The 393,094-nt window shown below is 74.3% G+C and carries 400 protein-coding genes, 9 tRNA genes and 1 pseudogene; 141 read left to right on the top strand and 269 right to left on the bottom strand.

Annotated features, from left to right (window positions below; translation table 11 throughout):
- Positions 1 to 114: 114 nt before the first annotated feature.
- The gene (locus tag ACI794_RS04390) at positions 115 to 1,179 is read right to left on the bottom strand and encodes a BMP family lipoprotein (protein ID WP_456579585.1); all 1,065 of its coding nucleotides are present in this window, start codon (positions 1,177 to 1,179) and stop codon (positions 115 to 117) included.
- A 249-nt stretch (positions 1,180 to 1,428) separates the two neighbouring features.
- Here ACI794_RS04390 and ACI794_RS04385 point away from each other — a divergent pair, with 249 nt between their 5' ends.
- The gene (locus ACI794_RS04385) at positions 1,429 to 2,721 is read left to right on the top strand and encodes a D-alanyl-D-alanine carboxypeptidase family protein (protein WP_456615729.1); all 1,293 of its coding nucleotides are present in this window, start codon (positions 1,429 to 1,431) and stop codon (positions 2,719 to 2,721) included.
- On the opposite strand, the gene ACI794_RS04380 is transcribed toward ACI794_RS04385, so the two are convergent.
- The 4 genes from ACI794_RS04380 to hisC form a co-directional block, all read right to left on the bottom strand.
- Complete coding sequence (locus ACI794_RS04380; protein ID WP_456603968.1) at positions 2,624 to 3,619, bottom strand: YihY/virulence factor BrkB family protein; 996 nt, start codon at positions 3,617 to 3,619, stop codon at positions 2,624 to 2,626. The two genes, ACI794_RS04385 and ACI794_RS04380, sit on opposite strands and share 98 nt — an antisense overlap.
- Positions 3,620 to 3,674: 55 nt before the next feature.
- Positions 3,675 to 4,241 carry a 2'-5' RNA ligase family protein gene (locus tag ACI794_RS04375; protein WP_456603967.1) on the bottom strand — a complete coding sequence of 189 codons (567 nt, stop codon included), beginning with the start codon at positions 4,239 to 4,241 and terminating at the stop codon, positions 3,675 to 3,677.
- A complete protein-coding gene (gene trpS / locus ACI794_RS04370; RefSeq protein WP_456579589.1) occupies positions 4,238 to 5,263 on the bottom strand; it encodes a tryptophan--tRNA ligase in 1,026 nt (341 codons plus the stop codon). Before trpS ends, ACI794_RS04375 begins: the two co-directional genes overlap by 4 nt.
- Before the next feature lie 83 nt (positions 5,264 to 5,346).
- Positions 5,347 to 6,456, bottom strand: a complete 1,110-nt coding sequence (gene hisC / locus ACI794_RS04365; RefSeq protein ID WP_456615728.1) for a histidinol-phosphate transaminase — start codon at positions 6,454 to 6,456, stop codon at positions 5,347 to 5,349.
- Between the two features lie 45 nt (positions 6,457 to 6,501).
- Here hisC and galE point away from each other — a divergent pair, with 45 nt between their 5' ends.
- Positions 6,502 to 7,461, top strand: coding sequence for a UDP-glucose 4-epimerase GalE (galE, locus tag ACI794_RS04360; protein WP_456579591.1), 960 nt, complete (start codon positions 6,502 to 6,504; stop codon positions 7,459 to 7,461).
- Positions 7,462 to 7,468: 7 nt separating this feature from the next.
- On the opposite strand, the gene ACI794_RS04355 is transcribed toward galE, so the two are convergent.
- Complete coding sequence (locus ACI794_RS04355) at positions 7,469 to 8,800, bottom strand: hemolysin family protein (protein ID WP_456579592.1); 1,332 nt, start codon at positions 8,798 to 8,800, stop codon at positions 7,469 to 7,471.
- Between the two features lie 717 nt (positions 8,801 to 9,517).
- On the opposite strand from ACI794_RS04355, the gene ACI794_RS04350 reads away from it, so the two are divergent.
- Positions 9,518 to 9,928 (top strand): CAP domain-containing protein, encoded by a 411-nt coding sequence (locus ACI794_RS04350; RefSeq protein ID WP_456615727.1) that lies wholly within the window; start codon positions 9,518 to 9,520, stop codon positions 9,926 to 9,928.
- A 55-nt stretch (positions 9,929 to 9,983) separates the two neighbouring features.
- On the opposite strand, the gene ACI794_RS04345 is transcribed toward ACI794_RS04350, so the two are convergent.
- From ACI794_RS04345 to ACI794_RS04325, 5 genes are all read right to left on the bottom strand, one after another.
- Positions 9,984 to 10,883, bottom strand: a complete 900-nt coding sequence (locus ACI794_RS04345; RefSeq protein WP_456615726.1) for a hypothetical protein — start codon at positions 10,881 to 10,883, stop codon at positions 9,984 to 9,986.
- A gap of 232 nt (positions 10,884 to 11,115) precedes the next feature.
- A complete protein-coding gene (locus ACI794_RS04340; RefSeq protein ID WP_456579595.1) occupies positions 11,116 to 12,330 on the bottom strand; it encodes an NADP-dependent isocitrate dehydrogenase in 1,215 nt (404 codons plus the stop codon).
- An 85-nt stretch (positions 12,331 to 12,415) separates the two neighbouring features.
- Positions 12,416 to 13,369, bottom strand: coding sequence for a malate dehydrogenase (gene mdh, locus ACI794_RS04335; protein ID WP_456603961.1), 954 nt, complete (start codon positions 13,367 to 13,369; stop codon positions 12,416 to 12,418).
- Positions 13,370 to 13,417: 48 nt separating this feature from the next.
- A complete protein-coding gene (locus ACI794_RS04330) occupies positions 13,418 to 13,717 on the bottom strand; it encodes a DUF3017 domain-containing protein (protein ID WP_456603960.1) in 300 nt (99 codons plus the stop codon).
- Positions 13,718 to 13,719: 2 nt separating this feature from the next.
- A complete protein-coding gene (locus ACI794_RS04325) occupies positions 13,720 to 14,589 on the bottom strand; it encodes a bifunctional methylenetetrahydrofolate dehydrogenase/methenyltetrahydrofolate cyclohydrolase (RefSeq protein ID WP_456615725.1) in 870 nt (289 codons plus the stop codon).
- Positions 14,590 to 14,685: 96 nt separating this feature from the next.
- Here ACI794_RS04325 and ACI794_RS04320 point away from each other — a divergent pair, with 96 nt between their 5' ends.
- The gene (locus ACI794_RS04320; RefSeq protein WP_456603958.1) at positions 14,686 to 15,207 is read left to right on the top strand and encodes a hypothetical protein; all 522 of its coding nucleotides are present in this window, start codon (positions 14,686 to 14,688) and stop codon (positions 15,205 to 15,207) included.
- Positions 15,208 to 15,210: 3 nt separating this feature from the next.
- Here ACI794_RS04320 and ACI794_RS04315 read toward each other — a convergent pair whose 3' ends face one another.
- The 9 genes from ACI794_RS04315 to ACI794_RS04275 form a co-directional block, all read right to left on the bottom strand.
- A complete protein-coding gene (locus ACI794_RS04315) occupies positions 15,211 to 15,822 on the bottom strand; it encodes a pentapeptide repeat-containing protein (protein WP_456603957.1) in 612 nt (203 codons plus the stop codon).
- An 81-nt stretch (positions 15,823 to 15,903) separates the two neighbouring features.
- Positions 15,904 to 17,454: a bifunctional phosphoribosylaminoimidazolecarboxamide formyltransferase/IMP cyclohydrolase gene (purH, locus tag ACI794_RS04310; protein ID WP_456615724.1), complete on the bottom strand. Its 1,551-nt coding sequence runs from the start codon at positions 17,452 to 17,454 to the stop codon at positions 15,904 to 15,906.
- Positions 17,451 to 18,077: a phosphoribosylglycinamide formyltransferase gene (purN, locus tag ACI794_RS04305; protein ID WP_456603955.1), complete on the bottom strand. Its 627-nt coding sequence runs from the start codon at positions 18,075 to 18,077 to the stop codon at positions 17,451 to 17,453. The genes purH and purN overlap by 4 nt, the downstream gene beginning before the upstream one ends.
- Positions 18,078 to 18,171: 94 nt before the next feature.
- Positions 18,172 to 19,368, bottom strand: a complete 1,197-nt coding sequence (locus tag ACI794_RS04300) for a cell division protein PerM (RefSeq protein ID WP_456615723.1) — start codon at positions 19,366 to 19,368, stop codon at positions 18,172 to 18,174.
- An 85-nt stretch (positions 19,369 to 19,453) separates the two neighbouring features.
- Positions 19,454 to 20,635: a hypothetical protein gene (locus ACI794_RS04295; RefSeq protein ID WP_456615722.1), complete on the bottom strand. Its 1,182-nt coding sequence runs from the start codon at positions 20,633 to 20,635 to the stop codon at positions 19,454 to 19,456.
- A gap of 144 nt (positions 20,636 to 20,779) precedes the next feature.
- The gene (sucD, locus tag ACI794_RS04290; protein ID WP_456560410.1) at positions 20,780 to 21,655 is read right to left on the bottom strand and encodes a succinate--CoA ligase subunit alpha; all 876 of its coding nucleotides are present in this window, start codon (positions 21,653 to 21,655) and stop codon (positions 20,780 to 20,782) included.
- Positions 21,656 to 21,686: 31 nt separating this feature from the next.
- On the bottom strand, positions 21,687 to 22,847 hold the full coding sequence (sucC, locus tag ACI794_RS04285) for an ADP-forming succinate--CoA ligase subunit beta (protein WP_456603952.1): 1,161 nt from the start codon (positions 22,845 to 22,847) through the stop codon (positions 21,687 to 21,689).
- A 100-nt stretch (positions 22,848 to 22,947) separates the two neighbouring features.
- A complete protein-coding gene (locus ACI794_RS04280; RefSeq protein ID WP_456579607.1) occupies positions 22,948 to 23,358 on the bottom strand; it encodes a cobalamin B12-binding domain-containing protein in 411 nt (136 codons plus the stop codon).
- Between the two features lie 43 nt (positions 23,359 to 23,401).
- Complete coding sequence (locus tag ACI794_RS04275) at positions 23,402 to 24,433, bottom strand: hypothetical protein (RefSeq protein ID WP_456603951.1); 1,032 nt, start codon at positions 24,431 to 24,433, stop codon at positions 23,402 to 23,404.
- 184 nt (positions 24,434 to 24,617) lie between these two features.
- On the opposite strand from ACI794_RS04275, the gene ACI794_RS04270 reads away from it, so the two are divergent.
- Together ACI794_RS04270 and ACI794_RS04265 are read left to right on the top strand one after the other, a co-directional pair.
- Positions 24,618 to 25,511: an esterase/lipase family protein gene (locus ACI794_RS04270; protein WP_456603950.1), complete on the top strand. Its 894-nt coding sequence runs from the start codon at positions 24,618 to 24,620 to the stop codon at positions 25,509 to 25,511.
- Between the two features lie 224 nt (positions 25,512 to 25,735).
- Positions 25,736 to 26,545 carry a M23 family metallopeptidase gene (locus ACI794_RS04265; protein WP_456603949.1) on the top strand — a complete coding sequence of 270 codons (810 nt, stop codon included), beginning with the start codon at positions 25,736 to 25,738 and terminating at the stop codon, positions 26,543 to 26,545.
- A gap of 211 nt (positions 26,546 to 26,756) precedes the next feature.
- Here the strand turns inward: ACI794_RS04265 and pcrA are convergent, their stop codons facing one another.
- Positions 26,757 to 29,057: a DNA helicase PcrA gene (pcrA, locus tag ACI794_RS04260; RefSeq protein WP_456579611.1), complete on the bottom strand. Its 2,301-nt coding sequence runs from the start codon at positions 29,055 to 29,057 to the stop codon at positions 26,757 to 26,759.
- Positions 29,058 to 29,370: 313 nt separating this feature from the next.
- Here pcrA and ACI794_RS04255 point away from each other — a divergent pair, with 313 nt between their 5' ends.
- Positions 29,371 to 29,664, top strand: a complete 294-nt coding sequence (locus ACI794_RS04255) for a chorismate mutase (protein WP_456579612.1) — start codon at positions 29,371 to 29,373, stop codon at positions 29,662 to 29,664.
- Between the two features lie 15 nt (positions 29,665 to 29,679).
- On the opposite strand, the gene ACI794_RS04250 is transcribed toward ACI794_RS04255, so the two are convergent.
- Positions 29,680 to 29,973 carry a hypothetical protein gene (locus ACI794_RS04250; RefSeq protein WP_456615721.1) on the bottom strand — a complete coding sequence of 98 codons (294 nt, stop codon included), beginning with the start codon at positions 29,971 to 29,973 and terminating at the stop codon, positions 29,680 to 29,682.
- 59 nt (positions 29,974 to 30,032) lie between these two features.
- On the opposite strand from ACI794_RS04250, the gene ACI794_RS04245 reads away from it, so the two are divergent.
- Positions 30,033 to 30,764, top strand: coding sequence for a PIG-L deacetylase family protein (locus ACI794_RS04245; protein ID WP_456603946.1), 732 nt, complete (start codon positions 30,033 to 30,035; stop codon positions 30,762 to 30,764).
- 119 nt (positions 30,765 to 30,883) lie between these two features.
- Here the strand turns inward: ACI794_RS04245 and ACI794_RS04240 are convergent, their stop codons facing one another.
- Both ACI794_RS04240 and ACI794_RS04235 read right to left on the bottom strand, forming a co-directional pair.
- Complete coding sequence (locus tag ACI794_RS04240; RefSeq protein WP_456615720.1) at positions 30,884 to 31,564, bottom strand: response regulator; 681 nt, start codon at positions 31,562 to 31,564, stop codon at positions 30,884 to 30,886.
- Entirely contained in the window at positions 31,561 to 32,739 is a 1,179-nt protein-coding gene (locus ACI794_RS04235; protein WP_456615719.1) for an ATP-binding protein, read from the bottom strand. The genes ACI794_RS04240 and ACI794_RS04235 overlap by 4 nt, the downstream gene beginning before the upstream one ends.
- 124 nt (positions 32,740 to 32,863) lie before the next feature.
- Between ACI794_RS04235 and ACI794_RS04230 the strand changes: the two genes are divergently transcribed.
- Both ACI794_RS04230 and ACI794_RS04225 read left to right on the top strand, forming a co-directional pair.
- On the top strand, positions 32,864 to 33,787 hold the full coding sequence (locus tag ACI794_RS04230) for a PspC domain-containing protein (protein ID WP_456615718.1): 924 nt from the start codon (positions 32,864 to 32,866) through the stop codon (positions 33,785 to 33,787).
- Positions 33,780 to 34,073 (top strand): hypothetical protein, encoded by a 294-nt coding sequence (locus tag ACI794_RS04225; RefSeq protein WP_456603942.1) that lies wholly within the window; start codon positions 33,780 to 33,782, stop codon positions 34,071 to 34,073. The genes ACI794_RS04230 and ACI794_RS04225 overlap by 8 nt, the downstream gene beginning before the upstream one ends.
- A 67-nt stretch (positions 34,074 to 34,140) precedes the next feature.
- Here ACI794_RS04225 and ACI794_RS04220 read toward each other — a convergent pair whose 3' ends face one another.
- The 4 genes from ACI794_RS04220 to guaB form a co-directional block, all read right to left on the bottom strand.
- On the bottom strand, positions 34,141 to 35,205 hold the full coding sequence (locus tag ACI794_RS04220) for a sodium:calcium antiporter (RefSeq protein WP_456615717.1): 1,065 nt from the start codon (positions 35,203 to 35,205) through the stop codon (positions 34,141 to 34,143).
- Positions 35,206 to 35,446: 241 nt separating this feature from the next.
- Positions 35,447 to 37,009: a glutamine-hydrolyzing GMP synthase gene (gene guaA / locus ACI794_RS04215; RefSeq protein WP_456603940.1), complete on the bottom strand. Its 1,563-nt coding sequence runs from the start codon at positions 37,007 to 37,009 to the stop codon at positions 35,447 to 35,449.
- Between the two features lie 2 nt (positions 37,010 to 37,011).
- A complete protein-coding gene (locus ACI794_RS04210; RefSeq protein WP_456615716.1) occupies positions 37,012 to 38,139 on the bottom strand; it encodes a GuaB3 family IMP dehydrogenase-related protein in 1,128 nt (375 codons plus the stop codon).
- A gap of 3 nt (positions 38,140 to 38,142) precedes the next feature.
- The gene (guaB, locus tag ACI794_RS04205) at positions 38,143 to 39,669 is read right to left on the bottom strand and encodes an IMP dehydrogenase (protein WP_456603938.1); all 1,527 of its coding nucleotides are present in this window, start codon (positions 39,667 to 39,669) and stop codon (positions 38,143 to 38,145) included.
- A gap of 137 nt (positions 39,670 to 39,806) precedes the next feature.
- Between guaB and ACI794_RS04200 the strand changes: the two genes are divergently transcribed.
- Positions 39,807 to 40,205 (top strand): DUF5319 family protein, encoded by a 399-nt coding sequence (locus tag ACI794_RS04200; protein ID WP_456579625.1) that lies wholly within the window; start codon positions 39,807 to 39,809, stop codon positions 40,203 to 40,205.
- Between the two features lie 206 nt (positions 40,206 to 40,411).
- Here the strand turns inward: ACI794_RS04200 and ACI794_RS04195 are convergent, their stop codons facing one another.
- Positions 40,412 to 41,122, bottom strand: coding sequence for a response regulator transcription factor (locus tag ACI794_RS04195; protein ID WP_456603937.1), 711 nt, complete (start codon positions 41,120 to 41,122; stop codon positions 40,412 to 40,414).
- Between the two features lie 367 nt (positions 41,123 to 41,489).
- Here ACI794_RS04195 and ACI794_RS04190 point away from each other — a divergent pair, with 367 nt between their 5' ends.
- On the top strand, positions 41,490 to 41,789 hold the full coding sequence (locus tag ACI794_RS04190) for a WhiB family transcriptional regulator (RefSeq protein WP_091929063.1): 300 nt from the start codon (positions 41,490 to 41,492) through the stop codon (positions 41,787 to 41,789).
- A gap of 156 nt (positions 41,790 to 41,945) precedes the next feature.
- Here the strand turns inward: ACI794_RS04190 and groL are convergent, their stop codons facing one another.
- Both groL and groES read right to left on the bottom strand, forming a co-directional pair.
- Complete coding sequence (gene groL, locus ACI794_RS04185; RefSeq protein ID WP_456602546.1) at positions 41,946 to 43,589, bottom strand: chaperonin GroEL; 1,644 nt, start codon at positions 43,587 to 43,589, stop codon at positions 41,946 to 41,948.
- A gap of 153 nt (positions 43,590 to 43,742) precedes the next feature.
- Complete coding sequence (groES, locus tag ACI794_RS04180; protein ID WP_166531823.1) at positions 43,743 to 44,051, bottom strand: co-chaperone GroES; 309 nt, start codon at positions 44,049 to 44,051, stop codon at positions 43,743 to 43,745.
- Between the two features lie 195 nt (positions 44,052 to 44,246).
- Between groES and ACI794_RS04175 the strand changes: the two genes are divergently transcribed.
- Positions 44,247 to 45,482, top strand: coding sequence for a class I SAM-dependent methyltransferase (locus ACI794_RS04175; RefSeq protein WP_456602547.1), 1,236 nt, complete (start codon positions 44,247 to 44,249; stop codon positions 45,480 to 45,482).
- Here ACI794_RS04175 and ACI794_RS04170 read toward each other — a convergent pair.
- The 18 genes from ACI794_RS04170 to ACI794_RS04085 form a co-directional block, all read right to left on the bottom strand.
- The gene (locus ACI794_RS04170; RefSeq protein ID WP_456615715.1) at positions 45,472 to 45,768 is read right to left on the bottom strand and encodes a hypothetical protein; all 297 of its coding nucleotides are present in this window, start codon (positions 45,766 to 45,768) and stop codon (positions 45,472 to 45,474) included. The two genes, ACI794_RS04175 and ACI794_RS04170, sit on opposite strands and share 11 nt — an antisense overlap.
- An 8-nt stretch (positions 45,769 to 45,776) precedes the next feature.
- Positions 45,777 to 46,811, bottom strand: coding sequence for a tRNA (adenosine(37)-N6)-threonylcarbamoyltransferase complex transferase subunit TsaD (gene tsaD, locus ACI794_RS04165; protein WP_456602548.1), 1,035 nt, complete (start codon positions 46,809 to 46,811; stop codon positions 45,777 to 45,779).
- Between the two features lie 67 nt (positions 46,812 to 46,878).
- Positions 46,879 to 47,313, bottom strand: coding sequence for a ribosomal protein S18-alanine N-acetyltransferase (gene rimI, locus ACI794_RS04160; protein ID WP_456602549.1), 435 nt, complete (start codon positions 47,311 to 47,313; stop codon positions 46,879 to 46,881).
- Positions 47,314 to 47,327: 14 nt separating this feature from the next.
- Complete coding sequence (tsaB, locus tag ACI794_RS04155) at positions 47,328 to 47,963, bottom strand: tRNA (adenosine(37)-N6)-threonylcarbamoyltransferase complex dimerization subunit type 1 TsaB (protein ID WP_456615714.1); 636 nt, start codon at positions 47,961 to 47,963, stop codon at positions 47,328 to 47,330.
- A gap of 6 nt (positions 47,964 to 47,969) precedes the next feature.
- Complete coding sequence (locus tag ACI794_RS04150) at positions 47,970 to 48,503, bottom strand: GNAT family N-acetyltransferase (protein WP_456615713.1); 534 nt, start codon at positions 48,501 to 48,503, stop codon at positions 47,970 to 47,972.
- On the bottom strand, positions 48,500 to 48,946 hold the full coding sequence (locus ACI794_RS04145; protein ID WP_456615712.1) for a GNAT family N-acetyltransferase: 447 nt from the start codon (positions 48,944 to 48,946) through the stop codon (positions 48,500 to 48,502). Before ACI794_RS04145 ends, ACI794_RS04150 begins: the two co-directional genes overlap by 4 nt.
- Positions 48,947 to 48,952: 6 nt before the next feature.
- A complete protein-coding gene (tsaE, locus tag ACI794_RS04140; RefSeq protein WP_456615711.1) occupies positions 48,953 to 49,405 on the bottom strand; it encodes a tRNA (adenosine(37)-N6)-threonylcarbamoyltransferase complex ATPase subunit type 1 TsaE in 453 nt (150 codons plus the stop codon).
- Positions 49,402 to 50,040: a uracil-DNA glycosylase gene (locus ACI794_RS04135; RefSeq protein WP_456615710.1), complete on the bottom strand. Its 639-nt coding sequence runs from the start codon at positions 50,038 to 50,040 to the stop codon at positions 49,402 to 49,404. Before ACI794_RS04135 ends, tsaE begins: the two co-directional genes overlap by 4 nt.
- A gap of 44 nt (positions 50,041 to 50,084) precedes the next feature.
- Entirely contained in the window at positions 50,085 to 51,290 is a 1,206-nt protein-coding gene (locus ACI794_RS04130) for an alpha/beta fold hydrolase (protein ID WP_456602555.1), read from the bottom strand.
- On the bottom strand, positions 51,290 to 52,426 hold the full coding sequence (alr, locus tag ACI794_RS04125) for an alanine racemase (RefSeq protein ID WP_456579639.1): 1,137 nt from the start codon (positions 52,424 to 52,426) through the stop codon (positions 51,290 to 51,292). Before alr ends, ACI794_RS04130 begins: the two co-directional genes overlap by 1 nt.
- A complete protein-coding gene (locus ACI794_RS04120) occupies positions 52,423 to 53,907 on the bottom strand; it encodes an NAD(P)H-hydrate dehydratase (RefSeq protein ID WP_456615709.1) in 1,485 nt (494 codons plus the stop codon). Before ACI794_RS04120 ends, alr begins: the two co-directional genes overlap by 4 nt.
- Before the next feature lie 16 nt (positions 53,908 to 53,923).
- A complete protein-coding gene (locus tag ACI794_RS04115; RefSeq protein ID WP_456579641.1) occupies positions 53,924 to 54,310 on the bottom strand; it encodes a holo-ACP synthase in 387 nt (128 codons plus the stop codon).
- Positions 54,311 to 54,439: 129 nt separating this feature from the next.
- Complete coding sequence (glmS, locus tag ACI794_RS04110) at positions 54,440 to 56,317, bottom strand: glutamine--fructose-6-phosphate transaminase (isomerizing) (protein ID WP_456615708.1); 1,878 nt, start codon at positions 56,315 to 56,317, stop codon at positions 54,440 to 54,442.
- An 85-nt stretch (positions 56,318 to 56,402) separates the two neighbouring features.
- Positions 56,403 to 57,749, bottom strand: a complete 1,347-nt coding sequence (glmM, locus tag ACI794_RS04105) for a phosphoglucosamine mutase (RefSeq protein ID WP_456602558.1) — start codon at positions 57,747 to 57,749, stop codon at positions 56,403 to 56,405.
- Between the two features lie 17 nt (positions 57,750 to 57,766).
- Entirely contained in the window at positions 57,767 to 58,186 is a 420-nt protein-coding gene (rpsI, locus tag ACI794_RS04100; protein WP_456602559.1) for a 30S ribosomal protein S9, read from the bottom strand.
- The gene (gene rplM, locus ACI794_RS04095; RefSeq protein WP_014377954.1) at positions 58,183 to 58,626 is read right to left on the bottom strand and encodes a 50S ribosomal protein L13; all 444 of its coding nucleotides are present in this window, start codon (positions 58,624 to 58,626) and stop codon (positions 58,183 to 58,185) included. The genes rpsI and rplM overlap by 4 nt, the downstream gene beginning before the upstream one ends.
- A 187-nt stretch (positions 58,627 to 58,813) precedes the next feature.
- Positions 58,814 to 59,323 carry a beta-class carbonic anhydrase gene (locus tag ACI794_RS04090; RefSeq protein ID WP_456602560.1) on the bottom strand — a complete coding sequence of 170 codons (510 nt, stop codon included), beginning with the start codon at positions 59,321 to 59,323 and terminating at the stop codon, positions 58,814 to 58,816.
- Positions 59,316 to 60,326: a PfkB family carbohydrate kinase gene (locus ACI794_RS04085; RefSeq protein WP_456615707.1), complete on the bottom strand. Its 1,011-nt coding sequence runs from the start codon at positions 60,324 to 60,326 to the stop codon at positions 59,316 to 59,318. Before ACI794_RS04085 ends, ACI794_RS04090 begins: the two co-directional genes overlap by 8 nt.
- Positions 60,327 to 60,387: 61 nt before the next feature.
- On the opposite strand from ACI794_RS04085, the gene moeA reads away from it, so the two are divergent.
- The 3 genes from moeA to ACI794_RS04070 are packed head-to-tail and all read left to right on the top strand — an operon-like array spanning position 60,388 to position 62,557.
- Complete coding sequence (gene moeA, locus ACI794_RS04080) at positions 60,388 to 61,590, top strand: molybdopterin molybdotransferase MoeA (protein ID WP_456615706.1); 1,203 nt, start codon at positions 60,388 to 60,390, stop codon at positions 61,588 to 61,590.
- A complete protein-coding gene (moaC, locus tag ACI794_RS04075) occupies positions 61,587 to 62,060 on the top strand; it encodes a cyclic pyranopterin monophosphate synthase MoaC (RefSeq protein ID WP_456615705.1) in 474 nt (157 codons plus the stop codon). The genes moeA and moaC overlap by 4 nt, the downstream gene beginning before the upstream one ends.
- A complete protein-coding gene (locus ACI794_RS04070) occupies positions 62,057 to 62,557 on the top strand; it encodes a MogA/MoaB family molybdenum cofactor biosynthesis protein (protein ID WP_456615704.1) in 501 nt (166 codons plus the stop codon). The genes moaC and ACI794_RS04070 overlap by 4 nt, the downstream gene beginning before the upstream one ends.
- A gap of 132 nt (positions 62,558 to 62,689) precedes the next feature.
- On the opposite strand, the gene fdhD is transcribed toward ACI794_RS04070, so the two are convergent.
- Entirely contained in the window at positions 62,690 to 63,526 is an 837-nt protein-coding gene (gene fdhD, locus ACI794_RS04065; protein ID WP_456602565.1) for a formate dehydrogenase accessory sulfurtransferase FdhD, read from the bottom strand.
- 40 nt (positions 63,527 to 63,566) lie between these two features.
- Between fdhD and mobA the strand changes: the two genes are divergently transcribed.
- A complete protein-coding gene (gene mobA / locus ACI794_RS04060) occupies positions 63,567 to 64,157 on the top strand; it encodes a molybdenum cofactor guanylyltransferase (RefSeq protein WP_456615703.1) in 591 nt (196 codons plus the stop codon).
- Between the two features lie 10 nt (positions 64,158 to 64,167).
- Positions 64,168 to 64,833, top strand: coding sequence for an SDR family oxidoreductase (locus ACI794_RS04055; RefSeq protein WP_456615702.1), 666 nt, complete (start codon positions 64,168 to 64,170; stop codon positions 64,831 to 64,833).
- A 25-nt stretch (positions 64,834 to 64,858) separates the two neighbouring features.
- Here ACI794_RS04055 and truA read toward each other — a convergent pair whose 3' ends face one another.
- The 37 genes from truA to rpsL form a co-directional block, all read right to left on the bottom strand.
- Positions 64,859 to 65,653 (bottom strand): tRNA pseudouridine(38-40) synthase TruA, encoded by a 795-nt coding sequence (gene truA, locus ACI794_RS04050; protein WP_456602568.1) that lies wholly within the window; start codon positions 65,651 to 65,653, stop codon positions 64,859 to 64,861.
- Between the two features lie 79 nt (positions 65,654 to 65,732).
- Positions 65,733 to 66,107: a hypothetical protein gene (locus ACI794_RS04045; protein ID WP_456602569.1), complete on the bottom strand. Its 375-nt coding sequence runs from the start codon at positions 66,105 to 66,107 to the stop codon at positions 65,733 to 65,735.
- Positions 66,104 to 66,715 carry a 50S ribosomal protein L17 gene (gene rplQ, locus ACI794_RS04040; RefSeq protein WP_456615701.1) on the bottom strand — a complete coding sequence of 204 codons (612 nt, stop codon included), beginning with the start codon at positions 66,713 to 66,715 and terminating at the stop codon, positions 66,104 to 66,106. The genes ACI794_RS04045 and rplQ overlap by 4 nt, the downstream gene beginning before the upstream one ends.
- Positions 66,716 to 66,901: 186 nt before the next feature.
- Positions 66,902 to 67,978 carry a DNA-directed RNA polymerase subunit alpha gene (locus tag ACI794_RS04035; protein ID WP_456579656.1) on the bottom strand — a complete coding sequence of 359 codons (1,077 nt, stop codon included), beginning with the start codon at positions 67,976 to 67,978 and terminating at the stop codon, positions 66,902 to 66,904.
- A gap of 139 nt (positions 67,979 to 68,117) precedes the next feature.
- Positions 68,118 to 68,744, bottom strand: a complete 627-nt coding sequence (rpsD, locus tag ACI794_RS04030; RefSeq protein WP_456579657.1) for a 30S ribosomal protein S4 — start codon at positions 68,742 to 68,744, stop codon at positions 68,118 to 68,120.
- A gap of 38 nt (positions 68,745 to 68,782) precedes the next feature.
- Positions 68,783 to 69,190 (bottom strand): 30S ribosomal protein S11, encoded by a 408-nt coding sequence (rpsK, locus tag ACI794_RS04025; RefSeq protein ID WP_012950456.1) that lies wholly within the window; start codon positions 69,188 to 69,190, stop codon positions 68,783 to 68,785.
- 104 nt (positions 69,191 to 69,294) lie between these two features.
- Positions 69,295 to 69,675 carry a 30S ribosomal protein S13 gene (rpsM, locus tag ACI794_RS04020; RefSeq protein ID WP_104527727.1) on the bottom strand — a complete coding sequence of 127 codons (381 nt, stop codon included), beginning with the start codon at positions 69,673 to 69,675 and terminating at the stop codon, positions 69,295 to 69,297.
- Positions 69,676 to 69,689: 14 nt separating this feature from the next.
- A complete protein-coding gene (gene rpmJ / locus ACI794_RS04015) occupies positions 69,690 to 69,803 on the bottom strand; it encodes a 50S ribosomal protein L36 (RefSeq protein WP_012950458.1) in 114 nt (37 codons plus the stop codon).
- 67 nt (positions 69,804 to 69,870) lie between these two features.
- Positions 69,871 to 70,092: a translation initiation factor IF-1 gene (infA, locus tag ACI794_RS04010; protein WP_012950459.1), complete on the bottom strand. Its 222-nt coding sequence runs from the start codon at positions 70,090 to 70,092 to the stop codon at positions 69,871 to 69,873.
- 303 nt (positions 70,093 to 70,395) lie between these two features.
- Positions 70,396 to 71,253 (bottom strand): type I methionyl aminopeptidase, encoded by an 858-nt coding sequence (gene map / locus ACI794_RS04005; protein ID WP_456615700.1) that lies wholly within the window; start codon positions 71,251 to 71,253, stop codon positions 70,396 to 70,398.
- Positions 71,254 to 71,290: 37 nt separating this feature from the next.
- Positions 71,291 to 71,899 carry an adenylate kinase gene (locus tag ACI794_RS04000; RefSeq protein ID WP_456579659.1) on the bottom strand — a complete coding sequence of 203 codons (609 nt, stop codon included), beginning with the start codon at positions 71,897 to 71,899 and terminating at the stop codon, positions 71,291 to 71,293.
- Positions 71,899 to 73,209, bottom strand: coding sequence for a preprotein translocase subunit SecY (gene secY, locus ACI794_RS03995; protein ID WP_456579660.1), 1,311 nt, complete (start codon positions 73,207 to 73,209; stop codon positions 71,899 to 71,901). Before secY ends, ACI794_RS04000 begins: the two co-directional genes overlap by 1 nt.
- 134 nt (positions 73,210 to 73,343) lie before the next feature.
- The gene (gene rplO, locus ACI794_RS03990) at positions 73,344 to 73,787 is read right to left on the bottom strand and encodes a 50S ribosomal protein L15 (protein ID WP_456579661.1); all 444 of its coding nucleotides are present in this window, start codon (positions 73,785 to 73,787) and stop codon (positions 73,344 to 73,346) included.
- Between the two features lie 13 nt (positions 73,788 to 73,800).
- Positions 73,801 to 73,980, bottom strand: a complete 180-nt coding sequence (rpmD, locus tag ACI794_RS03985) for a 50S ribosomal protein L30 (protein WP_113811322.1) — start codon at positions 73,978 to 73,980, stop codon at positions 73,801 to 73,803.
- A gap of 1 nt (position 73,981) precedes the next feature.
- Positions 73,982 to 74,596: a 30S ribosomal protein S5 gene (gene rpsE / locus ACI794_RS03980; protein WP_026857030.1), complete on the bottom strand. Its 615-nt coding sequence runs from the start codon at positions 74,594 to 74,596 to the stop codon at positions 73,982 to 73,984.
- Positions 74,597 to 74,645: 49 nt separating this feature from the next.
- Positions 74,646 to 75,068, bottom strand: coding sequence for a 50S ribosomal protein L18 (rplR, locus tag ACI794_RS03975; RefSeq protein ID WP_456579662.1), 423 nt, complete (start codon positions 75,066 to 75,068; stop codon positions 74,646 to 74,648).
- Entirely contained in the window at positions 75,068 to 75,607 is a 540-nt protein-coding gene (gene rplF / locus ACI794_RS03970) for a 50S ribosomal protein L6 (protein WP_456579663.1), read from the bottom strand. The genes rplR and rplF overlap by 1 nt, the downstream gene beginning before the upstream one ends.
- A gap of 15 nt (positions 75,608 to 75,622) precedes the next feature.
- Positions 75,623 to 76,027: a 30S ribosomal protein S8 gene (rpsH, locus tag ACI794_RS03965; RefSeq protein ID WP_456579664.1), complete on the bottom strand. Its 405-nt coding sequence runs from the start codon at positions 76,025 to 76,027 to the stop codon at positions 75,623 to 75,625.
- Between the two features lie 159 nt (positions 76,028 to 76,186).
- Entirely contained in the window at positions 76,187 to 76,372 is a 186-nt protein-coding gene (locus ACI794_RS03960; protein WP_091929101.1) for a type Z 30S ribosomal protein S14, read from the bottom strand.
- 19 nt (positions 76,373 to 76,391) lie between these two features.
- Positions 76,392 to 76,976 carry a 50S ribosomal protein L5 gene (rplE, locus tag ACI794_RS03955; RefSeq protein ID WP_456560347.1) on the bottom strand — a complete coding sequence of 195 codons (585 nt, stop codon included), beginning with the start codon at positions 76,974 to 76,976 and terminating at the stop codon, positions 76,392 to 76,394.
- Between the two features lie 5 nt (positions 76,977 to 76,981).
- A complete protein-coding gene (gene rplX / locus ACI794_RS03950; protein WP_456579665.1) occupies positions 76,982 to 77,329 on the bottom strand; it encodes a 50S ribosomal protein L24 in 348 nt (115 codons plus the stop codon).
- A 2-nt stretch (positions 77,330 to 77,331) separates the two neighbouring features.
- Entirely contained in the window at positions 77,332 to 77,700 is a 369-nt protein-coding gene (rplN, locus tag ACI794_RS03945) for a 50S ribosomal protein L14 (protein WP_091929103.1), read from the bottom strand.
- A 217-nt stretch (positions 77,701 to 77,917) separates the two neighbouring features.
- Positions 77,918 to 78,208 (bottom strand): 30S ribosomal protein S17, encoded by a 291-nt coding sequence (gene rpsQ / locus ACI794_RS03940; protein WP_456560345.1) that lies wholly within the window; start codon positions 78,206 to 78,208, stop codon positions 77,918 to 77,920.
- Positions 78,205 to 78,438: a 50S ribosomal protein L29 gene (gene rpmC / locus ACI794_RS03935; protein ID WP_166531786.1), complete on the bottom strand. Its 234-nt coding sequence runs from the start codon at positions 78,436 to 78,438 to the stop codon at positions 78,205 to 78,207. The genes rpsQ and rpmC overlap by 4 nt, the downstream gene beginning before the upstream one ends.
- On the bottom strand, positions 78,438 to 78,854 hold the full coding sequence (rplP, locus tag ACI794_RS03930) for a 50S ribosomal protein L16 (protein ID WP_456579667.1): 417 nt from the start codon (positions 78,852 to 78,854) through the stop codon (positions 78,438 to 78,440). Before rplP ends, rpmC begins: the two co-directional genes overlap by 1 nt.
- Positions 78,855 to 78,857: 3 nt before the next feature.
- Entirely contained in the window at positions 78,858 to 79,799 is a 942-nt protein-coding gene (gene rpsC, locus ACI794_RS03925) for a 30S ribosomal protein S3 (RefSeq protein ID WP_456602572.1), read from the bottom strand.
- Positions 79,799 to 80,266, bottom strand: a complete 468-nt coding sequence (gene rplV / locus ACI794_RS03920) for a 50S ribosomal protein L22 (protein WP_091929107.1) — start codon at positions 80,264 to 80,266, stop codon at positions 79,799 to 79,801. The genes rpsC and rplV overlap by 1 nt, the downstream gene beginning before the upstream one ends.
- A 20-nt stretch (positions 80,267 to 80,286) precedes the next feature.
- Positions 80,287 to 80,568, bottom strand: a complete 282-nt coding sequence (gene rpsS / locus ACI794_RS03915; protein WP_236825796.1) for a 30S ribosomal protein S19 — start codon at positions 80,566 to 80,568, stop codon at positions 80,287 to 80,289.
- A gap of 34 nt (positions 80,569 to 80,602) precedes the next feature.
- A complete protein-coding gene (gene rplB, locus ACI794_RS03910; RefSeq protein ID WP_456602573.1) occupies positions 80,603 to 81,436 on the bottom strand; it encodes a 50S ribosomal protein L2 in 834 nt (277 codons plus the stop codon).
- A 43-nt stretch (positions 81,437 to 81,479) separates the two neighbouring features.
- Positions 81,480 to 81,782: a 50S ribosomal protein L23 gene (rplW, locus tag ACI794_RS03905; RefSeq protein ID WP_091929110.1), complete on the bottom strand. Its 303-nt coding sequence runs from the start codon at positions 81,780 to 81,782 to the stop codon at positions 81,480 to 81,482.
- Positions 81,779 to 82,555 (bottom strand): 50S ribosomal protein L4, encoded by a 777-nt coding sequence (gene rplD / locus ACI794_RS03900; RefSeq protein ID WP_456579669.1) that lies wholly within the window; start codon positions 82,553 to 82,555, stop codon positions 81,779 to 81,781. The genes rplW and rplD overlap by 4 nt, the downstream gene beginning before the upstream one ends.
- On the bottom strand, positions 82,552 to 83,217 hold the full coding sequence (gene rplC / locus ACI794_RS03895) for a 50S ribosomal protein L3 (protein WP_456579670.1): 666 nt from the start codon (positions 83,215 to 83,217) through the stop codon (positions 82,552 to 82,554). Before rplC ends, rplD begins: the two co-directional genes overlap by 4 nt.
- Before the next feature lie 15 nt (positions 83,218 to 83,232).
- The gene (gene rpsJ, locus ACI794_RS03890) at positions 83,233 to 83,538 is read right to left on the bottom strand and encodes a 30S ribosomal protein S10 (RefSeq protein ID WP_091929113.1); all 306 of its coding nucleotides are present in this window, start codon (positions 83,536 to 83,538) and stop codon (positions 83,233 to 83,235) included.
- A 150-nt stretch (positions 83,539 to 83,688) separates the two neighbouring features.
- On the bottom strand, positions 83,689 to 84,882 hold the full coding sequence (tuf, locus tag ACI794_RS03885; RefSeq protein ID WP_246982518.1) for an elongation factor Tu: 1,194 nt from the start codon (positions 84,880 to 84,882) through the stop codon (positions 83,689 to 83,691).
- Between the two features lie 90 nt (positions 84,883 to 84,972).
- Positions 84,973 to 87,072: an elongation factor G gene (gene fusA / locus ACI794_RS03880; protein WP_456579671.1), complete on the bottom strand. Its 2,100-nt coding sequence runs from the start codon at positions 87,070 to 87,072 to the stop codon at positions 84,973 to 84,975.
- A gap of 92 nt (positions 87,073 to 87,164) precedes the next feature.
- Positions 87,165 to 87,635, bottom strand: coding sequence for a 30S ribosomal protein S7 (gene rpsG / locus ACI794_RS03875; protein ID WP_091929116.1), 471 nt, complete (start codon positions 87,633 to 87,635; stop codon positions 87,165 to 87,167).
- Positions 87,635 to 88,009 carry a 30S ribosomal protein S12 gene (gene rpsL / locus ACI794_RS03870; protein ID WP_012950487.1) on the bottom strand — a complete coding sequence of 125 codons (375 nt, stop codon included), beginning with the start codon at positions 88,007 to 88,009 and terminating at the stop codon, positions 87,635 to 87,637. The genes rpsG and rpsL overlap by 1 nt, the downstream gene beginning before the upstream one ends.
- A gap of 524 nt (positions 88,010 to 88,533) precedes the next feature.
- Between rpsL and ACI794_RS03865 the strand changes: the two genes are divergently transcribed.
- On the top strand, positions 88,534 to 89,574 hold the full coding sequence (locus tag ACI794_RS03865) for an LLM class F420-dependent oxidoreductase (protein WP_456602574.1): 1,041 nt from the start codon (positions 88,534 to 88,536) through the stop codon (positions 89,572 to 89,574).
- 201 nt (positions 89,575 to 89,775) lie between these two features.
- Here ACI794_RS03865 and ACI794_RS03860 read toward each other — a convergent pair whose 3' ends face one another.
- From ACI794_RS03860 to ACI794_RS03765, 20 genes are all read right to left on the bottom strand, one after another.
- Positions 89,776 to 93,681, bottom strand: a complete 3,906-nt coding sequence (locus ACI794_RS03860; RefSeq protein ID WP_456579673.1) for a DNA-directed RNA polymerase subunit beta' — start codon at positions 93,679 to 93,681, stop codon at positions 89,776 to 89,778.
- 117 nt (positions 93,682 to 93,798) lie between these two features.
- Positions 93,799 to 97,305: a DNA-directed RNA polymerase subunit beta gene (gene rpoB / locus ACI794_RS03855; RefSeq protein WP_456579674.1), complete on the bottom strand. Its 3,507-nt coding sequence runs from the start codon at positions 97,303 to 97,305 to the stop codon at positions 93,799 to 93,801.
- A gap of 388 nt (positions 97,306 to 97,693) precedes the next feature.
- Positions 97,694 to 98,203, bottom strand: coding sequence for a hypothetical protein (locus ACI794_RS03850; protein WP_456615699.1), 510 nt, complete (start codon positions 98,201 to 98,203; stop codon positions 97,694 to 97,696).
- Between the two features lie 331 nt (positions 98,204 to 98,534).
- The gene (locus tag ACI794_RS03845; protein WP_456615698.1) at positions 98,535 to 99,158 is read right to left on the bottom strand and encodes a hypothetical protein; all 624 of its coding nucleotides are present in this window, start codon (positions 99,156 to 99,158) and stop codon (positions 98,535 to 98,537) included.
- Positions 99,159 to 99,227: 69 nt separating this feature from the next.
- Positions 99,228 to 100,496 carry an MCE family protein gene (locus tag ACI794_RS03840; RefSeq protein WP_456602577.1) on the bottom strand — a complete coding sequence of 423 codons (1,269 nt, stop codon included), beginning with the start codon at positions 100,494 to 100,496 and terminating at the stop codon, positions 99,228 to 99,230.
- The gene (locus ACI794_RS03835; RefSeq protein WP_456615697.1) at positions 100,493 to 101,752 is read right to left on the bottom strand and encodes an MCE family protein; all 1,260 of its coding nucleotides are present in this window, start codon (positions 101,750 to 101,752) and stop codon (positions 100,493 to 100,495) included. Before ACI794_RS03835 ends, ACI794_RS03840 begins: the two co-directional genes overlap by 4 nt.
- Entirely contained in the window at positions 101,749 to 103,005 is a 1,257-nt protein-coding gene (locus ACI794_RS03830) for an MCE family protein (protein WP_456602579.1), read from the bottom strand. Before ACI794_RS03830 ends, ACI794_RS03835 begins: the two co-directional genes overlap by 4 nt.
- On the bottom strand, positions 103,005 to 104,024 hold the full coding sequence (locus tag ACI794_RS03825; protein WP_456615696.1) for an MCE family protein: 1,020 nt from the start codon (positions 104,022 to 104,024) through the stop codon (positions 103,005 to 103,007). Before ACI794_RS03825 ends, ACI794_RS03830 begins: the two co-directional genes overlap by 1 nt.
- Positions 104,024 to 105,091 (bottom strand): MCE family protein, encoded by a 1,068-nt coding sequence (locus ACI794_RS03820; RefSeq protein WP_456602581.1) that lies wholly within the window; start codon positions 105,089 to 105,091, stop codon positions 104,024 to 104,026. The genes ACI794_RS03825 and ACI794_RS03820 overlap by 1 nt, the downstream gene beginning before the upstream one ends.
- Positions 105,088 to 106,467, bottom strand: a complete 1,380-nt coding sequence (locus ACI794_RS03815; RefSeq protein ID WP_456602582.1) for an MCE family protein — start codon at positions 106,465 to 106,467, stop codon at positions 105,088 to 105,090. Before ACI794_RS03815 ends, ACI794_RS03820 begins: the two co-directional genes overlap by 4 nt.
- Before the next feature lie 7 nt (positions 106,468 to 106,474).
- Positions 106,475 to 107,344, bottom strand: coding sequence for an MlaE family ABC transporter permease (locus ACI794_RS03810; protein WP_456579683.1), 870 nt, complete (start codon positions 107,342 to 107,344; stop codon positions 106,475 to 106,477).
- Positions 107,344 to 108,159 carry an MlaE family ABC transporter permease gene (locus tag ACI794_RS03805; protein ID WP_456602584.1) on the bottom strand — a complete coding sequence of 272 codons (816 nt, stop codon included), beginning with the start codon at positions 108,157 to 108,159 and terminating at the stop codon, positions 107,344 to 107,346. Before ACI794_RS03805 ends, ACI794_RS03810 begins: the two co-directional genes overlap by 1 nt.
- Entirely contained in the window at positions 108,156 to 109,280 is a 1,125-nt protein-coding gene (locus ACI794_RS03800; protein ID WP_456602585.1) for an ABC transporter ATP-binding protein, read from the bottom strand. The genes ACI794_RS03805 and ACI794_RS03800 overlap by 4 nt, the downstream gene beginning before the upstream one ends.
- Before the next feature lie 331 nt (positions 109,281 to 109,611).
- Entirely contained in the window at positions 109,612 to 110,004 is a 393-nt protein-coding gene (gene rplL, locus ACI794_RS03795) for a 50S ribosomal protein L7/L12 (RefSeq protein WP_456579686.1), read from the bottom strand.
- A gap of 16 nt (positions 110,005 to 110,020) precedes the next feature.
- Entirely contained in the window at positions 110,021 to 110,614 is a 594-nt protein-coding gene (gene rplJ, locus ACI794_RS03790) for a 50S ribosomal protein L10 (protein ID WP_456579687.1), read from the bottom strand.
- Between the two features lie 347 nt (positions 110,615 to 110,961).
- Entirely contained in the window at positions 110,962 to 111,672 is a 711-nt protein-coding gene (rplA, locus tag ACI794_RS03785) for a 50S ribosomal protein L1 (protein ID WP_456602586.1), read from the bottom strand.
- Between the two features lie 97 nt (positions 111,673 to 111,769).
- Positions 111,770 to 112,201 carry a 50S ribosomal protein L11 gene (gene rplK / locus ACI794_RS03780; protein WP_456579689.1) on the bottom strand — a complete coding sequence of 144 codons (432 nt, stop codon included), beginning with the start codon at positions 112,199 to 112,201 and terminating at the stop codon, positions 111,770 to 111,772.
- Between the two features lie 48 nt (positions 112,202 to 112,249).
- Positions 112,250 to 113,155 (bottom strand): transcription termination/antitermination protein NusG, encoded by a 906-nt coding sequence (gene nusG, locus ACI794_RS03775; RefSeq protein WP_456602587.1) that lies wholly within the window; start codon positions 113,153 to 113,155, stop codon positions 112,250 to 112,252.
- Positions 113,156 to 113,203: 48 nt separating this feature from the next.
- On the bottom strand, positions 113,204 to 113,737 hold the full coding sequence (gene secE / locus ACI794_RS03770; protein ID WP_456602588.1) for a preprotein translocase subunit SecE: 534 nt from the start codon (positions 113,735 to 113,737) through the stop codon (positions 113,204 to 113,206).
- Positions 113,738 to 113,807: 70 nt separating this feature from the next.
- Positions 113,808 to 113,883: transfer RNA gene (locus ACI794_RS03765), tRNA-Trp, on the bottom strand.
- 237 nt (positions 113,884 to 114,120) lie between these two features.
- Between ACI794_RS03765 and ACI794_RS03760 the strand changes: the two genes are divergently transcribed.
- Entirely contained in the window at positions 114,121 to 115,377 is a 1,257-nt protein-coding gene (locus tag ACI794_RS03760) for a pyridoxal phosphate-dependent aminotransferase (protein ID WP_456615695.1), read from the top strand.
- Between the two features lie 51 nt (positions 115,378 to 115,428).
- On the opposite strand, the gene ACI794_RS03755 is transcribed toward ACI794_RS03760, so the two are convergent.
- The 6 genes from ACI794_RS03755 to ACI794_RS03730 all read right to left on the bottom strand — a co-directional run bounded on the left by ACI794_RS03755 (position 115,429) and on the right by ACI794_RS03730 (position 119,376).
- Positions 115,429 to 115,836, bottom strand: coding sequence for a MaoC family dehydratase (locus tag ACI794_RS03755; RefSeq protein ID WP_456602590.1), 408 nt, complete (start codon positions 115,834 to 115,836; stop codon positions 115,429 to 115,431).
- A complete protein-coding gene (locus ACI794_RS03750; RefSeq protein ID WP_456602591.1) occupies positions 115,833 to 116,279 on the bottom strand; it encodes an FAS1-like dehydratase domain-containing protein in 447 nt (148 codons plus the stop codon). The genes ACI794_RS03755 and ACI794_RS03750 overlap by 4 nt, the downstream gene beginning before the upstream one ends.
- A gap of 31 nt (positions 116,280 to 116,310) precedes the next feature.
- Positions 116,311 to 116,475, bottom strand: coding sequence for a 50S ribosomal protein L33 (gene rpmG / locus ACI794_RS03745; protein ID WP_014378026.1), 165 nt, complete (start codon positions 116,473 to 116,475; stop codon positions 116,311 to 116,313).
- Positions 116,476 to 116,581: 106 nt separating this feature from the next.
- Positions 116,582 to 116,655 (bottom strand) — tRNA-Met (locus ACI794_RS03740).
- A gap of 56 nt (positions 116,656 to 116,711) precedes the next feature.
- Positions 116,712 to 116,784: transfer RNA gene (locus ACI794_RS03735), tRNA-Thr, on the bottom strand.
- Positions 116,785 to 116,970: 186 nt separating this feature from the next.
- Positions 116,971 to 119,376, bottom strand: a complete 2,406-nt coding sequence (locus ACI794_RS03730) for a putative bifunctional diguanylate cyclase/phosphodiesterase (protein WP_456602592.1) — start codon at positions 119,374 to 119,376, stop codon at positions 116,971 to 116,973.
- Between the two features lie 818 nt (positions 119,377 to 120,194).
- On the opposite strand from ACI794_RS03730, the gene ACI794_RS03725 reads away from it, so the two are divergent.
- Positions 120,195 to 120,626, top strand: coding sequence for a pilus assembly protein TadG-related protein (locus ACI794_RS03725; RefSeq protein WP_456579696.1), 432 nt, complete (start codon positions 120,195 to 120,197; stop codon positions 120,624 to 120,626).
- Between the two features lie 59 nt (positions 120,627 to 120,685).
- Here the strand turns inward: ACI794_RS03725 and ACI794_RS03720 are convergent.
- A tRNA-Tyr gene (locus tag ACI794_RS03720) sits at positions 120,686 to 120,767 on the bottom strand.
- A gap of 105 nt (positions 120,768 to 120,872) precedes the next feature.
- Between ACI794_RS03720 and ACI794_RS03715 the strand changes: the two genes are divergently transcribed.
- Together ACI794_RS03715 and pstS (ACI794_RS03710) are read left to right on the top strand one after the other, a co-directional pair.
- A complete protein-coding gene (locus ACI794_RS03715) occupies positions 120,873 to 121,364 on the top strand; it encodes a YajQ family cyclic di-GMP-binding protein (RefSeq protein WP_456579697.1) in 492 nt (163 codons plus the stop codon).
- Positions 121,365 to 121,494: 130 nt separating this feature from the next.
- On the top strand, positions 121,495 to 122,595 hold the full coding sequence (gene pstS, locus ACI794_RS03710) for a phosphate ABC transporter substrate-binding protein PstS (protein ID WP_456615694.1): 1,101 nt from the start codon (positions 121,495 to 121,497) through the stop codon (positions 122,593 to 122,595).
- A 13-nt stretch (positions 122,596 to 122,608) separates the two neighbouring features.
- Here the strand turns inward: pstS (ACI794_RS03710) and htpX are convergent, their stop codons facing one another.
- Positions 122,609 to 123,478 (bottom strand): zinc metalloprotease HtpX, encoded by an 870-nt coding sequence (htpX, locus tag ACI794_RS03705; RefSeq protein ID WP_456579699.1) that lies wholly within the window; start codon positions 123,476 to 123,478, stop codon positions 122,609 to 122,611.
- Between the two features lie 214 nt (positions 123,479 to 123,692).
- On the opposite strand from htpX, the gene ACI794_RS03700 reads away from it, so the two are divergent.
- Positions 123,693 to 125,663, top strand: coding sequence for a 2-oxoacid:acceptor oxidoreductase subunit alpha (locus ACI794_RS03700; RefSeq protein WP_456602594.1), 1,971 nt, complete (start codon positions 123,693 to 123,695; stop codon positions 125,661 to 125,663).
- Positions 125,660 to 126,751 carry a 2-oxoacid:ferredoxin oxidoreductase subunit beta gene (locus ACI794_RS03695; RefSeq protein ID WP_456602595.1) on the top strand — a complete coding sequence of 364 codons (1,092 nt, stop codon included), beginning with the start codon at positions 125,660 to 125,662 and terminating at the stop codon, positions 126,749 to 126,751. Before ACI794_RS03700 ends, ACI794_RS03695 begins: the two co-directional genes overlap by 4 nt.
- 146 nt (positions 126,752 to 126,897) lie before the next feature.
- On the opposite strand, the gene pdxR is transcribed toward ACI794_RS03695, so the two are convergent.
- Positions 126,898 to 128,274 carry a MocR-like pyridoxine biosynthesis transcription factor PdxR gene (gene pdxR, locus ACI794_RS03690; protein WP_456615693.1) on the bottom strand — a complete coding sequence of 459 codons (1,377 nt, stop codon included), beginning with the start codon at positions 128,272 to 128,274 and terminating at the stop codon, positions 126,898 to 126,900.
- Positions 128,275 to 128,364: 90 nt separating this feature from the next.
- Between pdxR and ACI794_RS03685 the strand changes: the two genes are divergently transcribed.
- Positions 128,365 to 129,051: a pyridoxamine 5'-phosphate oxidase family protein gene (locus tag ACI794_RS03685; protein WP_456602597.1), complete on the top strand. Its 687-nt coding sequence runs from the start codon at positions 128,365 to 128,367 to the stop codon at positions 129,049 to 129,051.
- Here the strand turns inward: ACI794_RS03685 and ACI794_RS03680 are convergent.
- The 21 genes from ACI794_RS03680 to ACI794_RS03580 all read right to left on the bottom strand — a co-directional run bounded on the left by ACI794_RS03680 (position 129,035) and on the right by ACI794_RS03580 (position 152,475).
- A complete protein-coding gene (locus ACI794_RS03680; RefSeq protein WP_456602598.1) occupies positions 129,035 to 130,237 on the bottom strand; it encodes a PQQ-dependent sugar dehydrogenase in 1,203 nt (400 codons plus the stop codon). The genes ACI794_RS03685 and ACI794_RS03680 overlap by 17 nt on opposite strands.
- 10 nt (positions 130,238 to 130,247) lie before the next feature.
- Complete coding sequence (locus tag ACI794_RS03675) at positions 130,248 to 131,303, bottom strand: polyprenyl synthetase family protein (protein WP_456602599.1); 1,056 nt, start codon at positions 131,301 to 131,303, stop codon at positions 130,248 to 130,250.
- Positions 131,303 to 132,841, bottom strand: coding sequence for an NADH-quinone oxidoreductase subunit NuoN (gene nuoN / locus ACI794_RS03670; RefSeq protein ID WP_456602600.1), 1,539 nt, complete (start codon positions 132,839 to 132,841; stop codon positions 131,303 to 131,305). Before nuoN ends, ACI794_RS03675 begins: the two co-directional genes overlap by 1 nt.
- Positions 132,838 to 134,421, bottom strand: coding sequence for an NADH-quinone oxidoreductase subunit M (locus ACI794_RS03665; RefSeq protein WP_456602601.1), 1,584 nt, complete (start codon positions 134,419 to 134,421; stop codon positions 132,838 to 132,840). Before ACI794_RS03665 ends, nuoN begins: the two co-directional genes overlap by 4 nt.
- A gap of 34 nt (positions 134,422 to 134,455) precedes the next feature.
- Positions 134,456 to 136,363 carry an NADH-quinone oxidoreductase subunit L gene (gene nuoL / locus ACI794_RS03660; RefSeq protein ID WP_456602602.1) on the bottom strand — a complete coding sequence of 636 codons (1,908 nt, stop codon included), beginning with the start codon at positions 136,361 to 136,363 and terminating at the stop codon, positions 134,456 to 134,458.
- A gap of 36 nt (positions 136,364 to 136,399) precedes the next feature.
- Entirely contained in the window at positions 136,400 to 136,699 is a 300-nt protein-coding gene (gene nuoK / locus ACI794_RS03655; RefSeq protein WP_456602603.1) for an NADH-quinone oxidoreductase subunit NuoK, read from the bottom strand.
- Positions 136,696 to 137,550 carry an NADH-quinone oxidoreductase subunit J gene (locus tag ACI794_RS03650; RefSeq protein WP_456602604.1) on the bottom strand — a complete coding sequence of 285 codons (855 nt, stop codon included), beginning with the start codon at positions 137,548 to 137,550 and terminating at the stop codon, positions 136,696 to 136,698. The genes nuoK and ACI794_RS03650 overlap by 4 nt, the downstream gene beginning before the upstream one ends.
- A complete protein-coding gene (gene nuoI, locus ACI794_RS03645; RefSeq protein WP_456579710.1) occupies positions 137,547 to 138,164 on the bottom strand; it encodes an NADH-quinone oxidoreductase subunit NuoI in 618 nt (205 codons plus the stop codon). The genes ACI794_RS03650 and nuoI overlap by 4 nt, the downstream gene beginning before the upstream one ends.
- Positions 138,157 to 139,626, bottom strand: a complete 1,470-nt coding sequence (gene nuoH / locus ACI794_RS03640; RefSeq protein WP_456615692.1) for an NADH-quinone oxidoreductase subunit NuoH — start codon at positions 139,624 to 139,626, stop codon at positions 138,157 to 138,159. Before nuoH ends, nuoI begins: the two co-directional genes overlap by 8 nt.
- The gene (locus ACI794_RS03635; RefSeq protein ID WP_456615691.1) at positions 139,623 to 142,133 is read right to left on the bottom strand and encodes an NADH-quinone oxidoreductase subunit G; all 2,511 of its coding nucleotides are present in this window, start codon (positions 142,131 to 142,133) and stop codon (positions 139,623 to 139,625) included. The genes nuoH and ACI794_RS03635 overlap by 4 nt, the downstream gene beginning before the upstream one ends.
- Complete coding sequence (gene nuoF / locus ACI794_RS03630) at positions 142,130 to 143,458, bottom strand: NADH-quinone oxidoreductase subunit NuoF (protein WP_456615690.1); 1,329 nt, start codon at positions 143,456 to 143,458, stop codon at positions 142,130 to 142,132. The genes ACI794_RS03635 and nuoF overlap by 4 nt, the downstream gene beginning before the upstream one ends.
- Positions 143,459 to 143,460: 2 nt before the next feature.
- Positions 143,461 to 144,543: an NADH-quinone oxidoreductase subunit NuoE gene (gene nuoE / locus ACI794_RS03625; protein WP_456615689.1), complete on the bottom strand. Its 1,083-nt coding sequence runs from the start codon at positions 144,541 to 144,543 to the stop codon at positions 143,461 to 143,463.
- Positions 144,540 to 145,871, bottom strand: coding sequence for an NADH-quinone oxidoreductase subunit D (locus ACI794_RS03620; RefSeq protein ID WP_456602609.1), 1,332 nt, complete (start codon positions 145,869 to 145,871; stop codon positions 144,540 to 144,542). Before ACI794_RS03620 ends, nuoE begins: the two co-directional genes overlap by 4 nt.
- Positions 145,872 to 145,893: 22 nt before the next feature.
- Positions 145,894 to 146,643 (bottom strand): NADH-quinone oxidoreductase subunit C, encoded by a 750-nt coding sequence (locus ACI794_RS03615; protein ID WP_456579716.1) that lies wholly within the window; start codon positions 146,641 to 146,643, stop codon positions 145,894 to 145,896.
- Positions 146,640 to 147,314 (bottom strand): NuoB/complex I 20 kDa subunit family protein, encoded by a 675-nt coding sequence (locus ACI794_RS03610; RefSeq protein WP_456579717.1) that lies wholly within the window; start codon positions 147,312 to 147,314, stop codon positions 146,640 to 146,642. Before ACI794_RS03610 ends, ACI794_RS03615 begins: the two co-directional genes overlap by 4 nt.
- Before the next feature lie 10 nt (positions 147,315 to 147,324).
- Positions 147,325 to 147,687, bottom strand: a complete 363-nt coding sequence (locus ACI794_RS03605; protein WP_091931123.1) for an NADH-quinone oxidoreductase subunit A — start codon at positions 147,685 to 147,687, stop codon at positions 147,325 to 147,327.
- A gap of 92 nt (positions 147,688 to 147,779) precedes the next feature.
- Positions 147,780 to 149,051, bottom strand: a complete 1,272-nt coding sequence (locus ACI794_RS03600) for a geranylgeranyl reductase family protein (RefSeq protein ID WP_456602612.1) — start codon at positions 149,049 to 149,051, stop codon at positions 147,780 to 147,782.
- 88 nt (positions 149,052 to 149,139) lie between these two features.
- Positions 149,140 to 149,799, bottom strand: coding sequence for a phosphoribosyltransferase (locus ACI794_RS03595; RefSeq protein WP_456615688.1), 660 nt, complete (start codon positions 149,797 to 149,799; stop codon positions 149,140 to 149,142).
- Between the two features lie 7 nt (positions 149,800 to 149,806).
- Entirely contained in the window at positions 149,807 to 149,956 is a 150-nt protein-coding gene (locus ACI794_RS03590; protein ID WP_456579720.1) for a hypothetical protein, read from the bottom strand.
- 128 nt (positions 149,957 to 150,084) lie between these two features.
- Positions 150,085 to 151,611 (bottom strand): DUF222 domain-containing protein, encoded by a 1,527-nt coding sequence (locus ACI794_RS03585; protein ID WP_456615687.1) that lies wholly within the window; start codon positions 151,609 to 151,611, stop codon positions 150,085 to 150,087.
- A 144-nt stretch (positions 151,612 to 151,755) separates the two neighbouring features.
- On the bottom strand, positions 151,756 to 152,475 hold the full coding sequence (locus ACI794_RS03580; RefSeq protein WP_456615686.1) for a demethylmenaquinone methyltransferase: 720 nt from the start codon (positions 152,473 to 152,475) through the stop codon (positions 151,756 to 151,758).
- A gap of 35 nt (positions 152,476 to 152,510) precedes the next feature.
- Between ACI794_RS03580 and ACI794_RS03575 the strand changes: the two genes are divergently transcribed.
- The gene (locus tag ACI794_RS03575; protein ID WP_456615685.1) at positions 152,511 to 153,755 is read left to right on the top strand and encodes an isochorismate synthase; all 1,245 of its coding nucleotides are present in this window, start codon (positions 152,511 to 152,513) and stop codon (positions 153,753 to 153,755) included.
- 131 nt (positions 153,756 to 153,886) lie between these two features.
- Positions 153,887 to 154,462 carry a dihydrofolate reductase family protein gene (locus tag ACI794_RS03570; protein WP_456615684.1) on the top strand — a complete coding sequence of 192 codons (576 nt, stop codon included), beginning with the start codon at positions 153,887 to 153,889 and terminating at the stop codon, positions 154,460 to 154,462.
- Here the strand turns inward: ACI794_RS03570 and ACI794_RS03565 are convergent.
- From ACI794_RS03565 to ACI794_RS03555, 3 genes are read right to left on the bottom strand one after another with little or no spacing between them, the layout of a single operon-like run.
- A complete protein-coding gene (locus ACI794_RS03565) occupies positions 154,444 to 155,151 on the bottom strand; it encodes a helix-turn-helix domain-containing protein (protein ID WP_456615683.1) in 708 nt (235 codons plus the stop codon). The two genes, ACI794_RS03570 and ACI794_RS03565, sit on opposite strands and share 19 nt — an antisense overlap.
- 56 nt (positions 155,152 to 155,207) lie before the next feature.
- A complete protein-coding gene (gene menD, locus ACI794_RS03560; RefSeq protein ID WP_456615682.1) occupies positions 155,208 to 156,890 on the bottom strand; it encodes a 2-succinyl-5-enolpyruvyl-6-hydroxy-3-cyclohexene-1-carboxylic-acid synthase in 1,683 nt (560 codons plus the stop codon).
- Positions 156,887 to 157,849 (bottom strand): o-succinylbenzoate synthase, encoded by a 963-nt coding sequence (locus ACI794_RS03555; protein ID WP_456615681.1) that lies wholly within the window; start codon positions 157,847 to 157,849, stop codon positions 156,887 to 156,889. The genes menD and ACI794_RS03555 overlap by 4 nt, the downstream gene beginning before the upstream one ends.
- Before the next feature lie 88 nt (positions 157,850 to 157,937).
- On the opposite strand from ACI794_RS03555, the gene menE reads away from it, so the two are divergent.
- Both menE and ACI794_RS03545 read left to right on the top strand, forming a co-directional pair.
- Positions 157,938 to 159,059: an o-succinylbenzoate--CoA ligase gene (gene menE / locus ACI794_RS03550; RefSeq protein WP_456602622.1), complete on the top strand. Its 1,122-nt coding sequence runs from the start codon at positions 157,938 to 157,940 to the stop codon at positions 159,057 to 159,059.
- On the top strand, positions 159,059 to 159,928 hold the full coding sequence (locus ACI794_RS03545; RefSeq protein ID WP_456615680.1) for a 1,4-dihydroxy-2-naphthoate polyprenyltransferase: 870 nt from the start codon (positions 159,059 to 159,061) through the stop codon (positions 159,926 to 159,928). Before menE ends, ACI794_RS03545 begins: the two co-directional genes overlap by 1 nt.
- A gap of 1 nt (position 159,929) precedes the next feature.
- Here the strand turns inward: ACI794_RS03545 and ACI794_RS03540 are convergent, their stop codons facing one another.
- Both ACI794_RS03540 and ACI794_RS03535 read right to left on the bottom strand, forming a co-directional pair.
- Positions 159,930 to 160,256 carry a DUF4229 domain-containing protein gene (locus ACI794_RS03540; protein ID WP_456579729.1) on the bottom strand — a complete coding sequence of 109 codons (327 nt, stop codon included), beginning with the start codon at positions 160,254 to 160,256 and terminating at the stop codon, positions 159,930 to 159,932.
- A complete protein-coding gene (locus tag ACI794_RS03535) occupies positions 160,249 to 160,734 on the bottom strand; it encodes an Lrp/AsnC family transcriptional regulator (protein WP_456615679.1) in 486 nt (161 codons plus the stop codon). The genes ACI794_RS03540 and ACI794_RS03535 overlap by 8 nt, the downstream gene beginning before the upstream one ends.
- A gap of 48 nt (positions 160,735 to 160,782) precedes the next feature.
- Here ACI794_RS03535 and ACI794_RS03530 point away from each other — a divergent pair, with 48 nt between their 5' ends.
- The gene (locus tag ACI794_RS03530) at positions 160,783 to 160,995 is read left to right on the top strand and encodes a hypothetical protein (RefSeq protein WP_456579731.1); all 213 of its coding nucleotides are present in this window, start codon (positions 160,783 to 160,785) and stop codon (positions 160,993 to 160,995) included.
- Between the two features lie 23 nt (positions 160,996 to 161,018).
- On the opposite strand, the gene ACI794_RS03525 is transcribed toward ACI794_RS03530, so the two are convergent.
- From ACI794_RS03525 to ACI794_RS03455, 15 genes are all read right to left on the bottom strand, one after another.
- A complete protein-coding gene (locus tag ACI794_RS03525; protein ID WP_456615678.1) occupies positions 161,019 to 161,309 on the bottom strand; it encodes a hypothetical protein in 291 nt (96 codons plus the stop codon).
- 116 nt (positions 161,310 to 161,425) lie between these two features.
- Positions 161,426 to 162,370 (bottom strand): c-type cytochrome biogenesis protein CcsB, encoded by a 945-nt coding sequence (gene ccsB / locus ACI794_RS03520; RefSeq protein ID WP_456615677.1) that lies wholly within the window; start codon positions 162,368 to 162,370, stop codon positions 161,426 to 161,428.
- Positions 162,363 to 163,982 (bottom strand): cytochrome c biogenesis protein ResB, encoded by a 1,620-nt coding sequence (resB, locus tag ACI794_RS03515; RefSeq protein WP_456615676.1) that lies wholly within the window; start codon positions 163,980 to 163,982, stop codon positions 162,363 to 162,365. The genes ccsB and resB overlap by 8 nt, the downstream gene beginning before the upstream one ends.
- The gene (locus ACI794_RS03510; RefSeq protein WP_456602627.1) at positions 163,979 to 164,803 is read right to left on the bottom strand and encodes a cytochrome c biogenesis CcdA family protein; all 825 of its coding nucleotides are present in this window, start codon (positions 164,801 to 164,803) and stop codon (positions 163,979 to 163,981) included. The genes resB and ACI794_RS03510 overlap by 4 nt, the downstream gene beginning before the upstream one ends.
- A 2-nt stretch (positions 164,804 to 164,805) precedes the next feature.
- Positions 164,806 to 165,378, bottom strand: a complete 573-nt coding sequence (locus tag ACI794_RS03505; RefSeq protein WP_456602628.1) for a redoxin domain-containing protein — start codon at positions 165,376 to 165,378, stop codon at positions 164,806 to 164,808.
- The gene (locus tag ACI794_RS03500) at positions 165,375 to 166,007 is read right to left on the bottom strand and encodes a histidine phosphatase family protein (RefSeq protein ID WP_456579737.1); all 633 of its coding nucleotides are present in this window, start codon (positions 166,005 to 166,007) and stop codon (positions 165,375 to 165,377) included. The genes ACI794_RS03505 and ACI794_RS03500 overlap by 4 nt, the downstream gene beginning before the upstream one ends.
- Positions 166,004 to 167,371, bottom strand: coding sequence for a glutamate-1-semialdehyde 2,1-aminomutase (hemL, locus tag ACI794_RS03495; protein WP_456615675.1), 1,368 nt, complete (start codon positions 167,369 to 167,371; stop codon positions 166,004 to 166,006). The genes ACI794_RS03500 and hemL overlap by 4 nt, the downstream gene beginning before the upstream one ends.
- Positions 167,368 to 167,847 carry a hypothetical protein gene (locus ACI794_RS03490; protein ID WP_456602630.1) on the bottom strand — a complete coding sequence of 160 codons (480 nt, stop codon included), beginning with the start codon at positions 167,845 to 167,847 and terminating at the stop codon, positions 167,368 to 167,370. The genes hemL and ACI794_RS03490 overlap by 4 nt, the downstream gene beginning before the upstream one ends.
- A 19-nt stretch (positions 167,848 to 167,866) precedes the next feature.
- The gene (gene hemB / locus ACI794_RS03485; protein WP_456602631.1) at positions 167,867 to 168,886 is read right to left on the bottom strand and encodes a porphobilinogen synthase; all 1,020 of its coding nucleotides are present in this window, start codon (positions 168,884 to 168,886) and stop codon (positions 167,867 to 167,869) included.
- Positions 168,883 to 170,427 (bottom strand): uroporphyrinogen-III synthase, encoded by a 1,545-nt coding sequence (locus ACI794_RS03480; protein ID WP_456602632.1) that lies wholly within the window; start codon positions 170,425 to 170,427, stop codon positions 168,883 to 168,885. The genes hemB and ACI794_RS03480 overlap by 4 nt, the downstream gene beginning before the upstream one ends.
- A gap of 91 nt (positions 170,428 to 170,518) precedes the next feature.
- Positions 170,519 to 171,505, bottom strand: coding sequence for a hydroxymethylbilane synthase (hemC, locus tag ACI794_RS03475; RefSeq protein WP_456602633.1), 987 nt, complete (start codon positions 171,503 to 171,505; stop codon positions 170,519 to 170,521).
- Positions 171,502 to 172,854 (bottom strand): glutamyl-tRNA reductase, encoded by a 1,353-nt coding sequence (locus tag ACI794_RS03470; protein ID WP_456615674.1) that lies wholly within the window; start codon positions 172,852 to 172,854, stop codon positions 171,502 to 171,504. The genes hemC and ACI794_RS03470 overlap by 4 nt, the downstream gene beginning before the upstream one ends.
- Complete coding sequence (locus ACI794_RS03465) at positions 172,851 to 173,510, bottom strand: redox-sensing transcriptional repressor Rex (protein WP_456579744.1); 660 nt, start codon at positions 173,508 to 173,510, stop codon at positions 172,851 to 172,853. Before ACI794_RS03465 ends, ACI794_RS03470 begins: the two co-directional genes overlap by 4 nt.
- A 244-nt stretch (positions 173,511 to 173,754) precedes the next feature.
- Positions 173,755 to 173,994 carry a glutaredoxin family protein gene (locus ACI794_RS03460; RefSeq protein ID WP_456615673.1) on the bottom strand — a complete coding sequence of 80 codons (240 nt, stop codon included), beginning with the start codon at positions 173,992 to 173,994 and terminating at the stop codon, positions 173,755 to 173,757.
- Positions 173,987 to 175,585: an AMP-binding protein gene (locus tag ACI794_RS03455; RefSeq protein WP_456602636.1), complete on the bottom strand. Its 1,599-nt coding sequence runs from the start codon at positions 175,583 to 175,585 to the stop codon at positions 173,987 to 173,989. The genes ACI794_RS03460 and ACI794_RS03455 overlap by 8 nt, the downstream gene beginning before the upstream one ends.
- A gap of 199 nt (positions 175,586 to 175,784) precedes the next feature.
- On the opposite strand from ACI794_RS03455, the gene ACI794_RS03450 reads away from it, so the two are divergent.
- The 3 genes from ACI794_RS03450 to ACI794_RS03440 all read left to right on the top strand — a co-directional run bounded on the left by ACI794_RS03450 (position 175,785) and on the right by ACI794_RS03440 (position 178,802).
- Entirely contained in the window at positions 175,785 to 176,537 is a 753-nt protein-coding gene (locus ACI794_RS03450) for a sigma-70 family RNA polymerase sigma factor (protein ID WP_456615672.1), read from the top strand.
- Positions 176,538 to 176,649: 112 nt separating this feature from the next.
- Positions 176,650 to 177,786 (top strand): DUF5667 domain-containing protein, encoded by a 1,137-nt coding sequence (locus ACI794_RS03445; protein WP_456615671.1) that lies wholly within the window; start codon positions 176,650 to 176,652, stop codon positions 177,784 to 177,786.
- Between the two features lie 113 nt (positions 177,787 to 177,899).
- Entirely contained in the window at positions 177,900 to 178,802 is a 903-nt protein-coding gene (locus tag ACI794_RS03440) for an HAD family hydrolase (protein WP_456579749.1), read from the top strand.
- Positions 178,803 to 178,841: 39 nt separating this feature from the next.
- Here ACI794_RS03440 and ACI794_RS03435 read toward each other — a convergent pair whose 3' ends face one another.
- The 6 genes from ACI794_RS03435 to ACI794_RS03410 form a co-directional block, all read right to left on the bottom strand.
- Positions 178,842 to 179,753: a lysophospholipid acyltransferase family protein gene (locus tag ACI794_RS03435; RefSeq protein ID WP_456579750.1), complete on the bottom strand. Its 912-nt coding sequence runs from the start codon at positions 179,751 to 179,753 to the stop codon at positions 178,842 to 178,844.
- Positions 179,746 to 180,852 (bottom strand): NAD-dependent epimerase/dehydratase family protein, encoded by a 1,107-nt coding sequence (locus ACI794_RS03430; protein WP_456579751.1) that lies wholly within the window; start codon positions 180,850 to 180,852, stop codon positions 179,746 to 179,748. The genes ACI794_RS03435 and ACI794_RS03430 overlap by 8 nt, the downstream gene beginning before the upstream one ends.
- 10 nt (positions 180,853 to 180,862) lie before the next feature.
- Complete coding sequence (locus tag ACI794_RS03425; protein WP_012854759.1) at positions 180,863 to 180,961, bottom strand: 30S ribosomal protein bS22; 99 nt, start codon at positions 180,959 to 180,961, stop codon at positions 180,863 to 180,865.
- 163 nt (positions 180,962 to 181,124) lie between these two features.
- On the bottom strand, positions 181,125 to 181,469 hold the full coding sequence (locus ACI794_RS03420; protein WP_456579752.1) for a helix-turn-helix domain-containing protein: 345 nt from the start codon (positions 181,467 to 181,469) through the stop codon (positions 181,125 to 181,127).
- Between the two features lie 357 nt (positions 181,470 to 181,826).
- Positions 181,827 to 182,645, bottom strand: a complete 819-nt coding sequence (gene proC, locus ACI794_RS03415) for a pyrroline-5-carboxylate reductase (protein WP_456602639.1) — start codon at positions 182,643 to 182,645, stop codon at positions 181,827 to 181,829.
- Entirely contained in the window at positions 182,642 to 182,944 is a 303-nt protein-coding gene (locus ACI794_RS03410; RefSeq protein ID WP_456615670.1) for a hypothetical protein, read from the bottom strand. The genes proC and ACI794_RS03410 overlap by 4 nt, the downstream gene beginning before the upstream one ends.
- A gap of 59 nt (positions 182,945 to 183,003) precedes the next feature.
- On the opposite strand from ACI794_RS03410, the gene ACI794_RS03405 reads away from it, so the two are divergent.
- Positions 183,004 to 183,570 (top strand): type 1 glutamine amidotransferase domain-containing protein, encoded by a 567-nt coding sequence (locus ACI794_RS03405; protein WP_456579755.1) that lies wholly within the window; start codon positions 183,004 to 183,006, stop codon positions 183,568 to 183,570.
- A gap of 7 nt (positions 183,571 to 183,577) precedes the next feature.
- Here ACI794_RS03405 and ACI794_RS03400 read toward each other — a convergent pair whose 3' ends face one another.
- Positions 183,578 to 184,399 (bottom strand): hypothetical protein, encoded by an 822-nt coding sequence (locus tag ACI794_RS03400; protein ID WP_456615669.1) that lies wholly within the window; start codon positions 184,397 to 184,399, stop codon positions 183,578 to 183,580.
- A complete protein-coding gene (locus ACI794_RS03395; protein ID WP_456603407.1) occupies positions 184,399 to 185,343 on the bottom strand; it encodes a Ppx/GppA phosphatase family protein in 945 nt (314 codons plus the stop codon). Before ACI794_RS03395 ends, ACI794_RS03400 begins: the two co-directional genes overlap by 1 nt.
- An 82-nt stretch (positions 185,344 to 185,425) precedes the next feature.
- Between ACI794_RS03395 and ACI794_RS03390 the strand changes: the two genes are divergently transcribed.
- A complete protein-coding gene (locus ACI794_RS03390; RefSeq protein ID WP_456615668.1) occupies positions 185,426 to 186,265 on the top strand; it encodes a hypothetical protein in 840 nt (279 codons plus the stop codon).
- Here the strand turns inward: ACI794_RS03390 and ACI794_RS03385 are convergent.
- Positions 186,149 to 187,234, bottom strand: coding sequence for a helix-turn-helix domain-containing protein (locus ACI794_RS03385; RefSeq protein ID WP_456615667.1), 1,086 nt, complete (start codon positions 187,232 to 187,234; stop codon positions 186,149 to 186,151). The two genes, ACI794_RS03390 and ACI794_RS03385, sit on opposite strands and share 117 nt — an antisense overlap.
- Before the next feature lie 81 nt (positions 187,235 to 187,315).
- Here ACI794_RS03385 and ACI794_RS03380 point away from each other — a divergent pair, with 81 nt between their 5' ends.
- The gene (locus ACI794_RS03380) at positions 187,316 to 187,534 is read left to right on the top strand and encodes a hypothetical protein (RefSeq protein ID WP_456579760.1); all 219 of its coding nucleotides are present in this window, start codon (positions 187,316 to 187,318) and stop codon (positions 187,532 to 187,534) included.
- 10 nt (positions 187,535 to 187,544) lie between these two features.
- A complete protein-coding gene (locus ACI794_RS03375; RefSeq protein WP_456579761.1) occupies positions 187,545 to 187,733 on the top strand; it encodes a DUF3072 domain-containing protein in 189 nt (62 codons plus the stop codon).
- A 64-nt stretch (positions 187,734 to 187,797) separates the two neighbouring features.
- On the opposite strand, the gene ACI794_RS03370 is transcribed toward ACI794_RS03375, so the two are convergent.
- Positions 187,798 to 188,487: a winged helix-turn-helix domain-containing protein gene (locus tag ACI794_RS03370; protein WP_456579762.1), complete on the bottom strand. Its 690-nt coding sequence runs from the start codon at positions 188,485 to 188,487 to the stop codon at positions 187,798 to 187,800.
- Positions 188,484 to 189,692: a sensor histidine kinase gene (locus ACI794_RS03365; RefSeq protein WP_456603411.1), complete on the bottom strand. Its 1,209-nt coding sequence runs from the start codon at positions 189,690 to 189,692 to the stop codon at positions 188,484 to 188,486. Before ACI794_RS03365 ends, ACI794_RS03370 begins: the two co-directional genes overlap by 4 nt.
- A gap of 167 nt (positions 189,693 to 189,859) precedes the next feature.
- Between ACI794_RS03365 and phoU the strand changes: the two genes are divergently transcribed.
- Positions 189,860 to 190,525: a phosphate signaling complex protein PhoU gene (phoU, locus tag ACI794_RS03360; protein ID WP_456615666.1), complete on the top strand. Its 666-nt coding sequence runs from the start codon at positions 189,860 to 189,862 to the stop codon at positions 190,523 to 190,525.
- A 66-nt stretch (positions 190,526 to 190,591) separates the two neighbouring features.
- Here the strand turns inward: phoU and ACI794_RS03355 are convergent, their stop codons facing one another.
- The 4 genes from ACI794_RS03355 to mshA all read right to left on the bottom strand — a co-directional run bounded on the left by ACI794_RS03355 (position 190,592) and on the right by mshA (position 194,869).
- Positions 190,592 to 191,353, bottom strand: a complete 762-nt coding sequence (locus tag ACI794_RS03355; protein WP_456579765.1) for a phosphoglyceromutase — start codon at positions 191,351 to 191,353, stop codon at positions 190,592 to 190,594.
- A 71-nt stretch (positions 191,354 to 191,424) separates the two neighbouring features.
- Complete coding sequence (locus tag ACI794_RS03350) at positions 191,425 to 193,008, bottom strand: MFS transporter (RefSeq protein ID WP_456579766.1); 1,584 nt, start codon at positions 193,006 to 193,008, stop codon at positions 191,425 to 191,427.
- Positions 193,005 to 193,535 carry a YbjN domain-containing protein gene (locus ACI794_RS03345; protein WP_456615665.1) on the bottom strand — a complete coding sequence of 177 codons (531 nt, stop codon included), beginning with the start codon at positions 193,533 to 193,535 and terminating at the stop codon, positions 193,005 to 193,007. The genes ACI794_RS03350 and ACI794_RS03345 overlap by 4 nt, the downstream gene beginning before the upstream one ends.
- Entirely contained in the window at positions 193,532 to 194,869 is a 1,338-nt protein-coding gene (gene mshA, locus ACI794_RS03340) for a D-inositol-3-phosphate glycosyltransferase (RefSeq protein WP_456603415.1), read from the bottom strand. Before mshA ends, ACI794_RS03345 begins: the two co-directional genes overlap by 4 nt.
- 84 nt (positions 194,870 to 194,953) lie before the next feature.
- On the opposite strand from mshA, the gene ACI794_RS03335 reads away from it, so the two are divergent.
- Entirely contained in the window at positions 194,954 to 195,736 is a 783-nt protein-coding gene (locus tag ACI794_RS03335; protein ID WP_456603416.1) for an SDR family oxidoreductase, read from the top strand.
- Positions 195,737 to 195,800: 64 nt separating this feature from the next.
- On the opposite strand, the gene ACI794_RS03330 is transcribed toward ACI794_RS03335, so the two are convergent.
- Positions 195,801 to 196,847 carry a UDP-N-acetylmuramate dehydrogenase gene (locus ACI794_RS03330; RefSeq protein ID WP_456615664.1) on the bottom strand — a complete coding sequence of 349 codons (1,047 nt, stop codon included), beginning with the start codon at positions 196,845 to 196,847 and terminating at the stop codon, positions 195,801 to 195,803.
- A gap of 34 nt (positions 196,848 to 196,881) precedes the next feature.
- On the opposite strand from ACI794_RS03330, the gene ACI794_RS03325 reads away from it, so the two are divergent.
- A complete protein-coding gene (locus ACI794_RS03325) occupies positions 196,882 to 197,745 on the top strand; it encodes a class I SAM-dependent methyltransferase (protein WP_456603418.1) in 864 nt (287 codons plus the stop codon).
- 7 nt (positions 197,746 to 197,752) lie between these two features.
- On the opposite strand, the gene ACI794_RS03320 is transcribed toward ACI794_RS03325, so the two are convergent.
- On the bottom strand, positions 197,753 to 198,100 hold the full coding sequence (locus ACI794_RS03320; protein ID WP_456615663.1) for a hypothetical protein: 348 nt from the start codon (positions 198,098 to 198,100) through the stop codon (positions 197,753 to 197,755).
- A 100-nt stretch (positions 198,101 to 198,200) separates the two neighbouring features.
- Here ACI794_RS03320 and ACI794_RS03315 point away from each other — a divergent pair, with 100 nt between their 5' ends.
- The gene (locus ACI794_RS03315) at positions 198,201 to 199,040 is read left to right on the top strand and encodes a spermidine synthase (protein WP_456603420.1); all 840 of its coding nucleotides are present in this window, start codon (positions 198,201 to 198,203) and stop codon (positions 199,038 to 199,040) included.
- A 41-nt stretch (positions 199,041 to 199,081) separates the two neighbouring features.
- Positions 199,082 to 199,285: a PspC domain-containing protein gene (locus ACI794_RS03310; protein WP_456603421.1), complete on the top strand. Its 204-nt coding sequence runs from the start codon at positions 199,082 to 199,084 to the stop codon at positions 199,283 to 199,285.
- 25 nt (positions 199,286 to 199,310) lie between these two features.
- Here ACI794_RS03310 and ACI794_RS03305 read toward each other — a convergent pair whose 3' ends face one another.
- The 7 genes from ACI794_RS03305 to ACI794_RS03275 form a co-directional block, all read right to left on the bottom strand.
- Complete coding sequence (locus ACI794_RS03305; protein WP_456579775.1) at positions 199,311 to 199,598, bottom strand: DUF2516 family protein; 288 nt, start codon at positions 199,596 to 199,598, stop codon at positions 199,311 to 199,313.
- Positions 199,599 to 199,731: 133 nt separating this feature from the next.
- Positions 199,732 to 200,505, bottom strand: coding sequence for a hypothetical protein (locus ACI794_RS03300; RefSeq protein WP_456615662.1), 774 nt, complete (start codon positions 200,503 to 200,505; stop codon positions 199,732 to 199,734).
- A 34-nt stretch (positions 200,506 to 200,539) separates the two neighbouring features.
- Positions 200,540 to 201,004, bottom strand: coding sequence for a helix-turn-helix domain-containing protein (locus tag ACI794_RS03295; protein WP_456579777.1), 465 nt, complete (start codon positions 201,002 to 201,004; stop codon positions 200,540 to 200,542).
- A gap of 88 nt (positions 201,005 to 201,092) precedes the next feature.
- Positions 201,093 to 202,034, bottom strand: coding sequence for an asparaginase (locus tag ACI794_RS03290; RefSeq protein WP_456615731.1), 942 nt, complete (start codon positions 202,032 to 202,034; stop codon positions 201,093 to 201,095).
- Between the two features lie 26 nt (positions 202,035 to 202,060).
- Positions 202,061 to 202,621: an RsiG family protein gene (locus ACI794_RS03285; protein WP_456603423.1), complete on the bottom strand. Its 561-nt coding sequence runs from the start codon at positions 202,619 to 202,621 to the stop codon at positions 202,061 to 202,063.
- A 124-nt stretch (positions 202,622 to 202,745) separates the two neighbouring features.
- Positions 202,746 to 203,855: a CAF17-like 4Fe-4S cluster assembly/insertion protein YgfZ gene (gene ygfZ, locus ACI794_RS03280; RefSeq protein WP_456603424.1), complete on the bottom strand. Its 1,110-nt coding sequence runs from the start codon at positions 203,853 to 203,855 to the stop codon at positions 202,746 to 202,748.
- Positions 203,852 to 204,310 (bottom strand): Fur family transcriptional regulator, encoded by a 459-nt coding sequence (locus ACI794_RS03275; RefSeq protein WP_456603425.1) that lies wholly within the window; start codon positions 204,308 to 204,310, stop codon positions 203,852 to 203,854. The genes ygfZ and ACI794_RS03275 overlap by 4 nt, the downstream gene beginning before the upstream one ends.
- 39 nt (positions 204,311 to 204,349) lie before the next feature.
- Between ACI794_RS03275 and ACI794_RS03270 the strand changes: the two genes are divergently transcribed.
- The 3 genes from ACI794_RS03270 to ACI794_RS03260 all read left to right on the top strand — a co-directional run bounded on the left by ACI794_RS03270 (position 204,350) and on the right by ACI794_RS03260 (position 208,000).
- Entirely contained in the window at positions 204,350 to 205,198 is an 849-nt protein-coding gene (locus ACI794_RS03270; protein WP_456603426.1) for an aminotransferase class IV, read from the top strand.
- 89 nt (positions 205,199 to 205,287) lie between these two features.
- Complete coding sequence (gene nhaA / locus ACI794_RS03265; RefSeq protein ID WP_456603427.1) at positions 205,288 to 206,898, top strand: Na+/H+ antiporter NhaA; 1,611 nt, start codon at positions 205,288 to 205,290, stop codon at positions 206,896 to 206,898.
- Positions 206,899 to 207,265: 367 nt separating this feature from the next.
- Positions 207,266 to 208,000 carry a hypothetical protein gene (locus tag ACI794_RS03260; protein ID WP_456615661.1) on the top strand — a complete coding sequence of 245 codons (735 nt, stop codon included), beginning with the start codon at positions 207,266 to 207,268 and terminating at the stop codon, positions 207,998 to 208,000.
- On the opposite strand, the gene ACI794_RS03255 is transcribed toward ACI794_RS03260, so the two are convergent.
- A complete protein-coding gene (locus tag ACI794_RS03255) occupies positions 207,997 to 209,697 on the bottom strand; it encodes a DUF885 domain-containing protein (RefSeq protein WP_456603429.1) in 1,701 nt (566 codons plus the stop codon). The genes ACI794_RS03260 and ACI794_RS03255 overlap by 4 nt on opposite strands.
- A complete protein-coding gene (locus tag ACI794_RS03250) occupies positions 209,694 to 210,227 on the bottom strand; it encodes an FABP family protein (RefSeq protein WP_456603430.1) in 534 nt (177 codons plus the stop codon). The genes ACI794_RS03255 and ACI794_RS03250 overlap by 4 nt, the downstream gene beginning before the upstream one ends.
- Before the next feature lie 395 nt (positions 210,228 to 210,622).
- Between ACI794_RS03250 and ACI794_RS03245 the strand changes: the two genes are divergently transcribed.
- Together ACI794_RS03245 and ACI794_RS03240 are read left to right on the top strand one after the other, a co-directional pair.
- On the top strand, positions 210,623 to 211,726 hold the full coding sequence (locus tag ACI794_RS03245) for a right-handed parallel beta-helix repeat-containing protein (RefSeq protein WP_456603431.1): 1,104 nt from the start codon (positions 210,623 to 210,625) through the stop codon (positions 211,724 to 211,726).
- Positions 211,727 to 211,912: 186 nt separating this feature from the next.
- A complete protein-coding gene (locus ACI794_RS03240; protein WP_456603432.1) occupies positions 211,913 to 213,670 on the top strand; it encodes a SpoIIE family protein phosphatase in 1,758 nt (585 codons plus the stop codon).
- Positions 213,671 to 213,777: 107 nt separating this feature from the next.
- Here the strand turns inward: ACI794_RS03240 and ACI794_RS03235 are convergent, their stop codons facing one another.
- The 5 genes from ACI794_RS03235 to ACI794_RS03215 form a co-directional block, all read right to left on the bottom strand.
- Positions 213,778 to 214,071: a DUF1416 domain-containing protein gene (locus ACI794_RS03235; protein WP_456579789.1), complete on the bottom strand. Its 294-nt coding sequence runs from the start codon at positions 214,069 to 214,071 to the stop codon at positions 213,778 to 213,780.
- A 6-nt stretch (positions 214,072 to 214,077) separates the two neighbouring features.
- Positions 214,078 to 214,905, bottom strand: coding sequence for a sulfurtransferase (locus tag ACI794_RS03230; protein ID WP_456603433.1), 828 nt, complete (start codon positions 214,903 to 214,905; stop codon positions 214,078 to 214,080).
- 236 nt (positions 214,906 to 215,141) lie between these two features.
- Positions 215,142 to 215,480, bottom strand: coding sequence for a thioredoxin family protein (locus ACI794_RS03225; protein ID WP_456615660.1), 339 nt, complete (start codon positions 215,478 to 215,480; stop codon positions 215,142 to 215,144).
- A gap of 47 nt (positions 215,481 to 215,527) precedes the next feature.
- Positions 215,528 to 216,211 carry an LmeA family phospholipid-binding protein gene (locus ACI794_RS03220; protein ID WP_456603435.1) on the bottom strand — a complete coding sequence of 228 codons (684 nt, stop codon included), beginning with the start codon at positions 216,209 to 216,211 and terminating at the stop codon, positions 215,528 to 215,530.
- Positions 216,212 to 216,213: 2 nt separating this feature from the next.
- Entirely contained in the window at positions 216,214 to 217,038 is an 825-nt protein-coding gene (locus tag ACI794_RS03215) for a hypothetical protein (RefSeq protein ID WP_456603436.1), read from the bottom strand.
- Between the two features lie 239 nt (positions 217,039 to 217,277).
- On the opposite strand from ACI794_RS03215, the gene ACI794_RS03210 reads away from it, so the two are divergent.
- The 6 genes from ACI794_RS03210 to pstB all read left to right on the top strand — a co-directional run bounded on the left by ACI794_RS03210 (position 217,278) and on the right by pstB (position 223,214).
- Positions 217,278 to 218,033, top strand: a complete 756-nt coding sequence (locus tag ACI794_RS03210) for a winged helix-turn-helix transcriptional regulator (RefSeq protein ID WP_456603437.1) — start codon at positions 217,278 to 217,280, stop codon at positions 218,031 to 218,033.
- Between the two features lie 10 nt (positions 218,034 to 218,043).
- Entirely contained in the window at positions 218,044 to 218,967 is a 924-nt protein-coding gene (mshD, locus tag ACI794_RS03205) for a mycothiol synthase (RefSeq protein WP_456615730.1), read from the top strand.
- A 151-nt stretch (positions 218,968 to 219,118) separates the two neighbouring features.
- The gene (gene pstS / locus ACI794_RS03200; protein WP_456615659.1) at positions 219,119 to 220,246 is read left to right on the top strand and encodes a phosphate ABC transporter substrate-binding protein PstS; all 1,128 of its coding nucleotides are present in this window, start codon (positions 219,119 to 219,121) and stop codon (positions 220,244 to 220,246) included.
- A gap of 130 nt (positions 220,247 to 220,376) precedes the next feature.
- The gene (gene pstC / locus ACI794_RS03195; RefSeq protein WP_456603439.1) at positions 220,377 to 221,327 is read left to right on the top strand and encodes a phosphate ABC transporter permease subunit PstC; all 951 of its coding nucleotides are present in this window, start codon (positions 220,377 to 220,379) and stop codon (positions 221,325 to 221,327) included.
- Positions 221,327 to 222,409 carry a phosphate ABC transporter permease PstA gene (gene pstA, locus ACI794_RS03190; RefSeq protein WP_456603440.1) on the top strand — a complete coding sequence of 361 codons (1,083 nt, stop codon included), beginning with the start codon at positions 221,327 to 221,329 and terminating at the stop codon, positions 222,407 to 222,409. The genes pstC and pstA overlap by 1 nt, the downstream gene beginning before the upstream one ends.
- A gap of 25 nt (positions 222,410 to 222,434) precedes the next feature.
- Positions 222,435 to 223,214, top strand: a complete 780-nt coding sequence (pstB, locus tag ACI794_RS03185; protein WP_456579798.1) for a phosphate ABC transporter ATP-binding protein PstB — start codon at positions 222,435 to 222,437, stop codon at positions 223,212 to 223,214.
- A gap of 95 nt (positions 223,215 to 223,309) precedes the next feature.
- On the opposite strand, the gene ACI794_RS03180 is transcribed toward pstB, so the two are convergent.
- Positions 223,310 to 224,869 carry an LCP family protein gene (locus ACI794_RS03180; protein ID WP_456615658.1) on the bottom strand — a complete coding sequence of 520 codons (1,560 nt, stop codon included), beginning with the start codon at positions 224,867 to 224,869 and terminating at the stop codon, positions 223,310 to 223,312.
- A gap of 589 nt (positions 224,870 to 225,458) precedes the next feature.
- On the opposite strand from ACI794_RS03180, the gene ACI794_RS03175 reads away from it, so the two are divergent.
- A complete protein-coding gene (locus ACI794_RS03175) occupies positions 225,459 to 226,511 on the top strand; it encodes a hypothetical protein (RefSeq protein ID WP_456615657.1) in 1,053 nt (350 codons plus the stop codon).
- A gap of 24 nt (positions 226,512 to 226,535) precedes the next feature.
- Here ACI794_RS03175 and ACI794_RS03170 read toward each other — a convergent pair whose 3' ends face one another.
- Together ACI794_RS03170 and ACI794_RS03165 are read right to left on the bottom strand one after the other, a co-directional pair.
- The gene (locus tag ACI794_RS03170) at positions 226,536 to 227,000 is read right to left on the bottom strand and encodes a DUF2795 domain-containing protein (RefSeq protein ID WP_456579801.1); all 465 of its coding nucleotides are present in this window, start codon (positions 226,998 to 227,000) and stop codon (positions 226,536 to 226,538) included.
- A gap of 59 nt (positions 227,001 to 227,059) precedes the next feature.
- On the bottom strand, positions 227,060 to 227,269 hold the full coding sequence (locus ACI794_RS03165) for a DUF2945 domain-containing protein (RefSeq protein ID WP_456579802.1): 210 nt from the start codon (positions 227,267 to 227,269) through the stop codon (positions 227,060 to 227,062).
- 101 nt (positions 227,270 to 227,370) lie between these two features.
- On the opposite strand from ACI794_RS03165, the gene ACI794_RS03160 reads away from it, so the two are divergent.
- The 6 genes from ACI794_RS03160 (at position 227,371) to cysD (ending at position 232,947) form a co-directional block, all read left to right on the top strand.
- Positions 227,371 to 228,165, top strand: coding sequence for a siderophore-interacting protein (locus tag ACI794_RS03160; protein WP_456615656.1), 795 nt, complete (start codon positions 227,371 to 227,373; stop codon positions 228,163 to 228,165).
- 102 nt (positions 228,166 to 228,267) lie between these two features.
- Positions 228,268 to 228,996 (top strand): response regulator transcription factor, encoded by a 729-nt coding sequence (locus ACI794_RS03155; RefSeq protein ID WP_456603444.1) that lies wholly within the window; start codon positions 228,268 to 228,270, stop codon positions 228,994 to 228,996.
- Positions 228,993 to 230,471, top strand: a complete 1,479-nt coding sequence (locus tag ACI794_RS03150) for a sensor histidine kinase (RefSeq protein ID WP_456615655.1) — start codon at positions 228,993 to 228,995, stop codon at positions 230,469 to 230,471. The genes ACI794_RS03155 and ACI794_RS03150 overlap by 4 nt, the downstream gene beginning before the upstream one ends.
- Before the next feature lie 22 nt (positions 230,472 to 230,493).
- Positions 230,494 to 231,216: a PaaI family thioesterase gene (locus tag ACI794_RS03145; protein ID WP_456603446.1), complete on the top strand. Its 723-nt coding sequence runs from the start codon at positions 230,494 to 230,496 to the stop codon at positions 231,214 to 231,216.
- Positions 231,207 to 231,956 carry an inositol monophosphatase family protein gene (locus ACI794_RS03140; RefSeq protein WP_456615654.1) on the top strand — a complete coding sequence of 250 codons (750 nt, stop codon included), beginning with the start codon at positions 231,207 to 231,209 and terminating at the stop codon, positions 231,954 to 231,956. The genes ACI794_RS03145 and ACI794_RS03140 overlap by 10 nt, the downstream gene beginning before the upstream one ends.
- 82 nt (positions 231,957 to 232,038) lie before the next feature.
- Complete coding sequence (gene cysD / locus ACI794_RS03135; RefSeq protein WP_456603448.1) at positions 232,039 to 232,947, top strand: sulfate adenylyltransferase subunit CysD; 909 nt, start codon at positions 232,039 to 232,041, stop codon at positions 232,945 to 232,947.
- Here the strand turns inward: cysD and ACI794_RS03130 are convergent.
- Complete coding sequence (locus tag ACI794_RS03130) at positions 232,938 to 233,156, bottom strand: hypothetical protein (RefSeq protein WP_456603449.1); 219 nt, start codon at positions 233,154 to 233,156, stop codon at positions 232,938 to 232,940. The genes cysD and ACI794_RS03130 overlap by 10 nt on opposite strands.
- A gap of 68 nt (positions 233,157 to 233,224) precedes the next feature.
- Between ACI794_RS03130 and ACI794_RS03125 the strand changes: the two genes are divergently transcribed.
- Positions 233,225 to 234,547 carry a sulfate adenylyltransferase subunit 1 gene (locus ACI794_RS03125; protein ID WP_456603450.1) on the top strand — a complete coding sequence of 441 codons (1,323 nt, stop codon included), beginning with the start codon at positions 233,225 to 233,227 and terminating at the stop codon, positions 234,545 to 234,547.
- A gap of 88 nt (positions 234,548 to 234,635) precedes the next feature.
- On the opposite strand, the gene ACI794_RS03120 is transcribed toward ACI794_RS03125, so the two are convergent.
- From ACI794_RS03120 to ACI794_RS03110, 3 genes are all read right to left on the bottom strand, one after another.
- Positions 234,636 to 235,952, bottom strand: a complete 1,317-nt coding sequence (locus ACI794_RS03120) for a cytochrome P450 (protein WP_456615653.1) — start codon at positions 235,950 to 235,952, stop codon at positions 234,636 to 234,638.
- An 85-nt stretch (positions 235,953 to 236,037) separates the two neighbouring features.
- On the bottom strand, positions 236,038 to 236,202 hold the full coding sequence (locus ACI794_RS03115; protein WP_456579812.1) for a hypothetical protein: 165 nt from the start codon (positions 236,200 to 236,202) through the stop codon (positions 236,038 to 236,040).
- Between the two features lie 75 nt (positions 236,203 to 236,277).
- On the bottom strand, positions 236,278 to 236,667 hold the full coding sequence (locus ACI794_RS03110) for an ATP-binding protein (RefSeq protein WP_456603452.1): 390 nt from the start codon (positions 236,665 to 236,667) through the stop codon (positions 236,278 to 236,280).
- Positions 236,668 to 236,876: 209 nt separating this feature from the next.
- Here ACI794_RS03110 and ACI794_RS03105 point away from each other — a divergent pair, with 209 nt between their 5' ends.
- Positions 236,877 to 237,239, top strand: a complete 363-nt coding sequence (locus ACI794_RS03105) for a hypothetical protein (protein ID WP_456615652.1) — start codon at positions 236,877 to 236,879, stop codon at positions 237,237 to 237,239.
- Here the strand turns inward: ACI794_RS03105 and hrpA are convergent.
- A complete protein-coding gene (gene hrpA, locus ACI794_RS03100) occupies positions 237,236 to 241,198 on the bottom strand; it encodes an ATP-dependent RNA helicase HrpA (RefSeq protein ID WP_456615651.1) in 3,963 nt (1,320 codons plus the stop codon). The genes ACI794_RS03105 and hrpA overlap by 4 nt on opposite strands.
- Positions 241,199 to 241,374: 176 nt before the next feature.
- Between hrpA and ACI794_RS03095 the strand changes: the two genes are divergently transcribed.
- Together ACI794_RS03095 and ACI794_RS03090 are read left to right on the top strand one after the other, a co-directional pair.
- Entirely contained in the window at positions 241,375 to 241,881 is a 507-nt protein-coding gene (locus ACI794_RS03095) for a MarR family winged helix-turn-helix transcriptional regulator (protein ID WP_456603455.1), read from the top strand.
- Entirely contained in the window at positions 241,878 to 243,647 is a 1,770-nt protein-coding gene (locus tag ACI794_RS03090) for an MDR family MFS transporter (protein ID WP_456615650.1), read from the top strand. The genes ACI794_RS03095 and ACI794_RS03090 overlap by 4 nt, the downstream gene beginning before the upstream one ends.
- 129 nt (positions 243,648 to 243,776) lie before the next feature.
- Here ACI794_RS03090 and ACI794_RS03085 read toward each other — a convergent pair whose 3' ends face one another.
- Both ACI794_RS03085 and ACI794_RS03080 read right to left on the bottom strand, forming a co-directional pair.
- Positions 243,777 to 244,946, bottom strand: coding sequence for a zinc-dependent alcohol dehydrogenase (locus ACI794_RS03085; protein ID WP_456615649.1), 1,170 nt, complete (start codon positions 244,944 to 244,946; stop codon positions 243,777 to 243,779).
- Complete coding sequence (locus tag ACI794_RS03080) at positions 244,943 to 245,389, bottom strand: hypothetical protein (RefSeq protein WP_456581130.1); 447 nt, start codon at positions 245,387 to 245,389, stop codon at positions 244,943 to 244,945. Before ACI794_RS03080 ends, ACI794_RS03085 begins: the two co-directional genes overlap by 4 nt.
- A 97-nt stretch (positions 245,390 to 245,486) precedes the next feature.
- On the opposite strand from ACI794_RS03080, the gene ACI794_RS03075 reads away from it, so the two are divergent.
- Positions 245,487 to 247,298, top strand: coding sequence for an acyl-CoA dehydrogenase (locus tag ACI794_RS03075; RefSeq protein WP_456615648.1), 1,812 nt, complete (start codon positions 245,487 to 245,489; stop codon positions 247,296 to 247,298).
- Positions 247,299 to 247,364: 66 nt separating this feature from the next.
- On the opposite strand, the gene ACI794_RS03070 is transcribed toward ACI794_RS03075, so the two are convergent.
- Positions 247,365 to 247,535, bottom strand: coding sequence for a hypothetical protein (locus ACI794_RS03070; RefSeq protein ID WP_456581128.1), 171 nt, complete (start codon positions 247,533 to 247,535; stop codon positions 247,365 to 247,367).
- Between the two features lie 192 nt (positions 247,536 to 247,727).
- Between ACI794_RS03070 and ACI794_RS03065 the strand changes: the two genes are divergently transcribed.
- Positions 247,728 to 249,239: an MFS transporter gene (locus tag ACI794_RS03065; RefSeq protein WP_456615647.1), complete on the top strand. Its 1,512-nt coding sequence runs from the start codon at positions 247,728 to 247,730 to the stop codon at positions 249,237 to 249,239.
- Positions 249,240 to 249,346: 107 nt separating this feature from the next.
- Complete coding sequence (locus tag ACI794_RS03060; RefSeq protein ID WP_456615646.1) at positions 249,347 to 250,387, top strand: YihY/virulence factor BrkB family protein; 1,041 nt, start codon at positions 249,347 to 249,349, stop codon at positions 250,385 to 250,387.
- Positions 250,388 to 250,608: 221 nt separating this feature from the next.
- Here the strand turns inward: ACI794_RS03060 and ACI794_RS03055 are convergent, their stop codons facing one another.
- Positions 250,609 to 251,316, bottom strand: a complete 708-nt coding sequence (locus ACI794_RS03055; protein WP_456615645.1) for a hemerythrin domain-containing protein — start codon at positions 251,314 to 251,316, stop codon at positions 250,609 to 250,611.
- A gap of 123 nt (positions 251,317 to 251,439) precedes the next feature.
- On the opposite strand from ACI794_RS03055, the gene ACI794_RS03050 reads away from it, so the two are divergent.
- Positions 251,440 to 252,621, top strand: a complete 1,182-nt coding sequence (locus tag ACI794_RS03050; RefSeq protein WP_456603462.1) for an acyl-CoA dehydrogenase family protein — start codon at positions 251,440 to 251,442, stop codon at positions 252,619 to 252,621.
- 81 nt (positions 252,622 to 252,702) lie between these two features.
- Here ACI794_RS03050 and ACI794_RS03045 read toward each other — a convergent pair whose 3' ends face one another.
- Complete coding sequence (locus ACI794_RS03045) at positions 252,703 to 253,599, bottom strand: ABC transporter substrate-binding protein (protein ID WP_456603463.1); 897 nt, start codon at positions 253,597 to 253,599, stop codon at positions 252,703 to 252,705.
- A gap of 89 nt (positions 253,600 to 253,688) precedes the next feature.
- Here ACI794_RS03045 and ACI794_RS03040 point away from each other — a divergent pair, with 89 nt between their 5' ends.
- The 6 genes from ACI794_RS03040 (at position 253,689) to phaZ (ending at position 260,431) form a co-directional block, all read left to right on the top strand.
- Positions 253,689 to 255,404, top strand: coding sequence for a phosphatase PAP2 family protein (locus ACI794_RS03040; RefSeq protein ID WP_456603464.1), 1,716 nt, complete (start codon positions 253,689 to 253,691; stop codon positions 255,402 to 255,404).
- Positions 255,401 to 255,988, top strand: a complete 588-nt coding sequence (locus ACI794_RS03035; protein ID WP_456581121.1) for a hypothetical protein — start codon at positions 255,401 to 255,403, stop codon at positions 255,986 to 255,988. The genes ACI794_RS03040 and ACI794_RS03035 overlap by 4 nt, the downstream gene beginning before the upstream one ends.
- Entirely contained in the window at positions 255,985 to 257,073 is a 1,089-nt protein-coding gene (locus ACI794_RS03030) for a flippase-like domain-containing protein (protein ID WP_456615644.1), read from the top strand. Before ACI794_RS03035 ends, ACI794_RS03030 begins: the two co-directional genes overlap by 4 nt.
- 25 nt (positions 257,074 to 257,098) lie before the next feature.
- On the top strand, positions 257,099 to 257,746 hold the full coding sequence (locus ACI794_RS03025; RefSeq protein WP_456603465.1) for a phosphatase PAP2 family protein: 648 nt from the start codon (positions 257,099 to 257,101) through the stop codon (positions 257,744 to 257,746).
- Between the two features lie 110 nt (positions 257,747 to 257,856).
- Entirely contained in the window at positions 257,857 to 259,620 is a 1,764-nt protein-coding gene (locus tag ACI794_RS03020; protein WP_456603466.1) for a PHA/PHB synthase family protein, read from the top strand.
- Positions 259,604 to 260,431 (top strand): poly(3-hydroxyalkanoate) depolymerase, encoded by an 828-nt coding sequence (phaZ, locus tag ACI794_RS03015; RefSeq protein ID WP_456603467.1) that lies wholly within the window; start codon positions 259,604 to 259,606, stop codon positions 260,429 to 260,431. The genes ACI794_RS03020 and phaZ overlap by 17 nt, the downstream gene beginning before the upstream one ends.
- 14 nt (positions 260,432 to 260,445) lie before the next feature.
- Here phaZ and betT read toward each other — a convergent pair whose 3' ends face one another.
- From betT to ACI794_RS02965, 10 genes are all read right to left on the bottom strand, one after another.
- A complete protein-coding gene (gene betT / locus ACI794_RS03010; protein ID WP_456603468.1) occupies positions 260,446 to 262,440 on the bottom strand; it encodes a choline BCCT transporter BetT in 1,995 nt (664 codons plus the stop codon).
- A 118-nt stretch (positions 262,441 to 262,558) separates the two neighbouring features.
- Positions 262,559 to 265,231, bottom strand: coding sequence for a putative bifunctional diguanylate cyclase/phosphodiesterase (locus ACI794_RS03005; protein ID WP_456603469.1), 2,673 nt, complete (start codon positions 265,229 to 265,231; stop codon positions 262,559 to 262,561).
- A 224-nt stretch (positions 265,232 to 265,455) separates the two neighbouring features.
- Complete coding sequence (locus ACI794_RS03000) at positions 265,456 to 266,328, bottom strand: hypothetical protein (protein WP_456603470.1); 873 nt, start codon at positions 266,326 to 266,328, stop codon at positions 265,456 to 265,458.
- Positions 266,318 to 266,539, bottom strand: coding sequence for a hypothetical protein (locus ACI794_RS02995; RefSeq protein WP_456581113.1), 222 nt, complete (start codon positions 266,537 to 266,539; stop codon positions 266,318 to 266,320). The genes ACI794_RS03000 and ACI794_RS02995 overlap by 11 nt, the downstream gene beginning before the upstream one ends.
- Positions 266,540 to 266,805: 266 nt before the next feature.
- Positions 266,806 to 267,372, bottom strand: coding sequence for a dienelactone hydrolase family protein (locus tag ACI794_RS02990; protein ID WP_456603471.1), 567 nt, complete (start codon positions 267,370 to 267,372; stop codon positions 266,806 to 266,808).
- 9 nt (positions 267,373 to 267,381) lie between these two features.
- On the bottom strand, positions 267,382 to 268,521 hold the full coding sequence (locus tag ACI794_RS02985; protein WP_456615643.1) for an FAD-dependent oxidoreductase: 1,140 nt from the start codon (positions 268,519 to 268,521) through the stop codon (positions 267,382 to 267,384).
- On the bottom strand, positions 268,518 to 269,315 hold the full coding sequence (locus tag ACI794_RS02980) for a hypothetical protein (RefSeq protein ID WP_456615642.1): 798 nt from the start codon (positions 269,313 to 269,315) through the stop codon (positions 268,518 to 268,520). Before ACI794_RS02980 ends, ACI794_RS02985 begins: the two co-directional genes overlap by 4 nt.
- On the bottom strand, positions 269,312 to 270,247 hold the full coding sequence (locus ACI794_RS02975) for an ABC transporter ATP-binding protein (protein ID WP_456603474.1): 936 nt from the start codon (positions 270,245 to 270,247) through the stop codon (positions 269,312 to 269,314). Before ACI794_RS02975 ends, ACI794_RS02980 begins: the two co-directional genes overlap by 4 nt.
- On the bottom strand, positions 270,244 to 270,489 hold the full coding sequence (locus tag ACI794_RS02970) for a helix-turn-helix domain-containing protein (protein ID WP_456581108.1): 246 nt from the start codon (positions 270,487 to 270,489) through the stop codon (positions 270,244 to 270,246). Before ACI794_RS02970 ends, ACI794_RS02975 begins: the two co-directional genes overlap by 4 nt.
- Positions 270,489 to 270,983 carry a DUF2975 domain-containing protein gene (locus ACI794_RS02965; protein ID WP_456615641.1) on the bottom strand — a complete coding sequence of 165 codons (495 nt, stop codon included), beginning with the start codon at positions 270,981 to 270,983 and terminating at the stop codon, positions 270,489 to 270,491. The genes ACI794_RS02970 and ACI794_RS02965 overlap by 1 nt, the downstream gene beginning before the upstream one ends.
- A 227-nt stretch (positions 270,984 to 271,210) precedes the next feature.
- Here ACI794_RS02965 and ACI794_RS02960 point away from each other — a divergent pair, with 227 nt between their 5' ends.
- Positions 271,211 to 271,402: an RGCVC family protein gene (locus tag ACI794_RS02960; protein WP_456615640.1), complete on the top strand. Its 192-nt coding sequence runs from the start codon at positions 271,211 to 271,213 to the stop codon at positions 271,400 to 271,402.
- A 370-nt stretch (positions 271,403 to 271,772) separates the two neighbouring features.
- Here the strand turns inward: ACI794_RS02960 and ACI794_RS02955 are convergent.
- A tRNA-Lys gene (locus tag ACI794_RS02955) sits at positions 271,773 to 271,845 on the bottom strand.
- A gap of 280 nt (positions 271,846 to 272,125) precedes the next feature.
- Here ACI794_RS02955 and mqo point away from each other — a divergent pair.
- Positions 272,126 to 273,625, top strand: a complete 1,500-nt coding sequence (mqo, locus tag ACI794_RS02950) for a malate dehydrogenase (quinone) (protein WP_456603994.1) — start codon at positions 272,126 to 272,128, stop codon at positions 273,623 to 273,625.
- 417 nt (positions 273,626 to 274,042) lie between these two features.
- Here the strand turns inward: mqo and ACI794_RS02945 are convergent, their stop codons facing one another.
- Both ACI794_RS02945 and ACI794_RS02940 read right to left on the bottom strand, forming a co-directional pair.
- A complete protein-coding gene (locus ACI794_RS02945) occupies positions 274,043 to 274,903 on the bottom strand; it encodes a hypothetical protein (protein ID WP_456615639.1) in 861 nt (286 codons plus the stop codon).
- 28 nt (positions 274,904 to 274,931) lie between these two features.
- Positions 274,932 to 275,807, bottom strand: a complete 876-nt coding sequence (locus ACI794_RS02940) for a Rieske 2Fe-2S domain-containing protein (RefSeq protein ID WP_456603992.1) — start codon at positions 275,805 to 275,807, stop codon at positions 274,932 to 274,934.
- 186 nt (positions 275,808 to 275,993) lie between these two features.
- On the opposite strand from ACI794_RS02940, the gene ACI794_RS02935 reads away from it, so the two are divergent.
- The 3 genes from ACI794_RS02935 to ACI794_RS02925 are packed head-to-tail and all read left to right on the top strand — an operon-like array spanning position 275,994 to position 278,461.
- Positions 275,994 to 276,512, top strand: coding sequence for a GtrA family protein (locus ACI794_RS02935; protein WP_456581101.1), 519 nt, complete (start codon positions 275,994 to 275,996; stop codon positions 276,510 to 276,512).
- Between the two features lie 51 nt (positions 276,513 to 276,563).
- Positions 276,564 to 278,105: a metallophosphoesterase family protein gene (locus tag ACI794_RS02930; RefSeq protein ID WP_456603991.1), complete on the top strand. Its 1,542-nt coding sequence runs from the start codon at positions 276,564 to 276,566 to the stop codon at positions 278,103 to 278,105.
- Between the two features lie 23 nt (positions 278,106 to 278,128).
- A complete protein-coding gene (locus ACI794_RS02925) occupies positions 278,129 to 278,461 on the top strand; it encodes a hypothetical protein (RefSeq protein ID WP_456603990.1) in 333 nt (110 codons plus the stop codon).
- 32 nt (positions 278,462 to 278,493) lie between these two features.
- Here the strand turns inward: ACI794_RS02925 and ACI794_RS02920 are convergent, their stop codons facing one another.
- Positions 278,494 to 279,093: an AMIN-like domain-containing (lipo)protein gene (locus ACI794_RS02920; RefSeq protein ID WP_456615638.1), complete on the bottom strand. Its 600-nt coding sequence runs from the start codon at positions 279,091 to 279,093 to the stop codon at positions 278,494 to 278,496.
- A gap of 120 nt (positions 279,094 to 279,213) precedes the next feature.
- Here ACI794_RS02920 and ACI794_RS02915 point away from each other — a divergent pair.
- The 3 genes from ACI794_RS02915 to ACI794_RS02905 all read left to right on the top strand — a co-directional run bounded on the left by ACI794_RS02915 (position 279,214) and on the right by ACI794_RS02905 (position 279,480).
- A tRNA-Glu gene (locus ACI794_RS02915) sits at positions 279,214 to 279,286 on the top strand.
- Between the two features lie 23 nt (positions 279,287 to 279,309).
- Positions 279,310 to 279,383: transfer RNA gene (locus ACI794_RS02910), tRNA-Asp, on the top strand.
- Positions 279,384 to 279,406: 23 nt separating this feature from the next.
- Positions 279,407 to 279,480 (top strand) — tRNA-Phe (locus ACI794_RS02905).
- A gap of 46 nt (positions 279,481 to 279,526) precedes the next feature.
- Here ACI794_RS02905 and ACI794_RS02900 read toward each other — a convergent pair.
- Together ACI794_RS02900 and ACI794_RS02895 are read right to left on the bottom strand one after the other, a co-directional pair.
- Entirely contained in the window at positions 279,527 to 280,504 is a 978-nt protein-coding gene (locus tag ACI794_RS02900; RefSeq protein WP_456615637.1) for a hypothetical protein, read from the bottom strand.
- A 228-nt stretch (positions 280,505 to 280,732) separates the two neighbouring features.
- Complete coding sequence (locus tag ACI794_RS02895) at positions 280,733 to 281,422, bottom strand: phosphodiesterase (protein ID WP_456603987.1); 690 nt, start codon at positions 281,420 to 281,422, stop codon at positions 280,733 to 280,735.
- 225 nt (positions 281,423 to 281,647) lie between these two features.
- Between ACI794_RS02895 and ACI794_RS02890 the strand changes: the two genes are divergently transcribed.
- On the top strand, positions 281,648 to 281,851 hold the full coding sequence (locus ACI794_RS02890) for a hypothetical protein (protein WP_456581095.1): 204 nt from the start codon (positions 281,648 to 281,650) through the stop codon (positions 281,849 to 281,851).
- A gap of 92 nt (positions 281,852 to 281,943) precedes the next feature.
- Here the strand turns inward: ACI794_RS02890 and mftG are convergent, their stop codons facing one another.
- From mftG to ACI794_RS02875, 3 genes are read right to left on the bottom strand one after another with little or no spacing between them, the layout of a single operon-like run.
- Complete coding sequence (gene mftG / locus ACI794_RS02885) at positions 281,944 to 283,452, bottom strand: mycofactocin dehydrogenase MftG (protein ID WP_456615636.1); 1,509 nt, start codon at positions 283,450 to 283,452, stop codon at positions 281,944 to 281,946.
- Entirely contained in the window at positions 283,445 to 284,767 is a 1,323-nt protein-coding gene (locus ACI794_RS02880) for a class I adenylate-forming enzyme family protein (RefSeq protein WP_456603985.1), read from the bottom strand. Before ACI794_RS02880 ends, mftG begins: the two co-directional genes overlap by 8 nt.
- Entirely contained in the window at positions 284,764 to 285,633 is an 870-nt protein-coding gene (locus ACI794_RS02875; protein ID WP_456615635.1) for an MBL fold metallo-hydrolase, read from the bottom strand. The genes ACI794_RS02880 and ACI794_RS02875 overlap by 4 nt, the downstream gene beginning before the upstream one ends.
- A gap of 58 nt (positions 285,634 to 285,691) precedes the next feature.
- Here ACI794_RS02875 and ACI794_RS02870 point away from each other — a divergent pair, with 58 nt between their 5' ends.
- Positions 285,692 to 286,234 carry a hypothetical protein gene (locus ACI794_RS02870; RefSeq protein WP_456581091.1) on the top strand — a complete coding sequence of 181 codons (543 nt, stop codon included), beginning with the start codon at positions 285,692 to 285,694 and terminating at the stop codon, positions 286,232 to 286,234.
- Between the two features lie 8 nt (positions 286,235 to 286,242).
- Here ACI794_RS02870 and ACI794_RS02865 read toward each other — a convergent pair whose 3' ends face one another.
- From ACI794_RS02865 to ACI794_RS02850, 4 genes are all read right to left on the bottom strand, one after another.
- Positions 286,243 to 287,634: a M23 family metallopeptidase gene (locus ACI794_RS02865; protein WP_456615634.1), complete on the bottom strand. Its 1,392-nt coding sequence runs from the start codon at positions 287,632 to 287,634 to the stop codon at positions 286,243 to 286,245.
- 172 nt (positions 287,635 to 287,806) lie between these two features.
- Positions 287,807 to 288,604, bottom strand: coding sequence for an ATP-binding cassette domain-containing protein (locus ACI794_RS02860; RefSeq protein ID WP_456615633.1), 798 nt, complete (start codon positions 288,602 to 288,604; stop codon positions 287,807 to 287,809).
- Positions 288,601 to 289,602, bottom strand: a complete 1,002-nt coding sequence (locus ACI794_RS02855) for an ABC transporter permease (RefSeq protein WP_456581088.1) — start codon at positions 289,600 to 289,602, stop codon at positions 288,601 to 288,603. Before ACI794_RS02855 ends, ACI794_RS02860 begins: the two co-directional genes overlap by 4 nt.
- Before the next feature lie 53 nt (positions 289,603 to 289,655).
- Positions 289,656 to 290,663: a sugar ABC transporter substrate-binding protein gene (locus ACI794_RS02850; protein WP_456615632.1), complete on the bottom strand. Its 1,008-nt coding sequence runs from the start codon at positions 290,661 to 290,663 to the stop codon at positions 289,656 to 289,658.
- A gap of 152 nt (positions 290,664 to 290,815) precedes the next feature.
- Between ACI794_RS02850 and ACI794_RS02845 the strand changes: the two genes are divergently transcribed.
- On the top strand, positions 290,816 to 291,880 hold the full coding sequence (locus ACI794_RS02845) for a Glu/Leu/Phe/Val family dehydrogenase (protein ID WP_456603980.1): 1,065 nt from the start codon (positions 290,816 to 290,818) through the stop codon (positions 291,878 to 291,880).
- Between the two features lie 194 nt (positions 291,881 to 292,074).
- Positions 292,075 to 292,299 carry a DUF3073 domain-containing protein gene (locus ACI794_RS02840; RefSeq protein WP_456581085.1) on the top strand — a complete coding sequence of 75 codons (225 nt, stop codon included), beginning with the start codon at positions 292,075 to 292,077 and terminating at the stop codon, positions 292,297 to 292,299.
- A 189-nt stretch (positions 292,300 to 292,488) separates the two neighbouring features.
- Here the strand turns inward: ACI794_RS02840 and purM are convergent, their stop codons facing one another.
- Both purM and purF read right to left on the bottom strand, forming a co-directional pair.
- Positions 292,489 to 293,550, bottom strand: coding sequence for a phosphoribosylformylglycinamidine cyclo-ligase (gene purM, locus ACI794_RS02835; RefSeq protein WP_456603979.1), 1,062 nt, complete (start codon positions 293,548 to 293,550; stop codon positions 292,489 to 292,491).
- A complete protein-coding gene (purF, locus tag ACI794_RS02830; protein ID WP_456603978.1) occupies positions 293,547 to 295,085 on the bottom strand; it encodes an amidophosphoribosyltransferase in 1,539 nt (512 codons plus the stop codon). The genes purM and purF overlap by 4 nt, the downstream gene beginning before the upstream one ends.
- Positions 295,086 to 295,290: 205 nt before the next feature.
- On the opposite strand from purF, the gene ACI794_RS02825 reads away from it, so the two are divergent.
- Positions 295,291 to 295,635, top strand: coding sequence for a hypothetical protein (locus tag ACI794_RS02825; protein WP_456615631.1), 345 nt, complete (start codon positions 295,291 to 295,293; stop codon positions 295,633 to 295,635).
- Positions 295,636 to 295,660: 25 nt separating this feature from the next.
- Here ACI794_RS02825 and ACI794_RS02820 read toward each other — a convergent pair whose 3' ends face one another.
- On the bottom strand, positions 295,661 to 296,269 hold the full coding sequence (locus tag ACI794_RS02820) for an MBL fold metallo-hydrolase (protein WP_456603976.1): 609 nt from the start codon (positions 296,267 to 296,269) through the stop codon (positions 295,661 to 295,663).
- Complete coding sequence (locus ACI794_RS02815; RefSeq protein ID WP_456581080.1) at positions 296,266 to 297,354, bottom strand: S-(hydroxymethyl)mycothiol dehydrogenase; 1,089 nt, start codon at positions 297,352 to 297,354, stop codon at positions 296,266 to 296,268. Before ACI794_RS02815 ends, ACI794_RS02820 begins: the two co-directional genes overlap by 4 nt.
- Positions 297,355 to 297,562: 208 nt before the next feature.
- Here ACI794_RS02815 and ACI794_RS02810 point away from each other — a divergent pair, with 208 nt between their 5' ends.
- Together ACI794_RS02810 and ACI794_RS02805 are read left to right on the top strand one after the other, a co-directional pair.
- Positions 297,563 to 298,981, top strand: a complete 1,419-nt coding sequence (locus ACI794_RS02810; protein WP_456603975.1) for an OFA family MFS transporter — start codon at positions 297,563 to 297,565, stop codon at positions 298,979 to 298,981.
- Positions 298,978 to 299,124, top strand: coding sequence for an MFS transporter small subunit (locus ACI794_RS02805; RefSeq protein WP_456603974.1), 147 nt, complete (start codon positions 298,978 to 298,980; stop codon positions 299,122 to 299,124). The genes ACI794_RS02810 and ACI794_RS02805 overlap by 4 nt, the downstream gene beginning before the upstream one ends.
- Positions 299,125 to 299,275: 151 nt before the next feature.
- Here the strand turns inward: ACI794_RS02805 and ACI794_RS02800 are convergent, their stop codons facing one another.
- Genes ACI794_RS02800 through purS form a run of 4 tightly spaced genes read right to left on the bottom strand, consistent with a single transcriptional unit; the run spans position 299,276 to position 302,919 of the window.
- Positions 299,276 to 299,659 carry a sterol carrier family protein gene (locus ACI794_RS02800; RefSeq protein ID WP_456581077.1) on the bottom strand — a complete coding sequence of 128 codons (384 nt, stop codon included), beginning with the start codon at positions 299,657 to 299,659 and terminating at the stop codon, positions 299,276 to 299,278.
- Complete coding sequence (gene purL / locus ACI794_RS02795; protein WP_456603973.1) at positions 299,659 to 302,004, bottom strand: phosphoribosylformylglycinamidine synthase subunit PurL; 2,346 nt, start codon at positions 302,002 to 302,004, stop codon at positions 299,659 to 299,661. Before purL ends, ACI794_RS02800 begins: the two co-directional genes overlap by 1 nt.
- Complete coding sequence (gene purQ / locus ACI794_RS02790; RefSeq protein ID WP_456603972.1) at positions 302,001 to 302,672, bottom strand: phosphoribosylformylglycinamidine synthase subunit PurQ; 672 nt, start codon at positions 302,670 to 302,672, stop codon at positions 302,001 to 302,003. Before purQ ends, purL begins: the two co-directional genes overlap by 4 nt.
- A 7-nt stretch (positions 302,673 to 302,679) precedes the next feature.
- A complete protein-coding gene (gene purS / locus ACI794_RS02785) occupies positions 302,680 to 302,919 on the bottom strand; it encodes a phosphoribosylformylglycinamidine synthase subunit PurS (protein WP_456581074.1) in 240 nt (79 codons plus the stop codon).
- A 165-nt stretch (positions 302,920 to 303,084) separates the two neighbouring features.
- On the opposite strand from purS, the gene ACI794_RS02780 reads away from it, so the two are divergent.
- The 3 genes from ACI794_RS02780 (at position 303,085) to ACI794_RS02770 (ending at position 304,814) form a co-directional block, all read left to right on the top strand.
- Positions 303,085 to 303,567: a hypothetical protein gene (locus ACI794_RS02780; protein ID WP_456615630.1), complete on the top strand. Its 483-nt coding sequence runs from the start codon at positions 303,085 to 303,087 to the stop codon at positions 303,565 to 303,567.
- 172 nt (positions 303,568 to 303,739) lie between these two features.
- Entirely contained in the window at positions 303,740 to 304,207 is a 468-nt protein-coding gene (locus ACI794_RS02775) for a hypothetical protein (RefSeq protein ID WP_456615629.1), read from the top strand.
- Positions 304,208 to 304,343: 136 nt separating this feature from the next.
- The gene (locus tag ACI794_RS02770; RefSeq protein WP_456581071.1) at positions 304,344 to 304,814 is read left to right on the top strand and encodes a hypothetical protein; all 471 of its coding nucleotides are present in this window, start codon (positions 304,344 to 304,346) and stop codon (positions 304,812 to 304,814) included.
- On the opposite strand, the gene ACI794_RS02765 is transcribed toward ACI794_RS02770, so the two are convergent.
- The gene (locus ACI794_RS02765; RefSeq protein ID WP_456615628.1) at positions 304,807 to 305,682 is read right to left on the bottom strand and encodes a phosphoribosylaminoimidazolesuccinocarboxamide synthase; all 876 of its coding nucleotides are present in this window, start codon (positions 305,680 to 305,682) and stop codon (positions 304,807 to 304,809) included. The genes ACI794_RS02770 and ACI794_RS02765 overlap by 8 nt on opposite strands.
- Positions 305,682 to 306,989, bottom strand: coding sequence for an adenylosuccinate lyase (purB, locus tag ACI794_RS02760; protein ID WP_456615627.1), 1,308 nt, complete (start codon positions 306,987 to 306,989; stop codon positions 305,682 to 305,684). Before purB ends, ACI794_RS02765 begins: the two co-directional genes overlap by 1 nt.
- Positions 306,990 to 307,112: 123 nt before the next feature.
- Between purB and ACI794_RS02755 the strand changes: the two genes are divergently transcribed.
- The gene (locus tag ACI794_RS02755) at positions 307,113 to 308,519 is read left to right on the top strand and encodes an AI-2E family transporter (RefSeq protein WP_456602395.1); all 1,407 of its coding nucleotides are present in this window, start codon (positions 307,113 to 307,115) and stop codon (positions 308,517 to 308,519) included.
- Here ACI794_RS02755 and purD read toward each other — a convergent pair.
- Positions 308,516 to 309,799, bottom strand: coding sequence for a phosphoribosylamine--glycine ligase (purD, locus tag ACI794_RS02750; protein WP_456602394.1), 1,284 nt, complete (start codon positions 309,797 to 309,799; stop codon positions 308,516 to 308,518). The two genes, ACI794_RS02755 and purD, sit on opposite strands and share 4 nt — an antisense overlap.
- A 227-nt stretch (positions 309,800 to 310,026) precedes the next feature.
- Between purD and ACI794_RS02745 the strand changes: the two genes are divergently transcribed.
- Entirely contained in the window at positions 310,027 to 311,016 is a 990-nt protein-coding gene (locus tag ACI794_RS02745) for a glycerophosphodiester phosphodiesterase family protein (protein WP_456602393.1), read from the top strand.
- Positions 311,017 to 311,077: 61 nt separating this feature from the next.
- Here the strand turns inward: ACI794_RS02745 and rsgA are convergent, their stop codons facing one another.
- Together rsgA and ACI794_RS02735 are read right to left on the bottom strand one after the other, a co-directional pair.
- Positions 311,078 to 312,088, bottom strand: a complete 1,011-nt coding sequence (gene rsgA / locus ACI794_RS02740) for a ribosome small subunit-dependent GTPase A (protein ID WP_456615626.1) — start codon at positions 312,086 to 312,088, stop codon at positions 311,078 to 311,080.
- A gap of 63 nt (positions 312,089 to 312,151) precedes the next feature.
- Positions 312,152 to 313,438 carry an adenylosuccinate synthase gene (locus ACI794_RS02735; protein ID WP_456615625.1) on the bottom strand — a complete coding sequence of 429 codons (1,287 nt, stop codon included), beginning with the start codon at positions 313,436 to 313,438 and terminating at the stop codon, positions 312,152 to 312,154.
- 119 nt (positions 313,439 to 313,557) lie between these two features.
- Between ACI794_RS02735 and ACI794_RS02730 the strand changes: the two genes are divergently transcribed.
- From ACI794_RS02730 to ACI794_RS02720, 3 genes are all read left to right on the top strand, one after another.
- On the top strand, positions 313,558 to 314,172 hold the full coding sequence (locus ACI794_RS02730; protein WP_456615624.1) for a hypothetical protein: 615 nt from the start codon (positions 313,558 to 313,560) through the stop codon (positions 314,170 to 314,172).
- Between the two features lie 105 nt (positions 314,173 to 314,277).
- Complete coding sequence (locus tag ACI794_RS02725) at positions 314,278 to 315,342, top strand: ABC transporter permease (RefSeq protein WP_456615623.1); 1,065 nt, start codon at positions 314,278 to 314,280, stop codon at positions 315,340 to 315,342.
- Entirely contained in the window at positions 315,339 to 316,163 is an 825-nt protein-coding gene (locus ACI794_RS02720; RefSeq protein ID WP_456602388.1) for an ATP-binding cassette domain-containing protein, read from the top strand. The genes ACI794_RS02725 and ACI794_RS02720 overlap by 4 nt, the downstream gene beginning before the upstream one ends.
- 38 nt (positions 316,164 to 316,201) lie before the next feature.
- On the opposite strand, the gene ACI794_RS02715 is transcribed toward ACI794_RS02720, so the two are convergent.
- The 7 genes from ACI794_RS02715 to ACI794_RS02685 form a co-directional block, all read right to left on the bottom strand.
- Positions 316,202 to 316,345: a GPGG-motif small membrane protein gene (locus ACI794_RS02715; protein ID WP_346620395.1), complete on the bottom strand. Its 144-nt coding sequence runs from the start codon at positions 316,343 to 316,345 to the stop codon at positions 316,202 to 316,204.
- A gap of 152 nt (positions 316,346 to 316,497) precedes the next feature.
- Positions 316,498 to 316,920: a DUF3151 domain-containing protein gene (locus tag ACI794_RS02710; protein ID WP_456615622.1), complete on the bottom strand. Its 423-nt coding sequence runs from the start codon at positions 316,918 to 316,920 to the stop codon at positions 316,498 to 316,500.
- A gap of 2 nt (positions 316,921 to 316,922) precedes the next feature.
- Positions 316,923 to 317,957 carry a class II fructose-bisphosphate aldolase gene (fbaA, locus tag ACI794_RS02705; protein ID WP_456581059.1) on the bottom strand — a complete coding sequence of 345 codons (1,035 nt, stop codon included), beginning with the start codon at positions 317,955 to 317,957 and terminating at the stop codon, positions 316,923 to 316,925.
- A gap of 126 nt (positions 317,958 to 318,083) precedes the next feature.
- Positions 318,084 to 319,436 (bottom strand): FAD-dependent oxidoreductase, encoded by a 1,353-nt coding sequence (locus tag ACI794_RS02700; protein WP_456615621.1) that lies wholly within the window; start codon positions 319,434 to 319,436, stop codon positions 318,084 to 318,086.
- Entirely contained in the window at positions 319,433 to 320,851 is a 1,419-nt protein-coding gene (locus ACI794_RS02695; RefSeq protein WP_456615620.1) for an FAD-binding oxidoreductase, read from the bottom strand. The genes ACI794_RS02700 and ACI794_RS02695 overlap by 4 nt, the downstream gene beginning before the upstream one ends.
- A gap of 117 nt (positions 320,852 to 320,968) precedes the next feature.
- Positions 320,969 to 321,571, bottom strand: a complete 603-nt coding sequence (pyrE, locus tag ACI794_RS02690) for an orotate phosphoribosyltransferase (protein WP_456602385.1) — start codon at positions 321,569 to 321,571, stop codon at positions 320,969 to 320,971.
- Between the two features lie 44 nt (positions 321,572 to 321,615).
- Positions 321,616 to 322,281, bottom strand: a complete 666-nt coding sequence (locus tag ACI794_RS02685) for a fasciclin domain-containing protein (RefSeq protein ID WP_456615619.1) — start codon at positions 322,279 to 322,281, stop codon at positions 321,616 to 321,618.
- A gap of 241 nt (positions 322,282 to 322,522) precedes the next feature.
- On the opposite strand from ACI794_RS02685, the gene ACI794_RS02680 reads away from it, so the two are divergent.
- Positions 322,523 to 322,984, top strand: coding sequence for a hypothetical protein (locus tag ACI794_RS02680; RefSeq protein ID WP_456581054.1), 462 nt, complete (start codon positions 322,523 to 322,525; stop codon positions 322,982 to 322,984).
- 13 nt (positions 322,985 to 322,997) lie between these two features.
- On the opposite strand, the gene ACI794_RS02675 is transcribed toward ACI794_RS02680, so the two are convergent.
- Positions 322,998 to 323,480 (bottom strand): hypothetical protein, encoded by a 483-nt coding sequence (locus tag ACI794_RS02675; RefSeq protein WP_456602383.1) that lies wholly within the window; start codon positions 323,478 to 323,480, stop codon positions 322,998 to 323,000.
- A gap of 502 nt (positions 323,481 to 323,982) precedes the next feature.
- The gene (gene clpB, locus ACI794_RS02670) at positions 323,983 to 326,568 is read right to left on the bottom strand and encodes an ATP-dependent chaperone ClpB (RefSeq protein ID WP_456581052.1); all 2,586 of its coding nucleotides are present in this window, start codon (positions 326,566 to 326,568) and stop codon (positions 323,983 to 323,985) included.
- Positions 326,569 to 326,775: 207 nt separating this feature from the next.
- Here clpB and ACI794_RS02665 point away from each other — a divergent pair, with 207 nt between their 5' ends.
- On the top strand, positions 326,776 to 327,252 hold the full coding sequence (locus ACI794_RS02665; RefSeq protein ID WP_456602382.1) for a MarR family winged helix-turn-helix transcriptional regulator: 477 nt from the start codon (positions 326,776 to 326,778) through the stop codon (positions 327,250 to 327,252).
- 76 nt (positions 327,253 to 327,328) lie between these two features.
- Complete coding sequence (locus tag ACI794_RS02660; RefSeq protein WP_456615618.1) at positions 327,329 to 327,766, top strand: OsmC family protein; 438 nt, start codon at positions 327,329 to 327,331, stop codon at positions 327,764 to 327,766.
- 75 nt (positions 327,767 to 327,841) lie between these two features.
- Here ACI794_RS02660 and ACI794_RS02655 read toward each other — a convergent pair whose 3' ends face one another.
- The 9 genes from ACI794_RS02655 to ACI794_RS02615 are packed head-to-tail and all read right to left on the bottom strand — an operon-like array spanning position 327,842 to position 337,486.
- A complete protein-coding gene (locus ACI794_RS02655; protein WP_456602381.1) occupies positions 327,842 to 329,317 on the bottom strand; it encodes a dihydroorotase in 1,476 nt (491 codons plus the stop codon).
- Positions 329,314 to 330,720, bottom strand: coding sequence for an FAD-dependent oxidoreductase (locus ACI794_RS02650; RefSeq protein WP_456602380.1), 1,407 nt, complete (start codon positions 330,718 to 330,720; stop codon positions 329,314 to 329,316). Before ACI794_RS02650 ends, ACI794_RS02655 begins: the two co-directional genes overlap by 4 nt.
- A complete protein-coding gene (locus ACI794_RS02645; protein ID WP_456602379.1) occupies positions 330,717 to 331,361 on the bottom strand; it encodes an aspartate/glutamate racemase family protein in 645 nt (214 codons plus the stop codon). Before ACI794_RS02645 ends, ACI794_RS02650 begins: the two co-directional genes overlap by 4 nt.
- 32 nt (positions 331,362 to 331,393) lie before the next feature.
- Positions 331,394 to 332,752: an MmgE/PrpD family protein gene (locus ACI794_RS02640; protein WP_456615617.1), complete on the bottom strand. Its 1,359-nt coding sequence runs from the start codon at positions 332,750 to 332,752 to the stop codon at positions 331,394 to 331,396.
- 14 nt (positions 332,753 to 332,766) lie between these two features.
- Positions 332,767 to 333,468, bottom strand: coding sequence for an ABC transporter ATP-binding protein (locus tag ACI794_RS02635; protein ID WP_456602377.1), 702 nt, complete (start codon positions 333,466 to 333,468; stop codon positions 332,767 to 332,769).
- Entirely contained in the window at positions 333,455 to 334,189 is a 735-nt protein-coding gene (locus ACI794_RS02630) for an ABC transporter ATP-binding protein (RefSeq protein WP_456602376.1), read from the bottom strand. The genes ACI794_RS02635 and ACI794_RS02630 overlap by 14 nt, the downstream gene beginning before the upstream one ends.
- Complete coding sequence (locus ACI794_RS02625) at positions 334,186 to 335,223, bottom strand: branched-chain amino acid ABC transporter permease (RefSeq protein ID WP_456602375.1); 1,038 nt, start codon at positions 335,221 to 335,223, stop codon at positions 334,186 to 334,188. The genes ACI794_RS02630 and ACI794_RS02625 overlap by 4 nt, the downstream gene beginning before the upstream one ends.
- On the bottom strand, positions 335,220 to 336,275 hold the full coding sequence (locus tag ACI794_RS02620; RefSeq protein ID WP_456602374.1) for a branched-chain amino acid ABC transporter permease: 1,056 nt from the start codon (positions 336,273 to 336,275) through the stop codon (positions 335,220 to 335,222). Before ACI794_RS02620 ends, ACI794_RS02625 begins: the two co-directional genes overlap by 4 nt.
- Complete coding sequence (locus tag ACI794_RS02615; RefSeq protein WP_456581041.1) at positions 336,272 to 337,486, bottom strand: ABC transporter substrate-binding protein; 1,215 nt, start codon at positions 337,484 to 337,486, stop codon at positions 336,272 to 336,274. Before ACI794_RS02615 ends, ACI794_RS02620 begins: the two co-directional genes overlap by 4 nt.
- 284 nt (positions 337,487 to 337,770) lie before the next feature.
- On the opposite strand from ACI794_RS02615, the gene ACI794_RS02610 reads away from it, so the two are divergent.
- Genes ACI794_RS02610 through ACI794_RS02550 form a run of 13 tightly spaced genes read left to right on the top strand, consistent with a single transcriptional unit; the run spans position 337,771 to position 350,346 of the window.
- Positions 337,771 to 338,568, top strand: coding sequence for an IclR family transcriptional regulator (locus ACI794_RS02610; RefSeq protein ID WP_456602373.1), 798 nt, complete (start codon positions 337,771 to 337,773; stop codon positions 338,566 to 338,568).
- Positions 338,565 to 339,749, top strand: a complete 1,185-nt coding sequence (locus ACI794_RS02605; RefSeq protein ID WP_456602372.1) for a CaiB/BaiF CoA transferase family protein — start codon at positions 338,565 to 338,567, stop codon at positions 339,747 to 339,749. Before ACI794_RS02610 ends, ACI794_RS02605 begins: the two co-directional genes overlap by 4 nt.
- On the top strand, positions 339,746 to 340,609 hold the full coding sequence (locus ACI794_RS02600) for an HpcH/HpaI aldolase/citrate lyase family protein (protein WP_456602371.1): 864 nt from the start codon (positions 339,746 to 339,748) through the stop codon (positions 340,607 to 340,609). The genes ACI794_RS02605 and ACI794_RS02600 overlap by 4 nt, the downstream gene beginning before the upstream one ends.
- Positions 340,606 to 341,439, top strand: a complete 834-nt coding sequence (locus tag ACI794_RS02595; protein ID WP_456581037.1) for a cyclase family protein — start codon at positions 340,606 to 340,608, stop codon at positions 341,437 to 341,439. The genes ACI794_RS02600 and ACI794_RS02595 overlap by 4 nt, the downstream gene beginning before the upstream one ends.
- On the top strand, positions 341,436 to 342,842 hold the full coding sequence (locus tag ACI794_RS02590) for an MmgE/PrpD family protein (protein ID WP_456602370.1): 1,407 nt from the start codon (positions 341,436 to 341,438) through the stop codon (positions 342,840 to 342,842). Before ACI794_RS02595 ends, ACI794_RS02590 begins: the two co-directional genes overlap by 4 nt.
- Positions 342,839 to 344,206: an MmgE/PrpD family protein gene (locus tag ACI794_RS02585; RefSeq protein ID WP_456615616.1), complete on the top strand. Its 1,368-nt coding sequence runs from the start codon at positions 342,839 to 342,841 to the stop codon at positions 344,204 to 344,206. Before ACI794_RS02590 ends, ACI794_RS02585 begins: the two co-directional genes overlap by 4 nt.
- Positions 344,203 to 345,570, top strand: a complete 1,368-nt coding sequence (locus ACI794_RS02580; RefSeq protein WP_456615615.1) for an MmgE/PrpD family protein — start codon at positions 344,203 to 344,205, stop codon at positions 345,568 to 345,570. The genes ACI794_RS02585 and ACI794_RS02580 overlap by 4 nt, the downstream gene beginning before the upstream one ends.
- Entirely contained in the window at positions 345,567 to 346,454 is an 888-nt protein-coding gene (locus tag ACI794_RS02575; protein ID WP_456602367.1) for a DUF3891 family protein, read from the top strand. Before ACI794_RS02580 ends, ACI794_RS02575 begins: the two co-directional genes overlap by 4 nt.
- Positions 346,451 to 347,011: a hypothetical protein gene (locus ACI794_RS02570; protein WP_456615614.1), complete on the top strand. Its 561-nt coding sequence runs from the start codon at positions 346,451 to 346,453 to the stop codon at positions 347,009 to 347,011. Before ACI794_RS02575 ends, ACI794_RS02570 begins: the two co-directional genes overlap by 4 nt.
- Positions 347,008 to 347,361 carry a hypothetical protein gene (locus ACI794_RS02565; protein ID WP_456602365.1) on the top strand — a complete coding sequence of 118 codons (354 nt, stop codon included), beginning with the start codon at positions 347,008 to 347,010 and terminating at the stop codon, positions 347,359 to 347,361. The genes ACI794_RS02570 and ACI794_RS02565 overlap by 4 nt, the downstream gene beginning before the upstream one ends.
- Positions 347,362 to 347,369: 8 nt before the next feature.
- Complete coding sequence (locus ACI794_RS02560; RefSeq protein WP_456602364.1) at positions 347,370 to 348,038, top strand: hypothetical protein; 669 nt, start codon at positions 347,370 to 347,372, stop codon at positions 348,036 to 348,038.
- Positions 348,035 to 348,976 (top strand): LLM class flavin-dependent oxidoreductase, encoded by a 942-nt coding sequence (locus ACI794_RS02555; protein WP_456615613.1) that lies wholly within the window; start codon positions 348,035 to 348,037, stop codon positions 348,974 to 348,976. Before ACI794_RS02560 ends, ACI794_RS02555 begins: the two co-directional genes overlap by 4 nt.
- The gene (locus ACI794_RS02550; RefSeq protein ID WP_456602362.1) at positions 348,973 to 350,346 is read left to right on the top strand and encodes an MmgE/PrpD family protein; all 1,374 of its coding nucleotides are present in this window, start codon (positions 348,973 to 348,975) and stop codon (positions 350,344 to 350,346) included. The genes ACI794_RS02555 and ACI794_RS02550 overlap by 4 nt, the downstream gene beginning before the upstream one ends.
- A 34-nt stretch (positions 350,347 to 350,380) precedes the next feature.
- On the opposite strand, the gene ACI794_RS02545 is transcribed toward ACI794_RS02550, so the two are convergent.
- The 5 genes from ACI794_RS02545 to dnaK are packed head-to-tail and all read right to left on the bottom strand — an operon-like array spanning position 350,381 to position 355,139.
- Positions 350,381 to 350,854 (bottom strand): MarR family winged helix-turn-helix transcriptional regulator, encoded by a 474-nt coding sequence (locus ACI794_RS02545; RefSeq protein WP_456602361.1) that lies wholly within the window; start codon positions 350,852 to 350,854, stop codon positions 350,381 to 350,383.
- On the bottom strand, positions 350,851 to 351,303 hold the full coding sequence (locus ACI794_RS02540; protein WP_456615612.1) for a heat shock protein transcriptional repressor HspR: 453 nt from the start codon (positions 351,301 to 351,303) through the stop codon (positions 350,851 to 350,853). The genes ACI794_RS02545 and ACI794_RS02540 overlap by 4 nt, the downstream gene beginning before the upstream one ends.
- On the bottom strand, positions 351,300 to 352,511 hold the full coding sequence (gene dnaJ / locus ACI794_RS02535; RefSeq protein WP_456615611.1) for a molecular chaperone DnaJ: 1,212 nt from the start codon (positions 352,509 to 352,511) through the stop codon (positions 351,300 to 351,302). Before dnaJ ends, ACI794_RS02540 begins: the two co-directional genes overlap by 4 nt.
- 34 nt (positions 352,512 to 352,545) lie before the next feature.
- A complete protein-coding gene (gene grpE, locus ACI794_RS02530) occupies positions 352,546 to 353,268 on the bottom strand; it encodes a nucleotide exchange factor GrpE (RefSeq protein ID WP_456602358.1) in 723 nt (240 codons plus the stop codon).
- A complete protein-coding gene (gene dnaK / locus ACI794_RS02525) occupies positions 353,265 to 355,139 on the bottom strand; it encodes a molecular chaperone DnaK (protein WP_456602357.1) in 1,875 nt (624 codons plus the stop codon). The genes grpE and dnaK overlap by 4 nt, the downstream gene beginning before the upstream one ends.
- Before the next feature lie 686 nt (positions 355,140 to 355,825).
- On the opposite strand from dnaK, the pseudogene ACI794_RS02520 reads away from it, so the two are divergent.
- Positions 355,826 to 357,910, top strand: a pseudogene (locus ACI794_RS02520) (heterodisulfide reductase-related iron-sulfur binding cluster); the annotation flags it as partial.
- Positions 357,911 to 358,259: 349 nt separating this feature from the next.
- Positions 358,260 to 359,621 carry an MFS transporter gene (locus ACI794_RS02515; RefSeq protein ID WP_456615610.1) on the top strand — a complete coding sequence of 454 codons (1,362 nt, stop codon included), beginning with the start codon at positions 358,260 to 358,262 and terminating at the stop codon, positions 359,619 to 359,621.
- Here the strand turns inward: ACI794_RS02515 and dcd are convergent.
- Complete coding sequence (dcd, locus tag ACI794_RS02510) at positions 359,593 to 360,177, bottom strand: dCTP deaminase (protein WP_091930153.1); 585 nt, start codon at positions 360,175 to 360,177, stop codon at positions 359,593 to 359,595. The genes ACI794_RS02515 and dcd overlap by 29 nt on opposite strands.
- A 211-nt stretch (positions 360,178 to 360,388) precedes the next feature.
- Here dcd and ACI794_RS02505 point away from each other — a divergent pair, with 211 nt between their 5' ends.
- The 4 genes from ACI794_RS02505 to ACI794_RS02490 all read left to right on the top strand — a co-directional run bounded on the left by ACI794_RS02505 (position 360,389) and on the right by ACI794_RS02490 (position 363,877).
- Positions 360,389 to 360,967, top strand: coding sequence for a PAS domain-containing protein (locus ACI794_RS02505; RefSeq protein ID WP_456615609.1), 579 nt, complete (start codon positions 360,389 to 360,391; stop codon positions 360,965 to 360,967).
- A gap of 1 nt (position 360,968) precedes the next feature.
- Positions 360,969 to 361,937: a methyl-accepting chemotaxis protein gene (locus ACI794_RS02500; RefSeq protein ID WP_456602353.1), complete on the top strand. Its 969-nt coding sequence runs from the start codon at positions 360,969 to 360,971 to the stop codon at positions 361,935 to 361,937.
- 50 nt (positions 361,938 to 361,987) lie between these two features.
- A tRNA-Gly gene (locus ACI794_RS02495) sits at positions 361,988 to 362,061 on the top strand.
- A 187-nt stretch (positions 362,062 to 362,248) separates the two neighbouring features.
- Entirely contained in the window at positions 362,249 to 363,877 is a 1,629-nt protein-coding gene (locus ACI794_RS02490; protein WP_456615608.1) for a GAF domain-containing protein, read from the top strand.
- A gap of 11 nt (positions 363,878 to 363,888) precedes the next feature.
- Here ACI794_RS02490 and ACI794_RS02485 read toward each other — a convergent pair whose 3' ends face one another.
- From ACI794_RS02485 to ACI794_RS02470, 4 genes are all read right to left on the bottom strand, one after another.
- The gene (locus ACI794_RS02485; protein WP_456615607.1) at positions 363,889 to 364,533 is read right to left on the bottom strand and encodes a response regulator; all 645 of its coding nucleotides are present in this window, start codon (positions 364,531 to 364,533) and stop codon (positions 363,889 to 363,891) included.
- A gap of 64 nt (positions 364,534 to 364,597) precedes the next feature.
- Positions 364,598 to 365,626 (bottom strand): type III polyketide synthase, encoded by a 1,029-nt coding sequence (locus tag ACI794_RS02480; RefSeq protein ID WP_456615606.1) that lies wholly within the window; start codon positions 365,624 to 365,626, stop codon positions 364,598 to 364,600.
- Between the two features lie 73 nt (positions 365,627 to 365,699).
- Positions 365,700 to 366,404, bottom strand: coding sequence for a methyltransferase domain-containing protein (locus ACI794_RS02475; RefSeq protein ID WP_456615605.1), 705 nt, complete (start codon positions 366,402 to 366,404; stop codon positions 365,700 to 365,702).
- 5 nt (positions 366,405 to 366,409) lie between these two features.
- Positions 366,410 to 366,751 (bottom strand): DUF3140 domain-containing protein, encoded by a 342-nt coding sequence (locus ACI794_RS02470; protein ID WP_456602349.1) that lies wholly within the window; start codon positions 366,749 to 366,751, stop codon positions 366,410 to 366,412.
- 106 nt (positions 366,752 to 366,857) lie between these two features.
- Between ACI794_RS02470 and ACI794_RS02465 the strand changes: the two genes are divergently transcribed.
- From ACI794_RS02465 to ACI794_RS02390, 16 genes are all read left to right on the top strand, one after another.
- Positions 366,858 to 367,784 carry a ribokinase gene (locus tag ACI794_RS02465; RefSeq protein WP_456615604.1) on the top strand — a complete coding sequence of 309 codons (927 nt, stop codon included), beginning with the start codon at positions 366,858 to 366,860 and terminating at the stop codon, positions 367,782 to 367,784.
- A 64-nt stretch (positions 367,785 to 367,848) separates the two neighbouring features.
- Positions 367,849 to 368,004, top strand: coding sequence for a hypothetical protein (locus ACI794_RS02460; protein ID WP_456581011.1), 156 nt, complete (start codon positions 367,849 to 367,851; stop codon positions 368,002 to 368,004).
- 87 nt (positions 368,005 to 368,091) lie between these two features.
- Positions 368,092 to 368,226 (top strand): hypothetical protein, encoded by a 135-nt coding sequence (locus ACI794_RS02455; RefSeq protein WP_456602347.1) that lies wholly within the window; start codon positions 368,092 to 368,094, stop codon positions 368,224 to 368,226.
- A gap of 162 nt (positions 368,227 to 368,388) precedes the next feature.
- On the top strand, positions 368,389 to 369,015 hold the full coding sequence (locus ACI794_RS02450) for a TetR/AcrR family transcriptional regulator (protein WP_456615603.1): 627 nt from the start codon (positions 368,389 to 368,391) through the stop codon (positions 369,013 to 369,015).
- 15 nt (positions 369,016 to 369,030) lie between these two features.
- Complete coding sequence (locus ACI794_RS02445; protein ID WP_456602345.1) at positions 369,031 to 369,456, top strand: hypothetical protein; 426 nt, start codon at positions 369,031 to 369,033, stop codon at positions 369,454 to 369,456.
- 81 nt (positions 369,457 to 369,537) lie between these two features.
- Positions 369,538 to 369,708 carry a hypothetical protein gene (locus ACI794_RS02440; RefSeq protein ID WP_456615602.1) on the top strand — a complete coding sequence of 57 codons (171 nt, stop codon included), beginning with the start codon at positions 369,538 to 369,540 and terminating at the stop codon, positions 369,706 to 369,708.
- Positions 369,705 to 370,076, top strand: a complete 372-nt coding sequence (locus tag ACI794_RS02435; protein WP_456602343.1) for a lipopolysaccharide assembly protein LapA domain-containing protein — start codon at positions 369,705 to 369,707, stop codon at positions 370,074 to 370,076. Before ACI794_RS02440 ends, ACI794_RS02435 begins: the two co-directional genes overlap by 4 nt.
- Before the next feature lie 136 nt (positions 370,077 to 370,212).
- Entirely contained in the window at positions 370,213 to 372,051 is a 1,839-nt protein-coding gene (locus ACI794_RS02430; RefSeq protein WP_456615601.1) for an acyl-CoA dehydrogenase, read from the top strand.
- Positions 372,052 to 372,223: 172 nt separating this feature from the next.
- Entirely contained in the window at positions 372,224 to 372,475 is a 252-nt protein-coding gene (locus tag ACI794_RS02425) for a hypothetical protein (RefSeq protein WP_456615600.1), read from the top strand.
- Complete coding sequence (locus tag ACI794_RS02420) at positions 372,472 to 372,639, top strand: hypothetical protein (protein ID WP_456581003.1); 168 nt, start codon at positions 372,472 to 372,474, stop codon at positions 372,637 to 372,639. Before ACI794_RS02425 ends, ACI794_RS02420 begins: the two co-directional genes overlap by 4 nt.
- 102 nt (positions 372,640 to 372,741) lie before the next feature.
- Positions 372,742 to 373,497: a 3-hydroxybutyrate dehydrogenase gene (locus ACI794_RS02415; protein ID WP_456602341.1), complete on the top strand. Its 756-nt coding sequence runs from the start codon at positions 372,742 to 372,744 to the stop codon at positions 373,495 to 373,497.
- Between the two features lie 17 nt (positions 373,498 to 373,514).
- The gene (locus ACI794_RS02410) at positions 373,515 to 375,458 is read left to right on the top strand and encodes a helix-turn-helix domain-containing protein (protein ID WP_456602402.1); all 1,944 of its coding nucleotides are present in this window, start codon (positions 373,515 to 373,517) and stop codon (positions 375,456 to 375,458) included.
- 42 nt (positions 375,459 to 375,500) lie between these two features.
- Positions 375,501 to 376,139, top strand: a complete 639-nt coding sequence (locus tag ACI794_RS02405; RefSeq protein WP_456615599.1) for a hypothetical protein — start codon at positions 375,501 to 375,503, stop codon at positions 376,137 to 376,139.
- On the top strand, positions 376,130 to 377,008 hold the full coding sequence (locus ACI794_RS02400) for a 3-methyladenine DNA glycosylase (protein ID WP_456615598.1): 879 nt from the start codon (positions 376,130 to 376,132) through the stop codon (positions 377,006 to 377,008). The genes ACI794_RS02405 and ACI794_RS02400 overlap by 10 nt, the downstream gene beginning before the upstream one ends.
- Before the next feature lie 87 nt (positions 377,009 to 377,095).
- Positions 377,096 to 378,403: a hypothetical protein gene (locus tag ACI794_RS02395; RefSeq protein WP_456615597.1), complete on the top strand. Its 1,308-nt coding sequence runs from the start codon at positions 377,096 to 377,098 to the stop codon at positions 378,401 to 378,403.
- Positions 378,404 to 378,460: 57 nt separating this feature from the next.
- Positions 378,461 to 378,838, top strand: a complete 378-nt coding sequence (locus ACI794_RS02390; protein ID WP_456615596.1) for a hypothetical protein — start codon at positions 378,461 to 378,463, stop codon at positions 378,836 to 378,838.
- A 67-nt stretch (positions 378,839 to 378,905) separates the two neighbouring features.
- Here ACI794_RS02390 and ACI794_RS02385 read toward each other — a convergent pair whose 3' ends face one another.
- Positions 378,906 to 382,007, bottom strand: a complete 3,102-nt coding sequence (locus ACI794_RS02385; protein ID WP_456615595.1) for a glycosyltransferase family 2 protein — start codon at positions 382,005 to 382,007, stop codon at positions 378,906 to 378,908.
- Between the two features lie 239 nt (positions 382,008 to 382,246).
- Here ACI794_RS02385 and ACI794_RS02380 point away from each other — a divergent pair, with 239 nt between their 5' ends.
- Positions 382,247 to 383,815 carry a chitinase gene (locus ACI794_RS02380; protein ID WP_456602338.1) on the top strand — a complete coding sequence of 523 codons (1,569 nt, stop codon included), beginning with the start codon at positions 382,247 to 382,249 and terminating at the stop codon, positions 383,813 to 383,815.
- Positions 383,816 to 383,847: 32 nt separating this feature from the next.
- Complete coding sequence (locus ACI794_RS02375) at positions 383,848 to 384,681, top strand: tyrosine-protein phosphatase (protein ID WP_456615594.1); 834 nt, start codon at positions 383,848 to 383,850, stop codon at positions 384,679 to 384,681.
- A gap of 4 nt (positions 384,682 to 384,685) precedes the next feature.
- Here the strand turns inward: ACI794_RS02375 and ACI794_RS02370 are convergent, their stop codons facing one another.
- The 3 genes from ACI794_RS02370 to ACI794_RS02360 all read right to left on the bottom strand — a co-directional run bounded on the left by ACI794_RS02370 (position 384,686) and on the right by ACI794_RS02360 (position 388,929).
- On the bottom strand, positions 384,686 to 386,779 hold the full coding sequence (locus tag ACI794_RS02370) for a diguanylate cyclase domain-containing protein (protein ID WP_456602336.1): 2,094 nt from the start codon (positions 386,777 to 386,779) through the stop codon (positions 384,686 to 384,688).
- 170 nt (positions 386,780 to 386,949) lie between these two features.
- Positions 386,950 to 387,099 carry a hypothetical protein gene (locus ACI794_RS02365; protein WP_456580996.1) on the bottom strand — a complete coding sequence of 50 codons (150 nt, stop codon included), beginning with the start codon at positions 387,097 to 387,099 and terminating at the stop codon, positions 386,950 to 386,952.
- A 132-nt stretch (positions 387,100 to 387,231) separates the two neighbouring features.
- Entirely contained in the window at positions 387,232 to 388,929 is a 1,698-nt protein-coding gene (locus ACI794_RS02360) for a putative PEP-binding protein (protein WP_456602335.1), read from the bottom strand.
- A gap of 150 nt (positions 388,930 to 389,079) precedes the next feature.
- Here ACI794_RS02360 and ACI794_RS02355 point away from each other — a divergent pair, with 150 nt between their 5' ends.
- The 3 genes from ACI794_RS02355 to ACI794_RS02345 form a co-directional block, all read left to right on the top strand.
- The gene (locus ACI794_RS02355) at positions 389,080 to 389,850 is read left to right on the top strand and encodes a DeoR/GlpR family DNA-binding transcription regulator (protein WP_456615593.1); all 771 of its coding nucleotides are present in this window, start codon (positions 389,080 to 389,082) and stop codon (positions 389,848 to 389,850) included.
- Positions 389,847 to 390,878: a 1-phosphofructokinase family hexose kinase gene (locus ACI794_RS02350; protein ID WP_456602333.1), complete on the top strand. Its 1,032-nt coding sequence runs from the start codon at positions 389,847 to 389,849 to the stop codon at positions 390,876 to 390,878. The genes ACI794_RS02355 and ACI794_RS02350 overlap by 4 nt, the downstream gene beginning before the upstream one ends.
- 18 nt (positions 390,879 to 390,896) lie before the next feature.
- Positions 390,897 to 393,094 (top strand): PTS fructose transporter subunit IIABC (locus ACI794_RS02345; RefSeq protein WP_456615592.1); only part of this gene is annotated, 2,198 nt, incomplete at its 3' end.

Genomic DNA, 393,094 nt, shown 5'->3' with positions numbered 1-393,094 from the left:
CCCCCCAGACGCGCCACCACCCGCCCCACACCCCCCCCCCCCCCCCCCCCCCCCCCCCACCCCCCCCCCCCCCCCCCCCCCCGCCCCCCCCCCCCCCCCCCCCCCCACCCTGGCTCACGGGGTCGTCGGGACCGTGATCTCGCCCGAGATGATCTGCTGGCGGTAGTCCTCGATCTGCTGCTGGATGTCGTCGATCTGCCCACCCGAGGTGGCCAGGCCGACGCCGTCGCTCTCCAGGTCGTTGAGGATGTCGATGCCGCCCTGGACGTTGCCCTCGGAGTAGTCGGTGATGAACGACTCCACCGCGTTGTCCACCCGCTTGAGCATCGAGGTCATGATGACCGCCTGCAGCGCCGGGTCGTCGACGGTCTGGTACTGGTCGGAGTCGACACCGATCGCCCGGTTGCCGGTGTCGGCGGCCGCCTGGAAGACGCCGCTGCCCGAGCCGCCCGCCGCGTGGAAGACGATGTCCGCGCCGGCGTCGTACATGCTGCGGGCCAGGATCTGGCCGCGGGCCGGGTCACCGAAGCCGGAGAAGTCACCGGCGGGGGAGATGTACTCGACGTCGACCTGGATGTCCGGGTTGACGGCCTTGGCGCCGGCCGTGAAGCCGGCCTCGAACTTCTGGATCAGCGGCATCTCGACGCCGCCGACGAAGCCGACGTGGTCGGTCTCGCTCTTCAGCGCGGCGGCGACGCCGGCGAGGAAGGAGCCCTGCTCCTCGGCGAACAGCAGGCCGGTCGCGTTCTCCAGGCCCATGTCGGCCACGGAGGAGTCGACGACGGCGAACGTGGTGTCGGGGAACTCCTCGGCGACCTCGGCGATCGTCTCGGCGTAGGCGAAGCCGACGCCGATGACCGGGTCGTAGCCGGCCTCCGCCAGGTTGGCCAGCCCCTCGACGCGGTCGGAGCCGTCGTCGTTCGGGCTGAACTCCTGGACCTCGCCGTCCAGGGCCGTGATCGCCGCCTCGACACCGGCGTACGCCGAGTCGTTGAACGACTGGTCACCACGGCCGCCGACGTCGTAGGCCAGGCCGACCTGCGGTCCACCTTCCGCGGCGGCACCACCGCCGGTGTCACCACCGCCCGCCGCGGGCTCCTCGTCGCTCGCGCAGGCCGCCAGGGCCAGGCTGCCGGCCAGCAGCAGCGCCGCGGCCTTCGTCATCCGCGCTCGGCGCAAGACGGTCTCCTTTTCTGGGGGAAGCTCCCGCCGCATGGCGGGCTCTCCCGGGTGTGGGTTGCTCGCGCCCCGGAGCCGCCCCGAGGGGTGGCCCGCAGGGGGCACGACCCCGGACGCTAACCGCGGTGACGGGGCCCGCTACCACCTCTCGCCCGGACTGAGACCCGATCGTTGCGAACACTCCTCCGTTCGGGGCCGCGCCTCCCCTGGGGCCCGTGTCCCACCTCACGTCCGCCTAGCCTCCTCGTCGTGGGAGGACGACGGGCGACCTGGCTGGCGGCCGCCGCCGCTGTCCTCGCGATCGCGGCCGGGCCGGCGCCCGCCGTGGCGGGTCCCCTCCCGACCTCGACACCGACGGCGGCGCCGCGCCCCACGGTCGACCCGGCCGCGCCCACGCCGACCGCGCCGCGCACCGCCCTGCCACCCCGGGGCACCGCGCCCGACGGGAGCACGGTGGGCGGCGAGCGGCTGCGGACACGGGGCGTGGTCGTCACCGACGGCGCTCCCCCGCTCCCCGACGGCCTCGCCGCGTCCGGGTGGCTGGTCGCCGACGCCGGCTCGGGCGCCGTCCTGGCCGCCCGCGACCCGCACGGGCGCTACTACCCGGCGAGCACGCTCAAGACCCTGACCTTCCTGACGCTCGCGCACCGGCTCGACCCGGGCCAGGTGGTGGTCGGCACGGAAGAGGACGAGCGCGTGGAGGGCAGCCGCGTGGGGCTGGTCGCCGGCGGGCAGTACCCCGTCCCGCTGCTGTTCCGGGCACTGGTGCTGCAGTCGGGCAACGACGCCGCGACGGCCCTGGCGCGGGCCTTCGGCGGCGAGGCGGCCACGCTCGCCGAGATGAACCGCACGGCGGCCGCGCTGGGGGCCTACGACACGGTCGCCGGCTCCCCCTCCGGCCTCGACGTCGCCGGGCAGTCCTCCTCCGCGTACGACCTGGCGCTGATCTTCCGCGCGCTCGTGGAGGACCCGGTCACCGCCGAGGTGCTGCGCGTCCCGACGGCCGACATGCCGGCGGTGGAGGGCCGGTTCCCCGGCTACCAGATCCAGAACCAGAACCCGCTGCGGACGACGTATCCCGGCAACCTGGGTGGCAAGACCGGCTTCACCGACGCCGCCCGCCACACCTTCGTCACCGCCGCGGAGCGCGACGGCCGCCGGCTGGTGGTCAGCGTCCTGGACACGGAGAACCGGCCGCTGACCGCGGCCGACCAGGCGGCCCGCCTGCTCGACTGGGGGTTCGCCGTCCCGGCCGCCGTCCCCGGGGTCGGGCGGCTGGTCCGACCGGGTGATCTGGTCGCCGCGACCCCACGGCCGACCCCGCCGCCGACCAGCACCGCGCCCTCCCCGTCGCTGCGGCGCACGGCGCTCGCCGCCTCCGAGGCGCAGCCGGCTCCCGCTCCGTGGGCCCTCGCCGTCCTCGCCGGGGTGGGGCTGGGCGCGGTCACTGCGATCGTGCGTCGACGTCGCCGGCCGTCTCCCGCTCCGGTGGCCGGCCGGCCGCCTCCACCGCCGGCAGGGTGGCGGTCCAGGCAGCGGTGAAGAAGGCGAACCGGAAGACGATGTTGATCCAGACGAGGATGCCGACCGCGCCACCGAAGGCCGAGGCGGTCACGCTGCCGGAGATCAGCGAGAGGTAGAGGTTCCCGATCAGCTTCATCACCTCGAAGCCGGCCGCGCCGAACAGCGCCCCGGGCAGCAGGCGGCGCACGGGGTGCGGGGTGGAGGGGACCACCTTGAGCAGCCACAGGAAGACGACGACGTCGCCCAGGAACGCCAGCGCCAGGCTCGCCACCGTGGCGAGCAGCGCGAGGCCGGGCGCGCCCTCGAGCCCGAGCACCCCGAGGAGCCACGACGTCGCCCCCGTCGCGACACCTGTCAGCGCGAGGCTCAACAGGCCGACCGCCCCGAGCAGCAGCAGGGCCAGGAGGTCCTGCACGTTGTCCCGGAGGAACTCCGGCTCCTCGGCGCGCCCCTTCCAGATGCGCTCCATGCCGATGCGCAGCTTGTCCATCGCCCGGAGGCCGGCGTAGACGAAGCCGACCAGCCCGATCACGCCGACCACCTCGGCGGAGCCGACCGCCCCGCGCAGGTCGGCCACGAGGTCCTCTCCGGTCCTCCCCGGGAAGGTGGTGCGGATGGCCTCGTAGAGCTCGCGCTGGAGCAGCTCGTCCCCGGCCAGCACGAGACCGATGCCCGAGGCGACCAGGAGCAGGACGGGGAACAGCCCCAGGAAGACGAAGTAGGTGACGCCCGCCGCCATGAGGTCGCCCTGCGTCCGCCGGTAGCGCCCGCCGGCCCGGGCCACGTGGTCCAGCCGGGGCGACCGCCGGCGGGCGGCGTCGACCGTCCTCTCGACGCGGTCCCACGCGCGCGACGGCCACCCCTTCCGGACGGCTGCCTCCTGGTCGGGGGCCTCGCGGGTGGGGGTGGAGCTCACCGCCCGAGTCTGGGGCCTGCCCCGTCCCCTCGCAGGGTCCTGACGCGGTGCCGGCTCAGTGCGCGGGGCCGGTGAGGGGGTACTCGCGGGCGACGACCCAGCTGCCGGCCGCCGACTGCTCGAACTCGGTGAAGTGCTCCACCCGGAACTCGGCCGAGAGGTCCTGCAGCCCGCAGTAGGCGAGCTCCAGCATGTCCGCCGGCACGTCATGGGCCACGGTGACGTGCGGGTGGTACGGGAAGGAGAGCGAGCGGGCGAGCGGGCCCTGGCGGACGTCGTTGGCCAGCAGCTCGCAGTTGCCGATCCCCCGCGCAACGGTCACGAAGACCACGTCGGAGACCGGCGTGAAGGTGCCGGTGCCGGCCAGGTGCATGTCGAACGGCGGGTGCGCGGCGGCGACGGCCGCGAGGTGCTCGGTGATGGCGTCGCGGTCCGCGACCGGCACCTCCGTCGGCGGGAGCAGGGTCACGTGCGGCGGCACCAGCGCCGCCTGCCGGTCGCCGACCTTGGTGCGCCAGTCGACCAGCAGCGCCGACCAGGGCTCGGGGACGGGCACGATCACCCCGAGCACCGCCGTCTCCGGTCCGGTCGCCAGCCGGCCGACGAAGGTGTCGTCGTTCATGCCGCCGGCCCGGCCGGTGGGAGGAAGCCGACCCGCTCGTACACGGCGGCCAGCGTGCGGCCGGCCACCTCGCGGGCCCGCGCGGCGCCCGCGGCGAGCAGGCGCTCCAGCTCGGCGCTGTCGGCCAGCAGCTCGGCCGTGCGCCGCTGCACGGGGGCGAGGGCGTCGGTGACGACCTCGGCGAGCTCCTTCTTCAGGTCGCCGTAGCCGCGGCCGGCGAAGTGCTCCTCGAGCTGGGCGATGCTCCGCCCCGAGAAGGCGGAGTGGATGGTGAGCAGGTTCGTGACGCCGGGCTTGCCCTCGGGGTCCGCGACGACCTCCCGCCCGGTGTCGGTGACCGCGGAGCGGATCTTCTTCGCGGTGACCTTCGGGTCGTCCAGCAGGTTGACGCAGCCCGCCGGCGGCAGGCTCTTGCTCATCTTCTTGTCCGGCGACTGCAGGTCGAGGATCTTGGCGGCGCCGGCGGGGATGTAGGCCTCGGGGAGCGTGAAGGTCTCGCCGTACCGGCCGTTGAACCGGCCGGCCAGGTCGCGGGTGAGCTCCAGGTGCTGCCGCTGGTCCTCCCCCACCGGGACCCGGTGGGCCTGGTACAGCAGGATGTCGGCGGCCTGCAGCACCGGATAGGTGAACAGCCCCACCGACGTCGGGCCGGCCCCCTCGCGCGTGCTCTTGTCCTTGAACTGCGTCATGCGGCTGGCTTCCCCGAAGCCGGTGAGGCACTGCAGAACCCAGGCCAGCTGGGCGTGCTCGGGCACCTGGCTCTGCACGAACAGGGTGCTGCGGGCCGGGTCGACGCCGAGGGCGATCAGCTGCGCCGCCGACACCAGGGTGCGCTGCCGCAGCACGGCCGGGTCCGGCTGCTCGAGGGTGATCGCGTGCAGGTCGACGACGCAGTAGAAGGCGTCGTGGTCCTCCTGCATGCTGACCCACTGCCGGAGGGCGCCGACGTAGTTCCCGAGGTGGAAGGAGTCCGCCGTCGGCTGGATGCCGGAGAGGACGCGGGGAAGAGCCACGTCGGCCATCAAACCAGCCGGGGCCGCCGTCCGTTCCGGGCTCCCCCGTTCCGCCCGGGCGCCGGCCGTCGCTACGGCCCGGTCAGCGCTGGTCAGCGGAGCGCGTCGGGCAGCGCGTCGTCGAGCGCGGCCAGGAAGACGTCGTCCTCCTCGGGCGTGCCCACCGTGACCCGGATGCCCTCGCCCGCGAACGGGCGCGTGATGACCGCACGGGACTCCAGCGCGGCCGCGAGCTCCGCCGTCCGCTCGCCGGTCGGCAGCCAGACGAAGTTGGCCTGGCTGTCGGAGACCTCCAGGCCCCGGTCCCGCAGGGCGGCGGTCAGCCGCTCGCGCTCGGCGACGACGGCGGCGCACCGGGCCCGCACCTCGTCCTCGCTGGCCAGCGCCGCGACCGCCGCCGCCTGGGCGACCATGCCGACGCTGAACGGCAGGTGGGTCTTGCGGACGGCCTCGGCGACCGCGGGGTCCTCGGCGAGCAGGTAGCCGACGCGCAGCCCGGCCAGCCCCCAGGCCTTGGAGAAGGTGCGCAGCACGGCGACGTTGGGCCGGCCGCGCATCAGCTCCGCGCCGTCGGGCACCCGCGGGTCGGTGACGAACTCGCGGTAGGCCTCGTCGAGGACGACCAGCGTCTCCGCCGGCACCGCGTCGAGGAAGCGCTCCAGTTCCGCGCGGTGCACCGCGGTGCCCGTGGGATTGTTCGGGTTGCAGACGAACACCAGCCGGGTGCTGTCGTCCAGCGCCGCGGCGAGCGCCTCGAGGTCGTGGGTGTCGGGCGACCCACCGGGCCGGCCCGGCACCAGCGGCACCTGGACCGCGCGGGCGCCGGCGACGCGGGCCAGCAGCGGGTACATCTCGAAGGAGCGCCAGGCGAAGGCCATGCTCGTGCCCGGGTCGTTGTAGGCCTGGGCGAGCTCCTGGCAGATGGCAACGGCCCCGCAACCGGTGGCGACCTGGGCGGGGTCGACGCCGTAGCGCTCGGCCAGCGCCCCGGTGAGGACGACGGCGCCGTTGTCGGGGTACCGGTTGGTGCCGGCGACCGCGGTGTTCACCGCCTCGACGACGGCGGGCAGCGGCGGGAACGCCACCTCGTTGCTGGCGAGCTTCACGGCGCGCTCGACGCCGATCTCGCGGGCGAGGTCGGCCGGGTTGCGGCCGGGCCGGTACGCGGGGAGCGACTGCACCGCCGGTCGGGCACTGACCACGTGGACCTCCACCTCCCGGGGGCCCGCCCTTCTAGGGTGTGCCCCATGCGCGTACTCGTCGCCGGCGGCGCCGGCTACATCGGCAGCGTAGTGACCGCCGCCCTGCTCGCCGGGGGGCACGAGGTCACCGTGCTCGACGACCTCTCCACCGGGCACGCGGACGCGGTGCCCGAGGGCGCGGCGCTGGCGGAGGTGTCGCTGCACGACTCGGCGCCGGTGCTCGCCGAGGTCCGCCCCGAGGCGGTGCTGCACTTCGCGGCCAGGTCGCTGGTGGGCGTCTCCCAGCAGCAGCCCGAGGACTACTGGCACACCAACGTGGGCGGCTCCTTCGCGCTGCTGGAGGCGATGCGGGCCGCCGACTGCCGGCGGATCGTCTTCTCCTCCACCGCGGCCACCTACGGCGAGCCCGACCAGGTGCCGATCCGCGAGGACGCGCCGACCCGGCCGACCAACACGTACGGGGCCTCCAAGCTCGCCGTCGACCACATGCTCACCTCGTACGCGGTCGCCCACGGCTTCGCCGCGGTGAGCCTGCGGTACTTCAACGTCGCGGGCGCCGCCTACGGGCTCGGGGAGCGGCACGCCACGGAGACCCACCTCATCCCGATCGCGCTGCAGGTCGCGGCCGGGCAGCGGGAGTCCATGACCGTCTACGGCCAGGACTACCCGACCCCCGACGGCACCTGCATCCGCGACTACGTGCACGTCGAGGACCTCTCCGACGCGCACCTGCTCGCGCTGCCCGCGCCGGCGGCCGGGGAGCACCGGATCTACAACCTGGGCAACGGCACCGGCTTCTCGGTGCAGGAAGTCGTCGAGGCCGCACGCGAGGTGACCGGCCACCCCATCCCGGTGACGATCGGCGAGCGACGGGCCGGCGACCCGGCGCAGCTGGTGGCCTCCAGCGACCGGATCCGCGCCGACCTGGGCTGGGCCCCGAAGCACACCGACCTGGTCGGCATCGTCCGGGACGCCTGGGACGTCGCCCAGGCCCGCCGGGGCTAGCTCTGGGCTAGCTCGCCTCGGTCGACTCCGAGGCGTCCTCGGGGACGGCGGGGGCCGGCGGTGGGCCGACGCGCAGGCGCGCGATCCGCCGGCCGTCGAGCTCGAGCACCTCGATGCTGCGGCCCTCGACCTCGACGGTGTCGCCCACCTCGGGCAGCCGGCCCAGCTCGGCGAGGACGAAACCGGCAGCCGTCTCGTACGGCCCCTCGGGCAGCCGCAGGTCGGTCGCGTCGGCGAAGTCGTCGAGGTTGAGCAGGCCGTCCACCTCGCGCGGCGCGTCGGGCGCCTGCCGGGCCTCGGGCGCGACCTCCTCGTCGTACTCGTCGTAGATCTCCCCGATGACCTCCTCGATGAGGTCCTCGAGGGTGACGATGCCGTCCGTGCCGCCGTACTCGTCGACGACGATCGCGAGGTGCTGGTTGTCCCGGCGCATCTCGCTGAGCACCGTGAGGACCGCGGCGGTGCCGGGCAACCGGGTGACCTGGCGGGCCAGATCACCCACGGTCGCCGCCCGTCCCGCCGGGTGGTTGGGCAGGAACAGGTCGCGCACGTGCACGAACCCCACGACGTCGTCCTGGTCCTGGCCCGCGACGGGGAACCGCGACCAGTTCGACTCCGCGACCAGCTTGGCGGCGCGGCTGGCGGTCATCGAGGCCTCCAGGAACTGGACCTCGGTGCGCGGCGTCATCACCTCGCGCACCTCGCGCTCGCCGGCGCGGAAGACCTCGTCGATGAGCCGACGCTCGTCGCTGCTCAGCGACTCGTGCGCGGCGACCAGGTCGCGCAGCTCCTCCTGGCTGATCGACTCACCGCTGGCCTTGGGGTCACCTCCGACCAGCCGGACGAGTCCGTTGGTGGACTTGGAGAGCAGCCAGATGATCGGCCGCGACAGCTTGGCGATGGCGTTCAGCGGGGCGGCGACCATCAGCGAGAAGCCCTCGGCCCGCTGCAGGGCCAGCCGCTTCGGGGTCAGCTCGCCGACGACGAGGGACACGTAGCTGATCGCGACGGTGACCAGGACCAGCGCCAGCGTGCCGGCCAGCCCTTCGCCCACGCCCTGCGTCTGCAGCCAGTCGGCCAAGGGCGCCGACAGGGTGCTCGCACCGAACGCGGCGGAGAAGAACCCGGCGAGGGTGACGCCGACCTGCACGGCGGCGAGGAACTGGTTGGGGTCCCCGAGGAGCTTCTGCACCGCCTGACCGCGGCGGCCACCCTGCTCGGCCATGGCCCGCACCTGCGACTCCCGCAGCGAGACCAGCGCGATCTCCGCACCGGCGAACGCGCCGCCGATCATGATGAAGACGACGACCATGACGATGTTGAGCCATACGTCGCTCACCGGCGGCGTGCTCCTCAGGGGTTCGGGGTGGGCGGACCGTTCCATGGTGCCGGGTCCATGCTGCCCGCCGGTGGCCCGCGCACGCTCGGGGGCCCCTGCCGGGTGGCGTGAGGGTGGACACGCCGACGGCCTTCCCCGGGGCTCCGAACACGGATAGTCTCGTTCCGATAACGGATCGTGCTCATCTTGAGGACCCGCATGCACCACCGGCCGTCCGGTCCCCCGCTCCCCGCCCACCGCTCCTCCGCCGCCGCCGGCAGCGCGCGACGCCGCCGTCTGCCACGGGTGGGGCTCGGCCTGGCGCTGACCTCCGTGGTCACCGCCGTTCTCCTCACCGCCCCGGTGGTCTCGGGTCCGGAGGTGAGCCCGCGCGCGATCGACGCGTCGTCCTCGGCCGGGTCGGCTCCCGGCTCGTCGACGTCGGTGTTCCCGGGCGCGCCCACGCAGCCCGAGGTCCCGGGCGACGCCGGTGGCGACCAGCCTGCGGGCGCCGTCCCCGGGCCGGCACCCGAGCCCTCCGGCTCCGCGGGGACCCCGACCGCGCCGGCCGCCCCTGCCCCGGCCGCCACGAGGGCCCCGGCTCCACCGCCGGCTCCTGCTCCGGCCCTCGCTCCGGCCCCCGCACCGGCTCCGGCCCCCGCTCCGGCTCCGGCTCCGACCCCGGCCCCTGCTCCCGCTCCCGCCGTGACGCGCGCCGCACCCGCACCACCTCCTCCGGTGGCCCCGCCGCCCCCCGCTCCCGCGGTCGCGCCGGCGGCTCCGGGGGTGGAGGGCGAGGTCCTGGCCCTGGTGAACGCCGAGCGCGCGAAGGCCGGGTGCGGCCCGGTGGGCGGCGACGCCGGGCTCGCCTCGGTCGCCCGGGCGCACAGCGCCGACATGCGTGACCGCGGCTTCTTCGACCACGTGAACCCCGACGGAGTCGGCCCGTTCGACCGCGCCGACCGCGCGGGCGTCTCCGCCCGGGCCGAGAACATCGCCCGCGGCCAGTCCGGGCCGGCCGCCGTCATGACCTCGTGGATGAACAGCCCCGGGCACCGGGCCAACATCCTGAACTGCGGGCTGACCCGGCTCGGCGTCGGTGTGGCGACCGGCAGCGGCGGCCCCTGGTGGACCCAGCTGTTCGGCTGACCCCGCCCGCACCCGAGCCCAGCGAGATCCGCCATGTCGGGCTCGCCGGCGCCGATCAGACCCCGATCCGGCGTCTCTCGGCTGACACCACCAGGGTGCGTAGCTGTGCGAGCAACCTTTCGGGACTCCGCAGGTCCGCCGCGGTCACGTGCAGGACCGTCCACCCCGCAGCCACCAGGCGGTTGAGCCTGCGGCGGTCGCGGCGGAACTGGTCCGGCGCGCCGTGCCAGGCGCCGTCGTACTCCAGCGCGATACGGAGGTCCGGGAGAGCCAGATCGACCCGTGCGACGAAGCCTTGGGCATCCCGGACGACGTGCTGCGGCACCGTCGGCAGCCCGGCCAGCGCGAGCACGACGCGCAGCCGGGACTCCTGGGGCGACTCCGCCCGCGGGTCCACGAGCGAGACCGCCCGGCGGCACCGACTGGCGCCCCGCACTCCTCGCAGCCCCGAAGCCGCCTCCGACAGCCGCACCAGCCCCACGACCCGGGCCGCGACCAGCGCATCGAGCGCCGGGACCGCGTCGAGCAGCGGCTCGAACCGGGCGAGGTCCACGCCCGTCCGCACGCCGGTCGTGAACCGGAAGGGTCCCCTCTGCACCACGTCGAAGTCTTCGACCGCGGTCCGCCGGACGGCCAGACCCGCCGCCGTACCGCAACGCGACGACGGCGGCACGATGAATTCGACGGGGCTCTGCGCATCGACGAGCCCGGTGACGCCGTGCAGGTAGGCGGCCGTGCGGCCGCAGAACACCGCGCGGTCCGGCGCGAGCAGCCGGGCACCGCGCACGCGGAGGCCGAACGACTCCGGCAGCCGCGCGTCGGCGTAGATCCCGTGGAACAGCCGCCGCCACGCTGAGCTGCGCAACTCTTCCGCCGTCAGCACGCCGTCGGCGACGACGTCACGGCCGCGGAAGACGGCACCGTGCAGGACCTCGGGACGGCGAGCGCTGGGCACGACGGGAGCCTGCCGGGGACGGCGGCGCTCGGCGGGCGCCGTCCACAGGCCCGGCGAGACGCGCCAGACCGGGCCTCCGGGGGGTCCGTGAGGACCGATGCGGCGCATCTGGGCAGCGGGCAGGCCCCGGATGCGCGGCGGCCCCCGCACCCGGAGGGGGTGCGGGGGCCGCCCGGCCCCGTCCAGAGGCTCACCCCGAGCCTGCGAGGGGTGAGGAGGACGGGGTCCTTCTTCAGGCCATGGCCTTCTTGAGGTTGGTGTCGATGGCCGCCAGGAAGTCCTGGGTGGTGAGCCACGGCTGGTCCTTGCTGATCAGCAGCGCCAGGTCCTTGGTCATCTGACCGCCTTCGACGGTGTCGATGCAGACCTTCTCCAGCGTCTCCGCGAAGCGGGTCACCTCGGGGGTGCCGTCCAGCTTGCCGCGGTGGGCCAGGCCCCGCGTCCAGGCGAAGATCGACGCGATCGGGTTGGTCGACGTCTCCTTGCCCTGCTGGTGCTGGCGGAAGTGCCGGGTCACCGTCCCGTGCGCGGCCTCGGCCTCGACGGTGCGGCCGTCGGGGCTCATCAGCACCGAGGTCATGAGGCCCAGCGAGCCGAAGCCCTGCGCCACGGTGTCGGACTGGACGTCACCGTCGTAGTTCTTGCAGGCCCAGACGTAGCCGCCCTCCCACTTGAGGGAGGCGGCGACCATGTCGTCGATCAGCCGGTGCTCGTAGGTGATGCCGGCGGCGTCGAACTTCTCCTTGAACTCGGCCTGGAAGACCTCTTCGAACAGGTCCTTGAACCGGCCGTCGTAGGCCTTGAGGATCGTGTTCTTGGTGGAGAGGTAGACCGGGTACTCGCGCTGGAGCCCGTAGTTCATCGAGGCGCGCGCGAAGTCGCGGATCGAGTCGTCGAGGTTGTACATCGCCATCGCGACACCGCCGCCGGGCGACTGGAAGACCTCGTGCTCGATCGGCTCCGAGCCGTCCTTCGGCGTGAAGGTGATCGTCAGCGTCCCCTCGCCGGGGAACTTGAAGTCGGTCGCGCGGTACTGGTCACCGAAGGCGTGACGGCCGACGACGATCGGCTTGGTCCAGCCCGGCACCAGCCGCGGCACGTTCTCCATGATGATCGGCTCGCGGAAGATGACGCCCCCGAGGATGTTGCGGATCGTCCCGTTGGGCGAGCGGTACATCCGCTTGAGGCCGAACTCCTCGACGCGCGCCTCGTCGGGCGTGATCGTCGCGCACTTGACGCCGACGCCGTGCTTCTTGATGGCGTTCGCGGAGTCGACGGTGATCTGGTCGTCGGTCGCGTCCCGCGATTCGATGCCCAGGTCGTAGTACTCCAGGTTGACGTCGAGGTAGGGGAGGATCAGCTGGTCCTTGATGAACTGCCAGATGATCCGGGTCATCTCGTCGCCGTCGAGCTCGACGACGGTGCCCTCGACCTTGATCTTGCTCACGCATTCTCCTTGTGAGGTCACGGCCCCGTCCCGAGGCTCGCCCCGAGCTTGCGAGGGGTGAGGAGGACGGGGTCCTTCTACTTCTTCAGAGGTCGGCTACGTCGGCCTGCTTCGCGCGCACTGCTTCGGCCGCCTCGCGCAGACCCGCCACTTCGCTCTCCGCCAGGTCGCTCTCGACGACCCGGCGGACGCCTTCCCGGCCGATCTCGGCCTCCACCCCGAGGTAGACCCCCGAGATGCCGTACTCGCCGTCGACCCAGGCGCACACCGGCATGACGGCGCCGGAGTCCTCCATGACCGCGCGGGCCATGCGGGCGGCAGCGGCGGACGGAGCGTAGTAGGCCGACCCGGTCTTGAGCAGGGCCACGACCTCCGCACCACCGTTGCGGGTGCGCTGGACGAGGTGCTCGATGCGGTCGGGCGCCATCACCTCGGACAGCGGCTTGCCGTCGACCGTGCAGCGCGACGGCACCGGGACCATGGTGTCGCCGTGCGAGCCCAGCGTCAGGGTGCGCACCGAGGAGACGGGGACGCCCAGCTCCTCGGCGACGTTGTTGGTGAAGCGCGCCGTGTCGAGCATCCCGGCCTGGCCCATGACCCGCTGCTTCGGGAAGCCGGTGGCCAGCTGCGCCAGGGCGGTCATCTCGTCGAGCGGGTTGGAGACGACGATGACGACGGCGTCGGGCGAGGTGCGCGCGATGTTCTCCGCGACCTGCCGGACGATGCCCGCGTTCGTCTCGATCAGATCCATGCGGCTCATGCCGGGCTTGCGCGGGAGGCCCGCGGTGATGACGACGACGTCGGAGCCCTCGGTGCCCTCGTAGGAGCCGCCTCCGACGCCGATGACCTCGGTCTCGAATCCCTCGATCGGCCGGGACTGGTTCATGTCCAGCGCCAGGCCCTCGGGCTTGCCCTCCACGATGTCGGTGAGGACGACGGTCTCGAAGACGTCGTACTCAGCGAGCCGGAGCGCGGTGGTGGAGCCGTAGAAACCGGCACCGACGACGGTGACCTTGCCGTTCCTGGGCTGCTTCGCCATGGCCGTCAACCTAGCGGTGCTCGGCGCCTCGTGCCGCCCCGGGGACCCTCACGTCCCGGGGATGGCCAGCGCGACGGCGGTGAGCGTGATCCCGGCACCGGCGAGCAGCACGACGTCGACCGCCCGGCTGCGCACCGCGAGGAAGCCGACCCGGCGTACCGGGAGGAGGAGCCGCAGCAGTGCCGCGCCGACCATCGCCAGCCCGATGACGACCAGCCCCCGGCGCCAGTGCTCGAAGGTGACCAGCAGCAGCCCGGACCCGACCACGACCAGCACCGCCAGCAGCGGCAGCTGCCGCACCAGCCCCGCGAGGAAGGGGCGGCGGACGTAGAGCGGCGGGCGGGTCACGGTCAGGCCGAGAGGGCCGCGAGCGCGGCGGCCCGCTCGGCGGCGAGCACGACGTTCTGCAGCAGCATCGCCCGCGTCATCGGCCCCACCCCGCCCGGGTTCGGTGCCACGTGGCCGGCCACCTCGACGACGTCCTTCGCGACGTCGCCGGCGATCTTCCCGTCCACCCGGCTCACGCCGACGTCGAGGACGGCGGCCCCGGGCTTGACCATCCCGGCGGTGATCAGGCCGGGCACACCGGCTGCGGCCACCACGACGTCCGCCGAGCGCACGTGCGCGGCGAGGTCCCGGGTCCCGGTGTGGCAGAGGGTGACCGTCGCGTTCTCGGTGCGCCGGGTGAGCAGGAGGCCCAGTGGCCGGCCGACGGTGATGCCGCGCCCGATGACGACCACCTCCGCGCCGGCGATCGGCACGTCGTAGCGGCGCAGCAGCTCCACGATGCCGACCGGTGTGCACGGCAGCGGCCCGGGGACGTTCAGGACCAGCCGGCCGAGGTTGACCGGGTGCAGGCCGTCGGCGTCCTTGGCCGGGTCCATGGCCTCCAGCACCCGGCTCTCCTCGATGCCCGCCGGCAGCGGCAGCTGCACGATGTAGCCGGTGCAGCCGGGGTCGGCGTTCAGCTCGGCGACGACGGCCAGCACGTCGGCCTCGGTGGCCGTGGCCGGCAGCTCGCGCTGGATGCTCGCGATGCCGACCTCGGCGCAGTCGGAGTGCTTGGCGTCGACGTACCACCGGCTGCCGGGGTCGTCACCCACCAGCAGGGTGCCGAGACCGGGCCGGTGACCGGCCGCGGAGAGAGCGGCCACCCGCTCGGTCAGCTCGGCGCGGATCGCCGCCGCGGTGGCCTTGCCGTCCAGGATCGTCGCGGGCACGCGCACAGTCTGCCGGAACAGCTCCCGCCGGCGTCGGTGCGGCCCTAGGGTCGAGCGCAACGGGGCGCCCGGCCCCGCCGACCCCGGAGGTGCGCGATGACCGAACGCGACCACGGCGCGACCGCGTCCTACGGCACCGGACCGGCGGCGACCGACCCCGCCTACTCCGACCGCCCGGTGGCCTTCCGCGGGCCGGAGAGCCTGGGCGGGCTGCTGCTCATCCTCGCCGGGATCGTCGCCGCCGTCAGCCTCCCCCTGGACTGGCTGCGGGACCGCGACGACAGCGGGTGGTCGCTGGTGCGCGATGCCTTCGACGACCTCGGGCGGGTGTTCGACGACGGCGGCTGGCAGCCCCTGGCCATCGTGCTCGGTGGTGGACTCCTGCTGCTCCTCGGCGTGGCGCTGTGGCTGCCCGCCCGCAGCCACCGGTTCGTGGGGCTCCTGGCGCTGGTGGTCAGCGGGATCGTGACGGCCGCGGTGCTGGTGCCGCTCGCCGACGCCGGCTGGGACCTCGGCTTCTTCGGCCCCGGTTTCTGGTGCGCGATCGCCGTCGCCGTCCTCGGGCTGCTCGGCTCGCTCAAGGCCGCGCTCACCGGTCCCCGGTACGTGACGAGGTAGCCCTCAGGCCTCCACGCGCGCGCCGTGGGCGCGGGCGAACTGCACCGCCTGGACGGCGTCGAGCCGCACGTCGGTCAGCTCGAAGGAGCGCCAGTTCAGCTCGTCGGTGGAGGCGCCGCGCAGGTCGGCCCCGCGCAGCTTCGCGTTCTGCAGCCGCGCCCGGTCCAGGTCGGCGGAGCTGAGGTCGGTGCCGCGCAGGTCGGCGTCGGTGAGGTCGGCCTCCCGGAACCGCTGCCCCGACAGCTGCAGCGCCGAGAGGTCGACCCCGCGCAGCGACGTCCACGACCAGTCGCAGTCGATCGCCGTCAGCGGCCGCAGCTGCGCGCCGGCGAAGTGCGAGCCGGTGAGCTTGCAGCCGTCCAGGGTGGTGTCGAACAACCGCGCCCGGTCGAAGCGGCAGGAGAGGAAGGCCGTGCCCAGGTGCCGCGAGCCGCCCATGCGCACACCGGTGAGCACGCAGTCCTCGAAGACGCAACGGCGGGTGACCAGCTCCTCCAGGCCGGCGTCGTCGAACCGGCACCGGCGGAAGGTGACGCCGTCGAGCTGCACCCCCCACCAGTCGACCCGCGCGAAGTCCTCCCCCTCGACGACGGCGCCGGCCTCCGGCGGCCGCACGTGCGGGCGGGACGAGAACGCCCGTGGCCCCGTGTGGGGACCCGCGCCGAGCCTGCGAGGTGTGGGGGGCACGGGGTCCTCTCAGTGGGCGAAGTGGCGGGTACCGGTCAGGTACAGCGGCACCCCGGCCTCGGCCGCGGCCGCGACGACCTCCTCGTCGCGCACCGACCCACCGGGCTGGACGACGGCGCGCACCCCCGCGTCGAGCAGCACCTGCAGGCCGTCGGCGAACGGGAAGAACGCGTCGGAGGCGGCGACGGCGCCCGCGGCCCGCTCCCCCGCCCGCGCGACCGCGAGCCGTGCGGAGTCGACCCGGTTCACCTGGCCCATGCCCACGCCGACGGTGGCCCGGTCGTGGGCGAGCAGGATCGCGTTGCTCTTCACCGCGCGTACCGCCCGCCAGGCGAAGACCAGGTCGTCGAGGCCCGCGGCGTCCAGCGGCTCGCCGGTCGCGAGGGTCCAGGTGGTGGGGTCGTCGCCCGCGGCGTCGATGCGGTCCCGGGTCTGCAGGAGCAACCCGCCGCTGATCGGGCGGGACTCCACGCCGTTCTCCGGCAGGTGCGGCAGCCGCAGCAGCCGGATGTTCTTCTTGCCCGTCAGCACCGCGACGGCGTCGTCGGTGAAGCCGGGGGCGACGACCACCTCGGTGAACACCTCGGCCACCTGCTCGGCCATGGTCAGGTCGACCTCGCGGTTGGCCGCGATGACGCCCCCGAAGGCCGACACCGGGTCGCAGGCGTGCGCCTTGCGGTGGGCCGCGGCGATGTCCGCGCCGACGGCGATGCCGCAGGGGTTGGCGTGCTTGATGATCGCCACGCACGGCTCGTCGTGGTCGTGCGCGGCCCGCCAGGCGGCGTCGGTGTCGACGTAGTTGTTGTAGGACATCTGCTTGCCGTGCAGCTGCTCGGCGTGGGCGAGCCCCGGCCTCTCCGAGCGGTACAGCGCGGCGGCCTGGTGCGGGTTCTCCCCGTAGCGGAGGACGTCGGCCCGCTCCCAGCTGCCACCCACCCAGGCGGGGAATCCGCTGTCGTCGTCGGGGGCGAGCACGTTCCCCATCCACGAGGCGACGGCGACGTCGTAGGAGGCGGTGTGCCGGAAGGCGGCGGCCGCCAGTCGTCGCCGCTCGGCCAGCGTGAAGCCGCCGGCGGAGACCGCGGTGAGGACGTCGTCGTACCGGGCCGGGTCGACGACGACGGCGACCGAGGGGTGGTTCTTGGCCGCGGCGCGCACCATCGCCGGCCCGCCGATGTCGATCTGCTCCACGCACTCGTCGGGGGCGGCCCCGGAGGCCACCGTCTCGGTGAACGGGTAGAGGTTGACGACGACCAGGTCGAAGGCGGCGATGCCGAGCTCGGCGAGTTGCGCGACGTGCTCGTCCTTGCGCCGGTCGGCGAGGATGCCCGCGTGCACGGCGGGGTGCAGCGTCTTCACCCGGCCGTCGAGGCACTCGGGGAAGCCGGTGACCTGCTCGACCGGGGTGACCGGGATGCCGGCGTCGGCGATCCGGCGCGCGGTGGCCCCGGTGCTCACCAGCTCCACCCCGGCGGCGGCCAGCCCGCGGGCGAGCTGCTCGACGCCGGACTTGTCGTAGACGCCCAGCAGGGCGCGGCGGATCGGGGTGCGGTCGCTCATCGGGTGCTCTTCCTCGTCCGGTGGGGGGTGGTCGGGGGCGCGGCGACGACGGCCGCCACCGTCTCCACCAGGAGCTGGCGCTCCACGTCCTTGATCCGCTCGTGCAGCGTCGCCTCGTCGTCCCCGGGGAGCACCGGCACCTCGCGCTGGGCGAGCACCGGGCCGGTGTCGACTCCGGCGTCGACGAGGTGCACGGTCGCGCCGGTCACGGCGGCGCCGGCCGCCAGGGCGTCGCGGACCGCGTGCGCCCCGGGGAACGCCGGCAGCAGCGCCGGGTGGGTGTTGACGAGCCGACCCTCGAAGGCGGCGAGCACCGCCGGCCCGACGATCTTCATGAAGCCGGCCGAGACGACGAGGTCGGGCTCGAACCCGGCGATCCGCTCGGCCAGGGCGCGGTCCCAGGCGGGCCGGTCGGGGTGCTCGCCGAGGGCGCAGACGAAGGTGGGCAGCCCGCGCCGCCGGGCGTGCTCGAGCCCCGGGGCCTCGCGGTCGGCGCCGACGGCGACCACCTCCGCCGGGTAGCCGGGGTCGTCGGTGGCCTCCAGCAGGGCCTCGCACAGCGATCCGGTCCCCGACAGCAGGACGACGACCCTCGCCCGGGCAGGAGACGCGTGGGCGGGCACGGCGCCGACCCTATAAGGAGCCCCTCGCCCTCCACCGCTCGCACGCTCGCGGCGGGCCCCTGCGAGGGAGCCGGGCGACGGGATCCTGCTCCTTTCAGCCCAGGGCCCGCCAGCGGGTGATCGCGCCGGCGAGAGCCGCGGCGATCGCCGCCTGCGCCGCGATCGCGATACCGGTGGCCACCGGTGCGGCGCCGACCGGCGAGAGGGCGCCGTCGCCGAGCGTGCCCCCCGCGGTCCAGGCGAGCAGCCCGGCGAGCAGGCCGAGCAGCGACCCGGCCAGCAGCCCGGCGAGACCGGCGACGACCGAGCCGCCGTCCCGGTCGGTGAACCACCGGCCCAGGGTGACCCCGGTGACCAGGCCCGCCACGGCGGGGATGACCTGCGAGACGAAGGCGACCAGCGGCACCGCCTGCGTGTCCGGCAGCGCCGCGAGCAGTGGCAGCGCGGGGACGCTGCCCAGCGTGACGCCGTGCACGGACACCAGCGTGCCGGTGCCCACGGAGAAGCCCGGCCCGGCGGCCAGCCCGAGGACGGCGACCGCCGCGTTCGGCAGGTAGAGCGCGCTCAGGCCGAGCAGGCCGAGGGCCCCCGCGCCCGCCCCACCGAGCGCGCCGGAGACCGCGGCGTACCCCGAGGCGTCGCTGGCCAGCGCCACCGCCACCACGAGGAAGGCCAGGGCCAGCGCGGTCAGCAGCCCGGCGAGGACCCCGCGGAGCACCGGGCGGACGACGCCCGGCAGCCGGTCCAGCCCGGCGTCGACGAGCCCGGACTCGCGGCCCGCGCCCCACCCGACGGCGAGCAGCGTCAGACCCGCCGGGAGCAGCAGCGTGCGCGGCCAGCCGGTGCCGGCCGTGTTGCCGTCCACCGCGAGCGCGAGCAGCCAGGTGAGCGCCAGGTGGACGAGCACCACCGTCGCCGCCGCCCGGGCCACCGACCGGCCGTGCGCCCCGTCGTCCAGGACCCGGACGGCGGCCCGCCCGGCCCACGACAGCCCCCCGGCCGCGAGCAGGGTCAGCAGCAGAGGTGCCAGCGCCAGGGGGCCGGAGGCCGGCCGGAGCTCGGCCCCGTGCGCGAGCAGCCACAGCCGGGTGCCGAGGGCCGCCGACCCGCCGGCCGACATGCCGCCGGCCGGGTCCAGGGTCTGCACGACGACCAGCGCGAGCCAGAGACCGACGAGCCCGACGACCGTGACGGCGGCCGCGCCGAGGGCGGCCAGGACGGCCGGGGGTGCCGGCCACCCGGCCGACCCGGCGTCCCGCCGGAAGGGCAGACGTGCGAGCAGCGGGACCACCTCACCACTCTCGCAAGCTCCCGCGGCCGATGTCCGCCGCACGCGCCGAGCCGGCCGGCCTCCAGCGACCGCGCCGGGACGCCGGTCAGGTGTCCGTGCCCGGCCGGTCGCTCTGCGTGGTGCCGGACGCCTCCCCGGAGGCCGTCGAGCCGCCGGGGCCGCCGGTGCCCCCCGGGAGCTCCTCGGACGCGGGCCGCGCCTGCTGCGGCGGCCACGGCGCCTGCTGGTGCGGGTAGGGCTGCCCCGGCGCGTAGGGCTGACCGTGCGGCGCGTAGGGGTAGGGCTGGCCGGGCCACTGCCCGCCGTGGTGCTGCACGACCGGCCGCGGGGGGCGCTCCCGCAGCTCGCGGCGCAGGGCGAGCACCGCCACCACGGTGATGGCGACGCCGGTGAGGAAGCCCAGCAGCGCCCAGAACGAGAAGGCGTACCGGAGGGTGTCCAGCCAGGAGAAGAGGGTGAGCGTGAGCCCCAGACCGGCCAGGCCGGCGGTCACCGCGGAGCGGGGGAAGGTGAGCGTCGTCCGGACGAAGGCGGGGAGGACGGCCCAGGCCGTCGCCAGCAGGAAGAGCACGAAGGCGGCCACCACCATGCCGTCCTCGAAACCGCTGAAGGTCACCCCGAACGTCGCGTCGCCGAACCGCCACCAGGGCAGGAAGCCGACGAGGAGGAACAGCAGCGTGCCGCCCGCGACGGCGAGGTCGGTCCAGGTCAGCCGCCTGGGGTCGACGGAGAACTCCGCGCCCCCCGGCCGCCCCCCGGTCGGCTGACCCGGGCCGTACGGCGGCGGTCCGTACCCCGGCGCGTAGGCCGGCTGACCGTAGGGCTGCTGCCCGTAGGCCGGCGGGGGTGCACCGTAGGGCTGCGACCCGTACGGGGGCTGCCCGTACGGGGGCTGCCCGTACGGGGGCTGCCCGTACGGGGGCTGCCCGTAGCCCTGCCCATAGGGAGGCTGGCCGTACTGCGACTGCCCGTAGGAGGCCTGCCCGTACGGGGGCTGCCCGTACTGCGGCTGCCCGTAGCCCTGCCCATGGGGAGGCTGGCCGTACTGCGGCTGCCCGTAGGGGGCCTGCCCCTGCGGGGGCTGGCCGTATGGCGCCTGCCCCTGCTGGGGCTGGCCGTGCGGGGGCTGTCCGTGCGGAGCCTGGCCGTGCGGCTGCTGCCCCGGCTCAGCCGTCCGCGGGGCCTCGTGCGCCTGCCCCTCGGGTGGCTGGGCACCCGCGGGAGAGCCGCCGTCCTCGGGCGGCTGCGGGGGCTGGCTGGCGGTCACGGTGATCTCCTCCGGACGGAACGGGTGCGCGTCGATCGTGGCGGTCGGGGCGCGGCGCGCGCAACGGCGCACCACGGCCCGGACGCACCGCTGCCCGGTGACCAGGAGGGTCACCGGGCAGCGGGGCGGTCGGGGCGGCGTCCGCTAGCCGACGATCTCGCGCATGAGCTGCGCGGTCTCCGACGGCGTCTTGCCCACGCGCACGCCGGCGGCCTCCAGGGCCTCCTTCTTCGCCTGGGCGGTGCCGGCCGAGCCGGACACGATGGCGCCGGCGTGGCCCATCGTCTTGCCCTCGGGCGCGGTGAAGCCGGCGACGTAGCCGACGACCGGCTTGGTCACGTTGGCCTTGACGAAGTCCGCGGCCCGCTCCTCGGCGTCGCCACCGATCTCACCGATCATCACGATGGCCTCGGTCTCCGGGTCGTCCTGGAACGCCTGGAGCGCGTCGATGTGCGTGGTCCCGATGACCGGGTCGCCGCCGATGCCGATCGCGGTCGAGAAACCGATGTCCCGCAGCTCGTACATCATCTGGTAGGTCAGCGTGCCCGACTTCGACACCAGGCCGATCTTGCCCTGCTTGGTGATGTTGGCCGGGATGATGCCGGCGTTGCTGCGCCCGGGGCTGATGAGGCCGGGGCAGTTCGGGCCGATGATGCGGGTCGAGCCACCCTGGGCGTGGGCCCAGAAGTAGGTCGAGTCGTGCACCGGGATGCCCTCGGTGATGACGACGGCGAGCCCGATCTGGGCGTCCACGGCCTCGATGACGGCGGCCTTGGCGAACGGCGGCGGCACGAAGATCACGCTGACGTCGGCGCCGGTCTCCTTCATCGCCTCGGCGACGCCACCGAAGACCGGCACGCTGGTGCCGTCGAAGTCGACGGACTGGCCGGCCTTGCGCGGGTTGACGCCGCCGACGATCGCGGTGCCCGAGGCGAGCATGCGCTGCGTGTGCTTCATGCCCTCGGAGCCGGTCATGCCCTGGACGATGACCTTGCTGTTCTCGTTGAGGAAGATCGACATGTCTCTGGTGTCCTGTCGGGAGTCGGGGCGATCAGGCGGCGAGCTCGGCGGCCCGGCGCGCGGCGCCGTCCATCGTGTCGACCAGGGTGACCAGCGGGTGGTTGGCCTCGGCGAGGATTCGCCGGCCCTCCTCGACGTTGTTGCCGTCGAGGCGGACGACCAGGGGCTTGGTGGCCTCGTCGCCGAGGATGCCCAGGGCCTGGACAATGCCGTTCGCCACGGCGTCGCAGGCGGTGATGCCGCCGAAGACGTTGACGAACACGCTCTTGACGGCCGGGTCGGAGAGGATGATCTCCAGGCCGTTGGCCATCACCTCGGCGGAGGCGCCGCCACCGATGTCGAGGAAGTTGGCCGGCTTGACGCCGCCGAACTCCTCACCGGCGTAGGCGACCACGTCGAGGGTGCTCATGACCAGGCCGGCACCGTTGCCGATGATCCCGACCTCGCCCTCGAGCTTGACGTAGTTGAGGTCCTTCTCCTTGGCCCGCGCCTCGAGCGGGTCGGCGGAGGCGGCGTCCTCGAGCGCGGCGTGCGCCTCGTGGCGGAAGCCGGCGTTCTCGTCGAGGGTGACCTTGGCGTCCAGGGCGAGCACCGTGCCGTCGGGGGCCTTGGCGAGGGGGTTGACCTCGACCAGCGTCGCGTCCTCCTTGCTGAAGACGTCCCACAGCTGGACGGCGATCGCGATGACCTGGTCGCGCACCTCTGCGGCGAAGCCGGCGGCGTCCACGATCTCGGCGGCCTTGGCCGTGTCGACACCCTTGCTGGCGTCGATCGGGATGCGGGCCAGCGCCTCGGGGCGCTCGACGGCGAGCTGCTCGATCTCCACGCCGCCCTCGACGCTGGCCATGGCGAGGAAGGTGCGGTTGGACCGGTCGAGCAGGTAGGAGAAGTAGTACTCCTCGGCGATGTCGCTGGCCTGGGCGACCATCACGCGGTGCGTGATGTGGCCCTTGATGTCCAGCCCCAGGATGTCCTGGGCGCGCGCCCTGGCGTCCTCGGGGTTGTCGGCGAGCTTGACGCCGCCGGCCTTGCCGCGACCGCCGGTCTTCACCTGGGCCTTGACGACGACGGTCTGCCCGATCTCGCGGGCGATCGCCTCCGCCTGCTCCGGGGTTTCGGCGACGCCGCCGGGGAGCACGGGGACACCGTGCGAGGCCAACAGGTCACGGGCCTGGTACTCGAAGAGATCCACGAAAAGGCACCGTAGCCCGCCCGCAACCGCGCCGCTGCCCCGGGCCGGGAGGGAGCGGGTCGGGGGTGGGCTGCGTCACACGTGGGCAGGCGCTCCGGCGTCAGGCGCCGGCGGGCTCGCCCACGTGCTCACGTACCCACTCGACGATCTCGGTGGTGGTCGCCCCGGGCGTGAAGATGCCGGTCACGCCGATGCGCCGGAGCTCGGGGACGTCCTCCTCCGGGATGATCCCGCCGCCGAAGACGACGACGTCGTCGACGCCGCGCTCCCGCAGCAGCTCGGTGAGCCGGGCGAAGAGCGTCATGTGCGCGCCGGAGAGGACGGAGAGGCCGACGGCGTCCGCGTCCTCCTGCACCACCGTCTCGACGATCTGCTCGGGGGTCTGGTGCAGGCCGGTGTAGACGACCTCCATCCCGGCGTCACGCAGCGCTCGCGCGACCACCTTCGCCCCGCGGTCGTGCCCGTCCAGGCCCGGCTTGGCGATGACCACCCGGATGCGTTCGTCCACCACGGCTGGGAGCTTAGGAGCTACCCGCCCCGGGGAGTGGCGCGGGTCACGCCCCGGCGCGACGGGCCCGCCAGGCGAAGGCCGTGAGCCCCGTCAGCCCGAGGCCCGCGAGGAGCAGGCCGGCGCCGGGCACCGTCCACACCAGCTCGTCGGACGAGGCGGCGTCGCGCAGCCCCGCCAACCCCGCGCCGAGCACGGTCACGGCGACGGCGAGCAGCCCTCCGACCGCGGCCAGCCGCGGTCGCAGCGACGGCGCGATCACCGCGCAGAGCAGCAGCGTGCCGGCGAGCAGCAGCCCACCGAGCAGCGCGAGCCCCGGCCGCTCGAGCAGCGCCTGCGGCCCCTCCTGGGTCACGACGACCCGCATGCCGGTGGCCGGGTCGATCTGCAGCTGCTCGGGGACGTCGGCGGCGGGCAGCGCGAGGGAGAGCACCGCCGCCACCCCGAGCAGCACCGCGGCACCGGCCAGCACCGAGCGGACCGGGTCCAGGGGGCCGCGGTCGTCCATGACCGTCCGACCCCAGGCCGCCGCGCCGACGACGCCGGCGAGCGCCGTCAGCACCAGCGCGGCGACCCCGAGCACCCAGCCGGCCCCGACCTGGACGCTGCTGGTGAGCACCCGCTCGCCGGCCAGCACCTCCACGCCCGGGCGCGCCGTCGAGCTGCTGCCCCGGTAGAGCTCGATGAGCAGCTCCCCGACGGCCAGCGCACCGGCGACGGAGGCGTAGGCGAGCCCGAACTTCGGCACCGCCCGGCGGAGCAGGGTCACCCCGACCGCCAGGTGGACGAGGGGCACCAGCAGGGTCGCCAGCGCTCCCCCCACCCCGCGCACCTGGCGCAGCTCCTCCCCGCCGACCACGAGGTACGTGGGCACGGCCGCGAGCACCCCGGCCAGGCCGGCGAGCACCAGCAGCAGGCCGCAGAGCCGCACCGTTCCGGGCACGGCGCCGACGACCACCCGGTCCCCGGCGGTCACCGGGGAGGCGGCGCTCGGCGCGGCGGCCTCCCGGCGGGCCGAGGCCCTGGCCCGGGCCGTCCCGGTGCGGTCGGTCCGGTCGCGGTGGTCGCGGGTGGACACGTCTCCCCCTTCGGCAGCGTGGTCACGAACAGGACTCGATCGACGACCGACGATGTCAATCGTGTGACGCCCGACACATCAGCGCTTTACCGTCGGGTGAACGGAGCACACACGGGGGCAACGCACCGGCGGAGCGACCCGAACCCGCGGTCCCGCCGGGCGGCTCCAGACGGGGAGAACGGCCATGCGCCGATCGAGCGAGCTCGACTCTGCTCAAGGGTGGCACACCGCGGACGACGCCGAGGCCACGCCACGGGGACTGCGCGCCCTCTGCTCCCCGGCCGGGATCGCCGGCGGCCTGACCGAGCTCGCCTGGGTCGGCGCGCACGCCCTGATCTACCCGCTCGGCGCCCGCATGGAGCGGCTGCGCACCGACCCGGGCAAGCGGACCGGCGAGCTGCCCCCCACGGTCCGGGCCCTCTACGCCGTCGACCCGCTGGCCGCCCGCACCCCCGTCCTGCTGGTCCACGGGCTGATCGACAACCGCTCGGTCTTCGCCGTCATGCGGCGGAGCCTGCGCAGGCGTGGGTTCGCGTCCGTCTGCTCCTGGAACTACAGCCCCTTCCTCACCGACGTCGCGCGCGGCGCCACCGAGCTCGGCGAGCACATCGAGCGGATCTGCGAGCAGACCGGCCACGACCGGGTGCACGTCGTGGGGCACAGCCTCGGCGGCCTGATCGCGCGCTACCACGTGCAGCGGCAGGGCGGCGACCGGCGGATCGGCACGCTCGTGACGCTCGGCACACCCCACCGGGGCTCGGTCCTCGCCCACATCGCGCCCACGCCGCTCATCCGCCAGCTGCGCCCCGGGTCGCCGGTCCTGGAGGAGCTCGAGGAGCCCGCGCCGCACTGCCGGACGCGCATCACCGCCCTCTACAGCGATCTGGACCAGGTGGTGCTGCCCACGCGCTCCGGCCGCTGCGACCACCCCGATCTGGGCGCGCGCAACGTGCTCTTCCGCGGCGTGGGCCACATGTCCCTGCCGATCCACCGGGGCGTGCTCGACGAGGTGGCCGCGACCCTGGTCGGCGCCCGCGACCCCGGCGCCGCCGACGCACCCTTCGCCGCCGTCGCCTGACCGACCAGGCGCGGCTCCGGCGCCGTGTCGACTCGTCGACGTGACGACACGTGCACGTCGCGACACGCAACGTCCGGTGCTTGGTCGGGCCATGACGGATCGTTACGGTCCGATCACGGCGCCGGGACGACCGGCGGACCCCACTCGGGCGTCCTCGCCGTCGTCGCTCCCCCGACGGACGCCCTCCGGGCGCTCGCCGGGCAGGTCGTCCGGGAAGGTCCACCGTGACTCGCAGCAGTGCCCAGGTGCTGGAGGGACCGCCGTCCGACGTCGTCGTGGTGCCCCGGCCCCGCGCCGCAGCAGAGGGTCCGGTCCGCACGCCCCTCCCGACGCCCGCCCTCGCCGCCGAGGCCGAGGTCCTCGACGAGCCCCGCGCGCGGCGCCGCCTGCCCCACCCGCCGGGCCGCCGCGCCCCCCTCTGGCTCGCGGCGCTGGTCGCCGGAGCCGTGCTCGCCGGCATCCCGGCCGTCACCGGCGACCACGGGAACGTCTCCGCCTCCGCCTCGGACTACGGGCTCGGCGTCAGCACCGAGGTGAGCTTCGCCGGCGGCCTGGAAGGCGCCGACGCCCGCCGCGGCATCACCGAGGCCGAGGCCCAGGCGCGGCTCGGCGAGCTCGCCGCCTCGCGCGCCGCCCGGCAGCCCAAGATCGTCGCCCCGACGCAGGGCACGCTGACCACCTGCTTCTGCCGGCGCTGGGGGACCATGCACTACGGCCTGGACCTGGCCGCGCCGCTGGGCACCCCCATCGTCGCCGCGACCGACGGCGTCGTCGTGCGGGCCGGCCGCGCCTCGGGCTACGGCAACGCCGTCTACATCCAGGACGCCGACGGCAACGTGCACATCTACGGGCACATGCGCTACTACAACGTCTCGGCCGGGGACCTCGTCACCGCCGGCGACCAGATCGCCAAGATCGGCAACGAGGGCCAGTCCACCGGCCCGCACCTGCACTACGAGATCCACCGCGGCGGGATGGACGGCCGCCCGATCGACCCCCGGGCCTGGCTGGCCGAGCGCGGGGCCTTTGTCTGACCTGTCGGGCTCCGCCCGATCAACCGCGGCCAGCGGCCGTCCCGGCCTGCGTTGAGCCGTTTCTGCCACGCTCGTCGGGGACCCTCCGGGCCCATGACACCGTCGTCCTCCGGACGACACCGCGACCAGGTGCCGTCCCCTGACTGACGGAGCCGCTTCGTCCTTCGGTCGCGGAGGCCTCCGGCCCACTCCTCAGGACAGAGCTGACCCCCTACAACTTCACGAGGGGGGCGTAGCGGAGGACGAGGCGCTTCGTGCCGCCGGAACCGAAGTCGACCGTGGCCTGCGCCTTGTCGGCCACGCCGGTCACCTCGACCACGGTGCCGAGACCGAAGGCGTCGTGGCTCACCCGGTCGCCGACCTCCACCGAGACGATCTGCCGGTTGCCCACGCCGCCGCGCAGGCCGCCGGTGGACAGCCCCGTCGCCGCCACCCGCGTCTGCGCCGACCGGTAGCCGGTCGAGGGCGCGGGCACCGGGTCGGTCCGCTCCCAGTGGATGGTCTCGGCCGGGATCTCGTCGAGGAACCGCGACGGCGGGTTGTAGGCCGGCTGCCCCCAGCTGGTGCGCACCGTCGCCCGGGAGATGAAGAGCCGCTGGCGCGCCCGGGTGATGCCCACGTAGGCCAGCCGGCGCTCCTCCTCCAGCTCGCGCGGGTCGCCCAGCGCGCGCAGGTGCGGGAAGACGCCGTCCTCCATGCCCGTGAGGAAGACGACCGGGAACTCCAGCCCCTTGGCGGTGTGCAGCGTCATCAGCGTCACCACGCCGGCGTCGTCGCCGGACACCGGGATCTGGTCGGCGTCGGCGACCAGCGAGACCTGCTCCAGGAAATCGGTGACCGAGCCGCCGGGATTGGCCGCCTCGAACTCGGCGGCCACCGAGATGAGCTCGTTGAGGTTGTCGACCCGGCCCTCGTCCTGGGGGTCGGTGCTGGCCTGCAGCTCGGCGAGGTAGCCGGTGCGGTCGAGGATGCTCTCCAGCAGCGCCGCCGGGCCCGAGCCGGTCTCGACCAGCTGCTCGAACTCCTCCAGCAGCGCGACGAACTCCTGCACCGCCTTGAGGGAGCGGGTCGCGAGCGCGCCGATCTCCGAGCACCGCCGCAGCGCCGAGCCGAAGGCGATCCGCTCCCGGTCGGCGAAGGACTCGATGCACGACTCCGCCTTGTCGCCGATGCCGCGCTTGGGCACGTTGATGATGCGGCGCAGGCTCACGACGTCCGCCGGGTTGGCCACCAGCTTCAGGTAGGCCAGCGCGTCGCGGACCTCCTTGCGCTCGTAGAACCGCACCCCGCCGACGACCTTGTAGGGCATGCCGACGCGGATGAAGACCTCTTCGAACACGCGGGAGGCGTTGTTCGTCCGGTAGAAGACCGCGATGTCGGCGGGCCGGACCGCGCCCTCGTCGACCAGGGCGTCGATCTGCTCGGCGACCCAGGCGGCCTCGTCGTGCTCGTTGTCGGCGACGTAGCCCTCGATCAGCTCGCCGTCGCCCGAGTCGGTCCACAGGTTCTTGGGCCGCCGGCCGGTGTTCTTGGCGATGACGGTGTTCGCGGCCTTGAGGATGCGCTGGGTGGAGCGGTAGTTCTGCTCCAGCAGGATCGTCGTGGCCTGCGGGTAGTCGCGCTCGAACTCGTCGATGTTGCGGATGGTCGCGCCGCGGAAGGCGTAGATCGACTGGTCGGCGTCCCCGACCACGCAGAGCTCGGCCTGCGGGACGGGGCCCTCTCCCGTCCCGGTCAGCTCGCGCACCAGCATGTACTGGGCGTGGTTGGTGTCCTGGTACTCGTCGACCAGCACGTGCCGGAACCGGCGGCGGTAGTGCTCGGCCACGTCGGGGAAGGCCTGCAGCAGGTGGACCGTCGTCATGATCAGGTCGTCGAAGTCCATGGCGTGCGCCTCGCGCAGCCGCCGCTGGTAGAGCGTGTACGCCTCCTTGAGCACCTTCTCCGGCGCCGTCTGGGGGCTGAACGACTCCTCGTCGACGAGCTCGTTCTTGAGGTTGGACACCTGGTTGGACAGGCTCCGGCCGGGATAGCGCTTGGCGTCCAGGTCGAGGTCGCGGGCGACCATCGTCATCAGCCGGATCGAGTCGCCCTGGTCGTAGATCGTGAACGACGACTTCATGCCGAGCTTGCCGGCCTCGGCGCGCAGGATGCGCACGCACATCGAGTGGAAGGTCGACACCCACATCGACCGCGCCCGCGGCCCCACCAGCGCGGCGACCCGCTCCTTCATCTCGCCCGCGGCCTTGTTGGTGAAGGTGATCGCCAGGATCTCCCCCGGCTGCACCCCGCGGGCGCCCAGGAGGTAGGCGATCCGGTGCGTGAGCACGCGGGTCTTGCCCGAACCGGCGCCGGCGACGATGAGCAGCGGGCTGCCCTCGTGGACGACGGCGTCGCGCTGCGGGCCGTTGAGGCCCGCGAGCATCCGGTCCAGTTCCCGCCCGAGCGAGCCGGGAGCGGAGCGCTGCAGGGCGGCGGTGCCGGGGAGGGACTGCTGGAGGCTGCTGCTCATGAACACAGCTCCGCTGGGGAACCGGAAGCTCGGGAAGCGCTCATCCGTGCCACTGTAAGCCGGACGGGTGACGGTCCCCGCGGGCCCGGAACCGCCCGCACCACCCGCCCCACGCCCCGGCGCGGTGCGCACCCCGGCGGTGCTGTGGCACACTCGGCCCGTGCTCGCCACCGTCAGCTTTTTCTACGGCCACCGGGATCCGGTGTCCGTCACCGCTGGCTGAGCACACGCCGCAACAGACGCCCCGGGCCCGAGGAGCCCGGGGCGTTTCTCGTTCTCGGACCTCCCGGCCCCCACACCACCGAGGAACCCGATGAGCACCCCCACCGCCACCCCCGTCGCGGGCCCGGCCGCCCCCGCGGATCCCGCCGACCGCATCGGCACGCTGCGCGGCGCGATCGACGCCTGCGACGCCGAGATCATCGAGCTCGTCCGGCGCCGGCTGGAGATCAGCCAGGAGATCGGTGCGCTGCGCGCCGCCTCCGGCGGGACCCGGCTCTCGCTCTCCCGCGAGCAGCAGGTGCTCTCGCGCTTCCGCACCGCGCTCGGCCCGGACGGCGCCGCCCTGGGCATGGTGCTGCTCCGCCAGGGCCGCGGCCGCCTGTAGCGCCGGGACGGCGGCTCAGGGGCCGCTGCGCCAGACCTGCGAGTCCTCGTCGCCCATCGCGGCCACCTCGAACACCCGGCCGGGGCGGGCCTCGTTCGCCTCGTCGGCCAGCTCCATGCCGAGCACGAGGGCCGCGTCGAGGTCCTCGGCCTCGCACTCGGTGGCCACGCGCAGCACCGCGCGGTCGGGCTCCCGCCACAGCCGCAGCTCGGGGTCCTCGGGCCGCAGCACCGCGCGGAGGGCGTCGATCGCGGCGTCGTCCAGGGGCGCGGAGGACCGGAGCGCGACGGTCAGCGTGTAGCCGGGCACCCCCCGAGTCTGCGGGAGCGGCGCCCGGGCTCCGCGCCCGGCCCACCTACGCTCGCCGCGTGACCCTCCCCCAGCCGAAGCCCGCCGAGCACGTCGAGCGCGCTCTGTGCGTCCTGGCCCACCCCGACGACGTCGACTTCGGCAGCGCCGGCACCGTGGCGACCTGGACGGCGGCCGGCACCGAGGTGACCTACCTGATCGTCACCGACGGCGACGCGGGCGGGTTCGACGACACCCCGCGCGAGCAGATGGGCCCGCTGCGCCGGGCCGAGCAGGTGGCGGCGGCCGCGGAGGTCGGCGTCACCGACGTCCGATTCCTCGGCTACCCCGACGGCCGGCTGGAGCTGACGCTCGACCTGCGCCGCGACATCACCCGGGTCATCCGGCAGGTGCGTCCGCAGCGGGTGCTGACCAGCTCCCCCGAGCGGTTCTGGGAGCGGATCGGCGCGAGCCACCCCGACCACATGACCGTCGGGGAGTCGACGCTGCGCGCGGTCTACCCCGATGCGCGCAACCCCTTCGCCTTCCCCGAACTGCTGGCCGACGAGGGGCTCGACGCGTGGACCGTCGCCGAGGTCTGGCTGGGCGCCAGCCCGCGCGCCGACCACGCCGTCGACGTCACCGACGTCGTCGACCGCAAGCTCGCCGCGCTGCGCCGGCACGTCACGCAGGTGAGCCACGTCGAGGACCTCGACGACTTCCTCACCGGCTGGATGCGGCAGACCGCGCAGCGGCTGGGACTGCCGGCGGGCCGCCTCGCCGAGGCGTTCCACGTCGTCCACACCGCCTGACCCCGGGACGAAGCGCCGACCGCAACACCGGGCCCCGCCGGCGCCACGCGAACGCAACACCGGCCCGTATCGTGCCGCCCGAGCGGACGCGGGCCACCCCGGGCCGCGGCGTCCGGCACCTAGAGCAACCGGTTGGTCGCCGCCCAGCGGGTGAGCTCGTTGCGGTTGGAGAGCTGCAGCTTGCGCAGCACGTTGGAGGCGTGGGACTCGACCGTCTTCACCGAGATGAACAGCCGGGACCCGATCTCCCGGTAGGTGTAGCCGCGGGCCAGCAGCTGCATCACCTCCCGCTCCCGGGCGCTCAGCAGGTCCAGCCCGGGGTCGGTGGCCTCCTCCGCCGGCTCCGGTGCGGCGGCGCCACCGGCGGCGAAGGCATCGAGCACGAAGCCGGCCAGCCGGGGGCTGAAGACGACGTCGCCGTCGGCCACCCGGCGGACCGCGTCGAGCAGGTCGGGCCCCGAGATCGTCTTCGTGACGTAGCCCCGCGCCCCGGCCCGGATCACGGCGATGACGTCCTCCGCGGCGTCGGACACCGAGAGGGCCAGCCACTTCACCTCGGGCAGCTCACCGCGGAGGGTCTCCAGGACCGCGCGGCCGCCTCCGCCGGGCATGTGGACGTCGAGCAGCACGACGTCGGGTCGGGTGGTGCGGATCCCCTCGACCGCGGTGGCGACGTCGGCGGCCTCGCCCACGACGGCCACCTCCCCGCCCAGCTCGGCGCGCACTCCGGTCCGCACCATGGCGTGGTCGTCCACCACGAAGACCCGTGGGGTGCTGCTCTGCTGCTCGACCGGCGTCACGCGCTCCTCCTCGGCAGGACCAGCTCGACCTCGGTCCCCTCACCCGGCGTCGACCGGACCAGGGCCGAGCCTCCCAGCCGCGCCAGCCGGCCGTGCACCGAGTCCCGCAGCCCCCGGCGGTCGTCCGGCACCGTGCCCGGGTCGAAGCCCTTGCCGCGGTCCCGGACGAAGACCGACACCTGGTCGGCGGTCACCTCGGTGTACAGGTCCGCCGACGGCTCGCCGGAGTGCTTGGCCGCGTTGACCAGCGCCTCACGGGTCGCGGCGCCGAGGGCGGCGAGCTCCTCGTCGACCGGGGCGTCACCGACGACGACGGGGTCGACGGTCAACGCGTGGTCGGCCTCCACCTCGGCGACCATGCCGGCCACCAGCCCGGCCCACGTGCCGCCCTCGCGGACCGCGGCGGGGTCGTACAGCCAGGCCCGGAGCTCCCGCTCCTGGCTGCGGGCCAGCCGGCTCACCGCCTGCGGCTCCTCGGCGTTGCGCTGGATCAGGGCGAGCGTCTGCAGCACCGAGTCGTGCAGGTGCGCGGCGACGGCCGCCCGCTCCTCCGACCGGATGCGGGCGGCGCGTTCCTCGGCGCGGGAGTCGAGCAGCCGCCGCCAGAGTGGGGCGGTGGCCAGGACGACGCCGGTGAGGATCAGCAGGGTGGCGGCGAACCCGTTGCGTGCGTTGGCCAGCTGGCCGGTGGTGGCGAGCAGGAGGAACAACCCGACGCCGAGGACGGCGACCCCACCGGCCAGGGCCCAGCGCACACCGGCGACGGCGAGGGTCCGGTCGGTGTCCAGCTGCCGCCAGATCACGGTGAGCCCGCCGGCCAGCAGGATCAGCGGCAGCACGACGTCGGAGCTCGTCCACTGGCTGAGCTGGCCGAGCAGGCTGACGGCGATCAGGCCGAGCACGACCAGCGCGATCCACTGCCGGGCACCGGCCGGGCGCCAGCCCTCGGTCACCGCGGTCGGCTCCCCGGGGGCGGCGACCGGCATGGTGAGCCACAGCAGCGCGTAGGCGATGATCCCGAGCCCCGTCGTCGCCAGCAGCACGAACGCCACCCGCACGACCAGCGGGTCCTGGCGCAGGTGCGCGGCGGTGCCGGCCGCGACGCCGGCGACGAGGCGCCCCTCGCGCGGACGCGCCAGGGGCGGGCGCGGCGGCAGGCGCAGGTCGGTGGTCACGCTACCGATCGTCGCACCGGCGGCCCGCCCGCCGACACCGGTGATCACCCCGGAAAGGGAACCAGGGTCGGTTCGGGGGGTTCCCTGATGGTCACCGGCCCCGCCGGTCGGCACGCTTGCTGCCATGACCTCCGCACCCCCTCCCGCTCCCCCCGCGGTGGAGCCGCCCCCGTGGTCGCCCCCGCCCGACCGCGCCCCGTTGCGCCGCAGCCGCAGCGACAAGGTGATCGGCGGCGTCAGCGGCGGCCTCGCCGAGTACAGCGGCGTCGACGCGCTCCTGTGGCGGGTCGGCTTCGTCGCCCTCGCCCTCGCCGGCGGCACCGGCGTCCTGGTGTACCTGCTGCTGTGGCTGCTCATGCCGGTCGCGGCGGACGGCACCCCGTCGGCGCCCGGGCGCCCGTTCCTGCCGTCACGGGCCCGGGGGCCCGTGGCCCCCCGGTCGCCGGTCCCGGGCATCACCATCGCCGGGCTGCTGATCCTGATGGGGCTGCTGGCCCTGCTGTCCCGGCTCACCGGCTGGGACCCCGGGCCGGCCGCCTTCCTCGGCACGGCGCTGCTCGTCGTCGGCGCCGGTCTTGTCGTCGCCGCCGTCACCGGTGGCCGCACCGCCCGCGGGGGGCTGATCACCCTCGGGGTGCTCCTGTCCCTGGCGCTGCTGATCGCCACGGCCACGCCCTCCGGTGGGGACGGCGTCGGCGACCGGACGTACCGTCCCCAGACCGCCGCCGACGTCCGGGAGGTCTACAGCGGGGGCATCGGCGACCTGACCGTCGACCTCTCCGACGTGCCCCTCGACGACCTCGACGAGGCCCTCGAGGTGCGGGTCGAGCACGGCATCGGGAACGTCGAGGTGATCGTCCCCCGCTCCGCCGACGTGCGGGTCTCCGCGGACCACGGCGTGGGCGAGGTCGACGTCTTCGGCTCCACCACGTCCGGGAGCGGCTACGTCGCCGGCCTCGGTACCGCGGACTGGACCGACGACGGCGAGGCCGAGATCGAACTCGAGATCCACAGCGGTATCGGACAGGTGGAGGTGTCCCGTGGCTGACTACAGCGAGTTCCCGACCACGCCGACGGCGTGGCAGGAGCAGCAGTGGCAGATGGTCCGTCCCCTGGAGACCGAGGACCAGCCCGCCCCGGAGCCACGGCGCAGGGTCGACCTGGTCGCCCTCGTCCCGGGTGTCCTCTTCATCCTGCTGGCGCTGTCGGCGCTGGTCGGGGTCGACCTGCCGTTCAGCCTCTTCGAGGACGGCACCCTCCTCTGGCTCCTCCTCGTCGGGGCCGGCGTGGCCCTGCTGGTGCGGGAGCTCCGCAGACCGCGCAGCCGGGGCTGACCGGCGGGAGGGACGGAGGGCGAGGGCCCGGGAGCGACCGCTCCCGGGCCCTCGCCGCGTCCTGCGGTCACGCGTAGACGGCGAGGACCACCGTGCCCACGTAGATCAGCGGGATCGAGACGCCCTCGAAGCCGATCCACTTGCGGTCGCGCATGAGCAGCCCCGCGGCGAGCACGGCGGTCATGAGCAGCGTGCCCCCGACGAGGATCAGGCTGGTCGGGCCGGCGTCCCGGTAGATCGGGCCCTCCAGGTAGCCGACGTCGGCCACGGAGATCATCAGGATGTCGTAGACGTTGCCGCCGACGATGTTGCCGACGCCGAGGGTCAGCTGGCCCATGCGCACCGCCGTCAGCAGGACGACGAGCTCGGGCAGCGAGCTGATCGCCGTGGTGAGGGTGAAGCCGAGGACACCGCTGTCGAGGTCGGTCCGGGCGATGACGCTCAGCCCCGCCCTGCCCACCAGCCAGCCGGCCACACCGGTGACCAGGCCGAACGCGGCGAGCAGGCCCCAGAGCCGTGCGGTGGAGCGCTCGTCACCGTTCCCGTTCCCGTCCCCGGCCCCGGCCTCATCGCTGTCACCGTCGCCGTTGCCCTCGTCGTCGTCCGCCGTCTGGTCGGTGTGCTTGGGCTGCCACATGGGTTCGTGCTGCATCCGCCGGAGCAGCACCAGCCCGTAGCCGTAGAGCGCGGGGATCAGCAGCGTCAGGGGGTGGATCCACCCCAGCCGCAGGTCAGGGGTGGCGTACGCGATGACCGGGATCGCCAGCATCGCGATGAGCAGGACGGACTGGAGGACGTTCTGCAGCGACGCCGCCGCGTGTTCCAGGTTGACCCGCCGGTAGAGCAGGTCGGCGATCGCCAGCCACACCGTCTGCAGGGCGATGCCGCCGACGGGGTTGGCCAGGGCGAACCCGGGGTCGCCCTCGAGCGCGCCGGTGAGGACCGTGACGTTGCCCGGCAGCGAGGTGACGGCGCCGAGGAGCAGGGCGCCGCCGATCGCGTCACCGAGCCCGGTCCGCTCGGCGAGGGTGTCCGCGACCCGGGTGAGGCGGACACCGACGACCACGATGACGACGGCCATCGCGGCCAGCACGCCCAGGCTCGGAAGGAGCGGCCACGCCGAGGAGATCACTCGTCCTCCGGGTCCTCGACGTCAACGGCCGTCGTCAACCTGATCATGATCAGACCCGTCGCGCGCGCCGAGGCCACACGACGTCATGAAACCGCCAAGGTGACGTGCTGCAGCCCCCGGGGACGACGCGCTGGAACGGCCCCTGGTGAGGTGCCGGAACGGCCCCTCGTGAGGTGCTGGAACGGCCGTCCTGCAGGGGCCCGGCCCGAGCGTCAGCGAGGGCCGGGGGGCAGGAGGGTCCTCATTCCCACTCGATGGTGCCCGGCGGCTTGCTGGTCACGTCGAGGGTGACCCGGTTGATCTCCTCGACCTCGTTCGTGATCCGGGTGGAGATCCTCGCCAGCACGTCGTAGGGCAGGCGGGTCCAGTCTGCGGTCATCGCGTCCTCGCTGGACACCGGGCGCAGCACGACCGGGTGGCCGTAGGTGCGCCCGTCCCCCTGCACGCCGACCGAGCGGACGTCGGCCAGCAGCACGACGGGGCACTGCCAGATCTCGTCGTCCAGCTTCGCCGCGGAGAGCTCCTCGCGGGCGATGGCGTCGGCCTTGCGGAGCACGTCGAGCCGCTCGCGGGTGACCTCCCCGACGATGCGGATGCCGAGCCCCGGGCCCGGGAACGGCTGGCGCTGCACGAGCCGGTCGGGCAGGCCGAGCTGCCGGCCGACCTCGCGCACCTCGTCCTTGAACAGCGTGCGCAGCGGCTCGACGAGGGTGAAGGTGAGGTCCTCGGGCAGCCCGCCGACGTTGTGGTGGCTCTTGATGTTCGCCGTCCCGCTGCCGCCGCCGGACTCGACGACGTCGGGGTAGAGCGTGCCCTGCACGAGGAAGTCGACGGTCTCGCCGTGCGCCTGGGCGTCGGCGACGACGTCGGTGGCCGCCTGCTCGAACACCCGGATGAACTCGCGGCCGATGATCTTCCGCTTCTCCTCCGGGTCGCTGACCCCGGCGAGCGCGGCGAGGAACTGGTCGCTCGCGTCCACGACCCGCAGGTCCGCGCCGGTGGTGGCGGCGAAGTCCCGCTCGATCTGCTCGGTCTCGCCGGCCCGCATCAGGCCGTGGTCGACGTAGACGCAGGTGAGCTTGTCGCCGATCGCCCGCTGCACCAGCGCCGCGGCGACGGCGGAGTCGACCCCGCCCGAGAGCGCGCACAGCGCCCGACGGTCGCCGATCCGCTCGCGGATCGCGGCGACCTGCTCGTCGACGACGTTGCTCATCGTCCAGGTCGGCTCGAGCCCGGCGATGTCGAAAAGGAAGTGCTCGAGCACCGTCTGGCCGTGGGCGGTGTGCCGCACCTCGGGGTGGAACTGCACCCCGGCGAGCCGGCGGTCGACGTCCTCGAAGGCGGCGACGGGCGCACCGGTCGACGTCGCCGTCACGGTGAAGCCGGGCGGGGCCGCGCTGACGGCGTCGCCGTGGCTCATCCAGACGTTCTGCTCGACCGGGAGGTCCCCGAACAGCCGCGCCTGCGTGGTCACCGTCAGCGGGGTGCCGCCGTACTCGCGGTCGCCGGTGCGGGAGACGGTGCCGCCCAGGGAGGCGGCCATCGCCTGGAAGCCGTAGCAGATGCCGAACGCCGGGACGCCGGACTCGAACAGCGTCGGGTCCACCTGCGGGGCCTCGGGCGCGTACACGCTCGACGGGCCCCCGGAGAGCACGATCGCGGCCGGCTTGCGGGCCACGATCTCCTCGGCCGGCACCTCCGAGGAGACGATCTCGGAGTAGACGCCGGCCTCGCGGATGCGCCGGGCGATGAGCTGCGCGTACTGGGCGCCGAAGTCGACGACGAGGACGGTCGGGAACTCCACGCTCAGCCGCCGATGACCAGGTCGACCCGCTGGAACTCCTTGAGGTCGGAGTACCCGGTCTTGGCCATGGTGCGGGCCAGCGCACCGAACAGGTTGGTGCGGCCGTCGGCGTCCCGGGCTTCGCCGAGGAGCACGTCGGCCAGGGAGCCGGCCGGCTCGATCCGCGCGGAGGTGCCGCCGCGCGGCAGCCGCGGGTGCGCCGCGACCGAGTCCCACCACACCCCGCCACCGGGTGCCTCCGCCGCAGCGCGCAGCGGCTCCCCGAGCTGGACGGCGTCGGCGCCGCAGGCCAGCGCCCGGGCGATCGCGCCGCTGGTCTCGATCCGGCCGTTGGCGATGACGTGGACGTACCGGCCGCCGGTCTCGTCCAGGTAGTCGCGGCGGGCCGCGGCGGCATCGGCGATCGCGCTGGCCAGCGGCACGCGGATGCCCATGACGTCGTCGGTGGTCGAGTAGGTGTCCGCACCGACCCCGACGATCACGCCGGCCGCGCCGGTGCGCATGAGGTGCAGAGCGGTCGTGTAGTTCGCCGCACCCCCCACGATCACCGGGACGTCGAGGTCGGCGATGAACTCCTTCAGGTTGAGCGCGTCGCCCTGGCTGGTGACGTGCTCGGCCGAGACGATCGTGCCCTGGATGACCAGCATGTCCACCCCGGCCGAGAGCGCCGCGGGCGCGAGCTGCTCGGTGTGCTGGGGCGAGATCCGGATCGCCGTGGTCACCCCGGCGTCGCCCATCTCCTTGATGCGCGCGGTGATCAGGTCGGTCTTGACCGGCTCGGCGTAGACCTCCTGCAGCAGGGCCACCGGCGGGGCTCCGGCCGCGGCCGCCTCGGCGATCCGGCGGTACACCTCGGCCGGGTCGTCGTAGCGGGCCCACAGGCCCTCACCGTTGAGCACCCCGAGGCCACCGGCCTGGCCGACGGCGATCGCCGTCGCCGGGCTCATGACCGCGTCGCTGGGGCTGGTGACCAGCGGGATCTCGAACCGGAAGGCGTCGATCTGCCAGGCGGTCGAGACGTCGTCGACGTCGCGGGTGCGGCGGGACGGGACGATGGACACCTCGTCCAGGTCGTAGCCCCGGCGGGCGAAGCGGTTGAGGCCGATCTCGACGGTGTCGCGCACGTTCACGGTTCAGCGGCCTCGGTAGTTGGGTGCTTCGACGGTCATCTGGATGTCGTGGGGGTGGCTCTCCACGAGCCCCGCGGAGGTGATGCGGGTGAGCTGGCCGCGCTCCTTGAGCTCGGCGACGGTGCCGGCCCCGGCGTAGCCCATGGAGGCGCGCAGGCCCCCGACGAGCTGGTGGGCCACGCCCGACAGCGCCCCGCGGTAGGGCACCTGCCCCTCGATGCCCTCGGGCACGAGCTTGTCGTCGGAGAGGACGTCGTCGGCGAAGTACCGGTCGCGGCTGAACGACTGGTTGCCCCGCTTCTGCATGGCGCCCAGCGACCCCATGCCGCGGTAGGTCTTGTACTGCTTGCCGTTCATGAAGACCAGCTCGCCCGGGGCCTCCTCGACGCCGGCGAACAGGCCACCGATCATCACGGTGTCCGCGCCGGCGACCAGCGCCTTGGCGATGTCGCCGGAGTACTGCAGCCCGCCGTCGGCGATGACCGGGACGCCCGCCGGCCCGGCCGCCAGCCAGGCCTCGTAGATGGCGCTGATCTGCGGGACGCCGACGCCCGCGACCACGCGGGTGGTGCAGATGGAGCCGGGGCCGACGCCGACCTTGACCGCGTCCACGCCCGCGTCCACGAGGGCCTGCGCGCCCGCGCGGGTCGCGACGTTGCCGCCGACCACCTCCACGCCCTGGCCCACCCCGGCGCCGCCGCCGAAGTCCTTCTTCACCCGCGCGACCATCTCCAGCACCGCCCGCTGGTGACCGTGCGCGGTGTCGACGACGAGCACGTCGACCCCGGCGTCGACCAGCAGCCCGGCGCGCTTGTAGGCGTCCTCGCCGACGCCGAGCGCCGCACCGACGACCAGGCGCCCGTCGGCGTCCTTGGTGGAGAGCGGGAACTGGTCGCGCTTGACGAAGTCCTTCACGGTGATCAGCCCGCGGAGCCGCCCGGCGTCGTCGACCAGCGGCAGCTTCTCGATCTTGTGCTGGGAGAGCAGGCCGAGCGCGGTCTCCGGGTCGACGCCCACCGGGGCGGTGACCAGCGGCATCGGCGTCATGACGTCGCGCACCAGCCGGTTCATGTCCGTCTCGAACCGCATGTCGCGGTTGGTGACGATGCCCACCAGGACGCCCTCGGCGTCGACGACCGGGGCCCCGGAGATGCGGTAGCGCGCCGAGAGGGCGTCCACCTCGGCGAGGGTGTTCTCGGGCGAGCAGGTGACCGGGTTGGTGACCATGCCGGCCTCCGACCGCTTGACCAGGTCGGCCTGGCCGGCCTGCTCCTCGGCGGAGAGGTTGCGGTGCAGCACCCCCATGCCGCCGACGCGGGCCATGGCGATCGCCATGCGCGCCTCGGTCACGGTGTCCATCGCACTGGACAGCAGGGGCACCGCCAGGGTGATGCGCCGGGTCACCCGGCTGCTGGTGTCCACCTCGGCCGGGACGACGTCGGACGCCCCCGGCACCAGGAGGACGTCGTCGTAGGTGAGCCCGAGGCGGGCGAACTTCGCCGGCAGCTCGGGCACGGAGTCGGGCTGCATGTGCGCGGCCACCCTTCGGCGCGGATCGGGTCGGACACCGGTTCGACACACCTCGCGGGCGCGCGGGACCTGCTCTGATCGTAGGCGGCGGCGCGGAGGGGGCGTCGCTCCGCCTGCCCGGCGGCTACCGTGTGACCGTGTCTCCGTTCGACGACGCCTCCGGGCCCGACTTCGGCCCGGCCGACGGCCCCGCCCCTCCGCCCCTCACGATGGAGGAGCGCGCCGGGGTGCTCGACGACCTCGCCGAGCTCGAGGTCTTCCGCACACTGCTCGAGCCGACCGGCATCAAGGGCATCGTGGTCGACTGCCCCGACTGCGAGGAGGAGCACCACGTCGACTGGGCGCTGATGCAGGCCAACCTGCGTCAGCTCCTCGACGAGGGCCAGACCGGCCGGCACGAGCCGCCGTTCGACCCGAACCCCGACGACTACGTCAGCTGGGACTACGCCAGCGGGTACGCCGACGGCGTCGCGGCGCTGGCGGAGCGGGACGAGCCCAGCGGCGGGCGCACCGGCCGCCACGCCCGGGACGACTGAGCTGTGCACATCGTCGTCCTCCGGACGACACCGCGGCCAGGTGCCGTCCCCCTGCTGCGCTGAGCGCGTCCGTCGCGCCTGCGCGGGACCCTTCGGGCCCCACTCGGCGCAACCCTGCAGGTGCGTGACGCACCGATATACGTGTGGTGGCGGTCGACCGAGGTCGGATGACCGCCACCAGGCGCATCTGGGCGGTGCGCCTCCGGTCAGGACATGATGCCGCGGCGGAAGCCCGTCGCGACCGCCTCGGCGCGGTCCTTGGCGCCCAGCTTGCGGAACAGCCGCCGGGCGTGGGTCTTGATGGTGTCCTCGGACAGGTAGAGCTCCCGGCCGATCTGGGCGTTGCTCTTGCCCTGGCTCATCCCGGTGAGCACCTGCATCTCCCGCATGGACAGCGCCACGGCGGGGGTGGCGTCGCGGACGGTCGACCGCACGGTCGTGGGCGCCGAGCCGGCCAGCGGGGCGGCGCCGCTCCACGCGGGCGCCGGTGCGCTCACCTGCTGCGGGATCCGGCCGTCGGCGCGCAGCCCGAGCCGGGAGAGGCCCAGCCCCATCTCGATCGGGGTCGCGTCCCACCGCAGGTAGCCGCGGGCGCCGAAGGCCACGGCGGCCCGGACGCTGTCGGCGTCGTCGGGCGCACCGAGCACCAGGACCGGGAGACCCGGGTGCGTCCGGAGCGCCTGGGTGGCGGCGGAGAGCCCGGTGTCGACGGCGCGCTGGGTGCCGACCACCAGGACGTCGGGGGTGCGGGTGGCCAGGCGGGCCATGAGCGACTGCGCGTCACCGACCACCTCGACCCGGCCCACGAACGGCAGAGCGACCAGCCGTGAGGCGACGTCGTCACGCACCCGCCGTCGCTCGTCGTACACCCACACGGTCGCGCCGTGCACGGGTGCGCGCATCCTGTCGTCGATCACGCCAGCTCCTCGCTCCTCCCGGCCGCTCGGCGGCCGGGTCCCCCCACCGGTCGGGAAGGCACCCGACCGGGTGGCGCGGGGGGGGGGGGGGGGCCCCCGGGGGCCCCCCCACCTCTGCGCCGGTCGGGCAGCCGGTCCGGGTGATCCCCCTCCCGGTCGTCAGCACGACCTGGAGTCACACTGATCGACCCGCAGGCGGCGGAACAGACGCCCTCACCCCGGGGGGTGAGGGCCCATGCGGCCAGGTGACGCAGCGCACACACGGCAAAAGTTGCGGATCGGCTGTGTTTGGAGGTGGGACGGCGAGGGCACCGGGCCCCATGCAGCCGGACAGCCCCCTCCGGCTCTACCGAGTCCTGGAGGAGACATGGCCGACATCCGCAGACTCCCGACGCCCGTCGCCGAGGTCTGGGACTGGCAGCTCCATGGCGCCTGCCGTGGCGAGAACACGTCCCTCTTCTTCCACCCCGACGGGGAGCGCGGGCCGGCCCGGGCGCGGCGGCAGTCCGCGGCCAAGGCCGTCTGCTCCCGTTGTCCGGTCGTCGACGCGTGCCTGAAGCACGCGCTCGCCGTCCGCGAGCCCTACGGCGTCTGGGGCGGCATGAGCGAGGAGGAGCGGGCCCGGCTGATCGCCGCCGAACCCGCCGCCGTCGCCGCCGGGGTGTAAGCCCGCCCTACGCACGCGAGAGGGCCCGGTCCAGGATTCCTGGACCGGGCCCTCTCGCGTGCTGGTGGCGTCCACCCTCACCGTGGCGCGTCCTCCCCCACGGCAGACCGTGAGGGAGGACGCGCCGGGATCAGGTCACCTGATCATCGCCGAGCTTCAGTGGGAGTGGCCGTGGCCGTGCGAGTGGCCGTGGGTGTGGTGCCCACCGGCGCCGTGGTCGTGGTCCTCCTCCGGCGCCTCCACGATGGCGGAGTCGGTGGTCAGGATCATCGCCGCGATGGAGACGGCGTTGCCCAGGGCCGCCTTGGTGACCTTCACCGGGTCGATGACGCCCTGCCCGGCGAGGTCGCCGTACTCGCCGGTCGCGGCGTTGAAGCCCTGACCGGCGCCGGCCTCGCGCACCTTGGCGACGACGACGCGGCCCTCGAAGCCCGCGTTCTCGGCGATCTGCACCAGCGGGGCGTCCAGCGCCGCGCGCACCGCGCGGGCACCGGTCAGCTCGTCACCCTCCAGCGACAGCGCGTCGATCGCGCTCGCGGCGTGCACCAGGGCGGACCCACCGCCGGGGATCACGCCCTCCTCCACGGCCGCGCGGGTAGCGGCGATGGCGTCCTCGATGCGGTGCTTGCGCTCCTTGAGCTCCACCTCGGTGGCCGCGCCGACGCGGATGACACCGATGCCACCGGCGAGCTTCGCGAGCCGCTCCTGCAGCTTCTCGCGGTCCCAGTCGGAGTCGGTGGCGTCGATCTCGCGGCGGATCTGCGCCACGCGGTCGCCGATCGCCTCCGAGGTGCCACCGCCGTCGACGATCGTGGTGGCGTCCTTGGTGACGGTGACCCGGCGGGCGGTGCCGAGCACCTCGAGGCCCACCTGGTCGAGCTTGAGGCCGACGTCCTCGGTCACGACCTGGCCGCCGGTGACGACGGCGAGGTCGGTCATGAACGCCTTGCGCCGGTCGCCGAAGAAGGGCGACTTCACCGCGACGACCTTGATGGTCTTGCGGATGGAGTTCACGACCAGGGTGGACAGCGCCTCGCCCTCGACGTCCTCGGCGACGATCAGCAGCGGGCGACCGCCGGTCGAGAGCACCTTCTCCAGCAGCGGGAGCAGCTCGGCGAGCGCGCTGACCTTGCCGCTGACCAGCAGCACGAGGGCGTCCTCGAGGACGGCCTCCATCGCCTCCTGGTCGGTGACGAAGTACGGCGACAGGTAGCCCTTGTCGAACTGGACGCCCTCGGTGACGTCGAGCTCGGTGGAGAGGGTGTTGCTCTCCTCGACGGTGATGACGCCGTCCTTGCCGACGCGCTCCATCGCCTCGCCGATCAGCTCGCCGACCTCGGCGTCCTGCGCGGAGATGGTGGCGACGCCCGCGATCGCCTCGCGCTTCTCCACCGGGATCGCGACGGCGTCGAGCGCGGCGTGCACGGCGTCGGCGGCGGCGCGCATGCCGCGGCCCAGCGCCATCGGGTTGGCGCCGGCGGCGACGTTGCGCATGCCCTCGTGCACCAGCGCCTGGGCGAGCACCGTGGCGGTGGTGGTGCCGTCACCGGCGACGTCGTTGGTCTTGGTGGCGACGTTCTTCGCCAGCTGGGCGCCGAGGTTCTCGTACGGGTCCTCGAGCTCGATCTCGCGGGCGATGGTGACGCCGTCGTTGGTGATGGTCGGGGCGCCGAACTTCTTGTCGATGACGACGTTGCGGCCACGCGGGCCGATCGTCACCCGGACGGCGTCGGCGAGCTTGTCGACACCGGCCTCCAGGGCTCGGCGTGCGTCCTCGTTGAACTTGATGATCTTGGCCATGGGCCCTTCCGATCAGTCAGTGCAGGGCGAAAGACGACCGCCCCGGGACCCGGTGTTCGGGTCGCCGGGGCGGTCGGAGGTGCGGTGATGGAACGGCCCCGTCGCAGGGCCCCGCGGCGAGCGGAGCGAGCTGCGGGGGGCGACGGGGTCCTTCTACTTCGAGACGACGGCGAGCAGGTCGCGGGCGGAGAGCACGAGGTACTCCTCGCCGGCGTACTTGACCTCGGTGCCGCCGTACTTCGAGTAGATGACCACGTCGCCGACGTTCACGTCGAGCGGGACGCGGTTGCCGTTGTCGTCGATGCGGCCGGGGCCGACGGCGACAACGGTGCCCTCCTGGGGCTTCTCCTTGGCGGTGTCCGGGATGACCAGACCGGAGGCGGTGGTGGTCTCGGCCTCGTTGGCCTGGACCACGACGCGGTCTTCCAGCGGCTTGATGCTGACCTTGGTAGCGGTCGTCACGTCGGTGACGCCCCCTTCGGTGTCGGACGGCAGGGATGTTCGATGCTGTGGCACGAGATCAGGCACCCGCCGTCGCGGGGGTCGGGCGCCAGCCCGTGTCGTTTGGCACTCTACCCAGGAGAGTGCCAGCCGCTCAACCCGGTCGCCAGGGTGGGTGACGTCGGCGTCGACCGGCCCGTACGCCACGCTGTGCCGGTGGACGGGTCATCCGAGGAGCAGACCGCCGAGACGGTCCGCCAACTGCGCGCGCTGACGACCCCGGAGGGCGCGGCGGCGCTGTCGCGCGCGGCGGCCCTGCTGGCCGAGGGAGCCGACGCGGTCACGGCGTTGACGCGGCTGCGGGCCGAGGTGGGCGCCGACCTCGCCGGGCCGGCGTGGGGCATCGCCCGCCAGCGGCAGAAGGCCCGGTCGACGTTCGGGGCGGACGCGGACCGGATGCTCTTCACCGGCGACACCCTCGAGCAGGCCGGCCGCCCCCGGCTCGCCGCCCGCCGCGCCGCCCGGCTGCTGGCCGGCGGCGCGGACTCCGTCGCCGACCTCGGGTGCGCCGCGGGCACCGACACGATCGCGCTCGCCCGCGCGGGCGCCCGGGTGCTCGCCGTCGACCTCGATCCGGTGGCCCGGGAGCTCACCGCCCTGAACGCCGAGGCGCTCGGCGTCGACGACGACGTCTGGGTCGTGGCCGGGGACGCGGTGGAGCTCGTGGCCTCCGCCCGCGGCGGCGAGGTGGCCGGGTGCGGCGCCGCCGTCCTGGACCCCGCCCGGCGGGCCGGTGGGCGGCGGCTGCTGGACCCCGACCGCTGGTCGCCGCCGTGGTCGACCGTCGAGGCGCTGCTCGGGAAGGTGCCCACGTCCGTGGTCAAGGTGGCGCCCGGCCTGGACCACGACCGGGTGCCCGGCGGGGTCGAGGCGGAGTGGGTGTCGGTCGGCGGGTCGATCGTCGAGGCGCTGCTCTGGGGGCCCGCGGTCGGCACCACGTGGCGGCGGGCGAGCGTCGTCCACGACGGCGCCGTCCACGAGCTCACCGCCGACGCCGACCCCGGCCCGGCGCCCGCCGGGCCAGTGCGCGGGTGGCTCCACGAGCCCGACCCCGCGGTCATCCGCTCCGGCCTGGTCTCCCTCGTCGGCGCCGACCTGGGCGCGACGCTGGTCGACCCGACCATCGCCTACCTGACCTCCGACGCCCCGGCCGGGAGCCCGTGGGTGACCTCCTACCGGGTCGACGAGGTGCTGCCTTTCAACCTCAAGAAGCTCAAGGCGCTGCTGCGCGAGCGGGCGGTCGGCCGCGTCGTGGTGAAGAAGCGCGGCTCGGCGATCGAGCCGGAGACCCTGGCCCGGCAGCTCCGCGGGAACGGCGACGGGACGGCGACCGTCGTCGTCACCCGGGTCGCCGGGAACCCGACCGCCCTGGTCTGCGACGTCACCGGCTGACGCGGGCCGGCAGGTTCCTGCGCATGCACACCCGGGCCCACCGGTCCAGGCCGTGCGCCGCCTCCCGCTCGCGGATCGCCCGCAGCCCCGGCGTCCACTCGCGCTCGTCCAGGACCCGGAAGCCGCAGCGGCGGTAGTGGGGCGCGTTCCACGGCACGTCCTCGAAGGTGGTCAGGATGAGGGCGGGGACTCCCGTGGCGACGGCCTGTGCGGCGGCGTGCTCGATGTCCCGCACGGCCCCCCACTCGCCCGGGGCGACGGGCCGGATTTGCGCGAGCCGGTGCATGCCGGGGCTCAGCGGCTGACGACGTCGATCGGCAGGGAGCTGTCCGCGCCGAGGTCCGGGGCGGACGGCGCGACCCCGGCGGCGACCAGCCGCGAGCCGAGCGCCGCCACCATCGCGCCGTTGTCGGTGCACAGCTTCGGTCTGGGAACCCGCAGCACGATGCCGGCCTTCGCGCAGCGCTCCTCGGCCAGCGCGCGCAGCCGCGAGTTGGCCGCGACTCCCCCGCCGAGGACCAGGTGGTCGACGCCGTGGTCGCGGCAGGCGCGCACCGCCTTGGCGGTGAGGACGTCGGCGACCGCCTCCTGGAACGAGGCCGCGACGTCGGCCACCGGCACCGGCTCCCCGGCGCGCTCCCGGGCCTCGATCCACCGGGCGACGGCGGTCTTCAGGCCGGAGAAGGAGAAGTCGTAAGCGGGGTCGCGCGGGCCGGTGAGCCCTCGTGGAAAGGCGATAGCGTGCGGGTCGCCGTCGCGCGCGGCCCGGTCGATCGGCGGCCCGCCCGGGAAGGGCAGGCCCAGCACGCGCGCGACCTTGTCGAACGCCTCGCCCGCCGCGTCGTCGATGGTGCGGCCCAGCGACTGCACCTCCTGCGCGAGGTCGGGCACCAGCAGCAGCGAGCTGTGCCCGCCCGAGACGAGCATCGCGATCGACGGCTCGGCCAGCGGCCCGTGCTGCAGCTCGTCGACGGCGACGTGCGCGGCGAGGTGGTTGACGCCGTACAGCGGCTTGCCCAGCGCCAGCGCGTACGCCTTCGCGGCCGCAACCCCGACCAGGAGCGCACCGGTCAGGCCCGGCCCGCTCGTCACCGCCACCGCGTCGACGTCAGCGGCGCTGACACCGGCCTCGGCCAGCGCCCGGTGCACGGTCGGCACCATCGCCTCCAGGTGCGCGCGCGAGGCGATCTCGGGGACGACGCCGCCGAACCGCTCGTGCTCCGCCACCGAGGTGGCCAGCGCGTCGGCGAGCAGGGTGTGCCCGCGGACGATGCCGACGCCGGTCTCGTCGCAGGAGGTCTCGAACCCGATGACCAGCGGCTCGCTCACGGCGTCCCCCCGTCACATGTCGCTCCCGCGGGGAGCTCCGCTCCTCGCTCGTTCCTCGCTGCGATGCTCACGCCCCTGCCCGCTCCCGCTTCATGACCACGGCGTCGGTGCCGCTCGGTTGGTAGTAGCCGCGCCGCCGGCCGATCTCGGCGAACCCGCGCCGGCGGTAGAGCCCCTGCGCCGTCTCGTTGTCCGCGCGCACCTCCAGCAGCACCACCGGGGCGCCGCGCCGGTCCGCCTCGGTGAGCAGCGCGTCGAGCAGCCGGGCGCCGATCCCCTCGCCCTGCCGCGCGCCGGTGACGCCGATCGTCGCGACGTGCGCCTCGTCGTCGTAGGCGATGAGCCCGGCGTACCCGACGACGGCGCCGCCGTCCTCGGCGACCAGGTAGTGGCGGGTGTCGGGGCGGGCCAGCTCGTCGCGGTACATCGCCACCGTCCAGGTGTCGGGCGCGAAGAGCTCCTCCTCCAGCCCCATCACCGCGGGGAGGTCCGCGAGGGTCATCGGCCGCAGCCGGGTCACCGGGTCACGGCCTTGATCGAGGTCGGCGGCACCGCGTCGGGCCGGCGCAGGTAGAGCGGCACCAGCGGCCCGGCCGAGCCCGGATCGGCGAGCTGCGGGGCGGCCGCGCGGAGCAGCCCGGCGGTGGTCACCTCCGCCGGGGTCACCGGGCCACCGAGCCGCTCGGCGAACGCCGGGTCGCCGACGAACGGCCCACCCCGCCCGAACTCCTCGGGGCGCACGACTCCCGGGCCCTCGACCCGAGTGCCCTCGTCGTCGTAGGTGGCCCAGTAGACCTCCTTGCGGCGCGCGTCGGTCACCACCGTGCGCGCACCGGCGCCGATCGCGTCGAGGGAGCAGACGCCGACGACCGCCAGCCCGCGGGCGTCTCCGATCGCGGCAGCGGTGACGACGCCGACGCGCAACCCGGTGAACGGCCCGGGCCCCAGGCCGGTGACGACGGCCTCGACCTCGGCGAGCCCGAGCCCGGCCTCCGCCAGCGCGCCCTGGATCGCCGGCGTCAGCAGCTCGGCGTGCTTCGTGCCCGACGGGACGGCGCGTTCGGCCAGCACCTCCGCGCCGCCGTCGGGGGTCCACCGGGCAAGGCCCGCGACGAGCATCGGGGTGGCGGTGTCGAGCGCGAGGACCAGCACGACCGCTCAGCGTAGGCGAGTGCCGGCGGCCACCTCGTAGACGATCTCCAGGCCGTCCTCCTCGTCGACCTGCTCCCCCACGACGACGAACCCCTCGGCGAGCACGAGGTCGCGGGAGGCGGTGTTCGCCGGCGCGACCGACGCGCGCACCGTGGTGACGGCGGGCTCCTCGGCCGCCCACGCCAGGAGCGCGCGCAGCGCCGCCCGGGCGTACCCCTGCCGCCGGTGCAGGGGGTCGGTGGAGTAGCCGACCTCGACCATGCCGGCGGCGTCCGGTGGCCCGTGGAAGCCGGCCCGGCCCACCGCCAGGCCCCGCTCGGGGTCGTGGACCACACGGGTGATCCAGCGGGCGCTGCCCGGATCGGCGACCACCTGCTCGGCCCGGACGGCCCACACCCAGCGGCACTCGGCACCGGCGAGGTACGGGCTCAGGGGCACCGGCGCCGCCGCCTCGGCCGCGGCGAGGTCGCCGTCTGCGAGCGCGCGCAGCGCCGCCGGACCCAGCGGGACGAGCCGCACGACGGGCAGGTCCGGGCTCACAGTTCTTTCCGGAGGTGCACGTCGGCGGCGCCGGGCGTGGGCACGCCCTCCCAGCGGAAGATCTCCCGGTAGCCGTGCCGCTCGTAGAAGCCCGGCGCCTGGAAGCTGAACGAGGTGACGAACACGTGGGTGCACCCCCGCGCCCGCGCCTCCTCCTCGAAGCCCGCCAGCAGGCGGGAACCCAGGCCCTCGCCGCGCGAACCCGCGCGCACCCAGGTCATGCCGATGCCCGCGGCCACGCCCCACGTCCAGCCGCTCAGCCCGGCCACGAGCTCACCCGAGGCGTCGAGGACCTGGACGGTCAGCTCCCGCGCCGGCGCCACCCCCTCGGTGGCGGCGGCGTTGTGCGCGTCGAGCTCGGCCGACAACCGCTGGTCCAGCTCGGGGCGCCCGCCGGCCACGACCGTGCGGTACGGCGCCGGCGACGTGCCGGGAGGGGTCACGGCGCCTCAGCTCCCGTCGAGCCGGGCGGTCCACCCCGGGCCGTGCGGCACCAGCACGGCGGTGCGGACGTCGTCGTCGCGCCGGCCCAGCCGCACCTCCAGGTGCTCGTCGGCCAGCTGCTCGACCAGCCCCTGCCCCCACTCGACGACCGTCACCGACTCGTCGGTGGAGGCGTCGAGGTCGAGGTCGTCGACGTCGGCGTGGCCCCCGAGCCGGTAGGCGTCCACGTGCACCAGCGGGATGCGACCACCCCGGTGCACCCGCGCGATGACGAACGTCGGCGAGGTGACCGGCTCCCGGACGCCGAGGCCCGCGCCGATGCCCTGGGTGAGCGCGGTCTTGCCCGCGCCCAGCGGGCCGACCAGCACCACCAGGTCGCCGGGCCGGGCGAGCGCGGCCAGCGCCTCGCCCAGGGCGCGGGTGTCGGCGGGGTCGGGCAGCACGTGCTCGCGCTTCACGCGGCCTCCTCCAGCGACCCGGCGACGGCGGTCAGGTCGGCCAGCAGCCCGGCGCGGGGTGCGCCGTTCGGGCCGAACCGGATGGCGGCCGACGGGTGGTAGGTGGCCCACACGGCGCGGCCGTCGACCTCGTGCGGGCGGCCGCGGACGGCGGCGAGGACGGTGCGCGGGCCGAGGAAGAACTTGGCCGAGGAGAGGCCGAGAGCCACGACGACGGGGCTGCCCAGGAGCTCCAGCTGACGGCGCAGCCAGCCGCTGCAGCGCGCCACCTCCGGCGCCTTCGGGGTGCGGTTGGCGGGCGGCCGGCACTTGACCACGTTGAGCACCGCGGCCTGCCCGCGGTCCAGACCGGCCTCCGCCAGCAGCTGGTCCAGCAGCGCCCCCGACCTGCCGACGAAGGGCCGGCCGGTGTCGTCCTCGGTCGCCCCGGGCGCTTCCCCCACGAGCACGAACCGCGGCCGGCCGGTGAGCGGCACGTCGCCGACGACGACGTGCCGGCGCGCGGTGGCCAGCTCGGGGCAGGCGACGCAGGCACGGGCGGTCTCCGTGAGGGTCGCCCAGTCCGGAGCGGCCGCCGCGGCGCGGGCCACCTCGTCGGCGGCGGCGTCGAGCCGGGGCGGGCGGGGAGCGGCCACCCCCGCACCCTAACCGCGGCGGCCCACCGGCTCCGGGGACCGGGTCAGCTCGTCGCGCCGACGCCGATCGACGCGGCGACGCGGCGGATCAGGCCGGTGAGCGCGCGGCTGACCTCGTCGGGCGACTCGAGGGGGACCATGTGCCCGGCGCCGGGCACGACGACGTACTCGACGGCGTTCTCGCCGGTCTGCGCCAGCCGTTCGACGATGAGCTCGCTGTGCTCCGCGGGGATCATCCTGTCCCGGTCGCCGGTGAGCACCAAGGTGGGCACCCGGCACAGCGGCTCGAGCCGGCCGGTCTCGTCCAGGCCCGCCAGCGCGGGGTAGAACTCCGCGATGACGTCGACCGGCGTGCCGGCGATCATCGCGTCGACGTAGCGCACCAGCGTCGGGTCGACGTCCGACGAGCCGAACGAGAGCGCCTTCGTCGCCGCCGACACCAGGTCCGCGGCGACCCGGCGGGTGCGCTCGGCGAACGACGGCCGGTGCCGCATCGTCCACGCGGCGACCGGCAGCACCGCGGCGCGTACCCGGGTGAGCATCTCGGGCAGCCCGAAGCTCAGCTCGGCGAGGTTGCCGCTGGAGGTGGAGAGCAGGGCGGCCCCCCGCACCCGGGTGCCGAACAGCTCGGGCCGCAGCGCGGCCAGCCCCATGACCGTCATGCCGCCCATGGAGTGCCCGACCAGGACCACCGGCCCGCGGGGGGCCCGGGCGTCCAGCACCGCGAGCAGGTCGCGGGCCAGCTGGTCGATGGTGGAGTGCTCCGGCATGCCGCGGCCCGACGAGCCGTGGCCACGCTGGTCGTAGAAGACCAGGCGGGCCTGCGGCCGGTGCCCGTTCCCGGTGGCGAGCTGCGCGCCCAGGACGCGGCGCTGGAACGCCCACGACGCCATCGAGAGGGTGTAGCCGTGCACGAAGACCACGGTCAGGGGTGCGTCCCGCGGACCGATCTCCTCGACGGAGAGGAGCACGCCGTCGTCGGCCTGCACCAGTGCGGTGCGGTCGGCCGGCCGGGCCTCGGTGCCCAGCGGGTCGGCCTGGCGCAGCCGGCTCTCGGCCAGCGCCGTCGCCACGTCGCCCACCGGCCCCAGCTCGGCGGCGCGCACCCGGCGGGCGGCCACCCGGCTGAGCGCGACGCCGGCGGCGGTGCCGGCGGCGGCCAACCCGACGACGGCACCGACCACACCGGCGGCGCGGGCCGTGGGGTGCTCGCGCGGGCGGCGGGGCGGCTGGGGGCGCGTGCGGGGCATCAGACCGCCCCCGCCGACCCGACGTACCGGCGGGCGAAGCGACCGCCGATGCGGGTGACCAGCTCGTAGTGGATCGTGCCGACGGCGTCGGCCCACTGCTGCGCGGTCGGCTCGCCCCCGTCGCCGGGGCCCCAGAGGACCACCTCGTCGCCGGCGGCGATCGGGTCGTCGCCGACGTCCAGGACGAACTGGTCCATGCACACCCGGCCGGCGATCGTCCGCTGCTTCCCGGCCGCCAGCACGGGTGCGCAGTTGCCCCCGGCACGCGGCACCCCGTCGGCGTAGCCGGCGGGCACCAGGGCCAGCGTGGTCTCGCCGGCGGTCGCGTAGGTGTGCCCGTAGGAGACCCCCTCGCCGGCGGGGACGCGCTTGGTCAGCGCGACCCGGGCGCGGACGGTCATCGCCGGCCGCAGCCCGTGGTCGGCGGCGTCCCCGCCGAGGGGGTCCAGCCCGTAGACGGCGACGCCCGGGCGCACCATGTCGTACCAGGTGCCGGGCAGCGCGACCGTCGCCGCCGAGTTGGCCAGGTGCCGGCGGGCGTCGGTGAGCCCCGCCGCCCGGGCGACCGCGACCGCCTCCTCGAACACCCGCACCTGCGCGCCGATGGTGGGGTGGGTCGGGGCGTCGGCGTAGGCGAGGTGGCTCCACAGCCCGGTGACGACGACGTCGCCGTCGGCCTGCGCCCGGGCCGCTGCCGCGACGAGGCCCGGCCACTCGGCGACGGGGGCGCCCTCCCGGGAGAGCCCGGTGTCGACGAACAGGTGCAGCCGGGCGGTGCGGCCGGTCGCCCGCGCCGCGGCCACCACCTCGGCCAGGCCCCACGCGGCGTTGACCGACACCTCGACGTCGGCGGTCAGCGCCGCGGCGACGTCGGCGCCCGGGCCGTTCAGCCAGGCCAGCACGGGCGCGGTGACGCCGGCGGCCCGCAGGGCCAGCGCCTCGCTCACCACGGCCACGCCGAGCTGGTCGGCCCCGCCGGCCAGCGCGGCCCGCGCCGCGGGCACCAGCCCGTGCCCGTACCCGTCGGCCTTGACGACCGCCATCAGCGGCCGGCCCACCCGCTCCCGCAGCACCGCGGTGTTCGCCGCGATCGCGTCGAGGTCGACGACCACCTCGGCCCCGGTCCCGTTCGTCACGCCCCCGAGTCTGGCAGGCCGTCCGGCGGCGTACCGCGCACCCGCGCGACCGCCTCCGGCAGGTGTCGGACGACGTCCCCGGCGACGAACGGTCCGCGCGCCGCGGCGACCTGCCCCGCCCGCCCGTGCAGGTGCGCGGCCACCGCCGCCGCCTCGACGGCGGGCAGGTCGGCGGGGAGCAGCGCCCCGCCGATCCCGGAGAGGACGTCGCCGGTGCCGGCGGTGGCCAGCCAGGGGGTGCCGGTGCCGTTGACGTAGGCGGTGCCGTCCGGATCGGCGACCACGGTGGCGTCGCCCTTCAGGAGGACGACCGCCCCCAGGTCGGCGGCCAGCCGGCGGGTGGCCCCGATCCGGTCGTCCCCCGGCTCGGTGCCGAAGCGGGCGAACTCGCGGTCGTGGGGGGTGAGCACGGTGGGCGCGGACCGGCCGCGCACCAGCTCCGGCTCGCGGGCCAGCAGGGTCAGCCCGTCGGCGTCGACCAGCACCGGCAGGTCCGTGGCGAGCACCTCGGCCAGCACGCTTCGGGCGTCGTCGCCGGTGCCCATCCCCGGTCCGACCACCCACGCCTGCACGCGGCCGGCGTCCCCCGGCCGGCCGTCGGTGACGATCACCTCCGGCCACGCCGCGCGGACGCCGTCGGCCGCCGTCCCTGCGTAGCGCACCAGCCCGGGCCGGGTGCGCACCGCCGCCCCGGTGCAGAGCACGCCGGCCCCCGGGTAGGTGGCCGAGCCGGCGACGACGCCGACGACCCCCTGCGAGTACTTGTCGTCGTCGGGGTCCGGGAGCGGCAAGCGGGCGGCGACGTCGGCGTCGGTCAGCTGCCGGGCCGCCGGCGCCGGCAGGTGCGGGCCCAGCCCGATGTCGACCAGGTGGACCCGGCCGGCGTAGCCCCGCCCGGCGCCGGCCACCAGGCCCGGCTTGACGGCCCCGAAGGTGACCGTGTGCGTCGCCGGGAACGCCGCACCGGCGACCGCGCCCGAGTCTGCGTCCACCCCGCTGGGCAGGTCGACGGCGACCATCAGCGCCGGACCCCGCGCCGCTCGCTCGACCAGCCCGGCGGCCGGCTCGCGCAGCCCGCCGGAGCCGCCGAGGCCGACGATCCCGTCGAGCACGAGGTCGGACCGGTCGAGCAGCGGGCCGGCCGCATCGGGCGCGACCGTGCGCCCACCGGCCCGCGTGAAGGCGGCGAGCCCCGCCGGGTGCGCGCGGTCCGGGGCGAGCAGGACCGCGGTGGCACGCACTCCCCGGGCGGCGAGCCGGGCGCCGGCGAAGAGGGCGTCGCCCCCGTTGTCGCCCGTACCCACGAGGAGGGTCACGCGGGCGCCGTAGGGGCGACCCAGCAACCGCAGGGAGACGGTCGCCAGCCCCGCGGCGGCGCGCTGCATCAGCGCGCCGTCGGGCAGCTCGACCAGGAGCGGCGCCTCGGCCGCCCGGACGTCGGCGGCGGTGTGCAGGTCGATCACGATGCTCTGCCCCTGCATGACCTCGCGAACTCGGTCATGTCGCCTCCCGGGTCAGCCCCTCGGCGACGACCACCGCCGAGGCGATGCCGCCGTCGTGGCTCAGCGAGACGTGCCAGGAGGTGACCCCCAGCTGGGCGGCCCGCCCGGCCACCGACCCGCGGACGGCCAGGTGGGGCCTCCCGTGCGCTCCGACCGTCACCTCGGCGTCGTGCCACAGCAGGTCACCGGGTGCGCCGAGCGCCTTGGCCAGCGCCTCCTTGGCGGCGAACCGGGCGGCCAGCGACTCCCCGGTGCGCGGGGTGCCCGACGGCGTGCGCTGCTCCTCGGCCGTGAAGAGCCGGTCGCGCAGCCCCGGCGTCCGGGTGAGCGACCGCGCGAAGCGGTCCACCGGCACGACGTCGATCCCCACCCCGATGATCACCGGGCCAGTCTGCCGCGCCGTCGTCCCGGGCGCCCGCCGTCCTCCCTCACCGCAGCGCGTCCTCCCTCACCGCCTGCCGTGCGGGGGGACGCGCCATGATCAGGGCACCTGATCCCGGCGCGGGACGGGCTACTCGACGGTGACGGACTTGGCCAGGTTGCGCGGCTGGTCGACGTCGTACCCGCGGGTGTCGGCGATCTCGCAGGCGAGGACCTGCAGGGGCACCGTCGTCACGACCGGGGCCATGAGCGTCGGCGTGCGCGGCACCCGGATGAGCTCGTCGGCGAAGGGCACGACGTCCTCGTCGCCCTCCTCGGCGATCACGATCGTGCGCGCCCCGCGGGCCCGGACCTCCTGGATGTTGGAGACGACCTTGCCGTGCACCGAGTTGCGGCTGCGCGGCGAGGGCACGATGACGACGACCGGGGTGCCCTGGTCGACGACGGCGATCGGCCCGTGCTTGAGCTCGCCGGCCGCGAAGCCCTCGGCGTGGATGTAGGCGAGCTCCTTGAGCTTCAGCGCGCCCTCGAGCGCCACCGGGAACCCGACGTGGCGGCCCAGGAAGAGGATGGTGCCCGCGTCGGCCAGCGAGCGGCCCAGCGCCCGCACCGGCTCCATCTGCTCGAGCACCTGCTCGACGGCGCCGGGCAGCTGCCGCAGGTCGTCGACGATCGCGGCGATCTCGTCCTCGTACTTCACGCCGCGCACCTGGGCGAGGAAGAGCCCGACCAGGTAGCAGGCGACGACCTGGGCGAGGAACGCCTTGGTCGAGGCGACGGCGATCTCTGGGCCGGCGTGGGTGTAGAGGACGGCGTCTGACTCCCGCGGGATGGTCGAGCCGTTGGCGTTGCAGATCGCCAGCACGCGGGCCTTCTGGTCCTTCGCGTGGCGGAGCGCCATCAGGGTGTCCATCGTCTCGCCCGACTGGCTGATGACGACCACCAGCGTGGAGCGGTCCAGCACGGGGTCGCGGTAGCGGAACTCGCTGGCGACCTCGACCTCGACGGGGATCCGGGTCCAGTGCTCGATGGCGTACTTGGCGATCAGGCCCGCGTGGTAGCTGGTGCCGCAGGAGACGACGAAGATTTTGTCGATGTCGCGGAGCTCCTGGTCCGACAGGCGGACCTCGTCGAGCACGAGCTCGCCGTCCTCGCCCAGCCGGCCCAGCAGGGTGTCGGCGATCGCCTGGGGCTGCTCGGCGATCTCCTTGAGCATGAACCAGTCGTAGCCGCCCTTCTCGGCGGCGGCGGCGTCCCAGTCGACGGTGTAGGCGGTGGGCTCGGCCGGGGTGCCGTCGAAGCCGGTGACCGTGAGCCCACGGGTGCGGTCGATCTCGACCACCTGGTCCTGCCCGAGCTCGCGGGCCTCCTTGGTGTGCCCGATGAACGCGGCGACGTCGGAGCCCAGGAAGTACTCGGGGGTGCCGTCGGCCGTCTCCCCGATGCCGACCACCAGCGGGCTGCTGCGCCGGGCGGCGACCAGGGTGTCGGGCTCCGCGACGTGCGTGGCGACGAGGGTGAACGCGCCCTCGAGGCGCTGGCAGACCCCGCGCATCGCCTCGGCGAGCCGGCCGGGCCCCTCGGGGGTGGTCGCGTAGACCGCGGCCAGCAGGTGGGCCACCACCTCCGTGTCGGTCTCCGAGGCGAACTCCACGCCGGAGCCCTCGCACTCGGCCCGCAGCGAGGCGAAGTTCTCGATGATGCCGTTGTGGATGACGGCGACGGAGCCGTCCGTGGACACGTGCGGGTGGGCGTTCCGGTCGGTGGGGCCGCCGTGGGTCGCCCAGCGGGTGTGCCCGATGCCGATCGTCGCGGCCGGGAGCGGCTGGTCGGCCAGCACCTTCTCCAGGTTGGCGAGCTTGCCCGCCTTCTTCGCCGAGCTCAGCGAGCCGTCGGCGACGACGGCGATGCCCGCGGAGTCGTAGCCGCGGTACTCGAGCCGGCGCAGACCCTCGAGGACGACGCCCGGAGCGTCCTGGGGGCCGACGTATCCCACGATGCCGCACATTGGACCGAGAGTACCGGGGCCGGGCGCCCGCCCGTCCCCACGCGCGGGTCGGGGCGGCCCCGACGGGTGAGACGCCGGGCCGGGTTCAGCCGACCGCGGCGACGACCCCGGCGAGGCGCTGGGCGACCGCGTCGGCCTGCTCCTGCGTGGGCGCCTCGACCATGACGCGGACCAGCTGCTCGGTGCCCGACGGCCGCAGCAGGACCCGGCCGCTGTCGCCGAGCTCGGCCTCGACCGCGTTGACGGCGGCGGCGACCTCGTCGCTGGCGGCGACGGCGAGGCGGTCGGAGACCGGGACGTTGACCAGGACCTGCGGCAGCCGCTGCACCACGGAGGCGAGCTCCGCGAGCGAGGCCTGGGTGCCGGCCATGCGGGCGAGCAGCGCCAGGCCGGTGAGCAGCCCGTCGCCGGTGGTGGCGTGCTCGAGGAAGACCAGGTGCCCGCTCTGCTCGCCGCCGAGGCTGAGGTCCTGCGCCCGCAGCGCCTCCAGCACGTAGCGGTCGCCGACGGCCGTCGTGCTGACGGAGATGCCGGCGTCGCGCATCGTGTGGTGGAAGCCGAGGTTGCTCATGACCGTCGCGACGACGGTGTCGGCCTTCAGCGCACCACGTTCGTGCAGGTCCAGCGCGCAGATCGCGAGGATCGCGTCGCCGTCGACGACCTCGCCGTCGGCCGTGACCGCGAGGCAGCGGTCGGCGTCCCCGTCGTGGGCCAGGCCGATGTCGGCGCCGCGCGCCCGGACGGCCTCGGCCAGCGGCCCGAGGTGCGTGGACCCGACGCCGTCGTTGATGTTCCAGCCGTCGGGCTCGCAGCCGATGGCGTGCACCGTCGCCCCGGCCCGCCGGTACACCTCGGGTGCGGCGGCCGCGGCCGCGCCGTGCGCGGCGTCCACGACGACGGAGACCCCGGTGAGGGGCCGGCTGACGGTCGAGAGCAGGTGCTCGACGTAGGCGTCCGAGCCGTCGGTGAGCGCGCGGACGCGGCCGATGGAGCTGCCGGTGGGGCGGTGCCCGTCCGAGGAACCGGAGGTGACGGTCCGCTCGATGGCGGCCTCGACGGCGTCGGGCAGCTTGTGGCCGCCCCGGCTGAAGAGCTTGATGCCGTTGTCGGGCATCGGGTTGTGGCTGGCCGAGATCATGACGCCGAGATCGGCGCCGCTGCGGCCGGTGAGGTAGGCGAGAGCCGGGGTCGGCACGACCCCGGCGAGGAGCACCTCGGCTCCGGCGCTCGTGAGGCCCGCGACGACCGCGGCCTCGAGCATCTCCCCGCTGGCGCGGGGGTCGCGGCCGACGACCGCGACGGGACGCGAGGTCCCGTCGCGGTCGGCGAGCACGCCTGCGGCGGCACGTGCCACCGAGAGGGCCAACTCCGGCGTGAGGTCGGAGTTGGCCCGACCCCGGACGCCGTCGGTCCCGAAGAGTCTCCCCCCCATGGACGACGCCGGGCCGGTCAGCGCTTGGAGTACTGAGGCGCCTTGCGGGCCTTCTTGAGGCCGTACTTCTTGCGCTCCTTGACCCGCGGGTCACGGGTCAGGAAGCCGGCCTTCTTGAGGGCCGGGCGGTCCTCGGCCTCGACCTCGATGAGGGCGCGGGCGATGGCCAGGCGCAGCGCGCCGGCCTGCCCGGTGACGCCGCCACCCTTGAGGATGCCCACGACGTCGTACTGCTCGGCCTTCTCGAGGGTCACGAACGGCTCGCGGATGAGCTGCTGGTGCACCTTGTTCGGGAAGTACTCCTCGAGGGTGCGGCCGTTGAGCTTGAACTGGCCGGTGCCGGGGAGCAGCCGCACGCGGACGACGGCCTCCTTGCGTCGGCCGACGGTCTGCACCGGACGCCCGTCGGCGTCGGTCACGGTCAGTGCGCTGGTCACTGGGCCACCTGCTTGATCTCGTAGGTCTGGGGCTGCTGCGCAGCGTGCGGGTGCTCGGGGCCTGCGTAGACCTTGAGCTTCTTCAGCATCTGCCGACCGAGCGTGTTGTGCGGGAGCATGCCCTTGATGGCGCGCTCGATGACGCGGTCGGGGTGCGTGCGCAGCTGGTCGCCCACGTTGATGGTCTTGAGGCCACCCGGGTGACCGGAGTGCCGGTAGGCCACCTTGTCGTCCCGCTTCGACCCGGTCAGGGCGACCTTGCCGGCGTTGACGATGACGACGAAGTCGCCGACGTCCACGTGCGGGGCGTACTGGGGCTTGTGCTTGCCGCGCAGGAGCTGCGCGGTCTGGCTGGCCAGTCGACCGAGCACCACATCGGTGGCGTCGATGACGTGCCAGGCCCGGGCGACCTCGCCGGGCTTGGGGGTGTACGTGCGCACGGCGCGCGTCCTCCGTCGTCGTCGGGATGGCTGGTGGGATCGCCTCGCCGAGCACGGGAGACGGATCTGCACGCGCGGCACCAGCCGGCACGCGCGCCAACCGAGCACGATACCAGCTGGAGAACTCGACCCTCATCGCCCCTGGCGAGCGACGACCTCGGCCCTGCTGCAGGGGCCCGCCGCGAGTTTACGAGCGGTGGGGGGCAGCAGGGTCCTTGATTTCGCGCAGGCGCCCGCTGTCGACGTCGTAGACCGTCCCCCGAACCTCGTGGGAGACGAGGTAGGGGCAGTCGCGGAGCAGCCGCATCGACTCCCGCACGTCGGCGTCGACGTCGGTGAAGGTGCGCGCCGACCACGGCGGCCGGCGACCGGTGGCCCGCTCCACCAGGTCGGCGAAGTCGACGTCGTTGCTCTTCTGCAGCCCGCAGTCGGTGTGGTGGACCAGCACGATCTCGCGGGTGCCGAGCAGGTGCTGCGAGATCGTCAGCGACCGCACGGTGTCCTCGGTGACGACGCCACCGGCGTTGCGGATGACGTGCGCGTCACCGACCTCCAGGCCCAGGAGCGGGAACAGCGGCATCCGGGAGTCCATGCAGGCCACGACGGCGACCTTGCGCGCCGGGGCCACCGGCTTGCTGCCGGGGAACCGCTCCGCCCACTCCGCGTTCGCCTCGAGCATCCGGTCGATCTCAGCCACGACCGGACGATAACCGGACCGGCCGCCGGCCGCGCTCCCGGGCGACCACCGCGGCCAGCGCCGCCGCGTCCAGCTCCGGCCGTCCCCCGGCGTGCGCCACCGTTCCCGCCGCCGCGGCTGCGCCGAGCCACGCCGCCTCGTCGGGCCCGCCCCCGCCGAGCAGCGCGGTGACGAGCGCCGCGACCCACACGTCCCCGGCCCCGGTCGGGTCGACCGGCGCCGCGCCGAGGTGCGGCACCAGCACCTCGCCGTCGGCCCACCCCGGGTCGACCTCCCCCACGCCCGCCGCCACCCCGGGAGCCGGGCCGGCGCGCCACGCCACCAGGTCGCCCTCCTCGCCGGAGGCCAGGGCCACCAGCCGGGGCCCGGCCGCCAGGAGCCGTGCGGCGGCGTCGCGGGCGTCGTCGGGTCCGGACAGCGGGTGCCCCACCAGGAGCTCGGCCTCGGCGGCGTCGGCCCGGACGACGTCCGCGCGCCCGAGCACCGCTTCCCGGGTGGCCGCGTCCTCCGGGGCGCCGTCGGCCACCACGAGCGCCGTCGCGGGGGCCCGTTCCAGGGCCGCGCGCACGGCCACGCCCGGCTGCTGGAGCTGGAGGCTCAGCACCCGGCAGCCCGCGATCAGCGCGCCCGCGGCGGCCACGTCGGCGGGGGTGAGCAGCACCGCGGGCGGCACGTCCTCCACCAGCCGTCGTCGGCCGCCGTCCTCGACCAGGTCGAGCAGGAGGGCGGTCGTCGCGCCCGGCCGGGTGACGACGCCCGAGACGCCGATGCCGTCGGCGGCGGCCTGCGCCAGCGCGTCCCGCCCCGCGGCGTCGTCCCCGACGACGCCGACCAGTGCGACCGGGACGCCCAGCTGCGCGAGCGCGACCGCCTGGTTGGCGCCCTTCCCGCCGAGCAGCTCCCGGCGGCCGGTGGCGGAGGCCGCGCCCCCGGGACCGGGCACCGCCGGGAGCCGGAGCACCAGGTCCCGGCCGACCTGCCCCAGCACCACGACCGCTGCCATGCCTGCACCTCCCCGGCCACCGCCGGTGTCGGGCACGCGGCGATGGGCGAGGATGTGCCCCGTGCGCACGGTCGAGGAACACCAGGCGGTCGTGAACGCCCTGCTGCCCGCCCTGCCCGGGGAGACCGTGCCGCTGGCCGAGGCGCACGGACGGGTGCTGGCGCGCGACGTCGTCGCCGAGGTGCCGTTGCCGGGCTTCGACAACTCGGCGATGGACGGCTACGCCGGTCGCTGGGCCGAGCTCGCCGGCGCCGACGGCGGCCCGGTGCGGCTGCCGGTGGCCGAGGACATCCCCGCCGGCCGCACCGACGTCGTCCCGCTGGCGCCGGGCACCGTCCACCGCATCATGACCGGGGCCCCGCTCCCCCCGGGAGCCGACGTCGTCGTCCCGGTGGAGCTCACCGACGGCGGCACCGACGTCGTCGAGATCCGGGACCGCCCGGCGGTCGGCAGCCATCTGCGGGGAGCCGGCGAGGACATCGCCGCCGGCACGGTGGCGCTCTCCGCCGGCGCCCCGCTCGGCGCCGCCCAGCTCGGTCTGGCCGCGGCGGTCGGCGTCTCGGAGCTGCTCGTCCGGCGCCGTCCGCGGGTGCTGGTTCTCTCCACCGGCAGCGAGCTGGTCGCGCCGGGGCAGCCACTGGCGCGCGGCCAGATCTACGAGTCCAACTCGGCGCTGCTGGCCGCCGCCGTGGAGGAGGCCGGCGGCATCCCGCGGCGGCTGCACTTCGTGCCCGACGACGTCGACCAGTTCCTCGCCACCGTGCGCGCCGAGGTGGCCTCCGCGGACCTGCTGATCACCAGCGGCGGGGTGAGCGCCGGCGCCTACGAGGTGGTCAAGGACGCCTTCCGCACGCTCGGCACGGTCGAGTTCGGCAAGGTCGCGATGCAGCCGGGCGGCCCACAGGGCGCCGGCACGGTCGACGGCGTCCCCGTGGTCACCCTGCCCGGCAACCCGGTGAGCGCCTTCGTCTCCTTCGAGGTCTTCGTCCGCCCGGCGCTGCGCCGCGCCCTCGGCCACACCGCACCCGACCGCCTGCGGGCGCCCGCCCGGCTCTCCGGCCCGCTGCGCTCGCCCGCGGGGCGCCGCCAGTTCCTGCGGGGCCGCTACGACGGCGGTGAGGTCTCCCAGGTCGGCGGGCCCGGCTCGCACCTGGTCGCCCACCTCGCTCGGGCCAACTGCCTGGTCGTCGTCCCCGAGGACGTCACCGAACTGCCCGCCGGCGCCTCCGTGGACGTCGTGCTGATCGAGGGAGCACTCCAGTGAGCGAGCCGCGTCTCACCCACGTCGACGAGTCCGGCGCCGCCCGGATGGTCGACGTCTCCGCCAAGGCCGTCACCGCCCGCGAGGCCACCGCCGCCGGCCGGGTGCTGGTGGCTCCCGAGGTCGTCGCCCTGCTGCGGGGCGAGGGGGTGCCCAAGGGCGACGCCGTGGCCGTGGCGCGCATCGCCGGCATCGCCGGGGCCAAGCGGACGTCGGATCTCGTGCCGCTGTGCCACCCGATCGCGCTGCACGGGGTCACGGTCGACCTCCAGGTCACCGACGACGCCGTCGAGATCACCGCCACCGCGCGCACCGCCGACCGCACCGGGGTGGAGATGGAGGCGCTCACCGCGGTCGCCGTGGCCGGGCTGACGATGATCGACATGGTGAAGGCGGTCGACCCGCGGGCGGCGATCACCGACGTCCGGCTGCTGCGCAAGTCCGGCGGCAAGAGCGGGGAGTGGACCCGGTGACCGCCGCACTGCCGGCCGGCGCGCGGGCCGTCGTCCTCACCGCCTCGAACCGGGCCGCCGCCGGCGTCTACGAGGACCGCAGCGGCCAGGCGCTCGCCGCGGGGCTGCGGGAGCTCGGCTTCGCCGTCGAGGGGCCGCACGTGCGCCCCGACGAAGTCGCGGAGCTCGAGGCCGTGCTCCGCAACGCGGTGGACCTCGGGGTGGACCTGGTGGTGACCACGGGCGGCACCGGCCTCTCCCCCACCGACGTCACCCCGGAGGCGACCCGTGCGGTGCTCGAGCGCGAGGCACCGGGGATCGCCGAGGCGGTGCGGCGGTACGGGGCGGAGCACGGCGTGCCGACGGCGGTCCTCTCCCGCGGCCTGGCGGGCACGGCCGCCCGCACGCTGATCGTCAACCTGCCCGGGTCCACCGGCGGCGTGAAGGACGGACTCGCCGTCCTCGGCCCGCTGCTGCCGCACGTGGTGAGCCAGCTCCGCGGCGGGGACCATGTCTGATGTCGTCCTCCGGACGACACCGCGGCCAACGGCCGTCCCCGGTCTGCGCTGAGCGAGTCCGGACACCACCGGAGGAGCCTCCGGCCCCGTCCGGCGGCGCCGCCGCGCAGGCGGCTCCTGCCAGGTGCCGCGTCAGTTCTCCGGTGCCAGCTGGATGCGCTCCGTGCGGGTGTAGACGTTGCAGCCGTCACCGCGGAGGAAGCCCACGAGGGTGATGCCGACCTCGCGGGCCAGCTCCACGGCCAGGGACGACGGCGCCGACACGGCCGCGAGCACCGGGATCCCCGCCATCGCCGCCTTCTGGGTGAGCTCGAAGCTGGCCCGGCCGCTCACCATCAGCACCTGCCCGGCCAGGGGGAGCCGGCCCTCGCGGACGCCGTCGCCGATCACCTTGTCCACCGCGTTGTGCCGGCCGACGTCCTCGCGCAGGGCCAGCAGCTCCCCGTCCGCGGTGAAGAGGCCTGCGGCGTGCAGCCCACCGGTCTTGTCGAACACCTGCTGCGCGGCGCGGAGCCGGTCGGGCAGCGCCAGCAGCACCTCCAGGGGGAGCTCGACGGCGTCCGCGGCGACGTCGAAGGAGGTCTTGGTGCGGATGGCGTCGATGCTGGCCTTGCCGCAGACGCCGCAGGAGCTGGACGTGTAGAAGTTCCGCTCCAGGCCCGTGTCCGGCAGCGGCACGCCGGGCGCGAGGTCGACGTCGACGACGTTGTAGGTGTTGCGGCCGTCGGCGTCCACGGAGTCGCAGTAGCGCAGGCCGGCGACGTCGTCGGCGCCGCGGATCACGCCCTCGGTCGCGAGGAACCCGTGCACCAGGTCGAAGTCGTCGCCGGGCGTGCGCATGGTGATCGCCAGGGCGGTGCCGCCCAGACGGATCTCCAGCGGCTCCTCCGCGGCGACCGTGTCCGGCCTGGTGGTGTGCTGCGATCCGCGGATGCGCAGCACGGGGGTGCGGCTGGTGACTCGTCCCACGCGGGCGACGGTACCCATGCCGCGCGCCTACGGTGTCGGCGTGGACCCGCTGACCCCCTACTCGGCCGTGGTGCTGGCCGGTGGCCGGGCCGAGCGACTGGGTGGGCAGGTCAAGCCCCAGCTGCGCGTGGGCAACCGGACGATGCTCGGCACCGTCCTGGACGCGGTGGCCGACGCACGACGCCGCGTCGTCGTCGGACCGGCGCAGGACCTCCCCCACGACGTCGTCCTCACCCGCGAGTCGCCGCCGGGCGCCGGGCCGGTCGCCGCCCTGCGCGCCGGGCTGGAGCAGGTGGGGACGGCGGCCGTCGTCGTCCTGGCCGCGGACCTCCCGTTCCTCACTACTGATCTGGTCGCCCAGTTGCGCGCACGACTGCGGCGCGACGGGGTGCTGGTGGTCGACGACACCGGCCGCGACCAGTTCCTCCTGGGCGCCTGGGACACCGCCGCCCTGCGCGCGGCCGTCGCGGACCCGGCCGCACCCCGGGCCCTGCACCGGGTGGTGGCCGGGCTGGCCGTCGACCGCTTCCACCCGCCGGTCGCCCCCGGCCGGCCCGCGCCGTGGCTGGACTGCGACACCCCCGAGGAGCTGGCGCGGGCCCGGGCGGTAGCCGGCGGGGCTGCCGGGTAGGGCCACCGGCATGCGCATCGTCCTCGCCGGGGCCCACGGGCAGGTCGCCCGCCGCCTCGGCCGTCTGCTGTCCGGCCGCGGGGACACCGTCGTCGGCCTCGTCCGCAACCCCGACCACCGGGCCGACCTGGAGGCCGACGGCACCACGCCGGTGGTGCTCGACCTCGAATCGGCCTCGGTCGAGGAGGTGGCCGAGGTGGTCCGGGGCGCCGACGCCGTCGTCTTCGCCGCGGGCGCCGGCCCGGGCAGCGGGGCGGCCCGCAAGGACAGCGTGGACCGGAGGGCCGCGGTGCTGCTGGCCGACGCCGCCGAGCGCGCGGGCGTGCGCACCTACCTGCTGGTCTCCTCGATGGGCACCGACCTGGTGGCCGGCAGCGGCACGCCGGACGGGCTCGACGAGGTGTTCGCCGCCTACCTGCGGGCCAAGCTCGCCGCCGAGCAGGACCTGCTGGCGCGGCCCGGGCTGGCGGTCACGGTGCTGCGGCCGGGCGGGCTCACCGACGACCCCGGCTCGGGCCGGGTCACCCTCGAACGGCACGTCCAGCGGGGCGACATCCCGCGCGACGACGTCGCCGCCGTGCTGCTGGAGTTCCTGGACCACCCCCGCGACGGCGCGGTCGTCGAGCTCGTCGCCGGTGGGACGCCGATCGAGGACGCGGTCGCCGCGGTGCCCTGACCCGCTGCCCACCCCGGACCGGGCGTCAGCCGCCCCGCCGGGCCCGGGTCACACCGGTGCGGGCGGCGAGCTCGCTGTCGGCCGGGTAGTCGACAGCGAGCAGCGTCAGGCCGTGGGCGGGCGCTACCGGGACCTCGCTGGCGCGTTCGGACAGACGCAGCAGGCCGGCCGGCCAGTCGAGCGGGCGCCGGCCCTCACCGACCGCGACGAGGGCGCCGACGAGGCTGCGCACCATCGAGTGGCAGAACGCGTCGGCCGAGGCGTCGATGCGGACGACCTCGACGCCGGAGCCCTCCGCCACCCGGGAGACGGTCAGCCGCAGCAGGGTGCGGATGGTCGTCGCCCCCTCGCGCCGCCTGCAGTAGGCGGCGAAGTCGTTCTCACCGAGCAGCAACCCCGCGGCGAGGTCCATCGCCGCGTCGTCCAGCCGTCGGGGCCAGGCCACCGTGTCGGCGCGGCGCAGCGGCGGCGGGCCGGCCGGGTCGTCGGTCAACCGGTACGCGTAGTGACGGGCCAGCGCGCCGAACCGCGCGTCGAAGTCCGGGTGCGCCTCGGTGACCGAACGGACGACGACGTCCGGTGGCAGCACGCCGCGGAGCCGCCGGACCAGCTTCGCCGACTGCTCGGTCCACAGCTCCCGCGGCACGTCGCAGTGCACGACCTGACCGGTGGCGTGCACGCCGGCGTCCGTGCGGCCGGCGACCGTCAGGTCCACGTCCCGGCGCAGCACCGTGGCCAGGCCGCGCTCGAGCTCGTCCTGGACGGTCCGCACCGCCGGCTGACGCGCCCACCCGTGGAAGCCGGTCCCGTCGTACTGCACCGCCAGGCGGAGACGGACGAGCCCGCCACCGGAATCGGTGACGGGCTCGTCCTGCGGCTGCTGCGTGGTCAGCGGCCGGTCACTTCGGGTCGGGCGCGGAGTCGCCGCCCTGGTACTGCTGGCCGGCGGTGGCGGCGTCGCCGAGCTCGGCGGCCTCGACCTCGGCCGCGGCGGCGCGGGCCACCTCGGGCGAGAGGACCGGGTCGTCGACGACCACGGCGTTCTCCCGCTGCGGCTCCGGCGTCACGGCGCCGTCGTCCTGGCGCTCGCCGTCGGGGTTGTAGAGGTCAGTGACGACCTCCTGCGCCTCGTCGGTCACGCTGCCGTCGGTTACGGCAGGCGAGGTGTCGCCGCCGGGACCGGTGGTCTCACCCTCGAACGTGGCGCCCTGGTCGCCGCCACCGGCGGAGACGCCGGCCGCGCCCGCACCGGCGACGTTCTCGGGGTTGCTCATCGCGCGTCCGTGCCCTCGTCCTCGGCGGCCGGCGCCTCGGCGACGGTCTCCTCCGGGGTGTCCGCGCTGTCGGCCGAGTCGACGCTGTCCACCGAGTCGGCGCTGTCCACCGAGTCGGCGCTGTCGACCGCGTCGGTCGGCTCGACCGCGTCCGCGGTGACCTCACCGGAGACGGCGGCCGCGCCGGCGCCGGAGGCGAACTGGGTGCCGCGGGCCCGCTCTGCCTCGCCGACGGCCTGCTGACCGACGGTCAGGGCCTCGACGAGCTCGATGACCGCCATGGGAGCGTTGTCGCCCTTGCGCGGACCGACCTTGGTGATGCGGGTGTAGCCACCGGGGCGGTTCTCGTAGCGAGGACCGATCTCGGCGAAGAGCGTGTGGACGACGTCCTTGTCACGGATGGTCGTCATCACCTGACGACGGGCGTGCAGGTCACCGCGCTTGGCGAAGGTCACCAGCTTCTCGGCCAGCGGACGCAGCCGCTTGGCCTTCGCCTCGGTGGTGGTGATCCGCCCGTGCTCGAACAGCGAGGTGGCCAGGTTGGCCAGCATCAGCCGCTCGTGCGCGGGGGAGCCGCCGAGACGGGGGCCCTTGGTGGGGGTGGGCATGTCGGTCCTTCCTCAGGCGGCCGGGCGCTCGCTGCCGGCTGCATCCGTGGTGCAAAGCGTCTGTGGTGCTCGTTCAGTGTCGCGCGTCGGGCACCGGTGCCGGACGGCGGGTCGCCCCGCCGCCCGGCCCGGTCCCGTCCCGGGTCCCGCCCTGAGCGTGCGAAGGGTGGGCAGGACGGGTTCCTTCTAGAGCTGCTCGGTCTCCTGGTAGGAGCCGTCGTCGAACTGCGCCTGGTCGTAACCCGCGGCGTACTCGCCCGTGCCCTGGTAGGCGTCGGTCTCGTAGCCCTCGTCGTAGCTCTCGATCGAGGTGGGGATGAACCCGGGCGGGCTGTCCTTGAGGGCCAGACCCATGGCGGCCAGCTTCATCTTGACCTCGTCGATCGACTTGGCCCCGAAGTTCCGGATGTCCAGCAGGTCGGCCTCGGAACGGGTGACGAGCTCACCGACGGTGTGCACGCCCTCGCGCTTCAGGCAGTTGTAGGACCGGACGGTGAGGTCCATGTCCTCGATCGGCATCGAGAAGTTCGCGATGTCGGCGGCCTCGGCCGGGCTGGGCCCGACCTCGATGCCCTCGGCGTCGATGTTCAGCTCGCGCAGCAGGCCGAAGAGCTCCACCAGCGTCGACCCGGCCGACGCGATGGCGTCGCGCGGGGCAATGGAGGGCTTGGTCTCGACATCGACCACCAGGCGGTCGAAGTCGGTGCGCTGCTCGACACGGGTGGCCTCGACGGCGTACGTCACCTTGAGGACCGGCGAGTAGATCGAGTCGACGGGGATGCGGCCGATCTCCTGGCCGGGCTGCTTGTTCTGCGGGGCCGGCACGTAGCCGCGGCCGCGCTCGACGACCAGCTCGATCTCCAGGCGGCCCTTGCCGTTGAGGGTCGCGATGTGCAGCTCGGGGTTGTGCACCTCGACCCCGGCCGGCGGTGCGATGTCCGCGGCCGTGACCTCACCCGGGCCCTGCTTGCGCAGGTACATGGTCACCGGCTCGTCGGAGTCGGAGCTGACCACCAGGCTCTTGAGGTTCAGGATGATCTCGGTGACGTCCTCCTTGACGCCCGGCACGGTGGTGAACTCGTGCAGGGTGCCCTCGATGCGGATGCTGGTGACAGCGGCACCGGGGATGGACGACAGCAGCGTGCGCCGCAGGGAGTTGCCGAGGGTGTAGCCGAAGCCCGGCTCGAGCGGCTCGATGACGAACCGCGAGCGCTGCTCCGAGATGGTCTCCTCGGTCAGCGTGGGGCGCTGTGCGATGAGCATTGCGTTTCTCCTCCAGATCCTCCGGCACCCGCCATATGACGCCGTGAGGGTGGTGCTGGCTCCGCGCAGGCATCTGTCCACCCGCGGGAGCCGGCCCCAGGTGCCGTGATCGGTGACCCCGGCACCTGGGGACGAGCTGTTACTTCGAGTAGAGCTCCACGATGAGCTGCTCCTGGACCGGGGTGTCGATCACCTGGCGGGCCGGGATGCCGTGGACAAGCACGCGCAGCTGGGTGCTGATGACCTCGAGCCACGGCGGCACAGGGCGCTCGCCGGCGCGGGCCTGGGCAACCTCGAACGGCATCATCGTGCGCGACTTCTCGGCCACCTCGACGATGTCGTTCTCGCTCACGCGGTAGGACGGGATGTCGACCTTGCGGCCGTTCACCCGGATGTGGCCGTGGCGCACCAGCTGGCGGGCCATGTCGCGGGACTCGGCGAAGCCGGCCCGGTAGACCACGTTGTCCAGCCGCGACTCGAGGATCTGCAGCAGGACCTCACCGGTCTTGCCCGTCTTGCGGTTGGCCTCTTCGTAGTAGCCGCGGAACTGCTTCTCCAGCACGCCGTAGATGCGGCGGGCCTTCTGCTTCTCGCGCAGCTGCAGCAGGTACTCGCTGTCCTTGCTGCGACCCCGCCCGTGCTCGCCCGGCGGGTACGGCCGGATCTCGATCGGGCACTTCGGGGACTCGCACTTGCTGCCCTTGAGGAACAGCTTCATCTTCTCGCGCCGGCACAGGCGGCAGTCGGCTCCGGTGTAACGGGCCACGTCAGGTACTCCTCGTTCGTCTCGTCAGTGGACCGCGGTCAGACCCGGCGGCGCTTCTTGGGGCGGCAGCCGTTGTGCGGCTGCGGCGTCACGTCCTGGATCTGACCGACCTCGAGGCCCGTGGCCTGCAGCGATCGGATCGCGGTCTCGCGGCCGGAGCCGGGACCCTTCACGAAGACGTCGACCTTGCGCATGCCGTGCTCCTGCGCCTTGCGGGCAGCGTTCTCGGCGGCCATCTGCGCGGCGAACGGCGTCGACTTGCGCGAGCCCTTGAAGCCCACGTGGCCGGCCGAGGCCCAGCTGATCACGTTCCCGGTCGGGTCGGTGATCGAGACGATCGTGTTGTTGAACGTGCTCTTGATGTGCGCAGCACCGTGAGCGACGTTCTTCTTCTCCTTGCGGCGGACCTTCTTGGCACCGGCCGCGGCGCGAGCCCTGGGAGGCATATGTCTGTCGAATCCTTTGTCTTTCGTGGCCTGGATCCGGTGAGGCTGCGTACGGGCCGCAAGCCGAGCCGGGGGGCACTCGGGGGGCGGAGCCCCCCGAGCGTCTACTTCTTGCCGGCCTTCTTCTTGCCGGCGATGGTCTTGCGCGGGCCCTTGCTCGAGCGCGCGTTGGTCTTGGTGCGCTGACCGTGCACCGGGAGACCGCGGCGGTGCCGCAGGCCCTGGTAGCAACCGATCTCCACCTTGCGACGGATGTCGGCGGCCACCTCGCGGCGCAGGTCACCCTCGACGCGGAAGTGCTCGTCGATGTAGTCGCGCAGCTTCAGCAGGTCCTCGTCACTGAGGTCCTTGGCGCGCAGGTCCGGGCTGACGCCCGTCGCGGCCAGGGTCTCCTTGGCGTGGTGCTTGCCGATGCCATAGATGTAGGTGAGCGCGATCTCCATCCGCTTCTCGCGGGGCAGGTCGACGCCAGCCAGTCGTGCCATGTTCAGGTACTCCCTCAGCCCTGGCGCTGCTTGTGCCGGGCGTTGTCGCAGATGACCATGACCCGGCCGTGCCGGCGGATCACCTTGCACTTGTCGCAGATCTTCTTCACCGACGGCTGGACCTTCACCGGTGCCGCCCCTCATTCCTCGAAATCGATGTGCCGGGACCCCGCACCACGTGCGGGTCCGCGACGGTCACTTGTAGCGGTAGACGATGCGACCGCGCGTCAGGTCGTAGGGCGAGAGCTCCACGACCACGCGGTCCTCGGGCAGGATGCGGATGTAGTGCTGCCGCATCTTGCCGCTGATGTGGGCGAGCACCCGGTGCCCGTTCTGCAGCTCGACCCGGAACATCGCGTTGGGCAGCGGCTCGACGACGCGACCCTCGACCTCGATGGCCCCGTCCTTCTTCGCCATGCCCTACACGCACTCCTTGACTCGGTGGTACGGGATCCTCGTGCGCCCGCGCCGGTACCCGGCTGGACGCGCTCGGAGATTGCAGATCGGGTGGTGCTGACGCTCTCGCAGAGGGCGCCCCGGGTCATGCGGCCACAGCACGACGACGGAGCGGCGCTAGCGCCACAGAAGATCGTACCCCCGTGCCCCACGAGTCACCAACCCGCCCCCGCAGTGACGACCCGCACCCCCGGCGACGGGCTGGAGCGGCCCCGTCGCAGGGGCCTGCCGAGAGCGTGCGAACCGTGGGGGCATCACGCCCCTTCAGGAGCGCGGCGTGATGCCGAACGGGGCGAGGCCGGCGGCCCCGCCGTCCTCGGCGGTCAGGACCCACGGGCCCTCGGGGGTGATGGCCACCGTGTGCTCGAAGTGCGCGGCGCGCGACCCGTCCTTGGTGACGACGGTCCAGCCGTCCTCGAGCTCGACCGTCGCGGGGTCCCCCACCGTGACCATCGGCTCGATCGCGAGCGCCAGGCCGGGGACGAGCTTGGGGCCTCGACCCGGACGCCCGTAGTTGAGCACGTGCGGGTCCTGGTGCATCTCGGTCCCGATGCCGTGGCCGCCGTAGTTGTCGACGATCCCGTACGGGTGCTGCTCCCGGCGGATCTCCTGCTCGACGGCCGAGCTGATGTCGGTGAGCCGGCCCCCGGCCACCGCGCGCGCCAGACCGGCCCACATCGAGCGCTCGGTCACGGCCATCAGCGCGGCGTCCTCCGCCGAGGGCTCTCCCACGGTCAGCGTCACGGCGGAATCGCCGTGCCACCCGTGGAGGATGGCCCCGCAGTCGATGGAGATGTTGTCGCCCTCGGCCAGGGCCCGGCTCGTGCTCGGGATGCCGTGCACGATCTCGTCGTTGATCGACGCGCAGATGCTGCCGGTGAAGCCGTGGTACCCGAGGAAGGACGGGACGGCGCCCGCGCTCCGGATGTGATCCTCGGCGATCGCGTCCAGCTCCCCGGTGGTCACACCGGGCCTGATCGCGGCGCGGACCGCGGCGATGGCCCCCGCGACGACGAGGCCGGCGCCACGCATCAGCTCGATCTCGTGCGCCGTCTTGATCTGGATCATGCGTCCACTCCACTTCGCGAGCAACGGAAGGCGGCCGAGGATGCCTGCCGTCATCTGCCGCGTCGCTCCTTCACCGCGCCCCGCCGTCCGGTCAGACGGCAGCCGGGTGACCGGACTCGCCGTCGGCACCGAGCGCACGCAGCGCCCGGGCCGTGACCTCCTCGACGGAGCCGATCGCGTCGATCCGCGCGAGCAGGCCCTCTCCCTCGTAGAAGCCCGACAGTGGCGCGGTCTGTTCCCGGTAGACCTTCAGGCGGTGCCGCACGGTCTCCGGCTTGTCGTCGTCCCGCTGCACCATCTCGCCGTCGACGAGCATCCGGCGTCCCGAGAGCCGGCGGACCAGCTCCTCCTCGTCCACGACCAGTTCCAGCACGCGGTCGAGCTTCTGACCGAGCTCGGCCAGCGACTCCCGGAGCTGCTCGGCCTGGGCGATCGTGCGGGGGAAGCCGTCGAGCAGGAAGCCCGCCGCGGCGTCGTCCTCGGCCAGCCGGTCCTTGACCATGGCGACCGTGATCTCGTCGGGGACGAGGTCGCCGGCGTCCATGTAGACCTTGGCCTTACGGCCGAGCTCGGTCTGCCCGCTCACGTTCGCCCGGAAGATGTCACCCGTCGAGATCGCGGGGACGCCGAGCTTGCCGGCGATGATCTGCGCCTGGGTGCCCTTGCCCGCTCCGGGCGGCCCCAGGAGGACGACGCGCACTACTTCAGGAACCCTTCGTAGTTGCGCTGGTTGAGTTGCGTCTCGATCTGCTTCACCGTCTCCAACCCCACTCCGACCATGATCAGGACCGCGGTCCCACCGAACGGGAAGTTCTGGTTCTGGCCCTCCTGCGTGATCGACAGGAAGAGGTTCGGCAGGACGGCGACCAGGCCCAGGTAGATCGAACCCGGAAGCGTGATCCGGGACAGGACGTACTGCAGGTACTCGGCGGTCGGGCGACCCGGGCGGATGCCCGGGATGAAGCCGCCGTAGCGCTTCATGTCGTCGGCCCGTTCCTCCGGGTTGAACGTGATCGACACGTAGAAGTACGTGAAGAAGATGATCATCGCGAAGTAGATCGCGACGTGCACCGGGCTGCTCTGGTCGATGACGTAGGTCTCGAAGAAGCGCCGGACCGCGCCCGTCTCGCTGCCCTGCAGCTGGGTGAGCAGCTGCGGGAGGTACAGCAGCGACGAGGCGAAGATGACCGGGATGACGCCGGCCTGGTTTACCTTCAGCGGGAGGTAGGTGGACGTGCCGCCGTACATGCGGCGCCCGACCATCCGCTTGGCGTACTGCACCGGGATGCGCCGCTGGGCCTGCTCGACGTAGACCACCGTGCCGATGATGACGACCGCGAAGGCGCACACGACGGCGAAGACCACGCCGCCGCGGGTCTGCAGGATCGCACCGCCCTCGGCCGGGATCCGGGCCGCGATCGAGGTGAAGATCAGCACGGACATGCCGTTGCCGATCCCCTTCTCGGTGAGGAGCTCGCCGAGCCACATGATCAGGGCCGTCCCGGCGGTCAGCGTGATCACCAGGATGATCGTCGTCCAGACCGACTGCGAGGGGATGATCTGCTCGCTGCAGTTCGGGAACAGCTGCCCGCTGCGGGCGAGGGCGATGATGCCGGTGCTCTGCAGGACGGCGAGCGCGATGGTGAGGTACCGGGTGTACTGGGTCAGCTTGGCCTGACCCGACTGCCCTTCCTTCTTCAGCTGCTCGAAGCGCGGGATCACCACCACCAGCAGCTGCACGATGATGCTCGCCGTGATGTAGGGCATGATCCCGAGCGCGAACACCGAGAGCCGCAGCAGCGCGCCTCCGGAGAAGAGATTCACCAGCGAGTAGAGGTCCCGCTGGTCCGAGGCCTGCGCCTGCTCCAGGCAGCTGTTGATCGCCTCGACCGACACACCGGGGCCGGGGACCGCGGCCCCCAGCCGGTAGATGGCGATGATCGCCAGGGAGAACAGCAGCTTGCGCCGGAGGTCTGGCGTCCGGAACGCCGCGGCGAACGCCTGCAGCACGTGCCCTCCCCTGGTTCGGTCGAGTGAGGTTAGCAACGGGCCCGTCCCGCGGAGCGGGACGGGCCCGTGTCGATCCCCCCGGAGGGCCGCGTCGCGGTCTCTCGACCGGTTCGGCCCTCCGGGGGGATCCGTGTTCAGATGCGGGTGGTGCTGCCTCCGGCCGCGGCGATCTTCTCGGCCGCCGAGGCGGAGAAGGCGTTCGCGTGGACGTCGACCTTGACCCCGCCGAGCTCACCGGTACCGAGCACCTTGACCGGCTGGCCACGGCGCACCGCGCCGGCCTCGGCCAGGGTGTCCGGGTTGACCGGGCCGCCCTGCGGGAACAGCGCCGCGATCCGGTCGAGGTTGACGACCTGGAACACGACCTTGTTGTTGTTCTTGAAGCCCGAGAGCTTGGGCAGCCGCATGTTCAGCGGGGTCTGCCCACCCTCGAACCGCGCGGCGACGGTGCCCCGCGCGCCGGTGCCCTTGGTACCGCGTCCGGCCGTCTTGCCCTTGGAGCCCTCACCGCGACCCACGCGGGTCTTCTTGGTGTGGGCGCCCGGGGCCGGCCGCAGGTGGTGGACCTTCAGTGTCATAGCGAGTCTTTCCTCAGACTTCTTCGACGGTGACCAGGTGCGGCACCGTCGCGACCATCCCGCGGATCTCGGGACGGTCCTCCTGGACGACCGAGTCGTTGATCCGCTTCAGCCCGAGCGAACGCAGCGTCTGGCGCTGGTTCGGCTTGGTGCCGATGGCCGACTTGATCTGGGTCACCTTGAGCTGCGCCACGTCACACCCCCTGGCCCGCACGCGCGCGCAGCATGGCGGCCGGGGCCACGTCCTCGAGGGGCAGACCGCGGCGGGCCGCGATCTCCTCGGGGCGGACGAGGTCCTTCAGCGCCTGCATGGTGGCGTGCACGATGTTGATCGGGTTCGACGAACCGAGGCTCTTGGAGAGCACGTCGTGGATCCCGGCGCACTCGAGCACGGCACGCACCGGGCCACCGGCGATGACACCGGTACCGGGGCTGGCCGGCTTCAGGAGCACGACGCCCGCCGCCGCCTCACCCTGCACGGGGTGCGGGATGGTGCTGGCGATGCGCGGCACCTTGTAGAAGTGCTTCTTGGCCTCCTCGACGCCCTTGGCGATCGCCGCGGGCACCTCCTTGGCCTTGCCGTAGCCGACGCCCACGGTGCCGTCACCGTCGCCCACGATCACCAGGGCGGTGAAGCTGAAGCGCCGACCACCCTTGACGACCTTGGACACGCGGTTGATGGCCACCACGCGCTCGATGTAGTTGCTCTTCTCGGCGGGCGCGCCCCCGGGGCCCCGCCCGCCGTCACGGCGGTCCCGGCGGTCGTTGCCGCCGCCGGCACCGCCGCCGCGTCGCTGTGGTCCTGGCATCAGACGTCCCTCTCGATCTGCTCGCTCGTGCTGGTGGGGTGGGTGGTCATCAGAAGTCCAGCCCACCCTCGCGGGCACCGTCGGCCAGGGCGGCGATGCGCCCCGCGTAGCGGTTGCCCCCGCGGTCGAAGACGACCGCCGTGATGCCGGCGGCCTTCGCGCGCTCGGCCACCAGGCCACCGACCTGACGGGCCAGGGCGGACTTGTCGCCCTCGGCGCCGCGCAGGCTGGCGTCCATGGTGGAGGCGCTCACCACCGTGCGACCGACGGTGTCGTCGACGATCTGCACGTGGATGTGGCGCGCGCTGCGCTTGACCACCAGGCGCGGACGCTCCGGCGTGCCGGAGACCCGCTTGCGCAGCCGGTTGTGCCGACGAAGCCGCGAGACGCGGCGCGCCGTGCTGATGTCGGTGCCGACGGGCTTGCGGCCGCCGGCGCTCTTCCCGTTCGTGGGAGCAGTTGCCTGAGCCATCACTTACCCGTCTTCCCGACCTTGCGCTTGACGACCTCGCCCTGGTACCGCACACCCTTGCCCTTGTACGGGTCGGGCTTGCGGATCTTGCGGATCTTGGCCGCCACCTCACCGACCAGCTGCTTGTCGATGCCGCTGACCCGGAGGCGGGTCGGGGACTCGACAGCGAAGGTGATGCCCTCGGGGGCCTTCACCGGCACGGGGTGGCTGAAGCCCAGGGCGAACTCGAGGTCCGAGCCGCGAGCCTGGACGCGGTAACCGACACCGACGATCTCGAGGGTCTTGGTGTAGCCCTCGGTGACGCCGGTGATCATGTTGGCGATCAGAGTCCGCGAGAGCCCGTGCAGGGCGCGGTTCTGCCGCTCGTCGTTGGGGCGCTGGACCCGCAGCGTGCCGTCCTCGTCGCGCTCGACGGTGATCGGCGCGGCGACCGTGTGGCTGAGAGCGCCCTTGGGTCCCTTCACGCTGACCGTCTGACCGTCGATGGCGACGTCCACACCACCGGGCACGGCGATCGGGAGTCGTCCGATCCGTGACATCTTCGCTCGCTCCTCTTACCAGACGTAGGCGAGGACTTCCCCACCCACGCCCTTCTTGTTCGCCTGCTTGTCGGTCAGCAGCCCGGTCGAGGTCGAGATGATCGCCACGCCGAGACCGCCGAGCACCTTGGGCAGTGCGGTGGACTTCGCGTACACCCGCAGACCGGGCTTGGAGACCCGGCGGACCCCCGCGATGCTGCGCTCGCGGTTGGGGCCGTACTTCAGGTCGATGACCAGCTGCTTGAAGGGGTTGCCGTCCTTGTCGACGTCGTCGACGCGCCAGCCGGCGATGTAGCCCTCCTGCTGGAGGATCTCGGCGATGTGCGTCTTCAGCTTCGACGACGGCATGACCGCGGAGTCGTGGTACGCCTGGTTGGCGTTGCGCAGACGCGTCAGCATGTCTGCGATCGGATCGGTCATCGTCATGACGTGAGTGGTGCCTCTCTCGCCGCGGTTCCTCGTGCGCCGGGTCTCAGGGACTTGGCGCCGGGCCTCTCGGCGATCAGTAACGGAATGGAACGGCTCGGCTGCAGGGACCCGCGGCGCGCGAAGCGTGTCGTGGGGCGCAGCCGAGTCCTTCTACCAGGAGCTCTTACGGACGCCGGGGAGCTCCCCGGCGTGAGCCATCTCCCGCAGGCAGATCCGGCACAGGCCGAACTTGCGGAAGACCGAGTGCGGGCGACCGCACCGCTGGCAGCGGGTGTAGCCGCGCACCTTGAACTTGGGGGTGCGAGCTGCCTTGTTGATCAGCGCCTTCTTGGCCATCTCTTCTCTCCTGCCCGGCTCAGCGGACGGTCGTGATGACGGGCTGGCCGGCGAAGGGGAAGCCGAGCTGGCGGAGCAGCTCGCGACCCTCCTCGTCGTTGGTCGCGGTCGTGACCAGCGTGATGTCCATGCCGCGCGGACGGTCGATCTTGTCGACGTCGATCTCGCGGAACATCGACTGCTCGGTCAGGCCGAACGTGTAGTTGCCGTTGCCGTCGAACTGCTTGGCATTGAGGCCGCGGAAGTCACGGATGCGGGGCAGGGCGAGCGACAGCAGGCGGTCGAGGAACTCCCACATGCGGTCGCCGCGGAGGGTGACCTTCGCGCCGATGGGCATGCCCTCGCGGAGCTTGAACTGCGCGATGGACTTGCGGGCCCGGACGACAGCCGGCTTCTGGCCGGTGATGGCGGTGAGGTCGCGGACCGCGCCGTCCATCAGCTTCGCGTCGCGGGTGGCCTCGCCGACGCCCATGTTGACGACGATCTTCGTCAGGCGCGGGATCTGCATGACGTTCTCGTAGCCGAACTCCGACTGGAGGGCGGGCACGATCGTCTCGCGGTAGTGGGCGAGCATGCGGGGCAGCTCACGGGTGGGTGCGCTCATGAGGTTCAGAGGTCCTTACCGGTGCGCCGCGAGACCCGGATGCTGCGGCCTTCCTCGTCCTTGCGGTAGCCGACCCGGGTCGGCTTCTCCTCGGAGTCGACCACCATCACGTTGCTCACGTGGATGGGCGCCTCCTGCGTGACGATCCCGCCCTGCTGGGCGCCGCGCTGGTTCGAGCTGATGCGGGTGTGCTTGCGCACGCGGCCGACACCCTCGACCAGCACGCGCTGGAGCTTGGGGTAGGCGGCGATGACACGCCCCTTCGCGCCCTTGTCCTTGCCGGACAGCACGAGGACGGTGTCGCCCTTCTTGACCTTCATCGACGGCGTCTTGCCGTTGCTGGCAGCAGCCATGATCACAGCACCTCCGGGGCGAGCGAGATGATCCGCATGAAGCGCTTGTCGCGGAGCTCCCGGCCGACGGGCCCGAAGATGCGCGTACCGCGCGGGTCGCCGCTGTCGCGGATGATGACAGCGGCGTTCTCGTCGAAGCGGATGTAGGAGCCGTCGGGACGACGCCGCTCCTTCACCGTGCGGACGACGACGGCCTTGACCACGTCGCCCTTCTTGACGCCGGCACCCGGCAGCGCGTCCTTCACGGTGCCGACGATGACGTCGCCGATGCCCGCGTAGCGTCGCCCGGAGCCACCGAGAACCCGGATGCAGAGGATCTCCTTCGCACCGGTGTTGTCGGCGACTCGCAGCCGCGACTCCTGCTGGATCACGTCCTACTCCCCAATACTTGTGGTGACAGCCGGGCCGGAACGGTGAACCGGCTGTCCGGCACTCGCGTGCGGACGCACCGACGGCTGCTGCCGCCGGTGCGTCCGAAGCACGGGTACCGGGATGCGGCGCGCGACCCCCGTCGAGCGGTGGGGTGCGCGCCAGTCGTTCAGGGTACTCCTACCCGTCGCGGCCCTGCCGGGCCGCCTCCTGCTGGGCTTACTTGGCCTTCTCGATGACCTCGACCAGCCGCCACCGCTTGGTGGCCGACGTCGGCCGGGTCTCCATGATCTGCACGCGGTCACCGATGCCGGCGACCCCCTGCTCGTCGTGGGCCTTCAGCTTGCTGGTCCGCCGGATGACCTTCCCGTACAGGCCGTGCTTCACGCGGTCCTCGACCTCGACGACGATGGTCTTCTCCATCTTGTCGCTGACGACGAGGCCCTCGCGGACCTTGCGGTAGCCACGGCCGGCCAGGCCGGGGCCGGACGACTGCTGGGTCTCGCTCATGCCACACCCTCGCTCGGGGCGACCGAGAGACCCAGCTCGCGCTCGCGCATGATCGTGTAGATCCGGGCGATGTCGCGGCGGACGGTCTGCAGTCGCCGGTTGTTGTCCAGCTGGCCGGTGGCCACCTGGAACCGCAGGTTGAACAGTTCTTCCTTCGACTCGCGCAGCCGCGCGGCGAGCTCATCGACGGAGAGCTCGCGCAGCTCGGGAGCGGTCAGACCAGCGGCCATCACACTTCTCCTTCACGCGTGATGAAGCGGCACTTCATCGGCAGCTTGTGGATCGCGCGGCGCATGGCCTCGCGGGCCACGGGCTCGGCGACACCGGACAGCTCGAACAGCACGCGGCCGGGCTTGACGTTGGCCACCCACCACTCGGGCGAGCCCTTACCGGAGCCCATGCGGGTCTCGGCGGGCTTCTTGGTCAGCGGACGGTCGGGGTAGATCGAGATCCACACCTTTCCGCCACGACGGATGTGCCGGGTCATCGCGATACGCGCCGACTCGATCTGCCGGTTGGTCACGTACGCCGGCTCCAGGGCCTGGATCGCGTACTCACCGAAGTTGATCTCGGTGCCGCCCTTGGCCCGGCCGGTGCGGCTCGGATGGTGCTGCTTGCGGTGCTTGACGCGCCGTGGGATGAGCATGGCTCAGCTCTCCGTGTTCTGGGCGGGCGGGGCCGTCGACGACGCGGCCTCGGCGGCAGCGGTGGCCTCGGGGCCGGCCGCCTCGGCGATGGTCTGCTCGGGAGCGACCTCACCGGAGGTCTGCGCGACCACGGCATCCGTGGTGTCGGTCGGCGCGTCGGCCACCGGACCGGTCGAGGACTGGACCGCGGCACGCCCGGCCTCGGTGCCCCCGGCGGTGGTGCCCGAGGAACCCGAACGCCGCTGGGGCCGCTGGGCCCGCTCACGACGCTGCTGGCGGTCGGCGAGGGCCTCGAGGGCGGCGCGCTCGGCGCGCGAGCCGCTGACGTCGCCCTTGTAGATCCACACCTTGACGCCGATGCGACCGAAGGTCGTCCGGGCCTCGTAGATGCCGTAGTCGATGTTCGCGCGGAGCGTGTGCAGGGGCACGCGGCCCTCGCGGTAGAACTCCGAGCGGCTCATCTCCGTGCCGCCGAGGCGACCGGAGCACTGCACCCGGATGCCCTTGACCTGCGGGCTGCGCTGGGCCGACTGCATGGCCTTGCGCATCGCGCGGCGGAAGCTGACCCGGCTGGAGAGCTGCTCGGCGACGCCCTGGGCGACCAGCTGCGCGTCCGACTCGGGGTTCTTGACCTCGAGGATGTTCAGCTGCACCTGCTTGCCGGTGAGCTTCTCGAGCTCGCCGCGGATGCGGTCGGCCTCGGCGCCGCGGCGGCCGATGACGATGCCCGGGCGGGCGGTGTGGATGTCGACGCGGACCCGGTCACGGGTGCGCTCGATCTCCACCTTGGAGATGCCGGCCCGCTCCATGCCCTTGGACATGAGCTTGCGGATCGCGACGTCTTCCTTGACGTAGTCCTTGTACAGCTTGTCCGCGTACCACCGGGACTTGTAGTCGGTGGTGATCCCGAGTCGGAACCCGTGCGGGTTGACCTTCTGACCCACTATCGGGTCCCTCCCCTCGTGTTGCTGGTGGACTGCTGGGTGGCCGGGCCCGACTGACCGGTGTCCCGGCGCGCCTTGCGCGACTTCTGCGCGAGGACGGCGCTGCTGGCCACCTCGCTCACCTCGATGGTGATGTGGCTGGTCCGCTTGTTGATGCGGAACGCCCGGCCCTGCGCACGCGGACGGATCCGCTTCAGCGTGGGGCCCTCGTCGACGTACGCCGCGCTGACCACGAGTGCAGCCGGGTCCAGCTGCAGGTTGTGCTCGGCGTTGGCCACCGCGCTGGCGACGACCTTGGCGACCGGCTCACTGGCCGACTGCGGGGCGAAGCGCAGCAGCGCCAGCGCCTCGTCGGTCGGCAGGTAGCGGATCAGGTCCACCACTCGGCGGGCCTTCATGGGGGTCACGCGGACGAACCGGGCCGTAGCCCGGGCGACCGGCGCCTCCTGTCCCAACTGGGAAGTCATCTGAATCTCTCTCTACCTGGTCAGCCCCGCCGCGAGCGGCGGTCGTCCTTGACGTGCCCGCGGAACGTGCGCGTGGGCGCGAACTCCCCGAGCTTGTGCCCGACCATCGCCTCGGTGACGAACACCGGGACGTGCTTGCGGCCGTCGTGCACCGCGAGGGTGTGGCCGAGCATGTCCGGGATGATCGTCGAGCGGCGTGACCAGGTACGGATCACGTTCTTGGTGCCCTTGGCGTTCTGGGCGTCCACCTTGGCGAGCAGGTGGTCGTCGACGAACGGGCCCTTCTTCAGGCTGCGTGGCATAACGGACTCTCCATAACCGCCGGGGAACCCGGGCTCAGCGCTTCTTGTTGGTGCGCCGGCGGCGCACGATCAGGGCGTCACTGGCCTTCCGCTTGCGCGTCCGGCCCTCCGGCTTGCCCTTCGGGTTCACCGGGTGGCGACCACCGGAGGTCTTGCCCTCACCACCACCGTGCGGGTGGTCCACCGGGTTCATGGCGACACCGCGGACGGTCGGGCGCTTGCCCTTCCACCGCATGCGGCCGGCCTTGCCCCAGTTGATGTTCGACTGCTCGGCGTTGCCCACCTCGCCGACGGTCGCGCGGCAGCGCACGTCGACGTTGCGGATCTCGCCCGACGGCATGCGGAGCTGCGCGAAGCGACCCTCACGGGCGACCAGCTGGACGCTGGTCCCCGCGGAGCGGGCGATCTTCGCGCCGCCACCGGGACGGAGCTCGATGGCATGAACCACGGTGCCGACCGGGATGTTCCGCAGCGGCAGGTTGTTGCCGGGCTTGATGTCGGCGGCGGGGCCGCACTCCACCAGGTCGCCCTGCTTGAGCCGCGCCGGGGCGATGATGTAGCGCTTCTCGCCGTCGGCGAAGTGCAGGAGCGCGATCCGCGAGGTGCGGTTCGGGTCGTACTCGATGTGCGCGACCTTGGCCGGCACGCCGTCCTTGTCGGCGCGACGGAAGTCGATCACCCGGTACGCGCGCTTGTGCCCACCGCCCTGGTGACGAGCGGTGACCTTCCCGTGCACGTTGCGCCCGCCACGACCGTGCAGCGGTCGGACCAGCGACTTCTCGGGGTGGTCTCGCGTGACCTCGGCGAAGTCGGCGACGCTGGAGCCGCGGCGGCCCGGCGTCGTCGGCTTGTACTTGCGGATAGCCATTGCTGACTCAGTCCTCTATCTCTGGTCCGAACGGTCCAGGCGCTCAGGCGCCGGGACCACCGAAGATTTCGATGCGGTCGCCGGCAGCCACGGAGACGATGGCGCGCTTGGTGTCCTTGCGCTTGCCCATCTGCGCGCCGCGGCTGCGCTTGCGCTTGCCCTGGCGGTTGATCGTGTTCACGCCGAGGACCTTCACCTTGAAGATCTGCTCGACCGCGATCTTGATCTGCGTCTTGTTGGCATCCGGCCGCACGATGAACGTGTACTGGTTGCCGTCGAGAAGGCCGTAGCTCTTCTCGGAGATGACCGGGGCGAGCAGGACGTCCCGGGGGTCGCGGACGCTCATGCCTTCTCCTCGGTGGTCTCTTCGACGGTGCCCTCACCGACGGCGGGGGCGATGGACGGGATGCCACCCGGCGTCTCGTGGGTGGCGAGGTCCGGCAGGTCTGCGCCGGAGCGCTTGCCCTTGGCCGGACCCGCGACGAACTCCGCCAGCGCCGTCTCGGTGAAGACCACCTCGTCGGACACCAGCACGTCGTACGTGTTGAGCTGGCCGGCCTCGATCAGGTGCACCTCGGGCACGTTGCGCAGGCTCACCCAGTTGAGGACGTCGTCGCGGTCGAGGACCACGAGGACGCGCTTGGCCTGGGTGACGGCGTGCAGCGTGGCGAGGGCGGCCTTCGTCTTGGGGGCGTCGCCGTCGACGAACGCGGAGACCACGTGCACCCGGCCCTCGCGGGCCCGGTCGGAGAGGGCACCGCGCAGGGCGGCGGCCTTCATCTTCTTCGGGGTCTTCTGCTCGTAGTTGCGCGGCTGCGGGCCGTGGACGATGCCACCACCGGCGAACTGCGGCGCACGCGTCGAACCCTGGCGGGCGCGACCGGTGCCCTTCTGGCGGTACGGCTTGGCGCCACCACCGCTCACCTGGCCCCGCGTCTTCGTGGCGTGCGTGCCCTGACGGGCCGCAGCCAGCTGGGCGACGACCACCTGGTGCATCAGGGAGACGTTCGCGCTGGCGTCGAAGAGCTCACCGGGCAGCGTGACGCTGCCGGAGGTCTCCCCCGCCGGGGTGCGGACGTCGACCTGGCGGTCGGTGCGCGTGTCGGTCGATGAGGTCACTTGTCGTCACTCCCCACGGGCCCGCCCTTGACGGCCGAACGGACGAGCACGAGGCCGCCCTTCGGGCCGGGGATGGCGCCCTTGATCAGCAGCAGACCGCGCTCGGCGTCCACCTTGTGGACGACCAGCGACAGGGTCGTGGTCTTGACCGCGCCCATGCGGCCGGCCATGCGCAGGCCCTTGAAGACCCGGCCCGGCGTCGAGGCGCCACCGATGGAGCCCGGCGACCGGTGCTTGCGCTGGGTGCCGTGCGCCGCGCCGAGGCCCTTGAAGCCGTGACGCTTCATGACACCGGCGGTGCCCTTGCCCTTGCTCGTGCCGATGACGTCGACCTTCGCGACGCCGTCGAACACCTCGGCGGTCAGCTCCTGGCCGACCGTGTAGCTCCCCGCATCGGAGGTGCGCAGCTCCACCAGGTGGCGCCGCGGCGTCACGCCCGCCTTGGTGAAATGCCCGCCCTCAGGACGGTTCACCTTGCGCGGGTCGATCTCGCCGAACCCGAGCTGGACGGCGGAGTAGCCGTCGACCTCGGGGGTGCGCACCTGGGTCACCACACACGGGCCCGCCTTGACGACGGTCACCGGCACGAGGCGGTTGTTCTCGTCGAAAACCTGGGTCATCCCCAGCTTCTCGCCGAGGAGACCACGGAATGTGCTCGCCATGTCTGCTGACTGCCCTTACTGAATGTTGACGTCGACCGAGGCCGGCAGGTCGATGCGCATGAGCGCGTCGACCGTCTTCGGCGTCGGGTCGAGGATGTCGATGAGCCGCTTGTGGGTCCGCATCTCGAAGTGCTCGAAGGAGTCCTTGTACTTGTGCGGAGACCGGATCACGGCGTACACGTTCTTCTCCGTCGGCAGCGGCACCGGGCCGACGACGCGCGCTCCGGTCTTCGTCACCGTGTCCACGATGCGCCGCGCCGAGGCATCGATCGCCTCGTGGTCGTAGGCCTTCAGCCGGATGCGGATCTTCTGTCCCGCCATCGCCTGTTCTCGCTCCTGCCGATCGGTTGTGAAAGATCAAGTGGGTCTGCTGACCCGTGGGTCTGACGACCCGGGGGGTGGCTCCGGCGTCGCACGCCCGAGCCCATGGCCGGGCGGCGGCCGGTTCCCCGGCCGCCGCCCGTCAGGGTGTTACTTGATGATCTTGGTGACGCGCCCGGCGCCCACGGTACGGCCACCCTCGCGGATGGCGAACCGGAGACCCTCCTCCATGGCGATGGGCTGGATGAGCTCCACCGTCATCTCGGTGTTGTCGCCCGGCATGACCATCTCGGTGCCGGCGGGCAGGGTCACGACGCCCGTCACGTCCGTCGTCCGGAAGTAGAACTGGGGACGGTAGTTGTTGAAGAACGGCGTGTGACGGCCACCCTCGTCCTTCGAGAGGATGTAGACCGAGCCCTCGAAGTTGGTGTGCGGGGTGATCGAGCCGGGCTTCACGACGACCTGGCCGCGCTCCACGTCCTCGCGCTTGATGCCGCGGAGGAGCAGACCCACGTTGTCGCCGGCCTGGCCCTGGTCGAGCAGCTTGCGGAACATCTCGACACCGGTGACGGTGGTCTTCGTCGAACCCTCGCGGATACCGACGATCTCGATCTCCTCGGAGACCTTGACGATGCCGCGCTCGACGCGGCCGGTGACGACCGTGCCACGACCGGTGATCGTGAAGACGTCCTCGACGGGCATGAGGAACGGCTTGTCGATCTCGCGCTCCGGCTCGGGGATCGCGGTGTCGACGGCGTTCATCAGCTCCATGAGCTTGTCGCCCCACTCGGCGTCGCCCTCGAGGGCCTTGAGCGCCGAGACGCGGACCACGGGGACGTCGTCGCCCGGGAACTCGTACTCGCTGAGGAGCTCGCGCACCTCGAGCTCGACGAGCTCCAGGATCTCCTCGTCGTCGACCATGTCGGCCTTGTTGAGGGCCACGACGATGTAGGGGACGCCGACCTGACGGGCCAGGAGGACGTGCTCCTTGGTCTGCGGCATCGGGCCGTCGGTGGCGGCCACGACGAGGATCGCGCCGTCCATCTGGGCGGCACCGGTGATCATGTTCTTGATGTAGTCGGCGTGCCCGGGGCAGTCGACGTGCGCGTAGTGCCGGTTCTCGGTCTGGTACTCGACGTGCGCGATCGAGATCGTGATGCCGCGAGCCTTCTCCTCGGGCGCCTTGTCGATCTGGTCGAACGCCGAGGCCTCGTTGAGGTCCGGGTACTTGTCGTGCAGGACCTTGGTGATCGCCGCGGTCAGCGTCGTCTTGCCGTGGTCGATGTGCCCGATGGTGCCGATGTTGACGTGCGGCTTGGTCCGCTCGAACTTGGCCTTGGCCACTGGGTTCCTCTCCTCGTGGTTACGCAGGTGGTGCGTGCTCTGGGGTGGGGCTGTGCTCGGGGAGCGCGGGCGGGGCCGCCCGCACTCCGGTTACTCGCCGGTCGCCTTGGCGATGATCTCCTTGGCGACGTTGGCCGGGACCTCGGCGTACGAGTCGAACACCATGGAGTAGCTCGCCCGTCCCTGGGTGCGGCTGCGCAGGTCGCCCACGTAGCCGAACATCTCCGACAGCGGCACCAGGGCCCGGACGATGCGGGCGCCGGAGCGCTCCTCCATCGCCTGGATGATCCCGCGGCGGGAGTTCAGGTCGCCGATGACGTCGCCCATGTTGTCCTCGGGCGTCGTGACCTCGACCGCCATCAGCGGCTCGAGCAGGGCCGGGTCGGCCTTGCGCGCAGCCTCCTTGAAGGCGATCGATCCAGCGATCTTGAAGGCCATCTCCGAGGAGTCGACCTCGTGGTACTGGCCGTCGAGCAGGCTGGCCTTGACCCCCACCATGGGGTAGCCGGCCAGCACGCCGTACTGCATGGCGTCCTGCATGCCCTGGTCGACCGAGGGGATGTACTCCTTCGGGACACGACCACCGGTGACCTTGTTCTCGAACTCGTAGGTCGCCGCGTCGCCCCCCGTGGGGAGCGGCTCGATGGCGATCTGCACCTTCGCGAACTGGCCGGAGCCACCGGTCTGCTTCTTGTGGGTGTAGTCGTAGCGCTCGACGGCCTTGCGGATCGTCTCGCGGTAGGCCACCTGCGGCTTGCCGACGTTCGCCTCGACGTTGAACTCGCGGCGCATGCGGTCGACGAGGATCTCCAGGTGGAGCTCGCCCATGCCCGAGATGACCGTCTGACCGGTCTCCTCGTCCAGCTTCACCTGGAAGGTCGGGTCCTCCTCGGCGAGCTTCTGGATCGCGGTGCCGAGCTTCTCCTGGTCGCTCTTGGTCTTCGGCTCGATGGCGACCGAGATGACCGGAGCGGGGAAGGACATCGACTCGAGGATCACCGGCTTCTGCGGGTCGCAGAGGGTGTCACCCGTCGTCGTCTGCTTGAGCCCGTTGACCGCGACGATCTGACCGGCGCCCACGCCGGCACGCTCCTCGCGCTTGTTGGCGTGCATCTGGTAGATCTTGCCGATCCGCTCCTTGCGGTCCTTGGTGCTGTTGAGCACCGGGGACCCGGCGTCGAGCCGGCCGGAGTAGACGCGGACGTAGGTCAGCTTGCCGAGGTGCTGGTCGGTCTGGATCTTGAACGCCAGCGCCGAGAACGGCTCGTCCTCGTCGGCGTGCCGGAGGACCTCGGTCTCGCCGTCCAGGGCCGTGCCGACGATCGCCTCGATGTCGAGCGGGCTCGGGAGGTAGTCCACGACGGCGTCGAGCAGGGGCTGCACGCCCTTGTTCTTGAACGCCGTGCCGGTGAGCACCGGGTTGACCTGCCCGCCGATGGTGGCCTTGCGGATCGCCGCCTTCAGGCGGTCGACCTCGATCTCCTCGCCACCGAGGTAGTCCTCCATGAGCGAGTCGTCGAAGTCGGCGATGTTCTCGAGCAGCTTCTCGCGGTACTCGGCGGCCTGGTCGGCGAGCTCGGCCGGGATCTCCTCGACGGCGTAGTCCTCGCCCATCTTGGTCTCGCCGCGCCAGGTGAGCGCCTTCATGGTGACCAGGTCGACGACACCGATGAAGTCGGCCTCGGCGCCGATGGGCAGCTGCAGCACCAGCGGGTTGGCCCCGAGGCGCTCGACCATCATGTCGACGCAGCGGAAGAAGTCCGCACCGGTGCGGTCGAGCTTGTTGACGAAGCACATGCGCGGGACGCCGTACTTCTCGGCCTGCCGCCACACCTGCTCGGTCTGCGGCTCGACACCGGCCACACCGTCGTAGACCGCGACCGCACCGTCGAGCACGCGCAGGGAGCGCTCCACCTCGACGGTGAAGTCGACGTGCCCGGGGGTGTCGATGATGTTGATGTCGTGGCCGTTCCAGGAGCACTTCGTCGCGGCCGACGTGATGGTGATGCCGCGCTCCTGCTCCTGCTCCATCCAGTCCATCGTGGCCGCGCCGTCGTGGACCTCACCGATCTTGTACGTGATACCGGTGTAGAAGAGGATGCGCTCGGTGGTGGTCGTCTTGCCGGCGTCGATGTGCGCCATGATCCCGATGTTGCGGGTCTTGCGGAGCTGGGCCTCGTTGCTGGCCATTGCTTCTCCTCTTGGATCAGGTCCGTGTGCGGGTGCCGGGGCTGCGACGTCCAGAGGCGCCCGGGAGTCCCGCCGACGGCGGGCGCTGGTGGTTACCAGCGGTAGTGCGCGAAGGCCTTGTTCGACTCGGCCATCTTGTGCGTGTCCTCGCGCCGCTTGACGGCGGCACCGAGGCCGTTGCTCGCGTCGAGCAGCTCGTTCATCAGGCGCTCGGTCATCGTCTTCTCGCGGCGGGCCCGGCTGTACTGGATGAGCCAGCGCAGGCCGAGCGTGGTGCTGCGGGAGGCGCGGACCTCGACCGGGACCTGGTAGGTCGCACCACCGACGCGGCGGCTACGGACCTCGAGGGCCGGCTTCACGTTGTCCAGCGCGCGCTTGAGCGTGACGACCGGGTCGGTGTCGGTCTTGGCGCGGGCACCCTCGAGGGCGCCGTAGACGATCGCCTCGGCGACCGAGCGCTTGCCGTCGACCAGCACCTTGTTCACCAGCTGGGTGACCAGCGGCGACTGGTACACCGGGTCGGCGACCAGCGGACGCTTCGGCGCGGGGCCCTTGCGCGGCATTAGCTCTTCTCCTTCTTCGCGCCGTACCGGCTGCGAGCCTGCTTGCGGTTCCGGACACCCTGGGTGTCCAGCGAGCCGCGGATGATCTTGTAGCGGACGCCGGGCAGGTCCTTCACACGGCCGCCGCGCACGAGCACCATCGAGTGCTCCTGCAGGTTGTGGCCGACGCCCGGGATGTAGGCGGTCACCTCGATGCCACTGGTCAGGCGGACGCGAGCGACCTTGCGCAGCGCCGAGTTCGGCTTCTTCGGCGTCGTCGTGTACACGCGCGTGCAGACTCCGCGACGCTGGGGCGAACCCTTCAGCGCCGGGGTCTTGGTCTTCTCGACCTTGTCCTCGCGGCCCTTGCGGACCAGCTGGTTGATCGTGGGCATGGGTGGCCTGGATCTCCTACCTGCGCTGGGGTGGTGCTCGTCTGTGTGCTGCTCTGGGGGGTGGTGCTGGGGTGCCGGTCCCTGGTCGGAACCTCCCCGACCCCGGCCGTGTTCCATGTCCGGTCCACGCGGTCGGGCGTGTTGCCCTTCCCAGGACCGGTCCGGTGTCAGACCGAACTCGGTTGCCCCTCGCGACTCCGGCGCCGCCACCTTCCGGCGAGGCCGGGAGGTGGTCCTCGGTGACCGGGAGGCTGTCGCCTCCGGCCCCCCAGACGCACCGCGAACGGGAGCAGGCCCAGGGCACCCTGGGCACGGCTGACCACGATACCCGTGCCTGAACAGGCGGTCAAAGCCGGGTCCCTCACACCGGTCGACACGTCGACCGGAGGGGCCGGGCAGGGGCCGGAACCCTGCGGAGACTACCCCCGCCCGCGCCCTCGGCACAGCTCCTCCGCTGTCCCGTACGGCGACCGATAGCGTGCGGGACGGCGCCAACGATGGTGCCGCGACACAGAGGAGTGCACGTGCGCATCGGCATCCAGGCCAGCTACAGCGGTGGCTTCCAGGAGACGGCGGCGGAGATCCGCGACCTCGAGTCGGCGGGGCTCGACGTCGCCGCCGTCGCCGAGGTCTACACCTTCGACGCGGTCAGCCAGATCGGCTACCTGGCCGCCGTGACGGAGCGGGTCGAGCTGCTCAGCGCCATCCTGCCCATCTACAGCCGCACGCCGGCGCTGACCGCCATGACGGCGGCCGGGCTCGACTTCGTCTCCGGTGGGCGCTTCACCCTCGGGCTGGGGGCGTCGGGGCCGCAGGTGATCGAGGGCTGGCACGGCGTCGCCTACGACGCCCCGCTGCAGCGCACCCGCGAGGTGGTCGAGATCTGCCGCCAGGTTTGGCGCCGGGAGCGCCTGGACCACCAGGGCAAGAAGTACACGGTGCCGCTGCCGGCCGACCAGGGCACCGGGCTCGGCAAGCCGCTCAAGCTGATCAACACCCCGGTGCGCGAGCGCGTCCCGGTGATGCTGGCCGCCCTGGGCCCCAAGAACGTGGAGCTGGCCGCCGAGATCGCCGAGGCGTGGGAGCCCATCTTCTTCGTCCCGGAGAAGGCTGCCTCGGTCTGGGGGGACTCTCTCGCGGCCGGCAAGGCCAAGCGGGACGCCGCCCTCGGTGAGCTGCAGATCGTCACCGGGGTGCCCGTGGCGATCGGCGAGGACGTCGAGAAGCTGCTCGACTACGTGCGCCCCTCCCTCGCCCTGTACATCGGCGGCATGGGAGCGCGCGGCAAGAACTTCTACAACGACCTCGCCGTCCGGTACGGCTACGAGGCCGAGGCGAAGACGATCCAGGACCTCTACCTGGACGGCCGGAAGGACGAGGCCGCCGCCGCGGTGCCCGACGAGCTGGTGCGCGCGTCGTCGCTCATCGGCCCGGAGGGGTACGTGGCCGAGCGGATCGCCGCGTTCGCCGAGGCCGGCGTCACGACGCTGATGCTCCAGCCGCTCGACGACAGCCGCGAGGCCCGCCTGCGCACCGTGGAGACGATGAAGCGCCTCGCTGCGTGATCTGTCGTCCTCCGGACGACACCGCGGCCAGGCGCCGTCCCGGCCGTCCTCCCTCACCGCAGCGCGTCCTCCCCCACCGCCTGCCCCCAGGGAGGACACGCGACGATCAGGTCACCTGATCCCGGCGCGGGGGGCGGGGATGCGAAAGGGCCCCGCAGGTCTGACGACCTGCGGGGCCCTTTCGTCACTGCCTACCGGGGGTCAGCCCCGCCAGTCGTACTCCTCGAGGCGGACGGCCTCTCCGGTGCCCTGACCGAAGACGTCCGGGCTGTAGTACTGCCCGTCCTCGTAGCCGGCCATGGTGTAGACGGCGGCGCGCGCCTCCTCGGTCGGCTCGACCGTGATGTTCCGGTAGCGGCTGATGCCCGTACCCGCCGGGATCAGCTTTCCGATGATCACGTTCTCCTTGAGGCCGAGCAGGCTGTCGCTCTTGCCCTGGATCGCGGCGTCGGTGAGCACCTTGGTCGTCTCCTGGAAGGAGGCGGCCGACAGCCACGACTCGGTCGCGAGCGAGGCCTTGGTGATGCCCATGAGGACCGGACGCGCCGAGGCCGGCTCGCCGCCCTCGGCGACGACGCGGCGGTTCTCGGTCTCGAAGATCGTCCGCTCCACCAGCGCACCCGGCAGGAACTCCGTGGCGCCCGAGTCGATGATGGTCACCCGCTTCAGCATCTGCCGGATGATCACCTCGATGTGCTTGTCGTGGATCGACACACCCTGCGACCGGTAGACCTCCTGGACCTCGCGGACCAGGTGCAGCTGCACCTCGCGCGGGCCCATGATCCGCAGCACCTCGTGCGGGTCGACCGCACCCTCGGTGAGCTGCTCGCCGACCTCGACGTGGGCGCCGTCCTCGACCCGCAGCCGCGAGCGCCGCGACAGCTTGTCGTAGACGACCTCGTCGGAGCCGTCGTCCGGGGTGATGGTGAGCTTGCGGAACTGCTCGCCGTCCTCGATCCGGACCGTGCCGGCCAGCTCGGCGATCGGGGCCTTGCCCTTGGGGACACGGGCCTCGAAGAGCTCCACCACACGCGGCAGACCGTGGGTGATGTCCTCACCCGCGACACCACCGGTGTGGAAGGTGCGCATCGTCAGCTGGGTGCCGGGCTCACCGATCGACTGGGCGGCGATGATGCCGACCGCCTCGCCGACGTCCACCAGCTTGCCGGTCGCGAGCGACCGGCCGTAGCAGGTGGCGCACGTGCCGAGCAGCGACTCGCAGGTCAGGACGCAGCGGACCTTGACCTCCGCGACACCGGCGTCGATCAGCGTCTGGATCAGCACGTCGCCCAGGTCGGCGTTCGCCGGGGCGATGACCGTGCCGTCCTCGGCCACCACGTCGGCGGACAGGGCGCGGGCGTAGACGCTGGTCTCCACGTGCGGGTCACGGGTGACCACGCCGTCGACCAGCGTGCCGATCGGCATGAGGACGCCGCGGTCGGTCCCGCAGTCCTCCTCGCGGATGATGACGTCCTGCGAGACGTCCACCAGACGACGGGTGAGGTACCCGGAGTCGGCGGTCCGCAGCGCCGTGTCGGCCAGGCCCTTGCGGGCACCGTGCGTGGAGATGAAGTACTCCAGCACCGACAGACCCTCCCGGAAGTTGGCCTTGATGGGCCGCGGGATGATCTCGCCCTTGGGGTTGGCGACCAGACCGCGCATACCGGCGATCTGGCTGATCTGCATCATGTTGCCTCGGGCGCCCGAGTTGACCATGACCCAGACCGGGTTGGTGGTCGGGAAGTTGTCCACCATCGCCTGGCTGACCTCGGCCCGCGCGCGGGTCCAGATCTCGATCAGCTCGCCACGACGCTCGGCGTCGGTGATGACGCCCCGCTCGTACTGCTTCTCGATCTTGGCCGCCTCGGCCTCGTGCCGGTCGAGGATCTCCTGCTTGACCGGCGGCGTGACGACGTCGTCGATGGCGATGGTGACGCCCGACCGCGTGGCCCAGCGGAACCCGGCCGCCTTGAGGGCGTCCAGCGTCGCCGCGACCTGCACCTTGGGGTAGCGCTCGGCGAGGTCGTTGACGATCGCCCCGAGCTCCTTCTTCGGCACCTGGTAGTTGACGAAGCGGTAGTCCTCGGGCAGGGCCTCGTTGAACAGCACGCGGCCCAGGCTGGTCTCGACGACCGCGGGCTGACCCGGCGTCCAGTCCTCCGGCTGCTCCCACGGCTCGTTGACCTTGCCGTTGTCGACGCCGAAGACCTCGTCCAGGCGGATGTAGGCCCGCTCCTGCAGCCCCAGGGCACCCAGGTCGTAGGCCATGACGGCCTCGGAGGCCGAGGAGAACGCCGCCGGCCGGCCACCGTCGGCCTCGTGCCGCGAGGGCACCAGGGTCGTCAGGTGGTAGAGGCCCAGCACCATGTCCTGGGTCGGCGCGGTGATCGGACGACCGTCGGCCGGGCTCAGGATGTTGTTCGAGCTCAGCATCAGGATCCGGGCCTCGGCCTGGGCCTCGGCCGACAGCGGCAGGTGCACCGCCATCTGGTCACCGTCGAAGTCCGCGTTGAACGCCGTGCAGACCAGCGGGTGGATCTGGATGGCCTTGCCCTCGACCAGCTGCGGCTCGAAGGCCTGGATGCCCAGGCGGTGCAGCGTAGGCGCCCGGTTGAGCAGCACCGGGTGCTCGGTGATGACCTCTTCCAGCACGTCCCAGACGACGGGGCGGGCGCGCTCGACCATCCGCTTGGCGGACTTGATGTTCTGCGCGTGGTTGAGGTCGACCAGCCGCTTCATGACGAAGGGCTTGAAGAGCTCCAAGGCCATCTGCTTGGGCAGTCCGCACTGGTGCAGCTTCAGCTGCGGCCCGACGACGATGACCGAACGGCCGGAGTAGTCGACGCGCTTGCCCAGCAGGTTCTGACGGAACCGGCCCTGCTTGCCCTTGAGCAGGTCGCTCAGGGACTTCAGGGGACGGTTGCCCGGGCCGGTGACCGGCCGGCCGCGACGGCCGTTGTCGAACAGCGCGTCCACGGATTCCTGGAGCATCCGCTTCTCGTTGTTCACGATGATCTCGGGCGCGCCGAGGTCGAGCAGACGCTTCAGCCGGTTGTTCCGGTTGATCACGCGGCGGTACAGGTCGTTCATGTCGCTGGTGGCGAAGCGGCCACCGTCGAGCTGGACCATCGGGCGCAGGTCCGGCGGGATGACCGGGACGCAGTCCAGCACCATGCCCATGGGCGAGTTGCGGGTCTGCTGGAACGCCGCGACCACCTTGAGCCGCTTGAGCGCGCGCAGCTTGCGCTGCCCCTTGCCGCTGCGGATGGTCTCGCGCAGGGAGGCGGCCTCGGCGTCGAGGTCGAAGCCGGACAGCAGCTTCTGCAGCGCCGCTGCGCCCATGCCGCCCTCGAAGTACTCGCCGAAGCGGTCCCGCAGCTCGCGGTAGAGGCCCTCGTCGGCGATGAGCTGCTTGACCTCGAGCTTGCGGAAGGTGTCCATCACCTCGTCGAGGCGGTCGATCTCCCGCTGCGCGCGGTCGCGCAGCTGGCGCATCTCGCGCTCGCCGCCCTCGCGCACCTTGCGGCGCACGTCGGACTTGGCACCCTCGGCCTCGAGCTCGGCGAGGTCGGCCTCCAGCTTCTGCTGGCGGGCCTCGACGTCGGCGTCGCGCCGGTTCTCGAGGTTGGACTTCTCGGCGCTGATCTCGGCCTCGATGGTCGGGAGGTCGCGGTGGCGCGCCTCGTCGTCGACCGAGGTGATCATGTAGGCCGCGAAGTAGATGATCTTCTCGAGGTCCTTGGGCGCCAGGTCGAGCAGGTAGCCCAGGCGGGACGGCACACCCTTGAAGAACCAGATGTGGGTGACCGGCGCGGCCAGCTCGATGTGGCCCATCCGCTCACGACGCACCTTGGCGCGGGTGACCTCGACGCCGCAGCGCTCGCAGATGATGCCCTTGAACCGGACGCGCTTGTACTTGCCGCAGTAGCACTCCCAGTCCCGGGTGGGACCGAAGATCTTCTCGCAGAAGAGACCGTCCTTCTCCGGACGCAGGGTCCGGTAGTTGATGGTCTCGGGCTTCTTCACCTCACCGTGGCTCCACTGGCGGATGTCGTCGCCGGTGGCCAGCCCGATGCGGAGCTCGTCGAAGAAGTTGACGTCGAGCAAGGTGTGACCCCTTTCAGGGGATCGTTACTGCACATTCTGGAAATGTTGTGGCTGGAAGGCCCCCTCCCCGGGTCCCACCCCGAGCGTGCGAGGGGTGGGGAGGGAGGGGGTCCTTTCTCAGACGTCTTCGACGGACGACGGCTCGCGGCGGGACAGGTCGATGCCCAGCTCCTCCGCGGCCCGGAAGACCTCGTCGTCGGTGTCGCGCAGCTCGATCGCCTGCCCGTCGCCGGAGAGCACCTCGACGTTGAGGCAGAGCGACTGCAGCTCCTTGAGCAACACCTTGAACGACTCCGGGATGCCCGGCTCGGGGATGTTCTCGCCCTTGACGATCGCCTCGTACACCTTGACCCGGCCGAGGATGTCGTCGGACTTGATGGTGAGCAGCTCCTGCAGCGCGTAGGCCGCGCCGTAGGCCTGCATCGCCCAGCACTCCATCTCGCCGAAGCGCTGACCACCGAACTGCGCCTTACCACCCAGCGGCTGCTGCGTGATCATCGAGTACGGGCCGGTCGAGCGGGCGTGGATCTTGTCGTCGACCAGGTGCAGCAGCTTCAGGATGTAGACGTAGCCGACGGCGATCGGCTCGGGGAAGGGCTCCCCGGAGCGACCGTCGAACAGCCGCGCCTTGCCGGTCGGCGCCACCATCCGCTTGCCGTCGCGGTTCGGGATCGTCGAGCCCAGCAGGCCGATGATCTCGTCCTCCTTGGCGCCGTCGAAGACCGGCGTCGCGGTCCGGGTGCCCGGGGCCGCGGCCTTGGCGGCCTCGGGCAGGCTCTTCGCCCAGTCCGGGTCGCCGTCGACCTCCCAGCCCTGCTTGGCGATCCACCCGAGGTGCATCTCGAGCACCTGGCCGACGTTCATGCGGCCCGGCACGCCGAGCGGGTTGAGGACGATGTCGACCGGGGTGCCGTCCTCGAGGAAGGGCATGTCCTCCTGCGGCAGGATCTTCGAGATGACGCCCTTGTTGCCGTGGCGCCCGGCGAGCTTGTCGCCGTCGGAGATCTTGCGCATCTGGGCGACGTAGACCCGGATCAGCTCGTTGACGCCGGCGGGCAGCTCGTCGCCGTCCTCACGGGAGAACACCCGGACGCCGATGACCTTGCCGGACTCGCCGTGCTTCACCTTGAGCGAGGTGTCGCGGACCTCACGGGCCTTCTCGCCGAAGATCGCGCGCAGCAGGCGCTCCTCGGGGGTCAGCTCGGTCTCGCCCTTGGGCGTGACCTTCCCGACCAGGATGTCGCCGGGGACGACCTCGGCACCGATGCGGATGATGCCGCGCTCGTCGAGGTCGGCCAGCACGTCCTCGGAGACGTTCGGGATGTCCCGGGTGATCTCCTCGGCGCCCAGCTTGGTGTCGCGGGCGTCGACCTCGAACTCCTCGATGTGGATCGAGGACAGGACGTCGTCCTGCACGAGGCGCTGCGACAGGATGATCGCGTCCTCGTAGTTGTGGCCCTCCCACGACATGAAGGCGACGAGCAGGTTCTTGCCCAGCGCCATCTCGCCCTGGTCGGTGCAGGGACCGTCGGCGATGACCTGGCCGACCTCGACCCGCTGGCCCTCGTCGACCCGCGGGGTCTGGTTGACCGAGGTGCCCTGGTTCGAGCGGCGGAACTTCAGCAGCCGGTAGGTCTGCCGGGTCCCGTCGTCGGCCATGACGGTGATGTAGTCCGCGGTGGAGTCCTCGACCACACCCGCCTTCTCGGCCACGACCACGTCACCGGCGTCGACGGCGGCACGCAGCTCCATGCCGGTGCCGACCAGCGGGGCCTCGCTGCGCAGCAGCGGCACCGCCTGACGCTGCATGTTGGCGCCCATGAGCGCGCGGTTGGCGTCGTCGTGCTCGAGGAACGGGATCATCGCCGTCGCGACCGAGGTCATCTGCCGCGGGGAGACGTCCATGTAGTCGACCTGCTCGGGCGACAGGTAGTCGACCTCGCCGCCCTTGGTGCGGACCAGGACCCGCTCCTCGGCGAGGCGGCCCTGCGCGTCGAGCGGGCTGTTGGCCTGCGCGACGACGAAGCGGTCCTCCTCGTCGGCGGTCAGGTAGTCGATCTGCGTCGTGACCTGGCCGTTCTCGACCTTGCGGTACGGCGTCTCGATGAAGCCGAACGCGTTCACGCGGCCGAACGAGGACAGCGATCCGATCAGGCCGATGTTCGGGCCTTCCGGCGTCTCGATCGGGCACATGCGGCCGTAGTGGCTCGGGTGGACGTCGCGGACCTCCATGCCGGCCCGCTCACGGGACAGACCACCCGGTCCCAGCGCCGAGAGGCGGCGCTTGTGGGTCAGGCCCGCGAGCGGGTTGGTCTGGTCCATGAACTGGGACAGCTGGCTGGTGCCGAAGAACTCCTTGATGGAGGCGACGACCGGCCGGATGTTGATCAGGGTCTGCGGCGTGATCGCCTCGACGTCCTGGGTCGTCATCCGCTCGCGGACCACGCGCTCCATGCGGGAGAGGCCGACCCGGATCTGGTTCTGGATCAGCTCGCCGACGGTGCGCAGGCGGCGGTTGCCGAAGTGGTCGATGTCGTCGACGCCGTGGTCGGGCTCGCCGGCGTGGAGGCGCACGACGTACTCGATGGTGGCGACGATGTCGTCCTCGGTCAGCGTGCTGGTGCTCTGCGGCACCTCGACGCCCAGCTTCTTGTTGACCTTGTACCGGCCGACCTTCGCCAGGTCGTAGCGCTTCGGGTTGAAGAACAGGTTCTCCAGAAGCGCCTGCGCCGACTCACGCGTCGGCGGCTCGCCCGGCCGCAGCTTGCGGTAGATGTCGAGCAGGGCCTCGTCCTGCCCGGCGATGTGGTCCTTCTCCAGGGTGGCGAGGACGGTCGGCGACCACTGGAAGTGCTCGCGGATGCGGTCCTCGGTCCAGCCGAGCGCCTTGAGCAGCACGGTGACCGGCTGGCGCCGCTTGCGGTCGATGCGGACGCCCACGGTGTCGCGCTTGTCGACGTCGAACTCCAGCCACGCGCCCCGGCTGGGGATGACCTTGGCGCTGAAGACGTCCTTGTCCGACGTCTTGTCCAGGGTCTTGTCGAAGTAGACGCCGGGGCTGCGGACCAGCTGGGAGACGACGACGCGCTCGGTCCCGTTGATGACGAACGTGCCCTTGTTCGTCATGATCGGGAAGTCGCCCATGAACACCGTCTGGCTCTTGATCTCGCCGGTGGTGTTGTTCATGAACTCGGCGGTGACGAACAGCGGCGCCGCGTAGGTCATGTCCTTGTCCTTGCACTCCTCGAGGGACGCCTTGACGTCCTCGAAGCGCGGGTTGGAGAAGGACAGCGACATGGAGCCGCTGAAGTCCTCGATCGGGGAGATCTCCTCGAGGATCTCGGCGAGGCCGCCGACGGCGTCGGCCTGCTCCTCGGGCGAGAGCGTGGCCCGCCACTCGGGGCTGCCCACGAGCCAGTCGAACGACGCGGTCTGGAGCGCGAGGAGGTCCGGGACCGCGAGGGGCTCGGAGATCTTGGCGAACGAGACCCGCAGCGGCGCGCCGGGGATCTTCTGCTGGTCGGCCTCGCCGGTGCGGGGACCGCTCTGCGGGGCCGGGGTGGTCTGGGTGGTGCCGGACTCGGTGGTGCCGGGGGTGATGCTGGTGGGGCGAGAGCCTGCCAAGATGCGTCCTTCCAAGGACCTCACGACGTGCGGGCGGTGGGCTGCGGGGTCGTCCTGGGTCGTCGTCGGTAATGGCGAGGCTGTCCGCGACGGCCGCGAGAGCCCGCCGGACAGGTCAGCACGGGAGCTGCCCGGGGGATTCCCGGGCACCCGTCGTGACCCGTCTGGGCGGGCAGGCAGTCAGAGGGCAGCGCAACAGGAGACCCTACCCCTGCTGAAGCGCTAAGTCCACGTCGGGGGTACCGGTGCGAGCGGTGCCACATCCGCGGGTCGCGCAGCCGGCAGGGCCGACGGGGTGTGCGCCGGATCCATCATGACAGCGGACGCACCGCGGTGGTACCGCCACGCCGAGCGGCGACCGCCGGACCGGCCCCTCCGGCAGGGTCCTTCAGCTCGTGGTGAGCAAGGTCAGCTCGCTGATCTTCCACTCGCCGTCGACCGTCACCATGCGGACCTGGACGGTCTGCACGCAGGACTGCGCTCCCTCGGGGGTCATCTGGCACTCCGACCCCTCGGGCGGCTGCTGCTGCCCGGTGGTGACCGAGCGGACGACGTACTGGCCGAAGACGACGAGCGTCGCGGTGTCCTGCGCGTCGTTGATCTGCTGCAGCCCGACGTCGTTCACCTCGTAGCTGGTGGTCGCCGACACCTGCTCGTAGGTGTCGATGATCCCGCCCTGGGACAGGTCCCGCTCGTACTGCTCGCGCAGCTCGCCCGTGAGCACCGCGAGCTTGCCCTGGACGCTGCCCTCCGAGTCCTCGTAGTCGTAGGCGTAGAGCGCCCGCACGCCGTGGCCGGCCGCGTCGATCACCGCGGTCTGGACGTAGCCGGGGTCCAGCCGCTCCCGCAGGAGGAGACCGGTGCCGACGGCGGCCAGCAGGCAGAGCACTGCGAGCACGGCCACCAGCGCCCGGCCCGGACGCCGGCGGCCGGCGGACGACGCGTCGGCGGCCGGCGCGCTGCCGCGGGCCGCGTGGCGCCGGGCGGAGCCCGCCCGCCGGGCGGCACGACCGGCCGTGTCCGCCGGGCCGGTGGCCGTGTCCGCCGGGCCGGTGGCCGTGTCCGCATGGTCGGTTGCGGGGGGCGCGCCGGCCGGACCGGCCGGCGGGGCGCCGTCCTCCCGCTCGCGCCGGCTACCGGCGACCCGGGGGCGGGGGCTGGGCCGGGCCGCGGGCCTGGGGCGTGCCGTGGGCCGCGGCCGCTCCTCCGGTGTCTGGCTCATCGCGACCTCACCCTCCCCGGATCGCGGACAGCAGCCACCGGCCGTCGACCTTCGTCAGCTCGACCTCGATCCGGTAGCGCAGCAGCTGGGCCTGCTCGTCGACGTTGCTCTTCTGGGTGGACTCGATGACCAGGAGCGCGGCCGCCTCGTCCTCGTCGGCCCGGGTGACGCCGGCCCCGACGACCTCGGTGCTGACCACGGCCTCGGACTCGACGATCTGCTGGCGCCGGGCCTCGAGCTGGGCGATCGTCTCCTCGCCCAGCTCCCCGGTCGCCACCTGCTCGATCTGCCGGATGTCCTCGTCGAGCGTGACGTGGTCGAACGAGGTGAGGTCGACCACGTGCGCCCGGGCGGCCTGCAGCGCGTCGACGTAGTCGTCGGTGCGGATGGACGACGGCTCCGCCCGGGTGGACCACAGGAACGCCAGGGCGGCGACGAGCAGCACCAGGAGGCCCGCCAGCAGCGGCACGACCGGGACCGCCGGCCGGGTGGCCGCGACGCCGGACGCCGGCTCGTCGGCCTGCTGCTCCCCGGCGTCCACGTCGGCGGGCGGTGTCTCCTCGGCGACGGCGACCGGGGCGCCGCTCGCCCGGTCGCCCCGGGACGTCCGGGACCGCGCGTCACTGCTCACCCGCGCATCCTCCTCTGTCGTCTCGTGGGCCGGGCCGATGGCGCACCGTGATCGACCCGGATGGGTGGTTCACGCGCCGGTGCGGGCGAACGGGCTGGCGTTCAGCAGCTCGCCGAGGAGCTCGTCGAGGCCGGTGAGCACCGGCGGGCGCGTGCCCCCGCCGCTCTGCGTCCCCGTCCCGCCGACCCCGCCGGAGCGCCCGATGTTCTGCTCGCCCCGGATGTTCGACCCGGTCTCGTCGACGCCGTCCCCGGGGGCCGGGTCGGCCCCGTTCACGACCTCGCACCGCACCACCTCGGTGTCCAGCGCCTGCACCGCTCCGGGCCCGGAGAGGGACCCCGTCGACACGTAGCCGCTGGTGCACGCGTGCGGGTCGCCGGCGTTGAGCACGAACCCGAAGTGGGCCCGCATGGTCCCGCCGTCGTCCCGGACGACGGTGAAGCCACCGGAGACGACGTCGGGGTAGGTGACGAGCAACTGCTCCACGCCGCCCAGGCGCGGGACGGTGACCCGGTTGAGGACGTCGAGGTTGCGGATCAGCGGGCCGAGCCCGGGGCCGGCCTCCGCGACCAGGCGCTGCAGCGCGTCGCCGGCGTCCGGGGCGGTGACCAGGAGGCTGCGCAGGTCGGGGTCGCTGGAGACGAGCGTGTCGCTCACCAGCCGGAGGTCGGCGGCCCACTGCTCGATCGCCGAGCGGCTGGCCACCTGCGTCTCGAGCACCGTCCGGCCGTCGGTGATCAACCGCAGGGTCTCGGGGAGCGACTCCTGGGCCCGGGTGAGCAGGAGGTCGCCGTTGTCGATCAGCCGGCCGAGGTCGTCACCGGCTCCCGCGAAGGCCCGGCCCAGCTCGTCCACGACGATCCGCAGGTTCTCCTGGTCCAGGGAGCCGACCAGCTCGTCGACGTTCAGCAGCAGCTGCTCGACCGGCACGGGGATCGCGGTGCGCTCCTGCGGGATGACCGCGCCCTCCTCGAGGTAGGGGCCCTCGCCGTCGTCGGGCACGAGGTCGACGTACTGCTCCCCCACCGCGCTGCGGGTGGCGACCACGGCCCTGGCGTCGGCGGGGATGGGCTCGGCGCCCGGGTCGATGGTGAGCGTCACGCGCACCCCGTCGTCGACCAGTTCCATGTCGGTGACCCGGCCCACGGAGACCCCGCGGTAGGTCACCTCGGCGTTCTCGAAGATGCCGCCGGAGTCGCGGAAGTCGGCGGCCACCTCGTACCCGGTGCCGAGCACCAGCCGGTCGAGGCCGACGTAGGTGAAGCCGAGGTACGCCATCCCGAGGACGGCCACCATGGCGAACGCCGCGAGCTGCAGCTTGGTGGTCCGGGTGATCACGGCCGGCCTCCCAGCAGGTCGGGGAGGCCGGCGATGCCGCCCTGGCCGGGCACCCGGCCGACGATGCCCTCGGGCAGCAGGGCGCCCGGGCCGGCCTGCGGCGCCGGCGTCCCCGGTCCCCCGGCCGGTGCGCCGGACGCGTTCCCCGGCGGGCTGCCCGGCACGCCGCACCGCTCCCCGGTGAAGTCAGCGGGCGCGGCCTCCTCGAGGGCACCGGTGAGCGGGTCGACGAAGTAGCGGCAGAGCACCTCGGTGAGGTCCAGGTCCAGGCTGGCGGTCATGTTGGTGAACAGCCCGTAGCCCCCGGTCCGCAGGTCCTGCCGGTAGTTCAGCGCCGACAGCGAGCTGGCGGGGAACGGGTAGGTGAGCAGCAGGTCCAGCGAGCCGGCGAGGTCCGGCCCGGCCGAGGCGAGCTGGGTGAGGATCGGCTGGAGCAGCCGCAGGTCCTCCACGGTGTTCGCGCCCGCCTGGTCGATCACGCGGGTCCCCACGTCCCCGAGCCGGGCCAGGCTGTCGAGCATGGAGACCAGCAGGTCGCGCTGCTGGTTCACGACGTCCAGGCCGGGGCCGATGGTGTCCAGCGCCGTCTCGATCGTCTCGGTGCGCTGGGCCAGGCTCGCCGCCAACGCGTCGACGCTGTCCAGCGCCCGGCTGATCTCCGACCGCTGCGCGTCGAGCCCGCCGATGAAGGTGTCCAGCTGCCGCAGCGTGCTGCGGATCGCCTGCTCCCGGCCCTCCAGGGCCACACCGAGCTCCCGGGTGATCGTCTGCAGCTGGGCGAGCCCTCCCCCGTTGAGCACGAGCGAGAGGGCGCCCAGCAGCTCCTCGACCTCGACGTTGCGGTTGGTCCGGTCCAGCCCGATCCGGGCGCCGTCGGCGAGCGCGCCGCGCGGCTCCTCGTTCCCCGGGGGCGCCAGCTCGACGAACTTCTCGCCCAGCAGCGAGGTCTGCTGGACCATCGCCACCGCGTTGGCCGGCAGCTCGACGTCCCCGTTGACCGAGAGCGTCACCAGCGCGGTCCAGTCCTCCCCCAGGTCGATCTCCTCGACCCGGCCGACCGGCACGTCGGCGACGCGCACGCCCGACTGCGGCACCAGGTCCAGGACGTCGAGGAACTCCACCTGCACCGTGTAGGGCTCGTCGCCGAGGTCAGCCCCGCCGGGCAGGCCGAAGGAGTAGGCGCCGCGGAAGTCGCAGCCGGCGAGCAGCAGGACGCTCGCGGTCAGGGCGGTCGCCCGGGCGAGTGGCCGGGTCACGGCTGTCCTCCCGCGAGGTCGGGCAGGCCGATCAGCGAGCCGCCGGTGCGGCCCCCGGCTGCGCCGCCGCCGTAAAGCGCGGTCAGCAGCTCCTGCAGGTCGCTCACGCCGTCTCCGTCGAGGTCGTCCAGGGCACCGTCGGCGTCCGCGTCCCCCGACAGCAGCCGGGTGCAGATCTGCTCGATGGGCGGTAGCTGGAGGCCCTGGGTCAGCGGGTCGGTGACCACGTCGGGCACCAGGTCCAGGTCCAGCCGCAGCCGCCCGGTCGCGCCCAGGACCTGGCAGACGATGACCTCGGGGCTGGTGGCGCCCATGGAGTTGTCCCGGGTGTCCAGCGTCCCGTAGTCGGGGTTGTAGGCGTGGGACAGGTTGCCCAGCGCCGCGGGGGCGACGTCCAGCACCTCGGCCAGGGCGTCCCGCTGCTGGACCAGCGCGAGGGTCACGTCGGCCAGCCGGTCGACGTTCGTGCGCAGCAGGTCGGTGTTGTCCTGCACGAAACCGGCGACGTCGCCGAGCGCCTGCGACAGCAGCTGGATCGCGGCGGCGAGGTCCTCGCGCTCGCCCTCGAGCAGGTCGGCGACGGCGGCGAGGTTGTCGTTGAACACCCCGACCTGGTTGTCGATGGTGGCCAGCGCGCTGGTGAACCGCTGCAGGTTCTCGACCGAGTCGAAGAGCCCGTCGCGGTTCTCGGCCAGCGTCTGCACCGCCTGGGAGAAGCCGGTCAGCGTGCGATTGAGGTCGTCCCCGGTGCCCTGCAGGTTCGCCGCCCCGACGTCGATCAGGTCCGACAGGGCGCCGTCGGCGTTGGCCCCGGTGGGACCCAGCGCCGCGGAGAGCTCGTCCAGGGCGCCGTACACGGCGTCGAGCTCCACCGGCGTCGCGGTCCGCTCCAGCGGGACCTCCGCACCGTCGCGCATCGCCGGCCCGCCGTCGTACACGGGGGCGAACTGCACGTACCGGTCGGAGACCAGGGAGGGCGCGAGCACCACGGCGTTCGCGTCGGCCGGGATGTCGTAGTCGTCGTCGATCGCCATCTCGACCCGCACCCGGTCGCCCTCGGGACGCACCTCGGTGATCTCCCCGACGTCGATGCCGAGGACGCGGACGTCGCTGCCCGCGTACAGCCCGACCGCCTGCCCGAACCAGGCCGTGACCCGGTACTGGCCGGCCGGCCGGAGCACCGTCCAGCCCAGCGCGCCGACCAGCACGAGCGTGGCGGCCACCGCGACGCCGCGCTGCAGGGAGCCGCTCATCAGTTGCCCTCCTGGCAGGACACCGGCACGCCGGGGCCCCCGCACACCATGCTGCCGACCACGCCGGGCAGCAGGTTGTCCACGAAGCTGTCGAACCACCGGCCGTTGCCGAGGGTGCTGGTGAACACCCGGACGAACGGCGCCAGCCGGTCGACGGTCTGGGCGAGGTTCTCCCGGTTGCGCGCCAGGATGTCGGTCACCCGCGAGAGCTGCGCCAGCGCCGGCGTCAGCGCCTCGCGGTTGTCGGCCACCAGACCGGAGAGCTGCGTCGAGAGCTCCTGGGTGCTGGTGAGGATCGAGTCGATCAGCTGCCGCCGCTCCTGCACCGCGGTGAGCAGCGTGTTCGAGTCCAGGATCAGCCGGGTGAACTCCCCGTTCCTGTCGGCCAGCACGTCGGTCACCGTCCGCGTCGCCGAGAGCAGCTCGCGCAGCTGGGCGTCGCGGGAGGCGATGGTGTCCGACAGCCGGGCCAGCCCCTGCAGCGAGCTGCGCACCTCGTCCGGCGTCTCGGCGAAGGTCTCGGCCAGCACCTCGAACGAACCGGCCAGCTGGCCGGTGTCGAGGTCCTGCACCGTCGTCGACAGGTCGGCGAAGGCCTCGACGACGTCGTAGGGCGACGCCGTGCGGGTCAGCGGGATCCGCTCGTCGGGGTCCAGCTCGGCGGATCCGCGCGGCACGAGGGCAAGGTACTTGGCGCCGAGCACCGTCTCGATCTTGATGGCGGCCTCGGAGCGGTCGCCCACGAAGGCGTCCCGGACCCGGAACTCGACGGTGACCGCGCCGTCCTCCAGGGCCAGGCTCTCGACGGTGCCCACCTTGACGCCGGCGACCCGGACCGGGTCGTCGGGCCGCAGGCCGGCCGCCTCGGAGAACTGCGCCCGGTAGACCGTGCCGCCGCCGATGAGCGGCAGGGACTGGGCGTTGAACGCCAGCAGCACGAGCGCGGTGATCACCGTCAGGCTGACCGCGCCGATCGTCACGGGGTTGCGGCTGCGGAAGGGACGCGGTCCGCGGGCCATCAGCTGCACCCCCGCTCGCCGTTGCGCAGGCCCCCGGTGGGCACCTCGACGGCGTTCTCGGTGCCGTCGGGGTTGCTGACCGGCAGCACGACGTTGCCCGAGGCCCCGCAGAGGAAGAAGTTGAACCAGCTGCCGTTGACGGCGGTCCGGGTGATCAGGTCGAGCTTGGTGGGCGCGAGCTGGAGGAAGTCCTCGAGCACGTCCCCGCTGTCGGCCAGGGTCGTCGACAGGTCCTCCAGCGCGCGGATGTCGGCGGTGAGGGGAGCGCGGACGTCGACCAGCAGGTCGGTGGTGGACCGGGCCAGCCCGTCGATGGTCTGCAGCGAGTCGAAGATGGCCTGGCTGTCACCGGCCAGGCCGGTGACGAACTGCTGCAGGCTCACGACGAGCCCCGAGAGCTGCTCGTCGCGGGCGGCGACGCTGCCGAGCACGGTCGTGAGGTTGTCGATGACGCTGCCGATGACGGCGTCCTTGTCCGCGAGCGAGTCGGTCAGGGAGGCGACGTGCGCGAGCAGGCTCTGCACCGTCCCGCCCTCGCCCTGGAAGACCTGGATGATCTCGAAGGAGAGCCGGTTGACGTCCGCCGGCGACAGCGCCTGCAGCAGCGGCTGGAACCCGCCGAAGAGCGTGGTCAGATCCAGGGCGGGGGTGGTCTGCGCCAGCGGGATGAGCGCGTCCTCCGAGAGCACCCGGCCCGCGGAGCCGTCGCCCTCCTCCAGCGCGACGTACCGCTGACCCACGAGGTTGCGGTAGCGGATGGTCGCCTCGACCCCGGCCGGCAGCGGCACGTCGGCGCTGACCTCCAGCACCACCTCGGCGACCGGACGGTCGATCCCCTCGGCCAGCCCGATGCCGGTCACCTGGCCCACCCGGACACCGGCGATGCGCACCTCGTCGCCCTCCACGAGGCCGGCGACGTCGGTGAACTGCGCCCGGTACCGCACCTGGTCGCCGTAGCCGGCGTTGGTGATGGTGCTGATGAGCACGTAGCTGGCCAGCACGGTCACCAGCCCGAACACCAGCAGCTTGGTCAGCGGCGCGGCCAGCCCGCGCAGCGCGCCCCTCATCGCAGGGCCACCTGGGTGCCGCGGAGCAGGGGGGCCAGCGTGGAGACCGCGAGGTCGGAGACCTGCTCGGGTCCGATCCCGGTCTGGTGGGCGAGGATGCTGCGCACGAAGTCCAGCTCCGCTGTCGATCCGGCGAGGTCGTAGGGCAGGGAGTTGCCGGCCCTGGGGTTGGGGTCCCCCGCTCCCTCCGGCACGTCCTCGGGGCCGCGGCCACCGAGGCAGACGGGGTTCCCCGAGAAGGGGTTGTCCGCGGAGTCGACGCCGTCCTCCGGTGGGGTCGGGCAGTAGTACTCGCCGCGGTCGGCGGCCCGGATGAGACCGTCGATGTCGTCGAGGCCCTGGCAGTCGGGGCCGCTCCGGTCCAGGTAGGCCGGCTGGTCGCCGGGCACGTAGGGGTTGCGCGGCGGCAGGGTGACGACGATGTTCAGGTTGAGCGACGGGTCGCCGTCGGCGCCGAAGGCCTCGCTGATCATCGGGTTGAACCGGGTGAGCCCCTCCAGCAGGCACGGGTAGACCGGGGAGTACTCGGCGAAGAGGCCCAGCACCGGCCGGGACGTCTCGGCCAGCGAGATGATGGTCCGCTCGTTGGCCTCCAGGAAGCCGGCCGCCGCGTCGCCTGCGGACCGGCCCACGGTGAAGGTCCGGCGCAGCTGCTCCTGCTGGTCGACCAGGGTCGTGCTGGTCACGGCGAGGTTGTCGAGCACCGCGAGCAGGTCGTCGGCGGCGGACTCGTAGGTGTCGGCGAAGTCGGCGAGTCCCGAGATGTCGGCCTGCAGCTCCGGCAGCACGCTGTTGAGCTGCGCGGTGTACTCCCCGACCGCGGCGAGGTTGGCGCCCAGCCGGTCGCCCCGGCCGCGCAGCGCGTCGGCGACCGCGCCGAGGGTCGTGGAGAGGTCCTGCGGCTGGACGGCCTGCAGGAGCGGCAGCAGGCCGTCGATCACCCGCTGCAGCTCGATCGCGTTCTCGCTGCGGTCCTGGCCGATGACGTCGCCGTCGGCGAGCCGTTCGGCGGTGGGTCGCTCGGGAAGCTCCAGCGAGACGAACCGCTCGCCGAACAGCGTCTTGGGCAGCAGCCGGGCGGTGACGTCGGCGGGGATCTGCTCCAGGTACTCGGGCCTGATCGCGAGCTCGAGCTCGGCGCCGTCGCTGCCGGCCCGCACCTCCCGGACGTCGCCCACGATGACGCCCCGGACCTTGACGTCGGAGGCCTCCTGCAGCTGGTTGCCGGCCGTGTCCGCCAGCAGCGTCACCCGGGCCACCTCGGTGAACGCCTTCTGGTAGGCCGCCACGGCCAGGCCCAGCAGCAGCGCGAGCACCACCAGGAAGGCCAACCCCTGCAGCCGCCGACGGACGACCATACCTCTCGTTCCGCTCATGCGCCGTTCACCCCGCGATCCGCACCGTCGTCGTGGAGCCCCAGATCGCCAGCGACAGGAACAGGTCGATGACCATCACCGCGACGATCGAGAAGCGCACCGCCCGGCCGACCGCCAGCCCCACGCCCGCGGGCCCCCCGCCGGCGCGGAAGCCGTAGTAGCAGTGGCTCAGGATGATCACCACGGCGAAGACCAGGACCTTGAGGAACGACCAGAACACGTCCTGCGGCGGCAGGAACAGGTTGAAGTAGTGGTCGTAGGTGCCGGCTGACTGCCCGTAGGCCTGCGTGGTGATCGTGCGCGTGGCGAAGTAGCTGCTGAGCAGCCCCAGCACGTACAGCGGGACGACGGCGATGAAGCCGGCGACGATGCGGGTGGTCACGAGGAAGGGCAGCGAGGGCACCCCCATGACCTCGAGGGCGTCGATCTCCTCGTTGATCCGCATGGCACCGATCTGCGCGGTGAAACCGCAGCCGACCGTCGCCGAGAGCGCCAGCCCGGCCACCAGCGGGGCGATCTCCCGGGTGTTGAAGTAGGCCGAGAGGAAGCCGGTGAAGGCCGAGGTGCCGAGCTGGTCCAGCGCGGCGTAGCCCTGGAGCCCCACCTCCGTACCGGTGAAGAAGGACAGGAAGGCGATCACGCCGACCGTGCCCCCGATGACCGCCAACGCGCCGGACCCGAACGTCACCTCGGCCAGCAGCCGGAAGGTCTCCCGCTTGTAGCGCCGCAGGGCGCGCGGCACCCAGCCCAGCGCCCGCCCGTAGAAGCTCAGCTGGTCGCCGAGGTCGTCCAGGGTGTCCAGCGGCCGCCGGTAGACGGTGGTGGCGAGCCGGCGGACCCGGACCCGGACCCGGTCGGTGGGTGAGAGGAGCGCCATCACGCCCCCTTCGGGGGGACGAGCTGGAAGTACAGCGCCGTCATCACGAAGTTCACCGCGAACAGCAGCAGGAAGGTGATGACCACCGCCTGGTTCACCGCGTCACCCACGCCCTTGGGGCCGCCCCCCGCGTTCAGCCCCTTGTAGGCGGCGACGGTCCCGGCGATCAGGCCGAACACCAGGGCCTTGATCTCGCCCGACCAGAAGTCCTCCACCTGGGCCAGGGCGCTGAACGAGGCCAGGTAGGCGCCCGGCGTACCGCCCTGCAGCACGACGTTGAAGAAGTAGCCCCCGGCCACGCCGACCACGCTGACCAGTCCGTTCAGCAGGACGGCGACCAGCATCGAGGCGAGCACCCGGGGCACGACCAGGCGCTGGATCGGGCTGATCCCCAGGACCTCCATGGCGTCGATCTCGTCGCGGATCTTGCGGGCGCCGAGATCGGCGCAGATCGCCGACCCCCCGGCGCCGGCGATCAGCAGCGCGGTGACGATGGGGCTGGCTTCCCGCAGGACGGCGAGCACCGAGGCCGATCCGGTGAACGACTGGGCCCCGAGCTGCCGGGTCAGCGAGCCCAGCTGCAGGGCGATGACCGCCCCGAAGGGGATCGCGACGAGCGCCGTCGGCAGGATCGTCACGCTGGCGACGAACCAGGTCTGCTGGACGAACTCGCGCACCTGGAACGGCCGCTTGGGCAGCGCCCGCAGCACGTCGAGGGCGAAGGCGAACAGCTTCCCGCTCGCCGCGAGCGGCCGGGTCGGCGAGTACTTGCCGTCCAGCAGCCCCGGGGCGACCGGCTTCTCGGTCGCGGTCACCCGGCGCCGCCGACGCGGGGCAGCACCACCGCGGGGGCCGGGCTCCCCGGCTCGGGACCCCAGTGCCGGCCACCCGCGCCGGGGGTCGGGCGGAAGAGGCCTGCGTCGGCCTGCGCGAGCAGGTCCGGCGGCAGCGAGGCGCGGATGGCATCGGCGGTGGCGGGGTCGAACTGGTGCAGCATGCGGGCCACCCGCTCCTGGCGGCGGCGCACGGCCTTGCGCTCCGGCAGGCCCGGGGAGGGGTCCAGCTGGGGCGGCACGGCATCCCCGCCGCTGGCGCCCTTGGGTCCGATGCCGTTGTGCCGGTCGCCGCCGCGGGCCTCCAGTGCGGCCATCTCGGCCTCGACCTGGGCGACGTCCTTCTCCTCGCTCATCCCGATGGGGCCCTCGCGGCGGCCGTTGAGGAACTGGCGGACGACCGGCTCCTGCGAGGTCAGCAACTGCTCCCGCGGGCCGAACATGGCCAGGTGGCGGCGGAACAGGAGGCCGAGGTTGTCGGGCACCGTGCGGGCGGTGCCGATGTCGTGGGTGACGATCAGGAAGGTGGCGTCGATCTGCGCGTTGAGGTCGACGATCAGCTGGTTGAGGTAGGCCACGCGGACCGGGTCGAGGCCGGAGTCCGGCTCGTCGAACAGGATGATCTCGGGGTCCAGCACCAGCGCCCGGGCGAGGCCAGCGCGCTTGCGCATCCCGCCGGAGATCTCCCCCGGCAGCTTCCCCTCGGCGCCCTGCAGACCGACCATGTCCATCTTCTCGAGGACGATCCGCCGGATCTCCGACTCGCTCTTCCTCGTGTGCTCGCGCAGGGGGAAGGCGATGTTGTCGAAGAGGTTCATCGAGCCGAAGAGCGCGCCGTCCTGGAACAGCACGCCGAAGAGCTTGCGCACCTCGTAGAGGCGGGACTCGCTGGTGTTCACGATGTCGGTGTCGGAGATGACGATCGAGCCCCGCTCGGGCTTCAGCAGGCCGACCAGCGACTTGAGGAACACCGACTTGCCGGTGCCCGAGGGCCCCAGCAGCACCGAGATCTCCCCCGGCGGGAGCGTGAGCGTGACGTCGCTCCAGATGTTCTGGCTGCCGAACGACTTGGTCAGCCCCGAGACCTCGACTGCGACGCCCACGTGTCCCCTGCCTCCCGTTCCGGCCGGCCCGCCCGGTCCCCGCCCCGCCGCGTCGGAAGGCCCCCGGCGGGGCGCTCGACCGTGGTGGGTCCCGTGGTCCGGGGCCCTGGCCTGCGCTCCTACCGGTCAGTAACGACGCGGTCCGGCGAAGGTTACGTGTGTCACGCAGTTCCCGTGACCCCCGTCTCCCCGTTCGCGGTGCGCAACCACCCGGACATGCGACAGGGGCCGCCCTCCCGAAGGAGGACGGCCCCTGTGGTGAGGCGGTGGAACCGCCCCGGCGCAGGGACCCCGGCCCGAGCGGAGCGAGGGCTGGGGGTGCCGGGGTCCTTTACTTGACGGTGACGGTGGCGCCGGCGCCCTCGAGAGCGGCCTTGGCCTTCTCGGCGGCGTCCTTGGCGACCTTCTCCAGGATCGGCTTCGGCGCGTTGTCGACCAGGTCCTTGGCCTCCTTGAGGCCGAGCGAGGTCAGGCCGCGCACCTCCTTGATGACCTGGATCTTCTTGTCGCCGGCAGCCTCGAGGATGACGTCGAACTCGTCCTGCTCCTCGGCGGCGGCAGCGCCACCGTCGCCGCCACCGGCGGCCGGGGCGGCAGCAACGGCGACGGGGGCAGCAGCGGTGACCTCGAAGGTCTCCTCGAACTGCTTCACGAAGTCGGACAGCTCGAGGAGGGTCATCTCCTTGAACGCGTCGAGCAGATCCGCGGTGGAAAGCTTGGCCATGATGTCTCCTTCTGGGTCAGTCGGTGCTGGCCGCGGCGTCCGCGGCGTCAGCGTCGGGGGTGGTGTCAGCAGCAGCAGCCTCGGGAGCGCCGGCCTCGGCCGGCTTCTTCTCCTTGAGCGCCTCGGCGAGCCGGGCGACCTGCGACAGCGGGGCCTGGAACAGCCCGGCAGCCTTGGTCAGGTTGCCCTTCATGGCGCCGGCCAGCTTGGCCAGCAGCACCTCGCGCGGCTCGACGTCGGCCAGGGCGGTGACCTCGGCGGGGCCGACGGTGCGGCCCTCGACGACGCCGCCCTTGACGACGAGCAGCGGGTTGGCGCGCGCGAAGTCGCGGATGGCCTTGGCGGCCTCGACGACGTCACCCTCGATGAAGGCGATCGCGGTCGGGCCGTTGAGCAGCGGGGCCAGGTCGGGGTGCCCGACCGAGTCCGCCGCCCGCTTCGTCAGGGTGTTCTTGACGACGGCGTAGCTGCTGCCCTCACCGAGGGAACGACGCAGCTGGGTCAGCTGCGCCACGGTCAGCCCGCGGTACTCGGTGAGCACCGCCGCGCTGGACGACTGGAACCGCTCGGTGATCTCGTCGATCACCGCGGCCTTCGCCTGCGTGGGCATGGGCCTCCTCTCGTCTGTCGGGCGACTGCTGGACGCTGCACGACTGCGTGCGTCGAGGGGCCCGGAGACGAGGAACGCCCCGGCGCAGGGCGCACGGGGCGAGGGGCGGGCGCGAGCGCCTGCCGATCGAACCGTCCTCCTGCGCGGGTCGCCCGGTGCTCCGGGACCTTCGATCGCACGCGGACGTGCGACGACCAGCGGTCTTGGGGGGAACGGTGGCAAGAGTACCCCACACGACGACGGCCCCGCCGCGCGGGTGCGCAGCGGGGCCGTGGCGAGGCGATGGAACGGCCACCCTTCAGGGGCCCGCGCCGAGCATGCGAGGCGTGGGGGGAAGGGTGGTCCTTCTACTCGTCGACCGTCAGGTTGCGGGTGCGGTTCGGGTCGACCGGGATACCCGGGCCCATCGTGGTCGAGATGGTGACCTTCTTCAGGTACCGCCCCTTGGCCGACGACGGCTTGGCGCGCAGCACCTCGTCGAGCGCGGCCGCGTAGTTCTCGACCAGCTTGGCCTCGTCGAACGAGGTCTTGCCGATGACCAGGTGCAGGTTGGCCTGCTTGTCGACGCGGAAGTTGATCTTCCCGCCCTTGATGTCGTTGACAGCCTTGGTGACGTCGGGGGTCACCGTGCCGGTCTTCGGGTTGGGCATCAGGCCACGGGGGCCGAGGATGCGGGCGATGCGACCGACCTTGGCCATCTGGTCCGGCGTCGCGATCGCGGCGTCGAAGTCCAGGAAGCCGCCCTGGATGCGCTCGATCAGGTCGTCGGAGCCCACGACGTCGGCGCCGGCGGCCTCGGCCTCGGCGGCCTTGTCACCGGTCGCGAAGACGATGACGCGGGCGGTCTTGCCGGTGCCGTGCGGCAGGTTGACCGTGCCGCGGACCATCTGGTCGGCCTTGCGCGGGTCGACGCCCAGGCGCATGGCCACCTCGACGGTGGCGTCGTAGGCGGTCGTCGACGTCTCCTTGGCCAGCGAGGTGGCCTGGAGCGGGCTGTACAGGTTGTCGCGGTCGACCTTCTCGGCCGCTGCGCGGAACTTCTTGCCGTGCTTCGCCATGGTGGTTCCTCTCGCCCGGACGGTGCCGGGGATCGTGTGGTTCGCGGGCCAGGCGTGGCCCTCCCACGAGTGCAGGTGGTGCGGGTGCGGGCTGAGGTCAGCCCGTGACGGTGATGCCCATCGACCGGGCGGTGCCGGCGATGATCTTCTCGGCCTGGTCGAGGTCGTTGGCGTTGAGGTCGGCCATCTTCGTGGTGGCGATCTCGCGGACCTGGTCACGGGTGACCGTGGCGACCTTGGTCTTGTGCGGCTCGCCCGAGCCCTTCTCGACACCAGCGGCCTTCAGCAGCATGCGCGCCGCCGGCGGGGTCTTGGTGACGAACGTGAAGGTGCGGTCCTCGAAGACCGAGATCTCCACGGGGATGACGTTGCCGCGCTGCGACTCGGTCGCGGCGTTGTACGCCTTGCAGAACTCCATGATGTTGACGCCGTGCTGACCCAGCGCCGGACCCACGGGCGGGGCGGGGGTGGCCGCACCGGCGTTGATCTGGAGCTTGATGACCGCGGTCAACCGCTTCCTGGGGGGCATGCTCTGTTCTCCGGTTCAGTTGGGTGGTGAGGTCTTCGGACCCGTCCGTCAGATCTTCTGGACCTGGCTGAACGAGAGCTCGACGGGCGTCTCGCGGCCGAAGATGGAGACCAGCACCTGCAGCTTCTGCTGCTCGGCGTTGATCTCGTTGATGGTGGCGGGCAACGTGGCGAACGGGCCGTCCATGACGGTGACCGACTCGCCCACCTCGAAGTCGACGACGGCGGCCGGCGCGGCGGCGGCGCCGCCCGAGCTCGCGGCGGTGGCCTCGGCGGCCCGCGGCGCCTGCGGCGTGGTGGCCGGGGCGAGGATCTTCACGACCTCGTCGATCGTCAGCGGGGACGGCTTGGAGGTCGCGCCGACGAAGCCGGTGACCCCGGGAGTGTTGCGCACCGCGCCCCACGACTCGTCGTTGAGCTCCATGCGGACCAGCAGGTAGCCCGGCAGGACCTTGCGGTTGACCTGCGAGCGCTTGCCGTTCTTGATCTCGGTGACCTCCTCGGTGGGCACCTCGATCTGGTAGATGTAGTCCTCCACGTCGAGGGACTGGATGCGCGCCTCGAGGTTGGTCTTCACCTTGTTCTCGTAGCCCGCGTACGAGTGGACGACGTACCAGTCGCCGGGGGCGATCCGCAGCGCCTTGCGCAGCGACTCGACCGGGTCCTCGTCCTCCTCGACCGCGACCTCGGAGTCCCCGGCCGGCGCGGCCTCCGGGTCGGTGGCGAGCGTGTCGGGGTTCCCGGTCTCGATCTCCGGCGTCGCGTCGGCGACCTCGCCGTCGGAGATGGCGGCACCCGCGCCCAGGTCGGCGGTGTCGCTGGACCCCTCGGCGGCACCGGACTCACCGGCGCCGGTCTCGACGTCGGCGGTGCCGCGCTCGTCGAATCGGGCGTCGTCCAGATCGGTGCCTTCGACCGCGTTGTCGGTCTCGAAGGGCTCGCGGGGGTCGGTCACAGGGTGTCTCTTCCTTGTCAGGGGGCGTTCAGGCGCGGGGACGGCGGATCAACCGAAGACGGCGAGCACGCCCTGCGCGAAGAGCAGGTCGAGCCCGGCCACCAGCGCGACGATGAACGCGACGAACACGATCACCACGGTCGTGTAGGTGATCAGCTCCCGCCGGCCCGGCCAGATGACCTTGCGCAGCTCGGCGACCACCTCGCGCAGGAAGCGCATGATCGAGCGCCGGGGCTGGTGCTCCTCGGCGCGCGCCCGCTCCGCAGCCGCCCGGGAGCGGGTCGGGCTGCCGTCGCGAGCCGGCTCGGCGGCCGACCGGGCGGCGCGACGCGACCGCGTGGCGGGCTCGTCGTCCTCGTCCCCGTCGACGGTGATGCGGCCCCGCCGGCGGGTGCTGCGGTCCCGCGCGGCGACGACCTTGTCCTCGTCGGCCTCCGCGTCGCCGGCCACCTGGTCCTCGGCGGCCTCGAGGGCGGCGGCGTCGTCGACCCCCGGCGCCTCGCGGTCCAGCTGCTCGTCGGTGAGCTCGGCGTCGGAGGCGGCGCGCGCGTCGTCCTCGCGGCCCGGCTTCTCGTCGCTCACTGCGCCTCGCTCGCCTCGTCGTGGTGGCCTCTCCCGCGAGGGCCGTCGGTCGGTCGTGCCGGTGTCCTGCTGGCAGGGGTGACAGGACTTGAACCTGCAGCCTGCGGTTTTGGAGACCGCTGCTCTGCCAATTGAGCTACACCCCTATGCCCTGGGTGGGCCCCGGAGCGTCTCGCCGCCACGGTGGCGCCGGCCCGGGAAGGGATCCGGGGCACGCCGGTGGCGGGGTCAACAGGCCCCGGTGAAGCCAGTGTACGGGACCGTGACGGGCGGAAGCGAACGTCCCACCGGGCCTGCCCCCGGCCGGGGCATCTCCCCCGGTCGGCCACCCGCGCCGGACCGGGCGGGCAGCCCGCGGCCGTGGTCTTTGACACGATGGCCCCATGACCGACGTCTCCGCACCGGGGTCCGCCTCCCAGTCGACCGAGCTGCCGCCCACCGCGCGCCGCATCTCCCGTCGCATCGGCGCCATCGCCGAGTCCGCGACGCTCGCCGTGGACGCCAAGGCGAAGGCGCTCAAGGCCGCCGGGAAGCCGGTGATCGGCTTCGGAGCCGGCGAGCCCGACTTCCCGACACCGGACTACGTCGTCGAGGCCGCGATCACCGCGGCCCGGACGCCGGCCATGCACCGGTACACCCCCGCCGGCGGCCTCCCCGCGCTGAAGGAGGCCATCGTCGCCAAGACGGCGCGCGACTCCGGCCTGCGGCTGACCCCCGCGCAGGTGCTGGTCACCAACGGCGGCAAGCAAGCGGTCTACGAGGCTTTCGCGACGATGCTCGACCCCGGCGACGAGGTCCTGCTGCCGGCGCCCTACTGGACCACCTACCCGGAGGCCATCCGGCTGGCCGGGGGCGTGCCGGTGCCGGTGGTGGCCGACGAGCAGAGCGGCTACCTGGTGTCGGCGGCGCAGCTCGAGGCGGCGCGCACCCCGCGCACCAAGGCCCTGCTCTTCTGCTCCCCCTCCAACCCCACGGGCGCGGTCTACCCGGCCGAGCAGGTGGAGGAGATCGGCCGCTGGGCGCTCGACGCCGGTCTCTGGGTGCTGACCGACGAGATCTACGAGCACCTGACCTACGGCGGGGCCTCGGCGCCGTCGATGCCGGTGCTGGTGCCCGAGCTCGCCGACCGGTGCGTCGTGGTGAACGGCGTCGCCAAGACCTACGCCATGACCGGCTGGCGGGTGGGCTGGATCGCGGGCCCGGCCGACGTCGTCAAGGCCGCCACGAACCTCCAGTCGCACGCGACGTCGAACGTCGCGAACGTGTCGCAGGCCGCGGCCATCGCCGCGCTGACCGGCGACCTGTCGGCGGTCGCCGAGATGCGGACGGCGTTCGACCGGCGCCGGCAGACCATCGTGTCGATGCTGCGGGAGATCCCCGGCGTCGCCTGCCCCGAGCCGCACGGCGCCTTCTACGTCTACCCGTCGGTCAAGGGGCTGCTCGGCCGCTCGATCGGCGGGCGCACGGCCGGCAGCAGCGCGGAGCTGGCCGAGCTGATCCTCGACCAGGCGGAGGTCGCGGTCGTCCCGGGCGAGGCGTTCGGGACGCCCGGGTACATCCGGATGTCCTACGCGCTGGGCGACGACGACCTGGTCGAGGGCGTCTCGCGGCTGCAGCGGCTGCTCTCCACGGCCGGCTGAGCAGCGGCGCCGCCGCCGGCCCCACCGCGGGCGTGGCGGCGGCGCGGGCGGTCAGGCCAGCCGGACGACCGCGCGGGCGAGGGAGAGCACCTTCTCGCCGTCGCTGGTGACGGTGAGGTCGACCCGCGCCCGCCCGTCCTCCAGCAGCGCGGCCACCCTTCCGCGGACGGTCAGCTCCGCCCCCCGGTCGTCGTCCGGGACGACCACGGGCCGCCCGAAGCGGACCTGGTACTCGACCAGCGCCACCGGATCCCCGGTCCAGCCGGTGACCGCCCGGGCGGCGAGCGCCATGGTCAGCATGCCGTGGGCGATGACGCCGGGCAGGCCGACCTCGCGGGCCACCCGCTCGTTCCAGTGGATGGGGTTGAAGTCGCCGGAGGCACCGGCGTAGCGGACCAGGTCGGCGCGGGTGACCCGGAGGACCAGCTCGGGGAGCTCGGTCCCGACCTCTGCGGTCATGCCGCACCTCGCGCGACGAGCATCGAGGTGGCCGTGCAGACCGCCTCGCCGTCCTCCGTGGCGAGCTCCACCCGGGCCGTCAGCAGGTCGTTGCCGGCGACGGTGCGGGCGGCGTCGATCGTGGTGGTGGCGACCAGCCGGTCGCCGGCCCGGATCGGGCGGTGGTGGGTGAACTTCTGCTCGCCGTGGACGACGCGGCTGTAGTCCAGCCCCACCTCGTCGTCCGCGAGCACCGCGAAGGCGGCCTCGAGGCTCACCACGACGGCGAACGTCGGCGGCGCCACGACGTCGGGGTGGCCGGCCGCACGGGCCGCGTCGGCGTCGTGGTGCACCGGGTCGGTGGCGCCGACGGCGGCCGCGAACTCGGCGATCTTCGCCCGGCCGACCTCGTAGACGGCAGAGGGCGGGTAGCTGCGCCCGACCAGTGCCCGGTCCAACGCCATGCTCCCGCCCTCGCTCAGCAGCCGCGAACCGTCAGCGGGTCTCGCGGTGCAGCGTGTGCTTGCGCTCGCGCGGGCAGTACTTCTTCAGCTCGAGCCGGTCGGGGTCGTTCCGCCGGTTCTTGCGGGTGATGTAGTTGCGGTTCTTGCACTCCTGGCAGGCCAGGGTGATCTTCGGACGGACGTCGGTGGCTGCCACGGGAGTGCTCCTAGCCTTGTGGGACAGGACCCGGGACCGGGCCCTGCTGCCGAACCGGCTGGATGCCGACACGGCGACGGACCCGGGACGCCGGGTCCGTCGGGAGTAGCGGTGACCGGACTTGAACCGGTGACACAGCGATTATGAGCCGCTTGCTCTACCAGGCTGAGCTACACCGCCGGGATGACCACCCGGGCCGGTCTCGCGACAGGACCGGTAGGTCAGGTTACTGCCAGAGCCCCTTTACGGAATCGAACCGTAGACCTTCTCCTTACCATGGAGACGCTCTGCCGACTGAGCTAAAGGGGCGTGCTCGGAGCCGTCGAAGACTCTACCAAGCCGCTCGTGGCGACCGGCGGGGGCCCTCCGGACCGTGCGGGACGACTGTAACAGCCGCTCCGGGCGGCCCGTCCGGAGGCCGGCGACGTGCTGGCACGACCCCGCGTCGGGGCCCCGCCGCGGGGTCGCGAGCGGCGGAGGGACCGTGGGTCCGTCTCAGGTGCGGACGAACAGCCGGCGGTAGGTGGCCCCCGGCGCGGCCGAGCGCACGCCGGTGCGTGCCAGCAGCCACTTCTCCAGCCGGTCCTCGGGCAGCGGCCGGCTGATCAGGAAGCCCTGGAGCTTGTCGCAGCCCATGGTGATGAGCTGGTTGCGCGTCATCTCGTCCTCGACGCCCTCGGCGACGACGCACAGCCCCAGGTTGTGGGCCAGCTCGATGATCGAGCGCGCGATGAAGGACTCCCCCTGGCTGGTGGCCATGGTGAGGACGAAGGACTTGTCGATCTTCAACTCGTCGATGGGCAGGTGCCGGAGCTGGGAGAGCGACGAGTAGCCGGTGCCGAAGTCGTCCATGGAGAGCCGGAGCCCCAGGTCGTGCAGCTCGTCCAGCACGGGGCTCTCGCGCACGGAGTCGTCGACGACGCTGCTCTCGGTCAGCTCCAGGATGAGCAGCTCCCCGGGGACGCGGTGGCGCTCCAGTGCGCCGCGGATGCGGTCCACCAGGTTCGGCTCGCTCAGCGAGAACGCGGAGACGTTCACCGCGACCGAGAGCGAGATGCCCTGGTCCAGCCAGCGCCGGCACCGGGCCAGCGCGAGGTCCAGGACGTGGTCGGTGACCGCGCCGATCCGGCCGATCTGCTCGGCGAGGCCGATGACGTCCTCGGGCGGGATGCTGCCGTAGCGCGGGTGGGTCCAGCGGACGAGCGTCTCCACCGAGACGATGTCCGACGTCTGGGCGTCGATGACCGGCTGGAAGACGACGCCGATCTGCCCGTCGGCCATGGCCTGCTCCAGCTCGGTGCCCAGCTGCAGGCGGCGCAGGCTCTGCTGGTCGAGCACCGGGTGGTAGCTGGCCACGCCGCCCGACTCCGCGGCCGCGAGCAGGGCCACGTCCGCGCGCTGCATGAGCGTGCCCGCGTCGGTGCCGTGCACGGGGGCTGCCGCGACGCCGATGGTCAGCGAGACCTCCAGGTCCAGCCCGGCCACCCGGACGCGCGTGGCCGCGGCCTCGCGCAGCCGCCGGGCCGCCTGCTCGGTGGCCTTCAACGACAGGCCGGGGAGCAGGACGGCGAACTGCTCCCGTTCCATGCGGGCCAGCAGGGCGCGCGGCGGGGCGTGCTCGCGGAGCAGGCCGGCGGTGACCAGGAGCAGCTCGTCGCTCGCGGCGTGCCCGAGGGTGTCGGTGACGTCGGCGTAGGTGCCCAGGGAGGCGAGGATGAGCCCGGCCCGGTCACCGGCCGGGTCCGCGGTCACGAGCGCGTCGATCTCCGCCGCGAGCCGCTGCCGGTTGGGCAGCCCGGTGAGGCGGTCGTGGTCGGCGTCGAAGCGGATGCGCGTGAGCAGCTGCTGCTGCCGGATCGCCGCGTTGACGTGGGTGAGCATCGACTCCAGGGCGCCGCGCTCGGTGCTGCCGAAGGAGACGGCGTCGCTGCGGCGGTCGCAGACCTCCAGGTAGCCCGGTTCTCCTGCGGCCGTGGTGACCGGTGCGCCCAGCACCTCCGCGACCCCCCGGCGGGCGAGCGCCGCCGCCTGGGCCTCGTCGGCACGCCCGGCCGAGACGTGGACGGCCCCCGACGAGGCGACCGCGCGGCGACGCAGCACGTCGTCGGGGTCTCCGGGCCCGTCGTACCAGTCGGCACCGCTCTCGGTGGCGACGACCAACCGCGGGCCCTCGTCGAGGTAGGGCGGCAGCCAGAGGGCGACCCGCTCCGCGTTCAGCAACTCCTGCACCGCCTGCACGATGTGGCGGGTGCCCACCTCGTCGGGCTGGACCTGCTCCACCCGCCGCGCGAACTCGTAGACGCGCTCCAGGGACTGGCTCTCCCGGGTCACCTCCGCGAACCGGCGGTACAGCAGGACCAGGGCCGCCGTGAGAGGCGCGAGGATGAGGAGCGACCACAGCGTGACGTGCAGCACCAGGAGGATCGCCAGGCCGACGAGCACGGCGACCGGCGACACGACGACGACCGGCACCAGCAGGCTCGTCCAGATCGAGCGCCCGGGGTACCCCTGGGTCACGGTGATCGCCCCGGCCACCATGACGGCGGCGACGGCGTTGGCCGCGAAGACCGCCAGCAGGCAGGAGATCCAGGTCCAGGGCTGGCTGACGTCGCCGCCCGACATCAGGTCGAGCACGAACACCGCGACGGCGCTGTCGATGACCGCGACGGCGACGTTGAAGAGGATCTTGGCCGGCGAGAACCGCTGGAGCGCCAGCACGAGTCCGACGGCCGCCGCTCGGGTCACCGCCGTCCAGGCGCCACCGAGCTCGAGCAGGGCGATCACGAGGGCGAGCTCGCTGGCGGAGTTCACGAAGCTCTGGCGGCGGAACTCGATGTGGACGTAGACCCACTCCCCCAGCACCGCGGCCAGGAAGACGGCGCCCAGCAGGATGCCGCTCACAGGATCCACCCCGCGCGTCAGCAGGGCCGCGCCCAAGGGCGCCGCAATGGCCAGCGCGAGTCCTGTGGCGACCCAGGGGCTGCGGACGGTACGCGAGCGACTACGCTCGCTGACCTCCTGCTCAGCCACGTGCACGGCACTCTCCCCGGTCGTTGGGCGGGCGAAAGGCTAGCAGCGGTGTCGATCACCGCCACCCTCTCCGCACGCGGGAGAGGGACCCGCTCGCCGAGGTGATCGGCAAGTGCTGCCCCGAACATGAGGAGGGGGCAGCCGCCCCGGAGGGACGACTGCCCCTTCTGGACCAGGGGGGCGGCCCGATCAGGCCTGGCGACCCCAGCGGACGCCACGACCCCAACGCACACCCCGACCCCAGCGGACTCCGCGGGCCGAGCTGTCCTCACGCTGCATGCTGCTGTTCATGGCGCCTCCCTCGTGGCACGACAAAATGGCTGAATGCGGCAGCCATCCACGCGCGGGGGCAGAGCGTCGTCGAATACGGACCGCGCGGGCGACACTCCTTCCCGTCACGGGTCGCCACAAGCATCAGGGTCACGACACGCCGTTGGCGACGCCGAGTCGTAACCGTGCGCCACATTGATCACACGACGGGTGACCCACTTCGCCGGCGGGGGGCGGCCCACGGCCCTCGACGCCGGCGGCGCGATCGGTCCCCGGACCGCCGAGCGGTGATCCACGCGCCCGCGCCGTCCACAGGAACCGCCGGGTGCCACGAGGACGGGTGAACCGTCGTCCACAGTGTCCACAGATCGTGTCCACAGGTCGTGGACAACCGCGGGTCGGTGCTTACGCTGCCGCGCGTGCACCCCGACCAGGACGACCGCGAGCGCGGGTCGACGCTCCCGTTCGTCCTGGTGTGCTGGCTGGTCGCCGCGCTGATGGCCGTCGGGGCGATCGCGGCGTCCGACGCCTTCCTCGAGCAGCAGGAGGTGCAGTCGGTCTGCGACAGCGCCGCCCTCGCCGCGGCGAACCGGGCCGACGAGGCGGTGCTCTACGCGCAGGGGGTGGGCACCGAGCTCCCGCTCAGCCGCGCCGCCGCCCAGGCCGCGGTGGCCGACCAGCTGGCCGACGGCGACCTCGCGCTGGACAGCTGGGCGGCCGAGACCGACGGGGCCGAGGTGACCGTGCGGTGCACCCGGTACGTGGACATCGCGTTCGGCTGGCTGTTCCTGGCCGGGCAGCAGCTCGAGCGGACCGCCGTCTCCAGTGCGCGGGCACCGACGGCGCCCTGATCCGGCCCCGGGACGGCGACGGCCCCCGACCGGGTGGTCGGGGGCCGTCGTACCGGGCGTGGCGGGTGAAGGATTCGAACCTTCGTAGGCTAAGCCGACGGATTTACAGTCCGCTCCCATTGGCCACTCGGGCAACCCGCCCCGATTGGTACGCGGGAGAGACTACAAGACGAGGGCCCCGGCACGTGACGGGTCCCCACCGACGGGCCGCCGTGGCGGCCTCGTCCCGCACGGAGAGGAAACGACATGGCCGACGCATCCTTCGACGTCGTGAGCAAGGTCGACCGCCAGGAGGTCGACAACGCCCTCAACCAGGCGGGCAAGGAGCTCTCGCAGCGCTTCGACTTCCGCGGCACCAACGCGACCATCGCGTGGGCCGGCGAGGACGGCGTCACGCTCCAGGCCGACACCGAGGAGCGCGTCGCCGCGGCGCTGGAGGTGTTCAAGGAGAAGCTGATCAAGCGCAACATCTCGCTCAAGGTGCTGGACGCCGGCGAGCCCCAGGCCTCGGGGAAGAGCTACAAGATCGGCGCGAAGATCAAGCAGGGCATCGAGTCCGACACCGCCAAGAAGATCGCGAAGATCATCCGGGACGAGGGGCCCAAGGGCGTCCAGGCGCAGATCCAGGGCGACCAGCTGCGGGTGAGCGGCAAGAAGCGCGACGACCTGCAGGCCGTCCAGCAGCTGCTGCGCGGCAAGGACCTCGACGTCGCCCTGCAGTTCGACAACTACCGCTGAGCCCCCGCCTGGGCCGACGCCGGAGGCCGGGCGCGCGACACCGGACGGCGGGCACGGCTGCGGTGCACCGGGCCGTACCCTCGTGGGTCGGTGTCCGTCCGGGACGCCCGACGACCCGTGGAAGGCCGGAGTGACTACCCGCAGACGCATCGCCGCCCTGGGTGGCGCGGTGGCCATCGGTGGCTTCGTCGTCTTCGCGGCGAACTACGTCCCGCCCAACGAGCGCGCCAGGGTGGACGAGGGGGCAGAGCTGCTCAGCGGCTCCCTCGTCGGGGCCGGCTCCAGCGCCCAGCAGGCGGCCATGCAGGGCTGGGCGGCCGGCTTCAGCGCCGTCCAGCCCCGGCTGGACGTCAGCTACGACCCCATCGGCTCCGGCGGCGGTCGCGAGCAGTTCCTCGCAGGTGGGACCGACTTCGCCGGCTCGGACGCCGCGTTGGACGCCGACGAGCTCGCGCAGGCCGCCGAGCGCTGCGGCCCCTCCGGCGTCTTCGAGCTGCCGAACTACATCTCCCCCATCGCCGTCGTCTACAACGTCGACGGCGTCGACGAGCTCAACCTCTCCCCGGGGACCCTCGCCGGGATCTTCGACCAGCGGATCACCCGCTGGAACGACCCGGCGATCGCCGCCGACAACCCCGGGACCGCGCTGCCCGACCTGGCGATCGCCCCGGTGAACCGCGCGGACGAGTCGGGCACCACCGAGAACTTCACCGAGTACCTGGCGGAGGCGGCGGACGGCGGGTGGCCGCACGAGCCCGACGGCAGCTGGCCGGTGCCCGGCGGCGAGGCGGCCCAGGGGAACTCCGGGGTCGTGGCCGCCGTCCGCGGTGGGCAGGGCACCATCGGTTACGCCGACCTGAGCCAGGCCCGCGACCTCGGCGTCGCGAACATCGGCGTGGGTGGGGAGTTCGTCGCCCCGTCGGCCGAGGCCGCCGCGGCCGTCGTGGAGAACTCCCCGCGCCTCGAGGGCCGCGGTGAGCACGACGTCGTCATCGAGCTGAACAGGGACACCACCGGGTCCGGCGAGTACCCCATCGTGCTGGTCAGCTACCACATCGGCTGCATGGAGTACGACGACCCGGAGGTCGCCGAGCGGCTCCGGGCTTTCATGACCTACGTGGTCAGCCCCGAGGGGCAGCGAGCCGCCGCCGAGGTCGCCGGGTCGGCCCCCATCTCCGACGGCCTCCGGGAGCAGGCGCTGGACGCGATCGACGCGGTCCGCCCGATCTGAGACCCGGCGCGCGTCAGCGCTGGCCGAGCTCGCGCCCCATCTGCTCCAGGCGGGCGATCCGCTGGGCCATCGGCGGGTGGCTGGCGAAGAGCGAGGCCATGCCCTGACCCCGGAACGGGTTGGCGATCATCAGGTGGCTCTGGGTGACCAGCCGCTCCTCCTGCGGCAGCGGGCGGGCCGCCGTCCCCCGCTCGATCACCCGCAGCGCATCGGCGAGCGCCAGCGGGTCCTGCGACAGCTGGGCACCCGAGGCGTCGGCCTGGAACTCGCGGCTGCGGCTGACCGCCATCTGCACCATCCCGGCGGCGAGCGGGCCGAGCAGCATGAGCAGCAGCCCGCCGATCATGTTGCCGCCGCCCCGGTCGGCGTCGGAGCGGCCGCCGAACAGCGACGCGAACATCGCCATGTGCGCCAGGTAGGTGATCACCGTGGCCATGGCGCCGGCGACCGAGCTGATCAGGATGTCCCGGTTGTAGACGTGGGAGAGCTCGTGGGCGAGCACCCCGCGCAGCTGCCGCCGGTCGAGCAGCTCGAGGATGCCCTGGGTGACGCAGACGGCCGCGTTGCGCGGGTTGCGCCCGGTGGCGAACGCGTTCGGCTGGTTCGTCGGGCTGACGTAGAGGCGGGGCATGGGCTGGCGCGCGTCGGTCGCGAGCTCGCGCACGATCGCGTACAGCTGCGGGGCCTGGGTCTCGGTGACCGGGAAGGCCCGCATCGCGCGCAGCGCCAGCTTGTCGGAGTTGAAGTAGGCGTAGCCGTTGACCGCGAGCGCGACGAACAGCGCGATGAGCAGACCCCCGCGCCCGCCGATGAGCGCCCCGGCCATGAGGATCAGCCCGCCCATCAGACCCAGCAGGAGGGCGGTCTTCAGTCCGTTGGTCATGCGTTGCACGCCTCGTCCAACGCCGTCCCCGCACCCCCCGTTCCCGGCGGGCCGGCCGCCGCTCCCCCGCTCGGGTGCCCCGTGGAATGCCCGGGGCGCCACTGCCGTTGCCCCCTGTGGACGCGGTGACATCCTCGCCGCTGCGGAGTGTCCGGTTGCACAACCCGGGCGCGTACACACGCACGTAACCTCGCCCGGTGGAGGTAGACCGCTGATGACTGGCACCAACCCGACCGTCGCGCCGTCGGACCCGCACGGCGCCCCGGCCACCCCGGTGTCCGGCTCCGCGCCCGGTGGGCTCGTGAAGAGCGTCGTGGAGCTCGACCGCGTCGTGATCCGGCTGGCCGGTGACTCCGGCGACGGCATGCAGCTGACGGGCAACCGCTTCACCAGCGAGACGGCGTCGTTCGGCAACGACCTCAAGACGCTGCCGAACTTCCCCGCCGAGATCCGCGCGCCGACGGGGACCCTGCCGGGCGTCAGCTCCTTCCAGCTGCAGTTCGCCGACCACGACGTCATGACGCCGGGCGACGCCCCGGACGTGCTCGTGGCGATGAACCCGGCCGCGCTCAAGGCCAACCTCGCCGAGCTCCCCGGCGGCGGTCTGCTCATCCTCGACTCCGACGAGTTCACCCCGCGCAACCTGGCGAAGGTCGGCTACGCGACCAACCCGCTCGAGGACGGCTCGCTCGAGGGGTGGCAGACGGTCAGCGTGCCGCTGACGTCGATGACGCTGGACGCGCTCGCCGACTCCGGGCTGGGGAAGAAGGAGGCCGAGCGCAGCAAGAACATGTTCACCCTCGGCCTGCTCTCGTGGATGTACCACCGGCCCACCGAGGGCACGATCCGCTTCCTCGAGCGCCAGTTCCGCCGCAAGCCGGAGATCGCCGCGGCCAACATCGCCGCCTTCCGCGCCGGCTACAACTACGGCGACACCACCGAGGCCTTCGCCGTCTCCTACGAGATCAAGCCCGCCCCGATGAAGCCCGGGCGCTACCGCAACATCTCGGGCAACCAGGCGCTGGCCCTCGGGCTCGTGGCCGCCGGGCAGCGCTCCGGCCTGCCGGTCTTCCTGGGCGCGTACCCGATCACCCCGGCGTCGGACATCCTCCACGAGCTGTCCCGCCACAAGGCCTTCGGCGTGCGCACCTTCCAGGCCGAGGACGAGATCGCCGGCATCGGCGCGGCGCTCGGCGCCTCCTTCGGCGGCGCGCTCGGCATCACGACGACGTCGGGCCCGGGCGTGGCGCTCAAGGCCGAGACGATCGGGCTGGCGGTCATGACCGAGCTGCCCCTGGTCATCGTCGACGTGCAGCGCGGTGGCCCCTCCACCGGGCTGCCGACGAAGACCGAGCAGTCGGACCTGCTGCAGGCGATGTTCGGCCGCAACGGCGAGGCGCCGGTGCCGGTCATCGCCCCACGCTCCCCCGGTGACTGCTTCGACGCCGCCGTCGAGGCGGCGCGGATCGCGCTGACCTACCGGACGCCGGTCATGCTGCTGTCGGACGGGTACCTGGCCAACGGCGCCGAGCCGTGGCAGATCCCCGATGCCGACTCGCTGCCCGACCTGACGCCGGCGGTCGCGTTCGCCACCGAGCCCAACGGCGAGGACGGCGAGTTCCTCCCCTACCTGCGCGATCCCGAGACCCTGGCCCGCGCCTGGGCGATCCCGGGCACCGCGGGGATGCAGCACCGGATCGGCGGGCTGGAGAAGGCCGACCGGACCGGGAACATCTCCTACGACCCGGCCAACCACGACTTCATGACCCGCACCCGGCAGGCCAAGATCGACGGCATCGCCGCCTCGATCCCGGCCACCGACGTCGATGACCCAGACGGCGACGCGCGCGTCGCCGTCATCGGGTGGGGCTCCACCTACGGCCCCATCGGCGCCGCCGCACGCCGGATCCGGAGCTCGGGCCGCAAGGTGGCCCAGATCCACCTGCGCCACATCAACCCGTTCCCCGCCGACCTCGGCGAGGTCCTGGCCCGGTACGACCGGGTCATCTGCCCGGAGATGAACCTCGGGCAGCTGGCGCTGCTGCTCCGCGCGAAGTACCTGGTGGACGTGCAGAGTCACACCCAGGTGCGCGGGCTGCCGTTCCGGGCCGCCGAGCTCGCCGCGGTCATCCAGGACGCCATCGACACCGTGACCCCCGCAGCTGTGAACGGAGCACCCCAGTGACCGCCGTCGAACTCGGCATGCCGGACGCGCCGACCCCGATCGACGCCGCCATCGCCCGCTCGCTCGAGCAGCACGGTCCCAAGCAGACCGAGCTCAAGGGCAAGGACTTCAAGACCGACCAGGAGGTGCGCTGGTGCCCCGGGTGCGGTGACTACGTCATCCTCAACGCGGTCCAGAGCTTCCTGCCCAGCCTCGGCATCGCCCGCGAGGACATGGTCATCGTCTCGGGCATCGGCTGCTCGAGCCGCTTCCCGTACTACATGAACACCTACGGGATGCACTCGATCCACGGCCGCGCCCCGGCGATCGCCACGGGCCTGGCCGCCTCGCGCCCCGACCTGTCGGTGTGGGTCGTCACCGGTGACGGCGACGCGCTCTCCATCGGCGGCAACCACCTGATCCACGCGCTGCGGCGGAACGTCAACATGACGATCCTGCTGTTCAACAACCGGATCTACGGCCTCACCAAGGGCCAGTACTCGCCCACCTCCGAGGTCGGCAAGGTCACCAAGTCCACGCCGATGGGCTCGCTGGACCACCCGTTCAACCCGGTGTCCCTGGCGATCGGCGCCGACGCGACCTTCGTCGGCCGGGCGATGGACTCCGACCGGAAGGGGCTCACCGAGGTGCTGCGGCAGGCCGCCGAGCACCAGGGCACCGCGCTGGTGGAGATCTACCAGAACTGCAACATCTTCAACGACGGCGCGTTCGACCTGCTCAAGGACCCGTCCACCGGCCCGATGTGGACGATCCCGCTGGAGCACGGCAAGCCGCTGGTGTTCGGCCCGGACGGCGCCTCGTGCGTGGTCCGCGACGACTTCGGCGGGCTGCGGATCGCCGAGACCAACCAGGTCGACGCGAGCGAGATCGTCGTGCACGACGCGAACCGGGAGGACCCGTCCTACGCGTTCGCGCTGTCGCGGCTCTCCTCTCAGGACCTCCGCTACACCCCGATGGGCGTCTTCCGGTCGGTCCGGAAGCCCTCGTACGAGGCGATGATGGCCGAGCAGCTGCACGAGGCCCGGCTGCAGGGCCCGGGCGACCTCGACGCCCTCCTCGCCGGCGGCGACACCTGGGAAGTGCAATGACCCGGTCGTCCTCCGGACGACACCGCCATGACACTGCCGTCCTCCGGACGGCACCGCGACCACCTGCCGTCCCCCGGTGAGCTGAGCCGCTGCGTCGCGCCTGCGCGAAGGCCCTCCGGGCCCTCACTCGGCACGACAGATCGCGGTCACCTCCCGTGCGACGCCGCCAAGACGTCGCCCAGCACGGTCAGCGCGCCGCGCAGCTCCTCCCGGGTCGGAGCGGCGAACCCGACGACCAGGCCGGCGCGCCGGTCGCCCGCGCCGACGGTGTGGCGGGCCAGGCCGTCGACCGCCACACCCCGCGCCGCGGCCGCGCTCCGGACCATGTCCTCCACGGCGGGGGCGGGCAGCGGCACGAGGACGTGCGCCCCCGCCGCGTCGCCCTCGGCCCGGCAGCCGGCGGCAGCCACCACCGCGCGCACCTCGCCGGCCCGGGCGACGAGCTCGCGCCGCAGGCGCCGTAGGTGCCGGGCGAGATCCCCTGAGGCCGCGAACGCCGCGAACACCCGCTGCCCGGCCCGCGCCGGCCGGGTGCCCGTGGCGGTCCGGCGGGCCAGCAGGGCCGCGCGCAGCGGCTCGGGGGCCACCACCCACCCCACGCCGAGCGTCGGGCTGAGGATCTTGCTCGTGGTGCCCAGGTGGACGACGACGTCCGGCCCCAGCGCGCCCAGCAGCGGCAGCGGCGAGACGTCGTAGCGCAGCTCCCCGTCGTAGTCGTCCTCCAGCACCCACCACCCCTCGGCGCGGGCCCGGGCCACCAGCGCCAGCCGTCGGGCGGCCGTCATCCGGCGGCCGAGCGGGTACTGGTGGGCCGGCGTGCAGTAGACGGCGGACACCCCGGACGGGATCGCCTCCACGACCAGGCCGTCGCCGTCGACCGGAACCGGGACGACCTCGACCCCGGCCTCCCGCAGCGCGCCGCCCACCCGCTGGTAGCCCGGGTCCTCGACCGCCACGCGGCTGCCCGGAGGGAGGACGCGGGCGACCTCCCCGACCGCCGCGGAGGTGCCCGCCGTGGCGAGCACCTCCTCCGGGCCGGCGCCCAGGCCGCGGTGCCGCAGCAGGTGCCCCGCCACCGCCGACCGGAAGTCCGGGTCCCCGGCGGCGTCGGGGCGGGCATCGGGAGCACCGTCACCGGCTGCCCGCCAGGCACGTCGCCAGGCCGCGCGGTCGAGCACCTCCAGGCACGGAGAGCCGGCGCGCAGGTCGACCAGCGCCGCGGTGTCCGGTCGCCGGGCGGCCGGGGCGGGAGCCGACGGCGGGGCCGTCGTCACCGCGCCGAGGACGTAGGTGCCCGCCCCCCGGCGGCCGCCGAGCCACCCCTCGGCGAGCAGCTGGTCGTAGGCGGCGACGGTCACGGTGCGGCTCACCCCCAGCGCCGCGGCGAAGGCCCGCGTGGAAGGCAACCGGTCGCCGGGGCGCAGGGTGCCGTCGGCGGCCGCGGCGCGCAGCGCCTCGGCCAGCTGCACCGACAGCGGCGTCCCCGAGGAGCGGTCGAGCACCACCGGCGGGACGTCGATCACGGCGCTCCTGACAGGAGGAGAAGTGGACTGCCGGGAATCTAGCGGATTGGCCGTTCCGGGGGTCCACCTGCACCGGCCAGGATCGGTGCCGTGGACACCGACGCGCCCCTCTCGCCCACCGACCGCAGCACCGTGCGCCGGGGTGCGACGCGCGCCCGCACCGACCGGGCCGACCTCCACGCCGTGCTGGACGCCGGGCTGATCGGCCACCTCGGCGTGCAGCTCGGGGACGCCCCCGTCGTGCTGCCCACCGGCTACGGGCGGCACGGCGACACCCTCTACCTGCACGGTTCGACCGGGGCGGCCACGCTGCGGTCGGCGGCGACGGGGGCGCCGGTCTGCTTCACGGTCACCCACCTGGACGGCATCGTCTACGCGCGCTCGGCCTTCCACCACTCGGTCAACTACCGCTGCGCGGTCGTGCACGGGCGGGCCCGCCTGGTCACCGACCCCGACGAGCGCCTGCTCGCGCTGGAGGTGCTCACCGAGCACCTGGCGCCCGGGTCGTGGGCGGCCACCCGCCGCCCCGACCGCAAGGAGCTGGCCGCCACCGCGGTGCTGGCCCTGGACCTCGCCGAGGCCAGCGTGAAGATCCGCACCGGCCCACCCGGGGACGACGAGCGCGACATCGAGGGCGCGGAGGTAGCCGACCCGGTGTGGGCCGGCGTCCTGCCCCTGGTGACCGTGCCGGGCGAGCCGCAACCGTGCCCGCTGCTGCCCGCCGGGACCGCCGTCCCGCCGCGGGTGGGCGGCCGGGTCCTCAGCCCTGCGGGGTGACGCGGAGCAGCTGGTCGCGGTCGTCGCCGTTGTCGGTGGTCACGTACAGCGCGCCGTCGGTGCCCAGCTCGACGGTGCGGATCCGCCCGTAGGCGCCGTCGAGCTCGGGCAGCCGGAACTGCTCGACCAGGGACCCCGACTCGTCGAGCCGGAGGGCGAGGACGTGCTGCCCGCGCAGCGCGCCCAGCACGAGCAGCCCGTCGTAGTCGCCCCACTGCTCGCCGTCGAGGAAGGTGCCGTCGCTGGGCGCGATCGGCGGGGCGCCGGAGTCCCAGACCGCCGGCAGGGCCCCCTCGATCTCCGGGTCGGTCATCGGAACGCTCTCGTCGTAGCCGCCGTCGCCCACGGGGTCCCAGCCGTAGTTGCCGCCCGGCCGCAGCAGGTTGACCTCGTCGTTGCGGTCGGGGCCGTGCTCCACCGAGTAGGTCTGGTCCACGCCGGGCCGGACGGCGAGGCCCTGCACGTTGCGGTGCCCGTAGGTCCAGATCAGGTCTTCGGCGCCGTCGTCGGGCGCCACGAACGGGTTGTCGGGCAGCGCCTCTCCGGTCTCCGGATCGGCGCGGAGGACCTTGCCGGCCAGCGAGCCGAGGTCCTGCGGGGTGGTGCCGACGGCGTTGTCGCCGGTGCCGACGAGCAGCGCGCCGTCCGGGCCGAACGCCAGCCGGCAGCCGCCGTGGCGCCCGGAGCGCTCGTTGACCGGGATCCCGCCGATGAGCGGGTCGTCGACGCGCGTCGCCGCGCTCCAGTCCTCGGCCGCGGCCCAGGCGATCACCTCGATCGAGGAACCGCCGCCGCCGGTCACTCCCTGGCAGGTGTAGAACCGCCGGTCCTCCGCGAAGCCCGGGTCCAGCGCCAGCCCCATGAGGCCGGTCTCCCCCACCGCGAACAGGTCGCCGAAGTCGGCGCGCACCTCCTGCACGGTGCCGTCCGGCAGCACCGCGGTGAGGCCGCCGGCACGCTCGTCGACCAGGAGCGTGCCGTCCTCGGTCTGCACGACGTCCCACGGGTGGTCCAGCCCGTCGGCCACGACCTCGACCCGCAGGGACGGGGCGCCGACGGGCGCCTCGGTCGTCGGCGGCGTGGAGACCGAGCCGGCGTCCTCCTCCGACCCACCCGAGCAGGCGGCCAGGAGGAGGGCGGCCCCCACGCACGGCCCCGCCGCGAGCCGGCGAGCGGAGGGCGGCATGGGGGTCCTCTCAGCTGGTGCGCGTGACCACGTAGTCGCAGAGGGCCGAGAGCGCGTCGCGCACGTCGCCCTCGGGCACCCCGGCCAGCCGGGCGCGCGCCCGGTCGGCGTACTCGCGGAGCACGCCGGTGGCGCGGGCCAGCGAGCGGGAGGACCGCAGCAGCGCGAGCGCCTCGGCGTGCCGGGCGTCGTCGGTGACCGGGCCGGCCACGAGCTCGCGCAGCCGGGTCTCCGCGGGGTCGTCGCCGGCCAGCGCGAACAGCACCGGCAGGGTCGCGATCCCCTCGCGGAGGTCGGTTCCCGGCGACTTCCCCGAGACGCCGTCGGTGCTGACGATGTCGATCAGGTCGTCGGAGATCTGGAAGGCGACGCCGACCTCCTCGCCGAACTCGGTGAGCGCCTCGACGAGGGCGGCGTCCACCCCGGCGAAGGAGGCGCCGAAGCGGGCCGACGTCGCGACCAGCGACCCGGTCTTGTCGGCGAGCACCTGCAGGTAGTGGGCGATCGGGTCGTCGCCCGGCTGCGCGCCGACCGTCTCCTTGATCTGCCCGGTGACGAGCCGCTCGAAGGTCCGCGCCTGGATCCGGACGGCCTCTGGCCCCAGGTCGGCGAGGATGTCGGAGGCCCGGGCGAAGAGCAGGTCGCCGGTGAGGATGGCGATGCTGTTGCTCCACCGGCTGTTGGCGCTCGGCGCCCCCCGGCGCACGGCGGCCTCGTCCATGACGTCGTCGTGGTAGAGCGTCGCCAGGTGGGTGAGCTCGCAGACCACGGCGCCCTGCGTCACCTCCGGGGCGGAGGCATCCCCCAGCTGCGCGGCCAGGAGCGCCAGCATCGGCCGGAACCGCTTGCCGCCGGCGGCCATCAGGTGACCGGCGGCCTCCCGCACGAACGGGTGCTCGCTGCCGACCGCGACGGCCAGCTCGGTCTCCACCCGGGCCAGCCCCTCCGCGAGCGCATCCCCGAGGTCGCCCTCGGGCAGCCAGGGGCCGATGGTCGACGCCGGGGTGGAGATCCGGTGCCAAACCTCGGGGGGAGTGCCGTCGACTGCGGCACGGGCTCCGGTCATCAACCGACGAATCTAGCCGCCTGCTGCGCGACGTCGAGCACCGCCCCGGGGAGGATGCCGAGCGCGAGGGTCGCCGTCGCTGTCACCGCCAGGACCAGGGTGGTGGGTACGCCGGGCACGCCCACGGTGGGCCCGTCGGCGACCGGCTCGGAGAAGTACATGAGCACGATGACCCTCAGGTAGAAGAACGCGGCCACGGCGCTGGCCAGCAGCGCCACCAGGGCCAGCGGCCAGGCGCCCTGCTCGATCGCCGCGCGGAAGACGGCGAACTTGCCGGTGAAGCCCGCGGTGAGCGGGATCCCCGCGAGCGCCAGCAGGAACAGCGTCATCACCGCTGCGGTGAGCGGCGAGCGCGCGCCCAGCCCCGCCCACTGCGACAGGTGGCTGGCCTCCCCGTCGCCGTCCCGCACCAGGGTGAGGACGGCGAAGGCGCCGAGCGTGGTGATCCCGTAGGCGAGCAGGTAGAACATCGTCGCCGCGAGCCCCGAGCCGGTCTCCCCCGGCCCGAGGCCGATGACGCCGGTGAGCAGGAAGCCGGCGTGCGCCACCGACGAGTAGGCGAGCATGCGCTTGAGGTCGGTCTGGGTCAGCCCGAGCACCGCGCCCACGACCATGGAGGCGATCGCCGCGGCGTAGATCAGCGGCCGCCAGGTCCACTCCGCGGTGCCGAAGGCGACGTAGAGCAGGCGCAGGATCGCCCCGAAGGCCGCGACCTTGGTGCAGGCGGCCATGAAGGCGGTGACCGGGGTCGGCGCGCCCTGGTAGACGTCGGGCGTCCAGGTGTGGAACGGCGCCACGCTGGCCTTGAAGAGCAGCCCGACGATCAGCAGCGCCAGGCCCAGGACCAGCAGCACTCCGCCGCCGTCGGCGCTGACCGCCTCGCGGACCTCGCTGAGCCGGACGCTCCCGGTGGCCCCGTAGACGAGCGCCAGGCCGTAGAGGAAGAACGCCGAGGCGAAGGCGCCCAGGAGGAAGTACTTGACCGCCGCCTCCTGGGAGAGCAGCCGGCGCCGCCGGGCCAGCCCGCTGATCAGGTACAGCGGGAGGCTGAGCACCTCCAGCGCCACGAACATGACCAGCAGGTCGTTGGCCGCGACGAACAGCATCATGCCGCCGATCGCGAAGGTGGCCAGCGGGTAGACCTCGGTCTGCACGCGGGGCACGGTCGCCAGCTGGCGGTCGCGCGGGCTGCCGGCCGGGACCGCGGCGCTCACCACGAACGCCGACCGCGCCGGGTCCAGCGACCGCTCGGCGAAGAGCAGGATCGACAGCGCCCCCAGCCCCGCGATCGTCGCCTGCAGGAACAGCGCCGCGCCGTCGACGGCGAGCGCGCCGACGGCGGTCACCTCCCGGGTGCCCGCGAGCAGCAGCGTCGCGACGAGCGCCCCCACGGTGCCGGCCAGCGCCAGGCCCACCTGCACGGGGTGCCGGAGCCCCCGCGGCACGAAGGCCTCCACCAGGATGCCGGCGCACGCGGCGCCGAACACGACCAGCAGGGGGGAGAGCGCCCCCCACGACAGGTCGGGTGCCTCGATCATCGGTCGATACCTCCGGAGGCGCCCAGGTCGTCGAGGGTGGCGACGACGGCCGGTTCGATCAGGTCGATCAGCGGCTGCGGGTAGAAGCCCAGCGCGATGATCAGCACCACCAGCGGGGCGACGACGGCCAGCTCACGACGGCCGAGGTCCGAGACCCGCAGGGTGCTCCGCGGAGCGGTGAGCACGGCGGTGGCTCCCCCGCCGGCCGGCGCCGGCTGCGCCGGGTCCTCCTGCAGCAGCACGCCGCGGGGCGGCCCGTGCATGGTGCGCTGGTACATCAGCAGGACGTACAGGGCGGCCAGGATGATGCCCAGCGTCGCCAGCACCGTGAACACCGGCCGCTCGGGGAACGAGCCGATCAGCACGAGGAACTCGCTGACGAAGCTGTTGGTGCCCGGCAGCGCCAGCGAGGCGAGCCCCGCCACGAGGAACGCCCCCGCCAGCAGCGGTGCCTTCGCCGCCACCCCGCCGTAGTCGGCGATCCGGCGGGAGCCCCCGCGGGCGATGAGCATGCCGACCACGAGGAACAGCAGGCCGGTCGCCAGGCCGTGGTTGACCATGTACAGCACCGCGCCGGTGCCCGCCTCGGTCGTGAAGGCGAAGATGCCGAGCGCGATGAACCCGAAGTGCGAGATGGAGGTGTAGGAGACCAGCCGCTTCATGTCGCTCTGCCCCATCGCCAGCAGCGCGGCGTAGAGGATGCCGACCACCGCCAGCACCAGCACGAACGGCGCGAAGTACCGCGAGGCGTCGGGGAACAGCGGCAGGCAGTAGCGCAGGAAGCCGAAGGTCCCCACCTTGTCCAGGACGCCGACCAGCAGCACCGCGCCGCCGACGGGGGCCTCGGCACCGGAGTCCGGCAGCCAGGTGTGGAACGGCACCAGCGGGGCCTTGATCGCGAAGGCGATGAAGAAGCCCAGGAACAGCAGGCGCTGGACGTCCGGGTCGATCTCGAGCTGCCGCAGCGTGTCGAAGGCGAAGGTGCCCTCGCCGAGCGCGCCGGCGCTGACCACGTAGAGACCGATGACCGAGGCGAGCATCACCAGCCCGCCCACCAGGCTGTAGACGAAGAACTTGACCGCCGCGTACTGCCGGCGCGGCCCGCCGAAGCTGCCGATCAGGAAGTACATCGGCACGAGCATCGCCTCGAAGAAGACGTAGAACAGCAGCACGTCGGTGGCGACGAAGACGCCCACCATCATCGCCTCGAGCAGCAGCAGCCAGGCGAAGAAGACCCGCGCGGGGCGGGGCCCGGCGTCGGCCTCGTGCCAGGAGGCCGCGACCACCAGCGGCACCAGGACGCCGACCAGCAGCACCATCACCAGCGCGATGCCGTCGACGCCGAGGGCGAACTCGGAGCCGAAGTCGGGGATCCAGGAGACCGACGTCGTGAGCTGGAACCGCGCCCCGCCGACGTCGAAGGCCAGCGTCGTCAGCACGGCGAGCAGCAGCACCACGAGGCTCACCGCGAGGGTCACCTGCTTGGCCAGCAGGTCGCGCCCGCGCGGCAGGCCGGCCACCGCCGCGGCTCCGACGGCCGGCACGGCGATCATCGCCAGCAGCCAGGGGAAGTCGCTCACCGCAGCACGTCCTCTCCGAAGTACCCGTCGGCGTTCATCCCGCCGTCACCGCCAGCAGGGCCCCCGCGACGACCACCGCGCCGCCGAGCATGCCGAGGGCGTAGGTCCGCACGAAGCCGGTCTGCGCCCGGCCCAGCCGCGACGACGAGCCGCCCAGCCCGGCGGCCAGGCCGTTGACCGCGCCGTCGACGCCGCGGTTGTCCACCCACACCAGCGCGCGGGTGAGCCACTGGCCGGGGCGCATGAAGAGCGACTCGTTCACGGCGTCGGCGTAGAGGGCGTTTCGGGCGGCCCGGGTGACCGGTGAGACCCGCACCGGGGCGGTGACCGGGACCTCGCGGCGGCCGACGAAGAGCCAGGCGGCCAGCACGCCGAGCAGCATCACGACGGTGACGACCAGGCCGATCACCGCGGGGGCGACGACGTGCTCGGCCTCCGCCGGCTCGCCGTACACCGGCTCCAGCCAACCCGAGAGCGGGAACACCGACACCAGCAGCGCGCCGGAGGCGACCGAGCCCACGGCGAGCACGACCATCGGCGCGGTCATCACCGTCGGCGCCTCGTGCGGGTGGACGCCCTCCTCCCACCGCGCGCGGCCGAAGAAGGTCATGAGCATCAGCCGGGTCATGTAGAACGCGGTGAGCCCGGCGCCGAGCACGGCCACCCCGCCGAGCACCCAGCCCCAGACGTCGCCGCGGTCCAGGGCGGCCTCGATGATCGCGTCCTTGGTGAAGTACCCCGACAGGAACGGGAAGCCGATCAGCGCCAGGTAGCCCAGCCCGAAGGTGGCGAAGGTGATCGGCAGCTTGTTCCACAGCGCCCCGAACCGGCGCATGTCCACCGAGTCGTTCATCGCGTGCATGACCGAGCCCGCGCCCAGGAAGAGCCCGGCCTTGAAGAAGCCGTGGGCGAGCAGGTGCGCGAGGCCCGCCACGTAGCCGGCCGGGCCGAGCCCGACGGCCAGGAACATGTAGCCGATCTGGCTGACCGTCGAGTACGCGAGCACCTTCTTGATGTCGTCGTAGGCGCACCCGGCTATCGCCCCGATCAGCAGGGTCAGCGCCCCGACGGCCAGCACCACCGCGCGGGCGGTCGGCGTCAGGTCGTAGATCGGCGCCGAGCGGGCGATCAGGTAGACCCCGGCGGTGACCATCGTCGCCGCGTGGATCAGCGCCGAGACCGGCGTCGGGCCCTCCATGGCGTCGGGGAGCCACGCCTGCAGCGGGAACTGACCCGACTTGCCGCAGGCCCCCAGCAGCAGGAGCAGCCCGATCGCCGTGATCGTCCCCCCGGCGAGGGTGCCCACCGAGCCGAAGACGCCGTCGTAGGACGTCGTCCCGAGCTGGGCGAACATCACGAAGATCGCCAGGGCCAGGCCGACGTCACCGACCCGGTTCATGATGAAGGCCTTCTTCGCGGCGGTGGCCGCCGCCGGGCGGGTGTACCAGAAGGCGATGAGGAGGTAGGACGCCAGGCCCACGCCCTCCCACCCGACGTAGAGCAGCACGTACCCGTTGCCGAGCACGAGCAGCAGCATCGCCGCCACGAACAGGTTGAGGTAGGCGAAGAATCGCCGTCGCCCCGGGTCGTGGGCCATGTAGCCGATCGAGTAGACGTGGATCAGCGAGCCGACGCCGGTGATCAGCAGGACGAAGACCGCCGACAGCGGGTCGTAGAGCAGCCCGGCGGTGACGTCGAGCTCACCGGTGGCGATGAAGGTGAACAGCTCGACGTCGGCCGGCGCCCCGTCCTGACCGGCGAGCTGCACCGTGCAGAGGACCGCGAGCAGGAAGGCGACGCCGACCGTCGCCGTCCCCAGCAGGTGGCCCCAGCGGTCGGTGCGGCGACCGCCCAGCAGCAGCACCGCGGCGCCGGCCAGCGGCAGCGCGATCAGCAACCACGACCAGCCCAGCAGCCCGTCGGCGGGCAGTGCGTCACTCATGAGTGGGCCTCAGACACAGGTGTCCCCGTCTCGCCGTCAGTACTTCAGCAGGTTGGCGTCGTCGATCGAGGCGGACCTGCGGGTCCGGTAGATCGACATGATGATCGCGAGACCGACGACCACCTCGGCGGCGGCGACGACCATGACGAAGAGCGCGATGATCTGGCCGTCGACAGTCCCGGTCGACCGGGCGAAGGTGATCAGCGTCAGGTTGACGGCGTTGAGCATCAGCTCCACGCACATGAACACCACGATCGCGTTGCGCCGCACCAGGACGCCGACGGCGCCGATGGTGAACAGGATCGCCGCGAGCACCAGGTAGTAGGACAGGCTCACCGGTGCTCACCGCCCTCGCGGCCGCCCGGGACGTCGCTCACCGTGGGGGTGAGGGAGCCCAGCGCGGCGTCCGGTGAGCCGAGCTGCTGCCGGCCGGTGCCCCGGGGCAGCGGCTCGACCTGCTGCGGCTCGATGCCGGTGGCGAGGCTGTCCTCGGCGATGCCCCCGTCGGGCAGCCGACCGGGAGCGGCGACCGAGGTGGCGCGGGCGTAGACCCCGGGGCCGGGCAGCGTCTGCGGGCGGTCGGTGAGGAACCGCGCGCGCGACAGCTCCTTCTGGCCCTTGCGGCTGGCGGGGTCGCGCTCGGCCTGGGTGAAGACGAGCGCGCCGACCGCGGCGACGATCAGCAGCGCGCCGGTGACCTCGAAGGCCAGCAGGTAGCGGGTGTAGAGCAGGGCGGCGATCGCCTCGACGTTGCCCGCGTCGGGGCCGCCGGGCCCGGCCTGCACCGCCTCGAGCCCCACCACGGGGAGGTCCTGCGTCGCCCGCGCGATGCCGGCGCCGACGAGCGCGGCGAAGCCGATGCCCAGCAGCGTGGCCGCCACCCGCTGCCCGCGCAGCGTCTCGACCACCGAGTCCGAGGAGTCCCGGCCGACCAGCATCAGCACGAAGAGGAACAGGATCATGATCGCGCCGGTGTAGACGATGATCTGCACGGCGCCGAGGAAGGGCGCGGACTGGACGACGTAGAAGACGCCCAGCGAGAGCATCGTCAGCACCAGCCAGAGCGCCGAGTGCACGGCGTTGCGGCTGAGCACCATGCCGAGGGCGCCGGCCAGGGAGAGCGGGCCGAGGATCCAGAAGACGACGGCCTCGCCGGTGCCGACGACGAGGGTGGCGTCCGGCGTCACGACCGCACCTCCGGCTCGCGCAGGTAGTAGTCCTTCTCGTCGTCGCCGAGGCGCATCGGGTGCGGGGGCTGCTCCATGCCGGGCAGGAGCGGGGCCATGAGCTGCTCCTTGGTGTAGATCAGGTCGGCCCGGTTGTCGTCGGCCAGCTCGAAGTCGTTGCTCATCGTCAGCGAGCGGGTCGGGCAGGCCTCGATGCACAGCCCGCAGAAGATGCAGCGCAGGTAGTTGATCTGGTAGACCGCGCCGTACCGCTCACCGGGCGAGTAGCGGGCGTCCTCGGTGTTGTCCCCGCCCTCGACGTAGATGGCGTCGGCCGGGCAGGCCCAGGCGCACAGCTCGCAGCCGACGCACTTCTCCAAGCCGTCCGGGTGCCGGTTGAGCACGTGCCGGCCGTGGTAGCGCGGCTTGGTCACCTTCGGCTCGAAGGGGTACTGCTCCGTGGTCACCGTCCGGAACATCTGCGCGAAGGTGACCCCGAAGCCCTGGACGGGCGCCGGCACCAGCCGGTCGCGCAGGGTGGGGCGCACGGCGGGCGTCGCGGCCGTCGCACCCGTCGGGCGCTCGACCTCCGCGCTCCCGCGCCGGGCGGGGTCGCCGCTGCGGCTCTCAGGCATCGCCGTCCTCCTGGGAAGTGGTGCTCGTGGGTGCGCGTCGTCCGGTGCCGACGACCGTGCCGTCGGTCGCGACGGGTTCCCGGCGCAGGCGCGGGGAGGGAGGCACGACCAGGTCCATCGGCGGGACCGGGAAGCCGCCCTCCGACCGGCTGGGGGTGCCGGCGGGGCGCCGCCCACCGGCCGGGGGCAGGACCTCGGGCTCGGGGTCGGTGGCGTGGACGCCGCCGGCCGCGGCCTCCTCGGCCATCACCCGGGCGTCCCGGTTCGCCGTCCGACCGGCCAGGGCCAGGCCGAGCAGCACCAGGACCGCGACGGGGACGCCGACGAAGAGCGCCACCTGGCCGGTGGAGAGGTCCGCCTCGCGGGAGAGGGTCCGCATCGCGGCGACGACGAGGATCCACACCAGCGCGACCGGGACCAGCACCTTCCAGCCGAAGCGCATGAACTGGTCGTAGCGCAGCCGGGGCAGGGTGCCGCGGAGCCAGATGAAGACGAAGAGCGCGGCGACGACCTTGAGGAAGAACCAGAGCAGCGGCCACCAGCCGCTGTTCGCGCCGTCCCAGATGGAGACCGGCCACGGCGCCCGCCAGCCGCCGAGGAAGAGCGTCGCGGCCAGCGCCGAGACGGTGACCATGTTGATGTACTCGGCGAGGAAGAACAGCGCGAACTTCAGCGACGAGTACTCGGTGTGGAAGCCGCCGACGAGCTCGCTCTCGGCCTCGGGCAGGTCGAACGGCGCGCGGTTGGTCTCGCCGACGACGGCGATCACGTAGATGACGAAGGAGACCGGCAGCAGCACGGCGTACCAGCTGGGGCCGGTGAACTCCAGGCCGAAGAAGGAGACCTCGTTGCCGTCGGCCTGCGCCGCCACGATCTCCGACGTCGACATCGAGCCGGCGTAGAGGAACACCGCGACGATGGAGAGCCCCATCGCGATCTCGTAGCTGATCATCTGGGCCGCGCTGCGCATGCTGCCCAGCAGCGGGTAGGTCGAGCCCGAGGCCCAGCCGCCGAGCACGATGCCGTAGATGCCCATGGCCGACATGGCCAGGATGATCAGCACGCCGATCGGGGCGTCGGTCAGCTGCAGCGGCGTCTGCTCGCCGAAGATGCTGACGACCGGGCCCATCGGGATCACCGAGAAGGCGACGAACGCCGGGATGGTGGCGATCACCGGGGCGAGGAAGTAGACCGGTTTGTCCGCCATCGCCGGCATGATGTCTTCCTTGAACGCCAGCTTCAGCCCGTCGGCGAGGCTCTGCAGGGAGCCGCGCGGCCCGACCCGGTTGGGGCCGATCCGCTGCTGCATGCGTGCGACGACCTTGCGCTCGAGGACGATCGCGAACAGCGTCATCAGCACCAGGACCGCGAAGACGCCGACGACCTTGATCAGCACGATCCACCAGACGTCCTGGCCGAAATCGGCCAGCGTCGGCTGCTCGGGCGTGGCCCAGACGTTCATCGCGCGTCCCCCAGCGGGTGCGTCGTGGCGCCGGTGGGCACCGGCGAGGCCGACAGCCGGACGACGCCGCCGGGCCCGGTGCCCAGCGCGGTCCGGATCTCGCTGCCGGGCGAGCGCATCGGCAGCCACACGACCTGGTCGGGCATCGCGGTGACCGCCACCGGCAGGGTGACCGAGCCCGTCGCGCCGCTCACGGTGAGCCGGTCGCCGTCGGCGAGCCCGAGGCGCGCGGCGGTGCCGGCGCCGACGCGGACCACCGGCGGCCGGGCGGTGCCGGCGAGCTCGGGTTCCTCGCGCTGGAGGGTGCCGACGTCGAGCAGCTGGCGCCACGAGGCGAGCACGGCCTCGTCGTCGCGGAGCGCCGGGGTGTCGGGGGGCGCGACGTCGGGTCCGGGGCTCTCCGCGGCGGAGCGGCGGGCGCCCAGCGCGGCGAGCGCGGCCCGCGCGACCTCCGGTGCGGGGAGGCGCAGGTCGGTGCCCATCGCCTCGGCCAGGCCGTGCAGCACCCGGCCGTCCCCCAGCCGCCCGGTGCCGTGCAGGGTGGCGTCGAAGGGACGCAGCCGCCCCTCCCAGTCCAGGTAGCTCCCCGCCTTCTCCGACGACGCCGCCACCGGCAGGACGACGTCGGCGCGCTCGGTCACCTCGGTCGGGAACATCTCCAGGCTCACGACGAACGCCGCCGCGTCCAGCGCCGCCCGCGCCAGCGCGGGGTCGGGCAGGTCGGCGGGGTCGACCCCGCCGACGAGCAACCCGGGCAGCCGGCCGGCGCAGGCGTCGGTGAGGATGCCCGTGACGTCGCGGCCGGGGGCATCGGGCACCGCCGCGGGGTCGATGCCCCACACCGCGGCCACCTCGGCTCGGGCGGCGGGGTCGTCGACGGCGCGGCCGCCGGGCAGCAGCGTGGGGAGCGCGCCGGCCTCCACCGCGCCCCGCTCTCCGGCGCGACGGGGCACCCAGGCCACGCGGGCACCGGTCGCCCGGGCCAGCGCGACCAGCGCGGTGAGCGCGCCGGGCACCTCGGCCAGCCGCTCACCGGCGAGCAGCACCGCGCCCGGCTTCCGCAGCGCCTCGACGGCGGGCCCACCCCAGCTGCCCTCGGCGAGGGCGAGCAGCGACCGGGCCTCCGCGCCCGGCACCGTGGTGAGCACCGTGGCGTCCAGCTTCTGCGCGGCGCGGGTGGCGAAGGGTGCCAGGTCGAACACGGCGAGGCCGCCGGTGCGCACCGCCCGGCGCAGGCGGAGGAAGAGGATCGGCGACTCCTCCTCCGGCTCCAGACCGGCGAGCAGGACGGCGGGCGCGGTGCCGACGTCCTCGTAGGTGACGGCGCCGGTCACGGGTCCGGTGCCGGCCACCGCGGCGCCGAGGAAGGCGAGCTCCTCCGCCGAGTGGGCGCGGGCCCGGGCGTCGACGTCGTTGGTGCCCAGCGCGACCCGGGCGAAGGTGGCCCAGGCGTAGGCGTCCTCGAGCGTGAGCCGCCCGCCGGGCAGCACGCCGACCCCGCCCTCGGCGCGGGCGCGGCGCAGGCCGTCGGCCGCCTCCGCCCAGGCCTCGGGCCAGGAGGCGGGCTCCAGCACGCCGTCCCGGCGCACCAGCGGGGTGGTCAGCCGCTCGTTGGAGGTGGCGTAGCGGAAGGCGTAGCGGCCCTTGTCGCAGGTCCACTCCTCGTTGACCGCGGGGTCGTCACCGGCCAGCCGGCGGGTGACCTTGCCCCGCCGGTAGTCGGTGCGCATGGCGCAGCCCGAGGCGCAGTGCTCGCAGACGCTGGGCTCGCTGCGCAGGTCGAACGGGCGGGCGCGGAACCGGTACTGCGCGCTGGTGAGCGCGCCGACCGGGCAGATCTGGGTGGTGTTGCCGGAGAAGTAGGAGGAGAAGGGCTCGTCCTCGTAGATCGCGACCTGCTCCAGGGCGCCCCGCTCGAACAGCTCGATGAACGGGTCACCGGCGACCTGCTGGGAGAACCGGGTGCAGCGGGCGCAGAGCACGCAGCGCTCGCGGTCGAGCAGGATCTCGCTGCTGATGGGCAGCGGCTTCGGGTAGGTGCGCTTCTCCCCCTCGAACCGGCTCTCGGCCCGGCCGTTGCTCATCGCCTGGTTCTGCAGCGGGCACTCGCCGCCCTTGTCGCAGACCGGGCAGTCCAGCGGGTGGTTGATCAGCAGCAGCTCCATGGTGCCCTGCTGCGCCTTGTCGGCGACCGGGCTGGACAGCTGCGTGCGCACCGCCATGCCGTCGCTGACGGGCATGGTGCAGGAGGCGACCGGCTTGCGCTGGCCCTCGACCTCGACCAGGCACTGCCGGCAGGCCCCGATCGGCTCGAGCAGCGGGTGGTCGCAGAACCGCGGGATCTGCACGCCGATCATCTCGGCGGCCCGGATGATCAGCGTCCCCTTGGGCACGGCGACGTCGAAGCCGTCGATCGTGCAGCGGACGGCGTCCTCGGGCGTGTGCGGACCGGGCGCGCCGGGTGGGACGGCCGGCGCGGGGTCGGGGCTGGTGGGGGTGAGTGTCACGAGGCGGCTCCGACCGGCTCGAGGCGGAGCGACCGGCCCAGGCGGGCCTGCTCCTCGGGCGGCAGCAGGGCGACGTAGTCGTCGCGGAAGTACTTCAGGGAGCTGGAGATGCAGCTGGTCGCGCCGTCGCCGAGCGCGCAGAACGACCGGCCGAGGATGTTGTCGCAGGTGTCGGTGAGCAGGTCCAGGTCGGCGGCGGTGCCCTGGCCGTCGACCAGCCGCTGCAGGATCTGGACCAGCCAGTAGGTGCCCTCGCGGCACGGGGTGCACTTGCCGCAGCTCTCGTGCGCGTAGAACTGGGTGAACCGCAGGGTGGCTTCGACGATCGAGTCGGTCTCGTCGAACACCATCAGCGCGGTCGTGCCGAGCATGGAGCCCGCGGCGGCCACCGAGTCGAAGTCCAGCGGGACGTCGAGGTGCTCGGCGGTGAAGTACGGCGTCGACGAGCCGCCCGGCGTCCAGAACTTGAGCTCGTGCCCGGGGCGGACGCCGCCGGCCATCTCCAGGAGCTCCCGCATCGTCGTCCCCATCGGGGCCTCGTACTGCCCGGGGCGGACGACGCGGCCCGACAGCGAGTAGATCTTGGGGCCGGGCGACTTCTCCGGCCCGAAGGCCTTGAACCACTCGGCCCCGCCGCGGACGACGAACGGCACGCTGGCCAGCGTCTCGACGTTGTTGATGACCGTCGGCGCGCCGTAGAGGCCGGCGACCGCGGGGAACGGCGGCTTGAGCCGGGGCTGGCCGCGGTAGCCCTCGAGCGAGTCCAGCAGCGCCGTCTCCTCGCCGCAGATGTAGGCGCCGGCGCCGGCGTGCACCACGAGCTCGAGGTCGTAGCCGGAGCCGAGGATGTCGGTGCCGAGGTAGCCGGCGGCGTAGGCCTCGCCCACCGCGTTGAGCAGCCGCCGGTGGGCGTGCACCGCCTCGCCGCGCACGTAGATGACGGCGAACGTCGACCGGATCGCGTAGGCGGAGATGATCACGCCCTCGATGAGCGAGTGCGGGTCGGCCATCATGAGCGGGAGGTCCTTGCAGGTGCCGGGCTCCCCCTCGTCGGCGTTGACCACGAGGTACTTGGGCATCGCCGCCGGGCCGGAGGGCTCCTCCCCGGGCTTGGGCTGCGGGATGAAGCCCCACTTCATGCCGGTCGGGAAGCCCGCGCCGCCGCGGCCGCGCAGCCCGGAGTCCTTGACCATCGTCACGAGCTCGTCGGGGTCCATCGAGAGCGCCGTCCGCAGGGCCGAGTACCCCTCGAGGCGCTCGTAGGTCGACAGCCGCCAGGAGTTCTCGGCGCCCCAGCGCGAGGTGAGGACGGGGGTGAGGGGCATGGTCAGCGCCTCCGCTTCGGTGCTCGGCCCTGGGTGGTCCGGGAGGGCCGGTCGGACCCCTCGCCGGCCGGGGGTGGGGTGGCGGGGCTCTGGTCGCCGGTGCCCGGCTCGGCGCCCGCGGGCGTCTCCGTGCCGGAGCGGCCGTCGGGCAGCCGGCGACCGGCGGGTTCGGGGGCGTCGGGGTGCGAACCGGCGGCACCGGCCTTCTCCGCCGGGGTGTCCGCGGCGGCGACGCGCGCGTCCGCCGCCTCCTGCCCGGGGGTCTCGCCGGTGCTCCCCGACGGCCGGACCGTCTCGCGCGGCTCACCCGCGTCGGACGGGTGGGGCTCCGGCCCGCGCATCGGCGGGGCCTGCTCACCCCGCTCGGCGGCGAGGTGCAGCCCCCGCAGGGTCGGACCGTAGTCACCGGGGGCGTCGACGGCGGCGGCCGCGGCGGCGTCGTCCGGGTGCTGGGAGAACCCGGCGAGCTGGCGGGAGACGCCCCGGAAGTCGGTGAGCGGGGCGCCGCGGGTGGGCAGCGGCTTCTCGCCCCGGCGCAGCGCCGCCACCAGCGCGCGGGCGCTCTCGACGTCCTGCTGGTCGTAGAACTCGTAGTCGACGGTGACCACGGGCGCGTAGTCGCACGCGGCGAGGCACTCGGCGTGCTCGAGGGTGATGGACCCGTCGGCGGCTGTCTCGTCGTGGTGCACGCCGAGGTCGGCCGAGAGGGCGTCCATGATCCGCTGCCCGCCGAGCACGGCGCAGAGCGTGTTGGTGCAGACGCTGACCAGGTGCCGGCCGGTGGGGCGGCGCTTGTACATCGTGTAGAAGGTCGCGACCGCACCGATCTCGGCCTTGGTCAGGCCCAGCTCCTCGGCGCAGAGCGCGACGCCCTCGGGGGTGACGTAGCCCTGGTAGCTCTGCACCAGGTGCAGCATCGGCAGCAGCGCCGAGCGCGGCTGCGGGTAGCGGGTGATGATCTCCCGCGCCTCGAGCCGCGCCTGCTCGGGCAGCGGCGGCACCTCGGCCAGGGAGCCGGCGTCGACCGGGCTGGAGTCCAGCCCGGTGACCGCCGTCCCCTCCGGGCTGCCTGGCAGTGCACTCATCGGTCCACTCCCCCCATCACCGGGTCGATCGATGCGATCGCGGCGATGACGTCGGCGATCATGCCGCCCTCGCTCATCGCCGCCGTGGCCTGGAGGTTCACGAAGCTGGGGTCGCGCACGTGGACGCGCCACGGGCGGGTGCTCCCGTCGCTGACGACGTGGTAGCCGAGCTCGCCGCGGGGCGACTCGATCGGCACGTACACCTGGCCGGCCGGCACCCGGAAACCCTCGGTGACCAGCTTGAAGTGGTGGATCAGCGCCTCCATGGACTGGCCCATGATGTGCGCGACGTGCTCGTGGGAGTTGCCCATGCCGTCGGGCCCGAGGGAGAGCTGCGCCGGCCAGGCGATCTTGCGGTCCTCGACCATCACGGGGCCGGGCTCGAGCCGGTCCAGCGCCTGCTCGATGAGCTTGAGCGACTCGTTCACCTCCGACATGCGCACGAGGTAGCGGCCCCAGGCGTCGCAGGTGTCGGCGGTGGGGACCTCGAAGTCGTAGGTCTCGTAGCCGAGGTAGGGCTCGACCTTGCGCAGGTCCCAGGGCAGGCCGGTGGCGCGCAGGATCGGCCCGGTGACGCCGAGCGCCACGCAGCCGGTGAGGTCGAGGTAGCCGGCGTCCTTGAGCCGGGCCTGCCAGATCGGCTGGCCGGTGAGCAGCCGGTGGAAGTCGGTCACCCGCTTCGGCATCACCTGAAGGAACTCGCGGATGTGCTCGACCGCCCCCTCGGGCAGGTCCTGCGCCAGGCCGCCGGGGCGGATGTAGGCGTGGTTCATCCGCAGGCCGGTGATCTCCTCGAGCAGGTCGAGGACCATCTCCCGCTCGCGGAAGCCGTTGGTCATACCGGTGAGGGCGCCCATCTCCATGCCGAAGGTGGCCAGGGCGACCAGGTGCGAGGCGATCCGGTTGAGCTCCATGACGAGCACGCGGATGGTCTGGGCGCGCTGCGGCACCTCGACGCCGAGCAGCTTCTCGACGGCCATGCAGTAGCCGGCCTCGTTGAACAGCGGCGCGAGGTAGTCCATGCGGGTCACGAAGGTCGTGCCCTGCACCCAGTTGCGGTACTCGGTGTTCTTCTCGATGCCGGTGTGCAGGTAGCCGATGACCACCCGCGCCTTCGTGACCGTCTCGCCCTCGAGGTCGAGGACCAGCCGCAGGACGCCGTGCGTGGACGGGTGCTGCGGGCCCATGTTGACGACGAGGCGCTCCTCGCCGTGCGGATCGGCCCCGAGGGTGACGTCCCAGTCCCCGCCGGTGACGGTGTAGACCCGACCCTCGGTGGTCTCCCGCGAACCCGCGTACGGGTCGGCGGGGTCGTAGGTCGTGCTCATCGCTGCCCCTCCTCGACGCCGGTCACCGGTAGGCCCGCCGCGTGTCCGGCGGCGGGATCACCGCGTCGTGGTACTCCACCGGGATCCCGCCGAGCGGGTAGTCCTTGCGCTGCGGGAACCCGTCCCAGTCGTCGGGCATGAGGATCCGGGTCAGCGCCGGGTGGCCGTCGAAGACGACGCCGAACATGTCGTAGGTCTCCCGCTCGTGCCAGTCCGCCGTCGGGTAGACGCCCGTGACCGAGGGGACGTGCGGGTCCTCCGCGGTGACCGCCACCTCCAGCCGGATGCGGCGCCGGTAGGTCATCGAGGTCAGGTGGTAGACGACGTGCAGCCGCGGCCGGCCCGGTGCGACCGCCGGGCCGCCGCTGTCGAGGTAGTCGACGCCGGAGACGCTGCTGCAGAGCTCGAAGCGCAGCGCCTCGTCGTCGCGCAGCGCCCGCACGAGGGTGAGCAGGTGCTCCCGGCCGACGAAGTAGGTGATCTCGCCGCGGTCGACGAGCACCCGGTGGACCGCGGCGGCGTAGGTGCCCTCGCCGACGGCCTCGATCAGCGCGTCGGTGACCTCGTCGAACCAGCCGCCGTAGGGGCGGTCGGTGGAGTGCAGCGCCACCGCCCCGCCGGGCTCGACCCGGACCAGCCCGCCGAACCCCGAGGTGTCCCCGCTGCCGGCGACCCCGAACGCGCCCGTGCGGAACCCGCCGGAGGGGGCCGTGGCGTCGTCGTACCCGGCCTCCTCGCGGCCCGGGACGACCTCGCCGCCGTCGTTGCTCATCGCCGGTCCCCCGCGCCCGGGAGCAGCACCGCGTTGCCGTCCCGGCGCTCGATCAGGAACTGCCCGGTGCGCCCCTCGGCGGCCGCCGCCTCGTACGCGCGGCGGGCCTCCTTGTCCACGCGCACGGTCGACGGCATCTCGACGTGCAGGTCCTTCGCGGTCCCGTCCGCCTGCGCCCGCTCCAGCTGGCGGGCGCGCTTGGCGCCCAGAGGCTCGTGCTGGATCTTGTGGTGCAACTTCAGGATCGCGTCCATGAGCATCTCCGGCCGCGGCGGGCAGCCGGGCAGGTACATGTCCACGGGGACGACGTGGTCGACGCCCTGGACGATCGCGTAGTTGTTGAACATGCCGCCCGAGCTCGCGCAGACGCCCATGGCGAGCACCCAGCGGGGCTCGGGCATCTGGTCGTAGATCTGGCGCAGGACCGGGGCCATCTTCTGGCTCACCCGCCCCGCGACGATCATCAGGTCGGCCTGCCGCGGCGAGGCGCGGAAGACCTCCATGCCGAAGCGGGCCAGGTCGTAGCGGCCGGCCCCCGACGCCATCATCTCGATCGCGCAGCAGGCCAGCCCGAACGTCGCCGGCCACAGCGACGACTTGCGCGTCCAGTTCACCAGCTTCTCCACGCTGGTCAGCAGGACGCCGCTGGGCAGCTTCTCCTCGAGTCCCATCAGATGTCCCCTAGTCCCACTCGAGCCCGCCACGCCGCCACTCGTAGGCGAAGGCGAGGAAGACGGTGCCGATGAACAGGACCATCGCGACCAGCCCCCAGACGCCGAGGGCGTCGTTGGCGACGGCCCAGGGGTAGAGGAAGACGATCTCGATGTCGAAGACGATGAACAACATCGCCGTCAGGTAGTACTTCACCGGGAACCGGCCACCGGTGAGCGGCTGGTCGACCGGCTCGATGCCGCACTCGTAGGCCGCGAGCTTGGCGCGGTTGTGGCGCCGGGGCCCCACGAACGGGGCGACGGCCACCGAGAACAGCGCGAACGCCGCAGCGAGCGCGAAGAGCCCGACGATCGGGACGTATGTCGACAGCATCAGCGGCACCCTAGGGTGATGGAGGTCACGTACGGGTCACGATCCGACCACGGAGCGTCCGTGTCGGGTTGGCGGGTCGTCACGGCAGCCACTCAGGTCGCCGGGGTCAGTCGGAGGAGCACGGCGAGCGCCCGGTCGACGACGTCCCCGTCGCGGCCGTCGCTGAGGTTGCCCATCACCCGCAGCATGGCGTCCGTGATCGCCGGACGGCGCAGGCCGCGGGCCATGGCCAGGCGGACCACCGCCGGGCGGGCCAGCAGCGCGAGGAAGCCCAGCCCCAACCGGTGGTGGCGGCCGAGCTCGGCGCGCAGCCGGTCGGGGTAGCGCTGCAGCACCGCCTCGCGCGCCGCGCCGGCCGGGCCCGCGAGCGCGGCCACCACGGTCTCCGCGGCCATCCGGCCGCTCTCGAGGGCGGCGCTGATCCCCTCGCCGTTGCAGGGGTTCACCGTGCCGGCGGCGTCCCCGACCAGCAGCAGCCCACGGGTGTAGGCCGGGCCGCGGGAGAGCGCCATCGGGAGGCCGGCGCCCCGCAGCGGGCCGACGGCGTCGTCCTCACCCAGGCCATCCTCGGCGGGGAAGAGATCCAGCCACCGGCGGAGGACCGATCGGCGGTCCGCCCCGGTGCCGCGCCGGGTGTCGAGCAGGCCGTAGCCGACGTTCGCCGTCCCGTCGCCCATGCCGAAGATCCAGCCGTAGCCGGGCAGGGTCTCGCGCGACGGGCCGTCGGCGGTCAGGTCGAAGGCGATGTCGAGGTAGTCGTCGTCGCTGCGCCGGCTGCGCACGTACCCCCGCAGGGCGACCCCCAGCGGGCGGTCGGTGCGGCGCACCAGGCCCAGCCCCTTGGCCAGCCGGCCCGACAGCCCCTCCGCGGAGACGACCAGCGGCGCGCGCCACGTGACCGGCTCTCGGTCGCCGCCCGCCTCCCCGCGGACCCCGACCACCCGGCCGTCGTCGTCGAGCAGCGGTTCGGTGACGGTGGTGCCGGTGACCAGGCGGGCGCCGGCCGAGCGTGCCTGGTCGGCCAGCAGCGCGTCGAGCTCGTGGCGGGTGCGCACGAGGCCGTGGTCGGGCCAGGAGTCCAGCCGTGGCCAGTCGACCTCGGCGACCCGCCCGCCGCCGTGCACGCGGAGCCCGCGGCGGCGCACCCAGCCGGGCCCGGCGGTGTCGACGTCCATGTCGTGCAGCGCCTTCACCCCGCGCGGCGTCAGCCCGTCGCCGCAGACCTTCTCCCGGGGGAACTCGGCCTTCTCCAGGAGCGCGACGTCCAGCCCGGTGCGGGCCAGGTGCCAGGCCGCACTGGAGCCGGCCGGCCCAGCACCGACGACCACGACGTCGGCAGCGTGCGCCGCTGCGGTCCGCGCCATGTCGCCCCTCCGGTCCGTCGTCGACCCCGATGCACCTTGTGAAAGAGTTCACAAAGTCGTCGGTCCCGAGTCTAGGCCGCGGTGTGATCTAGCCGACAGTCCCCCCTCGGCGCAGGGCCCTGAGCACCTCGTCGTCGGAGGTCTCGGAGAAGTCGTCGTAGGCCTGCCCGACCGATCGGAAGCCCGTCGGCGCCTCGGGGCACACCAGGTCGTCGACGTCGGCGGCGAGCTGGGCGAGGGCAGCGGGCGGCCCCACGGGGACGGCGACGGTGAGGCGGGTGGGGCCGTTCGCCCGCACGGCGGTGACAGCGACGCGCATGCTCGCGCCCGTGGCGAGGCCGTCGTCGACGAGCAGGACGTGACGGCCGGCCACGACGGGGGCCGGCCGGTCGCCGCGGTACGCATCGGTCCGGCGGCGCAGTTCGGCGAGCTCGCGGTCGCGGACGGCGGCCACCGCGTCGGGGTCGGGTGCGAAGCGATCCCGGACCGCGGGTACCCAAACGGTCTCCACGCGGTCGCCGATCGCCGCGAGCGCGCCCATCGCCAGCTCCGGCTGCCCGGGTGCGCCGAGCTTGCGGACGACGAGGACGTCGAGCTCCGCGCCGAACGCGCCGGCCACCTCCGCGGCGACGGGGACACCTCCGCGGGGCAGCCCGAGCACCAGGGCGCCGGCGCCCACCCGCCCGGTGAGCGCGCCCGCCAGCACCCGCCCGGCGTCGCGGCGGTCGGCGTAGCGGGCGCGCTGCACGGCGGTCCTAGACCACGGGGACCGGGTCCGGTCCCGGGGTCGGCGGGTTGCCCGGCTGGTCGGGGTCGGGCTTCGGGATCGGGTCGGGGAGCGGCTCCACCGGGTCCGTGGGCGCGGGGTCGGGATCCTGGGGCTGCGGCGTGGTGGGACTGGTCATGGTCCGACGCTAGGACACTTCCGCCGACCGCCCCACCCCGCGCGCGCACCCACGGCTGCGCATCACGTGCCGCGCACCCGCAACGGAGGCGCCACCACGCAGAACTGGACACCTCTCGCCGGAGGCCCTCAGAAGGGCGGCGGATCGACCGTCGGCACCCCTGCCCGGCGCGGCGCGGGCAGCGCAGGTTGTGCCGTCAGGTCGCGCAGACCCGGCGGCCGGGTCGCCCGGGTGATCCCGCTGGGCGTCGTCACCCGCAGCGTGCCGTCGGGCAGCAACTCGAAGCGCCAGCCGCGGGCGAAGGTCTTCAGCCGGTGGTGCGTACGGCACAGGCAGCAGAGGTTCTCGCAGGAGGTGCGACCGCCGCAGTCGTAGGGCACCACGTGGTCGGCGTCGGTGCGCGCGGCCGGTCGACCGCACCCGGGGTGCCGGCAGGTGCGGTCGCGAAGCCGGAGGAACCGTTCCTGGGCCGCGGAGGGGTCGTGCCCGGCCACCGCCGCCGGGCGCCCCACCAGCGGGCAGCCGCAGTCGGCAGCCGCGCCGTGCGTGGTGCAGCCGCGGATGGCGAGCCGGCGCAGCTCGGTGGCGGTCGCGGCGGCGAGGAGGGCGCCGTCGTCGCCGGTGATCGCCACCGCCAGGCTGCCCGCCGGCGGGGCCTGGACCCCCAGCGCGCCGAGGCGCGCCATGAGCTCCCGGAGGTGGGCGGCGGTGATCGGGGTGCCGTCCACGCTCGGCCCCGTCTCGCCGCCGATGCCGTCCGCACGCCCGGCCGATGCACCGGTGCCACCCGACCGGGCCAGCGCCGCCAGCGGGGCAACCACCGTGACGTGCCCGGTCATCGCCGGGCGGGAGGTGTCCCACGGCCGCAGGACCAGGGCGGCGTGCGCCTCGGCCCGGAGGACCCCGATCGGCCGGTCGTCGCCCCCGGTGCGGGCCAGCTGGGCGGCCTGGTCGATCGCCGACCACATCGCCGCCGCCACCGGCGGGGGCAGCTCGGTGGTCAGGGCGGAGAGCCCGTCGCCGATCGCGTGCACCCGGACCCCGGCCCGCGCCTCGGCCTCGACGCGCCGCCGTTCCGCGAACTCCTCGTCCGCGGCGATCCCGGCGGCCACCAACCGGGCGCGCAACCGGCCGGACGACAGCCCCGACGCTCCGGGGAGCAGGCCGGGGACCACGGCCGCGATCACCTCGTCCGAGGCATGGCCGAGCACGCCGGCGAAGACCCGGGCGCGGAACCAGTCCAGCTCGCCGGCCGCGCAGGCGGCCCAGACCGCGGGCATGCGCTCCACCAGCACGTAGGCGTCGGAGAGCACGCCGGTGGCGAACGGGCGGGAGCAGTTGAGCACCGCCGCCAGCTCGTCGGGCAGGAACTCGCTCGTCCCCGGGACCGGCGACCCCGGCCCGCGACGGCGCGCCCCGGGATGCCCCGGAGGTGGGTCGTCGGTGTCGGGCCGGTCGGCGGCCAGCCCCAACACCAGCTCGGCCTCGTAGGCAGCGTCCATGGCACGGCGCGCCTGCAGCCGCCGCAGCTCAGCCGCCTTCTCGGCGGCGGACAGCACCCCCACCGGCAACCGCGAGACCGTCGGCGGCAGCTCGAGCAACCAGCCGACGAGCGCACCCTCGACCGGGGTCCGGCGCAGCTCGGCGGTGGTCATGGATCGAACATAGGTGCGAGGTACGACAGATTCTTCGGCCCGCCGACCGGCGGGCTCAGGTCGACCGGCTGACCGGTGAGGAAGAGTGGCGCAGTCGGGCTCTGCCGCGGCCGCGGGCCCTCGTGTCGTTCCAGCCCGGCAGCTTCAGGCCTTGCGGCCCCGGTGCAGGGCGACGATCCCACCGGTCAGGTTGTGCCAGGCGACGTCCGCCCAGCCGGCCCCCTGCAGGCGGGCGGCGAGCGCCGGCTGGTCGGGCCAGGCGCGGATCGACTCCGCCAGGTAGACGTAGGCCTCGGGGTTGCTGCTCACCGCGCGGGCGATCCGCGGCAGCGCCTTCATCAGGTACTCGGTGTAGACGGTGCGGAACGGCGCCCAGGTGGGGCTGGAGAACTCGCAGACCACCAGCGTGCCGCCCGGCCGCGTCACGCGGGAGAACTCGCGGAGCGCCGCGTCGGGGTCGGCGACGTTGCGCAGCCCGAAGGAGATGACCACGCCGTCGACGCTCTCGTCGGCCAGCGGCAGCGCCATCGCGTCACCGGCCACCTTCGGCACCGGACGGGCGGCGCCGGCGCGCAGCATGCCCTGGGAGAAGTCGCAGGCGATCGCGTGCACGCCGCCGGCCGCGAGCTCCACCGTCGAGACCGCCGTGCCCGCCGCGACGTCCAGCACCGTCTGCCCCGGGCGGGCGCCCAGCGCGTCGCGGGTGGCCCGCCGCCACGAGGCGTCCAGGCCCCCGGAGAGCACCGTGTTCGTGATGTCGTAGCGCTCGGCGACCCGGTCGAACATCGCCGCGACCTCGGCCGGCCGCTTGTCCAGCCCGGCCCTCACGCCGGCGGTGTGCGGGTTGTCTCGCCGGTCTGCCACGGCGTCGACGCTACAAGGCTGCCTAGTCTGGGTTCGTGACCGCGGCCGCCCTGACCTCCCCGGCAGCGGCCGCACGCACCGTCAGCACGGTCCGCGCGGACGACGCGGGCGAGCTGCTCGACCTGCTCCCGGCCGGCGGCGGGCTGTCCTGGGTGCGCCGCGGCGAGGGCCTCGTGGGCTGGGGCGAGGCCGCCCGGCTCGAGGTGTCCGGGCGCGGCGCGCTGGCCGAGGCCGCGGACTGGTGGGAGGAGTACTCGGCCGGGCTCGAGGTCAGCGACGACCTCGGCGTCCCCGGCTCCGGCCCGGTGCTCTTCGGCAGCATCGCCTTCGACCCGGTGGCCGGGACGTCGGTCTTCGTCGTCCCCGAGGTGGTGGTGGGGCGGCGCCACGGCGTCGGGTGGGTCACCGCGATCGGCACCGCGCCGGAGCTGCCGGCGCCCGTCCCGGACGGCACAGGACCCGCCCCCCGCCTGCGCTACGCCGACGGGGCGCTGGACCCCGCGAGCTGGTGCGCCGCCGTCGCCGAGGCGGTGGAGCGGATCGCCGCCGGGGACCTGGCCAAGGTGGTGCTGGCCCGAGACCTGCTGGTCTCCGCCGAGCCCGCCCTGGACGCACGGCGGCTGCTGCACCGGCTGGCCGGGCGCTTCCCCGGCTGCTGGTCCTTCGCCGTCGACGGGTTGCTCGGCGCCACCCCCGAGCTGCTGCTGCGGCGCAGCGGGCAGCAGCTCTCATCCCGCGTGCTGGCCGGCACCGCCCCGCGGGGGGCGGGCGCGGAGGACGAGCGGCTGGCCGCGGCGCTCCTCGGGTCGGCGAAGGACCGCGCCGAGCACGCGCTCGCCGTCGACTCGCTGGTGCGCGCCCTGGAGCCCTACTGCAGCGAGCTCACCGCGCCGGAGGAGCCCGAGCTCCTCACCCTCGCCAACGTGCGCCACCTCGCCACCGACGTCGTCGGCACCCAACGCGCCCCGGCCGGCCTGCTGGAGCTGGTGGGCGCGGTGCACCCCACGGCCGCCGTGTGCGGCACCCCCACCGCCGACGCCGCCGCGCTGATCGGTGAGCTGGAGGGCATGGACCGCGGTCGCTACGCCGGGCCGGTCGGCTGGATCGACGCCCGGGGCGACGGCGAGTTCGGCCTCGCCCTGCGCTGCGCGGAGCTGACCGGTGACGGCGGGGCGCGCCTGTTCGCCGGCTGCGGCATCGTCGCCGGCTCCGACCCGGCCGCCGAGCTGGCCGAGACGCAGGCGAAGTTCGCCGCCTTCCAGGCCGCGCTGGAGTCCTGACCCACACGGAACCGGTGTCGTTTCCGTCCAAGACCACCGATGCCGCAGCCCCTACGGTCCGGTGGTGGGACGGCCCGAGGACGCCGCCCGAGCAATGGGGAACGACTCCCCCTGAACCGTGGAGGCACACCATGCCGCGCCAACTCGTCTGGACGGGCTTCATGACCCTGGACGGTGTCGTCGACTCCCCCGGTGGAGCCGTCGAGGGGCACCCCAGCGGCGGCTGGGTGCTGCGGACGCCGCTCGTGCCCGAGTCGTTCGCGCTCAAGGCCGAGGAGCTCGAGGAGACCAGCGCGCTCATGTTCGGGCGGCGCAGCTACGAGGCGTTCTCCGGCAGCTGGCCCGCCTCCGAGGACCACATCGCCTACCGCGACCTGCCGAAGTACGTCGTCTCCGGGTCGCTCGGGGAGGATGCGCTCGTCGACGGCTGGGGCCCCCAGGAGATCCTGCGGACCACCGAGGACGTCGCCGCGCTCAAGGAGACCGAGGGTGGCGCGATCTTCATCCACGGCAGCGCGGAGCTCGCACGGAACCTCGCCCACGCCGACCTGATCGACCGGTACAACGTGCTGGTGTTCCCTGTGCTGCTCGGCTCGGGCAAGAGCGTGTTCAGCCGCACCGACGACGACCGGCGCCAGCTGTCGCTCCGGGAATCGGCGTCCTACTCGAACGGCGTCATCAAGGCCCTCTACGACGTGGTCCGCTGAGGCGTCAGCGGGAGCGCGCCGCCGGTCCCCCTGCGCAGCTGGCCGGCGGTGCGGCCGATGTACCGCCGCAGCGCGCGGGCGAGGTGCGGCTCGTCGTAGTAGCCGAGGTCAGCGACGACGGTGGCCGCGGTCGCCCCGCCCAGCAGCAGCGCGGTGGCGGTCCTGGCGCGCCCGATCTGCTCGATCGCGCCCCGGCTCAGGCCCGTCGCCGCGCGGAAGCGGCGCTCGAGCGTGCGGTCGGAGCCGGGCACACCACCTCCGCGCAGGGCCGAGGTGACCAGGGGGTCGCGCACCACGCAGCCGCCGCGGACGAGCCGCTCCACCAGCGCCTCGGCGTCATCCGCGCCGGGCGTCTCCCAGCGATTGCCGTGGAGCCGGAAGTGCCGTCGCGTCGTGTCGGGCAGCTCGATCCCCGAGTCGACGAGGGCCGAGGTGGGCGTCCTGCGCAGCGACGTGCCGACCGCGAACTCGATGCCCACGAACGAGGCGCCCTCGGGCACCGGAGCGCTGCTGGTGCGGGTCTCCGGACCGGTGACCGCCGCGTACGGGACGCCGTCCCGCTCCCAGAACACGAGGCCCCAGGTCTCCGACGCCACCGACGTCATCTGCGACACCCCGGTGCTGCCCCCGGTCCACACCGAGGAGATCCAGGGCGAGCCGGAGGCGCGCGTCCGGATCTCCAGCCCCACGCCGGGGAACCTATCGCGGGGCGCGCCCTCCGCCCATCGGCCGGCGCACCCGGTCGTCACCCCAGCGCGTCGGCGGCCGCCTGCCGAAGCCGGCCGGCGAGCTCGGCCTCGGCGCGCTGGTCGGTGCGGACGACGACGACCTGCGGGCCGCCCAGCCCCAGCACCGCCGCCAGCTCCGCCGGGGTCGACACCCGCGCCGCCGGCCAGCCCAGCGTCTCGGCCACCGCCACCAGGTCGCGCCCGTGCGGGGTGCCGAACACCCGGCGGTAGTCCGCGGCGTGCCGGTCCTGCCCCGGTTCGAGCTGGGCGAAGATCCCGCCGCCGTCGTTGTCGGGCACCACCACGGTGAGGTCCGGCCGCGGCTCACCCTCGCCGAGCAGCAGCCCGGTCAGGTCGTGCAGGAACGTCAGGTCGCCCATCAGCGCGAACGCCGGCCCCCCATGGACCAGAGTGGCCCCCACGGCGGTCGAGACGGTCCCGTCGATGCCCGCGACCCCCCGGTTGGCCAGCACGCTGACGTCGGCCCGCGGGACGGCCAGCCGGTCGACGTCGCGCACCGGCGTCGAGGACCCCAGGACCAGCAGCGCGCCGGCGGGCAGCGCGGCGACGACGTCGCGGGCCAGCCGCGCGGCCGTCATCCCCGGCGCCTCGTCCAGCACCGCGTCGACCGCCGCACCCACCCGCTCGGCGGCCGCGTGCCAGGTGGCGGCCCACTCCGCGTCGACCGGTTCGTCGGGCTCGGCACCGGCCAACAGCCGCCGGACACCGGTGCTCGACCGCCCGGCATCGGCCCACCGCGGGGAGGCGCTCACCGTCTCGACCGTGACGGCCGGGTCGGCCAGCAGGGCGTTGACCGGCCGGGAGAGCGTCGGGCGGCCCACCACGAGCACCCGCTCGGGCCGGTGGGCGGCCAGCCAGCTGGCCGCCCCGAGCGCCAGCACGCCCCCGCGGAGCCCGCCCGGCAGCCCCCAGAACGCGCTGCTCGGCTCGGCGACGACCGGCCACGCGGAGCCCTCCGAGATCCCGGGTGCGGCGTGCAGCGGGCCGTCGCCGGCGATCACCAGCGTGCGCGGCGGCAGGCGGAGCACCCGCCCCGCCCACCCCGCCGACGGCTCGGCCGCCGTCCACGGCCGCCCGCCGGGACGGCCCGCCCAGGGGCCGGCGGGCTCGGCGGGGTCGTCGTCGGGCAGCAGCGGCTCACGGAGCGCGAGGTTCAGGTGCACCGGACCGGGGTCGGCCGAGAGCGTGCCGCAGGCGATGGTGAGCGCCTTGGCGGCGAGCGAGCGCCAGTAGCGGTTCTGCGCCTCCTCACGGCCGGCCTCGGGCACGCCGACGTCGGCCGCCCAGCGCACCGCGCCGCCGTACAGCCCGGCCTGCTCGATGGTCTGGTTGGCGCCGGTCGCGCGGAGCTCCGGGGGCCGGTCGGCGGTGAGCGCCAGCAGCGGCACCCCGCTGGCGTCGGCCTCCAGCACGGCGGCGTGCAGGTGCGCGGTCGCCGTCCCCGAGGTGGTGACCACCGGCACCGGGCGGCCGGACCGCTTCGCCAGCCCGAGCGCGAGGAAGGCCGCCGTCCGCTCGTCGATGCGCACGTGCAGCCGCAACCGGCCCTCCCGCTCGGCCGCCGCGAACGCCAGGGCGAGCGGCGCGGACCGCGAGCCGGGGGCCAGCACCGCGTCGGTGACGCCGCCGCGGAGCAGTTCGTCGACCAGCACGCGGGCGAACGCGGTGGAGGGGTTCACGCGGCGAGCACCTCGTCGATCCGGGTCAGCCACCGGGCCACCGTCGCCTCACCGGCCGTGGGGACGCGATCCGGCTCCGGCCGCACCACCGGCAGGCCGCCGTCGACCGGCAGCAGCGGGGACGACGACACGTCGCCGGTGAAGAGCGCGACGGTGGCCAGGCCGCAGGCGAACGGCAGCTCCGGTAGGGCGGCGGCCAGCGCCACCCCGGCGGCGATGCCGACGGAGGACTCCAGCGCCGAGGAGACGACGCACGGCAGGCCGTGGGCCTCCGCCACGCGCAGCGCCGCCCGCACGCCGCCCAGCGGCTGGACCTTGAGGACGACGACGTCGCCGGCCTCCCGCAGGTCGACGGCGAGCGGATCGGCCGAGCGGCGCACGCCCTCGTCGACGGCGACGCGCACGTCCACCCGCCGGCGCAGGGCGGCGAGCTCCGGGAGCGTGGCGCACGGCTGCTCGACGTACTCCAGGCCGACGGCGGCGTCGAGCTCGCGGATCCGCCGGACCGCGGTGTCGACGTCCCAGGCGGCGTTGGCGTCGACGCGGATCGCGCCTCCGGGGCCCAGGGCGTCGCGCACCGCCTCGACGCGGGCGCGGTCGTGCTCGTGCGTCTGCCCCGGCTCGGCGACCTTGACCTTGGCGGTGCGGCACCCGGAGCCGGCCACGATCGCGTGCGCCCGCTCCGCGTCGACCGCGGGCACCGTCACGTTCACCGGCACGCTGGATCGCACGGGCGCGGGCCAGCCCTCCACGGCGGCCTCGACGGCGGCGGCCCACCAGCGGCGGCTCTCGGCGGCGTCGTAGTCCCAGAAGGGCGAGAACTCGCCCCAGCCCGCCGGGCCGCGCAGGAGCACCCCGTCACGGACGTCGATGCCCCGGAAGCGGGCCCGCAACGGCACCTCGTAGACGGTCAGCCCGGTGATTCCCGCCGGTAGCGCGGCGGCGGGGACGGCGGTCACGGTGATCAGCCTATGAGAAGGGCCCCTACCCCCTCCCCTCGCAGGCTCGTGGCGGGCCCCTGCAGGGAGCCGCATAGGCTCGTCCCTCGTGGCTCGGCAGCTGACCCTCGTGGCCGCGGGCGAGCTCTCCGACGACGACGTCCGCGCGGCCCTGGACGGCGGGCGCCCGCTGGCCGTGCTGCCCGCCGGCCCCCCGGCCGTGGTCGACGCCGCCCGCGCCGTGCTCCGCCCCGACGAGCCGCTGGAGGCCGGCGCCGACCTCGTCGTCGTCACCTCCGGCTCCACCGGGGGCGGGCGCGGGGTGCTGCTGCCCGCCACCGCGCTGCGGGCCTCCGCGACGGCCACCCTCGACCGGCTCGGCGGCCCCGGCAGCTGGCTGCTGGCGCTGCCGGTGTCGGCGATCGCCGGGCTGCAGGTGCTGTGCCGCTCCCTGCTCGCCGGGCGCACCGCCACCCGCCTCGGCGACGGCGAGCCGCTGGCCGGCGCGCTCGCCCGCATGCCTTCCGGCGACCGCCGCTACACCGCGCTGGTCCCCACCCAGCTCCGCCGCGCGCTCGACGCGGAGCCGGACGCGCTGCGCGCCTTCGACGCGATCCTGGTGGGCGGCGCCGCCACCGATCCGGCGCTGCTCACCCGGGCCCGGGCCGAGGGCGTCGCCGTCGTCACCACCTACGGCATGACCGAGACCGCCGGCGGGTGCGTGTACGACGGCCTGCCGCTGGACGGGGTGGGCGTGCGGATCGCCGACGGCGGCGTGGAGCTGGCCGGCCCGGTGCTGGCGCTGGGCTACCGCGGCGACCCCGGGGGCACGGCGGCGGCCTTCGCCGACGGCTGGTTCCGCACCCGCGACGCGGGCACGCTCGACGCGGACGGCCGGCTCACCGTGCACGGCCGGCTGGACGACGTCGTCATCTCCGGCGGGGTCAACGTCGCGCCCGCCGCCGTGGAGGCCGCGCTGCGGGAACACCCCGCCGTCGCCGACGCCGTCGTCTTCGGCCGCCCGGACCCGGAGTGGGGGCAGCGCGTCGTCGCCGCCGTCGTCCCGGCCGCCGGCGGCACCCCCGCTCTCTCCGACGTGCGCCCGTGGGTGGCCCAGCGGCTCGGCGCCGCGGCCGCGCCCCGGGAGCTGCACCTGATCGACGCGGTCCCCACCCTGCACACGGGCAAGCCCGACCGCCGCGCCGTCGCGGCTCGCACCCCGGAGGTCTGATGGCCACCCCCGCCCAGTGGCTGGCCGGCGCCCGCCCCCGCACCCTGCCGGCGGCGGTCTCGCCGGTGCTCGTCGGCACCGGGACCGCGGTCGCGCTGGACGGCTTCCGGCTCGCGCCCGCGCTGCTCGCGCTGGTCGTGGCCCTGGCCCTCCAGGTCGGCGTGAACTACGCCAACGACTACTCGGACGGGAAGCGCGGCACGGACGCCGACCGGGTCGGTCCCATGCGGCTGGTCGGCTCGGGGGCCGCCACCCCGCGGCAGGTGCTCGTCGCGGCGCTCGCCTCCTTCGCCGTCGCCGGGGTCGCGGGGCTCGCCCTGGCGGCGCTCTCGAGCTGGTGGCTGGTGGCGGTGGGCGGGGTCTGCATCGCGGCGGCCTGGACCTACACCGGCGGCCCGCTGCCCTACGGGTACCGGGCCCTGGGCGAGGTCTTCGTCTTCGTCTTCTTCGGCCCGGTCGCCGTCGTCGGCACCACCTACGTGCAGACCCGCACCCTGCCCGCCCTGGCGTTCGCGGTCTCGGTGCCCGTGGGGCTGCTGATCGTGGCGATCCTGGTGGTGAACAACCTGCGCGACATCGAGGGCGACGCCCGGGTCGGCAAGCGCACGCTCGCCGTGCTGCTCGGTGACCGCGGCACGCGGCTGCTCTACGCGGCGCTGCTCGTCGTGCCGTTCCTGGTCGTCGCCGCCGTGGGCGTCGCGCGGCCGTGGGCGCTGCTCGCGCTGGCCGCCGCGCCCCTCGCGCCGGCCCCCGTGCGGACCGTGCTGGCCGGCGGCCGCGGACCGGCGCTCATCGGGGTGCTCGCCTCCACCGGTGTGCTGACCTTGGTCGCCGGCGTGCTCCTGGCCGTCGGGCTGGCGCTGAGCTGAGCTACCCGGCCGCCCCGCCGCTGAGCCGGTTCCGGAGGTCCTCCTTGGCCGCGCGGCGGGCGACGCTGCGGGCTGCGAGCGCCTCGGTGAGCCGCTCGCGCGAGGGCCGGAGCAGGACGTAGGAGACCGGCATCGACAGCAGCAGGCCGAACAGCAGCCCCGGGAAGCTGCCCAGACCCGCCCACCAGAGGATGAGCACGAGCGCCGCGGCGATCGCGAACCGCCCGACGGTGTAGAGCAGCAGCCAGGGCAGCACCTTCGGGGGCGAGGCCGCGCCCCCCGCGGGGCCGACCGGCGTACCGGCCGGGGTCTGGTCCTGCTCAGCCATGACGGCCCTCCCACTTGGTCGAGAGGACGACCGTCGTCCTCGTGCGTGCGACCCCTCTGATGCGGTTCAACGCGTCGATGGCCTCCTCGAGTGCCGCGATGTCGGTCACGCGGACCTTCACCACGTAGTCCTCGCCACCCGCGACCCGCCAGCAGTCCTCGACGGCGGGCAGGGCGAGCAGCCCGTCCTGGACCCGGGTCTCGTCGACGGCGTCGCTCTCGATCAGGCTCACCAGCGCGGTCACGGGCAGCCCCACCGCCGCCGGGTCGACGACGGCGCGGTAGCCGGTGATCACCCCGGCCGCCTCGAGCTTGCCGACCCGCTCGTGCACGGCGGGCGAGGAGAGCCCCACCTGCCGGGCGAGCTCGGCGTAGCTGGCCCGCCCGTTGGCGCGCAGCAGCTCGACCAGCTGCCGGTCGACGGCGTCGATGGCGGTTCTCCGTCCTGCCCGGGGGCACCCGTGTCGGTTGTGCGGCACCGAGTATCACCGCCGACGTACGCTGGAGTCCGACGAGGGGGTGGGCCCGTGTTGTTCCTGGTGGTTCTCGTGATGGCGGTCGTGGTCGTCGCCCTGGTGGTGCGCGCCGCGGCCAACGCCGGCCCGGAGGGGAGCGCACGCCCCGCCCGCCGCCCGCAGCGGCCCCGGGGCCCGGTGAAGTTCGTGGCTCCCGACGACGACCCCGAGTTCCTCCGCGAGCTCGAGCGGCGGGCCCGCCGGGACGACGGCTCCCCCACGTAGGACCCGGCGGAGAGGTCTCCCTCTCAGGCGGCCGGTGCCGCGCCGAACAGGCGTCGCCAGCCGCGCTTCGGCGGTGTGCCCGCCGTGACGGCCGGCGTCTCCGCCGCCTGCTCGTCCGCTGCCAGGTCGCCCGGCCAGCCGAGCCCGCCTCCCCCGGGGGCGGGCTCGTCGCCCGGCCAGCCCAGGTCGCCCTGCTCGGCCGCGGCCGGGGGCGCGTGGCGGTGGCCGCCGGCCGCGTCGGCCGGCCGGCCGGCGAGCGCCGCGGCGACGAGCGGGTGCGGCGACGCGCCCTCGGCGGCCTCGTGCCTACCCACGGGACGTCTCCCCACCTGCCGGTGCGCTGCTGGTCAGCTCCATGGGGGCATGGAAGCACGAGGGCCGGACAACCGGCGGCATTGACGGCGCGGCGCTGCCCGGACGGGGGAGGCCGTCACTCGACCCCGGCGTAGCTGTGCAGCCCGCTGGAGACCAGGTTGACGAAGGTCAGGTTGAAGATCATAACCGCGAGGCCCACCACGTTGACCCACGCCGCCTTGCGCCCGCGCCAGCCCGGCGTCGTGCGCGCGTGCAGGTAGGCGGCGTAGACGACCCAGGCGACGAAGGACCAGGTCTCCTTCGGGTCCCAGCCCCAGAAGCGACCCCAGGCCGCCTCGGCCCAGATGGCGCCGGCGATGACGGCGAAGGTCCAGATCGGGAAGCCGAGCACCGCGGTGCGGTGGGCGACGCGGTCCAGGGTGGCGGCCACGGGCAGCCGGGAGACGACGCCGGTGCCCTCGTCCGCGCCGGGGCGCGACTTCACCAGGTAGAGGGCGCTGGCGATGCCGCTGACCATGAAGATGCCGAAGCCGAGGATCGCCGCGGTGACGTGGATGGCCAGCCAGGAGGACCGCAGCGCGGCGACGACGGGCGCGGCCTCGGTGTAGAGGCCCAGCCCGATGGCCACGAGGGAGAGCACGACCGGGCCGAGCACGAAGACGCCGATGTGCCGCAGGTTGGGCGTGCGCACCGCGAGCACCACGTACGCCACGACCGCGACCAGCACGACCGCCGTCGCGAACTCGTACATGTTGCCCCACGGCAGGCGGTCGGTCGCCATGCCGCGGGTGACGAGGATGCCGGTGTGGGTGAGCGCGCCCAGCACGGTCAGCCCGATCGCGGCGAGCCCCCACCGGTTGCCCCGCGGCGTCTCGCCGGCTGGGACCTGCTCGGGGGTGCCGCCGTCGGAGCCGGCGCCGACGGCGGCCAGCTCGCGGGTCCGGGACACGCGCCGGCCGAAGGCGAGCTGCGCGCAGAAGGCGAGCAGCGCGACGGAGTAGATGGCGACGCTCACGGAGAAGAGGCTGTCCGACAGCTCGGCCAGCGACGGGTCAGTCACGCGGGGGGACCTCCGGATCGGGTGCGGTGCGGGCGGGCGGGGCCGCGGCCAGCGCGTCCCGCAGTTCGTCGGACAGGGCCTCGAACCGGGAGCCGCCCTCGCCACCGCCGCGCGTCAGCGACGCCAGCGTGAGCACGGTACCGCCGCCGCCGGCGGCCGGTTCGGCCCGGGCGAAGACGCGCTCGCGGCGGAGGAGCAGCATGCCGAGCAGCCCGCCGAGCAGGGCGATGGCCGCGCCCAGCACCCACAGCTGGCCGGGATCGTGGGAGTACTGCAGAGCGGCGAACTCCTTGACCCCGGTGAAGGTGATGCGGGTGCCGTCGGGGAGGTCCAGCGTCTCCCCCACCGACAGGTTCGCGGCACCGACCTCGGTGAGCCGGCCGCGTTCGATCTGGCTCTGGTCGATCGAGTAGACCGACTGCGGCAGGCCCGAGTCGAGGCCGAGGTAGCCGGAGTAGGCGATGAGCGCCACCTGCGGCGCGAGCGGCCGCGGGTCGACCGAGGTGAGCACGCCGCCCTGCAGCAGGCCGGTGGGGGCGAGGAACCCCTCCACCGCCAGCTGCTCCTCCTGACCGGGGACGTCGGGCAGCTTGAGCGCGCCCTCGCTGGCCATCGTCTGCTGGTCGGTGGGCAGGAAGGGCACGGTCAGGTCGGTGAACGTCGTCCCGTCCGGCACGGTGACGGTGAACGTCGGGCTGAAGCCGTGGCCGGTGACGTAGACCCGGTCACCGTCGAGGCGCAGCGGGTCGTTGACGCCGATGGTCCGGGAGCGCTCCTCGCCGGCGGGGGCGCCGTAGCGGATGTCGGCGGTGAACGAGGCGGCGGTGAGGTTCTCCTCGTACTCGGCGCGGAACTGGTCGAGGTCGACGCAGAGCGCGTTGAGGTCGCCGCTGTCGACGAGGGGGCCCGCCGAGTACGTGTCGTACTGCTGGAAGGAGTTGCAGAAGCCCTGCCCCTCGGTGACCAGGATGCTGCCCTCGTAGCCCCACAGCTTCCCGCCGGCCAGGCCGAGCAGGAGGGCCAGCAGGGAAAGGTGGAAGACCAGGTTGCCGGTCTCCTTGAGATAGCCCTTCTCGGCCGAGAGCTCCGGCCCGCGCGCGCCCTGGCGGCGGACGACCCGGAAGCGGCGCACCCGCAGCTTTTCCTCGACGAGGTCGAGCGCGGCGCCGGGGGCCGCCGGCGCGGTCAGCCGCCCGGAGTCCGGCAGCCGCAGGAGGTTCCGCGGTGCCGGCGGCGGCGGGGTGCGCAGGGACCGGGCGTGCTCGGCGGCGCGCGGCAGCACGCAGCCGATCAGCGAGACGAAGAGGAGCAGGTAGACCGCGGCGAACCACGGCGAGCTGAAGACGTCGAAGAGGTAGAGCCGGTCGAGCACCGGGGCGAGCTCGGGGTGGTCGGCGAAGTACTGGTTGACGTTGTTCTGCGACAGCGCCCGCTGCGGCAGGAGCGACCCGGGCACGGCCGCGAGCGCCAGCAGGAACAGCAGCACGATCGCCGTGCGCATCGCGGTCAGCCGCCGCCACCAGCGCAGCAGCAGACCGCCCAGCCGCCGGCCCGCCGAGGGCCCGGGGGGCGGGGCGGGTGCGGCCGGCCGCGGGGGTGCCTCGACGCTCACAGCGCCGAGTCCCCGAAGCCGGTGGCCGCCAGCCACGAGCGCAGCCAGCCCATCATCTCGGTCCAGGCGCCGGTGAGCAGGAGCAGGCCGATGAGGACCAGGACGGCGCCGCCGAAGCGGGTGACGGCGCGGGCGTGCCGGCGCAGGAACGAGGTGGCGCCGACGGCCCAGCGGGCGCCCAGCGCCACCAGCAGGAAGGGGACGCCGAGGCCCAGGCAGTAGGCGACGCCCAGCAGCGCGCCGCGCCCGGCGGTGGCCTCGGAGACCGCCAGCGAGTAGACCGCGCCGAGGGTCGGCCCGAGGCAGGGCGTCCAGCCCAGGCCGAAGACGATGCCCAGCAGCGGGGCCCCGGCGAGCCCGGTGACCGGCCGCGCGCGGAGCCGCTTGGTGCGCTGCAGCAGCGGCAGCCAGCCGAGGAAGCCCAGCCCGACGACGACCGTGATCGCCCCGAACACCCGGTTGAGGGTCTCGGCGTGCTCGACCAGCAGCCGGCCCAGCCCGCCGAACGCGGCGCCGAAGGCCACGAAGACGAGGGTGAAGCCGAGCACGAACAGCAGCGCGCCGAGCACCACCCGCCCGCGGGGCGCGCGGTCGTCCACCGGCGCGCGCACCGCCGTCGCCGTGCCACCCCCGGAGGGCGCGGGTGTAGCGGCCGCGGTCCGGGTGCCGCTGCCGACCAGCCCGGTGACGTAGGAGAGGTAGCCGGGCACCAGCGGCAGCACGCAGGGCGAGGCGAAGCTGATCAGCCCCACGAGCGCGGCGACGCCGGCCGCCACGAGCAGTGGCCCGTCGGTGACCAGGCCGGCGAAGGTCTCCCCCACGGTCAGGCCCCTTCCGCCAGCAGCAGGTCCAGGGTGCCGCGCAGGTCGTCCTGCTGCACCGCCGCGGTGTACACGGCGGCCACCCGACCCTGCCGGTCCAGCACCACGGTCGAGGGGATCGCGTTGGCCGGGTAGTCGCGGAACGCGAGGGCGACCTCGCCGCGCGGGTCGAACAGCGACGGGAAGGTGATCTCCCCGCCGTCGAGGAAGGCCTGCGCCAGCTGGCGGTCGTCCTTGACGTTGATGCCGAGGAACTCGACCCCCTCGGCCCCGACCTCGCCGTAGACCTCCTCGAACTCCGGCGTCTCCACCCGGCAGGGCGGGCACCAGGAGCCCCAGAAGTTGATCACCGCGATCTCGCCGTCCAGCGTCGTCGACTCGAAGGCGCTCCCGTCCAGCAGCTCGCCGGTGAACCGCGGCGCGGCCTGCCGCTCGTCGGCCGGGATGACCTCGCCGGCGGGCGTGCCGGCCACGAAGCGGAACTCGCCGCCGTTGTTGACGTCGACGGCGTCGGAGCCGGTGCTGCACCCGGCGAGCAGCGCCGTCGCCAGGACGGCCGTGAGCACCTTCCTCATGCGCCCGGCACCGCGTCGGGGTCGGTGGCGCCGGCCGGCTCGGCGTACGCGACGCCCACGAACCGGTCGTCCTCGTAGGTGAGCGAGGTGACGCTGGCCAGCGAGCACTCCCGGCGGCGGGGGTCGTGGGCGAAGCGGCGTCCCTCGACGTGCAGGCGGGTGGTCCAGATGGGCAGCTGGTGGCTGACCAGCACGGCCTCGTGGCCGCGGGCGGTGTCGCGGGCGGCCTCGACGGCGGCGATCATGCGCGCGGCGATCTCGACGTACGGCTCGCCCCAGGAGGGCTCCATGGGGTTGCGCAGCTTCCACCAGTTGCGGGGCGCCCGGAAGACGCCGCCCCCGCGGCCGACGACCGTGCCCTCGAAGGCGTTGCCCGCCTCGATGATCCGCTCGTCGACGGCGACCTCCAGCCCCGTGGCCTCGGCCAGGGGGCGGATGGTCTGCCGGGCCCGCTCCAGGGGGCTGGACACCAGGTGGACGACGTCCCGGCCGCGGAACCACTCCGCGGCCGCGACCGCCATGGCCTCGCCGGCGGCCGACAGCCGGTAGCCGGGCAGCCGGCCGTAGAGCACGCCGGCGGGGTTGTGCACCTCGCCGTGCCGGAGGAGGTGGACGACGGTGGTGGTCACGAGGAGCGCTCGCTGTCGATCGCGCCGGTGCGGTGGGCGTCGGCCTCGGCGGCGGCGCGGGCCGCCGCGGGCAGGGCCTCGAGCACGCGGTCGAGGGCCTCGCCGTCGAGCTGCGCGTTGACGAACCAGGCCTCGAACGCCGACGGCGGGAGGTACACCCCGCGGGCGAGCAGCGCGTGGAAGAAGGCGGTGTAGCGGGAGACGTCCTGCGTGCGGGCGTCGTCGTAGTCGCGCACCTGCCGCTCGTCGGGCACGAAGAAGATCGAGAACATGTTGCCGGCCTGCTGCACCCGGTGCGGCACACCGGCGGCGAACAGCGCGGCGCTCGCGGCCCCGCGCAGGACGGCGGAGACCTCGTCGCAGCGGGCGTAGACCTCGTCGGTGCAGTTCCGCAGCGTGGCCAGGCCCGCCGCGACCGCCACCGGGTTCCCCGACAGGGTGCCCGCCTGGTAGACCGGCCCGCTCGGCGCGAGGTGGTCCATGAGGTCGGCCCGCCCCCCGAAGGCCGCCGCGGGCAACCCGCCGCCCATCACCTTGCCGAAGGTGAACAGGTCGGCGTCGACCGGGTCCAGGCCGTACCAGCCCGACCGCGAGACCCGGAAGCCGGTCATGACCTCGTCGAGGACCAGCAGCGCGCCGTGGGCGGCCGTGATCCGGCGGAGCTCGGCGTTGAACCCGTCCAGCGGGGGCACGACGCCCATGTTGCCCGGCGCCGCCTCGCTGACCACCGCGGCGATCTGCGCCCCCCGCTCGGCGAAGACGGCCTCGACGGCGGCGACGTCGTTGTAGGGCAGCACGATCGTGTCGGCGGCGGCCCCGGTGGTGACGCCGGGGGTGTCGGGCAGCCCGAGCGTCGCGACCCCGGAGCCGGCCGAGGCGAGCAGCGCGTCGACGTGCCCGTGGTAGTTGCCGGCGAACTTGACCAGCAGGGGGCGGCCCGTCGCGCCGCGGGCCAGCCGCACCGCCGAGAGGACCGCCTCGGTGCCGGAGTTGACCAGCCGCACCCGCTCGACCGGCGCCACGCGGGCCCGGATCTCCTCGGCGAGCTCCAGCTCGCCCTCGGTGGGGGCGCCGAAGGACAGGCCCCGGCGCGCGGCGGCGGTGACCGCCTCGACGACGGCGGGGTGCGCGTGGCCCAGGATCATCGGCCCCCACGAGCTGACCAGGTCCACGTAGCGCCGTCCGTCGGCGTCGGTGATCCAGGGACCGGAGCCCTCGGCCATGAAGCGCGGCGTGCCGCCGACGGCGCGGAAGGCGCGCACCGGGCTGTTCACCCCGCCCGGGGTGATCTCCTGACCGCGGGCGAAGAGGCCGGCCGAGACCGGGGCCTCGTAGGTGTAGGGCGGGCTGTCCAGCGAGGTCACGTCCCCAGTGTCCCCTCTGCGCCGGGCGACCGTTCGGAGGCGTGGCGCACACCCGCCAGCAGGGCCGCCCGCAGCGCCGCGGGGTCGCGGGTCGGGACGAGCACCGTCCGGCCGTCGGTCAGCCGCAGCGGCAGCCCGGTGCGGCCGCGTGGCAGCGACCAGCCCCCGCCGAGCACGGGGGCGCCGGCGTCGACCCCGGCGTCGGCCTCCCGCAGCGCCGTCGCGTCGACCTCGCGCAGCGGCACCTGCTCGCGGCCCACCGCCAGGCCGTCGGCGTCCACCCGGACCGTCCACACCCGGCGGGCGGAGAGGCAGCCGATGGCGACGACGCCGGGCACCGCGACCAGCGTGACCACCCAGACCAGCGGCGGGACGTCGGGCCCGGGCAGCACCAGGTCCCAGACGACGAGGAGCCCGAGGACCCCGGCGACCAGCCAGAACGGCCGCCAGGAGCCCCCGGGCTCGACGTACGTCATGTCCCCGACCACCACCGGGTCAGCGGGTGAGCAGCCGCGCGGCCTCGACGGCCCAGTAGGTGAGCACCTGGCCGGCGCCCGCGCGGCGGATGGCGACCAGCGTCTCGAGGATCGCCCGCTCGCGGTCCACCCAGCCGTTGGCGGCGGCCGCCTCGACCATCGCGTACTCGCCGCTGACCTGGTAGGCGCTCACCGGCACCTGCACGGCCTCGGCGACGCGCGCCACGATGTCCAGGTAGGGCAGCGCCGGCTTCACCATCACCGCGTCGGCGCCCTCGGCCAGGTCCTGCGCCACCTCGCGCAGCGCCTCGTCGGCGTTCGGCGGGTCCATCTGGTAGGTCGACCGGTCGCCGAACTGCGGGGCACCCTCGGCCGCCTCGCGGAAGGGGCCGTAGAAGCCCGAGGCGTACTTGGCCGCGTAGGCCAGGATCGGCACCTCGGTGGACGCGGCGCTGTCGAGCCCGGCGCGGATCGCCGCCACCTGGCCGTCCATCATCCCGCTGGGGGCCACCAGGTGGGCGCCGGCCTGCGCCTGCGCGATCGCCACGGCGGCGTACCGGTCCAGGGTCGGGTCGTTGTCCACCACGCCCGCCGGGGTGACGACGCCGCAGTGCCCGTGGTCGGTGTACTCGCACAGGCAGAGGTCGGCCATGAGCACCAGCTCGTCGCCGAGGTCGGCCCGCAGGTTCTGCAGCGCCACGTTGACCACGCCGTCGGCGGCGTCGGCCTGCGAGCCGACCGGGTCCTTGCCCGACGGGATGCCGAAGAGCATCAGCCCGCCGATGCCGGCCTCGGCCGCCTCGTGCGCGGCCTTCCGCAGCGAGTCCTGCGTGTGCTGGACCACGCCGGGCATCGAGCCGATGGGCACCGGGGCGTCGATGCCCTCCTTGACGAAGACCGGCAGCACCAGGTCGGCCGGGGCCACCCGGGTCTGCGCGGTCAGCCGCCGCAGCGCGGGCGTCGACCGCAGCCGGCGCCCGCGTGCGAAGCCCGGGTTCGCGCCCTGCACGTGTCCCGCCCCGCCACCCGAGCCGGTCACTTACCCTCGCCGTCCTCCGCCTCGCGCAGCGACAGGGCGTACTCGGCCAGCGCGTCGACCAGCGGCGCGACGGCGGCCGTCTCCGGCTGCACGTCGACCCGCAGCCCGAACTCCTGCGCGCTCGCGGCGGTGGCCGGGCCGATCACCGCGACCACGGTCTTGGCGTGCGGCTTGCCGGCGATGCCGACCAGGTTCCGCACGGTGCTCGACGAGGTGAAGCAGACGGCGTCGAAGCCACCGCCCTTGATCGCCTCGCGCACCGCCGCCGGCGGCGGGGCGGCCCGCACGGTCCGGTAGGCGGTGACGTCGTCGATCTCCCAGCCGCGCTCGACCAGCCCGGCCGCGAGGGTCTCGGTGGCGATGTCGGCGCGGGGCAGCAGCACCCGCTCGATCGGGTCGAGCACGTCGTCGTACTCCGGGAAGTCGGCGAGCAGGCCCTGGCTGGACTGCTCACCCGTGGGCACCAGCTCCGGCTGGATGCCGAAGTCCCGCACGGCCTCGGCCGTCTGCTCGCCGACGCAGGCGACCTTCACACCGGCGAAGGCGCGCGCGTCCAGGCCGAGCTCGACGAACTTCTCCCGCACGGCCTTCACCGCGTTGACCGAGGTGAAGACGATCCAGCCGTAGCGGCCGGTGACCAGGCCCTTGACGGCGCGGTCCATCTGGGCCGGGCTGCGCGGCGGCTCGACGGCGATCGTCGGCACCTCGACCGGCACGGCCCCGTAGGCGCGCAGCCGGTCGCTCATCTCGCCGGCCTGGTCCTTGGTCCGCGGCACGAGCACCCGCCAGCCGAACAGCGGGCGGCTCTCCCACCAGGACAGCCGGCCGCGCTTGTCGACGGCGGTGCCGACGGTGGCCACCACGGGCCCGCTCAGCGGGTCCAGCCCGGCGGTCTTCTCCGCCACGGCGGAGAGCTTGGTGACCAGGCTCTTCTGGCCGGTGCCCGAGCCGCCGGTGGTCACGACCAGGGGGGTGCTGCCGGAGAGGCCGCCCTCCACCAGGCGCACGGCGGCGTCCGGGAGCTGGTCGGCGGTGCCCTGCAGGACCAGCGTGCCGCCGGCCGCCGCGGCGGCGCCGGCCAGCGCGGGGAGGTCCACGCCGCTGCGCAGGTCCGCGGTCACCGCGGTGCTGCCCAGCGCGACCCCCGCGAAGGCGGGGACGGCGGTGGCGGTGGCGACGCCCGGCACCACGTCGAAGGGCACGGAGGTGCGCCCGACGGCGAGCACCTCCTTGACCACGTCGTCGGAGGTGTAGGGGTCACCGGTCACCAGCCGGACGACGACGGCGCCGTTCTTGGCGGCCGCGACCGCACCCTTGGCGACCTCGGCGGGCTCACCGGACACCGGCGTGAGCTCGGTCCCCGGGTTGGCCTCGCGGACGGCGTCCTGGACGGCGGCGGGAACGTCGGGGTCGACGAGGACCACCGCCGCCTCGGCCAGCGCGGCGCTCGCCCGGGCGGTCAGCATGCCCGGGTCGCCCGGGCCGGCGCCGACGAACACGACCCGGCCGGCGTGGCCTGCGGTCTTGCGCAAGCGCGTCATCGCGTGCTCCTGATCCTGGCCCGACTGCGTCGGGCGTCTGGTATGGCCCGAGGCGATCGGGCGTCTTGTGGGGTCTGGGTGGGGCGGGGGGTCACTCGCCGGCCGCCATGAGCGCGGCCGCGCCCCGGTCGAGCAGCTCGGCGGCGAGGCCCCGGCCGAGCGCGGCGGCGTCGGTCAGCGGCCCGGTGGCCGACCCGCGGACGGAGTCGCTGCCGTCCAGGGCGGTCACCGAGGCGCGGAGGAACAGCTCGGGGCCGCTCTCCCCCTCGGCGACCTCGGCGTACGCGGCGACCGGGGCGCTGCACCCGGCCTCGAGCGCGGCGAGGGTGGCGCGCTCGGCCACCACGCAGGCGCGCGTGGCGGGGTCCTCGAGCCGGCCCAGCAGCTCCCGGGTGCGGGCGTCGCTGGTGCGGCACTCCACGGCCAGGGCCCCCTGGGCCGGGGCGGGCAGCACCTGGAGCGGGTCGAGGGTCTCGGTGATCCGGTCGGTGCGGCCGATCCGGCTCAGCCCTGCCCGGGCCAGGACGACGGCGTCCAGGTCACCCGGGCCGCCGGGCGAGCCGGCCACGCGGGCCATCCGGCTGTCCACGTTGCCGCGGATCGGCACGATGTCCAGGCCGAGGCCGAGGGCCCGCAGCTGCGCGACGCGGCGCGGGGCGCCGGTCCCGATGCGCGAGCCGGGCGGCAGCTCGCCGAGCGTCAGCCCGTCGCGGGCCACCAGGGCGTCGCGCGGGTCCTCCCGCACCGGCACCGCGGCCAGGTTCAGCCCCGGCTCGGGCGCGGTCGGCAGGTCCTTGTAGCTGTGCACCGCCAGGTCGATCTCGCCGTCCAGCAGGGCGCGGCGGATCGCGGTCACGAACACGCCGGTGCCGCCCAGCTGGGCGATCGCCGCCGAGGACCGGTCGCCCTCGGTGCTGATCAGCACGAGCTCGACCGGCACGCCGGTGGCGGCGGTCAGGGCATCGGCGACGTCCTGGGACTGCGTCCGGGCCAGCACGCTGGCCCGGGTGCCCAGCCGCAGCGGGACGGCGGTCCCCGCCACCGGGGCGGCGGTGACCTGCACCTCGGTGGCGGTCATGCCGGGCCTCCCGGGCGGTCGGGGTCGACGGTGACGGCGTCGGCCAGCCGGCCGGCGCCGGGGGTGACGTCGGCGTCGATGCCCAGACCGAACAGTGCCCGCAGCGCGCCGGCGTAGTCGGTGCCGCCCGGCGTGGCGGCCAGCTCCTTGACCCGCACGGTGGGCTCGTGCAGCAGCTTGTCGACCACGCGGCGCACGGTGCGCGCGATCTCCGCGCGGGCCCGGCCGTCCAGGTCGGGCAGCCGGCCGGCCAGGCGGAGCAGCTCGGCGTCCACGACCTCGGCGGCCTGGCTGCGCAGCGCGGAGACGGTGGGCCCGACCTCGGCGGCCTGCCGCTCGGCGCGCAGCAGCGCCGTCTCGGCCTCGATCATGGCGCGGGCGGCGCTGATGTCGTCGGCCGCCACCGGCCCCGCGGTGGTCTCGCCGTCGTGCCGCTCGCCCTGCAGGAGGGCCAGGTCCACGACGTGCACGCCGGGCAGCGCGGCCACGCCCGGGTCGACGTCGCGGGGCAGGGCCAGGTCGATGACCACCAGCGGCCGGTCGCCCCGGCCGGTCATCGCCTGCGCGACGACGTCGGTGCCGACGACCAGCCCGGTCGCGCCGGTGCAGGTGAGGAGCACGTCGGCGGCGGCGAGCTCCTCACCCACGCCGGTCAGGGGAACGGCGCGGCCGTCGACCGCCTCGGCCAGCCGCCGGGCGGAGGCGGGGGTGCGGCTGCTGACGACCACGTCGGCGCCGCGACGGGCCAGCGTGGTCGCGGCGAGCGCGCCCATGGACCCCGCGCCGACGACGAGGACGGGCCGGCCGGCGAGGGCGCCGATGCGGGCCTCGGCCCGGTCCAGGGCCACGGAGACGAGCGAGGCGCCGGCCTGGTCGATGCCGGTCTCGGAGTGGACCCGCTTGCCCACCCGCAGCGCGCGCTGGGCGACCGGGTGCAGGGCGCGGCCGACGGTGCCCTCCTCGCGGGCGAGGGCGTAGGCGGCGCGCAGCTGCCCGAGCACCTGGGTCTCGCCGACGACCATCGAGTCCAGCCCGGCGGCCACGGTGAACAGGTGGGCCACGGCCTGGTCCTCGTAGTGCACGGTCACGTACGGGGAGAGCTCCTCCACCGTGGCGCCGGCCTGGCGCGCCAGCACCCGGCTGACGTCGGTGACGCCGCCGTGGAAGCGCTCGACCTCGGCGAACACCTCGACGCGGTTGCAGGTGGCGAGCACCAGCGCCTCGCTGACGTGGTCGCTACCGACCAGCTCGTGCAGCGCCTTGACCCGCTCGTCGGGACCCATCGCGAACTGCTCCAGCAGCGCGACCGGTGCGGTCTGGTGGCTCACGCCCACCGCCAGGAGGCTCATGCTGACTCCTCCCCCACGGGCACCCGCTGGTGGCCGAGGAAGGCCAGCACCTGGAGCTCCACGGAGAGGTCGACGTGGCGGACGTCGACGCCCGCGGGGGCCGACAGCGTCACCGGCGCGAAGTTCAAGATGCTCCTCACCCCGGCCGCGGCGAGCCGGTCGCAGACCTGCTGGGCGACGTCGGCCGGCGTCGCGATGACCCCGATGGAGGCCTGCGTGGCCGCGACGACCGCGTCGAGGTCGGCCACGTCCTGCACGGTCAGCCCGCCGATGCGCTGGCCGACCCGGCTCGGCGCGGCGTCGAGGAGGCCGACGAACTCGAAACCCCGGCTGCCGAAACCGGCGTAGTCGGCGAGCGCCGAGCCCAGGTTGCCGATACCCACGAGCACGCACGCGCGGGAGCGCTCGGCACCCAGCACGCGGGCGATGCGCTCGCGCAGGGCGCGCACGTCGTAGCCGACCCCGCGCACCCCGCAGGAGCCCAGGTGGGACAGGTCCTTGCGGAGGCCGGCCGGGTTGACCCCCGCGGCCGAGGCCAGGTCGCCGGAGGAGACGGTGGTCCGGCCGCCGTCGGCGAAGCTGGTCAGCACCCGCAGGTACACGGCCAGACGGGCGACGGTGGCCTCCGGGATCGACCGGGGCCGCGGCTGGATCACGGGCTCTCCACAGCGGTCGCGCCCGGGGGCCCGGCGGGCGCCGGGGGCGGGGCTACGACATCGGGGACGCGGGCGCACGAAGCGCTCGCGACAGCCACGGTAACCGCTTGTGAACGCAGGAACAAAGTCGCCGGGACCGCATCGGCCCGTTGACCTGGGCCGATCGGGTCGCAGATGTGGTGGAGACCACGGTAGCCGCCGGGCGGCCGCCACCCGGACGGGGGGTGCGCGCCGGAGCCCGGCCCTACACCCCGAGGTCCCGCCGCAACCGGGGGACGTCGAGCGTGAAGTAGGAGTGCTCCCGGCCGTCGAGCAGAAGGACCGGCACCCGGTCGCCGTACTCGGCCTGCAGCTCCGGGTCGGCGTCGACGTCGACCTCGACGACCCGCAGGCCGGCGTTCGCGGCGAGGGGGGCCAGCTGCTCGGCCGCGGTGCGGCAGAGGTGGCAGCCGTCGCGCACCAGCAGCTGCAGGCGCTCAGCCATCGCCGGCCTCGCCGGTGGCGGCGGGCACCGTCTCGTCGGCGTCGCTGTCGGTGCCGGTGAGGCCCAGCTCGCGGAGCCGGGCCCGGCTGACCTTGCCGGTGAGCGAGTGGGGCAGCGACGGGAGGAAGTGGAGCGACGTCGGCACCTTGTACCGCGCCAGGGACTCCGCGGCGTGCGCCTGCAGGTCCTCGACCGCGAGCCGCTCCCCCGGCGCCAGCACGACGACGGCCTGCACCGCTGCCCCGGTGCGCGGCTCGGGCACACCGATGACCGCGCTCTCCGCCACCGCGGGGTGCTGGTCGAGGACCCGTTCCACCTCGGCCGGGTAGACGTTGAAGCCGCTGACGAGGATGAGGTCGCTGCGCCGGTCGACGAGGTGGAGGTCGCCGTCGGCGTCGCGGTAGGCGAGGTCGCCGGTGCCCAGCCACCCGTCCGCGTCCGGCCCGTCGGCGCCGTCGGGCCAGTAGCCGGAGAAGAGGTTGGGGCCGCGCACCCAGATCTCGCCCGGGCCCTCGTCGGCGCCGTCCTCGCCCCCGTCGCCGCCGGCCGGGTCGCCCGGGAGCGGTGCCGCGACGGCGGTGTCGCGCAGCGCGAGCTCCAGCCCGGGCACCGGGCCGCCGATGCAGGCGGGCTTGGCCCGGCCGGTGGCCAGGGTGCTGGCCACGACGGGCGCGGCCTCGGTGAGGCCGTAGCCCTCCCACACCGTGACGCCGGCGCGCTCGCGCATCGCCGTCCACACCTGCTCGGGCAGGGGTGCGGCGCCGGCGGAGGCGATGCGGACGGCGGCGAACGCGCGGCGGAGCATGGCGTCGGGGTGGGCGGGGTCCTCGAGGTTGTCGGCGTCGGCGACGGCCAGCCAGGCCTGGTACATCGGCGGCGCGCCGGGGACGGCGGTGACCTGCTCGTCGGCCATCAGCGCGAGGCAGGCGCGCGGGTCGAAGGTCTCCTGCAGGACCGCGCAGGCGCCGGTGGCGGCGACCAACCCGAAGCCGGCGTTCAGCCCGTAGACGTGGAACAGCGGCAGCACCAGCAGCACCCGGTCGTCGGCGCGGACGGGCGGCGGCGTCATGGCCAGGCACTGCTCCTGGTTGGCCCGGAGCGCGCCGGAGGTGAGCATCGCGCCGCGCGGTCGGCCGGTGGTCCCGCTGGTGTAGCAGAGGAAGGCCAGCGCCGCGGGGTCGTCGGCCACCGTGGGCGACGGACCCTCGGCCTCGGGCGGCCCCGGGCAGACCGGGACCCCGGCCAGCGGGTCGCGCACGCCGGTGGCGACCAGCAGCGCGGCGCCGGAGTCGGTGAGCACGTGCTCGAGCTCGGGGTCGGTGTAGGCGGTGTTCACCGGGACGACGACGAGGCCCGCTCGCAGCCCGCCCAGCACCGCGCGCAGCCAGTCCACCCCGTTGGGCAGCTGGACGGCGACCCGGTCCCCCGCGGTCAGCCCGCGGCCGGCGTACCCCGCCGCGACCCGGTCGGCCGAGGCGTCGAGCTCGCCCCAGGTCAGCCGGCGGTCGCCGGACACCACGGCCAGGGCGTCCGGGTCGCGCTGCGCGGCCGCGCGGACGAGCGCGGCCAGCGAGGTGCCTGCCTCGGACACTGCATCTCCTGTCGTCGGTGCGGCACGCAGCCGGCGCCCCGGCGTGCGCTCGGAGGCGCGCGGGGGCAGGCTGCCGTGGACGGCCAGGGGCGATGTTGTCACCATGGGGGCCGCGCCGCAGCCCCCGCACGGTTCCGGCGCGCCCTGCGCACGAGGACGGTCCAGGCACAGCGGGCCGATGAGGAGGTCGAACGCCCGCATGCCGCACCCGCTGGATGCCGAGCGGTCCGCCGAGCCCCGCCCGCGTCCGACGCCGTTCCCCCGCGCGAGCTCCGAGGCCCTGCCCGCGCCCGTGGTGGCCCACCCGCCCGCCGGCCCCCCGGTCGCCGTGCCCGACGCCGCCGACCTGCCCACCGAGGTCGTCGCGGAGCTCGCCGAGGTCGACCCGGGCCCGGTGGCGGCCGGCGACGTCGACGTCTGGGAGCTGGTGCGCCGGACGCAGGCCGGGGACGCCGAGGCATTCGGCCGGCTCTACGACCACTACGTGACGCTGGTGCACCGGTACGTCTACCACCGGGTCGGCGACCGGGCGACGGCCGAGGACGTCACCAGCGAGACCTTCGTGCGCGCGCTCCGGCGGATCGACTCGCTCTCGTTCCAGGGTCGCGACGTCGGCGCCTGGCTGGTCACGATCGCCCGCAACATCATCCGCGACCAGGTGAAGAGCAGCCGCTTCCGGCTGGAGGTCAGCACCGCGGACATGCGGGACGCCGACCGGGCCACCGACGGCCCCGAGGACGCCGTCCTGCAGCACCTCACCAACGAGCAGCTGCTCGCCTGCGTGCGGCAGCTGGGGAGCGAGCAGCAGGAGTGCATCGTGTTGCGGTTCCTGCACGGTCTCTCCGTCTCCGAGACTGCCGAGATCATGGGGAAGAAGGACGGCGCCATCAAGGCGCTGCAGCACCGGGCGGTCCGGCGGCTGGCGAGCCTGCTCCCCGAGGGGCTGCGGTGACCCGTGCCCCGGGGCCGGCCGTAACCGGCGGGACAGCTGCGTCGTTGGGCAGGTCCCGGCGGTCCCCCGCCGGAACCGGGAGCTCCGCTGCGGCGAGGACGGGAGGTGGCGGGTGATCCGGCCCGAGGACGGCTCGACGCTGACCGGTCCCGGCACCGAGGCGGCGGTGGCCGCCCGTCTCGAGGCCCTCGCCACGCAGCTCGACACCGGTCCCGACCCCCAGTACCGGGCCCGGGCGCGCGCCCGCCTCGTGGCGATGGCCGCCGTCCGCACCCCCGAGCCGGCGCCCGGCTCCCTCGGCCGGCGGCTGCTCGCCGCCCGGGCGGTGGACCGGCCGCCGTCGCGGTGGCGGGGACGGATCACCGCCGGGCTGGCCGGCGCGGCGGTCGGCGTGACCGGCCTGGCCGCACTGGTCGCCGTGGCGGCCGGGGCGCAGCCGGGCGACCCCCTCTACGACCTCAAGCGCGGCACCGAGCAGACCCAGCTCGCCCTGGCCGGCGACAGCCGCGGCCAGACCCTCCTGGAGCTGGCCACCACCCGGCTGGAGGAGCTGACCCACCTGGCCGGCACGGGGGAGCCGGCGCTGGTCGCGCGCACGCTGGAGACCATGGACGAGCACACCACCGAGGGCGCCGGCTGGCTCACCGGGCGCGCGGTGCAGACCCTCGACCCCGCGCCGCTGGACGTCCTGGCCCGCTGGACCGCCGGGCAGTCGGGTGCGCTCGCCACCCTGGCCGACGACGTGCCGGCGGACGCCGCACCGGCCTTCGGGCGGTCCACCGCGCTGCTGGACGCGCTCACCAGCCGGGTGGACGGGCTCCGCGGGGCGCTGCAGTGCGCGGCGGGCCCGGCCGTCCTCCGGGACGACGCCCTCGGCCCCGTCCCGGGGCCCTGCTCCACCGACGGCCCGGCGACCGTCGCCGAGGAGCCGCCCGGCCCCGCGCCTGCCGGCCCCCGCACGGAGGTTCCGCCCTCGGCAGTCTCCACCGGCCCCGCGGCGCCGTCCGCTCCACCCGCCCCCGGGCCGGCGGGTGAGCCCGGGCCTCCGGCGCGGGGCGCCGGGCCCACGACCGTCGCGACCCCGGCGCCGACCGGCCTCACGCCGCCCCCGGTGCCGAGCCTGCCGGTGCCGGCCGGCCCCGGTACGGGCAGCGTGACCACGACGACGCCCCCGCCGGTGGTCGCCGTCCCCCTGCCGGGCCCGCTGGACGTCTGCCTGCCGCCGCTGATCACCATCGGCGACTGCTGACCACCGCCTCGGCCGGGCTGCCGGCCCGGCTAGGGTCGCAGGCGCGGGTGCAGGGGGACGGCGCCAGGCCCAGTTCCCGGTGCAGCGGAACGGATCGAGTGAGGGAGGTCGCCGTGCCCCGACTGTCCGTGCGCGGTCGCCGTGCCGCGCAGACCGACGAGGAGATCCGCGCCCACGTCGCCGGCGCTGCCTCGGCCGCGGCCGCCGAGGTCGCGAGCCCGCCCGCCGTCGAGCCCGACCTCACGGCCGCGGCCTTCTTCGACGTCGACAACACGATGATGATGGGCGCCTCGCTGTTCTGGTTCGCCCGCGGGCTGGCGGCGCGCAAGTACTTCTCCAACCGGGACCTGGCGCGCTTCGTCTGGCAGCAGGCCAAGTTCCGCATCGCCGGCAACGAGAGCGCCGACGACATGCTCACCATCCGGGAGAACGCGCTGGCCTTCGTCGCCGGCCGTGAGGTGTCGGAGATCCAGCAGGCCGGCGAGGAGATCTACGACGAGCTGATGGCCGACCGCATCTGGTCGGGCACCCGCGTGCTCGCGCAGCAGCACCTCGACGCCGGCCAGCGGGTCTGGCTGGTGACGGCCACGCCGGTGGAGCTGGCGTCGATCATCGCCCAGCGGCTGGGCCTGACCGGCGCTCTGGGCACCGTCTCGGAGATCGTCGACGGGCGGTACACCGGCCGGCTGGTCGGCGAGCTGATGCACGGCCCGGCGAAAGCGGAGGCCGTCCTCGCGCTCGCCGAGCGGGAGAGCCTGGACCTCTCCCGGTGCACCGCGTACAGCGACTCGGCCAACGACCTGCCGATGCTCTCGCTGACCGGCACGGCGGTGGCGGTCAACCCCGACACCGAGCTGCGCGCCGAGGCCCGTGCCCGGGGCTGGACCATCCGCGACTTCCGTACCGGACGGAAGGCGGCGAAGATCGGGCTGCCCACCGTCGCCGCGGCCGCGGTCTCCGGTGGGCTCGTCGGCGGCACGATCGCCCTGCGCCGCCGCAACAAGCTGCCGTGGTGACAAGAAGGACCCTCGTCCCCCCACGCTCGGCGCGGGCCGTCAGCTGAAGACGCTCCTGCGCTGCAGCAGGAGCTGGTACAGCGAGTGCTGGATCGTCTCGCGCACCTGGTCGGTCAGGTTGAAGACCAGCATCGGGTCCTCCGCCGCGGCCGGGCCGTAGGACGCCGTCTCGATCGGGGCGCCGAAGGCGATCAGCCACTTCGAGGGCAACGGCACCAGGCCCAGGGGGCCGAGCAGCGGGAACGTCGGCGTCACCGGGAAGTACGGCAGCCCCAGCAGGCGGGCGGCGGTGCGGGCGTTGCCGATCATCGGGTAGATCTCCTCGGCGCCCACGATGGCGCAGGGGATGATCGGCGCCCCGGTGCGCAGCGCCGCCGACACGAAGCCGCCCCGGCCGAAGCGCTGCAGCGTGTAGCGCTCGCGGAACGGCTTGCCGATGCCCTTGAACCCCTCGGGGAAGACGCCCACCAGCTCGCCGCCTGTCAGCAGCCGCTCGGCGTCCTCGTTGCACGCCAGCGTGGCCCCGAACTTCCGGGCCAGCGCGCCGACCCCGGGCAGCTCGAAGACGAGGTCGGCGCCGAGCAGGCGGAACCGGCGTCCGGCCGGGTGCTCGTCGTGCAGGGCCACGGTGGTCATGAGCGCGTCCACCGGCAGCGTGCCGGAGTGGTTGGCCACCACGAGCGCCCCGCTGTCGGCGGGCACGTTCTCCAGGCCGAAGGTCTCCACCCGGAACCACCGGCGGAACAGCGGGCGCAGCGCCGGGAGCAGGACGTGGTCGGCCAGGTCGGGGTCGAAGCCGAACTCGTCGGTCTCGTACTCGCCGGTCAACCGGCGCTGGAGGAAGTCGACGCCGCCGGCCAGCTGCTCCTCCCACCCCGGGGGTGCGGAGGGTGCGGCCACGCGGGGCTCGTCGTCCTCGGGGCGCAGCCGGATGACCCGGGCCTCAGGCATCGCGCACCGCCCGCAGCCCCGGCGCCGGCGGGGCCGGCCGGAACCGGTGCTCCACGGCCGAGGCGGTGTCGCCGAGCCGGCCCAGCACCGACCGCAGCCCGCCGCCCACCGCCCGGACGGCCCCCGGGTCGAGGACCGGGGGCACCGTGCGCGCGTAGTCCGCCAGGGCGGCCGCGGTGGTGTAGCGGGGGGTGCAGCCGAAGGTGGTGCGCAGCACCGTGGTGTCCACGACGCGGCCGAAGTTGAGGAAGCGCATCTGCTCCGGGGAGTAGTCGACGAAGCCGAACCGGCGCGACAGGCGCCCGACCGAGCCCAGCGCGGGAGAGGGCAGCGGGACCTCGATGCGACCGAGGCGGCGGATGGCCTGCGAGAGCAGGAGGGTGCCCTCACCGCCCACGTTGACGGTGCCGACGAAGTCGCCGGTGGTGGCCCGGGTCAGCACCGCGAGGGCGTCGTCCTCGTGCAGCAGCTGCACCCGGGCGTCGTAGCCCAGGGCCGTGGGCACCAGCGGCATCCGCAGGAAGCCGGTCAGCAGCGAGTCGATGCGCGGACCGATGAAGTTGGTGAAGCGGAGCACCGCGACGTCGACGTCGGGACGGCGGCGCCCGAAGGAGCGCACGTAGCCCTCGATGTCGACGCTGTCCCGGGCGAACCCGCCGGAGGGGACCTGGCGCGCCTGCATGGTCTCGGTGAAGACGGCCGGGTCGCGCGACGAGGCGCCGTAGACGGCGCTGGTCGACTTCAGCACGAACCGGCGCACCGACGACGCGCGCTGGCAGGCGGCCAGCAGCTGCATCGTGCCGATGACGTTGAGCTCCTTCATCGGCACCCGCCCACCGGAGCCGGCGGGCGTGGAGCTGATGTTCATGTGCACGACGGTGTCGACCGACGCCGCGGCGATGACCTTGCCGATCAGCGGGTTGCGGATGTCGGCCCGCACGAACTCGGTGCGACCCAGCCGGCGCAGCATGGCCGGCGACGGGGGGACGGTGTCCACCCCGATGACCCGCTGGATGCGCGGGTCGGAGGCGAGCTCGGCCGCCAGCGCGCCACCCAGCCACCGGCTCACACCGGTGACGAGGACGACCGCGGGCGGCACGAGCCTCAGCTCACTTCTTGTTGCGGCGCTGGACGCGCGTCTTCTTCAGCAGCTTGCGGTGCTTCTTCTTCGCCATCCGCTTGCGCCGCTTCTTGATGACCGAACCCACGTGTGCTCTCCCGACTTCGCGAAATGATCAGCTCGAACGCGGCAGCAGGACCGTGTCCCGCCCTCGCCCGGCGACCGAGCGTACCCGAGCCACCCCGCGGCGACGCTGCCGCGGGCGGCTCGGAGGAGACGACGTGGCTCCGTCCCGGAGGACGGGACCGTTCTCAGGCGATGTCGGTGTAGGCGTCGCGCAGGTAGTCCTGCACGGCGCGCTCCGGCACGCGGAACGAGCGGCCGACGCGGACGGCGGAGAGCTCACCGGCGTGGACGAGGCGGTACACGGTCATCTTCGAGACGCGCATCATCGAGGCGACCTCGGCGACGGTCAGGAAGGTGACGGCGGCGCGGGGGGCCGGGACGGCCGGGCGGCCGATCGGCATGGCGGCGGGGTGCTGGGCCGGGACCGGGCGGGCGACCGCCGCGGCGTTCATCGGGCGACCCATCTGACGGGGCATGGGCATCCCCGGACGGACGACGGTGGCGGCAGCGTGGCGCTGGGGCATGGTCATGTCTTCGTCTCCGGAACCTAGCTCGTGTCGTGGCGCCGGCTTCCCCACCGGCAACTGAACACGCACGCGCTGGTACTGAGAGTAAGGGGACGCGCGTGACGGAAGCGATGGGTGAAACGAACAGGCGGACCGGTCCGTCCTAGGCAGAACTACACGTATGCAACACGGTGCACACGCGTTCCGGCGCGTTTCGCGACACGGTGAGAAGTCGGTGACGCAGCGTCGTACCGATCCGCCCGGATGTGCATTAGCGTGTTCGCCCGCTCACGCCGGGTGCCCGTCGACCTGTCGACACGAGAAGGCGCGGACACCGCGTCCCGCCCGGTCGACGTCAGGACTTGTCGTCAGGACTCGTCCTCAGGGCCGGTCGCGGCCGAGCTCCACCGAACGGGCGTGGGCCGCCTCGATGGCGGCCATCAGCGCGGCGCGGACGCCGTGCTTCTCCAGCTCCCGGATCGCGGCGATCGTGGTGCCACCGGGGCTGGAGACCGCCTCGCGGAGCTGGACCGGGTGCTCGCCCGAGTCCCGCATCATCACCGCCGCGCCCAGCGCCGTCTGCACGATGAGGTCTGCGGCCAGCGCCCGCGGCAGGCCCAGCAGGATGCCGGCGTCCACCATCGCCTCGACGAGGTAGAAGAAGTAGGCGGGGCCACTGCCCGACAGCGCCGTGACGGCGTCCTGCTGCGACTCGGGCACCCGGCGCACCTGCCCGACCGCGGCCAGCAGCGCCTCGGCCTCGTCGAGGTGCTCCTCCCCCGCGTGCGCGCCGGCCGAGAGCACGCTCATGCCCTCGTCCACGAGCGCGGGGGTGTTCGGCATGACCCGCACGACCGGGACGCCGGGCGGCAGCGCCGCCTCGATGCGCGCCGTGGGCACGCCCGCGGCCACGGAGACGACCAGGTGCCCCGTGTCGACGTGCTGGGCCACCAGGCCGAGGAGCGTCTCGATGTCCTGCGGCTTCACCGCGAGGAGCAGCACCCGCGCCCGGGCCGCGGCGTCGGCGAGCCCCACCGCGGGGACCCCGTAGCGCCCGGTGAGCTCCGCGGCGCGCCCCGCGCTGCGCTCGACGACGAGGAGCCCGTCGGCCCCGGCGCGCCGGACGAGGCCGGAGAGCAGCGCCTCCCCGATCTTGCCGCCGCCGATGATGGCCAGGCCGCGGCGGCCGGTGGCGGTCACGACCGCACCCCCGCGACGGGCGCCGGCACGCGGACGGCGTGGCCGGCGGCGAGCAGGCGGTGCTGCTCCTCGGTCGGGGCTCCCCAGTGCATGACGTGCTCCCAGCTGTCGGGCGCGCGGCCGCTCCGGGCCGCGCGCTCACCGGTGATGGCGATCTCTCGTGGATCGATGGTCGCGACGGGCGGCTCCCCGTCGCCCGCCACGAGGGTGTCGAGGCAGCGGCCGGCCGCGCGGACGGCGCCCCGGGGGCGCGGGGCCGCGCGGGCGCGGAACCGGCGGGCGCGCAGGCGGACGGGCACGCCCGAAACCGTAGTGCTCAGGCGTGTGCCGCCTCCGGGTGCCGGGTAGCGCCGCCCCCATGGCAGGAGAACTGGACGGGATGAGGGTGGCCGTGCTGGCCACCGACGGTGTGGAGCAGGTCGAGCTGGACCGCCCCTGGCAGGCGCTGGAGGAGGCGGGTGCGGAGCCGGAGCTGGTCTCGTTCTCGACGGGCACCATCACCGCCTACGAGCACATCGACAAGGGCGAGAAGCGGACGGTCGACACCGACCTGGGCTCGGCCGACCCGGACGACTACGCGGCCCTCGTCCTGCCCGGCGGCGTGATCAACGGCGACTTCCTGCGCGCGGACGCCGACGCCGTGACCTTCGTCAAGGCCTTCTTCGACGCGGGGAAGCCGGTGGCGGCGATCTGCCACGCCCCCTGGGTGCTCATCGAGGCCGGCGTCGTGCGCGGCCGCCGCATGACCTCCTGGCCCTCGCTGCAGACCGACCTGCGCAACGCGGGCGCCCAGTGGGTGGACGAGGAGGTCGTGGTCGACGGCAACCTGGTGACCAGCCGCAAGCCCGACGACCTGGACGCGTTCGGTGCGGCGATCGTCGACGAGTTCGCCGCGTCGCGCGACGCCGAGCCGGCCGACGCCTGAACGACGGTCAGGACGTCGCGAGGAGGGTGGCCGCCGGGGCGATCGTGAGCAGCGTCCCGGCGAACACCAGGACGGCGAGCAGCCGGGCGCCCATCGGTTCGGCGCCCTGGCGCTCCCGCCACAGGTTGACCCCGGCCACGAGGCCGGTGACCGCGAGCGGCGCCAGGAAGACGGCCAGGTGCGGGATCATCTCCCAGAGCACCGTGGCGGCGAAGTAGATGCCCACCCCCGCCGCGAGGGCGATGACCAGCTCGCCGGCGAACCGCAGCCAGGCCAGCGCGCTCTCGCGCGGGGTGGTGTCGAGGTCGGCCTCCGGGTCGTCCGCCCGGACGACGGGGATCGGCCCGGTCGAGGCGACGCTGTCGCGGGGGGTCGCGCCGGCGGCCGCGGCCCCGCGGGCTGCCCGGCGGGTGGCCGTGCGCTGCGCCCCGGCCCGATCGGCCTCGCTGTGGGCGCTGCGCGCCGGCTCATCCCCGGCGGTCCGCCGCAGCGGCGGCACCGGGCCGGAGGGGTGCGGGACACCGGGCTTGCGGTCCGGGCGCAGCCCCGGGATGGCGGCGGTGACGGGATCGGCGGCCCGCCCGGACGCCCGGCTCTCACGGGCCGGCGCGGCGGGGGCCGGCTCCGGGCCCTGCAGGTCGCTGCGGCGCCGGCCGTAGCCGGCGCGGTCGCCACCGGCGTCGGCGCGCCGCTGGCGGATCCCGGTGTCGTCGTCGTCGTCGGAGCGCCGTCGGCGGGCGGTGCGGGCGGCCGACTCGATGCCGGCCTCGCGCAGGATCTCGGCGAGCGAGCGACCTCCCGTGTCCGGGTTCCAGTCCGGTTCGGTCATCACGCCCCTCCCAACGAGTCCAGCCGGCGGAGGATGACTCCCTCGCGCAGGGCCCACGGACAGATCCGCACGCACCGTACGTCGAGCGCACGCAGCGTAGCGGCAGCCACGACGGCACCGGCGGGAACCTGGTGCGCTCGGTCGGGCGAGACGCCTCGCAGTTCGGCCAGCGCCGAGCTCTCGATCCGTGAGATGAAGCCCACCAGCTGCCCCAGCCCGTCGGCGGTCAGCTCGCGCGGGACCTGCAGCCCCGCCGAGTAGGGGGCGGCACCGGTGAGGCGGGCGAGCGTGCGGAAGGTCTTGCTGGTGGCCGCCACCAGGTCGGGCGCCCCGGCGCCGCGGAGCTTCTTCGCCGCCGGCTCGATCAGCCCGCCGGCGTAGTCGGCCAGCTCGTCCAGCGCCGCCAGGTCCGGCCGCCCGCCCCGCTGCGCCTCGGGCAGGAAACGCCGGGTCATGCGACCCGCGCCGAGCGGCAGGGAGAGGGCGACGTCCGGCTCCTCGTCGACGCCGCTGGCCAGCTCGAGGGACCCGCCACCGATGTCGAAGATCAGCAGCCGCCCCGCGCTCCAGCCGAACCACCGGCGGACGGCGAGGAAGGTCAGCCGCGCCTCGTCCTCGCCGCTCAGGACCTGCAGCTCGACGCCGGTGCGCTCGCGGACGCGGTCGAGCACCTCGAGGCCGTTGGCCGCGTCGCGGATGGCGGAGGTCACCATCGCGAGGAGCTCCTCGCAGCCCTGCTTCTCGGCCTGGACGCAGGCGTTCTGCACCGCGCGCAGGAGCGCCTTCTCCCCCGCCTTGGACAGCATCCCGTCGTCGCCGATCTGCTCGGCGAGCCGCAGCAGCCAGCGGTCGTCGTGCATCGGCGTGGGGTGCGCGCCGCGGTGGGCGTCCACCACCAGCAGGTGCACCGTGTTCGAGCCGACGTCCAGCACACCGAGTCGCATGGGACCAGTCTGCCCGGCTCCCCCAGGGCACGCGCCGAGCGAAGCCAGGTGGGACGACGGGGGGTCCTTCTAGGCTGGCCCGGTGCGGAACGAGCCCCCCGACGAGGTCGCCCCCGACTTCGCCCGCGAATGGGTGGAGTTCCCCGACCCGGCCGACCCCGGGCACCTGGTCCGGGCCGACCTGACCTGGCTCACCTCGGCGTGGACGTGCGTCTTCGGCCGCGGCTGCGCCGGTGTGGTGGAGGGACGGGCGGACGACGGCTGCTGCAGCCACGGCGCCTTCTTCACCGACGAGGACGACCTCCACCGGGTCACCGCCGCGGTGGCCGACCTCACCGACGAGGACTGGCAGCTCGCCCCCGCCGGACGCGGCGGGTGGACCGAGGAGGACGACGCCGAGGACCCGCCGGAGGCTGGCGCCGCCGGCGAGCCGGCGCGGTCGCTGCGGACCCGCGTGGTCGACGGCGCCTGCGTCTTCCTCAACCGGCCGGGGTTCGCCGGCGGCGCGGGCTGCGCGCTGCACCGGATGGCGCTGCGCACCGGACTGCACCCGCTGACGACCAAGCCCGACGTGTGCTGGCAGCTGCCGGTGCGCCGGGAGCAGGAGCACGTGGACCGGCCCGACGGCACGCGGGTGCTCGTCTCGACGATCGGCGAGTTCGACCGGCGCGGGTGGGGGCCCGGCGGCCACGACCTGCACTGGTGGTGCACCGGATCGCCCACCGCGCACGTCTCCCCCGAGCCGCTGGTGCAGACCTACGCCGCGGAACTGGTCGCGCTGCTCGGCGGCCCGGCGTACGACGAGCTACGCCGGCTGGCCGAGCTGCGGCTCGACCAGGGGCTGATCGCGCCGCACCCGGCCAGCCCCGCCCTCGGCGGGCCGGTGCCCGTCCAGCTGCACCGGCGCCGTCCCCAGGCGTGAGACCGCACCGGCCCGGAAGGTCTGCCGGTACGCCCGCGGGGACACCCCGCGCCGGCGGGTGAACTGCTCGCGCAGCCCGGCCGCGGTGCCGAAGCCGACCAGCCGGGCGATCTCCTCGACCGGCGCGTCGCTGTTCTCCAGCAGTTCCTCGGCGGCCGCCAGGCGCTGCGCGAGCAGCCAGGCGTGCGGGGTCGTCCCGGTGGTCGCCTTGAACCGCCGGGCGAAGCTGCGCGGGCTCATCAGCGCCCGCCGGGCGAGGACGTCGACGGAGAGGTCCTCGGCCAGGTGCTGCCCGGCCCACTCGAGCACCAGGCCGAGCAGGTCGTCGGAGCACGCGGGCACCGGGGCGTCGATGAACTGCGCCTGCCCGCCGTCGCGGTGCGGGGGGACGACCATCTCGCGGGCCAGCGCGTTGGCCGCGGCGGCGCCCCACTCGCGGCGCACCAGGTGCAGCAGCGCGTCGACGCCGGCCGCCGTGCCCGCCCCGGTGAGGATGCGCCCGTTGTCCACGTACAGCACCGCCGGGTCGACCTCGAGCTGCGGGTAGCGGGCGGCCAGCTCACCGGCGTAGCGCCAGTGCGTGGTGACCCGCAGCCCGTCGAGCAGGCCGGTGGCGGCCAGGGCGAAGACGCCCGTGCAGTGGCTCACCAGGATCGCGCCCCGGGCGTGGGCCCGCCGGAGGGCGTCCAGCAGCGCCGGGGAGGGGCGCCGGTCGACCACCTCCCAGGCGGTGACGAGCACGATGTCCGACCGGTCCAGCCGGTCGAGGCCGTGCTCGACGAGGATCCCGATGCCGGTGTCGGTGCGCAGGACGCCCGGCTGCTCGGCGACGAGCGCGAAGTCGAAGCGCGGCAGGCCGATCTCGGGACGGTCGTAGCCGAACACCTCGTTGCTCACCCCCAGCCCGAAGCTGGCGACGAGACCCTCGCCGACCACGAGGCTGACCACGAGCGGGCGTCCGGATGCCATGCGCAGACTATGGCAGAAAAGCTGCGCTAGCGGTCACTCCTGCCACTCGTGCGGGCGGACGGCCGGCGCGACGCTTCTCCCATGTTGCTGATCACCTGCCCCGTCACCAGGACCGACGAGCTGGTCGCCGACCGGCGCATCCGGTCGGTCACCAACCACCCGACGCACATCGCCCTGCACGTGGAGTGCCCCGCCTGCGGGGCGGTCCACGTCTACCCGACCGGCCGGCGGTGGGCGGCGACGCAGGCCGCCCGCGCCGCCGCTCCCGTCCGGCAGGCGCCCGAGCTGCACCCGGCCTAGCATCGAACACATGAGCGAACCGACCGCTGCCGACCAGACCACCGAGAAGGACCCGGACGACTGGGTGACCGGGGACGAGCCCGCCACCGGGGCGCAGAAGAGCTACCTCGAGACGCTCGCCCGGGGGACCGACGAGGAGATCCCCGAGGACATCTCGAAGGCCGACGCCTCCAAGAAGATCGACGACCTCAAGTCGTAGGACCCCGGCCCCGTCCCGGGTCCCACCCCGAGCGTGCGAGGGGTGAGGAGGACGCAGTCCTTCTTCAGGCCTCGAGCTTGTAGCCCAGGCCCCGCACCGTCAGCAGGTACTTCGGGTTCGCGGGGTCGGGCTCGAGCTTGGCCCGCAGCCGCTTGACGTGGACGTCGAGCGTCTTCGTGTCGCCGACGTAGTCCGAGCCCCAGACGCGGTCGATCAGCTGCGCCCGGGTGAGCACCCGCCCGGCGTTGCGCAGCAGGAACTCGAGCAGGTCGAACTCCTTGAGCGGCAGGGCCACCTGCTCGCCGTCCACCGCGACCACGTGCCGCTCGACGTCCATGCGCACCGGGCCGGCGACCAGCACCCCGCCCTCGGCGGGCGGCGCGTCGGCCGCCTCGCCGCGGCGGCGCAGCACCGCGCGGATGCGGGCGACCAGCTCCCGCGCCGAGTACGGCTTGGTGACGTAGTCGTCGGCGCCCAGCTCCAGGCCGACGACCTTGTCGATCTCGCCGTCCTTGGCCGTGAGCATGATGATCGGCACGTTGCCGCGGCTCCGCAGCGCCCGGCAGACCTCGGTCCCGGGCAGGCCGGGGAGCATGAGGTCGAGCAGGACGATGTCGGCTCCACCGCGGTCGTACTCCGCCAGGGCGTCGGGCCCCGTGGCGGCGACGACGGTCTCGAACCCCTCCCGCCGCAGCATGTAGGACAGGGCGTCGGAGAAGGACTCCTCGTCCTCGACGACCAGGACACGGGTCATAGGTGCTCGTTCTCCAGTTTCTGGGTTGCGGGGGCGGACGACTCCGCCGCCGGGCTCTCGGAGGAACCGTCGAGCGGGATGCGCAGGGTGAAGGTCGACCCCAGCCCCTCCTCGCTCCAGACCGTCACCGAACCACCGTGGTTGCTGGCGACGTGCTTGACGATCGCGAGCCCCAGCCCGGTCCCCCCGGTGCTGCTGGCTCGGGACTGGTCCACCCGGTAGAAGCGCTCGAACACCCGGTGCCGGTCGGCCCGCGGGATGCCGATGCCGCTGTCGGTCACGGCGATCTCCGCGAACCCCGACCGGGCCCGCGCGGCGACGGCGACCCGGCTCTTCCCGGTGCTGTAGGCGACCGCGTTGGCCAGCAGGTTGGTCACGGCCGTGACCAGCTGGCTCTCGACGCCACGGACCACCAGGCCCGGCTGCCCCCCGAGCACGATCTCCAGCTCCTTGGCGCGGGCGGCGGTGCGCGTGCGGTCGACCGCCTCGCCGAGGACGCGGTCCACCTCCACGGGGACCAGCTCGGGCAGTGGTTCGCCGCCCTGCAGCCGGGAGAGGTCGATCAGCTCGCGCACCAGGCGGCCCAGCCGGTCGGCCTCGTGGGCGATGCGCGCCGCGAAGCGCTGCACCGCCTCGGGGTCGTCGGCCGCGCCCTCGATCGCCTCGGCCAGCAGCGCCAGCGCGCCCACCGGCGTCTTCAGCTCGTGGCCGACGTTCGCGACGAAGTCGCGGCGCACGGCCTCCACCCGCCGCGCCTCGGTGACGTCCTGCAGCACCAGCGCGACCGGGCCCGGGGACGGCACCGCGCCGCCGTCGAGGCGCACGCCGTGCACCCCGACCAGCCGCGGCCCGGCGCCGACCACGTCCCCGGGCAGCCGGACGTCGGCGCGCCGGGTCCCGCCGGTCCGCACCGCCCGGGCCAGTGTCAGCAGCTCGGGCACGAGCAACCGGGTGCCCCGGACGATGCCCAGCGCCCGGGCCGCCGGGTTGGCGAGCAGCACGGCGTCGTCGATGCCCACCACCACGAGGGCCGGGTCCATGAGGTCCACGAGCCGCCGCGCCAGCGCCGCCTCGGGCAGCGGGACGGAGGCCCCGTCGAGGGGGTGGCGCCCCAGGTCGGGACGGGAGCGGATGATGATGACGGCGGCGGCGGCCACCACCCCACCCAGGAGGAGGCCGACCACCAGGGCGACCAGTGGACTCACGGCCCAGATGCTAGGTGGACGTGGGCGGGGGACCATGATCCGGCGAGAGGTTCACCGCTCCGACGGGGCACTGTTCACCGCCGGGAGGGCCGGAGTTCACCTCGCCGCGGCCGGATCGGTCCCGGTCGCGCCTACTGTCGCCGGTGAATCACGACGAGAGGACGACCGTGCGGGACAGTTACCACGAGGAACTCGACGACATCAACGCCTGCCTGGTGGAGATGGCCAACTCCGTGGGGTCGCAGATGAGCACGGCGACCACGGCGCTGCTGGACGCCGATGTCGCCCTCGCCGACCTGGTGATCGCGGGCGACGACCAGATCGACGCCACGCGCGAGAACATCGAGCAGCGGACCTTCACCCTGCTCGCACGCCAGCAGCCGGTGGCCGGTGACCTGCGGACCATCACGACCGCGATGCGGATCGTCGCCGACCTCGAGCGGATGGGCGACCTGGCCGCGCACATCGCCAAGGTGGCGCGGATGCGGTTCCCCGACCACGCCGTGCCGCAGGAGGTCCGCCCGGCCTTCCTGGAGGCCGGCAACGTCGCCGAGCTGCTCATCACCAAGACCGCGACGGTCATCGCCAAGCGCGACGTCCAGGCCGCCCAGGAGCTGGAGACCGACGACGACGCGATGGACCAGATCCACCGCGGGCTGTTCCGCCAGCTGCTGAGCGAGGACTGGCCGCACGGCATCGAGTCGGCCATCGACATCACGCTGCTCGGCCGCTACTACGAGCGCTTCGCCGACCACGCGGTCAGCGTCGCCCGCCGCGTCTGCTACCTGGTCACCGGCGAGCGCTGGGAGTCCGAGACCGCCGGCCAGGCCTGACCCGGTGCGGGTCCCTCCGGCCTGGTCGCAGGGGCCCGCGCCGAGCGTCAGCGAGGCGTGGGGCGACTAGGTCCTCTTGCCCTGGTTCTTCACCGCCTCGATGGCGGCTGCCGCGGCGTCGGGGTCGAGGTACTCGCCCCCGGTCTTCACCGGGCGCAGGTCGTCGTCGAGGTCGTAGCGCAGCGGCACCCCGGTCGGGATGTTGAGGCCGACGACCTCGTCGTCGCCCATGCCGTCGAGGTGCTTGACCAGCGCCCGCAGGCTGTTGCCGTGGGCGGCGACCAGCACGGTCTGCCCGAGCCGCAGGTCCGGGACGATCGCGTCGTACCAGTACGGCAGCATCCGGACGACGACGTCGGCGAGGCACTCGGTCGCCGGGCGCGCCTCCGGCGGCAGGAACGAGTAGCGGGCGTCGCCGTCCTGGGAGAACTCGCTCCCCGGCTCGATCGGCGGCGGCGGGGTGTCGTAGGACCGCCGCCAGGTCATGAACTGCTCCTCGCCGTACTCGGCGAGCGTGGCGGCCTTGTCCTTGCCCTGCAGCGCGCCGTAGTGCCGCTCGTTGAGCCGCCAGGAGCGCTTCACCGGGATCCACTGCCGGTCGGCCTCGTGCAGGGCCAGCTCGGCGGTCATGATCGCCCGGCGCAGCAGCGAGGTGTGCGAGACGTCGGGCAGCAGCCCGTGCTCGGCCATGAGCCGCCCGCCGCGGGCGGCCTCCTCGCGCCCCTTCTCGGTGAGGGGGACGTCCACCCAGCCGGTGAAGAGGTTGGCCTTGTTCCACTCGCTCTCGCCGTGGCGGAGCAGCACCAGGGTTCCCGTGGAGGTCGTCACGGCGATCATCCTGCCCGACGTCGCCGTCGCGGGCAGCGGAGCCCCGGACGGGTCCCCACCGCCCTCCCGGGTCAGCGCGTGGCCGACCGCGCCCGCCCGGGCAGCCAGATCAGCACGACCACCGCCGCGACGAGGGTCGCGGCCGCCGTGCCGATCGCCGTCAGGTGCATCGCGGTGACGAAGGCCTCGCGGGCGGGGTCGGCCACCGCGGCCGCGGCGCGGGCGGCCTCCGGCGTCGCCTCGGCCTGCGCCCGGCGGACGGCGTCCAGCGTGGCGACGATCGACTGCCGGGCGTCGTCGCGCGCACCCGCCGGCAGCCCGTCCGCCGCGGAGCCCAGCTGGGCGGAGTAGGTGGCGGCGAGCAGCGAGCCCAGGATCGCGACGCCCAGGGCGCCCCCCACCTGCCGCACCGAGTTGTTGACCGCGGCCCCGGCACCGGCCTTCTCCCGCGGCACCACGGACATGATCGACTCGGTCGCGGGGGCCATGACCGCGCCCATGCCGAGCCCCTGCACCGAGAGCACCACCAGCAGCAGCCAGACCGGCGAGGTGAGGTCGAGCAGCTGCACGCCGAGGAACGACAGGGTGATGAGCAGGAAGCCGGACGCGCACACGGCCTTGGCCCCGAACCGTTCGGCCAGCCCGGAGCTGCGCGGCGCCATGAGCGCCATGCCCAGCGCGACGGGGATGAGCGCCGCACCGCTCTGCAACGGCGAGTAGCCGCGCGCGCCCTGCAGGTAGAACACCAGGTAGAAGGTGGCGCCGAGGAGCGCGAAGAAGTTGAGCCCCAGGGCCGCGGCGGCGGCGGAGAACGCCGGGTTGCGGAACAGCGAGACGTCGAGCGCCGGGTGGGCCGAGCGGCGCTGCAGCCAGACGAAGAGGGCCAGCAGGACCAGGCCACCGAGCAGCGGCACCAGGACGCCCGGCGTCGTCCACCCCGCGCCGCCACCGCCGTGGATGATCCCGTAGACCAGGCCGGCCAGCGCGACGATCGACAGCAGCACGCCGGGGAGGTCCAGCCGCCCCGGGGAGGGATCCTTCGACTCGGGCACGAAGGCGAGCACGGCAGCGATGCCCAGCACCGCGACGGGGACGCCGACGAGGAAGACCGCGCCCCACCAGAAGTGCTCCAGGACCGCACCCCCGGCCAGCGGCCCACCCGCGACGGCGATCCCCGCCGTCCCCGCCCAGACGCCGATCGCCCGCCCGCGCTCGCGGGGCGGGAAGACGTTGGTGATGACCGCCAGCGTCGTCGGCTGGACGGCCGCCCCGCCGATGCCCATCACCGCCCGCCAGACGATGAGCTCCAGGGGGCTGTCGCTCAGCGCGGCGAACACCGACGCCACGGCGAAGACGCCCAGCCCGATGAGCAGCACCCGCCGGCGGCCGATCCGGTCGCCGATGACGCCCCAGGTGAACAGCAGGCCGGCGAACACGAGGATGTAGGCGTCGACGGCCCACTGCAGCTCGCCCTGGCTGGCCTCGAGCTCCCGCTGCAGCGTCGGGAGGGCGACGTTGAGGATCGTGTTCCCCATGATCACCACGAGCAGGCAGACCGTCATGGTGGCCAGCACCCACCACCGGCGCTCGTAGCCGGGGCCCTGCTCCTCCCCGGACGCGGCCGCGTCCGGGCGCGGCCTGTCGGTCGCGGTCACTCCCCGGGGGCGGGGTCGGCGGCCCGGCGGCGACCGGGGTCGGCGAACGCCGCGAAGGCCTCCAGGTTGCGCAGCGACTCGCCGCGCTTGACCCGCCAGTCCCACTCCCGGCGGATCGACGTGCCGAAGCCGATCTCCAGCATCGTGTTGAAGTGGTCGTCGGCGTAGCTCAGGACCGACCCGAGCACCCGGTCGAGCTCCTCGGGCGTGACGGCGGCGTGCGGCAGCCGCCCGGTCAGGTAGACGTCGCCCACGGAGTCGATCGAGTACGCGACGCCGTACATGCGGGCGTTGTGCTGCAGCAGGTAGGTCCAGAGCTGCTCGCGGTTCTCGTCGGGCTGGCGGCAGACGAACGCCTCCACCCGCAGCGCGTGGTCGCCGACGACCAGCCCGCACACCGTCTTGAGCTTCTGCGTGCCCGGCAGGTCCACCAGCCAGGTGCCCGGCCGCGGGTGGTCGTGCACCAGCTCGTTCTCGCGCAGCGTCTGGTCGATGACGGCGTCGAGCTCCTCGACGGTCCGGCTCACCGGGCCACCCCCATCCCGGGCAGGGCCCGCAGCGATCCGGGCCGCCGCTCCCGCAGCGAGCGCGCCCTCGGGGCCGCCATCTCGGCGGCGGCGGCGGTGTACGCCTCGACGAGGGCGTCGGCGGTGCGGTCCCAGGAGAACCCGGCCGCGTGCCGGCCGGCGCCGGCGGCCAGCAGCTCGCGGCGGGCGAGGACCGCGCGCACCGCACCGGCGTAGTCGTCGGCGCGGTGGCCGTCGACGAGCACCCCTGAGACGCCGTCGCGCACCGCCGTCGGCAGCCCGCCCACGGCCGCCGCGACGACGGGGGTGCCGCAGGCCTGCGACTCCAGCGCGACCAGCCCGAAGGACTCGTTGTGGCTGGGCACGACCGTCACGTCCGCGGCGCGGTAGAACTCGGCCAGCCGCGCGGGCGGCTGCGGCGGGTGGAAGCGGACGACGTCGGCGATGCCCAGCGACCGGGCCAGCTGCTCCAGCTGCCGGGGCGCGTCCAGGCCGGTGCCGCTGGGCGCGCCGACCACGTGCACCTGCAGGCGCGCCCGCAGCGCCGGGTCGTCGGCCAGCATGCGGGCGGCGGTGTGCAGCAGCACGTCGGGCGCCTTGAGCGGCTGGATGCGCCCGACGAAGAGGAGGACGACGGCGTCCTCGCGCACGCCGACGGCGCGGCGGGCGGCGCCCCGGCTGCCGGGCGTGAACCGGTCGAGGTCGACCCCGGGCGGGACGACGAGGGTGCGCGCGGGGTCGGCGCCGTAGAGGCGCACGAGCTGGCGGGCCTCCTCGTCGGTGTTGGCGATCAGCCGGTCGGCCTCGGCCACGACCTGCTCCTCGCCGATGACCCGGGCGCGCGGCTCGGGGCGGTCGCCGTCGGCCAGCGCCTCGTTCTTGACCTTGGCCAGGGTGTGCGCGGTGTGCACCAGCGGCACGCCCCACCGGTCGCGGGCCAGCCAGCCGACCTGCCCGGAGAGCCAGTAGTGCGAGTGCACGACGTCGTAGTGCCCCGGCTCGTGCTGGGCCTCGGCGCGCAGCACCGCCGCGGTGAAGGCGCAGAGCTGCGCGGGCAGCTCCTCCTTGCCCAGGCCCTCGAAGGGGCCGGCGCTGACGTGCCGCACCGTGACGCCCGGGGTCATCTCGACCACCGGCGGCAGCTCGCTGGAGGTGGCCCGCGTGAAGATGTCGACCTCGATGCCGCGGGCGGCGAGCCGGCGGGACACCTCGACGACGTAGACGTTCATGCCGCCCGCGTCGCCCGCCCCGGGCTGGTCGAGCGGGCTGGTGTGCACCGACAGCGTCGCGACGCGTGCCGGGCGGCCGGGTGCGGGGAAGCGGCGAGCGGGCACCACGGACCTCCGCTCTGCTCTGCGAGGGCCCCCGACCAGCACCCCTGTCGGTCCTCCATCTTGCAACAGCGCCAGGATGGGGGCATGTCAGGTACCTCACCCTCGACCCCTGCGGGGGACGGCCCTCCGCCCGGTGCCGGTCGCACCGCCGTCGTCACCGGCGCCTCCAGCGGGATCGGGGCGGCCACGGCGCGCCGGCTCGCCGCCGAGGGCTTCGACGTCGTCCTCGGCGCGCGCCGGCTGGAACGCCTCGAGGCGCTCGCTGCGTCCACCGGGGGCCGCGCCCTGCCCCTCGACGTCACCGACCCCGCGTCGGTGGAGGCGTTCACCGCCGCCCTCGACCGGGTGGACGTGCTGGTCAACAACGCCGGCGGCGCATTCGACACCAACCCCGTCGCCGAGGCCGATCTCGACTCCTGGGCGCGCACCTACGAGGTCAACGTGCTCGGCACCGTGCGCCTGACCAAGGCCCTGCTGCCGAAGCTCCGGGCCTCCGGCGCGGGCGACGTCCTGTTCGTGGGCTCCACCGCCGGCCTGATCTCCTACGAGGGCGGGGCGTCGTACACGGCGGCCAAGCACGGGGTGCACACGCTGGCCGAGACCCTGCGCCTGGAGCTCTGCGGCGACCCCGTCCGCGTGATCGAGATCGCCCCCGGGATGGTGAGGACGGAGGAGTTCTCGCTCAACCGGACCGGCTCGCAGGAGCGTGCCGACGCCGTCTACCGCGGTGTGCGGGAGCCGCTGGTGGCCGAGGACGTCGCCGACTGCATCGCGTGGGCGCTCACCCGCCCGCACCACGTGAACGTCGACCTGCTGGTGGTCCGGCCGCGCGCCCAGGCCGCCCAGCACAAGGTCGATCGCGGGTGACACCGTCGTCCTCCGGACGACACCGCGGCCAACGGCCGTCCCCCTGCTGCGCGGAGCTCAGCCGTCATACCTTTCGGGACCCCTCCGGGGCCCACTCGGCGCGACCAGGCACCACAGCGGTGGGTTCGCGTTCCAGGGTGACGCCGAACCGCTCCCGCACGGTGGCGACCACCCGGTCGGCGAAGGCGAGCAGCTCGGCCGCCGTCGCGCCGTCCTCGGTGGTGAGCGCGAGGCTGTGCCGCGACGAGGTGCCCACCCGCCCGTCGCGGGTGCCGCGGCCGAAGCCGGCGTGCTGCACCAGCCAGGCGGCGCTGAGCTTGAGCTGCCCGTCCCCGGCCGGCCAGCTCGGGCAGCCCTCGACCGCCCGCTCGGCGGGCACGATCGGGTTGGTGAAGAACGACCCGGCGCTGCGGGAGCCGGGGTCGGCCGCGTCCCAGACCATGCCCTTGCCCCGGCGCAGCGCCAGGACGGCGTCGCGGACGGCGGCCAGCGGCGCGGTCTGCCCCACCTGGATGCCGAGCGTGCGGGCCAGCTCCGCGTAGCCGACCGGCCGGGAGAGCTCGCCGGGATGCAGCGCGAAGTCCACCTCGAGGACGACGAACCGGCCGGCCTCCCGCTTGAGCCGGCTGTCGCGGTAGGCGAACCCGCACTCGGCCGGCGCGAGGGTGCGCTCGACCTTCTCGGTGCGGTCGTACACCCGGACGGCGGTGATGGTCTGCGCGACCTCCTGGCCGTACGCGCCCACGTTCTGCACCGGGGTCGCCCCGGTGGAGCCCGGGATGCCCGAGAGCGCCTCCATGCCGGCCAGCCGCTGCTCGACCGTGTGCGCGACCAGGGCGTCCCAGTCCTCCCCCGCCTGCACGGTCAGGACGTCGCCGGTGCGCACGACGCCCCGCGACCGGACGGCGACGACGTCGCCGGGCCACCCCTCGTCGGGCGCGATGAGGTTCGAGCCGCCACCGAGCAGCAGCAGCGGGCGGCCGGACTCGTCGGCGTCGCGGACCGCCGCCACCAGCTCGGCGGCGTTCTCGGCCTCCACCAGCCGGTCGGCGGGGCCGCCCACGGCCAGGGTCGTGAGCGTCGCGAGGGGGACGTCGGATCGCACCTGCACGGCTCGACGGTAGCCGGGGCTACGCTCCTGGCCGGTGACCGAGCCGGGGAACGAGCACAAGCGTCGGGCCTCGCTGTCCCCGCGGGCGCAGCGCCGGGCGCCGCGGCTGGCCGCGGGGCGGGCACGTGCGCTGGGCCTGCCGACGCGCGGCACCACGAACGCCAACCGGCTGCGCCGGGTCGACCGCTGGCTGGTGGCCACGCAGGTGCCGCGGCTGCGCGACGCCGCCCACCCGCTCGTCGTCGACCTGGGTTACGGCTCCTCCGCCGTCACCACGCTGGAGCTGGTCGAGCGCCTCGGCCCGGAGGTGGACGGCCTGGAGGTCGTGGGCCTGGAGATCGACCCGGACCGGGTGGCGGCGGTGGCCGCCGACCGCGACCCGCCGCGGGTGGACTTCCGGGTCGGTGGGTTCGAGCTCGCCGGCCTGCGCCCTGTGCTGGTCCGCGCCTTCAACGTGCTGCGCCAGTACGACGAGGAGTCCGCCGCCCGGGCCTGGGACACGATGCGCGGCGCCCTGGCGCCCGGCGGGCTGCTCGTGGAGGGGACCTGCGACGAGTGGGGACGCCGCTCGGCCTGGGTGGCGCTGGACGCCGACGGCCCGCTCACCCTCACCCTCGCCGCGCGCGTCTCCGACATCGCGACCCCCTCCGACCTCGCCGAGCGGCTGCCCAAGGCGCTCATCCACCACAACGTGCCGGGCCAGCCCGTGCACGAGTTCCTGCGCGCCTTCGACGCCGCCTGGGCCGCCGCGGCGGGGATGGGCACCTTCGGCCCGCGGCAGCGCTGGACGGCCGCGGTGGAGGGCCTGAGCGCTCAGGGCTGGCCGCTGGTCGGCTCCAGCCGGCGCTGGCGGCACGGCGAGGTGACCGTGCGGTGGTCGGCGGTCGCGCCCGTCTGACCGCGGCTCAGCCCTCGGGAGGCACCGGCGCCACCGGGCACTCGACGACGACGGCGACCATCCCGCCGTCCGATCCGCTCTCGTGCCGCTCACCGGGCTCCCACAGGACGGCGTCGCCGGCGGCCAGCGCCAGCCGGATGCCGTCGGCGCCGGCCGCCCACCCGTCCCCGGAGACGACCGCGAGCAGCTGCCAGAGGCGGGTCTCGTGCCGGCCCAGGACCGCGCCGACCGCGTAGGTAGCCACGTGGACGGCGAAGCCGGCCACCGGTTCGAGCACCCGGGCCGGCGGGACCATGGAGACGCCACGGCTGCCGAAGGCGGTGATCTCCCGCGGGGAGAGGTGGACCCGGCGCACGCCCGGGACGGTAGCCACCCAGGCACCCGGAGTCCTCCGGTGCGACCATGGCCCGGATGACAGCGGGGACGGCCGAGCGCCGGGTGGGGATGGCGCTCCGGTGAGGACGCCGCCGGGGCCGGTCCCCGTCGACGGAGGCACCGCCGAGCTCCTGGCCGACGCCGACCGCGACGGGTCGTGGGTGCTGATGCTCAACGACACCCCGCAGTCGCACGTGGATCTGGCCGATCCGGCCCACCTGGAGTTCGAGTACGTGCGCCGGATCGGGCACGTGCTGGACACCGCCGCCGAGCCGGGTGCGCCCCTCGACGTCGTGCACCTCGGTGGCGGGGCGCTGACGCTCCCCCGCTACGTGGCCACCACCCGCCCCGGGTCCCGCCAGCGGGTCGCCGAGATCGACCAGCCGCTCACCGACCTGGTGCGCGCGTACCTGCCCCTGCCCCGCACGGCCCGGGTACGGGTGCGGGCGGCCGACGCGCGGGAGGCGCTGACCGCGCTGCACCCGGGCAGCGCCGACGTCGTCGTCACCGACGTCTTCGCCGGCGCACGCACGCCCGCCCACCTGACGACCGTCGAGTTCGCGGCGGAGGTCGCGCGGGCCCTCCGGCCCGGCGGCGTCTACGCCGCGAACGTCGCGGACGGGCCGCCGCTGCGCTTCGCGCGGGGCCAGGTCGCCACGCTCCGCACCGCCTTCCGCCACGTCTGCCTGCTCGCCGAGCCGGGCACGCTGCGGGGCCGGCGCTTCGGCAACCTGGTCGCCGTCGCCTCCGACGCGCCGCTGCCGCTCGCGGAGCTCAGCCGTGCGTGCGCGCGGGACCCGATGCCCTCGCGGGTGGTGGACGGCGCAGAGCTCGACCGCTTCACCGGCAACGCGCGGCCGGTCGCCGACGCCGACGCCGAGCCGTCGCCCGAACCGCCGGAGGGCGTCTTCGGCCGCTGAACACGGCACGGGCACCCCGCCGGTGGCCCTAGGCTGCGTCCATGACGACGCCTGCCCCCTACCGGTTGCGCCGGGACACCCGCCACAAGATGGTCGCCGGCGTCTGCGCCGGGATCGCACGGCGCTACGGGCTCTCGCGCAGCGGCCTGCGCGTGGCGTTCGTGGTCTCCTGCGTGCTCCCTGGCCCGCAGTTCGTCGCCTACCTGCTGCTCTGGGTCCTCATGCCGGCCGACGACCGGCCCTGACCCCTGCCGGAGCAGTGCCCGCCTGCTACCAGGTGTTGTCGCGGCGCATCCCGCCGACCGCGGGGCGCACGTCGACGAGGTAGACGATCGCCGCGATGACGGCGGGGAGGCCCAGCAGCGACAGCGGCGTCTGCGTCCAGAGGATGACGAGCAGGGCGAGGCCGGTGATCGCGGCCCACCCGGGCTTGGTCAGCTTGCCGGCGGCGACGTACCCGGCGGCCGGCCGGATGAGGGCGTCCACGAACGCCCAGGCGGTCAGCGCCAGGGAGGCCCAGTAGAGGAGCAGCAGCAGCCACCCGTCGAACACGCCCATGACCCGAGCCTACCCGCGCCGACCGCTCCGCCGGGCCGGCCGGCCGACGGCTCGCCCGGAAGCAGGGGCGGGACGCGACAGGGCCCCGGAGCGCTGGTCGCAGCTCCGGGGCCCTGGTCGGGGTGCCGTGGCGTCAGTTCTTCTTGGCGGGCACGGCGGTCGGGTCGGCCGGCTTGGCCGTGCGGGCGCGGGACACGCGGGCCGAGGTGGCCTTGGCCGGCGACTTGCGGGCGGCGAAGGTGTTCTTCTTGGTGGCCGGCCGCTTGGGGGCGGCGACGGCCTCCTCCGCGGTGGCCTTGGTGGCCTCGGCGGCGTCCTCGACCTTGTCCTCGGCCTTGGCGGCGACCTTGGTGGCCTTGGCGGCCGTCTTCTGCGCCACCGAGGTCACCTCGTTGGAGGCCTCGACGACGGCCTCGGCGCCCTCCTCGATGACGTCCTCGAGGCGCTCCTCGACGGCGTCGACGGTCTCCTCGGCGCGACGGACGACCCGGCGGACGCCGGGCTGGCGGCGCAGGTCCTCGACGACGACGGCGCCGCGCTCGGCGAGCGTCTCGACGGTGGTGAGCGCCTGGGTGCGGGCGGTCCCGACCAGGCCGGCGACGGTGCTGCGCAGGGTCTCCGGGCGCACGGCCACGGCGAGCTGCTGCGCCGTGGTGCGGGCGTTGCCGGCGGCCTCGGCGGCCCGGGTGCGGGCCTCCTTGACGGCGAGGTCGGCCTGGACCTGGGCCTCGCCCGGCAGCGCCTCGGCGGTGCTGCGGAACTGCGCGACGACGGTGCGGGCGCGCTCGACGGCGAGGTCACCGGCGCCGACGAAGGCGAGCAGCGGGGTGCGGGCCTGCTCGGCGAGGGTGCGGCCCTGGGCCACGGCGAACTCGCCGTACTGCTTCACGGTCTGGGTGGGGGTCATGCCGGACTCCTTGGGAGTGGGAGGTGGGGGAGGTTCAGCCGGCGGCCGGGGAGGAAGCCCGGTGCTCGCGGACGTAGGTCTCGTAGAGCTCGAGCAGGACGGCCTTGTGCCGCTCGGACAGCGCGTCGTCGGCACGGATCGCCGCCACGGTGTCCGGGTTCCCGGAACGCCGGTCGAGGATCCCCGCCTGCTCGTAGAGCGTCTCGGCCGAGATCTTCAGGCCCCGGGCGATCGACGCGAGGATCTCCGCCGACGGCTTGCGGAGGCCCCGCTCCACCTGGGACAGGTAGGGGTTGCTGACCCCGGCGGTGCGGGCGAGCTCGCGCAGCGAGACGCGCGCGGCGCTGCGCTGCTCGCGGATGAAGTCGCCCACCGACGAGCCGACCGCCGAGACGTGGGAGGCGTCGGCGACCGAGTCGGCGACGCTGCCGGCGACCCGGTCCACCGTGGAGCGGACCGTGGTCACCTGCTCGCGGACGAACTCACCGGGGGTCTGCACGCCTACGAGGGTAGCCCCGGGTGCTAGCTCTTGCAAGCGGAGCGGCTAGCACCCGGGCGTGAGGACGGCCACACCGCGGTTGCGCTGGTCAGGCGCCGAGCGCCGCCGACTCCCGGGCCTCGCCGACGACACCCTCGCCGCCGGTCACGGGCGTCCGCGCCCACGGAGCAAGCACCTCGCCCGGGACGCCGAGCCGGCGCAGGCCCGCCGCGAGCGCCGGAGTCCGGCCGCGGTCGCCGCCGTCGTCGAGCTTGAGCGCCACGGCGCCCGCGCCCGGCAGCGCCGCCACGTGCACGCCGTCGGCCCCGCCCTTCACCAGCAGGCCGGGGACGGCGCGCATGAGGTCGGTGTCCTCGCGGCCGGTGCCCGCGACGAACCAGGGGTGCGCACGCACCGCGTCGGCGACCGACCGGGACAGCGTGCCCTCGGGCGCCTGCACGAGCGAGAGCACGCCGCGGGCCAGGCCGGTGAGGGAGAAGGCGTGCTGCGGCGCTCCGCACCCGTCGACGACGACGTCCGCGACGGGCTCGCCGGCCGCCTCGCCCAGCCGTGCCTCGATCGCCTGCTGGAGCGGGTGCTCCCGCGCCAGGTAGCCCACCGTGGGCCAGCCGGCCGCGACGCAGGCTGAGAGCATCGCCGCGTGCTTGCCCGAGCAGTTCATGGCGAGCCGCTCCGGTGACCGCCCGGCGACCAACCAGGCCGCCCTCGTCGGCTCGTGCTGCGGGAGGGCCGGCGGGCAGCCCAGGTCGTCGGGCCCGAGCCCCACGGCGGCGAGCATCGCCGCGACGACGTCGCGGTGCCCGTCCTCGCCGGTGTGCGAGCCCGCGCCGATCGCCAGCTCCTCGCCCGACCGCGGGGACCAGCCGGCCGCCAGCAGCGCGGTCGCCTGCACCGGCTTGTTCGCCGAGCGGGGCAGCACCGGCCGCGCGACGTCACCCGCGCGGGAGAGCACCTCGCCGTCGGCACCGAGCACCACCAGCGACCCGCGGTGCACCGACTCCAGGAAGCCCGACCGCCAGACCTCGACCAGGACGGGCGAGTCGGGCCAGGTCGCGTTCAGTGCCGGCCTTCGTCGGCGAGCAGGGCGGCGACGTCGGCCTCGCCGTCGCGGTACCGGCGCCCGAGCTCTGCCGCCAGGCCGTCCATGACCTGCTGCACGCCGCGGCGGCGCTCCGACAGCCCCTTCTCGGCGTCGGTGAGCGCGCGGGCGGCCGCCTCCAGCTTGGCGTCCGAGAGCTCCGTGATCGCCGACAGGTCGGCCCCCGGCGTCAGCGAGTTCACCCAGGACTCGTACTCCTGCGGGTCCGCCGGCTGCACCGTCTGGTGCCGGCCCAGGCCGTGCGCGGGGCCACGCCCCTTCTCCGAGAGGATCTCCGGCAGCAGGTCGACCAGCGACCGCCCGTCGTGCTCGGCCCGCCGCTGCAGCTCGCGCTTGACGATGTCCAGGCGGCCCTGCAGCAGCCGGCGGGTGTAGGAGAGGTTGACCTCCTGCTGCTCGGCCTCGCGGCGCAGCCGCCGCACGTCGCCCATGGGCCGGCTCACGGCGCCCTCCAGGAACGCCGGGTCCAGCAGCGCGTCGACGGCGGCACCCCCGGCGGGGGACGGCTTCGGACTCACGGGGGTGGCCTCCAGGTGCGGGACGCCCGGCACGCGGACGTCGGCGGTGGTCAGCGGCGGACGCTGGCCGGAGCGTAGGTGAGCGACCCCGGCCTGCCCACCTCGAGGCGGGGCCGCGGCACGCTCAGCCGATCGTCCCAGACCGGACGGCCCGCACCCGGTTCCGCGCGGCCACCTGGGTGTCGTCGAGCGCCGGCGGGGCGTCGTCGGGGTCGATCGCGGCCGTCGAGCCCGCCACGGCCAGGGTGGCGTCCTGGGCCACCGACTGCTTGACCAGGGCCAGCGCGATGACGCCCAGCTCGTGGTGCCGGACGACGCTGCCCACCCGGCCGACCGTCCGGGCGCCCGCCAGCACCGGCTCGCCGGGCGCCGGGAGGTCCTCGCTGACGCCGTCGAGGTGCAGCAGCACGAGCCGGCGCGGCGGGCGGCCGAGGTTGTGCACGCGGGCGACCGTCTCCTGGCCGCGGTAGCAGCCCTTGTCCAGGTGGACGGCGGTGCGCAGCCACTCCAGCTCGTTGGGGATGGTGCGGTGGTCGTTGTCGACGCCGAACCGGGGGCGCCGGGCCTCCACGCGCAGCGCCTCGAAGGCGGAGGCGCCCGCGAGGGGGACGCCGAGGCGGTCGGCCAGCGCGTCGACCTCGGCGCGCGGCACCAGCAGGTCGTAGGCCCCGGCCGACCCGTCGCCGAGTGCCGGCATGCCGCGCACCCAACCGTCGCCGGCGGGCTCCACGACGTACGGCGCGGCGGGCACGGGCAGCCCGGCCGCCGCCAGGGCCGCGGCCGAGCCGGGGCCGACCAGCGTCAGCAGCGCCCGGTCGTCGGTGACCAGCCGCGGCTCCACCCGGAGCATGAAGCGCATCCGCTCGAGGAAGGCCAGCAGCACGGGGCCGGCCCCCGGCTCGACGTCGGCCCACGTGGTGCCGCCCAGCTCGGTGACGACCAGGTGGTGCTCGACGTGGCCGTGGGGGCTCAGCACCAGGGCCTCGCTCCCGACGCCGTCGCCCAGCCGCTCGAAGTGCTGGCTGGTGATGCTGTGCAGCCAGGAGAGGCGGTCGGCGCCGGGCACCGCCAGCACGTCACGGTCGCTGCGGTCGACCAGGCCGACGCCCTCGGCGAGCAGCCGCTGCTCCCGCAGGGGGTCGCCGTAGTGCGCCGCGACGACCCGGGCGGCCTCGGGCCCCGGCTCGACGGACACCGCCCCGGGGCGGGCGAGGAGGGGTGAGGGGGTGGTCATGACGACTCCGTTCCGGCGCGGTCTCGGCAGGCGCGGCACGTGCCCGACAGGGCGACGTGGCCGACGTCCACGGTGAAACCCAGCTCGGCCGCCAGACGTTCCGCCGCCCCGTCCAGCAGGTCCGGCGCCGCGGACGAGATCTCGCCGCACGAGGAGCAGACGACGTGCAGGTGGGGGCGTTCGGCGGCGTGGTAGACCGGCGCCCCGCGGCCGAGGTGGGTGTGCCAGACCAGCCCGAGGCGCTCCAGCAGCTCCAGGGTGCGGTAGACCGTCGAGGTGTCGGGCGCGCTGCCGCCCGGCCCGGCCTCCTCGCGCAGCCGGGCCCCGATCGCCTCCGGCGTGGCGTGCGCCAGCGCCGCCACCGCGGCCAGCACCCGGGCGCGCTGCGGGGTCAGCCGCAGCCCCCGCGCGCGCAGCTGCTCCGCCAGCGGCGCGGCGACGTCGTCGGTCCCCATGGCGAGAGCCTATGCCGGTCGTACGGCAGGCTTGCCCCCGTGAGCGATCGACGCAGGGTGGCGGTCTGGCGGGACGGCGCGGCGGAGCGGGTCCCCGCCGACCAGCCGGTCGTGACCGCCTTCGACCTCGGCCTGGGCCGCGGGGACGGCGTCTTCGAGTCGGTGGCCGTCGTCGGCGGGCGCACCCCGCACCTGGAGGCCCACCTGGCGCGGTTCACCCGCTCCGCCGCCCTGCTGGGGCTCACCCAGCCCGGCGACGCCGCCTGGCGGGCGCTGGTGACGGCCGTGGTGGCGGGCTGGCCGGCCGACGAGGAGGGCGTCTGCCGCCTCCTGCTCACGCGCGGGCTCGGCGACGGCACCCCTCCCACGGCGCTGGCCCTCCTCGCCCCGGTGCCCCCGGAGACGGTGCGGCAGCGGGTGGAGGGCATCGCCGTGGTGACGCTCGGGCTCGGGCTGCCCGCCGACTTCCGCGCCGGTGCGCCCTGGCTGCTCGGCGGCGCGAAGACGCTCTCCTACGCGGTCAACATGGCCGCCCAGCGGCACGCCCACGACCTCGGCGCCGACGACGTCGTGCTCACCAGCCTGGAGGGGCGGGTGCTGGAGGGGCCGACCTCGACCGTCGTCTGGGCCGCCTCCGGCACCCTGCACACCCCGCCGGTGGAGAGCGGCATCCTCGCCGGCACCACCCAGGCGCGGCTGTTCGCCGCCGCCCGCGCGGCCGGCCGGCCCACCGCCACCACCCCCGGCACGGTCGAGGACCTCCACGCCGCCGACGCCGTGTGGCTGCTCTCCGGCGTGCGGGGCGCAGCCCCGGTGCACACCATCGACGGCGTCCGGCGCGGGGACGCCGGCCTCTCCTCGATGATCAGGGAACTGCTCGCCGGGTAGCGTGAGATCCTGGTGCGCCGGGAAGTCTGGTCGGCAGCGCGTCCGTCGAGGGCGCGTCCCGACCCGAACCTGCCCTCCGGAGCCGCCCCGTGACGACACCCGCCCCCACCCGCCTCTTCGGACGCGGCTCCTGGACCGAGGCGCAGCGCGTCGCCTCGGTGCTCCGCAAGGAGACCGTCGGCGGGGCGCTGCTGCTGGTGGGCGCGGCGATCGCGCTGATCTGGGCGAACTCCCCGTGGGCGGAGAGCTACGAGGCCCTCCGTGACACCCGGGTGGGGCCGGAGTCGCTGCACCTGGACCTCACGCTGGGCACCTGGGCCGCCGACGGTCTGCTGGCGATCTTCTTCTTCGTCGCCGGGCTGGAGCTGAAGCGGGAATTCGTCGCCGGCGACCTGCGCGAGCCCCGCCGGGCGGCGCTCCCCATCGCGGCCGCGGTCGGCGGCATGGTGGTCCCCGCGCTGTTCTTCGTGCTGCTCAACCTGAACGGACCCGAGGGGGCGCTCGCGGGCTGGGCCATCCCCTCGGCCACCGACATCGCCTTCGCGCTCGCCGTCCTGGCGGTCATCAGCACCCACCTGCCCAGCTCGCTCCGCACCTTCCTGCTGACGCTGGCCGTCGTCGACGACCTGCTGGCGATCACGATCATCGCGATCTTCTACACGGCCTCGCTGGCCACCACGCCGCTGCTGCTGTCGCTGATCCCGCTGGCGCTGTTCGGCTTCCTGGTGCAGAAGCGGATCCGGTCCTGGTGGCTGCTGCTGCCCCTCGCCGCCGTCACCTGGGTGCTGGTGCACGAGTCCGGGGTGCATGCCACCGTCGCGGGCGTCCTCCTGGCCTTCACCGTCCCGGTCGTGCGCAGCGACGCCGCCGGCGGGCCGGAGGCCGGACCGGGCATGGCCGAGCACTTCGAGCACCGGATCCGCCCGCTGTCGGCGGGCGTCGCCGTGCCGGTCTTCGCCTTCTTCTCCGCGGGTGTCGCCATCGGCGGGCTCTCCGGCCTGGGCGAGTCGCTCGGCGACAGCATCGCCATCGGGATCATGCTCGGGCTCGTCGCCGGCAAGGCGATCGGCATCACCGGCGCCACCTGGCTGGTCTCCCGCTTCACCCGGGCGCAGCTGGACGAGAACCTCGGCTGGCCCGACGTCGTGGGCCTCGCCCTGCTGGGCGGGATGGGCTTCACCGTCTCGCTGCTGATCACCGAGCTGGCGTACGGGGCCGAGAGCGAGGCCTACGACCACGCCAAGGTCGGCATCCTCTTCGGCACGCTGCTGGCGGCGCTGCTGGCCGCGGTGATCCTCCGGGTGCGCAACCGCCGCTACAAGGCGATGTACCTGCACGAGATGAGCGACGTCGACCGCGACGGCATCCCCGACGCCTGGGACACGGTGGACGACCGCCCCCGGCACGTCGGGGACGGCCGGGCCGTCCCGCCGCCCGGGCCCGGCGCCTCCGCCGCCACCGACGAGCTCGGGGCCGACGCCGCGCGCCCGGCCTACGAGACGGTCGACGACGAGGCCGAGCACGACCCCGACTGGGAGGGCAGCCCGCCTCCCGGGCGCACCGCCACGGACGCCGCCGAGGACAGCGGGGGCCACGACGGCCCGCGGCCCCGGTACGAGACGGTCGACGACGCGGCCGAGCACGACCCCGACTGGCAGGGCAGCCGCCCGCCCGGGCGCACGCTCGGGCCCGGCGACTGACCTCACCGGCCGGGACACGCCGGTCCGGGTCCGCCCACCAGCGTGTTCGCCCACAGCAGACGAAATCGGTTGCCGCCCCCGCGCGCGCGGTCGTACCGTCGTGGCACACGAGAGAGGAGGTGGTCCGTAACTTGCTGAGCTACAGGACTCGTGAGGTGGCTGTCCGCTAGCCGCCGTCCAGATGGGCCGCCCGTTCGGACCGGAATCCGAACGACGGCAGGATCGCCCGTCCGTCGCACGGCGGCGAGCGAGAACCGGACAGTCACCCGACCCCCGGGCCGCCGACATTTGTCCAGTCGGCCCGCGTGCAGCTCCTTTGGGAGCGCCGCGGAGCAGCCCGGGGGTTGTCCGTTACCAGGAGGCGCTCGTGCAGCTCGGCGGTCTGCCCGTCGAGACCGACGTCTCCACCGGCACCTGGGTCGCCGAGGCCGTCGCCCGCGCCCGCTGGGGCACCGTGGCCGCGCTCGTGCCGCCGCTCTTCCCGGCCTACGCCCGCGTGCTGCACCCCGCCTACCGGTACGAGGGGGACGACGACGTCGAGGTGGCCTGGGCCGACGTCGCCGCGCTCAACGGCACCGTCGCCCACCCGCTGATGCAGTGGCCCGCGGTGACCGGCGGCTGGGAGTACCTGACCGAGGACAGCCAGCCCCCCGACTGGGACGGCGCGCCCGCCGAGGGGCACCTGCCCACCGGCGTCGCCGCGCGCATGGCAGCCGTGCTCGCCCGCCACACCGGCAGGCCCGACGACTGCCTGCTGGGCCGGTGGGCCGGCTTCGGGTTCGACGCCGCCGAGCTGCGCGGGGCGCCCACGCTGCCGCTGCCCCGGCAGCGCGACGCGGTGCTGGTGCGGGGCGCGGCCGCCGACGCGGCGCGCAACCTGGCGCCCGAGCCCTCCGAGCAGAGCGCCAACCTGTGGTGGCCGGCCGACCGCTCCTGGGTGGTCGCCACCGACATCGACCTGATGAGCACCTACGTCGGGGGCAGCGTCGCCTGCGTCGCCGAGCTCCTGGCCGCACCCGCGCTGGAGGCCCTGCCGAGCGCGGCGGAGGACCGGGTCGGTCACGCCGAGGACCCGGTCAACCCCCTGCCGCGGCGCGACTAGAGCAGCGCCAGCTCGCCCGCGAGGTCGTCCAGCCCCAGCGACCCCTGCGAGAGGGCGGCCATGTGCCAGGCCTTGAGGTCGAAGCCGGCACCCCGGGCGCGCTGCGCCGCGGCCCGACCGTCCCGCCAGGCCCGCTCGCCGAGCTTGTAGCTGATCGCCTGCCCCGGTAGGCCGAGGTAGCGCACCAGCTCGCTGTCCAGGAAGGCGACGTCCGCACCGGAGTGCTCGCCCAGGAACGCGCGGGCGAGCTCGGGGGTCCACGGCCGGCCGCGGTGCTCGGCCAGCACGCCGTCGGCGTCGTCGGGGACGGGCAGGCCCAGGTGCATGCCGATGTCGATGACCACGCGCACCGAGCGCAGCTGCTGGGCGTCGAGGAACCCGAGCCGCTCGCCGGGGTCGGCGAAGTACCCGAGCTCGTCCATCAGCCGCTCGGCGTAGAGCGCCCACCCCTCGACGTTCGCACCCACCGAGCCGAGCGACGTCTGGTAGGTCGACAGCTGCCCGGACACGTGCACCCACTGCGCGAGCTGCAGGTGGTGGCCGGGGACGCCCTCGTGGTACCAGATCGACACGAGGTCCCAGAGCGGGAACCGGGTGCGGCCCAGCGTGGGCAGCCAGGTCCGGCCCGGCCGGGAGAAGTCCTGGGCGGGACGGGTGTAGTACGGCGCGGCGGCGCTCCCCGGCGGGGCGATCATCGCCTCCACCCGCTTCACCGGCTCGGCGAGGTCGAAGTGCGTGCCGTCCAGCGCCGCGATCGCCTCGTCCATCATCTGCTGCAGCCGCTCGCGGATCGCCGCCACGCCCTCGACCGCGGGGCCCTCGAGCGACAGCCGGCGCATCGCCTCCAGCGGCGTCGCGCCCTCGTGCACCCGGTCGGCCTCGACGCGCTGCTCGGCCAGGATCCGCCGGTGCTCGGCCCAGCCCCAGGCGTAGGCCTCCTCCAGCCCGCGGCCGGCACCGAGGTCCGATCCGGTCCAGCGGCGGGCGGCCACGGCGTAGCGGTCCCGCCCGACGGCGTCCGGTGTCCCCTCGGTGCGAGGGGCGTACCCGTCCCGCAGGAAGTCGCGGACCTCGACGACCGCCTCGTCCGCGGCGCGCGCGGCCGACGCGAGCTCGCCCCGCAGCGCCTCGGGGCCGGTGGCGACGAACGAGGCGAAGAACGGGCCGCTGGACCACTCGTCGAGCTGGGCGAGCACGGTGCGCACCTGCCGCGGGGCGACGAGCAGCCCCCGGCGCGCCCCCTCGGCCAGCGTCTCCCGGTAGCCACGGTAGGCCTCCGGCACGCGGGCCAGCCGGCGGGCGAGGACGGACCAGTCCTCCTCCGTCGCTGCCGGCATGAGCATGAACACCTGGCGGATCGAGTGCAGCGGGCTGAACAGGTTGTTGAGCGACCGGAACCCCTCACCGGCCTCGTGGACGGCGAGCTCGGCGCCGAGCCGCTCCCGCAGGAGGCGGGCGCAGCGGCGCTCCACCGGGTCGTCGTCGAGCGCGGGGTCGGCCGCCTGCACCCGGTCGAGCTCGGTCAGGGTGGCGCGGGCGAGGGCCGCCTCGGCCTCGAGGCCGGCCGGGCTCACGTCGGGGAGCCGGTCGTCCCCGGGGCGGGCACCCAGGGAGGTCGCGACGATCGGGTCCAGGTCGCAGACGGCGTCGACGTAGCGGTCGGCGACCTCGCGCGGGGTGGCGGGCGGGGTGGTCACCGGATGCGCTCCAGTCGGGCCGACATCACCGGGCGCGGCGGCTGCTCCCCCACGGCGCGGTCAATGGCGTACATGAGGGCGCCCTCGACGATGCCGTAGAGCCGCACCGCGCGGGTGACCTCCGGGGCGTCCGGCGTCCGGGCCAGCACGTCGCTGGTCAGCTCCCAGCTCGTGGTCGTGCGCGCGGTGCCGACGTAGATCTCCACGAGCCCGTCGGGGCTGGCCACGAGCAGCTCGACCTCGTCGCCGCCGCGGGGCCGCCAGAAGCCGGTCTCCCGGACGTCCGGGCCCACGATCCTCCCGTCGTCGGTCAGCCGCCAGGTGCGGGACTCGTAGGCGAGGAAGCCCCGGCCGTCGTGGGCGAAGCGGACCCACTGACCGAACCGGTGGTCGCCGCCGGTCCCGGCCGCCTGGCCCTCGCCGTGCCACTCCCCGAGGAGGGGGAGCACGGAGAGGATCTCCTCCGACACCTCCGGCCCGCTGCGGACGTCGGCGGTGTCGGGCACCGGCAGCTCGGTGGGGGCGGTCACCGCCGGCCCGCCTTCGGGCCGCGGGAGAGCCGGACGGCGCCGTAGCCGAGCGCCACGGCGGACGACGCCGTCAAGGTGACCAGGAGCCAGGCAGAGACCATGGCGACCACCGTAGTGACGACGCCGCGGCCCGGCCTCAGACGGCCGCCGGGGCGCGGCCTGCGGTCGCCGCGACCACCTACGCCCAGGGGAGCGGGTCCGGTGCTGGACACCGAGCGCTGCTCCGGCCGCGCGATGGCGGAACCGGCCCCCGGCCCCGGGCTCTGACGGAACCCCCCGAAATCGGGGGTTCCGCGCCTCCAGGGGCCGGGCGGAGGCTGCCCCCCTCAGGGCGACGCGCGGCGGATAACGACGTCCGCCCACCGGGGGCCGCCGCCCGGAACCGGGGAGCACCCATGCACATCGGTAGAGCACGACTCCTGGCGGTGGCGTCCGCCACCGCCCTGGTCGCTGTCGGCGTAGCCGGACCGGCGGCCGCGGACGGCGGGAAGAAGCCCGGCCACCCGCACGCCGGCTTCAGCATCCAGGCCGCGGTGGACGCCGCGAAACCGGGTGACACGATCCGCATCCCACCCGGCACGTACCACGAGTCCGTCACCATCCAGAAGGACGGCATCACGCTGCTCGGCCACCGCGTGGTCATCGCGCCCGCCGGGGCGGCACCGACCGCCTGCGACACCCTGGAGGGCCCCGAGACCGACCGCGTGTCCGGCATCTGCATCCTCGGCGAGATCGACCTCGAGACCTTCGAGGCCGGCGACCGGGTGAGCGGGGTCAGCGTCCGCGGCGTCACCGTCACCGGCGCGGCCGGCGACGGGCTGATCGCCGTCGCGACCGAGGACCTGAAGGTGAGCGACAGCAGGTTCACCGACAACGGCGGGTACGGCGCCGCCAGCTTCGCCACCGAGGGCACCACCTTCCACGGCAACAAGGCCACCGGGAACGCCGAGGCGGGCTTCTACATCGGCGACAGCCCGCACGCCGACGCCCACGTCCACGGGAACTACTCGGCGGACAACGAGATCGGCTACTTCTACCGGAACGCCAGCGTCGGCAAGATGCAGGGCAACGTCGGCGTCGGCAACTGCGTCGGCACCCTGCTGCTGGCCGGCGCCCCCGGGCCGGTCACCGACTGGGAGCTGCGGAAGAACGAGATGTCCGCGAACAACAAGCTGTGCCCGGGTGAGGGCGGCGAAGAAGGCGCGCCCACCCTCAGCGGTGGTGGCATCGCGCTGGTCGGGGCACAGGACTTCCGGGTCAGGGAGAACCGGGTCTTCGACAACGTCCCGGCCGCGCCGGACAGCGCGCTCCAGGGCGGCATCGTCGTCCTCTCCAGCGGCTCCGTGCCGGGGCTCGCGCCGTTCGACCCCAGCGGTGACGTCGAGCGCAACAAGGCCAAGGGCAACCAGCCGGCCGACATCAACTGGGACGAGACCGGGGACGTCGACTTCGACAAGAACCGGTGCGTGACCTCGATCCCCGAGGGGCTCTGCGGCTGAGCCCGCGCACGACCCCAGGCGCCCGCTCCGGCTCCACGCCGGGGCGGGCGCCGTCGTGCGCGCACCCCGGTGGCCGGGGGTGAGGCCGACGCGACAGGCCGGGTCGCTGGTGGCCCGGGAGGGTCGTACGGCAGGCTGGACCGGCCTTGCGCACGCGGGCACCAGCGGGGAGGAGCGGACATCCAGATGGGCCAGGCCGGCCGCAGCGCGGCGCCGATACCGGGCGAGGAGGCGCTGCCCGGGGCGCCCTCGTGGTTCTCGGTGCTGCAGGACTCCTCGCTGCTGCTCGCCGCGGTCTGCGACACCGGCGGCAGGTTGCTCACCGCCAACCGACTGGCCCTGGAGGACTGCGGCTTCGACCGCCGCGAGCAGCTCGGCCGGCCGCTGTGGGACGTCGGCTGGTGGGCCGGTGACGAGGACGCCCGCGCCCGGGTGACCGCCTGGTGCCTGCAGGTGGCCGCCGGCGGCGAGCCGGTGCGCGCGGCCACGGACTTCTTCCTCGCCGACGGCCGGCGGCGGGTCGCCGACCTGACCCTGCAGCTGGTCAGCGAGGGCACGCAGGAGGAGTACCTGCTCGTCACCGGGCTGGACGTCACCGAGCGGCTGGAGAACGAGCGGCTCACCGCCGAGGCGCGGGCGGCCGGCGCCGAGGCCACCACGCTGCGCCAGGTCGCCACCGCCCGGGCGCAGGACCTGGAGGTCCTGCGGGAGACCGAGGCCAAGCTGACCCGCGCCCTGGCCATCACCGAGCGCGTGCTGGCCAACGTCGCCGACGGCATCTACGGCCTCGACGCCGACGGTCGGGTCGAGTTCCTCAACCCCGCCGCGGCCCGCCTCACCGGCTACCGCCCCGGCGAGCAGCTCGGCCGCGACCAGCACGCCATGATCCACAGCCGGCGCCCCGACGGGAGCCCCTACCCCCGCGAGGAGTGCCCGGTCTGGCAGGCGCTGCGCACCGGCCGCACCGTCGTCGCCGACCACGAGACGCTGTGGCGCAGCGACGGCACGCCGATCCCGGTCGAGATGGTGGTCGTGCCCACCGTGGAGGGCGGGGAGCTCACCGGCGTGGTGGTCTCCTTCCGCGACCTCACCGACCGGCTGGCCGCCCAGCGGCAGGCCGCGGAGCTCGAGGCGCTGGCCGCCCGGGCCGCGGCCGACCGCGCGCTCTCCGACCGGTTGCAGCAGTCCCTGCTCACGCCGCCACCCGAGCCCGACCACCTGCAGATCGCCGTCCGCTACCGGCCCGCGGCGCACGAGGCGCAGGTGGGGGGCGACTGGTACGACGCCTTCCTGCAGCCGGACGGGGCCACGATGCTGGTCATCGGCGACGTCGTCGGCCACGACAGCAGCGCGGCCGCGGCCATGGGACAGCTCCGCGGGTTGCTGCGGGCCCTGGCGTACGCCGCCGAGGGCGGCCCGGCGACGACCCTCACCCGGGTGGAGCACGCCGCCCGCGGGCTGGCGGTCTCCACCCTGGCCACGGCGGTCCTGGCGCGCATCGAGCGGCACCCCGGGGACCCCGTCGCCGGACGGCGGCTGCTGCGGTGGAGCAACGCCGGGCACCTGCCCCCGGTGCTGGTGGCGCCCGACGGCACGAGCGCGCTGCTCACCAGCCGCCCCGAGCTGATGCTCGGGATCGACCCCGACGCGCCGCGCAGCGACCAGACCGCCGAACTGCCCGACGGGCACACCCTCTTGCTGGTCACCGACGGGCTGGTGGAACGGCGCGACATCGACCTCGACGAGGGCCTGGAGCGGCTGCGGGAGGCGCTGCGGGACCTGGGCGGCATGCCGCTGGAGGAGCTGCTGGACGTCGTCCTCGGCCGGCTGGTGCCCGACGCAGGCGCCGACGACGTCGCCATCGTGGCGGTGCGCGCCTTCCCCGAGGACCGGCCGCGGCCGGCCGAGGCCGGTCCTCGCCGGCTGCCCCCGGGCGTCTCCTGAGACGCCGCAGCGCCCGCCCCGGCGTACCGGGACGGGCGCTGCGATGTTCTTCCGGCCCCGTTCAGAGGCTCGCCGCGAGCTCGCGAGCGCTCAGGGGGACGGGGTCCTCAACCGAGGGCGACCGTGGTCTCGTTCAGCCCGACGTCGGCGGAGAGCACGCGCTCCCCCTTGCCGACCGCGGCCAGGGCACGCAGCTTCCACGGCCCCGGCGCGGCGAAGAACCGGAACTCACCCTCCGGGCTGGTGACCACCTCGGCGGTGAACTCGTCGGTGGCGTCCAGCAGCCGGACGTAGGCCCCGGCCACCGGCGCACCGTCGTGCCACACCGAGCCCTGGATGACCGTCTGGGTGCTCAGGTCGATCCCGTCCAGGGTGCCGCCCTGCTTCGGCGCTCCGCACATGTCAGCTCACTTCTCGATCGGGACGCCGACGAGCGAGCCGTACTCCACCCAGCTGCCGTCGTAGTTCTTGACGTCGGTCTTGCCGAGCAGCTCGCGCAGCACGAACCAGGTGTGGCTCGAGCGCTCGCCGATGCGGCAGTAGGCGATGGTCGGCTTGCTCTCGTCGTAGCCCTGCTCGGCGTAGAGCTTGGCGAGCTCCTCGTCGGACTTGAAGGTGCCGTCCTCGTTGGCCGCCTTGCTCCAGGGGATGTTGATCGCCGTGGGCACGTGGCCCGCCCGCTGCGACTGCTCCTGCGGCAGGTGGGCGGGGGCGAGGATCTTGCCGGAGAACTCGTCGGGCGAGCGCACGTCGACGATGTTCTTCGAACCGATGGACGCCACGACCTCGTCGCGGAACGCGCGGATCGACAGGTCCGGCTCGGACGCCTTGTACTGCGTCTCCGGGCGCTGCACGGCGTCCTTGGAGAGCGGGCGACCGTCCAGCTCCCACTTCTTGCGGCCGCCGTCCATCAGCTTGACGTCGGAGTGGCCGTAGATCTTGAAGTACCAGTAGGCGTAGGCGGCGAACCAGTTGTTGTTGCCGCCGTAGAGGACGACCGTGTCCTCGTTGGCGATGCCGCGGCTGGACAGCAGCTCCTCGAAGGCGCCCTTGTCGAGGTAGTCGCGGCGCAGCGGGTCCTGGAGGTCCTTCTTCCAGTCCAGCTTGACGGCGCCCTCGATGTGGCCGCCGTCGTAGGCGGTGGTGTCCTCGTCGACCTCGACGAGGACGAGGCCGGGCTCGCCCAGGTGCTCCTGGACCCAGTCGACGGTGACGAGCACGTCGTTGCGGCTCATGGTGGTGGTCCTCCGGATGATCGGTGTGTGCGGTCGGTCGGTCGGGTGGTGCGGGACGACGCGGATCGCTCGCAGCGCTGAATCAGCGGGAGAGGGGGCATCCCGACGGCGCGGAGGGCGCGTCTGGACGGCGCAGTGCCGCCCTCAGAGGGCGGGACACAGGCAGCTGCCGACGCGGCACAGGTCGACTGTGCGGCGCGAGGTCAGCAGGATGCCCACGGCGCGAGGGTAGCCGATCACGACGACCGGCCCGTCGGCCCACCCACGTGCGCCTCCACCAGGGCGAGGAGCTCCTCCGGCGGCGGCGCACCGCTGCGGCGGCCGAGCAGCCGCCCGTCCCGGTCCAGGTAGAAGAGCGTCGGCGTCCGCCGGACCCCCAGCTCCCTGACGGCGTCCAGGTGGCTCTCCGCGTCGACGTGGACGGTGGCCAGCCCGGGCCGGAGCGCGGCCAGCCGCGCCAGCCGGGCACGGGTGGCGCGGCACGGCCCGCAGAAGGCGGTGGAGAACTGGACGACGGTCAGATCCGCCTCGGCCGGGCGCACACCCAGCCGGTCGAGCACCGCTGCCGTCTCCACACGTCCTCCTCGGGTCCCGGAGGGCACAACCCGGCCCGGCCGCAGCGCTATTCCGGGCCGATGACCGCGTCCTCGGCGACCGCGCGCACCGCGACGCCGCCCTCCCGCGGGGTCACGTCCGTGAGCCGCAGCCCGTAGGGGAGCTCGACCGGGTAGCGCAGGTCGAGCAGGTCGGTGGCCCGGTCCACGAGGACGCCGGGCAGGTCGACGCCGACCCCGGACGCCCGGTCCACGTCGATCACGAGCTCGTCCCCGTCGAGCGAGACGGTGCCGGCGGCGGTGAGCGGCACGCTGCGGCCCAGCGCCTCCACCGTGCGGGTGATCCGCAGCCCGTCCCCCTCCCGCTCGAGGACGGTGTCGCCGCCGAGCTCGCGGGCCAGGAGTGCGTAGGAGAGCGTCGCGGTGCCCTCGATGCGCTCGACCGGCACCTCCTCCACGGTGCCCGCCCGCAGCGCGGAGAGGGCCACGTGCACCCCGCGGAGGGTGACATCGGCGCGGGTCCCCTCGGGCTGCCCCAGCACGTCGGCGGTCAGCGAGATGCGGATCTCCTCGTAGCGCCCGCCGACGGCCTGGGTGAGGAAGGGGAAGCCGCCGACCTCCACCTCAGGCGCGCCGGCCAGCGCCCCCTGGCTCGCCAGCTCGTCGGCCACCTGGCCCTCGGCGATGTTCTCGGCGACGCGGTCGAGGACGATCCCCGCGGCGACCACCAGCACGAGCAGGACGGCGAGCACCTTCACAGGACGGTGAGGAGCGCGAGGGCCACCGGCGCGCAGGCGGCGAAGGGCAGCACGACCTGCACCACGGTGGGCGCCCACGGCGACAACGCCTCGGCCTCCCCCTCGCTCGTCGTCTCGACGGCGAGGTAGCTCCCGGCCACCGCCACCAGGGCCACCACCCCGGCGACGACGGCACCGACCGCCGGGGCACGCAGCGCGCCCAGCCCGGCCAGGTCGCGGAGAGCCCACGCCGTCGCCGCGCCCGCCAGGACGGCGAGCACGACGCCGAGCAGCCCGCGGGGGACGCCGGGGGCGAGCTGGGGCCGCGGCAGCACCTGGTCGACGAGGTGGCCGACGACCAGCGCGACCCCGGCGACCAGCGCGGCGGTGGCCAGGCCGCCGTCGTCGGCCCGGCCCAGCAGGAGCAGAGCGGCCAGCGCGCCGACGGCGGTCAGCAGGACGGCGGAGCCCGCCAGCGAGTCGACCAGGGCGTCCCGCGGGGTGCGCACCATCTGCTGCAGCACGGCGGCGAGGAAGCCGACGCCGAGCACGGCCAGCAGGCCGCCGGGCACCGGGTCCTCGGGCAGCACCAGCGCGAGGTCCGCGGCCACGGCGGCGGCGGTGCCGACGGCCAGCGACGCCCCGAAGCCCTGCATCCCGGTGGCGAGCACCCAGGAGAGGACCAGCGCCAGCTGGAGCACGAGGACGGCGGCCAGCGTCCCGACGTCGCCGAGCACCACGGGGAGCCCGGCGAGCAGCCCCGCCGCCACGACGGCGAGGCCCGCGGCCGGCACGTGGTGCGGGCGGGCCGGCGTCGTCGACGGGACGGCGGTGGAGCTCACCGACCGATCGTCTCAGAAGCCCGGCGTCCGATCCGCTCGACGAGCCGGGACCCGGGAGCAGCGGCCCGGACGACCACCCCCGGGGCAGCCGCGCGCGTCGCGGGGGCGCACCTCGACCGGCCGTGTCCCGGTGGGAACGACGGTCGGGCCCGCAGGTCCGCTATCCTGCCCTCTCACCTCGACAGCGTTGTCGCAGGTCCGGTCGGCACCCGTCGGCCCCGGACCCCTGAGGAGACGCCATGCGACTCGTGCTCATGACCGCCGCCCGCCAAGCGACCACCGAGGTCCTGCCCGCCCTGGGCCTGCTCGGCCACCAGGTCCGCGTCGTGGCCCCCGAGCTCTCCAGCCTGCTGGACGGTGACTCCGGCGACGTCGTCCTCGTCGACGCCCGGTACGACCTCATCCAGGCGCGCACCCTCTGCGGGCTGCTCTCCTCGACCGGCGTGGCGGCGGCCCTGGTCGCCGTCCTCTCCGAGGGTGGCCTGGTCGCGCTGTCGGCGGACTGGGGCGTCGACGACGTGCTGCTGGACACCGCCGGCCCCGCCGAGGTCGACGCCCGGCTGAAGTGGGCCACCGCCCGGCGCCTGGCCGCCGCGACCCCCGCCGACGGCGGCGACGGCGGGCTCACCCAGGCCGGCGAGCTGGTGATCGACGAGCACAGCTACTCCGCCAAGCTGCGCGGCCGCCCGCTCGACCTCACCTACAAGGAGTTCGAGCTGCTGAAGTACCTGGCCCAGCACCCGGGCCGGGTCTTCTCCCGCGCGCAGCTCCTGCAGGAGATCTGGGGCTACGACTACTTCGGCGGCACCCGCACCGTCGACGTCCACGTGCGCCGGCTGCGGGCCAAGCTCGGCACCGAGCACGAGGCGCTGATCGGCACCGTGCGCAACGTCGGCTACAAGCTCGACCAGCAGGTGGCGGACGCGACCGCCCGCGCGGCCGCCGAGGACCGCGCGGCCACCGCCGACCACCAGGCGGGCGCCGAACTGGTCTGATGGCCGGGTGATGCACGAACCCGACGTCGCCGGCGTCCTGGACCTGCTCCGCGCCGCCGGCGCCGCCGACGGGGTGCGCCCGGTGTCCGAGGAGGCCGAGCTGCGCCTCCGGCACGGCTCCCCCGGCGGTCAGGACCTCACCGTCCGCGACGCGGACGGCGCGCTCGCCGGCTACGCCCGGCTCGACGACGGCACCGCCGAGCTGGTGGTGCACCCGGCGCTGCGCCGCCGCGGCCACGGCACCGCGCTGCTGCGGCGCCTCCTCCACGCCGCCGGCGACCGGCCGCTGAGCATCTGGGCGCACGGGGACCTGCCCGGGTCGGCCGAGCTGCTGACCCCCCACGGGTTCCGACGGGCGCGCGTCCTGCTGCAGCTGCGGCGCGACCTGGCCGGCGTCGACCCCGACCCGCGTCCCGAGCTGCCCGGCGACGTCCGCGTGGTGCCGTTCGTGCCCGGGCGGGACGAGGAGGCGTGGCTGCGGGTCAACGCGCGCGCCTTCGACTGGCACCCGGAACAGGGGCGGATGACCCGCGCCGACCTCGAGCGCCGCGAGGCCGAGCCGTGGTTCGACCCGGCCGGGTTCCTGCTGGCCTGGCGCGGCGAGCCGGGGCGCGGGGGTGAGCTGCTCGGCTTCCACTGGACCAAGGTCCACCCGGCCGGTGCCGCCGGACCCGCCCCGGTCGGGGAGGTCTACGTGCTGGGCGTCGACCCCGCCGCCCAGGGTCTGCGGCTGGGGCGCGCGCTCACCGACCTGGGGCTCGCGCACCTGCGCGGGCAGGGCCTGGGCGAGGTGCTGCTCTACGTGGAGGAGGACAACACGACGGCGGTGCGGCTGTACGAGGGCCGGGGCTTCTCCCGGTACTCCGTGGACGTGGCCTGGGTCCGCCAGCCCCGTCCCGGCGAGGTCGCAACTCCGCATCGTCACCCGGCGTGACGCGCACCACGCATGATCATCTGAGTCCTCGGCGGTCGTTCACCGTGCGTTCACCTCACCTGGGCCATGCCGCCACCTGGGCTCCCTACCGTCCCTCTCGTCGGTCCCACGCTGCTCGGAATCGGTCCGGGCGAACCTGAGAGGCCCTGAGTTGAAGCTCAGCACCAAGACGCGCGCCACCACGCTCTCCGTTGCGCTCGCCAGCACCCTCGCGCTCGCCGCCTGCGGCGCCTCCAACGAGACGGCGAGCAGCAGCAGCGACACCGGCACCGGCTCCGGTTCCAGCTCCGAACTGAGCGGCACGCTGGTCGGCGCGGGCGCCAGCAGCCAGCAGGCCGCGATGCAGGGGTGGACCGCCGGCTACTCCAGCGTCCAGCCCGACGTCACCGTCAACTACGACCCGGTCGGCTCCGGCGGTGGCCGCGAGCAGTTCCTCGCCGGCGGCACCGACTTCGCCGGCTCCGACGCCGCCCTCGACGACGAGGAGCTCGCCCAGGCCGAGGAGCGCTGCGGCCCCTCCGGCATCTTCGAGCTCGCGAACTACATCGCGCCGATCGCCGTCGTCTACAACCTCGAGGGCGTCGACGAGCTCAACCTGCCCCCGGCCGTGATCGCGGGCATCTTCAACCAGCAGATCACCAACTGGAACGACCCGGCGATCGCCGAGGCCAACCCCGACGCCACGCTGCCGGACCTGCCGATCACGCCGGTCAACCGGTCCGACGAGTCGGGCACCACGGAGAACTTCACCGAGTACCTGGCCGCCGCGGCCGGCGACGCCTGGCCGCACGAGCCCAGCGGTGACTGGCCGGTCGCCGGTGGCGAGGCCGCGCAGGGCACCTCGGGCGTGGTCAGTGCCGTCGGGGCCGGCAACGGGGCGATCGGCTACGCCGACCTGAGCCAGGCCGGCGACCTCGGTGTGGCCAACGTCGGCGTGGGCGAGGACTTCGTCGCCCCCACCGCCGAGGCCGCGGCCGCGGTCGTGGAGAACTCCGAGCAGGCCGACGACGCCAACCGGCCGGAGTACAGCTTCGCGATCGAGCTGGCCCGCGACACGGCCGAGTCGGGCAACTACCCGATCGTGCTGATCAGCTACCACGTGGGCTGCATCGAGTACGAGGACCAGGAGACCGCCGACCTGGTCAAGGACTTCATGACCTACGTCGTGAGCGAGGAGGGCCAGCAGGCCGCGGCCGAGGCCGCCGGGTCCGCCCCGATCTCCGACGGGCTGCGCGAGCAGGCGGAGTCGGCGATCCAGGCCATCACGGTCGCCGGGTGACCTGAGCCCTGGTGATCCCGCACCACCTGGCACCGGCCCGGGGCGTCGTCCGACGCCCCGGGCCGTTGCGCCGCCCGGCGACGGGTAGGAAGTCCCCAGCACCAGATCGCCCACACCCCACGGAGCAGCGGTGACAGCCACCCGGACGCCGTCCGACCAGAGCACGACCAAGCCGCCGAGCAGGCCCGGCGACCGCATCTTCGCGGGCACCGCCAAGGGCGCGGGCATCCTCATCCTCGTCATCCTGGCCGGCGTCGCGGCCTTCCTGATGGCCGAGGCGCTGCCGGCGTTCACCGCTCCGGCCGAGGAGATCCCCGGCGACGAGGGGCTGCTCGGCTACATCGCCCCGCTGCTCTTCGGCACCCTGCTCTCGGCGATCATCGCGCTGGTGGTCGCCACGCCCCTGGCCGTGGCGATCGCCCTGTTCATCACGCACTACGCACCGCGCCGGATGGCCCAGGGGCTGGGCTACGTCGTCGACCTGCTCGCCGCCATCCCCAGCATCGTCTACGGCTTCTGGGGCATCTTCTGGCTGGCCCCCAAGCTCGTCCCGTTCTACCGCTGGCTCGAGGAGAATCTCGGGTTCATCCCGCTGTTCGCCGGGCCGACGTCCTCCACCGGCCGGACGATGCTCACCGTCGGGCTCGTGCTCGCGATCATGATCCTGCCGATCATCAGCGCCATCTCCCGCGAGGTCTTCCGCCAGGTGCCGACGCTGCACAAGGAGGCCGCGCTGGCCCTGGGCGCCACCCGCTGGGAGATGATCAAGATGGCGGTGATCCCCTACGGCAAGAGCGGCATCATCGGTGGCGCCATGCTCGGCCTGGGGCGCGCGCTCGGCGAGACGATGGCCGTCGCGATCATCCTGTCGGTCTCCGGCGGCATCACCTTCAACCTGATCAGCAGCGCGAACCCGGCCACCATCGCGGCCAACATCGCCCTCGACTTCCCCGAGTCCACCGGTATCGACGTCAACACGCTGATCGCCAGCGGCCTCGCGCTCTTCGTCATCACGCTCGCGGTGAACATGCTGGCGCGCTGGATCGTCAACCGCCGCGCCGACTTCTCCGGAGCCAACTGATGAGCGTCCAGACGCCCACCCCCACGACCGGGTCCTCCGCGCCCACCCGGCCGCAGCAGCGGCAGGACGGCTCGCTGCCGCGCTGGGTCCCGCTGGCCGTCTTCGCCGCCGGGGTGGCGGTCGCCGCCGTGCTGAGCGCCCTGACGGGCTTCACCATCGTGCTGTTCGTGATCTACGCGGTGGTGCTGGGGACGGTCGCGGTCTACGTCGTCTCCCGGGTGACCGAGGGCCGGCGGACCGCCACCGACCGGCTGGTCACCTCGCTGGTGACCGCCGCGTTCGGCATCGCGATGGTGCCGCTCGTCGCCCTGATCTGGGAGGTCGTCAGCCGGGGCATCGAGCGCCTCGACGGCGAGTTCTTCGGAGCGTCGCTGCAGGGCATCATCGGTGAGGGCGGTGGCGCCTACCACGCGCTGATGGGCACGCTCATCATCACGCTGCTCACCACGCTGCTCTCGGTGCCCATCGGCCTGATGACGGCGATCTACCTCACCGAGTACGCGCGGGGGCGCCTGAAGCGCGCCATCACCTTCTTCGTCGACGTCATGACCGGCATCCCGTCGATCGTCGCCGGCCTGTTCGCCTATGCGCTCTTCGTGCTCATCTTCGGCCCCGGCATCCGGCTGGGCATCATGGGCGCGATCGCGCTGTCGGTGCTGATGATCCCGGTGGTCGTCCGCTCGGCCGAGGAGGTGCTCAAGCTGGTCCCGAACGAGCTGCGCGAGGCCTCCTACGCCCTCGGCGTCCCCAAGTGGCGGACCATCACCAAGGTGGTCATCCCGACGGCGATCGCCGGCATCGGCACCGGCGTCACGCTGGCCATCGCCCGCGTCATCGGTGAGACCGCCCCGCTGCTGATCACCGTCGGCATCACCAACGCCACCAACTTCGACCCGTTCGACGGGCGCATGGCGACCCTGCCCGTCTACGCCTACTACCAGCTCACCCAGCCCGGGGTGCCGCCGGAGTTCGCCATCGACCGGGCCTGGACGGCAGCGCTCCTGCTCATCATGCTGGTGATGGGGCTGAACGTCGTCGCCCGCCTGATCAGCCGCTTCTTCGCCCCCAAGACCGGTCGCTGACCGGACCGACCCGGAGGAAACCCCCGTGGCCAAGCGCATCGACGTCTCCGACCTCAACATCTACTACGGCAGCTTCCTGGCGGTCGAAGGGGTCAACGTCTCCATCGAACCCCGCAGCGTCACCGCGCTGATCGGCCCGTCGGGCTGCGGCAAGTCCACGTTCCTGCGGACGCTGAACCGCATGCACGAGGTGATTCCCGGCGCGCGCGTCGAGGGCAAGGTCGTCATGGACGGCCAGGACCTGTACGGCGCCGACACCGACCCGGTGTCGGTGCGCCGGCAGGTCGGCATGGTCTTCCAGCGGCCGAACCCGTTCCCGACGATGTCGATCTACGAGAACGTCGCGGCCGGGCTGCGCCTGAACAGCACGAAGATGAAGAAGGCCGAGCTCGACGACCTGGTGGAGCGCTCCCTCAAGGGGGCGAACCTCTGGAACGAGGTCAAGGACCGCCTCGACCGCCCCGGGTCGGGCCTCTCCGGCGGTCAGCAGCAGCGGCTCTGCATCGCCCGCGCCATCGCCGTCGAGCCCGACGTGCTGCTGATGGACGAGCCCTGCTCGGCCCTGGACCCGATCTCCACGCTCGCGATCGAGGACCTGATGGAGCAGCTCAAGGAGCGCTTCACCATCGTCATCGTCACGCACAACATGCAGCAGGCGGCCCGCGTCAGCGAGCAGACCGGCTTCTTCAACCTCAACGGCGTGGGGCAGCCCGGCCGGCTGATCGAGTTCAACCCCACCGAGAAGATCTTCAGCAACCCCGACCAGAAGGCGACCGAGGACTACATCTCCGGCCGCTTCGGCTGAACAAGGACCCCGTCCTCCCACCTGGCTCCGCTCGGACCGGCCCTGGTGCAAGGCCCCCCGCGAGCCTGCGAGCGATGGGGGGCACCCGGGTCCTCCTAGCAGCGGACTGCGGCCGCCTCCGGTACGGGGGCGGCCGTCGCCGTGTCCGGCGTGGCCTCCTGGACGGGCTCGGGCGCGCCCATCTGCACGGGGACGACGGTGGAGTACCCCGGGCCGACGACCAGCTGCACCGCGTCGCCGAGGGCGTCACTGGGCTGCAGCACGGCGCCGGGGACGGCGGCGGCCACGGTGCGCGCCCGCTCCAGCGCGGCCGCCCCGTACCGGACGACGCTCTCGTTCACGGTGCCCGGCTCGTTGCCCACCGTGCCGACGTCGAAGCCCTGACCGCGGAGGGCGTCGGCGACCGTGGCGGCCAGCCCGGTGGTCGCGGTGCCGTTCAGCACGTCGACGGTGATCTCGCCGGGGGCCGCGGTGAGCGGCTCCGGCCCGGCCGGGGCCTCCTGCTCGAGGGACTGGGGCGCGGCGGCCTCCGGCAGCGCCTCCGGGGCGGCGAGCAGCTCCGCCGGCAGGCGCGCGCCGTCGATGACCTCGTCGAAGAGCGTCCGGGTGGCCGGCGCATCCAGGACGACGTACGCCTGCTCGGTGCCCGCCGGCACGTAGCCCACCTGGGCGACCGGCAGCTCGGCGCGCTGGACGGCGTCACCGGAGAGGTCGCCGAGCGTGCCGGCGAGGACGCGCAGATCGCCCAGCGTCGTCTGCTCGTCCACGGTCAGCGCGTCGGAGGCGCGGGACAGGAAGCGCGTCGACGCGACCGGGTCCAGCATCGTGTCGGCCGACATCGCCGCCCGGAGCGTGGAGGTGAGCAGGCGCTGCGCCCGCTCGGCGACCGCCGCCCCGGTGACGTCGGCGCCGCTGTCCCCCGGCTGCAGAAAGCCGGATGCCGCGGCGCCGGAGAGCTCCGAGAGCCCGGCCGGGGGCGGGGTGGCCGCGGCGGCGGTGGCCGTGGAGGGGACCACGCAGACGGGGACCCCGCCCAGGGCGTCGACCATCCCGGGGAGCCGGGTGAGGTCCACCCCCAGGTAGTGGTCGACCCGGAGCCCGGACAGCTGCTGGATCACCCGCACCATGCAGGCGGGCCCGCCGTCGAGCAGCGAGCTCGCGAACGCCTCGGTGACCGGCGTGCGCAGGGTGCCGTCGGGCGTGCGGCACATCGGCGTGTCCACGAGCGCCGTCGGGGGCACGCTGACCAGCGCCGCCCGCTCGCCGTCGGCGGAGACCGAGACGACGAGCGTCGCGACCGAGGCCGCGCCGGTCTGCCCCGGGACGCCCGTGCCGACGACCAGGTAGGTCTCGGCGGCCTCCTGCAGCTCGGGGGCGAGGACCTCCGGGCCGTCGAGGGCCAGCGCGTCGACGCGGTCGATGCGCTGGTCGACGTAGAAGTACAGCGCCAGGTGGTAGAGCACGACGATGCCGACGATCGCGGCGAGCGCCGTCGCCGCCCGCCCCAGCCGGCGGCGGCCCGGGCTGCGCGGCGAGCGGCCGGCGGCGGGCCGGCGCCGTGTGGCGCTCGCCGGGGGTGGTGGCGCGGCCAGTCCCGGTAGCGGGGGGATCGGGCCGCTGCGCCGAGAGGGCCGCTCGTCCGGCGCCCACGCCACCGGGGCCCCGACCGGACCGGAGCGGGCGGGCGGTGGATGCGCCCCGGGGACCGGCGGCAGCCCGGACTGGGCACCGGGCACGGGCGGCAGCCCCGGCTGGGCACCGGGCACGGGACCGGGGCGCGCGCCGCCGGGCACCGGCGGGAGCCCGGACCGGACGGCGGGGGCGTCAGGATCACGCTCGGCCGGACCCGGGGCACCACCCTTCCGGGGCTCGGCCGCGGCGCCGCGGCGAGAGGCAGACGTGGCGCCCCGGCGGGCCGCCCGCCGGCCGCCGACGTCGTTCCCCTGCCGGGCGAGCAGCTGCTCCACGGTCACCGGCTCCGCGGCGCCGCCTCCCGAGGTTCGTCCGCGGCGGTTGCGACCGGGGACGTCGCGGTCGCCCACGTCGCCCCTCGTCGGCTGATCCCCCACAGGTGTCGACACCTTCTCGTCGTCCGCATGTCCGTGCCCGTCGTCCCACGATACGGGCGTCCGGGCGTTCGCCACGCCGACGCGCGGGCACTCCCGGGACCGGCGGCGCCCCCCGATCGGAGGACTGCGCCCGACCGAATGGTGGGCAAGCGGCGTGGTGCGTAGCGTCCCCACGGTGCGTCTGCCCTCCGTGCCCGGCCCCTCCGACGTCGTCGCCCTGGTAGGAGGCATGCGGGACGGCGTCGGTGACGCCCTCGCGCTCGTGCCCCGCGCCGCGGCAGCCCTCGGTCAGCTGGAGGAGCTGCTCGCTCGTGTGTCCGGCGCCGTCGACCGGGCCGAGATTCTGCTGGACCGCGCGGAAGGCGCGATCACCCGGCTGGACACCACGCGCGCCGTCGCCGACGAGGCGATCGCCGGTATCGGCGAGACCCGGGCGAAGGCCGACGAGGCCATCGCGGGCATCGGCGAGACCCGCGCGAAGGCCGACGAGGCCATCGCGGGCATCGGCGAGACCCGCGCGAAGGCGGACGCCGCGATCGACGCCATGAACCACACCCGCGGCAGGGCCGACGACGCCGTCGACGCCATGGGCGAGACCCGCGGCAGGGCCGACGCCGCGATCGACGCCATGGGCGAGACCCGCGCGAAGGCGGACGCCGCGATCGACGCCATGGGCCAGACCCGCGGCAGGGCCGACGCCGCGATCGAGGCCATGGGCGAGACCCGCGGCAGGGCCGACGACGCCGTCGACGCCATGGGCCAGACCCGCGGCAAGGCCGACGACGCCATCGACGCCATGAACCACACCCGGACCAAGGCCGACGACGCCATCGACCGGGTGCGCGGGACGACCGAGCGGGCCGACGGCATCGTCGGCCGCGGAGAGGGCATGGTCGGCCGGGTGGAGCCGCTACTAGCCGACTACGAGCCGGCGCTCACCGCCCTCGCCCCGGCGATCCGCCGGTTCGCGGCCGAGTTCGACACGACGGAGGTCGACGCGCTCATCACGCTGATCGACCGGCTGCCGCAGGTGCTCGGCCACCTCGACGAACAGGTGCTCCCGGCGCTCGAGGGTCTGGAGAACGTGGGGACCGACGTCCACGACCTCGTGGACACCGTCCAGGACATGCGTCAGATCGTGAAGGGCTTCCCCGGTTCCAAGCTGTTCCGCCGTCGGGGCGCCGAGGAGATCGCCGACGACGAGGCCAGGGAGAGCGCCGACGCCTGAGCCGGCGCCCTCCCCGCCGGGAGGTCAGGAGTCCTGCGCGCTCTCCGAGGCACCAGGCCCCGGGCCGGTCTCGGTCGGGTAGCCGAGAGCGCGGACCACGTCGCCGATGCGCTCGTAGGTCTCCCCCTCCGGCAGCCGCTCGAGCTCGGCGACGACTGCATCGGGGGCCCGGTGGTCCCGGGCGGCCTCGACGAGGTCGGGGCCGGTGCTCGGGAAGTCCGCACGGTCCAGCCAGCGCGCCAGTTCGGCGCGGGCGACGACGGCGTCCTCGGTCATCCCCACGGGGACGCCGCCGGTCAGGGTGCCGGCCGGGTCGGAGTCGATGTCGGGATCACCCTCGGCCACCGGCTCGACCTCGCGCCACTCGTGCGCCCGGGTGGCCCGCTCGGCCTTGAGCATGCCCTGGACCTCGTGCTCGAGCTCCTCGTCGAGCCGCGGGTTGTGCTTGGTGCTGCGAGAGCCGGAGAACTCGCCTGCGGACTCGGTCACGTGTGCCTCCTGTTGATCGGGCCCGGCAGCGCCGGGCCGTGGGTCCGTCCGCGAGGGACTCAGGCCTCGTCGAGGGCGCCGGGCTTGTGCACCGCGGTGCGCCCGCTCTTGTCGCTGCGGACCTCGTACTGCGGGTCGTCCTCGCTGGCGCGCACGGTGCGGCCGGAGGCCTCGGTGTCCGAGGTGATCTTCTTCTCGACGGTGCCCTCGGTCGTCGACCCGTGGCTCTTCCAGGCGACGTGGTCGCCCTTCTGGAACTCGTCGGCCATCGCTTCTCCGTTCGTCGGACGGTGCTGCCCCTGCCGGTGCCCGCAGCACCGCGCGGACACACATCGGGACCGGACCGGCTGTCCACCTAGGCTCGGACGGCGTGACCACCGCTGACGACGCCGCCTTCGTGGACGGCCTGCGCCCGGTCGACGTCCTCACCGTCGTCGCGGTCACGGACGTGACCCCCTCCGTCCGCCGCGTGACCCTCTCGGGGACGCCGGACGCCGTGGCAGCCGCCGGGCCGACGGTGAACCTGCTGGTGCCCCGGGTGGACGACCCCGCCCCCCGGTGGCCGGGCATCCAGCGCGACGGCCGGATCGTGTGGCCGCAGGGGAGCCACGGGGTGGCGCTGCGGAGCTACACGGCCCGGCGGCAGGATCCGGCCGCGGGCGAGGTGGACATCGACTTCGTGCTGCACGGCGACGGGCCGGCGGCCTCGTGGGCGGCCGCGGCGCGCCCCGGCGCCCTGCTCGGCGTCGCCGGCGCCGCCTCGCTCGCCGAGCGCCCGGCCCGGTGGCTGCTGCTGGTCGCGGACGAGACCGCGGTCCCGGCCGTCAGCCGCATCCTCGCCGCCGCGCCGCCGGGTACCGAGGGCATCGCCTACCTGGAGGTGGCCGGGCCCGAGGAGGAGCAGGTGCTGCCCACCCCGCCTGGTGTGGAGGTGCGCTGGCTGCACCGGGGGCCGACGCCTCCCGGGGAGAGCTCCCTGCTGGTCGACGCCGTGGCCGCCCTGGAACGCCCGGCGGACGACGACGTCTTCGCCTGGGTGGGCGCCGAGTCGGCCGCCGTGCGCGCCATCCGGGCCGACCTGCGCGGGCGGTGGGGGCTGGGGCGGGCGCAGCACCACGCCATCGGCTACTGGCGGCGCGGCCGGGCGATGGCTCCCGCGGGCTGAACCGTTCCCAGCCGGTTCACAGGTAGCGTCCAGAACCACCGCAGCCGCCGCGCCCAGCCTGGGGTCATGTCAACCGCACCGGCGCACGCCCCCGGAGGATCGATGTCCGGCACCCAGCCCAGCGGGCGCACCGCTCCGGAGGCCCGCCTGCTGGTGGTGGACGACGAGCCGAACATCCGCGAGCTGCTGTCGGCCAGCCTCCGGTACGCGGGCTTCGAGGTGGCCACCGCCGCGGACGGCCAGCAGGCCCTGGCCATGGCCGCCTCGTTCCGCCCCGACCTGCTGGTCCTCGACGTGATGATGCCGGGGCTGGACGGCTTCGGCGTCGTCCGCCGGCTCCGGGAGACCGGCCGCCACACGCCCGTGCTGTTCCTCACCGCCCGCGACGCCGCGGAGGACAAGGTCTCCGGGCTGACCCTGGGCGGCGACGACTACGTGACCAAGCCGTTCAGCCTGGACGAGGTCGTCGCCCGCATCCGGGCCGTGCTGCGCCGCACCGCCGGCGTGCAGCGGGCGGCCGAGGCGCCGCGGCTGACCTTCGCCGACATCGAGCTCGACGAGGAGAGCCACGAGGTCATCAAGGCCGGCGAGGTCATCAGCCTCTCCCCCACCGAGTTCAAGCTGCTGCGCTACCTGATGGCCAACGCCGGGCGGGTGCTGTCCAAGGCGCAGATCCTCGACCACGTCTGGAACTACGACTTCAACGGCGAGGCCAACGTCGTGGAGTCCTACATCTCCTACCTGCGCCGCAAGATCGACACGACCGAGCCCCGGCTGCTGCACACCATCCGGGGCGTGGGCTACACCCTCCGGCTGCCGCGCGGCACGTGACCCCTCCGGCCACGCCCACCGTCCGCGGCCCTCGGGTTCCGCTGCGGGTCACCCTCGTCGCGCTCCTCGTCGCGCTCCTGAGCGTGGCCCTCCTGGTCACCGGCATCGCGACCACCTCCCTGCTGCGGGACTACCTCGTCGACCAGCAGGACGACGCCCTGCGCGCGGCGGTCAACCAGACCGATCCCAAGGTGTTCCAGGCGTGCCTGGACGGTGATTACCAGGCCGGTCCGCGGGCCGCGTACTTCGGGTGCCTGGCCCCCGAGGCGGACGAGGTCGTCGATCTCCAGGGGCCGCCCGAGGAGCGCGGCCTCCCGGAGATCGACGCCGAGGACGTGACCGGCGGAGACATGTCGCGGCATCCCGTGACGGTCCGCGCGGACGACGGCACCAAGTGGCGGGTGATGACCGGGCAGCTGCCCGGCGGCTACACCCTGGTGGTGGGCACCGACCTCGAGGGGGACGAGCGGGCCATCGCCCGGCTGGTCCGCATCGAACTGGTCGTCGGGCTGGCGCTGCTGGTGCTCCTCGGGGCCATGGGGTACGTGCTGGTGAGCAACAGCCTCCGGCCGTTGGCCCAGGTCGAGCGGACGGCGCAGGCCATCGCGGCCGGCGACCTCTCCCAGCGCGTGCCGGCCGGGGACCAGCGCACCGAGGTCGGCCGGCTGGCCGCCGCGCTCAACGTGATGCTGGCCCGCATCGAGAGCGCCTTCCGCGCCCAGCAGGCGTCGGAGGAGCAGGCGCGCGGATCCGAGCACCGGATGCGCCGCTTCGTCGCCGACGCCAGCCACGAGCTGCGCACGCCGCTGACCTCCATCCGCGGCTTCGCCGAGCTGTACCGGCAGGGCGCCGCCCGGTCGGAGGAGGACGTCGCCCGGCTCATGCAGCGGATCGAGGCCGAGGGCGGCCGGATGGGGCTCCTGGTCGAGGACCTGCTCCTGCTCGCCCGCATGGACCAGCAGCGGCCGCTCTCCGTGGCACCCGTCGACCTCGCCGCGATCGCCGGGGACGCGGTGCACGACGCGCGCGCCGTCCAGCCCGACCGGCCGATCAGCCTGCACCTGGACGAGTCGCTCACCGACGTGCCCGTCGTGCTCGGCGACGAGAGCCGGCTGCGCCAGGTGGTCGGCAACCTGGTCACGAACGCGCTCACGCACACGCCGCCGTCCGCCCGGGTGCTGGTCTCCGTGGCCGAGGCCCCCGACGACCCGGACGTGCTTCTGCTGCGGGTCGCCGACGAGGGGCCGGGCATGGCGCAGGCCGACGCCGAGCGCGCGTTCGAGCGGTTCTACCGGGCCGACGCCTCCCGCACCCGCGCCGCCGGCGGCACCGGTCTCGGGCTGTCCATCGTCGCCTCCCTGGCCGCCGCCCACGGCGGGTCGGCGTCGCTGGAGACCGCGCCGGGCCGAGGGCTGGCGGTCACCGTGCGCCTTCCCCGGAGCGGCCCCCCCGGGGGTGGCGCGCCGGCCGCCTGAGCCGGCTTGCGACCATCCCCCGGTGACGACGAACGACGGCGCCCCGGAGTCCGGGGCCCCCTACGACGCCGAGCTCATGGCAGCCTCCACCGAGCTCGGCGCGGCGCTGCGCGAGCTGATCGAGGCCTCGGTGGTCACGACGGCGCCGGCGGCGGAGGTGGCCGCGGCCGCCGAGCAGGTCCGCCGGGCCACCGCGGCGATCGGCGCCTCGCGGCGCCCCGCGGCCCAGCTCCCGGCGCTGGACGACCCGTCGGTGGGCCGCCGCGTGTTCAACCCGGTCGTGGGCATCGGCAACGCCCTGGCGCCGCCGCTGGTGGTGCGCCGGGAGGAGGGCGGCGTGGTCGCCGAGGTCACCCTGGGCGTCGCCTACGAGGGCCCGCCCAGCTACGTGCACGGCGGGATGAGCGCCCTGTTCATGGACCAGCTGCTCGGCAGCGCGGCCGGCGCGGCGGGCCTCTGGGGGATGACCGCGCACCTGGAGCTGGACTACCGCGGCCCGCTGCCGCTGGAGACCCCGCTGGTGATGCGGGCGCGCGTCGAGTCCAACGAGGGGCGCAAGTCGGTCATCGTCGGCACGATCGCGCTGGCGTCCGATCCCGACCGCCCGCTGGTCGAGGCCCGCGGCATCTTCGTCATGCCACGGCCGGAGAAGGCCAAGGCCTACTTCGGCACCATCACCGACGCCGCGGGCCGGCACACGCCGCCCCGCCGGCCCGGTGACGCCACCTCGGTGCAGTGGAGCTGACGCCCGGCGGCGACGCCGCCGTCGCCGTCGCCGCCGCACGGGCCGCCGCCGCCGTGCTCCTGCCCCTGCGGACCGGCGGCCTGGAGGGGCGCGCGCTGGGCGACGCCGGTGACGCAGCCGCGCAGGGGGCGATCCTCGCGGTGCTCAGCGACGCCCGCCCCGGTGACGCCGTCTTCAGCGAGGAGGCGGTGGACGACGCCGTCCGGCTGACCGCCGATCGCGTCTGGATCGTCGACCCGCTCGACGGCACCCGCGAGTACTCCGACCCGGCCCGCAGCGACTGGGCGGTGCACGTCGCGCTCTGGGCCGGGGGCGAGCTCGTCGCCGCCGCCGTCGCCCTTCCGGCGCTGGGCGAGGTGCACGCAACCGACCCGGCTCCCGCGCTGCCGTCCCGCCCGGAGGGCCGGGTCCGCATCGCCGTCAGCCGCACCCGGCCCCCGGCCGAGGCGCAGGCCGTGGCCGACGCGCTCGGCGGCGAGCTGGTGCCGATGGGGTCGGCGGGCTACAAGGCGCTCGCGGTCGTCCGCGGGGAGGTCGACGCCTACGTCCACGGCGGCGGCATGTACCAGTGGGACTCCGCGGCGCCGGTCGCCGTGGCCCGCGCCGCCGGGCTGGTCACCTGCCGGCTGGACGGCTCGCCGCTGGTCTACAACGGAGCCGACCCCGCGCTGCCGGACCTGGTGGTGGCCCGGCCGGAGCTGGCCCGCGAGGTCCTGGCTGCGGTCGCCGCGGCCCGATAGCGGACACTGGCGGGGAATCCGCACCGAACCGATCGGGTTGCGCTGGTCGCCGGCCCGATCCCTACCCGTGGAGCATGCACGCGTGACGACGCCCGACTACCGGCTCAGCCAGCTGGAGACGCTGGAGGCCGAGTCCATCCACGTCATCCGTGAGGTGGTGGCCGAGCTCGAGCGGCCGGTGCTGCTCTTCTCCGGCGGCAAGGACTCCATCGTGATGCTGGAGCTGGCCCGCAAGGCGTTCGCGCCGGCCCGCATCCCGTTCCCCGTCATGCACGTGGACACCGGGCTGAACTTCCCCGAGGTGCTCGCCTTCCGCGACAAGCGGGTCGCGGAGCTCGACGTGCAGCTCGTGGTCGCCTCCGTGCCCGACGCCATCGCCGCGGGCACGGTCAAGGAGGAGCCCAACGGCTCCCGCAACCGCATCCAGACGCCGGTGCTGCTCGACGCGGTCGAGGAGCACGGTTTCACCGCGCTGTTCGGCGGCGCCCGGCGCGACGAGGACAAGGCGCGGGCCAAGGAGCGGGTCTTCTCCTTCCGCGACGAGTTCGGCCAGTGGGACCCCAAGAACCAGCGGCCCGAGCTCTGGGACCTCTACAACGGCCGCATCCACCTCGGTGAGTCGATCCGGGTGTTCCCGCTGTCGAACTGGACCGAGCTGGACATCTGGCAGTACATCCTGCGCGAGGAGATCGGCATCCCGGAGCTGTACCTGGCGCAGGAGCGGGACGTCGTCGAGCGCCAGGGGATGCTCTACGCGGTCAACGAGTTCATCCGGCCGCGCGAGGGCGAGCAGGTGCAGCGCCGGAGCGTCCGCTACCGCACGGTCGGTGACGCCAACCTGACCGCCGCCGTCCCCTCCACCGCCACCACGGTCGAGGAGGTCATCGCCGAGATCGCGGTGACCCGCATGACCGAGCGCGGCGCGACCCGCGGGGACGACAAGGTCAGCGACGCCGCGATGGAGGACCGCAAGAAGGAGGGCTACTTCTGATGGCCCTCCCTCGCGCGGCGGCGGCGCAGCGCCAGCAGCACCCGCAGCACGACGGCGAGCAGCAGCAGCCCCGTCACCCAGCCGGTCACCTCCGGCGTCCCGCCCGGCCGGGCGTCCAGCAGCCCGCACACCCAGTCCGCCACGGCGAAGCCGACGACGTAGCCCGCGACCACGACGAGCAGGCCCGGTACGGCGAGCAACACGAACACCCGCTGCCTCCCCGGTCGACGCACACCAGCGTCCGCCACGCCGCCGCCCTGCGCCAGGAGACCGCCCGATGACCGCTGCCCACCCCGACGCCCCGATCGACGTGCACTCGGCCGCCGCGGAGGCGGCCGCGGAGATCGCCACCGCGCGCAAGGACATCCTGCGCATCGCCACGGCCGGTTCGGTGGACGACGGCAAGAGCACGCTGATCGGCCGCCTGCTGTACGACAGCAAGGCCGTCTTCGAGGACCAGTACGAGGCGGTGGAGCGGGCCAGCAAGGGCGACTACGTCGACCTCGCGCTGCTCACCGACGGGCTGCGGGCCGAGCGCGAGCAGGGCATCACCATCGACGTCGCCTACCGGTACTTCGCGACCCCCCGGCGCACCTTCATCCTGGCCGACACCCCCGGCCACGTGCAGTACACGCGGAACATGGTCACCGGCGCCTCCACGGCCGACCTGGCGATCGTGCTGGTCGACGCCCGCAAGGGCATGCTGGAGCAGAGCCGGCGGCACGCCTTCCTCGCCTCGCTGCTGCGCGTGCCGCACCTGGTGGTCGCCGTCAACAAGATGGACCTCGTCGACTGGTCGGAGGAGGTCTACGAGGCGATCCGCGACGAGTTCACCTCGTTCGCCGCGAAGCTCGACGTCCCCGACCTGACCGTGGTGCCGATCTCGGCGCTGCACGGCGACAACGTCGTCCGCCGTTCGGAGAACACGCCCTGGTACCAGGGCTCGTCGCTGCTGCACCACCTCGAGCACGTCCACGTCGCCAGCGACCGCAACCTGGTCGACGTCCGGTTCCCGGTGCAGTACGTGATCCGCCCGCAGTCCGACGCGCACCACGACTACCGCGGCTACGCCGGGACGGTCGCCAGCGGTGTGCTGCGGCCCGGCGACGAGGTGCAGGTGCTGCCCAGCGGCCTCACGACGACGATCTCCGCCATCGACGGGCCGCGCGGCCCCGTCGACGAGGCCTTCGCGCCGATGTCGGTGACCGTCCGGCTCACCGACGACCTCGACGTCTCCCGCGGCGACCTGATCTGCCGGCCCGCGAACGCCCCGCACGTGACGCAGGACCTGGACGCGATGGTCTGCTGGATGACCGACGAGCCGCTGCGCCCCCGGCAGCGGCTGGCCGTCAAGCACACGACCCGGTCGGTGCGGGCGGTGGTCAAGGAGCTGCAGTACCGGCTGGACGTGAACACGCTGCACCGCGAGCAGGACGCCACCGAGCTCGGCCTGAACGACATCGGCCGGGTGCGGCTGCGGACCACGCAGCCGCTGTTCGTCGACCAGTACTCCCGCAACCGGGTGACCGGGCGCTTCATCCTCGTCGACGAGGCGACCAACGCGACCGTCGGCGCCGGGATGCTGGTCCCCGGCAGCTGAGGGAGGACCACCCTGCCCCCGACGCCTCGCACGCCCGGCGTGGGCCCCTGGAGGGTGGCCGATGGGGGTCCTGCCTCACCCGAGGGGGTCAGCGGAGCGTGACGGGGAGCGTCGCGAAGCCGCGCAGCGTCTGCAGGTCGCGGCGCACCGGGCGGCCCGCCACGCGCAGGCCCGGGAAGCGCTCGCCCAGCGCCTGGAGGCCCACCACGCCCTCCAGCCGGGCCAACCCGGCGCCCAGGCAGTAGTGGATGCCCCCGGAGAAGGCCAGGTGCTCGCGGGCGTTGGCGCGGGTGACGTCGAAGCGAGCCGGCTCGGGGAAGACGTCGGGGTCGCGGTTGGCCGCCCCCAGCAGCAGCGTCACCCGGGTGCCGGCGGCCACCCGCCGCCCGGCGAGCTCGACGTCCGCCCGCGCGCTGCGCCCGGTCAGCTGGACGGGGCTGTCCAGTCGCAGCACCTCCTCGACGGCGCCGTCCCACCCCGCCGCCCCGCCGCGGAGGGCGTCCCACTGGTCGCGGTGCGCGTCGAGCAGCACCACGGCGTTGCCGAGCAGGTTGACCGTCGTCTCGAAGCCCGCGCCCAGCAGCAGGAGCACCGTGGCGTGCAGCTCCCGGTCGCTCAACGCCTCGTCGGGCGCCAGCGTGACCAGCCGGCTCACCAGGTCGTCGGCGGGCTCCCGGCGCAGCCGGGCGAAGTGCTCGCCGAGGAAGCGGTGCATCCCGCGCAGCGCCCGCTCCGCGGCCAGGAAGCGGCCCAGCGGAAGGCCCGGGTCCAGGGTCGCGGCGGCCGCGGCGCCCCAACGGAGGAAGTCGTCGCGGCGTGCGGCGGGCACGCCCAGGAGCTCGGCGATGACGAGCACGGGCAGCTGCGCGGCGTAGGCCTCGACGAGGTCGACGACGCCGTCGCGGCCCTCGAGGTCGTCCAGCAGCCGGTCGGCGGTGCGCCGGACCGCCGGCTCGAACGCCGCCGTCGCCCGAGGGGTGAAGGCGCGGCTGACCAGCCGGCGGAAGCGGGTGTGGTCGGGCGGGTCCACGACCAGCATGGACGGCGGCTCCGCCACCCCTGCCGCGGAGGGGTCGTCCCCGAACTCCAGCGCCCAGCGCAGGACCCGCGGCGCGGCCGAGCGGTCCCAGCCGACGCCGAAGCGGTCGCTGCGCAGCACCTCCTGGGCGACCGGGTGGGAGGTCGTGACCAGCCCCAGGCTGCTGCCCGCGAGCGGCCCGCGGGCGCGCAGCTCCTCGTACAAGTCGTAGGGCTGCTCGCGGAGGACCGGATCGCGCATCAGCCGGCCGACGGCGTCACCACGGCGGGCGCTGCGGGACAGGTAGACGGCGGGGAGGGCGTGCCGGACGGCCCAGCGGGCCGCGGTGCGGGCGGGCCGGGCCAACTGCTCCGCTGCGGCGCTCATCACCGCAGTCTGCCAACGCGGGGCCGGGCACGGCACCGCCCCCGACCCGGGAGCGGGGCGGGGGCGGTGCGCGGGCTCGGGGCGGTCAGGCCTCGTCGCTGGGGGCGGGCGCGGCGCCCGGGTCGCCGTCCCAGTCCTTGCCCGCGACGTCGGCGTTCTCCGACGCGCTGTCGGTCTGGCCCGCCACGGTCTCGACCATCTCCTCGTCGGAGACGCCCTCACCGGCGGCGTGGGTGTTCGGCTCGCTCATCGCGCAGTCCCTTCCTTCGGCTGGCTTCCTCCTCGCCGGTCCCCGATCGGGCACCGCGGCAAACCAGCCGGTGGGTCACGGCCCGGGTGGACGAAGCTCGAACCACACCCGCTTTCCGTCGCGGTGGTCCTCGCACCCCCACCGGTCGGCGAGCAGCTCGATCATGAGCATCCCGCGGCCCCGGGGCCGGTCCGCGGAGAGCTGCTGCACCGCCGGCCGGGCCGGCGAGCAGTCGACGACGGCCAGGCGGAGCCAGTCATCGGAGAGGGTCGCCTCCACCGTGAGGCATGCGCTGCCGCCCACGTGGTCGACCACGTTGGCCACCAGCTCGGTCACCAGCAGGGCGGCGTCCTCGTGGTCCTGGCGGGCGCTCCAGGACCACAGCAGCTCGCGCACCAGCCGGCGGGCCGCCGGGACGCTGGCGGCGACCGGGGGGAGGTCGAGGCTGGCGCTGAGCGTGGACACGGGGTGCGGTTCCGATCTGCCGGCGGGCGGGGAGGCGGCCTGGTCGCCCGGTACCGGTGTCATCGGCGGACCGGAGCAGGAACTCGACTGGTTGTGCACAACATGACACGTCGGGGGGTCGGGCGCAACCCCCCTTGCCCCCCTGCCGGTTGTGCACTACTCATCGGGCTACAGTGTCACCCGTCCCCCCACCCCCGTGAGGAGCAGCGATGAGCAGCCCGCGCGGAACGCCGGACGAGCCGGCCGCGGAGGCGCTGGAGCGCCTCATCGCCTGCATCGACTCCTCCCTCGCCGAACTGGAGCACGCCCGCACCCGGGCCGACCTGCTGCTGAGCGAGCGCCGGGCCGGCCGGCCGTGGCTGGAGCTGGTGACCGAGGAGTCCGGCCCGCTCGTGGTCGAGAGCGTCTCGACGGTGCTCGCCTCGCTCGCCACGGCCGGCCACGCGTTCCGGCGGGAGGAGGCGGCGGCCCTGCAGCGCGAGCAGGTGAGCATCAACCGGATCGCCGCACTCTTCGGCGTCACCCGGCAGCGCATCTCGGCGCTGCTGAAGGAGGACGGGACGGGGAGCTAGACCCCGATCGCGTCGATCGCCTTGTAGATGCGCTGCTCGGACACCGGGCGGGGCGTGCCGACCTTCTGGGCGAACAGCTGCACCCGCAGCTCCTCGAGCATCCAGCGCACCCGGGTGACCGGGTCGTCGGGCGCCCCGGTCGGGGGCACCTGCCGCCGCAGCTGGTCGTACTCCGCCGTCACCGCCGCCACCTGCTGCATCCACAGCTCGTCGCGGACCGCGTTGGCCGGCAGCTTCTCCAGCCGGTGCGCCATCGCGGTGAGGTAGCGGACGAGGTCGGGCAGCCGCCGTCGCCCCGTCGCCGCGACGAAGCCGCGGTGCAGGAGCCCGGTCATCTGCCGCCGCAGGTCGGCCACGGCCGCATCGGGCACCCGCCGGGCGGGCGCGGAGCCGATCGCGCCCGCGACCTCGCGCGCCCGGGTCAGCACCGCCTCGACCCGGCGGACGGTCTCGGCGGTCAGCGGGTGGAGCTGCTGCTTCGCCGTCCCCACCAGCGCGGCGAAGACCTCCGGGTCCCGCGGCGGCCCGCCGACGGCGGCGATCAGCTCGTCGGCGGCGGCGTCCACGCAGTCGGCCACCAGGTCGGGGATCTCGCCGTCCGGGTTGAACTGCAGAGCCAGCCGGGTGGCCGGCCCCAGCCCCTTGACCACCTGCTTCACCGGTGAGCCGGCGACGAGGACCAGCAGCCGGCGGGCACCGCGCCAGGTCAGCCGCTGCGCCTCGGCCTCGGTCGGGACGACGCGGACGCCGACCGTCTCGCCCTCGTCGACCAGCGCCGGGAAGGCGGTGACGACGTGGTCGCCGCGGCGCACCTCCACCGTGCGGGGCAGCTCGCCGAACTCCCAGGACCTGCAGCCGGTGCGCTCCAGCTCCGAGGCAGCCCGCGCCAGGCTGGCCCGGGCCTGCGGGGCCACCTGCGCCTTGAGCGCGGCGAGGTCCTTGCCCGTGGCGAGGGGCCGGTGCTGGTCGTCGAGCACCCGGAAGGTGGCGCGCAGGTGGTCGGGCACCTGGTCGGGCTGCCACGCGTCCGGCGGGACGACCACGCCCGCGGCCCGGCGCAGCTCGCGCTCGAGCGCCGGCAGCAGCGGCTCGCCCGGGTCGATGCCCGGCAGCACCGCCCGCACCCGGTCGGGGATCGGCACCAGCGCCCGGCGCAGCTGCTTGGGAAGGGTGCGCAGCAGCGCCGTCACCAGCTCCTCGCGCAGCCCGGGGACGGTGAAGGCCAGGGACTCGCCCGACGTCCGCTGCGCCACCGAGTCGAGCACGCCCAGGGGCACGTCGACGGTCACGCCGTCCTCGGTGCTGCCGGGGGCGAACGCGTACGACAGGGGCAGCGTCAGGCCGCTGCCCGTCCCGCCCCCCGCCCCGGCATCCAGCCGCACCTCGTCGGGGAAGTCCTCCGGGCGCACCTGCGCCGCCGCGGCCGCGTTGGTGAGCATCTCCGGCGTGAAGGTCAGCAGGTCGGGCTGCTCGTGCCGCGCCCGCTTCCACCAGCGGTCGAAGTGCCGGGTGGAGACGACGTCGGCGGGGATCCGCCCGTCGTACAGCTCGAACAGCGTCTCGTCGTCGACGCCGATGTCGCGGCGGCGGGCCCGCTCCTCGAGCTCGGCGACCCGCTCGATGGCGCGCTGGTTCTCCGCCCAGAACCCGTGGTGGGTGGTCCACTCCCCCTGCACCAGGGCGTGCCGGATGAACAGCTCGCGGGAGACCACCGGATCGATGGAGCCGTACTGCACGCGCCGGCCGACCACCAGCGGCAGCCCGTAGAGGGTGACCCGCTCGGTGGCGACGACGGAGCCGCGCTTGGCGTCCCACCGCGGTTCGGAGTACTGGCGCTTGACCAGGTGGTCGGCCAGCCGCTCGACCACCTCGGGGTCGATGCGGGCGACCGTGCGGGCGAACAGCCGGCTGGTCTCGACCAGCTCGGCGGCCACCACCCAGCGCGGCGGCTTCTTCGCCAGCGGTGTACCCGGGGCGAGGACGAAGCGGGTGTTCCGGGTGCCCACGTACTCCCGGCCCGGCCGCCCTGGCTTGCCGTCCCGCTGCTTGACCGGCTCCGCCTGCATGCCGATCTGCGACAGCAACCCCGACAGCAGCGCGGCGTGGATGCCCTTCTCGTCGGGCTCGGCCGCCGGCTCACCGACCGTCATGCCCAGGCGCCGGGCGGTGCCGCGGAGCTGGCCGTGCAGGTCCTGCCACTCGCGGATGCGCAGGTAGTGCAGGAACTCCCGCTTCACCGTGCGCCGGAACTGGTTGCCGCTCAGCGCTGCCTGCTGCTCGCCGAGGTAGCGCCAGAGGTTGAGCAGCGCCAGGAAGTCGGAGTTCTCGTCGGCGAAGCGGCGGTGCAGCTCGTCGGCGGCCTGCTGGTGCTCGGTGGGCCGCTCGCGCGGGTCCTGGATCGTCAACCCGGCGGCGATCACCAGCACCTCGTCGAGGACCCCGCGCTCGTCGGCCTCCACCACCATGCGGGCCATGCGCGGGTCCAGCGGGAGGGCGGCCAGGGAGCGGCCGGTGCCGGTGAGCTTCCCGTGCTCGTCGAGGGCGTGCAGCTCCTCGAGCAGCGCCAGGCCGTCGGCGACGGCGCGCCGGTCCGGCGGGTCGACGAACGGGAAGTCCTCGACGGCCCCGAGGTCGAGCGCCGCCATCTGCAGCAGGACCGACGCCAGGTTGGTGCGCAGGATCTCCGGGTCGGTGAACTCGGGGCGGGACTCGAAGTCGGCCTCCGTGTAGAGCCGGATCGCGATGCCCGGCCCGAGGCGCCCGCAGCGGCCGGAGCGCTGGCGGGCCGAGGCCTGGCTCACCGGCTCGATCGGCAGCCGCTGCACCTTGGTGCGATGGCTGTACCGGGAGATGCGCGCGGTCCCGGGGTCGATGACGTAGCGGATCCCCGGCACGGTCAGCGAGGTCTCGGCCACGTTCGTGGCCAGCACGATCCGCCGCCCGGTGTGCGGGGCGAAGACCTTGTGCTGGTCGGCGGCCGACAGGCGCGAGTAGAGCGGGACGATCTCGGTGCCCGGCAGCGCGCGGTCGGCGAGCGCGTCCTGGGTGTCGCGGATCTCCCGCTCGCCGGCGAGGAAGACGAGGATGTCGCCGGGCCCCTCGGCCACCAGCTCGTCGACGGCGTCCAGGATCGCGGTGACCTGGTCGCGGTCCTCGTCCGCGTCCGGGTCGTCCGGGTCGACGATCGGCCGGTACCGGACCTCCACCGGGTAGGTGCGGCCGCTGACCTCCACGACCGGCGCGCCCCTGAAGTGGGCCGCCACCCGCTCGACGTCGATCGTCGCCGAGGTGATGACCAGCTTCAGGTCGGGCCGGCGCGGCAGGATCTGCGCGAGGTAGCCCAGCAGGAAGTCGATGTTGAGGCTCCGCTCGTGGGCCTCGTCGATGATGATCGTGTCGTACTGGCGCAGCAGCCGGTCGCGCCCGATCTCGGCCAGCAGGACGCCGTCGGTCATGAGCTTGACCAGCGTCGAGTCCGACACCTGGTCGTTGAAGCGCATCGTGAAGCCGACGGCCTCGCCCAGCGGCGTCGCCAGCTCCTCCGCGATCCGCTCGGCCACGCTGCGCGCGGCGATCCGGCGGGGCTGGGTGTGCCCGATCCGGCCCCGCACGCCCCGGCCCAGCTCGAGGGCGATCTTGGGCAGCTGGGTCGTCTTGCCCGACCCGGTCTCGCCCGCGACCACCACCACCTGCGCGTCGCGGAGCGCGGCCGCGATGTCCTCGCGGCGGGCGCTGACCGGCAGGTCCTCCGGGTAGGAGATCGCCGGCACGGCGGCCCGGCGCCGCGCCATCCGCTCCTCCGCCGCCGCGACGTCGGTCGCGAGGCGCTCGCGCTGCTGCTCGCGGGCGCGGGCGTCCTTCGTCCGGCGCAGCCCGTCGAGCCGGCGACGCAGCCGGTGCTCGTCGGCGAGGGTGAGCTGCGACAGCCGCGACCGCAGGTCCTCGTGCAGGGCGGTCACGGCGGTTCTCGCGCTCCTCTCCGGTCCGGTGACGTCACCGCCGACGGGTGACCCCTTCCAGCATCGCACCGTCTCCCGGGCGTGCCGGAGGGCACAGGAGAACCAGATGCATGCGCCTTACAACAAGGTGTAGCGTGCATCCAGTCATTCCCTCTGCCCCGCATCCGAGGAGCTCTGTGACGGACACCTCCGCCGCCGGCGACCGACGCGGCTCCGCCGTCGGCGCCCTCGGCGAGCAACTGCCCCGCTTCATGCGGCTCATGCACGGGCTGAAGAGCCAGCACACCGCCGAGGGCGGGCGCGATCGCGCGGCCCACGTGCTGCTGTTCCCGCTGTGCCGGCTCGGTCCGCTCCGCCAGGGAGCACTCGCCGACCTGGTGCACGCCGACCCCTCCACGGTCAGCCGGCACGTGACCCTGCTGGTGGAGCAGGGGCTGGTCCGCCGCGCGGCCGACGAGTCCGACGGCCGGGCCAGCAACCTCGTCGTCACCGACGCGGGGCGCGCGCAGCTCGACAGGCTCCGCGTCGAGCGCGAGTCCTACCTCCGCCAGGTGACCGCCGACTGGACCGAGGACGAGCTGCAGACCTTCACCACGCTCTTCGACCGGCTGCTCGACGGCGTCGCGGCCACCCTCCCCTCCGACCCCATGTCCACACCTCCCGACCGGACGGTTCCCGCATGACCTCCACCCGCACGAGCTCCGCCGAGCGCCGGGGTGCCCGGGCGGCCGCCGCCGCGCCGGACGCCGGCGGCGTCTTCAGCCACCGGCAGATCGTCACGATCCTGGCCGGCCTGATGGTCGCGATGTTCCTGGCCGCGCTGGACCAGACCGTCGTCTCCACCGCGATCCGCACCATCGCCGACGACCTGCAGGGCTACGACCTCCAGGCGTGGGCGACGACGGCCTTCCTGATCACGTCGACGATCTCGACGCCGCTGTACGGGAAGCTGTCCGACATCTACGGCCGCCGGCCGTTCTACCTGTTCGCGATCGGCATCTTCGTCGTCGGCTCGGCCCTCTGCGGCCTCGCCGACACGATGTACCAGCTCGCCGCCTTCCGGGCGGTGCAGGGCATCGGCGCGGGCGGCCTGATGTCGCTGGCCCTGGCGATCATCGGCGACATCGTGCCGCCGCGGGAGCGCTCGAGGTACCAGGGCTACTTCATGGCCGTCTTCGGCACGTCGAGCGTGCTGGGCCCGGTCATCGGCGGCTCCTTCGCCGGCCAGGGGTCGCTGCTCGGCGTCGACGGCTGGCGCTGGATCTTCTGGGTCAACGTGCCCCTGGGCGTGGTCGCGTTCCTCGCCGTGTGGCGGGTGCTGCACCTCCCGCACGAGAGCCGCCCGCACCGCATCGACTGGCCGGGCGCCCTGGCGCTCATCACCTTCCTGGTGCCGCTGCTCGTCGTCGCCGAGCAGGGCCGGATCTGGGGGTGGGCCTCCCAGGGAGCCCTCACCTGCTACGTGATCGGCGCCGTCGGTTTCGCGGTGTTCGTCCTCGCCGAGCGCGCCTACGGGGACGACGCCCTGCTGCCGCTGCGGCTGTTCCGCAACCGCAGCTTCGCGGTGAGCGGCGTCGGCAGCATCGTCATGGGGGCCGGCATGTTCGGCGGCCTGCTCCTGCTGCCGCAGTACCTGCAGATCGTGCAGGGCTCGAGCGCGACCGTGGCCGGGCTGCAGATGATCCCGCTGGTCGCCGGCATCATGGTCGGCGCGATGAGCTCGGGCATCGCGATCTCGAGGACCGGCAAGTACAAGGTCTTCCCGCTCGTCGGCATCGCCCTCATGGTCACCGCGCTGCTCTCGATGTCCTTCCTCGTCGAGGCCGACACCTCGGTGTGGACCCTGGTGCCGTTCATGGTCCTGCTCGGCCTCGGGCTGGGCTTCAACTTCCAGCCGGTCATCCTCGCCGTGCAGAACGCCGTCTCCCCACGGGAGATGGGCGTGGCCACCTCCTCGGTGACCTTCTTCCGCCAGATGGGCGGCACCATCGGGACGGCGGCGTTCCTGTCCATCCTGTTCACCCGGCTGCCGCAGGACATCGACGCCGCCGTCCAGGAGACGGTGCGGACGAACCCGGAGCTGGCCCCGCAGTTGCAGCAGCTGGGCGCCGGCAGCGCGGGTGCGCTGGACGACACCTCCTTCATCCAGGAACTCCCGGCCGCCCTCGCCGAGCCCTTCAAGGTCGGCTTCTCGAACTCGATCGACCTGGTCTTCCTCATCGCCGCCTGCGTCGTGGCGATCGGGTTCTTCGTCTTCCTGTTCCTGCCGCAGCTCGCACTCAGCACCCAGTCGGGCATCCAGGCGCGGCAGGGCGCGGCGGCTGGGACGGCGACCAGCGACCCGGGCGACCCCGCGGAGGAGGCGATCGAGGCGGTGGGCGCCGCGGCGCCCACGTCGGTCCCGCCACCGGTGGGGCAGCCGGGCGAGGACCCGCGCGCCCCGCGCTGAGCGCAGCGAGGCCATCGAACGGTGCGCGGCGGCGTGGGGGCCGGAGGCCTCCCGCCGCCGTGCACTCTCGCGCTCAGCACCCGCCGGCAACGGCTCCTGGTCGCGGTGGTCGTCCCGAGGACGACGGTGTCACGGCTGGAAGACCGACCGGACGCAGCCGTCCTCCTTGTCCTTGAACAGCTGGTAACCCCGGGGCGCCTCGGTGAGCGGCATGACGTGGGTGGCCAGGTGCTCCGTGACGAGGTCGCCGGACTCCATGCGGCGCAGGAGCTCCGGGATGTAGCGCTGCGCGTGCACCTGGGCGCCGCGGATCGTCAGCCCCTTGTTCATGGCCGCGCCCAGCGGGAACTTGTCCACCATCGCGGCGAAGACGCCCAGGGTGAAGACCGAGCCGCCCTTGCGGCAGGCCATGATCGCCTCCCGGACGGCGGTCGGCCGGTCGGTCTGCAGCCGCAGCTGCTGCTTGACCTGGTCGTAGATGCCGGGCGCACCGGCTGCGTGCGCCTCCATGCCGACCGCCTCGATGCACACGTCCGGGCCGCGGCCACCGGTGCGCTCGCGCAGCTCGGCCAGGACGTCGGTGGCGGTGTAGTCCACGACCTCCGCGCCCACGTGGCTGCGCACCTGGTCCAGTCGCTCGGGGATCCGGTCGATCACCACCACCTGCTCGGCGCCCAGCAGCATCGCCGCGCGGGCGGCCATCTGCCCCACTCCCCCGGCGCCCCACACCGCGACGACGTCGCCCGGCCCGGTGCCGGCGAGGTCCGCGCCCATCCAGCCGGTCGAGGCGGCGTCGGAGGCGAACAGGGCGCGGGTGTCCGAGATCCCCTCGGGGACGACGAAGGTGCCCACGTCGGCGTAGGGCACCCGCATGTACTCGGCGTGGCTGCCCGCGTAGCCACCCATCGCGTGGGAGTAGCCGAAGCAGCCGCCGGGGCTCTGACCCCACAGCCCCTCGGTGATGCCCGGGTCGGGGTTGCCGTTGTCGCACAGCGAGTGCTGCCCCTGCGTGCAGTACCAGCAGTTGCCGCAGGCGGCGAACGGCGCGACGACGACGCGGTCGCCGACCTTCCGGTCGCGGACCTCCTTGCCGACCTCGACGACCTCCCCGATGAACTCGTGGCCGATCACGTCGCCGGCGCGCATGAAGGGGATGTAGCCGCCGATGAGGTGCAGGTCGGAGCCGCAGGTCACGCTCTGGCGGATCTTCAGGATCACGTCGCGGTCGTTGAGGATGGTGGGCTCGGGGACGTCCTCGACCGCGACCTCGTTGACGCCCGCCCAGGTCGCCGCCTTCACAGCACGCCCTCCTTGCCGGCACGCGCGGTCATGCCCTCCAGCACCGCGCCCTGCGGCGTCGGCTTCCGGTGCCCGTGCGGCTGCGGGTCCACGCGCAGCACCTCACCGACCTCCAGCAGCTGCTTGGCCTCGCGCAGCGCCGACCGCAGCTCACCGACCTCCCGCTCCGAGGGCGTGCCCCGGAAGCGCGCGGCCAGCTCGGTCCCGCGGTCGCCCGGCGCCGGCGCGGTCCGGACCTCGATCCGGTCGCCGAAGCCGTCCAGCGGCGGGGGCAGCGGCCCGACGTCCTCGGGGGAGCGCAGCACGGTGACCGCACGCCAGCGGCGTGCGGCGGTACGCGGGTCGTCGGTCACCGACGCCTGGCCCACGCCGGGGAGGCGGACGTGCTGGAGAGTGCTCAGGAGCGCCCCTCCGGCGCGGCTGACGATGGCGGGTAGCTCCATGCCTGCTCCTCGGTCGACGACGGTCCCCGACCTACCCGCGCAGCCCCCCGGGGCAACCGGCCTACTGTGAGGCGGTTCGCACCGACCCGTCGCCCCCGTGCCTGGAGACCTCGTGCCGTCGTCGTCGCTGATCCTGTCCCGCCGTGACCTGGACTTCCTGCTCAACGAGTGGCTCGACGTCGAGTCCCTGACCAAGCGGTCCCGGTTCACCGAGCACTCCCGGGAGACGTTCGACGCGGTCCTGGACCTGGCCGAGCAGATCGCCACCGACCACTTCGCCCCGCACAACCGCAAGGCCGACGAGAACGAACCGCGGTTCGTCGACGGCAAGGTCGAGCTGATCCCGGAGGTCGCCGAGGCGCTCCGCGTCTTCGCCGAGGCGGGGCTGATGGCCGGCGAGTTCGACGAGGAGTTCGGCGGCATGCAGCTGCCGCACGTGGTCGGCCAGGCCGTCTTCGCCTGGTTCAAGGCGGCCAACGTGGGCACGTCGGCCTACCCCTTCCTGACGATGGGCAACGCCCGTCTGCTGCTGGCGCACGGCAGCCGCGAGCAGATCGACACCTACGTGGCGCCCGAGATCGAGGGCCGCTGGTTCGGCACCATGGCCCTCTCCGAGCCGCAGGCCGGCTCCTCGCTCGCCGACATCACCACCAAGGCCGTCCCGCAGGACGACGGGACCTACCGGCTCAGCGGCAACAAGATGTGGATCTCCGGCGGCGACCACGAGCTGACCGAGAACATCGTCCACCTGGTGCTGGCGAAGATCCCGGGTGGCCCGCCCGGGGTGAAGGGCATCTCGCTGTTCATCGTCCCGAAGTTCCTGGTCGAGGAGGACGGCTCCCTGGGCGAGCGCAACGACGTCGTCCTGGCCGGGCTCAACCACAAGATGGGGTACCGGGGGACGACGAACACGCTGCTCAACTTCGGCGAGGGCGTGCACACCCCCGGCGGGCAGCCCGGCGCCGTCGGCTACCTGGTGGGCGAGCCGCACAAGGGCCTGACCTACATGTTCCACATGATGAACGAGGCCCGGATCGGTGTGGGGATGGGCGCCACGGTGCTGGGCTACACCGGCTACCTGCACGCGCTGGAGTACGCGCGCACGCGCACCCAGGGCCGCCCGGCCGGCGCCAAGGACCCCGCCTCCCCGATGGTGCCGATCGTCGAGCACCCCGACGTCCGGCGGATGCTGCTGGCCGCCAAGTCGTACGCCGAGGGCGGCCTCGCCCTGGGGCTCTACTGCGCGAAGCTCGTCGACGAGGAGCAGACGGCGGAGACCCAGGAGGAGCGGGGCCGCGCCCACCTGCTGCTGGACATGCTGACGCCGGTCGCGAAGGCGTGGCCCTCGCAGTGGGGCCTGGCCGCCAACGACCTCGCGATCCAGGTGCACGGCGGCTACGGCTACACCCGCGACTACCCGGTGGAGCAGTTCTACCGGGACAACCGGCTCAACCCGATCCACGAGGGCACCCAGGGCATCCAGTCGCTCGACCTGCTCGGCCGCAAGGTGGTCATGCAGGGCGGGGCCGGTCTGGCGCTGCTGGGCGAGACGATCTCCGCGACGACCGCCCGCGCCGCCGGGACGCAGTGGGCCGGCTTCGCCGCCGACCTCGACGCCGCCGTCGCCCGGATGGGATCGGTGACGGCGACCCTGTGGGGCACCGGCGACCCCGACCTCGCGCTGGCCAACTCGCACGTCTACCTGGAGGCCGCCGGGCACGTCGTCGTCGCCTGGCTGTGGCTCGAGCAGGCGCTGGCCGCCGAGGCGGGCAGCACGGACTTCCACGAGGGCAAGCGCGCCGCGGCCCGCTACTTCTGGCGCTGGGAGCTGCCCCGCACCCGCGCCTGGTTCGACCTGCTGGAGTCCCTGGACCGCACGGTGCTCGACGCCCGCGACGCCTGGCTCTGAGACCTCCCTCAGGGACGACGACGCCCCGCCGTCCAGGAGGACGGCGGGGCGTTCGGGGTCGTCCCGTCAGGCGCGCACGGCCCCCACGGACTCGGAGCCGGAGCGGCGGGTGTTCGCGGCGCGGCTGGCCGCGCGCTGCTCCTGCTCGTACCGGGCGGTGGACTGGGTGCCCATCGCGATGACCAGGGCCGTCAGGACCAGGAACCCCAGCAGGGTCACGGCCGGCCACAACATCATCAGATCGCTCTCCTCGTCGAACTCGCGGATGCCGCCGCCGGGTCAGGGGCGGTGGCACGTCATCGGGCCTGACTGTCCCCCGACCGGCCCTGTCTCAATCGTCGGATCCGAGAGTTCACCTGAGGGGGTGTGACACGTTGCACACAGGCCATCCCGGGTAGGCGCGGAACCGGGGCGTGGTTGCATCAGGACGTGCCCGAACCCACAGCAGCGCCTCGGGCCGGTGCGGGTGCCGGCACGCGGCCGCTGGCGCTGGTCGTGGCCCTCTCCCTCGGCGTCACCACCCTCTCGCTCCTGCAGAGCCTCGTCGTCCCGGCGCTGGGGCGGATCGAGGAGCAGCTCGGCGTCTCCCCGGGCGCGGCCGGCTGGGTGCTCACCGCCAACCTGCTCGCCGCTGCCGTCCTGACCCCGGTCCTGGGCCGGCTGGGCGACCTCCGGGGCGCGCGCCCGGTCATCCTGGGCATCCTGGTCGCGGTCTCGCTGGGCACGCTGCTGATCGTCCTGACGGAGTCCCTGCCCCTGCTGCTGGTGGGCCGGGTCCTGCAGGGGGCGTCCTACGGCCTCTTCCCCCTGTCGATCAGCGTGCTGCGCCGGGAGCTCCCCGAGGCCCGGCTCAGCGTGGCGATGTCGGTGGTCAGCAGCACGCTCGCCGTCGGCGGGGTGGTCGGGCTGGTCGCCACCGGGCTCATCACCGGGGACGACGGCGACTACCGGCACGCCTTCTGGCTGGGCCTGGGCGTCGCCCTGCTCGCCCTGGTGCTCGCCGCCTGGCTGCTCCCCCGCCGCCCGGCCTCCGCCCGCGGTCGGGTCGACTGGTGGGGCGCGCTGGTGCTCGGCCTCGGCCTGGTCCTGCTGCTGCTGCCGCTCTCGCAGGGGCCCGCCTGGGGCTGGGTCTCCCCGGGGACCCTGGGGTGCGCCGCGGGCGCGGTCGCCGTCCTCGCCGGGTGGGTCGTGCTGCAGCGGCGGACCGCCGAGCCGCTGGTGCGGCCGGGGATGCTCACCGACCGGCGGACCGTCGTCCCCAACGTCGCCGGCGTCATGAGCGGCATCGCGCTGTTCGCCTCCTTCCTCGCCGTCCTGCAGTACGTGCAGGCCGACCCGGCGGTCGCCGGGTACGGGTTCGACGCGAGCGTCCTGGAGGCCGCGGTGGTCTACCTGCTGCCCGGTGGGGTGGCGGGCATCCTGCTCGCACCGTTCGCCGGCCGGGTCGTCGGCCGGGTGGGCGGCCTGCCGACGCTCACCGCGGGTGCCGTGTTCGGCATCGCGGGCTTCGGGTTCCTGGCCGGCGCGCGCGGCGAGCCGTGGCTGGTCGTCGTCGCCGGCCTGCTGACCCAGGTGTCGGTGACGGTGGCCTACGCGGCCCTGCCGGCGCTCGTGGTCGACGCCGTCCGGGAGGACGAGACGGGCGTGGCCAACGCGGTGAACTCGATCGCCCGCTCGGTCGGCCAGGCGCTGGGCAGCACGCTCGCCGTCACGCTGATCGCGGGCACCCTCGACCCCGCCACCGGCCTGCCACGCGCCCTGGCCTTCACGCTGGTCGCGCTCATCGGGGCGGGCGCCTCGGTCGTCGTCGTGCTGGTGGCCCTGATCGGGGTGCGCGGCGACCGGCGCGGCGGGCCCCACCGGCGCCACGACCCGCTCGCCGACGTGGAGGAGGCCACCGCGGGCGCCGGTGAGTGGTCCCCGGTCTCCGGGGTGCGCTGAGCTCACCGACACAGGTGCCGCACAACCGTTACCGGCGCGTCCGGCATGGAACCCCCCCGTCCGGGGCAACGAGAGGTGCGACCGCCCTCGTCCCTGGAGGACCCCACATGGCACGACCCACCGGCTCGTCCAGCCGTGCGAAGGCTGAAACGCGCTTCGACGACAACCGCGCAGGCGGCGATCCCGCTCCGCAGGACGACAACATCAGCGGCACGCGGGCCGACTACGCGCCCACGGGCGCCGACCCCAAGCCCACGACGGGCGGCACGCTCAAGCGGAGCGTCAAGGAGTTCAGCGAGGACAACCTCACCGACTGGGCGGCGGCGCTGACCTACTACGGCGTCCTGGCGCTGTTCCCCGCGCTGACCGCCCTGGCCGCCATCGTCGGCCTCTTCACCGACCCCGAGGAGCTCACCACCGCGCTGACGGCGGTGGTTCCCCAGTCCGCGGCGGAGACCCTCAACCCCGTCATCGAGGACGTCGCCGGGCAGAGCGCACCGCTGGGCTTCGCCCTGGTGCTCGGTCTCGTCGGTGCCCTGTGGACCGCGTCGGGCTACGTGGGCGCCTTCACCCGCGCCGCGAACGTCGTCTACGAGACGCGCGAAGGCCGCAAGGTCTGGAAGCTCAAGCCGCTGCAGATCCTGATCACCCTGGTCGGCATCCTCTTCGCGGCGCTCATCGTGGCGATGCTGGTGCTCAGCGGCCCGGTGGTCGACGCGATCGGCCAGGCCATGGGCCTGGGCGAGACCGTCCTGACCGTGTGGACCTGGGCCAAGTGGCCGGTCATCCTCGTGATCCTCGCGCTGATGGTCGCGGTGCTCTACTACTCGACGCCGAACGCCAAGCTGCGCGGCTTCAAGTTCGTGAGCCCCGGTGCGGGCGTCGCCATCCTGGTGGCGGTCGTGGCCTCGGCCGCCTTCGCCTTCTACGTGGCGAACTTCGGCAGCTACAACGCCACCTACGGGGCGCTCGCCGGTGTGGTGATCTTCCTGATCTGGTTCTGGCTGATCAACGTGTCGCTGCTGTTCGGCATCGAGCTCGACGCCGAGGTGGAGCGCACCAAGGAGCTGAAGGAGGGCGTGCCGCGGGCGGAGAAGGAGATCCAGCTCGACGCCCGCGACGAGCCCGACGACAAGCAGACCACCTGAGACAGGCCCGCTCCTGCCCGAGTGCGACACAGCGCCGACGGCCCCCTCCCGCTGCGGGAGGGGGCCGTCGCGTGCCCGGGCCCGGTCGACCTCGCCGTACGTCAGCCGGGCGCGCGGTGGGTCGCGAGGTCCGCTCCAGTGCCGCGAGGTCGAGCGCGCCTCCGGGACGGCCGTGGACCGGCGGAGGGGCCGGCACCGTGGGCGCCGGGCCCTCCGCCGGGTCAGCGGCTGGTCGGCGGCTCGTCCCCCCGCCGGCTCAGCGGCACCCGCTCGACCAGCCCGGCCAGCGCGCCCAGGCCCTGGCTCACCGCCCGCCCGGCCGGGGCGAACCGGTCCGGCACCCGGCGCGTTCCGGCGTCGACGGCGTCGCGGGTGCGGTCGATCAGCGACAGCGGCAGGCCGGAGAGCGCGTTCCCCGGAGGCCGTCGCGACACGGTCGGGTGCGGCCGCGTGGGCGAGATCCGGGCCATGAGCGCCCAGCGCCGACCCAGCGCCCGCAGCTCGTCGGGGGTCAGCCGCTCCTGGAGCCGGGGCAGCATCACGTCCTCCTCGTCGCGGACGTCCTCTCGCAGCACCTCGACCAGCCGCCGCAGCCGGGCGGGGCGTCCGGGGTCGTCGAGGCCGTCGCGCTCGAGCGCGCTGACCAGCTCGTTCACCTCCTGGTGCTCCTCCTCCACCTGCAGGGTCAGCGCGTCGCCGTCGGGCAGCACCCGCCGGATCACCGGCCACAGCACCGTCTCCTCCGCGAAGGCGTGGCTGAACACCAGCCGGTCGATGCGGGTGAGCACCTCCTCCTGCGCAGCGCCCTCCGCGCCGTCGAGCTCGTGCAGGAGCCGGTCGAGCTCCTCGTGGTCACGGCGCTGGCGGGCGAGCACGCTGCCCGGCCCGCCCAGCTCCTCGATGGTCTGGTCGGCGATGGATCTCGTCACGGGGGTTCCTCCGGTCGGTCGGTCGGGCTTCTGTGCCCGCGGCGCCCGCACCGCACGCCTGGTTGCCACCACCGCCCCCGGGTACGTGCAGGCCACCGATCCCACCCAGGAGGCCGTACCGCGATGAGCGACGCGTCGACGATCACGTCCGACTTCTACGACCTCGAGGCGCTCCTCGACGACGAGGACCGGGCGCTGCTGCACCGGGTGCGCACCTTCATGGACGAGCAGGTCACGCCGATCATCAACGAGTACTGGACCCGGGCGGAGTTCCCCCGCCAGCTCATCCCCGGCATCGCCGAGCTCGGCATCGCCGGCGTCTCGATCCAGGGCTACGGCTGCCGCGGCCGCTCGCCGCTGCTGGACGGCATGATCGCCATGGAGCTGTCCAAGGGCGACCCGTCGATCGCCACGTTCATGGGCGTCCACGGCGGCCTGGCCATGGGCTCGGTCTACCTGTGCGGCTCCGAGGAGCAGAAGGAGCGCTGGCTGCCGGCGATGGCCCGGATGGAGCTGATCGGCGCGTTCGGGCTGACCGAGCCCGACCACGGCTCCGACGTCGCGCGCGGCCTGCAGACGACCTGCCGCCGCGAGGGCGACACCTGGGTGCTCGACGGCGAGAAGAAGTGGATCGGGAACGCCAGCTTCGCCGACCTGATCATCATCTGGGCGCGCGACGTGGAGACCGAGCGGGTGCTCGGCTTCGTCGTCGAGCAGGGGACGCCGGGCTTCACCGCCGTCGACCTCAAGGACAAGATCGCGCTGCGGGCCGTGCAGAACGCGCACATCACCCTGGAGGGCGTGCGGGTGCCCGAGGAGAACCGGCTGCAGGAGGCGCACAGCTTCCGGGCAACCGCCGACGTGCTGCGCATGACCCGCGCCGGCGTCGCCTGGTCGGCCGTCGGCTGCTCGCGCGGCGCCTACGAGCACGCCCTGAGGTACGCCAAGGAGCGGGAGCAGTTCGGCCAGCCCATCGTGGAGTTCCAGCTGGTGCAGGACCTGCTGGTGCGGATGCTCGGGAACATCACCGCCTCGGCCGCGATGTGCACGCGGCTCTCCCACCTGCAGGGGGCCGGCACGATGACCGACGAGCAGGCCTCGCTGGCCAAGGCGTTCTGCACCATGCGGATGCGCGAGACCGTCGGCTGGGCCCGCGAGCTGATGGGCGGGAACGGCATCCTGCTGGAGAACCACGTCGGCCGGTACGTCGCCGACGCCGAGGCGATCTACTCCTACGAAGGCACCCGCGAGGTGAACACGCTCATCGTGGGGCGCGGTGTGACGGGGAGCAGCGCGATCGTCTGACGACAGCCCCGTGAGCATCGCGGCGAGCGCCGGCGAGCGAGGAGCGGGGCGCGGAGCAGGACCGGCGGCATCGTCTGACCCCTACTGGGCGGCCCACCAGGCCCGCGCGGCCTCGGCCGGGGTCCGCCCGTCGAACTCCACGGCGCGGTTGAGCTCGACCAGGTCGCCGGTGGTCAGCCGCGCGCTCGTGCCGTCCAGGGCCTCGCGCAGGGGCTCGCCCCACCGGTCCAGCGCCTCCGCCCGGACCATCGGGACGACGTTCTCGCGGGGCTGCAACCCGCGGTCGTCGGCCAGCAGGACGACGGGCGCCACCGCCAGCCGCGCGTCGGTGGTCTCGAGCATCCCCACCTGCACCTGGCCCGACAGCAGCGCCTCGAGCGTCGCCGCCCGCGACGGCATGCTGGTCACCGTCCCGAACCGCAACCCGTACACCTCGTCGAGGCCGACCAGGCAGAACGGGCGGTCGGGGCACTCCGGCGGCCCGCCGAAGGCGAGGTCACCGGCGAGCGGGGCCAGGTCCGACAGCCGGCTCACCCCGTGCTCGGCGGCGAACTGGGCGGTGACGACGAAGCCGTTCTGGTCCTCCGCCGCGGCGGGGGTCAGCACGTCCACCCCGCGGCCGCCCATCGTGCGGGAGAGCACGGCGTGCATCTGCCCGGGCTCCGCCGGCGGGCGCGGGAACTGCGGGCGGGCGAAGGAGAGCGCCGTCCCGAGGTAGTCGACCACGACGTCCACCAGACCCTGCTGCAGCGCCGGCGAGACCACCTCGCGGGTGCCGATGCCGTGCTGCACCGAGACCGGGAGGCCACGGTTCCGGACCGCCTCGGCGTAGACCTCCACGAGGATCTGGTTCTCCGTGAAGTCGTAGGAGGCGAACCGGATCACCTCCGGCTCCGGCGGCGGCGCCTCCGCGGGGGTGCAGCCGGCCAGCACGGCCAGCGCCAGGAGCACCGCTCCGACGGACCTGCCAGCGCGCACGGCACCCACCTCCCGCGGCTGGCCACCGTAGCGCCGCAGCGGGCGGAAAGGGATGGTCCGCACGCGGGTGGAGGTGCAGCATTCCCCGCATGGCGTCGCTGCCGCAGGCGCTTCCGGAGCCACGGGCGACGGGGCCGGTCGCGCGCCCCGATCCGCCCCCGATCGCACGCGTCCGTCGCCGTCGCCGGCCCTCGGGCGAGCCACCGCCCCTCCCCCGCCAGCTCCGGGCGTCGGGCCGGTGGTGGCTGGCGCTCAGCGCGCTGGTCCTGCTCGCCTGCGTCGCCGTCGTCGCCACCGGCACCATCCGGTACGTCGACGTCGCCGACACCCGGATCCTGCAGGCGATCGCCGGCATCCGTTCCCCCGCCCTGACCACGGTCGCCGACCTCGCCGGCCTGCTGGCCAGCGCGGGGGCGCTGCACGCCCTCTGGCTCGCCGACCTGGTCCTGCTCGCCGCCTTCCGCCGTTGGCGGCACCTGCTCGTCTGGCTGGGCGTCGGCCTGCTCGTGGTCAACGTCGGCGCCGCGATGGCGACCACCCTGCAGCGGCCCCGGCCCTTCGAGGTCGAGGTGCTCGGCGACTGGTCGGGGTTCGCGATGCCGTCCCTCCCCGTGACGGTGCTCGCCGCCCTGCTGGTCAGCACGATCTACTCGCTGGTCCCGCCCGGCCGGAAGCGGGCGATCGGCAAGTGGGTGGTGTGCGCCCTGCTGGTGATCACCGCCGCCTCCCGGCTCTACCTGGCCCAGGACCACCCGACCGGCGTCCTGGCCGGCGTGGTCCTCGGCGTGGCCACCCCGCTGGCCGCGTTCCGGCTGCTCACGCCGAACGCCGTCCACCCGGTGCGCTACACCCGCGCCCGGCCGGCCCACCTCGACGTCTCCGGGGAGCGTGGCGCGGCCATCGTCCGGGCGCTGCAGGACCAGCTGGGGCTGGTGGCCACCGACGTCGCGCCGTTCGGGCTGGCCGGCTCGGGCGGCTCGACGCCGCTGAAGATCACCGTCAAGGCCCACGACCCGCACGGGGACGTCGAGAGCTGCGTGTTCGGCAAGCTCTACGCGGCCACCCACCTCCGCTCCGACCGCTGGTACAAGCTCGGGCGCACGCTGCTGTACGGGCGGCTGGAGGACGAGATGCCCTTCCACAGCGTGCGGCGGCTCGTGCAGTACGAGGACTACGTGCTGCGGGTGCTCTGCGACGGCGGGCTGCCGGTGCCGCAGCCGCACGGCATCGTCGAGATCACGCCCGAGCGGGAGTACCTGCTGGTCACCGAGTTCATCGCCGGCGCGAAGGAGGTCGGCGAGGCCGAGATCGACGACGCGGTCATCGACCAGGGGCTCGCGGCCGTGCGGCGGATGTGGGAGATCGGCGTGGCCCACCGGGACATCAAGCCGGCCAACCTGCTCGTCCGCGACGGCACGCTGTACCTCATCGACTCCGCGTTCGCCGAGGTGCGCCCGAGCCCGTGGCGGCAGGCGGTGGACCTGGCCAACATGATGCTGGTCCTGGCGCTGCGGACCGACGCCGAGCGGGTGTACCGGCGGGCGCGGCTGCACTTCTCCGACGAGGAGATCGCCGAGGCGTTCGCCGCCACCCGCGGGCTGACCATGCCCTCCCAGCTGCGGCGCATGATCCGCCAGCGGGGCCGGGACCTGCAGGCGGAGTTCCTGGCCCTGCTGCCCTTCCGGCTGCCGCCGGTGCGGATCCAGCGCTGGACCTGGCGGCGGGCCGGCCTGACCGTCGTCACCCTCGCCGCGGTCGGGATCGCCGCCTACGTCTCCACCGGCCTGCTCGGGTCCCCGCTGTGACCGCGCGACGGCGCCCGGCCGTGCTCCTGCTCGCCGCGACGGCCCTGCTCTCGGGCTGCGTGCAGCCGCAGGTGCTCAGCGAGGAGACGCTGGCCTGCAAACGGGGCGACGAGGGGCACCCCGCCAACGGGGTCGTCCTCATGGCCCAGTCGGTGCCGAGCGCCACCTGGCTGCCCTGCCTGGAGGCCATGCCGCTGGGCTGGCGCCTGGCCGGCCTGGTCGCCACGGAGAGCTCCGCGCGCTTCTGGCTGGACTCCGACCGCGACGGGGTGCACGCGCTGGAGGTGGCGCTGACCGCGTCCTGCGACACGACCGGCGCGACGGAGATCCCCAGCGAGCGGGAGGGGATGCGCCGGTGGGAGCAGGTGGGCCAGGTGAGCCCGCACTACGTCGGCACCCGCTTCTACGTCTTCGACGGCGGGTGCGTGAGCGTGCTGTTCCGGCTGTCCGGCGAGAACCGCGCCGAGCCGCTGGGCGTGGCCACCCAGGGGATCGGTGCGGTGACCCGCGACGAGGTGCGGGCCGCCGTCCTCGACCAGACCGACGGTGAGCTGCACCTCGACCCGCCGGGCGGTGGCGGGTGAGCGCGGCCCCGGCGGGCGGCAAGGCCCCCCGCGCGCGGTGGTCCCGCCTCCTCGGGCCGCTGCTGTCGGTGGGCCTCGTCGTCGCCGTCTTCGCCTGGTTCCTGCCGCAGTTCACCAGCCTGTCGCAGGTGTGGGCGGCGATCGCGGACCTGTCGTGGGTGGAGACGGCGGCCCTGCTGCTGGCGGCCGGCTGGAACCTGGCGACCTACCAGTTCGTCGTCGTCGCCACGACCCCTGGCATGAACCTGCGGCAGGCGACGGTGGCGACCGAGGCAGCGACGGCCGTCTCCAACACCGTGCTCGGCGGGGCGGCCCTCGCCGTCGGCCTCACCTACGCGATGAACTCCTCCTGGGGATTCTCCCGCTCCCGCACGTCCGTGGCGCTGCTGGTGGCCGGGCTGTGGAACAACTTCGCCAAGCTGGGCCTGCCCGTGCTGGCCCTGGCCCTCCTCGCGTTCTCCGCCCCGCCGTCGGCCGCGCGGCTGGTCGCCGGGCTGGTGGCCCTGGGCGCCCTCGCCGCGACGATCGCGCTGCTGGGGGCGGTGCTGCGCAGCCCCGCCGGCGCCGCCCGGGTCGGCCTCCTCGCCGCCCGGGCGGCGACGGCCGCGCGGCGGCCCTTCGGGCGCGGCCCGGTGGTCGGCTGGGACCTGGCGACGACGAAGTTCCGCGACCGGACGGTCCTGCTCCTGCGGGCCCGCTGGCACTGGATCACCCTGGCCACGCTGGTGAGCCACCTCTCGCTGTTCCTGCTGCTGCTGCTCTCGCTCCGGTTCGTCGGGGTGGGCGCCGAGCAGGTCGGCGTGGCCGAGGCCCTCGTCGTCTTCGCCTTCGCCCGGTTGCTCACCGCCGTCCCCTTCACCCCCGGCGGCCTCGGCGTGGTCGAGGTGGCGCTGATCGCCGGCCTCGCGGCGGCCGGGGGGCCGCGCGCGCCGGTGGCCGCGGCGGTGCTGCTGTTCCGGGCGCTGAGCTACGTGCTGCCCATCCCCCTCGGCCTGGGCAGCTACCTGTTCTGGCGGCACAACCGCTCCTGGCGGCGGGAGCCCAACGCCGCGCCGCGGACCGCGCTGGTCCCGGAGGCGGCGTGAGCGTGCGGGCGGGGCGGCGGGGCTGATGCTGGTCGACTCCCGGCGCGGGCTGGCCGTCAGCGGCGCGCTGCTCGGCGGCGGCGTGCTCGTCGGCGTGCTCGTCGTCCTGCCCGCCACCGCCCCGGCCGTCCAGGCGGTGGACGACGCGGTGTGGCGGTGGGCGGGGGCCGCGCAGAGCGAGGCCGTGACCGCGGTGGCGCGGGCCCTCTCCTGGATCGGGAGCGCCGAGGTCAACTGGCCGCTGCGCGTCGCGGCGCTGCTCCTGCTCGCCTGGCGGCGGCACTGGCTGCGCATGGCGGCGTTCGCGCTCGCCGTCCTGACCAGCGAGCTGTTCATCGGGCCCGTCAAGGCCGCCACCGACCGGCCGCGTCCGCCGGGCGCCCTGATCGAGACGACGGCCGCGTCGTTCCCCTCCGGGCACGCCATCGCCACCGCGGTGACCGCGCTCGGCCTCGTGCTGGTGTTCGCCCATCCGGGCCCGAGCCGCTGGCGCTGGGAGGTGCACGCGGTCGAGTTCACCGCCGTCATGGCGCTGTCGCGCGTCTACCTGCGGGCGCACTGGCTCTCCGACACCGTGGCCGGCGCCCTCATCGGCGCCGGCCTGGCGCTGGGCTGGCCGGCCCTCCTCATGCTGCTGCGGCACCGGCGGGACTCGACGGCGTCGACGACCTGAGCGCGGGCTGCCGGACACCGGGCCCTGTGGTTGAGTGGGCCGGGTCACAACCGCGTCTCGGGGGACGGCGTCGCCGCCTCCCCGGGCAGCGCGTCACGAGGAGACCCGCGATGGCCCAGCCCGCGACCGAACCGGCCCGCAGCGCCTCCGCACCACCGCGCGGAGGTCCCGAGAGCGCACCTCCCGCCGGCAGCCCCGACGAGGCCGTGGAGGCCGCCACGGGGCTGGACATGGTGCTCGTGGACGCCGCCCGCGGCCCCCTGCGGCGGCTGGTGCCGCCCGCGGGGACGGCCCTCCGCTTCGGCACCTCGCTCGCGCGCAAGCCGGGCACGGTGGCCCGCCGGGCGGGCGAGCTGGCCCAGGAGCTCGGCAAGGTCGCCCTCGGCCGCTCCGACCTCGCGCCCGGCAAGAAGGACAAGCGGTTCGCCGACCCGGCCTGGAGCGGCAACCCGCTGCTCCGGCGGACCATGCAGGCCCACCTCGCGACGGCGCAGGTCGCCTGGGAGCTGATCGAGGACGCCGACCTCGACTGGCAGGACGACGAGCGGATCCGGTTCACCGCCACGAACCTGGTCGACGCCCTCGCCCCGAGCAACGTCCCGGTGCTGAACCCGCTGTCCCTGAAGGCCGCCATCGACACCGGCGGGATCAGCGCCCTCAAGGGCCTGCGCCGCCTGCTCTCGGACCTGACGAGCCCGCCGCGGGTGCCCTCGATGGTGGAACCCGACGCGTTCACCGTCGGCGAGGACCTGGCGGTCACCCCCGGGGCCGTGGTGTTCCGGACCGACGTCTTCGAGCTCATCCAGTACCGGCCCACGACGGAGGCCGTCCGGTCGGTGCCGCTCGTCATCGTGCCGCCGACGATCAACAAGTACTACATCACCGACCTCGCGCCGGGCCGCAGCATCGTGGAGCACTACGTGGCCGGCGGCCAGCAGGTGTTCATGATCGTGTGGCGCAACCCCGACGAGCGGCACGCCGACTGGGGCCTGGACACCTACGGCCAGGCGGTCCTGGACGCGATGGACGCCGTCGACCGGATCACCGGCCAGGAGCAGGTCAGCGTCCAGGCCTTCTGCTCGGGCGGGATCATCACCGCGATGGTGCTGGCCCACCTGGCCGCCACCGGGCGGCAGGAGCGCGTCCGCTCGGCCAGCTTCGCGGTGACCGTCCTCGACTGGGAACGGGCCGGCACCATGGCCGCGCTCATGGACCCCGAGGCCGTGGAGTCGGCCATCGAGCGCTCGCGGCGGAAGGGGTACCTCGACGGCTCCCAGCTGGCCGAGGTCTTCGCCTGGCTGCGCCCCAACGACCTGATCTGGAACTACTGGGTCAACAACTACCTGCAGGGCAAGCCCCCGCCGAACTTCGACATCCTCTTCTGGAACGCCGACACCACCCGGATGAGCGCGGCCCTGCACCGCGACTTCATCGAGGTCGCGCTGGGCAACGCGCTGACCGAGCCCGGCCGGGCCGCCATGCTCGGCTCGCCGGTGGACCTGTCGGAGGTCACCGTCGACTCCTACGTCACGGCGGGCATCGCCGACCACCTCTGCCCGTGGCAGGCCTGCTACCGCACCACCCAGCTCCTCGGGGGCGAGAGCCGGTTCGTCCTCTCGACCAGCGGGCACATCGCCTCGCTGGTCAACCCCCCGGGCAACCCGAAGTCGACCTTCCAGGTCGCGCCCAGCACGCCTCCGGACCCCGAGGAGTGGCTGCGCCGGGCGGAGACGGTGCCGGGCTCCTGGTGGCCGGACTACGTGGCCTGGCTCGGCGAGCGGTCGGGCGAGGAGATCCCCGCACCGCAGCAGCTCGGCGGCAACGGCCTCGAACCGCTGGCCGACGCGCCCGGCACCTATGTCTTCGACAAGTAGCAACCGGGAGGTCGTCCGGAGCCTGACCATCGGCGGCCGGACGTTGCGCACCTCCGTGCGGCCGGGCACCGACGAGACCGTGCCGCCGCTGCTGCTCATGAACGGCATCGGCGCCAGCCTGGAGGTGCTGCAGCCCTTCGTCGACGCGCTGGAGCCCCGGCGCACCGTCATCCGCTTCGACGTGCCCGGCGTCGGCGGCTCGCCCCCGCCCGTCGTCCCCTACCTGCTCTCCACGCTGAGCCCGGTGATCGCCGGGCTGCTGGACCGGCTGGGCCACCACCGGCCGGTCGACGTCCTGGGCCTGTCCTGGGGCGGCGGGCTGGCCCAGCACTTCGCGGTGCAGCACCGGCGCCGCTGCCGGAAGCTGGTGCTGGCCGCGACGGCCACCGGATCGCTCATGGTGCCGGCCAGGCCCCGCGTGCTGGCCCACATGCTCACGCCGCGGCGGCACCGCGACTCCGATTACGCCCGCAGCATCGCCGGCCAGATCTACGGGGGGTCGGTGCGCACCGAGCCCGAGCGCGCCGCGGCGGCGCTGCACGCCCACACCCGGGTCGGCCCGCGGCGCGGCTACTACTACCAGCTCGCCTCGAGCACCGGCTGGAGCAGCCTGCCGTTCCTGCGGCTCATCCGTCAGCCGACGCTGGTCGTCGCCGGCGACGACGACCCGATCATCCCGGTGGTAAACGCCCGGGTGATGGCCCGGCTGATCCCCCGGGCGCAGCTGCACGTGTACCGCGGCGGGCACATCGCGCTGGTCACCGAGGCCGACGAACTTGCGCCCGTCGTCGAGGAGTTCCTCGACAGCTGACCGGCCGGCTCAGCTCAGCCCCGGGCGGCGACGTGCTGCTCGAAGCGGTCCATCACGTCGTCGATCAGCTGGGCGTGGGTGAAGTTCATGACGTCGTAGCCGACCGCGCCGTCGCGGCCGCCCGGCTCCACCTGGACGTCGAGCCGCGAGCCCCCCAGGTCCGACGCCGGGCGGGCGCCACCTCCGCCGCGATAGGGGGCGCGGCCCGGCCTGATGCGGTAGCGGAACGGCACCCCGTCGTGGCCCTGGGCGGTGAGCTCGACGCACGTCACCCCGGAGTCGTCGACCACCCAGCGGGTGTCCGACGCCAGGTCCCGCGCCCGCAGCTCGGCCGACGCCTCCGCGAGGGCCGGCCGGACCGTCTCGTGCAGGTACTGGTCGACCCGCTCCCGTCCCGTGGGGCCCGGCGCCCGGCGGCGGCGCAGCCGCGCCCGGCGCCGTGCGGACGGCCGGCCCGAGGGGGCGATGCGGTGCCGGTACACGGCGCGGTCGGCCTCGCTGCGCAGCGCGCGGTACAGCCCGATCATCACCAGCACCATGACGAAGCCGAACGGCAGGCCCATGATGATCGTCGCGTTCTGCAGCGCGGGGACGCCGCCGACCAGGAGCATCGCGGCGGTGAGGATGCCGGTGGCGACCGCCCACACGATGCGCACGGCCGGGGCTGCGTCGTCCTGCGGCCGGCGCAGCCGTGACGAGAGGTTCGCCATGACCAGGGCGCCGGAGTCGGCCGACGTCACGTAGAAGAGCAGCCCGATAAAGGTCGCGATCGCCGCGATGAACGGGAACGCGGGGTAGTCGGCGAGCAGCGTGTAGAAGCCCCGCTCGGGGAGGTTCATCGCGGTCTCCCCGAACGCCGCGTCGCCCTGCCGGATCCGGTCGATGGCGCTGTTCCCGAAGATCGACACCCACATGAGGATGTAGCTGAACGGGAGCAGCAGGGTGCCGGCGACGAACTGGCGGATCGTCCGCCCGCGGGAGATGCGGGCGAGGAAGAGCCCGACGAAGGACGCCCAGGCGATCCACCAGGCCCAGAAGAACAACGTCCAGGCGCTCAGCCACTCGTCCGGCCGGTCGTACGCGAAGGTCTCCGTCGTCAGGCCGGGGAAGCTGCTCACGAAGTCCCCGACGTTCTGCACCAGCCCGTTGAGCAGGAACGCGGTGTTGCCGGTGACCAGCACGAAGCCGGCCAGGCCCAGGGCGAGGACGACGTTGAGCTGGGACAGCCGCTTGATGCCCCGGTCGACGCCGCTGACCGCCGAGACGGTCGCCATGCCGACGGCCAGCGCGATGAGCCCGAGCTGGGCGGCGCGGCCCTCGGGGATCCCGAACAGCACCGACAACCCGTAGTTCAGCTGGACCACGCCGATGCCCAGCGAGGTCGCGACGCCGAAGATCGTGCCGAGGACCGCGGCGATGTCGACGGCGTCGCCCAGCGCCCCGTGCACCCGCTTGCCGAAGATCGGGTAGAGCACGGAGCGGATCGCCAGCGGCATGTTCATGCGGTAGGCGAAGTAGGCCAGGGCCATGCCCATCAGGGCGTACATGCCCCAGCCGTTGATGCCGTAGTGGAACAACGTCCACACGGTCGCCTCGCTGGCGGCCTCGGGGGTCCCGCCCTCCCCCACCGGCGGGGCCAGGTACTGGCTGACCGGCTCGGCGACGGCGAAGAACATCAGGTCGGTGCCGATGCCCGCGGCGAAGAGCATCGAGGCCCACGCGAAGGTGCTGAACCGCGGGGTCGAGTGCTCGGGCCCCAGCTTCACCTTCCCGTACCGGGAGAAGGCGATGGCCAGGACGAAGACGAGCACCGCGGTCGCGAAGGCGATGTAGAACCAGCCGAACCACTCCGACGTCCAGCCGACGAGGGCGCCGATGGTGTCCGCGGCCGAGGTCGGGCTCGCGGTCGCCCACAGCGCGATGGCCAGGACCCCGGCGATCGAGCCGTAGAAGACCCGGCGCTTGACCCCGTTCTCCGCCTCGGCGGGCCGGACGTCGAGGTCGCTCACGCCCGCTCCCCCCGCCCGGTGGACGCGGAAAGCGCTGCCGACTCCGTTGTGCCGCTCACCGGGCGCATCGTGGCACACCCCGCGCCGCGGGGCAGCCGCACGACGGACGGCGGGAACCTCAGGCGCGGTCGGCGACCGCCCCGCGCCGGTGCAGCAACGCGCCGGCCTCGGCCGCGGGCAGCGGCCGGGAGAGCAGGTAGCCCTGCGCCCGGTCGCAGTCCTCCGCCCGGAGCCGGGCCAGCTGCCCCTGCTCCTCGACGCCCTCGGCGACGACGGTCAGCCCGAACGTGTGCGCGGCGCGGATCATCAGCGCCACCAGCTCCAGGTGGGCGGGCTCGGCCGACGCCACGAAGCTGCGGTCGATCTTCAGCGTGTCGACGGGCATGCTGCGTAGCTGCCCGATCGAGGTGTACCCGGTGCCGAAGTCGTCGATGGCGATGCCGACGCCCAGGTCCCGCAGCTCGGTCAGGTGGTCGTAGGCGGCCGGGTCGTCCACCAGCACGGTCTCGGTCACCTCCAGCACCAGCAGGTGCGCGGGGAGACCCGCGGCGGCGAGCGCCTCCGCGACGTCGGCGACGACCCGCCGGTCGGCGAGGTGCCGGCCGGAGATGTTCACCGCCACGGTGGGCTCGGGCCACCCCGGGGTCACCGGGATCCCGGCCCGCCACTCGGTCAGCTGGCGGGTGGCCTCCCCGAGCACGAAGCGGTCGATGTCCCGGATCAGGGACGAGCGCTCGGCCACCGGGACGAACTCGTCCGGAGGCACCGGGCCGACGCCCGGCCGGTCCCAGCGCACGAGCGCCTCGTAGCCGGTGAGCCGGTCGGAGGCCACGTCGACGACCGGCTGGTAGACCAGGTGCATCTCCCCGGCGGCCAGGCCGTGGCACATCGCGGCCTCGAGCGCGGCCTGCTCGGAGAGCTGGAGCCGGAGCGTCTCGTCGAAGATCTCCGCCCGGCCCCGCCCGTGGGCCTTGGCCCGGTTCGCGGCGGTGTCCGCCTCGGCGAACAGCACGTCGGCGTCGGTTCCGCCGTCGCGGCTGACCGCGACGCCGACGCTGGCGCCGACGCCGACCGTCGCCGCACCCACGACGATCGGTTCGCCGACCGACGCGATGAGGCGCTCGGCGAGGTCGATGAGGTCGTGCTCGGCGTGCACCGGCTCCACCAGGACGACGAACTCGTCGCCGCCGAGGCGGCACACGACGTCCCCCGGCCGCACGGCCGCGCCCAGGCGGGTGGCCACCTCGTGCAGCACCAGGTCACCGGCGGCGTGGCCGTGCGCGTCGTTGACCGCCTTGAAGCCGTCGAGGTCGACGTAGAGCAGCCCGGTCATCTCGCCGGACCGCCGGCCGCGGTGCAGCGCGGAGGTGACGAGGGTGAGCGCCTGGGCGCGGTTGGGCAACCCGGTGAGCGGGTCGTGGGTGGCCTGGTGCGCGAGGGCGAACTGCAGCTCCTCGCGCTGGCGCACCGAGGTGACGATGGCCTTGACCGACGCGTGCACGACCGCGCCGAGGGGGCCGGGCAGGGGCTCGTCGAGGAGCGCCTCGTCGACGTCGCCGCGGGCCACGGCCTGCGCCTGGTCCTGGATCCGGCGGAGCCCCGCGACCGCCGAGCCGAGCGCGGCCGAGACCGTCCGGACCTCGCGCGGTCCGTCCACCTCCACCTCGACCAGCGACCCCTCGCTGATCTCGGTCGCCTGGCCGGCCAGCAGCCGGAGCGCCCGGGTGACGCTGCGGCCCAGCAGGAACGCCCCCAGCAGGGAGGCGCCGAGCAGGCCGGCCCCCATGAGCAGCACGGCGTGGAACCGGTCGCTGGCGCGCTCGCGGTCCGCGGCGACGAGCTGCCGGGCCTCGTCGACCGCCGTCCCGACCAGTTCGGCCATCATGGCGCTGCGCTCCTGGCTCTGGAAGAGCGCGGTGACCAGGTCGGGGAGCTGCAGGTTCCTGACCTCGCCGGCGAGGCCGCGGGCGAGCAGCCCGTCCACGTCCGCGACGACGTCCGAGGTGCGCACCTGCTGCCAGGCGTCGCGCAGGGGTTGCCCCGACAGGCTCTCCATCGTGCGCTGGGCGTCCCGGTAGTCCATCCACGAGGTCTCCCACGCGGCGCGGGAGCCGATCAGCCGGTCCTCGCCGTCGACCAGCAGGGAACCGAGGAACAGCGGCATCTGCCGGCCGGCGGTCTCGGCCAGGTGCGCGACGGTCTGGACGTCACGGACGGCCAGCAGCGTGGCGCGGGGCACGCCCTCGGAGGTCGCCGTCGCTGCGGCGGCGGCCTGCGCGGTCATCAGGTCGTTCGAGACGGCGAGGAACCGCAGGTGCAGCTCCTCGAGGTCCAGGCGCCCGGCGTCCTGCCCCCGGCGCAGCCTGCCCAGGTGTTCCGTGGCGTGCGCCGCGGCCTCGGCGCCGACCGGGCCGTCGGCGAGGCGGGCCAGGGCACGGTCGGTGATGCCGCGCGCCCGGGCCACCTCGTCGAGGGCGACCTGCCGCTGGGCGGCCGGGAAGAAGGTGGGCAGCCCGAAGGCCGCCGCGGCCGCCGGGTCGTCGATGACCGCCAGCGACAGGGCGGGGATCATCTCCTGCTCCACCCCGCTGCGGGCGGCGTCCAGCAGGGCCAGCGCGCGCACGGCCACCTCGGCGCGCTCGGCGCTCCCCGCCTCGGCCGCGCGGGCCTGGGCCGCCGCCCCGGTGAGGACGACGACGCCGATCAGCGGCAGCAGCACGAGGGCGGTCAGGTACCGCCACAGCGGCACGCCGCGCCGCCGTCGGCGGTCCACGTCCGGGGATGTGCGCACGCCGCTCCAATCGGGCTGTGGTGCAGGTCGCTTGAAGGGGGCCCCACCCGTCCAGGTGAGGCGGGAGCGGACCGGGGAATGGCAGGCACGTCGCAGGTCCCACCCGGGAAGAGGTCAGCCCCTCCGGGGAGCTCCGCGACCGACCTGCCCGCCCGTCCCGTCCCGTGCGACCCACCGTGCGCCCGCCGTCCGCGGGGCCCCTGCTGCCGGCACCGAGGCGCCGGTCAGCGGTCCGGTGCCGTCACCAGGTGGCAGCCGGGTGAGCCGAACTCCGCGACCCCGAAGCCCATCTGCCGCAGCACGGAGGCGACGGCGACGCTCATCGTCCGCTGCACGGCGGCCTCCAGCGCGGCTCCGCGGGCCTGGTGCACGTTCATCCGGTCGTGCTGCCGCCAGGTGACGAGGACGCCCGCCCCCTCCGGGTGCGGGGTCAGGCAGACGCCGCCAGCGGCGTGGGCGGCCGGCTCCCGGGCCTCGCAGTCGTGCAGCGGGAGCCCCGCCTCCAGCAACGCCGCGGTGACGTCGACGGCGAGCGTGGCGAGCACGTCCTCGTCGTCGACCATGAACGGGTCCCAGTCCTCGGGGAGCCGGTCGAGCTGGTCCCCGAGGTCGGCCAGCCACTCCCGCTCCTCCGGCGGCTGCCGGCGCACCACGCCGCCGTCCGGCCGCCGTCCGCCGTGCACGACGCGCGTGGTGTCGGTCAGGTTCGCGGAGAGGCGCGCCCACCCGGCGTCCATCGAGTCGGCGAACGGGCCGGCCACCGCGCCGCCGTCGTGCTCGGCGACGAGCCACCAGCCGGTCGTGGAGGGGCCCTCGGGCAGGTCCCGCCCCGCCGGGTGGGTGGCCAGGCCGACGGCCGACCGCTCCGCCGCGGGCCGCTCGGCCGCACCGCTCGCGGCGGCGGTGACCTCGGACGCGCGGGCCGCGGCCGGGCCCGCCGGCCGGGACGCGTGTACCGACGCCCGCCGCTGCGCCTGCACCCCGTTGCGCTCGAACTCGTAGCGAGCGGTGGAGCTCGCCCCCAGCACCACGACGATCGCGATCAGCGCGCCGCACCCGATCAGCGGCGCGGCGACCGCGAGCAGCTCACCAGGCACGCCAGGCCCCCTGCGGCCCCTCGCCCCAGGCCGAGGCGCGGTGGGTCCAGTCCTGCACGCGGGCGGTCCACCCGGGATGGGGCGGGCGGGGTGCCGGCGGCGCGGGGGCGGGCTCTTCCACCATCAGCTCGCGCAGCAGGCCCAGGCCCTCGTCGGCGCCCTCCAGGAGATCGGGGACGGGCTTGCGGACCGGTGAAGCGGTGGCGTGCACAGGGGCTCCTCGCAGGCGGTTCACCGCGGCTGGGAAGCACCGCGGACGTCCCGAAGGCTAGGGAGGAGGAGCCCCTCCGACGGCCCCCGCGACCGGCCCCGGACCGGGCCCGTGTCCCATTCGTTGCACGGTGCCCGCGAGGGGCCCGGTGACCGTTCCCCCGGCGCACCGACCTGTCGACAAACCGCCGCTCCACGAGCGTGGCGGAGGGTCGGGAGCAGCTCGGTCATCCCGCGGCCGCCCCGCTGCGCCGGCGTGTCGGGGGGCTACGCCCGGGCGGCGAGGAAGGCCCGCACGCGGTCGAGCACCTGGGCAGCGGCCGCCTCGACGTGGTCGGCCAGGCTGCGGTCGGTGAACAGGTGCCGGTCCCCCGGGTAGAGGAACAGCTCCGCGTCACCGATCGCCGCGGCGAGCTCGCGCGCCTCGGCGACGTCCCCCCACTCATCGGCGTCCATGACGTGGAACTGCACCGGCACCCCCTCGGGCCACTCGTCGGCGAACTCCCCGAGGGGGACGGCGCCGTGCATCAGGACCGCACCGGCCGCGCCCGGGCGGGTCTGCGCCAGCAGCTGCGCCGGCATGACGCCGAGGCTGAACCCCGCGTAGACCAGCCGCTCGGGCAGCTCCGCCACGGCCGCCCGGCCGCGCTCCAGCACCGCGCCGAAGCCGAGCTCCCGGGCGTGCGCGACGCCGTCCTCCAGCGTGGCGAAGGTGCGCCCGCCGTAGAGGTCGGGTGTGTGGACGACGTGCCCGTCGGCCCGCAGGTCGTCGGCGAACGCGCGGACCCCTGCGGTCAGCCCCTGCGCGTGGTGGAACAGCACCAGCTCGGCCATGGCGGCACGCTAGCCGGGAGCACCGACCCTCGGGTCGGGGAACGACCGGTCACCGAAGAGCACGCGGGCCGCCGCGGCCCTGCCCAGCGGCGTCCGGAGCAGCCCGAAGGCCGCCGCCGCCATGGCCGGCGTGCGCACCTGCCCCAGTCCCCGGCGCAGGAAGAGCCGGCCGCGGAAGCGGGCGCGCAGCGTGGCGCCGTCGTAGTCGCGCAGCACCTCGGGATCCCCCGCGCGCAGCGCCCGGTCCAGGACGTCGACGGCGTGCTCGGACAGCCGCAGGCACGGGTCCAGTCCGCCGGCGGTGAGCGGCGAGACCGCCCCCGCCGCGTCGCCGACCAGGAGCCCCTCCGCGCTGCTGATCCGGCGCAGCAGCCCACCGACCGGGATCGGGCCGCCCCGTCGTTCGACGTCGGCCGGCCGGCCGCCGTCGGCGAGACCGGGCGCGGCGGCGGCGAACCGGTCCAGCGCGCGGCGCAGCCCGTGGGGGAAGCGGTCGCCGTAGCCGGCGACGCCGACGTGGGCGTGCCGACCGTCGTTCACGACCCAGGCGAGGTAGCCGGGCGCCAGCGAGGGGTCGAGGACGCAGTGGAACGTCGGCGGTCCGTCGACGCCGGGGACGTCGAATACCTCCTCCGCGCCGACCAGCAGGTGGTCGTTGCGGTCGAGCCCCAGGTCGCGGGCGACCCGCGACCGCGCTCCGTCGGCGCCGACGACGAAGCGCGCCCGCACCTCCGCCGGGCCCCCGCGACCGGCGAGCAGGGAGCGGCCGGACCGCCGGCCGACGTACCGCGTGCCCAGGGCGAGCCGCACGCCGGCGGCCTCGGCGCTCGCGGCGGCCGCCCGGTACAGGCCCGCCATGTCCCCCACCCGGAACTCGTCGCGCCCGCTGACCAGCTCGAGCGGACGCCGCAGGTCCGGTGGGTAGAGCACCACCCGGCGGATGGGCGGGCCGAGGTGCTCCGGGGGGAGCGGGAAGTCGTCGAGGGTCTTCTGCACGAAGATGCCGGTGGTGCGGATCGCACCGGCGAGCTCGGTGCGCCGGTCGGCCAGCAGGACGTCGTGGCCGCGCCGGGCGAGCGAGGTGGCGGTGTGCAGGCCGGCCAGCCCGGCGCCGACCACGAGGACGTCGGCGGGCTCGGGTCGCGTCACCGGTGCGCGTCGTCCCGCACCAGGCGCAGGCCGCCGACGACGACCGCCGCGGTCGCCCAGGTGACCAGGACGGTGACCGAGGAGCCGCGGGTCATGCCCTGCGCCTCCCCGAGGAGCAGGAACGCGGCACCCGACCCGGGCAGCCACTGCGCCGCCGTCGTCGTCCAGTCGTAGCCGAACTGCGGCAGGAAGAGCGGGAGGACGAGCATCAGGAGGAAGACCGAGACGAGCACGCCGGCCGTGGAGCGCAGCAGGAAGCCGAGCCCGGTGGCGAGCGCGGCACCCGCCGCGACGACGAGGGCGAGGGTGCCGAGGGCGTCCAGGCCGGCGCCCAGCGGCAGCGTGAGCCCGGGGCCGGCCACCGCGAGGGCCGCCAGGGCCGAGACGACGCCGAGCAGCACCCCGGCGAGGGTGGCCGCGGCGACCACGACGGCGGTGCGGGCGAGCAGGAGGACCGCGCGGCGGGGGGTCCACTGCAGCGCCGGGACGATCCCGCCCGTGGCGTAGTCGGCGGTGACCGCGAGGGCGGCCAGCCCGAGGAGGGCGAACTGCGCCGGCATCGCGGTGAAGGTCGAGACCATCCAGGCCGGCTCACCCCGCAGACCCCCGGGGTCCGACGCCGCTTCACCTCCCAGCACCGCACCCAGCCCCACCATGGCGATCGCCGCCGCGAGCAGGAACCACCAGGTCGACCGGACCGTCCACAACCGGGTCCACTCGGCGGCGCAGGTGCGCCCGAGCAGGCGGGTGACCGGCACGTCGTGCGCCGCACCCCGTGCCGTGGTCGCGCTCACCGTGCGGCCCCGGCTGCTGCCGGCTCGGCGCTGCGGTCGGTAGACTCGACGCTGCCGCCGGTCAGGGCGAGGTAGGCCTCCTCCAATGATCGGGCCTCCTCGGAGAGGTGGTGCAGCGGGATGCGGGCGTCGTTGGCGGCCTCGCCGACCTGCCCGGCGGTCGCCTCCTCGACGACCAGCTCCTCCGCGCCCGTGCGCTCGGCCGTCATGCCGCCGTCCCGGAGCAGGGTGACCAGCTCGTCGGCGCGCGGGCTGCGGACCCGCACCCGGCCGTGCCCGAGGCCGCGGAGGACCTCCTGCGTCGTGGTGTCGGCGATCAGGCGACCGCGGCCGATCACGACCAGCCGGTCGGCGACCTGCTGCATCTCGCTGAGGAGGTGGCTGGAGACGAGCACGGTGCGGCCCTCGTCGGCCAGCCGCCGCAGCAGCGCGCGGATCCAGCGGACGCCGTCGAGGTCCAGGCCGTTGACCGGCTCGTCGAAGAGCACCACGCGGGGGTCGCCGAGCAGCGCCGCCGCGATGCCCAGCCGCTGCCGCATGCCGAGGGAGTAGCCGCGGATCCGGCGGCGGGCGGCGCCGTCGAGGCCCACCTGCTCGGCGACCTCGTCCACGCGGCGCCCTGGGATCCCGTTGGCGCGCGCGGCCACGCGCAGGTGCTGCCGTCCCGTTCGGCCGGGGTGTGCGGCCCCGGGGTCGAGGAGCGCGCCGACCTCGCGCAGCGGTTCGTGGAGGGCGGCGAAGGGGCGCCCGTTCACCAGCGCCTGGCCCGAGGTCGGGCGGTCGAGGCCGAGGACCACCCGCATGGTCGTGGACTTGCCGGCGCCGTTGGGCCCGAGGAACCCGGTGACTGTGCCCGGTTCGACGGTGAAGCTGAGGTCGTCGACGGCGAGCACGTCGCCGTAGCGGCGGGTGAGCCCGCGGACCTCGATCACCGGCCGGCTCCCTGAGCGGGCTCCGGCACGGCGTGCTCGTCCTCGACCCACTCGAGCAGGTCACCGGGTTGGCACTCGAGCACCCGGCACATGGCCTCCAGCGTGCTGAACCGGACGGCCTTGGCGCGCCCGTTCTTCAGGACGGCGACGTTGGCCGGGGTGAGGCCGATCCGCTCGGCGAACTCGCCGACGCTCATCTTCCGGCGGGCGAGCTCGACGTCGATGCGCACGACGATCGGCATCAGATGACCGCCTCCATGTCGGCCCGCAGGTTCGTGGCCTGCCGCAGGAGCGCCCGCATGACCACGACGAGCAGGCCCAGGACCGCGCCGACGAGCAGCAGGAGGAGCAGCAGCGCCGGCAGCACCGGGTCGTCGCTGACCTCGTCGACGATGAAGTAGTAGGCGCAGACGAAGGTGGCCAGGAGCATCGTCCACCCGACCGCGACGGCCCGGACGATCCCGTCCACCCACGGCAGCGCACCCGGGCTGAAGATCTTGTCCTGCGTGACCAGCGTGAGCAGCTTCCCGGTGCAGACGACGACGACCTGCACGCAGGCCAGCGCCACGACGGCGGCCACCAGCATGACCACGCGCATGGCCGACTGCTCGAGCGAGGGCTCGGCGATCTCCGGCAGCAGCTCGGGGACCACCCACAGCTGCGCGGCGAGCAGGGCCGCGAGGACGACCGCGAGCAGGATCCGGAGCGGGAGCACCACGTGCCGCAGATGGGTCATGCGATCGACTGTCGCCGCCTATCTATCGAAAGTCAATAGAAACGCGCGGGCGCTCCGGCGGGGTCGTCACGTCGCGGGTCGGGCGGCGCTGCCTCGGACGACGGCGGGCGCGCGGGCCAGGCGTAGCGTCGGCGTTCCGGCCCCTCCTCGTTCGCTGCCTCCCTGCAGCGCCGGGACCGACGCACCGCTATCCCGCCGCGCCGCGGTGGAGTCAGGCCGCTTCCGCCATGACCTCCTCCATGCTCCACGCCCCGACCACGACCTCCGTCGAGAGACGAGCGCCCGAGCAGGCGCCGGCATTCGGCGCCGCGTGCGGCGCGTGCCCGCACCCTCGGGCGGACCACGACGCGATCGCCGCGCGGTTCTGCTCGGCGACCGTCGACGGCGCCATCGCCCGTGGGTGCGCCTGCCGGACCTGACCGCCGCCGGGCGAGGCGACGCCGGCCCGGCGATCCGGGCCGGGAGCACCCGCGACGGGATCCGCCAGCAGCCGGCACCTGGTGAAGCGGCCCGCTGTGGGCCGCCGGATCGGGCATCGAGACCGGTCGACCGTGCGCGGCAGGGCCCCGTTCCCGGCCCGGAAATGGGGCCTCAGCGCACACGGTCGGTGGGGCGCCGGGCTGTCTCCGAGGCCACCACCTCCAGGGACATCGATGGCGGCGCAGACCATCCGCAGGAACGGCCCCAGCCCGACCTGTGCCGGGGGAACGTTCTCGAGGGACGGATCGAGCACCTCGCTGACCGGACCATCCTCGACGGGTGAAAGCCCTGGTCGACGGCGGTCGCGCGTGGGCCCCGTGGGGATCGAACCCACAACCCGCGGATTAAAAGTCCGCTGCTCTGCCAGTTGAGCTAGAGGCCCTGCGGGAGCGCGCGACCGACGGCGTGCGCCACCCGGCGGAAGGCTACCGCCGGAGAGGGCGCCGGCCCCCTCGTCCCGGGCGGCGGAGGGCCGATCGGGACCGCCGGGTCGGCCCGCGCAGCGGTCCCGGCAGGTGCGGTCATAACCTTGAGAGGCCGCACCCACGAGGCGCGGTGAGATACCTCATACGCCCGCGATCGCATGCAGCGGCCCAATCAGGCCGACGATCGTGGAGGAGGCGCTGCGGCGCCGGGCCGAGCACACAGCCAGAGAGGCAGACGTGACTTCCGAGCGCAGCGTTCCCGACAGCGCGAACCCCGATGTCGTACTCGTCGGCGGCGGCATCATGAGCGCCACGCTGGCGCAGCTGCTGCACCTGGTCGCCCCCGAGTGGAGCGTCGCGGTCTTCGAGTCGGGCAGCGCCGTCGCCGGTGAGAGCTCCGGCCCCTGGAACAACGCGGGCACCGGGCACGCGGCCCTCTGCGAGCTGAACTACACGCCCGCGGGCCCCGACGGGCAGGTCGACCCCAGCAAGGCGATCACGATCAACGAGCAGTTCCAGGTCTCGCGCCAGTTCTGGTCGCACCTGGTCCGCGCCGGCATGACGGGGTCGCCCAAGGACTTCATCTCCCCGGTCCCCCATCTGAGCTTCGTCACGGGGGAGCAGGGGCGCACCTACATGCGCAACCGGTTCGCCGCCCTCAGCGCCCAGCCGCTGTTCGAGGGCATGGAGTACACCGAGAGCCAGGCCGAGATGGCCGGGTGGCTGCCGCTGATGATGGAGGGGCGCGACCCGGAGCAGATCGTGGCGGCCACCCGCTCGGTCGCGGGCACCGACGTCAACTTCGGCGCCCTCACCCGCCTCATGCTCGACGACGCCGCCACCCGCGGCGTGAACGTGCACCTCAACCAGCGCGTGGACGAGCTGGAGAAGGAGAGCGACGGCCGCTGGAAGGTCACCGTCCGCGACACCCGCTCCGGTGACCGCGTCACGATGCGCACCCGATTCGTCTTCGTCGGTGCCGGGGGCGGCGCGCTCCCCCTGCTGCAGAAGGCCGCCATCCCGGAGATCCGCGGCTTCGGCGGCTTCCCGGTCAGCGGCATGTTCCTGCGCTCCCGCTCCCCCGAGCTGGTCAGCCGCCACCAGGCCAAGGTCTACGGGCAGGCCGCCGTCGGTGCCCCGCCGATGTCCGTGCCGCACCTGGACCTGCGGCTGATCGACGGCGAGTACTCGCTGCTGTTCGGGCCCTACGCGGGCTTCTCGCCCAAGTTCCTCAAGGCCGGCTCGATGTTCGACCTGCCCAAGAGCGTCAAGCCCAACAACCTGGGCTCCATGCTCGGTGTGGCCCGCAAGGAACTGGCGCTGACCAAGTACCTGATCGGCGAGCTCGTGCAGTCCCGCTCGGCCCGGCACCGCACGCTGCAGGCCTTCGTCCCCACCGCCGAGAAGCGCGACTGGGACATGGTGACCGCGGGCCAGCGGGTGCAGGTCATCAAGCAGGACCCGAACAGCGGCAAGGGCGTCCTGCAGTTCGGCACCGAGCTCATCGTCGGCGGGGACGGCAGCATCGCGGGCCTGCTCGGCGCCTCGCCCGGTGCCTCCACCGCCGTCTCCGCGATGCTGACGCTGATCGAGCGCTGCTTCCCGCAGCACCTGGACGCCTGGCGGCCGCGGCTGCAGGAGGCCATCCCGTCCTACGGTCGGCCGCTCAACGACGAGCCGGCCCTGCTCGCCGAGGTGCGCGCCGACACGATGCAGACGCTGGAGCTCAACGGCTGATCCGGCACGACCCCACGCCCGGGTGACCGGTCCCCCACGGGACGGGTCGCCCGGGCGTCGTCGTCAGATCACGTCCAGCACCAGGAGCAGCACGAGGGTCAGCAACGCCGACAGCAGCAGCGAGCCGAGGCAGCCCAGACGGCTGGAGAAGAGGAAGAACACCGCCTCTGGGTGCCCCCGGACCCCCTCGGCCCACACCTCATGTGCAATGCGTCACCCCCGCAGGGCTTCCACCACCCGTTCAGGGGATCGCCGGGACCGCAACGACTACGTACCGTCATCGACGTTCCGGTCGGGAGCGCAGCACCGCGACCCGTCCGCCGCATCGTCCGCCCCCGCGCCCCGGCGCCGGGCGGGACCGACCCCGGCCCGGCTGACCCGTTCCCCCCGGGGCGGCCGGGCCGGCTCCTTTCCCCCTCAGCCCCGCCGGCACACCTGACGGACGAGATCGGCGAGCGCCGACCGCAGGCCGTCGTCGACGGGCAGGCCGACCACGACCTCGTCCTCGTCACCGAGCCGCACGCCCGCGGGGAAGAGATAGGGCTGCTTCACCTCCGCCAGGACGTGCGGCTCACAGGTGGCCACGGTGACGGTGACGGCGCCGTCCGCCACCTCCGCGCCCGCGGGGAGCTCCAGGGGCAGCTCCGCCGCGACGTCGAACTGGACGTTGCCCCCCACCCGGCCGACGACGACCTCCCCGTCGGCCCCCCGGCGGATCAGGCTCAGCCGGCCCGTGAGCCGGTCGGGGCCCGGCTGAAGCCCGCCCACCCGCAGCTCGACCGCCTCGGCGACCGCGCGAGCCCGGCACTGCTGCTCGTGCACGCGGGCGAGGTCGTCGCCGGTCAGCGGCACCCGCACCTCCTCCACCGAGCCGCCCGGCCGGAGCAGCGTCAGGCGGGCGGCCGACGTGCCGCTGCCGGGCGGGCACACCGCCTCGCCGTAGGGAGTCGGCAGGTCGACGACCCGGCCGGGCGTGAACTCGGCGGACACCGCGGACGGCGGGAGCGGCGCGAAGCCGGGTGCGTCCAGCGCCACGCCGGTCACCGTGTACGGCGCGCCTCCGGTGTGGGTGACCCGCACCTGGATCCGCCCGCCGACGGCCTCGTCGGTGCGCAGGAGCACCGCCTCGGCGGCCACGCCGGGCACGTCGGGCTCCGCGGCGACCGCGGACGACGACGGCGCCGGGTCCGCCCGCGGCGCGACCGGCTCGGCGCCGCAGCCGGACAGGACGAGCGCCGTGCCGAGCGCGATTGCCCGAGCGATGGCCGTCCGCCCCATGGCGCCGCAGCCTAGGGCGGCTCCGGCGTCAGCGGTGGCGGCCCGGCACCCGGGCCTTCACCCGCCCGGCGTCCATCCGCACCTCGAGCTTCTCCTGCGGGTTGGCCGCCGGCCCGCGGCGCGGCTCGCCGTTCTCGAGGTCGAACGCGGAGCCGTGCCACGGGCAGACCAGGCACTCGCTGCCGCGCACCGTCTCGACCGTGCCCTCGTCCAGCGGGCCGGACAGGTGCGAGCAGGCCCCGACGAAGACGTCGACCCGGGCGCCGCGGCGGACCACGGCCAGCGGCACCGACATGCTGCCGCCCTTGCCGGTGCGCATCGTCGGCCGGCCCTCCGGCAGGTCGTCCAGCGGGCCGAGGTCGACCCAGTCGGTGGTCAGCGCGCGGACGGCGGTCGCCGCGTGCGACGCCCCCGAGGACTGCGCGTAGGACATGTGCCCGCCGATCGCCGCCGAGCTCCCGGCCAGGCCCAGGCCCGCGTACGCCAGCACGCGGCCCAGCCCACCCCTGCCCCGCGCCCGGGCGACCAGGGACCCGCCGTAGAGCCCCAGCGCGGCGGCGTTCATCACCGCGTGCAGCGCGCCGAGCCGGCGCACACCCGAGCCCTGCTCCGACCAGTCGGCCGCCCCGGACATGGCGGCCGGGACGGCGGCGGCCATCCCGGTGCCGATCAGCACCGTGGCGGCGGGCCGCAGGGGCGGCACGGCATCCAGCAGGCCGGCCGAGACCCAGCTGCCCACCGGGACCTGCACCAGCACCGGGTGCAGCGGGTGCCCCAGCCAGGTGCCGTGCAGGACGTCCTTGACCGCGCTCGGCATGCCCTGGACGGCGCGCCGCGCGGGCTCGATGGCCTTGTCGAACGACGACACGTCCGCGATGCGGTCCAGGAACCCCATGAGACTCATGGCGGCCCCCTACCCGCGTGACCCCGCCCCGACGCACGGGACGACCACGACTGCGCGGCGGAACACCCAGGTGACCGTGAGCAAGGACACGGGTGGATCCCAGGTGGGGGAGGCATGTTCGCACGTGACAGGGGTTCTCCCGGGGAGAATCCTTGCACCACTGCCCGCCCCACCAGAGGAAGCCCCGTGACCTGCGCGTCCCTGCTCCGCCGCGGCCAGGCCGCCGACACCGTCGGCGACCTCCCCGACGCGGCGCAGCCCCGGACGACCACGGCTCCCTCCCGCCTGACCGCGTGCCTGCGCGGTGACGCGATCCCCGCCCAGTTCCTGCGCTTCGTGCTCGTCGGCGGGGCCAGCACCGTGGTCTACGCCCTGCTGTTCGTCGCCGGGCACGGCTGGGGCTACCTCACGTCCCACCTGGTGGCGACGGCGGCGTCCACGGTGCTCGCCAACGAACTGCACCGCCGGCTGACCTTCCACGCCGACGAGCGGGTGCACTGGTTCACCGCCCAGTGGGAGGCCGGTGGCGTCACCGTCCTGGGTCTGCTGGCGACCAGCACCGCCCTGGGTCTGCTCGACGCCCTCACCGGGGACAACCAGCCGATCCTGCAGATCGCCACGGTCGTCGGCGTCACCGCGTTCATCGGTCTCCTGCGGTTCATCGCGCTGCGCTGGATCTTCCGCCCGGTGCCCGCGCGGGCCTGACACGCGCCGCACGTCCGGAGACGCGGTCGGGAGATCGCTAGCCTGGGCCTGGTGAGCGAGCCCACCGCGTCGGCGTCCCCGTGGCCGGGCCGTGCCCGGGTGGCCGCGCTGTGGTCCGCGCGCGTGGGGCTCGCGCTCATCGGCGCCCTCGTCGCCGTCCTGCTGTTCGCCCGGGTCTCCGCGCCGATCGGGCCGTTCGACGCCACGCTGGCCTTCCGCCCCGCCTCCGGGGGGGCCGAGGTCTCGGTCCCCCCGCTGGGCTCCCTCGCCGTCGACGCCTACGACGGCCCGCTGCGGCTGGACATCTCGCTGCAGTCCGTGGACCAGGCCCGCGCCCAGGCGCTGGCCACCGACCCGGTCCGGCTGGCCGGCGTCGTGGACCGGGTGACGGAGGACCTGCAGTCGGCCGTCGTCCGGCTGGTCTGGGTGACCGTGCTGGTGGCGCTGGCCGGAGCGGCGCTCACCTCCTGGGCGGTGCTGCGCCGGCGCCGGGAACCCCTGATCGCCGTGGGGCTGAGCGCGGCGCTGCTGGCCGGCACCGGCGCCCTGGGCGCGGCGACCTGGCGACCGGAGGCGCTGTCCCAGCCGACGTACACCGGGCTGCTGGTCAACGCCAACAGCCTCATCGGCAACGCGCAGGACATCGTCGCCCGCTTCGACGCCTACCGCGCGTCGCTGGAGGACCTGGTCGCCAACGTGGGGACGCTCTACGCGACGCTCTCCGCGCTGCCCACCCCGAGCGGCACCGGCGACTCCGTGGTCCTCCTGCACGTCTCGGACATCCACCTCAACCCCTCCGGCTTCGACCTGGTGCGCCAGGTGGCGGAGAAGTTCGACGTCGACGGCATCCTCGACACCGGCGACATCACCGACTGGGGCAGCGAGCCGGAGAACCGGCTGATCACCTCGGTCGGCGACCTCGGCGTCCCGTACGTCTACATCCGCGGCAACCACGACTCGGCGACCACCGCCGGCATCCTCGCCGCGCAGCCGAACGTCACCGTCCTCGACGACTCCGACGTGACCGTCGCCGGGGTCCGCATCGTCGGCGCCCCCGATCCGCGCTTCACCCCCGACAAGACCACCGGCGGCGACGACGCGGGCGCCGACGTCCTCGAGGAGTCCGGCGAGGAGCTGGCGGACTTCACCCGGGCGCTGGGCGACGAGCCGGCCATCGCGATGGTCCACGACCCCAAGCAGGCGCCGCCGCTGGACGGCCTCGTGCCGCTGGTCCTCGCCGGGCACACGCACGACCGGGTGGTCGAGCAGCTCTCCGACGAGACCCTCCTGATGGTGCAGGGCTCGACGGGCGGCGCCGGCCTGCGCGCCCTGGAGGGCGAGTACCCGGAGCCCCTCACCTGCACCGTGCTCTACCTCGACCCGGCGACCGGCGCCCTGCAGGCCTACGACGACATCACGCTCGGCGGGCTGGGCGCCACCGAGGTCACGGTGCAGCGCACCATCGTGGCGGCCGTCCCCCCCGCGGAGGGCGCACCCCTCCCGACGGAGCAGTTCACACCCCCGATCGGTGGCCTGGAGCCCCCCGCCGGCCGGGTCGGGCCACCGGTGGTCCCGGCATCCCCACCGGGATGATCCCCCGGCCCTACGCTCGGGTCATGACCTCGACGACCCGCGCCACCAGGCTCGCCGGAGGCCTGCTCGCCGGCGGCCTCTCCCTCGCCGCCCTCACCGGCTGCAGCTTCTCCTCCCAGAACGTCTCGTGCAGCGGGGGCACGTGCACGGTGACCCTCTCCGGCGCCGGCGCAGAGGCCGAGATCCTGGGCACGACGGTCTCGGTCGGCAGCGTGCAGGACGGCCGGGCCTCGCTGAGCGTCGGCGGCACCAGCGTGTCCTGCGCCGAGGGCGAGAGCGTCGCCGCCGGCCCCCTGGAGCTCGCGTGCTCCAGCGTCACCGAGGACTCGGTGGAGCTGCGCGCCTCCGTCGGCTGAGCCGCACCCGCCCGGACGGCCGGCGGACCGGCTCAGCCGGCGTGCGCGACCTCGACGACGACACGCGTCGGGGAGTCGAGCAGGTGCACCCGGAACGGTGCGCGCCCCTGCGTGCCGGCGAACGCTGTCGTGACGCCCTCGTAGGTCGCCGCGAAGGCCACCTCGGTCACCGCCGCGGTGCCGGCACCGGCCACGGGCCCGGCGGGGGCGAACTCCTCGACGCCGGTGTCGTACGGGTAGCCGGCACCGGTGATCTGGATCTGCAGGACGGCGTCGCCGGCGAGAGCGATCTCCTGCCCGCGGCCGGGCTCGGTCGCCTGGTCGACGTACCGGACGTCCCAGCCCGGCGTGCCGGTGCCGCCCACCTCGAGCACCACCCGGTCGTAGCCGTCGTGCGCCCCCACCCGCACGTCGCGCACGGTGACGCGCGCGTCGTCGGAGGGCTCGGCGATCGCCGGCCCGGCCGCGGCGTCGAACGAGGGCACGGCCTGCTCGGACGGTGCCGGCTCGACCTCGGCCTCGCTCGTCGGCGCGCTCGCGGACGACGTGCTGGGAGTGGCCGCGGCCGAGGACGACGCCTCCCCCACCCCGCCGGTGCCGGCGCAGCCGGAGAGGGCGACGAGCGAGGTCACGACGGCAGGGAGGACCAGGTGAGGGCGGAGGCGCACACGACAAAGCCTCGCACCCGGAACCCCCCGCGCAGAGGAGGCGCGAGGGGCATGTATTGTTCTCGCTGCCCCCGGCGACAACGAGCCCCCATCGTCTAGCGGTCCAGGACGCCGCCCTTTCAAGGCGGTAGCACGGGTTCGAACCCCGTTGGGGGCACGCACCATCAGCACCACCAGCAAGGCCCTGTAGCGCAGTTGGTTAGCGCGCCGCCCTGTCACGGCGGAGGTCGCGGGTTCGAGTCCCGTCAGGGTCGCTCTCCGGTGAGATCACCGGAAGGGGCAGGTAGCTCAGTCGGTACGAGCGCTCGCCTGAAAAGCGAGAGGTCGGCGGTTCGACCCCGCCCCTGCCCACACTCACTCCCCGCACGGGCCCGGCAGCTGCCGGGCCCGTCGTCGTTCAGGCCCAGCTGCGGTCGGCGACCACCTGCGCGTAGACCTCGCCGTGGACCTCGCGCACGGCGGTGCGCTGGTCCTCCCGCCAGCCGCGGTCGGCGGGCCGCGGCATCGGCCGGGTCAGGGCCGCACCGATCGCGGCGGCGAGCGAGACCGGGTCCAGCCCGGTGCGCTCGTCGTTGGCGTAGGGCACGACGTCCGACCACTGGTCGGCGAACCACCCGCAGCTCGGCGCCACCACCCGGGTGCCGACGTCACGGCAGACCTCGACGTCCGGCGAGTGGGTGCCGCACCGCTCGGGCAGCACCGCCACGTGCAGCTGCTGGAGCTGGGCCGGCCACTCCTCCTCGCCGTACCGGACGATCTCCAGTTCGCCCTCGTCGGCGAGCGCGACGATCCCGGGGTCCAGCGCCGGGGCGACCGCGGCGTCGACGAGGACCCGCAGCCGACCGCCGCCCGACAGCGCGCCGGAGAGGGCCGCGCGGACCATCCCCACCGGATCGGGCAGCGCGCTGGAGGCCGGGCCGACCCGTACGCCGACCAGCCCCCGCTCCGCACCGAGCTCCGGGTCCGGGACGGCGAGGGAGGGGTGGGCGACCACGATCGCGGTGCGCCCGTAGCGCTCGGCGATCTCGTCGGCGGCCCCGGGCGTGAGGGTCAGCACCACCTCCGCCGTGGCGAGCACCGCCGCGAGCTGGGCGAGGTGCGGGACGGGCGAGGACTGCTCCGCGTCCCGCAGCTGGTGGACGGTGACGATCAGGGGAATGCCGAGCCGCTGCAGCTCCTCGGCCCACGGCTCGAGCTCCGCGCCCCGCAGGTGGCCGCGGCCGACGTGCAGGTGCACCACGTCGACCTCGGCGGCGTGGGCGGCCACGTGCGCGCGGTCCAGCCACGGGCTCGGCTCGCCCACCCCGCCGATGCGGACGACGCCGGTGGGGAGCACGGCGTCCACGTAGGGATCGGCGTGCGGGAGGGAAACCACCCGGATACCCGCCCCCGGCATCGGGGGCAGCCCCGGGACGGGGGGTTCTGCGTGCGTCACGCGGCGGCGCTTCTCCTCGTGCGGTCGCGTCTCCGACAGCACCACGGTGCCGCTCGACGTCCTCGACGCCCGCCGACGTCCTTGCAGCCGGGCCGGTCCTGCCTACCCCACGGGGCCGACGATCAACCTGTGATCAACTCCATCGGGTGACCCGGCGTGCCCGGCGAGTCATGGGCCCGGGCGGCCGAGCCGGCGCGCGGTGGCGTACGCCGGCTCCCGGAAACGCGCGAGCGGGCCGTCCGCCCGCAGGCCCGGCGGCGGGTTGCGCACCGCGTCGAAGCGCAGCCGCGTGTCCAGCGGCTCCTGAGCACCGGTGGCCCGCACCGTCGCGAAGGGACGCCAGTCCTCCCACCCGTGGGCGGCCGCGAGCGTGAAGACGACGTCGCCCGCGGCCGCCGCCGCGGCGACCGACGCGGGTTCCGACGGCAGGGACCGCACGGCGGGCAGGGCGGCCAGCCGCACCGGCCCGGCGGGTGACCGGTAGGCCATGATCGAGCCGTAGGTGGTCGCGGCGTCCGCCCGCAGCACGGGCACCCGCCGGGTCAGGGGGCCGCGACCGGTGGTCGAGAGCAGCAGGTCCACCGGGGGGCCATCGGGGGCGGTCAACCGGATCGCCAGTCCCAGGACGTCGGGCAGCGGAGCCGGCAGCCCCGCGCCGCGCGACATCCGGAGGAGCACCTCGTCGCTGCCGGTGTCGTCGAGCCACGGCACGCCGAACGCCGGGCTCGCCCCCCGCCGCTCCAGAACCCCGGAGAGCAGGGCGCCGCGGGGGTGCATCGGCCGGCCGCCGCGCCAGCGCGCCACGGCACCGACCGGCCACGCCACCAGCTGTCCCGCAGCCGCCACCAGATCCGGCACGACACCCTCCACCTCCGACCGACGGCGGCAGCACTACCCGCCCGTGGGCGGCGGTCATGCGCCCGCGCCCGGTTCCCGCGGCGGGGCGTCGCCCGACCCGGCGGAAGGTGCTGAGGCGGGTGGGGCGCTCCGGGGGAACCGTGGGTGAACTCTGCGGAACGGCGGCCCCATCTTCGGATACTTCTGCCTGGTGACAGCACCCGTTCAGGCGCCTACGTTGAGTACATGCTCTCGACGCTCCTGGTCATCGGCGGTGTGCTGGTCGGTCTCCTCGTGCTGCTGGCCGTGATCGTGAGCCTGAGCGCCCGTCCGGCCACCACCAGCCGCGGTCCGCGCACGCCGGACTGGGCGGCCGACGCCGGGCGCCCGCACCCCGACGCGTGGGCGGCCCCGACCATCACCACCAGCGAGATGCCCGCCATCCGCTGACCCACGAGCCCGGGTCCCGGCGGCTGCGTCCACGCGCCGCCGGGACCCGCGTGCGTTCCGGGGACGGCGGGCCGCCTCGGCGCCGGACGGTGTCAGCCGGTCATCAGCTCCGCGGCTCGCTCCCCCACCAGCACCGCGGTGGCAGCCGGGCCGCGGACGGGTACCCACGGCAGCACCGAGGTGTCGGCCACCCGCAGCCCGTCGACGCCGCGCACCCCCAGCCGCTGGTCGACCACGGCTCCCGGATCGCCGTCCGGGCCCATGCGGGCGGTGCCGGACAGGTGGACGGCGGTGGTCAGCCGGGCGCTGGTCCAGGCGTCCAGCGCGGCGTCGTCGGCCGGCACCGGGCCGGGCTCGCCGAGCTCGGCCAGCGCGCGGGTGCGCAGCAGCTCCCCGGCCAGCCGTACGCCCTCCCGCATGCGACGCCGGTCGTCCTCGTCCACCAGGTGCCCGTACCGCACGACCGGCGGCTCCGCCGGATCGGCGGCGAGGACCAGCCGGCCGCGGCCGACCGTCCGCTGGAGCGCGACCCCCACCTCCACCACCTCGCCCTCCGGTGCGGCCCGGCCGGTCATCACCTGCGCGAACGGCGCCAGCCAGGGCAGCACCTCGAGGTCGCCCGGGATCTCCGCCGTCGTCGACGTGGCGTGCAGGACGCCGTGCAGCGGTGACCGGCCCAGCGGGGCGGTGACGCCCGGGACGGGCCGGAAGGGGAGGTAGACCAGCGGGTGGTCCGAGCAGTCGCTGCCCACGCCGGGCGCCTCCACCCGCACGTCGAGGCCCGCGGCGCGCAGCTCGTCCGGTGGGCCGATGCCGGAGAGCAGCAGCAGGTGGGCCGAGCCGACCGCGCCCGCCGCGAGCACCACCTCGTCGGCGTGGACGTCGCCGGCCGTGGTGCGGACCCCAGTCGCGCGGCCGTGCTCCACCAGCACCCGCAGCACCCGCACCCCGCCGCGCACGGCGAGCCCGGGGTCGCCACGCCGCGGCGCGAGGTAGGCCAGCGCCGTGCTGACCCGCACGCCGTCGACCACGTTCCGCGGGAGCCGGCCGTAGCCGGGAGGGCCTCCGCCGTTCTTGTCGGGCTCGGCGGGCAGCCCGAGCTCCTCCGCGGCCGCGGCGAACGCCTCCGCCAGCGGTGGCCCACCGGTGGGCCGGGTGACCGGGACGGGCCCGTCCGCACCGTGACCGGCGCGGTCGCCGTACTCCCGGTCGCTCTCCAGCCGGCACAGCGCGGGGAGCAGCCGCTCCCAGGCCCACAGGTCGTTGCCCGCGGCGGCCCAGCCGGCGGCGTCGGCCGGGGTCGGGCGCAGGAAGTAGCCGGCGTTGACGGCGCTGGAGCCGCCGGCCGCCCGGCCGCGGGGCACCCGCACCGCGCGCCCGCCGGGGAGCAGCCCCGGCAGGTCCCAGTTGGCCGGGTGGCCGCTCACCGCGGCGCGCAGCGTCTGGGCGTCGCGCAGGTCGGCCGGGACGTCGGCGGGGTCGGGGTGGTGCGCCCCGGCCTCGAGCAGCAGCACCCGCCGGCCGGCGTCGGCGAGCCGGGCGGCCAGCGGGCACCCCGCCGTGCCCGCGCCGACCACGACGACGTCCCAGCGCTCAGCCACCGGTGAGGCCCAGCGCCTCCGGCAGGTCCAGCCGGCGCACCTTGCCGGTCGAGGTGCGCGGCAGCTCGGCCAGCGGGTGCAGCGACTTCGGCCGCTTGGCGGGGGCCAGCCGCTCCCGCGCCCAGGCGGCCAGCTCCGCGACCGCGGCGTCCCCGACGTAGGCGGCGACCACCCGCTGCCCCCAGTCGGGGTCGGGGAGCCCGAAGACGGCGCTCTCCACCACGCCGGGATGGGCGTCGAGGACCGCCTCCACCTCCGCCGGGTAGACGTTCACGCCGCCGGAGATGACCAGGTCCTCCCGGCGGCCGTCGAGCCAGACCGTCCCGTCCGCGTCGACCCGGCCGAGGTCGCCCACGGTGACGCGGTCCTCGCGCCAGGCCGCCGCCGTCTTCTCCGGGGCGCGCCAGTACTCGAAGCGTGCCCAGCGGGGCACCGCGCACCACAGCTGGCCGCGCTCGTCGGTCTCCAGCCGCCGCCCGGGCCGGGCCCGGCCGACGCTGCCCGGGTGGGCCAGCCAGTCCTCGGGCGAGCAGACGGTGAACTGGGCCTCGGTGGAGCCGTAGAACTCCCACACGCTCCCGGCGGGCAGCGCCGCGAGGACGGCCCGCTTGAGCGGCTCGGGGCAGGGGGCGCCGGCGTGCACCAGCCGGCGGAAGGAGGACCAGTCGACGTCGTCCCGGGTCAGCAGCCGCTGCAGGTGGGTGGGCACGCAGAACGTCGTCGTCGGCCGGAGCGTGGCGAGCACCCGCGCCACGCGGTCGGCGTCGAAGGGGCCCGGCAGGACCACCTCGCCGCCGGCGAGCAGCGTGTGGACGGCGAACCGCAGCGGGGCGCTGTGGTGCAGCGGGGAGAGAACCACGTGGCGGTCCCCCGGCCCGAACTCCCACAGGTCGATCTCCTCGCCGGCCAGCGCGCGGGCGTCGTCCCCGGCGAGGACGCCGGACCACACGCCCTTGCGGCGGCCGGTCGTGCCGGAGGTGTAGTGCATGGGCCGGGCCAGGGGCACCGGGGCGAGCGCCGCCTCCGCCTCCCCCAGCAGCCGCTCCGGCTCGGCCCCGGCGTCGAGCGCAGGATCGGCGTCCTCGGCCAGGGCTGCGCGCTCAGCGGCCGGGAGCGCGGGGTCCAGCACCACCGGGACGACGCCGGTGCGCAGGGCCCCGAGCACGACGGCGAGGAGCGCGGGCGAGGCCGCCGCCGACACCAGCACCCGGTCCCCCTCGCGCACCCCGGCCGCGGCGAGGGCCGCCGCCGCCCGCCGCTGGTCCCGCTCGCTCGCGGACGCGGTCACGACGGGGACGTCGCGGCTCCCGGTCACGCCGGCCGCACCCCGTCCTCGCCCACGAGCTCCACCCGGCCGTCGGCGGCGAGCTTGTCCAGCGTGGCCCGGGTCGACTGCGCAGCGGCCGGCCAGACCGCGCGGGGGACCTCGGCGTAGATCAGGGCGACCAGCTCGCCGACGCTCCGCGCCCCGGCGGCGAGCGCGTCGAGCAGCTGCTGCTCGCGGTGGGCCCGGTGGGCGAGGTAGTACTCCAGCACCGCGCCCGGATCGGTGGTCAGCTCCGGGCCGTGGCCGCAGTAGAGCGCGCTGGGGCCCAGGTCGTGCACCCGCCGCAGCGACTCCAGGTAGGCCACGACGTCGCCCTCCGGGTGGGTGACCACGGAGGTGCCCCGCCCGAGCACGTGGTCGCCCACCAGGACCGCGCCGGACTCCAGGCGGAACGCGAGGTGGTCGGCGGTGTGACCGGGGGTGCCGACGACGTCGACCGCCGTCCCCGCCAGCGAGAGCCGCTCGCCCGGGGCCAGCAGCCGTCCGGCCGGCCCGGCGACGTCCCGCCTGCCGGCCGCCACGGGGGCCTCCATCCGGGCGCCCCAGGGCAGCGCCGCCTCGGCGTGGTCCCCGTGGTGGTGGGTGACCAGCACGGCCACGCAGCGGGCATCCCGCGCGGCCAGCACCGCCTCGACCGCGGCCAGGTGGGCGGGGTCGTCGGGCCCCGGGTCGACCAGGACCGCCTGCCCGCTGCCCGGCGCCCCCACCACGTAGGTGTTGGTGCCGTCCAGGGTCATCGGCGAGGGGTTGGGCGCCAGCACCCGGGTGACCAACGGCTCCAGCTCGGCGGTGCGCGGCAGGGCTCCGGGCGCGGGGAGCCCCCACGAGGCGCGGGGGTCGGTCGGGGCGGCCACGTCGGGCACGCTAGCCGCGCGGCCCCCGCCGCGCGCAGCCGGCCGCTAGCCTCGGTCCATGCGCCGCACCCTGCTCCGGTCCGCACTCCTGCCCGCCGCGACCGCCCTCGTCCTGCTCACCGGCTGCGGGGGCTCCGACGGCGAGGACAGCACCCCGTCGGGCGCGACCTCCGCCGCCGAGGAGACGTCTGCCGCCGAGACCTCCGCACCCGAGACCTCGGCCCCCGGGAGCGGCGACGCCGCGAACAGCGAGTTCTGCACGGAGGCGACCGACATCGTCGAGCGGCTCACCGGCAGCGCCACGGCCGGGAACCCCGCCGACCTGCCCCAGACCTTCCGGGACGCGGCGCAGGAGATCCGCGCCCTCGAGGCGCCCGAGGAGCTCGCCGCGGACTGGAACGCGCTGGCCGACGGCGTCGATCAGATCGCGACGACCCTGCAGGACATCGACCCCGCCGACCCGAACGCGCTGGCCACCCTCCAGGAGCGGCTCGCCCCGCTGCAGCAGCAGCTGGGCCAGTCCTCCTCGAACGTGGAGCAGTACCTGGTCGAGGAGTGCGGGCTGGGCCTGCCCACCGAGGAGAGCGCCCCGACCAGCTGAGCGAACCCTCAGCCGCCGCAGCCGCCGACGAAGACGCCGCGGGCGTTGAGCCACGGCACGGGGTCCACGTGCCCGCCGTGCATCCGCCCGCTGGGGTGGACCTCGAAGTGCAGATGGGGGCCGGTGGACTGCCCGCGGTTGCCCACCTCGGCGATCCGCTCACCGGCCGACACCCGCTCCCCGGCGGACACGAAGTACCGGTTGACGTGGCCGTAGACGGTGACCGCGCCGTCGTCGCCCTCGATGTAGACGGCGTAGCCGAAGCCGGTGGCGGTGCCGGCGCGCCGGACGACGCCGCTGGTGACGGCGTACACCGGCGTCCCGATCGGGGCGGCGATGTCCACGCCCCCGTGCAGGGCGCCCCAGCGCCAGCCGTAGCAGCTGGAGACCCGGCCCGACGTCGGATTGACGTAGCCGGATCCGCTGACCGCGCCGCCGCCACCGCCGCCGCTGCTGTCGCCACCGCTGCTGCCGCCGCCACCACCGGCGTTCGCCCGGTTGCGGGCCTCCTCCGCCGCGGCCTCGGCCTCGCGGGCGGCGCGCTCGGCCGCCTCCCTGGCCGCGGCCTCCTCGGCCGCCTTCTGCGCGGCCCACTGCTCGTAGGCGTTGCGCGCGCCCTGCAGCTCGAGGAGGTGGATCTGGGCCGCCTGCAGCTGCTGCTCGTACTCCGCCTTCTGCGCCTCGACCTGCGCGTACGCCGCCTGCTGGGTGGCCAGCTGGGCGTCGGCCGCCAGCTTGGCCGCCTCCGCGCTGTCCTCCGCGGCGGCGCGCTGGTCGCGGGTGGCCCGCGCCGTCGACTCGGCGTTGGCCTGCCGCACCCGTGCGATCTCGAACTGGCCCAGGACGTCGAGCTGGTTGGCGGCGACGTAGTCGAGCATCGCGGCGCGCTGGATGAGCTCGCCGGGCCCCTCGGAGTCCAGCAGGGCTGCCGAGCTGGTCAGGCTCCCGCCGTTCATGTAGCTGTCGCGGGAGAAGGCTGCGATCCGCTTCTCCGCCGCGACGACCGCCTCGTCGGCGGCCCGCAGCTCGGCGGCCGCGCGCTCCGCGGCCTCCTGGGCAAGCTGCAGCTCCTCCACCGCCGCCTCGTAGGCGGTGCCGGCGGCCTCGGCCAGGACGCCGACGCGCTCGAGCTCGGCCTCGGCGGTGGCCACGAGGGCACGGATCCGGCCCACCTCCGCGGCGGCCGCGTCCTGCTGGCTCCGCGCCGCACCGATCTGGCCGTCGGTGGGGTTGGGCGGGGGCGCCGGCACGGCCAGCGTGGGCGGGGCACCGAACACCAGCGCGGCCCCGGCGACGGCCCCGATCAGGGCCGTGCGCAGCGGGCGGGGAGAGCGGCCCGCGACGGGGCGGCGACGGCCGGCCCGCGGAGTCGCCGGTCCGGTCGGACGGCGCTGGGACATGTGCTCGCTCCCTGGGGAAGAGGGTGGGCGGTGTGGCCCGCGAACGGTCCCACTGTCACCGGGAGTCACAAAGGCAACACGCGGTGGCGGTGCCGCGCCGACTTCAGAACGCTCGGTCACCGCCCTGCGGTGGTCGGCATGTCGACACGCCCCGCCCGCCGACCGCCTCGCGTCAGCCGGCCGGGCGCTCCAGCTCGTGCGACAGCGCCTCCAGCTCCGCGCCGCCGGCCATCAGCAAGGTCAGCTCCTCACGGCTGATGTCGGCCTTGGCGAACTCCCCCATGCTGCGCCCCCGGTTGAGCACCAGGAAGCGGTCGCCGACCGGGTGGGCGTGGTGCGGGTTGTGCGTGATCAGCACGACGCCGACGCCCCGGTCACGGGCCTGGGCGACGTAGCGCAGGACGACCCCCGCCTGCTTGACCCCCAGCGCCGAGGTCGGCTCGTCGAGGATGAGCACCCGCGCCCCGAAGTGCACCGCCCGCGCGATCGCCACGGACTGCCGCTCCCCACCGGAGAGCGTGCCCACCGGCTGGTCGGGGTCGCGGATGTCGATCCCCATCGCCGCGAGCTCCCGCCGGGTGGTCTCCTTGGCCTGCCCCACGTCGAAGCGGCGGAAGGGGCCCCACCCGCGGGTGGGCTCGGCGCCCAGGAAGAAGTTCCGCCAGATCGACATGAGCGGGATCATCGCGAGGTCCTGGTAGACGGTGGCGATGCCCGCGTCGAGCGCCTCCCGGGGCGAGCCGAAGGCCACGGGCCGGCCGTCGAGCAGGACCGCACCGCGGTCGGCCCGGTGCACCCCCGAGAGGACCTTGATCAGGGTCGACTTCCCGGCGCCGTTGTCGCCCAGGACGCAGGTGACCTCGCCGGCGCGCACGGTGGCGTCGATCCCCTCGAGCGCGATGACCGAGCCGTAGTCCTTGCCGACGTCGCGCAGCTCGAGCAGCGGCGGGGTGCCGCCCGGGGCAGTCATCGTCGCGCCGCCTCGGCGTAGCGCCGCACCAGGCGGTTGGCCAGCACGGCGAGGAGCAGCATCGCCCCGAGGAAGAAGTAGAACCAGTCGGCGTCCCAGCGCAGGTACGGGATGCCCAGCAGCGTCATCCCGAAGATCAGCGCACCGAGGGCGGCGCCGACCGCCGAGCCGAACCCGCCGGTGAGCAGGCACCCGCCGATGACCGCCGCCACGATGAAGATGAGCTCCTGCCCGATGCCGGTGTTCGCCTGCACCGACGTCAGGCGCACCGCGAGCGTCGTCCCGACGAACCACGCCGCGCCCGCCGTCGTCATGAACAGCGTGATCGTGGTGCGGCGGGCGGGCACGCCGACGTTGCGGGCGGCCACCTCGTCACCGCCGGTGGCGAACACCCAGTTGCCGAAGCGGGTGCGCAGCAGCACCCAGCTGGCCAGCGCCGTGAACAGCAGCCACCAGAGGACCGCCACCCGCACCTCGGCACCGAGGATCTGCACGCGCGAGGCGAAGACCCACTCGGCGCCGGCGTACCCCGGCGCGTCGTCGACGCCCCCGACGGTGACCGTGTCGGTGAAGAGCTTGGTCAGCCCCAGGTTCAGCCCCTGCAGCATCAGGAACGTGCCGAGCGTGATGATGAAGCTGGGCAGCCCGGTGCGGGTGACCAGCCACCCGTTGGCGAAGCCGATCGCCAGGGCCAGCACGAGCGCGACGCCGATGGCGACCCAGATGTTCTGGCCGAACTCGGTGGCGACGATGCCCACGGTGAGCGCCGTCGTCCCCGTCATCACCCCGGCGGAGAGGTCGAAGTGCCCGCCGATCATGAGCAGCGCGACCGCCACCGCCATGATCCCCAGCGTCGAGGCCGGGTCCAGCCAGTTGGCGATCCCCCGCGGGGAGCGGAAGGTCTCGGACTGGACGGCGAAGAAGGTGAAGACGACGACGGCGCCGACCAGCGCGCCGAGCTCCGGCTTCACCAGCAGCCGGCGCAGCGGCCCGGGCACGCTCAGCCGCTCGTCGGCCCGCTCCCCGGCCGGGGCGGGCGCCTGCCGGGTGCTCAGCGGGTGCCCTGCGCGGCCAGGTCGGCGATCGCGTCGACGTTCTCGGCGTCCACGAATCCCGGGCCGGTGAGGACCGCCTGCCCGCCACCGACGGTGTTCAGGTTCTCCGCGTAGAGCTTGAGCATCACGACGGGCAGGTAGCCCTGCTCGTACTGCTGCTGGTCGACGGCGAAGGCGATCTCGCCCGCCTGGATGCCGCTGATCACGTCCTCGTTCAGGTCGAACGTCGCGACCCGGGCGTCGGAGCCGGCGTCCGCGGCCGCCTCCACGGCGACGGGCGCCAGCGCGGAGTTCAGCGTCAGCACCGAGTCGAGGCCCGGGTCGGTCTGCAGCTGGGAGGCGATCGTCGACTGGGCGCCGGTGAGGTCGTTGATGTCGACCTGGACGACGGAGAACGCCTCCGCCGATCCCCCGGCCTCCGCGAAGCCCTGCGCGGCGCCCGAGCAGCGCTGGTCCAGCCCGATGTTGCCGGCCTCGTGGACGACGCAGAGCACGCCCGTGGCGCCCTCCTCGGCCAGCCGCCGGCCCGCGCCCTGGCCCGCGACCACCTCGTCCTGGCCCACGTGCCCGATGGCGCCGAACTCCGCCGACCGGTCCCCGCCGGAGTTGATGGTGACCACGGGGATCCCGGCGTCGGCCGCCGCCTCGATCGAGTCCTGCAGCGCATCGGGGTTGGCCATCGAGACGACGATGCCGTCCACGCCCTGGTTGACCGCGGCGTCGATGAGCTGCGCCTGCCGCTGCGGGTCGCCGTCGCTCTGGTAGTCCACGTCGATGCCGAGGTCCTCCCCCGCCGCCACGGCACCGTTCTGCACGACGTCCCAGAACGCGTCGCCGGCCGAGCCGTGCGTGACGACCGAGAAGGTGAGGTCGCCGCCGTCCCCGCCGCCCGAGGCCTCCCCGCCGCCGCCACCGCCACCACCGCCGCCGCCGTCCGTGGTGCACGAGGCGAGGAGCAGGGGTGCTGCCACGGCGAGTGCCAGCAGTCGCTTCGGTGCGGCCATCGGGGTTCCTCCTGTGCTCGCGGGGCGCGGGCCCGCGCATCCGGTCCGTCCAGGATCATGCCCCGCCCGCTCGCGGGCGACGTCGCCGGAGGCCCCGCGCCGCGTGGTCCGGCGCCGTCCGGTCGGCGGGCGGGCAGCCTAGGCTCGGCGTCGTGGACGTGCTGGCATCCGGTCATGAGCAGGTCGTCTTCTGCAGCGATCCCCGGTCGGGGCTGCGGGCGATCATCGCTATCCACTCCACGGCCCTCGGGCCGGCGCTCGGCGGGACGCGGTTCTACCCCTACCCCGACGAGGACGCGGCGGTGGCCGACGTGCTGCGGCTCTCGGCCGCCATGTCCTACAAGAACAGCCTGGCGGGCCTGGACCTCGGCGGCGGCAAGGCCGTGATCATCGGCGATCCGCGCACCGACAAGACCGAGGCGCTGCTGCGGGCCTACGGACGGTTCGTCGAGTCCCTCGGCGGGCGCTACCTCACCGCCTGCGACGTCGGCACGTACAACGCCGACCTCGACGTGGTGGGCCGGGAGACGCGGTACGCGCACGGCCGCTCGGAGGCCTACGGCGGGTGCGGGGACTCCTCCGTGCTCACCGCCTACGGCGTGTTCGAGGGCATGCGGGCCGCGGCCCAGCACTGCTGGGGGACGCCGAAGCTCTCCGGCCGCACCGTGGCCGTCGCCGGTGTGGGCAAGGTCGGGTCGTGGCTGGTGGACCACCTGGTCCAGGACGGCGCCGACGTGGTGGTCACCGACGTCGACCCGGGGGCCGTCGAGCGGGTGCGGACGCGCCACCCCCAGGTGCGCGCGGTCGCCGACACCGCGGCCCTCGTGCGCACGCCCCACGACGTCTACGCCCCCTGCGCGCTCGGCGGGGCCCTCGACGCGGAGACGGTGGAGGCGCTGCCCGGCCGCATCGTCTGCGGCGGCGCGAACAACCAGCTGGCCGACCCGGGGGCGGCCGAGCGGCTGCGCGCCCGCGGCGTCCTCTACGCGCCCGACTTCCTGGTCAACGCCGGCGGCGTCATCCAGGTCGAGGACGAGCGCCACGGGTTCTCGTTCGACCGGGCGCGGGCCAAGGCCTCGGGCATCTTCGACGTCGCGCTGCGGGTCTTCGCGCTGGCCGATGCCGAGGGCGTCTCCCCCGCCGTCGCCGCCGACCGCCTGGCCCAGGAGCGCATCGACTCGGTCGGCCGGCTGGCCACGATCCGGCTCCCGGGCTGAAAAAGGTCCCCGTCCTCCCCACCCCCCGCACGCTCGGGGCGGCGCCCTGGACGGGGCCGCGGGAGGGGTGTGTGCCCATGGCCGATCCGTGTCGTAATGTTGTCCGAGACATAGTCACTCAGTCGGGGTCGCCACGCGGGCCGCATCAGCCGCTTGGCTGGTCCACCGCACTCCGTAACGAGGGGGTCGAGCCGATGGGGCGCGGCCGAGCGAAGGCCAAGCAGACACGCGTGGCCCGTGAGCTCAAGTACAGCTCACCCAACACCGACCTCACCGCGCTCCAGCGCGAGCTGGCCGGTTCGTCGTCGACCTACACCGCGCCCAGCGCGGCGGACGACGACGACGAGGACGAGGACGACGAGTACGCCGACCGCTGGGCGGACGACGACTCGGACGACGACTGGGCGGCCAGCCGCTGACCGGCGGCTCGACGACCTGACCCGTCCGACCCCACGACACCGCGGCCCCTCGGGGCAGCGGTGTCGTGGCGTTGGCGTCGGCAAGCCAGGTCGTCCGGCCCGCTCGCGTCGGCGAGGGCACGCCGGAGCCGCCGCCGTCCCCCTCCCGAGGCTCGCTCCGAGCCTGCGCGGGATGAGGAGGGGCCTTCCTCAGCGGTAGTCGCCGACGAGCTCCGCCCCCGGTGCGCCACCGGCCTGCTCCCGCACGGTGCCGGCGATCCATGCCGGCACGCCGCGGCCGGTGAGCAGCGCGACGGCGGCGTCCGCCTGCTCCGGTGCGACCGACGCCACCATCCCGACACCGCAGTTGAAGGCGCGCTCGCTCTCCGCGCGCGGCACGCCGTGCTCCTCCATGAGGCGGACCGCCGCCGGCAGGGCCCACGTACCGCGGTCGAGGACCGCCCGCAGCCCCGGCGGCACCACGCGCGCGGTGTTGCCGGCCAACCCGCCGCCGGTGATGTGCGCGTAGGCGTGGACCGCCCCGACGCCGAGCTCCTCGACCAGCGCCAGGCAGTCGCGGGCGTAGATGCGGGTCGGCTCGAGGAGCTCGTCGCCCAGCGGCCGGTCCAGCCCCGCGGGGGTGGCGGTGAGGTCCAGGCCGGCGGCGGAGACCACGCGCCGCACCAGGGAGTAGCCGTTGGAGTGGAAGCCGGACGACGCCATGGCGATCACCGCGTCGCCGGCGCGCACCCGCTCCGGGCCCAGCACGGCGTCGGCCTCCACGACGCCGACCGCGGTGGCGGCGAGGTCGTACTCGTCGGCGTCCATGAGGTCGCCGTGCTCGGCGGTCTCGCCGCCGACCAGGGCGGCGCCGGCCTGGGTGCAGCCGGTCGCGATGCCGGTGACGATCGCCGCGATCCGTTCGGGCACGACCTTGCCGCAGGCCACGTAGTCCTGGAGGAACAACGGCTCGGCGCCGCAGGCCACCAGGTCGTCGACGACCATCGCGACCAGGTCGATGCCGACGGTGTCGTGCCGGTCCAGCCGCCGGGCCAGGGCGATCTTCGTCCCGACGCCGTCGGTGGAGGAGGCCAGCAGCGGCCGCCGGTACTTCTGCACGTCCAGGGCGAAGAGCCCTGCGAACCCGCCGAGCCCGCCGACGACCTCGGGCCGGTTGGTCTGCTCGACGGCGGCCTTCATCAGGGCGACCGCGCGCTCGCCGGCGTCGATGTCCACGCCGGAGGCGGCGTAGGTGAACTCCGGTGCGCTCACGGCCGCCTCAGGGCGTCCTCGGCGCCGCCGGGCAGCACGGCGCTGCCGGCCTGCTGCCCGGTCCAGCCGCTGACCGCGCGCTGGCCGATGCCCTCGAGCACGTGCTTGCCCAGCACCTCCGGCGTCCCCAGGTCGATCGGGTACTCGCCGGTGAAGCAGGCGGTGCACAGCCGGTTGACCGGCTGCTCGGTGGCCGCGATCAGCCCCTGCTCGGAGACGTAGCCGAGCGAGTCGGCGTTGATGGAGGCGCGCACGCCGTCGATGTCGAGGCCGTTGGCGATGAGCTCCGCCCGGCTGGCGAAGTCGATGCCGTAGAAGCACGGCCACTTCACCGGCGGCGAGGAGATGCGCACGTGCACCTCGAGCGCGCCGGCCTCGCGCAGCATGCGGATCAGCGCGCGCTGCGTGTTCCCGCGCACGATCGAGTCGTCGACGACGACCAGCCGCTTGCCGCGGATGACGTCGCGCAGCGGGTTGAGCTTGAGCCGGATGCCCAGCTGCCGGATGGTCTGGCTGGGCTGGATGAACGTGCGCCCGACGTAGGAGTTCTTGACCAGCCCCAACCCGTACGGGATGCCGCTGGCCTCGGCGTACCCCACCGCGGCCGGGGTGCCGGACTCGGGGACCGGGATGACCAGGTCGGCGTCGGCCGGGTGCTCCTTGGCCAGCCGCCGGCCGATCTCCACCCGGGCGGCGTGCACGCCCCGGCCGGAGATGGTCGTGTCGGGCCGCGCCAGGTAGACGTACTCGAAGACGCAGCCCTTGGGCTGGGCCGCCGCGAAGTGCTGGCTGCGCAGGCCGTTCTCGTCGATGGCGATCAGCTCACCGGGCTCGACCTCGCGGACCACGGAGGCGCCGACGATGTCCAGCGCCGCGGTCTCGCTGGCCACGACCCAGCCCCGCTCCAGCCGGCCCAGCACCAGCGGGCGGACGCCCTGGGGGTCGCGGGCGGCGTAGAGCGTGTCCTCGTCCATGAAGGTGATGGAGAAGGCCCCGCGCAGCTGCGGCAGCACCTCCATCGCGGCCGCCTCGACCGAGATGTCCTGGTACGAGGCGATCAGCGCCGTGACCAGGTCGGAGTCGGTGGTCGCGGCGAAGGCGCCGGGCACGCCGGCGTCGGCGGCCTTGCTGGCCAGCTCGGAGGTGTTCACCAGGTTCCCGTTGTGGCAGAGCGCCAGCCCGGTGCCGGAGTCCGTGGTGCGAAAGGTCGGCTGGGCGTTCTCCCACGTGGAGGAGCCGGTGGTGGAGTACCGGGTGTGCCCGACGGCGAGGTGCCCGCGCAGGCTGCCCAGGGTGGCCTCGTCGAAGACCTGGCTGACCAGCCCGAGGTCCTTGTAGACGACGACCGAGGCGCCGTCGGAGACCGCGATGCCGGCCGCCTCCTGCCCGCGGTGCTGGAGGGCGTACAGGCCGAAATAGGTCAGCTTCGCGACCTCCTCACCCGGCGCCCAGACACCGAAGACGCCACAGGCGTCCTGGGGGCCGGGGAACTGGGGATCGAGGTCGTGCGTCAGCCGTCCATCACCACGGGGCACCGGTCGAGCGTACCGGCGTGGGCGCCCCCGCCGGCGCCGAGGCGGGAGAGCGCACCGCCGGCGCGCGTGTCCCCCCGGATCGCGGGCGCGGTCCGGGGCGAGGAACCTCGGCCCGGTGCGGCACGTTGATGTCTGACCCGCCCACTCACGGCCCGGCCGGTCCGCGCCGGACGACGTGCCCGGGACGAGCGACAGGAGACATGGGATGGCGAGCAACGGGCCCGATCCGCGCGAGTTCCTCGACATGGCGCAGCGGATGCTGCGCCAGCTCTTCGAGGAGCCGCGCCGCGACGACCAGACGTGGGCCGACGTGACGCGCGAGGCCGCGCGGCGCCGCCCCGAGCCCAGCGCCGAGGAGCAGCGGGAGAACCTGACGTTCGCGCTCGCGACGCGCGCGGTCGAGGCGCTCGAGGACCTCGCACTCAACGTCGCGGCGATCCGCCAGCGCCTCGAGCGCACGAGCCCGGAGCAGCCGGACCGCCCGGCGCGGCACGACGATCCGCCCGGGCAGGACCAACCGCCGGGGCAGGACCAACCGCCGGGGCGGTGACCGGATCGGATCGAGGGGACACCCCTCAGCGGACGTTGCTCAGCTCCGCCGCGATCGTCGTGTCCTCGCCGTGCCCGGTCCGCACCACCGTGTCCCCGTGCAGGCTGAGCAGCTGCGCCCGGATCGAGTTCACGATCGTCGGGTGGTCGCTGAACGACCGCCCGGTCGCCCCGGGGCCCCCGCAGAAGAGCGTGTCGCCGGTGAAGACGGTGCGCAGGTCGGCCGCGTGCAGGCAGGTGCTGCCCGGCGAGTGACCCGGGGTGTGCAGCGCGACCAGCCGGGTGCCGGCGACGTCGAACCGGGTCCCCGCCCGCAGGTCCTCGTCCGGCGCGGTGCCCGGGTGGGTCATGTCCCAGAGCATGCGGTCGTCGCTGTTGAACCAGATCGGCGCGCCGGTGGCCTCGCGCAGGGCGGGGGCGGCGGTGATGTGGTCGTTGTGCCCGTGGGTGAGCACGATGGCGGTCACCCGGCGCTCCCCGATCGCCGCGAGGATCGGCGCCGGGTCGTGCGGGGCGTCGATGACGAGCACCTCGTCGTCGTCCCCGACGAGCCAGACGTTGTTCTCGACGTCGAAGTCCTGCCCGTCGAGGGAGAAGACCCCGGGGACGACGACCTTCTCGACGCGGGCGCTCACTTGAGCACCACCACGCTGCGCAGCACCTCGCCGCGGTGCATCTTGTGGAACGCCTCCTCGACGTCGTCCAGGCCGATCGTCTCGGAGACGAAGGCGTCGAGGTCGAAGCGCCCCTGCAGGTACAGGTCGACCAGCATCGGGAAGTCACGGCTGGGCAGGCAGTCGCCGTACCAGGAGCTCTTGATCGCCCCGCCCCGGCCGAACACCTCGATGGCGGGCAGCGTGATCTCCATCCCCGGCGTCGGGACGCCGACCATGACGACCCGGCCGGCGAGGTCACGGGCGTAGAACGCCTGCTCGAACACCGCCGGGTGCCCGACCGCGTCGATGGCGACGTCGACGCCGAACCCGCCGGTGAACCCCTTGATCGCCTCGACCGGGTCGGTCTCCTTCGAGTTGACCGTGTGGGTGGCGCCGAACCCGCGGGCCCACTCCAGCTTCCGGTCGTCGATGTCGACGGCGATGATCGTCGTCGCGCCGGCGAGCTTCGCCCCGGCGACGGCGGCGTCCCCGACCCCGCCGCAGCCGAACACGGCGACGGTCTCGCCGCGCTGGACGCCGCCGGTGTTGATCGCCGCGCCGACGCCGGCCATGACGCCGCAGCCGAGCAGCCCGGCAGCGGTCGGTGGGGCGGCCGGGTCGACCTTGGTGCACTGCCCGGAGTGGACGAGCGTCTTCTCCGCGAAGGCCCCGATGCCCAGAGCCGGGGAGAGCTCGGTGCCGTCGGCCAGGGTCATCTTCTGGGCGGCGTTGTGCGTGTTGAAGCAGTACTGCAGCTGGCCCTTGCGGCAGGCGCGGCACTCCCCGCAGACCGCCCGCCAGTTGAGGACGACGTAGTCACCGACGGCGACGTTCGTGACGCCCTCGCCCACGGCCGCGACGACCCCGGCCGCCTCGTGGCCGAGGAGGAACGGGAAGTCGTCGTTGATGCCGCCCTCCCGGTAGTGCAGGTCGGTGTGGCAGACCCCGCAGGCCTGCACGTCCACGACCGCCTCACCAGGGCCGGGATCGGGGACCACGATCGTCTCCACCGTGACCGGCTGTCCCTTGCCCCGGGCCACCACGCCTCGCACCTCGTAAGCCATGCCCGGCAGACTAAGGGGGCCGCCACGGCCCGGCTCGGCCGCTTCCACTGTGCGGGCGCACGGTCACGCACGGATCACGGCACGCATGTTGCGCGCGCACTCTCAGGGCGGACAACGTACGGTGCCACCCGATAGCGACCCATATCACAGGGCGCGTCCCGGTCGCGGCCAACCGGCCGTACCGGTCCCGTCCCCGGAGGTTGTCCCCGTGGCAGTACCGAGCTTCCTGGCACGCGAGCGCATCGTCGCCCGGCCAGGATTCAACCGCTGGCTGATCCCGCCGGCAGCTCTGGCCGTGCACCTGAGCATCGGCCAGGCATACGCGACCAGTGTCTACAAGGTCGCCCTCGTCGAGCACTTCGACACGGGTCTCACCCAGATCGGGATCATCTTCTCGATCGCCATCGTGATGCTCGGCCTCTCCGCCGCCGTCTTCGGCACCTGGGTCGACAAGAACGGCCCCCGCGCCGCCATGTTCACCTCGGCCGTCTTCTGGGTGAGCGGCTTCCTGGTCGGCTCGCTGGGCATCTACACCGAGCAGCTGTGGCTGCTCTACCTCGGCTACGGCTTCCTCGGCGGCATCGGCCTGGGCATCGGCTACATCTCGCCGGTCTCCACGCTGATCAAGTGGTTCCCCGACCGCCCGGGCCTGGCCACCGGCATGGCGATCATGGGCTTCGGCGGTGGCGCGCTCATCGCCTCCCCGCTGTCGCGCCAGCTGATGAACTGGTACGACCCGAACTACGACCCGGCCGTCGCGGGCACCGTGCCCAGCGGCAACGCCGTCGCGGGGCTGTTCCTCACCCTGGGTCTGATCTACCTGGTCTTCATGATGTTCGGCGCCTTCATCATCCGGGTGCCGGCCGCGGACTGGCGGCCCGACGGCTTCGACCCGTCGACCGTCAAGGCCAAGTCCCTGGTCACGACCGAGAACGTCTCCGCGAACAACGCGATCAAGACGCCGCAGTTCTGGCTGCTGTGGACGGTGCTGTTCTGCAACGTGACCGCCGGCATCGGCATCCTCGAGCAGGCCGCGCCGATGATCCAGGACTTCTTCCGCGAGGGCGACACCTCCACCGTCCTGGCCGCCACCGCAGCCGGCTTCGTCGGCCTGCTGTCGCTGTTCAACATGGCCGGCCGGTTCGTGTGGTCCTCCACCTCGGACTACATCGGGCGCAAGCCGATCTACATGGTGTACCTGGGCGTCGGCCTGATCCTCTACGTCCTGCTGGCCACCATCGGCAGCACGGCGACGTGGATCTTCGTGCTCCTCGCCGCGGTCATCATCAGCTTCTACGGCGGTGGCTTCGCGACGGTGCCCGCGTACCTGCGCGACCTGTTCGGCACCTACCAGGTGGGCGCCATCCACGGCCGGCTGCTGACCGCCTGGGCGGCCGCCGGCATCGTCGGCCCGCTGATCATCAACGGCGTCCTGGACGCCCGCGGGACGCCGGGTCAGCTCGTCGCCGGTGACTACCGGCCCGCCCTGTTCATCATGGTCGGGCTGCTGGCCGTCGGCTTCGTCGCCAACCTGCTGATCAAGCCGGTGTCGGACAAGTACTTCGAGCCCAAGCAGACCGACATCCCCACCACGGCCGCCGAGCCCGAGAGGAGCACCGTCCGATGAGCACCCCCGCGTCCCAGACCGGCGAGCAGCCGACCACGCACACCCCCGTCGGCCTCATCGCCTTCGCGTGGGCCCTGGTGGGCGTCCCGCTGGCGTACGGCCTGTACAACACGATCAAGGCGGCCAGCGCGCTCTTCGGCTGAGCCACCCGAGCACGGCACTGCGCCCCCGTCCGCATCCCGCGGGCGGGGGCGCAATGCTGTCCGGGCGCGGGCCGACCCGGGTCGGGCAGGGTCCAGCCGCGTGCGCCCGGGGCTCAACCCCGCGTCGTCCGGGTCGACCCGCGACCGGCGTTCACCGGTGTCTCAGCGGGCGGAGCGGCAGCAACTGGCTCAGGTCGGCGCGGTTGCCGCTCGCGCTGACCGCACCCGCGGCGACGGCATCGGCCCAGGACAGCGCGCCCGTCGCCAGCCGCAGCCAGGTCGCGGCGTCGGTCTCGACGACGTTGGGTGGGGTGCCGCGGGTGTGCCGCGGCCCCTCGATGAACTGGACGGCGACGTGCGGCGGCACCCGCAGCTCCACCGAGCGGCCCGGCACCTGCTGGGCCAGCCAGCGCGCGCTGGTCTTCACCGCCGCCCCCAGCACCGCCCGCGGCGGCTGCTCGGCCTCGCCGGCCAGCCAGGCCCGCACCGGGTCGACCGCCGCCCGGAGCTCGTCGGCCGGGATGGGGGCCGGCATCAGGAGGTGGGGACGGTGCCCGCCGGAACGGTGCCGACGGCGTCCTCGGGAGCCCCGAACAGCGCCGGCAGGGTGGCGCTCCAGGTGGCCCGCAGCTCGTCCAGGGGAAGCTCGACCAGCCCGTCGACCGAGAGCACGTCACCGCCCGTCGTCCCGAGCTCGGTGACCGGCACGCCTGCCCAGCGTGCGGTCGTCTTCACGCCGCCGGGGTCGGTGGTGGTGAGGACGACGCGGCCCGTGGACTCGCTGAACAGCGCGGTGAAGGGCTCCTCGCCCAGCTCCAGGCGCGCGCCCACCCCGTGGCGCAGCGCCGACTCGGCCAGCGCCTGCGCCAGCCCGCCGTCGGCCAGGTCGTGCGCCGAGCCGACCAGGCCGGCCTTCGCCAGCGCGGCGAGCAGCTCGGCGAGCTTCCGCTCGGCCCCGAGGTCGACCACCGGCGGCCGCCCGCCGAGGTGGCCGTGCACGACCGAGGCCCAGGCCGAGCCGCCGAATTCCGGCCGCGTCTCGCCCAGGAGCAGCACCGTCTCCCCCGCCGTCCGCCAGCCGCTGCGGACCCGCGTGCGGACGTCCTCGTGCACGCCGAGCACACCGATCACCGGCGTCGGGTTGATCGCGACGTCGCCGGTCTGGTTGTAGAGGCTCACGTTGCCACCGGTGACCGGCAGGCCCAGCTCACGGCAGGCGTCGGCCAGGCCGCGGACGGCCTCGGCGAACTGCCACATCACCTCGGGGTTCTCCGGCGAGCCGAAGTTCAGGCAGTTGGTGACCGCCAGGGGCTTCGCGCCGGAGACCGCGACGTTGCGGTAGGCCTCGGCCAGGTTGAGCTGCGCGCCGGTGTAGGGGTCCAGGCGGGCGTAGCGGCCGTTGCCGTCGAGGGAGAGCGCGATGCCGCGGTGGCTCTCCTCGTCGATGCGCACGACGCCGGCGTCGTCGGGCTGCGCCAGCACGGTGTTGCCGCGGACGTAGCGGTCGTACTGCTCGGTCACCCAGGTCTTGTCGGCGCCGTCCGGGCTGCTGACCACGGCGAGCCAGTGCGCCTGGAGCTCCTCGGGCGTGGTGGGCCGGGGCAGCCGGGCGGCGTCGTCGGCCTGCAGGGCGTCGAGGTCGGCGGGGCGGGCCATCGGCCGCTCGTACACGGGGCCCTCGTGCGCGACGGTGCGCGGCGGGACGTCGACGATCCGCTCGCCGTGCCAGTCGACGGTCAGCCGGTCGCCGTCGGTGACCTCACCGATGACCGTGGCCAGGACGTCCCACTTCGCGCAGACGGCGAGGAAGGCGTCGACCTTGCCCGGCTCGACGATCGCGCACATGCGCTCCTGCGACTCGCTCATGAGGATCTCGGCGGGCGTCAGCGTGGAGTCGCGCAGCGGGACGGCGTCGAGGTCGACGTGCATGCCGCCGGTGCCGGCGCTGGCGAGCTCCGAGGTCGCGCAGGAGAGGCCGGCGCCGCCGAGGTCCTGGATGCCGGTGACCAGGTCCTGGGCGAAGATCTCCAGGCAGGCCTCGATGAGCAGTTTCTCGGTGAACGGGTCGCCCACCTGCACGCTGGGGCGCTTGGCCGGCCCCTCGGCGTCGAACGTCTCGCTGGCCAGCACGCTGACGCCACCGATTCCGTCACCGCCGGTGCGGGCGCCGAACAGGATCACCTTGTTGCCGGCGCCCTCGGCCTTGGCCAGCCGGACGTCCTCGTGCTTCATGACGCCCACGCAGAGCGCGTTGACCAGCGGGTTGCCGGCGTAGCAGTCGTCGAAGAGGACCTCGCCGCCGATGTTGGGCAGCCCCAGGCAGTTGCCGTAGCCCCCGACGCCGGCGACGACGCCGGGCAGCACGCGGGCGGTGTCGGGCGCGTCGGCACGGCCGAACCGCAGCGAGTCCATGACCGCGACCGGGCGCGCGCCCATCGTGAGGATGTCGCGCACGATGCCGCCCACGCCGGTGGCCGCCCCCTGGTAGGGCTCGACGTAGCTCGGGTGGTTGTGGCTCTCGACCTTGAAGGTCACCGCGTAGCCGTCCCCGACGTCGACGACGCCGGCGTTCTCGCCGATGCCGACCAGCAGCGCGTCGCTGGGCGGCAGGTCGCCGAACTGCCGCAGGTGCACCTTGGAGCTCTTGTAGGAGCAGTGCTCGCTCCACATGACCGAGTACATCGCCAGCTCCGCCGTCGTGGGGCGGCGGCCGAGGATGTCCTTGATCCGGTCGTACTCGTCGGCCTTGAGCCCGAGCTCGGCGAAGGGCTGCTCGTCGCCCGGCGTGCGTGCGGCGAGGTCGACGGTGTCGAGCCGGTTCTGCAGCCGGCCCGGGCCGGTGTCGAGGTCGGAGAGGCCCGCGGTTGCTGACTCGCTCACGCTGCGACGACCGCCTTCAGGACGCTGGTGAAGAAGCCGAGCCCGTCGGTCGACGGCCCGGTGAGGTCCTCGATCGCGTGCTCGGGGTGCGGCATGAGCCCCACGACGCGACCGTTCTCGCTGGTGACGCCGGCGATCTCGCGGCTGGAGCCGTTCGGGTTGCCGCCCTCGTAGCGGAACACCACCCGGCCCTCGCCCTCGAGCCGGTCGAGGTCGGCGTCGGCGGCCACGTAGCGGCCCTCGCCGTTCTTGACCGGGATGACGATGCGCTGGCCGACCGCGTAGTCCTGCGTCCACGCGGTGTCGGCGCGCTCGACGACCAGCACCTGGTCGCGGTTGCGGAAGTGCAGGTGGCTGTTGCGGGTCAGCGCCCCGGGCAGCAGCCCCGCCTCGCAGAGCACCTGGAAGCCGTTGCAGATGCCGAGCACCGGCAGGCCGCCGTGAGCCGCGGCCACGACGTCCTGCATCAGCGGCGAGCGGGCGGCGATGGCGCCGGCGCGCAGGTAGTCGCCGTAGGAGAAGCCGCCCGGCAGGACGACGGCGTCGACGTCCTTCAGGTCGTGGTCGGCGTGCCAGAGGGCGACCGGCTCACCACCGGCGAGCCGCACCGCGCGCGCGGCGTCGACGTCGTCCAGGGAGCCCGGGAAGGTGATGACACCGATGCGCACGGTTCGCTCAGTCCTTGGGGAGATGCAGTTCGACGTCCTCGATCACCGGGTTGGCCAGCAACGTCTCGGCGATCTGCTCCAGCTCGGCCTCGTCGGGTGTCCCGTCGACCTCGAGGACGAAGTGCTTGCCCTGGCGGACGCTCCTCACGGAGTCGTGGCCGAGGCGGCCGAGCGCACCCAGGACCGCCTGCCCCTGGGGGTCGCTGATCTCCGGCTTCAGGACGACGTCGACGATCACCCGTGGCACGCCGACGAGGGTACCGGGCGCCGGGGTGTGACCGTGGTCTCCACCGGGGCGACGCTGGTTCACGCGTTCGGGGGAATCCGTTCCGAATCACTCAGGCCAGCGCCCGGAGCTGACGACGGGGATGGCACGGCCGGAACGCCTCCGGCCCGACCCCGAGGAGGACCCGTGAACCTGGTGGCCCGTGCCGGCACCGTGATCGCCCAGGTCCTCGCCGTCGTGCTCCTCTCCGGCGGGGCGGCCATGGCCGCCTGGATCGCCGACCCCGCCGCGGCGGACCGGCCCCGGGTCACCGTCACCCACGGAGCCCCCGCCGGCGCCCTCTACCCCGAGCCGGCGACCGGTTACCCGTCGCCCGCGGTGGGGGCCGTCTCGGCGACCGCGAGCAACCTCGGCACCGCCGCGGTCCGGCTGACCACCGCCACCCTGGGCCGCGTGGAGGTCACTCCGGCGGCGGGACGGACCTGCGCGCCCGGCAGCATCGTGCCGGTGAGCAGCGGGCCGGTGATGCTCGACCAGCCGGTGGACCTGCGCCCGGGGGCCACCGGGGTGCCGGTGGTGCTGCCCGGAGCGGTGCGCATGCTCCCCACGGCCGAGCCGGGTTGCCAGGGGGCCCTCGTCACCGTGGCGGTCACCCTGGCCGGCACGTGACGCCGGCCGCCGCGGCGCGGAACAGGGCACCGGGACCCACGGACGGTCGTCCGGGGGCCCCGAAAGGGTGATCCCAGCCCTCCACCCCTTCCGGAACCGGTGCGTCCTCCCCTACTCAATGTCGTGACGCAGCGCACGTGCTGCATCACAACAGGCAATGACTGGGGGTCCCATGAACACCAAGCGGAGACGCATCGGCGTCCTCGCCATCCTCTTCCTGGCGCTGCTGGGCGGGAGCGCGGCGGTGGCGTCCTGGCTGGTGGACGGCACGGGTCCGGGTTCCGCGAAGGCGGCCACCGTCGCGGAGCTGGGCGTGTCCGCCGGCACGCCGACGGCGTCGCTCTACCCGGGAGCCACCGGGGACCTCGCCGCCCGGGTCAGCAACCCGAACCCGTTCCCGGTGATGCTCACCGGGGCCGCCTTCGGCGCGGTCACCGTGACGCCGGTCGACGGCCGGACGTGCACCGCCGCCGACGTGGCGGTGTCCGGCCCGGTCAGCCTCTCCGGGATCACGCTGCCGGCCAATTCCGGGACCGATGTCACCGTCCCGGGCGCGCTCACCATGCTGACGACGGCCGCCGACGGCTGCCAGGGCGCGACCTTCACCGTCGAGGTCACCCTGTCCGGCGCATCGGCCTGACCCCCCGCGGGGGGGGGGGGGGGGGGGGGGGGCGGCGGCGGCGGGGGGGGGGGGGGGGGGGGGGGGGGGGGGGGGGGGGGGGGGGGCGCCGTCACCGACGGCGCCTCCGCGGCCCCGTCCGAGAGGAGGACCGACCGTGCTGCACCGGATGGGCGTCCCCCTGCTGGTCGTCGTCGCGGTGGTCCTTGGCACCGCCGCGCCCGCACCGGCCACCTGGGCGACGCGGGCGGCCGCCGGGCCGGCCGTCGTCGCGGCGGCGGTCATGCCGCCGGGCGAGCAGCCGACCGCATCGGGCAGCGGAGTGCTGACCCGCTCGTTCACGGTGACCTGGCGCACGAGCCACGTGGCCGGCGTGCCGGTCACCGGCTACGTGGTCCGGCGCACCAGCAGCCTGCTGGGCGCCGGCCTGGTCTCCGAGGGCACCTGTTCGGGGGTCAGCCTGCTCGGCATCGACGCCCCGGTGTACGTGCCGGCCGACCCGGCCGCCGAGACGCAGTCCTGCACCGACACCTCCCTCGTGTCGCTCGGCACGGTGTCCTACACCGTCACACCGGTCCTCGAGCGCTGGCTCGGGGCGCCGTCGCCCTGGTCGGCGCCGGTCAGCTGAACGGCCGGCCGGTCAGGCGCTCGTAGGCGGTGACGTAGCGCTCGCGGGTGGCGGCGACGACGTCGGCGGGCAGCTCGGGTGGCTCGGAGACCCGGTCCCACCCGGATGACGTGAGCCAGTCGCGCACGAACTGCTTGTCGTACGACGGCTGCACCGCGCCCGGCGACCAGGTGTCGGCCGGCCAGAACCGGGACGAGTCCGGCGTGAGCACCTCGTCGCCGAGCACGAGCCCACCGTCCGGCGAGACCCCGAACTCGAACTTCGTGTCCGCCAGCACGATCCCGGCGTCGGCGGCGATCTCGGCGCCGCGCCGGTAGAGCGCCAGCGTCAGGTCGCGCAGCTCCTCGGCCCGTGCGGCGCCGACCGCCGACACCACGGCGGAGAAGTCGATCGCCTCGTCGTGCTCGCCGATCTCCGCCTTGGTGGACGGCGTGAACACCGGGTCGGGCAGCCGGGACCCCTCGACCAGGCCCGCCGGCAGGGCGACGTCCCGGATGGAGCCGGTCCGCTCGTACTCCTTCGTCCCGGACCCGGAGAGGTAGCCGCGGGCCACGCACTCCACCGGGAGCATCTCCAGCCGGCGGACCAGCATCGCGCGCCCGGCGACCTCCGCGGGCACCCCGTCGTCCGCCCCCGGAGCCGCCGACACCAGGTGGTGGGTCGCCCCGAAGGACTCCAGCACCGGGGTCAGCTGCTCGAACCACCACACCGACAGCTGGGTGAGCACCCGCCCCTTGTCCGGTATCGGGGTGGGCAGCACGACGTCGTACGCCGAGATCCGGTCCGAGGCGACGAGCAGCAGCCGGTCGGCGCCGGCGTCGTAGATCTCCCGCACCTTGCCGCGGGCCACCAGCGGGAGGCCGACCATCAGGCCAGCGCCGCCAGCCGGTCGAACAGCGGGCCGAGGTTGGCCACGTACTTCTCCGGCCGGCAGATCTCGTCCAGCCGCGCCTCGTCCAGCGTCACGCCCGACGACCCCGCCCGCGCACGCAGGGTCTCCCGGAACGGCGTCCCCGAGTTCCACGTCTCCATCGCGGCGGCCTGCACCAGCGCGTAGGCGTCCTCGCGCGACTGGCCGCTCTCCACCAGCTCCAGGAGCACCGACGAGGTGTAGATCAGCCCGCCGGTGGACTCCAGGTTCGCCCGCATCCGGTCGGCGTCCACCACGAGGTTCTCCACCAGCCCGGCGGTGAGGTGCAGCAGGTAGTCAGTGGTGATCGCGGCGTCGGGCAGGAACACCCGCTCGGTGGAGGAGTGCGAGATGTCGCGCTCGTGCCAGAGCGGGATGCCCTCCATGACCGGCACGATCGCCGCCCGCACCACCCGCGCCAGGCCGGCGATGCGCTCGGAACGGATCGGGTTCTTCTTGTGCGGCATCGCGCTCGAGCCCTTCTGGCCCGACCCGAACGCCTCCGACAGCTCCCGCACCTCGGTGCGCTGGCCGTGCCGCACCTCCAGGGCGATCGCCTCGCAGACGGTCGCGATGATCGACAGCGCGGAGACCCACTCGCTGATCGAGTCGCGCAGCACCACCTGGGTGGAGGCGTCCGCGGGCCGCAGGTCCAGCGCCTCGGCGACCGCGACCTCGACCGAGGGGTCGATCAGCGAGTACGTGCCGACGGCGCCGGAGATGGCGACGACGCCCACGCGCTCGCGGGCGGCCCGCAGCCGGTCCCGCGACCGGGCCGCGGCGAAGGCCAGGTCGGCGACCCGGTGCCCCCACACGACCGGCTCGGCGTGCACGCCGTGGGTGCGGCCCACCTTGATCGTCGAGCGGTGCGCCAGGCCGTGGTCGCGCAGCGCCGCCACGAGGCGGTCGGCCTTGGCCAGCAGGATGTCGGTGGCCTCGGTGAGCTGGACGGCGAGCGCGGTGTCCAGCAGGTCCGACGACGTCATGCCGTGGTGCACGTAGGCGGCGGCCGAGCGCGGCTCGGTGTTGTCGGCCCACGCGGTGAGGAAGGCGATGACGTCGTGCTGCGTCGTCTCCTCGATCTCGGCGACCCGCTCGGCCGTGGGCGGCGGCGCGTTGCGCACCGGCTCCACGACGTCGGCGGGCACCCGCCCGGCCGCGGCGTGCGCCTCCAGGACCAGCCTCTCCACGCGGCACCACAGCTCGTACTTGTGGGCGTCGCTCCAGACCCGGCCCATCTCGGGGAGGGTGTAGCGCTCGATCATGCGGGTACCGCCCGCCACCGGTCAGCTCGTCGCAGCACGGGGACAGTCTCCCGCAGGGCTAGCGTGATCACGAACGGCCCCTACCGGAGGTGATCGATGCGGCGTCGCGCCCGAGATCTCGCCGTGCGCGCAGGAGACCTCGCCGCGCGCGCCCGCGACCGGATCCGCGCCGCCCGGGAGCACGATCCGCACGCCTGGCACCACCACCACGGGCCGCCCGACCCCTACCCGGTCGGCATCCGGGGCGACGGCGCACCGGCCGCGCGGGCGAACGGTGCCTCGGCGCCCCCGCTGGGCAGCCCGTCCCCCGCAGCCCCGGACCTCGACGGCGCGCTCGGCCCCGGTGGGGTCAGCGGCCCGCCCGCCGGCGGCTCCCCCGACGGCGCTGCGCCGCACCTCCCGGGGCACCGCGCCGGCGCGCACCACGGCGGGCCGGAGGACGGCGTCCCGTTCGGGCTGCGCGTCGCGGCCGCGTGGTCCTGGCGGCTGATCCTGGTGATCGCCGGGTTCTCCGTGCTGCTCTACGCCGCGGCGTCCATCGCCGTCGTCGTCGTGCCGGTGCTCGTGGCCCTGCTGCTGTCGGCGCTGCTGCAGCCGGGGGCCGCGAGCCTGGCCCGGCGCGGGTGGCCGCCGACCCTGGCCGCCTTCACCATGCTGCTGGTGGGCCTGGCCGTGGTCGCCGGGATCATCACGCTGGTCGTCGAGCGCTTCACCGCCGGCTTCGCCGATCTCGCCGAGCAGGTCAGCGAGGGGCTGGCGCAGGTCCAGACGTTCGTCGTCCGCAGCTTCCCCATCACCGAGGGGCAGCTCGCCGACCTCCTCACCCAGGCGCAGGACGCGCTGCTCGACAACCAGGACACCCTCGCCTCGGGCGCGCTCACGACCGCGGCGACGGTGGGCGAGGTCGTCGCCGGCATCGTGCTGGCGCTCTTCACGCTCTTCTTCTTCCTGAAGGACGGCCGGTCGATCTGGCTGTGGCTGGTCGGTCTCTTCCCCGCCGCCTCCCGGGCCTACCTCGACGAGGCCGCCCGGCGCTCCTGGCGCACGCTGATCTCCTACGTCCGCGCGACGGTCGTGGTGGCGCTGGTCGACGCCGTCGGCATCGGCATCGGGCTGGCGGTCCTCGGCGTCCCCCTGGTGATCCCGCTGGCCGCGCTGGTCTTCCTGGGGGCCTTCGTGCCGATCATCGGTGGCTTCCTGGCCGGCACCGTGGCCGTGCTGGTGGCCCTGGTCTCCAACGGCCCGATCACCGCGCTGATCGCGCTCGCCATCGTCATCGGCGTCATGCAGCTGGAGGGCCACGTGCTGCAGCCGCTGCTGCTCGGCCGGGCAGTCCGGGTGCACCCGCTGGCGGTGGTGCTCGCGATCGCCGCGGGCCTGCTGATCGGCGGCATCTTCGGCGCGCTCATCGCCGTCCCCGCCGTGGCGTGCGTCAACGTCGCGGGGACCTACCTCAGCCGCCGGCACGAGGGGCCGCGGCCGCCGGAGCCCCGGCCCGGGCGCGCGCGACCGGTCGTCGCGGCGGGTTAGCCGACGGCGATCCGGCCCTCGACGGCGGCGAGCGCGATGTCGGTGCGCCAGTGCGCATCGGCCAGCCGCACGCCGGCGACCCGCTCGTAGGCGCCCCGCCGCGCGGCCGCGAGGTCCTCGCCCACCGCGGTGACCGCGAGGACCCGGCCCCCCGCGGAGAGCACGGTGCCGTCGTCGGCGAGCGCCGTGCCGGCGTGCAGCACGCCCTCGCCGTCGGCCCCGGTGATCGGGTCACCGGTCCGCGGCGACTCCGGGTAACCCGGCGCCGCGATCACGACGGTCACCGCGGCACCGGCGCGCCAGCGCAGCGGCGGGTGCTCGCCGAGAGTGCCGGTGGCCGCGGCGTGCAGCAGCCCGCCGAGCGGGGTCTCGAGCAGGGGGAGCACCACCTGGGTCTCGGGATCGCCGAAGCGGGCGTTGAACTCCACCACCCGGACGCCGCGCGAGGTGAGCGCGAGCCCGGCGTAGAGCAGGCCGCTGAAGGTCTCGCCGCGCCGGGCCATCTCGTCGACGGTCGGCTGCAGCACGGTCGCCAGCACCTCGTCGACCAGGCCCGGTGGGGCCCACGGCAGCGGGGCGTAGGCGCCCATCCCGCCGGTGTTGGGCCCGGCGTCGCCGTCGTCGCGGCGCTTGTGGTCCTGGGCGGGCACGAGGGGGACGACGGTCGCGCCGTCGGTGACCGCGAAGAGCGACACCTCGGGCCCGTCGAGGTACTCCTCCACCAGGACGGCGCCGCCGGCGTCGAGCACGTGGCGGCCGTGCGCGGCGGCGGCCGCCCGGTCGGGGGTGACGACGACGCCCTTCCCGGCGGCCAGCCCGTCGTCCTTGACCACGAAGGGGGCGCCACCGGTGAGCGCCGCCACCTCGTCGAGGGCGGTCTCCAGCTCGGCCGGGCCGCCGACGGGCCAGGACCGCGCGGTGGGCACGCCGGCCGCTGTCATGACGTGCTTGGCGAAGGACTTGCTGCCCTCGAGCCGGGCCGCCTGCGCGGAGGGGCCGAAGCAGGCGATGCCTGCCTCCCGCACCGCGTCGGCGGCGCCCGCGACCAGCGGCACCTCCGGTCCGATCACCACGAGGTCCGCGCGCCAGCCGCGCGCCACGGCCGCCACCGCGACCGGATCGGCCACCGCCAGCGCCGCGCCGCCGGGCGGCGGGGGGGCCACCGCCCGGGTCCCGGCGTTGCCGGGAGCGCAGGCGAGCGCGCTCACCGCGGGGTCGGACTGCAGAGCCACGCACAGGGCGTGCTCCCGGGCACCGGAGCCGATCACCAGCACGCGCACGATCGGCGACCCTACCGATGTCGCGCGCCGGCGCCCCGGGCGCGGGGCGTCGTCCCACCCGTCACAGACACACCGTGTGAGATCACCCACGCCGGGTGGGACCTCCGCTGGTCAGCGCGCTGGCCGCTCGATCGTGCGCAACCCGTCCCCTCCAGTTCGCCGTGGATTCACCCGGCTCCTGTGTTGTGGGTGCCATGCGCGCGACCGAGTCGCTGGCGGACAGGCCAGTGACACGCCTTCCCCGGCCCGTCGTCATCGGACACCGCGGAGCCCCGGCCTACCGGCCGGAGCACACCGCGGCCAGCTACGAGCTGGCCATCGACCTGGGCGCCGACCTCATCGAGCCCGACGTCGTCGTCAGCGGCGACGGCGTCCTCGTCGCCCGGCACGAGAACGAGCTCTCCCTGTCGACCGACGTGGCCGAGCACCCGCAGTTCGCCGACCGCAGGACCACGAAGCTGGTCGGCGGGAAGCTGCGCACCGGCTGGTTCACCGAGGACTTCACGCACGCGGAGCTGCGCACCCTGCGGGCGGTCGAGCGGATGCCGTCGCTCCGGCCGCTGAACACCGCGTACGACGGGCGGTTCGGCATCCTGACGCTGGCCGAGGTCGTCGAGCTCGCCCGGAGCCGCTCGACCCCGGAGCGCCGGATCCGCGTGCTCGCCGAGCTCAAGCACGCCGAGTGCCCCGAGGCCGGTCGCTCCATGGCCGAGCTGGTCGCCGCGGAGCTGCGCCGGCTCGGTGCCGACCGCGCCGACGGTGACGTGGTGCTGCAGTCGTTCGACCCGGCCCTGCTGCGCCACCTGCGCGCGCTGCTCGGCGAGGACGGCCCGCAGCTGGTCCAGCTCGTCGACGACATCCCGGCGGGCGACACCATGGTCACGCCGGCCGGCCTGCGCGAGATCTCCACCTACGCGCAGGGGGTCGGCCCCAGCCGGGGGCGGGTCCTGGCCAGCGGAGCCGACCACGCGCTGACCGGCACGCCGCACCTGGTGGAGCAGGCGCACGCCGCCGAGCTGGCGGTCTTCTGCTGGACGCTGCGGGCCGAGAACGCCTTCCTCCCCGCGCACCGCCGGCGCGGGGAGGCGCCCGACGGGCTCGGTGACGCCGTCGGCGACGCGCTGGCGCTGCTGGCGCTCGGCGTCGACGGCCTGATCAGCGACTCCCCCGACCACGCGGTCCGCGCGCGGACGGCGCTCACCGCCCAGCTGGTCTGAGCCCGGCCGGTGGGTCGCGACGCGGGGCCCGGAGGCCTCCCGGCGCGGCCCACCCAGCGGCTCAGCGCGAGCCGGCCCGCCGCCTGGCCGCGGTGTCGTCCGGAGGACGACGGTGTCGTCGCGCCCGGGCGTCGACGCGGAGCTGCTGGCGGTGCGCCTCCGCCTGCAGCTTCCGCCACGAGGTGAAGCGGGCCGGGTCGAGCAGCCCGTCGTCGATGGCGGCGGCGACGGCGCAGCCGGGCTCCCTCCGGTGCCCGCAGTCGCGGTAGCGGCACCGGGTCGCCAGCTCCGTGACGTCGGCGAACACCCGGTCGACGCCGTCCGCGTCGTCGTGGAGGCCCAGCTCGCGCATGCCCGGGGTGTCGATCAGCAGCCCGCCGCCGGGCAGTCGGTGCAGCTCCCGAGCGGTGGTCGTGTGCCGCCCCCGGCCGTCGTCGCGGATGTCGCGGGTGCCGGCCACCGTGCACCCGGCCAGCGCGTTGGCGAGGCTGGACTTCCCGACCCCGGAGGGGCCGACCATGGCGGCCGTGGAACCGGGCGGCACGAGCGCCCGCACGGCATCCAGGCCCTCCCCCGTGACCGAGCTGACCGCCAGCACCGGGACGCCCACGGCGTCGTCCGCCACCTGCGCCACCCCGGCCGGCACGTCGGGGCAGAGGTCGGCCTTGGTGAGGACGACGACCGGCGCGGCACCGCTGCTCCAGGCCACGGCCAGGTAGCGCTCCACCCGGCGCAGCCGCGCGGGGCCGATCAGCGCGTCGACCACCAGGACGGCGTCGACGTTGGCGGCCACCACCTGCGCGGCGGAGGTGCGGCCGGCGGCGGTGCGCGTGAAGGCGCTGCTGCGCGGCAGCACCGCCACCGCCAGGTCACCGCGCAGGGCGACCCAGTCGCCGACCGCGGGGGCGGCCGGGGCGTCCTTCAGCGCCGCCCCGAGCGCCACCCGTCGCTCCCCGCCGCCGGTGAGGACGCTGAGCCGGCCGCGGTCGACCCGCCCCACCCGGCCGGGCTCGCACCCCGGTGGCAGCGCGGTCGCGCGGTCCGGCGTCCAGCCCAGATCGGTCAGCTCCACGCGCGGCATCGTGGCCCCGGGCGGCCCCGGTTGTCGCTCGATTTACCGGCAGAGGGTGCTTCTTCAGATCAGGTCGTGGATGACCACGTTCTCGTCGCGGCCGGGGCCGACCCCGATGACGCTGATCCGGGCCCCGGAGAGCTCCTCCAGCCGCCGCACGTAGGCCTGCGCTGCCGCCGGCAGGGAGTCGAAGGTGCGGCAGTCCCGGATGTCCTCGAACCAGCCCGGCATCTCCTCGTAGACCGGCTTCGCGTGGTGGAAGTCGGTCTGCGTCATCGGCATCTCCTCGTGCCGGATGCCGTCGATCTCGTAGGCCACGCAGATCGGGACCGTCTCCAGGCCCGAGAGCACGTCCAGCTTGGTGAGGAAGTAGTCGGTGATGCCGTTGACCCGGCTGGCGTAGCGGGCGACGACGGCGTCGAACCAGCCGCAGCGCCGGTCGCGCCCCGTGGTGACGCCGACCTCCCCGCCGTGCTTGCGCAGGTACTCGCCCCACTGGTCGTGCAGCTCGGTCGGGAAGGGACCGGAGCCGACGCGGGTCGTGTAGGCCTTCAGGATGCCGACGACGCGCTCGATCCGCGTGGGGCCGACACCGGCGCCGACGGCCGCGCCGCCCGCGGTCGGGTTGGACGAGGTGACGAACGGATACGTGCCGTGGTCGACGTCGAGCAGCGTGCCCTGGGAGCCCTCGAGGAGCACCCACTCGCCGGCGTCGAGCGCCTGCCCGAGCAGGAGGCGGGTGTCGACGATGCGGTGCTTCAGGGCCTCGGCGTACTGCGCGTACTCCTCGACGACCTCGTCGACGTCGATGGCCTTGCGGTTGTAGACCTTGACGAGGATCTGGTTCTTCTCCTGCAGCGTGCCCTCGAGCTTCTGCCGGAGGATCGACAGGTCGAGCAGGTCCTGCACGCGGATCCCGCCGCGGGCCACCTTGTCGCCGTAGGCGGGGCCGATCCCACGCCCCGTGGTGCCGATCTTGCGCTTGCCCAGGAACCGCTCGGTGACTTTGTCGAGGGCCCGGTGGTGCGGCATGATCAGGTGCGCGTCGGAGGAGATGACCAGCCGCGAGGTGTCCACCCCACGCTCCTCCAGCCCGGCGAGCTCGCGGATCAGCACCTCCGGGTCGATCACCACGCCGTTGCCGATGACCGGCGTGCAGCCCGGCGTCAGGATGCCCGACGGGATCAGGTGGAGGGCGTACTTCTCGCCATCGGGCGTGATCACCGTGTGCCCGGCGTTGTTGCCGCCCTGGTAGCGGACGACGTAGGGGACGCGGCCGCCGAGCAGGTCGGTGGCCTTGCCCTTGCCCTCGTCGCCCCACTGGGCACCGATCAGCACGACAGCGGGCATCGGCTCGTGGCTCTCCTGTCCGGCGGGGTGGCGGCGCGGTCCTGCAGCTCGACACCCGGGTCGATCCGTCCGGCAGGTCGGCCGGGACGGTGGGGTGGGACGGGTGACAGGGTATCGGCATGTCGTCGGTCGAGCTGGACCTCCGCCGCCTGGGCCCGGCGGAGGCGCCGCTGCGCAGTCAGCTGACGCCGGTCGCCACGGCCGGGCAGCTGGTGGTGCGCGGCCCGGTGGCGGGGCTCTCGGCGGTGCTGGCCGCACTGCTCAAGGCCGGCCGGACGGCGGAGGTGCCGGTGGCCTGGGAGCCGTCGGGCGACAAGTCCTCGACCGCCCTCGCCCGCGCGCTGGGGATCGGGACCGGCGGGCCGCGCGACCTCACCCTCGTCCGGGACGACCACGGCGGCGTGCTGCTGCACCACGGGCGCATCGAGGCCCCCGGCACCGGCCGCCGGTCCCTCTCCCGGCGGCTGGGTCTGCAGGCGTACCACGACGACATCAAGGTGGCCGACGGCGAGATCACCCGCATCGACGTGCGGCCGGACTGGACCGCCGTCGACACCATCGGCGTGACGGTGATGACCCAGCCGCTGCGGCCGACCCGGCAGACCAGCGGCCGGGCGCTGCAGGTCGCCTCCGACCTCGCGCGGGTGGTCCGCGACGGGGTGCCGTACGTGCGCTCCGTCGACCGGTGGACCTGGTACGCCGACGACCGGGTGCGGTGGCGCCTGGTCCCCTAGGAGCGCCCTGCGCGGGGCCGGGGCCGTCATGGACACTGGGGGCACCCGACCGCCCGAGGAGGACCCGCTGCCGACGTCCTGCTGCTCCGTCGGGTCGCCGTGCCGGTGATCACCGACCCGCGCACCGCCTTCGGCTCCCGCATCGCCCCGGTGCCCGCCCACCGCCGCTTCCTGGCGCGCGCGTTCGCCCGCCCGAGCCTCCCCGCCGTCGTGGGGCTGGTCGTCGTCGTCGCCTTCTTCGCCCTGCGGGTGCCCGCCCTGCTGAGCCCCTTCGGCCTGGCGACGGTCCTGGACACCGCGGCGCTGCTCGGCATCGGCGGGGTCGCCGTCGCGCTCCTGCTGGTGGCCGGGCAGTTCGACCTCTCGGTCGGGGTGGTGGCCGTCGCGAGCTCGCTGCTGACGGCGCTGCTCATCGGGTACGCGGGCTGGAGCACCTGGCCGGCCCTGCTGGTCTCCCTGCTGGCCGCGCTGCTGGTGGGGGTGGTCAACGGTGTGCTGGTCGTGAACACCGGCCTGCCCAGCTTCCTGGTCACCCTGGCGACCTTCCTGATCCTGCAGGGCACCTCGCAGGCCGGCGCGCAGGAGGTGGCCGGCGGCACGCGGGTCAGCGGCCTGGACGAGAGCCCCGGCTGGACCTCCGCGACCGCCGTCTTCGACGCGACGGTCCAGCTCGGCAACGGCCGGTTCAGCATCAGCATCCTGTGGTGGCTGGGGATCACGGCGCTGGCCACCTGGGCGCTGTGGCGGACCAAGTTCGGCAACGCGGTCTTCGCCAGTGGTGGCGCCCACCAGGCGGCGCGCGAGCTCGGCGTGCCGGTGCGGCGGACGACGGTGGCGCTGTTCTGCCTCACCGCGGCCGCGGGCTGGCTGCTCGGCACCATGACCCTCGTGCGGCTGGCCAGCGTCCAGGCCGGCGGGACGGTGGGGATCCTCAGCGGGATCGACTTCATCGTCGTGGCGGTCATCGGCGGCTGCCTGCTGACCGGTGGCTACGGGTCGGCGATCGGCGCCTCCGTCGGCGCCCTGCTCTACTCGGTCGCCCGGGAGGGCATCACGCTGGCGGACTGGGACACCCGCTGGTTCCAGGCGCTCCTGGGCGTGCTGCTGCTGGTCGCGCTGCTGGCCAACGGCGAGGTGCGGCGGCGCCTCCGCGCGAGGCCGCGGTCGTGACCGGCCCCGAGCAGCCGGCCGGCGAGGCGACCCCCGTCCTCGAGCTGCGCGGCGTCACGGTGCGGCACGGCAGCGTGCCGGCGCTCAGCCGGGTCAACGTCGCCCTGGTGCCCGGGCAGATCACCTGCGTCCTCGGGGAGAACGGCTCGGGGAAGTCCACGCTGGTGCAGGTGGTGTCCGGGTACCGGTGCCACGACGAGGGCCAGCTGCTGGTCGCGGGCGTGCCCACGAGGTTCCGCTCGCCGCGGCAGGCACGGGAGGTGGGGATCGCCACCGTGTGGCAGGACCTCGCCGTCGCCCCGCTGCTGTCGGTCTGGCGGAACTTCTTCCTCGGTGCCGAGCCCACCCGGGGGGTGTGGCCGCTGCGCCGGCTGGACGTGGACGGCGCCCGCGAGACGACGGTGCGCGCCATGGCACGGGTCGGCGTCACGAACCTTGACCCCGACCAGCCGGCCAGCGCCCTGCAGGCCGGGGAGCGGCAGAGCCTCGCGGTCGCCCGCGCCCTCCACTTCGGCGCCCGGGCCCTGGTCATCGACGAGCCCGTCACCCCCATGACGGTGGCACGCCAGACGCTGTTCGGGCAGGCGGTCCTCGCGGCGCGCGCGCAGGGGCTGGCGGTCGCCGTCGTCACCAACAACCCGCGGTACGCCCATCTCATCGGCGACCGGTTCCTGCTGCTGGCGCACGGGCACGTGGCCGGCAACCTGACGCGGGAGGACGTCGACTCCGACGGGCTCACCGCGCTCATGGCCGGCGGGGACCAGCTCACCACCCTCACCGACGCGCTGACCGCGCTGCACCCGGAGCTCGGCGAGCGGTGAATCCCCCGGGCCCCCGCCGTGCGGGGGCCCGGGGTCGATCAGGTGAAGATGCTCACCCCGCCGGGCCCGACCAGCAGCCCGAGGACGATGAGCACGATCCCCCAGACGATCTCCTTGCGGACGATCGCGACGACACCGGCGACCACGAGGACGACGGCGAGGATCCAGAGCAGGGTGGCCATCAGAGGTCTCCTCTCCAGGGCGCCTTTCTGGCGCCGAGCACTCTGCGTAGTGATCACGACGGCGCCGATCCAAACCCGTCGACCCGAAAGTGCAGTTGGACGCGGAACGGGCGGCCCGCACACGCGGACCGCCCGTTACCGATCGTGAACGATCAGATGGCCAACGTCGGATCGCAGTCCCGAAGCAGCTGGGTGCAGCGTTCGGCCTCCGCCGTCTCGCCGATCGCCTCGGCCGCCCGGGCGAGGACGGTGACGCAGCGCAGGAACCCCTGGTTCGGCTCGTGCCACCACGGCACCGGGCCGTAGCCCTTCCACCCGTTGCGGCGCAGCGCGTCCAGCCCGCGGTGGTAGCCGGTGCGGGCGTAGGCGTAGGCCTGGATCGTGTCGCCCAGCGCCCGCTCGGGACGGCTCATCGCCTCCTCGGCCAGGCCCGCCCACACCGCGCTCACGGTCGGGTGGTGGGCGGCGACCTCGGCGAGCGTGGCGCCCTGGGCGAGCTCGGCGTCGGCCTCGGGCGTGGCCGGCAGCAGCGTGGCCGGCGGCTCGCCCAGCAGGTTGCCGTGGGAGTGGCTCATCGTCACGCGCCCTGCGACTGGCCGGCCGACAGCAGGTGCTCGCACGCCTCGACGACGCGAGCGGCCATGCCGGTCTCGGCGGCCTTGAGGTAGCTGCGCGGGTCGTAGGCCTTCTTGTTGCCGACCTCGCCGTCGATCTTCAGGACGCCGTCGTAGTTGGCGAACATGTGCCCGGCGATCGGCCGGGTGAAGGCGTACTGGGTGTCGGTGTCGACGTTCATCTTCACGACGCCGTAGGAGATCGCCTCGCGGATCTCCGACTCGGCCGAGCCGGAGCCGCCGTGGAACACCAGGTTGAACGGCTTGGCGTCCTCGCCCAGGCCGAACTCCTCGGCGACCAGCGCCTGGCCGCGCTGCAGCACGTCCGGGCGCAGCTTGACGTTGCCCGGCTTGTACACCCCGTGCACGTTGCCGAAGGTGGCCGCGAGCAGGTAGACCCCGCGCTCGCCCAGCCCGAGCTGCTGCGCGGTGCGCAGGAAGTCGCCGTCGGCGGTGTAGAGCTTCTCGTTGATCTCGGCGACGACGCCGTCCTCCTCACCGCCGACGATGCCGATCTCGAGCTCCAGGACGATCTTGGCGGCCGCCGACTTCTCCATCAGCTCCTCGGCGATGTCGAGGTTCTCGCCGAGCTCGATCGCCGACCCGTCCCACATGTGCGACTGGAACAGCGGCGCCTGCCCGGCGTCGACCCGGTCCTTCGACAGCGCGATCAGCGGGCGCACGTAGGAGTCGAGCTTGTCCTTCGGGCAGTGGTCGGTGTGCAGCGCCACGTTGACCGGGTACTTCTCCGCGACGACGTGGGCGAACTCGGCCAGCGCGACCGCGCCGGTGACCATGTCCTTCACCCGGGTGCCCGAGCCGAACTCCGCGCCCCCCGTGGAGAACTGGATGATCCCGTCGCTGCCGGCGTCGGCGAACCCGCGCAGCGCCGCGTTGATGGTCTCCGAGGACGTGCAGTTGATCGCCGGGTAGGCGAACCCGCCCTCCTTCGCCCGGCTGATCATGTCGGCGTAGACCTCGGGGCTGGCGATGGGCATGCGGCACTCCTCCGTCGGGAACGGCTGTACGGCGCTGTACGTGCGGACGTCGGTGATCAGTATCGCGCCGCGCCTCCCCCGGCGACACCGTGGGCCGCAGCTGCCCCCGACCGGGCGACCGCGCGGTCAGCCCTGCTCGATCCGGCTGACCACCCGGGCGGCGACGACCACCGGGTCGTAGGTCGGCGAGAACGGCGGGGCGTAGGAGAGGTCGGAGCCCGCGAGGTCCTCGGCGGTCATCCCGGCCCAGATGGCGGTGGCCAGGACGTCGATCCGCTTGCCGCTGCCGGGGCCGCCGACGATCTGGGCGCCGATCAGCCGCCCCGACCCCGCTTCGCTGATGAGCTTGATCGCGATCTCCTCGGCGCCGGGGTAGTAGCCGGCCCTCGTCGTCGCCTCGATCGTGTCGGTGCGGTAGTCGAAGCCCGCCTCCTCGGCCTCGGTGGTGCACAGCCCGGTGCGGCCGATCTCCAGGTCTCCCACCTTGGTCAGGGCCGTCCCCAGGACGCCGGCGAAGCGCGCCGCCCGCCCGCCGATCACCGAGCCGGCCACCCGGCCCTGCTTGTTGGCGTGGGTGCCCAGGGCGACGTGGGTGGCCTCGCCGGTGACCCTGTGGAAGGTCTGCGCGCAGTCGCCGGCGGCGTAGATCTCCGGGTGCGAGCGGGTGCGCTGGGTGCGGTCGACGGCGATGGCGCCGGTGGTGCCCAGCCGGATCCCGGCCTGCTCGGCCAGCCCCACCTCGGGGCCCATGCCGAGACCGAGGACCACCAGGTCGGCGTCGTAGCTGCCGGCGTCGGTGCGCACGCCCCGCGCGCGGCCGGACCCGTCGACCAGGATCTCCCGCACCGCCTGGTCGGGGTGCATCTCCATGCCCATGGCGCCCATGCCGGCGCAGACCCGCTCGGCCATGTCGGCGTCCAGCAGCTGCATCGGCAGCGGGTCGGCGAGCACCACGGTGACCTCGAGCCCGCGGCGCTGCAGCGCCTCGGCCATCTCCAGCCCGATGTAGCCGCCGCCCAGCACCAGGGCGCGGCGCGGGCCGGCGTCCAGGGCGGCCCGGATGGCGGCGCCGTCGTCGAGCCGGTGGACGCCGAAGACGCCCGGGGAGTCCAGGCCGGGGATCGGTGGGCGGTTCGGTCGCCCGCCGGTGGCCACGAGCAGCCGGTCGTAGCCGACCCGCTCGCCGGCGTCGGTGACCACCTTCCCGGCGTCGGCGTCGATCTCCACCGCCCTCGTGCCGGTGTGCACGGTGATGTCCCGGGCGGCGAACTCCGCCGGCGTGCGGGCGGTCAGCGCGTCGCGGTCCTCGACCTGCCCGCCGATCCAGTACGGGATGCCGCACGCGGAGTAGGAGACCACGTCGCCCTGCTCCAGGACGACGATCTCCAGGTCGTCGGCGCCCCGGAGCCGGCGCGCCTGGGCCGCGGCCGACATCCCTGCCGCGTCGCCGCCGATGACGAGGAACCGCTCTCTGGTCATCGCCCCAGCGTGGCACCCGCCGGCGTGCTGCGGAACACCGTGCCGGGGTTGAGCAGGCCGGCCGGGTCGAGCGCGGACTTGATCGAGCGGTGCACGTCCAGCGCCACCGGGCCGATCTCGCGCTCCAGCCAGTCGAGCTTGATGGTGCCGACCCCGTGCTCGCCGGTGATCGTCCCGCCCAGCGACAGCCCGAGGGCGAGGATGTCGTCGAACGCCGCGTAGGCCCGCTCGCGCTGGTCGGCGTCCGAGGCGTCGAAGCAGACGGTCGGGTGCATGTTGCCGTCGCCGGCGTGGCCGACGACGCCGATGACGACGTCGCGGTCGGCGGCGATGCCGTCGCAGCCGTCCAGGAATCCGGCGATCCGCGAGCGGGGCACGGCGACGTCGTCGATGAGCACCGCGCCCCCGACCCGCTCCAGGGCGGGCAGCGCCATCCGCCGGGCCGCGAGCAGCAGATCGCCCTCGGCCTGGTCCTCGGTGGAGTGCACGAGCTGGGCGCCTGCCTCCTCGCAGAGCGCGGTGAGCGCCGCGATCTCCTCGGCGGCGGCCGCGCCGCCCGCGTCGGACTGGGCCACCAGCAGCGCGCGGGTGTCGTGGTCCAGGCCGGCCCGGAGCACCTGGTCGACGGTGCGGATGCAGGTGCCGTCCATGATCTCCAGCAGGCTGGGCACCAGGCCGCCGGTGACCACCCGCTCGACGACCTGCCCGGCCTGCGCCGTCGTCGCGAAGGAGGCGGCGAGGGTGACCGGGGCCTTCGGCGCGGGGCGCAGCGCCAGCGTCGCCTCGGTGATGACGCCGAGCGTCCCCTCGGAACCCACGAACAGGCGGGCCAGGTCGTAGCCGGCCACCCCCTTGACCGTGCGCCGGCCGGTGCGCAGCACGCGCCCGTCGGCGAGGACGACCTCCAGGCCGAGCACGTAGTCGGTGGTGACGCCGTACTTGACGCAGCAGAGGCCGCCGGAGTTGGTGGCCAGGTTGCCGCCGATCGTGCACCAGTCGTAGCTGGAGGGGTCCGGCGGGTAGAAGAGCCCGCTACCGGCGACGGCGTCGCGCAGCTGCTTGTTGACGACCCCCGGCTGGACGACGGCGAGCCGGTCGGCCGTGGAGATCTCGAGGACGGCGTCCATGCGGGTCATCACCAGCGTGATCCCGCCGTCGACGGCGTTGCTGCCGCCGGCCAGCCCGGAGCCCGCACCGCGGGGCACCACGGGGATGCCGTGCCGCGATGCGACCCGCAGCACCGCGGCGACCTCCTCGGTGCGGCGGGGGAAGACCACGGCCGCGGGCGTGCCGGCGGGCGCCATCATCGCCTGGTCGCGGGCGTAGGAGGTGGTCACGTCCGGATCGGTCAGGACGCTGTCGGGGCCCAGGGCGTCGGTCAGCTCGGCGAGCCACGTCGCCGTCGTCGTGGTCACCGTCACACCGTAGGACCACCGGCGATGATCAGGTGACCTGATCACGCGGTGTCCTCCCTCAGCGCCCACGGTGAGGGAGGACGCTCCATGATCAGGGTCCCTGATCCCAGCGGGCCGTCAGTCGAGGCCGAGGTCGGCGAGGGTGAACGCGGCCCGGTACTCGTACCCGGCCTCCTCGACCGCCGCCCGCCCGCCCCGGTCGACGATCACCGCCACCGCCACCACCTCGGCGCCGGCCTCCTGCAGCGCCTCCGCGGCGGTCAGCGGGCTGCCCCCGGTGGTGGAGACGTCCTCGACCACGAGGACGGCGCGCCCGGCGACGTCCGGGCCCTCGATCCGCCGCTGCAGGCCGTGCGCCTTCCCCGCCTTGCGCACCACGAAGGCGTCGAGGAAGCCCTCCCCCGCCGCGGCCGCGTGCAGCATCGCGGTGGCGACCGGGTCCGCCCCGAGGGTGAGCCCGCCGACGGCGTCGTAGCGCAGGTCGCCGGTGAGCTGGCGCATCACCCGGCCCACCAGCGGCCCGCCCTCGTGGTGCAGCGTCAGCCGGCGCATGTCGATGTACCAGTCGGCCACCTGCCCGGAGGAGAGCGTGACCTTCCCGTGCACCACGGCGAGATCGATGATCAGCTGAAGCAGCCGGTCGCGGTCGGGCAGCGAGGCCGCGCTCCCGGGGCCCGCGCCGAGGGACGAGGTGTGGGGGGGAACGTGGTCCTTCTGCATGCCCGGACCCTACTGAGCCGACGGTCCCACGGCGGACCACCAGGTCAGCCGGCGGCGGGCTGGAGCACCTGGTCGATGATGTAGACGGTGGCGTTGGCGGTCTGCACGTTCCCGCAGATCACCGAGGCCTCCGTGCCGACGACGGTGGCGTCCGTCCCGATGGTGAAGTCCTCGCCCGAGCCCTCGATCGTCACCTCGTCGTTGTTCAGCGTGGTGTGCGTGCCGGCGAACTCGCCGGGGGCGAGGCGGCCCGGGAGGACGTGGTGGGTGAGCACCGCGGTCAGCGCCGGGGTATCGGCGAGCAGGCCCTGCAGCGCGTCGGCCGGGAGCGCCTCGAACGCCGGGTTGGCCGGGGCTAGCACGGTGATGTCCTGGGTCGTGTCGAGGGTCTCGACGAGGTTGGCTGCCTGCACCGCCTGCACCAGCGTCGACAGCGCCGGGTTGGTGCCGGCGGCGGTGACCACCGGGGCGGCGCTCATGGCCTGGAAGCTGCCGGGGCCCTCGGCCGGGACCGCCGCGCAGCCCTCGCCGAACGGCCCACCGGGGACGGGGACGGCGGCGCTGCTCTCCGGGGCCGGGCTGCTGGTGCCGGGCGCCGTGGTGGCGGCGCTCTCGGCCGCGGGGTCGTCGTCGGAGCCGCAGGCGCTGAGCGCGATCCCGAGGCTCGAGACGGCGGCGAGCAGGATCCCGCGGGGGAGCGTGCGCGTCATGGTGGTGCTCCTGTTCCTCGTCCGGCGCGACGGCCGCGTCGCGGTCGATCCTCGTGGGGCACCGGCCGCGGTGCGGCCGGTGGGGCGTGGCCGTAACCACCCGGACCGGGCCGGTCGTCGCGCGGGGGCGCCGGCACGGTCACGAACGGTGTTCCCCTGCCGGGGCCGATCCGGATTCGACTCGAGCGGGAAACCCGGCCACCGCGCCGGCCCGGGGCGGGCCGTCTGCCAGGCTGGAGGGGTGCCGGCCGATCCCCGCTCCCGCCCCGTCGACGGCGACGCGACCCCGCAGGCCCCGCCGTCGGTGCGGGTCGCCATGGCGCTGCTGGCGACGCTCGCCGTCCTGCTGCTGCTGTACGTGACGATCACCTGGCTCGGCCGCGACGGCGTCACCCAGGCGCTCACCGAGGCCGGGCTGACCCCGGACGAGGCCCAGCAGTTCCTGCTCGTCAACACCACCGCCCCGCTCGTCCTGGGCATCACCTACGCCGTCTCGGCCTGGGCGGTGTCCCGCCACCGCCGGTGGGGGCTCTGGGCCGGCGTGGTCTCGACGGTCCTCCTGGCGCTGGTGCTGCTCTCCACGATGCTCACCGCCGGCGGGGTCACCGTCGTCGCGCTGCTGCTGCTGGTGCTCTCGGTCGCGGCGGCGGCCAGCCTGGTCGCGCGGACGACGCGGGACTGGCTGGCCGCCGGCCGGGCCTGAGCGGCCTCGGGGCTCAGCCCTGCCCGGTGGCGCGCTGCCACTTGCGGAAGCGGTACCAGTCGTTGGACGGCTTCGCCGCCAGCAGCACCACCCCGACCCCGGTCAGGATCAGCTGGAACCAGGAGAGCGCCGTCACGAAGGGCAGCGGCCCGCTCGCGACGGCGTTGAATGGCCCCGCGAGCAGCGCCAGGCCGCCGAGGACCCACAGCAGGATCCGCGCCCAGTTGCGCCCCTGCCAGGCGAACCACAGGAAGAGCAGCTGCAGGGCGAGGAGGAGGATCGTGAAGCCGATCGTCACCTGACCCACGAGCTCGGCGAACGCCTCCGCGTCGAGGCCCTCGAACTCGGGGCCCTGGAGATCGGTGCCCGACCGGTCGAGGGTCCAGGTCACGAACCGGTCCCAGTTGAGCAGCGTGACGACCGCCGCCACCGCGCTGAGCACGAGCGAGGCGAGGAAGGCGCCCAGCCCGGCGCGGACGGTGAGCGGGCGCTCCATCGGCTGGGGCGCGTCCGGGCCCCAGCCCTGGGGCGCCGAGGGGGCCGGGGCGTAGCCGTACGGGTTCTGGCCGTAGGGGTTCGGCTGCCCCTGGCCGTAGGGGCTCTGCGGCGGCTGACCGCCGTACGGGGGCTGGCCGTAGGGAGGCTGTCCGTAGGGAGGCTGTCCGTAGGGAGGCTGTCCGTAGGGAGGCTGTCCGTAGGGAGGCTGTCCGCCGTACGGGGGCTGGCCGCCCTGCGGTGGCTGCCCCGGCGGCGGACCCCAGCCCGGCTGCTGCTGGCCGCCCTGCCCCTCGGGCTGCCCCTGCTGCCGACCGTGCTGGTCGTCCTGGCCCGCCGTCATCGTTCCTCCGCTCGTCGTTCCCCGTCGCCGCGATCATGGACGACGCCTTCCGGGCGGACCAGCACGGCACGCGGTCGCACCCGTTCGGCCACCGGCGCCCGCCGGACCCGGCCGGGTCCGGCGGGTGCGGCGGGTGCGGGACGCCCGTCGTGCGTGCGGGTCACGCGCCGCGGGCGACGGTCAGGCCCTCGACGTCGCCGCCCGGCCAGTCGACGACGACCTCGTCGCCGTCCCGGATCTCGCCGGACAGCAGCGCCTTCGCGAGCTGGTCGCCGATCGCCGACTGCACCAGCCGGCGCAGCGGGCGGGCGCCGTAGACCGGGTCGAACCCGTTGAGCGCCAGCCACTCGCGCGCCGCGTCGGTGACGCGCAGCGTCAGCCGGCGGGCGGCCAGGCGGCGGGCCAGGACGCCGACCTGGATGTCGACGATCCCGGTCAGCTCCTCGCTGCCCAGCGCCCGGAAGACCACGACGTCGTCGAGCCGGTTGAGGAACTCCGGCTTGAAGTGGCCCCGGACGACCCCCATCACCGCGTCGCGGCGCCGCTCCTCGGGCACCGACTGGTCGGCGATGAGCTGCGAGCCGAGGTTCGACGTCAGGATCAGGATGGTGTTCCGGAAGTCCACCGTCCGGCCCTGCCCGTCGGTGAGCCGGCCGTCGTCCAGCACCTGGAGCAGCACGTCGAAGACGTCGGGGTGGGCCTTCTCCACCTCGTCGAGCAGCACGACGGTGTAGGGACGGCGCCGGACCGCCTCGGTGAGCTGGCCGCCGGCCTCGTAGCCGACGTAGCCGGGCGGCGCGCCGACCAGCCGGGCCACCGAGTGCTTCTCGGAGTACTCGCTCATGTCGATGCGGACCATCGCCCGCTCGTCGTCGAACAGGAACTCCGCCAGCGCCTTGGCCAGCTCCGTCTTGCCGACGCCGGTGGGGCCGAGGAAGAGGAACGACCCGGTCGGCCGGTCGGGGTCGGCGACGCCGGAGCGCGCCCGCCGGACCGCGTCGGAGACGGCCCGCACCGCGTCGGGCTGCCCGACGACCCGGCCGGCGAGGCCCTCCTCCATGCGCAGCAGCTTCTGCGTCTCGCCCTCGAGCAGCCGGCCGGCCGGGATGCCGGTCCAGGCCTGGACGACCTCGGCGATGTCGTCGGGGCCGACCTCCTCCTTGAGCATGGAGTCGCCGGTCTCGACGGACGCCTCGGCCTCGGCCAGGGACTTCTCCAGCTGCGGCAGCCGGCCGTAGCGCAGCTCGGCGACCCGCGCGAGCTCGCCGTCCCGCTCCGCCCGCTCGGCCTCGAGGCGCAGCCGCTCGAGCTCCTCCTTGATCGCCTGGATCCGGCCGATGGCGCTCTTGTCCTGCTGCCAGCGGGCGGTCAGCTCGGCGAGCTCCTCGCGCTTGTCGGCGAGGTCCTCGCGGAGGGCGGCCAGCCGCTCGACCGAGGACGGGTCGTCCTCCTTGGCCAGCGCCATCTCCTCGATCTCCAGCCGGCGCACGGCCCGCTCCACCTCGTCGACCTCGACGGGGCGGCTGTCGATCTCCATCCGCAGCCGGCTGGCGGCCTCGTCGACCAGGTCGATCGCCTTGTCGGGCAGGAACCGGGAGGTGACGTACCGGTCCGACAGCGTGGCGGCCGCGACGATCGCACCGTCGGTGATGCGGACGCCGTGGTGCACCTCGTAGCGCTCCTTGAGCCCGCGCAGGATGCCGATGGTGTCCTCGACGCTCGGCTCACCGACGAAGACCTGCTGGAAGCGGCGCTCCAGCGCCGGGTCCTTCTCGATGTGCTCCCGGTACTCGTCGAGCGTGGTCGCGCCGACCATGCGCAGCTCACCGCGCGCCAGCATCGGCTTGATCATGTTGCCGGCGTCCATCGCGCCGTCGCCGGTCGCGCCCGCGCCGACGATCGTGTGCAGCTCGTCGATGAACGTGACGATCTCGCCCTCGGCGTCGGTGATCTCCTGGAGGACGGCCTTGAGCCGCTCCTCGAACTCACCGCGGTACTTGGCGCCGGCCACCATCGAGGCCAGGTCGAGCGCCATCAGCCGCTTGCCCTTGAGGCTCTCCGGGACGTCGCCGGCGACGATCCGCTGGGCCAGCCCCTCGACGATCGCCGTCTTGCCGACGCCGGGCTCGCCGATCAGCACCGGGTTGTTCTTGGTGCGGCGGGACAGCACCTGGACGACGCGGCGGATCTCGGTGTCCCGGCCGATGACCGGGTCGATCTTGCCGTCGCGCGCCCGCTGGGTCAGGTCGACGGCGTACTTCTCCAGCGCCTGGTAGGTCGCCTCCGGGTCGGCGGTGGTGACCTTGCGGTTGCCGCGCACCGTGCGGAACGCGGCCAGCAGCGCGTCAGGGGTGGCGCCCGCGCTGGTGAGCACGGCGGCGGCCTCCCCCTCCGAGCCGGCGAGCGCGACCAGCAGGTGCTCGGTGGAGACGTACTCGTCACCGAGCGCCCCGGCCTGCTCCGAGGCGGCGTTGATCACCCGGAGGAACTCCCGCGAGGGCGAGGGGGCCGACACGGTGGCACCGCTCACGCTCGGCATGCGGCGCAGCGCCGCGTCGGCCTTGCTCCGCACGTCGGCCGGGTCGGCCCCGACCGCGGTGAGCAGGGGGCCGGCGATGCCGTCGGCCTGCTCGACGAGGGCGACCAGCAGGTGCAGCGGCTCCAGAGCCGCCTGACCCCGGCCGACGGCGAGGCGCTGGGCACCGGCGACCGCCTCCTGCGAACGGGTCGTCAGCTTGCTCTCCATGCTGGGGGGCACGTCCTTCCTGTCTCGGGCACGCCGTCCGTCACGTAGCCGGCGTCATCGGTCGTTGCAACGAGCCGGGGGTTGAGTCTGTTCCGCTCAACTCTGCCGGGTTCGACCCTCCACCCGCCGCGTCCCCGGACCACCCCCAGGGGCGAGGTAGGGGCGAAAGGTCCCGGCCGCGTTCGCGGAGCCCCCTAGACTGGCTCCATGACCGCCCTGCCGGCTCCGAGCGTCGCGCTCGACGACCAGCTGTGCTTCGCGCTGTACGCCGCGTCCCGCGCGGTGACCGCGCGGTACCGCCCCATGCTCGACGCGATCGGTCTCACCTACCCGCAGTACCTGGTGATGCTGCTCCTCTGGGAGCAGGACAACCAGACGGTCGGCCAGCTCGGCTCCCGGCTGGCACTGGACAGCGGCACCCTCTCCCCCCTGCTCAAGCGGCTGACCGCGGCGGGTCTGGTCACGCGGCACCGTCGCGTCGAGGACGAGCGCTCGGTCTCCATCGCCCTCACCGACGCCGGCCGGGCCCTGGAGGACAAGGCCGTGGCCATCTCCGAGGAGATGATCGGGGCCATCGGGTTCGACGCCAGCGAGTTCGACGACCTCAAGGCGCGGCTCCGGCTGCTCACCGAGCGGGTCAACGGGACGACCGAGGTCGCCGACCACCCCGACTCCGCACGGTAGGTCGCCCCGCGGGCGGGTAGGAGGGCGGCCACGGCGCCGCCCGAGCCAGAGGCGGCCACGGCCCGGAAGGGGCAGCATGCCCACACGTACCGCCCGTACCGCCTGGAACGGCACCCTGCAGGAGGGCTCGGGGCAGGTGGAGCTCTCCAGCTCCAAGATCGGCACCTACGAGGTCTCCTTCCCCAAGCGAGCCGCCGACGAGGCCGGGGGCACGACCAGCCCCGAGGAGCTGATCGCGGCGGCGCACTCCGCCTGCTTCGCGATGGCGCTCTCCAGCGAGATCGGGAAGGCCGGCGGTACGCCGCAGTCCCTCGAGGTCTCGGCCGACGTCACGCTCGGCCAGCAGGACGGCGCTCCCACCATCACCGGCATCGCGCTCACCGTGCGGGGCGAGGTCGAGGGCCTGGACGCCGCCGGCTTCGACAAGGCCGCCCAGGCCGCCAAGGTCGGCTGCCCCGTGAGCAAGGCGCTCACCGGCACGGAGATCACCCTGGACGCCTCCCTCGAGGGCTGACCACGCACGGACGCCGACGGCCCGCCTCCCTCCGGGGAGACGGGCCGTCGGCGCTCCGGCCGGGGTCCGGCTGCCTCAGCCGGTGTAGGGCCGGTGCAGGTAGCGGCCCGTCGGGCTGCCGGTGATCGCTCCGTCGGCGAGGACCTGGGTGCCGCGCACCCACGTGTCGGTCACCTTCGCGCCGAGCTCGAAGCCCTCGAAGGGCGTGTACTCCTGCGTCGACTCGGACTTCGCCGCCTCGACCGTCCAGGTCGCCGACGGGTCGACCAGGCAGAAGTCCGCGTCGTAGCCGACCCCGATCGTCCCCTTGCCCGGCAGCCCGTAGCGCCGGGCCGGGTTCCAGGAGGTCAGCTCCGCGATGCGCCGGTAGGACAGCCCCCGGCGGCTCCCCTCGCCGACCAGGCCGGGGAGCAGGTACTCGGCCCCTCCGAAGCCCGACTTGGCGAGGAAGATGTCGTCCCGCGGCTCGCCGAACTTCTGCTCCTCCTTGCAGCAGGCGTGGTCGCTCACGACCCAGTCCAGGTCGCCGGCGAGCAGGTGCTCCCACAGGGCCTCGACGTCCTCGCGCGGCCGCAGTGGCGGGTTCACCTTGCCGCCCAGCCCGTGCGCGGTGTCGATGTCGGCCAGCAGGTGGCCGATGGTGACCTCGCGCCGGAAGTCGACGTGCGGGAAGACCTTCGCCATCCGCAGCGCCGCGGTGAGCGCCTTGCGAGAGGACAGGTGCAGCAGGTTGATGCTGGGCAGCTGGGTCTCGTCGGCGAGGAACGACGCGATCGTGATGGCCAGGCCCTCGGAGTGCGGGGGACGGGAGGCGCTGTAGGCGGCCAGGCCCGTCAGCGTCCCCTCCTCCATGACCATCCGGGTGTAGGCGGTCATGATCTCGGCCGTCTCGCAGTGCAGGGACAACGAGACGTGCGGCGCCTTGTCCGCCAGCTTCTCCCGCGCCTCCTGGATGCCGCGCATGACGAACTCGAAGTGGGCGAGGTCGTAGCGCTCCCCCTGCGGGATCATCAGGAACGAGCTCTGGTCGGACGACGCGCCGTGCAGGCCGTGCCCGCCGTAGAACATGAAGATCTTGAACGAGGTGACGCCGAACTCCTCGATGAGCTCGGGGATCTCGGCGATGTGCTCCTGCGACATCGGCGCGAGGTGGAAGGCGTAGTCGATGTAGGAGCGGCCCTCGGACGCCGCGAGCACCTTGGGGAAGAACTGCCGGTAGGGGCCGCCCTCGTTGAGGTAGTACTGCCCGGTGCGCATGTAGGTGAGCCCGGTGGTGACGCCGCCCTGCGCGCTGGCCCGGCTCTCGGTCTCGGCGTCCTCGCCCAGCGGGTTGTAGATCCCCCAGTGCTGGTGCGCGTCGACCACGCCGGGGAAGGCCACCCGGCCGCGGCCGTCGACGACCACGTCGGCGTCCTCGGCGGGGATGTCCCGCTCCACCCGGACGAACTTCCCGTCGGCGACGCCGAGGTCGAGGGCCTCGCCGTCCTCGGCGCCGGGGACGTCCGGCCGGACGACCGTGACGTTCTTGACAAGGGTCTGGAGGCGGGTCATGCGGTTCCTTCCTCGGAGGGGGTGGCGGCCGGCCGGCCGTGGCCCGCGGCCACGTGGTCGGCGGCCAGGTAGGCCAGGCCCAGGGCGGGCAGGAGGCCGTTGCCGGCCAGGTAGCCGGCGGCGCCGTGACCGGAGATCCCGGCCGCCGCCCCGCCGGACGCGTAGAGCCCGGGGATGACCGAGCCGTCGGGGCGGGTGACGCGGGCGTGCTCGTCGACGACGAGACCGCCCTGGGTGTGGAAGAGCGCCGGCACGACGCGGACGGCGGCCAGCGGCGGGGCGAGCTCGGCCTCGAAGGAGGTGCGGCCGAAGCGGTCCTCGGCCTCCCCGCGCGCCAGGGCGGCGGCTGCGCCGAGCTCCTCGGCCAGCGTGTCGGCCGGTAGCCCGGTGGCCGCGGCGAGGCCGGCGACGTCGTCGGCCCAGACCAGGGCGCCGCCCTCGATGGTCTGGCGGAAGTCGGTGAACGGCAGGCAGGCGTCGTGGATGCGCTGGTCCAGGACGATCCAGGCGGTCGCGCCGGGCTGCCGCGCGATGACCGCGGCGTACTCGGAGTAGCCCGACGTCTCGTCCCCGAAGCGCCGGCCGTCCTGGCCGACGATCACCGCGCCGTGCATGACCGTCGCCCAGCCCACCAGGGTCGACGACCGCGCCGCCAGCGCCCCGTGGCCCTGGTAGGCGTCGAGGTAGCCGGTGGCCGCCCCGAGCTCCGCGCCGATCCGCAGCGCGTCCCCGCGGGAGGCCTCGCTGCCGTGGTAGACGGCGTCGGCGATCTCCGGGAGGTGGCGGGCGACCAACGCCCGGTCGGCGCCGTAGCCGTTGGTCGCCAGCAGCACCGCCGGCGTCTCGACCTCCTCCGCGGCGCCGTCGGGCGTCTCGATGACCGCGGCGCGCACCCGGCCCTCGTCGTCGAGGAGGACGTCCACCAGCTTGGCGGGGACCAGCAGGTCGATCCGCTCCTCGGCCTTCACGGCGGCGACCAGGTGGTCGAGCAGGACGGTGCCGTGCCGGCCCTCGATCGTGTGGCAGCGGTCGGCGGTGTGACCCGGGTAGTGGAAGTCGGTGACGAGCGCGAGCGGCAGCCCGACGTCGTCGGCCAGCCACTCCACCAGCGGCGCGCTCACCTCGGCGAGGGCCCGCGCAAGCCGCTCGTCGGCCTCCCCCTTCGTCTTGCGCCGGATGTCCTCGACGTAGAGATCCGGCGAGTCCTCGATGCCGGCCTCCCGCTGGAAGCGCGATCCGGCGCCGGGGATCATCGCCGTCGACATCGAGGTGTTGTTGCCGCGGCGGAAGTGCTCGCTGACCTCGACGACCAGCACGTCCAACCCGTGCTGCGCCGCCCGCAGGGCCGCGGCCAGGCCGCCGCCCGCCCCTGCGACGACGAGGTCGGGTCCGGTGTCGCTCACGCCGCCGCCTCCCCCGCGGCGATCAGCCGCAGGGCCAGGGCCGTGGGGTCGACCACGCGCACCGGCCAGTCCGCGGCCTCCGCCGGCAGGTCGACGGCGCTGCAGCCGTTGACCAGGTCGCCGGCGCCGGCCCGGCTCATCCGCCCGACCACCGCCTCCAGCGACGCCCCCCAGCGATCGGCCTGGTGGATGGCGTCCACGTCCAGGTCGAGCACCTCCACCCCGGTGAAGGAGCCGCCCAGGCCGTAGACGTCGACCTGCCGGGCGAGCTCGTCGGCGATCGGCCGGTTGCGGGTGACCGCCCCGACGGAGCGCCCCGCGAGCGCGCTCCAGGTCATGCTCGTGCGCAGCAGGCCGAAGACGGGACGGCCGAGGGTCCCGGCCAGCGCGGGGACGCCGGGGTCGAGCACGCAGTCGGGCAGCAGCGCGTCCGCCTCGTCCGGCGCCGCGCGGAGCGCCTCGGTGACCATGCCCTCGCTGTCGCGCACCTGCTGCTCGGTGTCCAGGGCGCGCGGGGCCCCGGAACCGATGTCGTGCAGTTCCACGCTCAGCCCCGGCGGGCAGAGGGCGTCGTAGCGCGCCTGCCGCCGGGCCAGCTCCTCGGCGGGGACGTGGATCGGGGTGACGGCGTAGATGCGCACGGAGCTCCTCGGGGTTCGGTCGGACGGGCGGGTCATCCGGCCAGCCGTCCGAGCAGGGGGGCGACGTCCGGGGCGTCGGGCAGGCCCGCGGCGACCTCCCGGACGGTGGCCACGACCTCGTCGTCCCCGAGCAGCGCGGAGAGCAGCGCGACCACGTCGTCCTCGTCGAACGGGTGGTGGGCGGCGTCGCCGACCGGGTTGGGGACCTCCAGCGCGAGCTCCCGCCCGGCGGCCCGGACGGTCACCCGGGCGGCGCGCTCGTCGGGCAGCCGGGCGTCGAGGTCGTCGGCGCGCACGACGCGGACCCGGCCGGCCAGGTGCGTGACGCGGGCGTCCGAGCGGGCCTCCGCCGCGGACGCCTCGGGCCCCACGTGCCCGTGCACCAGCGCCGCGGCCACCACGAACGGCACGCTGAACAGCGCGCCGAGACGGGAGTCCCAGGAGGTGCGCGCCAGGCCGGCGGCCAGGGAGTGCGTCTCGACGACGACCTCGTCGACGTCGGTGGGGTCGGTCAGCTCCGGGCGCAGCCGCAGCACCGCGTCGGCCACCGGGTGGGTGAACGAGCACGACGCGTGCCGCTTGAAGTAACCGTGCCGCACGTCCCACCGCTCGCCGAGCGCCTCGGTCAGGGCCGCGGCGTCGAAGGAGCCGAGCAGCTCACCCAGCGAGCCGGCCGCCGTCCCGGTGTTGCGGGCCACCCCGGCGGCGGCCATCCGCGCGGCGGCGAGCCCCGCGACGTTGGACGCCGACATCCACGCGTCCCGCACCGGGTTGCCGTCCAGCGCCGAGTCGAAGTGGCCCGCCACGGGCAGGCCGGCCCCGGTGTCGACGGCGGCGGCCACCCCGTCGGCGTCGAGGCCGAGCAGCCGGGCGCAGCCCGCGGCCGCCCCGGCCACCCCCCAGCTGCCGTGGGGGTGCATGCCGGGGCGCAGCCGGGTGGCGCGGCCGAAGCGGGCGGCGACCTCGTAGGCGGCCATCAGCGCCGCGGCGATGTCGGGGCCGGGAGCCCGCAGGTCGGCCGCGAGCGCCAGGACGGCGGGCAGGCCGTGCGCGCCGGGGTGGCCCTTGGCGTACTTGTGGCCCTCGTCGAGCTCCAGCCGCACCAGCGCGCTCGCGTTGAGCCAGGCGGCGGCCTCGACCGTCGTCGACAGCCCCCCGCCGACCAGCGGCGCCGGCCCGGCCCCCGGGCGCCACGCCGCCACGAGCGCCCGCTGCTCGGGCTGGCGCGCCCCCAGGACCATGACGCCGAAGGAGTCCAGGAGCACCAGCCGCAGCCGCTCCCGCGCGTCGGCCGGGACGTCGGCCCACCGCAGCCCGGCCGCCCACGCGCCGAGGGCCTGCGTCGCCTCGCGCGCCTCGTCGGCGGGCGAGCGCAGCGCGGCGGCCGTCACCGGTCGTCCTGCCGTCACAGGCCGAGGTACGCGCTGCGCACCCGGTCGTCCTCGGCGAGCTCAGGCCCGGGGCCGGAGAGCACGCAGCTGCCGCTCTCCAGGACGTAGGCCCGGTCGGCCATCCGCAGCGCCTGTGCGGCGTTCTGCTCGACCAGCAGGACGGCGACGCCGCGGTCGCGGATGGTCCGCACCGCCTCGAGCACCGCCCAGGTCAGCTTGGGCGCGAGCCCGGTCGACGGCTCGTCGAGCATCAAGAGTTTGGGCCGGGCCATGAGGGCGCGGCCGATCGCCAGCATCTGCTGCTGACCGCCGCTGAGCGTCTCCGCGGCCTGCCGCCGCCGCTCCTGGAGGATGGGGAACAGCTCGAACACCTCGGTGAGGGAGGCCTGCACCTCGGGCGCCTTCTGGGTCCAGCCGCCCATGCGGAGGTTCTCCTCCACGGTCAGCGGCCCGAACAGCGCGCGCTCCTCGGGCACCTGCACGAGCCCGCGGCGGACCAGCTCGGCGGTGCGGACGCCGTCGGCCCGCTGGCCGTCGAAGCTGATCGACCCCGAGGTGGTGGGCAGCAGACCGGAGATCGCCCGCAGCGTCGTCGTCTTGCCCGCACCGTTGGCGCCGACCACCGCCACGATCTCGCCGGCCTCCACCCTGAGGTCGAGCTCGTGCAGGATCTGCAGCCCGTGGTAGCCGGCGCAGAGACCGTCAAGAACCAGCACCGGCCGGCTCCTCTCCGAGGTAGGCCTCGATCACCCGGGGGTCCTGGGTGACCTCCGCGGGGGAGCCTGCGGTGAGCACCCGGCCCTGCTCGAGGACGAGCACCGAGTCCGACAGCCGCATCACCGCGGCCATGATGTGCTCGACGAAGACGAGGGTGATCCCGTCGTCGGACCGCAGGGTCTCGAGCAGCTCCATCACCGGCAGGCGCTCGGCCGGGAGCAGCCCGGCGAGCACCTCGTCCAGCAGCAGGACCCGCGGCCGGGACGCCAGCGCGCGGGCGAGCTCCAGGCGCTTGAGCCCGGCAGTGGGCAGCCCGTCGCTGCGGGCGTCGCGCCACCGCGACAGCCCGACCCGCTCGACGACGTCGGCCGCCGTGTCGCCGGCCGCGCGCCGCGAGGTGCCGTGGGCCATCGCCGCCACCGCGACGTTCTCCAGCACGCTCATGCTGCCGAAGGGCTTCATGAGCTGGAAGGTCCGCGCCATGCCGGCCCGCGACACCTTGTGCGGCTTCGCCCCGGTGACGTCGGCGCCGCCGAGCCGGACGGTGCCGGTGTCGGGTGCGATCGCCCCGGCGATGCAGTTGAACAGCGTGGTCTTCCCGGCGCCGTTGGGCCCGATGATCCCGAGGATGCTGCCCTCCTCCACCGCGAAGGAGACGTCGTCGACGGCCCGGAGGCCGCGGAAGGTCTTGCTGACGTTGTCGACCTGCAGCAGCGTCACCGCCGTTCCCACCTCTCGCGGATGGCTCCGTACACCCCTTGCGGGAGGAGCAGGACGATGAGGATGAGCAGCACCGCGTAGACCATGACGTCCAGCCCCGCGCGGCCCTGCAGGAACTCCAGACCGGGCGGCGGGTCGCGCAGCAGGGTGGCCGTGAGGTCGTTGAGCGGGCCGAGGATGGCCGCGCCGATGACCGGCCCCCAGATCGTCGCGACGCCGCCGATGACCGCGGGAAGGATCGCCTGGATCGAGACGCTGGACCCGAAGGCGACGTCGGGGTCGACGAAGAAGTAGTACTGGACGTAGAAGGTGCCGGCGACCGAGGTGATCGCGGCCGAGAGCATGATCGTGATCAGCTTCGTGCGCATCACCGGGATGCCGAGGGCCGCCGCGGCGTCCTCGTCGTCCCGCACCGCCACCGTGAACCGGCCGATCCGCGACCGCAGGAACACGATGGTGGTCACCAGCGCGGCGACCGTCAGCGCCAGGGCGATCCAGAAGTACTCCGCCGCGCCCGGCTCGAACTGGATGAAGGCCCAGGAGGACTCCGGCCGCAGCGGGACGTTGTACCCGACGGCGCGGTTGACCAGGTCGCTGTTGATCGCCAGCAGCCGCAGCATCTCCGCGAAGGCGAAGGTGGAGAGCGCGAAGTACGCGCCCTTGAGCCGGTAGCGCAGCGCCAGGAAGCCGATCAGCGCCGCGAAGAGGGCGGCGGCCACCATGCCGGCGAGCATCCCGATCCACGGGGAGACGCCCCGCTCGACCAGCAGCCACACGCTCACGTAGGCGCCGATGCCGAAGTAGGCGGCGTGACCGAAGCTGAACATCCCGCCGAAGCCGCTCATGATGTTCCAGCCGATCGCCAGGATGGCGAAGATCAGCACCCGCACCGCGACGGCCTGCTGCGCCGGCGGCAGGACCAGCGGGAGGACCGCCAGCACCGCGGCGAGGACGGCCACCGCCACCAGGTGCTTGCCCCACGGGGGCTGGGGCAGCGTCCGCGGCTCCGCGGGGTTCTGCACCGCCGTGCTCATGCCGCCCTCCCGAACAGGCCCTGGGGACGGAGGAACAGCACCAGGACGAAGACGATGAACACCGACAGCAGCGGGCTCTGGCCCGGCAGGTAGAGGGCGCCCAACTGCTCGGTCAGCCCGATCAGCAGCCCCCCGACGAGCGCGCCGACGACGTTCCCCATGCCGCCCAGCACCACGACGACGAACGCGACGATGTTGAACAGCTCGCCGGTGGTCGGCTCGATGGTCACCAGCGGGGCGACCAGGACGCCGGCCGCGCCCGCGCAGGCGGTGCCGATGGCGAAGGTGGCCATGTAGATCCGCCGGGTGTCGATGCCGACCATCTGCGCGCCGGTGTCGTTCGCCGCCACCGCCCGGATCGCCGTGCCCAGCCGGGTGCGCTGCAGCAGCAGGTAGAGCAGCCCCGCCAGGACCAGCGCGACGGCGAAGGCCAGCAGGCGGCCCACGGTCACCACCGCGCCGAAGACGTCGACCCCGGTGTCGTTGGGCAGGCGCGCCGACTGCGGGTTGGGGCCGTAGAAGAGCAGCAGCCCGTTGTCGATGAGCAGCGCGAGGCCCAGGGTGATCAGCAGCTGGTTCTCCAGCGGCTTGCCCATCGCGCCCGAGAGGATGAACCGCTGCACCGCCGCCCCGAGCAGGAACATGAGCGGGACGCTCACCAGCAGGGCGACGTACGGGTGCACCCCGAACCTGCCAACCATCTCCACGGTGATGTAGAGGGCGACCGCCAGGAACGCGCCGTGCGCGAAGTTGACGATGTCCAGCACACCGAAGATGAGGGTCAGGCCCATGGCGACCAGGCCGTAGACGCCGCCGATCATCAGGCCGGTGAGCACCGCCTGGGTGACGACGACCTCGTTGCCGGTCCGCCAGTACGCCAGCCCCAGGGCCACCACCGCGACGGCCACGACCGCCGCCACGCGGACCGCGGCCGCCCGCCGCCGGCCCCCCGGCGCCGGCGTGGTCAGCTGCGTGGTCTGGGGTGGCTCCTCGGTGGAGACGGTGCCCCGGTCCAGGGGCGGGGCACCGTGCTCCTTCGTCGGGTCGGTCACGGGTTCGGCGACGCCGGGTAGACGGGCTCGGTCTCGGCGTACTCGGACGGGAAGACCTGCTGGACGGTGCCGTCGACGACCTGCATGAGGATCGGCGCGGCGTTGGTGTTCTCGCCGGTCTCGTCGAAGGCGATGGGCCCGTCCTGGGCGATCAGCGAGTCCAGCTCGGTCTCGGCGATCGCGTCGCGCAGCTCCGTCGGGTCGGTGGAGCACGCCCGGCCCAGCGCGTCGGCGACGACCCGGACCGCGTCGTAGGTGAGCACCGCGGCAGTGCGGATGTCGTCGTCGAAGGTGTCGCTGTAGAGCTGGGCCAGCTCCTGCGTCTCCGGGTTGGTCATGTCCAGCCGGTAGTTCGCGTCGAAGTAGCCCTCGCCGGCCTCGCCGACCTCGCCGGGGAACTGCGGGGTGTCGAACGCGCCGTTGGCCACGCCCCAGACCGCGTCGAGGCCCGGCTGCACGGTGTCCACGGCCCTGGCCACCAGGACGCCGTCCCGGTAGTAGCCGGCGACCATCATGACGTCGGCCCCGGCCTCCCGGACGGCGGTGATCTGGGTGGTGAAGTCCGAGACGCTGGCCGGGTCGTAGCTGATGACCGGGCCGATCGTCATGCCCTGGCTCTCCGCCTCGGCGGTGAAGCCCTCGGCGATCGCGGTACCGAAGGGGCCCTGCTCGTGCAGGATCGCCACCTGCTGGGCCGGGGCGCCGGCCTGCTCGGAGACCTCGGCGAGGTACTCCGCGCCCCGCTGGGCGAGCACCGCGGCGCTGGGCTGCAGGCGGAAGGTGTACTGGTAGCCCTGCTGGAGGATCTCGTCGGCGCTGGAGACGTCGATGACGAAGGGCACCTGGTTGCGCTCGGCCACCGCCGCCACATTCTGGCTCACCGCGCTGTTGTAGGTGCCGACGAGCGCGACGGCGCCCTCCTGGATCAGCCGCTGGGCCTCGCTCTGGCCGACCTCGGGCGCGCCCTGGCTGTCGGCGCTGGCCAGCTCGAGCTGGGCGCCGTCCAGGCACTCGATGCCGCCGGCCTCGTTGATGGCGTCGACGGCGAGCTGCGCGCCGTTGTCCATCTGCTGGCCGTCGGCGGCGAAGGCCCCGCTGAGCGGGTGGAGCGAGCCGATCGTGATGGTGTCGCCGGAGCCGCCGCCCCCGCCGGTGTCACCGGTGCCCTCCGTGCCGGGCGGCGCGGAGCCGCCGCAGGCTGCGAGCGTCAACGGCATAGCGACTGCGACCGCTGCGATCCAGGGCTTCCGCATCTCGTCTCCCGACCTCGACGACGTTCCTCTGCACGGAACGCCTTGGTGACTCGCCACTCTGGCAGCAGGCGCGTCGTGTGCGCAAGATCTCGACACAATTCCTATGTTGCGGTTAAGTTTCGGTCGGACCAGGGCGATTGCGGCACGACAGCGAGTCGTTCTACCGTTCCGCTGACAGGAACAGTGGCGGAACGAGACGAGAGCATGGCGGCGAGTGGCCGCCCGAGCGGGAAGGGGCGGCCGTGGCGGACAACGGAGGCACCGAGGGGGCCGGCCGGGTCGCCGACGTGCTCCTCGCCTTCCTGGACGGCCCACGGTCGCTGGGCGTCTCGGCGATCGCCCGCGAGCTGGACCTCTCCAAGGCCGTCGTGCACCGGATCCTGCAGACGCTCGTCCAGCGCGGTCTGCTGACCGCCGACGCGGGCACCCGGGAGTACCGGCTGGGGCCCGCCGCGGCGGCGCTCGGCGCCCGTGCGCTGCGCGGCCTGGACCTGCGCGGGGTGGCCCTCCCGGTGCTCCGCGACCTGCAGCAGGTGACCGGGGAGACGACCACCGTCTCGGCCCGCGTGCCCGGCGGCCGCGTCTACCTGGACCAGGTGGAGAGCCGGCAGGAGATCAAGATGACCGTGGAGATCGGCCGGCGGTTCCCCCTGCACGCCGGCAGCTCCAGCACCTGCATCCTCGCCTTCCTGCCCGACGACGAGATCGACGCGGTGCTCGGCGGGCCCCTCGACCTGCTGACCGATCGCACCATCGCGGACGCGGGGAACCTGCGCCGGCGGATCGAGGACGTCCGGCGCAAGGGCTACGCGTGCTCGGACGGGGAGCGGCAGGAGGGCGCCGGCTCGGTCGCCGCCCCGATCTTCGGGCTCGACGGCTCGGTGCAGGGGGCCATCTCCGTCTGCGGCCCGGCCGCCCGCGTCGACGCCGCCGCGCGGGACCGGTTCGTCCCCTTCCTGATCTCCGCCGCCGACCGCGTCTCCCGCGACATGGGCTGGCGCGGTGGGCTCCCCGCCACGAAAGGACAGGTCCTCGCATGACCTCCGCACTCGCCGGGCTCCGGGTCCTCGACGTCTCGACCCTCTTCGCCGGCCCCCTGGCGGCGACCATGCTCGGCGACTTCGGCGCCGAGGTGATCAAGATCGAGCACCCCAAGGGTGACCCGGTCCGCTACCACGGGGCCAGCAAGGACGGCGTCGGCCTCTGGGGCAAGGTCGTGGGCCGCAACAAGCGCGGCATCACCCTGTACCTGGGCTCGCCCGAGGGGCAGGAGGTCTTCCGCAAGCTCGTCGCCACGGCCGACGTCGTCATCGAGAACTTCCGCCCGGGCACGCTCGAGCGCTGGGGCCTGGGCTACGACGAGCTCAGCCGCGACAACCCGGGGCTGGTGCTGGTCCGGGTCACGGGGTTCGGCCAGTTCGGCCCCTACTCCGGGCGGCCGGGGTTCGGCACGCTCGCCGAGGCGATGAGCGGGTTCGCTGCCATCACCGGCGAGCCCGACGGCCCCCCGACCCTCCCACCGTTCGGCCTCGCCGACGGCATCTCCGCGCTGGCCGCCGCGTTCGCCACCCTCACCGCGCTGCGGGCCCGTGACACCACCGGTCGCGGCCAGGTCGTCGACCTCGCGATCATCGAGCCGATCCTCACCCTGCTCGGCCCCCAGCCGACGGTCTACGACGCCGTCGGCCAGGTGCAGCCGCGCACGGGCAACCGCTCGGCGAACAACGCGCCGCGCAACACCTACCGCACCCGCGACGGGCGCTGGGTGGCGATCTCGACCAGCGCGCAGAGCATCGCCGAGCGCGTCATGCACCTGGTGGGCCGCCCCGAGTTCATCGACGAGCCCTGGTTCGCCTCCGGCGCCGAGCGGGCCGAGCACGCCGACGAGCTCGACGACGCCGTCGGCTCCTGGATCGCCGCCCGGGACCGCGACGAGGTGGTGCGCGCCTTCGAGGAGGCGCAGGCCGCGGTCGCGCCGATCTACGACGTCCGGGACGTGCTGGCCGACCCGCAGTTCCAGGCGCTCGGCAGCCTGGTGCGGGTCCCCGACCCCGAGCTCGGGTCGGTGCTCATGCAGAACGTGATCTTCCGGCTCTCCGAGACCCCCGGCGCGATCGTCAGCGCCGGACCCAGCATCGGCCAGCACACCGAGGAGGTGCTCGCCGAGCTGGGCATCGACGCGGACGAGGTGGCGGCGCTGCGGAGCAAGGGAGCGCTGTGAGCACGTCCCCCCGGTCCTGGCTCTACGTCCCCGGCCACCGGGACGACCGCGTGGCCAAGGCGCTGACCGCCGGCGCCGACGCCGTCGTGGTGGACCTCGAGGACGCGGTCCCCGCGGCGCAGAAGGACCGCGCCCGGGAACTCACCGCCGCCCTGCTCGCCCGACCGCGCACCGGCGGCCCGGCGCTCTGGGTGCGGATCAACCCGCCCGGCACCGAGGCCGGGGAGCGTGACCTCGCGGAGCTGAGCGGGTGCCGGGCCGACGGGATCCGGGTGCCGCGGGCCGACGACCCCGACGCCGTCCGCGCCGTCGGCGACCGGCTCGGCCTGCCCATGCAGCTGCTGCTGGAGACCGCGCGCGGGCTCTGGCGGGCGCACGAGCTGGCCGGGGCGCACGAGCTCGTGGCCGGCATCGGCCTCGGCGAGGCCGATCTCGCCGCCGACCTGCTCGTCGACCGCGACGAGGGGCTGCGCTGGGCCCGCGGCGTGGTCGTCGTCGCGGCACGGGCCGCCGGCCTGCCCTCGCCGGTGCAGAGCGTCTGGACCGATGTCGCCGACCTCGAGGGCCTGCGGGCCAGCAGCCGCACCGGCCGCGCCACCGGGTTCTTCGGCCGGTCGGTGGTGCACCCCCGCCAGCTCGGGCCGGTGCACGAGGTCTACACCCCGTCGCCGGAGGAGGTGACGGCCGCCGAGCGCGTCGTCGCCACCGCCGCGGAGGCCGCCGCCCGCGGCGAGTCGGCCGTCCTCGACGCCGACGGCCGGTTCGTCGACCCCGCCGTCGTGGCCCGTGCACGAACCGTGCTGGAACGCATCCCGTCCGCCCCGCCCTCCCCCGCCCCCTCGTCAGGAGAGACCAGATGACCACCACCGCCCCGGCGGCCACGGATGCGCTGCTCGGCGCCGTCCGTGGCGGCGTCCGCCTCGTCGAGCTGGGCCAGCCCTTCTTCACCGGGATGCCGTGCTCGCCGAACCACCCGGGCTTCCGGATGACCCTCATCCGCCGGCACGGCGACATGGTGCGGCCCGACGGCGGCTCGGCCTCCAACGAGATCATCGTGACCGGTGGCCACGTCGGCACCCACGTGGACGCGCTCTCCCACGTCAGCCACGACGGCCTGCTGCACGGTGGCGTGGACGCGGCCGAGGCGCAGACCGGCGGCCGTTTCACCGAGCACGGCGCCGAGCACACCCCGGCCATGCTCACCCGCGGCGTGCTGCTCGACGTCGCGGCGGTGCACGGTGTCGACGTGCTCCCGGCCGGTTACGGGGTCACCGCCGACGACCTGGAGCGGGCGTCCGAGCGCGCCGGGGCCCGCCCGGGCGAGGGCGACGTCGCGCTGATCCGCACCGGCTGGGCCCGCCACTTCGGGGAGCCCGCCGTCTACCTGGGCCAGGCCGATGGCGTGCCCGGGGCGACCCCCGAGGCCGGCGAGTGGCTGGCGGCGGCGGGGGTGCGGGCGACGGGAGCGGACACCACCGCGTTCGAGCAGATCCGGCCCGGCGCCGGGCACAGCATCCTGCCGGTCCACCGCATCCTGCTGGTCGAGAACGGCATCTACATCATCGAGCACCTCGACCTGGAGGCCGCCGCGGAGCAGGGCCTCACCGAGTTCGTCTTCGTCATGGCCCCGCTGCGCATCGTCGGCGGCACGGGCTCGCCGGTGCGCCCCCTGGCGGCGGTGCAGGCGTGACCGGTCCGACGATCGTCCAGCGGCTGGCCGGGCTGGCGGCCGACACCCGCGCGAACGGCCTCCCCGAGGGCATGCGCGACGACGTGGCCCGGCGGGTGCTGGACCTGCTGGGCAACAGCCTGGCGGCGACCGGAGAGGTCTCGGCGTCGGCCGTCACCGCCGTCGTCCGGGGCTGGGGCGGCCCCGAGGACGCGACCGCGATCGGCACCGGGCTGCGGGTCCCGGCCGCCGCCGCCGCGCTGGTGAACGGCACGCTGGCGCACTCCCTCGACTTCGACGACACGCACCTGCCCTCGGTGCTGCACCCGTCGGCCTCGGTGGTGGCCGCCGCGCTCGCGGTGGCCGAGGCGACCGGCGCGAGCGGTCCGGCGCTGCTCGACGCCGCCGGTGTCGGCATCGAGGTCGCCGTCCGGCTGGGCATGGGCGGCTACGACGCCGAGCTCGGCAACTCCGAGTTCTTCGAGCGCGGCCAGCACGCGACCTCGATCTGCGGGGCCATCGGCTCCGCCGTCGCGGCGGCCACGGTGGGCGGGCTGGACGCAGAGGGGATCGCGCACGCCGCGGGGATCGCCGCCTCGATGGGCTCGGGCCTGATCGAGGCCAACCGCACGGGCGGCACGGTGAAGCGGGTGCACTGCGGCTGGGCCGCGCACGCCGGGGTGGTCGCCGCCGACCTGGCCCGCCACGGGCTCACCGGCCCGCCGACGGTCATCGAGGGCCGGTTCGGCTTCCTGCACGCGTTCTGCGGGGAGCGGGCCGACGTCGACGCCGTCGTCGACCGGCTGGGCGAGCACTGGGAGCTGCCGGGCATCTTCTTCAAGCCCTACCCGTGCAACCACTTCACCCACGCCGGCGTGGACGCCGCCCTGGAGCTCCGGGCCCGCGGCGTGCGACCCGAGGAGGTCACGGCGATCGAGCTGGGCGCCCCCACGGCCGTCCTGCGCACGATCGGCGAGCCCGCCGAGGAGAAGGCGCGGCCCCGCTCCGGCTACCACGCCGCCTTCAGCGGCCCGTACACCGTCGCCGCCGCGCTGACCGGCGGCGGCGGGCTGGGCCTGTTCCACGAGGACTTCACCGACGAGGCCGCCGCGGACCCCGACCGGCTGCGGCTGGCGGCGCTCGTGCGCTGCGTGCCCGACGCCCGGTGCGACGAGATCTTCCCGCACCAGTTCCCCGCGGTGCTGCGCGTGGAGTGCCGCGACGGCGCCCGGCACGAGGTCCGGGTCGACGCCAACCGGGGCGGGCCCGCCAACCCGCTCTCGTCGGACGAGCTGGCGGAGAAGTTCCGGCTCAACGCCCGCCGGGTGCTCGACGACGACACCGCCCGCAGCGTCGCCGACGCCGCCCTGGGCCTCCCGCACGCGGCCGACGTCCGGGCGCTCATGGCGGGGGTCCGGGGATGACCTCCCCCGGGCCGGCGCCGTCCGCGAGCCGCGTCGAGCGCCTCGTGGAGTGGGCGCTCGGCCCGGAGGTGCTGCGGGCGGAGGACACCGGGCACCTGGTCACCGTCGTGACCGACACGCTCGCGGCGGTCGTCGGCGCCTCGGTCGAGGCGGAGGTCCGGCAGGCGGCCCTGGCGGCCCCGCGCCTCGGCGGTTGCGGCCCGGCCACCGTGCTCGCCTCCGGTGCGGGCACCAGCCCGGCCGCGGCGGCGCTGGTCAACGGGCTGGCCGCCGTCCGGCTCGAGCTCGACGAAGGGCACGCGCACGCGGCGAACCACCCGAGCGCGCACACCCTGCCGGCGGTGCTCGCCGCGGCGGAGGAGGTCGACGCGTCGGGCCCGGAGCTGCTGGCCGCGGCGGCCGCCGCGTACGAGGTCGCCGTCCGCTTCGCCCGCGGTCTGCGGCTGCGCCGGGCCGTGCACCCGTTCGGGACCGCGATGGCCTGCGGCGCGGCCGTCGGCGTGGCCCGGCTGCGCGGCTGCGACGTGGCGACCGCCGTCCAGGCCGTGCTCATCGCCACCGCGCTGTCCCCGGCGTCCACGCAGCACGCCGCCAACCGCGGGGCGACGGTCCGCAACGCGCTCACCGGGGTCTGCGCGTCCAACGGGGTGCTCGCCGTCGAGCTGGCCGCGACCGGCACCACCGGTGACCCCCGCGCGCCGGAGATCGTCTTCGGCGAGATCCTCGGCTCGTCCTTCGACGCCGGGCACCTGGTCCAGGAGCTCGGCACGCTGCGGTACCTGACCACCGGCTACCTCAAGCTGCACGCCTGCAGCCGGTGGAACCACGCGCCGATCGAGGCCACCGAGCAGCTGATCGCGGCGCACGGGGTCCGCGCCGACGAGGTGGCCGACGTCCTCGTCGCGACCTACGCCCCGGCGACCCGCCTGGACGGCCGTGACGCCCCCAGCGGCTTCGCGGGCAAGCACTCCATCCCCTACTCCGTCGCCGCGCGCCTCGTGCGCCGGGACAACGGGATCGACGCCTACACCGACGAGGCCGCCGCCGACCCGGCGCTGCGGGCACTGATGGCCCGCGTCACCGTCGTCGAGGACCCGGCCATGACGGCCGCGGCGCCCGCCGTCCGCGGTGCGCGCGTCTCGCTGACGCTGCGGGACGGCCGGACCCTGACCGCCACGGAGGACGACCCCCCGGGCGGCCCGACCCGCCCCTACCCGGCCGCCGGGATCGCGGCCAAGCACCGGGCGCTGCTGACGCGCGCGCTGAGCGACGACGCCGCCGACGCCGTCCTCGCCTGGTGCGCCGGGCTGCCGGACGCCACCTCGGTGCGCGGCCTCGCCACCGCCGTCGGGGGCCGGCGGTGACCGCGGCCGGCGTGCTCGGGGCCGCCGTGGCGAGGACGTCGTGGGCGAGCTCCCCCACGGCCGTCCGCCACCGCGTGGTCGACCTCGTCGCCGACTGCGTCGCCGTCACGGCGCTGGGCTCCCGCCGGGCGGAGCTCGAGCGGCTCGTCACCGCCTGCTCCGGTGCGCCGGAGGGGGCGGCGACCGTCGTCGGCTCGGCCCGCGGGTGGCCCTCGGCGACGGCGGCCTTCCTCAACGGCTGCGCCGTCGCCGCCGATCAGCTGCAGGACGGGCACCGGGGGGCCCGCGGCCACCCCGCCTCGCACGTCGTCCCCGCCGTGCTCGCGCTGGCCGAGGAGCGGAGCTGCTCCGGGGAGGAGGCGCTCTCCGCCGTCCTGGCCGGCTACGAGGCCGGTGTGCGCGTGGGCCGGGCGATGGGCGGCACCCCCGACGGCGTCCACGACCTCGGCACCTGGGGGCAGGTCGCCGTCGCCGCCGCCGTCGCCCGGCTGCTCGCCCCGGGCGACGCCGCGGCCGCCCGCCGGGCCCTCGAGCTCTCGGCCGCCGCGGTGCTGCTCACCGACGCGCGCACCGTCTTCTCCGGCACCACCGGCTCGCACGCCTTCCTGGGGGCGTCGGTGCAGCTCGGGCTCTCCCTGGGCGGCGCCGCCGTCGCCGGGCTCGCGGCCGCCGAGGGCGCGCTGGACCACCACCTCGGCGCGGTCGCCGCCCGCGCCTGGGACCCGGCCGCGCTCGCCGCAGGGGTCGGCGACCCGTGGGACGAGCACGAGGTCCTCGGCGGGTACGTGAAGGCCCACCCCACCTGTGCCCACCTGCACGGGGTCAACGACGCGGTGGCCGACCTGGTCGCCCGGGGCGTACGGGGCGCGGACGTGCGGTCGGTGGAGGTGCGCGTCTCCGCCGGGGCGGCCGCCTTCGACGGCGTCGCCGACGGCGAGCTCGCCGCCCGGTTCAGCGTGCCGACGTCGGTGGCCGTCGCCCTGCTCACCGGCCGGCTGGACGAGACCACCCTGACCGCGGCGACCGTGGCCGCCCCCGAGGTGCGCGAGCTCGCCGGCCGGGTCCGCGTCGTGCACGACCCGGCCCTGGACGACGGCTACCCGGCGGGCCGGCCGGCGCGGGTGCGCGTGGAGCTCGGCGACGGCACCGCCCACCACGCGGGGGCCGGCCGCCCGCGGGGCGACGCCGACCGCGCCTTCACGCGGTCCGAGCTGGCCGCCAAGGCCGGGCGGCTGCTCGCCGTCCGCTTCGGCACCGCGGCGCCCGAGCTGGTCGGCGCCGTGCACGCCCTCGCGTCCGGTGGGACGCCGCGGGACCTCGGGGCGGCCCTGCGGCGGGCCGCCGGCGACGGGGGTGCGCGGTGATCGTCACCCGCCGCGCCGGCGCGCTGGAGCTGGTCGAGCAGGTGGAGCACGGGCGGGTCGCCGGCGAGCTCGCCGGCGCCTGGGGCAACGCGGCGTTCGAGGTGCCCACCCCGCTGCACTCCGTCCGCACCGCCGCGGCCCGCCACGACGAGGGCTGGCGCGCCTGGGACGCCCGCGTGCTCTTCTCCGAGCTGGAGCGCCGCCCCCTGCACTTCACCGAGATCGACGCCGGGGAGCACGTGCGGCTGTACCGCCAGGGCGTGGAGGAGGTGTCGCTGGCCGACGTCTACTCCGGCGTGCTGGTCGGCATGCACTGGACGGGGCTGTACCGCGGGCGCTGGGCCGCGCCCGGCGCGGCGGCGCGCGTCGGCCGCTCGGCGGAGGACCGACGGCTGCAGGGCGAGGTCGTGGACGCCGAGGAGCGGCGCTGGATCGACGCCAAGCGGCGCGCCTGGACCGGGGACGAGCCGCGCAGCGTCTTCGAGACCCAGCTCTGGCACAACTACGAGCTGCTCCAGTTCTGGGACCTCCTCTCGCTGTACCTGGCGGTCACCCCGCCCGACGAGGCGGGCACCGAGGGCGCCCCGCCGCAGCCGTGGGGCCCGCAGCTGCGGCGGCTGGAGCACGGCCCCGAGCCCGTCGTCCTCCCGCCGGTGCCCCTGCGTCCCGGGGGCGAGCGGGTCGCCGTCACCGCCACGGTCCCCGCGCCGGGGACGGTCGCGCTGGCCCCCTTCCCGTTCCGGGCGCCGCTGGAGGTCGGGCTCGAGCGCGTGCTCGTCCCGGACCGCGGCTGGAGCCACGAGGAGCTGGTCGCCCGGCTTCGGCGGACCCGCCGCTCCACGGTCACCTGGCGGCTGGTCCCCGCGGACGGGGCACGGCCGTGACCGAGGACGGGCAGCTCGCCGCCGCGCGCCGCGCCGCGCTCGCCTTCGTGGCGGCGGAGGCCGGCTTCGCCCAGCTGACGACGATCGACCGGGACGGTTTCCCCGTCGGCCGCACCATGACGGCCTTCCTGAACCCCGACTGGTCGGTCGACCTCGTGCAGCGGCGCACGCACGCCCGGCTGGCCCAGCTGCGGCGGGACCCCCGGCTGCTGGTCACCTGGGTCGGCCACCCCGCGCCCGGTGCGACCAACGAGCGCCCGCACGTGTTCGACATCGGCCGGCTGCCGCCACGCGCCGTCTTCGTCCGGGGGACGGCGGCCTTCCTGGACGACGCGGCGACGATCGCGCTCTACCTGCACCACGTCGGTCAGCAGCGGGCGCGCGGCTTCAGGAAGGCCCCGCTGCGCACCCCCGAGCAGGTCGTCGAGGACCTCGTGGGCGTGCACGTGACGCCGCACCGCATCCGCCTCGAGGGCTTCGGCGAGGGCGCCCAGGCCTTCGACTGGACCCACCCCGACCCCGCGGACGCCGTCCGCCCCACCCAGGGAGAGACATGAGCATCACGACCATCCTCGGCTACGACATCCAGCCCGGCGTCAGCGCCGAGGAGTACGAGGCCTGGCTGTTCGACGTCCACGCCCCCGACCTGCTGGCCAACCCGCACCTGGACCGCATCGTGTTCAACAAGGTGCTGCGCCCGGTGCGCCAGGCCTCGGGCGGCACCGCCGACGTGCCGGAGGGGCTCTCCTTCTACCGCATCGCCGAGATGCACTTCGCCGACGAGCAGGCCTACGCCGACTACCTGGCGTGGTTCCAGGAGCACCCGATCCCGGCCGAGCGCGGCCCGGCGGGGCGGACGGACTTCAAGTTCTACCTCGTCACGGAGAGCACGGAGGTCACCCGCTGACCGGGGCCGTGCGGCCGGCGCTGGAGCGGCTCGCGGCCGCCACCTCGGCGCCCGTGCCGGCGGACCTCCTCGCCTGGGCCGCCACGATCGGCACCGACGACGGGGCGCTGCCGCTGCTCGGCGCCGGCCGCCGCGCGGCGCCCTACCCGGGGCTGCTGTGGAACGGGGCCCGGCTGCACCGCGCCGGAGCGCCGGACGCCGACGGGCTGACGCTGGTCGCGCTCGCCGCGGCCCCCGACGACGCGCCGCTGGAGCTGATCGAGCAGGCAGTGGCGGCGGGGCTCGCGCTGGGGGCCGACCTGGCGGCGGGCGCGGACGGCCCCGCGCCGACGGCCCGGGCGACCACGGGGGTGGTCGCCGCCGCCGCCTGCGCCGCCGTCGCGGCGGGGAGCACCGATCTCGGCGGGGTCCTGGACGTCGCGGCCGGCCTCATGGCGGTGCAGCCCGCGGAGGCCGGCGCGGCCGACGAGCAGGCCCTCGCCCACGGGCACTGCCTCGCGGCCGGCTGGCTGGCCGCCCGGGCGTCCGAGGCCGGGCTGACCGGCATGCCCGACGCCCTGGCGCCCACGCTGGAGACGGTGACCGGCCGCCCCGCACCCGCCGTCGCGCTGCCCGCCCCGGTGCGCGTGCCGGCCGGCACCGGCCGCGCCGCCGACCTCCTGGCGGCGCTGTCGTGACCGCCGTCCTGCTCAACTCCGCCGAGCCGTGGGGCGTCGGCGACGCGGTCGCCACCGCCGAGCAGGCCCTGGCCGCCGGCGCCGACGGCGTGGGCCTCGCCGACAGCCCGCGGCTGTTCCCCGACTGCCTCGTCGAGACCGAGCGCGTGCTGGCCGGCACCGCTGCCGGGCTCGCCGGCCCCTGCGTGGCCAGCCTGGGGCTGCGCCACCCGGCGACGCTGGCCGGCGCCGTCCGCACGCTGGAGGGGCTGCACCCGGGCCGGGTGCTGACCGTCGTCGGGCGCGGGGAGAGCTCGGTGCGCAACGAGGGGCTCGACCTCCCGCCGCTGCGGGAGTACACCGCCTCGCTGGGCCTCCTGCGCGAGGCGCTCGGCGACGCCGACCTGGGCGGGCGGCTGCTGGGCGCCGCCTCGGGACCCCGGACGATCGCGGCCACCGCCGCTGCGCTGGGCGGGGTGCTGCTCGACACCGGCGCCGACGCCGACGTGGTCGCCCGCGCGGTGGCGCTCGCCCGGGGGGAGGACCCGGCGGCCACCGTCTGGCTGTTCCTGCGCGCCACGGTCACCGGCTCGGACGCCGAGGCCACCGCGGCGGCCGAGCCGATCCTCGGCTCGTGCGCCCTGCGGCTGGTCTCCGCGCCGGAGTGGTACGGCCTGGACGACGACGAGGTGGCCGCCGCGCGGCAGGTCGCCGAGGCCCACGACTACGCGAGGCACGGCAGCGCCGGTGCCCGCGGTGGCGTCGTCACCGAGGCGGACCGGTGGGTGCGGGACCGGTTCGTCCTCACCGGGGACGCGGCCGCGATCACCGCCCGGCTGCGCCCCCTCGCCGGACTGCGCATCGCCGGGGTGGTCCTCGCCGGCGCCGTGGCCGGGGTGCGGGACCACCTGGCCGAGCTGGTCCCCGCCGTCCGCGCCGGGCTGGAGCAGCCGGCGTGACCGCACCCGACCGGCCCTACCGGGCCCTCGGCGAGTTCGCGGCCGGCGCCCGCCTCGACGACGTGCCCGACGACGTCGTCGCCGCCACCCGCCTGCTGCTCGTCGACACCCTCGGCGCCCTGCTCGGCGGGCTGCGGTACCCGCCGGTGCGGGCGCTCGCCCACGAGCTCGGCACCGCCGGGGAGCGCGCCGGCGGACCGCCCGTCGGGACGCTGATCACCCTCGGTACCGCCGCGACCTGGCTCGACGCCGACTCCGGCGGCTCGTTCCACCCGCAGGGGCACCGGCTGCCGCCCGTGCCCACCGCTCACCCCGCGCCGCACGCGCTGCCGGTGCTGCTGCACGCCGCCGCGGCGGAGGACGTCGGCGACCGGCGGCTCCTGGAGGTCTTCCTGGTCGCCACCGAGGTGGGGCTGCGCGCCGGGACGGCGACGTCGCTGCGCCCGGGGATGCACCCGCACGGCGTGCACGGGCCCGCCGCGGCGGCGCTGGCCGAGGTGCTGCTGCACGACGGCTCCGCGGACGAGCTGACGTCGGCGTTCCTCCTCGGGTCCGCCCTGCCGATGGCCGCGACGCTCGCCGTGCCCGTGCAGGGCGGGACCGTCCGGAACCTGTGGACCGGCCTGGGCGCCTGCTACGGGGCGCTCGCCGGCCGGCGGGTCCGGGAGGCCGGCGCGGGCGGCAGCGTCGGCACCTACCGCGCGCTCTTCGACTCCGCCGTCTGCACCGACCTCTCCGAGGCCGAGCTCGCCGGCGGGCTCGGCCTGCGCTGGCAGATCTCGCAGAGCTACCTGAAGCCCTACGCCTGCGCCCGGTGGATCCAGCCCGCCCTGGACGCGGTGCGCGCCGCCACGGACGGGGTGCCGCTGCGCACGGAGGAGATCGAGGCGGTGGAGGTCGCGACGTTCGCGTTCGCCGCGTCGCTGGACGGCACCGACGTCCGGTCGGACATGCACGCGCGCTTCTCGCTGCCGTACTGCGTCGCGACCCTGCTCACCGACGGCGGGCTGGACGCGGGGGCGTTCCTGCCCGGGCGGCTGGCGCGCCCGGCGGTGGCCGACCTGGCACGCCGGGTGGCGGTGCGCGAACGACCGGAGTTCACGGCGGCGCTGCCCGCGGAGCGCCCGGCGGAGGTGACCGTGCGGGCGAGGGACGGCCGGACGTGGACGGCGACCACCCGCAACGCGCGGGGAAACCCGGACGACCCGCTCTCGCGACCAGAGGTGGCCGCCAAGTTCCGGGGCAACGTCGGGGACCTGCTGGCGCCGGCGCTGCGCGACGACGTCCTGGCGGGGCTGCTCGACGCGGACGACGGCCGGCACCTCGCCGCGGTGGCGCGCGCGGTGCTGGACGGCCTCGCGACCCGGTGACGGGCCGCACCGGCGGGCGGACCCGCCGGTGCGGTCATCCCGCGGACTCGGCCTCGCGGGCCTCGCCGATCCGGTTGAGCCGCTCCAGCAGGACGGCGAGCGTCGCGACGTCCTCGGGCGGCCAGCCGGCCATGTCGCTCTCCCAGCGGGCCCGGCGGGCCGACCGGATGCGGGCCAGCCGCGCCGCCCCCTCGGCCGAGGGCGTCAGCACCTGCGCCCGGCCGTCGTCGGGGTCGGCGGTCCGGTCGACCAGACCGAGCTCCACGAGGCTGGAGAGCTGCCGGCTGACGGTGCTCTTGTCCAGCCCGAGCCGTGCCACCAGGTCGCTCGCGCGCAGCGGTCCGGTGTCCTGCAGCAGGGCCAGCAGGCCGTACGCGGCGCCGTCGAGGTCGGGGTGCAGCTCCCGCGCCAGCCGGGTGGAGATGGCGCGCGACCGCCGGAGCAGCAGCCCGATCTCGCGCTCGAGCGCGACGAAGGCCTCGTGGGGGTCGACGTCCGGCCCGCTCACCGGCTACCGCCCGGGCGCCAGACGACGAGGGCCGAGGTCTGCCGCCGGTGCGGCACCAGGTCCGCGCGGTACACCGCCGGGACCGCGGCCTCCGCCGCCATCCGCCGGTTCTCGGAGTGCTGCAGCTCCTCGAGCAGCTCGTGCACCCGGGCCTGCAGCGCCTCCACCTGGGACTCCAGCTCGATGATCCGCTTGATCCCGGCGAGGTTCACGCCGTCCTCCTGCGACAGCCGCTGGACCTCGCGCAGCAGCGCGACGTCACGGGGGCTGTACCGGCGGCCGCCGCCGGGGGTCCGGCCGGGGCTGACCAGCCCGAGCCGGTCGTACTGCCGAAGGGTCTGGGCGTGCATGCCGGCCAGCTCGGCCGCCACGGAGATCACGAACACCGGGGCGTCGTCGGCGACGGCCTGGGCCGCGTCGCCCAGCGGCCCGCCCGACGGCCTGGTCATGCGTCACCTCCCGCCCGCACCGCGGCGGTGATCTGCGGGCGCGGGTCCTCGTCGATCTCCTCGGCCAGGTTCTCGACGGCCTTGCGCTGCGCCGGGGTCAGGCGCACGGGGACGGCGATCTCCACGGTGACCAGCAGGTCGCCGGTGCGGCCCTTCGCCGGCACGCCGCGCCCGCGCACCCGGAGCGTGCGGCCGCTGGCGGTGCCGGGCGGCACCTTGAGCGACACGGTGCCGTCGAGGGTGGGCACGGTGAGCGTGGTGCCCAGCGCGGCCTCGGCGAAGGTGATCGGCACGGTCAGCGTGAGGTCCTCGCCCTTGCGGCCGAAGAACTCGTGCTCGGACACGTGGACGACGACGAAGAGGTCGCCGGCCGGGCCGCCCCGCCGCCCGGGCGCGCCCTTGCCGGCCAGCCGGATGCGCTGGCCGTCCTTGACCCCGGCCGGGATGCGCACCGTGATGGTGCGGGTCTGGCTGGTGATCCCGCTGCCGGCGCAGGTGGGGCACGGGTCCTCCACCACCTGACCGCTGCCGCGGCAGTTGCGGCACGGCTCGGAGAAGGCGAACGCGCCCTGGCTGCGGCTGGTCACCCCGGCGCCCTGGCAGACCGGGCAGGTGTGCGGCGAGGTGCCCGGGCGGGCACCGCTCCCGGCGCAGGTCGGGCAGCTGCCCGGGCTCTGCATCCGCAGCGGCACCGTCACGCCGAGGACGGCCTCCTCGAAGGAGAGGGTCGCCTCGGTCTCGACGTCCTGGCCCCGGGCCGGACCGGACGCCGCCTGGCTGCGCGCCCGGGCCCCGCCACCCCCGGCGCCGCCGAAGAGGCCGCCGAGGATGTCGCCCAGGCCGCCGGCACCTCGGGCGCCGGCACCGGCCCCGGCCGCGCCGAAGAGGTCGCCGAGGTCGAAGGGCTGACCGCCGGGGCCCGCCCCCGGGAACCCGCCGGGGAAGCCGGCGCGGGCACCGGCTCCCCCGGCGCCGAACAGCCGCCGTGCGTCGTCGTACTCGCCGCGCCGCTTGGGATCGGAGAGCACGTCGTAGGCCTCGGAGACCTCCTTGAACCGCGCCTCGGCCTCGGCGTTCCCCGGGTTCTTGTCCGGGTGCAGCTCGGTGGCCAGCTTGCGGTAGGCCTTCTTGATCGCGGCGGCGTCGGCGTCCTGGGGGACGCCGAGCGCGCCGTAGTAGTCCTTCTCGATGAAGTCACGGGTGCTCATCGGACGCCCCCTCTCGTGCTCGGTCGGTCGCCGTTCAGCCGGCGGTCTGGTCGGCGGACCCGGCGGGCTCCGCCGCCGGGGCCGGCGACTCCGGCTCGGTGACCGCGACCATCGCGGTGCGCAGCACCCGTTCGCCGCGGCGGTAGCCCTGCCGCAGCACGGTCGTGGCCGTGGGCACGTTCACCTCGGCGGAGGTGTCGTGCATGACGGCCTCGTGCAGCGACGGGTCGAACTCGTCGCCGGCCTTCCCGAACGCCTCGACCCCGAGCCCGTCGAGCAACCCGAGGACGCGGTCGGCCACCACCTTGAAGGCGCCGGTCAGGTCGCCGTGGTCGCGGGCCCGCTCGATGTCGTCGACGATCGGGAACAGCTGCGCGGCGAACCGCTCCGCCGCCTGGTCCACGACCAGCGCGCGGTCCCGGTCGACCCGCCGCCGGTAGTTGGCGTACTCGGCGGTGACCCGCTGCAGGTCCTCCGTGCGCTCGGCCAGCTGCTGGGCCAGGTCGCCCTCGGCGCCGGCCTGCGGTGCGGCGTCCTGCGCCTCGGTCTCCTGCTGCGGCGCCGTGCCCTGGTCCGGGCCCACGGCCTCGTCGGTGGCCGTCGTGTCGTGCTCGCTCATCTGCTCCCCTGGGAGGTCGGTACCGGGCCGGACGCCGGCCGGCTGCTCGCCGGCCGGCGTCCGCACTGCGCCGGTGACGGGGTCGATCCGCCGCCTGTCACGGATCACGACCCGCGGCTGCTCGTCCCCCGAGCTCATCGGCGGTCGGTGTCCTCGTCGACGATCTCGGCGTCGACGACGTCGTCGTCACCCGAGGCCCGGGCACCCGTGGCACCGGCGCCGGCGTCGGCACCGCCCTCGGCGCCGGGCGCCCCGCCGGCCGCCTCGGCCTGCTGGGCGTAGAGCGCGCCGCCGACCTCCTGCGACACGCGGGCCACCTTCTCCTGCGCCGACTTGATGGCCTCGATGTCCGAGCCGCCGAGGGCCGAGCGCAGCTCCGACAGCGCCTCGCCGAGCTCGTCCTTCTTCTCGGCCGGGATCTTGTCGCCGTTCTCGGCCAGGAACTTCTCGGTCTGGTACTGCAGCGACTCGGCCAGGTTGCGGGTCTCCGCCTCCTCGCGGCGGCGCTTGTCCTCCTCGGCGTGCGCCTCGGCGTCCTTCATCATCCGCTCGATGTCCTCCTTGGGGAGGGCCGAGCCGCCGGTGATGGTCATCGACTGCTCCTTGCCCGTCCCGAGGTCCTTCGCGTGGACGTGGACGATGCCGTTGGCGTCGATGTCGAAGGCGACCTCGATCTGCGGGACGCCGCGCGGCGCCGGGGGCAGACCGGTGAGCTCGAACATGCCGAGCTTCTTGTTGTACATCGCCATCTCGCGCTCGCCCTGGAACACCTGGATCTGCACGGAGGGCTGGTTGTCGTCGGCCGTCGTGAAGATCTCGGAGCGCTTGGTGGGGATCGTGGTGTTGCGCTCGATGAGCTTGGTCATGATCCCGCCCTTGGTCTCGATGCCCAGGGAGAGCGGGGTGACGTCGAGGAGCAGGACGTCCTTGACCTCGCCGCGGAGGACACCGGCCTGCAGCGCGGCGCCGATGGCGACGACCTCGTCGGGGTTGACGCCCTTGTTGGGCTCCTTGCCGCCGGTGAGCTCGCGCACCAGGTCGGAGACCGCGGGCATGCGGGTCGAGCCACCGACCAGGACGACGTGGTCGATCTGGTTCACCGAGATGCCGGCGTCGCGGATCGCCTGGTTGAACGGCGCGCGGGCGCGGTCGAGCAGGTCCTGCGTCATCCGCTGGAACTCGGCGCGGGTGATCGTGATGTCGAGGTGCAGCGGGCCCTCGGCGCCGGCGGTGATGTAGGGCAGGTTGAGGTTGGTCGACTGCGCGCCGGACAGCTCGATCTTGGCCTTCTCGGCGGCCTCGCGGAGGCGCTGCATCGCCAACTTGTCCTTGGACAGGTCGATGCCGTTCTGCGCGTTGAAGGTCTGCACCAGGTGCTTGACCACGCGCTCGTCCCAGTCGTCACCACCCAGGTGGTTGTCACCGGCGGTGGCCTTCACCTCGATGACGCCGTCCCCGATCTCGAGCAGGGAGACGTCGAAGGTGCCGCCACCGAGGTCGAAGACGAGGATCGTCTGCTCGGTCTCGCCCTTGTCCAGGCCGTAGGCCAGCGCGGCCGCGGTCGGCTCGTTGACGATGCGCAGGACGTTGAGGCCCGCGATCTCGCCGGCCTCCTTGGTGGCCTGGCGCTGCGCGTCCTCGAAGTAGGCGGGGACGGTGATGACGGCGTCGGTCACCGGCTCGCCCAGGTAGGTCTCGGCGTCCCGCTTGAGCTTCTGCAGGATGCGGGCGCTGATCTCCTGCGGCGTGTACTTCTTGCCGTCGATCTCCTCGGTCCGCCAGTCCGTGCCCATGTGGCGCTTGACGCTGCGGATCGTGCGGTCGACGTTGGTGACGGCCTGGTTCTTGGCCGACTGGCCGACGAGGACCTCGCCGTTCTTGGCGAAGGCGACGACCGACGGGGTGGTGCGCGAGCCCTCGGAGTTCGCGATGACCGTCGGCTCACCGCCCTCGAGGACGGTGACGACGGAGTTGGTGGTGCCGAGGTCGATACCGACCGCTCGAGCCATGGAGATGGCCTCTCTTCCGTGTGCTGGGGTGGTACTGGTCCGTGCGAGGAGTCGGGGTCCGCCTTGCGCGGGGTCCGCTCAACTTTCCTGCCCACCCTAACGGCAGGCGCGGCGCTCGTGTTCCCGAGCCCCGTCGACGCTCCCTGTCGCCCACCGCTCGACGCGTCGCCCCAGCCTCGTGGTCGCGCCCCCAGCGGTACGAGGCTGGAGGCGGTTCCCACGAGCCTCGAAGCCCCTTCGCGGGCATCCGCAGATCCGTCGACCACCCGCCGCACGGGACGCCCGACGTGCCGGCTGCCAGCACCCCGAGACCCGCCACGGCTGGCCGCTCCACCGCCACACCCCGCGCGCGAGGTCGGACGCGCGCCGGCTGAGACCGCGGCCGATCGCCGCGACCCCAGGCGCAGAACGCTGTGATGCCGACCACGGGCCCGGGGTGACGGTCGGCCGCTGGGCACGGCGCCCCGTGGAGGTCGGCCGATCCGGGGCGCAGCGCCCACGGTTACCGGCGAGTAGCCTCACAGCGCGCCAGCTATGGTGCGCTGGAGTGCGGGCTGCGCCTGCCCGCACTGCGCGCCGATCGCCGGCCCACCGGCCGGTGGGCCCGCGCGCACCGCACACAGCCCCGTCGCCAGCGCGGCCGGCGGGAGTCGACCGACGCCGCCAGGCGTACGGGAGGGGAAAACATGACGGGCCCGCTGCAGATCGTCCTGGGGACGATCAGCGTCCTGTTCCTGATCGTGTCGTCCGTCATGGCCTACCGGGCCGTCCGGGCGATGGTGCGGATCATCCGCACCGGCCAGCCCGACGGCACCCGCTTCGGCCCGGTCAAGACCCGGCTGAAGACGCTGGTCGTCGAGTCGCTGGGCCACACCCGGATGCTGAAGTGGTCGAGCATCGGCATCGCCCACTGGTTCGTCTTCGTCGGCTTCTACGGCCTCTTCCTGACGCTGGTCGAGGCGTTCGGCGAGGTGTGGGACCCGGCGTTCCACCTGCCGCTCATCGGGACCTGGCCGATCTGGAGCCTCTTCGTCGACTTCATCGGCACCGGCACGATCCTCGGGATCCTCTACCTGATCATCCGGCGCCAGCGGGACCACCCGCGCCGGCAGGGCCGCAAGAGCCGGTTCGCCGGGTCCAACGAGGGCCGCGGCTACTTCGTCGAGGCCGTCGTCCTGATCGTCGGCATCAGCATCCTGAGCATCCGCGCCGCGAAGATCGCCTCCGGCCTGGACGACGCCCCGACCTGGTCCCACCCGGTGGCGAGCCTGGTGTCCAATCTCTTCCCGGCCAACCCCGACGTCGTCTCGATCGTCGCGTTCATCAAGATCGTGGTCTCGCTGACCTGGCTGGTCGTCATCAGCCGGATCCTGAACATGGGTGTCGCGTGGCACCGGTTCAGCGCCTTCTTCAACATCTACTTCAAGCGCGAGCCCGACGGCGCTCCCGCGCTCGGCCCGCTGCCCGCCATGACCTCCGGTGGCAAGCCGATCGACTTCGAGGACCCGGGCGAGGACGACGTCTTCGGTCGCGGGAAGATCGAGGACTTCACCTGGAAGGGGATGCTGGACTTCACCACCTGCACCGAGTGCGGGCGGTGCCAGAGCCAGTGCCCGGCGTGGAACACGGGCAAGCCGCTCAGCCCGAAGATGGTGATCATGGACCTCCGCGACCACCTCTACGCGAAGGCCCCCTACCTCCTCGGTGAGAAGACGGCGTCCGAGACGGCGCCGGACTACGACGTCCTCAAGCCCTCCGACGAGCAGGTGTGGGCGTCGGGCTACGCCCGCATCGAGGGCACCAACGACGCCCAGGCGCACCGCCCGCTGGTCGGCACCCTCGAGGAGGGCGGGGTCATCGACCCCGACGTCCTGTGGAGCTGCACCAACTGCGGCGCCTGCGTGGAGCAGTGCCCGGTGGACATCGAGCACATCGACCACATCGAGGACATGCGCCGCTACCAGGTGCTGATCGAGTCCAACTTCCCGTCCGAGGCCGGCGTCATGATGACCAACCTCGAGAAGCGCGGGAACCCGTGGGGCATGGGTGGCAACGTCCGCGAGGACTGGATCAAGGAGATGGACTTCGAGGTCCGCGTCGCCGACGGTCCGCTGCCGCACGAGGTCGAGTACCTGTTCTGGGTCGGCTGCGCCGGCGCCGTCGACGACCGCGCCAAGAAGGTCACCAAGGCCGTCGCCGAGCTGCTGCACACCGCCGGCGTGGAGTTCGCCGTCCTCGGCAACGGCGAGACCTGCTCGGGTGACCCGGCCCGCCGCATGGGCAACGAGTTCCTCTTCCAGCAGCTGGCCATGGAGAACGTCGAGACCCTCAACGGCGTCTTCGAGGGCCGGGTGCCGGGCACCCGCAAGATCGTCGCGACCTGCCCGCACTGCTTCAACTCGCTCGGCCGGGAGTACCCCCAGGTCGGCGGCGAGTACGAGGTCGTGCACCACACCCAGCTGCTGGGCAAGCTCGTGGAGGAGGGCCGGCTGACCCCGGTCACGCCCATCGACCGCAAGGTCACCTACCACGACCCGTGCTTCCTGGGCCGGCACAACAAGGTCTACACGCCCCCGCGCGAGATCCTCGACTCCGTCCAGGGCCTCTCCACGCAGGAGATGCACCGCTGCAAGGACCGCGGCTTCTGCTGCGGCGCCGGCGGTGCCCGCATGTGGATGGAGGAGAAGATCGGCAAGCGGATCAACATGGAGCGAACCGAGGAGGCCCTCGAGCTCGATCCCGACGTCATCTCCACCGCGTGCCCGTTCTGCATCACGATGCTCAGCGACGCGCTGACCAGCAAGAAGCAGAACGGCGAGGCCGGCGAGCACGTCGAGGTCCTCGACGTCAGCCAGATCCTGCTCCGCTCCATGACGCCGGTCGGCGTCAGCGCCCCGGGCGCGGAGTCCGGTGCCGACGTCGACACCAAGGCCGACGACCCGGCCGGCACCGGCTCGGCGGCCACGGAGCACGGTCCGCAGACCTGACCCGCGGCAGCCCGGCGACGGCGCGCGTCCCCCGCTCGGGGGCGCGCGCCGTCGCCGTTCCGGGGCACAGGGTGGTTGCGCGGCGCACCCACCCGGGGGCGATGTGCGCCGCGTCATGGAGGACGCTTTCGGGGTGACGCGCACCGCCCCTGCCCGCAGCAGCACCGGCCGCGATCGACGGCGGGGTCTCGGGATGCTGGCCGTCGCCATCGTCCTGACGGCGCTCAACCTCCGGACGGCGGTCACCAGCGTCGGCCCCGTCCTGCAGGAGATCGAGCGGGGCCTGGGCATCTCGAGCAGCGCGGCCGGCGTCATCACCACCATGCCGGTGCTCTGCTTCGCGCTCATCGGCTTCGCCGGCCCGGCCCTGTCGGCGCGCTTCCGCGACTCGCACGTGCTCGCCGGCGCCCTGATCGCGATGACCGCCGGGCTCGCGCTGCGCAGCCTGGCCGCCGCCTTCCCGGTCTTCCTCGCCGGGACGGCGCTGGCGATGGCCGGCGGGGCCCTCGGCAACGTCATGCTGCCCGGCCTGGTGAAGCGCCACTTCCCGGGGCGGACCGGACCGCTCGTCGGCGCGTACAGCACGGCGATGGGCCTGGGCGCGACCCTGGCCGCCGTCGCCTCGCAGCCCATCGCCGACGCGGCGGGCACCGACGGCGGCGGGTGGCGCTGGGCGCTCGTCGTCTGGGCGCTGCCCGCGCTGATCGCGGCGACGGTCTGGCTGGCCCTCCCCGCCGCTCCGGACACCTCCCGGCAGAGCCACACCGCCGTCCGCATGCGGTCGCTGGTGCACAGCCCGACGGCGGTGGCGATCACCGCGTTCTTCGGCGTCCAGGCGCTGCAGGCGTACGTCGTCATCGGCTGGTCGGCGCAGTACCTGCGCGACTCGGGCCTGAGCGCAGCGGCCGCCGGGCTGCTGCTGGGCCTGAACTCCGTCGTCGGCCTCCCGCTGAGCGCCGTCATCCCGTCGCTCACCGTCCGGCCGCGCCTGCAGCGCCCGCTGCTGGCTGTGTTCCTCGCCAGCTACGTGACCGGCTGGGTCGGCCTCTGGACGGCGCCGACCGCCGCGCCGTGGCTGTGGATGATCCTGATCGCCGTCGGCATGGGCACCTTCTCGATGGTGCTCACGCTCATCGGCCTGCGCGCCCGAACGCCGGAGACCGTCGCGGCGCTCTCCACCGTCAGCCAGAGCTGGGGTTACGTCGTCGCCGGGGCGGGCCCGCTGCTGGTGGGGGTCCTGCGCGGGGCGACCGGCAGCTACGACGGCATGTTCGTCATCGTGCTCACCGGTGTGGCGGTGCTCGCCGTCGCCGGGTGGATCGCCACGCGGCAGGTCTTCGTCGACGACGAGGTGGAGCGGACGGTCCCCGGCTGGTCGCCGGCGGGGCGGTGCTCCGCCGTGCTGGAGAGCGCCGGCGTCGAGGTCCCGGCCGCCGCCCGGGTCGACGACGCCACGCCGCGCCCGGCTAGGGGCGCCGGGTCTCCGCGCGGGTGAAGTTGCGGAACGAGCGCGACGGCGTCGGCCCGCGCTGGTCCTGGTACCGGGAGCCGTAGACGGCGGAGCCGTAGGGGTGCTCGGCCGCGCTGGTGAGGCGGAACAGGCAGAGCTGCCCGATCTTCATGCCCGGCCAGAGGGTGATCGGCAGGTTCGCCACGTTGGACAGCTCCAGCGTGATGTGCCCGGAGAAGCCCGGGTCGACGAAGCCCGCCGTCGAGTGCGTGAGCAGTCCGAGACGGCCGAGACTCGACTTCCCCTCGAGCCGGGCGGCGAGGTCGTCGGGGATGCTCACGACCTCCAGCGTGGACCCAAGCACGAACTCCCCCGGGTGCAGCACGAACGGCTCGTCGCCCTCGGGCTCGACCAGGGTGGTGAGGTCGTCCTGCTGCTTCGCCGGGTCGATGTGGGTGTAGCGGGCGTTGTTGAACACGCGGAAGAACCGGTCCAGCCGGACGTCGATGCTGGACGGCTGCACCAGCCCCGGGTCGTAGGGCTCGATGCCGAGGCGTCCCCCGGCGATCGCGGCCGTGATGTCGCGGTCGCTCAGCAGCATGGCGCGGAGTCTAGGGAACCGCCTCCCCCCTCTCTCGGAGTGAAGGGCAGCGCCCGGCGCACGAAGCCGCAGTCGGCCGGCGCCGTGGCCGCCCGCGAGAGCCCGCCGCGGCCGGCCGGGCCACGCGCGGTGTCGCCTCCCCGGTGCCGATCGGGCTCCCGGCTGCCGATGTACGGGACGCAATCGATCCAGAGTTCCGAGGGAGACCTGCGTGCTCGACACCCGGCCGGCGACCGCCGTCCCCCGCGGCACCCGCCACGCCGTACGCCCCACCGGGCGCGAGCGCAGCTTCTCGGCCGACGAGCTGATCGTGTCGAAGACCGATCTGCGCGGCGTGATCACCTACGCCAACGACGTCTTCCTCCGCGTGAGCGACTACCCGCTCGACGACGTGCTCGGCCAGCCGCACAACGTCATCCGCCACCCGGAGATGCCGCGCGCGGTCTTCGCGCTGCTGTGGGACACCCTGGGGGCCGGCCGCGAGGTGTTCGCCTACATCAACAACCTGGCGGCCGACGGGGGCCACTACTGGGTGCTCGCGCACGTCACGCCCTCCTACGACGCGCGCGGCACCGTGGTCGGCTACCACTCCAACCGCCGGCGACCCTCTCGGGGCGCCGTCCAGCGGGTGCAGCCGCTCTACCAGCGGCTGCTCGCGGAGGAGCGCCGGCACGCGAACGCGCGGAGCGCGGTCGCCGCCTCCTCGGCCCTCCTCGAGGAGGTGCTCGCCGAGCAGGGGCAGACCTACGAGGAGTTCATCTGGTCGATCATCAACCGCGAGGAGAGCTGACATGGGGATCCGTGCCGGACGCGGCGAGGGGAGCCGGCGTTCGGACGCCGCGGAGCTCGCCCTGCACCGCGACTTCGTGCGCCAGCTGACGGCGGCCTGCGAGGCGGCCGCCCGCGGCGACCTGGAGGCCCGCAGCCGGATCGAGCCCGCCGCGGAGGAGGTGCCCGACCTCGTCGCCCTGCACCACGCGCTCAACCGGGTGCTCGACGTCTCCGACGCCTTCGTCCGGGAGTCGTCCGCGGCGCTGACGTCCGCGGCGGACGGGCGGTTCCACCGCCGTCTGCTCACCACGGGCCTGCTGGGTTCCTTCCGGCGCACCGCCACCGACATCAACGACGCCCGGGGCGCGATGCAGGCGACCGCCGGTCGGGTCACCGATGCGCAGAGCAGCCGGCTGCGGCTGGCCGACGACTTCGAGTCCGTGGTGCTCTCCATGTCCGAGCAGGTGGCGACCGCCGCGACCGAGCTCAGCGCGTCGGCGTCCGGGCTCACCGCGGCCGCCTCCGCGGCCAGCACCGAGGTGGGGACCGCGCAGGACACCATCGGGTCGCTCACCCGCTCGTCGGCCGAGATCAAGGAGATCATCGCGCTGATCGACTCGGTGGCCGCCCAGACCCGCCTGCTCGCGCTCAACGCCACCATCGAGGCGGCCCGCGCGGGCGAGGCGGGCAAGGGGTTCGCCGTCGTCGCCTCGGAGGTCAAGGACCTCGCCGACCAGACCGGCCGCGCCACAGAACGCGTCACCGCCCAGGTCGAGCAGATCCGGCAGGCGTCGGAGGACGTCGCTGCCGTCATGAGCAGCGTGAGCTCGACCGTCGACGACATGAACGGGCTCGTCGACGGCATCGCGGCCGCGGTGGACGGCTCGGCGTCGCTGAACACCGCCCAGGAGGACGTCACCGGGCTCTCGCGGATGGCGGAGAAGCTGCGGTCGGAGGCGATCGGCTTCCTGGCCGAGATGCGGCGCTGAGGAGGCCGCTGTCGCGGCGGGACGGCGACCAGGTAGTCTCGTCGCCGTTCGCGGGTGTAGTTCAATGGTAGAACATCAGCTTCCCAAGCTGACAGTGCGAGTTCGATTCTCGTCACCCGCTCCACCCCGAGGCCCCGGTCCCCGCGACCGGGGCCTCGTCGCGTTCTGGGCGGGCAATTACGGACCAGGACCGGGCCTTTGGTCCCTGGGGGGCGACCGGATCGTGCCCGACGATGGGCGAGGCGCTTCCCTCACCGGGCCGGCGCTCCTACCGTCAGGGCCGTGCCCCCGCCCTGTCGCCGGTCCCGTCGATGAGCGACGACGCCGCGGCGCTCACCGCCGCGGTGCTGGCGGCGGCCTCGGGCGGGCAGCTCGAGGCGACCCTGCACGAGATCGTCGCCGTCGCGGTCCGGCACGTCGACGCCCGCTACGGGGCGCTGGGCGTGCTCACCCCTGACGGGAGCAGCCTGGACCGGTTCGTCACCGTGGGCATGGGGCCCGAGGACCACCAGCGGATCGGCCACCCGCCCGCGGGCGCGGGCATCCTGGGTCTGCTGGTCCAGGACCCGAGGCCGCTCCGGCTGGCCGACCTGCGCGCCCACCCCGCCTCCGTGGGCGTCCCCGCGGGGCACCCCCCGATGGGGTCCTTCCTGGGCGTGCCGGTCCGCGCCCGCGACTCCGCCTTCGGCCACCTGTACCTCACCGAGAAACGGACCGGGGGCGAGTTCACCGCCGCCGACCTGGAGATCACCCGGGCCATGGCGGCGGTCGCGGGGCTGGCCATCGAGAACGCCCGGCTGCTGGAGCACGCCGAGCAGCGCCGGGCCTGGTCGCAGGCGGGCACCGACATCGCGACGGCGCTGCTCTCGGGGCGCCCGGCCGGCGAGGTGCTGCGCGCCGCGGCGGCGCGCGTCGCCGAGCTCGCCGACGCCGACACCGTCGGCATCCTCGCGCCGTTGACCGGGGACGAGGGGACGCTGACCGTCACCGCGGCGGTCGGGCCGGACGCCGCCGACTCCGAGGGCGTGCGGATCCCGCTGGCCGGCACCCGGCTGGGGGACGCGCACCGCTCCGGCACGCCCGTGCTGGTCGAGGACGTCGCCGTCCCGCAGGAGCCGGGCACCACCCACGCCGCGGTGATCGGTGAGTTCACGGCCCGCTACGGCCCGGCCCTGTTCCTCCCCCTGGGCGGCGCGTCCCCGCCGACCACGCTGGTCGCGCTGCGGGTGCGGGGGCGACCGCCCTTCGACCCGGCGGTGCTGGAGCCGGCCTCGGCGTTCGGCACCCACGCGACCGTCGCCATGCGGCTGGTCCGCAGCCAGCAGCGCGAGCAGCGGCTGCAGGTCCAGGCCGACCGCGACCGCATCGCCCGGGACCTGCACGACCACGTGGTGCAGCGCATCTTCGCCACCGCCCTGGCCCTGGACCGGCTGGGCCGTTCCGTGGAGGAGACCGCCCCCGCCGTCGCCGGGCGGATCGCGACCCACGTGGACGAGCTCGACGGCACCATCGCCCGCATCCGCGCGTCGATCTTCGAGCTGCACGGCGCGGAGGACTCCTCGTCGGACGCCGTCCGGCGGCGGCTGGCCGAGGTGGTGCGCTCGGTGACCGACGGGCACGGGCTGCGCCCCGACCTGCGGGTGCGCAGCGAGGTCGAGGACCTGCCGCCGGGCATGGCCGGCGACGTGATCGCGGTCGTCCGGGAGCTGGTCACCAACGTGGTCCGCCACGCCCGGGCGACCCGCGTGACCGTGTCGGTGACCCTGGGCGACGAGGTGGGGGTCGTGGTCACCGACGACGGCGGCGGCGTGCCGGCGGTCACGGTGCGCAGCGGGCTGGCCAACCTGGCCGACCGCGCCGAACGCCGCGGCGGGCGGCTGGCGGTCTCCACCGGCCCCTCGGGGACCGAGATCCGGTGGACGGTGCCGCTGCCGGCCTGACGGCCGCCGCCTCAGCGCCGGGGGTCGCGCAGCTCGGTGGCCAGGATGGCGGCCTGGGTGCGGCGCTCGAGCCCGAGCTTGGCCAGCAGGTGGCTGGTGTAGTTCTTCACGGTCTTCTCGGCCAGGCCCATCCGCTCGCCGATCTGGCGGTTGGTCAGCCCCTCGCCGATGAGCGCCAGGACGGTGCGCTCCTGGTCGGTCAGCACCGCGAGCCGGTCGCTGCCGGACCGGGGCCGGGGCGGCGCACCGGGCTCGGCGAGGGTGCCGCCCGCCGCGACGGTCCGCACCGCCTGCACCAGCGCCGAGCCCCGCACCTGCTTGAGCAGGAAACCGGCCGCGCCGGCCCGCACCGCCTCGTCGCGGGCCGCCCGGTCGGCGTAGCTGGTGAGGACCAGGCACCGCACCCGCGGGAGGCGGGCGGTCAGGTCGCGGCAGAGCGTGGCGCCGTCGCCGTCGGGCAGCCGCATGTCCAGGACGGCGACGTCGGGACGGACGGCGGGCGCCCGCGCCAGCGCCTCGGCGCACGAGCCCGCCTCCCCGACGACGGAGATGGCCGGGTCGTCCTCGAGCACGTCGGCCACGCCGCGACGCACCACCTCGTGGTCGTCGACCAGGAACACCCGCACGGTCGGGGCCCCACCGGCTGCCTGCTCCACGCCGCGAACGCTAGACCGAGGTCGCCCTCCGGGGCAGCGTCCCCAGCACGCGGGAAGGGCTTCCTCAGGCCGGCAGCAGCAGCGCCGCGTACAGGGTCAGGCCCGGCCCGAACGCCATGGCCACGACCGGGCCGTCGACGTCGGCCAGCTCCTGGAGCACCAGCAGGACGGTCGCCGAGGAGCAGTTGCCGTGCTCGGAGAGCACCCGGCGGGACGCCGCGACCTGCTCCTCGCGCAGCCCCAGCTCGTCGCGGACGACGTCGATGATGCGCGGGCCGCCGGGGTGCACGGCCCACCCGGCGACGTCCTCGGTGCGCAGGCCTGCTCCGGCGAGCAACTCGTCGACGACGTCGCCCACGTGCCGGGAGAGGACGTCGGGCACCCGCGGGGAGAGCCCCATGCGGAAGCCGAGGTCGGTGACGTCCCAGGTCATGTGGTCGGCCGTGGAGGCGTCGGTGCGCGCGACGACCGCGGCCAGCCGCCGCCCGCGGGACGTGCCGGGCTCGACGACCACCGCCGCGGCGGCGTCGGAGAACAACGCGTGCGCGACCACCTGCTCGAGGTCGTCCTGGGCGGGCTGCACGTGCAGGCTGGTCAGCTCGCAGCACAGCAGCACCGCCGGCCGGGACCGGGCGGTGACGAAGTCGCCGACGGCGGCCAGTCCGGGGATGGCCGCGTAGCAGCCCATGTGCCCGACCAGCAGCCGCTGCAGCCCCGTGGGCATGCCGAGGTCGCTGGCCAGCCGGATGTCCAGCCCGGGCGTCGCGTACCCGGTGCAGGTCGCGACGGCGAACAGGCCGACGTCGCCCGGGGCGAGCCCGGCGGAGTCCAGCGCGCCGGCCACCGCCTGCTTGCCCAGTGGCAGGGCCTCCTCGATGTACCGGGCCATGCGCGCGCCGGTGCCCCAGCCGCTGAGGTCCTCGTCCATGGGGTTGGCCACCGCGTGCCGGCTGCGGACGCCGGCGCCGAGGAAGATCCGGCGGGCGGCGCGGACCCCCGCGTAGTGGTCGGCGAAGAACCCGTCCCAGGCGGCCTCCTGGTCGAGCGTGGTGGGCAGCGCGGACCCGGCCCCGGTGAGGACGGCGGTCGTCACGGGCGCGGCTCCACGGCCGACCTGCTCGGGATCATGCTTCCGACGGTACGTGCGCCGCCGCCGCGTCGCCCGCTCACCGCTTCCGGCCGTAGCCGGCGAAGACCACGGCCGTGGACCGGATCGGCTTCATGCGGACCGAGTCGCGGCGGCCCAGCCGCCAGGCGATCGCGTCCCGGAACGACGGGCGCAGGCCGACCAGGTGGAGGTCCAGACCCAGCCGGCCGGCTGCGGCGAGCAGCCGCTCGCGGTCGACGAAGAGCGCCGGGTCGTGGATGCCCGGTGGCGGGCCGCCGGGCAGCCGCTCCGCCACGGTGACCATGAGGAAGCGGCCGATCCGGGTGGCGGCCAGCGCGTCGACGACCAGGACCCCACCGGGCCGGAGCAGGCGCGCGCACTCCGCGAGCACCGCGACGTCGTCCTCGACGTGCTCGAGGATCTCGCCGGCGACGACGACGTCGGCGCAGCCGTCGGCCAGGGGGACGGCGAGGACCGAGCCGCGCACGGGGAGCACGCCCCGGGCGCCGGCGACCCGGAGCCCCTCCAGCCCGAGGTCGACGCCCACGTGCCGGTACCCCAGCCGGGCGGCGTGCGGGGCCATCAGCCCGCCGCCGCAGGCGAGGTCGACCAGGAGCCCGGGCCCCTCCGCCGGAGGGATGTGCTCGGCCCGGGAGGCGGCCAGCCAGTGCAGCGCGGCGAACCCGCCCGCGGGCTCCCACCACTGGTCGGCGAGGTCGTCGTACTGGGCGGGGTCGTTGCGCGGCAGGGTGGTGGGTCGCACGGTGCCTAGCCCTTCTTCAGCGGATCGTGCCCCCAGTTCATCAGGGAGTACCGCCACCGGGAGCTCTCCACGTCCTCGTGCTCGGGGCGCTGCGCCAGGTGGCGGGCCACGTAGCCGTGCACCTTCCGCATGTGGGCGAGGTCGTCGTCGTCGAGGTCGGCCTTCCTGGTGCGCAGGAGCTCCACGATCCGCCGGCCGGAGGCGTGGCCGGTGGACTCGCCGTCGCCGTCCTTCTGCCCCACGGACCGGGACTCCTCCGTCTCCAGCCACTTCTCCAGCTCGCCCGCGGTCATGTTCACCGCCTCGCCGAACGCGCGCCGGATCGTGTCCGGGTCGTCGGTCGCCATCAGCTCTCCGCTCGGTGGTCGTCCTCCCCCGGGTACCGCCGCGCCGACCGGCGGAAACCGCGCGTCTGGTACTGCTGGTACCCCTGTCCCGTCCCCGGAGGTCCCCGTGTCCGTCACCGTCGTCGGCAGCCTCAACGAGGACGTCCTGGTGTCCGTCGACCGGCTGCCCGGCCGGGGGGAGACGGTGGTCGCCCGCGCCTCGGCGCTCGCCCCGGGCGGGAAGGGCGCCAACCAGGCCGCGGCCGCGGGGCTCCTGGGCGGCGGCGTGCACATGGTCGGCCGGGTGGGCGACGACCCGGCGGGCGACCGGCAGCTGGCCGCGCTGGCCTCCTCCCGGGTCAACGTGAGCCGCGTGCTGCGCACGATCGGCACGCTCACCGGCAGCGCCACCATCCCGGTCGAGGCGGGCACCGGCGAGAACCTGATCGTCGTGGTGCCCGGCGCGAACGCCGAGCTCTCCCCCGTCGACGTCGAGGTGCCGTCGGTGCGGTCGGCGCGCGTGCTGCTGCTCCAGCTCGAGGTGCCGATGCCGGCGGTCGAGGCGGCGGCGCGGGCCGCGACCGGCACCGTCGTCCTCACCCCGGCACCGCCCGCCCCGCTGTCCGACGCCCTGCTGCGGCGGGTCGACGTGCTCGTCCCCAACGAGCACGAGCTGCTCCTGCTGGCCGGAGCCGGGCCGGCCGACCGCTCTCCCGCCGACCTGGTGCGGCTGGCCCGCCGGGTGACGCCGGGCGCCGTCGTGGTGACCCTCGGCGCGCGCGGTGCCCTGGTCGTGCCCGCGGGGGAGGAGCCGGCCGTGCTGCAGCCGCCGCCGCCGGTGACCGCCGTCGACACGACCGGCGCCGGGGACTGCTTCTGCGGTGCGCTGGGCCAGGCGCTCGCCACCGGCGCGACGCTCCCCGACGCCGTCCGGCACGCCGTCGCGGCGGCGGCGGCGTCCACCACGGGCCCGGGCGCGCGGGGCGCGCTGCCCGACGAGGGGACGGTGCGCGAGCTCCTGACCCGGGTGCCCGCGGCCACCCCGGTGGGCTGACCCCCGGTTTCCCCGCCCGAGGACCGGGCACAGGCTTCCCGTCCCACCCGAGGAGGAACCCGCGATGAGCGAATCCCACCGCACGCCGCGCAGCGCCGAGCGCGCCGAGGGCGACCCGGCCGGCGAGGAGCCCGGCAGCGGCCGCACCCCGCACCCCGAGGAGCCGGCCGAGGGCCGCACCGACGCCGCCGGCGGGGGTGCCGACACCCCGGACACCTGACCGGCGCCCGGGCGGGTGACCCACCTCTCAGCCCTGATCAGCCGCGTCCCGGTTTCGCACCGCCACGACCCGGGCACGCGCCGGAGCATGGAGGACAACCTGCTGCACACCCGGGCCACCGACGAGTCGACCGACGGGTCGCGGACCGACTCCTCCGGCGAGACCGCGGCGCGCGCCGTCGCGCGGCTGCTGGCGAACCCGCGCCGCACCCGGCGGGACTGACGTCGGCTGGGCCCTGCGGGGCTCGGCGGTCACGCTGCGTCGTCACACGAACACCTCCGCTCCCCGGTGCCACGGGGAGCCCGCGCGCCCCTCGTCACCCAGAGCGATCAGGGTCGGCGTGCCGCGAACTGCTCCGTCACGATCTGGTGCAGCATCGGTGACGTGACCGCCGCCCTGCCCCTCACCGCCGCCGACGACGCCACGGCTCCGGTCCGCCGCAGCCGCGCCGAGCGGCAGGCGATCGTGCTGGACACCGCCGAGCGCCTCTTCGCCGGCCGGAGCTCCCGCAGCGTGGGCATGGACGAGCTGGTCCGCGAGACCGGGCTGGGCAAGATGACGGTCTACCGGCTCTTCAAGAGCAAGGACGACCTCGTCGGGGCCTACCTCAGCCGCAAGGCGGCGACCGTGCTCGGCTTCATCGACGCCGAGCTCGACCGGCTCGAGGGCGACCCGCGCGCGGCGCTGCTGTCGGTCGTCGACGCCGTCGAGCGCGACGTCACGCGGACCGGGTTCCGCGGCTGCCCGTTCACGAACGTCAGCAGCGAGTACGACGACCCGCAGCACCCCGCCCGCAGCGCCGCCGCCGACTACAAGTTCGAGCTGCACGCGCGCCTGGAGCGGCTGGCCGACGAGATCGTCCCGGGCGACGGCGAGGACCTCGCCGCCCAGGTCCACCTGATCATCGAAGGGATGTACCTCTCGGGCGGGCTCCTGGGCCCCGACGGCCCCGCCGCCCACGGGCGACGGCTGGCCGAGCGGCTGATCGAGATCGCGGTCGCCCGCGGCTGACCGCAGGATGGGCCGGTGAGCAACGACCGCACCCGGCCCGACCTCGACGACCAGACCGTGGAGGCGCTCGGCAAGCTGTCCGAGGCCCTGGAGACCGTCGACCAGGCGCGTGGCTTCCTGTACGCCTTCCACCAGCTGACCGGCAAGGCCGACCGGCTCCTGCAGGAGTCCGTCGACCTGTTCCGGGACGCCGGCGCCGGCCCGCTGGCCGCGGACCTCGAGCGGGACCTGGTGGGGCGCAACGTCATCGCCGACCGGTGGACGTTCCAGATCGTCGAGGACTTCGACGAGAACTACTGGGGCACCTTCCGCGCCTTCGACGCGCGCGCCCGGGACGAGCTCGCCGGGGGCGACCGGCACGTGTTCGAGGCGCGGATGAAGCAGCGCGAGCGGACCGCGGGCCACCCCGCGCACGAGGCCGGCCCGGCGCTGGCCGACTGACCGCCCGCCCGGGGGCGCGATCCCGACACGCCTGGTGAGGGCCCTGTTTCCGCGTGCGGGAGCGCGGGCAGATCACTCCTCATGACCATGCCGGACGAGAACAACGCGGGCTCCGACCGCGAGGCCCAGCCGCTCGGCGCGCAGAAGGCGCCCGGCGAGGACCGCGACTCCCTGGGCGCCACGGAGGGCCCGGCCGACGGCATCGCCGGCCCGGCCTACCCGCCCGCCGAGACCGAACCGGACGCCCGGTGACCGGCCCCGGACGGGAGCCTGCCGGCGCGCAGCGCGACCCGCTCAGCGTCGGGCTCGGCTCCCAGCCCCCGGGCGATCCCGGCGCCGAACCCGACCGCACCACCGAACGGCCGGCCGAGCCGGCCCCGGCCCGCGAACGGCACACCGGGAAGGCCATCGGCCGCTCCCTCGCGCTGGCGCTGCTCATCTTCGTCACCGTCGTGCTCGTGCTGTTCGTCGTCTTCAACGGCCAGTCGGTGCAGATCAGCCTCGTCTTCACCGACGTCGAGGGCCCCCTGGTGGTGGCGCTGCTGGTGGCGGCGGCGCTGGGCGGCCTGCTCGTGTGGCTGGCGGGCGCGGTCATGCGCGCGCGGCGTCGCAAGCGCTGACCCTCCGGGGCAGACCCCGGCCGCAGGCGTGTCCGGCGCCACGGTGCTTGCCGTAGCTACTCGCGGGTAATAGCGTTTGTTACTCGCGAGTAGGACGACGCCGTCCGCCGGCACGGAGCACGGGAGCGTGAGCGCCATGACGCACTACACCGCCAATCTGCGGGACCTCGAGTTCAACCTCTTCGAGTTCCTGGAGACCAAGGACAAGTTCGGCACCGGTCCGTTCGAGCAGATGGACGCCGGCACCGCGCGCGGCATCCTGGCCGAGATCCGGAAGCTCGCCGAGGGCCCGGTCGCCGCCTCGTTCGTCGACGCCGACCGCAACCCGCCGGTCTTCGACCCGGCGACGAACTCCGTGACCCTCCCGGAGTCGTTCAAGAAGTCGTACAAGGCCGTCCAGGACGGCGAGTGGTCCCGTCTCGACCTGCCCGAGCACCTCGGCGGCTTCGGCGCACCCCACGCCCTCACCTGGGGCGCCTTCGAGATGATCCTGGGCGCCAACCCCGCCGTGTTCATGTACGGCTCGGGCGCCGCCTTCGCCGCCATCCTCGACGAGCTGGGCACGCCGGACCAGGAGCGCCTGGCCGAGCTCATGCTGGAGCACCGGTGGGGCGCCACGATGGTCCTCACCGAGCCCGACGCGGGCTCCGACGTCGGCGCCGGCACCACCAAGGCCGTGCAGCAGCCCGACGGCTCCTGGCACATCCACGGCGTGAAGCGGTTCATCACGTCGGCCGAGCACGACATGAGCGACAACATCATCCACCTGGTCCTGGCCCGCCCCGAGGGCGCGAAGGCCGGCACCAAGGGGCTGTCGCTCTTCGTCGTCCCCAAGTTCCACGTCGACCTCGCGACCGGCGAGCTCGGCGAGCGCAACGGCGCCTACGTCACCAACGTCGAGAAGAAGATGGGCCTCAAGGTGTCGACGACCTGTGAACTCACCTTCGGCGACGGCCCGGTGCCGGCGCAGGGCTGGCTGGTCGGCGGGGTGCACGACGGCATCGCCCAGATGTTCAAGGTCATCGAGCACGCCCGGATGTTCGTCGGCGCCAAGGCGATCGCGACCCTCTCGGCCGGCTACCAGGTCGCGCTGGACTACGCGAAGACCCGCGTCCAGGGCGCCGACCTGACGGCGACCAGCAAGGACGCCCCCCGGGTGACCATCACCCACCACCCGGACGTCCGCCGCTCGCTGATGCGGCAGAAGGCCTACGCCGAGGGCATGCGGGCGCTGTACCTCTACACCGCGGGCTTCCGCGACCGCGTCACCGAGGCGGAGGCCGCCGGGGACAGCGAGGCGGCGCGCCTGGCAGAGCGGGTCAACGACCTGCTGCTGCCGGTCGTCAAGGGCTTCGGCTCCGAGCGCGCCACGGAGCTGCTCACCTCCGAGTCGCTGCAGACGCTGGGCGGTTCGGGCTTCCTGCAGGACTACCCGATCGAGCAGTACATCCGGGACTCCAAGATCGACACCCTCTACGAGGGCACGACCGCGATCCAGGGCCAGGACTTCTTCTTCCGGAAGATCGTCAAGGACGGCGGCGTCGCGCTGACCTGGCTGGCCGAGCAGATCCAGGCCACGGTCGACGGCGAGGCCGGGAACGGCCGGCTCAAGGAGGAGCGGACGCTGCTCGGCACCGCCCTCCAGGACGTCCAGGGCATGCTCACCACGATGTTCGGTCACCTGACCGCCGCCCAGGAGGACATGTCCTCGCTCTACAAGGTCGCGCAGAACACCAGTCGGCTGCTGCTGGCCACCGGCGACCTGATCACCGCCTGGCTGCTGATCCGCCAGTCCGAGGTCGCCCTGGCCGCCCTGGCCGGCGACGTCAGCGAGAAGGACAGGCACTTCTACGAGGGCAAGCTCGCCGCCACCCGCTTCTTCGCCACCCAGGTGCTGCCGAGGCTCACGGCGGAGCGGGCCATCGTCGAGGCCACCGACAACGCCCTCATGGACGTGCCGGAAGCGGCCTTCTAGGAGGACCCTCGCGCCCCCCCCCACCGCTCGCAGGCTCGCGGCGGGCCCCTGCACGAGGGCCGTTCCATCCCGTCACCGGGGCCGCCTTCGCGTCGGGGAGGCGGCCCCGGTCGTTTGGGGGAGACGACGACGGGCATGGGCTGTCGGGACAGCCGACGGACAGGAGGCCGGCATGACCGATCCGCAGGGCAGCGACCGCATCCAGCAGGACGTACCCACCTCGTCGGGCACGGGGGCCAACAGCGACCTCACCTCCTCCTTCGACGACGTGCCGCTCACCGCCGAGGAAGGCGTCGAGCGGGACGCCGCCCAGGGGGACGACCTGCCCGCGCGCGCGGACGGCGACGTCGCCCGCGCCACCCGCGCCGGCGCCACCGGCGAGGTCCAGGCCCCGACCGACCGCTCCGGGGACGACGGCCGATGACCGAGTCCCAGCCCACCGGGTACCGCGAGTCCCCCGACACCACGGACGGGCCCGTCGCCGAGGCCCAGGAGGACGGCGCCCCCGAGGGGGAGGCGACGCTCACCACCGACGACGACGCGCAGCGGGACGACGGCGTCACCCGCCCGGGGAACGTCCCCGACTGACCGAGCCCGGGCGGCGGGTGTGCTACCACACCATCCGGGGGCAGCGTGCTGTGTGCGCGGCGACCGTGGGGCAGGTCGCACCGGCGGCCTAGCGTTCGCGCCATGGCGGTCAACGGTCCCCTGGTCGGGCGGCGGGCACTCATCACCGGCGGGGCGTCCGGCATCGGCCGTGCCTGCGCGCTCCGGCTGGCCGCCGACGGCGCCGACGTCGTGATCGTCGACCGCGACGCCGAGGGCGCGCAGGCCGTGGCCGGGCAGGTGGGCGGCACGGCGGTCACGGCCGACCTCTCCGACCTGGACGCCGTCGACCGCCTCGACCTCGCCGTCGACATCCTGGTCAACAACGCCGGCCTGCAGCACGTCGCGCCGGTGCACGAGTTCCCGGTCGACCGGTTCTCCCACATCCTGCGGCTGATGCTGGAGGCCCCCTTCCGGCTGGTCCGCGGCGCGCTGCCGCACATGTACGACCGCGGCTGGGGCCGGGTGGTCAACGTCAGCTCGGTCCACGGGCTGCGCGCCTCGCCGTACAAGTCGGCCTACGTCACGGCCAAGCACGGCTTGGAGGGGCTCTCCAAGGTCATCGCCCTGGAGGGCGCCGCGCGGGGCGTCACCTCCAACTGCGTCAACCCCGCCTACGTGCGAACCCCGCTGGTGGAGGGGCAGATCGCCGCGCAGGCGCTGGCGCACGGCCTGTCCGAGGGCGACGTCGTCGAGCAGGTGATGCTGGCCCCGGCGGCGGTGAAGCGGCTGATCGAGCCGGTGGAGGTGGCCGACGCCGTCGCCTGGCTGTGCTCCCCCTCCGCGGCCTCGGTCACCGGCACCTCTCTGGTCATGGACGGCGGGTGGAGCGCACGGTGACCGCGCGACCGGCCAGAATGCCGGTCGTGTCCACCCCCCCGGCGCCCTCCTCCGGCGGTGCCGGCCCGCGCCCGGTGCCGGGCCGGACCGCCGAGTTCTTCGAGCTGCTGCTCGGCGACGCCGCGGCGATCGAGTACGAACGGCCGCTGGTGCGGGCGCGGGCGGCGGGGGCCGACGCCGACGAGCTCGCCGAGCTGGACCGGGTCAAGGTGCTGGCGCTGGAGGTCCGCGAGGCGTTCGCCGCCCGGCGCCGCCGGGAGTCCGAGCTCACCGCCCTCTTCGACACCGCCAACGACCTCGCGGCGCTCCGCGGCGTGGACTCGGTGCTCACCGCCATCGTCCGGCGTGCCCGCCAGCTGCTGGGCAGCGACGTCTCCTACCTGACGCTGAACGACCCCGTGCGCGGCGACACCTACATGCGGGTCACCGACGGCTCGGTCTCGGCCCGGTTCCAGGGCCTGCGGCTGCCGATGGGGGCGGGGCTGGGCGGGCTCGTCGCCCAGACCGCCGCGCCCTACGCCACGGCGAGCTACTTCACCGACCCCCGGTTCCGGCACACGACCGAGATCAACGACGGCGTGCGCGACGAGGGGCTCGTCGCGATCCTCGGGGTGCCGCTGGTCCGGGGCGCGCAGGTCATCGGCGTCCTCTTCGCCGCCGACAGACGCGAGCGGACCTTCGACCGGTCGCAGGTCTCCCTCCTGGGCTCGCTGGCCGCCCACGCGGCGATCGCCCTGGACAACGCCCGGCTGCTGGAGGAGACGCGGTCGGCGCTGGACGAGCTCTCGGCGGCCAGCCGCCGGCTGCGCGCCCACACCGCGTCGGTGGAGCGGGCGGCCGGCGCGCACGACCGGTTCATCGACGTCGTCCTGCGCGGCGGCGGGGTCGAGGACGTCGCCGCCGCGGTGACCGAGGCCCTGGGCGGCAGCATCACCGTGCTCGACGAGGAGGGCCGGGCCGCCTCGCCCGGCGCCGAGGCGGCGACCGCGCTGCCGCCCGATCCCGCCGGGGCCCTCACCCTGGCCCGCGCGACCGGCCGCACGGTGCAGGACGGCAGCTGGTGGACCGCCGCCGTCACGGTGGACAGCGAGCTGCTGGGCGGGCTGGTGCTGCACCGCGAGGAGGAGCTGGCCGACTCGGACCAGCGGATCCTGGAGCGCGCCGCGCTGGTCACCGCCCTGCTGCTGCTCATCCGCCGGACGGCGGGCGAGGCGGAGAACCGGGTGCGGGGTGAGCTGCTCGAGGCGCTGCTGAGCCCCGGGCTGCGCGACCCCGACGGGCTCCGGGAGCGCGCACGCCGGCTGGGCGCGGACCTCGACCGCCCGCACGCCGTCGTCGTCGCCCGGGTCGAGGCCCGGTGCCGGCCGCGGGCGCTGGCCACCGCGGCCCACCTGGCGGCGACCCGCGGTGGGCTGGCCGGCCTGCACGGCGGCTGCGTCGTCCTCTGCCTGCCCGGGCTCGAGCCCGGCACCGCGGCGGCCACGGTCCGCCGGGAGCTCGCCGCCGCCGGCGCCGGAGCGGCCACCGTCGGGGGCGCCGGGCCCGCCTCCGGCCCCGGTGCGGTCGCGGCCGCACACGCGGAGGCCGCCCGCTGCGCGGCGACCCTGGTGGCGCTCGGCCGCACCGGCGACTCGGCGAGCGCCGAGGAGCTGGGGTTCTTCGGCCTGCTCGTCGGGGAGGGCCGCGACGTGCCCGCCTTCGTGACGGCGACGCTGGCCCCCGTGCTGGAGTACGACGCGAAGCGGGGCACCGACCTGGAGGGGACGCTGGAGGCCTTCTTCGCGGCGGGCAGCTCGCCGGCCCGGGCGGCGGAGGCCCTGCAGGTGCACGTCAACACCGTCACCCAGCGCCTGGACCGCATCGGCCGCCTGCTCGGCCGGGAGTGGTCCTCCCCCGCCCGCGCCCTGGAGGTCCAGCTCGCGCTGCGCCTGCACCGGCTCACCCGCGTCGACCCGGACTGACTTCCCGGCCGGCGCCCCGACAGGGGCTCGTACCCTGGCCCGGTGCAGCAGACCGCCGTCCACCCGCCGGTCCTGGCGGTCGAGGAGTGGCAGGCGCGGACCGCGGCGCACGAGCTGCGGGTGGACCGCTGGGCGGTGCCGCACCGCGAGCGGCGCCGTCGTGGCGAGACCCACCCGGTGCTGGACTTCCTGTTCACCTACTACTCCGAGACGCCGGGCCGGCTCCGCCGCTGGCACCCCGGCCCGGACGTCGCCCTGGCCGGGCCCGCACCGCACGCGGGCCGGCGCTGGTACGGGACCGACGGCGCGACGGTGCGGCTCGACGTCGCCGCCTTCCTGGCCGACCGCGGGGACACCGTGCGCTTCGTCCGCCGGCTGCTCGTGGCGACCGCCTCCCGCCCGGCGTTCACCGGGTGCTTCGGTCTGCACGAGTGGGCGATGGTCTACCGCGACACGGGCACCCGGCACCCGGTCCCGCTGCGGCTCGGCCAGGAGGGCACCGACGCCGTCGTCGAGGCGCACCCGGTCCGGTGCAGCCACTTCGACGCGTTCCGGTTCTTCACCCCGGCCGCCGTCGGGCGGAACCGGCTGCAGCCCACCCGCGAGAGCCAGCCGCTGCTGGAGCAGCCGGGGTGCCTGCACGCGGGCATGGACCTCTACCTTGAGCCAGCATGCAGCTAGAGAAGCGCCGGCTGCCTGCGTCCACCTGGACAGAACTGTCGACCCGGCATGCGGATCGTGCTGACGCACTCACGGCGGGGCACCGCTCCCGCTCTGCGCGAGGCGAGAAGCACGCCGTCGAGGACTTCCTCTTCACGTACTACAACACCCGACCGTCGCTGCTGCGTCGGTGGCATCCGGGCGCTGGCGTCGCTCTGGCACCGACGAACGACGGCCCGGCGCCTCATGCAGGGTGGCGGTGGTACAGGACCGATCCTGACGGAAACGTGTCGCTGGACGTAGCCGCCCTCCTGGTGAACCGGGGAGAGACCGTCCAGTTCATCCTTCGCCTTCTCACCGCCACGGCGGCGCGACCCGCGTTCACGGGATGCTTCGGCCTACACGAGTGGGCGATGGCGTACCGCCAGGACGAGCACCGCCACCCCCTCCCCCTGCGCCTAGGACAGACGGGGACGGACGCCGTTGTAGAGCAGCATCAGATCCGCTGCACGCACTTCGATGCGTTCCGATTCTTCACCCCGTCCGCCACACCCCTCAATCACCTGCAACCGACCCGAGAGTCCCAGCCGGAAATGGAGCAACCCGGCTGTCTCCACGCCGCAATGGATTGTCACAAATGGTCGATGAAGCTTGGTCCGGCCGTTCCTGGCGACCTGGCATTGGACTGCTTCGAGCTTGCGCGTGACGTGCGCGTCCTGGACATGCAGGCGTCACCGTACGACTTAGGTTCATACGGTATCGCGGCGGTAGCCATAGAAACGCCTGCCGGAAAAGCGGAGTACGTGAAGCACCAGAAGGCGCTTACAAATAGGGCCGACGCACTACGGGCACGCCTCGTCTTCGTGTGCGAACAACTTATACGCGCCTGAACTGCCGCTCGCTGCTCGACCAGTGTCGGATCGCGACCCGATCGACTGATCAGATCCCCGTCACGCTCGATCGAAGGGACCACGGACTTGACCGGCGATCGCTCTTACCCTCTCCCCACGACGACGCTCCCTGGCCACTCCTTCGAAACGCTCGTAGACCGCCTTGGGCGCTTCGAGGAGCTTTGCGCGAAGCATGACGTGGTCACGCATAACACGCGGATCGCCCGCTATCGCCGATACCTGCAGCAAGGGCCGCTCAAAGATTGGGAGCTCGACAAGGGTACTTTTATTGACCCTTCGCACAGCCCGATCCAGCATGGTCTCGACCGACTACTTTATGTGCTTCGAGAGGTGCACGAGCTCACCTGGATAGGCGAGAGCCTCGGGAACGCTGAGACTAGCGGCCTCGCCCGAAAGCTCCGAACGATGGTCCGTGGTGCGGATTTTGCGGCTCTAGACAAAAACACCGAGTTCAGGAACACGCAGTTTGAGTTGAGGATTGCCAGCTATCTGGCACGAACGGGCCACCGACTCGACTTCGACAGTCTGACGGATGTGGTCGCGACTCGCGGCTTCACGACGTACTACATCGAATGCAAGCGGGTGGCGAAGCCCGGCCAGGTGGGGCGACGCATCAAGGAAGCGCTGAATCAGATTGAGGCACGTAAGCCGCGGAGCGGCCTCCTGCGCAGACGCTACGGAGTCGTAGCAATGGATGTTACGCAAGTGGCTTTCACCCAAAATGGACTAACCATGGGCGTGACCTCGGACCACGCTCGCGACATCATTCAGGAGAAGCTACAGGGTATCGGCGCAGACATTGAGAAGAACGGACCTTCACTGACAGGGCGAGCATGCCTTGGTCTCTGGCTGCAGATCCACATCCCGGCCCTTGTCCTGCAGCCTCCTATGCCTATGACCAGGTTCTCGTCCCTATTTCTCCGGAACAAGACGTCCGGTTTTGGGTCAGTGTTCGCGCAGGAAGTTTTCATCGGCCGCACGTTCACTGCCGCCGTAGAAGACCCCGGCGAGGACGCCCCTCGCCCACTGCAACCCCGTAACGAAGTTCGGATTCCTAGCGGCACTACAGTTCGGTACGACGAGGGACTCCTAGAAGCCCTGGTCGCCACAGGTGAACTGCCCGACCGATCAGACGACCACGTGGCGGTGACTGTATGGCCGCCTGGGGGCGAGAATGACCCTCCGGAGGAGTACAGCTACTTCGAACTGCGACTGGCCTTCGTCAACCTCTCCGAGGAGGATCGCCAACTTTTCACAAAGTCAATCAGTGGAGCACGCGGGCTATTTGCCCCGCTACTTCTTCAGCGTTATCGCTACGTCGAGCAACCACCATGGTTGGACGAGCCAGGACCTACACAGCACCCAACCAATTGACTGCCGGCCCGGGGTAGGCACCACGCTGACGCCTGACAACACCCTCCCCCAACGCACGTGTGGTGCAAGCACGTCTTGGCCGACCTCTACAAGTGGGCCTACAAGCTCAGCCCCGCCACACCGGGGGAGCTGGTCGCCGACTGCTTCGAGCTGGCCGTGGCGATCCGGGAGCTGGACATGCGCGCCTCCCCGTACGACCTGCGCGCGCACGGCTACGCCCCCGTCCCGATCGAGACGCCCGAGGGCAAGGCCGAGTACGTGGCCGCGCAGCGAGGGTTCGCCGCGCGGGGCGCCGTGCTGCGGCAGCGCCTGATCGACGTCTGCGACCGCCTCCTCACCGGCACCGCGACTCCGCCGTCCCCGTGGCCGGGATCAGGGAACCTGATCGTGGAGCGTCCTCCCTCAGCGCAGGACGTGAGGGAGGACGCTCGATGATCAGGGGCGCTGATCGTCGCGGGCAGACCGGGCGCGGCGGGGGTCAGGGCCCGTCACAGCACCGAGCTCACCGCCCGGACGAGACCTCGACCAGGCCCGGTCCGGACGCCGGTCGCCGGTCCAGCACGCGCGCGGGTGCCGGCAGCCCGAGGAAGAAGCCCTGCGCCAGCTGGACCCCGCTCTCCCGCAGCGCGTCCCGCTCGGTCGCCGTCTCCACTCCCGAGGCCACGACACGGCACCCGCGCTCGTCGGCGAAGGGCACGAGCGCCGCGAGCAGCGCACGCCGCGCGGCGTCGTGCTCGATGCCGACCGTCGTCTCCCGCCCGAGCTTGAGGAACCCCGGCCGGTGCTCCTCCACCCAGCGGAAGCTCTCGTAGCCCACCAGCGGGTTCTCCAGCGCGACCTGCACCCCGATCGGCAGCTCGGCCGCGGAGAGGCTCCGCCCCTCGACCAGCGTGCCGGACTCCAGGACCACCGGGCAGGTCGAGCGGCTGACGATGCTGGAGAGCTCCCGCGGCGAGTGCCACAGCGCCGGGGAGACGTTCACCGAGACCCACGCCCCCTCGGGCAGCGACGCCGCGGCGGCCAGCGAGGCCCGCAGCAACGCGCCGTCGAGGTCCACGCCGATGCCGCGGTCGGTCGCCGCATCCAGCCGCTCCTGGGGAGCCCGTCCGTCGGCGAACCGGCACAGCGCCTCGTACCCCACCGGTTCGCCGGTCGTGAGATCGACGATCGGCTGGAAGACGGTGAAGAAGATGAAGTCGCGGAACGCGGCCACCACGGCGCTGTCGTCCGGCTCGACCGGCGGGGCGGACCGCGGCGCGGGGACCGGGGCGACCTCCCGCACGCCGCCGACATCCGCGGGCACGGCGATGCCCCCCGGCGTGCCGGGGATGCCGTAGTGGAGGACGGAAGCCCAGTCGGGAGCCGGCGGGACGGCGACGGGCCGGGGCTGGGCGGCTCCCGACGACCGGGACGGCCGGCCCGCGCGGACGTCCCCCTGCCGACGCGGCTCCACCGGGCGGTAGAGCCAGTCCCGCAGGTGCACCCACAGGTCCACCATGCTGTTGCCGAGACCCACGAACGCGACCATGGCGTAGGTGGCCAGCGCGGTGTTGAGCGCGGCGAAGACGAGATGGCCCCAGTGCTGCGACTGGATGTCCACGACGACGGTGTAGGCGGAGAACCCGATCAGCGCCAGGGGCGCGAGGATGAACACGGCCCCCGCCGTCGTGCGGTCACGAACCTTCGGCGTCCGCTTGAAGGCGCTCTTCTCCCCGGTGATCAGCTGCAGGATGGAGGCGAAGGAGCCCGACAGGTTGACCGGCAGCAGGATCAGGTTGAAGCCGTAGATGCGCAGGACGTCGGTCCGCCGGTACCCGGTGGCGCGCAGATCTCCGGCCATCATGAGGAAGTACGGCACCGACACGAGCAGCAGGAGCGGGTGGAGCAGCTCGGCGTTGAACGGGTAGAAGAGCATGACGACGAGGCACACGGAGCTCCAGAAGATGGAGGCCATGTAGTTCACCCGGAGGAACAGCTCGCCGAAGCGGTTGCGCTCCCCGCGCGCCCGGCGGGCCCGGACCTGCTCGCGCAGCTTGGAGAGGATGAGCAGACCGCCGTTGGCCCACCGCTGCCGCTGGATGCACAGCGAACCGAAGTCGGGCGGGGTCGCCGAGTAGGCCAGCCGCTCCGGGTAGTTCAGCAGCGACCAGCCGTGCACCCCGAGGTCGATGGTCGACTCGGTGTCCTCGATGACCGTGCGGTCCTGGATGTAGCGCCGGATCTCGAAGTCACCGTCGTAGTCCACCTCGACGATGTCGTCGAGGGCCCGCTTGCGCAGCACCGCGTTCGCCCCGACCCAGAAGGTCGCGTCGTACTGGGTCATGCCCTGGTGCACGATGTGCTGCAGGTCCGTCGACGCACCGGAGATCCGCTCCAGCCGGGTCGCCGACCCCGGGAACGAGCTGTACGGCGTCTGCGCGACGGCCACCCCGCTGTGCGCGCTCTGGCTGAGCAGGTGCACGATCCGCGCGGCGTACTCCGGGAGCAGCATGCTGTCGGCGTCCAGGGTGAGGACGTACTCGGGCTCCTCGACCGTCAGGTCGGCCACCCGTGCCGCAGAGCTGACCAGCGCCAGCCCCACCGGCGTCTGGACCTCCCGGTAGCTGCCCCCCATGAGACCGATGTAGCTGTTGAGGTTCATGGCCTTGTTCGGCTCGTGGGAGAGCGACCGGTAGCGCTTGCGCTCGAAACTGCTGACGCGTGCGCCGAAGGTCGCGGTGAGCCGGCGGTAGAGCTGCAGCAGCCGGTCACCCGGGAGGACCGCGCCCTCCTGGGCCGCGCTGACCAGCGCATCGCCGACCGTGGCGAGGTCCGCGGCCAACGCGCCGACCACGTGCTCGACGAAGAAGACGTCGGTGTGGTCGATGACCTCGTGCCGGGCGCCCAGGTCGTGCAGCCACTCGACGGCGAAGCGGTAGTGCTCGGCCAGCTCCCGGACGTCGTCGGCCGTCGCGGCCCGGCCGGCGCCGTCCCCCACCGCCCGCTCGAAGGCGTCGCGGGCCTCCCGGAAGCGGCCGGCGGGCACCTCGAGCTGGGCCGTGATGCTGCCGGGGAGCGCCCGCGCGTCGTCCAGCAGTGCCCGGGCCCGGTTCGTGGTCGGGTTCTGCGGGTCGTCGATGAGCAGCACCACGTGCAGCGCCGGGTACTCCTGGAGCGCCGCCGACAGCAGCGTCGTCCGGATGACCCGCTCGTCCTCCTGGTACGAGGGGACGAGCACCGTCACCGGAGCTGCGGGCTGGTCGAAGAAGGCGTCGAGGACGGCGCGCGACGCCCGGGTGTGCGCCCGGCTCCGGTAGAAGAACCCGATCCGGGTGATGAGGTAGGCCATGGCCGATGTGGCCAGGCCGGTGATCAGCAGCAGGTAGACGATCGCCTCGATGGCCAGCCGCGCGCTGTCAGCCTTTCCCTCGATGAACTGCTGCTCGATGGTGAACGCCACGTACACGGCCCACGCCGAGACGGTCAGGACGATGGCCAGCCGGCCGATCGCCATGCGCCGCTCGGACACCTTCGCGGGCACCAGCGGGAGGGGTTCCCGCCGCCGGTCGCTCCCCCACTGCCGCCGGACGTCCGGCCGGCGCGGATCGGGAAGGGTTCGTCGCATCAGTTCCGCCTTCGTGCTCGTCGACTCCGACGGGTGCCAGGCGTCCGACCGGCGTCCCCCACGTCGGATCGCATCCTGCGGCCGCGGCAGCCCCGGCCGCTGCCCCCGGTCACCCCTCGTGATGAGGCCCGTGCCCGGCGTGGGTCGGACGGGTGTCACCACGGGGCAGGCTGTGCCGAGGTCGAACCACCCAACCGCAGTCCCGACCGGGGACCGCGTCGACGAGAGCGAGGGCTTCCATGGGCGCATCGAGCGCCGCACCCCGGGACGAGGAGCAGCCGGTGGCGCGCCGGCTGTCCTGGGCGCGCGTGGGCCTGCTGCTGCTGGTCGTCGCAGCGGTCGCCGGCGGGGCGTTCGTCTCGGTGACCGAGGCCGCCGACCGGACGGAGCCGGCGAGCCTGTCCTGGAGCGTCCCCTACGTCGACGTGACCCTGACCCCGACCTTCCAGTTCCAGGACCCGTCGGTCAACCCCGCGCGAACCGTCGCCCTGGCCTTCGTCGTGGCCGACCCGGAGGACGGCTGCGCACCCAGCTGGGGCGGCTACTACTCCCTCGAGCAGGCCGGTACCGACCTGGAGCTGGACCGTCGGATCGACCAGCTGCGGTCTGCCGGCGGCGACGTGATGGTGAGCTTCGGCGGGCTGGTCAACGACGAGCTCGCCATCACCTGCACGGACACCGGTGACCTCACCGACGCGTACCGCGACGTCGTCGAGCGCTACGACCTCTCCGCCGTCGACCTCGACGTGGAGGGCACCGCCGTCGCCGACCTCGCCGCGGCCGGCCGGCGGGCGGCCGCCCTGGCCGACCTGCAGCGCGAGCGGGCGGCCGCCGGCTCCCCCCTCGCCGTGTGGCTCACCGTGCCGGTGGCCCCGACCGGGATGACCGCCGAGGGCGTGGAGCTCGTGCGCGCCACCCTGGCCGGCGGCGTGGAGCTGACCGGCGTCAACGTGATGACGATGGACTACGGCGGCGCCAAGCCCGCGGAGCAGTCCATGATCGAGGCGACCGAGCAGGCGCTCCGCGCCACAGCTGGTCAGGTCCGCGCCCTGTACGAGGAGATCGGCACCTCCCTGGGGGAGCGCGAGGTCTGGAGTCGGATCGGCGCGACCCCGATGATCGGCCAGAACGACGTCGAAGGCGAGGTCTTCTCCCTCGACGACGCCGCGGCGCTCGCCTCGTTCGCGCGTGCCACCGGCCTGGGGCGGCTCTCGCTGTGGTCGCTGAACCGCGACACCGGCTGCGGCGCGAGCTTCGCCGACGTCGCGGTCCACTCGAACACCTGCAGCGGCGTCCCCCAGGAGGCCCTCGCCTTCGTGACCGCGTTCGCCGGCCTCGGTGGCGACGGCCCCGCCGTGCAGATCGACGACACCGTGGAGGATGCCGGCCGTCAGCCGGTCGTCGACGACCCGGCGACGAGCCCCTACCCGATCTGGCGGGCCGAGGCCCAGTACCCGGCCGGCTACAAGGTCGTGTGGCACGGCAACGTGTACGAGGCCCGCTGGTACGCCATGGGGGTCGACCCGTCCGTGCCGGCCACGGCCGGTGTCCCGTCGCCCTGGGCGCTGCTCGGCGTGGTGCAGACGACGGAGTCGGCCCCCCAGCCGGTGCCGACCGTCACCGACGTGACGGAGGTGTGGAACCCCGACGCCCTCTACCAGCGGGGCGCCCGGGTGCTCCTGGACGGGCTCCCCTACGAGGCGCGCTGGGCCAACCGCGGGGCCACCCCGGGGACCCTGTTCCCGATCGGGCCCGATGAGGCCTGGGGGCCGCTGTTCACGATCCCCGGCGAGCCCGCCGGGAGCTGAGCCCGGGGGGCGGACGCCGTACCGTCCCAGGGGTGACCTCTCCGCACACCGACCGCTGGATCCGCCTCGACGGCACCACGAACATGCGCGACCTGGGCGGGCTGCCCACCACCGACGGCGGGCGGACGGCGACCGGCCGGATCCTGCGGAGCGACAACCTGCAGACCCTCACCGACACCGACGTCCGGCGCCTGGTCGGCGAGCTCGGGCTGCGCCAGGTGATCGACCTGCGCACCACCGCGGAGATCCTGCTCGAGGGGCGCGGCCCGCTGCGCGCCGTCCCCGAGGTCACCCACCGGCACTTCACCCTGCTGCCCGAGCGGGGGCACCACACCGACGTCTTCGCGGTCGAGGAGGACGACCCCCGGCCCGAGCTCGCGGCGGGGTGGACCGAGTCGCTGCTGCCGCGGCAGGTCGCCGCCCACGACGAGGGCGAGCCCCCGGCCGTGCGCTCCTACCTGGGCTATCTCGGCCAGCGCTCGGAGAACGTGGTCGGGGCCCTGCGGGCGCTCACCCGGGCTCCCGAGGGCGCGTCGGTGGTGCACTGCGCGGCCGGCAAGGACCGCACCGGCGTCGTGTGCGCCCTGGCGCTCGCGGTCGCCGGGGTGCCGCACGAGGAGATCGTCGCCGACTACGCGCTCACCGCGGAGATCATCGACGCGCTGGTGGCGAAGCTGGCCACCTCGCCGACCTACGCCGAGGACATGGTCACCCGCGACGTCGCCAGCCACACCCCGCGCGCCGAGACGATGGACCGGCTGCTGGCGCTGCTCGACGAGCGCTTCGACGGCCCGGTCGGCTGGCTGCACGCGCACGGCTTCGGCGCCGACGAGCAGGCGGCGCTGCGGGCGCGGCTGCGCGGCTGAGCGGTCAGCGGCCGGCGCGGGCCGAGGGGCCGCGCCGCTGCTTCTCCCGGTACATCGCCGCATCCGCCTCGCGGAGCAGCGCGTCGGCGTCGCACGCCCGCTCCTCATCGAGGACGGCGACCCCGACGCTGGTGCCGACCCGCACGGGGGTGCCCTCGAGCCGGAAGGGCTCGTCGAAGCAGGCGGTGATGCGGTCGGCGAGGAGCTGCGCGTGGCCGGCATCGGCGAGGTCCGGGAGCACGATGGCGAACTCGTCCCCGCTAAGCCGGCCCACCGTGTCCCCGGGACGGACGGCGGCGCGCAGCCGCGCCGACACCTGGCGCAGGAGCTCGTCGCCGGCCGCGTGCCCGAGCGAGTCGTTGACCTCCTTGAACCGATCGAGGTCGCAGAACAGCACCCCGAGCCGGCCGCCGGGACCGGTCGCGGCGAGCGTCGTCTCCAGCCGCTCCAGGAAGAGGACGCGGTTGGGCAGGCCGGTCAGCGCGTCGTGCGTGGCCTGGTGTCGCACTGTCTCGAGGAGCCGGGCCTTCTGCAGCGCCGTGGCGGCCTGGTCACCGACACCGCGCAGCCGGGCCAGCACGTCACCGCCGAGCTCGTCGGGCGCCTGCCCGGTCTGCCAGCCGACCGTCACCACGCCCAGGAACGCCGAGCCGGCGAGCAGGGGGACGGCGACGACGCGCGCGCTCCCGACGCCCCGCAGCAGCGCGCGGATGGTGGGGCTGCTGGTCGTGTCGTCGAGGACGAGCGGGTCCCGCTCGGTCAGCAGCCCCATCAGCTCAGGCGTCTCCTCGGGACGCAGCGCGGTCAGCCGCATCACCGCTGCCTGCTCCTCGGACAGGCCGGCGGTCGCGGACGCCCGCAGCACCCCGGCACCGGGATCCCACAGCAGGAGGCTGGCACGGGCGCAGCCGACGACGCGCAGGAGCGCCGCGGTGACCAGCTCGGCCACCTCCACGGCATCCGCCGCGGCGGCCAGCTCGTGGGCCAGCTCCAGCAGCGCACCTGCCCGGCCCGCCTCCGTGCGCGCCTCCTGCAGGGCGATGATCAGGTCCAGGGCCGCCGCCGCGTGCCCCGCGTAGGCGGCCAGCATCGCGTGCTCGTCGGTCATCTCGCCGTCGCCCGACGGGTAGATCGCGGCCAGCCGGCCGTGCCGGCGGCGCGGGGAGGCGACGTCGACCACCACGGCGGTGGCGTCCAGGTCGTCCCCGGCGAGGATGCGGGCGGCCAGGGCGGGCAGCTGGTGCTCGGGGATGCCGGCGCCGTGGACCAGCGGCGGCCCGCCGCCCGGCGCGGTGACGACGAGCAGGTGTGCCGGGGCGAGCACGGCTTCGCCGGCGCGGGCCACGATGCGGTGGAGGACGGTGTCGAGGTCCTCGCTGGCGACGAGGTCGCCCGCGGCCGACTGGAGCGTGCGCAGCTGTCCCCGCAGCGCCGCCAGCTCCGGGTCGGCATCCGCCGCGCCGGGCCGTCGGCGGCGCCACCGCGACCGCCGCTCCCAGGTGAGGCGGTAGATGCAGGTCCCGGTGCCGTCGACGCAGCACTCGGTCTGCGCGAGCACGCCGGGAGGCAGGCCGAAGATGGCCGGGATCGTGACCGCCAGGCCGCGCGCGTAGGCGCAGTCCAGCGCCGAGTGGGCGTAGCCGTCGGCCAGGTGCAGGGCGACGGTGGCCGACGTCGCGGTGGTCTCGCGGATCTCCATCCGGGAGACGGTGGTGAATTTCGCCGCGGCCCGGGGCAGCTGGCGGAACACCTGGCGCGGTGTGCCGAGCGCACGCAGGACCAGCAGCAGGGAGTGGCCCAGGCCACTGCGCATCGCGGCCGCGCCCACGTGGAACATCGTGTCCGGGTCGCCCAGCACCTCGGTGGCCGCGGTGAACAGCCGGATGCGGGTGTCGTAGCTCCACCAGCAGGCCTGGTCGTCGACCTGGTCGGCGACGTCGGCGAGCCCGGCGCGGTCCAGCACCGCGGCGACGGCGTCGTCCCCACCGTGGCGGCGGACGTAGTGCAGCACCCCGGCCATGGTGATGCCGGGGGTCTCCCGCGCCTCGGCCGACCGGCCGGCGCTCGCGGCGCCGGTGGCGGGTGCTCGTGTGCCCACGGCTCGGTGATCGGCGGACCAGCACCCCCGCTTGAGCGGAACCGACCGCTTCGGGTGAACCGCGGTCGCGGGTCGGAGGCGCACCCCGGACGGGCCGGGACGCACGCGACCCCGGTCCCTGAGGGGGAACCGGGGTCGGTTTCACGGGCCGCGCGCCGCGCGGCCGGGGCTCAGCGGCCGAGGAGGTGGCTGCCGTTGGCCATCGTCAGGAGCTCGTCACGCATGGCCGGGCTGCTGCTGCGGGCCAGGGCCTTGTTCAGCTCCCGGCGGGTACGCGCCAGCTGCCGACGCCGCCGCCAGCTGGTCGTCACGCTGCTCATCGTTGTTGCCTCTTTCGTCGGAATGTGATGCCTGCTGCCGTAGTAACGCAGGCACCTGCCAATCTAATCCGACGAAACGTCGGCGGACCTGAGATTCCACCGAAGGTTCCTCATCCGTTGGGGTGAGAGTCGTCACGCGGCGAGGGCCGCGCGAGCCGCCGCTCGGGCCGCCAGCGGTTCGTCGGACGCCAGCGCCGCCTCGGCAGCCCGCTGGCAGGCCACGAGGTCGACGGTGGACAGGCGGGCGCCCACCCCGGCGACGGCGGAGGTGGCGCAGGACAGGGAGCTGACCCCGAGCCCGACGAGGACGCACCCCAGCAGCGGATCGGCGGCAGCCTCCCCGCAGACGCCGACCGGTTTCCCGGCGCGCCGACCCGCAGCGGCCGTGAGCGCCACCAGCTCGAGCAGCGCGGGCTGCCACGGGTCGGTGAGCTCGGCGAGATCGGCGGAGAGCCGGTCGGCGGCGAGGGCGTACTGGGACAGGTCGTTGGTGCCGATGGACAGGAAGTCCACGTGGGCGAGCAGGCGCTCGGCGTGCAGGACGGCCGAGGGCACCTCGATCATCACGCCGGGCACCAGCCCACGGGCGCGCACGGCGGAGGCGAAGCCGGCCGCCTCCGGCACGGTGGCCACCATCGGCGCCATGACCCAGGGCGTCGACGCGGTCCGCGCCGCCGCCTCGGCGATCGCGTCGAGCTGGCGCTCGAGCAGCCCGGGGTCGCGGCGGGCGACCCGCAGGCCGCGGACGCCGAGCGCCGGGTTGGCCTCGTCGGGCGGGGTGGCGAAGGCCAGCGGCTTGTCCGAGCCGGCGTCCAGGGTCCGGACGACGACCTTCCGGCCCGGGAAGGCCGCCAGGACCTCGGCGTACCCGGTCGCCTGCTCCTCGACCGAGGGCTCCTCCGCGCGGCCCAGGAACGCGAGCTCCGTCCGGAACAGCCCGACCCCCTCGGCGTGCGCACGGGCGGCGGCCCGGGCGCCGGCGCCGTCCTGCACGTTGGCCAGCACCTGGACGACGTGCCCGTCCCTCGTGCGCCCCGGCCCCCGGTACCCGGCCAGCGCCTCGGCGGCCAGCCGGGCGGCGGCCACCCGCGCCCTCGCCTCCTCCGGCTCGGGGTCGACGGTCAGCGTCCCCTGCTCGCCGTCGAGGAGCACCGTGGCCCCGGCGGGGACCGCGTCGAGCCCACCGACGCCGACGACGCAGGGCAGGCCGAGCTGGCGGGCGATGATCGCGGTGTGGCTGGTCGTGCCACCCAGCCGGGTGGCCAGCCCGAGGATCCGTGCCGGGTCCAGGCCCGCGGTGTCGGCCGGCGCGAGGTCGTCGGCGAGCAGGATGGAAGGCACGTCCGGCGCGGGGACGCCGGGCTCGCCCTGGCCGGTGAGCTCGGCGACGATCCGGTCGCGGACGTCGCGCACGTCCGGCACGCGCTCGGCCATCAGGCCGCCCAGCGCCGCGAACATGTCCATGAACTGCTGCGCGGCCTGCACCGCGGCGACGGCGGCCGGGGCGCCCGCGTCGATCCGCTGCTCCGCCGCGGTGCGCAGCGCGCGGTCCCGCGCGATGCCCGCCGTGGTGCTGAGGACCTCCGCGCTCACCCCGGTCGCCGCCGCGGCGCGCGAGGTGAGCCGCGCGGCCACGGCCTCGGCGGCCGCGCCGTAGCGGGCCTTCTCCGACTCCCGCTCCGAGCCGGGCACCTCGGCGCCGTCGTCGGCCGGGAGGCGGATCGCCCCAGCGGGGCGGACGACGGGCCCGACGGCAGCCCCTGGGACCACCGGGGTGCCGGTGAGGACCGCGGGACCCGCGGTCGCGGGCGGGGAGACGGTGCTGGACATGAGGACCTCGCTCAAGGCCGGTGCGGGAGGGCGGGTGCCGTGATCAGGGTCACGAATTCCTGTTGACTTGTCAACGGATCGGACGTAAAACAACACAAGCACAACGACGAAGCCACACATTCGGACACCGTCGACCGTCCCGGAGGGCCCGTGCTCTATCCCGAGGAGCGCCAGCAGGCGATCGCGGCGCTGGTGACCGATCGCGGCCGGCTGGCCGTCGCCGCCCTGGCCGAGGAGTTCGGCGTGACCCCGGAGACCGTCCGGCGCGACCTCGCCGTCCTCGAGCGGGCCGGCACGCTCCGCCGGGTGCACGGCGGGGCCGTGCCGGCCGGCGCCCTCACCCTGGTCGAGCCGGGCCTCGGCGAGCGGCACCGCACGCACAGCGACGAGAAGCGCGCGATCGCCGCGGCGGCACTGGGTCTCCTGCCCGGCGCGGAGGGCAGCATCGTCCTGGACGGCGGGACGACGACGGCCGCCCTCGCCGAGCTCCTGCCCGCCGACCGCCGGCTGCTCGCCGTCACCTCCTCGGTCCCCATCGCCTCTCGGCTCTCCGGGACCGGCGGCGTCACGCTGCACGTGCTGGGAGGTCGCGTCCGCGGCGTCACCCAGTGCGCGGTGGGCGAGACGACCGTCCGGGCCCTGGCCGAGCTGCGCGTCGACGTGGCGTTCCTCGGCGCCAACGGCATCACCCCCGACCACGGCTTCACCACGCCGGACGACGCCGAGGCGTCGGTCAAGCGGGCCATGGTGCGGGCCGGGCAGCGGGTCGTGGTGCTCGCCGACAGCAGCAAGCTGGGACGCGAGCACCTGGTGCGCTACGCCGCGATCGAGGACGTCGACGTCCTGGTCACCGACGAGAAGGCCGACCCCGGGGTGGTCGCCGAGCTGGAGAAGGCCGGCGTCGAGGTGGTGCTCGCGTGACCGGCCCGCGGCGGCCCGGCCGGGTCGTCACGCTGACGGCCAACCCCAGCCTGGACCGGACCCTGGAGCTGCCCGGCCCGCTCGGCCAGGGCGGCATCGTGCGGCTGGCCGGGACCACCACCGAGCCGGGGGGCAAGGGGGTCAACGTGGCCCGCGCCCTCGCCGCGGCGGGCGGCGACGTGGTGTCGATCCTCCCGGCGGCGGCGTCGGACCCGATCGTCACGGCGCTGCGCGCCCTCGGCCTCGAGCTGGCCACCGTCCCCGTCCAGACCCCCGTGCGGACCAACTACACGCTGGTCGACCCGGCCGGCACGACGACGAAGCTGAACGAGCCGGGCGCCCCGCTCACCGAGGTCTCGCGGAGCGCGCTCAGCGGCGTCCTGCACGGGCACGCCGCAGCCGCGGAGTGGGTCGTCCTCTCCGGCTCCCTGCCGCCGTCGACGCCGGCCGACTGGTACGCCGACCTCGTCCGCTCGCTTCGGGACACCGGGGCGCGCATCGCCGTGGACACCAGCGAGGCACCCCTCGTCGCGCTGCTGTCCGCGGGGCCCGACGCCGCTCCCGACCTCCTGAAGCCGAACGCCGAGGAGCTGGCCCAGCTGGCCGGTCTCACCGAGGAGGAGGTGCTGCGCGACCCGGCCGCGATGCTCGCCGCGGTGCGCTCGCTGCACGATCGCGGTGTCGCCGAGGTGCTGCTCACGCTCGGCGCGGACGGCGCGCTCCTCTCCACGGCCGACGGCGAGCTCTGGTCCGCCCGTCCGCCGCGGGTGACCGTCCGCAGCACGGTCGGCGCCGGCGACTGCAGCCTCGCCGGCCACCTCCTCGCCTCCCTGGCCGGCGCGCCGCCGGCCGAGCGGCTGCGCAACGCCGTCGCCTACGGAGCGGCCAGCGCGTCGCTCCCCGGATCCGCCGTCCCCACCCCGGCCCAGGTGGACGGTCCGGCCGTACGGGTCACCGCCGGGCTACCCGGCAGCACGAGTCCCACCGTCCCGAACCCCGTCCCGGCCGTCGGCCGGGACGCCCTCTGACTCCTCCGGGAGAGGCCCATGCCCGCACTGATCACTCCCGACCTGGTGGCGCTCGACGCCGATCTCGGGCCGGACAAGGCCGCGGTCGTCCGCCGGCTGGCCGAACTGGTCGCCGCCGCCGGCCGGGCCACCGACGCCGACGCCCTGCAGGCCGACGTCCTGGCCCGCGAGGCGCAGGCGGCGACCGGCCTGCCCGGGGGCATCGCGATCCCGCACTGCCGCTCCGAGGCGGTGACCGAGCCGTCGCTCGCCTTCGCCCGCCTCTCCCCGAAGGTGGACTTCGGCGCCCCCGACGGCCCGGCCGACCTCGCCTTCCTCATCGCCGCCCCCGCGCACGGCGATGCCGACCACCTCACCCTGCTGACCGCCCTGGCGCGGGCCCTGGTGCGGCCGGAGTTCGTCGCCTCGCTGCGGTCGGCGACCTCGGACGCGGAGATCGTGGCCCTCGTGGAGGAGGTCGTCTCCCCGGCGCCCGCGGCGGCACCGGCCGGGGCGACCGCGGGCTCGGCGGCGACCGCGCCGGCCACCGCTCCCGCCGGAGGGCCGCCGTCGGAGCCCGCTGCCCGCAGGAGCGTCGTCGTGGTCAGCGCCTGCCCCACGGGCATCGCGCACACCTACATGGCCGCCGACAAGCTGGCCGCCGCCGGCGAGGCCGCCGGCGTCGACGTCCACGTCGAGACGCAGGGCTCCTCGGGCTCCACCCCGCTCGACCCGGCCGTCATCCGCGCCGCCGACGCCGTGATCTTCGCCGTCGACGTCGGGGTCCGCGACCAGGACCGGTTCGCGGGCAAGCCGCTCGTGCAGAGCGGCACCAAACGGGCCATCAACGAGCCCGACGTGATGATCCGCGAGGCGCTGGCCGCCGCGCACGACCCGGACGCACGCCGCGTGTCCGGCAGCGCGTCGGGCGCCGCGGCCCCGTCCGGCGCCGGGGGGCGTCCGGGAACGGCCACCGAGATCCGCCGCTGGCTGCTCACCGGCGTGAGCTACATGATCCCGTTCGTCGCCGCGGGCGGCCTGCTCATCGCGCTGGGGTTCGCGCTCGGGGGCTACCAGATCGTCAGCGGCAACCCCGACGCCGAGGGCCAGAGCTACGCCCTGAGCTGGGTGCTGAACAACTCGCTGCTCGACCTCCCGGTCGGCCAGAGCACCGAGGAGCTCCGGTTCGGCATCCTCGGCTACCTCGGCGCCGTCTGCACGGTCCTCGGGCAGGCGGCGTTCGCCTTCCTCGTCCCGGCCCTCGCCGGCTACATCGCGTACGCCATCGCCGACCGGCCGGGCATCGCGCCCGGCTTCGTCGTCGGCGCGGTGTCGCTGACCGTGGGCGCCGGCTTCCTCGGCGGCCTGGTGGGCGGCATCCTCGCCGGCCTGGTGGCCCTGTGGATCAGCCGCTGGAAGCTGCCCTCCGGCGTGCGGGGGCTCCAGCCCGTCGTGATCATCCCGCTCCTCGCGACGCTGATCTCCAGCGGCATCATGGTCATGCTGCTGGGGCGCCCGCTCGCGGCGGCGCTCGAGGGGCTGGGGAACTGGCTCAACGGCCTCAGCGGGTCCTCGGCCATCCTGCTCGGGATCATCCTCGGCCTGATGATGTCCTTCGACCTGGGTGGACCGGTCAACAAGGCGGCGTACCTCTTCGCCACCGCCGGCCTGGCCTCGCAGACCAGCGGCTCGTTCACGATCATGGCGACCGTGATGGCCGCCGGGATGGTGCCCCCGCTGGCCATGGCGCTCAGCACCGCGATCCGCTCGAGGCTCTACACGGCCGCGGAGCGGGAGAACGGCAAGGCGGCCTGGCTGCTCGGCCTCTCCTTCATCTCCGAGGGGGCCATCCCCTTCGCCGCGGCCGACCCCGTCCGGGTCATCCCGTCGATGATGCTCGGCGGCGCGACCACCGGTGCCATCGTCGCCGTCCTGGGGATCGAGGCGCGGGCTCCGCACGGCGGGGTGTTCGTCTTCTTCGCGATCAGCAACGTCCTGCTGTGGCTGCTGGCCATCGCCATCGGCGCCGTCGTGGGTGGCATCGCGGTCACGCTCGCCAAGAGCTTCGGGCGCAGCGATCCCGACGACGCCCCGGAGGACGCCGTCGACCTGGCGCACGCGCACAACCCGACCCCCGGGGGGGGGGGGGGGGGGGGGGGGGGGGGGGGGGGGGGGGGGGGGGGGCGCGCCCCCCGGCGCGCCCCCGCCCGCGCGGGGCGGGCGGGGGGGGCGCCGCC

This window comes from Blastococcus sp. SYSU DS0541, from assembly GCF_054050875.1.
The sequence above is the reverse complement of the archived record's forward strand: the minus strand, read 5'-3'. Positions and strand labels throughout refer to the sequence as shown.

Coding starts and splice junctions, on each gene's coding strand:
- sucD (WP_456560410.1), bottom strand. CDS start 21,655: ATGTCGATCTTCCTCAACGAGAACAGCAAGGTCATCGTCCAGGGCATG.
- ACI794_RS02890 (WP_456581095.1), top strand. CDS start 281,648: ATGCTCTCGACGCTCCTGGTCATCGGCGGTGTGCTGGTCGGTCTCCTC.
- ACI794_RS02710 (WP_456615622.1), bottom strand. CDS start 316,920: ATGAGCCACTCCCACGGCAACCTGCTGGGCGAGCCGCCGGCCACGCTG.
- ACI794_RS03210 (WP_456603437.1), top strand. CDS start 217,278: ATGCGACTCGTGCTCATGACCGCCGCCCGCCAAGCGACCACCGAGGTC.
- glmM (WP_456602558.1), bottom strand. CDS start 57,749: ATGGGGGGGAGACTCTTCGGGACCGACGGCGTCCGGGGTCGGGCCAAC.
- ACI794_RS04055 (WP_456615702.1), top strand. CDS start 64,168: ATGCGCATCGTCCTCGCCGGGGCCCACGGGCAGGTCGCCCGCCGCCTC.
- ACI794_RS02860 (WP_456615633.1), bottom strand. CDS start 288,604: ATGACTGCCCCGGGCGGCACCCCGCCGCTGCTCGAGCTGCGCGACGTC.
- ACI794_RS02765 (WP_456615628.1), bottom strand. CDS start 305,682: ATGGTCGGCCTCCCGCTGGTGGCCCGCGGCAAGGTGCGGGAGATCTAC.
- ACI794_RS02965 (WP_456615641.1), bottom strand. CDS start 270,983: ATGACCCATCTGCGGCACGTGGTGCTCCCGCTCCGGATCCTGCTCGCG.
- ACI794_RS02385 (WP_456615595.1), bottom strand. CDS start 382,007: ATGCGACGAACCCTTCCCGATCCGCGCCGGCCGGACGTCCGGCGGCAG.
- ACI794_RS02700 (WP_456615621.1), bottom strand. CDS start 319,436: ATGACCAGAGAGCGGTTCCTCGTCATCGGCGGCGACGCGGCAGGGATG.
- ACI794_RS03815 (WP_456602582.1), bottom strand. CDS start 106,467: ATGAGCGGAACGAGAGGTATGGTCGTCCGTCGGCGGCTGCAGGGGTTG.
- ACI794_RS03470 (WP_456615674.1), bottom strand. CDS start 172,854: ATGAGCCTCCTGGCGGTGGGCGTGAGCCACCAGACCGCACCGGTCGCG.
- rplO (WP_456579661.1), bottom strand. CDS start 73,787: ATGACACTGAAGGTCCACCACCTGCGGCCGGCCCCGGGCGCCCACACC.
- ACI794_RS03600 (WP_456602612.1), bottom strand. CDS start 149,051: ATGGCGCGGACCGCAGCGGCGCACGCTGCCGACGTCGTGGTCGTCGGT.
- ACI794_RS02730 (WP_456615624.1), top strand. CDS start 313,558: ATGTCGTCGGTCGAGCTGGACCTCCGCCGCCTGGGCCCGGCGGAGGCG.
- ACI794_RS03490 (WP_456602630.1), bottom strand. CDS start 167,847: ATGACGTACGTCGAGCCCGGGGGCTCCTGGCGGCCGTTCTGGCTGGTC.
- ACI794_RS03620 (WP_456602609.1), bottom strand. CDS start 145,871: ATGAGCACGACCTACGACCCCGCCGACCCGTACGCGGGTTCGCGGGAG.
- ACI794_RS03040 (WP_456603464.1), top strand. CDS start 253,689: ATGGCGTCGCTGCCGCAGGCGCTTCCGGAGCCACGGGCGACGGGGCCG.
- ACI794_RS03505 (WP_456602628.1), bottom strand. CDS start 165,378: ATGAGGAAGGTGCTCACGGCCGTCCTGGCGACGGCGCTGCTCGCCGGG.
- ACI794_RS02660 (WP_456615618.1), top strand. CDS start 327,329: ATGCCCACACGTACCGCCCGTACCGCCTGGAACGGCACCCTGCAGGAG.
- clpB (WP_456581052.1), bottom strand. CDS start 326,568: ATGGAGAGCAAGCTGACGACCCGTTCGCAGGAGGCGGTCGCCGGTGCC.
- htpX (WP_456579699.1), bottom strand. CDS start 123,478: ATGACCAACGGACTGAAGACCGCCCTCCTGCTGGGTCTGATGGGCGGG.
- ACI794_RS02595 (WP_456581037.1), top strand. CDS start 340,606: ATGACCACCACCGCCCCGGCGGCCACGGATGCGCTGCTCGGCGCCGTC.
- ACI794_RS02940 (WP_456603992.1), bottom strand. CDS start 275,807: ATGAGTCTCATGGGGTTCCTGGACCGCATCGCGGACGTGTCGTCGTTC.
- ACI794_RS02470 (WP_456602349.1), bottom strand. CDS start 366,751: ATGGCGACCGACGACCCGGACACGATCCGGCGCGCGTTCGGCGAGGCG.
- ACI794_RS04170 (WP_456615715.1), bottom strand. CDS start 45,768: ATGCACCGGCTCGCGCAAATCCGGCCCGTCGCCCCGGGCGAGTGGGGG.
- ACI794_RS03240 (WP_456603432.1), top strand. CDS start 211,913: ATGGGCCAGGCCGGCCGCAGCGCGGCGCCGATACCGGGCGAGGAGGCG.
- rpmC (WP_166531786.1), bottom strand. CDS start 78,438: ATGGCCGCTGGTCTGACCGCTCCCGAGCTGCGCGAGCTCTCCGTCGAT.
- ACI794_RS04045 (WP_456602569.1), bottom strand. CDS start 66,107: ATGAGCAACCCCGAGAACGTCGCCGGTGCGGGCGCGGCCGGCGTCTCC.
- ACI794_RS02960 (WP_456615640.1), top strand. CDS start 271,211: ATGACCTCCTCCATGCTCCACGCCCCGACCACGACCTCCGTCGAGAGA.
- ACI794_RS02655 (WP_456602381.1), bottom strand. CDS start 329,317: ATGACCCGCCTCCAGACCCTTGTCAAGAACGTCACGGTCGTCCGGCCG.
- ACI794_RS03810 (WP_456579683.1), bottom strand. CDS start 107,344: ATGGCGCTCCTCTCACCCACCGACCGGGTCCGGGTCCGGGTCCGCCGG.
- rpsG (WP_091929116.1), bottom strand. CDS start 87,635: ATGCCGCGCAAGGGCCCCGCGCCGAAGCGTCCGCTGGTCGCCGACCCG.
- ACI794_RS02805 (WP_456603974.1), top strand. CDS start 298,978: ATGAGCACCCCCGCGTCCCAGACCGGCGAGCAGCCGACCACGCACACC.
- rpsK (WP_012950456.1), bottom strand. CDS start 69,190: ATGCCTCCCAGGGCTCGCGCCGCGGCCGGTGCCAAGAAGGTCCGCCGC.
- ACI794_RS03755 (WP_456602590.1), bottom strand. CDS start 115,836: ATGACCGCAGAGGTCGGGACCGAGCTCCCCGAGCTGGTCCTCCGGGTC.
- ACI794_RS02685 (WP_456615619.1), bottom strand. CDS start 322,281: ATGACGCGCACGCTCCCCCGCGGGATCCTGCTCGCCGCCGTCTCGAGC.
- ACI794_RS03400 (WP_456615669.1), bottom strand. CDS start 184,399: ATGACCGAACCGGACTGGAACCCGGACACGGGAGGTCGCTCGCTCGCC.
- ACI794_RS04375 (WP_456603967.1), bottom strand. CDS start 4,241: ATGAACGACGACACCTTCGTCGGCCGGCTGGCGACCGGACCGGAGACG.
- ACI794_RS02775 (WP_456615629.1), top strand. CDS start 303,740: ATGAACACCAAGCGGAGACGCATCGGCGTCCTCGCCATCCTCTTCCTG.
- hemC (WP_456602633.1), bottom strand. CDS start 171,505: ATGACCGCCACCGAGGTGCAGGTCACCGCCGCCCCGGTGGCGGGGACC.
- rplE (WP_456560347.1), bottom strand. CDS start 76,976: ATGAGCGCACCCACCCGTGAGCTGCCCCGCATGCTCGCCCACTACCGC.
- map (WP_456615700.1), bottom strand. CDS start 71,253: ATGACGGCAGGCATCCTCGGCCGCCTTCCGTTGCTCGCGAAGTGGAGT.
- rpsS (WP_236825796.1), bottom strand. CDS start 80,568: ATGCCACGCAGCCTGAAGAAGGGCCCGTTCGTCGACGACCACCTGCTC.
- rplR (WP_456579662.1), bottom strand. CDS start 75,068: ATGGCTCAGGCAACTGCTCCCACGAACGGGAAGAGCGCCGGCGGCCGC.
- ACI794_RS02490 (WP_456615608.1), top strand. CDS start 362,249: ATGAGCGACGACGCCGCGGCGCTCACCGCCGCGGTGCTGGCGGCGGCC.
- ACI794_RS02585 (WP_456615616.1), top strand. CDS start 342,839: ATGACCTCCCCCGGGCCGGCGCCGTCCGCGAGCCGCGTCGAGCGCCTC.
- ACI794_RS03960 (WP_091929101.1), bottom strand. CDS start 76,372: ATGGCCAAGAAGGCGCTGATCAACAAGGCAGCTCGCACCCCCAAGTTC.
- dnaK (WP_456602357.1), bottom strand. CDS start 355,139: ATGGCTCGAGCGGTCGGTATCGACCTCGGCACCACCAACTCCGTCGTC.
- ACI794_RS03025 (WP_456603465.1), top strand. CDS start 257,099: ATGCTGGTCGACTCCCGGCGCGGGCTGGCCGTCAGCGGCGCGCTGCTC.
- mdh (WP_456603961.1), bottom strand. CDS start 13,369: ATGGCGAAGCAGCCCAGGAACGGCAAGGTCACCGTCGTCGGTGCCGGT.
- rplL (WP_456579686.1), bottom strand. CDS start 110,004: ATGGCCAAGCTTTCCACCGCGGATCTGCTCGACGCGTTCAAGGAGATG.
- ACI794_RS02365 (WP_456580996.1), bottom strand. CDS start 387,099: ATGAGCAGCGTGACGACCAGCTGGCGGCGGCGTCGGCAGCTGGCGCGT.
- nuoI (WP_456579710.1), bottom strand. CDS start 138,164: ATGCCTGAGAGCCGCAGCGGCGACCCCGCCCGGCGCGGGAGCGCGGAG.
- ACI794_RS04130 (WP_456602555.1), bottom strand. CDS start 51,290: ATGCCCCGCACGCGCCCCCAGCCGCCCCGCCGCCCGCGCGAGCACCCC.
- phaZ (WP_456603467.1), top strand. CDS start 259,604: ATGTCTTCGACAAGTAGCAACCGGGAGGTCGTCCGGAGCCTGACCATC.
- rplQ (WP_456615701.1), bottom strand. CDS start 66,715: ATGCCCACCCCCACCAAGGGCCCCCGTCTCGGCGGCTCCCCCGCGCAC.
- ACI794_RS03380 (WP_456579760.1), top strand. CDS start 187,316: ATGTTGCTGATCACCTGCCCCGTCACCAGGACCGACGAGCTGGTCGCC.
- rpsL (WP_012950487.1), bottom strand. CDS start 88,009: ATGCCCACGATCAACCAGCTGGTCCGCAAGGGCCGCGAGGACAAGGTC.
- ACI794_RS03310 (WP_456603421.1), top strand. CDS start 199,082: ATGACGACGCCTGCCCCCTACCGGTTGCGCCGGGACACCCGCCACAAG.
- ACI794_RS03585 (WP_456615687.1), bottom strand. CDS start 151,611: ATGACCACCGCCGAGCTGCGCCGGACCCCGGTCGAGGGTGCGCTCGTC.
- grpE (WP_456602358.1), bottom strand. CDS start 353,268: ATGAGCTCGGGGGACGAGCAGCCGCGGGTCGTGATCCGTGACAGGCGG.
- ACI794_RS02420 (WP_456581003.1), top strand. CDS start 372,472: ATGACCGAGTCCCAGCCCACCGGGTACCGCGAGTCCCCCGACACCACG.
- ACI794_RS02360 (WP_456602335.1), bottom strand. CDS start 388,929: ATGTCCAGCACCGTCTCCCCGCCCGCGACCGCGGGTCCCGCGGTCCTC.
- ACI794_RS03050 (WP_456603462.1), top strand. CDS start 251,440: ATGAGCGACGCGTCGACGATCACGTCCGACTTCTACGACCTCGAGGCG.
- infA (WP_012950459.1), bottom strand. CDS start 70,092: ATGGCGAAGAAGGACGGGGCCATCGAGGTCGAGGGTCGCGTCGTCGAG.
- ACI794_RS02410 (WP_456602402.1), top strand. CDS start 373,515: ATGCCGGTCGTGTCCACCCCCCCGGCGCCCTCCTCCGGCGGTGCCGGC.
- ACI794_RS03760 (WP_456615695.1), top strand. CDS start 114,121: ATGACCGACGTCTCCGCACCGGGGTCCGCCTCCCAGTCGACCGAGCTG.
- dcd (WP_091930153.1), bottom strand. CDS start 360,177: ATGCTGCTGAGCGACCGCGACATCACGGCCGCGATCGCCGGGGGACGC.
- ACI794_RS03070 (WP_456581128.1), bottom strand. CDS start 247,535: ATGATGTTGTGGCCGGCCGTGACCCTGCTGGGGTTCCTGGTCCTGACG.
- ACI794_RS03750 (WP_456602591.1), bottom strand. CDS start 116,279: ATGGCGTTGGACCGGGCACTGGTCGGGCGCAGCTACCCGCCCTCTGCC.
- ACI794_RS02815 (WP_456581080.1), bottom strand. CDS start 297,354: ATGGCTTACGAGGTGCGAGGCGTGGTGGCCCGGGGCAAGGGACAGCCG.
- ACI794_RS03245 (WP_456603431.1), top strand. CDS start 210,623: ATGCACATCGGTAGAGCACGACTCCTGGCGGTGGCGTCCGCCACCGCC.
- purH (WP_456615724.1), bottom strand. CDS start 17,454: ATGAGCGACCGCACCCCGATCCGCCGCGCCCTGCTGGGCGTCTACGAC.
- ACI794_RS02380 (WP_456602338.1), top strand. CDS start 382,247: ATGGGCGCATCGAGCGCCGCACCCCGGGACGAGGAGCAGCCGGTGGCG.
- ACI794_RS03605 (WP_091931123.1), bottom strand. CDS start 147,687: ATGCTGTCGACATACGTCCCGATCGTCGGGCTCTTCGCGCTCGCTGCG.
- ACI794_RS03480 (WP_456602632.1), bottom strand. CDS start 170,427: ATGACGCGCTTGCGCAAGACCGCAGGCCACGCCGGCCGGGTCGTGTTC.
- ACI794_RS04320 (WP_456603958.1), top strand. CDS start 14,686: ATGACCGAACGCGACCACGGCGCGACCGCGTCCTACGGCACCGGACCG.
- pyrE (WP_456602385.1), bottom strand. CDS start 321,571: ATGCAGAAGGACCACGTTCCCCCCCACACCTCGTCCCTCGGCGCGGGC.
- ACI794_RS02565 (WP_456602365.1), top strand. CDS start 347,008: ATGAGCATCACGACCATCCTCGGCTACGACATCCAGCCCGGCGTCAGC.
- ACI794_RS04035 (WP_456579656.1), bottom strand. CDS start 67,978: ATGCTCATCGCACAGCGCCCCACGCTGACCGAGGAGACCATCTCGGAG.
- ACI794_RS03435 (WP_456579750.1), bottom strand. CDS start 179,753: ATGCCTGAGGCCCGGGTCATCCGGCTGCGCCCCGAGGACGACGAGCCC.
- ACI794_RS03405 (WP_456579755.1), top strand. CDS start 183,004: ATGGCAGGAGAACTGGACGGGATGAGGGTGGCCGTGCTGGCCACCGAC.
- nuoF (WP_456615690.1), bottom strand. CDS start 143,458: ATGCCCCTCACCCCCGTCCTCACCTCGCGCTGGGGCGCCGAGAACTCC.
- ACI794_RS02990 (WP_456603471.1), bottom strand. CDS start 267,372: ATGGCCGAGCTGGTGCTGTTCCACCACGCGCAGGGGCTGACCGCAGGG.
- ACI794_RS03165 (WP_456579802.1), bottom strand. CDS start 227,269: ATGGCCGACGAGTTCCAGAAGGGCGACCACGTCGCCTGGAAGAGCCAC.
- ACI794_RS02415 (WP_456602341.1), top strand. CDS start 372,742: ATGGCGGTCAACGGTCCCCTGGTCGGGCGGCGGGCACTCATCACCGGC.
- rplV (WP_091929107.1), bottom strand. CDS start 80,266: ATGACTTCCCAGTTGGGACAGGAGGCGCCGGTCGCCCGGGCTACGGCC.
- ACI794_RS03305 (WP_456579775.1), bottom strand. CDS start 199,598: ATGGGCGTGTTCGACGGGTGGCTGCTGCTGCTCCTCTACTGGGCCTCC.
- guaB (WP_456603938.1), bottom strand. CDS start 39,669: ATGCAGCCCGACTCCGTGCCCGAGCTGCCGGCGAAGTTCGCCCGCCTC.
- fusA (WP_456579671.1), bottom strand. CDS start 87,072: ATGGCCAGCAACGAGGCCCAGCTCCGCAAGACCCGCAACATCGGGATC.
- ACI794_RS02870 (WP_456581091.1), top strand. CDS start 285,692: ATGCGCCGCACCCTGCTCCGGTCCGCACTCCTGCCCGCCGCGACCGCC.
- ACI794_RS04190 (WP_091929063.1), top strand. CDS start 41,490: ATGGCCGACATCCGCAGACTCCCGACGCCCGTCGCCGAGGTCTGGGAC.
- ACI794_RS02455 (WP_456602347.1), top strand. CDS start 368,092: ATGGAGGACAACCTGCTGCACACCCGGGCCACCGACGAGTCGACCGAC.
- groL (WP_456602546.1), bottom strand. CDS start 43,589: ATGGCCAAGATCATCAAGTTCAACGAGGACGCACGCCGAGCCCTGGAG.
- ACI794_RS03395 (WP_456603407.1), bottom strand. CDS start 185,343: ATGCGACTCGGTGTGCTGGACGTCGGCTCGAACACGGTGCACCTGCTG.
- ACI794_RS02540 (WP_456615612.1), bottom strand. CDS start 351,303: ATGACCAGGCCGTCGGGCGGGCCGCTGGGCGACGCGGCCCAGGCCGTC.
- ACI794_RS03155 (WP_456603444.1), top strand. CDS start 228,268: ATGTCCGGCACCCAGCCCAGCGGGCGCACCGCTCCGGAGGCCCGCCTG.
- rplC (WP_456579670.1), bottom strand. CDS start 83,217: ATGGCGAGCACATTCCGTGGTCTCCTCGGCGAGAAGCTGGGGATGACC.
- nuoN (WP_456602600.1), bottom strand. CDS start 132,841: ATGATCGAGGCACCCGACCTGTCGTGGGGGGCGCTCTCCCCCCTGCTG.
- ACI794_RS02430 (WP_456615601.1), top strand. CDS start 370,213: ATGACGCACTACACCGCCAATCTGCGGGACCTCGAGTTCAACCTCTTC.
- ACI794_RS02715 (WP_346620395.1), bottom strand. CDS start 316,345: ATGGCCACCCTGCTCTGGATCCTCGCCGTCGTCCTCGTGGTCGCCGGT.
- ACI794_RS02500 (WP_456602353.1), top strand. CDS start 360,969: ATGGGGATCCGTGCCGGACGCGGCGAGGGGAGCCGGCGTTCGGACGCC.
- ACI794_RS03420 (WP_456579752.1), bottom strand. CDS start 181,469: ATGACCATGCCCCAGCGCCACGCTGCCGCCACCGTCGTCCGTCCGGGG.
- ACI794_RS02605 (WP_456602372.1), top strand. CDS start 338,565: ATGACCTCCGCACTCGCCGGGCTCCGGGTCCTCGACGTCTCGACCCTC.
- ACI794_RS03675 (WP_456602599.1), bottom strand. CDS start 131,303: ATGACCGGAGCCCGTGCCGCAGTCGACGGCACTCCCCCCGAGGTTTGG.
- ACI794_RS02850 (WP_456615632.1), bottom strand. CDS start 290,663: ATGGCCGCACCGAAGCGACTGCTGGCACTCGCCGTGGCAGCACCCCTG.
- ACI794_RS03820 (WP_456602581.1), bottom strand. CDS start 105,091: ATGAGGGGCGCGCTGCGCGGGCTGGCCGCGCCGCTGACCAAGCTGCTG.
- ACI794_RS04270 (WP_456603950.1), top strand. CDS start 24,618: ATGCGCCGATCGAGCGAGCTCGACTCTGCTCAAGGGTGGCACACCGCG.
- rplA (WP_456602586.1), bottom strand. CDS start 111,672: ATGGCGAAGCACGGCAAGAAGTTCCGCGCAGCGGCCGAGAAGGTCGAC.
- rpsH (WP_456579664.1), bottom strand. CDS start 76,027: ATGACCGATCCGATCGCAGACATGCTGACGCGTCTGCGCAACGCCAAC.
- ACI794_RS03375 (WP_456579761.1), top strand. CDS start 187,545: ATGAGCGAACCGACCGCTGCCGACCAGACCACCGAGAAGGACCCGGAC.
- ACI794_RS02675 (WP_456602383.1), bottom strand. CDS start 323,480: ATGGAGCGCCCGCTCACCGTCCGCGCCGGGCTGGGCGCCTTCCTCGCC.
- ACI794_RS02925 (WP_456603990.1), top strand. CDS start 278,129: ATGACCTCGACGACCCGCGCCACCAGGCTCGCCGGAGGCCTGCTCGCC.
- ACI794_RS03370 (WP_456579762.1), bottom strand. CDS start 188,487: ATGACCCGTGTCCTGGTCGTCGAGGACGAGGAGTCCTTCTCCGACGCC.
- pstA (WP_456603440.1), top strand. CDS start 221,327: ATGAGCGTCCAGACGCCCACCCCCACGACCGGGTCCTCCGCGCCCACC.
- ACI794_RS02865 (WP_456615634.1), bottom strand. CDS start 287,634: ATGTCCCAGCGCCGTCCGACCGGACCGGCGACTCCGCGGGCCGGCCGT.
- rplJ (WP_456579687.1), bottom strand. CDS start 110,614: ATGCCCACGCAGGCGAAGGCCGCGGTGATCGACGAGATCACCGAGCGG.
- ACI794_RS03570 (WP_456615684.1), top strand. CDS start 153,887: ATGCCGCGCCAACTCGTCTGGACGGGCTTCATGACCCTGGACGGTGTC.
- ACI794_RS02825 (WP_456615631.1), top strand. CDS start 295,291: ATGGCGAGCAACGGGCCCGATCCGCGCGAGTTCCTCGACATGGCGCAG.
- ACI794_RS03275 (WP_456603425.1), bottom strand. CDS start 204,310: ATGGGGACCGACGACGTCGCCGCGCCGCTGGCGGAGCAGCTGCGCGCG.
- ACI794_RS03385 (WP_456615667.1), bottom strand. CDS start 187,234: ATGGCATCCGGACGCCCGCTCGTGGTCAGCCTCGTGGTCGGCGAGGGT.
- rpsE (WP_026857030.1), bottom strand. CDS start 74,596: ATGCCAGGACCACAGCGACGCGGCGGCGGTGCCGGCGGCGGCAACGAC.
- ACI794_RS03235 (WP_456579789.1), bottom strand. CDS start 214,071: ATGTGCGGAGCGCCGAAGCAGGGCGGCACCCTGGACGGGATCGACCTG.
- ACI794_RS03590 (WP_456579720.1), bottom strand. CDS start 149,956: ATGACCAGTCCCACCACGCCGCAGCCCCAGGATCCCGACCCCGCGCCC.
- rpsQ (WP_456560345.1), bottom strand. CDS start 78,208: ATGAGCGAGACCCAGCAGTCGTCCGGCCCCGGCCTGGCCGGCCGTGGC.
- rplW (WP_091929110.1), bottom strand. CDS start 81,782: ATGAGCGTCCGCGACCCCCGGGACGTCCTGCTCGCCCCGGTCATCTCC.
- ACI794_RS03090 (WP_456615650.1), top strand. CDS start 241,878: ATGACCTCCACCCGCACGAGCTCCGCCGAGCGCCGGGGTGCCCGGGCG.
- nuoE (WP_456615689.1), bottom strand. CDS start 144,543: ATGAGTGCACTGCCAGGCAGCCCGGAGGGGACGGCGGTCACCGGGCTG.
- ACI794_RS03700 (WP_456602594.1), top strand. CDS start 123,693: ATGACTGGCACCAACCCGACCGTCGCGCCGTCGGACCCGCACGGCGCC.
- nuoH (WP_456615692.1), bottom strand. CDS start 139,626: ATGAACGTCTGGGCCACGCCCGAGCAGCCGACGCTGGCCGATTTCGGC.
- dnaJ (WP_456615611.1), bottom strand. CDS start 352,511: ATGAGCACCCGTGACTTCATCGAGAAGGACTACTACGGCGCGCTCGGC.
- ACI794_RS02625 (WP_456602375.1), bottom strand. CDS start 335,223: ATGAGCACGGCGGTGCAGAACCCCGCGGAGCCGCGGACGCTGCCCCAG.
- rpsJ (WP_091929113.1), bottom strand. CDS start 83,538: ATGGCGGGACAGAAGATCCGCATCCGGCTGAAGGCCTACGACCACGAG.
- ACI794_RS03105 (WP_456615652.1), top strand. CDS start 236,877: ATGAGCAGCCCGCGCGGAACGCCGGACGAGCCGGCCGCGGAGGCGCTG.
- ACI794_RS03125 (WP_456603450.1), top strand. CDS start 233,225: ATGACCGCTGCCCACCCCGACGCCCCGATCGACGTGCACTCGGCCGCC.
- ACI794_RS03230 (WP_456603433.1), bottom strand. CDS start 214,905: ATGAGCCGCAACGACGTGCTCGTCACCGTCGACTGGGTCCAGGAGCAC.
- ACI794_RS03545 (WP_456615680.1), top strand. CDS start 159,059: ATGGCCACCCCCGCCCAGTGGCTGGCCGGCGCCCGCCCCCGCACCCTG.
- rimI (WP_456602549.1), bottom strand. CDS start 47,313: ATGACCCTCGCGGACCTCCCCGCGGTGATGGGGCTGGAGGAGGAGCTC.
- ACI794_RS03830 (WP_456602579.1), bottom strand. CDS start 103,005: ATGAGCGGCTCCCTGCAGCGCGGCGTCGCGGTGGCCGCCACGCTCGTG.
- rplX (WP_456579665.1), bottom strand. CDS start 77,329: ATGGCTGCTGCCAGCAACGGCAAGACGCCGTCGATGAAGGTCAAGAAG.
- ACI794_RS03060 (WP_456615646.1), top strand. CDS start 249,347: ATGGCACGACCCACCGGCTCGTCCAGCCGTGCGAAGGCTGAAACGCGC.
- ACI794_RS03120 (WP_456615653.1), bottom strand. CDS start 235,952: ATGAGCGCCGCAGCGGAGCAGTTGGCCCGGCCCGCCCGCACCGCGGCC.
- ACI794_RS03825 (WP_456615696.1), bottom strand. CDS start 104,024: ATGGCCCGCGGACCGCGTCCCTTCCGCAGCCGCAACCCCGTGACGATC.
- rplK (WP_456579689.1), bottom strand. CDS start 112,201: ATGCCCCCCAGGAAGCGGTTGACCGCGGTCATCAAGCTCCAGATCAAC.
- ACI794_RS03540 (WP_456579729.1), bottom strand. CDS start 160,256: ATGGCTGAGCAGGACCAGACCCCGGCCGGTACGCCGGTCGGCCCCGCG.
- rplF (WP_456579663.1), bottom strand. CDS start 75,607: ATGTCACGGATCGGACGACTCCCGATCGCCGTGCCCGGTGGTGTGGAC.
- ACI794_RS04230 (WP_456615718.1), top strand. CDS start 32,864: ATGACCTCCGCACCCCCTCCCGCTCCCCCCGCGGTGGAGCCGCCCCCG.
- ACI794_RS02945 (WP_456615639.1), bottom strand. CDS start 274,903: ATGGGGCGGACGGCCATCGCTCGGGCAATCGCGCTCGGCACGGCGCTC.
- ACI794_RS04255 (WP_456579612.1), top strand. CDS start 29,371: ATGAGCACCCCCACCGCCACCCCCGTCGCGGGCCCGGCCGCCCCCGCG.
- ACI794_RS03115 (WP_456579812.1), bottom strand. CDS start 236,202: ATGAGCGAGCCGAACACCCACGCCGCCGGTGAGGGCGTCTCCGACGAG.
- ACI794_RS03335 (WP_456603416.1), top strand. CDS start 194,954: ATGTCAGGTACCTCACCCTCGACCCCTGCGGGGGACGGCCCTCCGCCC.
- ACI794_RS02800 (WP_456581077.1), bottom strand. CDS start 299,659: ATGCCGGCCCCCATCCCGGCCGACGAGCTCCGGGCGGCGGTCGACCCG.
- ACI794_RS04085 (WP_456615707.1), bottom strand. CDS start 60,326: ATGGCAGCGGTCGTGGTGCTGGGGCAGGTCGGCCGGGACCTGGTGCTC.
- ACI794_RS03460 (WP_456615673.1), bottom strand. CDS start 173,994: ATGGCTGAGCGCCTGCAGCTGCTGGTGCGCGACGGCTGCCACCTCTGC.
- ACI794_RS03715 (WP_456579697.1), top strand. CDS start 120,873: ATGGCCGACGCATCCTTCGACGTCGTGAGCAAGGTCGACCGCCAGGAG.
- ACI794_RS03615 (WP_456579716.1), bottom strand. CDS start 146,643: ATGAGCAACGACGGCGGCGAGGTCGTCCCGGGCCGCGAGGAGGCCGGG.
- ACI794_RS02665 (WP_456602382.1), top strand. CDS start 326,776: ATGACCGCCCTGCCGGCTCCGAGCGTCGCGCTCGACGACCAGCTGTGC.
- ACI794_RS03680 (WP_456602598.1), bottom strand. CDS start 130,237: ATGCCGCCCTCCGCTCGCCGGCTCGCGGCGGGGCCGTGCGTGGGGGCC.
- fbaA (WP_456581059.1), bottom strand. CDS start 317,957: ATGCCCATCGCCAGCCCCGAGGTCTACGCCGACATGATCAGCCGGGCG.
- ACI794_RS02400 (WP_456615598.1), top strand. CDS start 376,130: ATGCAGCTAGAGAAGCGCCGGCTGCCTGCGTCCACCTGGACAGAACTG.
- glmS (WP_456615708.1), bottom strand. CDS start 56,317: ATGTGCGGCATCGTGGGATACGTCGGCCCCCAGGACGCTCCGGGCGTC.
- rpsM (WP_104527727.1), bottom strand. CDS start 69,675: ATGGCACGACTGGCTGGCGTCGACCTGCCCCGCGAGAAGCGGATGGAG.
- ygfZ (WP_456603424.1), bottom strand. CDS start 203,855: ATGACCACCCCCTCACCCCTCCTCGCCCGCCCCGGGGCGGTGTCCGTC.
- ACI794_RS03080 (WP_456581130.1), bottom strand. CDS start 245,389: ATGGAGCTACCCGCCATCGTCAGCCGCGCCGGAGGGGCGCTCCTGAGC.
- nuoL (WP_456602602.1), bottom strand. CDS start 136,363: ATGAGTGACGCACTGCCCGCCGACGGGCTGCTGGGCTGGTCGTGGTTG.
- pcrA (WP_456579611.1), bottom strand. CDS start 29,057: ATGAGCAGCAGCCTCCAGCAGTCCCTCCCCGGCACCGCCGCCCTGCAG.
- galE (WP_456579591.1), top strand. CDS start 6,502: ATGCGCGTACTCGTCGCCGGCGGCGCCGGCTACATCGGCAGCGTAGTG.
- ACI794_RS03300 (WP_456615662.1), bottom strand. CDS start 200,505: ATGACCCCCACCCAGACCGTGAAGCAGTACGGCGAGTTCGCCGTGGCC.
- ACI794_RS03020 (WP_456603466.1), top strand. CDS start 257,857: ATGGCCCAGCCCGCGACCGAACCGGCCCGCAGCGCCTCCGCACCACCG.
- ACI794_RS03610 (WP_456579717.1), bottom strand. CDS start 147,314: ATGGGACTCGAGGAGAAGCTGCCCAGCGGCGTCCTGCTGACCAGCGTG.
- rplB (WP_456602573.1), bottom strand. CDS start 81,436: ATGGCTATCCGCAAGTACAAGCCGACGACGCCGGGCCGCCGCGGCTCC.
- ACI794_RS03450 (WP_456615672.1), top strand. CDS start 175,785: ATGCCGCACCCGCTGGATGCCGAGCGGTCCGCCGAGCCCCGCCCGCGT.
- purB (WP_456615627.1), bottom strand. CDS start 306,989: ATGATCGAGCGCTACACCCTCCCCGAGATGGGCCGGGTCTGGAGCGAC.
- ACI794_RS02735 (WP_456615625.1), bottom strand. CDS start 313,438: ATGCCCGCTGTCGTGCTGATCGGTGCCCAGTGGGGCGACGAGGGCAAG.
- rplP (WP_456579667.1), bottom strand. CDS start 78,854: ATGCTCATCCCACGGCGCGTCAAGCACCGCAAGCAGCACCATCCGAGC.
- ACI794_RS02840 (WP_456581085.1), top strand. CDS start 292,075: ATGGGGCGCGGCCGAGCGAAGGCCAAGCAGACACGCGTGGCCCGTGAG.
- ACI794_RS02460 (WP_456581011.1), top strand. CDS start 367,849: ATGAGCGAATCCCACCGCACGCCGCGCAGCGCCGAGCGCGCCGAGGGC.
- trpS (WP_456579589.1), bottom strand. CDS start 5,263: ATGGCCGACGTGGCTCTTCCCCGCGTCCTCTCCGGCATCCAGCCGACG.
- ACI794_RS04120 (WP_456615709.1), bottom strand. CDS start 53,907: ATGCAGGGGCAGAGCATCGTGATCGACCTGCACACCGCCGCCGACGTC.
- ACI794_RS02440 (WP_456615602.1), top strand. CDS start 369,538: ATGACCATGCCGGACGAGAACAACGCGGGCTCCGACCGCGAGGCCCAG.
- ACI794_RS02425 (WP_456615600.1), top strand. CDS start 372,224: ATGACCGATCCGCAGGGCAGCGACCGCATCCAGCAGGACGTACCCACC.
- mshD (WP_456615730.1), top strand. CDS start 218,044: ATGCACGAACCCGACGTCGCCGGCGTCCTGGACCTGCTCCGCGCCGCC.
- ACI794_RS02970 (WP_456581108.1), bottom strand. CDS start 270,489: ATGCCGATCGTCGTGCGCATCGACGTCGAGCTCGCCCGCCGGAAGATG.